Origin of the sequence: Lentzea sp. NPDC003310, assembly GCF_040610935.1 — a bacterium.
GTDB lineage: Bacteria > Actinomycetota > Actinomycetes > Mycobacteriales > Pseudonocardiaceae > Lentzea.
This window is the reverse complement of sequence record NZ_JBEXNC010000010.1, coordinates 1-368,355: the sequence shown is the minus strand read 5'-3', so window position 1 is coordinate 368,355 and position 368,355 is coordinate 1. Positions and strand designations below refer to the sequence as shown.

Below are 368,355 nucleotides of genomic sequence, written 5' to 3'. Positions count from 1 at the left end.
TTCTTTCATTTCAACTAAAGGGGCTGCCCGTACCCACCCCTCTTCACGTGCAGCAAGAGCTATGGCGCGACTCGTGATGGGACCCCACCGCCCTGGAGTCTTGGGGAAAGACGGCTCGCCTTCGGCATCGCTGTGAGGCCCACTCCCGCCTTCCGCCCGCCGCCTCTCCGCCCCCGCCCCACGTCTTCGCCCCCGCCCCGCTCCCGCGCCACCCCACTCCCAGCTCCCCACACCCGCATGCACCATTCGTCCCGTCTGCCCTCTCCTCCCTGTGAGGTTGCTTGCCTTCCTGCCGGGAGCCCCGCCGCAGGTTGTGACCGGTGCCCGATGGTTCGAGACTGGCGGCGGGCATCTAGGCGAGCGGGGTGAGTGGTGGGCGCGGTCAGGGAAGCGGTCGGGCGGGGGCTCGGTCGGTGGCGCGCGGGCGCGTTGCCGATCGTCCAATGTGCTCTGTCCGCCGGGCTGGCCTGGGTGGTGGCGACGGTGCTCATCGGGCACCCGCACCCCTTCTTCGCGCCCATCGCTGCCGTCGTGTGTCTCGGGGTCTCGCTGGGTCAAAGGCTGCGTCGGGTCGGTGAGCTCGTGGTCGGCGTGTCGGTTGGGGTGGGGGTCGGGGACGCGCTGATCAGTTGGATCGGTAGTGGGCCGTGGCAGATCGCGTTGGTCGTGGCGCTGGCGATGTCCGCTGCCGTGTTGCTGGACGGCGGGTCGGTCATCGCGTTGCAGGCCGGGAGCAGTGCTGTGCTCGTGGCGACGTTGTTGCCGCCCAGTGCCGGGGGTGGGTTCGACCGGATGATCGACGCGTTGACCGGTGGGCTGATGGGGCTGGCCGTGGCCGCGCTCCTTCCCGCCAACCCGATCACGGTCGCGCAGCGGCAGCTCAAGGTGCTCACGAACACCCTCAGCGGGGCGTTGCGAGACCTGGCTGAGGCGTTGGACGAGAAGGACTCGGTCAAGGCGGCCGGGGTGTTGGTGGAGCTGCGGTCCAGTCAGACGACCATCGACGACTACAAGTCGGCGCTGCAGACCGGTAGTGAGATCGCGAAGATCGCGCCCATCCGGTGGCGGTCCAAGGACCTGTTGAGCCGGTACCAGACCGCTGCGGGGCCGGTCGACTACGCGATCAGGAACACGCGGGTGCTGGCTCGCCGGAGCATGGCGGCGCTCAAGGCCGACGAGCGGATTCCGGACGGGGTGCCGGACGTGCTCCTCGACTACGCGAAGGCCGTGGACTGCCTGAAGGGTGAGTTGGAGAAGGGCAAGGAGCCGAAGGCGACTCGGGAGGCCGTGCGGGACGCCGCGCGGGTGTTGACCGCGCGGCGTCTCGGTGGGGACGGGTTCTCGTCCAAGGTCGTGCTAGCGCAGATCCGGAGTGTCGCGGTGGACCTGCTGCAGGCGACGGGCCTCAGCCGGAGCGAGGCGATGGAGGCGTTGCCGCCCCTCAGCCCTCCGGCCGATGCAGGAGCCCGTGCAGAAGAGAGTGCACCTGTTCGTGATCGCGGGGATCAGTCAGGACGCACGAAGCACCCGTGATCGCGTACCACTCCTCCGCGCCCTCGTAGCGGACCAGTGCGCGGAGCTTCCCGTCGTCGGAGAGTTCCGTGCACAGTTCCAGGTCGCCCGTCACGACGCCGACCTCGTCGGTCATCACGCCGCCGGGGCCCGCCACGAAAAGCGCGGAGAGTGTCGCCATCAGCAGGTACCGAGCATGCTCGTCAACGCCGCCTTCTCAGCCGAGTCGGTCTTCAGGTTCCACCGGTACTTGGTGTGTACCCACATTTTGGCGTAAGTGCAGTAGTAGGACGTCAGCGGTGGCTTCCACTGGGCCGGGTCCTGGTCGCCCTTGGACTGGTTCACGTTGTCCGTGACCGCGATGAGCTGCGGTCCGGCCATGTCGTTCGCGAACGCCTGGCGCTGCGCGGTGGTCCACGACGACGCGCCGGAACGCCAGGCCTGGGCCAGCGGCACGATGTGGTCGATGTCCACGTCGGAGGCCGCTGACCAGGTCGCACCGTCGTACGGCGAGAACCAGCGGCCCGACGTGGCGGCGCACGACGAGTCCGTCACGACGTTCGTGCCGTCGCGCTTGAGCACGGCCTCGCGGGTGTTGCAGGTGCCCGACTGGGTGATCCAGTGCGGGAACTTGTCCCGTGAATAGCCCGTCATCGAGCCTTCCGTGGCAACGGTCAATCCCGCCAATTCGCTCTTGGCGGTCGCGGCGGAGGGGATGTTCGGCGGTGTCGCGAGTGCAGGGGAAACAAAACCAAAGGTGAGAGCTGCCGAGGCAACTAGAACACCAATGGTTCGGTTAACTTTTGACATCGTCCCGACCTTCCTTGTTGGAAAGTGATCGGGACCTACCCTCAGTCACATTATGAAATTGCGCAATGCCTTCGAGTGACACTCATGTGAATGACAAGCGGACTGCTAGAGGCCTCGAACGAGCCTCAGGTCCTCGGTGTGGCGGTACCAGGTCCACTTGTCCACCGGGCGCGGGTGCTTGTGGCCGTCCAGCACCGCCGTCGTGGGCAGGCAGCCGAGCTGGAACGCGCGCGGCCGGCTCACCTTGACCTTGGAGCCGAACAGCCGCTTGTTGATGATCCGGACCTCCAGGCCGAGGCCGCCGTCCGGGTCCGGCGTGCACTCGATCCGCGACGCCTGCCCGCGCAGCACGTTGTCCGCGTCGGCGTACCCGACGCCCCGCACGGGCGACAACACGCCGAGACCCATCAGCACTCCGCCGACGTCGTCCCGGACGAACGGGACGGGATCTACGTCACCGTTCAGGGCGACGTCGAGGGCGCGGGCCGGGTCGGTCGACAGGCCCCACAACGCGGCGACGGACGAATCGGCGACGGGCACGTAGCCCAGTGCCACCGAACCGAGCTTCTCCTTGCGCAGCAAGCGCAACGCCACGGCGGCGAGGTCCGCGTCGGTGCCTGCGACGACGAGCCGGTCGGCGTCCAGGTGCTGGTCGACGTGGTCCTTGCCGGGACGGGCCGGGACCGCCACCACGTCGTCACGTTGAGCGATCATTGGCGACTGCGTGTTTCCGCAGGCCAACACGATTCCGCGCACGGTCATCTCCTGGTCTACCCTCACTTACCGGCATTCGCTCGAACCAGTCCAAGTGCTTGGAGTTTCACATGCCGGCCGTCGTGCTGATCGGTGCCCAGTGGGGCGATGAGGGCAAGGGCAAGGCCACCGACATCCTCGGTGAGCGTGTCCAGTGGATCGTCCGTTACCAGGGCGGCAACAACGCGGGTCACACCGTGGTCCTCCCGGACGGCCAGAAGTTCGCCCTCCACCTCATCCCCTCCGGCATCCTCACGCCCGGCGTGAAGAACGTGATCGGCAACGGTGTCGTGGTCGACCCCGGCGTGCTGCTCACGGAGCTCGCGGGCCTGGAGGAGAAGGGCGTCGACACCAGCGGTCTGCTGATCTCGTCGGACGCGCACTTGATCATGCCGTACCACGTGGCCATCGACAAGGTGACCGAGCGCTACCTGGGCAAGGCGAAGATCGGCACGACCGGCCGCGGCATCGGACCGGCCTACCAGGACAAGCTGGCCCGCGTCGGCGTCCGGGTGCAGGACCTGCTGGACGAGAAGATCCTGCGGCAGAAGGTCGAGGCCGCCCTGGACTTCAAGAACCAGGTGCTGGTCAAGGTCTACAACCGCAAGGCGCTCGACCCCGAGCAGGTCGTCGACCAGGTCCTCGAGCACGGCCAGCACTTCGTCCACCGCATCGCCGACACGCGGCTGCTGCTCAACCAGGCGCTCGACCGCGACGAGATCGTCGTGCTGGAGGGCTCGCAGGGCACCCTGCTCGACGTCGACCACGGCACCTACCCGTTCGTCACGTCCTCGAACCCGACCTCGGGTGGCGCGACCGTCGGCTCCGGCGTCGGCCCGACCCGCATCAGCACCGTGATCGGCATCCTCAAGGCCTACACGACCCGCGTCGGCTCCGGTCCGTTCCCGACCGAGCTCAACGACGACATGGGCGAGTACCTGCGCAAGCAGGGCGGCGAGTTCGGCGTCACCACCGGCCGCAGCCGCCGCACCGGCTGGTTCGACGCCGTGATCGCCCGGTACGCGAGCCGCGTCAACGGCATCACCGACTACTTCCTCACCAAGCTCGACGTGCTGTCCGGCCTCGAGAAGGTCCCGGTCTGCGTGGCGTACGAAGTGGACGGTCGCCGCGTCGACGAGATGCCGATGACCCAGACCGACGTGCACCACGCCGTCCCGGTGTACGAGGAGCTGCCGGGCTGGTTCGAGGACATCTCGCACTGCCGCACGTTCGACGAGCTCCCGGCGAACGCCAAGGCGTACGTCGAGTACCTCGAAGGCATCATCGGCGCCCGCGTCTCGGCGATCGGCGTCGGCCCCGGCCGCGACCAGACGATCGTGCGCCACGACGTCCTCAGCTAGTCGCTCGCTTCCCGGCCTCGGCCAGCGCGGTCCGCGTGACCTCCAGCTGGTCGAGGCCGAGGAGGAACTCCCTCGTCATCGACCCGTCGTCGGGGCCTTCGTCCCGGAACACGGCGAGGCACGAGCGCGTGCCGTTCTCCAGCGACCGCAACGCGTTCGCCCAGTCGGCGGCGATCTCCGCGTCGGGCGGTGGCGGGAACTCCACCCGCAGCACCGGTGCCAGCGCCTCGCACGCCGCCGCGATCGCCGCCGGGTCCGCTGCCCGCACCCCCGCGAACACGCTCTCACTCGCCCGCACGACGGCGGAGACCCTGTCCCGGCCGCCCGCCCTCCATCCACCTGCCCACGGCCGCGTCCTCGTGGCTCTCGGGCCGTCCTGCCGCGGCTCCCAGCGCGGTGACGGTGAACGGCAGCAGCACGGCCACGGCGAACGCGCCTCCCAGTGCCCTGGTCGCGGCGCCGAGTGCGAGCCCCCGGCGCCCGAGTTCGTCGAGGACGATCGCGCGGAACGACTCGGGTTCGATGCGCCGCAACGCCATCACGCCGACGTCGAGCGCCACGTACCGGCGACGGTGCGTGCCGAACGAGAGTGCGCGGGCGCTGGTCCTCGAGCGGTCGATCAGGAACACGGGTGCCTTCGCGAGCCCGGACTCCGCGACCAGTCCGGTGAGCGGCCCGGTCAGCTCGTCCGGTACCGGGGCCAGGTTTCGCCGGTACCGCAACCAGACCGGGCGCAGTGCGTAGATCAGCGCCGTCACGCCGGCGAGCAGGGTGAACCCGCCGGCGAGCCACCACTCCCGGCCGTGCACGAACGGTTCGAGGCACGCGCGATAACCGTCCCAAGTGGACCGGTCGGCGTCGGGGGCTAGGTAGAAACCCGACCTCACCTGACAGCGCGCGTCGTCGAGCGGAGTGGCCGAGGTCCACATCGCCGCGTACTCGCCGAAGATCGCCACCGTGCCGGCGGACGTGAGCAGTGCCAGCGTCGTGAACCGCAGTGCGGTGCCCCAGGGCACCCCCGGTCTGTCCCCCTCGGCATCCATGGCGTGAATCGTGATCGCTGCGCACCCCGCTGTCACTCAGCCGTTGGCAGGAAATGTGTCCGTGCGGGGAACATCTCGATGTACGACGCTTTTTCACGATTTGGGCGTCGTTGACTCACGTCGTGGGCTCGCCTGTACTTCCGCCCATGACCTTGTCCATAGCCGGAGTGGCCGCGCGGCCGAAAACCGCGACACCCGCGCCGGCGCGGAAGTTCACGCTGCCGCTGCGGTGGATCAGCCCTGTCGCGCTGGTCCTGTTGTGGCAACTGGCCAGCTCAACGGGTGTGCTGCCGACCGACAAACTCGCTTCTCCGCTCACCGTGGCGCAGTCCGCCGGAGAGCTGATCGCGGACGGCCAATTGGGCGAAGCGTTCGGGGTTTCCATCACCCGCGTGTTCTTCGGATTTCTCATCGGTGGCTTTGTCGGAGTGGTTCTCGGGCTCGCCTCCGGCCTTTCCCGGTGGGGCGAGACATTGCTGGACCCGCCGGTGCAGATGTTGCGGACGCTGCCGCACCTCGGCCTGATCCCGTTGTTCATCCTGTGGTTCGGCATCGGCGAGGAACCCAAGCTCGCGCTGGTCGCGTCCGGCGTCGCGTTCCCGCTCTACCTCAACCTGCACGCGGGCATCCGGCAGACCGACCCCGGCCTGGTCGAGGCGGCGAAGGTGCTCGGCTACAGCCGGTTCGAGCGGATCGTGCACGTCGTGCTGCCGTCCGCGGTGCCGCAGACGTTGGTGGGACTGCGGATCGCGTTCGGCACCGCCTGGCTGTCGCTGATCGTCGCCGAGCAGATCAACGCCGACGCCGGCCTCGGCTTCCTGATCAACAACGCCCGTGAGTTCCTCCGCACCGACGTCGTGGTCGTCGGCCTCGTGGTCTACGCGCTGCTCGGCCTGACGACGGACTACCTGGTGCGGTCGCTGGAAAGGAGGATCCTGCGATGGCAAAAGCGGTGAGCGTGCGCGGCCTGCACAAGGCGTTCGGCGCACGGACCGTGCTCGACGGCATCGACCTCGAGGTCGAGCCGGGCGAGTTCGTGGCACTGCTCGGGCGCAGCGGCTGCGGCAAGTCGACGCTGCTGCGGATCCTCGCGGGCCTGGACCACGACGTCGAGGGCACGGCCGAGGTCCCCGGCACGGTGTCGATCGCGTTCCAGCAGCCGCGGTTGCTGCCGTGGCGCAAGGTCTGGCGCAACATCTCGCTGGGCCTGCACAAGCCGGACGGCCGCGCGGTCGCCCTGAAGGCGCTCGAAGAGGTGCGGCTGACCGACCACGCCGACGCGTGGCCGCTGACGCTCTCGGGCGGTGAGGCACAACGGGTCTCGCTCGCGCGGGCGCTGGTGCGCGTACCGGACGTGCTGCTGCTCGACGAACCGTTCGGCGCGCTCGACGCGTTGACCCGGCTCGCCATGCACCACCTGGTGGAAGACCTGTGGACGCGGCACCGGCCCGCCGTGCTGCTCGTGACGCACGACGTCGACGAGGCGTTGCTGCTGGCCGACCGGATCCTCGTGCTCGACGAGGGCCGGATCGTCGCCACGCACCACGTCGACCTGCCCCGCCCGCGCCGCCGGGCCTCCGTTGTGGAGCAACGCACCCGCGTGCTCGCCGACCTGGGAGTCGAAGTTGAAGAAGCTGCATAACAGGAGCCTGCTCGGCCTGCTGGCCGCGATCCTCTTCACCACCGGGTGCTCCACGGCGGCCTCGACCGACACTCCGGCCGCCGACGTCGTGCTCAAGGTCGGCGACCAGAAGGGCGGCGCGAAGTCCGTGCTGACCGCCGCCGGGCTGCTGGACGACTTCCCGTACAAGATCGAGTGGTCGACGTTCACCTCCGGCCCGCCGCTGCTCGAGGCAGCGTCCGCCGGCGCGATCGACGTCGGCGCGGTCGGCAACACACCGCCGATCTTCGCCGCCGCCGCGAACGCCAAGATCGCCGCCGTCGGCGTCTCCAAGGGACAGGTCGAGGCCGACGCGATCCTCGTGCCGGAGAACTCGCCGCTGCGCAGCGTGGCCGACCTCAAGGGCAAGAACATCGCCGTGGCCAAGGGCAGTTCGGCGCACGGCCAGATCCTGCTGACGTTGCGCGCGGCCGGTCTCACGACCAAGGACGTGACGCTCAACTTCCTGCAGCCCGCGGACGCGTACGGCGCGTTCACGCAGGGCAAGATCGACGCGTGGGCGGTCTGGGACCCCTACACCGCGCAGGCGCAGCAGGAGGCCAAGGCGCGCGTGCTCACCACAGGTGAGGGCAAGTCCAACGGCTACGGCTTTCAGGTCGCGGGCAAGAAGGCCTTGGACGACAAGGGGAAGAACCCGGCGCTCAAGGAGTACCTGATCCGGTACTACAAGGCGCAGAAGTGGGCCGACACCCACCGCGAGGAGTGGGCCAAGGCCTGGGCGGCCGAGACGGGCCTGAAGTACGAGGTGGCGCTCGCCGCCGTGCGGCGCAACGGCGACCAGGTCGTGAAGCTGGACGACACGGTGATCAGGTCCGAGCAGGAGCTCGCCGACGCGTTCACCGAGGACAAGACCCTGCCGGGCAAGGTCGACTTCGCGAAGTTCGTGGACACGCGGTTCCAGGGAGATCTCGCATGAGCATCACGCTGCACTGGTTCCTGCCGACCTCCGGCGACGGTCGCACGGTCGTGGAGCACTTCCACGCCAACCGCGCGCCCGCGGCCGGTGCCCGGCGCGACCCGGACATCGACTACCTGGCGCAGATCGCGCGCACCGCCGAGCAGGTCGGGTTCACCGGCGTGCTCACGCCGACCGGCACGTGGTGCGAGGACGCGTGGCTGACCACGTCCGCGTTGATCGCGCAGACGAAGACGCTGAAGTTCCTGGTGGCGTTCCGGCCCGGCGTGCTGTCCCCGACGCTGGCCGCGCAGATGGCCTCGACGTACCAGCGGATCTCCCGCGGTCGGCTGCTGCTGAACGTGGTGACCGGCGGCGACTCTGTCGAGCAGCAGCGGTTCGGCGACTGGCTCGACAAGGACCAGCGCTACGCCCGCACCGACGAGTTCCTCCAGGTCGTGCGCGGAATCTGGACCGGGAAGCCGTTCACGTTCCACGGCGACCACTACCAGGTGCAGGACGCGACCGTGCTGGCCGCGCCGGACCCGGTGCCGCCGATCTACTTCGGTGGCTCGTCCGACGCCGCGCTCCCGGTGGCCGCCGCCCGTGCCGACGTGTACCTGACCTGGGGCGAGCCACCTCAGGACGTGGCCGAGAAGATCGCACGGGTGCGGGCGCTGACGGACCGGCCGATCCGGTTCGGCATCCGGCTGCACACGATCAGCCGGGACACCTCGGCGGAGGCGTGGGCGTCGGCCGCGAAGCTCCTCGACGCGCTGGACCCGGCCGTGGTCGCGAAGGCGCAGGAACAGCTGGGCGCGTCGGAATCCGTTGGCCAGCAACGGATGCTGGCGCTGCACGGCGGCGACCTCAGCCGGGGCGTGCGGGGCCTGGAGATCTACCCGAACCTGTGGGCGGGCGTCGGGCTCGTCCGCGGTGGCGCGGGCACGGCGTTGGTCGGGTCCCACGAGGAGGTCGCGGATCTGATCGAGGAGTACCACTCCATCGGCATCGAGGAGTTCGTGCTCTCCGGCTACCCGCACCTCGAAGAGGCGTACTGGTTCGGCGAGGGCGTGCGGCCCCTGCTGAAGCAACGCGGGTTGCTCGATAAGGACCGCACGCTCGCACTCGCTAGCGCTTGACCTTGGCTTCCACGGCCGTGTCGGGGTTGTCCGCGAACACGCCGTCGATGCCCTGCTTGAAGAACAGCTCGTACTCCTCGAAGGCCCGGCCGTACGCGGCCGGGTCGGTCGAGGACCGGAAGTCCGCGGGCAGGAACGAGTTCTCGTTGCGGAACGTCCACGAGTGCACGATCAACCCGGCCCGGTGGGCGTCCTTCACGACGGTCGTCGGCGCCTTGAGGAAACCATTGGCGTCCCGCGGGATGATGACGTCCTTGGTGAGGCCGACGCCGTCCGCGTACGACCGGACCTCGCGCAGCCCGGCCGGGGTGACCAGGTCGGCGTAGGTGCGCTTGTCGCCCGCCACCACGAAGTCGTACGGCGCGCCGGAGCCGTTGACCAGCTGGACGATCGGCACGCGCAGCGACCGGTTGAGCTCCTTGAGGTTCGCGACCTCGAACGACTGCACGTAGACCTTGGCGCTGCTCCGGTTCAGGCCGTTGCGGTTCAGCACGTCGACGAGCTTCGGCTCCAGCGCGAGGCCGATCGACTGGAAGTACGTCGGGTGCTTGGTCTCGGGGTAGATGCCGATCTCGCGCCGCAGCTCGCGGGAGAGGCGCTTCGAGAGGTCGATGACCTCCTGCAGCGTCGGGACCTCGAAGCGGCCGTCGTAGAGGGTGTTGCGCGGGCGGATCGCCGGGATGCGTTCCTTGGCGCGCAACGTCTTCAGCTCGGCCAGCGTGAAGTCCTCGGTGAACCAGCCGGTGACCGCGACCCCGTCGATCGTCTTGGTCTTCTTGCGGTCGGCGAACTCCGTCTTGTCCGCGACGTTCGTTGTACCGCCGATCTCGTTCTCGTGCCGGGCGACCAGCTTTCCGTCCTTGGTGGGCACCAGGTCCGGCTCGATGAAGTCGGCACCCATGCGCGCGGCGAGCTCGTACGCGGCGAGCGTGTGCTCCGGCCGGTACGCCGACGCGCCGCGGTGCCCGATGACGATCGGACCCTTGTCGTCGTGTGCCGAGGCGGAAGGCAGCGACGCCACCACCGCACCGGCGAACACGAGCACTACGGCGGCAAGACCCCGGCGTCGGATCCCCTTGGGGTACATCGTTCGACCTCCCATTTCGTGTTGAGAGCGCACCCAAGCATCGCAACACGAAATGCAGGTGAACGGTTACTCACGGGACAGTGCGGCTTCCTCCAGGTCCAGTTCCCGCATCACCCGGAACAGCACCTCGTCGTCGATCTCGCCGGCGTCGCGGGCCTTGACGAACTCGTCACGTTCGGCGCTCAGCATCACCCGCCGCAGCCTGCGGTACGCGGCCGCCGGGTTCTCCTCCTCCTGCCGCCCCAGCCGTTCCCACGCGGCGTTGCCCCGGTGCTCGGCGAGCGATCGCAGCTGGTCGCGGACGTGGTCGGGCACGTCCTCGACCTCCTCGTCCAGGCGCGTCACGGCCGCCTGCGCCGCCCGGTGCTGCACCTGCGCCTCCGCCAGCGCGTCCTGGCGCGCGTCGTCGCCCGCGAAACCGATCTTGTTGATCAGCCACGGCAACGTCATGCCCTGCAGCAGCAGCGTCGCGACCGTGACCACGAAGGCGCAGAACAGGATGATGCTCCTGCCCGGCACGTTCTCCGGGATCGCGGCGGCCGCGGCGAGCGTCACCACCCCGCGCATGCCGGTCCAGGCGATCACCGTCACCTGGCCGAGGTGCGGTTCGCGTTCCTTGCGCCGCAGGCGTTTCGACAGGTACCAGGGGATGTACGTGGCCGGGTACATCCAGACGAACCGCGCGAGGATCGCGGCGAGCAGCACGGCGCCGGCCCCGAGCAGCAGGGCGGCGTCCAGGTCGACGTCGGCGATGATCGTCGACACCTGGAGGCCGATGAGCGCGAAGACGAACGCCTCCAGCAGCACGTCCAGCGCCTTCCAGAGCGCCGCGTCCTGCAGGCGCGTCGAGTACCGGCCGCGCGGCGAGTGGTGACCGACGTACAGGCCGGCGACGACGACCGCGAGCACACCCGAGACGTGCGCCGCCTCCTCGGCGAGCAGGTAGGCGCCGAACGGCACGAGCAGCCCCAGCGCGCTCTCCAGCACGCCCTCGCAGAGCCGCTTGCGCAGGAACCTGACCACCACGCCCACGACCAGGCCGACCGCGATGCCTCCGGCCGTGACCAGCAGGAACAGCCCGACGCCCTGCCAGGGGGCCATGGCGGCGCCCGCCGCTGCCGCCACGGCGACCTTGAACGCCGTGAGCGCCGTGGCGTCGTTGATCAGGCTCTCGCCGACCAGCAACGTCATCGCCCGCCGCTGCAGGCCGAGCTTGCGGCCGATCGCGACGGCCGCGACGGCGTCCGGTGGCGCCACGACCGCGCCCAGCACGAGCGCGGCGGCGAACGGCATCTCGGGGAACACCAGCTTGGCCACGACGCCGACGACCAGCGTCGTGAACAGCACGAGCCCGATCGCGAGCAGGCCGATCGGCCGCAGGTTGGCCCGGATGTTGAGGTAGGAGCTGTCCAGCGCGGCGCTGTAGAGCAGCGGCGGCAGCACCACCAGCAGGATCAGGTGCGGGTCCAGTTCGAACTCGGGCACGCCCGGTATGAACGAGACGACGAGACCGACGGTGACCAGCACCAGCGGCGCCGACCAGTTGAGCCGGCGCGCGATCGCCGTGACGATCAACGCCCCGAGGAGCAGCAGCAGAAGTTCAGGCCCGTGCATGCCGCTCATTCTGCGTGTTCCGGCTGGCCGTGCAGTCTTTGCAGTTCCTTTGGATTGATCCCCTAGGGCTGTGATCGGCCCCACAGTACGGTCGGTCCGTGGCCAACCCGGACCTCGCCCGCATCGTCGCGGAGCACGACGAGGAGATGCCGTCGCGCGCGCTCTCACCCCGGTGGGAACGAGCGCTGTGGATCGCCGGTCTGCTGATCGCGCTCCTCGTTCTGAAGCAGGTGTTCTTCCCGTTCGCCAAGGGGAGCCAGTACTACCTGATCATCTTCCTGGCGGTGACGCTGCCGCTGGTGTTCCTCGCGTACGGCCGCGGGCACCAGCCGCCGTGGTGGGACTGGGTGCTGGCGGGCCTCGCGTTCGCGGCGGGCGCCTACCCGCTGTTCGGGGGCTACGACGAGTTCCTGAACCGGCAGGGCCAGCTCACCACCCTCGACGTGCTCGTGGGCTCGGTGCTGCTGGTGCTGATCCTCGAGGCCTGCCGGCGCACGACGGGCTGGGTGCTGCCCGCGGTGTGCCTCGCGTTCATCGTCTACTCCTACTACGGCGGGTACCTGCCGCCGTCGTGGTCGGTCGCGCACTCCGGCGTCGACTTCCCGCAGATCATCAACGGGTTCTTCAACGACGGCAGCGGGTTCTACGGCATTCCGCTGGACGTGGCGGCGACCTACATCGTGCTGTTCACGATCTACGGCGCCGTGCTGAACGCGTCCGGCGCGGGCAAGTTCTTCGTGGACATCAGCTTCGCCGCGTTCCGCAAGTCGCGGACCGCTCCCGGCCGCACCGCCGCCACCGCGGGCTTCCTGCTCGGCACGGTGTCCGGCTCCGGCACGGCGACCACGGTGTCGCTGGGTGCCGTGACGTGGCCGATGCTGCAGAAGGCCGGGTACCCCAAGGAGAACGCGGGCGGGCTGCTCGCGGCGTCCGGCATCGGCGCGATCCTGTCGCCGCCCACGCTGGGCGCGGCGGCGTTCATCATCGCCGAGTACCTGGAGGTCTCGTACCTGTCGGTGCTGGTCTGGGCGATCATCCCGACGCTGCTCTACTACCTGGGCATCGCGCTGGCCGTCGAGTTCGACGCGCGGCGGTTCGGGGCGCAGCCGGTCGACGTGGACGCGCCGCGGTTCTTCGACGTGCTCAAGCTCGGCTGGTACCACTTCCTGTCGCTCGGGATCATCATCGTGTTCCTGGCGCTGGACATCCCCGTCTACAAGGCGGTCGTGTACGCGACCGGCGTGGCCGCGCTGTTCGCGTTGATCAACCACCGGCGCGAGTGGGTCAGGCTGATCGCGGACGCGCTGTCCGTCGGCGTGCGCTCGGCGTTCCCCGTGATCGCGGTGTGCGCGGCGGCCGGCGTGGTGACCTCGACGATCACCAAGACCGGCCTGGGGCAAGCGTTTGCGAGCTCGTTGGTGGACCTGGCCTCGGCGCTGACGTCGAACACGACGGTGGTCCTGATGCTGACGGCGGTGCTCGCGGCCGTCGCGGTGTCGGTGCTCGGCCTCGCGGTGCCGGTGACGGCGTCGTTCATCATCTCGTGGGTCGTGATCGGGCCGGCGTTGATCACGCTCGGCGTCGAGCCGGCCGAGACCGCGATGTTCATCTTCTACTACGCGGTGCTGTCCGAGGTGACCCCGCCGACCGCGCTCGCCGCCGTCGCGGCGGCCGCGCTGACCGGCGGCGACGTGATGAAGACGATGTGGCAGACGTGGAAGTACACGCTGCCCGCGTTCCTGGTGCCGCTGGCGTTCGTGCTGACCGACGCCGGTTCCTCCTTGCTGTTGCGCGGGCCGTTGCTCGACTCGGTGTGGGCGTTCGGAGCGTCCGCGCTGGGGGTGGCCGCCCTGGCCGTGCTGACGGGCGGCTGGCTGTTCGGTCCCGCGCGCTGGCCGGAACGCCTGCTGTGCGTGCCGGCCGCGTTGTTCCTGCTCTACCTGCAGCCGTTGACGATCGCCATCGGGGCCGGATTCCTCGTGGTGGCCGTCGCGGTACACCTGGTGACCCGTGGGAGGGTTCGTGAAGCTGCATAAGTACGCGATCGGCACGATCGCATTGGCGCTCGTGGTCTCCGGGTGTGGCGGCAAGCGCACGCCCACCACGCCCGACGCCGGCGGGTCCCAGGCCTCGTGCGAGGCGTCGGACGGCCGGATCACGATCGCGACCGGCAACTCCGGTGGCGTGTACTTCGTGGTCGGCGGCGGCCTGGCGAAGCTGATCTCCGACAACTCGAAGCTCAAGGCGTCGTCCGCCGAGACCGGTGCGTCGGTGCAGAACATCCAGCAGCTCGTCTCGGGCACGTACGACATCGCGTTCTCGCTGGCGGACACCGCCGCGGACGCCGTCAACGGCACGGGCGCGTTCAACGGCAAGAAGGAGAAGGTCGCGGCACTGTCGCGGATCTACCCGAACTACACGCAGGTGCTGGTCAGGGCGGACTCCGGGATCAACTCCGTGGCCGACATGAAGGGCAAGCGGATCTCGACCGGCTCGCCCAAGTCCGGCACCGAGGTGATCGCCGGGCGGCTGCTCAAGTCGGCCGGTCTGAACATCGACTCGGACGTCGCGGCCCAGCGCCTCGACCTCACCAAGACCGCGGACGGGATGAAGGACGGCAGCATCGACGGCCTGATCTGGTCGGGCGGCCTGCCGACGCCGCAGATCACGGACATCACCACGTCCCTCAAGGACAAGGTCAAGTTCATCGACATCACCCCGCAGCTGCCGGAGATGAAGAAGATCAGCCCGGTGTACGACACGGCGCCGATCCCGGCGGCGACGTACGGGGTGGCCGAGGTTCCCACGATCGTGGTGCCGAACCTGCTGCTCGTCCGCGAGGACTTCGCGGCCAACAACGCGTGCGCCGTCACCAAGCTGATCTTCGACAAGAAGGCTGACCTGGAGAAGGTCCACCCGGCCGTGAAGGACATCGACAAGGCCAAGGCGGCCGCCTCCGACCCCGTCCCGCTGCACCCTGGGGCGAAGCAGGCGCTGGGCTGAACTACTCTGGGGCCTCGTGCGCGTCCTGGTCATCGGGTCTGGAGCCCGTGAGCATGCCCTTGTCCTCGCGTTGTCGCGCGACCCGCAGCTGACTGCCCTGGCGTGCGCGCCGGGCAACGCAGGCATAGCCGGGCACGCCGAGATCTACGGCGTGGACGTGTCCGACGCCCAGGCCGTCGCCGGCCTCGCGAAGGAGTGGAAGGCCGATCTCGTCGTCATCGGCCCCGAACAACCTCTGGTGGTCGGGGCCGCTGACGCGGTCCGCGCCCTCGGCATCCCGTGCTTCGGTCCGTCGAAGGCCGCCGCCTGCATCGAGGGGTCCAAGGCGTTCGCCAAGGACGTCATGAACGCGGCGGGGGTGCCGACCGCGCACAGCGAGGTCGTGGACAACCCGGCCCGCCTGGACGCCGCCCTCGGGCGGTTCGGTCCGACGTGGGTCGTGAAGGACGACGGCCTCGCCGCCGGCAAGGGCGTCGTCGTGACCGCGGACCTCGCGGCCGCCCGTGCGCACGCCATGACGTTGCTCGACGGCGGCCACCCGGTGCTGCTGGAGTCGTTCCTGGACGGTCCGGAGGTGTCGCTGTTCTGCGTCACCGACGGCGAGACCGTGGTGCCGCTGATCCCGGCGCAGGACTTCAAGCGCGTGGGCGACGGCGACGCCGGCCCGAACACGGGTGGCATGGGTGCCTATGCGCCGCTGCCGTGGGCTCCCGAGGGCCTGGTGTCGGAGATCGTGACGCGGTGCGTGCAGCCGGTGGTCGACGAGCTGCGCGCCCGGGAGACGCCGTTCGTCGGTCTGCTGTACGCGGGCCTCGCCCTGACGTCCAACGGCGTGCAGGTGATCGAGTTCAACTGCCGCTTCGGCGACCCGGAGACCCAGTCGGTCCTCGCGCTGCTGAAGTCGCCGATCGCGTCGCTGTTCCTGGCGGCGTCGACCGGCACGCTGGCCTCGTTGCCCGAGCTGGAGTGGGAGAACGGCTACGCGGTGACGGTCGTGGTCGCCGCCGAGGGCTACCCGAACCGTCCGCGCACCGGTGACGTGATCACCGGAGCCGAGTCCGAGGGCGTCCTGCACGCGGGCACCCGCCGCCGCGACGACGGCGCCGTGGTCTCCACCGGCGGCCGCGTGCTGTCCGTCGTGGGCACCGGCAAGTCGCTGGCGAAGGCCCGCGAGCGCGCCTACAAGCGCGTCGCGGACATCCACCTCACCGGCTCGCACCACCGTTCGGACATTGCCTCGAAGGCCGTCGAGGGCAAGATCACCCTGCCGTGAGCCTGCTCGGGTGCGTGCTCGGCGGGGCCGTGGGAGATGGGCTGGGCGCGCCGGTCGAGTTCTCCTCGATCGACACGATCCGCCACCTCCACGGCCCGGCCGGCGTGGTCGACCTCCCGTCGCTGGAGATCACCGACGACACCCAGATGGTGCTGTTCACGCTGGAGGGCCTGGTGCTGGCCCGCCGGCACGGCATCGATCCGCTCCTGACGGTGAGGGCGGCCTACGGGCGCTGGCTGCACACGCAGGGCGGCCCGCCCGTGGCGCCGGACGGCTGGCTCATGGCCGACCAACGCCTCTTCTCGAGGCGCGCGCCGGGCCACACGTGCATCACCGCGTTGAAGCACAACGAGAAGAACAACTCGAAGGGCTGCGGCGGAGTGATGCGCGCCGCCCCGGTCGCCGTCTGGTCGACCGACGTGCGCGAGGTCTTCACCCTGGCCGTCGGCACCGCCCAGATGACGCACCACCACCCGAGCGGCTACCTGTCGGCAGGCGCCCTAGCCGTGATCGTGCAGGCGCTGCTGGCAGGTGCCGACCTGGTCTCGGCCGTCGCTGTCGCGCGGGCGGAACTGATCCGCTGGGACGGCCACGAGGAGCAGACCTCGTTGCTGGACAAGGTGATGGGCCTCGGCCCGTTGACCCCGGAGGAGATCGAGTCGGAACTCGGCGGCGGCTGGGTGGGCGAGGAGGCCCTCGCCATCGGCCTGCACGCCGCACTGGTCGCGCCGGACTTCGCGTCGGCCCTGAGGATGGCCGTGAACCACTCGGGCGACAGCGACTCGACGGGGTCGATCTGCGGCAACATCCTCGGAGCCCGCGACGGGATCGACGCGATCCCGGCTCCGTGGCTCGCCGCGCTGGAACTGCGAGACGTGATGGAGCGCCTGGTCCTCAGCTGGTGACGGGGATCCACAGCTCGGCCGTGGCCTGATCCCCGTCGATCTTCGTGCTGAGCATCGACGGCCCCTCCGCGCTCTCGTAGCTGTTGGACGGGAACCACTGCGTGTACACGTCCCGCCACATGTACTGGATGGTCTCGGGATACGGCCCGCTGGCCGTGAAGACGGCCCACGTGTGCTTGGGCACCTGGAGCGTCTCCATGTCCTCCGGCGCTTCCTCGCTCGTCACCACCCCCTGGAAGTAGTCGAGCATCGAGCCCTCCTCGACCCCCTCCTGGTTGAAGGTGAGCGCCAGCATCCCGTGAGGCTCCCCGTCGCTCAGCTCCTTCATGCGGTCGAGCGTCGGCATCCCGATGCCCTTCACGAACTCGACGATCGCGGGGTTCATCCCGAGGTGCACCAACGGCACCCGCGTCCCCCTCCCGACAACCGTGAACGCGTCCTTCTCGACAACCCGGTACTCCATGGCCGAACTCCCCTCCACAACCAACCTGAACGTGAGAATCTGCTGCGACTGCAAGGCCTTCTTGCTGGCGCGGGCCTCCTGCGGCCCAACCCCATGCATGGCCTTGAAGGCCCGGGCAAAGGCCTCGTTGGACCCGTACCCCCACCGCACAGCGACGTCGAGCAACGAACTCTGTCCACTGAGGACCTCGTTGGCCGCCTTGGTGAGCCGGCGCCGCCTGATGTACTCGCTGATCGGCATCCCGGCCAACGCGCTGAACATGCGCCGCAGGTGGTACTCGCTGGTGCCCGCGATCCGCGCGAGCACCTTGACGTCGACCTCGCCCTCGAGGTCGTCCTCGATGCGGGCCATGGCCTCGTTCAGTCGTTCCAGCACGTGTTCCAAGTTATTGGCCGTCGAGGGCGTTCACCCGACTACCTGTGCCCGGTCCGGTCGCCTTCGCGGTGGCGCTGCGCGGGCGGCGACCAGGAACGACACTGAGCGTGATGTGGAACCGACGAGGGGTGGTCTTCGTCCAACTACAGGTACGTCTTACGTGGGCGTTGGTAGCCTGCGAAGCGGGACCGAACCGTTACCAACCGTACGGGGGTAGGACGTCGTGGCACAGGAGAACGTGGGGGCGGACGCCCTTCTCGGCGCCGTGGCAGGGGTGGCTGGTGGCGCCGTGGCCGGTGCGGTCAGCGCGTTGAGGGCTGCGAACTCGGTCATGGACCGGGTCACGATGGGCATGGCGGGCGGGGGAACCCAGAAGTTCGAGGTCAACAAGGACAACGTCCTCAAGGCCGGCGCGGCGATCCAGGACTGCGCGACGGCGTTGAAGGACAAGCTCGACCTGGTCTCGGACGATCTCAAGATCTCGGCCAGCGAGAACACGGACGGAAAGGTGGGCGCGGACATCGCCGCCGCCTGGAACAGCCGGCTCGTGGGTGGCCCGGACACTTACGCGGGACGCGTCGACGGTTACGTCAAGGCGCTCCAGCGTCTTTCCGATCAGCTTAGGGAAGCGGCCAAGCAGTACGGCATCAGCGAGGAAGAAATCACCACGACGTTCGGGCCTGCCAAGTGAAGAAGATTGTTTTTCCGCTGACCGCTTTGCTGCTCGTGGCGGTTTCGGGCTGCACTGGCAGCGGCGAAAAGGGCAAGGCCTCTCCCGAATCGTCGGCGCCGTCGACCTCGCAGTCCCAGGGACAGCTTCCCAAGAGGCCTGCGGAGCTGAAGGTCGACAACGTCGATGCCTGCAAGCTGTTGACGGCGCCGCAGATGGACGAGATCAAGCTCGCGGAAACCTCGGCGGTCCAGTCCAAGGTGATCGACGGCTCGGCTCTGCCCGCCTGTCTTTACAAGAACAACATCAAGTACTCGTACATCGTCGTGCCGGCCGCCACCAAGGGCGTCGGGTATTGGCTCGGTGGTGGCGGAAACGTGACGGCAGATGTCGTCGACGTGGCCGGATACGGCGCGGCTGAGATCAAGTTCGCCGGTGTGGATGCATTCGACTGCGCGGTTTCGGTCGATGTCGCCGAGGGGCAGCAGCTCTACGTGAGCTACAAACCGGACACCGACGCCAAGGAAAACCAGCAGCAGATGTGCGACAAGGCGAAGAAGGCCGCCGCTCTCGCACTTGAGACGCTCAAGACGCTGAAGTGAGGGGGAGGGCATGTCTGGATATCGCGAACTGAACGACTGGAACTTTCCCGGCTGGTCGAACGAGCAGCTGGCCAACGAGGTGAAGCAGCTCAGCGGGGGTGACCTCGCGCGGAGGTTCGCCACCGCCTCGGAGGCGTTGCGCACACTGGCCGGCAGTCTCCAGTCGGTGGACGACGACCTGCGCGGTCAGCTGAAGGCGCTCGGCATCGACTGGCAGGGTGCGGCCGGCGAGAAGGCCCAGGAGAAGACCCACGTGGCCGCCGAGGGCATCAACGACGCCGGGCAGGCGTCCGAGCAGAGCTCCGACGCGATGTCGCGGCAGCAGGAGAGCTCGAGCACGGCGCGCCACAGCACGCCTGCCGCGGACACGCTGCGCGGCGACACCGAGCAGAACTTCGGCGACAAGGTCGGTGGCTTCTTCGGCGTCGAGACCGATCACGCCAAGGAGGTCGCGGCGACCAACGCGGCCCGCCAGCAGGCGATCGACGCTCTGAACGGCTACCAGACGGGCAGCCAGGGCGCGTTGAACGGCTTCCGTCCGCCCAACCAGGCGCCGGACATCGTCGTCGCCAGCTCCGCCGTGGCCCCGTCGGTCGGCCCGGGCGCGATCCAGCCCGGTGGCACCGCCCCCGGCTTCACGGGCAGCCCCGCGGGCACCAGCACGGGCGGCCCGGGCTTCACCGGCTCGCCCGGCGGCACCCCGGTCTCCCCGATCCCGAGCACCCCGGGCAACTCCACCGGCATCATGCCGGGCGGCAACCAGACCCCGATCGCCACCGGTCCCGGCCTCCCCAAGCCCATCGGCGTCCCACCGATCGGCGTGGCAGCGGCGGCGGCTGCGGCAGCAGGCCTCGCCGGCGGCACGGCCGGCGCACGCGGCGCCCAGGTCGTCGGCGGCGGTCGCGGCCCCAGCCAGGCCCCGAAGACGCCCATCGCCCCCGCCGGCCCGAAGGGTGCGCCCAGCACCATCGGCGGCGGAAAGGCAGGCGGTGGCGCCGGAGGTGGCGCGGGCGCCGGCGGTACCGGTGTCGCGGGCAAGGGGGCAGCGGTCACGCCTGGTGGCGCGGCCGGTGTCGGGCCCGAGGCCAACCGGGGTGGCGCCGCCGCGGCCGGCAAGGGTGGTGTGGCCGGCAAGGGTGGTGGGTCGCTCATGTCGCCCGCTGCCAGCGCGGCGCGCGGTGAGGGCGAGGAGGACGGCGAGCACGTGCGCAAGTACGGCGTCGACTCCGACGAGATGTTCGGTGATGACCGCATGGTGGTTCAGTCCGTCATCGGCGAAGACCCGAAGGACAAGTAGAAGCCTTGAGCTCACCAGGTTCTGTGGTTCTGTCCACAGTGGAGTTCGCCGTGGTCTGGGAGGCGCAACGCCTCCCGGCCGCGCACGTTGCGCTCGACACGCGGATTCCGTCCCTCACCCACACCGAGAAGTCCGAGGTGGTGAAGCGGGCCTGGGAGTCGCTCGAGGCGCGCGGGCTCGCTCACAACGGGCGGGTCGTGCCGGAGCTGGCCGACGGGTTCGCGTTGCTGGCGAACCACCAGGTGGCCATCGACCTGTGGATCTGGGCGGACCGGCAGATCAGCGGGCTCGCGGCGGCGATCGGTGACGACGCGATTCTGGCGGTGCAGGACCGCGACGAGATGTGGTTGATCGAGGCACGCGGCACGGCGCTGGCCGAGGCCGCGGTGTCGGTCGCCGGGGAGATGCCCGCCGGGTTCGGGCGGTCCATCAGCGCGCCCTACGACGAGCTGGTGTCCGCCGCGCAGAACGTCGGGCTCGACGCGCAACGGATGATCACCGCGCTGGAGCAGCGCGGCATGCGGCTCGGGGACGCGCAGGAGCTCGCCGGGATGCTCGACGGGATGTCCACCCGCGGGCAGTTCGGGGTGCAGCGCAACGGGCGGCGTGCCGGCAGGGTCGTGTCCTTCCACGACACGCACAACGGGCGTTACCTCCGCCAGCTCAAGCCCAGCAGCGACGGCCGGCCGTGGTGCACGATCACGCCGGTCGACAACCACCGGCTCGCCGCTTCGATCTGGGAGCTCTTGCAGGAAGTCTGATTCACGGAACCCCCGTTGGTGCCCGTCCGTCGAACTCGACGGGCGGGCACCGTCGTATCGAAAGAGCGAATCGGCGGACTGCTCGGCGCAATTCGTTCTATGGTCGATGAGTAGACGTCGAGGGGGTCAGTGCATGGCTGCGACCAGGTTCAACACCGAAGCCATGGAACAGTGCCGGACTACCGTGAGCAGTCAGGCCGGTCAATTCGGTGCCATCGGGGACGGCTTTTCCGGCCAGTACGGCAATTCGGACATCTTCGGAAAACTCGGTTCTTCCGGCGCGATCTCCGGCGCGGTGTCCGCACTGGACCAGGCGGGTGCGCAGGAGTTCGACGCGGCCGAAAAGGTGCTGCGCAAGGTCGAGGGTGTGCTCGACAAGATCCGCACGGGCGTCGACGACATCGAGGAAGCCAACAAGAACTCCCTGAGGGCGGTCTGACGTGAGCGCGAAGGACGAGGTCGCGGCGCTGCCCGGTGGTGCGGCGGTGGCCGCGCTCGCGGACAAGGTCGAGACCGCGCAACCCCAGGCCGTGCGCGACATCGCGAACCGCTGGAAGCAGGCGGCCGGCAAGTGCGGCGACCAGACGAACGTGTTGCAGCGCTCCGTCACGCAGCTCGACGGCGCCTGGGAGGGCAGCTCGTCGGACGGCTTCGTCGCCTACATGGGCAATGTCACGAAGTGCGGCACGGCGATGGCCGAGGCGCTCACGAACGCCGCGACCGACCTGGAGGCGGCCGCGACCGCGCTGGAGACGGCGAAGACCTCGATGAGCCGCATCTGCGAGGACCTGCTGAGCCGCGCCCGCAACGCGCGCCGGCAGCTGCACGGCCAGCCGCAGGAGGACGTCGACAGCCTCATCAGCGGCTACTGCGCCGAGGCGGCGAGCGACGCCCAACCCGTTGTCTCCCAAGCGGAAAGCGCGGTGAACGCCGCCGCGAGCGCGCTGAAGGGCCGCACCGGCGGACTGAACCCGAAGTTCTCGGCGCTGCAGGACCCGAACACCCAGTCGTTCGTCCCCGCACCGGGCAGGCCGATCGAGTGGGCGCCCACGGCACCGCCCGACGGCTCGACCAAGCAGTCGTCCACAACGGACACCCCACCCGCACCCGCGCAGACCCCCGCGCCGTCGAGCAACGGCCACGGCGGAGGCGGCGGTGGCGGAGGCGGTGGTGGCGGCGGAGGCGGTGGTGGTGAGGGCGGCGGCATGGGCGGCCTCGGCTCCAGCGGCGGCCCGCCCTCCGGCAGCCCTCCTCCCGGCAACGTGCAGGAGTGGATCCGCGAGGCCATCAAGATCCTGCAGGCCAACGGGATCCCGGTCACCGAGGAGAACATCGACGAGATCTGGAAGATCATCGAGAAGGAGTCGAGCGGCAACCCGCACGCCATCAACCTCTGGGACTCGAACGCCCAGGCGGGCACGCCCTCCAAGGGCCTCATGCAGTGCATCGACTCGACGTTCAACGCCCACAAGCTGCCCGGCCACGACGACATCTGGAACCCCGTCGACAACATCATCGCCGGTGTCCGGTACACGTTCTCGCGCTACGGCGGCTTCGAGGGCCACCCCGGCCTCAAGGCGATGGCGCAGGGCGGCGGGTACCAGGGCTACTGACCCGCGACGAGGAGTTAGCCTGGCGGCATGCTGACCGTGGCCGCCCGCGCCGACGTCCCGCCCTTCCACGTCATGGACGTGCTGTCCGCCGCCGCGGCGAGGCAGCGGACGCACGGCGACGTGATCTCCCTGGCCGCGGGGCAGCCGTCGAGCCCGGCGCCCAAGCCGGTCAGGGACGCTGCCGCGAGGGCGCTGGACGAGCACGCGCTGGGCTACACCGAGCAGCTCGGCATCCTCGAACTGCGGCAGGCCATCGCCGGGCACTACAAGCGGCAGTACGACCTCGACGTGACCCCGGACGACGTGGTGGTCACCACCGGCTCGTCCGGTGCCTTCACGCTCGCGTTCCTCGCGGCCTTCGACGCGGGCGACCGGGTCGCCCTGGCGCGGCCCGGCTACCCCGCCTACCGCAACATCCTCAAGGCGCTGGGCTGCGAGGTCGTCGAACTGCCGTGCGGCCCCGAGACGCGCTTCCAGCCCACGGTCGAGATGCTCGACCCCGGGCTCAAGGGCGTGATCGTCGCGAGCCCGGCCAACCCCACCGGCACCACGGCGCACGTCGAGCCCATCGCGGCCTGGTGCGCGGCCAACGGCGTGCAGCTGATCAGCGACGAGATATACCACGGCATCAGCTACGGCGAGCCCCTCCACTGCGCGTGGGAGACCAGCCGGGACGCGATCGTCGTCAACTCCTTCTCCAAGGCGTTCGCGATGACCGGCTGGCGCCTCGGCTGGATGTTGCTGCCGCAGCGGCTGCGCCGGGCCGTCGACTGCCTGACCGGCAACTTCACCCTCTGCCCGCCCGCGCTGGCCCAGTACGCGGCGGTCGAGGCGTTCCACGAGGACTCCTACGCCGAGACGGCCGGGCACCTGGAGCGCTACCGCACCAACCGCGACCTGCTGCTCGCCGGCCTCACGGACCTGGGCATCGACAAGCTCGCACCCGCGGACGGCGCGTTCTACGTCTACGCCGACGTCCGGCACCTCACGGACGACTCGATGGACTTCTGCAAGCGGCTCCTGGACGACACGGGTGTCGCGATCGTGCCCGGCATCGACTTCGACCCGGTCGACGGCCACCACTTCGTGCGCCTGTCGTTCGCGGGCTCGACTCAGGACATCGAGGAGGCCCTGCGCCGCTTCAAGGCCTGGCTCTGAACCGCGGAGCAACAAATCGGCGCCGCCGGACGTTCACAGTGCGAGGAAAGGGGAGGTCCTGTGTGGGCGATCATCGGGTGGCTGGTGGCGATCTGGATCGTGCTGGCCGTTGTCGGTGCCGTGGTGAAAGGCCTTTTCTGGCTCGCTGTGATCGGAGGGCTACTCCTCGCAGGCACAGCGGCTTACGGTGCGATCAAATCCAAGAAGTGAGGCTGGATTAATGCGATCGCACCGCTCACCATGAGGCGGTGTTGTTAGCCAATGAGGCCCGCCTGGAGCGGTGGGAACGAAAGGTCGAGTGGCCTCTGACGGCGCTCGCCGTGGTGTTCCTCGCCGTTTACGCCTGGCAGGTGCTCGACGATCACGGGTTCATGCACGTGCCCCTGGAGATCGTGTTGTGGCTGATCTGGGTCGTGTTCGCGGCCGAGTTCGGCATGCGGCTGACCCTGGCGCAGAACAAGCTGAAATTCCTCAGAACGCATCTTTTCGATCTTGCGGCGGTCGTTCTGCCGATGGTGCGCCAACTGAGGGTGCTCCGCCTGATCACCGTGATCACGCTGTTGAACAAGAAGTTCCAGCACAAGATCAGGCAACGCGTCAGCATTTACGTGGCGTGCGTGACGGTGCTGGTCGCGTTCTGCGCGAGCCTCGCCGTGCTCGACGCCGAAAGGCACGCGGAGAACGCCAGCATCACCACGTTCGGCGACGCGCTCTGGTGGACGCTCACCACCATGTCGACCGTCGGCTACGGCGACCGCTACCCCGTCACGGGCGAGGGCAGGCTCGTCGCCGGGTTGTTGATGGTCGGCGGCATCGCGCTGCTCGGTGTCATCACCGGCACGATCGCCAGCTGGCTCGTGGAGAAGCTGCGCGGCGTCGAGGAAGCGGAGCTCGAGACCGCGCAGGAACTCCGGAAGCTACGCGCCGAGCTCGCGGAACTCCGCAGCGAGCTGAACGCGCGCAGCGGCGGCTGACGTCCACAGCCGCGCGTCCCAGCCCGCGGCCAGCGCACCCTCCACGTTGGACGGACGGTCGTCGAAGAAGACCACGTCCGACGATCCGAGCACGGTGGCGGTGTGCTGCCAGATCTCCGCGTCCGGCTTCGCGCACCCCAGGTCGCCCGAGAAGATCAGGTGCCGGAAGTGCTGCGCCCACGGCGTCTTCTCGGCCAGCCGCCCGAACGTCGAGGGCGCGTTCGACAGCAGCGCGAGCGGCACGCCCGCGGCGGCCAGGTCCTCGATCAGCGCCACGGTCTCGAGCACCGGGTCGTCGAGCCAGCCCGCGTTGTCCATCGCGGTCAGCTCACCGACCTGCGCGTCGTCGAGGGTCAGCCCGAGCGAGCCCGCGATCCGCGTCCAGTAGTCGAGGTCCGACCCGCCGCGGTCGTAGGCGTCGCGGTCCCAGTAGGCGGTCTCGAAGACCGCGAGCGTCACCCCGAGCTTCGCCGCCATGGCGGGCCGCGCCGGGTTCCGCTGGCTGATGACCTCGCCGAAGTCGAACACGATCCAGCGCATCTCAGACGTCCTCTCGCAGCCGGCGAAGCACCTCGGCGACGTCGGACGAGTCCACGTCGCCGTGCGTCACGAACCGAACCTTGCCCGCCATCGGACTGGCCAGGACGCCCACCTCGCGCAGGGACGACAGCGTCTTGTCCAGGTCCGGCACCGCGGCCAGCACGATGTTCGTGGCGGGCTCGTCCACCTCCCAGCCCAGCGACCGCAACCCGGAAGCCAATCCATTGGCATTGGAATGATCGGCGGCGAGCCGTTCGATCCGGTCGAGCGCGACTAGACCGGCCGCGGCCAGCACACCGCCCTGCCGGACGCCGCCGCCCAGCATCTTCCGGACGCGCCGGGCCTCCACGACGAACGACGCGGAGCCCGCGACGACCGAGCCGACCGGTGCGCCGAGGCCCTTCGACAGGCACACCTGCACGGTGTCGACCCCGGCGGTCAGCGAGGTCAGCGGCACCCCGAGCGCGACGGAGGCGTTCCACAGCCGGGCGCCGTCGAGGTGCACCGCGAGCCCCGCGGACCGGGCGGCCGCGACCAGCGCGGAGTGGTCGTCGCCCGTGGTCACCGTGCCGCCGGACGCGTTGTGCGTGTTCTCCAGGCACAACAACGTCGTGCGCAGCCCGTAGTACGGTGACTCCCCGCCGGCCGCGGCGATCACCGACTGCGGCGTCACCGAGTGCAGCGCGTGGGGCATGCCGCCCGCCAGCCAGGCCGCCGTGCCGAGCTCGGCGTCCAGCACGTGCGCGCCGAGCGGGGCGAGGAACCGGTCCCCGCGCGACAGGTGCAGGTACAGCGCGATGAGGTTGCCCATCGACCCGGAGGGCACCCAGAGCGCGGCCTCGACGCCGAGCAGCCCGGCCACCCGCTCCTCCAGGGCGGCCATGGTCGGGTCGTGGTCGAGCACGTCGTCGCCGACCTCGGCCGCCGCCATCGCGCGGCGCATCTCCTCGTCGGGGCGGGTGACGGTGTCCGAGCGCAGGTCAATGGGGGTCACGAGCTCGATCACATCACATCAGGTGAACGAGAGAGGGGGTGATGTAGCTCTCGCCGGTGGTTCGTGCAACCGTTGGTGCCGCAGTTTCCGTCCTGTCAGTGCAACCGAGGAACGAGCGGAGAGCAGTCCGCGTGGATCAGCGCGACGAGCAGGAGTTCGCGGAGTACTTCGTGGCTCGCCGTGAGGCCGTGCGCCGAACGGCATACCTGCTGTGCGGCGACTGGCACCGCGCTGACGACTTCGCGCAGACCGCGTTCGTGGCACTGCACAGGAGGTGGCGGAAGATCAGGGACAAGCAGGCCCTCGACGCCTACGTCCGGCGCAGCGTCGTGCGCGCGGTGATCGACGAGTCGCGTCGTCCGTGGCGGCGCGAGAAGTTCACCGACGAGATGCCGGAAGCGCCGACGACCGACCCCGAGATCGCGGAGACGGTCGCGACGCGCGAGGCGTTGCTGAAGGGCCTGCGCAGAGTTCCGCCGAGGCAGCGGGCGGTGCTCGTGCTGAGGTTCCTCGAGGGCCTCGACGTCACGGCCACGGCCGAGGCGTTGAAGTGCTCGGAAGGAACCGTGAAGAGCCAGACCGCACGCGGGCTGGCGGCGCTCAGGGAAGCTCTGGGCGACGCCGTCGACGACCTGCGACCGGCGTCGTGACCAGCGAGAGGAGGACGTAGATGGACGAGCAGAAGCTCGCGGACCTGTTCCGCGACGCCGCACACGACGCGCCGCCGGCGTCCTTCGACGCGAACGACGTCCGCAAGGCCTCCCACCGCGCCTCGGTCCGCCGGCGCAACTCCATCGCCGCCGGCACCGCGTTCGTCGTGGTGCTCGGGTTCGGCGGGGTCTTCGCCGCGAACAGCTGGACCGGTCAGGAAGGTGGCGGCTCGCCCAGCGCGGCTTCTGGGCAGAACCGCGACGACGCGGCACAATCGCCGATGACTCCGTTGCAGGCGCAGCCGCCCACGAACTTCGCCGGTGAGGGCAAGTCCACGCAGGGGGACGTGTCCACGCCGGGGAGCACCGGCACCAGTGCCGGTGAAAGCACAGTGCAGGGCTGTGCAGGTGTGGACCGGGAGCTCGCCGACGCCCTCGCCGTCGAGCTTTCGGTCTCACCGGACTTCGCCGAGGCCCCGGCGCTGTCCTGCCCGCCGAACGCGCGGGCGGCCGCGTTCAAGATCGACGGGCTGACGCTCACCGCGATCGTGACGCCGGAACCGTTCGAGGCCCCGCCCGGCACGGCGCAGCGCGAGACGGCCAAGGGGCAGCAGCTGTACGTCCTCACGCAGGGCGACGGAGAGCTGAAAGGCCAGGCCAAGCGGTTCGCGGACGCACTGGCACCGAAGTTCTGATCGTCCGCCCAGTACCCTGGCTCGACTATGACGGCAGCAACTCCCAAGGGTGAGCGCAGGCGGCAGGCGCTCGTGGAGGCCGCGTCCGGCCTGTTCGCGGAGGGCGGCTTCGACGCGGTCAGGCACCGCGCGGTCGCCGAACGCGCAGGTCTGCCGCTCGCGTCGACCACCTACTACTTCGACTCGCTGGACGAGCTGATCACCGCGGCCGTCGAGTTCCACGGCCGCAGCGAGCTCGCGAGCTTCCGGCAGCGCCTCTCGTCGATCCCGGAGCAGCTGACCGACGACGTGCTCGTCGAGTTCATGCTCGACCTGCTCGTCGGCGAGGACGCGACCGACATCGAGGCCGTGCTGCTGCGCTACGAACGCCTGGTCGCCACCGGTCGGCGCCCGTACCTGCGGCCGTTGATGCGCGTGCTGTCGACCGAGTTGCGCGAGCTCGTCGCGGACGTCTTCACCCGCTCCGGCCGTGCCGTCGACGGCGACCGGGTCGAGGAGCTGATCGCCCTGGTGGACGGGTCGGTGGTCAACTCGTTCATCGAGCTCAAGTCGGACCCGAGGGGTGTGGCGGGCAGGATGCTCCGTTCGGCCCTTTCGCGTCACGCGTGATGCAACCCCGCGTTCCTCCGATGCGTTCCCCTGGTTGAGGACGCGAGAGGGGATCGCATGCGCAAGGCCGATGAACAGGGCTTTCGTGAATTCGCGGCAGCCAATGCCGCGTCTTTGCGACGCACCGCGTACCTCTTTTGCGGCGACTGGCACACAGCGGAAGACCTGATGCAGTCGAGCCTCATGAAGATGTACCTGGCCTGGAAGCGGATCAAGGACCTCGACAACCTGATCGCCTACGCCCGCAAGGTGCTGCTGCGCACCTGGCTGGACGAGAAGCGCAGGCCGTGGCGCAGGGCCGAGCAGCGCGACGGAGAGCTGCCCGACGCCGCCGACGCCACCGTGGACCCGGACACGACCAGCGCCAAGCTCTGGGCACGTGAGCTCGTGCACACCGCGCTGCTGCAGGTGCCACCGCGTCAACGGGCGGTGCTCGTGCTGCGTTATTTCGAAGACCTCTCGGTCGCCGAGGTGGCGGTGGCCATGGGGTGCACCGAGGGAACGGTCAAAAGCCAGACGGCGCGCGGTCTCGCGACACTGCGCACCATCGTGGAGAAGCTCGACAGCAGTTCGGGGAGGGTCGCATCGTGAGTGAGCAGGAGATCCGCGAGGGAATGCTGCTGGCAGTTTGGGACGAGCCGCCCCTGGACTTCGACCCCGACACCCTGATCAGGCGGGTCGAGCAGAAAAAAAGTCGCCGACGAGCGCTGGTCGCTGTGGGCGTGGCTACGGCGGTGATCGCCGTGGCGTCGTTCTCGCTGCCCGGCCTGCTGCCGCGCGACCGCGACGCGCAGCTCGGCACCGAGACCCAGACGACCACGTCGGCACCGTCGTCGTCGGCCGAGAGCGCCGAGCGCAGGGCACTGGTCGCCGGTGACCGGATGAGCGCCACCCTCTCGGCCCGGATGCCGGACCTCACCGGGGTCTACGCGACGTTCACCCCCGGCCGGCACCCGGCGTACCCGCCGAGCCAGGCGAAGTCCGAGGACTGGGCGCCCGGGAACGTGGAGTTCGCGGGCTTCGTGCACCTGAGCGACAGGATCGGGCCGACCGCGCTGCAGGTGTCGGTCGCCAGGAAGTCGTTCTCCAAGGACACCTTCTGCAGCGGTGCGAGCCTGTGCCAGGAGATCAAGCAGGGCGACGGGTCGGTCCTCTTCGCGGTCGAGCACTTCCACGACTCCCAGCAGATCCAGAAGTCGAGTGTGGTGCGCGAGTTCGAGAGCGGGCTCGTGGTGGAGATCTCCGCGTACGCGTTCAACCCGTCGAACGGCAACGGGCAGCGGGAGACCGTCCCGGTGCGCGTGGGGGTGCTCACACAGCTCATCACGGACCCGGGCATCGCCTGGCAGTGAGCCTGACGTGCACTAACCTGGGGCCGTGACGAAGCCCCGCATCGCCAACGTCCTCGCAGGCCGGTACGCCTCCACGTCGCTCGCGACGCTGTGGTCCGCCGAGCACAAGATCGTCCTGGAGCGCCAGCTGTGGCTCGCGGTCCTGCGGGCGCAGGCGGCGGCGGGCATCGAGGTGCCGGCCACGGCGGTCGCGGACTACGAGCGCGTGCTCGAGCAGGTCGACCTGGAGTCGATCGCCGCGCGGGAGCGGGTCACGCGGCACGACGTGAAGGCGCGCATCGAGGAGTTCAACGCGCTCGCGGGCCACGAGCAGGTCCACAAGGGCATGACCTCGCGCGACCTGACCGAGAACGTCGAGCAGCTGCAGGTGCTGCGCTCGCTGGAGCTGATCCGCTCCAAGGTCGCGGCCGTGCTGGGCCGCCTCGCGCGCCTCGCCGCCGAGCACTCCGACCTGGTGATGGCGGGCCGGTCGCACAACGTGGCGGCGCAGGCCACGACGCTGGGCAAGCGCTTCGCGACCGGCGCCGACGAGCTGCTGGTGGCGTTCTCCCGCCTCGACGAGCTGATCGCGCGCTACCCGTTGCGCGGCATCAAGGGCCCGGTCGGCACCGCCCAGGACATGCTCGACCTGCTCGGCACGCCGGAGAAGCTGGCTGAGCTGGAGCAGACGGTCGCGGGCCACCTCGGCTTCGAGCGCGTGCTCACCTCCGTCGGCCAGGTCTACCCGCGCTCGCTCGACTTCGACGTCGTCTCGACGCTGGTGCAGCTCGCCGCCGCGCCGTCGTCGGTGGCGAAGACGATCAGGCTGATGGCGGGCCACGAGCTCGTCACCGAGGGCTTCAAGCCCGGCCAGGTCGGCTCCAGCGCCATGCCGCACAAGATGAACACCCGCTCGTGCGAGCGCGTGAACGGCTTCGCGGTGATCCTGCGCGGCTACCTGTCCATGGTCGGCGAGCTCGCGGGTGACCAGTGGAACGAGGGCGACGTGTCGTGCTCGGTGGTCCGCCGGGTCGCGCTGCCGGACGCGTTCTTCGCGTTCGACGGGCTGCTGGAGACGTTCCTGACGGTGCTCGACGAGTTCGGCGCCTACCCGGCCGTCGTCGCCCGCGAGCTGGACCGCTACCTGCCGTTCCTCGGCACCACGAAGGTGCTGATGGCGGCCGTGCGCGCCGGTGTCGGCCGCGAGACCGCGCACGAGGCCATCAAGGAGAACGCGGTGGCCGTCGCGCTCGCGATGCGCGAGCAGGGCCTCGCGGAGAACGACCTGCTGGACCGCCTCGGCGCGGACTCCCGCCTGCCGCTCGACAAGGCCGCCCTGGAAGCGCTGCTCGCCGACCGCCTGTCCTTCACCGGCGTGGCGTCGGCGCAGGTCGCGTCCATCGTCGAGCAGGTCGCCGCGGTCGTCGACAAGTACCCGGCCTACGAGCCCGAGCCGATCCTGTGATCGTTTCCGATCTCCTCGTCTACCCGGTCAAGGGGTGCGGCGGGTACTCCGTCACGTCCAGCGCCGTGGAGCCGACGGGGCTGCGCGGCGACCGGATGATGATGCTGGTCGACGACGACGGCGTCTTCCTGTCGCAGCGCAAGGTCCCGGAGATGGCCGCGCTGCGCCCGTTCCTGACCGACGACGCGCTGCTCCACGGCGGATCGGCGTTCCCGATCGTCGCCGACGGGCCGCGCGTGCCGGTCACCGTGCACACCTGGCACGGGTCCGGAGTGGACCAGGGCGACGAGGCCGCGGAGTCGTTCTCCCAGGCGCTGAAGAGGTCCGTGCGACTCGTGCGCACGCCACCGGACCTGCACCGCGAGACGACGGGCGAGACCACCGGGGTCGTCGGCTACGCGGACGGCAACGCGCTGCTGGTGCTCTCGCTGTCCTCATTGGACGGGTTGAACGAGCGCATCCTGGAGCGCGGCGGTGATCCGGTGCCGATGAACCGCTTCCGCCCCAACGTGGTCCTGTCGGGCGCGGTGGAGCCGCACGCGGAGGACCGGGTGCGGCGCGCGGCGATCGGTGACGTGGAACTGGCCTACGCCAAGGACTGCGTGCGGTGCGCGGTGCCGATGGTCGACCAGCGGACCGGGCTCAAGGACGGACCCGAGCCGATCCGCACGTTGGCGACCTACCGGCGCGACCCCGACGGCGGGGTGACGTTCGGGATGAAGGCGCAGGTCGTGCGCACCGGGACCATCGCGGTCGGGGACAAGCTCGACGTGCTGGAGTGGCGGGCTTAGGCCTTCTGCCAGCGCAGGCGGTCGCCGCGGCTGGGGTCCTTGCGGCACACCAGCTTCTCACCGACCAGCCCGATGCCGTTCGCGCCCTCGGGGTCGCACCGCGCGCCCTCGTTGACGAGCAACCCCTGCTGGGGCGGCTCGGTCGTCGTGGGCTGCTGCGTCGCGGCCGGAGGCTGCTGGACGGGCGGCGGCTTCGGCTGCGTGGTCTTCGTCGTAGTGGTGGTGGCCGTGGAAGACGACGTTGTCTTGACCGAGATGTCGGCGACGTCCGGGGTCGGCACGATGCTCACCGACTGGGTCGTGCTCGTGTTCAACGAGCCGCCGGACGACGGGGACGAGATGGGGCTGGAGTCGAAGCTCCACCCGGCGATGCCCAGGACGACCAGCAGGGCCGCACTGGCCAAAGCTGGGATCCACAAGGCCTTTCTGGTGAGCACGGGTGCACCTTAAGCTTCTTTTCGCTTGATCTGTAGAGGTGCGGGGTGTACATCGGTCGCCGAAACAGGGGCACGTAGGCTGACCGGCGTGCCTACGCTCGCTGACTACCAGCACGTCGCCCGCGGCAAGGTTCGCGACCTGTACGACGTGGACGACGAGCTGCTGCTGTTCGTCGCCTCCGACCGGATCTCGGCGTACGACCACATCCTCAGCTCGGAGATCCCCGACAAGGGGCGCGTCCTCACCGCGATGAGCGTGTTCTGGTTCGAGCGGCTCGCGCCGAACCACCTGGTCGCTTTCGACGACCCGCGCATCCCGGCCGAGGTCCGCGGCCGCGCGCTGCTGGTGCGCAAGCTGCAGATGGTCGACGTGGAGTGCGTGGCGCGCGGGTACCTGACGGGTTCGGGCATGGCCGACTACACGGCGACCGGCGCGGTGTGCGGGATCGAGCTGCCGGCCGGGCTGGTCGAGGCGTCCGAGCTGGACCCGCCGATCTTCACGCCCGCGTCGAAGGCGGAGATCGGCGCGCACGACGAGAACGTGTCGTTCGACGTCATCGCCGAGAAGCACGGCGTCGAGCTGGCGTCGAAGCTGCGCGACCGCACGATCGAGCTGTACAGCGAGGCGCGCGCGTACGCGTTGACGCGCGGCCTGATCCTGGCGGACACGAAGTTCGAGTTCGGGCTCTCCCCGGACGGGGAGCTGATCCTCGCGGACGAGGTCTTCACGCCGGACTCGTCGCGCTACTGGCCGGCCGAGGGCTACGAGCCCGGCCGTGTGCAGCCGTCGTTCGACAAGCAGTTCGTCCGCGACTGGCTGACCTCGGAGGAGTCGGGCTGGGACCGGAAGTCGGACGTGCCGCCGCCTCCGCTGCCCGCCGACGTCATCGAGGCCACCCGTGCGCGGTACATCGAGGCGTACGAGCGGCTCACGGGCCGGTCTTTCGCTGACTGGCTCGCCTGAGTTCTCGCTGGTTTCACGCGGATGTCACCACGGCGTGGCGCACTCGTACGGTGCACTCACAGCTCGTGGTCTCTCTGTCCGGCATCGGTCCGCAGAACCTCGACCGATGCGCTGATCTCGCCGCGGCCCTCGACCCGCGGCAGGTGCCGTTGTCGCTGCTCGTAGTACCTCGCGAGCTCGGCAAGGCGCAGGAATGGGTGCGGCAGCGCGCCTCGCACGGTGATGCCGTCGTGCTGCACGGTCTCGGCCAACGGCGGCTACCGGCCTATGAAGCCGGGTTGTTGTTGATGGGCGCCCGTCTGCAGATGGACGCTCTCGGGTTGAACGCCGACACGTTCGCGCCTCGGCGCTGTGTGGCGTCGCCCGGGACGTTGATGGCGCTGGCCAAGCACAAGTTCGCGCGGTGCGCCGACGCGCACGCCGTCCGCGAGGTCGGCAGCGGGCTCGCGACCCTCGGCCGCCTGCACGCGCTGACCGAACGCAGCAGCTTCGGCGAGCTGCGATCGCTGGCGCTGGTCTACGCGGCGGCCAGGTCCGCGCGCCGCGGCGGGCTGACCCGGATCACCGTCGACGCCCGCGACCTGCACCGTCCGGGGGCGCGGCAGGCCGTGCTCGACGCCGTGGACATCGCGCTCGCCCACGACGCCGTGCCGACCACGTACGTCAGACTGCCGTCACCTCGCCAGGCGTCAGCAGCCTGACCTCGGTGTCCTCCGGCTTCAGCAGGTCGAAGAACCGGACGGCCATCTGCGGGCTCGCGAGCGTCTTCTCGTGGATCGGCACGGCGACCCGCGGCTTCACCTCGCGCAGGAAGTCGACGGCCTCGCCGGTCTTGAGCCACGGGGCGCCCGCGGGCAATCCGAGCACGTCGACGTCCTCGTCCGGCACGAACAGCGAGTCGCCGGGGTGGTAGAACGCGCCGTCGCCGACCACGTAGGCGGCGTTCGGCACGATCGGGATGTCCTGGTGGATCGTCGCGTGCTGCCCTCCGACGACCCGGACCGCCGTGTCGCCGATCTTGAAGGTGTCACCCGGCCGGGCGACGGTCGCGTTCTCGACTGAGGGTGCCGTGCCCTCGTCCACGATCAGCTGCGCCTGCGGGTTGGCCTCGAGCAGCGCGGGCAGCCTCTCGGCGTCGACGTGGTCGAAGTGCTGGTGCGTGACCAGCACCGCGTCCAGGTCCGTGAGGTCCTCGAACCCCGCGGAGAACGTGCCGGGGTCGATCAGGATGCGGGTGGTCCCGGTGTCGAGCAGCACGCAGGCATGACCGAAATGGACAACTTGCATTGAATCCTCCATTACCGACGTTCGGCGGGCTGACACGGCCAGGTGACGTCGGAAGTATCAAAAGGCATGAGGAAAACCCTGCAACTCCTCACGGCACTGGCGCTTGCCCTGCCGATGACGTCCATCGTCCCTGCTACCACCACCTCTACTCCTGCTCAGGCTTCTTCGCCGCAGTCGCAGGAAATCGGTACCGAGGAATCCGTCTCGGTCCGCGTGGGTGGCGCGAATCGTTCGACGACCGTCGAACGACCGGGCTCCGGATACGTGAAGCTGCATTTCACGGACCTGCGGATCATGCCCGGTGACGTGCTCACGGTGTCGAACCCTGACGGCACCGAGAAGTACACCTACACGAGAGACCTGAAGTCCTCGCTGACGGCGACGCCCGACGCGTCCGGCTTCTGGGCCATGTCGATCACCGGCTCGTCCGCTGTGGTCTCGGTGACGAACCCGCTGTCGCGCGTCCGGATCGACAAGCTCACGCGTGGCTACACCGAGGCCGAGATGTCGTCGCAGCCGTCCGTGCAGAGCATCTGCGGCACGAACGACTACAAGGACGCGGTCTGCTACCAGTCCAGCAACCCCACCGAGTGGGGCAAGACGCCCGCCGTGGCGAAGCTGCTGCGCAACGGCAGCTCGCTGTGCACGGCGTGGCGGGTCGGCCCCAACAACCGCATGCTGACCAACGAGCACTGCTTCACCAGCACCACCGGCATCGAGGTGTGGTTCAACTACCAGTGCCCGACCTGCGGTGGCACGAACTCGGCCACCGTCACGAAGGTGCTGGCGGCGCAGGTCCTGAAGTACAGCGCCGCGCTGGACTACACCCTCTTCACCGTGAACAACTTCGCGGCCATCAGCTCGTTCGGTTACCTCGAACTGGACGCGCGCGTTCCGGCCGTGGGTGAGGAGATGTACATCGTCGGCCACCCGGCCGGGAAGCTGAAGAAGCTGTCGTTGCGCGACAACAACAACGGCGGTGGCTACTGCGTCGTGCGTGCCGTACGCGTGAACGGCAGCTCCTCGCAGTCCGACATCAGCTACATGTGCGACACCGAGGGCGGTTCGTCCGGTTCACCCGTGCTGTCGAGGCGCACGCACAAGGTGATCGGCCTCCACCACTTCGGCGGCTGCCCGAACCAGGGCGTGCGCATCGACCTCGTCGCCGCGCAGGTCAACTCACTGCTGTGAGGATTTCCTGCTCTTCTTCGTGAGTGAGACCGGCCTTGCGGGGCCGGTCGAGCCCGAGGCCGCGCTCGTACTCCAGCGAGTCGAGCGCGGTCTCGGCCAGCGGCCTGACGCGCAACCCGTTGGCCAGCGCGTTGCTCACGTCGCGGCCGACCATCTTGGCCCACTCCTGCGGCAACCACAGCGGCAACGACCGAGGCCCGGCCCACGGGTTTATGCCGAGCTCCTTGAGCACGCTCTCGGGCACGGGCACCAACTGCGTGCCCGCCGGCGCCGTGGCCCCCGCGATCTCCCCGATGGCCATCTGGAACGGCATGACGGGCCCGGTCGAGTCGTACGTGCCCGTCACCCGCTCCTCGGCCGCGAACACGATCCACTGCGCCAGATCGCGCGCGTCGATGTGCTGAAACCCCAGGTCAGGACTGTCCGGCACGACAACCCGCCCACCCCGGGCCATCCGCGAGGGCCAGTACCCGAACCGGTCGCTGGGGTCGTCGGGCCCGGTGATGAGCCCGGCCCGCACGATGAACTCCCGACTCGCCACCGCCTCGCGCACCGCGATCTCACTGGCGACCTTGACGCTGCCGTACCGCTCGGCCGTGAACTCGGCCTCGGGGTCGTCCTCCAGCGGCGGCAACAGCTCGTCGCTGCCCGTCGAGTGGTCCGCGTAGACGGAGATGCTGGACACGAACGTCCAGTGCGGAGTGGTCCCGCCGAAGGCCTCGAGGGCGTCCCGCACCCAGTTCACCGAGTACTTCGACACGTCGATGACGGAGTCGAACCGCTCCCCGGCCAGCTGGTCGAACGCGCCGGGCCGGTCCCGGTCGACCTGGACCAGCGTGGCACCCTCCGGCACTCCGCCGGACGCGCCGCGGGCAGCGCAGAACACTTCGTGGCCACGGCGGACGGCCTCCGCCGTGATGGCCTTGCTGAGGAACACGGTTCCGCCGAGCACGAGGATCTTCATGATCTCCAGCATCCGTCCGATCCGGCCGCGGTGCCACCGGTCTCGCTTTCGGCGAAATAGCCGGTTGGAATAGGTCCAATTCGGAGTCGTTCGGTCCCGATCGGTTGGAGTTGGTGAACTGGTGTTCGGCGCGTGCCGATGAACGCCTCGTGAGTCTGCACGCTTTCGTCGACGAGTCTCGGCGCAACAACACCTACCTGCTGGCCGCCGCCGTGGTTCTGCCGCGTGAACTGACGAAGCTTCGCAAGTTGCTCGCGGGGATGCGCATGCCGAACCAGCGTGAGCTGCACTTCAAGAAGGAGACCCCGGCGCGGCGCAAAGAGATCCTCTCCGCCCTGGTCCGAACGTCGGTCCAGGTGCACCTGTACCTGGCCTGCTGCCGCAAGGGCGAGGAACGAGCAAGGCAGGTGTGTGTCGCGCGGCTGACAGGAGACCTGCTCGACGTGGGCGCCAACCGGCTCGTGCTCGACAGCCGGGAGGCTCGCGACGAGCACGACCTCCTGACGATCAGGACCAGCCTCGGCAAGTACGCGCGGCACCGGACTCGTCTACGAGCACCTGCCCAGCGAGGGCGACGCGTTGTTGTGGATTCCGGACATCGTCGCGTGGTGCTACGGAGCCGGCGGCGACTGGCTTCGCCGGGTTCAGCCGTTGATGAGCAAGGTGACCGACCTGAGGTTGCCCTAGAAAGCGCGAAGCACGGCGGCCGACCGTCCGGACGGGCACCGTGCTCACTTCTCCGGCTTACGGGCCGAAGCTGACACAAGATTACCAAACCTCCGTGGCGAGACAAGCTCGTTCACCCGAAGGTGGCTCGGTCACGATGTGCCCCCGAACACGTGTCGCGAGGATGAACGCCCAGGTCAGGTAGGGTCGGCAGGTACCGCCAGCCCTCCCCATTCCCAGGAGCAGTCTGTCGTGGCCCGAGTCGTCGTCGACGTCATGCCGAAGCCCGAGATCCTCGACCCCCAAGGCCAGGCGGTGGCGAACGCGCTGCCCCGTCTCGGCTTCGACGGCATCACCGCCGTCCGCCAGGGCAAGCACTTCGAGCTGGAGGTCGCCGACGACGTCGACGACGCCACGCTCGCCAAGATCGCCGAGACCTTCCTCGCCAACCCCGTGATCGAGGACTGGACCGTGCGCAGGGTCGAGGCATGAGGGTCGGTGTCGTCACCTTCCCCGGCACCCTCGACGACGTCGACGCGCAGCGGGCCGTCCGGTACGCCGACGGGGAGGCCGTGCCGCTCTGGCACGGCGACCACGACCTGAAGAACGTCGACGCGGTCATCGTGCCCGGCGGGTTCAGCTACGGCGACTACCTGCGGTGCGGCGCCATCGCGCGGTTCGCGCCCGTCATGCAGGAAGTGGTCGAGGCCGCGCACAAGGGGATGCCGGTTCTCGGCATCTGCAACGGCTTCCAGATCCTCGCCGAGGCCCACCTGCTGCCCGGCGCGCTCACGCGCAACCACAAGCTGCACTTCGTGTGCCGCGACCAGTGGCTGAAGGTCGAGAACACCAGTACTGCGTGGACCGGCCGGTACGACCAGGGAGCCGAGATCCTCGTCCCGCTGAAGTCCGGCGAGGGCAGCTACCAGGCCGACGAAGACACCCTCAAGGAGCTCGAGGACGAGCACCGCGTCGTCTTCCGGTACGTCGGCGACAACCCCAACGGCAGCCGCAACAACATCGCCGGCATCACCAACGCCAGGGGCAACGTCGTCGGCCTCATGCCGCACCCCGAGCACGCCATCGACGCGCTCACGGGCCCCACGGACGACGGACTGGGCATGTTCCTGTCCCTGCTCGACACGGTGGTGAAGGCGTGATCGACACCGTCAAGAACGCGGAGAGCACTCCCGACCAGGAGCAGCCCTACAAGGAGCTGGGCCTCAAGGACGACGAGTACGCGCGCATCAAGGAGATCCTCCAAAGGCGCCCGACCGACGCCGAGTTGGCCATGTACTCGGTCATGTGGAGCGAGCACTGCTCCTACAAGTCGTCCAAGGTGCACCTGAAGTACTTCGGCGACACCACGACCGACGAGATGCGCAGCAAGATGCTCGCGGGCATCGGCGAGAACGCCGGCGTCGTCGACATCGGCGACGGCTGGGCCGTCACGTTCAAGGCCGAGAGCCACAACCACCCGTCGTACGTCGAGCCCTACCAGGGCGCGGCGACCGGGGTCGGCGGCATCGTCCGGGACATCCTCGCGATGGGTGCGCGGCCGCTCGCCGTCATGGACCCGCTGCGGTTCGGCAAGCCGGACGCCGAGGACACCAAACGGGTGCTGCCCGGCATCGTCGCGGGCGTCGGCGGCTACGGGAACTGCCTCGGCCTGCCGAACATCGGCGGCGAGGTCGTGTTCGACGAGTCGTACCAGGGCAACCCGCTGGTCAACGCCCTGTGTGTCGGTGCGATGCGGGTCGAGGACCTGCACCTCGCGCACGCCAGCGGCACGGGCAACAAGGTCATCCTCTACGGCGCGCGCACGGGTCTGGACGGCATCGGCGGGGTCAGCGTGCTCGCCAGCGAGTCGTTCGACGACACGGCCGGCAAGCGCAAGAAGCTGCCGTCCGTGCAGGTCGGCGACCCGTTCACGGAGAAGGTCCTGATCGAGTGTTCGCTGGAGCTCTTCGAGAAGGGTCTCGTCGTCGGCATCCAGGACCTCGGTGGCGCCGGGCTGTCCTGCGCGACGAGCGAACTGGCCTCCGCGGGTGACGGCGGCATGCGCGTCCACCTCGAGCGGGTGCCGCTGCGGGCCGAGAACATGACGCCCGCCGAGATCCTCAGCAGCGAGTCCCAGGAACGCATGTGCGCGGTCGTCGAACCGGGTGACGTCGAGGCGTTCCTGGCGGTCTGCGCGAAGTGGGACGTCATCGCCACCGAGATCGGCGAGGTGACCGAAGGCGACCGCCTGGTCATCACCTACCACGACGAGGTCGTCGTGGACGTGCCTCCGCGCACGGTCGCGCACGAGGGCCCGGTCTACCACCGGCCGATCGAGCGCCCCGCCGACCAGGACGAACTGCAGGCCAACTCGCCCGACCGCCTCCCGAGGCCGGCGAAGGAGGAGCTGCTCGACCTGATCAAGACCATGGCGGCCAGCCCCAACCTGGCCTCCAAGAAGTGGGTCACTCAGCAGTACGACCGCTACGTCCGCGGCGGCACCGTGCTCGCGCAGCCGAGCGACGGCGGCATGATCCGCATCGACGAGGAGACCGGCCGCGGCGTCGCGCTCTCCACGGACTGCAACGGGCGCTACACCAAGCTCGACCCGTACGAGGGCGCGAAACTCGCGCTCGCGGAGGCCTACCGCAACGTCGCGGCGACGGGTGCTACGCCCGTCGCCGTCACGAACTGCCTCAACTTCGGCTCGCCGGAGGACCCGGCGGTCATGTGGCAGTTCGAGCAGGCCGTGAAGGGTCTCGCGGACGGCTGCGCGGAGCTCGGCATTCCCGTGACCGGCGGCAACGTCAGCTTCTACAACCAGACGGGCGGAACGGCGATCCTGCCGACGCCGGTCGTGGGCGTGCTGGGCGTGATCGACGACGTGCGGCGCCGCATCCCCACCGGGATCGGGGCCGAGGCCGGCGAGACGCTGCTGCTGCTCGGCGAGACGCGCGACGAGTTCGGCGGGTCGGAGTGGGCGCACCACGTCCACGGCCACCTCGGCGGGCTGCCGCCGAAGGCCGACCTGCAGCGGGAGAAGCTGCTCGGCGAGGTGCTCGTCGCGGGCTCGCGCGACGGCATGGTCTCCGCCGCGCACGACCTGTCCGAGGGCGGCCTCGCGCAGGCGCTGGTCGAGACGTGCCTGATCGGCGAGGTGGGCGCGCGGGTCTTCCCCGAGGGCGACCTGTTCACCGCGCTGTTCAGCGAGTCGGCCGGCCGCGTGCTGGTCGCCGTGCCGCGCACCGAGGAGCAGCGGTTCACCGACATGTGCACGGCGCGCCGGCTGCCGTGGCGCAAGGTCGGCGTGGTCGACCCGGAGTCGAACGCCCTGGAGGTCCAGGGTCTCGGCGAACTGCCGCTGGACGAGCTGCGGGAAGCCTGGGAGGGCACCCTCCCCGCGTTGTTCGACTAGAAGACGGGCGAGGACGGTCCCGGCGTCGGGACCGTCCTCAGCTCGCGGCGATCCGCTGCAGCTGGTCGAACTTGCCGTTGAACAGGTTCTGGTCACCGGGGAACAATCCGGCCGCCTGCCACTGCCAGATCGTGTGGAAGTCGAACCCCATCGGCAACGGGCCGAGCTTCGAGTTGTAGTGCGCGATCCACAACGGGTTGTTGTCGCCGAACTTCACCGAACCGCCGACGCACTTGTTCCACCAGCTCGTGGACGTGTAGATCGCCGGATAGCGCTTCGTGCGCGCGTAGACCGTGTCGCTGAATTCCTTGACCCACGCCGTCATGGCGGTCTGGTTCATGTTGTAGCAAGTGTCGCCGTACGGGTTGTACTCCATGTCCAGCGCGGGCGGCAGCGTCCTGCCGTCGGGCGACCACCCGCCGCCGTTGTTCACGAAGAAGTTCGCCTGCTGCACACCGTTGGCGCGGTCGGGCAGCGCGAAGTGGTACGCGCCGCGGATCATGCCGATGTTGTAGGAACCGTCGTACTGCTGGGTGAAGTTGGGATTCCGGTAGTGGACGCCCTCGGTCGCCTTCACGTAGGAGAACCGCGCGCCCTTGTCCCAGGAGTCCTTCCAGTTGACGTTGCCCTGGTGGCTGCTGACGTCCATGCCGGGCACCTTGCCCGCTGTGGGTGGTGACTCCGCTGTCGAGCGGAGGTCACCTGTTCCTTCGTGCTTGAGGATCTGAGATCCCGCGGTGTGGTCCGCGGAGCCCTCGGGCAAGGGCGCCGCGGACGCAGGGGCGGGCGAGAGGCCGGCGACGATCGCCACGATGCTGATCAAGGTCCGCATGGACTAGATCGTGCGACCATTTGTCGCAATTTGCTACCGGGGTCACCCGTCCAGGCGGGCCAGCTCCTCGGCGGTCAACTCCAGGTGGGTGGCGGACGCCGAATCCCGGATGCTCGCCGGTCGAGAAGCACCCGGAATGGGGACTACCACTTCGGACTTCGCGAGCATCCACGCGAGACACACCTGGTGGGCGCTCACGCCGTGGGCGTCGCCGACCTCCTTGAACGGACCGCTCAGCGAGCCCGCCTTGCCGATGCCGCCGAACGGGCTCCACGGCAGGAACGCGATGCCGAGCTTCGCGCACAGCTCCAGCTCGGGTTCGCTCGATCGGAACAACGGCGAGAACTGGTTCTGCACCGCCGCGAGCCGCCCGCCGAGGATGTCGTTGGCCTGCACGATCTCGTCCGGGTTGAAGTTCGAGACGCCCGCGTAGCGGATCTTGCCGTTGTCCAGCAGTTCCTTGAGCGCCCCGACCGACTCGGCGATCGGCGTCTTCGGGTCCGGCCGGTGGAACTGGTACAGGAAGATCTGGTCGACGCCGAGCCGCTGCAACGACCCGTCGACCGCCTTGCGCAGGTACTCCGGCCGTCCGTCGAGCGCCCAGCCGCCGCCCGGGACGCGCGTGTGCCCGCCCTTGGTCGCGACGAACACCTCTTCGGACCGGCCGCGCAGCCCCTCGGCGATGAGCAGCTCGTTGTGGCCGAAGTCGGAGTCGTCGAGCGAGTAGGCGTCGGCGGTGTCGATGAACGTCACGCCCGCGTCCAGCGCGGCGTGGATGGTCTCGATCGCCTGCGCGCGCTCCGGCCTCCCCTCGACGGAGATGGGCATGCCGCCCAGGCCGATGGCGCTGACTTCCACTTCTCCGATGCGACGCTTCTGCATGCTCTCCACCTTGGACCCTTCCGATTAAGCTGTCCAACGCAAGGATGTGATCTCATTCAGCAGCTTGGGTGATGAATGATGGAACTCAGACAGCTCGACCACTTCGTGGCGGTGGCCGAGGAGTGCCACTTCACCAGGGCCGCCAAACGCATGCACATCGCCCAGTCGGGGCTCTCGGCGTCGATCCGGGCGCTGGAGGTCGAGCTCGGTGCCCCGCTGTTCCTGCGCACCACCCGCCAGGTCGAACTGACGGAGGCCGGCCGTGCCCTGCTGCCCGAGGCGCGCCGGGCGCTGCACAGCGTCGAGGCGGCGCGGGACGCGGTCGCGGCCGTCCAGGGCCTGCTGCGCGGCACGTTGTCGGTCGGCAGCCTGCAGTGCCTGCACGTGGTGCACCTGCCCGCGGTGCTCGCGCGGTTCCACGAGTTGCACCCCGGCGTGGAGATCAGGATGCGCCAGTCCGGCAACGCCGACCTGGTCGAGGAGGTGCGCGCGGGCCGGCTCGACCTCGCGTTCGTCACCCGGCAGCCGAAGCTCGCGGACGACCTGCGGGTGTCCACTTTGGCCAGTGAGCCGCTCGTGCTCGCGTGCGCGCCCGAAAGCCCGTTCGCCGCAAGGGAGTCCGTGGCACTGGCCGAGCTGGCCGGTCAGCCGTTCGTCGACTTCAACGCCGACTGGGGCACCCGCGACGACGTCGACCGCGCGCTGGCGGCCGCCGGGGTCGAGCGGCACGTCGCCGTCGAGGTCAACGACGTGCACTCACTTCTCGACTTCGTCGCCTTCGGGCTCGGAGTGGCGCTGGTTCCGCAGTCCTTCGCCCTGAAGACCGACCGCGCGCACTTCATCGGGCTTCGCGGGGACGTTCCCGCCGCCGAGACGGTCGTCGTCACCGCGCACACGGTCGGCGCCGCCGCGAGCGCCCTTCTCGACGTCGTCCTGGAGGCGAGGTCGGGTCGGCTGCACGTCGCCGGTTAGCGCCCAGCCGTCGTAGGTGGTGCGCAGCGCGGTGCCGGGCAGCAGTTCCAGCTCTCCGCGCAGGTCGGCGGGTGCGGGGTCGACGAGCGCGAGGAACCGCCCGACCTTCGCGCCGCGCACGTCGACCCTGCCCTTGAAGGTCACCTCGCTGAACGCGATGCCCCCGTCGAAGTTCGACCAGCCCAGGTCGAAGCGGCCGTGGAAGGTGGAGCCGGAGAACAGCGTCGTGCCCTGCACGTCGGCCCGCGGGAGGCGGGTGATCCCGTAGAACTGGGCTCGCCGCGCGATGAACCTCTTGACCCGGCGGCCGTCCAGGTCGAAGTACTCCAGTGCGGCACCGGTCAGGTCGAGGTCGTAGTACACCTTCTTCTTGTCGTCACCCCACGAGAGCAGGTCGCGGATCAGCCGTTGCGCGGTCCGGCGGACCTGCTGCTCCCGCTGCTCGTCCTGCGGCACCTCCTCGAGCAGCACCGTGTCCGGGTCGGCGGCGTTCTCGGCCCAGGACGGGTGCTGGAACGGCCGGCGCAGGTACGCGCACAGCACGTCGAGGACGGTCTGCTTGTAGCGCGGCGTGGAGTTCGCCAGCCACACCAGCGAGTGCATCGCGCCCACGCGCACCTGGTCGGCGTCGTTGCCCAGCAGCTCGACCGAGCGCGCGAACCGCTCGTCGGCGACCTTCTCGCTCTCCAGGAAGTGCCTGCGGTCGTTGAGCCACAACGCGTACAGCGCGATGACCGCTCCGCCCGCGACACCGGCGGTCTTGACGATCTCCACCGGCGGGGCCTTGACCAGGAAGAGGATGATCGCCGTCACGGCGGTCATCGCGACCGCGGAGAGGACGGCGGCGAGCCACTTCACGTCAGATCCTCCACGCTTCGGGCAGTTCGGGCTTCGTCGCGAACGTGCAGCCGTCCGCCTTCACGTCGGTCCACTCCGAGTTCGAGAACTTGGTCTCGCCGCCGAACTTCGTCTCCGTGAAGACCGCGAGTCCGTTCGCCCGGAACCTGCTGAACCACGCCTTGCGGCGGAAGTCGTTGTGGTGCATGTACAACCGGCCTGCCACCGTGGCGTCGGTGAGATAGACGTCGCCGTGCACGACCATGTGGTGGAACGCGTTGGACTCGTTCAGGTGCGCGACCCGCATGATCAGGTCGCCGACCTGCCGGTACGACAGGTCCATGTACTCGAGGTGCGCCTTGGTGAGGTTGAGGTCGTAGCGCGGCGGGTCCTTCTCCTCCAGCCGCGGCAGCAGGTCCTCGACCAGCCGCTGCGAGGTGAGCCGGACCTCCAGCTCGATCTCGCCCGCGTCCTCGTCGTCGGGCAGCCGCTTGAACGGGCGCCGCAGGTACGCGCAGAGGATGTCGAGCACGGTCTGCGTGTACTCGACGCGGGACTTCGCGAGGCCGGCCAGCGCGTGCATGGCGCCCACCCGCACCTGGGCGGTCTCGTGGCCCAGCAGCTCCACGGCGCGCGCGAACCGCTCGTCGGCCACACGGGACCGGTCGTGGTCGATGCGCTGGCTCTCGAGCTCCTGGCGCGCCTCCTCGACCTTGCGGCGCCGGTCGTTCAGCCAGAGCGCGTACAGGGCGACGATCGCACCGCCCGCGAGACCGCCCGTCTTGATCGCCTCGTGTTTCGGCGCGCCGGGGTCCACGAGCAGCAGCGCGCCGCCGACCAGCAGAAACGCGCCGATGGACGCGAGAATGGTCGACAGCAGCAAACTTTTCCTCACGAGGTCGGCATTCTGCCAAGGGGCAGGAGCATGATGGGGTGGAACGGTCCGAACGCGGGTGGGGTGAGCGAGTGGAGCGGCCCAACTGGGCACCGGGGGACATCGACCTGGAACGGCCCAGCGTCGCGCGTGTGTACGACTACTGGCTCGGTGGCGCGCACAACTTCGCCGCGGACCGGGCCGTCGGCCAGAAGACGCTCGAGACCATGCCCGAGCTGCGCGGGGTGGTGCTCAACCACCGCGCGTTCCTGCGCCGGGCCGTCCGCTACCTGCTCGGCCGCGGCGTCCGGCAGTTCCTCGACCTGGGCTCCGGCATCCCGACCGTCGGCAACGTGCACGAGATCGCGCTGGCCGCCGACCCCGAGGCCAGGGTCGTCTACGTCGACATCGACCCGGTGGCCGTCGCGCACAGCCGGTCGCTGCTGAACGGCAACGACCAGGTGAGCGTGCTGCACGCCGACGTCCGCGACGCGCAGGGCGTGCTGGCCTCCGCCGAGGTGGACAAGCAGCTCGACTTCGACGAGCCCGTCGCCGTGCTGATGATCGCGCTGCTGCACTTCGTCTCCGACGAGGAGGACCCGTGGGGCATCATCGGCGAGTACCGCGACCGCCTCGCCCCCGGCAGCTTCCTCGCGATCTCGCACGCCGGGTACGAGGCCGACGAGGAGACGCAGGCCTCCCGCGACGCCCGCCGGATCTACGACCGCGACGTCACGAGGATGACGCTGCGCGACGAGACCGAGCTCAGCCGCCTCTTTGCCGGGTTTGCGCTGGTCGAGCCCGGTGTCGTCCGGGTGCCCGCCTGGCATCCCGAGTCGCCGGCCGACGTGGAGGAGTCCGGAACGCGCTTTCCCGGCTTCGCCGCGGTGGGCCGAAAGGCTTAGAGATGACTCCGGACGGCGACCGGCCGTATGCTGCGCGTTCGTGGCGTTAGGGCCGAGACGATGACCGATCGGGTTGACCAGCGGGTGCGTGAGGATCGCTCTTCCTTGAGCCCGGCCGTACTGGCCGGTGCGGAGGCGTTCGCGCGCAGCTGGGCCACGGCCGTGATCGGGTCGAGCTACGTGCCGATGACCAGGGCGGAGGTCGCCCAGCACCTCCAGGACCTCACCGAGCTGCTGGTCGAGGCCCTCTTCGCGGCCCCGTTCCGCACCGCCCCTGGCTACGAGATCGGCGCCAAGCTCGTCGACGCGCACTTCACCGGCACCGACACGCTCGGCCGCACCGTCCAACTGCTCGGCGACGACCTGCTGGTCGAGCTCGGCTTCCCGGGCGACGAGCGGCTGACGTCCCGCCTGACCGCGCTGCAGGGCGCGCTGGCCGCCGGGTACGCCCGCGCGTTGAGGGAACGCACGCTCGCCGAGCAGGAGGCCATCAGGGCGGCCGTGCTGGACGCCCGCGACCAGGCCGAGTCGATGCTGCGCGCGTCGGAGGCCCGGTTCCGCGCGATGTTCACCGAGGCGGCGATCGGCATCGGCATCGCGGCCATCGACGGCCGGATCCTCGACGTGAACCAGGCCCTGCAGGACATGCTCGGGTTCAGCGTCGAGGAGATGCGCCAGTACAACGTGCGCGACCTCATGCACCCCGAGGACGCCGGCAGCGTGTGGCGGCTCTACGACCAGCTCATCGCGGGCGAGTGCGACCACTACCGCGCCGAGAAGCGCTTCCACCGCGCCGACGGCGAGCAGGTGTGGACGCACCTGACGTTGTCGCTGGTCCGCGACGACCACGGCGAGCCGCAGTACCAGGTCGCGATGATCGAGGACGTCACCGACCGCCACCTGCTGCAGAACCGCCTGCGCTACCAGGCGCTGCACGACCCGCTGACCGGCCTGCCGAACCGCGCGCTGTTCCTCGAACGGCTCGGGCGCGTGTTCAACAACCGGGCCAAGCACGTGCGCGCCGGCCTCTGCTACCTGGACCTGGACGGGTTCAAGGTCATCAACGACTCGCTCGGCCACGACATAGGCGACCAGCTGCTGGTCGAGGTCGGCCGCCGGCTCGACCACTCGGTGTCCGGCGAGGGCAAGCTGGTCGCGCGCATGGGCGGCGACGAGTTCGTGATCCTCGTCGAGGGCTCGTCCGGCGAGCAGGACATCGTGGACGTCGCGGACCGGGTGCTGACCGAGTTGGAGGCGCCGATCCGCATCGCGGGCCACGAGCTCTCGGTGTCGGCGTCGATCGGCATCGTCGAACGGGAGCTGTCCGGCACGACGTCCGCGGACCTGATGCGCGACGCGGACATCACGCTCTACTGGGCCAAGGCCGACGGCAAGTCGCGCTGGGCGCTGTACGACCCGGAGCGCAACGCCAAGGAGGTCGCCCGCTTCACGCTTTCGGCCACGATGCCGCGCGCGTTGGAACGCGGCGAGTTCTACGTCGAGTACCAGCCGCTGGTGCGCCTGGAGGACTCGAAGATCGCGGGCGTCGAGGCCCTGGTGCGCTGGCAGCACCCGGAGTTCGGCCGCCTCGCCCCGGACCGGTTCATCGAACTGGCCGAGGAGACGGGCCTGATCGTCCCCTTGGGACGGTGGGTGCTGCGCAAGGCGTGCGAGGAAGCCAGGCGTTGGCTGGAGGAGTTCGGCGACGCGGCCCCGTTCGTGTCGGTGAACCTCGCCGTCCGCCAGTCCCGCGACCCCGAACTGGTCCGCGACGTCAAGCAGATCCTCGACGAGTGCGCGCTGCCGCCGCACCACCTCCAGCTGGAGCTCACCGAGTCCGCGATCATGGGCACCGCCGACGAGCCGCTGGAGGCGCTGAGGGCGTTGTGCGACATGGGTGTGCGCATCGCGATCGACGACTTCGGCACCGGCTACTCGAACCTCGCGTACCTCAAGCACCTGCCCGTGCACGAGCTGAAGATCGCCGGCTCGTTCATGGAGGGGCTGCGCGCCGAGAACGAGGAGGACCCGGTCGACGCGCAGATCGTGGCGACGCTGGTGCAGCTCGCGCACGCGTTGTCGTTGGGGGTGACGGCCGAGGGCGTGGAGACGCCCGCGCAGGCCGCGCGCTTGCTGCGGCTGGGATGTGACACCGGGCAGGGCTGGTTCTTCGCGCGGCCGGGTCCGCCGGAGAACATCGACAGCCTGTTGCGTGGTGATCTCTAGGTCGGGGAACTCCCAGTGCCATGAAGGCATTGGCCCTGGTCGTGCTCCTCCTCGTCATGTCGGCCCCGATCGCCCGCGCCGCGGCGGAGGTGGTCCCGCTGCCCGCCGACAAGCAAGCCTTCGGCACGGCGAGATCGGCGGACAGCCCGGTCTGGTTCACGCTCGGCCACCAGGGCCTCTCCGAGATCTTCTTCCCCGACCTCAGCACGCCCGCCACCCGCGAGACCCGGCTGCTGGTGGACGGAAAGCCAGGTCAGGCCTACACCGAACCGGCGGACGACCGGTCGTTGACGTTCCGCCAACGGCTGCGCGGCGAGGGCTGGCGAGCCGAGATCACCTACGTCACCGACCCGCGGCGCGCGGCCGTCCTCGCGGACGTGTCGGTGAAGGCCGACCGTCCGGTGCGGCTGTCGGTCGAGCACGTGCCGATGAAGGGCTCCAGCGAGGTCAGGAGCACGTTGCCGGTCGAACCGGTCCGCCGTGCGCACGGCACGTTCGCGGTCGGCTTCGGTGACGGCATCGCCCAGGCCTCGCTGGACCGGGGATTCCGCATGGTGTCGAAGGAGTACGCGCAGGGCTGGCACACCTACCTCGACGGGCTGCGCCGGCCGAAGTCCGCGGACCGGCGCCTCTACGACATGTCCGTGATGGTGCTGGCGGCGACCGAGGACAAGACCCACCCCGGCGCGTCGATCGCGTCGCCGAGCTTCCCGTGGGCGTTCGGCTTCGACCGCGAGCTGGCTCCGGAACTCGGCCCTTACGCGCTGGTCTGGCCGCGCGACCTCTACCACGTGTCCACGGCCATGATCGCGGCCGGAGACCGCGGCTTCGCCGAGCGCTCGCTGGACTTCATGCTCCAGGAGCAGCAGCAACCGGACGGACACCTGCCGCAGAACACCCGTGTCGACGGCACCCCGGTGTGGCTGAAGGTCCAGCTCGACCAGGTAGCGGCACCGCTCCTGCTCGCCTGGCACCTCGACCGCCAGGACAAGTCCACAATGGACTCGCTGCGCCGCTCCGCCGACTACCTGCTGGCGTATCCGAACTCGCCGTTCAGCGAGCAGGAGCGCTGGGAGAACCAGGACGGCTACTCGCCCGCGACCACCGCGTCGGTCGTCGCCGGCCTGGTCTGCTTCGCGGACCTGGTGCAGCGCAACGGGGAGAACGCCGACAGGTACCTGAAGGCCGCCGACGAGTGGCAGCGGAAGGTCGAGGGCTGGACGGCGACGAAGACCGGCCCGTACTCGCCGAAGCCGTACTACCTGCGGCTCACCAAGGACGGACAGCCCGACGCGGCGACGAAGTACAACCTGGGCGACAACAACCCCACCGACATCGACCAGCGCGCGGTCGTCGACCCGAGCTTCCTCGAACTGGTGCGGCTGGGCGTGAAGCGCGCCGACGACCCGGTCGTGCGCAACACCGTGCGAGTCGTGGACCAGCAGTTGAAGGAACAGGGCTACTGGCACCGGTTCACCCAGGACGGCTACGGCGAGACGGCGGACGGCAGGCCGTGGGGCATCAACTGGCCGACGCCGACCCGCACTTACGGCAGGCTCTGGCCGTTGCTGACCGGCGAACGCGGTGAGTACGAGCTGCTCGCCGGGGACAAGGCCAGTGCCGCGAAGCGCCTGGAGGAGATCGCCGCGACCGCGAACAGCGGGCTCATGCTGCCCGAACAGGTGTGGAACGGCCGAGGCACCGGCTCGGCTACCCCGCTCGCCTGGACGCACGCGCAGTACGTGCGGCTGGCGTGGTCGCTCGACGCGGGCCGTCCCGTGGAACGACCCGACGTCGTCGCGAACCGCTACGACAGCTAGCGCTTCGACACGTTGTGCCCGGAGAGCTGGACGACCGGCTGTGCGCCGCCCAGGTCGGACGTCCGGTACTCGGCCCGGATCGTCTGGCTCTCACCGGGGAACAGCGTGATGTAGTTGTCGCTCCAGTCGACCGGCAGCACCTCGGCGCCGCCCTGACCCTTGCGCAGCGACGCCCGCATGAAGAACGCCACCGAGGTGCCGGTGTTCCTGACGGTCACCGACGTCGCCTGCCTGCCGTCCGTGCCCGGCGTCGTCGTGGAAGTCACCGACACCTGGCCCGCGCGCAGCGAGCTCAACGACTTCAGGTCCGTGTACTGGGCCTGCGGCGTGTACCACCAGTCACCGGCGTTGTAGTTCAGCGTGTCCGCCTTGGTGGACAGCCAGTAGACGTTGCGGTCGACCTCCTTGCCGCTCGCGTCCTTCAGCAGCAGCCGGACGAAGTACGCAGGTGACAGGCCGGACGGCTGCGGCAGGTTCCCGACCCGCACCGAGCCGTTGGCCTTGGCGGGAACGGACCGCGTCTCGTTCGCCTTCTGCGTGCCGTCGGAGTTGAAGACCGTGACCTGGAGCTGCAGGCCCTGCTTGGCCTCGAGACCCATGTTCACCACGGCGAGCGACTTGTCGTCGTAGGAGTACTGGGCGTGCAACGCCTTGTTGGCCGTCTTGGCGCCGAAGTACGACCCCGCGGTGGCGAGGTTGTAGTTGTAGAGGTGCCAGAAGAGCTTGGGCCACGGGTCGTTCTGCATCCAGTAGATGACGCCCTGCGCCTGGTTCGCACCGGTGTCGGAGAAGTCGCGGCCGAACGCCTCGAACTGCGCGCGGTTCGTCTCGTACTGCTGCAACTGCGCCTTGCGGACGAAGTCCTCGACGCTGGACGGCTTGCCGTAGCGGTTGTCGAGGGCGGTGCCCCAGAAGCCGATCTTGCTGAAGTTGCCGGACGGCGACAGGTGGTACTGCTGCGCGTTGTAGTCCGTCAGCTTGGCGATCTCGGCCGGGCTGAGGAACTTCCTGAGCTCGTCCATCTCCGGGATCGCGAGCCCGGGGCCGATCTCCGAGGCGAAGCCCGCCGAGCCGCCCTTCTGGTTGTCGTACCAGTAAACCGGCGGCTCCCACCAGTACGGGCCGTCCATCTTCATGCCCGAGTCACCGAGCTGCGGAGAGCTGCGGCGGGCGGCCGCGGTGACGATCGGCGTTTGCCAGTCGGCGCGCTTCAGGGCGTCCAGGTAGATCTTCTCGACGTCAGCCACCGGTGCCTCGTCCGAGCCGATCAGGAACGTGAACACGCTGGGGTGGTTGCGGATCCGCTTGGCCTCGCCCTCGGCGGACGCGCCCGCGACGCGCTTGTCCTCCGCGGTGAACGCGCCGGTGTTCTGCCACTTCGAGCAGCACTCCCAGCCGGTCATCAGCAGGATGCCCGCGCGGTCGGCGAGGTCGTAGATCTCGTCGTTCTCCGGCTTGCCCTCCAGCCGGATCGTGTTGAGCCCCATGGACTTCGTCAGCTGGATCTCGTCGGCGATCTTCTGCGCGTTCGTGCGCAGGAAGAGGTCGGACGCCCAGCCGCCGCCGCGGATCAGGATCGGCTTGCCGTTGACCTGGTACTGGATGTTGCCGCCGACCATCGTCGAGGTGACCTCGCGGATGCCGAAGGTCGTCTTCTGCTGGTCCGACGCGACGCCGCCCACGGTCGCGTTCGCCGTCGCCTCGTGCAGCGGCTGGCCGCCCATCTGGAACGGCCACCAGAGCTGCGGGTTCGCGACGGTGAGCGGGAACGTGACGGTCCTCGTCTCGTTCGCGGCCAGGCTCACGGTCTGGCTGTAGTTCCGGCCTGCCGCGCTCCCGGAGACGGTCGTGGTGACCGCGTTGCCGGTGTTGTTGCGCGCGTCGACCTTCACCGTGACGGTCGCGGTGTTCAGGTTCGGCAGCGGCAGGTCGGTGAGGACGTGCAGGCCGCGCAACGAGACCGCACCGCTCTGCGCGAGGTCGACGTCGCGGAACAGGCCCTGGTTGCGGTCGGGCGGGAGCTGCGCCCAGTCGATGAAGTGGATCACCAGGTCCTTGGCGGGGTCGGACGGCGACGCCTTGATCGCGAGCGCGTTGTCCCCCTTGCGCAGCAGCCCGGTGACGTTGAACTCGAACGTCGGGTACGCGCCGATCACCGTGTCGGTGCCGGCGACCTTCGTGCCGTTCAGCCACACCTCACCGCGGGAGATGACGCCGCCGTTGAGCTTGAGGAACGTGTTCACGCCCGGCTGCGGGTCCGCCTGGAACACCTTGCGGTACCACCACGGCACCTTGAAGTCGCTCGGATTCGCCTTCTTGAGGTTCTCGGAGTAGTTGACGTCGCCGTACCTGCCGTTGGCGATCAGCCCGGCCATCACGGTCGACCGAGCCGGCACCGTCAGCCAGCCCGCGTCCGAGTAGGACGGCCCGGAGATCACGCTGCCGGACTGCGTGGCGGTGGTGCTGGTCTGCATGCGCCAGTCCGGGATGGTGGACGTCTGACCGGGCGCGGCGGCCACCTGAAGCGCCGCTCCGGTGCCGGGCACGGGGCCCGCGTTGGCTGAGGTGCCTGGCACGAACAGGGCCAGGCCCACCGCCGCCACGACCAGTGTCGGCAGTGGTCGGTTGCGCAGCATGTCGCTCCTCGACGCATCGGGGCGGCGGCGCTTCGGGGTATCGTAAAGAAGGTTTCCTTTTAGTGCGGTCACCGGCAATGCGTCGTACGGGTGACGCGGGACACGTCGTTCGCCACCCTGCGTGCCCGGTGATCCGATACGTTGGCCGCCATGCGTCGACTTGCCGTCCCGTTCCTGCTGGCAGCGGTCCTGGCCGGGTGTTCAACGACAGAGCCGGGCAAGCCCTCCGCGGGCGAGCAGACCGGCTCCGCCCCGACGACCGGGTCTTCGACCGGTTCGGCCCCGGTGAACAGGCCGAAGAACGTCGACCTGATGACCTTCGACCCGTGCTCCGTGATCACGCCGGCACAGCAGGCGGCTCTGGGTTTGAGCAAGGCGGAAGCGGGTACCCCGCTGCCCGACTACGGGGAGGGGAGCAAGCGGTGCAACCTCAGCTACGTCGACCGCAAGTACAGCGGCACCATCTACACCCTGGTCAACGGCGGTGTGGACCGGCTGAAGAGGACGGTCGGTGAGTCGAAGCTCACCGCGCTGCCGGTAGCGGGGTATCCCGGCTACCTCACGCAGCGGGAGTCTCCCGGCTCCGTCGGCAACTGCGAGATCTACCTCGACGTCAACGACGGTCAGTTGTTGCTGGTGGACGCCTTCGGGCGCCTGGGAGAGACCACCGCCACCCTGGACGGTGCGTGCCAGTTGGCCAAGGCCTCCGCGGCCGCCGTCGGCGCCGCGCTCGCGGCCAAATGACAGTTGAGTAGATCTACGCGCTTATACCGGGAACCGGTCACCCGCGTAATGCATCAGAGCTAGAGTCGTCCCAAAAGCACACGCGGCCCATCCTGTCGGGGCCGTACTGAGGAGGGTGTGCCGTGTTTCTCGCGGATGGTGGAGGTGGCGCTTCGTCGCCCCCCGAGTTCGGTCAGCGCAAGCTGAAGGTGGACCCGTCGGCCATTCCACAGGCGAGGAAGGCCTTCGAACACGCACTGGCGGAGTTCGACGCCAAGATCGAGCGGGCCGTGGACGTCCTGCCCACCAGGCCGTGGGCCGAGGACCCGATCTCCGACGAGACCTCGAAGGCGTTCAACGAGCAGACGTCGGGGAAGGCGCTCGCGGCGCTGACCGCCTACAAGAAGCAGCTCATCGACGTCATCGACCAGCTCAAGGCGATCGAGCAGCAGTACATCATCACCGAGGGCAACAACGCCGCCATGTGGGGCAAGCACCTCCGAGACCAGGCCTGAGAGGGGGACTGACCGATGAGCGACCACCGTTTCCAGGGGTACGGCCACCCCGAGCTGTACAAGATGATCAACTCCGGTCCCGGCGTCTCCGCCTCCATCCCGGTGGAGCAGGGCTGGAAGCAGATCGCCGCGACGCTCGCCCAGATCGACGCCGACCTGCACACGGGTCTGACGAAGATGGGCGCGGACTGGGAGTCCGACTCCGCCGACGCCGCCCAGGCCGCGCTGTCGCCGCTGGCCGAGTGGGCAGGCTTCGCCGAGACCGGCGCGACGACCATGGAGTCCTCCGCGCGGCTGCAGGGCGAGTACATCGCCGAGGCGCGCAAGAAGATGCCCGAGGTCGTCCCCGTCACGACGGAGAAGCCGGGCTTCCTCGACTACGCCGGTGGCGCGCTGACCGGTCCGCTCGGCATGGCGCACGTCATCGGCCAGCAGCAGGACCACGAGCGGCAGGAGGCCGCGGCCGACAACGCCGCCGCCCAGGCCGTCAAGGTCATGGAGAACTACCAGTCCGACAGCGAGTGGAACGCCTCGACGCTCGGTGACATCCCGACGCCGCCGCAGGTCGTGATCGACACGCCTCCTCCCGGCGACACGGGCACGGGCAGCACGCGCGTCGGCTTCACCCAGGGCAACACGGGGATGCCGACCGGCACGGGCACGACCACCCCGTCGTTCGCGACCGGTTCGCCGGTGCCGACCGGCTCTGCCGTGTCGACCGGCTGGACGCCGCCGCCGACCGACACCACGCACACCTCGTGGACGCAGCCCCCGACGACGACGCCGCCCACGCACGTCCAGCCCCCCACCAACCTGCCGAACCCGACGCCGAACCCCACCCCGACTCCGACGCCACCTCCCGGCGGACCGGTGTTCACCCGGCCCGGCATCGGTGGCCCCGGCGGTCCTGGCGGCCCCGGTGGTCCTGGCGGCGCGAACAGCGTGCGCGGTGGCCAGCTCGGCACCGGTGGCGGCAAGGCGTTCGGGCCGATATCCGGCTCGCTCGGCTCGTCCGGCCAGGCCGGCGGCCTGAAGCCGGGTGGCCTGCCCGGCGGCATGTCCGGTCTGGGCTCCGGTCCTGACGCGCTGCGCGGCGGTGCCGCGGGTGGTGGCGCCGGTGGCGCTGCCGGTGCGGGCAGGGCCGGTGCGGCCGGTGCCGGTGCCGCCGGTGGTGGCGCGCACGGTCAGCGCGGCGAGGGCGAAGAGGACATCGAGCACAAGGCGGCCGACTACCTGGTCGAGACCGACGACGTGTTCGGCGACGACCGCCTGGTCGCTCCGCCGGTCATCGGCGGCGCGGCAGAGTGAGCCTGTTCGGCGCTCCGGCGGAGAGGGAGCCGATCGTCCTCTCCGCCGAGGAGTTCGACGTGGTCTGGGAACGGATGGACGTCGGCCCCATGCCGCTCATCCTGAAAGTTCCCACGCCCGGCAAGACGCGGGACGAGCGCATCCAGCTCGAGAACCGCGTCTTCCAGCAGTTGGACCACCGGCGCCTCGGCAACTCGCGCGGCCTCTCGTCCGAACTGGACGGGCTGCTGCGCATGTTCGTGAAGCCCGAGCGGGAGGCGGACGGCCGCCTCTGGCTCGGCCACAGCCTGCGCGTCCTCGCCGTGGCGAACGGTGACTGGGGCGCGCTCGCGACGTTGCGGGACAAGCAGCTGACGTTCCAGCCGTGGGCGGGCTCCGGGCTCGCCTCGGCGGTGCTGTCGCTGCTGCCCCAGCACCCCGCGGGCACGGGTCTCTCGGTCACGTTGCCGAGCGCGGACATCGAGAAGGCGATCTCGCAGACCGACGGGTCGCCGAAGTCGATGGAGGCCGCGTTCCGGAACGTCGGGCTGCGCGAGGACGACGCGAAGGCGCTGGTGAAGATGTTCACCGGCCTCGTGCACACCGGGAACTTCGGCGCCGCCGCCCGCGACAAGTACGGCAAGCGCTGGCGGCCCGAGCGCGTGGTCGCGTTCTTCGACACCGAGGACGGCCGCTACCTGCAGCAACGCAAGTCGTCGAACGGTCAGCCGCCGTGGAGCACGTTCACGCCGACCGACGCGCGCCGGATGATGCACCAGGTCGACGAGCTGATCTCCGAGGCGGTTCGTTCCGCCGGGGCCTGATCTCTGGTTTGATCTGACCACCGCCGCCGTGGCCAAGACCCCTTGGAGACGGCGAAATGAGCATCGACAGAAGGCTGTTCCTGCTGGCTACAGGGGCTGCACTGGTCGGGTCGTCAACGATGACGGGGACTGCCTCCGCGCAGTCCTCAGCTTCGCTGTGGCAAGAGTTCGTTGCCAACCCGTACAACCACCCGCAGATCCCGAACATCGCCTACGCCGGCTACCGCACGGGCGAGAAGCCCGCCCGCCGTCCGGTGCTGGCGAACGTCCTCTTCTTCGGTGCGCGCCGGGACGGCTCGGCCGACGCGTCCGCCGCGATCAACAAGGCCGTCGAGTTCGTCGGCAGGCTGGGCGGCGGCACGGTGTTCGTGCCACCGGGCCGCTACCGGATCGACGACATCATCCGCATCGGCTACGACAACGTGGTGCTGCGCGGCGCGGGCAGCTCCCGCACGACCTTCCACGCGACCCGGTCGCTGGAGGAGATCGTCGGCATCAACCGCAGCCGGTACGGCTCGGAGAACTCGGCGTGGAGCTGGTCCGGCGGCCTGGTGTGGGTCTGCCACCGTGACCGCTACCAGCCGCTGGTCGACGCGATCAAGGCGCGCAAGTGGCCGTTCGAGGGCTGGACGGGCAACGAGCTGGAGCAGGGTTCGACGCTCACGGCCGTAACGGGCTCCGCCGCAAGGGGTTCGTTCGTCGTGACCGTCGAGAACGGACGGTCGCTGCGGGCGGGCCAGCGCGTGCTGCTGCGCCTCGACGACTCCGAGTACTCGCTGCCCAAGCACATGTGCGGTGACGTCCCGGGCACGCAGACCTACCGGTGGGACGACAAGGACAAGCTGCTGTCGTACTTCCCCTTCCTGTGGCCGGTGAAGGTGGAGTGGGTGCTCGGCGACAGGGTCAAGCTCGCGCAGCCGTTGCCACTGGAGATCCGTCCGGAGTGGAAGGCCCGCCTCACCACGATGGCGCCGGTGGTCACGGGCGCGGGCGTCGAGGGCATCAAGATCGAGATGTTCAAGGTGCCGACGCCGAAGCACCTGCTGGACAAGGGGTACAACGGTGTCGCGTTCCAGTGCGCGTGGGACTGCTGGGCCGACGACGTGCACGTCCAGGACGTCGACAACGGCTTCCTCCTGGTGTCCTCCAAGGGGATCTCGCTGCTGAACACCCGCGTCTCCGGCCGCGGTCACCACCACGCGTACGCCGTGCGCGAGCAGTCCCACGACAACCTGACCGACGGCTTCGTGATCGAGGCGCCGTCGGAGCCGTCGCAGGCGGGCGCGGGCAACCACGGCCTGAACGTCGAGGGCCTGTCGTGCGGCAACGTCTGGACGCGCGGCCGCATGGACCACGACGTCTTCGACACGCACCGCGGCCTGCCGTTCGCCAACGTGCGCACCGAGATCACCATCAACAACGTCGGCGCGCACGGCGGCAGCGCGAACGCGGGTCCGTTGTACGGAGCGCGTTTCACGCACTGGAACGTGACGGTCACCAACCAGCGCGCCGGCAACGTCCGCATCGACCAGGTGGCGCCGTGCAGCGCGACCGTGGCGATCTCCGAGGTCCGCGACTTCGGCCAGATCGACAAGCCGGACTTCGCCGGAGAGCTGAACTCCCGCCTGGAGCTCTACGGCACGACCGACGTCACCCCGCGCAACCTCTACGACGCCCAGCGGAAGCTGCGGCGCTCATGAGCTAGCCATCTGGATCGGCAACGACCACACGACGTCGTCGAGGTCGGTGGGGAACACGACCTTCTCCACCGACCGCCCGATCCGCCGGACCCAGCCCTGCTCGGTGCACTCCAGCCGGTACGACCCGTACGTGCTCGGCGTCGTGTCCGACAGCAGCAGGTGTTGCCCGTAGGTGCGCCCTTCCGCGGCCAGGGTGCGCAGCACCTCCTCGAACTCCGGTCGTTCGGCGAGGAGCCCGTGCACGCCGTCGACGCAGACCAGCAGCTCTGGCAGCACGTGCCCCGCGGCGCGGTGGTCCCAGATCGTCCGGTGGCGGGCGTCCGCGAGCGTCCTGGTGCGCAGCGCGTGGTCCTCGAGCAGGTCCACGATCCCGTGCCGCACGTGCGGTGCCCCGTCCAGCCCCGCGAACACCCCGGTGCCGCGGAAGTCGACGAGCACGACCTGGAGCTCGTCCGGCGAGTGCCGCAGCAGCTGCCCGAGCACCACGGCCCGGATGCCCTCCGCCCGCCTGTCGTCGGGTGCCGTGATCTCGCCGTGCGGCCCCATCCCGTCCTGAAGGTGCTGGGACTTCAGATCGACCTCGACGCGCTGCCCGAACTCGTCGACGCCCACCGCCGCCCGGTACTGCAGCTTGACCGGCCGCGACCGCCACAGGTGCCGCGGCGTCTCGTGCAGCGTGAAGAAGTCCGGTGCGGGCTCCTCCTCGTGCATCAACGCCGGCAGCTCCACCGCCGCGTCGTCGAGGTTCGCGGGCACTTCGCACTCGCCGACCCGCAGGTCCGCCACCTCGTGCGGACTGTCGACCACCAGCTGCACCCCGGACTTGCCGACGTCCCGCGCCAACGCCATTAGCGCCGTCCCCAGCTCCGTGTGCGCGAGATCCGCGAACCCGTTGACGCACACCAGCAACTGCGGCAGCACCTGGTCGAACCCGCGGTGGTCGAAGATCGTCCACGTGTTGCCGACGACGTCGAGCCGTCGTTCCGACTCCGCGGTGAGCAGCTCCGCGATCCGCTGCGGATCCCTTGCGGCCCAACGATGATGCGCCACGACGTGCGGCGCGTTGGCCAGTCCGTCGAACACTCCCGAATCCTGCGCGTCGATGAACACCGCCTGGAACAACTTCGGCGAGTGCGTGGTCATCAACCCCAGCACCAGACTCCGCAACACCTCAGGCGTCGGCACGCTCAAATGCGATCCGGTGCGCCACTTCCCGTCGGCGAAGTGCGTCAGCTCCACGACCAGAGGTCCGTCCGCGCCGACCCCGACCGGCACCTTCCACCACCGCCCCGTCCACGCCGCGGCCTTGCTGAACCGCCGCAACCCGTGCAGCGACAGGAAGTCCAGCACCTCGACCCGCAGCGGCACCCGCTCCGGCAACTCGTCCACGGCGCGCGCCGTCACGACCACCCGCACGTTCCACGAGGCCGCCGCGATCCACCGGACGGTGTCGGCCAGCCCGGGATCGGTGTCGCTGCAGTACTTCCAGTCGTCGACCAGCAGTGTCGCCCCGGGTTCCGCCCCGCGCTCGAACCACGCCAGCAGGTTCTGCCGCCGCCGCTCGTCACCGGGGTCGAAGCTCACCGCGACCCCGGCCATCTCGCCGCGTCCGATCCGGTAGATCCCGTTAATCCCGGCGAGGCGCCGCGCGACGACGTCGGCGGGTCCGATGAGGGCGAGGTGGTTCACGGCAGCGCGATCTGCGCTGGCAGGCGGCCGGGCAGGGCGAGGCCGAAACCGGGCCGGTCCGGTACGCGGGCGGCCTGGTCGGGGTCGACCAGTGACGTGGCCGGGTCGTCCAGGCGGAACTCGACGGCGAAGGCCAGGCTGTCGCGGATGAACGGCGGCACCTGGTTCCACGTGCGCGCGGTCACGACGATGTGGCGTTGCGGGTCGAGCGGCTCGCCGGGGCCGTCCAGGAGTTGGTAGCGCTCAGGATTGCCCAGCACCGCCCGGAGTGCGCGCAGCGTCGAGCTCTTGCCCGTGCCCGGCTTGCCCACGATGGCCCCGTGGCGCAGTTCCCCGGTGAAGTCGGGCACCAGGACGTCGCGGTGGTGCTCGGAGGGCGTGCCCACCAGGCCGATGGCGCCAGGCGGCAGCGCGGCCAGCCTCAGCTCCGTCGAGGACGGTCGTGGCGGCAGGGTGAGCTTCTGGGTGGACTGGAAGGCGCCGGGCGGTGGCAGGGCGAGCACGTGCGCGGGCGGGCAGGTGTCGGCCAGGGCCGGTGGCAGGACCTCGGCCCACTCCTCGAGGTCGTACGGCGGGACCGCCGCCGGCCAGGCGGGGATCTGCGCCGGCGGGGTCGCCGCCGGCCCGTCACCGGAGTAGAGCAGGTGGACGCCGAGTTCGTGACCCGCCCCGCTGAGGGACTGCAGGAGGCCGCGGTAACCGGGGTGTCGTTCCACCAGCGCCTCGGGGCTGTCCACGCAGACCAGGAGAGCGGGGAAGGGCTCGCCCGCCTGCTTGAGCCGGCGCCGGCGGTCGAGTTCGCCGGCCAGGCCGACGTGGAACTGCTGGAGCATCTCGTCGTCGTCTTCGCCCGTGAACGCGCAGGCCACGTGCGGCGCCGCCTCCAGACCGTCGAACAACCCGACGCTCTTCATGTCGAAGAGGGCGAAGTTCAGGTCCGCCGACGAGTGCGTGACCATGAGGCCCAGCAACGCGCTCAGCAGCTTCTGCTCGCGTTCCGCGGGCGGGGCCAGGCAGGCGGCGAGTGTCGCGTTGACGTCCACGTACACCGGCCAGCCGCGGGCGTCGGCCCCGATGGCCGCCCGGAGGTCCTGGCGCTGGTACTTGTTGCTCAGGTCGGGCTCGATCCCGTGCAACGCCAGGAAGTCCGTCGCCTCGCCGTGCAGCTGCCGCCGCAACCGCTCCGGCACGTCGGCCCACTTCCGCGCCGTGACGACGGTCTGCACGCCCCGCGCCGGCCCGAACGCGGCGATCCACTCGACGGTCCGGTCGAGCTCCGGGTCGAGCCCCGCGCACAGCTCCCAGTCGTCGAGCAGCAGCACCGCCCCCGCCGGCGCGCCGCGCTCGAACCAGTCCAGCAGGCTGCGGCACCCCGGCTCGTCCGCCGGGTCGAAGGTGGCGGAGACGGGCAACGGGTCGGCGCCGCGCCCGATCCGGTACACCGAGATGTTCGGCGCGGCCGCTAGAGCCGCCGTCAACCGCTCCCTGGTGGCCTGCCCGGGACCGACGACGGCGAAGTTCCTGATCACCGCCCACATATACCAACAGCCCCGAGAGCGCCGCTGCCCCTTCGCTAATGTGGGCGGCGTGCCAGCCAGAGCCGTCGATCCCGCCGAGATGCGCGCCGCCGTGCAGGCCGTGCTCCCGTGGCTGCGCGGCGAGGCTGACCAGCCAGAACGTCCCGCGCTCGCCGCCGCCGTCCGGCTGAGCCTGCGCACCCTCGAACAGATCGCGCCCGGCCGCAGCGTCGAGGTGCGCGTTCCCCCGTTCGCGGCGGTGCAGTGCGTCGAGGGGCCGCGCCACACCCGCGGTACGCCCCCGAACGTCGTGGAGACCGACGCCCGCACGTGGCTCGAACTGGCCACCGGCGCGCTCGACTGGACCGACGCGCTCGACGAGGCCCGGGTCACCGCCTCCGGGACCCGAGCCGACCTCTCCCCGCTGCTACCGGTCGTGAAGTTCTAACGCCGTCAGAACCACGAGCCGATCGTCTTGATCGCGCCGCCGACACCCTCGACGGCGTCGCGCCCGAGCTCCACCACGTTGCCCACGGTGTCGACCACGACGTCACCGGCATCGCTCGCCACCTCGCCCACGGTGTCCAGCGCGTGCCCGGCCGCATCGCCCCAGCGCCCGTTCGAGATGTCGTCGACGACCTGCCCACCACCGCGCCAGATGTCCTCGCCCATGTCGACGACCTCCTTGCCGGTGTTGACGCCCCAGTCGATGACGGGCCCGACCCCGGGCAGGTCCGAACCGGGCACCTCGACGGGAACCGGCGAGTCCTGCCAGCGCTGCTGGGAGACGTCGCCGCCGTTGCCGGTCGCGATCTTCGCCAGGTTCTCCAGCGACTCCGAGCCCTTGTCGTAGTAGGCCGAGTGGGCGTGCCCGATCCAGTCTTCGCCGGACGTGCCGAACTGCGTCGCGCCGAACGAGGAGTCGTACGGCCCGGTCGACGACCCGTCCTTGGTGAACCAGTCGCCGCTCGTGCCCTGGATGACGGGGTCGTGCTCGGTGCCGCCGACGTACACGTGCCCCGCGCCCGGACCGAGCTGGTTCACGTTGGACGCGCCGACACCAGGCGAGCCGACGAACGCGATGTCGTCCGCCTTCAGCCCGTTGTCCATCGCGGAGTAGCCGACGACCGTGCTGCCGTAGCTGTGCCCGATCACCGTGACGTGCGCGTTGGGGTTCGCGACGCGGTAACCCTCGACGTCGGCGGCCAGGATCCGGCCGCCCTCGATGGCCTGCGCCGGGTCGTTGACCTGGCCGAGCGCGGCGGCGGGCGCGTCGTACCCGAGCCACTGGATCGCGGCGCCGTCCGGCCCCATGGCCTCGCTGAGGTTCGCGGCCTGTGCCTGGCTGAAGCCCGTGAGATCGGAGGTCGTGCCGGGCACGGCGACCGCGAGGTGTTTGGCGGTGTCCGGGTTTCCGAACGCGATCGCCATCGTGCCTTCTTTGTTCCCGGGACCGTCCGGGCTCCAGTGCAGGAGGTACGCGTCCTTGCCGATGTCACCGGCCTGCTGGTCGGCCTCTCCCAGCCGTGCCTCGGCGTTCCTCGAGTTCTCGGCACGACGGGCTGCTTCGTCGTGCTGGGCCATGAGCTGGGAGCCCTGGGGGTCGTTGCGCAGAGCGCGTTCCGCCTCCGGTGTGCCGGGGGTGACCCCCAGTTCCCTGGCTCGGGCGTCGAGCTGCGCCTTCAAGGCCTCTTCCTGGGCCGTGAACCGGTCGACGTCAGCGTCGATGCGCTTGCGGTTCGCGCCATCCAGCACGTCGGCCGGCAGCCCGCGGAGCTGGCCGAGCTCCTGGAACCTGGTCTCCTGCAGAGCCTTCTTCTGGTCGGCGCTGAGGGAGTTCCACCACGCGGCGACCGCTCGCGGGTCGCTTCCGGGAGGCGGCACCGGTGGAAGGGCACCCCCCGCTCCGGCGCGCTGAGCCGCTCGGGCCCAGCCGGAGTCCGCGCGCGCGGACTCCTCGAAACCCGGTGGAATCCTGGTGAGCGCACTCGCGTACGAGCGCAGGACGTTGTCGTAGCCCGACTTCACCTTGTTCAAAGAGTCGTTGACCTGGTTTGCGAGCTGCCGGGTCTGCTGTTCGTCCAAGCCGGGCGGACGCCCGCGCCACACGCTGATCGCCTGGTCCGCGGCACCGCGCATCTGGCCGTAGGCGCGCGACGCGGCCTGGACGATGTCGACGCCCGCGCCGAGCCGTTCGACAGCGGCCTTGGCGGCGGTCGCGGACAGCTGCGCTCGCGCGGTGAACTTGGAGGCAGCCTCGCCGGTCCAGTCGCTCACAGCCGTTCTGCCGCCGTTCGCGACCGACTCCCCGGCCCGGCCGACCGCGCTGATCGCACCGGTGATCGGGTCTGCCGCGGCAGCGATCCGCCCGACGTCGCCGGAGGCGAGCCGGCCGTACAGGCTTTCGGGATCCGTGTAGCTCACTGCCCGCCCCCCAGGCCCATCATCAGCTTCCGCAGCGCCGCCGTGTGATCGTCTTCCATGCGCTGGTAGGAGTCGGCGTTCGACACGAGCCCCTCCGCCGCGTCATTGATCCAGGCGGAGCCGCGCTGGAGGTCCTGGGCGTGCGTGCCGACGAACCCGGACAACGCCGTCGCGAACTCGGCGGCGGCGTCCACCTCGCCGAGCGCTCCCGCGTCGAGCCTGAGCATCGAGATCATCTCCGCTGCCTCGCGCACCGCGTTGGAGCCGTTGCCGAACTCCTTGGACGCGGTGCGCAGCAGGTCGGGCTCAACGCCGAACATCGCCACCCCCTGTAGGTCCTCGATCACTGCGACGCGAATGCATCATCTCCGGTTCCCTGCTCCCCCGTGAACGGTTTCGGGCACGATGTCGCTCATGGTGCAGACAGGGTGGACGGCCGAGCGGTGGACCGCTGTGTTCATCGAGCAGGCCGAGTTGTTCCGCAAGGCAGTGGCAGACGCGGACCCGGCGGCCGACGTGCCGACGCGCCCCGGCTGGACCGTTCAGGACCTGGTCATCCACGTCGGGCGCTTCCTGGAGACCTCCACCGAGTACCTGCGCACCGGCAGCCGCAACCCGATCAAGCCGACGCCCCCGCCCGCCGGACTCGCGCCGCTCGAGTACCTCGACCTGCAGGTCGTCGCGGCGAGCGAGATCCTGACCGCGGTGCCGGGCAACCGGCCGGTGTGGACCTTCTCGCCGTCCGCGCCCGACCTGGCGTGGGTGTGGCACCGCCGGATCGCCCACGAGACGGTGCTGCGGCGGTACGACGCGCAGACCGTCGTCCGTCAGGTCGGTGCCACGGACGCGGACCTCTGCGTCGACGGCATCGACGAGGTGCTGACCACGATCGTCGCGGCGAAGCTCGACGGCGACTCCCCGCATGACGTGACGGGCACCGCCGTGGTCCGGTCGACCGATGTGCCGGAGTCCTGGCTGATCTCCCTCGCGGCGGGCGAGGTGCCCGACGTCCGTGCCGCCGCCCCAGGGGAAGAGGGCGACGCACTGGTGACCGGGGCGGCCGAACTCGTCTACTTCTGGCTCTGGGACAGGATGAAGCTCAAGGAGATGGCAGGAGACCAGCGCGTGCTGGACGTTCTTCGCGTGGGACGGGGGCACTGATGCGCAAGCTCGCGATGGTGGTGCTCGGCTGCCTGCTGCTCGCCGGGTGTGCGGCGAACTGGGAGGACGCAGAGGTCCGGTACAAGGTCGTCTCGCAGGAGAACAAGTCCGTGACGGAGTACTTCAACCTGGAGTTGGTGGGTGAAGCGCCGAAGGGGGCGTTGGAACCTGACCAGCTCAAGCGCAAGCTCGTGTCGACGGATCGGGCCGAAGGCGCCCAGGTCGGCGACGAGGTGCTCTGCCAGGTCAGGCAGAAGAAGGGGAGCGCGTTCGAGGACTCGAACGTCTCGACCAGTCTCCTGGGCTGCAAGAAAGCATGAGGCTCGAGATCGGCGGGGTGCTCGTGGCCGCGTGCCTGGTGCTGACCGGCTGTGCCGCGTCCTGGCAGCAGGAGCTACGGTACAAGATCGTTTCGGTGGACAACGACACCCCGACCGAGTACTTCAGGCTCGAGCTGGTGGGCGACCCGCCCGAGGATGCGCTGGAAGCCGAACAGTTGAAGTGGCACTTCGAGTCGACCGCGGCGATCAAAGGCGCCCAGATCGGTGACGAGGTCCTCTGCTCGGTCGACCAGGAGAAGGGCAACGCGTTCGGGAACTCGAACGTCGTGACGCACCTGAAGAACTGTAAAAAGGCTTGATGCGGAAGACCATCGCGGCGTTACTCGGCTGCCTCGCCCTGACCGGTTGCTCCTCCGACTGGCAGGGCGAGACCGCCTTCAAGGTCGCCGAGTTCTACGACCACCAGCTCCCCGACGGCGCCACCGAGAAGCGCGTCAAGCTCGACCCCGTCGGCTCCCCGCCGCAGGACGCCGAACCCGATCACCTGAAGGGCTTGTCGGTCCTGGAACACGAGATCGTCGGCGCGGTCGGCGTCGAGGACGGTGTGGTCTGCCTCGCACGGCACGAGTCGGGTGAGACGAAGATCAGCGGCTGCAAGAAGTCCTGAAGTGGGCCGAAGGCATGAGTTTCATCACCTCACCAGGGGTCTGGAGGGGGTAGTTCCCCGGTAGCTCCACTTACACTCGGAGGCGCAGCCAGCCCCATCGTGAGGGAGCCAATTCGGTGGTCGACGACCATTCCCAGTCCGAACAGGAACCCCGTGAGGAGTGTGGCGTCTTCGGCGTCTGGGCTCCGGGTGAAGACGTCTCCAAGCTGACCTACTACGGCCTCTACGCCCTGCAGCACCGCGGCCAGGAGGCGGCGGGCATCTCCGTCGGCGACGGGTCGCAGGTCGTCGTCTTCAAGGACCTCGGGCTCGTCAGCCAGGTCTTCGACGAGCAGGTGCTGCAGTCGCTCAAGGGCCACGTGGCCGTCGGGCACTGCCGCTACTCCACCACCGGGTCCACGACCTGGGAGAACGCGCAGCCGACGTTCCGCACCACGGCGGCCGGCAGCGGGCTGAGCCTCGGCCACAACGGCAACCTCGTGAACACGGCCGAGCTGCTGGAGAAGGCGAAGTCCCTCGGCATCAGCAGCCGCAACGGCGCCACGACGGACTCGGACATCCTCACCGCGCTGCTCGCCCACGCGGCGGCGGACAAGGGCATCGAGCAGGCCGCGCTGGAGCTGCTGCCCACGGTCCGGGGCGCGTACTGCCTCACGTTCTCCGACGAGTCGACGCTGTACGCGGCGCGCGACCCGCACGGCGTCCGCCCGCTGGTGCTCGGCCGGTTGGAACGCGGCTGGGTCGTGGCGAGCGAGACCGCCGCCCTCGACATCGTCGGCGCGAGCTTCGTGCGCGAGGTCGAGCCCGGCGAGCTCATCGCGATCGACGAGGACGGGCTGCGGTCCACCCGGTTCGCGACGCCCGAGCCCAAGGGCTGCATCTTCGAGTACGTCTACCTGGCGCGTCCCGACACGACGATCTCCGGGCGCGGTGTGCACGCCACGCGCGTCGAGATCGGCCGCCGGCTCGCCAAGGAGCACCCGGTCGAGGCAGACCTGGTCATCCCCGTGCCGGAGTCCGGCACGCCCGCGGCCATCGGGTACGCGCAGGCCAGCGGCATCCCGTACGGGTCGGGCCTGGTCAAGAACGCCTACGTCGGCCGGACGTTCATCCAGCCGTCGCAGACCATCCGCCAGCTCGGCATCCGGCTCAAGCTGAACCCGCTGCGCGACGTCATCCGCGGCAAGCGCCTGGTCGTCGTGGACGACTCGATCGTGCGCGGCAACACCCAGCGCGCGCTCGTGCGCATGCTGCGCGAGGCCGGTGCGCTCGAGGTCCACGTCCGGATCGCGTCGCCGCCCGTCAAGTGGCCGTGCTTCTACGGCATCGACTTCGCCTCGCGGGCCGAGCTCATCGCCAACGGCCTGGACGACGACGGCATCCGCCGCTCGGTCGGCGCGGACTCGCTCGGGTACGTGTCGCTGGAGCAGCTCGTCGCGGCCACCGAACAGCCCAAGACGCGGCTCTGCTCGGCGTGCTTCGACGGCGAGTACCCGATCGAACTGCCGCAGGACGCGCTCATCGGCAAGCACCTGCTCGAGGGCCTCAAGGGAGTCTCGGGCTCGGCGGCTCCCGTCCTGCCGAACGGCTATGGTGCCGAAGACGCCCTGCGTCGCCCCTAGGCACCCAGATCCAAGTGGAAGAAGTTGACGTGACCGACAGCGCCAAGGCCACCTACGCCGCCGCCGGAGTCAGTATCGCCGCAGGTGACGAGGCGGTGGAGAAGCTCAAGCCGTGGGCGGCCAAGGCGCACCGGCCCGAGGTGCTCGGCGGCATCGGTGGCTTCGCCGGCCTGTTCCAGCTCAAGCTCGACCGCTGGAAGGAGCCGATCCTGGCGTCCTCCACGGACGGCGTCGGCACCAAGATCGCGATCGCCCAGGCGCTCGACAAGCACGACACCGTCGGCATCGACCTGGTCGCCATGATCGTGGACGACCTGGTCGTCTGCGGTGCCGAGCCGCTGTTCGTGCAGGACTACATCGCGGTCGGCAAGGTCGTCCCGGACCGGATCGCGTCACTGGTCAAGGGCATCGCCGAGGGCTGCGTCCAGGCCGGTTGCGCGCTGCTCGGCGGCGAGACCGCGGAGCACCCCGGCCTGATGGGCGACGACGACTACGACATCTCCGGCACGGGCGTCGGCGTGGTCGAGCAGTCGAAGCTGCTCGGTCCCGACCGCGTCCGCGACGGCGACGTCGTGATCGCCATGGGTTCGTCCGGCCTGCACTCGAACGGCTACTCGCTCGCCCGGCACGTGCTGCTGGAGATCGCGCGGATGCCGCTCGAGGGCCACGTCGAGGAGTTCGGCCGCACCCTCGGCGAGGAGATGCTGGAGCCGACCAAGATCTACGCCAAGGACTGCCTGGCGCTGATCGCCGAGACCGAGGTGCGCGGGTTCTCCCACGTCACCGGTGGCGGTCTGGCCGCGAACCTCGCCCGCGTGCTGCCCGAGGGCCTGCACGCGACGCTCGACCGCGGCACCTGGACGCCCGCGCCGGTGTTCCAGCTCATCGCCCAGCGCGGCCGCGTGGAGCGCGAGGAGATGGAGAAGGCGTTCAACATGGGCGTCGGCATGGTCGCCGTCGTGGCGCCCGAGGACGTCGACCGCGCGCTGGCCGTGCTCACCGCCCGCCACGTGCCGGCGTGGGTGCTCGGCGAGATCACGAAGTCCGACGAGAGCGGTGCCGCGCTCGTTGGCGATCACCCGCGTTTCTGAGGCAACCTCCTGACTCGGTCGCCGCGTACTAAGCGGCGACCGAGGAGGGGCACTTGGACCGGGACCGCGAGTTCGGGGAGTTCGTCGACGCACGCGCTCTCGTCATGCGCCGCACGGCATACCTGCTGTGCGGCGACTGGCACCGCGCCGAGGACATCGTCCAGCAGGCGCTGATCAAGATGTACGTGGCCTGGTCGCGCGTCCGCAAGGACAGCGTCGACGCCTACGCCCGCAAGGTGCTGGTGCGCACCGCCATCGACGAGACCCGGCGCGGGTTCTTCCAGCGCGAACGCATCGTGGACGCCGTGCCCGAGTCCGCCGTCACGGACGCGACGACGGACCTCGACCTGCGCCGCGCGCTCGACGCGTTGCCGGCCGGGCAACGCGCCGTCGTCGTGCTGCGGTACTGGGAGGACCTGAGCATCACCGAGACCGCCCGCATCCTCGGCAGGACGGAGGGCACGGTGAAGAGCCAGGCCGCCAAGGGCCTCGCGGCGTTGCGCGACCTGCTGGAGAACGAGCCGGTGTCGCGGATCTACACCTCCGAGGTGATCCGCAAGGGCCGGACCAAGCTCGTCCGCCGCCGCAGCGCCATCGCGGGAGCGCTGGTGTTCGTGCTGCTGGCCGGCGTGGGCACGGGCGGGTACTTCGCCAGGCCGCACGAGACCTCGTCCCCGGCGACGTCCGAGGACTCGAACTCCGGCGGCGTCGCCGACCGCAACGCCCAGCTCACGGCGGTGCTGAGGAACGGCTACCGCTTGCCGCCGGGCGTGACGGCCGAGGACGTCCCCGAGATCGACGCCAAGGCGTTCGTGTTCTTCACCCGCGAGAACACCAACACCCCGGACGGCTTCCGGCGCGCCGTGGCGAGGCTGCGGGACTCGAGCGGTGTGGGTGGCTTCGCGATCAAGCTCGCCCCCAGCAAGCCCGCGGACCTCGACTTCATGTGCGAGGAACCGGTGTGCCGGGTGGAGGAGCGCAACGGCGTCAAACTGCGCATCAGCCAGTTCACGTTCCCCGGTGAGGGCGCGCGGACCCTCGGTGTCCAGGCCGTGCGTCCGGACGGCACGACCGTCACGGTCCACACCGACAACCTCGGCAGCTTCAGCAACGGCATCTGGGGCGAGCCCAACCTCGGCGGCGCTCGGCAGCGCGACATGCCGGTGCTCGACGCCGAGGAGCTGATAAAGATCGCGACACTTCCGGGCCTGACCTTCTAACCTGGAGGCATGAACGACGTGACCGTGACTCGGACGCTGGTGCTGCCGGCGTCCGAGCTGCGCGAACGTTTTTCCAGGTCAGGTGGGCCGGGCGGGCAGGGGGTGAACACGGCGGACAGCCGTGTGGAGCTCTCGTTCGACCTGGCTGCCTCGCCGTCGGTCCCCGACCACCTGAAGGCCAGGATGCTCGATCGGCTGGCCGGCCGGCTCGTCGACGGCGTCCTCACGATCGCCGCGTCGGAGCACCGCGCGCAGCTGCAGAACCGCGCCGCCGCCCGCGAACGCCTCGCCGCGGTCCTGCGCGCGGCCGCCGCTCCGCCACCGCCGGTGCGCAGGCCGACGAAGCCCACCAGGGGCTCGAAGGAACGCCGCATCGCGGGCAAGAAGCGCCGCGCGGAGACCAAGCGCGGTCGTTCAGGCTCCTGGGACTAGTCCGTAGATCCGTTCGGGCCGCCCGGTTCCGCCGTACCGCAACCGGACCTCGGCCCGTCCCGTCGACACGAAGTGCTCCAGGTACCGCCGCGCGCTCACCCGCGCCACCCCGGTCGACGACGCGCACTCCGAGGCCGACAGCCCGTCCGGGTGCGCCCGCAGCGCGTTCTCCACGAGCCGCGCGGTCTCCGGCGTCAACCCCTTGGGCAGCAACGGTTTCGAGGTCGGCCGCGCGCCGAACACCTGGTCCACGTCCGCCTGCCCGGCCGACGCCAGACCGTGCAGCTTCTCCCGCAACGACGCGAAGTGCGCCAACTGGTCCCGCAGTGCCGAGTAGTCGAACGGCTTGATCAGGTAGTGCAGCACGCCCCCGCGCATCGCACTGCGCACGGTGTCGACGTCCGTCGCGGCCGTGATCACGATGACGTCCACGTCCTCGTTGGCGCGCAACGACTTCAGCACCTCCAGGCCGGTGACGTCCGGCAGGTAGACGTCGAGCAGCACCAGGTCGGGCTTCAACGACGCGACCAGCTTCAACGCGTCACCGCCGGTGTGCGCGACCCCGACGACCTCGAACCCCTCGGTGCGCGCGACGTACCCGCTGTGCACCTTGGCCACCATGAAGTCGTCGTCGACGACCAGCACCCGGATCACCAGGGCAGCCTTGCCGTGAAGACCGAGCCGGACACGGTCACCGAACCGCCGCGTCGCAGGCACGCCCGGCGGATCAGCGCGAGCCCGATGCCGCGTTCGCCGTGCGAAGCCGCCTTGGTCGTGAACCCGTGGCGGAACACCTCTTCCACGAGTTCCGGTGCCACCCCGGGACCGGAGTCGCGCACCACGACCTGGACCTCGTCGTCCAACTGCACCACACCCACCTCGATCCACTTCCCCGAACCGCCGGCGCTGGGCGAGCTCAGCGCGTCCAACGCGTTGTCGACGAGATTTCCCAGCACCATCACCAGATCCGCGGACAACGCCTCGTCGACCCTGCCCAGCACGCTGTCCGGACCCAGCCGCAGCGCCGTGCCGCGTTCGGCGGCGAGCGACGCCTTGGCGATCAGCAGCGCGGCCACGGCGGGATCGCCGATCGACGAGCCGACCTCGGTCCGCCACTGGTCCTGCGCCGAGCTGATCTGGTGAATGTAGTGGGTGACCTCGTCGTACTCCTTCAACGAGATCAGGCCGGCGATGGTGTGCAGCCGGTTCGCGAACTCGTGCGCCTGCGCCCGCAACGTGTCCGTCGCGTGCTGCGAGGCGTCGAGTTCGTGTTGCAGGGCAAGGAGTTCCGTGCGGTCGCGCATCGTCACGACCGCGCCCTCGCCGCCGTCGATCGGCATGCGGTTCAACGTCAGCACGACACCCTGCCGCAGCACGAGCTGGTCGACGCCGGTGGAACGGCCGGTCAGCACGTCCCGCAGCCGTTCGTTGAGCTCCAGCTCCTCGACCGACCGCCCGACGGCGTCCTCCGGCAGCGCCAGCAGGTCGCTCGCGTGGTCGTTGACCAGCGTGATCCGGTTCTGCCCGTCGAGGCCGACCACGCCCTCGCGGATGCCGTGCAGCAACGCCTCGCGGTTCTCGACCAGCGCGGTGATCTCGTGCGGCTCCAGCCCGAGCGTCTGGTTCTTCACCCGTCTCGCCAGCAGCAACGACCCGGTGACGCCGATGATCAGCGCGATCGCCAGGTAGCGCAGCACGTCGACGGGCTGCTCCAGCGCGCCGGCGAAGATGCCGGGGTCCTCCGCGCCCGCGATCACCATGCCGTTGACCTGGCGGCTCGTCGGGTCGAACACCGGCACGTGCGCCTCGATCGAGTCACCGATCGTGCCCGTCCAGGACCGGCCCCCCAGGGCGGTCTCGCGGGTGTCCAAAGTGGTCCCGATCTGCGCCGGGTCCGGCGACGCGATCACGAGCCGCTTCTCGTTGAGGATCAGCACGTAGGAGGCACCGGACAGGCTGCGCGCGGTCTCGGCGGGCGCGGACAGCAGCCGCCAGTTGCCCATCTCCTCCTGGACCAGCGTGTTCGCGGCGACCGTCTCGGCGACCGAGAGCATCCGGCGTTCCTCGTTGGAGCGAAAGTTGCTGCCCGTCTGGACGACTGTCAGCGCGCCCACCGCGCACAGCAGCAACGTGACGACTACCAGTTGCCAGGCGAGGAGCTGACTGGCCAGGGATCGGCGGCGACGCATGTGACCTCCCGTGACCAGAAAGACCGAAAGAAACCTTAAAAGCGCAAGAGCGACATCCAGGTTTACACGAGTGCAACATGTCCAACCACGCGGACGAGAGGCGGGGATCACAGTGTCGGTGAAGGTGTGGGTGGCGGTGGCGGCGGCGTTGCTCGCCGTCCTGCTCGTGCCACCGCTGCTGACGCCGGGTGCGGACAGCGGCGAGACGAACCAGGTGCGGGCGTTGCGGGTGCTGGTCCCGAACGCGCCCGGCGGCGGGTACGACATCACCGCGCGCACGGCGGCGAAGGCCATGGAGGACGCCGACCTGCTGCGCAACGCCGAGGTGTTCAACCTCCCCGGCGCGGGCGGCACGGTCGGGCTCGGCCGCACGGTCGGCGAGCGCGGCAACGGCAAGCTGATCATGTCGATGGGGCTGGGCGTCGTCGGCGCGGTGTACACGAACAAGTCGCCGAACTCGCTGCTCGACACCACCCCGATCGCGAAGCTGATCGAGGAACCGGACATCGTCGTGGTCGCGAAGGACTCGCCGTACACGTCGATGCAGCAGCTCGTCGACGCCTGGAAGGCGAACCCCGGCACCGTGACGGTCGGCGGCGGTTCGGCTCCCGGCGGCCCGGACCACCTGGCGCCGATGCTGATCGCCAAGGCCGTGGGCCTGGAGCCGAAGTCGGTGAACTACATCCCGTTCGACGGTGGCGGTGAGCTGCTGGCGTCCGTGCTGGGCGGCAAGGTCGCGTTCGGCGTCTCGGGCGTCGGCGAGTACCGCGACCAGATCCAGGCCGGCACGTTGCGGGTGCTCGCGGTGACGAGCAAGGACCGCATCGACGGCATCGACGCGCCGACGCTCAAGCAGTCCGGTGTGGACGTCGAGTTCACCAACTGGCGCGGCATCGTCGCTCCTCCCGGCATCTCGCCGACGGACAAGGCGAAGCTCGTCGAGGTGTTCCAGAACCTGCAGCGCACGCCGCAGTGGGCCGAGGCCCTGCAGCGCAACGGCTGGACGGACGCCTTCGCGCCGGGAGACGAGTTCAGGACCTTCCTGGAGAACGAGAACAAGCGGGTGGCAACGGTGCTCAAGGACTTGGGGCTGGCATGACGACCGTGACTTCGAAGCCGGAGGAACGCCGGAGCTGGCTCCGCGACCACTCCGAACTGGGCATCTGCGCCCTGCTGGTCGTGCTCGCCGTGCTGGTGCTCACCGACGCGCTGCGCATTCCCACGGACTTCGCCCAGCGCGGTCCCGTCGGCCCGAAGGCCGTGCCGATCGTGGTCGGCGTCGCGTTGCTGGTCGTCGCCGCGCTGCTGGCCCGCGACGTGCTGCGTGGTGGCCGCGGTGAGGCGGAGGGCGGCGAGGACGTCGACCTGTCGGCACCCGCCGACTGGCGCACGGTCCTGCTGCTGTGCGGGGCGTTCCTCGCGAACGCCGTGCTGATCGGCGTGGTCGGGTTCCCGATCTCCGGCGCGATCCTGTTCTGGGGCGCGGCCTACGCGCTCGGCAGCCGCAACCTGGTGCGCGACCCGTTGCTCGCGGCCGGTATGTCGATCTTCACCTTCCTGGTGTTCAACAACCTGCTCGGCGTCCCCCTGCCCGGTGGCCCGTTGATGGAGGTGTTCTAGGTGGAACAACTGCTCGACGGCTTCGCCACGGCGCTGACGCCGACACACCTGCTGCTCGCCGCGATCGGCGTGCTGCTCGGCACCGCGATCGGTGTCCTGCCGGGCATCGGCCCGGCCATGGCGGTGGCGCTGCTGCTGCCCGTCACCTACGGCATGGAGCCGACCGGCGCGTTCATCATGTTCGCGGGCATCTACTACGGCGGCATGTTCGGCGGCTCGACCACGTCGATCCTGCTGAACACACCGGGTGAGAGCGCCGCGGTCGTGGCCGCGTTCGAGGGCAATCCCATGGCCCGCAAGGGCCGGGGTGCGCAAGCGCTTGCCGCCGCTGCCATCGGCCACTTCACCGGCGGCATCATCGGCACGATCCTGATCGTCCTGCTGGCGCCGTTCGTGGCCAAGCACGCCGTCGACATCGGCGCGCCCGACCTGTTCGCCGTGATGGTGCTGGCGTTCATCGCGGTCACCTCGGTGCTCGGCGCCTCCCGCATCCGCGGCTTCGCGTCGTTGCTCATCGGTCTCACGCTCGGCCTGGTCGGCCTCGACGAGATGACCGGCCAGCAGCGCCTCACGTTCGGCTCGCTGCACCTGGCCGACGGCATCGACATCGTCGTGGTCGCGGTCGCCCTGTTCGCGGTCGGCGAGGCCCTGTGGGTCGCGGCCCACCTGCGCCGCAAGCCGTTCGAGCCGATCCCCGTCGGACGTCCGTGGCTGTCTCGCGCGGACCTGAAGCGCACCTGGAAGCCGTGGCTGCGCGGTCCGGCGATCGGCTTCCCGTTCGGCGCGATCCCGGCCGGCGGCGCGGAGATCCCGACCTTCCTGTCGTACGTGACGGAGAAGCGGCTCTCCAAGCACAAGGACGAGTTCGGCAAGGGCGCCATCGAGGGCGTGGCGGGTCCGGAGTCCACGGCGTCCGCCTCCGCGGCGGGCACCCTGGTCACGATGCTGACGCTCGGCCTGCCGACCACGGCGGTCGCGGCGGTCATGCTCGCGGCGTTCCAGCAGTACGGCATCCAGCCCGGCCCGCTGCTGTTCCAGCGCGAGTCCGGCCTGGTGTGGGCGTTGATCGCGTCGCTGTTCATCGGCCTGACGCTGCTGCTGGTGCTGAACCTGCCGCTGGCGCCGCTGTGGGCGAAGCTGCTGCGCATCCCGCGGCCGTACCTCTACGCGGGCATCCTGTTCTTCGCCTCGGTCGGTGCCTACGCGGTCAACGCGGACATCTTCGACCTGCTGCTGATGTTCGTGATCGGCCTGCTGGGCTTCGCGATGCGGCGCTACGGCCTGCCGGTGCTGCCCGCGATCATCGGCGTGATCCTCGGCCCGGCCGCGGAACAGCAGATGCGCCGCTCGCTGCAGCTCTCGGACGGCTCGCTGACCGGCCTGGTCAACAGCCCGATGGCGATCATCGTCTACGTCGTCATCCTGGTGATCCTGTTCTTCCCGCTGATCAAGAAGTTCCTGCCGAAGCCGCCCGCCGCGGTGACCGAGGAACGCGAGAAGGTCGACGCCTAAAAGATCTTCGAAGTTTTTCCGGGAGTTTCGGGGAGATCCGCCCCGCACCGCGCACGTACCTCGCGCAAGGCCCAACGCCTTCGGAGGGAAGTGCACGATGAGGAAGCTGTTTCTCCTGGCCCTGACCATGATCGGCCTGGCGGCGGGTGTGCTGAGCGCACCCGCCGCCAGTGCCGCTCCCGCCCCCATGACGCCGTGGTCGCGGTGCGGGGCCGGGCAGGCGCCGACCTACACCGCCACCAAGTGGGTGCACGGCACGACGTACCTGACGCCCGCGCCGTTCGCCCTCGAACCCGGTGACGTCATCCACGTCAGCGCCACCGGCACGATCAACACCGGCGGCTGGTCCGGCAGCCACGGCCCGGCCGGCAACTCCACGATCACCTGGGGCGGCAACTGGCCGCACCAGGGCGGCCGTGCCTACTCGCTCTACGGGAAGTTCCGCAGCAACAACACGAAGTTCCTCGCCGCGAACACCGGCTGCCTCGACCCGGCGAGCTACTACTCCACCGGCGCCGACACCATCGACCTCGGCATCAACGACGAGAACCTGTCCGACAACACCGGCGGCTTCACCGTCACCATGCGCGTCTACCGCAACCTGGTGAAGGACGGCGGTTTCGAACGGCAGCCGAACCGCGGCGTCTCCGCACCGTGGACCGCGGAAGGCCCCGACCACAAGGGCGTCGACATCCGCCTCGGCTATGCCAACTCCGGCGGCAACAACGCCTTCATCCGCACCGGTTCCCGCAACTGGAACGCGGTCACGCAGTACGTTCCGCTTCGCCCGTACGCCTCGTACCGGATGCGCGTCTTCCTCCGCACCTCGGCGGTCTTCGGCGCGGGCTACCTCGGCGTGCGCGGTGCGTCCGCCGGCCTGGTCGAACGGCCGTACGGCGTCGTGAACGGCTACCAGGAACACACCATCGACTTCAGCACCGGCGCGAGCGGCGCGGTGACGGTCTTCCTCGGCTACTGGGCTCCCGGCACGGACTCATGGGTCCAAATGGATGATTTCGCGATTTATCCGGCCTGATCAGAGCTCTGCGCCCCGGGCCGCCCGGCCCGGGGCGCGTAATGCCGCCGCCGCAGGAAGAGATGGTGTCGTTGATGGCCGACGAAGACTTAGTCACCCGGCTCCGGGCAGGCGAAGGCGCCGCCCGGCACGAACTGTTCGCCCGCTGCCAGAACAAGTTGCGCCCGTACTTCCGCAAGCGGGCGCCGAACCCCCAGGACGTGGATGACCTCGTCAGCGAGGTCGTGGTCCGCGCGCTGGAGGGGATCCGCAACGGCCAGCAGCCGCAGGTGCTCGACGCGTGGCTGGTCGGCATCGCGTGGAACCTGTTGAAGGACCGGTACTCCGAGGACGTCCGCCGAGACGCTCGTGAGGTGCCGGACAGCCCGGCCGACGACGTCGACATCGCCGAGCTGATGAGCCGCGCCGAGCTGCTGAGGGTGCTCGACGTGGCGTTGGAAGGCCTGAAACCCGCGCTGCGGCATGTGATGACGACGCACGTGCGGCTGACGTTGCAGAACGACCACTTGGTGGTCGGCGGTGAGCTCGCCATCGCGTTGGACGTCCCGAAGAGCCAGGCAGACCGCCAGTTGCAACGCGCTCGGCAGGCGACGTACGAGGCCATCGCCTCGTACGTGCTGACCCGCGTCGGCCGAAGGCAGTGCGCCGCACTGGACGCGCTGGTCACCGGCCCGTTCGACGCCAAGCTGTCTGCCGGGGTGATCAAGCACGCGACGGGGTGCGCGGCGTGCGAGGCGCACCTGAAGGAAGCACGGGACTACAGCCGTTGGGCGCTCGGACCTGGGCTCGTCGGATTGGCCGAGGACGACGAGAACAAGCGCACGCTCATCGCGTTCTTCAGCCGTGGCGGCGATTTCGCCGTGGGACGGACGAGCGTGCTGGGCTCCATCACGACCCGCGTGGCCACCATTCCCGGCGTGGACGCCGTCGTGCGCGTGGTGCAGGAGAACCCCGTCGTGGCACGGGTGGTGGCCGGCGGCGTCGGACTGGCGGCGGCCGCCGTGATCGCGCTCCTCACGGCGGCCGACAGCACCCGCCCCGACGAGATCGCCCTGCCGGGGCCGACCGGAACCACCTCCAGTGCACCGGTTTCCACGACCGACCAACCCGCGGTGACCACCACGACGACCGCGGTCAGCGGGACGGCCGTGCCCACCACGACGGTCCCGAGGGGCGCGCCGCTCGTCGCCGTGACCACCGCGGTGACCAAGGCGCCGACGTCCACGGCCACCTCGACTTCTTCCAGCCCCACCACGACGTCCACGACCGCCACGACGAACCCGCCGCCACCTCCTCCACCTCCACCTCCGCCGCCACCCGCGAAGTGGGCGTTCGCGCGGATCGACCAGACCACCGCGCCGCTCGGCCAGGAGACCGCCGTCCTGGGTGCGTGGCAGTGGGGCACCACGAGTTCCACGACCGTGGTGCGCGAGGACACCGGCGTCTACCGGGTGCGGATGCCCGGCGCGGCCTCGCCGACGGCGCTCGCGCACGTCACGGTCACGTACTACCAACTGGCCAACCCGGTCGGCTGTGTCGTGCGGGACAACAGGTCCGAGGGCGCGGACCAGGTCGTGCTGGTGGCGTGCCACGAACGTGCGGCCGCCCGCGACCTGCGCTTCACGGTCCTGCTGGCCGAACCGGACGGCCGGTCCACCGTCCGCCCCGGCGACCCGGTCCGCGTCCTCGGCCCCGGCCGTTACGAGGTCGACGTAGCAGGGTCGTTGCGCGGCAACGGGTACGCGCAGGTCACCCCGTACTCGCCGGACGCCGTCCGCTGCCAGCCCGGTGGCGTCCGGCCCACCGCGACCGGCGCGGCGATCACCGTCCGCTGCACGGGCGAGAGCCGGTTCGCGCTGACGTACACGGAGAACGGACCGCTGGCCGGTGGGATCGGCGCGTACGCCCAGACCGCGGGCACCTCGACGGACCTGCGCGTCGACCCGGCCCGCTCGTACAACAGCACGGGCGGCGCGATGACGTTGCAGCGCTGGGGTCCCGGCCAGTACCTCGTGCTGGTGAAGGGCGTCGGGCTGCAGGGCGGCACGGTGCAGGCCGGTGCCACCGAGACCGGGTACTGCCACGCGATGAACTGGTCGTCGTACCCCGCGCCGATCAACGACGTGTGGGTGACCGTGCAGTGCGTGGACGACGCGGGTGCGATCGCCGACCTGCCGTTCGGCGTGGCGGTGCTGCGGCCTCCGCTCGCGGCCGGAGAGCAGGTCGGACCGTTGCGGCCCAAGGACCCTGGCGTGCACGGTCCCGGCGACCAGTGGGGGTACGTGCAGGTGCAGTGGCCGTCCACGCCGATCGGTGTGCCGACGCAGATGCACCCGTACTGGCAGTGGTCGACGTGGGCGGGCCGGCTCGGCGACAACGACTCGTGGTGGTCGCGCAAGGTCACCGTGATCCGGGAGGACATCGGCGAGTACCTGGTGCGCATGCCGGGACTCGGGTCGCAGCAGGCGGTTCCGCACGTCACCGCGTACTCGACGCTCGCGGACCACTGCGTCGTGCGCGACCACCGGGTCGACGGGATCGACGGGCTGGTCGGCGTGAACTGCTACGGCAACCTGAGGGCGCCGAAGGACGTGTCGTTCCACCTGTTCCTCGGCGTGCCGAAGTCGGGTTCGGTGACGTCGGACCAGGCGACGAGGACCGGCGTCGGCACGTACGACGTGACGGTTCCGGCCCCGGAGGCGGGTTTCGCGAAGGTGACCCCGCTCGGCGACGGGTCGGCGCGCTGCGGCCACGACGGCGGCGTCGCGACGGGCGGCCAGGTGCGCTTCCAGGTGATCTGCGACCGCGACACCCGCTGGCGGCTGAGCCACGTGCAGGGCACCGGCCTGCACCAGGACCCGTCCGCGCCCGCCGCGTACTTCACGGCCACCGGGGCGGGGCAGGTCGTCCGCTCGTTCGGCGAGGTGCCCGAAATCGTGCGCGTCTCGGCCGGGCGATACGAGGTGAAGTACCCGACGCTCGGGCACCCGGTCGTCTGGCCCGCGGACGTCGTGCAGGTGACGACCCTCGGCTCGGCGCGCACGTGCACACCGGTCGGGCTGAACTCGTACGGCACCGCCCGCACCGTCACGCTGACCGTGCGCTGCTTCGACCAGGCGGGACTGCCGGCCGACTCGGACTTCGGCGTCGCCTACGTGCGAAGACCGTGACGTGGAGGAGGCCCGCGGGTGTCGCACCCGCGGGCCTCTTTCGTTTCAATACCTGAGCAGGTACGCCCACGACCCGACCGACTGGTGTCGGCCACCGGTCGCGCACCGGCCGTTCGGACCGCTGGCAGCGCTGTGGAAGAGCACGCTGCAGTTCGCGCACGACCGCCAGCCGAGCTGGTGCCGCAGGCCGGGCACCTGTGGCTCGAACTCGACCAGGTAGTACCAGGACTTGCTGATGGCGTAGCTGGAGATCCGGTGCCCGTTGGGGTCGCCGGCGCAGCGCCCGGCCGTGCCGCCGGACCACCACAGGCTCTGGCAGGCGGCGCACGACCGCCAGTCGCCCTGGCCCGCGCCACCGTCGGACTGCACCTTCACCTGGTAGTCGAAGCTGCCGTCCTTCGTGTGGTGGCCGCCCGCCGGGCACGGGATCGCGTACGGCGTGTTGGGCCACCACAGCGACTGGCACTTCGGGCACGAGGCCCAGCCGGTCTGCGCCGCCGCCGCGGGGCCGGTCGTGGCGAGGTGGGCGGCCACGGCGAGCGTGGCCGCGCCGATGACCTGTCGTCGGTTGAACATCGGGGAGTCCCCTTTCCGTTGCGGTACACCCCGTAGGTGGCGCGACGGACGGAGATCTCCCCGATTTTCAGCCGTGGGTCGGAAATCCCAGGTTGACGCCGTGCTGCTGCGGCCACCGCGCCGTCACGGCCTTGGCCCGCGTGTAGAACTTCACGCCCTCGGCACCGTGCACGTGCGTGTCGCCGAACAGCGAGTCCTTCCAACCGCCGAACGAGTAGTAGGCCATCGGCACGGGGATCGGCACGTTGATGCCGACCATGCCGACCTGCACCCGCCGCTGGAACTCCCGCGCCGCCAGTCCGTCGCCGGTGTAGATCGCCGTGCCGTTGCCGTACTGGTTGGCGTTGACCAGCTCCAACGCGTCCTCGAACGTCTCCGCGCGCACGACCGACAGCACCGGCCCGAAGATCTCGTCGGTGTAGATCGTCATGTCGCGCGTGACGTGGTCGAACAACGTGGGCGCCAGCCAGAACCCGTCCGCGTGCCCCTCAGGCGCGTGCCCGCGGCCGTCGACCACGAGCGTCGCCCCGGCAGACTCACCAGCGTCCACATAGGACTTCACCCGGTCCCGGTGCACACCGGTGACCAACGGTCCCATCTGCGCCGCCGGATCGGTGCCGGGCAGCACGGACGGGTGCAGGTCTCGGGTGCGTGAGGCGATCTTCTCGACCAGCTCGTCCCCGGTGTCCCCGACAGCCACCACGACCGAAATCGCCATGCAGCGTTCGCCGGCAGAGCCGTAGCCGGCGGAGACAGCAGCGTCGGCCGCCACGTCCAGGTCCGCGTCGGGCAGCACCACCATGTGGTTCTTGGCCCCGCCCAACGCCTGCACGCGCTTCCCCGCCGCCGTGCCGCGCGAATAGACGTGCCGCGCGATCGGCGTCGAGCCGACGAACGACGCGGCGGCGACGTCCGGGTGGTCGAGCAGCGCGTTGACCGCGAACGCGTCACCCTGCAGCACGTTCAGCACACCGTCGGGCAGCCCGGCCTCCTGGAACAGCTCGGCCAACCTGATCGAGGCCGACGGGTCGCGCTCGGAAGGCTTGAGCACGAACGTGTTCCCGGTCGCGATGGCGACGGGGAACATCCACATCGGCACCATCACGGGGAAGTTGAACGGCGTGATGCCCGCGACCACCCCGAGCGGCTGCCGCAGCGAGTACGCGTCGACCCCGCGCGAGACCTGCTCGGAGTGCTCGCCCTTCAGCAGCTGCGGGATGCCGCACGCGAACTCGACGACCTCGAGCCCGCGCTGCACCTCACCGGCCGCGTCCGAGAGCACCTTGCCGTGCTCGGACGTGATGATCGCGGCGAGTTCGTCGCGGTGGGTGTGCAGCAGGTGGCGGTACTCGAAGAGGATCCGCGACCGGGTCGAGAGCGACGACTCGGACCAGGACTGGGCGGCCTTGAGCGAGGAGGCCACGGCGAGGTCGACGTCGGCCTGCTCGGCGAGCACGACCTGCGCGGCCACCTCGCCCGTGGCGGGGTTGAAGACGTCAGAGGTCCGGGACGACACCCCGGTGGTGCGGGCGCCGTCGATCCAGTGGGGGATGGTGCTCAACGCAAGCCTCCGTGTTCGTTTGGTCGCGGCTTCGCCGCTCCGGCGGCTTCGCCGGGAAGTCGGCCGGACGACCGACGCGAAGTCGCGGGCGGTGCTGTCGTGCCCCGCACGACGAGCGACGGGGTGAGGAGATGGCGCACGGGCTCCGCGCGCTCTTCGCGGACGCGCTGCAACAAGGCATCCGCGGCCAACCGGCCGAACTCGGCACGGGGCTGGTCGATCGTGGTCAGCGACACGTGCCGCAACGCAGCCAGCGACGTGTTGTCGTACCCGACCACCGAAACGTCGGCGGGCACCCGCAACCCGGCATCCTCCAACGCCGAAATCGCCCCCACCGCGTTGAAGTCGTTGCAGGACAAGATGGCCGTGGGCAGAGCGTCATCAGCGATCAACGACCGGATCGCCCGCGCCCCAGCAGCATCGGTGTACTCGGACGACACGACCTGCGGCACGAGCCCGTGCGCCTCCATAGCGGCCACGTAGCCACGCCGCCGAGGCCCGGCCTGCGTCCCCTCCCCACCGTCCAGGTGCGCGATCCGCCGATGCCCCAGCGAAACCAGGTGGTCGACGGCCAGCCGCGCGCCGACCTCGCCGTCGTCGTTCACGGTGTCCACACTGGACACCCGGGACGACCGCGCCACCAGCACGACCGGCAGCTGTTCCGCCGCCTTGCCGATCGCGGTCGCCGGCACGACCGGCGACAGCAGGATCAACCCGGCCGGGCGGAACGACAGCAGCGACTCCAGCGCCCGGCGCTCCCGGGCGGGCGACCGGCCGCCGGTGTTGATGATGATGTCGAACCCCTGATCGCGCGCCACCTCGTCGATGCCGTCCACGACTTCCGCGAAGAACGCGTTGTGCAGGTCGGACACCATCACGCCGAGCACGGTCGACGTGCGCGACGCCAGTGAGCGGGCCATGGCGTGCGGCGAGTACCCCAACTCCTCCGCGGCCTTCAGGACTGCGCTGCGTCGCATCTCGCTCACCTTGGGTGAGCCGCGCATCACCAGCGACACCAGTGCGCGGGACACGCCCGCCTTCAGTGCGACGTCCTCCATCGTCGGCCTGACCACCCGCAACCACCTCCCCTCGCGTTACGGGCAGGAAACGCACCCTTGACACCCGTGTGGCCGAAGTTACAGCATTGGAGCGCTCCAACCAATAGAGCGCTCTAACGGATCAACCCGATGAACAGGGGATACCTGCGATGCGGATCGGAGTAGCGGGTGTCGGCAGGATCGGCACCATGCATGCGACCAACCTCGCCGCACTGGATCGAGTCGACGAGGTGCTCCTCTTCGACCCGGTGCCCGGTCGTGCCGCGCAGATGTCTGCGGAGCTGTCCGGGACAAAGGCGGTGGACGACCTCGACACGTTGCTCGGCAACGTCGACGGGGTGCTGCTGGCCACGCCGACGAACACCCACGCCGAGATGGTCCGCGCCGCGATCGGCCGGGGCGTCCCCACGTTGTGCGAGAAGCCGATCGCGAGCGACGTCGCCGAGATGACCGCGCTGGTCGAGGACGTCGAGAAGTCCGGCGTCGACGTGCTCGTGGGCTTCCAGCGCCGGTTCGACCCGGCCATCTACGAGCTGCACCGGCGCATCCGGGCGGGCGAGGTCGGCAACATCTACCTGGTCAGGGCCATCGGCAACGACGCGAACCCGCCGGACTTCGCGTACCTGCCGAACTCCGGTGGCATCTACCGCGACCTGCTGATCCACGACCTCGACTGCGTGCCGTGGCTCGTCGGCGAGCCGGTCACCGAGGTCTACGCGAGCGGGTCCGTGCTGGTGCACCAGGCCTTCGCGGACGCCGACGACGTGGACAACACCGTCGTGCTGCTGAAGTTCGCGGGCGGCGCGCACGCCACGCTCGCGGCCGGCCGGCACGACCCCGTCGGCTACGACCACCGCATCGAGGTCATGGGCAGCAAGGACTCGCTGGTCGTCGGTGTCGACCCGCAGACCCCGCTGAACTCGCTGGAGCCAGGTGGTCACGTGGCCGGTCCGGACGCCTACCCGGGGTTCCAGGAGCGCTTCCACCGCGCGTACGTCAACGAGATGAACCTGTTCACGCAGGTCATCAAGGGCGAGGTCGCGAATCCGTCGCCGGCGCGAGAGAGTTTGATCAGCCTCCGCCTGGCTGAAGCTTGTGAACAGTCGCGTCGCAGCGGCGCACCGGTCCGTATCGAGGGGGAGTAAATGGCGAAGGTCGCTGGGGCACCGATCTCCTGGGGTGTCTGCGAGGTGCCGGGCTGGGGCGAGGTGCTCCCGTCCGAGACGGTTCTCGCCGAGATGCACCAACTGGGGCTCACCGCCACGGAACTCGGCCCGCCCGACTACCTCCCCGCGGACCCCGCGCAGCTCAAGGCCCTCCTGAGCGGTCATGAACTGACCCTCGTCGGTGGCTTCCTCGCGGTCCCGCTGCACACCGACGTCCAGTCCACTCTGGACGAAGCGGACCGCGTCGCCGCGATCCTGAAGGCCGGCGGCGCCGAGGTGCTCGTGCTCGCCGCCGCCACCGGGCTCGACGGGTACGACGAGACCCCCAAGCTCAGCGACGACGAGTGGAACACCCTCGTCGACACCTGCGCGAAGATCCGCGAGATCGCCGCCGGGCACGGCCTGCGAACCGTGCTGCACCCGCACGTGGGCACCCACGTCGAGCGGGAGGCGGAGGTCGACCGGTTCCTCGCGGACTCCGATCTCCAGCTCTGCCTGGACACCGGCCACCTCCTCATCGGTGGCACGGACCCGGTCGAGCTGGCGCGCCGCTACCCGGACCGCATCGGTCACGTGCACCTCAAGGACGTGCGTGACGAGATCGCGGCGAAGGTGCGCAGCGGCGAGCTCAGTTACACCGATGCCGTGGAACAGGGCATCTACGTGCCGCTCGGGGACGGCGACGTGGACGTCGAAGCGCTGGTGCAGTCTGTCCAGGAGGCGGGCTACACCGGTTGGTTCGTGCTTGAGCAGGACACCCAGCTCAAGGACGGAAGTCCGGTGGACAAGCCACTTCAGGACACCGCGCGCAGCCTTGCGCACCTCAGCAAGATCCTCTGAAGGGACTGGAGACGATGAAGTCTCGTCTGGTACTCCGTGCGGGCGTCGCGCTCGCGAGTGTTGCTCTACTCGCCGCCTGCAGCGGTCCCACCGGTACGAACACGCAGAACACCGGCAGCAACAACAGCTCCCAGTCCTCGGGAGACCTCAAGGTCGCCGTCATCACGCACGGCACCGCGGGTGACGCGTTCTGGAGCGTCGTGAAGGTCGGCGCCGAGGACGCGGGCAAGCAGCTCGCCGTCGGCGTCACCTACAACTCCGACGGCGACCCCGGCGCCCAGGCCAAGCTGATCGACAACGCCGTGTCGCAGAAGGTCGGCGGCATCGTCGTGTCGATGGCGAACCCGGACGCGCTCAAGACGTCCATCGAGAACGCGGTGAAGGCCGGCATCCCGGTCATCACGATCAACTCCGGCAGCGCGAAGAGCGCCGAGTTCGGTGCCATGGCGCACGTCGGCCAGGAGGAGACGATCGCCGGTGAGGAAGCCGGCAAGAAGCTCAAGACCGCCGGGAAGACCAAGCTGCTCTGCGTGATCCACGAGGCCGGCAACTCGGGCCTCAACCAGCGCTGCGACGGTGCCCGCACCGGCTTCGGCGCCGCCGTGGAGAACCTCCAGGTCGACATCTCCAACCCGACCGACATCGAGGCCCGCATCAAGGCCAAGCTGCAGTCCGACACCTCGGTCGACGGCGTGCTCGCGCTCAACCCGCAGGTCGCCGTGAACGCCGCCGCCGCCATCAAGGGCGCGAGCTCCAAGGCCCAGGTCGCGACGTTCGACCTCAACGCCGACGTGGTCACCGCGATCAAGGCGGGCGAGGTGCTCTTCGCGGTCGACCAGCAGCAGTACCAGCAGGGCTACCTGCCGGTCGTGATGCTGAAGCTGTTCAAGGACAACGCGAACACGCTCGGCGGCGGCAAGCCCGTCCTCACCGGTCCCGGCTTCGTCGACAAGGACAACGTGGACAAGGTCGCGGAGTACGCCAAGAACGGCAAGAGGTAAGGAGGAGGCGGGGAGATGACCGTGACAGCCACAGCTCCACCGGCTGCCGACGAACGGCTGGGCAAGCCGAGGGCGATGGATCAGCTGATCAAGCGCCCCGAGATCGGCGCGATGCTCGGCGCACTGCTCGTGTTCCTGTTCTTCTCCGTGGTCACCGAGCAGTTCCTGAGCGTGGGCGGTGCGGCCACCTGGCTGGACGACGCCTCCATGCTCGGGATCATGGCGGTCGCGGTGGCGCTGCTCATGATCGGCGGCGAGTTCGACCTGTCCGCCGGCGTCATGACCGCGTCGACCGCGCTCGTCACGGCTCTCCTCGCCACCCAGCTCGGACTGAACGTCTGGCTGGCGTTGCTGGTGTCGCTCGCCTTCGCGTTGTCGGTGGGCGCGCTCAACGGCTGGCTCGTGATGCGCACGGGCCTGCCGAGCTTCATCGTGACGCTGGGCAGCTTCCTCGCCCTGCAAGGCCTGAACCTCGGCATCACGCGCCTGGTCACCGGCAGCGTGCAGGTCTCGGGCATGCGGGCGGCCGACGGCTACGAGTCGGCGGGCTTCCTGTTCGCCTCGACGTTCCAGATCGGCGGCACGAGCTTCTACGTGTCGATCATCTGGTGGGTCCTCTTCACCGTCGTGGCCTCGACCGTGTTGATGCGCACCAGGTTCGGCAACTGGATCTTCGCGATCGGTGGTGCCGCGCAGAGCTCGCGCGCGGTCGGTGTCCCGGTCGTGCGGTCGAAGATCCTGCTGTTCATGACGACGGCGTTCGCCGCGTGGCTCGTGGGCTCGATCAACATCCTGCGGTACGCGAGCGTGCAGGCGAACCAGGGCATCGGCCTCGAGTTCCAGTACATCATCGCGGCGGTGATCGGCGGCTGCCTGCTGACCGGTGGCTTCGGCTCCGCGGTGGGCGCGGCGATCGGCGCGCTGATCTTCGGCATGGCCCGGCAGGGCATCGTCTACGCCGGCTGGAACAGCGACTGGTTCCAGCTGTTCCTCGGCGTGATGCTGCTGGCGGCCGTGCTGGTCAACAACATGCTGCGCCGCCGAGCGGAGAGGGTCCGGCGATGACGTCCCTGATCGAGACCGAGAACATCGGCAAGACCTATGGCAGCGTCATCGCGCTCAGCGATGTGTCCACTGTGGTCAACGCGGGTGAGGTCACCTGCGTGCTCGGCGACAACGGCGCCGGGAAGTCGACCCTGATCAAGATCCTGGCCGGTGTCCATCAGCACGACCAGGGCTCGTTCAAGGTCGAGGGCGAGGAGATCCGCTTCTCGTCGCCCCGCGAGGCCCTGGACCACGGCATCGCGACCGTGTACCAGGACCTCGCGGTGGTGCCGCTGATGTCGGTGTGGCGCAACTTCTTCCTCGGCTCCGAGCCCACCACGAAGTTCGGGTTCCTGGACCGCAAGAAGGGTCGCGAGATCACCAAGAAGGCGTTGTCCGACATGGGCATCGACCTCCGCGACGTCGAGCAGCCCGTCGGCACGCTGTCTGGCGGCGAACGGCAGTGCGTCGCCATCGCCCGCGCCGTGCACTTCGGCGCCAAGGTGCTGATCCTCGACGAACCGACCGCGGCGCTGGGCGTGAAGCAGGCCGGTGTGGTGCTGAAGTACGTGGCCCAGGCCCGTGATCGCGGCCTCGGCGTCGTGCTGATCACTCACAACCCGCACCACGCCTACCCGGTCGGCAACCGGTTCCTGCTGCTCAAGCGGGGCCGCGCGCTGGGCAGCTACGAGAAGTCCGAGATCGACATCAACGAGCTCACCAAGCAGATGGCCGGTGGTGCCGAGCTCGAGGCGCTGGAGCACGAGCTGCGAGGTGTCGAGGCGTGACGTCGCTCGAAGTGCTGACCGTCGGCCGGGTCGGCGTCGACCTCTACCCGGAGCAGTCCGGGGTGCCGCTGGCCCAGGTCAGCACCTTCGCCAAGTCGCTCGGCGGCACCGCGACCAACGTCGCGGTCGCCGCCGCCCGCCTCGGCCGGCGGGCCGCCGTGCTCACCAAGGTCGGCCCGGACGGCTTCGGCACGTACGTCCGCGAGGCGCTGGAGGGCTTCGGCGTCTCGTCGGAGTACGTCGGCACCTCTCCGGACCTGCTGACCCCGGTGGTGTTCTGCGAGCTCAACCCGCCCGCGGACCCGCCGCTGCTCTTCTACCGCCTGCCGACCGCGCCGGACCTGACGATCGGCGAGGACGACGTGCCGTGGTCGCTCACGCGCGAAGTCCCGCTGTTGTGGGTGACGGGGACGGGCGTCTCCGCCGAACCGTCGCGCGGCTCGCAGCGGATGATGCTCGCGAACCGGGCCCGCAGCGGCCACACGGTGCTGGACCTCGACTACCGGCCGATGTTCTGGCCGGACGTCGAGACCGCGCGCGCCGAGATCGGCTGGATGCTCGACCACGTGACGGTCGCCGTCGGCAACCGCACCGAGTGCGAGGTCGCGGTCGGCACGTCCGACCCCGACGAGGCGGCGGACCGGCTGCTGGCGCGCGGGATCTCGTTGGCGCTGGTCAAGAAGGGTGCCGAGGGCGTGCTCGTGGCCACGCCCGAGGGCCGCTGGACCGTCGAACCGAACCCCGTCGAGGTCGTGTGCGGGCTCGGCGCCGGTGACGCGTTCGGCGGCTCGCTGGTGCACGGCCTGCTGTCCGGCTGGGACCCGGTGAAGATCGCCCGCTACGCCAACGCCGCCGGCGCGATCGTGGCCTCGCGCCTCGCCTGCGCCGACGCGATGCCGGATCAGAAAGAGATCGAGGAACTGCTGTGATCACCGACGGCCAGTGGCGCGAACTGTTGTGGCGGCGGGCCGAGGACCCCGGTTCGATCCGGCGCGCCTACCAGTCCCGCAAGCGGCGCAACTCGTTGCTGAACGGCAAGTCCACGCTGTTCCTCGTCGCGGCCGACCACCCGGCGCGCGGTGCGCTCGGCGTCGGCGGCGACCCGCTCGCGATGGCCGACCGCCGTTCGCTGCTGTCCCGGTTGCTGACGGCGCTCGCGAACCCGGACGTCGACGGCGTGCTCGGCACCCCGGACGTGATCGAGGACCTCCTGCTGCTCGACGGCCTGAACGAACGCGTCGTCATCGGCTCGATGAACCGCGGCGGCCTCGCCGGTGCGGACTGGGAGATCGACGACAGGTTCACCGCCTACGACGCGTCGTCCATCGCGACGTTCGGCCTCGACGGCGGCAAGATGCTGCTGCGCCTGGTCGACTCGGACCCCGGCACGATCCCGACGCTCGAAGGCTGCGCGCGGGCCGTCACCGAACTGGCGGAGCACGGCCTGATGGCGATGGTCGAACCGTTGCCGTACAAGCGTGACCACAACGACAAGCTGGTGCTGCAGAAGGACTCCGCCGCGCTGTCACGTGCCTCGGCGGTCGCCGCGGGGCTCGGCTCGACGTCCGCCTACACCTGGCTGAAGCTGCCCGCGCCGGAGGAACCGGAGGTCGTGCTGGACACCACCGCGCTGCCCGCGCTGGTGCTCGGCGGCGTGCCGTCGGCGAATCCGCGGGACGACCTGGCGTCGTGGGGCCGGTCGCTCGGGCACCCGACCGTGCGCGGCCTGGTCGTCGGCCGCGCGCTGCTCTACCCGCCGGACGGCGACGTCGCCGCAGCCGTGGCCGCCGCCGCCGAAATCCTCCGTACCGCGAAGGGCATTACGGAATGACGCTGCACCGTCCACACGGGACTCTGTCGACCGACGCCGACGTCATCTCGCTGACCCCGCACGACGCCGGCTGGACCTACACCGGCCTGCGCGTGCTGCGGATCGAGGCCGGCGGCTCGCGCACGGTCGAGACCGGCGAGTTCGAGGCGTTCGTCCTGCCGCTGGCCGGATCGCTGTCGGTCGAGGTCGACGGCGAGCGGTACGAGCTGCAGGGCCGCGACTCGGTGTTCACCCGCGTCACGGACTTCGCGTACGTGCCGCGCGACGCGTCGGTCGTGCTGTCCTCTGTGGACGGGTGTGAGGTCGCGCTGCCGATGGCGCGGTGCGAGAACCGCCTGACGCCGAAGTACGGACCGGCGGACGGCGTGCCCGTCGAGGTGCGCGGCTCCGGCAACGCGACCCGTCAGGTCACGAACTTCGGCGTGCCGGGCGTGTGGGACCACGCGGACAAGCTCAACGCGTGCGAGCTGATCACCCCGGACGGCAACTGGTCCTCGTACCCGCCGCACAAGCACGACTCGTCGGAGCCGTGCGAGGTGGAGAACGAGGAGATCTACTACTTCCGCATCGCCGACCGCGACCAGACCACCCCGTCCCGCACGGGTTTCGGCTTCCACCGCACCTACACCGACGACGGCGCGATCGACGAGGACGTGACCGTGCGCGACGGCGACGTCTTCCTCATCCCGCGCGGCTACCACGGCCCGTGCGTCGCGGCGCCGGGATATCCCATGTACTACCTGAACGTGCTGGCCGGTCCGGGTCCCGAGCGCTCGATGGCGTTCTGCGACGACCCGGCCCACACCTGGATCCGCGACAGCTGGGCGACGCAGGAGCTCGATCCCCGTTGCCCGGTCACGACCGCAGAGGGGCGCGTCAATTGACTTGTCCCTGTCCCGCAGGGCAGAGATTCCCACGCCTCACGGCATGAGTTTCCTGCTTCATCGCCAACTGCGGAAAGGAGGATCCTTGCCGTCTGACATCAGCTCCACAGGCATCACCCGAGTTGCCCCGGGCTACGGCTCGACCAGCCGCAAGGATGTTCTTCGCCGCGTTGAGATCCCGGTCATGCCGGGTGCGGCAGTTCGGACACGTCCAGACCCTGGTGGACAGGGCCAGTTCTGTGAGGCGATGAGTGCATACCGAGCAGGTCTTGCTCGACGGGAACCAGCGGTCGACAACGACCAGCGTGCGGCCCGCGCGTTCGCATTTGTAGGCCAACTGCCGCCGGAACTCGCCCCAGCCCGCGTCCGAGATGGCGTGAGCGAGTCGGCGGTTGCGGACCATGCCCGTGATGTTGAGATCCTCGATGACGATCACATCGGCCGACCGCACCAGCTTGGTCGTGTTGCGGTGCACGAAGTCCTGGCGAGCGTTGCGCACCTTGCGATGAGCTCGGGCGATCTTGGACTTCGCCTTGCGGCGATTGATGCTGCCACGCTGACAACGAGCCAGCGCACGTTGATAGCGGGCGAGGTTTCGTGCCCTGCGGGCAAGGTGTCGCGGGTTGGCGATCCGCACGCCATCGCTGGTCACCAGGAAGTCTGTCAATCCGAGATCGACACCCACGATGTGGTTCACAGGTTCGGAGTCGGCAGGCTGTTCGGTGTCCACCGCGAAGGTCACGTACCAGCGGCCGTCCGATTCCCGGGAGACGACGACCATCGTTGGATTCAGCATCGCCGCGTCGACACCGTCGAACGACCAGACGTACCGGAGCGGTGTGCGGGTCTTGGCCAGCCTCAGCAAACCGTCGTGCATTCGAAACGCCGACCGCGTGTAGTGCGCAGTCTGACGCCCCGTACGGGATTTGAACCTGGGGTGACGAGTGCGCCCGGAAAAGAAGTTCTGAAACGCGGTGTGTTGGTGACGAAGTGTCTGCTGCAACGGCACCGACGACACCTCGCTGAGGAAGGCGAGTTCTTCGGTCTTCTTCCACTCTGTCAGGGCAGCATCCGTTTCCCTGTACGAGGTGGAGACGGACGTCTCGCGATAGCGCAACGCGCGCTCGCCCAAGGTCTTGTTCCACACCAGACGTACACACCCGAACGTGCGATTCAGAACCGCAGCTTGGTCGGGGGTCGGGTAGGCGCGGCATCTGTAAGCCGTTCGCACGATCCACAACATACCGCGAGAGGCATGACGCGTAGACCACCTGAGAGTCGGCCGGATTCAGGCATCGGGTCGACTTGGCCAGGTCAGGACGCCTTCGAAGCGGTTCGGATTGCTCTTCGCTTTATTGGTCGGCAATTCCCTTGGAGGACCCGGTGAAGCTCACGACCGCGCAGGCACTCGTCCGCTGGATGCTGGCGCAGCAGACCGAACTGCAGGACGGCACGGTGGCGCCGCTGTTCCCCGGCGTCTTCGCGATCTTCGGTCACGGCAACGTGCTCGGCCTCGGCACCGCGCTGGAGGAGGTCCGCGACCGCATCCCGGTGTGGCGCGGCCACACCGAACAGGGCATGGCGCTCGCCGCCGTCGGCATCGGCAAGGCCACCCACCGCCGCCAGGTCGGCGTGGCCACGTCGTCGATCGGCCCCGGAGCTTTGAACATGGTCACCGCCGCGGGCGTCGCCCACGCCAACCGCCTGCCGCTGTTGCTCCTGCCCGGCGACACGTTCACCGGCCGCGCCCCGGACCCCGTGCTCCAGCAGGTCGAGCACTTCCACGACCCGACCGCCACGGTCAACGACGCGTTCCGCGCGGTCAGCCGCTACTTCGACCGCATCACCAGGCCCGAGCAGCTGCTGTCGACGTTGCCTCAGGTGGCGCGCGTCCTCACCGACCCGGCCGACTGCGGCCCGGTGGCGCTCGCGCTCCCGCAGGACGTCCAGGCGGAGTCCTACGACTTCCCCGAGGCCCTGTTCGCGCCGGTCGTCCACCGCCCGCTGCGGCTGCGCCCCGACCTGGTCGCGCTGGCCGAAGCCGCGACGAAGATCCGCGCCGCGTCCCGCCCGTTGCTCGTCCTGGGCGGCGGCGTCCGCTACTCCGGTGCCGCGGGCAGGGCGCTGCGCTTCGCCGAGCAGCACAACATCCCGGTCGTCGAGACCACGGCCGGCCGCACGCTGGTCCCGCACGAGCACCCGCTGCACGCCGGTCCGCTCGGCATCACCGGCTCCACCTCCGCCAACGTGCTGGCGGGCGAGGCCGACCTGGTCGTCGCCGTCGGCACCCGCCTGCAGGACTTCACCACCGCGTCGTGGACCGTCTTCTCCCCGGACGCGCACCTGCTCTCCCTGAACGCGGCCCGGTTCGACGCCGTGAAGCACGGCTCGTCCGCGCTGGTCGCCGACGCCGACGAGGGCCTGCGCGAACTGACGGACCTGCTGGCGTCCTGGCAGGCTCCGGCCGAGTGGGCCGCGAAAGCGCTTGCCGAACGCGCGAAGTGGGACGCCCACATCACGTCGTTGCGCACCTCCGGCGACGGTCTGCCGACGTACGCCCAGGTGGTCGGCGTCGTCAACGACGTCAGCGAACCCACGGACTACGTCATGACCGCGTCCGGAGGCCTGCCCGGCGAACTGATCGGCGGCTGGCGCGCCACCGGCGAGTCCACGATGGACGTCGAGTACGGCTTCTCCTGCATGGGCTACGAGCTCGCCGGCGCGTGGGGAGCGGCGATCGCCCACACCCAGGGCGTCGTCACGACCCTCCTCGGCGACGGCTCGTACCTGATGCTGAACTCCGAGCTCTTCTCCGCCGCGTTCGCGGGCCACGGCTTCGTCGCGGTCGTCTGCGACAACGACGGCTACGCGGTCATCCACCGCCTGCAGACCGGCCAGGGCGGCGCGGGCTACAACAACCTCTACGCCGACTGCACCTCGTCGCACGCCGAACCCCCGCGCACGGACTTCGCCGCGCACGCCGCCGCGATGGGCTGCGCGACCTTCCCGGTCGAGTCGCTGGCCGACCTGGAAGGCGCTTACCGCAAGGCGCGCGAAGTGGCCGTCGCCGAGAGGCGCCCGGCCGTGGTCGTGCTCCGGACGCACCCGTCGTCGTGGACGGAGGCCGGTGCCTGGTGGGAGGTCGGTGTGCCGGAGGTCTCGCACCGCGCGGAGATCGCCTCGGCCAGGGAGGAAGTGCTGGAGGGCAAGGCCAGGCAGGTGCGCTACCTGGGCTAGCCGTGTCCCGGAAGGTCGCCCGACGGGCCTCCGGGACACGCCCTAGACCCCAACAGCGGATGGCGCTTGGCCTGGGCTGTCGCGAAGATGGCCTCCCGTGGGCAACTGGATGTTCAGGCTCGGTGCGGTCGCCCTGCTCGCACTCGGTGTCGTCCTGCTGGTGCCGCAGGCCGGACCGCGCTCCGCGCTGGTGCTGTTCTTCGGCGGACTGCTGGTCGTCGCCGGTTTCGGCCTGGCCTGGCGGCAGGTGCGCGACGGCCAGGTCATCGACCGCTACCGGCACGCCGTCGAGCACCTCGGCAGCGAGCAGGCCGAGGTGCGCCTCGGCGGGCTGCGCGAGCTGGAGCTGATCGCGCAGGACTCGGTGCGGAGCCGGCTCCTCGTGGACGCCACCCTCGGCGACTTCCTGCGTGACCGGTCGCCGTGGACGGAGCACCTGACCGAGCCCGCCGGGGAGCGGCCGACGCCGTTGGAACAGGACGTCCGGGCCGCCCTGGCGATCCTCACGCGACCCGGTGCCGAGGTGGACCTGTCCCACGTGGACCTGCGCGGCGTCGAGCTCGGCAGGCAGGAGCTCGCCGGTGCGGTGATCCGCCGGTCCAACCTGGCCGGTGCGCGGTTGCTCGGCGCGCGGCTGGACGGCTGCGCCCTCGACGCCACGGACCTGCGCGACGCCGACCTGCGCGGGGCCTCCCTGCGCGAGGCGTCGCTGCGGGGCGCCTGCCTGGAGGGCACCGACCTGCGTGCCGCCGACCTCACGGACGCGGACCTGCGGGGCGCCGACATGCGGGCCCACAACCTCGACAAGGCCGTCCTGACCGGGGCCAGGGTCAACCGGGGCACGCTGTGGCCGCCGGACTTCACGCCCGCCCGTGTCTCAGCGTCACTGTTCAGTGACTGAGACGACCAGCACGTCGGGAACAACTCGCCCGCACGACCCCTTGAACATTTAGTTAGGTCTACGAACGTTTCAAGGGAGCTCCCGTGAGCCTGCTCTTCTCCCCGCTGACCCTGCGCTCGGTCACGCTGCCCAACCGCATCGCGGTCAGCCCGATGTGCCAGTACTCGGTCGACCAGGAGGACGGCGTGCCCACCAGCTGGCACCTCGTCCACCTCGGCTCGCGCGCGGTCGGCGGTGCCGGCCTGGTGATGGCCGAGGCGACGGCGGTCGAGGCGCGCGGCCGCATCTCACCGCAGGACACCGGCATCTGGAACGACGAGCAGGTCGCGGCCTGGAAGCCGATCACCGCGTTCATCAAGGAGCACGGCGCGGTGCCCGCGATCCAGCTCGCCCACGCCGGGCGCAAGGCGATCGGCGACTGGGTGCCGGTGGCGCCCACGACCGAACCGTTCCCCGGCGGCAACCAGCCCGAGAAGCTCACGAACACCACGCAGATCGTCAAGGCGTTCGTCGACGGCGCGCTGCGGGCGCTCGACGCCGGCTTCGAGGTCCTGGAGGTCCACGCGGCCCACGGGTACCTGCTGCACGAGTTCTACTCGCCGCTCACGAACGAGGGCAGCATCGAGGAACGCATCGCCCTGCCCGTCGAGGTCACCGCGGCCGTGCGCGCCGCCGTCGGCCCGGAGGTGCCCGTGATCGTGCGGATCAGCGGGACCGACTGGGTCGAGGGCGGCTGGACGGCCGACGACAGCGTCGTGCTGGCACAGGCGCTCAAGGCCGCGGGTGCGGACCTGATCGACGTGTCCAGCGGTGGCAACACCGCGCAGGCGGACATCCCGATCGGGCCCGGCTACCAGGTGCCGCTCGCCGAGGCGGTGCGACGCAAGGCAGACGTGCCCACGGGTGCGGTCGGCCTGATCACCGAGGCGAAGCAGGCCGAACAGATCTTGACGGACGGTTCCGCCGACCTGGTCCTGCTCGCGCGCGAACTGCTCCGCGACCCGTACTGGCCGCTGCACGCGGCACAGCAGCTGGGTGTGGAGGTCAGGGCGCCGAAGCAGTACGCCAGGGCGTTCTGAAAGAGCCCTCAGAGGTCAAGGGCTGGGCGCCGGGGTGACCGGCTGCCCAACCCTTGACCTCCGAAGGCTGAATTCAGCGACGGTAATCGTCGTAGTCGTCGTACGGGTCGTCGTGTGGCTCGTCGCCACCACCACTCCCGTTCGCCGACCTTTCATCAGTCGACAGCTCGCGCTGCAACGCAGCGAAGTCGGTCTCATGAGAGCTGTATTTGAGCTCCCTGGCGACCTTCGTCTGCTTGGCCTTAGCTCGGCCGCGCCCCATGGCTCGACCCCCTCGCACAGGGACGGGGGCGGCCGGGGGAACGGCGGCCCCACTCGTCTCGACAACTGATTCCTGGTAACTACCGTACCGTGCCGATGGGGTTCCTCGCGACGCGGTAGGCGTGACACGTACCGCCAAATCTCACGGCCGCCCTCGCGTGGAAGGATGCACAGGTGCCCAGACCGTTCGTCGCCTACCTACGGGTGTACGAACCGTTATCGGTGTTGGACGCAACGCTAGCTTCCAGGGTCGAAAAAGCCCTGGCAGACGGCCCGATCCCCCGCTCGGAGGCAGGCGAGAGGGAACGGGAGCTGTGGTTGCGATCACAGTTGGGACAAAAGCTCCTCCCGGGCGAGTCCTTCGACGTGATGACCATCAGCCCGGCCGAGGTGCCGACCTCCGAGGCCGCCCGCGTGGGTCCGGGACCGCTGGTCTGCCCGCTCGACCTCCGGGCGCGCTCCGCCGCCGCCCTCGTGGGCTTCCTGGCCTCCTCGCCGCCGATCCTCCAAGACGCGGCTCTCGACCTCTCACCGGAAACGGTCCGAGCGCGCGCGTCCGCCGTGATGGCCGAACTGGCCGCGGGCGCGGTCCACGTCATCTCCACGACGTGGACGATCCCTCTGCCGTGGTTCGCCCTCGTGGACCCCGCCCAACGGCGTGTCGTGCTCGCCAGCGCCCAGGACGACCCCGAACGGCAGGTGTCGTGGCGCGTGGCCATGGCCGACGCCCGCCGGCGGGTCGCGCGAGCGCTCAAGGTCGTGAAGGCCTCGCTGGGCGAGGACGGGCCGGCCAAGGTCCTCTCCGACACGGGCCGCTGGCTCGAGCACTTCCACCCGCACTCGGCCGTCGAGCTCGACTACGGCGGCCTGGTGCAGCTGCTCGGGGACAAGGACCTGCTGGAGGACACCTCCGCGGCCGACGTGAACGCCATCGTCGACGCCCTGGAGGCGGATGACGCCGAGGAGGTCGCGCTGCGCTACGAGGCGTTGCGCGAGTTCTGGGGTGAACTGGCCCGCAGGGAACGCCACGGCTGAAGCAGCACCCGCGCGACCACGGCCGCGACGGCTGCCAGCACCATCGCCGCGGGCCAGCCGACCGACACGGCGACGAAGGCCGCGACGAACGGGGTGATCGCGGCACTCAGGTAGTTCGCGGAGTTCTGCATGGCGATGGCGGTGGCGCTGCGCCCGTCCGGCGCGAGCTCACCGGCCTCGGTGACCGCCAGCCCGTTCCAGCACAGGGCGCAGAGCGCGGTCGGCACCAGCACCGCGACCAGCACCGGCAGCGGTGCCTGGTCCAGGACCGCGACCAGCACGAACCCGCCGGCGGTGACCAGCGAGACGATCTTCAACGGCCCGATCCGGCTGCGCACGCGGTCCGACCACACGCCGACCGCCAGCCGTCCGGCACCACCGAGGAGCTGCGCGACCGCGAAGACGGCCGCGGCCGCCGTGACGCTCATGCCGCGGTGCTCGTGCAGCAGAGGCACCATCAGCGCGGTGGCGGTGAACTGCGGCACCACGAGCAGTCCGCTGGCGAGCGAGAGCCGCAGCAGCCGGGGGTCCCTGAGCACCAGGCCGTGGTCCGAACCCGCCCGGACCGCACCCGGCGGTTCCCTGACCAGCAACGCCACCGCGAGCGCCACGAACGCCGTCACGCCCGCCAGCGCGACGAACGCGACGGGCACCCCGGACGAGATCGCGATGCCGGGCAGGACCGCCGCGGTGAGGGCCGCTCCGAGCGGGGTCGCCGTCTGCCGCACGCCCATCGCGAGCCCGCGCGACTCCTTGCTGAACCACGACATGACCGCCCGGCCGCTGGCCGCGTTGACGCTCGCCCCGAACAGTCCGGCACCGAGCAGGGCCAGACCGGCGATCCACGCGTTGCCGAGCGCGACGGACAGCAGGCAGACCGCGGCACCAACGCCACCGATGGTCATCACGAGCCGTTCGCCGCGCTTGTCCGCGACGACGCCCCACGGCACGAGAGCGATCATCGTGCCGAGGTTGACCGCACCGAGGAGAAGCCCCACCTGGGGCAATGTCAGCGAGAAGTGCTCTTGGAGCTGAGGGCTGATCGCGGGCAGACCTAGGAAAACGGCCGCATTCGTGCCCTGCGCCAAAGCCCCGATGCACAGAACGACCCAGCGGTACCCCATGGGGGCACGCTAGGTCGCCTGTTCAGAAAGTGGAACTTCCGTCTTACCTCTTGGGACGGTGGTGGCCGCGCTCGGCCGCGAGCAGCTCGTCCACCGACGCGCTCCCGCGCTGGTAGCGCGAAGCGATCTCCGCGTTGAGCTTGTCCACGACCACCTGCACCTCGCGCCGCCGCACCGACACGGACGCCTCTTCCGCGATGAACGTCTCCAGCACGTCGCCGAGCCGTTCGTCGGTCAGCGAGCTCACATCGGAGAGGTCCACGTCGGAGATGAGCGCCTCCACGTGGCGTTGATGCGCATCAGCACGTGACGGCTCATGGGTCTGGTACCGGCCGAGACCGGTCGCGGGACCCACGGCGTTCGTGGAGAGGATGGTGGCCAACTGCTCGACGATCGCCGAGCCACCCGAGCTGCGGCGTTCCTGTTCCGCTCGCACCATGTCGATGCGGGCGTGCAACAACCGCCGCAGGTAGGACAGATCTGTCTCTTCCTGCGCAGCCTCGTCGCGGAGTTCGCGCACCTCGACGAGCGGGCGCTGCTCGACGCCCTCCGTGTAGTCGGGGGCGAGCACCCTGTCGATTCGGCGGCGCCCGCCAGGACGCACCTCGATCACGTGTCCATCCTGCGGTAGATCCTCCTCACCCGCCAACACATCCCATGCACCAAACTTGTCTCAAATGTGCACACCCAGCAGCTTTCGCGCCTCGTCCGGGGACAGAGCGGGTCGCTGGGCGATCTTGGAGAGACCTGCGGCACGTGCCACGAGCTGTGCGTTGTCCCGCACCGGCACCCCCCGCGAGTAGCTCACGGTGTCCTCCATACCCACTCGGAGGTGCCCACCCGCACCCAAAGCGGTGAACATCACCGGCAGGGTCGTCCGGCCGATCCCGGTGGCGGAGAACGTTGCGCCGTCCGGCAGAGCCTGGACTGCTGCGACGAGCGTGGCGGCGTCGCCGGGCATGCCGCCGGGGACGCCCATGACGAAGTCGACGTGCACGTGGCCGCCCGCGGGCAGGCCGTGCTGGTCCAGCAGGCGCTTGAGCGACGCGAGCTGCCCGATGTCGAAGATCTCGTACTCGGGGACGATGCCGCGTTCCTGCATGCCCTTGTGCAGGGAGACGATGAACTCCCAGCGGTTCAGGAACACGTCGTCGCCGAAGTTGACCGTGCCCATCGTGCAGGAGGCCGAGTCCGGCATCGCCTCCAGCACGCGCAGCCGGTTCTCCTCGGGGTCGTGCACCGACCCGCCGGTCGACAGCTGCACGACGAGGTTGGTCTGCTCGCGGAGAGCCGCGACGGTGGCCTTCAGCAGACCCAGGTCCAGCGACGGCTTGGTGTCCTCGCCGCGGATGTGGACGTGGATCATCGCCGCGCCGACCTGCTCGCAGCTCTGCGCCGTCGAGACCAGCTCTTCCAGGGTCACCGGAAGCTGCGGGACGTCGGCTTTCGCGTGCTCCGCTCCGGTGGGAGCGACAGTGATGAGCGTGCCCAGGGACATGGTCCGGGACTGTAGCGGTCCGGCGGGGCTATCCCCTCAGGTTGCGCACCGCTTCCCGGCCGAGACCAGGGGTGTCCGGCGGCACCGAGTCGGGGTCGATCCGCGCCTGGACCTCCCTCTCGGGAGCCCCCGCGACCAGGTCTGCCTCGACCGGCACGGACCGCTTGACCAGCGCCAACGCGATCGGGCCCAGCTCGTGGTGCAGCACCACGCTGCCCACCCGGCCGACGGCCCTCCCGTCCAGCACGACCGGGTCGCCGGTCTCGGGCTGGGCGTCGGCAGAACCATCCAGGTGGAGTAGGAGCATTCGCCTGGGCGGGCGTCCCACGTTGTGGACCTTGGCGACGGTCTCCTGGCCCCGGTAGCAGCCCTTGCTGAGGTGCACGGCCGGGTCGATCAGGCCGACCTCGTGCGGGATCGTGCGCTCGTCGGTGTCGATGCCCTGCCGGGCCCGCAGCGACTCGACCCGCAGCGCCTCGAACGCGTAGCTGCCGGCCGGGCGTGCGCCGGCGTCGGTGATCCGCTGCCACCAGTCGGCCTTCTCGGCGCGCGGCACGAGCAGGTCGAACGAGCTTTGGCCAGGCCACGACGTCCGGCGCGCGAAGCCGTCGCCGAGCGCGTCGACGTCCGCGGGGACGGCGATGCCGAGCTTGCCGAGCAGCGCCTCCGCCTCGGGGCCGGTGATCGTCAGCAGCGCGAACTCGCCCGTGGCGTCGCGCGGCTCGACCTTGGACCAGAAGACCATCTTCGTCAGGTACGCGAGCAGGTCGTCGACCTTCTCCACGTCCAGGAACACGGTGCCGCCGACGTTCGCGACGACCATGTGGTGCTCCAGGCGGCCCTGGGCGTCGAGGATCAGCGCCTCGGTGCCCGCGCCCTCGCCCAGCTGCTCGAAGTGCTGGCTGGTGAGCTGGTGCAGCCACTTGAGCCGGTCCTCGCCGGGGATCGCGATCACGCCGCGGTTCGAGCGGTCGACCACGACCACCGACCGCACGGCCGAGCGCTGCTCGGCGAACGGGTCGCCGTAGTGCCAGGCGACGCCGGCGTCGGTGGAATCGTCGGGCGGAGGGACGGCTCCGGGGAGGCTCACTCGGTCTCCTGCTCCTGCTTCAAACAGTCGCGGCACGTGCCGGACAGCGCGAGATGGGTTGCATCAAGTTCGAACCCGTCTCGCTCGCGCAATGTTCCGACCAACGGGTCGAGAAGCTCACACGGGATTTCTTCGACCGCACCGCACACGTGGCACACGAGGTGCACGTGCTGGTGGTCGTCGACCGAGTAGCTCGGCGCACCGTGGCCCAGGTGCGTGTGCCGAACCAGTCCGAGCCGGTCGAGGAGGTCGAGCGTGCGGTAGATGGTGGTGATGTTGACCGTCGGCGCCGTCTCCTGGACGCGCTGACAGATCTGCTCGGGTGTCGCGTGTTCCAGCGACCTGACCGCGTCCAGCACGAGCTGACGCTGCGGCGTCATCCTCATGCCGCGGTCGTGCAGCGTTTTGCGCAGGCCTCTTGCGGTCTCCACACCCCTGATGTTAGTAGGCTCGCTCACATGCGCGTGCTGGCACTGCTCGACGGAACCCTCGCTGACCCCGACTCGCCGCAGATCCGCGTCGAGGACCTGGGACTCATGCGCGGTGACGGCGTGTTCGAAACGATCCTCGTGGTCGACGGGAAGCCCCGCGAACTCACGCCCCACCTCGACCGGCTCGACCGGTCCGCGGCCATGCTCGACATGGCACCCCCTCCCCGTGCGGAGTTCGAGCGCGCGGTCGAGCTCGTCATCGGCAACTGGGCCGGCGGCCAGGAGTTCGCCCTCAAGCTCGTCTACACCCGCGGTGTCGAGGGCGGCGACGGCACGCCCACCGGGTTCGCGCTGGGCATGGAGATCGGCGCGAAGGTGCTGAAGCAGCGCGCCGAGGGCCTGTCCGCCGTGACGCTGGACCGGGGCATCGACGCGGACCTCGCGGCCCGCGCGCCGTGGCTGCTGCTGGGCGCGAAGTCGCTGTCGTACGCGATCAACATGGCCGCGCTGCGCGAGGCCGAGCGCCGCGGTGCCGCCGAGGTCGTCTTCACGACGTCGAGCGGCTCCGTGCTCGAGGGCCCGACCTCGACGCTGATCATGGTGCGCGGCAAGACCCTGGTCACGCCGCCGTCCGAGCTCGGCATCCTGCCCGGCACCACGCAGTACGCGCTGTTCCGCGCCGCCGAGCGCGCCGGCTGGACCGTGCTCGTGGAGCCGATCCAGACCAGCGAGCTCTACGACGCCGAGGGCGTGTTCCTCGCGTCCAGCGTCCGCAAGATCACGCGGGTGAACGTGCTGGACGGCAAGCAGCTGCCCGACTCGTCGGCCCTGCTCACCGAGCTGCAGGGCCTGTACGAGTCGGAGTACTGATCCTTACTTGAGACCCGCGTCGACCGCGGCCATCAACGGGCCGCGGTCACCGGACATCTCCCAGAACATCGCGCCCAGCAGGTTCTTCGACTTGAGCCACGCGGTCTTCTTCTGGATCGACCACACGTCGTCGAAGGTCCACCACTGGTTGCCGGTGTAGCAGGACGTCGCCACGGCCACCTCGTCATGGAAGACGGTGCAGTTCGGCACCGACGCCACGAGGTTCGCGTACCCGCGCGTGCCCGACTCCTCCGGGAACTGGCCGGGAGCCGCGCCGCCCGCCTGCTGCCACTCGCCGTTCTTGCCGCCGTTGACCACGTTCTGCCAGCCGCGGCCGTAGAACGCGAGCCCGAGCGTGATCTTGCGGGACGGCACGCCCGCGTCGAGGTAGGCCTGGACGGTGCTCTCGACGCTGAACTTGGTGGTGTACGGGTCGTCCGGGTCCGGGTAGAGGTTGCCCTGGTGGCCGGTCCGGTTGGGCTCCCACGAGTTGTCGCTGCCGGAGCCGTGGAAGTCGTAGCCCTGGACGTTGAAGATGTCCATCGACTGCGCGACCCGCCCGAGCTCCCAGCCCGCCTCGATCTTGCCGGGGTCGGCCGGGGTGAACGCGGTGAGCTGGTAGCGCTTGCCCGTGGTGGTGCTCAGCGCGTCGAACTGCCGGCGGAACTCCTCGATCAGCAGGGTGTTGTTGACCTTGTCCTGCGGTCCGAAGTGGTTGCCCGCGTGGCCTTCGGCACCCGGCCACTCCCAGTCGAGGTCGATGCCGTCGAAGATGCCCGCCGCTGATCCCGGGCCGCCCGCGCCGTTGTACACGGGCAGGTTGCCCTTGATGTAGATGTCGATGCAGGACGACACGAACTTCTTGCGCGCCGCGTCCGTCGCCGCCACGTCGGAGAAGTACTTGGAGTACGTCCAACCGCCGAGCGAGATCAGCACCTTGAGGTGCGGGTGCTTGGCCTTGAGCTTCTTGAGCTGGTTGTAGTTGCCGCGCAACACTTCCCAGCCGCTGTCGGCCACGCCGTCGACGGACTGCGCGGCGCTCATCGGCCTGCTGTAGTCGGCTTCCGCGTCACCGGCGCCGTCGCCCTGGTTGGGGTCCTGCGGGTTCGGGCTCGTGCCCTTCGTGACGCCCTGCAGGCACGTGAGGTTGACCGGGTCGATGTTGCCGAACGCGTAGTTGACGTGCGTCATCTTCGCGGCGTCCATGTCCTTCACGAAGTACTGGCGCCCGTAGATGCCCCACTGCACGAAGTACCCGACGCGGGCGTAGCCGCCGACGATGTCCGCCGTGGTCTCGGTGAGCGCGTTGCTCGCGGCCGAGACGTTGTCGTAGATGTCCCTCGCCCTGACGGTGAACGTGTAGCTCGTGGACGGCGCAAGACCCGTGACGGTCGTGGTGGTGCCCGAGACCGTCGTCTTCACGGTCGAGCCGACGTAGACGTCGTAGTTCGCGACGCCCTTGTTGTCCGTGGAGGCGTTCCAAGCCAGCGTGACGCTGCCGGCGTCCTTGGCCGTGCTCCGGAGGTTGCCCGGCGCGGTCGGCGGCGTCGTGTCGTCGGCGGGGTTGTTGGTGGTGACGCTGACGGCCGCGCTCGGTCCGCTCTGGGCACCCTTGGTGTCCTTGGCCCGCACGGTGAACGAGTACGCGGTGTTCGGGGTCAGGCCGGTGACGATCGCCTGGTTGGTGGTGCTGCTCGTCGCGAGCGTCGAGCCGTTGTAGACGTCGTACCCGGCGATCGGCAGCGAACCCGGCGTGGAGGCGTTCCACTGCAGGCTCACCGTGCGCGTGGTCTTCGTCGGCGAGGTCAGCCCACCAGGGACGCTCGGCGGGGTGTCGGCGCTGCCGTCGCAGTTGGCGTTGTTGACGCGGCAGGTCACCGGGTCGACGTTGGAGCTGATGGAGAACGCCGGGCTGTACGGCTCCGTGCTCGCGCCGGCGTTGATGGTCTTGTTGTAGTGGGCGGGCGTGACGGTGACCTGGTTGCCGCTCTGGCTGACGGTGCCGTTCTGGCCGTTGGCGACCGTCACGCCGCCCGGCAGCGTGAACTGGATCGACCAGTCGGTGACGGCGGTCGTGCCGTGGTTGCGCAGGACGAACTTCGCCGTCCCGCTCGCGACCGAGTACTCGGCGGTCAGCCCCGTGGGCGCCGGTGGCGGGGTGCCGGTGCCGTCGCACGCCATGTTGTTGATGGTGCAGGCGGTCGGGTCGGCCGCGGCGCTCAGCGTGAACGTCGGGCTGTAGGGCTCGGTGTTGCGCCCCGCCGGGAGGTTGTTGATGTAGAAGGCCGGCGTGAGCGTGACTCTCGTGCCGTTCTGGGTGATCGTCGCGTTCTGCGGGCTGCTCGCCGTGACACCGGCGGGCAGGTCGAACTTCAGCGACCACCCGTTGAGCGCGGCGGTGCTCGCGTTGGCGACGACGAACTTGCCCGTCGTACCGGTGCGGGAGAAGGTCGCGGTGATGCCGGTGGCGGCTTGTGCAGGGACCGCCAGGGCTAGGAGTGCTACCAGACTCGTTAACAGGGCAGGGATCCGGCGCATGCGGAACTCCAGTTTGGTAGAGATTCCGCGGCGGCTGGTTCGTTACGGTATTTGGTCTGGACCACTAACGTCAACGGCCTGCTTTCCTCAGCCGACGGGCCGGAACCGCACCTCCGCACCCGGCCGCGCCTGCCCCAGCAGGTGCAGGAAATCGTTGTCCACCACGCCGATGACGGGATACCCACCCGTCGTCGGGTGGTCGTTGAGGAACACCACCGGCTGCCCGTCCGGCGGCACCTGGACCGACCCGGTGATCATCCCTTCGCTGGGAATCTCCCCGTCACGACGATTCAGCTTGGTCCCGCTGAGCCGCGCGCCAACCCGGTTGCTCCGATCCGACACAACCCACTCGCCTTGCCGCAGCTGACTTTCCGCGTCCTCAAACCAGTCGTCGCGCGGCCCGAGCAGAATCGGGATGACCAACGTTTGCACCGCCTCGTGCGGCGGCACCACATCTGCCCCGCAGGGCACCCCGGGCGTCCCAAGATGCAGGACGTCGTTGTCCCGCAACGGTTCTGGACCGATTCCGGACAACAGGTCCGTGGACCGGCTACCGAGCTCCACGTCCACCTCGATCCCCCCGGACACCGCGAGGTAGTTCCGCAGCCCGGTCCGAGGCGTGCCGATCTCCAGCACGTCGTTCTCGCCGAGGTGCACCGGCTGGTGCGAGTCGACCAGCTTCCCGTTGCGCCTGACCTCGACGGCAGGCCCGGTGACGGCGACCGTGCATCCGGCGCCGGCTCTCAACACCAGCCCACCGAGCAACAACTCGAGTCCCGCCGCCCCCTCCGCGTTGCCGACGAGCCGGTTGGCGAGCGTGAGCGACCTCGGGTCCAGTGCTCCCGACGGCGGCACGCCGAGGTGCGCGTGACCGGGCCGCCCGAGGTCCTGGACCAACGCCTGCGGCCCGGTCCTGATGATCGTGACGGTGCGCTTCACGCGATCACGAACCTGACCTGGTCGCCGGGCTGCAACAGCGCGGGGGTCTCGGCCTTGGCGTCGAACAACGTGACCTCCGTGCGCCCGATCAACCGCCAGCCGCCGGGCGTCGCCCTGGGGTAGGCGGCGGTGAACTCGCCCGCGATGCCGACCGAACCCTGCGGCACCTTCGTCCGCGGGGAGTCGAGTCGTGGCTGCTGGAGTTGTGCCGGTAGACCGGTGAGGTAGCCGAAGCCCGGGGCGAAGCCGCAGAACGCGACCTCGTAGGTGGCCTCGGTGTGGAGCTTGACGACCTCGTCCCGGGTGACGCCGGCGGTGTCGGCGACGAGGTCCAGGTCCGGGCCGTCGTAGCTGACCGGGATGGTGATCTCGCGGGAACTCGTCTTCGGGGCCTTGGTGAGGTCGATGGACCTCAGGGCCTCCCTGATCTTGGGTAGCGCGCCCTTGACCAGGACCGTTCGGGCGGCCGGGACCAGTTCTTCGATGCCGTCGAGTTGGTCGAGGGCCGCGCGGACGGCCGCCACCTCGCTCAGGGAGTCGACCTCGACCAGGAGCGCGTCGGTTCCGCAGCGCCGCAGAAGCATGCACCCATGTTACGGGGAATCGTGGGATTGTTGAACAATCCGACACGCAGATCGTTGAACAATCCTTCGGTCGAAGAGGGCGGCGGATGGTGCGGAGGAGGGCATGCTGCAGGTCGCAGCGTTTGGCCGCGGCTGATCATGTGCCATCTGAGCCGCACCGACTGACCTCGCACCGCCCGGCTGTCGGCCGGTCGCGCGCCGCTGGCCGGTGCCTGCCGCCAGCCAGTGCTCGCCGAGTCCGTGCCCGCCGACTCCCGAACCCTGCGGGCTCACACCTCGACTTGCAAGACCAGCGCCGTTGCACCCCAGCCACCGCCGGCGAACCCGCGCCAGCCCGGCCCGCCCAGCCTAGGCCCAGCTCACCACCAGGCCGGGCCGCCGGCCAGCCCACGCCCGCCGACCCACGTCAGCGAGTCGGCAGAACCCGAGCAACCAGCCGAACCGTCAGCCGACGATCCGCTTGAGGTGCGCCGAAGCGTGCGGCTGCATCGGCTGCCCCATCATCGCCCGCTCCTCGACATAGGCGAGGTCACCGTTCACCACGCCGTACAACCGCTGCGAAGCCTTGACGTCCTTGGCCGAGGCCGTGCGGATGACCGCGTCCGTCTCGAACTCCCACGACGTCTGCGTGCGCACCTTGCCGTAGTACATCTCGACGATGCCGGTGTTGTGCGTCAGCAGCAGCTCGATCGAGTCGTCCTCCTGCGGCCGCCAGAAACCCTGCTCGCGGGCAGCGGGACGGATGACCTCGCCGGCCTCGTTCAGCAGCCACGACCGCGCCTCGTACACGAGGAACGGGCGGCCGTCGTGGGCGAAGGTGATCTGCTGGCCGAAGCGGAACGGGCCGTCGATCGTCGGGTAGACGATCTCGCCCTCGCCGCGCCAGACACCGACGAGCGGCAGCACGCCCAGGAGCGCGTCGTTCAGGTTCGCGCCCTCGCGGAGGTTCGCCGTGTCGCCCGGGATGGGCATGTCGGTGAACTGCGGGAGGTTGCGCTCCCTGGTGGCGGCTGCTCGTTCCTCGGCCAGGCGGATGGCCTCGTCGCCGCTGCTCATCGCTGGTCGGAGTAGAGGCGGTAGACGACGTAGCCGGCGAACCACATAACGGCGATCGTCACTAGCACCAGGAGTCCGGTGAAGATGTGTTCCACGAGGAAGAGGATATCTCGCCCGCGGTGACGTGCAGGGTTGTGGTGGCAGAGGCCACCCGAGCAGGACACCGGACCACCACATGCGAAAGGCCCGGCGGTGAGTCACCGCCGGGCCTCGAACGCCAAGAGCTAGGCGACCGCGATCTCCACCGCGTGCACCCCGGGCCCGGACGCCGACACGTCGGCCTGCCCGTTGCCGGTGCGGTGCAGCGCGCGCACGGTCCAGCTGCCCGGAGCCGCGAAGAACCGGAAGTCGCCCTCGGGAGAGGTGACGACCTCCGCCGTGAACTCGCCGGTCGAGTCGAGCAGCCGGACGAACGCCCCGCCCACGGGGGTGCCGCCGGAGACGACCTTGCCCTCGAGGACGGTCTCGGTCGTCGAAACGTCGATCGTGCCGCCCTGAGCGGGGGCGCCGCAGCCGTTGGACATGATCAGGCCTCCTTGCCGGAACCGAGCTCGATCGGCACGCCGATGAGCGAGCCGTATTCCGTCCAAGAACCGTCGTAGTTCTTGACGTCGTCGTGGCCGAGCAGCTCGCGCAGGGCGAACCAGGTGTGCGAGGAGCGCTCGCCGATGCGGCAGTACGCGATGGTCTTGCGGCTGCCGTCGAAGCCCGCCTCGGCGTACAGCGCGGACAGCTCCTCGTTCGACTTGAACGTGCCGTCCTCGTTGGCCGCCTTCGACCACGGGACGTTCACCGCGGACGGGATGTGGCCCGCGCGCTGCGCCTGCTCCTGCGGGAGGTGGGCGGGCGCCAGCAGCTTGCCGGAGAACTCGTCGGGCGAACGGACGTCGACGAGGTTCTTGTTGCCGATGGCCTCGACGACCTCGTCGCGGAACGCGCGGATCGACAGGTCCTGCTCCTGCGCCGAGTACGAGGTGGCGTCGCGGACGACCTCTTCCTTGTCCAGCGGGCGGCCGTCGAGCTCCCACTTCTTGCGGCCGCCGTCGAGGAGCTTGACGTTCGTGTGGCCGTAGAGCTTGAAGTACCAGTACGCGTAGGCCGCGAACCAGTTGTTGTTGCCGCCGTAGAGGATCACGGTGTCGTCGTTGGAGATGCCCTTGGCCGAGAGCAGCTTCTCGAAGCCCTCGCGGTCGACGAAGTCACGGCGGACCGGGTCCTGGAGGTCGTTCTTCCAGTCGATCTTCACGGCACCGGGGATGTGGCCGCCGTCGTACGCGGTGGTGTCCTCGTCGACCTCCGCGAACACGACGCCGGGCGTCTGGAGGTTCTCCTCGGACCAGGCGGCCGAGACCAGCACGTTCTCACGGCTCATGGGAAGTTTGCTCCTGTAGTAGTCATTGCGGTCGAGCGAGGGCAGGTGCGTACCGGCGCAGCAGCAGGTACATCTCGCACCCGAGGCACAGGCCGAGCGCCGCGTTCAGCAGCGCCGCCACCAGTGCGAAACCGGTGGCCACCATGCCGAGCGTGGTGAGGCCGGTGGCGTAACCGAGGGTGCCGATCAGAGCGAAGACGAAGCCGACCCCCTGGGCGAACCGCAGCGGGGCCGCGTCCTCGCGTTCGGTGGTCGGGGTCAGGCGCGGCTGGATCGCGTAGCGGTAGACGTGACCCCACGGGTTCAGCTTCAGCGAGATGAACGCGCACATCGCGAACAGCACCGTCTGGGCGGCGAGGAGACGCCACCATCCGGTGAGCAGCACGATCGCGAGGATGACCGTGGTCATCCAGGCGGAGAAGCGCGGTCCGCGCGGGTCTACAGGGTTGTCCTTGGGCACGACGACCTCCGGGCAGACGGACGAGTGGATTCAGTCCGGCAGAGGTAGCTGACGACCGTCAAGCGGCTCTATCAGCTCGTCGTGCGACACAGGCTGCTGCGCACGCGGCACAGATCAACCGCGCGTCGCTTCGTGAGCAGCATGGTCATGCCAGCGAGGGTAGCCCTCAATCCCTCGGTGCGGGAGGTATGTCCATCTGGTGGAACAACGCAGGTTCACCCGACCGGATTAGGGCAAATGCGGTCGGAGGGCGGCCAGCAACGAGTCGCGTTTCGGCACGCCGCCGACTCGCAACACCTCGGTGCCGTCGGGCGTCAGCGCCAGCGTCGTGGGGGTGCGCATCACGCCCAGCGACGCGGCGACGTCCGGGAGGTCCGTGACGTCGAGCTCGGCGTGCGCGAGGCCCTCCGTGCGGTCGGCCAGGTCGCGCAGGATCACCTTCGCGTGCCGGCACGGCGCGCAGAACGTGGTGGAGAGCTGGACCAGCGTCACCCCCGGCGCGACGAGCAGGTCGCGCACGGGAGCGGGCAGGTCGGCGACCGGGGAGCGACGGGAGATGCGGCCCTCGCGGACCTTGAGCAGCACACCGACCGCGCCGGCCACGGCCAGCGCGCCCAGTAGCGCCCACACACCTGTCATCGCTGGACCAACGGTACATCCGCGATCTCGCCGGACAGCTTGAACGACCCGCTCTCCACCTCGACGGCGGTAGGAGTCGCCCCGAACGGCAGCGTGCCGGGGTCGATCTTGATCGCGAGCGCCTGGCGCAGCTGCGGGATGATCTGCTTGAGCGACGCGTCGTTCAGCTCGATGTCGTCGATGTTGATCTGGATGGCACCGCTGACCAGCGCGATCTGGCCGTAGGCGGTCAACGTCACGACCCTGCCCGCCACGTTCGTCTCACCGGAGAGCTTGATCGCGGCCGTCGTCTTGGGTGCCTTCGGGTCGGCCGGGGCCTGGGTGGCGACGCGGTTGTCGGGCTCGATCGAGAGCTTGTCGAACGGCGTCACCTGGTTCGCCAGCCGGTTCAGGTCCAGCGCCTTGATCCGCACGCTGCCCTTCACGGTGTCGATGGTCGCCTTGGAGACGTTGCCCGCCAGCAGGTCCGAGAGCTCGACGCGGGTGTGCAGCAGGTCCGCCTCGACGTCGAGGTCGCGCAGGTCGACGTTCTGCTGCTCGTTGCGGATCGGCACGCCGTACGCGCGGATCTCCACGTGCTGGTAGTCGCCGCGCAGCGCCTGCAGCGTGAACGGGAACCCGTTGATGCGCACCGCCGGGTCCTCTTTGAGCTGCAGCTTCTCCCGCATCCGCTGCGCGATCTGGTACTCGCCGGCCGCCGCGAGGGCGAAGTCGGCCGCGACGAGCAGCACGCCGAGCACGATGACCGTGATGACGAGGAACTTCCCGCGGCGGGACTTCTTCTTCCGCGGTCGTGCGGGGGTCTGCGCAGTCATTCCTCGTCCTCGACGTTAACGGCGATCCATGCCGCCATCCGGTCTACCAGGTCTGGAGTCGCGGCCGATTCGGCGTGCCGCATGCCGGGTTCGATCCACAACTCGGCATGTCCGGAGGACGCGCGGTGCAGCGACCTGGCGTGGTCCACGGAGAAATAGTGGTCCAGGTCACCGTGCACGATCAGCAGTGGGGTGGGCGTGATGCGACCGACCACCTCCAGCGGACTCTCCGGCGCTTGTACCCAGCTGCCGCCGAGCCGAACCCCGAGCGCCCGCGCCGCGAGCTTGCCGTGCGGCTGCTCCAGCAACCAGTGCACGCGCCGCATGGGAGCGGTCTCGCGCGACCACCACCGGGCCGGGCCGCTCACCGACACCACGGCGTCCGGCCTGGTCTCCCCCAGAGCCGCGTGCCGCAGGACGATCGACGCGCCCATCGAGAACCCGATCGTCGCGACCTTCGAGTAGCCGAGCGACCGGGCGAGCCGCACGCCCGCCTCGATGTCGTGGACCTCGTCGGCGCCGACCGTGGAGCGGCCCTCGGAGTGGCCGTGCCCGCGGAAGTCGAGCGCCACGACACCGGCCTTCCTGGCCAGTCGAGCCAGTACACGGGCCACGTACGGGCGCCTCACGTTGTTCGTGAACCCGTGTCCTACAACGAAAGCGACATCGCTTTCACACTTGTGGTGGACGCCGTGCAGGCGCACCCCGTCGTGTGACGTGGATGTAACAGGGATGACGCCTGTGGAAACAAGTGTGAGCACGGCTTCTTGACCTGGGACTTTCTCGGGGTGCACCGGTATTGTCTCCGTCATCCGCAGGCAACGGGGCCCGGTCACCGTACGCCGCTGGTCTGGTCGTGGTGACCGACCACGGCCGATTTGGAGGGCGCCGCGATGAGCATCGACGTGCTTCTGCTGACGACAGACCCGGACCCGGAGGCCGTGCTTCCCGCGCTGGCCCTGCTCCCGCACGCGGTCCGGCCGCTGCGTCCCGAGGTCTCCGCGCTCCTCGAAGCCGGACCCCACGACATCGTGCTGGTCGACGCCCGCACGGACCTGGTCGGCGCGCGTTCGCTGTGCCGCCTGCTCGACTCCTCCGGCGTGGACGTGCCCGTCGTGGCCGTCGTCACCGAGGGCGGTCTGGTCGCGGTCAACTCCGACTGGTCCGTCGACGAGATCCTGCTGCCGAACTCCGGCCCCGCCGAGGTCGACGCCCGCCTGCGCCTGGTGCGCTCGCGCCGCGGCACGACGGCGCCCGGCGGCGACGGCGCGCTGCAGCTCGGCGACCTCGTGATCGACGAGGCCACCTACACCGCGCGCCTCAAGGGCCGCCCGCTCGACCTCACCTACAAGGAGTTCGAGCTGCTCAAGTACCTCGCGCAGCACGCGGGCCGGGTCTTCACCCGCGCGCAGCTGCTGCAGGAGGTCTGGGGCTACGACTTCTTCGGCGGCACCCGCACCGTCGACGTCCACGTGCGACGGCTGCGCGCGAAGCTCGGCCCCGAGCACGAGGCGCTCATCGGCACGGTCCGCAACGTGGGCTACAAGTTCGTCCGCCCGCCGCGTCCCGGCTCGTCGCGCCGCCCGGCCGAGGTCGCCGAGGTGGAGATCGACGACTCCGCCCACGTCCTGGATGAGCGTTTGATCGCGCGGTAGGTTCGCCTGTGTGGCGCAACTGAGCTGGTTCGAGGAGCTGTCGGCCGACCAGGCCGCCGAGGTGTCGGGTCTGCTGGAGGCCGCACAGGCGACCGACGGCGTGGCCCCGGTCGGTGAGGCCGTGCGACTGCGGATGCGCCCCGGCGCGACCGGCAGCCGGCACCTCCTCGCGCACCTGGACGGCGAACTGGCCGGGTACGCGCACGTCGACCTCGTCGGTGACTCCGGCGGCAACAAGGTCGCCGAGCTCGCCGTGCACCCGAAGCACCGCCATCAGGGAGTGGGCGAGGCACTGGTCAAGGCGCTCCCGCAGGAGTCGCTGCGGATCTGGGCGCACGGCGGCCACCCGGACGCCGAGAAGCTCGCCGACAAGCTCGGCTTCCGCAAGGTGCGCGAACTGCTGCGGATGCGGCTGCGCGTCGAGAACGACCTGCCGGAGCCCAGGCTGCCCGAGGGCCTCACGATCCGGGCGTTCGTGCCCGGCAGGGACGAGGCCGCGGTCGTCTACGTGAACCACCGCGCGTTCGACTGGCACCCCGAGCAGGGCGCGATGTCCATCGAGGACGTCCGGGCCAAGGAGAACGAGGACTGGTTCGACGCCGAGGGCTTCCTCCTCGCGTTCGACGCCGACGACCGGCTGGCCGGTTTCCACTGGACGAAGGTGCACACCCCCGACCTGGGCGAGGTCTACGTCGTGGGCGTCGACCCGGACCGGCAGGGCGGGGGCCTGGGCAAGGCGCTGACGCTGGCCGGCCTGCGCCACCTGCGTGACCAGGGCGTCAAGGAAGTGATGCTCTACGTCGAGTCGGACAACACCGCGGCGGTCCGCGTGTACACCAAGCTCGGCTTCACCCTTTGGGATGCCGACGTCCAGTACGCCCGGTAGTCAACAGACCGTCACAAAACGCATACGCCCTGGTCGCGCAGTCACTCGTTCGGCCGTGTGACCCGTCACTTCCCGTCCTGTGTTCACCTCTCGTTCACCTTGTTTAGGTGGGTTGTCCACTCTGGCTACCTACCTTCCACAGCAAGCGGCGACGCCCGTCGCGACTCGCTTCCGCAAGGTGGAGGACCAAGGTGAAGATCCAGCGGCACGGTGCCGTGCTCGGCCTCGTCGCGGCCAGCGCGCTGCTGCTCGGTGCATGTGGCAGCGACAACAACACGGCGGCGGGTGGCAACAACCCCGCGTCGAACGCTGCCTCCGCTCCCGTCGAGTGCGGTGGCAAGACCAACCTCAACGCCGAAGGTTCTTCCGCGCAGAAGAACGCGGTCGACGCGTTCGTGCAGGCCTACCAGGCCGCCTGCCCCGGTGTGAACGTGGCGTACAACCCCTCCGGCTCCGGCGCGGGCGTGAAGAACTTCAACGCCGGCCAGGTCGACTTCGGTGGTTCGGACTCCGCGCTCAAGGAAGGCGCCGAGACCGAGGCCGCCGCCAAGCGCTGCCAGAGCAACCCGGCGTGGAACCTCCCGCTGGTGTTCGGCCCCGTCGCCATCGGCTACAAGGTGTCCGGTGTGGACAGCCTCGTGCTGGACGCCAAGACCACCGCCGCGATCTTCTCCGGTGCGGTCAAGAAGTGGAACGACCCGGCCATCAAGGCGCTGAATGGCGCAGCGAGCCTGCCGGACAAGGACATCGCGGTCATCTACCGCTCGGACGAGTCGGGCACCACCGACAACTTCCAGAAGTACCTCAAGGTCGCCGGTGGCTGGACCAAGGGTGACGGCAAGCAGTTCAAGGGCGGTGTCGGCGAGGGCAAGGAGAAGTCCGCCGGTGTCGCGCAGGCCGTCGGCTCCATCGACGGTGCGATCACCTACGTCGAGTGGTCCTTCGCGCAGGACAACAAGCTCTCGATCGCCAAGATCGACTCTGGTGCCGGTGCCGTCGACCTGACCGCCGAGTCGGCCGGCAAGGCGATCGACGAGGCCAAGATCAAGGGTCAGGGCAACGACCTGGTCCTCGACCTCGACTCGATCTACGGCTCCAAGGCCGCCGGTGCGTACCCGCTGCTGCTCGCGACCTACGAGATCGTGTGCTCCAAGGGCTACGACGCCGACACCGCGAAGGCCGTCAAGGCGTTCCTGACCGTCGCCGCCACGACCGGCCAGGCGCAGCTCGCCGACGCGGGCTACGTGCCGCTGCCCAAGGCGTTCCAGGACAAGCTCCTGACCGCCGTGAAGGCGATCGCCTGAGGTTGATGCGAGACTTCGACCAACGCTGACGCGATGAACGATCCCGTCGTGGCCAAGCGCCCCGCCCGTCCCGGTGACACCGGGGCGGAGCGGGGCGTTGCGGCTGCTCACCACGCCTCGGAGGCTCCGATTCCCCCGACACCGGAAGCTCCAGAAACCACCAAGGCACCTCACGTCCGGCCGGGCGACCGCATCTTCCGCGGCCTGGCGACGGGATCTGGTGTCTTCATCGTCGTCCTCATCGGCGCGATCGGCCTGTTCCTGATCCTGCAGGCCATCCCGTCGCTCGGACTGGACAACGTCAACTTCCTGACCAGTCGCGAGTGGAACACGACGGACCCGTCGAACCTGCGGTTCGGCATCCTCGACCTGCTGCTGGTCACGGTCGTGGTCGCGGTGCTCGCCCTGCTGATCGCCATGCCGATCGCGCTGGGCATCGCCCTGTTCCTCACGCAGTACGCCCCGCGCAACCTCGCCCGGCCGTTCGCGTACGTCGTGGACCTGCTCGCCGCGGTGCCCTCGATCGTCTTCGGCCTGTGGGGCCTGTTCGTGCTCGGCCCGGTGCTCTTCCCGTTCTCGGAGTGGCTGATCGAGAACCTCGGCTGGATCCCGTTCTTCGCCAAGGGCAACGTGAACGTGCAGCTCGGCGGCACCATCTTCACCGCGGGCATCGTCGTCGCGGTGATGATCCTGCCGATCATCACGGCCGTCAGCCGCGAGGTCTTCGAGCGCACGCCCACGATGCACATCGAGGGCGCGATCGCGCTCGGCGCGACCAAGTGGGAGGTCGTCCGCACGACCGTCCTGCCGTTCGGCAAGGCCGGTTACGTCAGCGCCTCGATGCTCGGCCTCGGCCGCGCGCTGGGTGAGACCATCGCCGTCGCCATCATCCTGAGCACCGCGACCGCCTCGTTCGGCTGGTCGCTCTTCGACGGCGGCTCGACGTTCGCCTCGAAGATCGCGCTGGCCGCGCCGGAGTTCAACGACCCGCGTTCGGCCGGTGCCTACATCGCCGCCGGTCTGGTGCTGTTCGTGCTGACCTTCGTCGTGAACGCCATCGCGCGCTCGATCGTCGCCGGCCACAAGGAGTACGAGTGAGCACCAACCTCGCGGACCCCACGCGCCTCGCGACGCCGCCGACGTTCCAGAAGGTCAGCACCTCGCGCCAGATCAAGAACGGTCTCGCCACCGCACTCGTGTGGGGCGCGTTCCTGATCGCGATCATCCCGCTGGTGTGGGTGCTCTACACCGTGGTCCAGCGCGGCTTCCCGGTCATCCTCGACGGGGACTGGTGGCAGAAGTCGATGTCCGGTCTGCTGGCCCGCCAGCAGGGCGGCGGCGCCTACCACGCGATCTACGGAACGCTGGTCCAGGGCCTCGTCTGCGCCGTGATCTCGGTGCCGATCGGCATCATGGTCGCCATCTACCTCGTCGAGTACGGCGGCCGCTCGAAGCTCGCGAAGTCCACGACGTTCATGGTCGACATCCTCACCGGTGTCCCGTCGATCGTCGCGGCGCTGTTCGTCTACACGGTCTGGATCACGTACTTCGGCCTCGGCCGCAGCGCGCTCGCCGTGTCGCTCGCGCTGGTGCTGCTGATGGTGCCGGTCATCGTGCGCACGACCGAGGAGATGCTCAAGATCGTCCCGGACGAGCTCCGCGAGGCCTCGTACGCGCTCGGCATCCCGAAGTGGAAGACGATCGTCAAGATCGTCATCCCGACCGCGCTGTCCGGCATACTGACCGGCATCATGCTGGCCCTCGCCCGCGTCATGGGCGAGACCGCACCGGTGCTGGTGCTCGCGGCCTACGCGCCGTTCATCAACTACAACCTGTTCGACGGCCCGATGGCCTCGCTGCCGTTGATGATGGTGAACGAGCGCAACAACCCGACGCAGGCCGGTTTCGAGCGCATCTGGGGCGCGGCGATCACCCTCGTCGTCCTCATCACCCTGTTCAACCTCCTGGCGACCGTGATCTCGCGGGCGCTGGCGCCGAAGACGAAGTGAGCGGGCGGACATGGCCAAGCGACTCGACATCAAGGACCTGAACCTCTTCTACGGCAAGTTCCACGCCGTGGAGAACGTCTCGCTCGCGGTGCCGCCGAAGAACGTCACCGCGTTCATCGGCCCCTCCGGCTGCGGCAAGTCGACCGTGCTCCGGTCGCTCAACCGCATGCACGAGGTCGCCCCCGGCGCCCGCGTCGAGGGCAAGGTGCTGCTCGACGGCGAGGACATCTACGCGTCCACTGTGGACCCGGTCGAGGTGCGCCGCACCATCGGCATGGTGTTCCAGCGCCCCAACCCGTTCCCCACGATGTCCATTCGCGACAACGTGGTGGCGGGTCTGCGCCTCGCGGGGATGAAGGACAAGAAGAAGCTCGACGAGGTGGCGGAGCGCTCGCTGCGCGGCGCCAACCTCTGGAACGAGGTCAAGGACCGGCTCGACAAGCCGGGCGGCGGCCTCTCCGGTGGTCAGCAGCAGCGTCTGTGCATCGCGCGTGCCATCGCGGTGCAGCCCGACGTGCTGCTCATGGACGAGCCCTGCTCGGCCCTGGACCCGATCTCCACGCTGGCGATCGAGGACCTGATCACCGAGCTGAAGAAGGAGTACACGATCGTCATCGTGACCCACAACATGCAGCAGGCGGCGCGCGTCTCGGACCAGACCGCGTTCTTCAACCTGCTGGGTGTCGGTCAGCCGGGACAGCTGATCGAGGTGGACGACACGGAGAAGATCTTCTCCAACCCCGGCCAGAAGGCGACCGAGGACTACATCTCCGGCCGGTTCGGCTAAATCTGCCGGTTGGACTAAATTGCTCGGCGTGAGCCCGCAGAGCAAGTCGCGCAAGAAGAAGCAAGGCAAGGCACCCGGCCGCAGGCCCGAGCAGCAGTCCCCGTACGGGGCCCTGCTCGAGTCGGCGGCCGCTGTGCGTTCCGAGTCCTGGTTGCTCGCGGACGCGTGGGCCAGCGAGCTCTACGCGACGCTCTGGCTCGCCGGCTCCGGCACCGCCCCGCTGATCGACGCGCTGCAGGCGATGGACGACCCGGCGGCGCTCACCGCGTTGCGCGCGCTCGCCGGCGTGGGCTCGGAGGAGAGCCGCGTCGCCGCGTTCGCCGCCGCGGAAACCGTTGCGGCACGCGGAGTCGCCGAGCCGGACTGGTACGCCGCCGGTGCGGTGCCGGACTTCCGCGACGCCTTCCTCGTCACGAACCTGCTGGGCGACGTCGAGGTCATCGCGATCACCCAGGAACGCGCCGGTGTCGGCGAGACCGTGCTCTTCATGCGCCAGCCGGTGCTCGGCGCCACCGCGATCGAGCTGTTCTCGACGCCCGACGAGGGCACGGTCGCGTTGCTGGAGGACATGATCTCCTCGACGCCCGAGGCGTTCCGCGACGAGATCACCGCGTTGAGCGCCACCGACGTCTACGACCGCGTGTGGCCGGACATCGCCCAGTTCTGGGAGGACGGCCCGGACGAGGAGGCCGAGGAGGGCCTCATGGGCGACGAGGACGTGCGGCACCCGGTCCAGCTGATCGCACTCGCCGACGCCCGCGTGAGCGCGTTGGTGCCCAAGGAGTACGAGATCCCGACGATCAGTCCGGAAAGGACGGACGAGGTCGTGGAGGCGTTCCTCGCCTCGGCGCACGGGATCGCCGACGTCGAGGCCGCGCGGGCGTTCGCGCGGATCGTCGTGTCGGCCGCGGTGGAGCAGAACCGCGACCCCGTCGTGTACGGCCCGGCCTCGCTGACCGCCGTGCTGATCCTCAACGTGGCGGCACGGCTGCACGTGTCCGAGGAGGACCTCGCGCTGCTGCCCGAGATCGTGCGGGCGTGGGCGTACTTCACCGTGGACGCCCGGGACCTGCCGCGCGACGAGGCGCGGGCGACGTGGGACGAAGAACTGCCCACCGTGCTCGCCGAGTTCTCCGAGGCTTACGCCGATCCGGAGCTGGTCGCCGAACGCGATGGGCAGTTTCGCTGATTTCCGAAGGAGCTAGAGGTTCTCGTCGCCACCGTAGCCGGGCATCCGGCCGGTGACGACGAAGACCGTGCGCTTGGCGACCGACACGGCGTGGTCGCCGTAGCGCTCGTAGAAGCGGCCGAGCAGCGTCACGTCCACCGCGGCGGGAACGCCGTGCTGCCACTCCTTGTCCATGATCACGGAGAACAGGTGGCGGTGGATGTCGTCCATCGCGTCGTCCTCCTCCTCGAGGTTGCGCGCGCGGTCGACGTCCTTCGCGCGGATGATCTCCGCGGCCTCCTTCGCGAGCTTGACCGCGATCCGGCCCATCTCCTCGAAGTACGGCTTGACGTCCTCGGGCAGCGCCGACGCCGGGTGCCGGCGGCGCGCGGCCTTCGCCACGTGCAGGGCGAGGTCGCCCATGCGCTCGACGCTCTCGGCCGCGTGGATCACGGCGAGCACCGTGCGCAGGTCGGTCGCGACCGGCGCCTGCAACGCGAGCAGCGCGTACGACTGCTCCTCGATGCTGGAGCGGACGTCGTCGACCAACTGGTCACCGCTGATGACCTGCTCGGCCAGGCCGAGGTCGGCCTGCAGCAGTGCCGCGGTCGCGTTCTGCATCGCCTCGGCGACCATGCCGGTCATGTCGGCCAGTCGTTCGGCGAGCTCTTCTAGAGAGTCGTGGTAGGCCTCGCGCATGGCGCTCAGCCTACGTCCCGACCATCGCGGCAGCGACATGCCAGGATGAACCGGAGGTGAACCCCAGGCGAATCACTTCGCCGCGCAGGGGTCCTGGGCCGCGTTCACAATGGACAGATCACCGTTGGGCTGACCTTGGGGTTGTCCCTGGGCGGTGCCCTGGTTGCCCGCGGTCGGCGCCTTCACCTTGTCGTCGAAGTCCTTGCCGATCACCAACTGGATCGCGCCGCCCATCTCGGGCGCCTCGACCAGTTCCGCCGCGGTGAGGGCCGCCTTGAGCGTCACGGCCTTGTTCTCGTTGCCCTTGGCGTACTTGATGATCGTCTTCGGGGCCTGCTCGGGAGCGTTGTCCCGCTTGACGACCTTGAAACCCTGCTGCTCCAACGCGTTCGACGTCCTGGCGACGGCGCCGCCGTTCGACGAGTCCCCGTTGAGCACCTGGATGCTGACCTCCTTGGGGTCCACCAGGGTGCCGGGCTGCTGGGCCGGAGCCTCACCGTTCTTCGGGTCCGCCTTCTCCTGCGGGAGCGGCGTTCCGTCGATGATCGTCTGGAACAACGCCTTGACGTCGTCGGTCTTCAGACGCTCGATGTTGTCGTCCGGGATGTCGATCAGCTTGTTGTCGTCGGTCCAGTGCGGCATCGTCACGAACGACACGCGACCGGCCTCGAGGCTCTGCAACGAGTTCGCGAGCTCCAGCAGCGAGGCGACGTCGATGTTGTCGCCGACCGTGGACTTCGTGAGCGCGTTGATGAAGTTGTTGAGCTTGGTCGGGCTCAGCAGCACCTCGTTGGACAGCGCCTGGCGCAGCATCGCGGACAGGAAGCCCTGCTGCCGCTTGATGCGGTCGAAGTCCGTGCCGCCGTCGCCCTGGGCGAGGACCTTGCGGGCCCGCACGTACGACAGCGCCTGGTCGCCCTTGAGGACGTGCTTGCCGGGCTTGTCGATGACGACACCGAGCTCGTCGTCGACGATCTTGGTCGGCGTGCAGATTTCCACGCCGCCGATCGCCGTCGACATCTCGCGGAAGCCGACGAAGTCGATGCTCACGAAGTGGTTGATCTTGAGACCCGACAGCTGGGTCATCATGTTCGCGACGCACTCCGGCCCGCCGTCGTTGTAGACGGAGTTGGCCATGACGTCCTTCTCCGGCGCCAGCGGACCGCCGTACTGGCCGTTGTCCGGGTTCCAGCTCCGGCACGCGGGGCGGTCGACCCGCACGTCGCGCGGCAGCGACACGATGACCATGCGCTTCCGGTCCTTGGGGATGTGCGCGAGCATCAGGACGTCCGAGCGCGCACCACCCTCCTGCGCCTGCGTGCCGACGTTGTCGCCCGCCTTGGCGCCTGCTCGGGTGTCCGAGCCGACCAGCAGGAAGTTCTCGTCGCCGAGCTGCTTCTCGGCCTGCTGCACGGCCTCGGAGTTGCCGCCGAGCGCGTCGATCTTCTGGATCTTGGAGTCGGCCCACTGCATGGCGGCCCAGCCGATGCCCGTCGACGCGAACACCACGGCCGCGGCGGCGATCGCGCCGATCCTGGCCGTGCGCATCAACCTGCGCTGCTGGGGCGTGCGACCGACCGGACGGCGCTCGCCGTCCTCCTCGCTCACCACGACGGGCTCGGCGAACTGGGTCACCTCGTCGACGAGGTCTTCCTCGTCGCCGTCCTTGACCCACGGCATGAGCTTCGCGCGGCGTTCCTTGCGCTGGCGCTCCTGCTCGAGCAGTTCGTCGTGCACCGCGGAGAACCGCGCGAGGGTGTGGTCGACCTCGCGGCGCTTCTTCACGTCCTCGCCGATGGCCTCCATCTCGGTGGTGAGGCTCATCGGGTCCATGTCTTCGCGCTTCTCGACCTTGGCCACACCCGCCGCCGAGGCGATCTGGGTGGCCTCCGGGCCGGGCCCGTCGGTCTTCGGCTCGTCCACGGGCTCGCCGAGCCTGCTGGCGAGAGCACCGGGGACCGGTCGCGGACCGCTCGACTCCGCCCGCGGGGGCATCGGCCGGGGACCGCTCGACTCGGCGCGCGACGGCGGGCGGCGTTCCGGCCCCTCGCCGGGGGCGGGAGGACGCGGAATGCTGTTCGAGGACGGCGCGTCGCCTGGCAGGAGGCGACGCGGTGCGCCGGCCGCCGGGCCCTCCGGCGTTCCTCCCGGGGCGGGGGGACGCTGGGGGGCGCCCGGCTTGGGGCCTGCCTGCGGCTCGCCCGGTGCGGGCGGGCGCGGGATGCCGTTGGACGACGGCGCGTCGCCCGGCATCAGCCTGCGCGGCGGTGGCCCTTCCGGTGCCGGTCGCCGGATCGTGCCGTTCCCGAGGCCTGCCTCAGGCGCTCCACCGGGGGCGGGGCGTCGCGGGATGCCGTTCGCGGAGGGCACGTCGCCGGGAGGCATCCGCCGCGGGTCGCCGGGGGCCGGTGGGCGCGGGATGCCGTTGGACGACGGTGCGTCGCCCAGCATCGGCCTGCGCGGCGGTGCGCCGTTCTGGGGTGCGCCGTTCTGCGGTGCGCCGTTCTGGGGAGCCGGTCGCCGGATCGCGCCGTTCGGCTGTCCCGGCTGCTCACCGGGCGCGGGACGGCGCTGCATGCCCGTCGCGTCCGGGCGCGGCCGCTGGCCGGTCTGCTCGCCGGGCACGCGGTAGGCACCGCTCTGCTCCGGGTTCTGCGCGGGTCGCGGCCTGGGGCCGGTGTTCTCGCCCGGCACGGGACGCGGCCGTTCGGCGGGTGCCTCGGGCCGGTGCCGCCTGCCGGTCTGCTCACCGGTGAAGTTCTGCGGGGCGGCCTGCTCGGGCCGCGGGCGCGTGCCCGTCTGCTCACCTGGCCGGTGGGCGGCGGGCGGCTGCTGCCGCGGTGCCTGAGGAGGCTGCTGCGGGTGCGCCGGGGGATCAGACAGTGCACGCCTGCCGGTCGGCGCGGGTGGCTCGGGCAGGGCGCGCCTGCCTGTCGTGGATGCGTCGGGCGAGCCTGGCGGGACGGGTCGGGGGATGTTCGTCCTGCTGTGCTGCTCGATGAGGTCCGAGACGCTCAGGCCCCCAGAGCCTTCCATCGAGCGACGTCTGCGGCCGGTCGGCTGGTCGTGCTGGGGATCCTGATCACCACGGGAAGAGGGGCCGCCACGTCGGGGGTCGTCGGGCACCCAATCTCCCTTCTGGGTCAGAAGCAAAAGCGGTTCGTCATTACGAAGTGACGACGACCGGGACACAAGGGTTGCATCACCGGCGTGTCAGTTGCGCCCGCGATACTACGGATGTAGCCGACTTCTGACGACCACTCCGGGTGATACGGCTGCGATCTGTACGCGATTACGCGCAGTCCGCTTGCCCTGAACGGGTGAGCCAGGTCACTCAGTAGTAACCGAGAACACGTGTTTCCGTGATCGCACGCCTGCCCGCGGCAGCACCTGCGAGGCGAACCCGTCCGTCGGCACGGTACGCCACCGCGTTCCGTCCCGACTGCTTGGCCGTGTACAGGAGGCTGTCGGCGCGCAGCAGCTGTTGCTCGGCGCCCACGGGCGGGCGTTGCGGGGCCTCGGCCGCGGGCGGTTCGTAGGACAGGCCCGCGCTGACGGTCACGCGCAGCCCCGGCGCGACGTCCTGCCACGGGTGATGCTCGACACGTTCGCGGGCGGCCTCGGCGATCTCCACGGCGCGCGAGGCGTCGACCCTGGGCAGCACGAGCACGAACTCCTCGCCGCCGTAGCGGGCGCAGAAGGCGTCCTCCGGCAGGTCCTGCTGCAGCAGCTCGACCACGCGCTGCAGCACCCGGTCGCCCAGGAGGTGGCCGAAGGTGTCGTTGACCTGCTTGAACCAGTCCAGGTCGATCAGGGCGATGGCGAGCCCGTGCCGGCACGCTCCGTGCTCGGTCAGCAGGTCCATCAGCCGTTGGTCGAGGTAACGGCGGTTGTAGGAGTCGGTGAGGCTGTCGCGCAGGCTCTGCTCGCGGGCCTCGGCGTGCTCCCGGCGCAGCAGTTCGACCTCGCGGCGCAGCTGTTCCGGGACGTGCGGCTCCTCGACCTGGTCGGCGTGGACGAGGTCGAGCGCGGAACGCAGGTGCTGGTACGCCTGGCGCCACTGGCCGCGGGAGGCGAGCAACGTCGCGATGGACTCGTGCACCCCGGCCAGGCTGGGGCCTGGCCCATCGCCGGCGGGCTGGGTCTCTGCGGTCTCGGGTCGCAACGCGGTCATCGCGGTCACCTCCTTACTTGCCAGGTGTCGTCTCCAGAGAGGCGGCGCTTGAGCTAGAAGGACACGAGCGGGTGGGATTTCCCCCGTCCGGTTGACCGTCAGCTGCTCCGATCCAGTGAGCTTGGAAGATCAACAACCCGTTCAGCCACCGAGGCAGGGTGCGAACCCGTACACCTGGTCGTCCAGCAGCACGACGTGCTGGGATCCGATCTGGCTCCCGATGGCCTGGTCGTCCTTGCTGAGGGTGATGGTGACCGCGACGACGTAGACGTCACCGCGCGGGTGGGCCTTCTCGCCGGGCGGTGCCCAGTCGGCGTCCATGCGCAGCGTGGCCCACGTCGGCTCGACCTTGATGGTGGCGCCGCGCAGGTCGCACGTCTTCTGCCGGAAGTCTGGGTGCTGCGTGTCCTTCAGCAGCCTGGCCTGCTGCGACGCGCCCTCGTCGCCCGCCTTGTTGACGCGGGCGTAGTAGTCCTTGAACTTGGCCCGGTCGTCGTCGCTCAGGCTCACCGGCTTCGCCGTGCCCGCGATCGGACCACCGCAGCCCGCGAGGAGTGCGAGCCCGGCCAGCAGAACCGCGATCCGCTCAGCCACCGGAGTGCATCACGTCCGCGCCGGACGGCACCGTGGCGTCCTCGGGGTCGTCCAGCCACCCCTCGGGCAGCACGACTTTCGCCGACGACCCCTGCCGCCCGCGCGGCCCCTCGGCGTTCGTGGGGAACGGCACGGTCCCGTCGAGCGTGCCGATGAGGTCGTCCAGCTCCTGCAGGCTCGACACCATCGCGAACGCCCGGCGCGTGTCGCCGCCGACCGGGAAGCCGTGCCAGTACCAGGCCATGTGCTTGCGCAGGTCGCGCAGCCCCTTGTGCTCACCGTCGTGGGCCGCGAGCAGCTGGGCGTGCCGGCGCAGGACCTCGGCGACCTCACCGAGGTTCGGCCCCTCCGGGACGGGTTCGCCCCGGAACGCCGCCTGCAGGTCCCGGAAGAGCCACGGCCGGCCAAGACACCCGCGCCCGACGACCACCCCGTCGCACCCGGTCTCGGCGACCATGTCGAGCGCGTCCTGGGCGCTGAAGATGTCGCCGTTGCCAAGCACCGGAATGCCCGTCACGGCCTCCTTGAGCCGCGCGATGGCCGTCCAGTCCGCCTTGCCGGAGTACCGCTGCGACGCCGTGCGCGCGTGCAGTGCCACGGCCTGTGCGCCCTCGTCGGCCGCGATACGTCCGGCGTCGAGGTACGTCAGGTGGTCGTCGTCGATGCCGATGCGGAACTTGACGGTGACCGGCATGTCCCCGGCGTTGCGGACGGCGGCCCGCACGATCTGCCGGAACAGCTCGCGCTTGTACGGCAGCGCGGCGCCACCGCCCTTGCGCGTCACCTTGGGCACCGGGCAGCCGAAGTTCATGTCCATGTGGTCGGCGAGGTTCTCGTCCACGATCATCTTCGTGGCCTCGCCGACGTTCTTGGGGTCCACGCCGTAGAGCTGCATCGACCGGGGGCTCTCGCCCTCGTCGAACGTGATCATGTGCATGGTCATGGGGTCGCGCTCGACCAGGGCACGCGCGGTGATCATCTCGCAGACGTAGAGCCCGGCCCCGTACTGACGGCACAGCTGCCGGAACGCCACGTTGGTGATACCGGCCATGGGGGCCAGCACCACGGGCGGGTCGACGGCGAACGGGCCGATCTTCAGCGTGGAGGGAACGGACACGGTGACCAGGTTACGGCACTGACCTGCCGTGATCTTCACCGCGAGTGACCGCCTGGGCGTCGTCGCCGAGACCTCGGTCACACGCCTGCACGAGCAGGTCGTACGTCTCCTGGTCGAACGCCACCAGCCGGATCTCGTCGACGAGCGGCGCCGACCGGACGGCCCGCACCGCGAGCCGCGCGGCTCGTTCGGCGGGGAAGCCGTAGACCCCGGTCGCGATGGCGGGGAAGGCGATGCTCCGGGCTCCCAGTGCCGCGGCCAACCGCAGGGACTCGACGTAGCAGCTCGTCAGCACCTCGTCCTCGCCGTGCCCGCCGCCCTCCCAGACCGGCCCGACGGTGTGGATCACGTGCTTGACCGGCGCGAGGTCGAACGCGGGAGTGGCGACAGCCCTGCCCGGCTCGCACGGCGCGAGCCTCGCCCCGGCCTCCGCGAGCCCCGGCCCGGCCGCCCGGTGGACCGCCCCGTCGACCCCGCCGCCACCGAGCAACGACTCGTTCGCCGCCGTGACGATGATGTCGACTTGCTGTCGAGTGATGTCGCCACGCACCGCCGTGATCGTCCCCATGCTGACCAGCGTGGCAGCGGATTCGTTGCCGTGTCCGGGATCTTCACTCACCCCGAACACCCCCGGTGCCCCGATCGGGTGTCAGGGGCTTCTGCCAACATGCAGGGGGAGGTGGCCTAGCTCATGGGGGCGGTTGCACTGATCAGATCCGGGTTCGAGCGGTTCTTCGTCGACGGGCCGGTGGGCACGTCGACAGGTGGCGGCGAACAGCAGGTCATCAGCGTGCGGCAGGTGGGTGATCTGGCCCTGCCGACCGGCAGGCTGGTGGCGGCGGACCCGTTCGTCGTGTGGCCGGAGGACGCGGAGGCGTTCACCGACACCGTCGAGCCGGGCACGTACCCGGTCTCGGTCTCGCTGGTCTCGTACATCGACGGCGACGGTCAGCCGGACGAGCGCCAGGGCTACCGCGTCGCGGCCGCCAAGGTGACGGTGCGCGACGAGCCCGCTTACTCGTGGCGACCGGCGGTCGTGCCCGGCGAGCACGTGCCGATGCTGCCGGTGATGCCGGAGTTCGGCTACGACGTGAAGTCGAGCACCGGCGCGTTCTTCGACCTCGCGGCCGCCTCGGCGCTCGACCGCCTCGTCAGCGACGACGAGGCGGGCAACTGCGAGCTGATCGACGCGCTCGGCGAGGTCGGCGGCGGCCGCGGCCCGGCCAACGTGACCGACGCGCGGTCCGGGCTGAACGTCGTGGCGTTCTCGACGGGCTGGGGTGACGGCGTCTACCCGACGTGGGTCGGCCGCAACACCGCGGGCGACCCGGTCGCGTTCGTCACGGATTTCTTTGTGATCAACAAGATCTAGAAGTCGACGTTCACGCACGCCAGGCGCGGCCCGGCGGTGCCCGCCTCGCCGGGCCTGGTGTGCGTGTGTTCGTTGTGCAGCACCACGGACTGCGCGTGCCGTTCGGTGAACTGCCAGTCCACAGTGGACTCGGTGAGCGCGAATCCGCGGTCGTCGGTGTGGACGTCGAGCCAGATCTCGTTGCGCGCGTTGGCGTACGCCGGGTCGACGGACGGCTGCACGGGATCCGGGACGTTCTGGAAGTGCGGCCCCGAGTCGGCCGGCAGCGCACCGCACTTCTTCACGTGCACGTGCGCGCCGTACGCGCGATTGGGCAACAATCCTTTCAGCACCAACAACACCGTGGTCCCGCCGCTGACGGTCGGCACCCCGACCACGGTGACCTTCGCGCCGACCGGCACCTTCGCCGCGTCGTGCGTGACAGCCTTGGCCGCAGCCCAGTAGTTTTCGAACTTCGCGGACGTGTGGGCGACCTTCGCGGGCTCCGCGTGCGCGGTCCCGGTGAACAGGAGCGCGGCGGCGACCGCGACAACGAGAGTCTTCATGGACTACGTGCTTAGTGCCAACGGACCAATGGCGCCATTTCTGGGTGTTTCAACTGATCAAACGTGGGTACGCGGGGTTGGTGAGCGAAGCCGAGGAATCCGACCAGCGCAGACTCGCGCGCAACCTCAACGAGCTGCTCCAGGAGCTCCGCGTGGCCCAGGCCGGCGTGCAGATCCTGTTCGGTTTCCTGCTCTCCATCGCCTTCACCGAGAAGTACGCCACCATGGGCGGGTACATCCGCGTCACCCACCTCGTCACGGTGCTGTGCGCGGCCGTGGCGGTCGCGTTCCTCACCGCACCCGCCGCGTGGCACCGCGTCCTGTTCCGGCAGGGCCGCCGCGAGCAGGTGGTCCGCTCCGGCAACACGTTCGCCCTGACCGGCCTCGCCTTCCTGGCGCTGGCGATGACCGGCACCGTCCTGCTGCTCGCCGAGATCATCCTCAGCGGCTGGCCCGCGGTGGTGGTCGGCGCCGTGGCGTTCGCCGTGTTCACCGGACTCTGGTTCGTGGTGCCGTTCGCCTCATCCCAGCGTGCTGAGGACAGCGAGCGCCCCTAGCCCGATCGCCACCGGCACCGCCGTCAGCACCGTCTTCCGCGCGGGCCGCGGCTGCGCGCGCAGCACCCGGACGCCCAACGGCACCAGCGCGACGCACAGACCGACCGCGCCGACGACAGAAACCACCTCGGTGCCCTTCAACACCCCGAGCGGCAGCAGTCCCATGCTCGCCAGTGCCACCGACCGCACCTTCCCGAGCACCCCGCCGCGATACGCCCCGAACGCCAGCACGAACCAGCCGAACATGATCGTGAAGGACAGGAAGCTGAACAGGTGCAGGTCGCCGTACCCGCGCGCGACCAGGTCCGTCGCCCGTTCGACGCCCAGGTTCCTGGTGGCGCTGAACGCCGCGTGGTCGACCCCGGCGTGGAACGTCCGCCCGAAGAGCCCGACCGTCACGAGCACCCCGCCCCAGGTCGCCCACCCAGGGCTCCGCACACCGATGCGCTGCGCCAGGTACGCCACAGCCGCCCACAGCACGACGGTGCCCGCGAGGAACGCGGTGTAGGCCGCGCCCACCAGCCCCGGATGATCCACGAAGGCCCTGATCTGGTCGGGGAAGAAGAAGTGGAACGGCGATCGCAACAGCGTGCCCGCCAGCACCAGCACCGGCCCGGCGACCAGCGCCACGCCACCGACCCACCCGTTCGGAAATCGCATGGTCCACACAGTGCCGACGCCGCCGCGACTTCGGATCGGCCCGAGGTCCGACTCCCTCCTCGGCCTGCAGTCCTAGACCCCTAGGTGGCACCCTGCTTTCTCCCTGATTCCCGCATCCTTTCCCCCACAACGACTCCCGCGCTCTCTACCGTCACCCCATGAGAGCCGCCGTGCACACGAGCTTCGGCCCGCCCGACGTCGTCCAGGTGGTCGAGAAGCCACTGCCGACCCTGCGCCCAGGTGACGTCCTGATCAGGGTCCACGCCACGACCGTGACGTCGGCCGAATGCGCCATGCGCCGCGGAGAACCGTTGTGGGCAGAGTGATCCTGGGCCTCCGTCGCCCAAGAGCAGCCCTGCGCACCCTGGGCCTCGAGGTCTCCGGCGTAGTCGACTCGGTGGGCTCCGCGGTGACCCGTTTCCGCCCCGGCGACGAGGTCTTCGGCTTCACGGGTTTCGCGGTGGGCGCCCACGCCGACTTCGTCCGCCTGCCCGCCACCGGTTCGCTGCTCCACAAGCCGGAAAGCCTGACGTTCGTCGAGGCCGCCGCAGCGGTGGACGGCGCCACCACAGCGTTGTTCTTCCTGCGGGACAAGGGCAAGGTCGGCCCAGGCGACCGAGTGCTGCTCAACGGCGCGTCCGGCAGCATCGGCACCTACGCCGTCCAACTGGCCAAACACCTGGGCGCCACCGTCACGGCGGTCTGCGGCCCGACGAACGTGGACCTGGTGAAGTCCCTGGGCGCCGACGAGGTGATCGACTACACCGAACGCGACTTCACCGAGGACGAGAACACCTACGACATCGTCTTCGACACGGTGACCAAGTCCTCGTTCGGCGCGTGCCGGCGCTCGCTGCGTCCCGGCGGCAAGTACCTCCCGACCACCGGCCTGGTGAACAGCTTCTGGGCGCTGTGGACGGCTTTCCGCAGCAAGGGCGTGATGGTCGGGATGTCGGTGAACAAGCGCGCGACCCTGCCGTTGATCAGCTCCCTGCTGGAGTCGGGGGAGCTGCGCGTCGTGGTCGACCGGGTGTACCCGTTGGCCGACATCGCCGCCGCCCACCGGTACGTCGACGCAGGTCACAAGCGCGGCAACGTCGTCGTCACCGTCGCGGACTGATCCGCCACGACACCGCGCCGTTGTGCAGGAAGCGCGCCCGTCCCTGGTCGTCGCCCACCAGCGAGTACACCTGGTGGCCGTCGCTGGTGGGCTCGACGGTGATGATCGAGTCTTGGCCGTGCCGCACGACCTCGACCTGTTTCGCCTGACCCCGGTCAGTGCGCGGCTGGAAGTCCAGCGCCGCCCGGCCGTCCTCCGCGGTCAGGGTGATGTCGAAGTAAGGGTTGCGGTAGGAGCCGCACATCCGTTCCGCTTCGATCGGACCGGGATTCGGCGTGGGTGTCGGCGGTGCCTCGGTGGTGACGTCCGGCAGCAGGTCCGTGAAGATCTCGTGCGCCAGGAGTTCGCTGTTCGAGCTATCGGTCAGCACGGCCACCGCGGTACCGGACGCGGGCACCACGCGCAGGTAGGCCTTCTGCCCCCGCACGACTCCGGTGTGACCGACCACGCCGTCCCGGTAGAGCATCCACCCGAGCCCCCACCCGACGACGCCGCTCCCGAAGTCGGGCACGTCCTCGAGTTGGGGCTCCCGCAACGGCGCCAGACTCGGGTCGTCGAGGTGCAGCCGGACGAATTCGAGCAGTTCACGGGCGTGCATGGCGAAGTCCGACGCACCGAGCGCCGTGCCGTGACCGATGTCGGTGACCACGGTCCGCAGACCGAGCGGCTCCACCAGACGTTCGCGCAGCAGGTCCCGGAACGGAGTGCCGCCGCACACCTCCACGAGCTTCGCGAGCACCGCGAACCCGCTGTTGGAGTATGAGAAGACGGTGCCGGGCGGAACGACGTGCTCCTCCGACGCGAGTGCAAGGCCGCCCATGTGCGTGAGGAGGTGGCGAGCAGTGAGGGACGGGTCGAACCCCGGCAGGTGCTCGTCGACCGGGTGGTCGAGGTCCAGCCGCCCCTCGTCCACCAATCGCTGTGCGAGCGTCGCCGTCCAGAGCTTGGTGATCGACCCCAGCCGGAACACGTCGGCGGGCACCCCGGCCGCCTCCTCCCGGATCACCCCGCCCGACAGCACCGCTACCTGGGCACTCGTCACGCCGTGCTTCGCGATGATCTCGCTCAACCCCATGCGGAAAAAACTTACGGGCGGCGATGTCGATTCGCGGTCTGCTCGTTCGACGCACAGGTAGACGGAAACCCGGATGAGACCACGACGCGGATGAGGGAGACTCGAAGCACCGATGAGTTCCTTCGACGCTGCAGGTCTTCTCCGGTGTCACGAAGAACCTGATGCCAGCAACCTAGTGAGGGCCTGACATGCCTGCCGCGATCCAAGAAAAGCCGACCGCACAAGCGGGCAAGACACCTCTCGTGGTGCGCCTGCTGGTGCTGGCGACGTTCGTCGTGATCCTCAACGAGACTTTGATGATCAACGCGATTCCACGCCTGATGGAGTCGATGCACGTGACCGAACAGGCCGCCCAGTGGGTCTCGACGGCCTTCATGCTCACCATGGCCGCCGTGATTCCCGTCACCGGCTGGTTCCTGCAGCGGGTCACCACCCGCCAGGGCTACGCGATCGCGATGGGCGTCTTCCTGGCCGGCACCGCCCTCTCCGCCGTCGCGCCGACGTTCACGATCCTGCTGCTCGGCCGCATCGTGCAGGCCGCCGGCACCGCCGTGATGATGCCGCTGCTGATGACCACGCTGATGACCGTCGTCCCGGAACAGGACCGCGGCAAGGTCATGGGCAACGTGACCCTGGCGATCTCGGTGGCCCCGGCCCTCGGCCCGGCCATCTCCGGCCTGATCCTGCAGCTGGGCTCGTGGCGCCTGCTGTTCGTGGCCGTCCTCCCGATCGCGGGCGCCGTCACGTACTTCGGCCTCCGCCAGCTCGACAACATCGGCGAACCGCAGGTCAGCACCCTCGACTGGGCTTCCGCGGCCATGGCGACGCTGGGCTTCGGCGGCCTGGTCTACGGCCTGAGCCTGTTCGGCGAAGGCGAGTCCAACCTGGGCCCGAGCATCGGCATCGTGATCGCGGGCGCCGCCACCATCGCGTTCTTCGTGCTCCGCCAGCTCAAGCTGCAGCGCACCGGCGCCCCGCTGATGGACCTGCGCACGCTCACGCACCGCACGTTCGCCCTGTCGCTGGCCCTGATGTGCATCGCGTTCCTCGCGATGATGGGCTCGATGATCCTGCTGCCGCTCTACCTGCAGAACCTGCGCGGCCTGACGCCCCTGGAGACCGGCCTGCTCCTCATGCCGGGCGGCCTGGCCATGGGCCTGCTCGGCCCGACCGTGGGCCGTCTCTACGACCGCCTGGGCAGCCGCCCGTTGATCGTTCCCGGCTCCATCGGCATCGTGGCCTCACTGGCGGGCTTCACCCAGGTCTCGATGACCATGCCGTACTGGCAGGTCCTGGCCCTGCACGCGTTGCTGATGGTCAGCCTCGCGGCCACGTTCACCCCGATCTTCACCCTGGGCATGGGCGCCCTGCCGCCGAACATGTACCCGCACGGCAGCTCGATCCTCGGCACGCTCCAGCAGGTGGCGGCGGCCCTGGGCACCGCGCTGGTCGTCACGGTGATGTCGGCCCGCTCCAGCTCCCTGGTGGCCGAGGGCGTGGCCGCCGCACCGGCACAGCTGAGCGGCATGAAGGTGGCGTTCGTGATCGCCGCGGTCCTGGCCGTGGGCACCATCGTCGCGGCCGCCATGCTCCCCAACCGCGCGAACAACACGTCCGGCGAAGTGATGGCGCACTGACAGACCGTTGGAATAGGTGAGGCCCCGGACATGTCCAGTCCGGGGCCTCGCTTGTCCGCCCAATTGCACACACCAGCGACGTTTAAGAGTCGGATCAGTCCTTAGGTCGCCGCGCTCTTCCGTTGAGCTACGGCCGCAAGGTCAGAGCGGCCAACGGGATTCGAACCCGTACCTCGGCGAGTCTTGTCCGGTCTCGGTAGATCTGGCGTTCGGCGGTAATGCTGAACCTGGAGCGAGAGTCTGAGGTTGATCCCGGTCTGCCTCTGCCGACTTGGGCTATCCCGGCCTGGTTGGTGCCGGGAGAGGGATTCGAACCCCCACTGTGGACCGAGTGTTTCAGGCTGACGTTTCAGCTTCAGCTTTCGCGCTCCCAGCGAGGGAACGCACCCCCGCGCTCCAGCGGGGGAGTCTGTGGGGCGTCAGCGGAACAGGTACGCGAACACCACGCCACCGACACGCTGGTCGGTGATCTCCATGTTGTTGGCTTCCTCCCGCGCGAACTTCACCGCGTGCTGCAGCTTCTCCACCCGGTCGACGAGCTCGTTGACCCGCCGGGCAGGCAGCGCGCCGGAGAACTTCACCGTGTTCCAGTACCCGACCGGCACGTCCTCGTAGTACACCTCGACCTGCGCCGGGTGCTTCTCCGTGGCCTCGGCCTTGACGTGGTTGCGCGGCACCTTCTTGGTGCGGATCGTCCGCACCTGCTCCGTGCGCCAGTAGTCCGCGGACTCGTCGAAGTTCCAGTCCTCGGCCGCGTCCAGCACCGGCAGCTTCTTCACGAACGTGTGCAGATCGGTGAGCTGCTTCTCGAGGAACAGCAGGTACGACACGGGTACGTCACGCAGCAACGTCTCCCCGTCCACCACCACGTCGGCCTTCGCGACGCAGTTGGCCCAGTCCTTCGTGGCCGTGACGTCGAACAGCCGGGTCATGACGGCCGCGGTCTTGCGCAGCACGTCCTCGGCCTTGATCTGCACGCGCGTGGACTCGGCCGGCAACACCTCGCCGTCCTCGTCCTTCGGCTGGTACGTCCGGGAGATGCCGGCCAGCAGCGCGGGCTTCTGCAGCCCGTGGTGCGCGTCGGTGAGGTCCCGAAGCGTGCCGCCCTTGACACTCTTCTCCACCGCGATGATCTGGTTCAGCTTCGTCATGCCGCACCCCCTTTGGTTCCCGGGCACAGTACTCAGAGGGAAGCGCCGCTCGCACGCGATTTCGCCAGGTCCCACCCACACCTCCCCAGCCTGGAACGCGGCCGGTGACACTGGGCAAAGCACTCGTTGCGCGCAGAAGTGGAATTGGTTATCGCGCTGACGGCTGCGTTCCCGCATGACCGAAATGCGGACGCGTTGCTCCGGCGAAAACCATTGGTGACCGACTTGCCCCGCTGATGTACTGACGTCCACCGCGAGTCTGCCGCGTGACGGAGGTAGAAGGTGTGAGCAGCTATAACGCGCTTGCCGAGGTGTACGAGTGGCTGATCTCAGATGCAAAGCTGTCTCCAGCCGAGTTCGCCGCGTCGTTCGACAATGTCCTCAGCCTTCTGCCGCCGAACGCTCACGTCCTCGATTGTTCGTGCGGGACCGGACAGCTGGCGGTCGGCCTCGCCGGTCGCGGCATGCACGTCGTCGCAACCGACGCCAGCGAAGCAATGGTTCGCCGGACCGCAGAGCTGTCCGAGGAGTTCAGGGCACCCGTCCGAACAGTGCGGGCGAACTGGCAAGAGCTGCCCAATCACTTCGATGACGACAGCTTCGACATGGTGTTCTGCGTCGGCAACTCACTGCACCACGCCGAGGGCGCGCAAGGCAGAATCACTGCTCTGGAGTCGATGTCACGGCTTCTACGCCGCGGCGGGCGCTTGGTACTCACCTCCCGCACCTGGGAACTCGTCAGGGCCAGAGGATCCCGGCTGGACATCAGCGACCGACTCGTCCGCCGGAACGGTCGCGATGCCGTAGTGATCTACCGCTGGGACATTGCGCCCAACTGGGAGGACGAGCACCACATCGAGATCGCGATCGCGCAAGTGGACCCGGCCGGGTCGGTTCTTGCCCGCTCGGAGTTGCTGTCGAGCTGGCCCTACCGATACGAAGAACTCGAAGCCGAGTTGCACCAGGTCGGACTCCAGACGGAAACGAGCACGTTCAACCTCGCTGCCGAGAACTACATGGTGGTGGCGAGCAAGGTGTAGGCAGGACCGCTGGCGCCTTGATGAGGCAGGACTGCTGCGGACCACATCCAGGACGGTCCGCCCGGTGCCGCAGCTTGAGAGTCAGCGGATAACGAGTGCCAAGGGCGTATCAGAGATCTTGAGATGCGAAACCCCCAGGCCTGTGACCTGGGGGTTTGGTGGGCCGCCAGGGACTCGAACCCTGAACCCGAAGAGTAAGAGCACTCGCTTGGCGTTGTTCGCTGATCTTCCTCGAAAGTGCTCACTACCTGCACGGATGCGGTCTTGATCTGAGCACTGTGGACAGTCGCTTCTCGACGTTTATCGACGTTTTACGAGACTAAAGCACATCATGATCTTGGCCCTTCGTGGCTGATGCGCCCCTGCCGACCAGTCTTGCGCCCTGGCACTTTGCTAGCCCGACCTAGTGATCTACTGCCAGTTTCCGACCGCTCAGCCGTGGACTTGATCGGTGGCAAGGCGGCGCAGCCGTCGCGGCAGCAGAACGAAGTGGAGCGAGACGGTCGGAGGCGGCTCAACTTAGGTGCGTCGCGTCATCAGCAGTACCTGATCTCGCCGATCGTGTCTATACACAGCAGCTGCCGGCCAGGGGAGTTTTAGCTGGTCAGAACGGATGTTACATGTCCGTACCAGCACAGTAGACTCGCTTCTGTTGCCAGTGACCCGTGGGTCCTGTATCCACCATGGGTGGGTGCCCGCATCGCGATGCGGGCAACAGTAGGCAAGCGGTGCCCTCGTTTGAAGGCACCGCCGCCTCGCTACCTGAACAGGTCGATGATCGGTCCGATCAACACGACGACCTGCAACAGGAGATTGAGGAGGGCGGTGGTCCGCTCGGGGCTCCACCCCCGGCTGGGCCGCCGTCCTTCAATCTGTCTCGACTCATCACCCGCCGGCTCGTCGCTCGGCGTGTGACTGGTGTTGGCCATTGGCCACCTCCACCGACTCGTCACAGCGAGACATGGATCTCGCAGCGAGCGGGACGTCGGCTTCCCTGCCCGATCGGAGCAGAGAAGCCTTGGGGTGGCTGAGCAACCAACATGGTTCCGCGACTGGCCGCCGCGGGTGCCCAAGACTGTATCCGGGAGACTCCGACACCGTCACTTCCGCGCTGTTGGCATTGCGATGACGGCTCTTGGTCGTGGCCAGCGACCAGTCTCGGCAGTCTGCTGTAGGCAGGACATACGTGCCCTGATCTGCCACGTTGACGCAGGTCATCGGCTTGCCACCGGCGCCATGCTGTGGCGTCTTGCCCATCCCAGTGCTTCTTCGATCTGGACAAGACCGCCTTCGCGAAGTCGAGCGTCTTCACACAGGTGGAAGCAAGCTGGGATCAGCTGTCGACTACTCATGGCACGGCGGTCCGTCTGCTAGTAGATCGGGCGGCGTGCCGTGCGGTCTAACGGCTGCCTGACAGTGCATGGAACGCAGCCGAAGCATGTCGAGCTCGGACGGGCCGTCGTTCTGCACCTGTGGAGTTGGCGCGTAGCGCCGCCCGGCCGACCGGCGCAGCGAAGCGGATGCCGGGAGCGCCGGGATGGATGTTGCTGTGGCGCCAGACCGCACGCGCCGCCAGTGGCGGCGCCTTGATCCTGTATAGCCAGATTCGGCAGCAACCGCAGGAGGTGGGGCCTACGCGGCGTCCGCCGCAGATCGCTGCAAGGTGTCGGTGTGACGTCTCGCGCGGCTTCGCTAGCCTGCAATGCTCTGGTCCGGCCAATCGATCATCAATGGGGGCGGCATCTCGTGCACCCATTGATGGGTGTGATGAGTCAAGCCATTTGCGAGTACTTACAACGCGGTGGGTCGTTGACCTCGCGAACTGTGGTTTCATCATGCGTGCACGCGTGCATCCAGATTGGTCTAGTCATCAGGATGGGTCGCGGCATCGTAGCCATAATGATCATCTCGACAGCTTTGATCAACAAGGGCGTTTGTAGCCGCTTGAACAGCGGCTATGCAACCTTCGAACGGATGGCTACGCAAGCTCAGCTTGCCTGTATGGCAACACGCCGGGCATCCATGTTGCGATCATGAAATTGGTCAGCGTAGCCTGCTGCCCTTGGAGTAATGGGGTGATGCAGTGGACGTAAGTGAAACGCTGAAGAACGCGTGGGCAGCTGTGCAAGAAGCCGGCTTGCCCGAAGCGATGCATGAGGTGGCGTTCCGCGAGGCTGTCCGGCTTCTTGCGCCTGCGGGGAACGGGGTGGTCGCTGCGCCGAGGGTGGGGAAGCCCAACGGCGAGGCAGTTGCCAATCAGACTGGCCGCTCAAACGGCGAGAGCGAGAACGGTGACGGAACGCCGCGAGTGAGTGAGAACGAGATGTACGACCTCGTTGTCCAGCAGACCGGCGTCGATCGGGAGAAGTTGGAGCGCATCGTTCATCTCGATGTCGATGGCCCCAAGGTCAGCATCGCTGGCATCAAGCTTGGCAAGAACAACGCTGAGCGGACGCGGGCCGTCGCCCAGATCCTAGCTATGACCCGTGGGTTCGGCTTGGGTGAGAGTGACACGCCTCTGGAGGTCGTCCGTGCTGAGTGCGACCGCCTCAAAGTCTACGACCAGAACAACTTCGCCGCGCATATGAAGGCGCTCAATGGCTACGTCGTGACGGGTACTGGCCAGAATCGGCGCTTGCGGGCGAAGGGGCCTGGCATCTCGGCATTCGCCGGCTTGGTGGATGACCTCTTGGGGGGTATGTGATGAGTGACCCCGAAATCGACGCCATGTCGGCTGTCGCGACGGCTGTCGCTGATCTTGATGAGGCGGCAAGAGGTCGTGTCCTGCGTTGGGCTGCTGAGCGGTACACCGTCTCCTTAATATCTGACCGCCAGCAGGGCGGTGTGGGCGGGGCGGGCAGTGGCGACACTGAGAAAGCTGCTGTCGGGTCCGACGAGGAGGTCGCGGAAGAGGCGCGAATCTACGAGCACTTCGCCGAGTTGTTTGCGCAGGCGGGGCCGAAGTCGGATGCAGAGAAGGCGCTGGTGGCTGCGTACTGGGTGCAGGTGCATCAGGGGCAGAGTCAGTGGCCGTCCCGTCTCCTCAACGCTGAATTGAAGCATCTCGGCCACTCGGTGGGAAACGTCACTATGGCGCTCTCTAGCCACATCAACAGGAAGCCTCAACGCGTAATACAGCTCAAGAAGTCTGGGAACAGCAAGCAGGGCAATAAAACCTATAAGGTCACTAACGAGGGGATCACGTACATTCAGGCGATGTTGAGCGGCGGGGGCGGCTGACGTGGGACTGGCGCCGGAAGACGCCTTTGCGGTTTTGCCTACGACCCTTCGAGATGATTTATTGTCGGCGTTTAATGAGATCGTGAAGAAGTACCGAGAGCATCAATGGGAACCTTCGGAGCTAAACGGCGGCAAGCTGTGCGAGGCTGTGTACACGATCTGCAAGGGCTGGCTGGAAGGTGGTACGTATCCGGCACGCGCAAAGAAGCCGGGCAACTTTCCTGACACCTGCTGGAAGATGGAGAGCGCTTATCAGAAGGTGCCTGACAGTAGGTCTGCGCGGATCCTAATCCCTCGCATGATGATCGGCCTTTATGACATCCGCAACAACCGCGGGGTCGGGCATGCTGGTGCTGAGGTTGATCCGAACCATATGGATGCAACAGCGGTCCTGTATACGGCTAAGTGGCTCGTAGCCGAATTGGTTAGATTGCTGCATACGCTTACTACTGAAGAAGCCACTGCGGTCGTAGACGCTCTTATAGAGCGTGAGGTCGCATGGGTCTGGACGCATGGCGACAAGAAGCGTGTATTGCGCACCGGCATGACGTGGAGGCAGCAGGTTTTGGTGCTGTTGTTGACAGAGTCTGGCGACGTTGCTGAGGCGGATCTTGTTCGGTGGCTTGAGCATTCGAACACGGCGATTCTTCGCAGGGACGTGCTGAAGCCGATGCATAGAGCGCGGCTGATCGACTATGACGCTACTAAGCGAACGGTCCGCCTACTCCCTCCTGGGGTTGCTGCTGCTGAGACGCTGGTTAACGGCAGTGCTAAGTAAAAAAGGGGGCCGGGCTATCGGCAAATCCATGCTGGAGCCGCAGCCTGATCGACGGGTGGACATTTAGGTCGTTGATCTGTTGCGGCTCAAGCCAAAGTACTTCCTTTGTTTCGCTGCTTGTGGATAGCATCCCACCGACGGGGCGGGCACGGAAACAAATCGAGAACTCCTGGCGTATCTCGCCGTCATCGTAGGCGATGACATGGTTGGGGTTGGAATAAAGACCGATTAGGCCATTTACCTCGACATCAACGCCGGTCTCTTCTTTGACCTCCCGAACTACGGCTTGGGAGAGAGTCTCTCCGACATCTTGCTGGCCACCAGGAATGGCGTACATATCGTTGTCGGTGCGGCGGATCATAAGTAGTCGGCCAGTGCTGTCTTGGACGAAGGCGCTGACGGCGGGTCGGAGGCTGTTGGCTTTGGGGGCGTTCGGGTCGTGGAAGTAGTCCACGCGGGCCATGTGGCTCCCTTTAGAACGTTGCTGGCTTGGACAGGTTCCAGACGTGCTCGAAGCTCTCAGAGTAGGTCTCGAAGAGATCGCCCGCAGCGAGCCGTCGCAGATGAAGCGCTGGAGCGTGCGCGGCCTGGAAGCCGTAGACGTGCGTGTTGACGATCATCTCGTCGTCGAAGCGGAAGATCGAGTTGTAGAGCGTCGTCTTGTGGAAGCGCATTTCCACGCCCTCCACGCCCACCAACGGCCGGTAGAACGCCAGTGCGTTGCGGATGCGGGATCCGAGCGTGCCCTTGCCGAGCTGCTCTTCGTCGCTGCGCTTGGCAACCTCGCGGCTGGCCGGGTCGCCGAAGATCAGCCGGATACGCGCGCCGTTCGCAGCCTTGTTGGCTAGATCGCGCATGAACGTTGGCCGCTCCACCAGGAAGATGCCGGCGTGGACCAGCACCTCCACGTGCCGGGTGGCGTTGGTGATGAGGTGGTCCCACAAGTCTGGGGGGATCGAGTTCCGGTGTGGGTAGAGCTTGACCACCTCGGACTCGGTGATCTCTGCCTTCCGCTCCGGCGCGACCGCGTCCGGCCAGAGGTACGTCTCGGTCTCCTTGACCATCGATGCGATGGTGTTGCGGTGGCGCGGGTATGGCGCGCGGCCCTTCGTGATCCAGCGTTCGACGGTCTTCTGGTCGACGCCTGTGGCCTTGGCTACCTGCTCGTATGTGAGTCCGTTGCGCAGCAACGCATCTCGTAGTCGCTCGTTCGCCATGATCGCTCCTGTCGGACGTCCTCGGGGACGCTAGGGACGTCTTACGTTAGTAGGGACGTCTCTAGATGTCCCGCCATGCGGTGCTCACGTCCCGGTTTTCAGCCGAAAGTCGTAGGTGTCGAGAACTCCAGACAACCGGTCTGGACGACACCTATGACAGGAGAGCCACGATGGCGATCACAGGTGGGAGCAGGCTCCCTGCGGGTCACGACTTCGTGTTTCCCAGGGGCGCGCTCGTGATGGGCGTCGAGCCCGTGCTCAAGTTCCAGTCCGCCGAAGAGCGTGCGAAGGGTCTGCCGCCCGAGCAGGAGAAGGACAAGGAGACCGGTCTCCTTGTGTGGTCTGTGCTGGTCATCGACCAGGCCGCGGAGCGCAAGACGGACGCGGTGGTCACGGTCAAGATCTCCGCGCCTCACCAGCCGGTGCCACCGGAGGCCATCCCCGGCACGGACGTCCGGCCGGTCGTGTTCGAGGGGCTGACGGTCACGCCGTGGATCGATGACAAGGGCTGCCGTGGGGTGCACGCGGGTGAGCGTCACCGCTGCCGCGCGAAGCTCGGCTACAGCCTGCGGGCCTCCGGCATGAAGCCGGTCGTCGGCAAGCCAGCCGCCAAGGCGGCGTGATGCCTGACCTGGTGCGCGTTCACCTCACCGACGGCGTGCCGATGCGGCCACTCGCGATGCCGTTCGCCGACCGGATCGAGATCCGCTTCGGCAACGCCTTCCCCGCCGTGCTCGTCGTCGATCGGGATGTGGTCCCGCAGTTGAGGGACGTGCTCGACCAGGGGTGGCGCGCTCTCCAGGCCTCGGCCGCTCGACAGGAGGGGCGTCACGCCCTCGCGGAGGAGGCTTCCGATGCCCGCGACTGAGGCCATGCACTGGGGCCTCGCTGAGCAGGCCCGGACGCTGAGCGAAGCACACGACGTGCTGAGCAAGCTCCTGCCCAACCCCAAGGCCGCTCCCGCCGTTCTGCGGGACTACTACCTCCGCTCCGCCGCGATCTACGCGCGAGTCGCTGAGAGCGACCGTAGCCACCACCACGAGGCCATGTACTGGGCGAACCGCGAGCGCGAGAAGGGGGAGGCGATCAAGGTCACGAAGACCGCGAAGAAGTAGCAGAAGTCCTCATTGGACAGAGCGCGTGACTCTGCTGGGTCACGTGGCGATGCCACACGACTTGTTGCGGCGCAAAGAGAACGTGAGACGCAGGAGCGGAACCCGGCTACCAACCTCGCCGCTCCTGCGTTGTCCACCCAACTCAGGAGTGAACAAGATGAGCGTAGAGCCTGGGCGCATTCCTGCGCCAGACAGGGCTACAAAGCAACTGCTGTGGGATCGAATGATCTCCAGCAAGCAGACCGTCTCCAGCTACGTAGTGATGCTCGACGGCGGCAGCCTGGAGACGTTGGAACTCACGGCCGCGCAGGCTGAGGGCTTCGAGTGCCTGACCTGCAAGACGCAGCACACCAAGGAGTCGGGAGCGTTCCAGCCTGTTGGGCGCATCCCGAGTGTGGGCAGCGTCTTCCAGTGCCTCAAGTGCGCTGGCGGTGCACGATGAGGGGCAACCGCTGGGTGGACCCCGCACCGTTCGAGGGCGCACGTCCGCAGGTCCCGTGGTGGGTGTGGTTGCCCGGCTGGATCAAGGTTGTGCTCGCGCCGTTCGCGTTGATCTGGCTCGCCGGCCGACTGGCTGTGAAGCTCGTCGTGCTGACGGTCCGGTACCCGGTCGCGGTCACGGCCTGCCTCGGCGGCTACATCGGCTATCGCCAGTTCGGGCTGTCGCCGCTCGTCCTGGCGCTGCTGTCGCTCGTGTGTGCGCTGACGGTCTGGTACGGCCTCGATCGCGGCTCGTTCCTGCGGCACGGCTGGTACCGCGTCCTGACCGAGTGGCGGCGGCTCACGGTCTACGCGCCGCACTGGCGCACTGTGATGCGGCTCGCTGAGCTGGCCAAGGACAGTCGAGGCAGGGAGTACCGCCCCAAGCTACGGCGCGTCCGTTCGGAGGGCTGGCGGGACAAGGTTCGGGTTCGCATGATCCCGGCGCAGTCTCCGGAGCAGTGGGAAGCGCGACGGGACAACCTGGCGCACTCGTTCAACGCGCGGTCCTGTCGTGTGCGGGTGCTGCGGCCGAGTGTGCTTGAGCTCGACTTCATCCACTCCGATCCGCTGTCGCGTCCGGTCGCGGTGCCGCAGCTCGCCGCTGTCGGGGACGTTGACCTCAAGCGCGTCGTCGTCGGCCGTACCGAGACCGGCAAGCCCTGGCGGCTGAAGCTGCTCGGCTCTCAGGTGCTCGTGGTCGGGGTGCCCGGTGCTGGCAAGGGCTCGGTTCTCTGGTCGATCGTCTGGCAGCTCGCCCCTGCCATCAAGGCGGGCATGGTTCGGCTTGTCGGGATCGACCCCAAGGGCGGCATGGAGCTGGGGCAGTGTCCGGACGCGTTCGAGAAGGTGATCTACGACAACGGGCCGGAAGCTGTTGCGCTGCTTGAAGAAATCGCCGCCGAAGTCAAGGAACGCGCGGCGCGGTACCGGGGCATTCGGCGTCTTTGGGCGCGCGGTACGGGTGAGCCGTTCACGGTCCTGATCGTGGATGAGCTGGCGGACCTGATCGCCTACCAGCCGGACCGGAATCTCCGCGAACGTGCGACGCGGGCCGTCCAGACCATCACCTCGCAGGGACGCGCTCCTGGCTACGCCGTGGTCGGCCTCGTCCAGGACCCGCGCAAGGAGGTCGTCTCCTTCCGGCACCTGTTCACCACCCGCGTTGCGCTGCGGCTCGATGAGCCGGTCCAGGTCGACATGGTGCTGGGCGATGGCGTTCGGCAACGGGGCGCGGCTGCTCACGAGATCAGCGAGAACACGCCTGGTGTCGCCTGGCTCAAGGAGGACGGGCAGCGCGAACCGGAGCGCGCGCGGGCCTTCCACGTCACGGACGCGGACCTGGTCGAGCTGGGCGTCTACCTCGCCCCGGCCACCGTGCACGAGTTCCCGACCAGCGGTGAAGGGAGGGCGGCGGCGTGACCGAGTACCTGACTCGTTCGGAGCGGATGAAGCAGCCGGCCGCGCTCGACATCGCTCGTGCTGTCGCTGAGGAGCACGGCGTCTGCGTCCGGCCGCTGGCCAAGGAACGGATCGACCTCGACACCGGACGCGTCGACATCGTTCCGGTGCCGTGCGGTTCGACCGTGGCCAGCGTGTGTCCCACCTGCGCGGAGAAGAACCGGCGTCTGCGGATGGCGCAGTGCCGTGAGGGGTGGCACCTCACCGAGGAGCCCGACTTCACGCCGGAAGCTCCGAGCGACGATCAACGAGAGCTGACCGCCTACCGGGCTGACCTCGTGAAGGCCTTCCGCCTGGCCCTCGATGAGGGTGACGAGGTCGGGGCCGAAGAGGTTCGGGAGGAGGTCGCGGAGGTCGACGCCGAACTTCGGCAACTCGGAGTCCGCGGTTCGCTCCCCTCCCTGGAGGTGCCGCTCAAGGCAGCTCGGAAGCGGTCGACCAGGCGGCGGCAGGACGCGCCCAACCTGCCTCGACGGCCGGTCAGCAAGCGCACGGTCGGGAAGGTGTTCGGGGGCAAGTACCAGCCTTCGACGTTCCTGACGCTGACGCTCGACACCTACGGCAAGGTTCGCAGCGATGGCACGCCCGTTGACCCGGCGACCTACAACTACCGTCGTGCTGCTCGGGACGCGGTGCACTTCGCCGCGCTGCTCGATCGGTTCGTCCAGAACCTTCGCCGGTGCGTCGGGTGGGAGGTCCAGTACTTCTCGGCCGTCGAGCCGCAGAGGCGGTTGGCTCCGCACTGGCACGCGGCTGTTCGAGGCTCGATCTCGCGGGCGGAGCTGCGGGCGGTTGCTGAGGCCACCTACCACCAGGTCTGGTGGCCCGAGCATGACGAGATCAAGTACAGCGGCGACAACCTGCCGGTGTGGGACGTCCGGGCTAAGGGCTTCGTTGATCCGCAGACGCGGAAGGCCCTGCCTACCTGGGAAGACGCGCTCGATCAGGTGGAGCGGCCCGCGCACGTCGCGCGGTTCGGGGTGCAGGTGCACTCCAAGGGCATCCTCGGCGGAACGGAAGAGGCCGGCCGTCACATCGGCTACCTGACGAAGTACCTGACCAAGAGCATCAACGAGTGCTTCGAGGCTCAGACGGCCCGCCAGGAGGACCACGCCGAACGGCTGTGCGCTGAGCTCGCGGTCACGCCCTGCTCGCCGAACTGCCCGATCTGGCTGCTCTACGGCGTCCAGCCGCGCGGGGCTCGGCTGTCCACCGTGCCAGGCAAGTGCAAGGGGAAGGCGCACAAGCGGACCACGCTCGGTGTAGCTGGGCGGCGGGTGCTCGTGTCACGGAAGTGGTCGGGGAAGTCACTCGCCGACCACAAGCACGACCGGAAGACGTTCGTTCGGCAACTGCTCGCGGACGTCGGGATCAAGCCCGAGGACCAGCCTCAGCGGGTCGTCTGGAACAACGTCGAGCCTGGTGACCCGAACGTGCCGCCTCGAGCACACCTGCTGCTGAGTGCCGTCTCTGAGCGGCGGAGGTGGAAGGCCGAATACACGGCCGCGTTGCTCGCATCTGCCGGACCTCCGGGGAGTTCGGCAACTCCGCACGCTGCTTGATCAAAGGGGGAACAACATGGAGACACACCAGTTCGAGCCACTGTGGACAGTCAGCGACGTTGCGGCCTACTTGAACGTCCCGGTCCACACGCTCTACGGCTGGAGGACCAAGAACTACGGCCCGCCCGCACGGCGCTTGGGGAAGCACCTGCGGTACCTGCCGTCCGAGGTGCGGAGCTGGTTCGAGCACCTGCTTGAGGAGGCGGCCTGATGGCTCGTCCGCCGCTCGACATCGGCACGTACGGCAAGATTCGTTGCAGTCAAACGGAGTCCGGCTGGGTAGCCGTCGCGAACTACCGCGATTTCGACGGTAAGACGCGGCCGGTGCTTCGGAGGGGGAAGACCAAGCCTGAGGCTGAGCGGAGGCTCAAGAAGGCGCTCGCCGAGCGCAAAGGCCCGTCGGGAGACTCGTTGACGCCGGACAGCCGGTTCAAGGATGCGCTTGAGGCGTGGCAGGTGAAGTTTCAGAAGCTCGTGGACATGGGCAAGCGGTCGCCTAGCAGCCTCGACACCTACCGGAGCATCCTCGGCCGGCATGTCCTTCCGGGCCTCGGTGAGCTGCGGATTCGTGAGATGACGGTTGCGCGGATCGATGCGTTTCTGGGTGCGCTGTGGCGGTCGGTCGGGGTCGACAGTGCCAAGACGGCGCGCTCGGTGATCTCAGGTGCGCTGCGGATCGCTGTGCGGGATCGGGCGCTCGACACGAACCCCGTGAGGGACACGGACCCTCTGGAGAGCGGTCGGAAGAAGAGCCCCAGGGCGCTCACGCGGGAGGAGCGCTTGTTGTGGCTGGAGATGCTGGAGTCCGACCCGGTGGCGGTTCGGAAGGACCTGCCTGATCTGTCCCGGTTCATGATGGCCACGGGCGTGCGGATCGGTGAGGCGCTGTCCGTCTACTGGGACGACGTCGACTTCGATGCCGGAACGGTCGACGTGAACTACACGGTCATCCGGGCTGGCGGGCTCGGGCTGATCAGGAAGTCGACCAAGACGGAGGCGGGAGAGCGGACGCTTCCGCTGCCCAGGTGGGCGCTCGACATGTTGCGGCGGCGTCGTGCGGTCACGCTGTTCCCCAACGGGCCGGTTTTCCCGAACAGTCTCGGTGGCCTGCGGGACCCGTCGAATACCCGCAGGGACATCCGGAAGGCCCGTGGAGGGGATGAGTTCGCCTGGGTGACCTCGCACGTCTTCCGCAAGACGGCGGCCACCATCCTCGATGAGGCGGGGCTCTCCGCGCGGGTCGTCGCGGACCAGCTCGGGCACGCTCGGCCGTCCATGACCCAGGACACCTACCTCGCCCGGAAGGCGGTCGATCGGAAGGCGGCTGACGCGCTGGAAGGGGCGCTCGACCGGCCTGAGCAGGGCGAACCCAAGAAGCGCGCAGATTGAGAGTCAGGGAGTAAAGCGCATCAAAGGCGTATCAGTGATCTTCCAAAGCGAAACCCCCAGGCCTGTGACCTGGGGGTTTGGTGGGCCGCCAGGGACTCGAACCCTGAACCCGAAGATTAAAAGTCTCCTGCTCTGCCAATTGAGCTAGCAGCCCTCGCCGGGACAGCCTACCGATCTCCCCCTCCCCATGTCCTCCGGGTTGCCAACCTCACCCCGGACACCACACGGAAGAGGATCAGGCAAGAAGCCGCCCGGATCGTCGTACCCCCGAGCACCCACCGGACCTGGAATGGGAGGCACCAACGAACCACGAGGAGCCAGCCAGATGCCGCTCGACCACTACGTCACCCTCGGCCGCTCCGGCCTCCGCGTCAGCCCCTTCGCCCTCGGCGCCATGACCTTCGGCGAGGATCCCGGAGCCGCCGGCTGCAGTGTCGAGGAGTCCGAGAAGATCCTTCACACCTACCTCGACCGCGGCGGAAACTTCATCGACACGGCCAACTTCTACACCAACGGCCACTCGGAGAAGATCCTCGGCGACTTCTTCCGCCACAGCGGAAACCGGGACCGGGTGGTGCTCGCGTCCAAGTTCTTCTTCAACATGCACCCCGGCGACCCCAACGGTGGCGGCGCCGGCAGGACGGCCATCCGCAGGCAGCTCGACGAGACCCTCCGGCGGCTGCAAACCGACCACATCGACCTCTACTGGATGCACAACTGGGATCGGAACACGCCGATCGAGGAGACCATGCGGGCTCTCGACGACCTGGTGGGATCGGGCAAGGTCGGGTACATCGGGTTCTCCAACGCGCCTGCTTGGGTCACGGCGCAAGCCCAGACGATGGCCCTGCTCGAGGGCTGGACGCCGCTGATCGCGCTGCAGGTCGAGTACTCGTTGCTCGCGCGGACGGTCGAGGGGGAGATCGCGCCGATGGCCAGGGACATGGGGCTGGCGCTGGTGCCTTGGAGTCCGCTCAAGAACGGGTTCCTGAGTGGCAAGTACCGGCGGAACGTGCAGGTCGCGGACTCGGAGCGGACCAAGTTCGTGGGTGGGCCCAGCGAGAACGAGTTCCAGGTCATCGACGTGGTCGCGGGGATCGCGGACGAGTTCGGGGTCAGTGCCGCGGCCGTGTCGTTGGCCTGGTTGCGGCAGCGGGCGGGGACCGTGGTGCCGATCATCGGGGCACGGAAGGTCGAGCACCTGGAGAGCAACCTCGACGAGGTGACGCTGACCGAAGATCACCTGAAAGCCCTCGACGAGGTGTCTCGGCCTGAGCTGAACTACCCCGCCGGGTTGCACGGGGAGTTGCGGGCCATGTTGCAGTTCGCCGGGGCGACGGTGGACGGCGAGGCTTCCGGGGTCTACCCGCCGCTGCTGCAGAGCGACGTGCGGTACTAGGTGGAGCCTGCTCCACCTCGCGAACGGAAGTGTGCGTGACTGCGCGGACACCCCCTGTGTTGGAAATCTGTCCTCACCAACGGCAAGGGGAGGCGCAGGATGAAGAAGACGCTGGTAGGGGTGCTGGCAGCGGCCATGTTGTGCACGGGAACGGCGATGGCCGCGCCGCCCACCACGGTTCAGAAGCAGCTCGACGGGCTCACCAAGCAGCACAAGTTCCCCGCGGCGCTCTCCACCCTGACCGACGCCGGCGGCCGGACTGCGCACCACACGTCCGGCACGGCCGAGCTCGGCAAGCAGAAACCCGTGCCGCGCAACGGGCAGGTGCGGGCCGCCTCCAACACCAAGGCGTTCGTCGCCACGGTGGTCATGCAGCTCGTCGGTGAGGGGAAGGTCGAGCTCGACAAGCCGATCAACCACTACCTGCCGGGTGCGGTGAAGGACGACCGGATCACCGTGCGCCAGCTGCTCAACCACACCAGCGGGCTCGCGAACTACACGGCGTTCATGGGGCTCGACAAGTTCGAGGAGCAGCGGCACCGGTACTTCGAGCCGCGCGAGCTGCTCGACATCGGCAACGCGCACCCGGTGACGGGGCAGCCGGGCGAGAAGTTCAAGTACAGCAACACCAACTACGTGTTGCTCGGGTTGCTGGTGCAGAAGGTCACCGGGCGGCCGATCGGTGAGAACGTCGACCAGCGCATCGTCCAGAAGATCAAGCTCAGGGACACCTACTGGCCGAACGTGGGTGAGCAGACGATCCGCGGCAAGCACCCGCACGGGTACGCCACGACGAGCAACGGCGTCGAGGACGTCACCGAGCTCGACCCCAGCTGGGGCTGGGCGGCCGGGCAGATCATCTCCTCCACGAAGGACCTCAACGCCTTCTACAGCGCCCTGCTGAAGGGTGATCTCGTCAAGAAGGCCCAGCTCGACGAGATGAAGAAGACCGTCGACACCGCGGGCGAGATGTGGGCGGGAGCCCAGTACGGACTCGGCATCGTCAGCACGCCGCTCACGTGCGGTGGCCGCTACTGGGGTCACGGCGGTGACATCCACGGCTACGAGACGCGCGGTGGTGTCGGGCCGGACGGCCGGGCGTTCTCCGTTGCGGTGACGGCGTTGCCGGGCACCTTCCAGAACACGCCGGAGGAAGCCGGCAAGGCCCACGAGGCGATGCTGACCACTGTGGACGCTGCTCTGTGTGGTGCCAAGTGATCGCGGTCGCGGCGCTCACGGCGCTGACTCTCCTTGTGCCCCAACAGCTCGACCAGATCGTCAAGGAAGGCACTCCGGGCGTCGAGGCGCACGTCCACGACAAGAACTACGCGAGGGGCAACGCCCCGGTCAACGGGCAGGTGCGGATCGGCAGCATCACCAAGTCGTTCGTCGCGGTGGCGACGCTGCAACTGGTGGGTGAGAACAAGGTCGAGCTGGACGGGCCTGTCAACAAGTACGTGCCGCACGTCAAGGACAGCCGCATCACCGTGCGCCAGGTCCTTCAGCACACCAGCGGCCTGCCGGACTACGTGATCGACGTCGGTGTCCCGAAGATCGCCGACATCCGCGACCGGTACTTCGCGCCGCACGACCTGCTCGACGTCGCGCTGGCCAAGCCGCCGGCGTCCCAGCCCGGTGAGAAGTACGGGTACAGCAACACGAACTACGTCGTCGCCGGGCTGCTGATCCAGAAGGTCACCGGACGGCCGGTCGGCGAGGCGCTCGACAAGGTGATCACCAAGGCGGGCCTCAAGAACACCTACTGGCCTGCTCAGGGCGAGCAGCGCATCCGCGGCCGGCACGCCCAGGCGTTCGCGCTGAGCGACCTGCTCGACCCGAAGTCGAAGGTCGTCGACGCCACCGTCATCGAGACGTCCGCGGCCTGGGCGGCCGGCGCGATGGTGTCCACACCCGCCGACGTCGCCCGGTTCTACAGCAGGCTCCTCAAGGGCGACCTGCTCGCCAAACCGCAGCTCGACGAGATGCGCAGGACCATCACCGTCGACGAACGGAGCGCCTACGGGCTCGGCCTGGAGAGCACCAGGCTCAGCTGCGGCGGGGTCTGGTGGGGCCACAGCGGGTCGATCCACGGCTGGGTGTCGCTCGGCGGTGCGACCGACGGCGGCAAGGACGCGGCGATCAGCCTCACCGCGCTGCCCGGCACGTTCGGGGACGATCCGGCCCAGAAGTTCCAGCGGATGTTCGACGTGATGGACACCGCGTTCTGCAAGAAGTAGCGACGTCAGCGGGCGTACCGGAGCACCCAGAGCATGTCCTGCTCGGTCACCGGTCCGTCCGCGACGCACGCCAGCAGCCAGTCCGTCAACGCCTCCGGATCGATGCCCGCCCCGATCAGCACCAGCTGCGTCGGGGCGGGCTCGACCGGTTCGAAGTGCACGTACGCACCGACGGTGTGGAGCATGAACGTGCCGAGCGGGAACCGCACGAAACCCTTGGCGCGGAACAACCCCTCGGGCCGCGCCGACAGGAAGTCCATGAACAGCTTGGGGTGCAGGGGGTCGGAGGACTCGAACGACACGCTGTCGTACGAGGCGTGCGCGTGCGTCGAGTGGTCCTCGAGGTCGTCGAACGTCAGCTGCCGCGGCCCCAGGTCCGGCGGCCGCACCTCGAACAGCAGCGCCGGGTCGATCTGCCCGTACGTCACCGGCAGCACGGGCGCCGAACAGGGCAACGACGGCAGCGAGGACACCCGGTCGACCTTGTTCAGCACCACCAGATCGGCCAACGCGAGATCACGCGCAAGGTGCGGCACGGCGTCGAGCTCGACAGCGTCGGCCACGTAGATCAGCCCGCCGTACGACACCCCCGGCGCCTGCAGCACCATCCGCACCATCGCCGCCGGCTCGGCCAGCCCGGACGCCTCGATCACGATGACGTCCAGGTCGGCGGAGGCGAGCTTCGTCAGCATCTCGTCGAGCTCGGAGCCGTCGACGGCACAGCACAGGCAGCCGTTCGACAGCGACACCATCGAGTCGACCTGGGCCGAGACGGCGAACGCGTCGATGTTGATCCGCCCGAAGTCGTTCACCACGACGCCGATCCGCGTGCCGCCGGACGTGCGCAGCAGGTGGTTGAGCAGGGTGGTCTTGCCGGCACCGAGGAAGCCGGCGAGCACGACGACGGGGATCACGACGTCCGAGGCTAGCCGGTGAACTCCGCGAACCGGTGCAGCACCTCGTCCACGGTGCCGTCGAACACCGGCGGGTAGATCACCAGCTCGTCCACGCCGAGGTCCTCGTACTCGCGCACGACCGCCGCGGTCAGCGGGACCTGCGCGGACACGCTGATCCGGAAGCCGTCCGGCCGCTCGGGGAACCGCGCCAGGTGGCCACGGATGTCCTCGGGCGTGCCGATGCCGAACCAGCCCTGCCCCCTCGTCACGGCCCGTCGGAACGCCGAGGGGCTGTGGCCGCCGACGACCACGCGCACGTTCGACGGCCTCGGGTGGGCCTCGACGCCGGCGAACGACACGAACTTCCCGGAGAACGCCGGCGCGTCGGCGTGCCAGAGCTGATCCATCGCGTCCAGGTACTCGTCGGTGATCGCACCCCGGTCCCGGAACGACGCCCCGACGGCCGTCATCTCCGGCTCGAGGTAGCCCGCGCCGACGCCGAGCGTCATGCGCCCACCGCTGAGCAGGTCGAGCGACGCCACCTGCTTCGCGAGCACGAGCGGGTTGCGCTGCGGCAGGATCACGATCCCGGTCGCGAGCTCCAGCGTGGACGTGACGGCCGCCACATAACCCAGGTGGGCCAGCGGATCGACGATCACCGTGTCCGGTTCGGACGGTGACGGGTCGACGCGCGGCGACGGCAGCACCACGTGGTCGCCCGCCCACCACGACCGGTAGCCGAGCGACTCGGCCAGTCGGGCCAGCCTCCGCGTCTCCTCGGGCCCCGCCGTGTCACCGATGTTGAGTCCCTGCACCCCGATGTCCATGATCGGCCCAACCATCGATTTCCATCGATCATTCCCGAAACTGCAACGAAACGGCCGGTCGGCGCATCAGAATGACGAGAAGGGGGGCGATGATGACCGAGTTCCTGGCTGCCGCGCTGGCGTTTCCGACCGTGGTGTTCAGCTTCCTGTTACTCCTGGTGCTGGCCTACTGGCTCACGGTGGCGTTGGTGGGCCTGGACTTCGACGCCCCGGTGCTGCCGGTCTCGATCTCGATGTTCGTCGTGATCACCTGGTTCGCGGCGCTGGTCGGCACCGTGCTCACCCCGGAGGGCAAGCTCCGCTACGCGATCCTCGCCGGCGCGCTGCTCGTGGGAGCGCTCGTCACCAGGATCCTTCTCATCCCGGTCAAGAGGTGGACGAAGCCGGAGAAACCGGCGTCCCGCAACGACTTCGTGGGCCGCACCGCGATCATCCGGACGGCCAGGGTGACCGAGCAGTACGGGCAGGCCGAGGTGACCGCCGACGACGGCGGTACGGCGGTCGTTCAGGTGCGAGCCGCGCAGAGCACCGAACTCAGGGCGGGACAGACCGCGTTGATCTTCGACTACGACGCCGAGGGCGAGTTCTTCTGGGTCGTGGACATCACCACAGGGGGCTGAACATGGGTGCGATCTCCACAGGGCTGATCGTGCTGATCGCCGTGATCGCGTTGGTGCTGATCCTGGCACTGATCACGCTGAGCAGACTTTTCAAGAAGTGCGAGCAGGGCAAGGCGCTGATCGTCTCGAAGATGCGCAAGGTCGACGTCACCTTCACGGGCACCGTCGTGCTCCCGGTGCTGCACCGGTGCGAGACGATGGACATCTCGGTGAAGACGATCGAGATCCGCAGGGCCGGCAACGAGGGCCTGATCTGCAAGGACAACATCCGCGCGGACATCCGGATCACGTTCTTCGTGCGGGTCAACAAGACCGTCGAGGACGTCATCAAGGTCGCGCAGGCGATCGGCACCGAGCGCGCGAGCCACGAGCAGACGCTGCAGGAGCTGTTCAACGCCAAGTTCTCCGAGGCGCTCAAGACCGTCGGCAAGCAGCTCGACTTCGTCGACCTCTACACGCACCGCGACGAGTTCCGCGACCGGATCGTCCAGGTCATCGGCACCGACCTCAACGGCTACAGCCTCGAGGACGCGGCGATCGACTACCTGGAGCAGACGCCGCTCAAGCAGCTCGACCCGGCGAACATCCTGGACGCGCAGGGCATCCGCAAGATCACCGAGCTGACCGCGATCGAGCATGTCAAGACCAACGAGTTCACCCGCAACGAGGAGAAGGAGATCACGCGCCAGAACGTCAGCGCGCGTGAGGCCATCCTCGAGCTCGAACGCCGCCAGGCCGACGCGGAGATCAAGCAGAAGCGCGAGATCGAGACCGCCCGCGCCCAGCAGGAGGCGGAGACGCAGAAGGTGCAGGCCGAGGAACGCCTCAAGGCCAACACCGCCTTCATCCGCACCGAGGAGCAGCTCGGCATCCAGACCGAGAACAAGGCCCGCGAGATCGCCGTCGCCGAGAAGAACCGCGAGCGCGTGATCGCCGTCGAGACCGAGCGCATCGAGAAGGACCGCCTGCTGGAGGTCATCGCCCGCGAGCGCGAGACCTCGCTGCGCATGATCGAGAAGGACAAGGAGCTCGAGCACGAGCGCCGCGCGATCGCCGACCTGGTGCGCGAGCGCGTCGCCGTCGAGAAGACGGTGGCCGAGCAGGAGGAGAACATCAAGCGCCTGCGCGCCGTCGAGGAGGCCGAGCGCGAGCGCCAGCAGATCGTGATCCGCGCCGAGGCCGAGGCGCAGGAGTCGCTGGTCAAGGACATCAAGGCCGCCGAGGCCGCGGAACAGGCCGCGCAGCACAAGGCCCGCGAGGCCGTCGTGCTCGCCGAGTCGCGCAACAAGGCCGCCGACCTCGACGCCCGCTCCAAGATCCGCCTCGCCGAGGGCACGCAGGCCGAGGCCGCGGCGAAGGGATTGGCCGAGGCCCAGGTCAAGGAACGGGACGCCGTCGCGTCCGAGGCCCTCGGTCGCGCCGAGGCCGTGGTCGACCGCGAGAAGGCCCTGGCCGACGCCGAGGGCATCAAGGAACGCCTCAAGGGCGAGGCAGAAGGCCTGTCGCACAAGGCGGAGGCGATGGCCGCGCTCGACACCGCCACCCGCGAGCACGAGGAGTACCGCCTGCGGCTCGAAGCGGAGAAGGAGATCCGCCTCAAGGGCATCGACGTGCAGCGCCAGGTCGCCGAGGCCCAGGCCATGGTCCTCGCGGCCGGCCTGGAGAAGGCCGACATCGACATCGTCGGCGGTGACACGATGTTCTTCGACAAGATCGCCGCGTCCATCACCGCGGGCAAGCAGGTCGACAGCTTCGTCGGCAACTCCGACGTCGTGCAGGCGCTGGGCAGCAAGTGGATGGACGGGACCAACAACTTCCCGGAGGACCTGACCAAGATCCTCAGCTCGTTCACCACGGGTGACGCGCAGAACATCGCCGCGGCGATCGCGCTGACCCAGATGGCCAAGAACAACGGCCAGAACGCATGACGGCTCTCGACGCCGGCACTTACGAGGTGCTGCGGGCGAGGCTGGCCGAGCAGGCCGCCGAGCTCGCCCGCAGCACCGAGGCGCTGAACGACCAGCGCGTCGAGACCTTCGGCAGCACGGCGCTCGAACTCGTCGCCACCGAACGCATCCGCACCGAGAACAACTGCGTGCCGCGGGACATCGTGGCGCTCGGCGACGTGATGCTGTTCGGCTACAACGTCTTCATGGGCCTCAAGCCCGAGACCAAGGTCGGCGACGTCTTCGCGGTGCACGGCAGGGACTTCGCCACCGTCGAGGCGGAGTTCCTGCGGGACCCGAGGTTCCGCAACGACTTCGCCGAGCTCTACCGCTACTACCGCGAGACGCGGCTGCTCCAGCTGCGCATCGTCGAGCAGCGGCTGCTCGCGGTGTTCCAGACCGGCGTGCGGATCGAGGACATCCACGTCCTGCGCTGGGACGTCCAGGTCGACGGCACGGTCACGTACGTCGACAACCGCGGCGACCGCGACCACATCTTCCCGCCGTCGCACGACTTCACATGGGTCGAGACGACCCGCGAGCAGCACGTGCTCGGCCGGCACCCGCACATCGCCATCGACAACGAGGTCTTCGTCGAGACCGTCGGCGGCACGCTGACCGTCAAGGTCGAGAACAACACCGAGTCCGGCGAGGGCGTCTACTCCGAACCGGTCGACGAGCCGTTGCAGAGCCTCGCGGACGCCGAGATCCACTACGCCCGCGTCGGCCCCCTGATCCTGCTCAGGATCCTGCCGTACAAGGAGACCGCGCCCCGGTACCTGGTGTTCAACACCCGCACCAAGGAGGTCACCAGGCTCGACGGCATCGGGCAGGCCTGCCAGCGTCTGCCGGAGGACCAGGGGATCATCTTCCCGGGCGGGTACTACCTGGTCACGGGCGCGGACAAGACGTTCGACGTCGACACCGACGACCTGGAGTTCGAACGGGTCGTCCGGTCCGCGAACGGCGAGGACGTGCTGTACGTCTTCCACGCCCGCCGCGAGGGCCGCAGCCTCCTGCTGCCGTACAACGTGATCCGCAAGGAGGTCGCGACCCCGATCACGTGCCACGGCTACTCGCTCTTCGCCGACGGCACGCTGGTCGTCTTCCGCGAGACCAGCACCGAACCCGTGCGCGTGCACCCGATGCAGGTCTGGCGCACGCCGTTCATGGCCGACGAGGTGCTGCCCGACCAGGCCGGTCCGCTGGCCCGCATCGGCAACGCCGAACTCGTCCGCGGCATCTCGGACTGCCTGTCCATCACCAGGATGAGCGCCGAGATGACGCCGAGCGCGCCGGTGTTCGAGGGCCTGATCGCCCTGTGCACCAGGGTGATCGACAGCGTGCACTGGCTCGACGAACTGGGCCTCAAGCAGGACGTGCAGTCCGTCCGCGCCACCGCCGAGCAGGTGCTGGACGAGTTCGAGGCCGTCCGCACGCTCACCGAGCACGCCGCCGCGCAGCTCCACGAGGCCGCGGAGAAGCTGGCCAGTCTCATCCGGCTCGCCCGCTCGGCCGCCCCGCGCAGCGCCGACGAGTGGGTCCGGCTGCTCGCCGACCTCCGGTCCGCCCAGGGCCGGCTGATCACCCTCAAGGACCTGAGGTACGTCGATCTGGAGGAGATCGACCGCCGCGAGGCCGAACTGGTCGAGGAACTCGGCGCGTCCGCACGCCGGGCCGTCGCCTTCCTCGGTGCCGAGGGCGCGTTCGCCCAGTACCACGAAGAGATCGGCCAGATCGCGGCCACCGAGCTGCAGACCGCCGCCGAGGCCAAGCCGTTGCGGGAACGGCTGGAGCAGCAGCAGGCGGGCCTGGAGGTGCTGACCGAGGTCGTCAGCACCCTCGACGCCGCCGACACCACGACCCGCACCCGGATCCTCGCGAGCATCGGCGAGGTGCTTGCCGCGGTCAACCGCGCACGGGCCACTGTGGACGGTCGCAGGGCGCAGCTCGCGAACGCCGAGGGCAGGGCCGAGTTCGCCGCGGAGTTCGCGCTGCTCGGCCAGGCCATCACGGGCGCGCTGTCGGTCGCCGACACCCCGCAGCGCTGCGACGACCAGCTCGGCCGGCTCCTGCTGCAGCTCGAGAACCTGGAGTCGCGGTTCGGCGAGTTCGACGACTTCCTCGCCCAGGTCGGTGCCAAGCGCACGGACGTCTACGAGGCCTTCTCCGCCCGCAAGCAGACCCTGCTCGACGAACGGTCCCGCAGGGCGGACCGGCTGGTGCAGTCCGCGGAACGGGTGCTCGGCACGATCCGCCGCCGCGTCGGCAAGCTGACCTCGACCGACGAGATCAACACGTACTTCGCGGGCGACCCGATGGTCGCCAAGGTCCGCGCGGTCGCCGAGAACCTCCGGGAACTGGGCGACGTCCGGGCCGACGAGCTCGACGCGAGTCTGCGCGATGCCCGGCAAGAGGGAGGCCGGGCACTGCGCGACCGGGCCGATCTGTACGACGGCGCGTCGATCGTGCTCGGTCGTCACCGCTTCCCGGTGACGACCGAGCCGATGAACCTCACCCTCGTGCCCCGCGACGGCCGCCTCTACTACAGCGTCACCGGCACCGACTACCGCAGCGAGGTCGACGACCCGGAGTTCGCGCGCACCAAGGGTTTCTGGGACCAGCTGCTGGTGAGCGAGACCCCGGACGTCTACCGCTCCGAGCACCTCGCCGGCTGCCTGCTCGCGGAGGGCCGCACCGACGTCGTGAACGCCGCGGCCGAACGCTACGACGAGGGCTACGAGAAGGGCGTCCACGACCACGACGCCGAGAAGATCCTCGCTGTCCTGCAACGACTCCACGCCGGTGCCGGACTGCTGCGGTACCCGCCCGCGACCCGTGCGGCGGCGCAGCTCTTCTGGTCCGAGCAGCCGGACGAGCAGCGGGCTGTGTGGACGCGCAAGGCCCAGTCGCTCGCCCGCGCCCGCACGATCTTCGGTGGCACGCACGGGATTCCCGAGCTGTGCGGGCAGTTCGGGCTGAACGACCTGGCGTCCGAGTACCTGTTCGAGGAACTGGCCTGCGAGCCCGCGGGGTTCGTGACCAGCAAGGCCGCCCGCGCGGTGATCGACAGGTTCCGCGCCGTCGTCACCGAGGAACTGCACGACCGCGACCTGATCGAGGCGTGGCTGCGCGCGTTCCTCAGGGACGAGGACTGCCCGGAGTTCCCCGAGGTCGTCGCGATCCTGCTGACCGACCTGCCGCGCTACGACTCCAGCGCGTCGCTGACCGAGACCGTCACCGGCCTGCTGGGCACGCACCCGCGCGTGCACGACCAGTCGATGGACCTGCGCCTGGACGAGACCCTGACGAGGCTCCGGACCTTCACGACCGAGCAGGTCCCGGCGTTCCGCGCCTACCAGCGCAAGCGCGACGAGCTGCTCGCCGAGGAACGCCGCAGGCTGCGGCTCGACGACTACCGGCCCGCGGTGCTGAACACGTTCGTGCGCAACAGGTTGCTGAACGAGGTCTACCTGCCGCTGATCGGCGACAACCTCAGCAAGCAGCTGAACGACGGCACCGGCCTGCTGATGCTGATCTCCCCGCCCGGCTACGGCAAGACGACGCTCATGGAGTACGTCGCGAACCGCCTGGGCATGGTGTTCGTCAAGGTCAACGGCCCGGCGCTGGGCACCGGCGTCACGTCGCTCGACCCGGCGGAGGCCCCGAACGCCACCGCACGGCAGGAGGTCGAACGCATCAACTTCGCGTTCGCGTTGGGCAGCAACGTGTTGCTGCACCTGGACGACATCCAGCACACCTCACCGGAGCTGCTGCAGAAGTTCATCTCGCTCTGCGACGCCCAGCGCCGCGTCGAGGGCGTCTGGGACGGCGAGCCGCGCACGTTCGACCTGCGGGGCAAGCGCTTCGCCGTCTCGATGGCCGGCAACCCGTACACCGAGACCGGTCGCGCGTTCCGGGTGCCGGACATGCTCGCGAACCGCGCGGACGTCTGGAACCTCGGTGACGTGCTGTCCGGCCGGGACGCGCTGTTCGCGTTGAGCTACCTGGAGAACGCGTCCGGGTCGAACCCGACCCTGGGCGGTGTGGACGTGGAACCGCTGGTGCGCCTGCTGAACGGCGAGAGCGTGCGGCACGAGTACGAGACCGTGGAGCTCGACCGCATGCTCTCGGTCCTGCGCAAGCTGCGCCGGATCCAGCAGGTCGTGCTCGAGGTCAACAAGGCGTACATCGCGTCGGCGGCGGACCCGTCCGGGCAGCCGTTCCTGTTGCAGGGCAGCTACCGCAACATGAACCGGATGGCCGCGCGGATCGTGCCGGCGATGAACGACGACGAGGTCGAGGCGTTGATCGACGACCACTACCTCGGCGAGGCCCAGCTGCTCGGTGCGTTGGCGGAGGCCAACCTCACGAGGTTGAGGGAGCTCAAGGCCTAACCCTCGTCCTCGCAGACCAGCTCGAACCGGTCGAACCGGCCGTGACCGGGTCCGCGCAGGTCGGCGGGCTCCAGGTCGTGCTCCTCCAGGAACTCGCAGAACTCCTCGGCGTCGAGCGGCCACTTCAGGCAGTGGTCGCCGACGTCGCCGAAGAACTCCGAGTCGCAGCGCAGCAGGTCGTGCAGGTTCGGCCGGGGCTTGCCCGGTGGCGGAGGCGGAGGCGGCCGGTGCCCCGGCGGAGGGGACGGCCGGTCCGAGTCCCTCGGCGCGGGAGGCGGAGGTGGCGGCGGCGGAGGAGGTGGCGGTCGCTCGACCCCGACGGCGGAGACGGTGGTCGTGGCGGTCGCGATGACGACCTCGGGCGGTGGTGGCGGCGGTGCGACGAGTCGGATGTCGACGGGTTTGTCCGGGGGTGCCGAGAACAACGCCGCGATCAGGGCAGCGCCCATCACCGCGACCGCGGCCGAGAAGTAGCCGCGGCGTCTGACACCAGTCATCGCTTCCGCTCCCCAGGTTCCGCCTGCCCGGTAGCCGCCGTCCCCGTGGAATCGTTGCGCCCGCTAACGGTGTTACAGGCTCACCCGGTCTTGTCCGGTCCCGCGGACGTCAGCGAGATCCGCAGGACCACCCGCTGTTCCCGCTGCATCGCGGCCCGGTAGTCGTTCCAGTCGGCGTGCTCGCCGGAGATGGTCCGGTAGTAGGAGACCAGCAGGTCCATGGCCTCGGGCAACGGCACGACCGTCGCGGTGCCGTTGATCTGGATCCACCGCCCGAAGAAGCTGTCCGGCAGCACGCACAGCGAGATGTTCGGGTCCCGTCGCACCTGCTTCGTCTTGTAGGCGGTCTCCCTCGTCGAGACGAGCGCGTCGCCGTTGTCGTCCAGCGCGACGAGCACTGGTGACATCGACGGCGTTCCGTCGGACTTCAGTGCGCAGAACACCGCGCGGTGCTGGCTGCGGAGCACTTCCCGTGCCTGGTCCAGGTCCATGGTCTTCATCCTGGCCAGGCGGGACGATGTCCGCATGCCCGATCCGAATTCCGTGAGCTGGCAGATGCACGCGGACCCGACGATGTGGATCGCCGGGATCGCCAGCCTCTACCTGCAGGCGCTGCACCCCGAGGCCGTCGCGGGTGTCGTGCAGAACTCGAACTTCCAGGCCGACCCGCTCGGCAGGCTCAGGCGCACGGCGGACTTCGTCGGCCTCGGCGTCTACGGCACCGACGAGGAGATCGCCACCGCCGCGGCACGGGTGCGCGCGACGCACCGGAGTCTGCGCGGCGTGGTGGACGGCAGGACGTTCCGCGTCGACGAACCAGAACTGCTGCTTTGGGTACATTGCTCGGAGGTTTCCTGCTTCGAAACAGTGCTCGACCGCGCGGGGTACGGCCTGTCCGGGAGGCAGAAGGACCTCTACTACGCCGAGCAGCGATCTGCGGCCGCTTTGGTCGGATTGCACCCGGATGAAGTACCGGGATCGCGGCGCGAAATGGCCGAATACTTCGACCGGATGCGTCCCGTTCTGCGTCGAACGACCGATTCCGATGTGATCTACGACTTCTTGCACGGACCACCCGTGCAAGGTTGGGTCCGCCACGGCCTCCCCGTGTACCGGGTCCTCGTAGGCCACCTGGCCTACTCGGTACTACCCGACTGGGCGCTCGAACTGCACGGCCGTGAGCCGTACAAACATGCTGATCAATGGCTGCGAATCATGCGCCGAGCTGCGCTTTTGGTGCCCGGCAGGATCAGGAGACTCGCTCCGCCCGGCCACCTGAAGCGCGCGATCGAGCGTCACGGCAGGCATGTGACACCGAGCAAAGCGAGGCTTCCGTAGTTGTCATACATCACAGTTGATCATCGCCGCAGGTCCGTAGCATTGCGCACGAATCCTCACCACCCCCGGAAGGCCTGTCGTGATCCGTCGTGCCGCGCTCCTGACTGCCGTTGCGGTGCTCGCCACCGCCTGTGGGAGCGGTGACACCAGCACAGTCATCGGACGTGCCGACTCCGGAAAGCTGACCATCGGCATCCGGTACGACCAGCCGGGCATGAGCCAGCGGCGCCTCGACGGCCGCTACGTCGGCTTCGACGTGGACGTCGCCAAGTACGTGGCGAACGAGCTCGGGGTGAAGGAAGGCGGCATCACCTTCAAGGAGGCCCGCGGCGCCGCGCGCGAGTCGATGCTGGAGAACGGCGAGGCCGACCTGATCATCGCCTCGTACTCGATCACCGACGCCCGCAAGGAGAAGGTCGCGTTCGCCGGCCCGTACTTCGAGACGGGCCAGGGCATGCTGGTGCGCTACACCGAGAACTCCATCCAGGGCCCCGAGACCATGAACGGCCGCAAGCTGTGTTCGGTCAAGGGGTCCACCTCCGCGCAGAAGGTGAAGACGGACTTCTCGCAGCAGGTGCAGATCGTCGAGTACGGCCAGTACTCCGACTGCGTGATCGCTCTCATGGCGGGCAACGTCGACGCCGTCACGACCGACGAGGTCATCCTCGCCGGGTTCGCGGCGGAGAACCCCGAACTGCTCAAGCTCGTCGGCAAGACGTTCTCCAAGGAGCGCTACGGCATCGGCGTGCCGAAGGGCGACGCCGAGTCCCGGGACGAGGTGAACGCGGCCATCGAGAAGATGATCTCGAGCGGTGAGTGGAAGCGGGCCCTCGAACGCAACGTCGGTCCGTCCGGGTACGAGATTCCGCAGCCACCCGCCGTCACCGAGAAGAGCTAGTTGCCCGCCGCGGACTTCGCGGTCCAGGCGGCCCAGTCGAGCGTCCAGTCCCAGTAGTCGCGGTCGGCGGGCCCGAGCTGCACCGAGGAACCCACGACCTCGACCGGGTCGCCGACCATCGTCAGGTCGAAGAAGGTCCTGGCGTTGGGACCGGAGAGGTTCGCGCACCCGTGCGACACGTTCTCCTTGCCCTGCTGGGGGATCGTGCCGTTGTTCTCGTGCACGAACTCGCCGTTCTGCGAGATCAGCACGGCCCAGGTGACCGGGACGTCGTAGTTGTAGGTGGTGCTCTTCATCCGCCGCGCCGCTTCCTTCTGCTGCACGACGTGGATGCCGGACCGGGTCACCCTGCCCGGGTCGCTCTCCAGGCCGTACGACGCGGGGAAGTCGTGCAGCAGCACGCCGTCGCGGTAGATCTCGAACCGCTTGGTCTGCGTGTTCGCCTTGGCCACCAGGGCCCGGTCGGCGATCTTGAACTGCACGTGCACGTCGTTCGCGCCGAACGCGCCACCCCCGAACGGCACGCCGTACACGTCGGCGTCGACGGTCACGTCGGTGCCGGGCTTCCAGTACTCGCGCGGGCGCCAGTGCGCCTCGGTGTCGGACAGCCACGCCCACGCGCCCTCGGTCGGCACGGAGGTCGTGACGGTCATTGCCTTCTGCGCGGAGGCCTTGTCCTGCACGGGCGCCGCGAACTTCACCTTGATCGGCATCGCGATGCCGTAGGTCTGGTGGTCACCCACGTTCAGCGACGCGTTGACGACCCGCTGCGGCTTGACGGTGCGGAACGATCCGGTGACCGGGACCTCGGTGCCGTCCTCCCCCTTGCCCGAGCCGGACCAGGTGTAGACCTTGTCGTAGCCCAGGTCCTCGGTCGCGACCCACTTGCCGGCGGTGAGCTCCCCCTTCACCACCTTCCCGTCGGCACGGGTCAGTGCGACGGAGGTGAGCGAACCGCCGGTCATTCCGACCTGGAATGGTCCGCCCGGGCTGATCCCCTCGCCCGACGACGGCGTCACCGTCAGCACGGCCTTCGCCTTCTCCGCCACGACCGGCGCAACAGGTGCCGGGCCACCCTCGGGCGCGGCGCTGCAGGCGGTCAATCCCAGTAGTACAGCCAAAACCAGTGGCCGGAACACGTGTCCCCCAAGATCCCCTCGTCCAACGCAGAGGAAGACGCACAAGTGGCGGAACACGTTGCACACGACTTTGCGATCACCCACCCGGACCAGCGGCTTTCCCCCTATTGAGGCACCCAACTGGCCGGTAATGACCTGTAGTGCTATGACCAATCACACGTTAGGCTGACCCGCGCAGGCCGTGGTTTCTGTGTTCGTGCTTCACACGCTCGCGGAACGACACGCGGGCGTGCGGTGCGCTCTCAGCGAGTTTGCCGAACGCCCCCGGGACGGCCGGGGTTGCACGGTGCAGCCCCAAGCTTTCCTGCGATGGAGGCAGGTTCATGGCACAGGGCACTGTCAAGTGGTTCAACTCCGAAAAGGGCTTCGGCTTCATCGCCCAGGACAACGGCGGCGCTGACGTCTTCGTCCACTACTCGGAGATCCAGGGTCAGGGTTTCCGCACCCTGGAGGAGAACCAGCGAGTGGAGTTCGAGGTCGGCCAGGGCACCAAGGGTCCGCAGGCCCAGAACGTCCGCGCGGTCTGAAGTTTCGCTACAAGCCGCAATTAGCCGTACGTGAGAAGGACCCTCGACCGGGCTCGGTCGAGGGTCCTTCTTCGTTCGCTCTGGGTTTAGTGGCCGCGCTGGCGCGCTTCCCACTCCAGGCGCTGCATGACCCACTCCGTGGCGAGAGCCTGCGGGGAGGTCTGGCGCTCGGCAGCGAGTTCCTTGAGCTGCTCGTTCGCCATCAGCTGCAGCCGCAGCTGGTACACCTGCGCGCTGCCGAAGCCCGACGCGGTGGTCTCGTTGTCCGAGTCCGGGGCCAGGGCAGCCAGGTAAGAGGTCAGCTCCTCGTCGTGCGACGTCTCCGGCTGCTGCGGTTCGTCCGCGGGGCGGTGACGGCCGGACTTGGAGCGTCCGAGGGATCCGATAGGCACCGGAACACGATAACGGCTCGGTCACGGAACCCAAACCCCTGTGACCCGCGTCACCCCAAGGTGTAAATGCACCCACCCAGAGTGGCCCCGAAGAGCGAGAAGGACGCCGCAGGAAGGGGGAGGGGCACGGAGGGGGCGGAGTGCGAAGCGGCGGAGGAGCAGGGCAGGAGGGGGCGCGGCGGCGGGAAGAGGGGGCGGCGTGCGGGAGAAAGGGGTGTCGCGGGGAGGGGCGAGGGGGGAGCAGGGTGCGGGGCGGGAGGCGGTAGGAAGCGCGGAGGGGTCGCGGGGAACGGCGGCATGGCGAGGGCGAAGCCGAGCATCAGCGAGGAAGCGCGAGCCACCAGGGCACGGAGGGCGCCCACCAAGCGGGACCACCGACGGGGGTCCGGGGGCTCGCCCCCGGCTGGGGGTCTGGGGGCTCGGCCCCCAGATGAACACTCCGAGTCCCGCAAGGTGGCGAGGCGCAAGCCGAGCAGCCTTGCGGAAAGGGAGAGGCCCCCGCGCCAGGGGGAGGAACGCGGGGGCCGGAGGGGATCTCCACAGGCGCTGACCGGGGGTGTGTCAGCTTTTGGATTGTTGCACGCGCACGCGGGCGTTGGGGAGAGTTCGGTTCGAGATTCTTAAGTTGCCGATGCGCGGAAACCCCGCAGTCGCAAGCTGTTGGTAACAACGAACACGCTGCTGAAGGCCATTGCGGCCCCCGCGATCATCGGGTTCAGCAGTCCCAGTGCCGCGAGTGGGAGTCCAGCGACGTTGTAGGCGAACGCCCAGAACAGATTCCCCTTGATGGTGCCCAAAGTCTTGCGGGACAACCGAATGGCGTCCGCTGCCACGCGCAGGTCGCCGCGCACGAGGGTCAGGTCGCTCGCCTCGATGGCCACGTCGGTCCCGGTGCCCATGGCGAGGCCCAGGTCAGCGGCCGCGAGGGCGGGCGCGTCGTTGACGCCGTCGCCGACCATGGCCACAACTCGGCCCTGTGCCTGGAGATTGCGGATCGCGGCTACCTTCTCGGCCGGCAGGACGTCGGCGACTACCTCGTCGATTCCGACCTCGGCGGCGACGGAGGCGGCTACCGCGGCGTTGTCGCCGGTCAGCAACACGGGACGCAAACCGAGTTCCTCGAGTTCCCGAATCGCTTGTGCGGACGTGGGTTTCACGACGTCCGCGACGACGATGGCGCCGACAACCTTGTCATCAAAGGAAACCGCGACAACTGTCCGAGTTGTGTGGGCGGACAGCGCTTCGGTCAGTTCCGCGGAAAGGGAAACCTCGCGCACTCGGCCGACGACTACTCGGCGGCCCTCGACCGTTCCGCTGACGCCCACGCCGTCCGTGGAGGTGAAGTCCGAGACCGGCGGCACGTCGTCGGCCGCGCGGACGATCGCCGCGCCGATCGGGTGCTCGGACGCGTTCTCGACGGCCGCCGCGAACCGCAGCACCTCGTCGCGCGTGAAGCCCGTCTCGGGGAGCACGTCGACCACGGTGAGCCGGCCCGTCGTGACGGTGCCGGTCTTGTCCAGCACGACGGTGTCCACCCGCCGCGTCGACTCGAGCACCTCCGGGCCCTTCACCAGGATGCCGAGCTGCGCGCCGCGGCCGGTGCCGACTAGCAACGCCGTGGGGGTGGCGAGACCGAGGGCGCACGGGCAGGCGATCACGAGCACCGCCACAGCGGTCGTCACCGCGAACTCCAGGGGCCGCCCGGCGAGCAGCCACGCGCCGAACGACGCCAGCGCGATCAGCACGACCACCGGGACGAAGACGGACGACACCCGGTCCGCGAGCCGCTGCACCTCGGCCTTGCCGGCCTGGGCCTGCTCGACCAGCCGGGCCATCCGCGCGAGCTGCGTGTCCGCGCCGACCGACGTCGCCTCGACCACCAGCCGCCCGGACGCGTTGACCGTGCCGCCGACGACCTGGTCGCCCTCGCCGACCTCGACCGGCACCGATTCTCCGGTCACCATCGAGCGGTCCACGGCGGAGCGGCCCTCGACCACTAGGCCGTCGGTGGCGACGCGCTCACCCGGACGGACCACGAACCGTTCGCCGGCACGGAGCTGCCCCACGGGTACGCGGGTCTCCACGCCGTCGCGCAGCACCGCCACGTCCTTGGCGCCCAGGGCCAGCAACGAGCGCAGGGCCGCGCCCGCGCTGCGCTTCGAACGGGCCTCCAGCCAGCGTCCGAGCAGCAGGAACACGGTCACGCCGACCGCGACCTCCAGGTAGATGTCGCCGGAGGTGGTCGGCCGGGGCAGCAGGCTGAACTCGTGCCGCATGCCGATGACGCCGGCCTCGCCGAACACCAGCGCGTAGAGCGACCACAGGTACGAGACCGTGACGCCCATCGACACGAGGGTGTCCATGGTGCTGGCGCCGTGCCGCGCGTTCACGGCGGCCGCGCGGTGGAACGGCCAGCCGCACACCCACACGACCACGCTCGCCAGCGCCAGCGACACCCACTGCCACGTCGGGAACTGCCACGTCGGGACCATCGAAAACGCGATCACCGGCACGCCCAGCGCCGCGGCGAGGACGACCCTCAGCCGCAGCTCACCGGCCTCGTCTTCCTCCGGAGCCTCGGGCCTGGGCTCCTCCGCGTCGTAGCCCGCCGCCCGCACGGTCGACACGAGGTCGCCCACCTGCAGGTTGTCCGGGAACTGAACGCTGGCCTTCTCGGTCGCGTAGTTCACGGTGGCGGAGACGCCGTCGAGCCTGTTCAGCTTGCGTTCGATGCGGTTCGCACAGGAAGCGCACGTCATGCCGCTGATGCTGAGCTCGACGTGACGAGGCTCGGTCGTGGTCATGCGACCTGGTACCCGGCCTCGGTGACGGCGGCGACGACCTCGGCGCGGTCGAGCTCGCGGTCGCTCGTCACGGTGACCGAGCCGGTCTCCAGGACGACGTCGACACCCGTGACGCCGGAGACCTCGGTCAGCTCCTCGGTGACGGAGCTGACGCAGTGGCCGCAGGTCATGCCGGTGACGGTGTAGGTGGAGGTGACGGACATGAGAGCCCTTTCTCTGTACGGGCTCCCAGTCTATACCCCCCTGGGGTACGGGATCTACTGAGGACCGTCGGGTTTGGGCTGGTCCAGGTTCTGGATGTCGCTCTCGATCTTGTTGACCAGGTCGTCGAGGCCCTCGAGCATCTTGTCGAGCTCGGCCATCCGGGAACCGAACGCCGACTCGATGTCGGCCTCGATCGTGTTCAGGTTGATCCCGCTGAGCGCCTGGAAGATCGCCTCCTGGTCGACCGCGGGCGGTATCTGGGACGCGTTTTGGCCCTCTGCTTCGGGGGAAGGCTCCGGCGTGGGGTCGGTCATCGGTCCATCATCCACTGACCCGTTCCCCACGTGGCACACGCGGCACCAGTACGGAAAGTAACGCTGGGTGTCGAGTGAATCACTCTGCGGGGGGCTGCGGCTGTTGTCCCAGGTCGCTTAGCCTCGCGCCACACCTCAAGTCGGGGAGGGTGCTATGAGCGGGTCACTGGAAGTGCGGAAGTTCCTGTTCACACAGGACGACGGCATGTCGAGGCAGGGCGGGCCGAGCGTGCCGGCCCAGCGCAGCGGAGAGCCTTCGCGGATCTCCGACGAACAGGTCCACCGGGCGAGGCTCGCGGTCGCACGCAGTGCCCTCGGCACCGAGGACTGCCGCATGCTGCTCGACATGCTGGGTCTGTCACCGGGCGAGGACGGAGGCACTCCACCGGTGCAGCGGTGAGGACCTCGCGCACGCGAAAGCGGCCCTGACTCCAGGCGCGCACCCCCCGGAGCGCGTCTGCAGAACAGGGCCGCATCCCGAAACATACCCACGGGTCTCTTTAGCGGCAACGGCTAACCTTGTCCCATGCCCCAGCAGGACCGGGCGTACGCGACACGTGAGGCGATACTCCACGCCGCGGCGGAGGAGTTCGACCGGCTCGGCTACGAGCGCACGTCGCTGACCGCCGTGCTCGCGCGCGCCGGACTGACCAAGGGCGCGTTCTACTTCCACTTCCTCTCCAAGGAAGCGGTCGCCGACGCCCTGGTCGAGCGGCAGGGCGAACTGTGGGCGCAGGTCCGGGAGTCCTGGCGGCTACGCGGCCTCGACCCGTTGAGCGCCCTGCACGGCATGTTCGTGGACTCGGCCGACCGGATGGCGGCCGACGTCGTCCTGCGCGCCGGCGTGCGGCTCAATGCCGATCGCGAGGTCGGCTATCCGGGCGTCCCGAGCACGCACGTCATGTGGGAGAAGGTCGTCGCCACGTACCTCTTCGAGGCGGCCGAACGCGGCGACCTCCGTCCCGGCGTCGATCCGGAGGCCGTCGCGCGGACGTTGTGCGGCGCCGCCCTCGGTTCTCGGCTGATCTCCTCCGCCACCACCGCGTGCGCCGACTTCCCCGAACGGATCCGCGAGGTTCTGCGGCACGTGCTGCCGTGCGTCGCTACTTCCGAGTGGAAGTTGTCTGGATCACAAACTGAGCCTGAACCGGCGTGAAGTGGCGTGAAGGCCCTGAACAGGCATTTGTTGATCTGGCCGTTCCGGCTTCGAAGCGGGTTTGAGCAGGTCAGCCCGTAAGTGGGACCCCCGTTTTGGAGGTGCGCGGACCTATGGCATATGCTTACGATGCTTCCAGAGACCAGCTAGTCCCCATCATCTAGCGGCCTAGGATCCCGCCCTTTCAAGGCGGTCGCGCGGGTTCGAATCCCGTTGGGGGCACGCAGTTAACAAGCAGTACGCACGATGCAGTACAGTACGACGAGCAAGAGCAAGGCCCAGTGGCGCAGTTGGTTAGCGCGTCGCCCTGTCACGGCGAAGGTCGCGGGTTCGAGTCCCGTCTGGGTCGCTTTTTCTTCTCATGGCCAGGTAGCTCAGTTGGTACGAGCGACCGCCTGAAAAGCGGTAGGTCGGCGGTTCGACCCCGCCCCTGGCCATCCTTCTTCGAAAGAAGCCCCGCGGAATCTCTGTGGGGCTTCTTTCGTCATGTGCGGAAGCTGATTCGGGCGATCGCCTGGTCGTCGTGCGTTTTGTAGCGCGGCCAACGCTTGTGCTCCGAATCACCGCGTTCGGCGTCCCGGATTCGGTCGAGAACATCGCCCAACGGCAATTGCGCCAACTCGTCCCACGCGAAGAGCCCGTACTCGGACACTCCACAGGAGACACCGTCTGTGAGAGCGATCACACACGTGGTCTCGTCGCGGCGCCAGCTGGCCGTCCGGGCCTGGTACCCGGCGGCGGGATCGGCCTCCGCGACCCAGTAGCCGCCCGGCTTGTTCTTCCACCGCAGGATGTCCGGGTCGGGCCGGAGGTCTTCGAGCCGGGTGTCCTCGAGCACGCGGGTCGACTGTCCGAACGCGACCACGGGGGTGTCGCACAGGACGAGCGCGTCGATCGTGTCGTCGTTCCAGCGGACGATCGAGGCGGTCGACGCCGGCGAGTCGCCGGGAACGAGGTCGTGCCGCTCCGCGAGGTTCGCGATGGCTCGGGCGAGGACGTCGGTCAGCGGATCGGTGTCGTTGATCAGGTGCGCGAGCTCGTTGGCGAGTCCCGTGGCGTACCAACCGCCGTTGCGGTTCGGCGGCCTGGTTCGCGAGGTCACGCCGTCGAGCACGACGACGGCGTTCGGCAGCACCCGGATCCGGTCCTCGGTGACCCGGCCCGGCGCCCCCTGCTCCGCGGTCTCGATCTTCACATCGCCACCGTACGTGTCAACATTGGTTGACGGATCGCGGTTGTCAACGTACGTTGACATCATGACGGAAGCGACGGATCTCGCCACCGCGGCTGGGGATCGCGACCCGAAGGTGGGGTTGCGGGCCGTCAGCGCGTTGCGGCGACTGCTCGAACACCTGGAAGCGGCCCAGGTCCGCAGTGCGCGGGCGCAGGGCTGGTCGTGGCAGGACATCGCGGCGGAACTCGGGGTGTCCCGCCAGGCGGTGCACAAGAAGCACGGGGGTCGATGATGATCGCGGAGCGGTTCACGAAGGAGGCCCGGGAGGCGGTCAAGGCCGCGGTCCGGGAGGCGGAGCAGGTCCACGCCGCCGAGGTCGGCGTGGAACACCTGCTGCTGGCGTTGCTGGACGCGCCGGTGCTGGCCGGGTTCGACCTGCCGCGCGCCGAGTTGGAGACGGCGTTCCGGGACTACCGGCGCAAGGGCGGGTTGACCAAGGCGGACGCGGAAGCGTTGCGGGGCTTGGGGATCGACGTCGACGCGGTGATCGAGTCGGCGGAGCAGTCGCTCGGCACCGGGGTGCTGCGGCCGGGTCCGCGCAGGCGGTGGTTCGGCATGCCGCTGGAGCCGGACTTCAAGAAGGCGCTGGAGAAGTCGCTGCGCGAGTCGCGCGACCTCGGCCACAACTACCTCGGGGTGGAGCACGTCCTGCTGGCTTTGTTGCAGGGCAAGGGAATCGTGGCCGAGGTGCTGGAGGAACGCGGCGTTACGTACGCGGAGATCCGCAAGCGGGCCGCGAGCGCTCGCGCCACGTGAGCGCGGGCAGGAACAGCTGCGCGAGCGGGCCGATGCCGAGCGCGTAGAGGACCGTGCCGATGCCGACCGTGCCGCCGAGCAGCCAGCCGGTGCCGAGCACGATCAGTTCGAGCACGGTCCGGGTGAGGCGCAGGGAGATCCCCGTGCGCCGGCAGAACCCGGTGACCAGGCCGTCGCGCGGGCCCGGTCCGAGGCGGGAGCCGACGTACGCGGCGAACGCCACGGCGTTGAGCACGATGCCCAGCGTCAGGAACACGATCCTGGGCAGAAGTCCTTCCGGCGCAGGCAGGAGCGAGAGCGTCACGTCCACGCTGACGGCGATCACGACGACGTTCGCGATCGTGCCGACACCGGGTTTCTGCCTGAGCGGGATCCACGCCAGCAGCACCAGCACGCCGGTGATCGCGGTGATCAGGCCGAAGCTCAGGCCGGTGAGCTTCGTGAGGCCTTCGTGCAGCACGTCCCACGGATTCAGGCCGAGGGTCGCGCGGATCTGCATCGCCATGCTCGCGCCGTAGAGCCACAGCCCTGCGAGGAGCTGCGGGAGGCGACGGGCGGGTGAGATCCGGACGGAGACCTGGTGGAGTGCGGTCATGGAGGCCATGTGGCCATGTTGCGCCTCGATTGGCCTGGTAATCCATAGCCAATTCGGGATAATTGGCCTCATGCTCCCACCAGGTGGACGTATATCCGGTGCGCGGCTCGCGCGACTGCTCGGCGAGTGGCGTCGCGGCGGTGCCCGGCAGTGCGTCGTCGACCTCGTCGCGGCGCTGAAACTGCTGGTCGCGGACGGACGGCTGCCGGTGGGGACCCGGTTGCCGTCCGAACGCGAGCTCACCGAGGCGCTGCCCGTGAGCCGCACCACCATCACCGCGGCACTCGACCAGTTGCGGGCCGAGGGGGTGGTCGAGTCGCGGCGCGGGGCCGGGTCGTGGATCAACGGACCGGTCGGCACCGGGGGCGGGATCACCGGGGTCGACGACACGTTGATCGACCTGTCCCGCGCCGCGCCTCCCGCGTTGCCGTCGGTCAGGCTGGCCATGGACGTGGCGATGAACCAGATGCCGGAGCACCTCGCGTCGCACGGGTACGACGAACGGGGTCTGCCGGTGCTGCGGCAGCGGATCGCCGACCGGTACACGGCGCGCGGGCTGCCCACGTCCGCCGACCAGATCGTCGTGACGTCCGGCGCCCAGCACGCGTGGGCGCTGGTGCTGCGGCTCTTCGTCGGGCCGGGCGACCGGGTGCTGGTGGAGCAGCCGAGCTACCCCAACGCGCTGGAGGCGGTGCGGGCGTCGTTCGGCGTCCCGGTGCCCGTGCCGATGCTCTCCGACGGGTGGGACCTGGACGGGTTCGAGGCGGCGCTGCGCCAGGCCGGCCCCCGGTTGGCCTATCTGATCCCCGACTTCCAGAACCCGACCGGACTGCGGATGTCGTCCGAGTCGAGGGAGTCGCTGGCGGCCGTGCTGCGGAAGGCGCGCACGCCGCTGGTCGTCGACGAGACCCTGGTGGAACTCGCGCTGGACGGTGCCGAGCCGCCGTTGCCGATGGCCGCGTTCGGCGGCGACTCGGTGGTGACGCTGGGCTCCGCGAGCAAGTCGCACTGGGGCGGACTGCGGATCGGGTGGATCAGGGCGTCCGCGGACGTCGTGCACCGGCTGCTGTCGACGAGGGCCGCGATCGACCTCGGCACACCGGTGTTCGAGCAGCTCGTGCTGGCTGCCCTGCTGGAGTCGCCGGAAAGCGTGCTGCGGCAACGGCGCGAGGAGGCGCTGGTGCAGCGGGACGTGGCGGTCGCGGCGCTGCGGGAGCATTGTCCACAGTGGAGTTTCGAGGTGCCTGCCGGCGGGCTCGGCGTGTGGTGCGCGCTCGACGGGCCGGTGAGCACGCGCATCGCGGTGGTGGCGCAGAACCACGGTCTGCGGCTCGTCCCAGGTCCGCGGTTCGCGGTGCACGGGGGCTGCGAGCAGATGCTCCGAGTGCCGTACACGCAGTCACCCGAAGTGCTGCGCGAGGCGATCGCCCGTTTGGGTGTGGTGGCTGCATCTGTTGCAGGAACAGGCTTTCCGGCGGATGCGGACCTGTCGCTGCCGGTGGCGTGAAACGCGTCGGCCCGGTCTCCCGCAGCGGTGGAGACCGGGCCGAGCACCTTGCGAACGAGAGGCCTGCGGCCGGGGAACGTCCCAGGGATTGACGTCCCCCGTCCGCAGGTTTCCCGTGTGGTCCGAGACTGCGGGGGCAGCGCGGCACTCGGACCAGACCCGACCTGCCAGGGCGCGGTTGGCAGGTCAGGAAGACTGGGTTCCTTGCGTACAACGGGAAATGTGGTGCGGAGTTACTGGCGCGACGGAACGGAACGGTCACAAATCGCGCAGAGGGCAGACTTGTCCTGTCGGACTCAGTCGGGTGACGTTGCCGGAAGGCCCGGAGTGCTGCCGGGCGCAGTGCCGTCGCGTCGCTCCTGAGCCGACCACGTGGTGGGCGGGAAGAGCGAGTCGTGCGACGTCAGGACGGCGAGCACGCCGCGCGTGCCGCCGGAGTTGTCGGTGTGGCCGGACGACGCGGAGGCCGTGGCGACCACGGGGGCCTGCTGCGGTGCGGGCAGCGGCGCGTCCGGGCCGGGAGCGGACCAGCTGTAGTCGCTCGCCGGGGCGGGTTCGGTCTGCGCGGGAGCGGGCACCGGCAGGTCGGGCAGGAGCGGCACGATCTTCTTGGCCACCGGCACGGGTGCGGGTGGCGGCGGAGGAGGCGGCGGCGGGAGTTCGGCCGCGAGCTTCGCCGCGATCTTGGCGGCGCGCACCTTGGCCTTCGCCTGGACGACCTCGGGCGGGGCCTCGTTCGTGATGCTGCCCGAGCGGTTGTTGCTGTGCGACCCGCCGGTGAAGTCGAGGACCGGGCCCTCGTCGGGCTCCTCCTGCGGCTCTTCCTCGGCGGGCTTCGTCGCGACCGGCGGCGGGAGGACCTCGGTCGGCTGGTGCTTCTCGACCACCGACGCGGTGAAGGCCTGCGCCCACCCGGCGGGGTCCTCGAGCAGCTGGGGGACCTCGGCGGCCGGAGTCTCCGCGGCCGGGGTCTCGGCGACGATCTCGACGGCCGGCGGTTCCTCGGGGCTCGCGGACGCGGTCGTCCCGCTCAGCAGCCAGGCGGCGGCGGTGAGGCCGCCGAGCGCAGCGGCCCGCAGCAGCAGTGCACCAGCTCCACCACTCGCCACAGGATCACCACCCGTCCACCGTGTCAGGCTCACCCTCAACGCACAGCGCCGTCGGAGGTTGACGTAGAGCTATGTCTAGCACCGGTGAGTGACTTTGCGAACCCACTCGCCGCGAAACACCCGGAAGGGCGGTCTCGTGCGGCTGTCCGTGTTGCCCTGATCAGGCATGAACACCGTCAGTGTCGTCATCGGATCGAGTGACATTGCTCGTTCGTCCCGTGTGGACCGTGTCGGGACGGGGGATGGTGTCCGATGTGGACGCGCCCAAGCAGGTCAACAGCCTCTCTGAGCTGGTCGATCACGCCTCTCGCGAGCTCGGCCCCGTGATCGTGCACGACGAGTCGGGTCCAAACGAGTGCTTGCTCCGTTCGGGGGAATTGATCGTGCTGCCGTCGGACGCACCCACTGTGCGCAAGCGTTTGCGAGGGGTCTACTCGCACGAGGAGATCGTTTCCGGGGCCATCCGCGTGCACCTGAAAGCGTCCGAACGGGCACGCGTCGCGGAGATCGCGGCGGAGGCGGGCGCGACGCCGAACCACGTCCACCTCGCCTGCCCCATCATGATCGGCACGTCCAGGCCGGTCGTCGGCGAGCGCTTGCCGGAGCTGCTGGGCGAGGGCACGGTCGCGTTGCTCGACACCCCTCTCGACGCTCCGCACGGCGCGTTGGTGGCGGGCGTCCTGCGCCACCACGGCGCCACGGTCCGTCCTTTCCCCGTGCTGGGCGCCTCCGGCTTCGGCGACGACCTGACGCTCGCCGCGGCGCTGCGCGCGACCAGGGACCTGCCGGTGGTCCTGGTCGCCTCCGGCACCTACACGGTCGACGACCGGTGCCCGCCGGTCCTGGCCTCGTGCGGCCGCAACGTGGTGGCCGCGGCGGGCAACGGCGGCTCCGAGCGCCCGTGGTGGCCCGCCGCCCTGCCCGCGGTGACGGCGGTGGGCACCGACGCCGACTTCTCCGGCCGCGGGGCGTGGGTGGACGTGGTCGCTCCCGGCGTCGACGTGCCGGCCTCGGTGGGCACCTCGCAGCTCCTGTGCACCGGCACCTCCTTCGCGGCGGCGCTGCACGCCGCGACCCTCGTGCCCGTGCCGTAGCAGCTGAACCCGAGGTGGGCGACGGCCCGCGCCGCTTCCACGGGGTGGTCGATCCGGCGGTGGACCTCCTGCATCGCCGCAGCGACCCGCGCGTCCGGCACGGCCAGGGTGGAGGCGATCACCGCCCTGGTGCCCGCGTCGAGGAACGCCCTGGCCAGCCCCGACTCGCACGCCGACAGCACGACCACGTCCGGCGGGTTCTGGATCCGCGCGATGTCGTAGCCGTAGAGCGGGCCGTCCCGCAGGTCCAGGTGGGAGAACAGAGGGTTCACCGGGTGGACGTGCCCGTGCGCCGCGATGTGCACGACCCCGGCTCCTTCCAACGCTCTGAGTGTCGCCTCGACTGTGGGCGTGACGAGGTCGCCCCCGTGCTCCCGCCACAGCGGCACCACCTCGCTGCTGACCCCTGGCGCGCCGACCCACACCCGCCGGCCACCACGTCCCGCGGGCCGCCAGTGCCGCAGCGAGGGCACGACGTGCACCCGCCGGCCGAGCGACGCCCACGGCATCCCGTGCAGGACGCCGTCCGGGACCACCACGACCTCCTCGGCGTCCGGGAGCAGGTCGCTCGTGACCGGGCGTCCCGCGTGCAGCGCGAGCTTGGCGGTGCGGACGAGTTCGTCCGGGTCGGGGACGACTCGCAGCCGTGCGCGGCCGTCGACCAGCGTGACCGCCTTCATCCGTCCTTCGTGGACGATGAAGCTGACCAGGGGCAGGTCCGGTGACGTCGTGGTGGCTTCGAGCCGTCTCGTGGAAGCGAGGGTGAGCCGGCGGACGTCCCGTTCCAGCGCCTCGACCGGCAGTCCGAACGCCTTGGCGCGACGCAGGTCCGTCATCACCGCCGCGAGCTCGGGATCGTTGGGAGGCAACGGAACCGAGGCGCGATGCCGTTCGGACCAGCGCAACACCTCGCGAGCGGTCCTGGCGAGCCCGAGCGCGTGGCCGGTCAACTCCCTGCGCGGCCAGTCGACCCGGTGTTCGTCGAGCACCCTGAGCCCTGCCCGGCACGCGGCCAGCGCACCCCGGCGGTCCGATCTCCTCGCCTGCGCGAGCCAGCCGAGCGCCCGCGTCTGCGCAGGCCCGCGAAACCGGTGTGCCGCAACGACGTCGAGCTTGCCGGCGGCGAGCAGGAACTCGACGTCCGTGCCGCCCAGCCTCCTCGCCGGCCCGGGATCGCCGTCCCGCAACGCGCAGCGCGCACTCAGCACGGCCAACTCCGGCACGTGCCTCTTGCAGCGCCGCAACAACTCCATCGCCGGCGCCAGCACGTTCCGCGCCTCCGCCGTGAGTCCGGCCGCGAGCAGTGCCTCGGCGCGATCGACCAGCGCCTCCGGCCGGCTGGTGGAGTCGAGCCCGGCCTTCGCCGCTTCCTCGTACCTGCGCAGCGCGAGCGGCAGGTCCCCGGCGAGCATCGCCACGAAACCCCTGTTGTGCAGGCACATCGCCGCACGCCCCGGTTCGGCGAGGGAGGTCAGCACCGCCTGCGCCGCCGCGAAGTCGGCCTCGGCCTGCCCGAGCTTCACCGCCGAGCACCGGGCGATACCGCGCCCGACCAGTGCGTTCGCCAGCCAGCGCGCGTCGCCGTGCCGGCGCAGGTCCCGGATGACCGCGGTGAGCTCGGCGATGGCGAGCAGGGGCGCCTCGTGGCACAGGTGCAGTCCGCGCAGGCACTTCGCCCGCGTCAGCTCCTTCCCGCGCAGCCGGGGCGTGGCGAGGTCGAGGTGCTGGAGGCTCTGCCTGCGCCGGCCGCGGTCGAGGTCGATCCACGCGAGCGTGAGGTGGAACCGGGCTTCGCCCGTGAGCCGCAGCCCGCGCCCCGCGAACCTGGCCGCGACGTCGAGGTGGCCGAGTTCGACGTGGGCGACGCTGAGGTCGTGCAGGGCGTCGGCGCGCTCGGCCTTCGTGCCGCGGACCTCGGTCGTCGCGATGGTGGCCAGGGGGTCGGCGCTGGCGCTCATGCGACGAACCAGCCCGTCGTGAGGCCGAGTTCGGGCACGGTCACGCACGTCGGCCCCGGCTTGACGGTGGCGCGGAACCAGCCCTCGGCGTCCGGGGTCAGGGCCTGCGCGGCGGACGGCGAGAGGACCTCGACGGTGAGGCTGCTGCCGTCCAGGACGCCGGTGAGGTGGCCGGGGTCGAGCTGGAGGTGGAGGCGGCCGGTGCCGAGCTCGAACACCAGCTGCCGGGAGGGACCGCGCACCGGTTCTTGGACCGGCTCCATGGGTTCGAGACCGGTGGGGCGCGGGGTCAGGGCAGGCGGCGGCGTGTCGGAGCGGAAGAGGTCGGCGATCTCGTCGAGCAGCGAGTCCCTCATCGCAGGCCCTCCACCTTCCGCCGCAGGTCGGAGAGGCAGCGGCGGCGCGTGGACCCAACGCTCCCCACCTTCATCCCCAGGGCGTCGGCAACCTGTGCATAACTCAGTTCGGGGCTGTGGGCAGCGATCCTCAGCAGCCGCTGGCACCGCTCGGTCAAGGTCGTCAGCGCGGCCCACAACCGCCGTTGTCGATCGTTGGTGATCGCGACCTCGTCCGGCGGCGGCAGTACCGACACCGGCTCCCACAGGTCGTACGACACCTCACGTCCGCGAGCTCGCAGCACCGCGATGGACTGCCGGCTGGCAGTACGGACCAGCCACGACCCGAGGTGCTCGGGCGCGCGCAGCCGCGTGAGGTGTTCAGCCAGGCAGAGCCACGTGCACTGGTACACGTCGGCCGCATCGGACGGACTCAGCCGGAACGATCTGGGCACCGACCAGACCAGTCGGGAGTAGCGATCGACGAGGGCGTCCCAGCCCGAGAGACCGGAACGCCACGCAACGAGAACCTCGGTGTTCGACTCCATGACATTTGGAGTCGAATCGCGTTCCGCAGGCTCCGCCCCTCACCCGAAAGTGGGTTGTCCACAACTGTGGAGAAACTCATCCACACCTGTGGACAACTACAGCTTGTGGAGCCGCTCCACCGCTTCGTCGATCACCGCGTCCTGCTTGCAGAACGCGAACCGTATGAGGTGCTGCCAGTCCGCCGGGTGGTCGGTGAACACCTGCACCGGCACCGCCGCGACCCCGATCTTCGCGGGCAGCTCGCGGCACAGCGCCAGCCCGTCGGTGTAGCCCAGCGGCCGGACGTCGGCGCAGATGAAGTACGTGCCCTCCGACGACCGCACCTCGAAGCCCGCCGCACGCAGCCCCTCGGCCAGGCGGGCGCGCTTGGACGCGAGCGAGTCGCGCAACGACGTGACCCAGTCCAGCTCCGTGGTCAGGGCGTGCGCGACGGCCGGCTGGAACGGCGCACCGCCGACGAACGTCATGAACTGCTTCGCCGCGCGCACCGCCGAGACCAGCTCGGCCGGCCCGCAGACCCAGCCGATCTTCCATCCCGTGCAGTTGAACGTCTTGCCGGCACCCGAGATCGACAACGTCCTGGGCGCCATCCCCGGCAGCGACGCCAGCGGGATGTGCACCAGCCCGTCGAACACCAGGTGCTCGTAGACCTCGTCGGTGATGGCCAGCAGGTCGTGCTCGACGCACAACGCGGCGATCGCTTGGAGCTCCTCCAAGCGGAACACCGTGCCGGTCGGGTTGTGCGGCGAGTTGACGAGGATCGCGCGCGTCCGGGGCGTCACGGCGGCACGCAGGGCGTCCACGTCGAGCGCCAGCCGCCCCGACGCGTCCTCGCGCAGACCCACGGTCACGCGCGTCGCCCCCGCCATCGCGACCGAGGCCGCGTACGAGTCGTAGTACGGCTCGATCAGGATCACCTCGTCACCGGCCTCGACCAGCGCCAGCAACGAGGCCGCGATCGCCTCGGTGGCACCGACCGTGACCAGGACCTCGGTGTCCGGGTCGTACGACAGCCCGTAGCGCGACCGGTGCGCGGCGACGGCGCGGCGCAGCACCGGCATGCCGGGACCGGGCGGGTACTGGTTCACGCCCGACGCGATCGCCGACTGGGCGGCCTGGAGCATCGACTCCGGCCCGTCGGTGTCGGGGAAGCCCTGACCGAGGTTGACGGCGTCGTGCTGCACCGCCAGCGCCGTCATCTCCGCGAAGATGGTCGACGTGAACGGCTGCAACCGAGGAACTAGCGCTGGTACCCGCACAAGCCAGGATCTTCACGGACAATGGACCCGTGGAGCAACTGACCGCCGCTGACCAGCAGAAGCGCGCCGACCTGCGCAAGATGAAGCTCGTCGCGACGAGCTTCCTGATAGGCGCGACGGTCATCTTCCTCGGCACGCACTTCTTCGAGGGCGCCTGGGTCGGCTACGTCCGGGCGGCGGCCGAGGCCGGCATGGTCGGCGCCCTCGCGGACTGGTTCGCCGTCACGGCCCTGTTCCGCCGCCCGCTCGGCCTGCCCATCCCGCACACGGCGATCATCCCCGAGCGCAAGAACATGTTCGGCCAGACGCTCGGCGACTTCGTCGGCGTCAACTTCCTGAGCCCCGCGGTCGTGCAGGACAAGCTGCGCAGGGCGGGCATCGCGGAACGGGCCGGCGCCTGGATCAAGCAGCCCGAGAACGCCGAGCGGATCACCAACGAGCTCGCGAACGTCATCAAGGGCGCGATCACGGTCCTCAAGGACGAAGAGGTCCAGGCCGTGGTGGAGAGCGCGATCGTCAAGCGCGTCACGGAGAAGCCGTGGGGTCCGCCGCTCGGCAAGCTGCTCGAGCAGGTGCTGACCGACGGCGCGCACCACAAGCTCGTCGACCTCATGTGCGACCGCGCCTACGAGTGGGTGCGGGACAATTACGACAAGGTCAGCATGATCGTCACGGACCGCGCGCCCACCTGGTCGCCCAAGTTCGTCGACGCGATGCTGGGCGACAAGGTCTACACCGAGCTCGTGAACTTCGCCTGGGCCGTCAAGACCGACGTGAACCACCCGATGCGGCTCGCCGTCGACCAGTTCATGATCGAGTTCTCGACGGACATGCAGGACGACCCGGCGACCATGCAGCGCGCCGAGCAGGTCAAGCAGCAGGTGATCAACCACCCGGACGTGCAGAAGCTGATCAGCTCCGCCTGGGGCACGGCGAAGAAGATGCTGATCGACGCGGCCGAGGACCCGTCGAGCGAGCTGCGCAAGCGCGTCACGCAGGGCCTCATCACGCTCGGCACCAACCTCACGACCGACGACGAGCTGCGCGCCAAGGTCGACGGCTGGCTGGAGCAGGCCGCCGGGTACGTCGTGAGCAACTACCGCGCGGAGATCACCACGCTGATCACGGACACGGTCGAGCGCTGGGACGCGGAGGAGACCTCGCGCAAGATCGAACTGCAGGTCGGCAGGGACCTGCAGTTCATCCGGATCAACGGCACCGTGGTCGGCGCGCTCGCCGGCCTGGTGATCTACACCGCGGCCAACGTGCTGTTCTGAGAGGCCCGGGTTCTCTTCCGGAACGTGCGCGCCTTCTCGCGGTTGCCGCACACCTGCATCGAGCACCAGGTGCGCGAGCGGTTGCGCGAACGGTCGAAGAACGCCCTCAGGCAGTCGTCGGCCGGACAGATCTTGAAGCGTTCCCACGAGCCCAGCACCGCGAGGCGGGCCGACGCGGCGAGCACCGCGCCGAGCGCGTCCGAGCTCGACAGCACCGGGACGCCGTCGGTGAGCTCGATGTGCACGGTGCCCGCGGCCGTCCGGGGTCCTGACGACCCCTCGATGGACGACCGCAGTGCCGCCCGAGCGGCGCGCGCCTGCGCCAGGTCACTGCTCCGCCCGAGGCCGCGCTCGGTCACCCACGCGCGCCAGGAGGCTTCACTGTCCAGTACGTGTCGAGTGTTCAGGAAGTCGAGCAGCAGCTCGACGTCGTGATCCCAGCCGACAGTCAGACCAGTCACCCCACCACTGTAGGCGCCACGGCGGTTGCGCGTCAGGGCATCCGAGGAATACACCCGGTGTATACATGGTGTGTATAGTGCTGCTCATGTCGATCGGACACGCACTGTTGGGCCTGCTAGAAGGCGGTCCAAGGCACGGTTACGACCTGAAGCGCGCCTATGACGAGCGTTTCGGCCAGGACCGGCCCCTGCACTACGGACAGGTGTACTCGACCCTGTCTCGACTGCTGAAGAACGGTCTCGTGAGCGAGGCGGGGGTGGAGTCGGGCGACGGTCCGGACCGCAAGCGGTACGCGATCACGGACGCCGGCGTCACCGATGTCGAGCGGTGGCTCGGCACTCCGGAGAAGCCCGAGCCGTACCTGCAGAACACCCTCTACGCGAAGGTCGTGCTGGCGCTGCTGTCCGGCCGCAGCGCGACCGAGGTGCTCGACACCCAGCGCGCCGCCCACCTGCGGACCATGCGCGACCTGACCAAGCGCAAGGTGGACGGCGACCTCGCGGACCAGCTGATCTGCGACTTCGCCCTGTTCCACCTCGAAGCCGACCTGCGGTGGCTCGAGCTGACCGCCGCCCGCCTGGACAAACTCGCCGAGGAGGTGGCCCGATGACGACGCTGCTGTCCGCGGAGGGCCTGCACAAGTCGTTCGGGAAGACGAACGCGCTGGACGGCGCGGGCATCGCGATCCGGGAGGGCGAGGTCGTCGCGATCATGGGCCCGTCCGGGTCCGGCAAGTCCACGCTGCTGCACTGCCTCGCGGGCATCCTGCCGCCGGACGCGGGCACGGTCACCTACCGCGACCGCGACCTGACCGCGATGAGCGACGGCACTCGCAGCGAGCTGCGGCGCACCGAGTTCGGGTTCGTCTTCCAGTTCGGCCAGCTCGTGCCCGAGCTCACCTGCCTGGAGAACGTCGCGCTGCCGCTGCGCCTGAGCGGCATGAAGCGCAAGGACGCCGAACGGGCGTCGCGGGAGTGGATGGCCCGGCTGGAGGTCGACACCGTCGCGGACCAGCGGCCCGGGGAGACCTCCGGTGGCCAGGGGCAACGTGTCGCGGTGGCCCGCGCGCTGGTCACGAAGCCCAAGGTGATCTTCGCCGACGAACCGACCGGCGCTCTCGACTCGCTGAACGGCGAGCGGGTCATGCACCTGCTCACCACGGCGGCCAGGGAGACGGGCGCGGCCGTCGTGCTGGTCACGCACGAACCGCGCGTCGCCGCCTACTCCGACCGCGAGGTCGTCGTGCGCGACGGCCGTTCGCGGGACGTGGAGCTGGTCAGGTGAACCGCGTCCTCAGCGACCTCGTCCTGGGCGTCCGGCTGGCCGTCGGGGGCAGCCGGAAGTCCTTGGGGAGGCTCGCGCTCCAAGGTCTCGGCATCGGCATGTGCGTGGCGGTGCTGCTGCTCGCCGCGTCCATCCCGACCGCGTTCGGCAACCGCGACCAGCGCGGGAACGCCCGCAACGTCGTGGAGGAGGGCACCGGGCCCGCGCCGCTGCTGCTGGAGAACGGGTCGGTCGCCTTCCGGTCCGACTTCGTCAGCGGCACCTACGTCCGCGCACTCGTGCCGGACGCGCCGGTGCCGCCGGGGGTGGACCGGCTGCCGGGCGACGGCGAGATCGTCGTGTCACCGCGGCTCGCGGACCTGCTGGCGAGCCCCGAGGGCGAGCTCCTGCGGCCGCGGTTCCCGCAGAAGGTCATCGGCACGTTCGCCCCGGCGGGCATGGACGGGCCGCAGGACCTCCGGTTCCTCGCGGGCGACACCTCGATCCAGCCGAACGACGGCAACCAGGTCTGGGCGTTCGGCCTGGACTACGCGGGCGGCGGGCTGCCCACGGTCCTGCTGATGCTCAGCATCGTCGGGGCGGTCGTGCTGCTGTTCCCGGTGCTGGTGTTCGTGAGCGTCGCGACGAGGCTGGCGGCCGCCCAGCGCGACCGCCGACTGGCGGCGTTGCGGCTGGTCGGGGCCAGTGCGTCACGCGTGCGGCTGATCGCGGCCGGGGAGGCGCTGGCCGGTGCGGTCGTGGGTCTCGCGGTCGGGTTCGGGCTGCTCTTCGCGATCAGACCCCTCGTCGACGACATCCCGCTCCCCGAGGTCGCGGTGTTCCCGAGCGACCTCACGCCGACGCTGCCGCTGACCCTCGTGGTGCTCGTCTCCGTGCCGGTGCTGGCCGTGCTGACCTCGGTGTTCGCCATGCGCCGGACGATCGTCGAACCGCTCGGGGTGGTGCGCGAGCAGAAACCGGTGCGGCGCAGGCTGTGGTGGCGGGTCGTGCCCGCGCTCGGCGGTGTCGCCCTGCTGGCGAGCCAGTTCGGCAAGTTCACGAACGGGTCCAAGGCCGACGAGTGGCCGATCATCGGCGGCGTCGTCCTGCTGATGTTCGCCGTTCCGGTGCTGCTCCCGTGGCTGGTCGAACGGGCGGTGCACCGGATGAGCGGTGCCACCCCGGCATTGCAGCTGGCCGTGCGCCGGCTGCAGCTCGACGCGGGCACGGCGGCACGCGTCGTCGGCGGCGTGGCGGTGGTGCTCGCCGGCGTGGTGACGCTGCAGGTGATCCTCGCGGGCGTCGAGAACGACGTGATGGCCGAGGAGACGCGGGAGGCGGACCAGCACACCCTCGGCATCACGGTGAACGAGACCACGCCGCTCCCCGAGCTGCCGGGACTGCTCGCGAAGACACCGGGCGTGGTCGGCGTGGAGAGCCTCCAACGCACCTACGCGCTGGCGCCCGACCGGGACCACACCACGATCGCGGTCGGCACGTGCGCGGCGCTGCGGCTGGCGGTGACCCTCCCGGACGGCTGCGTCGACGGCAAGGCGTACCTCGTGCCGACGGCCAACGGCTTCGGCAACCCGGAACCCGGGACCACGCTGACGTTCGAGAAGAGCGGCAGGACGTGGACGGTGCCGCCCGTCGAACGGGCGACGGGCCAGTACCTCGGCCTCTTCGTCACCCCCGCCGCCGCGCGGGGCGTCGACCTGAGCCGCGCGTACGCCGAGGTCCAGGCCGAGCTCGACCCGTCGCAGCCCGACGTCGCCGAGCACGTGCGCAACGCCATCGCGCCGTACTCGTGGCGGGTGTACAGCCAGTACGTCGGTCAGGACGACACCAGCGAGATGGAGCAGGTGTTCCTGGCGGTGCGCAGGGCGCTCTACGGCGCCGCGCTCCTCACGTTGCTGCTGGCGGGCGCGTCACTGCTGGTCGTGGGCCTGGAGCAGGTGCGGGAACGGCGTCGCCCGCTCGCGGCGATGGCGGCGAGCGGCGTGCCGCGCGGCACGCTCGCCCGGTCCCTGGTGTGGCAGAACGGGATCCCGCTGGTGATCTCCACGGTCGTGTCGGTGGGCACCGGCATCCTGCTCGGCGTGCTCGTCACCAGGGCGTTCGACGCCGAGGTGCACTACGACTGGGCCGGCATCGGGACCGTCACCGGCATCTCGGTCGGACTGGTCGCGCTGGTCACTGCTCTGACGTTGCCCTCGCTGAGAAGGGCGACCGGAGCACTTGGCCTGCGGACCGAGTAGTCCTGCTGGTCGTCACGTGCTCTGCCAGGCGGTCCTGCACCAGTCCGTGCCGGAACTGGTAGCAGGCCCCCGCCCGGCAGAGCACGCCCAGCTTGCGGGAGTCCTCCAGGAAGACCATCAGTTCCCAGGGCAGCTTTCCGCGCAGCGCCAACCAGATCCGCGCGACGGTGAACCACCACCAGCGCAGGTGTAGCACGGCGAGCGCGAACCCGAGCATCAACCCGGACGCGAGCCCGAGGCCGACCATGCCGGTCTGGCCGGGGCCGAACACGAGCGCCGCCGCCGAGCCGAACACCACGGCCAGCACCAGGGAGCCCGTCCACACCGCGATCCGGTCGCGCGCCATCGTCCACAGAGGACTGGAAGCCTGGGAGAGCTCGGCGGCGCTGGACAGCGCGAACCGCAGCGCGATCGCGACGGCGAGCCCGAGGCCGACCACGAGCCCGGCCGAAAGTCCGTACAGGGCCCCGAAAACCAGTCCGGCGGCGAGTCCGAGCACACCGGGCACGAGCAGCAGGCTGCGCCAGATCCCCAGCCGCGGCTTGGTCCTGCGCTCCCCGGCGGCGGTCAGGGCGGCGGCGCCGACGCCGATGCCCGCGACGAGGCCGGTGACCGGGGCGAGCGACGGCGTGATCGAGTACGCCATCAGCCAGCCGACGCCGAACCCGCCGATCGCGCCCAGCACCAGTGCGCCGAGCACCGCGAGCCACGTGCTGCCGACCGACCGGCGCAGCTCCCACCAGGCCAGTTCGCGGATGCCGCGGTCGCGCATCTCGTGCGCGAGGAACTCGAGCCACTTGCGCGCCCGGTCCCGCGGCCAGACCTGGCTCGCCCTGGAGTGGTGCGCGAACGCCCTGTTGCCGTACGCCCGCGACACCAGCTCGTCGCAGAGGTGGTCGGAGATCGCTCGCGCGTCCGGGAAGCGGCCGCGGTCGAGCAGTTCGGTCGGCTCGGCCTCGCTGTCCGCGTAGACCACGCCGGCGAGCCACATCGTGAGCGGCGTCGACAACGCGTCCGCGAGCCTGCCGTCCGGTTCCTCGCGCAGCTGGATGAACACCGGCTCCCAGCGGGCCGCGCCCCAGCTGTCCGCGCTCGCCCGCAGGTAGGCGGCGACCTCCTCCAGGTCGAGCGGGGCCAGTTCGACGACGTCCGCGCCGGGCAGCGGACCGGCGAGGCGCACGGCCTGCGCGTACTCGTCCGTGCGGCAGGTCAGCACCAGCGGGCGGTTCGCGGGGAACGCCTTGGCGATCCGGGAGAGGGCGTCCGCGCGCTGGTGGGCCGGGACGTCGTCGAGGCCGTCCAGCACGGGCAGGACGAGGTGCTGCTCGATCAGCAGGTCTCCCGCGTAGCTGCCGTAGAGCTCGGTGTTGCGCAACGCCGGGTGGTCCTCGTACAGCCGGCGCGTGAGCCACGTGCGGATGTCCTCGACCGCCGGGTTCCACGTCGACAGGGGCAGCAGCACCGGCACCATGCCGCCGTCGTAGCGGTCGAGCAGGCCGCACGTCAGCAGCATCGCGACCGTCGACTTGCCGGTGCCGGCCTCGCCGACGAAGACCATCCGCCGGTTGACCTGCCTGCCGAACGCGCCGACGACCGCGTCGCTGCGTCCCGGCGGCGCGTCCGGCTCGTCGCTCAGGTCCAGCTCGGGGGCGATCCAGTGCAGGTCCAGCAGGTCCGGGTCGGTGAGGCCGCGCGAGCGGACCTCCTCGTTCCACTGCGCCTGCAGGCCGACGGCGAGGGCGCGGGTCGCCGCGTCCAGGTGCTCGTCGGTGCTCAGCTCGGCGTTGTGCCTGCGCCGGACCCACGGGTCGAGCAGTGCCAGGAAGCCCAGGAACGCCACCGCGAGCACTATCAGCCACAGGTGCGGGCTGATGCCGGCCTCGGTCACGAACAACCCGGCCGCCGTGAGCAACGCGGTCAGCACGCAGCCGGTCAGCAGCGCCTGCTGGCGGAATCTGGACATGCGACGAATCATGACGCACCGCATCCACGTGAGGTCGATTCAGTGACCCGTGTCGTGACGTTTCAGTTGTTGATCACAGAGGCCAGCTCAGCTCGCCCAGCGTGAGGTGCTGGACGTCGTGCGCGACCGTGACACCGAAGTCCGCGCGACGGGGTTCGCCCAGGTCACGCCACTGGGCGAGGGCGTCCTCCGCGATGTCCCACAGCCGGCGCGGGCCGCCCTGGTCGACGTGCGCGCGGCGGTGGTGCACCCAGGATCCGTCCGAATGGGCCAACCGGTTGGGCCCCGCGACGACGTCCGGCAGCGAGATGCCCGCGAAGAACTCGAACGGGCTCGCGGGGTCGACCACCGTGGCGAACGGGACGGTGGTGGCGCGGCGGTCGAACTCGCCCGCTCCGGCGAACGCGGGCGGCAGGGCGTGCGCGCGCAGCGGAATGAAGCGCCCGTCCTCGGGGAGCACGCGTCCTTCGCCCGTGCCGTCGCCGCCCGAGACGAGGCGGACCAGGCCCGCGCCGATCGGGCGGTGCAGCGTCGTGACGACGAGGCCACCCGGTCTCGTCTGCTCCAGCCACGCGGGCGGGATCGTCGCGACGGAGCAGGTGGCCAGCAAGCGGTCGTACGGGGCTCGGGCGGGGTGGCCGAGTGCGCCGTCACCCGTCACGCAGGTGGGGGAGAAACCGTTGGCGTGCAGGCGTTCGCGGGCTCGTGCCGAGATGTCGGGGTCGACGTCGATGGTCGTCACGTTGCCGGAACCCGTGACGTGGCACAGCAGAGCCGCGTTGTACCCCGTGCCGGTGCCGACCTCGAGCACCGACTGTCCGGAGTGGACCTCCAGTGCCTCCAGCATGATCGCCATGATCGTGGGCATGCTGGACGAGCACGTCGGTGTGCCGCCGGTCACCGTGTCGTCGCCGTCGAACTGGGTAACCCACACCCGGTCGGCGTAGACGAGCTCGAGCCAGCGCGGATCGCCCGCGGTGATCCGCTCCCAGTCGCCGTCGGCCAGCTGCCGGTAGAACCACGGCAGGAACCCGTGCCGCGGAACGGCCCGGAAAGCGTTGTGCCACTGGGAGTCGCGCAGCGCACCAGAGCCGAGCAGGTGGTCCGCCAGCTCGGCGCGCAGGGCTCCGGCGTCGTCCATGTCACCCCCACGGTATCCCTGTGGCGGAGCCCACGCAGCGATTGCTAGCAGAGTGCTTGCAACTGCTAGCACTCGTCGCTAACGTGGTTGGTGGCACGAGGAACGGGAGCGGGAAACAGTGGACAAGTCCATCGACAAAGCAGTCGCGGACCTCGGCCGCAACATCGGTGAGTACATCCGCGAGCAGCGCAACACCGCCAAGATCTCCTTGCGGGAGTTGGCGAAGCAGGCGGGTGTCTCCAACCCCTACCTCAGCCAGATCGAGCGGGGACTGCGCAAGCCCAGTGCGGAGATCCTGCAGCAGATCGCCAAGGGGCTGCGCATCTCGGCCGAAGTGCTCTACGTCGAGGCCGGGATCCTCCAGCAGCGCGAAGGCGGTGCGTTGGCGGACGCCATCGTCGCCGCGACCGATCTGACCGAGCGGCAGAAGCAGGTGCTGCTCGACGTCTACGAATCTTTCCGGCGGGAGAACACCGCCACACACCAGGAGGACTGATCTCCATGCCGAAGCTGACCCAGGACGACGTCCGCAAGGGTGCCGAGCAGGCCGCCCACGCCGCCCGCCAGGCGCTGCTCGCCGCGCTCGGCGCCGGTGACCTCGCCGCCAAGGCCGTGGTCGAGGCGCTGAACAAGGCCAAGGAGCGCGCCGACGAGGCCCGCACCCAGGCCGTCGACCTCCCGAACGAGCTCAAGGACCTGCGCGAGAAGCTGCAGCCGGCCGAGCTGAAGAAGCTGGTCGACGCCTACACCGCCTCCGCGGTGAACCTGTACACCTACCTCGCCGACCAGGGCGAGCAGACGCTGGAGCAGATCAAGGCCCAGCCGCAGGTCAAGCAGGCCGTGGAGCAGGTCGAGCAGGCCGTCGAGGCCGCGCAGAAGCGCGCCGAGTCCGCCGCCGCCGACGCCAAGGTGCTCGCCGACGACGTCCTCGGCAAGGTGACCCGCCGCACCCGTTCGGTCGGCGAGAAGGTCGCCAACGAGGTCGAGGACGCGGCCGAGAAGCTGGCCGAAGAGGTCGTCGAGGCCGGTGGCGAGGTCGCGCACGAGGTCCGCAGCACCGCCCGCAAGACCGCGAACCGCACGGCGCCGCGCAAGCCCGCGACGACCACCCGCACCACCGCGGCCGCGAAGAAGACCACAACGAACACCACCAAGTGAGTCGCTGAGAGGTCACCGGGAGGGGAGCAGTCCGAGAGGGCTGCTCCCCTCCCGGCTTTCGTGCACGTAGTCTGGGGAGGTGTTCGACATCCCGATCTTCAGCATCTGGTACCTCGACACCGTCGTGTACTTCGCGCTCGACCTGGTGTTCAGCGTGGTGGGGCTGTTCGCCTTCTTCCACGCGCTGACCCAGCGGGTGGACGCCTACACGGCGGCCGAGCGCATGACCAAGCCCGCCTGGCTGGGCATCACGGGCGGTGGGACGGCGGCGTTGCTGCTGTTCGGTCCCGGTGGTGTCGGGTCGATCTTCTGGCTGGCCGGCCTCATCGCGGTGCTCGTCTACATGGTGGACGTGCGCCCGAAGCTGATCGAGGTCCAGCGCGGCCCGCGCTGGTGATCACCCGTTCGCACGGCTCCGGCTCGCCGGTGACGCTGGTCGCCCACGGCCTCGGAGCCACACCCGGCGAGGCGCGCGTCCCGGCCTCCGGGCTGCCCGGCACCCGCGTCGTGGTGACCCTGCCGTCGCACGGGGAGGCCCCGGACGCTCCTGCCGGCTACTGGGACTACGGCCGGATCGCGGCCGACCTGGGCACCGTTCCCGCTGACCACGCGGTGGGCGTGTCCCTGGGTGCCGGCGCCCTCGTGCGGCTGCTGTCGACCGAGCCCGACCGGTTCTCCCGCGTGGCCCTGCTGCTGCCCGCCGTGCTGGACCAGCCGCGCGAGCCGTTCACGGTGCAGCAGCTCTCCGACCTGACCACCGGGCCGCCGGCCTACGTCGCCGAACGCCGCGCGGCGTTGGGGAGGCTCGCGGCGGCTGCCGAGCAGTTGCCCGGTCAGGTGGCCGTTCCCGACACGTCCGCGCTGGCCGCCGTGACGGCTCCGGTCCTGGTCATCGGTGCCGTGGGCGATCCGCTGCACCCCGAGGACGTGGCCAAGGCGACCGCGGCGGCGTTCCCGAACGGCGATTTGTGGCTGGTCGACTCGCCCGCGCCGATGATCACCCACCGGACCGAGATCCGGCATCGGTTGGTGTCGTTCTTCGCCGGGTAGCCGAAGTGCATGGCTGAACAGAAGAAGATCGCGTTCCTGGTCGCCGCGGAGGGCATCGAGCAGGTCGAGCTCACCGATCCGTGGGCGCACGTGGAGAAGGCGGGCGGCACACCGCGCCTGCTCGCGCCGGAGCTCGGCGAGGTGCAGGGGTTCAACCACCTGACGCCCGCCGACAAGTTCCCCGTCGACACGACCTACGCCGACGCGAGCGCGGACGACTACGACGGCGCGGTGATCCCCGGCGGCGTCGCCAACAGCGACTTCCTGCGCATGGAGAACGGCGCCGTGGAACTGGTGAAGGCCCTGGTCGCCGCGGGCAAGCCGGTCGCGGCGATCTGCCACGGGCCGTGGCTGCTGGTCGAGGCCGGGGTGGTCCGCGGCAAGATGCTGACCTCGTTCCCGAGCCTGCAGACCGACATCCGCAACGCGGGCGGCGACTGGGCCGACGAGGAGGTGCGGGTGTGCGACATGAACGGCTGGACGCTCGTGACGTCCCGCAACCCGGACGACCTGCCGGCGTTCAACCGCGAGGCCCTGAAGGCCTTCGGCCTGGGGTGACCACCGGGATCTGCAGCTCCCGGTGATCGTTTGCTAGGACAGCCGGGTCTCGGCGTAGACGGCCATCGCGTCGCGCGTCCACTCGGCCATGTTGCCGCCGCCGTCGACCTCGAAGTTGACCCGGAACTCGTCCGAGTCGACGTAGAGGTCGCCGAGTCCCTTGTAGGACTCCCGGTTGGGCGTCCAGCTCAGGCAGATCCAGCGGTAGTGGCGGTCGATCTGCTCCTGCGTCTCCGGAGCGTCGACCGCCGCGCCGGCGGTGTAGAGGCCACCGAGCTTTTCCGCGATGTCCTTCCACTCCGCCATGAACCGGTCCGCGTCCGCGCGGGTCCAACCCTGCATCTTCTTGCGGCTCTCGGCGATGTGCTCACGGGCACCCTCGCCGTACCGCTCGACGAGCTCGGCCTCGTGCCGTTCCTGCTTCTTCGCGTCGAAGCCGTCGAACAGCTCTTCCATCTTCACTTCGTCCCCTCCTTCCAGTTCGGCGATAGTGCGCGCGACGGTGCTCTCCAGGCGGTCCAGCCGCTGCCGTTCCTCGCGCAGCCACCGGTGGTGGTTGCGCAGGACCGTGAGCTGGTCCGTGCCGTTCAAGATCTCGCCGACCACGTCGAGGCCCAGGCCGAGGTCGCGCAGCAGCAGGATCTGCTGCAGGCGGTGGACCTGTTCCTTCTCGTAGTAGCGGTAACCGTTGTCGCCGATCCAGGCCGGCGGCAGCAGGCCGATCGAGTCGTAGTGCCGCAGCGTCCTGGACGTCACCTTGGACATCCGGGCCACCTGGGCGATCGACCAGGCCATCTCGGTTCTCCCCTCGCGCTGAGAACGAAGGTAAGGGTTGACGTTGCGTCAAGGTCAAACGCAGTTTGGCAGGATGGTCGGCGTGTGGACTATCGCTGGTTCGTTGGAACCCGTCCCTGTGCTGTCGCGCCTCGACCTCGTGCCCGAACCGGTCGCAGCTGCGCTGAAGACGCTGGACGGCGCCGACCGCGTCGCCGTCGCCGAGATCGACCCCACGCTCGCCGACACCGCCGAGTTCTGCGCCCACTACGGCTCGCCGCTGGAAGCCTCCGCGAACTGCGTCGTCGTGGCGGGCAAGCGGGGTGACCAGGTCCGGTACGCGGCCTGCATGGTGCTCGCCACCATGCGCGCCGACGTCAACGGCGTGATCCGCAAGCGGCTCGACGCGCGCAAGGCGTCGTTCGCGCCGATGGACGAGGCCGTGGCCCTGACCGGCATGGAGTACGGCGGCATCACGCCCGTCGGCGTGCCCGCGGACTGGCCGATCCTCGTCTCGCCCGAGGTCGCCGCCGCCCCCGAGCTGATCGTGGGCAGCGGCATCCGGGGCAGCAAGATCCTCATCCCCGGTGACGTCCTGATGAAGCTGACCGGGGCCGAGGTCCTGCCGGACCTAGCTCGTGTACTTGAGCAGTAGCTCGATCGCCTCGTCCACGTCGTCCGTGACGAGGATCCACTGCTCGGCCTCCCGGCCCTCCGCCAGCTTCTGCACGAGCGGGGCGGCCGGGACCTCCTCGGTCCAGAAGGTCCTGTCCAGGAAGATCATGGGCGCGGCCGGGCCGACGCTGCCGTAGTAGTTCTGCGTGAAGTCCTGGAAGACCTCCTGGACCGTGCCCGCCTTGCCCGGCGTGTAGACGATGCCGCCGGTCGCGACGGTCAGCAGGCCCTCCTCGCGGACCGAGTTCGCGAAGTACTTGGCGTGCAGCTCGCAGGCCGGGTTGGGCGGCTCGTGGCCGTAGAACCAGGTCGGGATGCCGATCGTGCGCGGGGTCTCGAAGCTCGGGAGCTCCGGGAACGCCGCGAGCCAGCGGCCGATCGACTCGTCGTCGTGGCCGAACGACGGCGCCTGCGCGATGGCCGCGAGGACGTCGTCGTCCACCTCGCCGAGCCGGACGCCGAGCGGCACGGCCTCCATCGCGCCTGGTCCGCCGCCGGTCAGGACGGTGAAGCCCGCCTTGCCCAGGGCGGCGCCCAGGGCGACGGCGCTGCGGTAGCCGGCGGAGCCGCGCGCCAGGGCGTGGCCGCCCATGACCGCGACCGGCGAGCCCGTCAGCGTCTCGTCGAGGGCCTCGGTGATCGAGTGGTCGTGCAGGCGCTCGGCCAGCGCGTGCAGGGCGTCCGGGTGGTGGCCCTGCTGCTTGCTGTGCCGGTAGATCGCCGCGTCCGGGGTGTCGGCGTACGACTTCGGGTCGGCCGGGTCGAAGCCCGCGAAGAGCTCGGCGGGCGTGTAGAGCGACGACCGGTACACGTCGTAGGGCAGGTCCGGGATCACCGGGAAGAGCAGCGCTCCGGCGGCCTCCGCACGGCGCTGCATGGTCTCGCTGAGGGTGCAGCCGAGCAGCAGCGCGCCGTCGAGGGGCACCCGGACGTCCTCGCGAGTGAGGTCCAGCCCGATGATGACGGCTTTGCGCAGGTCAGGTGCTGCCCGCAGCTGGTCGAGGTCGGTGATTTCGATCCGCACGGCAAAAAGACTATGCCTCGGTCGAACCAACGGGTCCCCGAATCCGAATGAGTTGGTGGGAACCCAGGTCCGCTCGCCCTCCCGACGAGCGGCCGCGGGCCGCGCTGCCCCGAGGAAAGGTTCCCCCTTGGCCACCGAACTGCTGACCGGATGCGCTGCCCGAGGCGCCCGAGTGGTAGACCCGCACCGCGTCGAGTACCTCGACTGCGGCGGGTACGGAGTCCCCCTGCTCGGCCACGCCCACCCGGCCGTCGTGCAGGCCGTCGTCGGCCAGGTGCGCCGGCCGTCGCTGCTGGACCGCCTGATGCTCGACCTGGTCACCCCCAACGGGCTCGACCACATCCACACCTTCGCCTCGGCCTCCGAAGCCGCCCAGTTCGCCGTGGCCCTCGCTCAGGCGAACGGCCGCCCCCGCGTCCTCACCACCGGCGACGTCCCGTACGGCGGCATCGACGCGCTGCGCTCCACCCTCGCCTCCGGCCCACCGGCGTGCGTGCTGGTGGAACCGGTCCGCGGCGCAGCGCCCCCGCCGACGGGCTACCTGAGCGCCGTCGCCGAGGTGTGCCGCGAGGCCGGTGCCCTGCTCGTCGTGGACGAGACCCGCTCCGGCCTCGGCCGCCTCGGCGTGTGGTGGGGCGTCGACCTCGACGGTGTGACGCCGGACATCATGCTGGTCGGCGAGGGCCTGTCCGGCGGCGTGCTGCCGATCGCCGCCGTGGTCGCCTCGGCCGAGGTCGAGGTGCCGCTGTGGCGCGGCCCCGAGACCGTGTCGCCCCTCGCGTCCGCCGCCGTCAACGCGTGCCTGCGCGTCCTCGCGTCCGAGGGGCTGGTCGAACGGGCCAAGCTGCTCGGCGACGAGCTCCTGTACGGCCTGCGGGCGGTGGTCGCGGGGAAGGCGCACGCGACCGGGCGCGGTCTGATGCTCGGCGTGGAGCTGCCGGACCAGCGGGCCGCCGACGTGTTCACCGGTGAGCTGCTGCGGCGGCGGGTGCTCGCCGACTTCCGCGGCCGGACGGTCAGCTTCACGCCGCCCGCGGTGCTGTCGGCGGAGGACGCGGGGTGGCTGGTGGAGGCGGTGGGGATGGCCGCGAACAAGCTCTGAGAATTGTCTGGTTGGCACCGCGCACCCCCTGCCATGATCACGGCCCTGGGGGTGCGTGGTGCGAATCGTGCTGATCTTGGGTCTGCTGCTGTCGTTGTCCGGGTGCTTCGGTGGGGGCAGGACCGCCGACCAGCTCACTGAGCTGGGCGAGCAGATCGTCGACCACTGGGAGGAACGTCCCGAGGTCGACGACGCCGACTACGAGTTCAGCCAGGGCCTCGCGCCGGACGCGTACTACCTGCGCCTGGAGGTGACGCTGAAGGCGGAGGCGGTCACCGACCAGGTCGTGGACGAGATCGTCGAGATCGGCGAACGCGACTGCTGGCTCGGTCCCTGGGACACCTACTACCCGACCTACGTGGTCCGCAGCACCGACGGCAGGGAGCTCCGGTCGGGCACCTACTACCTGCCCCCGGAGTTGGAGCAGAAGTGGGGACCGCGCAAGCCGCAGGTGCTCCCGACCTAGAAGATCACCGTCTGGTTGCCGTGCACCAGCACGCGGTCCTCCAGGTGCCACCGCAACCCGCGCGCCAGCACCACCTTCTCGATGTCCCGCCCCTTGCGCACCATGTCCGCCACCGAGTCGCCGTGGTGCACCCGCATCACGTCCTGCTCGATGATCGGCCCGGCGTCGAGGTCGGCCGTCACGTAGTGGCACGTCGCGCCGACGAGCTTCACGCCGCGCCGGTGCGCCTGGTGGTACGGGCGGGCGCCGATGAACGACGGCAGGAAGCTGTGGTGGATGTTGATCGTGCGGCCGCTCCACGCCGCGCACAGCTCCGGCGGCAGGATCTGCATGAACCGGGCCAGCACCACGGCGTGCGGGTCGTGCTTCTCGACGAGCAGCCGCAGCTGCGCGAACGCCGCCTGCTTGCCCTCGGGGTCGTTGACCGGGAACGGCACGTGGTGGAACGGGATGCCGTGCGCGCGCGTGATGTCGCCGAGCTCCGGGTGGTTGCCGATGACGGCGGAGACCTCGACGTCCAGCTCGCCGGTGGCGACGCGGGCCAGCAGGTCGTACAGGCAGTGGCCCTCCTTCGACACGAGGATCACCACGCGCTTGCGCGAGCCGGTGTCGGTGACCGTCCACGTCGACTGGGCGCCCAGACCCGCGGCCACGTCGGCGAAGCGGGTGCGCAGTTCGTCCACGCCGAACGGCAGGGAGTCCGCGCGGACCTCCTGGCGCGTGAAGAACCAGCCCGTCTCCGGGTCCGTGTGGTACGCGGCCTCGACGATCCAGCCGCCGTGCTCCGCGAGGAACGACGAGATCCTCGCGATGATGCCGGTGCGGTCCGGGCAGCCGAAGGTGATCACATAGCGACGCTCAGGCGATGACACGCCGCAGAAGTATTCACGGCCTGGGCAGCCCGGCCAACAGCGACTCGTCTCCCGTCACGATCGCGTGGTTCGGCCGGGCGTAGAACGCGCGGTAGAGCGAGTCCGCGGTGCCCGCCAGGGTGGCGTCCTCGTCGAAGGCCGAGTCCTGCGGGGCCGTGACGACGAGGGGTTCGCCCGCCGTCAGTTCGAGCTGCCAGGTGCGGCCCGCGTCGGCGGCGTGCACCAGCAGCCTGCCGGTGGCGGTGACGTGGTAGCCGAGTTCGAACCGCCGAGCCACCATCGTGTGGAGGTACTCGTCGATCCCGTCCGCCGCGAACTCGGGGTCGAACGCCAGCGGTGGCAGCTCGTGACCGGTCGCGAGATCGGCGTCCAGGCGGTGGATCGACGTCTCGTGCGCCTGCCTGCGCGACCAGAAACCGGCGACCTGCGGGCCGTGGAACGTCCATGCGGGACGGTCGACCGGCACCTCGCGCAGCCGGTCGAGGAGAGTGGCGTGACCCTTGTCCCAGAAGGAGAACGCGTCATCGAAGTCCTGTGGCGCCTGGGGCCAGGCGGGCCGGCCGTCCTCCGGTGCGGTCACGACGGCCTGGGCCGCCCACGTGTGCACCTCGGCGATGTGCCGCACGAGGTCGAGCACCGTCCACTTGGGACACGTGGGAACGGGCGCCTCCGGACCTGCCTGGAGAGCGGCCGAACGCATCGACGAAGCCTGGGTCTCGATCTGCGCGACGAAGTCCACGTGATCCACCCTAGGGCGCGACGGCCGCCCATTCGAGCGTGATTTCGCCGAGCCGCCACCGCTTCCGGTCGTCCAGCACCGGCCAGCCGCGCTCCACCAGCAGCCGCACCGACTCCACCCACCGCGCCCGCGGCCCGAACGGGGCGAACGGCGCCGCGGTCGCCCAGCAGGCGTCGAGCTCGGCCAGCAGGGCGTGCACGCGCTCGCCCGGCACGTTCTTGTGGATCAACGCCTTCGGCAGCCGCTCGGCCACGTCGGATGGCACCTCGATGCCGGACGGCTTCACGGCCAGCGTGAACGTCCGCGGACCCTCGGACGAGAGCGTCACCCACGTGCACCGGCGGCCGATCTCGTCGCACGTGCCCTCGACGACCAGGCCGCCGGGCGCCATCCGGGACAGCATCGTGTCCCACGCCTCGAACGCCTGCTCCTCGGTGTACTGGCGCAGCACGTTGAACGCGCGCAGCAGCACCGGCCGCGCACCGGCCAGCTCGAAGCCGCCCCGCCGGAAGTCGAGGAACGGTGGATCCGACACGGCCTTGCCCGCGTCCACCCGGTCCTGGTCGATCTCCAGCCCGAGCACGCGCACGTCGGGGCGGACGACCCGCAGGCGCGCGGCCATCTCGACGGTGGTCACTGGCGTGGCGCCGTACCCGAGGTCGACCACGAGCGGGTCGGGTGCGTCCCTCAGGAACGAGGCGAGCGTCCCGGCCATCCACCGGTCGACCCGGCGCAGGCGGTTCGGGTTGGTCGTGCCGCGCGTCGGCAGGCCGAGCGCACGGGCCCGGCCGGCCGCTAGCCGCGGTTTGCGAGCCATTCGGACGTGAACTCGCTCTCCTTGTCGAGCAGGACGGCGACCTGCTCCTCGATCAGCTTCTCGATCTTGCCGCCGAGGAACGGGATGCTGACCTTGACCTCCCCCGAGAGGGTGAGCTTCGAGCCGGATCCGTTGTCCAGAACGGTGAACGAGCCCTCCAGGCGGCCCGGCACGCCGTTGACCAGCACCTCGACCGTGCCGGCACCCGCGGCCCACGTCTCCGTGCGGTTGATCACGAGGTCGCCGCCGAGCGCCGCCTTCACCGCGGACGGCACGTGCTCCGCGGGCACACCCTGCTTGAGCTGGTACGACGTGCGCTCGTCGGTCTTGTCGAACGTCACCAGGGTGGCGCCGGGGCCACCGATCGCGGCCAGCCGGTCGCGCAGGTAGGTCTCGTCGACCATCGCGCCGAAGACCTTCTCCGCCGAGTGGGGTGACGTGGTGTGGTGCTCGATGCGGCGTGCCATGTCGCGGAGGCTACCGTTGACGTCTGTGACCACCACGCAGTCCGTACCTCTGGCCGAGCGCACCACGCTCCGACTCGGTGGCCCGGCCGCGCGGTTCGTCCACGCCACGACCGCCGCTGAGCTGGTCGAAGCCGTGCGAACAGCCGACGCCGCAGCCGACGAGAAGGTCCTCGTGCTCGGCGGCGGGTCCAACCTCGTGATCTCCGACGGCGGCTTCGACGGCACGGTCGTGCACGTCGCCACCAAGGGCTTCCGGCTCGACCCGCTGGGCGGCGGCATCGTCCAGTTCACCGTCGAGGCGGGCGAGGAGTGGGACGCGGTCGTCGCCGAGGCGGTCGCGCAGGGCCTCGGCGGCCTCGAGTGCCTCTCCGGCATCCCCGGCCTCAACGGCGCCACGCCCGTGCAGAACGTGGGTGCGTACGGCGTCGAGATCTCCCAGGTGCTGCAGTCGGTCGATCTGCTGGACCGCCGCAGCGGCAAGGTGCACCAGGTGCCCGCCGCGAAGCTCGGCCTCGCCTACCGCACCAGCACGTTGAAGAACACGGACAACGCGGTCGTGCTGCGCACCCGGTTCTCGCTGACCGCGGGCGGCATGTCCGCGCCCATCCGCTACGGCGAGCTGGCGCGCGTCCTCGGCGTGGCGCAGGGTGACCGCGTGCCCGCCGACGAGGCCCGCAAGGCCGTGCTGGAACTGCGCCGCGGCAAGGGCATGGTGCTCGACCCCGCCGACCACGACACGTGGAGCGCCGGCTCGTTCTTCACGAACCCGATCATCGACGACTCGACGTTCTCGGGCGTGCTGATCCGCATCGCCGAACGCCTCGGCGCGGACGTCGACGTGCCGAGCTACCCGGCGGGCCACGGGCAGAAGAAGCTCTCCGCCGCCTGGCTGATCGAACGCGCGGGCTTCCGCAAGGGCCACCAGGGCCCCGGCGGCCGGGTCTCGTTGTCCGGCAAGCACACGCTGGCGCTGACGAACCGCGGCGGCGCGTCGACCGAGGACCTGCTCGACCTGGCGCGCGAGGTGCGCGACGGCGTGCGGGCGGCGTTCGGCGTGGAACTGCACCCGGAACCGGTCTTCGTGGGCGTTCAGATCTAGGTCTGTTCGAGTGACTCTATGTGACCAACCGCTACCAGGCGTGTTTCATTGAGGTAGATGGGATACGGAGGTCGCTATGAGCTACCTCGACGAGAACGCGCGCGAGGTCATCAGGCCGATCAAGCGCATGGTCGAAGACGAGTTCCTGGCCCGCCCCGGCGTCATCGGAGTCGACATCGGCGAGAAGGTCACCGCGGGACGCCCGACCGGCAAGGCCGCGATCGTGGTCTACGTGTGCGCCAAGGGACCCGAGCAGCCGCAGCAGATCCCGGTCGAGGTCGGCGGCGTGCCGACCGACGTGGTGGCCGAGTCGATCGTGCTGCACCGCGCCAGGATCATCCGCTCCGAGGACGAGCACCCCGTTGCGGCGGAACGGCACCCGGTGCTGCGCGGCGGCATCGGCATCGGGCCCGCGCGGTCGTTCCGGGTCGTGCCGCCGGAGGTGCCGAAGGCGGGCGAGTTCGTGATCGCCGGCACGCTCGGGGCGTTCGCGGTCACGCGCGACGAGCAGCGGAAGGTGCTGGGGCTCACCACGTTCCACGTCGGCTGCGTCGACGACTCGTGGTCGGTCGGCGACGAGTTCGTGCACCCGTCCAGAGTGGACGGTGGGGTGCCCGGCGCCGACCAGGTCGCCGTGCTGGACCGCGCGGCGCTCGCGGGTTCGGTGGCGGCGGCGGGGCTGCGGATGGGTGAACGGCCGTTCCGCGCGGAGGTGCTCGACGTCGGCGCGGTCCGCGGCAGCACGCCGGCGGTGGTCGGCTCGACCGTGCGCAAACGCGGCCGCACCACCGGACTCACCCACGGCGTGATCGAGTCGGTGGACGCGACGCTGCGGCTCGACTTCGGCGGGGGCATCGGCGTGCGGACCCTGCGCGACCAGATCCGCGTGCACTCGGCCGAGCGGTTCGGCGACCACGGGGACAGCGGCGCGGTGCTGGTCGACGCGGACAACCTCGTCGTCGGCCTGTACGTCGCCGGATCGGGCTCGACCGGTTTTGCGAACCCGATCGAGCCCGTCCTGCGTCAGCTGGACGTGGACCTGCTCACACCCGGTGTGCCCGCGTCGCGGAGGCCTGGGCCCGCGGCTTGAGCACGATCGTGTCGAGGTTCACGTGCGACGGCCGGGTGACGGCGAACGCGATCACGTCCGCCACGTCGTCCGCGACGAGCGGCGTGATGCCCTCGTAGACCTTGGCCGCGCGCTCGGTGTCGCCGCCGAAGCGGTTCGCCGAGAAGTCCGTCTCGACCATGCCCGGCTGGATCTCGGTGATCCGCACCGGCTGGCCCAGGAGCTCCCCGCGCAACGTCCGGTGCAGCGCCGACTGCGCGTGCTTCGCGCTCGTGTAGCCCGAGCCGTTGTCGTAGGCCTCGAACGCCGCGATGGACGTCACGGAGACGACGTGCCCGTCCCCGGACGCGATCAGCTTCGGGATGAACGCCTTGGTCACCAGCAGCGTGCCGAGGACGTTCGCCTCCCACATCCAGCGCCACTCGTCCGCGACGCCCTCGGCCACGGTCGAGAGCCCGCGGGCACCACCCGCGTTGTTCACGAGGACGTTGCACTGGGGTACCCGGTCCGCGAAGGCGGCGACGGAGGCCTCGTCGGTGACGTCCAACTCGATGGCCGTCCCCTCGATCTCCTTCGCGATAACGTGGAGGAGGTCCAGACGACGTGCGCCGAGCACGACGTGGAAGCCCTCGGCGGCCAACCGCCGCGCGGTGGCCTCGCCGATGCCCGCGCTAGCTCCGGTCACAACTGCGACAGGTCGATTCACGACCTCGATCGTAGGCCGCCGAATGGGGTGTGACCGACGTCACTCACACCGCGCCGGGGTGCTGGACGTCCACCATGGTGGGAGGTCGAAACCGTGAAGAGAACACTTGTCGCGCTGGTCGCCGGACTGACGCTGCTGACCGGCTGCTCGAGTGTCGAGGCGGGCTCACCCAAACCGGACAGCTCGCTGCCGTCCGCGAAGGTCACCCTGTCCCCGGTCGACGGCACCAAGGACGTGCAGGTCACGTCCCCGGTCCAGGTCACCGTGGTGGACGGCAAGATCGAGTCCGTCGCGCTGAAGTCGCCCGAGGGCAAGGACGTCAAGGGCACCCTCACCGAGGACAGGTCGGGTTGGACGACGGCCGAGCCGCTGGGCTACGGCAAGACGTACAACTACTCCGGCAAGGTCGTCGGCACCGACGGCAAGCCCGTCGACCTCAAGGGCTCGTTCACCACCGTCGCGCCCGGCTCGCAGACCCGCGCGACGCTCTGGCCGAGCGACAACCAGACCGTCGGCGTCGCGGCGCCGATCATGGTCAAGTTCGAGGCGCCGGTCCAGGACAAGGCGACCGTCGAGAAGGCGTTGAAGGTCACGAACTCGGCGAACGTGCAGGGCTCGTGGGCCTGGCTGAGCGACCAGGAAGTGCACTACCGGCCGGAGAAGTACTGGCCCGCCAACACCACGATCAAGGTCGAGGCGAAGCTCTACGGCGTGAACTACGGCGGCGGCGCGTTCGGCAAGGCCGACGTGACCAGCGACTTCACCGTCGGCCGCAACCAGGTCGTGAAGATCGACAACCCGACGCACCGGCTCAAGGTGTTCCGCGACGGCCAGCAGGTCGCCGACTACCCGGCGTCGTTCGGCAAGGACGCGGACCCGGAGCTCACCACGCCGAACGGCACGTTCGTGGTCATGTCGAAGAACGACACGTTCTCGTTCGACAACCCGCGCTACGGCTACACCAACGTCGTGAAGAAGTGGGCCGTCCGGTTCTCGAACCACGGCGAGTTCATCCACGAGAACAACGACAACGCGGCGAACATCGGCACGAACAACACCTCGCACGGCTGCGCGAACCTGCTCGAAGCCGACGCGAAGGCGTACTACGACTCGGCGCTGGTCGGTGACCCGGTCGAGGTGACCGGCTCGATCACGACGCTGCCGGCCCAGTTCGACTGGTACGACTGGCAGCTCTCGTGGGACCAGTGGAAGGCGAAGTCCGCCATCAAGTAGTCCCGGCGGGAATTCGTCCCCCGACCAGGTCGTTCGCATTGGTGTGCATCTGACACACGTGGCGGCGGCCGGCGGGGGACGACTGGCCGTACGTGAATCAGGTCCGGCCGACGCGCCACCGGTGGTGCTGCTGCACGGCTGGGCGCAGACGGGCGCGGTCTGGGACCTGCCCGGCTTCCACACCTGCGCCGTCGACCTGCGCGGACACGGCGAGTCCGACGACTTCGGCGACTACCGCGACAGCGCCCGGTGGGCCGCGGACCTGAAGGCCGTCCTCGACCACACCGGCCCCGCGACCGTCGTCGGGTGGTCCTACGGCGGGCTCGTGATCACCGACTACCTGCGCTCGCACGGCACCGCCGGCATCACCGCGCTGGTGTTCGTGAGCGCCATCACCGAGATCGGCCGCGGTCGCCCGGGAGGCGAGATCGGGCGGGTCATGCGCGACGCGCTGCCCGCCGCCATCACCGACGACGCCGTCCTGGCCGCCTTCCAGCGGGACATGGCACCCGTCCTGCCTGCTGAGACGGTCGCGCAGCTCACTGCCGCCGCGACCTCGGTCAGTCCTAAGGTGCGAGGTGAGCTGTTCCGCAGGGACGTGGGCAGCGCCGACGTGCTGAAGGCCGTAGACGTGCCGACCCTGGTCGTGCACGGAACTCAAGACGAGGTGGTCGCCCCTGCCGCCGCCGAGTACTCCGCCGCCCTGATCCCCGGAGCCGAGTTGAGCCTCTACCCCGACACCGCGCACGTGCCCTTCCTGGAGCGGCCCGCGCGGTTCGCCGCCGACCTCCTGCGAGTCGCCCGATGAAGCGCGTCGCGGTGCTCTCAGTGCACACCTCGCCGCTCGAACAGCCGGGGACGGGTGACGCGGGCGGGATGAACGTCTACATCGTGCAGACGGCCACTCGGATGGCTCAGCGGGGCGTCGAGGTGGAGATCTTCACGCGCGCCACGTCGTCGGAGCTGCCGCCGGTGGTCGAGCTGGCGCCGGGCGTGCGCGTGCGCAACGTCGCCGCAGGGCCGTTCGAGGGGCTCGGCAAGGAGGAGCTACCGGGGCAGCTCTGCGCGTTCACGGCGGGCGTCCTGCGCGCCGAGGCCCGGCACGAGCCCGGCTACTACGACGCGATCCACTCGCACTACTGGCTGTCCGGGCAGGTGGGCTGGCTCGCGCGGGAACGGTGGGGCGTGCCGCTCGTCTACACCGCCCACACGCTCGCCAAGGTGAAGAACCTGGCGCTGGCCGACGGGGACGCGCCGGAGCCGCGGATGCGGGTGATCGGCGAGGAGCAGGTCGTCGTCGAGTCGGACCGGCTCGTGGCGAACACCGACATCGAGGCCGGCGAACTGATCAAGCTCTACGACGCGGAGCCGTCCAAGGTGGCCGTCGTGCCGCCCGGCGTGGACCTCGACCGCTTCACGCCGGGGGACCAGCGCGCGGCCCGGCAGGCGCTCGGCCTCCCGCTGGACGCGACCGTGCTGGCGTTCGTGGGCCGGATCCAGCCGTTGAAGGCGCCGGACGTGCTGCTGCGCGCGGCCGCCGAGATGCTCGTGCGCGATCCGGGGCTGCGGTCGCGGCTGGTCGTGCTGGTCGTGGGCGGGCCGTCGGGCTCGGGCACCGAACGGCCGAAGGCGCTGGAGGAGCTGGCCGCGCAGCTGCAGATCACGGACGTCGTGCGGTTCCTGCCGCCGCAGCCGGGTCCCGCGCTGGCCGAGGTCTACCGGGCCGCCGACCTGGTCGCGGTGCCGAGCTACAACGAGTCGTTCGGGCTGGTGGCGCTGGAGGCCCAGGCCTGCGGGACGCCCGTGGTCGCGGCGGCGGTCGGCGGGTTGCCGGTGGCGGTCAACGACGGGGTGTCCGGGGTGCTCGTGCACGGGCACGAGGCCGGCGCGTGGGCCTCGGCGTTCGGCGACGTCGCGCTGCCGCAGCGGGAGCACCTGGCGAGCAACGCCGTCGGCCATGCGCGACGCTTCTCGTGGGACCGCACGACTGACGCCCTGCTGGCGGGGTATCAAGAGGCGGCAGAAGTGTTCCGCCGGGAGGTTTTCGCTTGAGCATCGACAGCGTCATCAAGGAGTTCCTCGACGAACGGGAGCTGAAGTACGACCGGCGCGAGCCGGGCAAGTTCTTCGTGACGCTGCCGGGCACCAAGAAGCTGCAGACCAACGTGTGGCTGGTCGAGACCGCGCACGCGCTGGTCGTCGAGGCCTTCGTGTGCCGGCGGCCGGACCAGTCGTTCGAGGACGTGTACCGGTTCCTGCTGCGGCGCAACGCACGGCTGTACGGCGTGCACTACACGGTCGACGCCGAGGGTGACATCTACCTGGTCGGACGGGTCGGCAAGCACGCCGTGACCGCGGACGAGCTGGACCGCGTGCTCGGGCAGGTGCTGGAGGCGGCGGACGGCGACTTCAACCCGTTGCTCGAGATCGGGTTCGCCGACGCGATCCGGCGGGAGTGGGCGTGGCGGGTGTCGCGCGGCGAGTCGCTCGCGAACCTGGCGGCGTTCCAACATCTCGTTTCGGAGTAGCCGCCGACTCGTTTCGGCGTAGTCGGCAACTCGGGGCGCGCCCAGGCCCGTCAATGAGTCATGCGCAGACCAGGGGTGTGGGTGGGAGTCGCGTTGCTGGCCCTAGCAACAACCGGGTGCGGCAGCAGCATGAGCAGCAGCAGTGGTGGGGCGAAGGACGCCGCCGCTCCACCGCAGGCGGCCCAGCAGAAGGCGCCGCAACAGGAGAACAACGCCGGGCAGGCCGTGCAGGCGGTCGAGCAGCAGGAGCGCCAGTTGGTGCGCACGGCGACCGTCGACCTGCGCAGTGACGACGTGCTGAAGGCGATCGGCCAGGTCAAGGACCGGGCGGCGGCCGTCGGCGGGTTCGCGGGCGAGGAGAACTCGACCAAGAACTCGGGGTCCGTGACCGTGCGGGTGCCGTCGGCCGAGCTGGACAAGGTCGTGCGGGACCTGACGGGTGTGGGTGAGGTCACCCGCAGCGAGGTGCGCAGCGAGGACGTCACCGACCAGCTGGTGGACGTCGAGGCGCGGATCGCGACGCAGCGGGCGAGCGTCGAGCGGCTGCGCGTGCTGTTCGAGCGCGCCGGGTCGACGTCCGAGGTCGCGCAGGTCGAGCAGGAGCTGACCAAGCGGCAGGCGGAGCTCGAGTCGATGCAGCGGCGCAGCGCGTCGTTGAAGGGCCAGGTCGCGATGGCGACGCTGACCGTGCGGGTCGCGACCGTGCCGATCGCGGCGCCGGAGCCGGAGAAGGTCGGGTTCCTCGGTGCGCTGGCCGGTGGCTGGGACGCGCTCGTGGCGGTCGTCGGCGTGATCCTGATCGGCGTCGGCGCGATGCTGCCGTTCCTGGTGGCGCTCGGCGTGCCCGCGTTCGCGGTGGTCTACCTGCTCCGTCGCCGGCGGCGCGTCACCCGAATGAACGAGGCTGCCTGATCAAGTTCTACTGACAGTGTGCCTTTGATGATGCGCGGAACGGCTCGGGAGAGAGGGGGAGTCGCATCGAGCCGTCCCGCGTCAAAGGTCCCCGCTGCAGTGGATCCGTGGACGGGGGGAGCCTGCGGATCCGTTAGCGGGCCACGCGATTCGACGGGGGATGACGAACCGCGCATGTGCCTCGCGCTCGTCGAGTAAGCGTGGGAGCCGACTCGCGGAGGCGGTATCAACTTCTCAGATACGTCCTTGCGATCACAAGTGCTTGTATTACTCCATTCGAGTGTATTTAGCCGCGCAAAGTAACGCATCTGTAGCGATCGAGCGGTCCTTGACCAGCCCAGTGGGCTGGATCACGATGAGCCCACAGGCTGGGTGTACAGCGATGTACAGCGATGTGAATGAGGTCGCCGCATGGTCTTTCGCAGTCCGTATCCCGATGTCGAGATCCCCGATGTGTCGCTGCACCAGCTGTTGTTCGGCGACATCGCCGACCGGGTCGACCGGGTTGCGCTGATCGACGGCATGTCCGGCGCGACGCTCACGTACGGCCAGCTGGCCGGGGCGATCGACCGGATGGCCGCCGCCCTCGCGGCGCGAGGCATCGGCAAGGGTGATGTCGTCGGCATCCTCAGCCCGAACACGCCGTACTACGCCGTCGTGTTCCACGGCATCCTGCGCGCGGGCGCCACGGCGACCACGATCAACGCGCTCTACACGCCCGACGAGGTCGCGCACCAGCTGCACGACGCGGGCGCGAAGATGCTGTTCACGGTGTCCGTCCTGCTCCCGAACGCCGCGCCCGGCGCCGCGAAGGCGGGCGTGACCGACGTCGTCGTGCTGGACGGCGCCGAGGGCTACCCGTCGCTGCCGGAGCTGCTGAACAACTCGCACCCGGTGCCCGAGGTGGAGATCAACCCGTCCGAGGACCTGGCGGTGCTGCCGTACTCGTCCGGCACGACCGCGCTGCCCAAGGGCGTCATGCTGACGCACCGCAATCTCGTGGCGAATCTCGTGCAGTGCGGGCCAATTCTTTCGGATGTCGGCGCGCACACGCGAATTCTTGCGGTTCTGCCGTTCTTCCACATCTACGGCATGCAGGTCCTGATGAACAACGGCCTGTACATCGGCGGCGTGGTCGTGACGTTGCCGAAGTTCGAACTGCCGGAGTTCTTGAGGGTCATCGCCGAACACAAGACCGACCGCGTCTACATCGCACCGCCGGTCGCGGTGGCGCTGGCGAAGCACCCGATCGTCGACAACTACGACCTCTCCGCGCTGCACACCCTGTTCTCGGGCGCCGCCCCGCTGGACGAGGACCTCGCCGCCGCCGTCCGCAAGCGCATCGGCTGCCGCGTCGTGCAGGGCTACGGCATGACGGAGATGTCGCCCGTCAGCCACGCCATCCCGGACGGCCGCGACGACATCTCGGTCGGCACGGTCGGCGTGATCATCCCGAACCTCGAGTGCCGCCTGGTCGACCCGGCCACCGGCGAGGACGTCGGCGTCGGCGACCGCGGCGAACTCTGGTGCAAGGGCCCGAACATCATGAAGGGCTACCTGAACAACGCCGACGCCACGGCCGCCACCATCGACGACGACGGCTGGCTGCACACCGGCGACGTGGCCGTGATCGACGCGGACGGCATCGTCTCGATCGTCGACCGGGTCAAGGAACTGATCAAGTACAAGGGCTACCAGGTCCCGCCGGCCGAGCTCGAGGCCGTGCTGCTGACGCACGAGGAGATCGCCGACGCGGCGGTCATCGGCGTGAAGGACGAGGACGGCGAGGAGGTCCCGAAGGCGTTCGTCGTGCGCCAGCCGGGGTCGAGCGTGGACGGGGACGCCGTCATGGCGTTCGTGGCCTCGCACGTGGCGCCGCACAAGAAGGTGCGCGTGGTGGAGTTCATCGAGGCGATCCCGAAGTCGGCGGCGGGCAAGATCCTGCGCAAGGACCTCAGGGCGCGCGAACAGGCCTGAGCGACGACGGCTGACGTCCCCGGCAACCGCGGTTGCCGGGGACGTTTCTCGTGAGCGGCCCGGTAACTCCGCTGATCTGCGCCACTCTTCGTAATCGCACTACGCCGTGAGGAGTAGTCGAGTGGGTGGTGCGGACGGCGCCATCGCTGCGACAGACTCGCCATTGGTTCAGGACGGGGGCTCGACAAAATCCTGGCTATGGGGGAAGGACTTTCGCAGTCATGAAGACAAGTGTGTTCATATTTGCCTTGATCATGGGCTTGCTGTCGGCCGAGTTGCCGGCCACCGCCGCACCGGCGGACCAGACCACCGCCGCGCTGGCGCCGTGCGTCGACGCCGCGAAGAGGTCGGGGGCCGCCGCGTGGACGTGCACCGCGGCCGGTCTCACCGTCGAGGTGGACGGTGTCCGGGCGTTCACGCCGATCGCGCCGGCCGTGCCCGCTCGCGTCGAGGAGGCGCGAGTGCTCGACGACTACGACGGCTGGTGTGAGAACGGGAGCGTCTGCCACCGCGTCATCAACGACTACATCGCGGAGACGAAGGGCAATGCCGCCTACGGCAACCAGGAAGGCGTCATCGGCACGTTCGACGTGGTCCTGCGCACCGTGCTCAACGGCCGCCAGGCCCAGTGGCGGGTCGCGCTGATCCGCGACAGCGGACCGCTGCTGCAGTTCACCAGCGTGCAGGTGACCTGCTGGGAGGAGGTGAACCTGCTGCCCGACAACAGTTGTGGCGTGCACGGAGCAGGGGCGCCGACGGTCCAGGGCAGGTGGGACAGCAACACGCTCTACGGCAACAAGCTCGCCAGTTCCAACGAGTACTACGGCGCGGTGAACGGTGAGTTCACGCCCGCCGGGCATCCGGGTTTCACGATGGGCACGCTCGAAGGCGAGTACTTCAACTGCTACGGCGAAGACAACTGCTACTACGCGTGACCGAATCGAACTCTCCGTGAACTGACCTGTACCGTCCTGGACCAACCGAGTTCGATCGGAGAACGACATGTGGGAGCAGGTGCGCGAGGTTCCCGGTGACGCGACGACGTCGCGACTGGAACTCGACGGTGTTGCCTACGACCGGGTACCGGACAGCGGCTGGACCATGCTCGTGGCGTGGCTCGCCGGCCCCGAGCACCTCGTGCGCCTGCCTGACGACGAGCAACACCTCATCCGAGTGGCCACGGCAGCCGGCGCCGGCACCGAGCCGCGCACGCCGGCCGACCAGGAGGTCATCGACGACGGCATCGACGAGTACCTCGCGGACGCGCACGTGCCGGGCCCGCCGCGCGGATACCGTTGGTACCAGAGGCTTCCGCAGGGCTACGACGACCTCGAAAAGGCTTACCGACGCATCAACGCGCACCTGCGCGAGTCGGATCCCGGTGGCGCGGCGGTGCGTCCCGGCCAGCTCGCGCCGCTGGTCGCCGTCGCCGTGGCCGACCTCTACCCACGCTGAGCCAGCAACGACGCTTCGAGGGTGCCGGCCAGCCAGTCGTGGTAGCGATCGGCCGGCCAGCCCAGCACCTGATGCACGTGCGGCGACAACATCGTGGTCAGCACGTCCGCCACCGCCGCCGCGTCGAACCCGTCCCGCACCTCCCCGGTCGCCACCAGCGCCTCCGCGAGCGCCAGGCAGTTCGCCCGCATCGCCCGCTCGCCCTCGTCCGAGATCCGCCGCATGTCCGCGTCGGCCCCGGCGGACTCGATCCCGGCCATGATCAACGCACCCGCGCGCTCCTGCACGACCGCGTTGCGCCGCACCAGTTCGCCGAGCAGGTCACGCGCCGACGGCGTCGCCAGCACCTCCTCGAACTCCGGGCGGTCCCGCATCGCCACCGGTTCCTCGTCGCCGGCGATGGCCACGTTCAGCGCGTCCTGGAAGATCTCGACCTTGTTCCGGTAGTGCGTGTAGACGGTCCGCTCGGACACGCCCGCCTCCGCCGCGATCCTGCGGATCGACGTCGCCACGAACCCGTCGCGCGTGAACAGCCGGTGTCCCGCCTCCCGCACCAGCAGGCGCGTTTGGAGGGCCGCCTGCTCCCGCAGCGGTGAGCTGTACGCGCGCTTGACTTCGTCGTTCATCGAGCGCAGTCTAGCTGTATTCGTTGCACGGTGTCTGCAGTCAAAAGGAGAGACCGAGATGGCGCAGCTCAGAGGCATCAGAGGCGTGAAGATCCCGGTGACCGACCTCGCCCGGAGCACCGCCTGGTACCGCGACGTCTTCGGGTTCGAGCCCGAGTGGGAGTTCGCCGACGAGGACGGCGTAGTGCGCGGTGTCGCGGGCTACGTGGGCGGAGGGGTGGCGGGGCTCAGCCTGCGTGAGAACCCCGAGAAGGCGCGCGCCATCGCCGGTTTCGACCCTGTCAACTGGGGAGTGGCGACCCGTCAGGACCTCGGGGAGTGGATCGCGCACCTCGACGGGCTCGGCATCCCGCACTCGCCCGAGATCGAGGCGAGCATCGGGTGGCTGCTGGTCTTCACCGACCCCGACGGCCTGGAGATCCACCTCTACACCGACGAATCCCATGGCGTGGATCACGGTGCCCGGCCGGGGTACGGCAGGCGGGTCGGCATGGCAGGCTAGCCGGCATGTCTGTCGGAACCTTGGTCCTGCTCCGCCACGGCGAGAGCACGTGGAACGCGGAGAACCTCTTCACCGGCTGGGTGGACGTTCCCCTGTCGGAGAAGGGCGAGAAGGAGGCCCGCCGCGCCGGTGTGCTCCTCAAGGAGGCCGGCGTCCTGCCGGAGATCCTGCACACCAGCCTCATGCGCCGGGCGATCATGACCGCCAACCTCGCGCTCGACGCCGCGGACCGGCACTGGATCCCGGTCAAGCGCGACTGGCGCCTCAACGAGCGCCACTACGGCGCCCTGCAGGGCAAGAACAAGAAGCAGACGCTCGAGGAGTTCGGCGAGGAGCAGTTCATGCTCTGGCGCCGCTCCTACGACACCCCGCCGCCGCCCATCGAGCCCGGCAGCGAGTTCAGCCAGGACACCGACCCGCGCTACGCGGACCTCGGCCCCGACCTGCCGCTCACCGAGTGCCTGCTCGACGTCGTCAAGCGGATGATCCCGTACTGGGAGTCGTCGATCGTCCCGGACCTGCGCACCGGCAAGACGGTCCTGGTGGCCGCGCACGGCAACTCGCTGCGCGCGCTCGTGAAGCACCTCGACGGCATCTCCGACGAGGCCATCGCCGGGCTCAACATCCCGACCGGCATCCCGCTGCGCTACGACCTCGACGAGGAGCTGAAGCCGCTCAAGCCGGGTGGCGAGTACCTCGACCCGGACGCCGCGAAGGACGCCATCGCGGCGGTCGCCAACCAAGGTCGCTGACCACATTTCGGGAAATGCACGCGTGTGCCGGACGACGGTGCGCGCGTGCATTTTTCGTATCCCGACCGTCCAAAGGACACGGTTGGGTGAACGATGTCTGACCAGGGGAGAAACAACCCCGTCCTGAGGTGTCGCGGGTATCACGGTTCACGCTTCCGCACTAGGCCAGGACACCTCTGAGCTGCTTACCATTCGCCTCGTGACCACAACGGGTTACCTCGCTGTGTCGATCGGCCTCGCGCTCATCGGCGTGATCGCTGCTTTCTTCATCGGCCGGTTCACCGCACCCAGGCAGGCCAAGAAGCCGGAAGGCCTCACGGTCGCCGACCTGATCCAACAGATCGTCCACGATTCCCACGACGGCATCGTGGTGCTGAACCACTTCGGTGACGTCGTGCTCCACAACCCCCGCGCGGAAGAGCTCGGCATCGTCCGCAACAACCGCGTGGACGACCGGGCCCGCAAGGCCGCCGAAGGTGTCCGCAACAGCAACGAGGTCGTGTACGTCGACCTGTCGCCGCTGGACGGCTACCGCACCGGCAGGCAGCCGGAGGCCGTGCACGCCGAGGTCCGGTTGCTGATCGAGGACTTCACCGTCGTCGACGCGACCGACGAGTCCGAGGCCGTGCGGCTGGAGAAGACCCGGCGCGACTTCGTGGCGAACGTCAGCCACGAGCTCAAGACCCCGGTCGGGGCGCTGGCGCTGCTCGCGGAGGCCGTGCTGGACGCGAGCGACGACCAGGAGGAGGTCCGCCGCTTCAGCGCGAAGATCATGCAGGAGGCCACCCGCCTCGGCACGCTCGTCACCGAGCTGATCGCGCTGTCGCGGTTGCAGGGCGCCGAGAAGCTGCCGGAGCTGTCCGACACCGAGATCGACGTCGTGATCAACGAGGCGCTCTCGCGGTCCAAGCTCGCCGCCGAGTCCGTCAACATCTCGATCAACGTCGACGAGCCGAGCGGGTTCGTGGTGCCGGGTGACCGGTCGTTGCTGGTCACGGCGCTGACGAACCTGCTGGACAACGCCGTCGCGTACTCGCCGCCCGGCAGCCCGGTCAGCGTGAGCCGCCGGCTCGTGGACGGGCACGTCGAGATCGCCGTGACCGACCGCGGCATCGGCATCGCCGAGGACCAGCAGATCCGCGTCTTCGAACGGTTCTACCGCGTCGACAAGGCCCGATCGCGCGCCACCGGGGGCACCGGCCTCGGGCTCGCGATCGTCAAGCACGTCGCCGCCAACCACGGCGGTGAGGTGAAGCTGTGGAGCCTGCCAGGAACGGGGTCCACCTTCACGCTGCGGATTCCCGCCGCGGCGACCGAACCCAACCCGACCCTCGTCCCCACCGGCGCGGGTGACACTGGAGGAGAGCTGTGACCAGGGTGCTCATCGTGGAGGACGAGGAGTCCTTCGCCGATCCGCTCGCCTTCCTGCTGCGCAAGGAGGGGTTCACCGCGGCGCTCGCGGCCACCGGCCAGGAGGCGCTCGAGGAGTTCGACCGCAACGGCGCCGACATCGTGCTGCTCGACCTGATGCTGCCCGGCATGAGCGGCACGGACGTGTGCAAGCAGCTGCGCCAGCGCTCGGCCGTCCCCGTGATCATGGTGACGGCGCGCGACAGCGAGATCGACAAGGTCGTGGGGCTCGAACTGGGCGCCGACGACTACGTCACCAAGCCCTACTCGGCCCGCGAGCTCATCGCCCGCATCCGCGCGGTGCTGCGCCGCGGTGGTGAGTCCGAGGACCTGCTCCCGCAGATCCTCGAGGCCGGCCCGGTGCGGATGGACGTGGAACGCCACGTCGTCACCGTCGGCGGTCAGGACATCAGCCTCCCGCTCAAGGAGTTCGACCTCCTGGAGTACCTGCTCCGCAACGTCGGCCGCGTCCTGACCCGCGGACAGCTGATCGACCGGGTCTGGGGAGCGGACTACGTGGGCGACACCAAGACGCTGGACGTGCACGTCAAGCGCCTGCGCTCCAAGATCGAACCCGACCCGTCGGCCCCGCGGCACCTGGTGACCGTGAGGGGTCTGGGTTACAAGTTCGAGTCCTGACGGACACGACCAGGTACCGTTTCCGGCGTGCGCCTGGGCGTTCTCGACGTGGGTTCCAACACCGTCCACCTGCTGGTGGTGGACGCGCATCGTGGTGCCCACCCCATCCCGATGACGTCCGAGAAGACGATCCTGCGTCTCGCCGAGCAGCTCAACGACAAGGGTCAGCTCTCGAAAGCGGGCGCTGACCAGCTCGTTCGTGCCGTCGCCGCAGCCAAGGCCTCAGCGAAGAGGTCCGGCTGCGAGGACCTGATGGCGTTCGCGACGTCGGCGGTGCGCGAGGCGGGCAACTCCGCGGAGGTGCTCGACCGCGTCCGCACCGAGACCGGCGTCGACCTGAAGGTCCTCTCCGGCGAGGACGAGGCGAAGTACACGTTCCTCGCGGTCCGCCGCTGGTACGGCTGGTCCGCGGGCAAGCTGCTCTGCCTCGACATCGGCGGCGGCTCGCTCGAGCTCGCCGTCGGCCGCGACGAGAACCCGGACCTGGCCTTCTCCGTGCCGCTCGGCGCGGGCAGGCTCACCAGGACGAGGTTCAAGAAGGACCCGCCCAGGCGCTCCGAGGTCCGCGAGACCACCGAGTGGCTCGCCGACCAGCTCGCGCCCGTGGCGCGGAAGCTGAAGCGCGCGGGTGAACCCGATCGAGTGGTTGCGACCTCAAAAACTTTCCGAACGCTGGCGCGGCTCACCGGGGCCGCGCCATCGTCTGCCGGGCCCAGGGCACGACGCGTGCTCACCGACGCGGGCCTGCGGCAGCTGATCGCGTTCATTTCCCGGATGTCGGCCAGTGACCTCGCGGAGCTGGAAGGCGTGAGCACGTCTCGCGCCCATCAGCTCGTCGCGGGCGCACTGGTCGCGGAGGCCACAATGCGAGCCCTGTCACTCACGCAGCTGGAGATTTGCCCGTGGGCCCTCCGGGAGGGTGTCATCCTCCGACGGCTGGACCACACTGACGGGACGGACCAGAGCGATACTGGACGGACTGGCCAGACCGGGGCACGGTGGAGTTGATGAGTCGAGAGAGCGGATCGGACCAGACGCAGCGCACAGTCGCTGAGCTGCTCGCCCAGTACGGGGGCAGTGCAGAGAGTGCGCCACGTCGGCGACGCCGCCGGGCGGCTGACGACGAGGCCGAGGTCCAGCAGCCGGAGACCGCACCCCAGACGATCATCGAGCGGGTCCTGTCCGACAGCGGCCGCCTGATGGCCATCCGCGACGACGACGCACCGCAGCCCGGTCGCCGCGCCGCGCCCGAACCTCCTGCGCCGCCTGCTGCCGAACGCACCGCGTACCAGCCGAAACCGCAGGTCGCGCCGCCGAAGCCGCAGCCCTCGCAGCAGCTGCCGGTGCCGCCCGCCGGTCCGCCGCAGGTCCGCAGACAGGCCCCGCCGCCTCCCGTCGCCAAGCCGGCCGCGCCCGTGCCGCCGCCTCCCGCGGCCGCCGAGCAGACCCGGCAGGTGCCGCAGGTCCGCGACCAGCCGTCGAACTCCGGCATGCCGCGCCCCGACGTGCCGGGCCGGCTGGAGGCGAGGCTCGACCAGGCGACCTCCACGCCGTCGCGCACGAACATCACCCGCCCGCCGCAGCCGTCGGGGCAGATGCCGGTTCCCGCCCCGCCGCGCGAGGCGATGACGGAGCAGCTGCCGCGCATCCCGGCGAAGGCGCCGGTCGACAAGATCGCCGCGCTCGAGACCGAGTCCGTGCTGATCGTGCCGCCCGCGCCGCCGAAGCTGCCGGAGCCGCTGCCGGGCAACCAGCCCGACGCCTGGTTCGGCGACGACGACCCGAACGCGCACACCGACCTGTCGATGCCGCCGATGGAGTCGACCGCGGCGCACCCCGCCCCGTACGTGGACGACGACTCGCAGGAGTACGCCGCCTACCGCGACGAGGACTACCTCGCGGACGAGGAGTCCGACGAGGACGAGGACGACGACGGCCCCGCCGGTCTCGACGACGCCGCCGAGGTGGACGAGGAGCCCGACGCCGCGCCGCGCTCGGCCGGCAAGGAGTGGCTGATCATGATCGGCCAGCTCGCCGTCGGCGTGCTCGGCGGTGCCGGTCTGTGGCTCGCGTTCAACTTCCTGTGGCGCTCGGTACCCGCGGCCGCACTGGTCGTGGCGCTGGCGGTTACCGTTGGTCTGGTGTTGCTGGTGCGAAAGATCCGCCGGGCGGACGATCTGCAGACCACCGTTCTGGCCGTGCTCGTCGGCCTCATCGTGACCGTCTCACCAGCGGCGATGCTGCTGGTGAAGAGTTGAGCGCCCGGATCCCGGTCGGGCTTTCCACGGCGTCGGTCTACCCGCAGCCCGCCGGAGCGGCGTTCGAGATCGCGTCCGAACTGGGGTACGACGGCGTCGAGCTGATGGTGTGGGCCGACCCGGTGTCGCAGGACATCCGCGCGGTGGACCGGCTGTCCGCCCGGACCGGGATGCCGGTGCTCGCGGTGCACGCGCCGTGCCTGCTGATCTCGCAACGGGTCTGGTCCCCGGACCCGTCCGAGCGCCTGCGCCGCGCCGTCGAGGCCGCGCAGGAACTGGACGCGCCGACCGTGGTGCTGCACCCGCCGTTCCGGTGGCAGCGCAAGTACGCCGACGGGTTCGCCGAGCTGGTCTCGTCCCTGGAGGACTCGAGCGGGATCGCCATCGCCGTGGAGAACATGTTCCCGGTGAAGCGCCCGCTGGGGCGTGGCCGGACGGTCGAGATGAACGCGTTCAAGCCGTCCGTGGACCCGACCGACGTGGGGCACCGGAACTACACGCTGGACCTGTCGCACTCCGCCGCCGCGCACATGGACGCGCTGGAGCTCGCGAAGCGGATGGGCGACGGGCTGCGCCACATCCACCTCGCCGACGGCTCCGGGGCGCCGAAGGACGAGCACATGGTGCCGGGCCGCGGCACGCAGCCGTGCGCGGAGGTCTGCGAGATGCTCGCCCGTGGCGGGTTCGACGGCCAGGTGGTGCTGGAGGTCAACACCCGGCGCGCGGGCTCGGCGTCGGCGCGGCGGGAGATGCTCGCGGAGTCGCTGCTGTTCGCCCGGCTGCACCTCGACTGGTCCACCGAGGGCGGGGCCGGGAAGGCGCGGTCCTCGCTGACCCGGTGAGTGCTCCGCGCGGGGCTCGCGGCGCGTCCGGGTTAGGGTTCGTGGTGTGAACCCGCTGCGAGCGTTGATCATGGCCGCGTCTCGCAACGAGACGGTCCGCCACCTGGTCGCCAACGCGCCCATCAGCCGCGACGTCGTGAAGAGGTTCGTCGCCGGGGAGAGCACGGCGGACGCGGTCGAGGTCGTGCGCGGGCTCGGGTTGCCGGTGACGCTCGACTACCTCGGCGAGGACACGACGGACGAGACCCAGGCCGAGCGGACCGTGCAGGCCTACCTCGAGCTGCTCGACTCGCTGCACGCCGCGGGACTGGCCGAGAAGGCCGAGGTGAGCGTCAAGCTGTCCGCAGTCGGACAGTCGCTCGACGAGGCACTGGCCCTGACGAATGCCTCCCGGATCTGCGCCGCGGCGGAGCAGTGCGGGACGACGGTCACGCTCGACATGGAAGACCACACGACCACCGACTCGACCCTCCGGGTCCTGGACGAACTGCGGCGCACGTGGCCGTGGGTGGGTGCGGTGCTGCAGTCGTACCTGCACCGGACGCTCGACGACTGCAAGCGGCTCGCGACCGCCGGGAGCAGGGTCCGGCTGGTCAAGGGCGCCTACGCGGAGCCGCCCGAGGTTGCGATTCAGGATCCATCCGAGGTTGATCTGAACTACGTGCGGTGCGTGAACGTTCTCCTCGCTGGAGAGGGCTACCCCATGTTCGCCACGCACGACCCCAGGCTGATCGAAATCATTGGCGAACGAGCCCGCTGGTATGACAAAACTGACTTCGAGTACCAGATGCTCTACGGCATCCGGACCGAGGAGCAGCGGCGTCTCGGCACTCGCGTTTATGTCCCCTACGGCGAGCAGTGGTACGGATATCTCATGCGGCGACTTGCAGAACGGCCCGCCAACGTGACCTTCTTCCTGCGGTCACTGGCCAGCCGCTCATGACCTTCTCGAAGTCCAGTGCGGTGCGGTCGCTCGGTGACGGAACCTTCACCGCGTCCCTGCCCGCCGAGTGGACCGTGGGCCCGAAGCCCCACGGCGGTTTCCTCCTCGCGGTGATGACCCGTGCCGCGGCCCAGGTGGCCGAGGCCGACCCGTTGGCCGTGTCGGCCCAGTTCCTCCGGGCTCCCGAGGTCGGGCCCGTGCTCGTGCGGACCGACGTGCGCAAGGCCGGGCGGACGGCCACGGTCATCGCCGTGTCGCTGGAGCAGCGCGGCCAGGTGTGCGTCGAGGCCTCCGTCACGACCGGGCGGATCCCCGAGCACCGGGCCGACTACGTGAACCTGCCGGCGATGCCCGCCGCGCCGCCTCCCGGGGCGGTGGAGATGGCGACGTTCCCGACCGGCGGGATCTACAAGGTCGGTGCCCTCTGCGACCTGCGGGTGGACCGGGAGTCGGCGTCGTTCCTCGACCGGCGCACGGACGGGCCGCTCACGCTCAAGCTGTGGGCCCGGCCGTCGGACGAGCAGCCCGACCCCTACTTCGCGCTGCTCGCCGGGGACCTGTCGATGCCCGTGACGTTCAACCTAGGGCGGTTCGGCTGGTCGCCGACCGTGCAGCTGACGGCGTTGCTGCGCGCGCGGCCCGCGCCGGGGTGGTTGCGGATCCACGTGACCTGCCAGGCCGTGCACGGGCAGTGGTTCGACGAGGACGCCACGGTGATCGACTCGGCCGGGCGGCTGGTGTGCCAGGCACGACAGCTGGCGCTGACCCCCGCTGTGTGAGACTTGACCGATGACGAAGATCGCGGTGCTCGGCGCGGGCAAGATCGGTGAGGCGCTGCTGTCCGGGCTCTTGCAGGGCGGTCGCGCGGCCTCGGATCTGCTGTTCACCGAGAAGCACGAGTCCAGGGCGAAGGCGCTGACCGAGCAGTACGGGTTCGAGGCCGTCACGGTCGCGGGCGCGGCCGAGAAGGCCGGCGTGCTGGTCGTGGCGGTCAAGCCGCAGGACATCGAGCCGCTGCTCACCGAGCTCGGGCCGGTGCTGCGGCCCGGCACGCTGATCGTGTCGTTGTGCGCCGGGCTGCCGACGGCCCTGTACGAGCGCAGGCTGCCCGCCGGCACCCCGGTCGTGCGGGTCATGCCGAACACCCCGATGGTCGTCGGCGAGGCCATGAGCGCGGTTTCCGGCGGCTCCAACGCCACGCCCGAGCACCTCAAGGTCGTCGAGGAGCTGCTGTCGACCGTGGGCAAGGTCGCGGTGGTGCCGGAGTCGCAGCAGGACGCCGTGACGGCGCTGTCGGGCTCCGGACCCGCGTACTTCTTCTTCCTGGTCGAGGCGATGATCGACGCGGGCATCCTGCTCGGCATCCCGCGCGACCTGGCCTCGCAGCTCATCATCCAGTCCGCGGTGGGCGCGGCGACGATGCTCAACGAGGGCTCGAACCACCCCGTGATCCTGCGCGAGGCCGTCACCTCGCCCGCCGGCACCACGATCATGGCGATCCGCGAGCTGGAGAAGCACGGCGTCCGCGCGGCCCTGCTCGCGGCCATCGAAAGCGCCCGCGACCGGTCCGTCGAACTGGGCAAACAGCACGAGGACTAGTCCGAAGTGAGGGGACGACCCCACTTGGACGTCGCAGGAGTCACACCAGTCCCGCTACTCTCAGGGCAGCACGTGCGTGTCGAACCGTCGGTGGGGAAGACCGACGGCACGACACGTGTCGAAGGATGCGGTGATTTATGCCTGCGAAGGAGAACGAACGAACAGGCCTGGCTCAGGTGCAGTTCCTGACCGTGGCCGAGGTGGCCTCGATGATGCGGGTCTCCAAGATGACCGTGTACCGCCTGGTGCACTCCGGCGAGCTGCCCGCTGTGCGGGTCGGCAAGTCGTTCCGGGTGCCGGAAAAAGCGGTGCACGCCTACCTGGAGAACGCGTACTTCGACGCTGGCTGAAGGCTGGCGAACCCCGCCGGGTAGACTGGTAGGCCGATCGTGCTTACCGGCGCGCCGTGCTTGACACGGCCAAGGCTGGGGCGCGCCAGTCAAAGCAACGTCTAGAGCTAAGGAACCCGCATGGGCTCGGTCATCAAGAAGCGCCGCAAGCGCATGTCGAAGAAGAAGCACCGCAAGCTGCTGCGCAAGACCAGGGTCCAGCGCAGGAAGCGCGGCAAGTAAGCCCGCATGCGCTCTGCCGCCGCCGGTCTCCGCGAGGAGACCGGCGGCGGTTGCGTTTTCCGGACCCGCGCGAGTGCTTGCGGCGGCACGGGTATCACCCAGTGAGACGAACGGTGAGAAACGCGGGATCGGTCGCCGCCGTTCGGGTGATTGCCCCGTAAAGCCCGCGTGACCTGCGTCAAGACGGCGTTCCGGCCCCGTGCGGTTCTCAATCCGGTCTGTAGCATCGACCAATCGCCACGCCCTTCGTGCTTGGAGTCGCATGACGCCCAAGGTCGTCCTCGTCACCGGAGTGAGCCGCTTCCTCGGCGGCCACCTCGCCGCGCGCTTCGCCGCGAACCCGGACATCGAGCGCGTGCTCGGTGTGGACACCGAGCCGCCGCCACGCGACCTGCTGCGCCGCATGGGCCGAGCGGAGTTCGTGCGGGCCGACATCCGCAACCCGCTGATCGCCAAGGTCATCTCCACCGCGAACGTCGACACGGTCGTCCACGCGTCCGTCACCGCGAGCCCGGCCGGGCCCACCGGCCGCACGGTGATGAAGGAGATGAACGTCATCGGCACCATGCAGCTGCTGGCCGCGTGCCAGAAGTCGCCCAAGGTGCAGAAGCTCGTCGTGAAGTCCACCAGCGCCGTCTACGGGTCGTCCTCCCGGGACCCGGCGGTGTTCACCGAGGACATGGGCCCCAAGGACCTGCCGTCGTCCGGCTACGCCAAGGACGCGGTCGAGGTCGAGGGCTACGTGCGCGGGTTCGGCCGCCGCCGGCCGGACGTGAACGTCACCTCGCTGCGCTTCACGAACTTCATCGGCCCGCGCATCGACACGGTGCTGACGCGCTACTTCGCCCTACCGGTCGTGCCCACCGTCCTGGGCTACGACGCTCGTGTGCAGCTGCTGCACTCCGAGGACGCCCTGGCGGTCCTGGAACGCGCGACGCTGCACGACCTGCCTGGTGTCTACAACGTGGGCGGCGACGGCGTGCTGCTGCTGTCGCAGGCCATCCGCCGGGCGGGCAGGCTGAACCTGCCGGTGCCCAGCGCGGCCGTGCCCACCGTCGGTGGCTTCTTCCGGAGCGCCCGGCTCGTCGACTTCTCGCCGGACCAGATGAGGTTCCTCAACTGGGGCCGGGTGGTCGACACGACCCTGCTGAAGAAGGAGTTCGGGTTCACGCCGCGGTGGACCACCCAGCAGGCGTTCGACGACTACGTGAACGGCCGTGGCCTGAAGCCGCTCGTCGACCCGGACACGGTCGACGCCGCAGAGCGGACCATCCTCCAAGCGGCCGCTCGTTTCCGCTGATCTTTGCCTTGAGGAGATGAACGCAGTGGCAGGAGCACGCGTTATCCCGCTGCACGACCCGGACCGCGACGCGCGCAGAGCACGCCACGTCGAGGTGGTTCCCGAGCCGGAGCAGCAGCAGTCCGCGACACCGGACTGGGAACGCAGGCTGACGGACCTGCTGGCGTTCGCGCGCAGGCGGATCGCGGGCGACTACCAGGTCGACGAGTTCGGGTTCGACAAGGACCTCACCGAGAACGTGCTGATGCCTCCGCTGAAGCCGTTGTACGAGAAGTGGTTCCGCGTCGAGACCATCGGCCTGAACAACATCCCGACGGCCGGTGGCGCGCTGATCGTGGCGAACCACTCCGGCACCGTGCCGCTGGACGCGCTGATGACGTCGTTCGGCATCGCGTCCGAGCACCCGGCGCACCGCCACATGCGCATGCTGGGCGCGGACCTGGTCTTCCGCACGCCGGTGCTCGGCGCGCTGGCCCGCAAGTCCGGCCAGACCCTCGCGTGCAACCCGGACGCCGAACGGCTGATGTCGTCCGGCGAGCTCGTCGGCGTGTGGCCGGAGGGCTTCAAGGGCATCGGCAAGCCGTTCAAGGACCGCTACAAGCTGCAGCGCTTCGGCCGCGGCGGGTTCGTGTCGGCGGCGCTCAAGACCGGCGCGCCGATCATCCCGTGCTCCATCGTCGGGGCCGAGGAGATCTACCCGATGATCGGCGACATCAAGGCGCTGGCCCGGTTGCTGGGCTTCCCGTACTTCCCGGTCACGCCGTTCTTCCCGCTGTTCGGGCCGCTGGGCGCCATCCCGCTGCCGTCGAAGTGGTACATCGAGTTCGGCGAGCCGATCCGCACCGACGTCTACGGCGAGAACGCGGCCGACGACCCGATGCTCGTGTTCAACCTGACCGACCAGGTGCGCGAGACGATCCAGCAGACGCTCTACCGCCTGCTCACCCAGCGTCGGAACGTGTTCCTCGGCTGACCAGCTCCTGCACCTCGTCGTAGCCGAACGCCTGCGGGAGCTCGCCGTCGCGCACTCGCCGGGCGGCCGCGACCGTGTGGTGCAGGGCCGTGCGGAACAGCAGTGATCCGGTGCTGATGCGCTTCACGCCCAGGTCGCCGAGCTCCTTCGGCGTGCGCTGCTGGGCCAGCACGTTGAGCGGGGCCAGGGCCGCGAGCTGCTCGATCTCGCGCGGCTCGGTGAGGCCCGCCACGAAGATCCCGTCCGCGCCGGCGTCGACGTAGCGGCGGGCGCGGGCCGCGGTCTCCTCGTGCGCGAGACCGAGCCAGTGGGTGTCGATCCGGGCGTTGAGGAAGACGCCCGGCGCACGTTCCTTGACGGCTGCGATCAGCTCTGCCTGCTCCTGCGGGTCGGCCAGGCCGTGCGGGCGGCCGTCCTCCAGGTTCACCCCGGCGACGCCGAGGCCCGCGACCAGTTCCGCGACCTCGGCCGGCGGCCTGCCGAAGCCCGACTCCAGGTCGGCGGTGACCGGGCACGGCAGGGTGCTCAGCAGCCTGGCCAGCGCGACGGCCTGCTCGCCCGCGAGACCCATGCCGTCCGGGAGGCCGTGCGCAGCGGCCACGCCGAGGCTCGTCGTGCCGATGGCGAGGAACCCGGCGGCGTGCAGCGCGGCGGCGGAGCTGTGGTCCCAGGCGTTCGGCAGCACCAGCGGTTCGTCCTGGTGGTGCAGTGCCCGGAACGCCGTGTTCTTGGCGATCCGGGTGGCGATCTCGCGGCCGGGGCAGGCGTGCGGACCGTGCCCGAACGGGTGCCGCTCCAGGCTCACCTCGACCACGCCCTGCTCGGTCTGCCGGCGCGTGACCGGGACGGGCGGCGCCGGGTTGCCGGTGCTCAGGTGACCCGCGAGAGCGTGCGTCGCCGCCCAGGCCTGGACGAGCAGGCCGATCCGGGCCGCGGTCTCCTCGTCGTGGGCTCCGGCCAGCCGTTCCACGGCGGCGTCGGCCGCGGCGGTCACGGGCTCGTGCGGCTGGTAGCACGGGGCGATCTCGGCGATGGCGTCCAGCTCGCCCCGCAGGCCCAGCGCGGCGGCCAGTTCGTCGAGGGTGGTGACCTGCACGCCCTCCAGCAGACGCTCGGTCAACGCGCGCCTGCGGGCGTGCTCCGGCCCGTTGCTGAACCTCACGACGGACGACCTGAGCCAGGCCACGCCCGTGTCTCCTGGTGGGACCTGAGGGACCGGCAGCAGCAGCTCTTCGCTCATGCCGGACGACGCTAGGGGCTCGACGCTTCGGCGCCGGCCGAAGTGTCGCGGTCGCACAATGGGCGTTGTGGAAGCACTCGCCCAGGTCGCCGGACTGCTCGCGGACAACACACGAGCGGCCATCTGTGGCGCCCTGCTCGACGGACGGGCCTGGACCGCGCGCGAACTGGCCGCGCACACCGGAGTGGCCGCGTCGACCGCGAGCGAGCACCTGACCCGGCTCGTCGAGGGTGGGTTGCTGGTCGAGCACCGGCAGGGTCGGCACCGGTACGTCGCACTGGCCGGGCCGCACGTCGCCGAGTTGCTGGAGGCGATGACGGCGTTCGCCGGGCCGCGAGTGCCGTCGCGCGGGCTGCGGGCGGCGGCGGTGTCGGAGGCGATGGCTCGGGGCCGCACCTGCTACGACCACCTGGCAGGGCGGCTGGGGATCGCGCTGAAGACGGGGTTGGTGCGGGCAGGGGTGCTGGCGGCCGGGGCGGGGACGAGCGGGGCGGGGACCGACGACCTCACCACCGATTTCGCCGTCACCGAGCCTGGCCTCGCGTGGCTGCGGGAGCTCGGCTTCGAGCCGTCGAAACGGCAGGTCAGCCGCCCCTGCCTGGACTGGACCGAGCGCGTGCCGCACCTCGCCGGGGCTGCCGGGGCGTTCCTGTGCGCGACGTTCTTCGAGCGCGGCTGGATCCGGCGGATCGGCACGTCCCGGGCCGTCGTGCTGACCCCCGCCGGTGAGCAGGGGTGGCAGGACCTAGGACTTACTTGACCCGGCGGCGGTAGGCCATCGTCGCCGCCACCGCGCCCGCCACGGCACCCGCGCCCAGGATCGACGGCACGCCGATCTTGGCCGCCTTGCGGCCCGTGCGGAAGTCGCGGATCTCCCAGCCCTTGCGGCGCGAGATCTCGCGCAGCTGCGAGTCCGGGTTCACGGCCACGGCGGTGCCGACCACCGAGAGCATCGGCACGTCGTTCGACGAGTCCGAGTACGCGGTGCAGCGGCGCAGGTCGAGGCCCTCCTTGGCGGCGAGCGACCGGACCGCCTGGGCCTTGGCCTTGCCGTGCAGCAGGTCGCCGACGAGACGGCCGGTGTAGATGCCGTCCTCGGACTCCGACACGGTGCCGAGCGCGCCGGTCAGGCCCAGCCTGCGGGCGATGATCTGGGCGAGCTCGACGGGGGTGGCGGTGACCAGCCAGACGCGCTGGCCCGCGTCGAGGTGCATCTGGGCGAGCGCCTGGGTGCCCTTCCAGATGCGGTCGGCCATCAGCTCGTCGTAGATCTCCTCGCCGAGCGAGACCAGTTCGGCGACGCTGCGGCCCGAGACGAACGACAGCGCCTGCTCGCGCGAGGCCTTGACCGACTCCGGGTCCTCGCGGCCACCGACGCGGAACTTCAGCTGCTGCCAGACGAAGCCCGCGAGGTCGGACGACGAGAAGTACTTGCGCGCGGCCAGGCCCCGCGCGAAGTGGAAGATCGAGGCGCCCATCATCATCGTGTTGTCGACGTCGAAGAAGGCCGCGGCGGTCAGGTCCGGCGGGACCGACAGCGACAGTTCGAGCTCCGGGGCCATCGCGGCGGCCTGGATCGCCGCCTCCGCCGAAGCCTCGCCGGCGAGTTCGGCCGCCCGGTCGCTCTCCACGTCACGCTTGCCTGCCATGTCACAAGCCTAGCGATCAGCGCGCCGAACCTGCTTGGAGCTGGTGCACGCCGCGCTGAGCGCGTTCGATTCGTATCCTTGATCACGCCACGTGGTCGAGGCAACACGGAGCGATGTGCGCCGTTCGACCTGCTGCGGGCGATCTGCTCGCCGCGTCCGGACTCCCGCCGATTGCGGACCGTGGGCGTTCCATCCCTGGACCGGGCGGCTCGTGCACGTGCTGCCGCCCGTCATCACGCGAGGCGCCGTGCTCAGCCGAAGCTGATCCCCGGCAGCAGCGGCAGCGAGATGCTCGGCAGCGGCAGGGGCAGCGGGATCGTGATGCCCGGCTTGCCGGACGAGGGCGGGGTGGAGGTGCCCGGTTTCGCCGACGGCGCCGTCGACGTGCCGGGAACCACCGACTGCGTGGGCTGCACCGACGGGTTCGCCGAGCCGGACGGCACCGGCAGGCCCGAGGGGACCGGCTGCGTCGAGGACGGCCTGGAGCCGGGCGACGAGTTCGGGTCGGTCACCACCGACGCGCACGGGTCCTTCGCCGGCAGCGGGCCGAGCGGGTCGGACGAACCGCTGACCACGGCGTCGCAGCCCGCGCGGGCCGCCAGGTCGTGGGCCCGCTGGGCGATGCTCGCGAGCAGCCACATCGTGGTGTCGGCGTGGGCGCGCGCGTCGTCGGGCAGGCGGGAGCGCAGGGTGCCGAGCTTCACGTACTGGGCCAGCGCCCACTCGTTCAGCACGGGCAGGGCCTTCTGGTCGGACGAGGTCGCGTACTCGGTGAGCCTGCGGGCGCCCTCGACGGCGTCGGCGTCCAGGTCGGACAGGGCCGTGAGCTGCGCGGACGAGTCCGAGTCGCGGTCGGCGAGGGTCTCCATCTCGGTGACCCTGGACGTGGCGAACTCCAGGTGCTTGAAGGCCTTGTCCTCGTCGCCGAAGGTCAGGCCGAGCGAGGCGCTCTCGGTGGTGCGCTTGATGCCGTAGAGCGGGTCTCCCGGGAGCGCGTCACGGCTGAGCAGCACGCTCATACCGGTGAGGGACAGCAGCAAGCAGAGCACCGCGGCTGCTGCGACTGCTACTCGTGCGCGCGCTCCCACCCGTCTTACCGACGAGAGCACCAGTGGTTTCTCCGGTGGGGGAGCCGTGAGGACGCGCTGTCTCATCCGTTCGCGCGCCTCGGCGTCCGGGCCGACGTCCATCCGCCGGAGGAGTTCGACGATCGCGAGGTCCTCAGCGAGGTCGTCGTTCCCCACCGGCTGTGGGCCGCCTTCAACGGCACGGGCGAATCGCTCGTGCTCCGTCTGCCGCCACCGCGGTGTTCTTCCCTTGCCGTCCATCTCAGCCCGAGTAACGAAGTTGATCTGCTTTGGGTTACGCCCCTGCGATCGCGATCACCGCAACCAGGACGGGAGGATCTGTGCGAGCCGCCTGACGGCCCGGTGTTGCAGTGCCTTCACGGCGCCCTCGTTGCGGTCCATGAGCTGCGCGACCTCGGACACCGACTTGCCCTCGATGAACCTCAGCACGATGCACTCGCGCTGGTCGTCACCCAACTGGGAAACGCACCGGAGCAGCTCCGCGTTGGTCGCCTCGGTCATGACCTCCTGCTCGGGGCCGCTCGTCTCCTCGCGGTTGTCCTGCAGCTCGGCGGTCGTGACCTCCAGCCGGTAGCGGCTCGACTTCACGTGGTCGAACACGATGTTGCGGGCGATCGTGACGAACCACGCCCCCACGTCGCGGCCCTGGTAGCTGACCGAACCGATGCTCCGCAGCGCGCGCAGGAAAGTCTCGCTGGTCACGTCCTCGGCGAACGCGCGGTCGCCGCCCACCCGGAAGAGGACATAGCGGAAGACCATGTCGACGTACTTGTCGTACAGCACCCCGAACGCCTCGGTGTCACCCGACTGGGCGGCTTTGACGAGCTGCCACGGCTCGTCGGAAGCGTCGTCGTGCTGACCCCCCGCCATGGCTCGGGTGGTCCTGATCGTGTTCGGTCGTGCCCGCGCGGTCATCGGCTCGCGGCACCTCCACAGAGTCGCCGTGGCGGCAGCATACGTGTTGTTACTCCGTAGTAGGTAGCGGACGGGTTCCCAGGAGGAGACGCGCGAACCGCGGCTTCATGACGCCCGTCACGCGTGGAACACTGCTCCAAGCGTCCAGTTGTTCATGAGGAGGCCATGTTGACTTCCGCTCGCAATGTCTCAGATCTGGTCCGTGCTTCGGCACAGCGGGGACCCGGCCACGTCGCCTTGGTCGACGTGGCGAGCGGAAAAAGCTTCACGTGGGAAACCATCGACGGCGCGATCGACGCTTTCGCCCGCCATTTGGCTGATTCAGGACTCGAATCAGGGGACCGGGTGGCGGTACGGCTGCCCACGAGCCCCGAGTTCGTGGTCGCCGTGTTCGGCGTCCTGCGCGCCGGCGGTGTCGTGGTGCCCACCGGACCGGGCAACCCGCCGCGCGAGCTGCAGCGCATCCTGGCCGACTCCGGCGCCACGTTGCTCGTCGGCGACGGCGAGGGTTCCGACGCCACGGTGATCGCCGGGCCGGACGTCGAGGCGACCGCCGAGCCGTTCGAGGCCGTCCGCGGCGGCGAGGACCTGGCCGTCCTCGGCTACACCTCGGGCACGTCCGGCGTGCCGCGCGGTGCGATGCTCTCGCACCGGGCGCTGCTCGCGAACGTCGCGCAGTGCGCCGCCCTGCGCCCCGCCCCCGTGACGGCGGGCGACCGGGTGCTGCTCGCGCTGCCGCTGTTCCACGTCTACGGCCTCGGCCCCGGCCTGCTGCAGGTCGCGGGCGCCGGTGCCACGGCGGTCCTGCTGGAGCGCTTCGAGCCCGCCCACGCGCTCGACGTCATCGAGGAGCACCGCGTCACCACGATGGTCGGCGTGCCCCCGATGTACCGGGCGATCCTCGCCCACCCCGTCGAACTGCTGCGCGAGAAGCTCGCCACGGTCCGCCTGTTCACCTCGGGCGCGGCACCGCTCCCGGCCGGCGTCATCGCCGAGATGAAGGGCGCGATCGGCATTCCGATCTACGAGGGCTACGGCCTCACCGAGACCGGCCCCGTGCTCACGTCCACCCTGGTCGGGGGCACGCCGAAGCCCGGTTCGGTCGGCCAGGCGCTGCCCGGCGTCGAGATCCGGCTCGTCGACACGGACGGCTCGGTGCTCGACATCGACGAGGACGAGCCCGGCACCGGCCTGGTCTCCGCGAAGGGCGACAACCTCTTCAGCGGCTACTGGCCCGACGGCGCGCACGGCCCGGACTCCTCCGGCTGGTTCCGCACCGGCGACGTCGGCTTCATCGACGCCGACGGCGACCTGCACCTGGTCGACCGCGCGGGCGACCTGATCATCGTCAACGGCTTCAACGTGTACCCGCACGAGGTCGAGCAGGTCATCGGCGAACTGGCCGGCGTGCTGGAGGCCGCGGCCGTCGGCGTGCCGGACGAGAAGACCGGCGAGTCGGTCAAGGTCGTCATCGTCCTGCGCGACGGCCAGGAGCTGACCAGCGACGACGTCGTCACCCACTGCGCCGCCCGCCTCGCCAAGTTCAAGGTGCCGACGGCGGTCGAGTTCGCCCCGGCCCTGCCGCACTCGCCGACCGGCAAGCTGGCGCGCGCGGTGCTCCGCAGGCCCCTGGGAGCATGAGGGGCATGACCCACCACGTGACGTTGATGAGCCGGGTGTCGTGCCACTCCTGCGAGGAGGCGGCCGTGGAGATCGAACGGATCTGCGCGGAGCTGGGCGCCACCTGGTCCGTCGAGGACGTGGACAGCGACCCGGAGCTGCGCGCCGAGTACGGCGACCGGGTGCCGGTGTTCCTCGTCGACGGCGAGGAGCACGGCTACTGGAAGGTGGAGGAGGACCGCCTGCGGGCGGCCCTCGCGCGGTAACTGGTTACCGAGGGCTTACGACCTGAGCGAACCAGGCTCGCTCGGGTGTCGAATGGAAGGCATGAAGCCCGCCAAGGCCGCGCTCACCGGACTGCTCGCGCTCGTCGCCGCCCTCGCGGCCGGGCACCTGGTGGCGGCCTTCGTCGGCCTGAGCGCCTCGCCGTACCTCGCCGTGGGCAACGCCGCGATCGACCTCACCCCGTCCTGGCTGAAGGACTTCGCGGTCAGCACCTTCGGCACGGCCGACAAGCTCGTGCTGCTGATCGGCATGGCCCTGGTCCTGGCGGGCGCCGCCGTCGCCGCGGGGCTCGCCAGCAGGACCAGTCCCGCGCCCGGCACGCTGGTGGTCGTGCTGCTCGGGTTCGTGGGCGTCGCGGCCGTCGTGACCAGGCCGGACGTCGGCCAGCTCGCCGTGCTCGCGCCTGTGGCCAGCACCGCCGCGGGCGTCTACGTGTTCCGCTTCCTGCACAAGGAGGCCGAGGAGAGCGAGTCCCGCCGCGGCTTCCTGGTCACCGCGGGGCTGTCGGTCTTCGCCGGGGTCGCGGGCCAGTTGTTCGGCGCCAGGACCGACGTCGAGGGCAGCAGGCAGGCCGTCGGCGACCTCACGCCGAAGACCAGGGCACCGGAGATCCCGTTCAACGCCGACTTCGCCAAGGACGGCACCCCGAGCTTCATCACCAGCGGCAAGGACTTCTACCGGATCGACACGGCGCTGAGCGTGCCGCGCATCCGGGCCGAGGAGTGGGCGCTGCGCGTGCACGGCATGGTCGAGCGGCCGACCGTGCTGACGTTCGAGGAGATCCGCAGCCGCGACCTCGTGGAGGAGACCGTCACGCTGACCTGCGTCTCCAACGAGGTGGGCGGCCCGTACATCTCCACGGCCAACTTCGTGGGCATCCGGATCGGCGACGTGCTCCGCGAGGCCGGCGTGAAGGCGGGCGCCGACCAGCTCTTCAGCACCAGCGACGACGGCTTCACGGCCGGCAGCCCGCTGGACTACGTGCTGGAGAACGGCCTGATCGCGATCGGCATGAACGGTGAACCGCTGCCCGCCGAGCACGGCTTCCCGGCGCGGCTCGTCGTCCCCGGCCTCTACGGCTACGTCTCCGCGACCAAGTGGGTCACCGACCTCAACGTCACGACGTTCGCCAAGGACCAGGGCTACTGGATCCCGCGCGGCTGGGCCACCAAGGCCCCGATCAAGACGTCCTCGCGGATCGACCGGCCCAAGCGGATGGGCAAGGTGCAGGGCAAGGCGGTCATCGCCGGCACGGCCTGGGCGCAGCCGAAGGGCGTCGCGAAGGTGGAGGTGCGGATCGACGGCGGGCCGTGGCGGGAGACCGAGCTCGGCGCCGACGTCAGCGACAGCACCTGGCGCATGTGGAAGATCGAGCTGGACCTGTCGCAGGGCAGTCACACGGTCGAGTGCCGGGCCACCGACAAGTCCGGGTTCACCCAGGACCAGGCGCGCCTCGACCCGGTTCCCGACGGGGCGACGGGATGGCACTCGGTCACGTTCACAGTCGAGTAGGCGCTCACCCCGTAGTGATCATGAACGACGGAAGCGCTGGTCACGCCCTGTGACCGGGGCCGGGGCAGTCGATCATCGACTTTGTGCGTGCGTTCACAAGCGGTACGGTGTGGGTATCACCAACGCCGCGGACTCCCTGCGGTGAAGCACACCCGGAGGTCGGAGAGCGTGGCTGCACAGCGGGGCGAAGGCGACACGACCGCCACCCCTGCAGAGGCTGCCGACAAGGAGCGCGCCCGCGCGATCCCCGAGGCCGCGGTGGCCCGGCTCGCCGTGTACCTCCGCGTGCTGTCCGGCATGTCCGAGAGCGGCGTCACGGCCGTCTCCAGCGAGGAGCTCAGCCAGGCCGCGGGCGTCAACGCGGCGAAGCTCCGCAAGGACCTGAGCTACATCGGCAGCTACGGCACGAGGGGCGTCGGGTACGACGTCGAGGTCCTCGTGAGCCACATCGAGCGCATCCTCGGGCTGACCCGGAACCACTCCGTGGCCGTCGTGGGCATCGGTAACCTTGGTCACGCTCTCGCGAACTACGGCGGCTTCCCCGGCCGCGGGTTCCCGGTCACCGCCCTCTTCGACGTGGACGCCGATCTCGTCGGAATCCCTGTTGGGGGCATCCCCGTCAACCACATCGACGAGATCACCGCCGTCTGCCTCGAACGCGAGGTGTCGATCGGCGTCATCGCGACGCCGCCCCCGGCGGCCCAGTCGGTTTGCGACCGTTTGGTATCTGCGGGCGTGCAGTGCATTCTGAACTTTGCACCGGTTGTCCTCCAGGTTCCAGACAACGTCGAGGTGCGCAAGGTTGACTTGGCGGTCGAGATGCAGATCCTGTCGTTCCACGTCGCTCGACGTGCGGACGAGGCTGCCGGTGTCTCGGTCGGCAACAACGGACTCGGTGTGGACGGGATGGTGATTCGCCCGTGAGCGTGAGCCAGGCGGCTCCGGCAGACGTGGTGAGTGCATGAGCGTGCTCGTAGTCGGTCTGTCGCACCGCACCGCCCCCGTCCCGGTCCTGGAACGCGTCACCGTGGCCGAGCCGGACCTGCCCAAGGTCCTCGGCCAGCTGCTCGCCGCCCCCAGCGTCTCCGAGGCAGTGGTCCTCTCGACCTGCAACAGGGTCGAGGTCTACGCCGTCGTCGAGTCGTTCCACGGCGGCATGTCGGAGGTCGTCGAGGTTCTCGCGCAGCACGCGCAGATCGAGCCCCAGGCCCTCTACGAGCACTTCTACGTGCACTACGCCGCCGCTGCCGTCGAGCACCTGTTCTCCGTCGCGGCCGGCCTCGACTCGATGGTCGTCGGCGAGTCCCAGATCCTCGGCCAGCTGCGCGGCGCGTACGCGGCGGCCGACGAGGCGGGCACCGTCGGCAAGTCCATCCACGAGCTCACCCAGAACGCGCTGCGCGTCGGCAAGCGCGTGCACGCCGAGACGGGCATCGACCACGCGGGCGCGTCGGTCGTGTCCGAGGCGCTCGGCGACGCGGAGGCCGAGCTCGGCACCCTCGTCGGCAAGCGGGCGCTGCTCGTCGGCGCCGGCGCCATGGGCGGACTGGCCGCCGCGCACCTGCGCCGGGCGGGCATCGGCGAGGTCGTCGTCGCCAACCGCACGCAGGCCAACGGTGTGCGTCTCGCCACGTCGCTGAAGGCCGAGGGCGTCCCCGCGACGGCCGTCGACCTGGCCGCGCTGCCCGTCGAGATCGACCTCGCGGACATCGTCTTCGCGTGCACCGGCTCGGTCGGCACGACCGTCCGCGCCGACATGATCGGCAAGCGCGCGCGGCCGCTCGTCCTGTGCGACCTAGGCCTGCCGAAGGACGTCGACCCGGCGGCGGCCGAACTGCCGAACGTTCGTGTGGTGGACCTGGAAACGCTGCAGCGCCGTCTCTCCGACGCGCCCGCCGGCCAGGACACCCGCCTCGCGGTCCAACTCGTCGCCGACGAGGTGAAGGCCTACCTCGCGGGCCAGCGGTCCGCCGAGGTCACGCCGACCGTCACGGCCCTGCGCAAGCGGGCCGCCGAGGTGGTCGACGCCGAACTGCTCCGTCTTGATTCGCGACTTCCCGAACTGGACCCCGCGACACGCGGTGAATTGGCCAAGACGGTGCGCCGCGTTGTAGACAAGCTCCTGCACACGCCGACCGTCAGGGTGAAGGAGCTCGCCTCCGCCCCTGGTGGTACCGGCTACGCGGAGGCTCTCCGCGAGTTGTTCGGGCTCGACCCCCAGACGCCTGGGGTTGTCAGTCAGACCAAGTCTTCTGTGGATGGTGAAACGCGGTGACCCGCACCCTACGGATCGGTACCCGAGGCAGCGCACTGGCGCTCGCGCAGACGGGGACCGTGGCCGAGGCGCTGAAGGCTGCCGGAGCCCAGGTCGAGATCGTCGTCATCAAGACGCCGGGCGACCTCTCCGACGCACCCATCGCCCAGATCGGCATCGGCGTCTTCACGTCGGCCCTGCGCGACGCGCTGGCGAACGACGAGATCGACGTCGCCGTCCACTCCTACAAGGACCTCCCGACCGCGCCGGACCCCCGGCTGACGATCGCGGCCGTCCCCCTGCGCGAGGACCCGCGCGACGCCCTCGTGGCGCGCGACGGACTCACGCTCGGCGAGCTGCTGCCGGGGTCCACTGTGGGCACCGGTTCGCCGCGCCGCGCGGCCCAGCTGGAGGCCCTCGGTCTCGGGCTGAACATCGTTCCGTTGCGCGGCAACGTGGACACGCGCATCGGGAAGGTCCGCTCGGGCGAGCTCGACGCGGTGGTGCTGGCTCGCGCCGGCATCGCGCGTCTCGGCCGCACGGACGAGATCACCGAGAACCTGGAGCCCATCCAGATGCTTCCCGCACCCGCGCAGGGTGCGTTGGCAGTCGAGTGCCGGATCGACGACGTCGATGCCGAGCACCTGATCCAGTCCACTTTGGACGATTCGGCCAGCCGGGCCGCTGTGACCGCCGAGCGCGCCATGCTGGCCGCGCTCGAGGCGGGCTGCAGCGCGCCGGTCGGCGCGCTGGCCGATGTGGTGGAAGACCTCGACGACGAGGGCAAGGTCGTGTACCGACTTTCCCTGCGCGGGGTCGCAGCGACGCCGGAGAACGATCTCCTCCGCGCGTCCGCCACCGGTGACTTGACCGAAGCTGAGGGACTCGGCCGTGCGCTGGCCGCCGAGTTGCTCGACCTCGGGGCCGCGGTTCTCAGCGGTCCAGAGGCGTAATCGATGGGGAGTGCCCTGATGACCCGCGCACGCAAGACCCCCGGACGCGTCGCCTTCGTGGGCTCCGGCCCCGGCGACACCGGGCTGCTCACGGTCCGGGCCCACGACTTGCTCACCAGGGCTGAACTCGTGGTCACCGACCCGGACGTCCCCGCGGACGTCCTCGCGACCGTGGCCGAGGGAGTCGAGGTCCGCCCCGCTGTCGGCGAGTCCGCCGACGTGGCCAAGGACCTGGTGAACGAGGCGAAGAACGGCGCCACGGTCGTCCGCCTCGTCGCGGGTGACCCCCTGACGCTCGACTCGGTCGTCAAGGAGGCGCAGGCCGTCGCGAAGTCGACGATCCCGTTCGACGTCGTCCCCGGTGTGCCCTCGGGCACCGCGGTCCCGGCGTACGCGGGCGTCGCGCTCGGTGGCGTGCACACCGAGGTCGACGTGCGCGCCGTTACGGACTGGGCAGGCCTCGCCGCCTCGCCCGGCACGCTCGTGCTGCACGCGACCGGCTCGCACCTGGCCGAGGCCGCGTCGAACCTGGTCGAGAACGGCCTCGCGCCGCAGACCCCGGTCGCCGTGACCGCCGAGGGCACGGGCTTCCAGCAGCGCACCGTCGACACCACGCTGGCCGCCGTCGCGGCCGACGCCGGTGAGATGGGCGGCCCGCTGGTCGTCACCGTCGGCGCTGCCGCCGCCGCGCGTTCGAAGCTCTCCTGGTGGGAGTCGCGGGCGCTGTACGGCTGGCGGGTGCTGGTGCCGCGGACCAAGGAGCAGGCCGGCGCGATGTCCGAGCGCCTGCACTCGCACGGCGCGATCGCCGTCGAGGTGCCGACGATCTCGGTCGAGCCGCCCCGCAGCCCCGCGCAGATGGAGCGCTCGGTCAAGGGTCTCGTCGACGGCCGCTACCAGTGGGTCGTCTTCACCTCGACCAACGCCGTCCGCGCGGTGTGGGAGAAGTTCCGCGAGTTCGGCCTGGACGCCCGCGCGTTCTCCGGCGTGAAGATCGCCTGCGTCGGCGAGGCCACGGCCGCGAAGGTGCGCTCGTTCGGCATCATCCCCGAGCTCGTGCCGTCCGGTGAGCAGTCGTCCGAAGGTCTCCTGAACGACTTCCCGCCGTACGACGACATCCTGGACCCGGTCGACCGCGTGCTGCTGCCGCGGGCCGACATCGCCACCGAGACGCTGGCCGCGGGCTTGCGCGAACGTGGCTGGGAGATCGACGACGTGACGGCGTACCGCACCGTGCGTGCGGCCCCGCCGCCCGCCGACACCCGCGAGATGATCAAGTCCGGCGGCTTCGACGCGGTGTGCTTCACCTCGTCGTCCACGGTCCGGAACCTGGTCGGCATCGCGGGCAAGCCGCACGCCCGCACGCTCGTCGCGTGCATCGGCCCGCAGACCGCCGAGACGGCGCGGGAGTTCGGCCTCCGGGTCGACGTGCAGCCCGAGGAGGCGAACGTGCCCGCGCTGGTCGACGCGCTGGCCGCCCACGCCGCCCGGTTGCGCGCCGAGGGAGCGCTGCCTCCTCCGCGCAAGACCAAGCGTCTGCGCCGCAGCTAAGTCAACGAAGCCGTCGGGGCCACTCAAGATCTTTTGGGTGGCCCCTTCGACTCTCTCCGTCAGGGAGTCACCACGATGTACCCACTTCACCGGCCGCGGCGCCTGCGCACGACGCCCGCCATGCGCCGCCTCGTGTCCGAGACCGAGGTGCGTCCTCGCCACCTCGTGCTGCCCATGTTCGTCAAGGAAGGCGCCACCGAGGCAGCTGAGATCAGCAGCATGCCGGGCGTCCACCAGCACACCCGCGACTCGCTGCGCAAAGCCGCGGTCGAGGCCGTGCAGGCGGGTGTCGGCGGCATCATGCTGTTCGGTGTCCCGGCCGAGCGCGACGCCGTCGGGTCCGGTGCCACCGACCCGGACGGCATCCTCAACGCCGCGCTGGGCGACCTGCGCGCGGAGCTGGGCGACAGCACGGTCCTGATGTCGGACTGCTGCCTCGACGAGTTCACCGACCATGGCCACTGCGGCGTGCTCGCCGCCGACGGCAGCGTGGACAACGACGCGACGCTCGAGGTCTACGGCGAGATGGCCGTGGCCCAGGCCCGCGCCGGTGCCCACGTCGTCGGCCCGAGCGGCATGATGGACGGCCAGATCGCGTTCATCCGCAACGCCCTCGACCAGGCCGGGCTGCAGGACACCGGCATCCTCGCGTACGCGGCCAAGTACGCGTCGGCGTTCTACGGACCGTTCCGCGACGCCGTCGAGTCGCAGCTCTCGGGTGACCGCAAGACCTACCAGCAGGACCCGGCCAACGCCCGCGAGGCGTTGCGCGAGGTGCAGCTGGACCTCGCCGAGGGCGCGGACATGGTCATGGTCAAGCCCGCGCTGCTGTACCTCGACGTGCTGCGCTCGGTCGCCGAGATCTCGGACGTTCCCGTTGCGGCGTACCAGATCTCGGGCGAGTACGCGATGATCGAGGCCGCCGCCGCGAACGGCTGGATCGACCGCGAGCGCTCGATCCTCGAGTCGCTCACGTCCATCCGCCGGGCCGGCGCGGACATCGTCCTCACCTACTGGGCAGTGGAAGCCGCTCGGTGGCTGGACCGGTAAAAGCCCCCGTTCCCAAGCTGGTCGACGTCGCGCGCTGGCTGTGGATCACCAGCGCGTGCCTCGGCATGCTGCGCTTCCTGGAACAGCTCTTCGACCGCGAGATGCTCGTGGCCGAGGTGCGGCGCCAGAACCCCGCGATGGGGCAGGACGAGATCGACGCCGGGGTGAACGGCGGTGTCCTCTTCGGACTGCTGCTCGCCGTGACCCTCGTCATCGCGTACACGCGGCTGGCGAACGCGATGGCCCGCGGCCGCAACTGGGCGCGGATCGTGCTGACCGTGCTGGGCGGCGCCTCCGTCGCGTTCGGACTGTTCCGGCTGACCGCCTGGGCCAGCGGGGTCGCCGCACAGGTCGGGGTGGAGATGCGTCCGGTGGACCTGGCCGTCACGGCGGTCACCACCGTGCTCGACGCGACCGCGATCGTGCTGATGTACCGGGCTTCCGCGCACTTCAGGAAGCAGGCAGCGGTGGACAGCGCTCTCCGGCCGTCCTAAGTTCGCGATCGTGACGTCACCGAAGCAATCGGGCACCCCCGGCACGATCAACGCGGGCTACTGGCTCGTGGTCGCCGGCTCGGCGCTGGGCGTGCTGGCCGCGCTGGTCATGCTCCTGAACAAGCAGGCGCTGGTCGACGCGGCCGTGCAGGCCAACAAGGACCAGAAGATCACGCCGGACATGATCGCCTCGACGATGACCGTCCTCGTGGTCGTCTCGCTGGTCGTGACGGTGCTGCTGGCGGGTCTCGCGGTGTGGTTCGCGGGCAAGGTGCGGTCGGGCATCAGGAAGAGCCGCACCGGCCTGATGATCACGGTGCTGATCGGGCTGTTCTTCCAGATGCTCACGAACACGCTCGGCATCGTCGCGGCGCTGATCGCCGTGGCCGGGCTGGTGCTGTTCTACTTCCGCCAGTCGAACGAGTACCTGACGCTGCGCGAGCAGTCGGCGTGAAGACCGACGACAAGCCGCTCACGGTCCGCATCGCGGTCGGCCTGTGGCTGGCGATCGCCGCCTTCGTGGTCCTCACGACCGTGCTGCTGTGGCGCCAGCACGACGTGTTCCAGCGGCTCAGCGGGTGGACGTCCGCGGAGGTCACGAGCTTCCTCTGGTTGCTGACCGCGGTGGCGCTGGTCTTCACGGGGGCCTACACGTGGCTGACGCGGGTGCTCCTGAGGCGCCGGGCCTGGGCGCGCGCGGCGTTGTCGTTCGTCGCGATCGTGCACATGATCTGGATCCTGCTCGTGGGGATCAGCGCGTCCGGCTTGGTCACGTTGCTGCTCATCTGCGTGGCAATCGTCCTCACCTGGCAGCCGCGTACGGCACAGTGGCTGGCGGAGGTGCGTGAGCAGTGAGCAACCCGCAGGACCCGAACCCCTGGCAGCCGAGCCAGGACACCCCGCAGACCCACGTCCAGCCGGGCGACTACACGTCGACGGCCGGGACGTACGAGGTGACCGCGGTCAACAACATGGGGCTGCCGATGCCGCCCGCCCCCGAGCTGGCGCAGCCGCTCGACCACTCGCAGTGGCAGAACACCTCGACGGCCGGCTGGCAGAACCCCGCCGCCCCCCAGTACCCGGCCGCGCCCGGCAGCCAGTACCAGGTGGCCTCCGCGAACCAGGGCTACGTCATGGCGCCGCTCACCCCGGTGCACTCCCAGGAGATGGCGCCGGAGCGGCCCGCCACGATCACCGCGGCGATGTGGATCTGGATCGTGGCCGCCGCGCTGTCCGTCGCGGTGGTCCCGGTGATGATGCTGGCCAACACCGACTTCATCCTCGCCCAGGACAACTTCGTCACGGAGGAGGACCGCCGGACCGGTGAGCTGGGGCTGCGGACCATCGCGGTGATGATCGGGTTCGCGATGCTGGTCGCGGCCGCGCCGTACGTCGCGTTCGCGATCGTGCTGCGCAACGGCCAGAACTGGTCGCGCATCCTGCTCACGATCCTCGGCGGCCTCGGCTTCGTGGCCATGATGGTGATCATCTTCATCTCGATCGGCTGGCAGGTCTGGCAGCCGAGCGTGGCGATCGGCATCGTCGTGATGGGGCTGACGGCCGCGGCCATCGTGCTGCAGTTCCTGCCGGCCTCGAACAGGTTCGTCCGCTAGTGCTCTACCGCGAGTCCGGCAGCAGCTGGTGGCCGCTGCTGTGGGGTCCGGCGTTCGCCGTGGCCGGATACCTCGTCGAGCTGATCACCGGACCGGCGTCGGTGCTGCTGTGGGCGGTCGTGGGGCTCGTGCTGACGCTCTGCGCGGTGGTGTGGGTGAACCTGCGGGTCAAGACCGGCAGCATCGCGCTCACGGCCGAGGAGGCCCAGTTCGGGCGGGAGAAGCTGCCGGTCGCGATGATCGAGGCCTGCCAGGACGTCGGCGCCCCCACCGGCGCGCGGGTGCTCGGCGGTGGCTGGTCGGTGCCGAAGGGGACGACCTCGATCCCGGTGCGGCTGGTGGACGGCAGCGTGGTGCTCGCGTGGGCGCGCGATCCGGAAGCCTTCCTCGCGGCGCTGCGGCGGGTCGTGAGAAGGTGAGCGACGTGACAGAGGCCGTGACCGAGCAGGAGACCGCGGTGGAGGAGCCCGAGCAGGCCCCGCCGGCGGATCCGAGCCTGCACCAGCCCAAGCGGTGGCTCATCGCCGCGGGCGAGCTCGTCGCGGTCGTCCTGCTGGTGGTCCTCGCCGTGTGGTGCTGGAACCGCGGCGTCGTGCGCCTCGAGTACCCGTTCGAGGGTCGCGAGCCGCTGGTCTCCACCCGCTACCACGGCAACTGGCTGGGCTCGGCGGTCCTCGCCGCCACGCTCGCCGTGGTCCTCGCGCTCGACGCGGTGAGGCAGATCATGCTGGCCGTGCGCACCCGGCCGCAGGAAGCCGCCGACTCCGACATGTGAGACTGGGGTACGTGACTGCGAGTCGATCCCAGGCCCTGTTCGAGCGCGCGTCGACGCTGACCCCCGGTGGGGTCAACTCGCCGGTGCGGGCGTTCCACTCCGTCGGCGGCACCCCGCGCTTCATGGTGCGCGGCGAGGGTCCGCACCTGTGGGACGCGGACGGCAACCGGTACGTCGACCTGGTGGCGTCGTGGGGTCCGATGATCCTCGGGCACGCCCACCCGGCCGTCGTCGAGGCCGTGCAGAAGGCGGCCGCGTCCGGTCTGTCGTTCGGCACGCCGACCGAGGGGGAGATCGAACTCGCGGCCGAGCTGGTCGACCGCGTCGAACCGGTCCGGCAGGTCCGCCTGGTCAACTCGGGCACCGAGGCCACGATGAGCGCGATCCGCCTCGCGCGCGGCTTCACCGAGCGCCGCAAGGTGATCAAGTTCGCCGGGTGCTACCACGGTCACGTCGACGCGCTGCTGGCCCAGGCCGGCTCCGGCGTCGCGACCCTGGGCCTGCCCTCCTCGCCGGGCGTCACGGGCGCGCAGGCCGAGGACACGATCGTGCTGCCGTACAACGACGTCGAGGCCGTGCGCGCGGCGTTCGCCGAGAACCCCGGCGAGATCGCGTGCGTCATCACCGAGGCTGCCGCGGGCAACATGGGCGCCGTCGCCCCCGCCGACGGCTTCAACCAGGCGCTGCGCGACCTCTGCGACGCCGACGGCGCGCTCCTGGTCATGGACGAGGTCATGACGGGCTTCCGCGTCTCCCGCGCGGGCTGGTACGGCCTGGAGCGGGTGAAGGGCGACCTCTACACGTTCGGCAAGGTCATGTCCGGCGGACTGCCCGCGGCGGCGTTCGGCGGCCGCGCGGACGTCATGGCCCGGCTCGCCCCCTCCGGCCCCGTCTACCAGGCGGGCACGCTGTCCGGGAACCCCGTCGCGGTGGCCTCGGGGCTCGCGACGCTGCGTGCCGCGGACGAGGACGTCTACCGCGCCCTGGACCGCAACGCCACCCGGCTCGGCGCGCTGTTCACCGCCGCCCTGACCGAGGCGGGCGTCGAGCACCGCGTGCAGTTCGCCGGGAACATGGTGAGCGTGTTCTTCGGTTCTTCCGAGGTGACGGACTACGCGGGTGCGCAGGCGTGCGAGACGTGGCGCTTCCCGCCGTTCTTCCACGCGCTGCTGGAGCGGGGCGTCTACGCGCCGCCGTCGGCGTTCGAAGCGTGGTTCGTGAACGCCGCCATGGGTGAAGAGGAGTTCGCCGTGATCGCCGACGCACTGCCGCACGCGGCCCGTGCCGCCAAGGAGGCCCGCAAGTGAGCCGCACCGTCGTCCACCTGCTGCGCCACGGTGAGGTGCACAACCCGACCGGCATCCTGTACGGCCGCCTGCCGGGCTTCAAGCTGTCCGAACGGGGCCAGAAGCAGGCCCTGACCGTGGCCGAGCACCTGGCGGACCACGACATAGTGCACGTCGTGGCGTCCCCTTTGGACCGTGCACAGCAGACAGCCGCGCCGATCGCCGACTCGCACCGCCTGGAACTGGCCACGGACGAGCGGCTGATCGAGGCCGACAACCAGTTCGAGGGCCTGAAGGTCGCGGTCGGCGACGGTGCGCTGCGCTCGCCGCAGCACTGGCCGAAGCTCGTGAACCCGTTCCGCCCGTCGTGGGGCGAGCCGTACCTCGAGATCGCGCACCGCATGCTCGGCGCGGTGCAGAAGGCCCGCGCGGCCGCCGAGGGCCACGAGGCCGTCTGCGTGTCGCACCAGCTGCCCATCTGGACCGTGCGGCGGTTCCTGGAGGGCAAGCGGATGTGGCACGACCCGCGCAAGCGCGAGTGCTCGCTGGCCTCGCTGACCTCGCTGATCTTCGAGGGCGAACAGCTGGTCCGCATCGCCTACACCGAGCCGGTCGGCGCGACGAACCCCAGGGTGACCGGGGCATGAAGCGTCTGCTCGTGCTCGCGTTGCTGCTGGCCGGGTGCTCCACCGGGAAGGACGCCGCCCAGGTCGGCGCGGGGGACTTCTACCTCGTCGCGCCGGGTGGGCAGGTCGAGATCCGGTACCCGGCCGCCGAGCGCAAGGAGCTCAAGGGCCTCGAGGGCGAGTCCCTGCTGGAGGACGGCAAGACCGTCCGGCTGTCCGACTACGCGGGCAAGCCGGTCGTGATCAACATCTGGGGCGCGTGGTGCGGCCCGTGCCGGACCGAGGCGCCGGAGATGCAGAAGCTCTTCGACGCGGGCCACCAGGTGATCGGGGTCGACGTGAAGGAGACCTCGAAGGACCACCCGCGGGACTTCATGAAGGACCGGAAGCTGACGTACCCGTCCATCTACGACGCCTCGGCGCGCAGCTTCATCAACGTGTTCCGCGGCGTGCCGGCGAACAGCGTGCCGTCGACGTTCATCGTGGACAAGAACCACAAGGTGGCGGCGGCGTTCCTGGTGCCGGTGCTGGCATCGGATCTGGAACCCGTGCTGGCGGAGCTGGCGAAGGAATGAGAAAAGGGGCCCCGCGAGGCCCCTTTTCCGTTGCGGTGGAACGCTTCTAGCGCGCGGCCGGGACCACCGGCTCGTTCAGCGACGGGATCTTCGCCTTGAACGCCTTGATCATCGCGTCGCGCCCGATCGAGTTGAACTGCTTGCCCAGCGTCCGCATGATCGAGTTGGCGGTCGGCCGGTACAGCCCGGTCTTGTAGTACCGCGCCCCCTCGACCGGTCCGATCACGCCACCGTCCGGCGACGGCTGGCCGAGGTACTCGCCCCACTTCGCGCCGGTCGGGTCCTTGGTGACGTTGACCTCGCGCGGTTCGGTGCCCGTGTAGTTGGCGTAGGGGTAGTCGTACTCGTCGGCCAGGCCGCCGATCGAGTGGCCGAGCTCGTGGATCGCGATCTGGCCGGCCTGGGCGTTCGACCCGGAGGCGGTGGCGACCGAACCGCCCGCGCCGCCGTACTTCGCGGTGTTGCCGAGCGCGATGACCTGGTCGGCCTGCGGGGCGAGCGCCGCGAACTCCTTGGCCTTGGTCTCGTTCACGCAGAGCAGGCGCTCGGTGTTCGCGTCCCGGCCCTGGCACCAGAAACCCATGTCCAGCGCGGTGTTCTTGAGGACGCCCTTGGTCGGGTCGTGGTCCACACCGGACTCGGTGGAGACGACGTTGACCTGCCAGACGTTGAAGTACTGCTTGTAGGAGGCGAAGGGCTCGACCGCGGAGAGCTCCTCCCACTTGCTCTTCACGTTCGCGGTGTAGGTCGCCAAGTCGTCGGCCGTGTAGCCGTCGCCGACGAAGACGAGGTCGAAGCGGTCCGCCGAGTCGCCGGTCACCTGGACCTCGACCACGTCCGCCGCGGCGAGGGCGCGGAAGTCGGAGGACTTCTCCTTCGGAGCCTTCGGGGTCAGCGCCTGGGTGATGGAGCCGTCTTCGTTGAAGACCTCGCGCCATTCCATCGCCGGGGCCGCACCACCGGCCGGTACCTGTGCGAACAGTGCCAGCGCTGCCATGGTCAGTGCAGGGAGGACCAGACGGGAACGTCGCATGTGCTGACGCTAAGCAACCGTGATGTCACCCACAAGCGGCAATTGACAGTAATTTTGGCCCAATCCTTGTCTCAGGTCGAAAAGCCATGCCGGTCGTCGCGTGATCTGGGCAACTACCTACTCTGAGATCTGTGAACCCCACCGATCTGGCGATCTCCGGGCCGTTGCTGCTGGCCACCGGGGTCGCTTTGCTCGCGGGATTTATCTCCTTCGCCTCACCCTGCGTGGTTCCGCTCGTGCCCGGCTACCTGGCGTACCTGGCCGGCCTGGTCGGGGCCGAGGCGCCGCGGGTCGAGGCGAACGAGCCCGCCAAGCAGGGCCGGTGGCGCGTGGCCGGTGCCTCGCTGCTGTTCGTGCTCGGGTTCACGGTCGTCTTCGCGCTCGCCTCGATGGCCATCCTCGGGGCGTCGGACGCTCTGTTCCTCAACGCCGACCTGTTCCAGCGCATCGGCGGCGTCGTCACGATCCTGATGGGACTCGTGTTCCTCGGACTCGTCCCGGCGCTGCAGAAGGACGTGCGGTTCCACACCAAGCCGCAGGCGGGCCTGTTCGGCGCCCCGGTGCTCGGGGCCGTGTTCGCGCTCGGGTGGACGCCGTGCCTCGGGCCGACGCTCGCGGGCGTGCTCGCCGTCGCGCGCAGCACCGAGATCGGGTCCTCGACGGCGCGCGGGGCCGTGCTGGTGCTCGCGTACTGCCTGGGCCTCGGACTGCCGTTCGTCGTGCTCGCGCTCGGCGCGCGGTGGGCGCTCGGCGTGACGAAGTGGCTGCGCACGCACGCCCGGCAGGTGCAGATCTTCGGCGGCGTGTTGTTGATCTTGGTCGGGATCGCGCTGGTCACCGGCCTCTGGGGTGAGTTCGTCGGGTGGCTGCGCTACTCGTTCGTCGACGTCGTGAGGCTGCCGCTCTAGTGATCGCCTTCCTCCGCAACACGTGGCGCGGCCTCACCTCGATGAGGACCGCGCTGACGCTGCTGTTCCTGCTCGCGCTCGCCGCGATGCCCGGCGCTCTGCTGCCCCAGCGCTCGCTCAACTCGGCCAAGGTCGACGAGTACATCGCCCAGAGGGGCTGGTGGGGCGAGCTCCTGCAGAAGCTCGGGTTCTTCGAGGTGTACGCCACGCCGTGGTTCGCCGCGATCTACCTGCTGCTGTTCACGTCCCTGGTCGGGTGCCTGCTGCCCCGCACGTGGGAGTACTTCAAGCAGATGCGCTCGAAGCCGGTGCTCACGCCGCGCAACCTCTCGCGCATGCCGCACCACGTGCAGGCCGAGCTCGACATCACGCCGGACGAGGCCGTGGCGCGTGCGAAGAAGGCCATGCGCGGCTGGCGGATGGAGGCGGGCGACGACACGGTCAGCGCCGAGCGCGGGTTCCTGCGCGAGACCGGCAACCTGGTCTTCCACTTCGCGCTGCTGGGCCTGCTCGTGTCGTTCGCGCTCGGCAAGATGTTCAACTACGAGGGCCAGGTCATCGTCCAGGCGAACGGCGGCCAGTTCTGCAACGGCGGCATCTTCAACTACGACCAGTTCCGGCCCGGCCTGCGGGTCGACGGCACGGACCTCACGCCGTTCTGCGTCGAGATCGGCAAGTTCTCCGCGGAGTACCTCGACAACGGCCAGCCGGTCGGCTTCCAGGCCGACATCCGGTACCAGTCCGGCGACGACCTCGCGTCGAACACGTGGAAGCCGTACACGCTGCAGGTCAACCACCCGCTGCGCACCGAGGGCGACCGCGTCTACCTGCTCGGCCACGGCTACACGCCGACGTTCACGGTGACGTTCCCCAACGGCGAGAAGCGCACCCAGGGCATCCAGTGGCTGCCGAGCGACCAGCTCACGCTCACCTCCGAGGGCGCCACGAAGTTCGACCCGCCCGGCATCACCGACAGCGAGACGCGGCTCAAGAACCAGATCGCCGTGACCGGTCTGCTGGCGCCGACGCCGTTGCTGCACGGCAACATCCTCAGCTCGAAGTTCCCGGCGCTGAACAACCCGATGGTCGCCGTCGACGTGTACCGCGGGGACCTGGGCGTGGACAACGGCCGCGGCCAGTCGATCTTCTCGATCGACCAGAAGATGGTCGACCAGGGCAGGCTGCAGAAGGTCGCGCGCAAGAACCTCGCGCTGGGCGAGGAGGTCGCGCTCGACGACGGCACCAAGGTGCGGTTCGACGGGGTCAACGACTGGGTGTCCCTGCAGGTCTCGCACGACCCGACCCAGGGGTACGTGCTCGCGTTCGCGATTCTGATCATCCTCGGCCTGGGGGTCTCGCTGACCGTCAAGCGCCGCAGGGTGTGGGTGCGTGCGACCCGTCTGGAGGACGGGCGTACGTTGGTCGAGGTCGGTGGCCTCGCCCGTACTGACCAGGCCGGATACGGCGAGGAGTTCACGCGGCTCGCCCGCGCGGTGCTGAACGAGGAGAAGTCCTGATGCCGGTTGACGAGACTCTCGCGACCTACAGCGACTGGCTGTACCGCAGCGCGCTGGGTGTCTACCTCGTCGCGATCCTGCTGTACGCGGTGGAGCAGGCGTTCGCCCGCACCCCGCGCAAGGCGCTGGTCGGCGCCGGTGGCCCGGACATCCTGGTCGACGAGCCGAAGCACGAGCTCACGAAGACCGAGCGCATCGGTCGCATGGGCGCCGCGATGACGGTCCTCGGTGCCGTGCTGCACCTCGGTTCGCTGGTCATGCGCGGCCTGTCCGCCGGCCGCGCGCCGTGGGGCAACATGTACGAGTACATGTCGCTGCTGTGCCTCGCGGCCGTGGTGACGTGGATCGTGCTGATGGCCAAGTTCCCGATCCGCCGCCTCGGCGCGTTCGTGCTCACGCCGATCTGGATCCTGCTGTTCCTCGGCGGCACCGTGCTGTACGCCGAGTCCGCGCCCGTCCAGCCGGCGCTGCGGTCGTACTGGCTGGTGATCCACGTCTCGGTGATCTCGATCTCGTCCGGCGTGCTGCTCATCCCCGGCGTGACGTCGATCCTCTACCTGCTCAAGGACTCGAAGTCCGACCGCTTCCCGAAGCTGCCGTCCGCCGACGTGCTCGACCGCATGTCGTACCGGACCACCGTGCTCGCGTTCCCGCTGTTCACGGCCGGGATCATCTGCGGCGCGATCTGGGCCGAGGCGGCGTGGGGCCGGTTCTGGGGCTGGGACCCGAAGGAGACCGTCGCGTTCGTCTCCTGGGTGGTCTACGCGGCGTACCTGCACGCGCGGGCGACGGCCGGCTGGCGGGGCCGCGGAGCCGCCTGGATCAACATCGCGGGCTTCGTCCTGAACGTGTTCAACCTGTTCTTCATCAACTTGGTCACCACCGGGTTGCATTCCTACGCCGGTCTCTAACGAGTTAAGCCCCCAGGTCGATGGAACCGGTGGCGGTTGCGTACCGTCGCAACCTGGGGGTCGGGGAAGTCTCGGTCTCTCGTGTGCAGGGAGGACCACAGCGGTGAACTGGCAGCAACCACCGGGTGAGGAACAGGGCTCCGGCCCGCAGTACGTCGACCCGCAGGCGGCGGCCTACCCCGATCCGCAGCAGTCCGGCCCGCAGCACGTGAGCGGCCCGCACGCGGTGCCCGGCCAGTCCGGTCCGTACCAGGTGCCCGAGGGCTCCGGCCAGTACCACGTGCCCCCGTCGGCCGACCCCGGTCAGGCGCCCGGCACCACGTCCGGCGCGTACGCCATGCCCGGTTCGCAGTCCGGCGGCTACCCCGTGCCCGGCACCACGTCCGGTGCCTACGCCGTTCCCGGTTCCCAGTCGGGCGGTTACCCGGTCCCGGGCTCGCAGTCCGGTGGCTACCAGGTGGGCGGCGGCCAGTCCGGTCCGCACAACACCGAGCACACGACCGCGCAGTACGGCCACTTCGCCGGCCAGCAGTTCCCGAACAACTTCCCGCAGCAGCAGTACCGCTCGCAGGCCGAGCAGGTGTCGTCGCAGCAGCTGATCAAGAAGGAGAAGCGTCCGCCGACGTCCGGCTGGCGCAAGTCCCTGCACTCGATCACCGGTGGCGCCATCAACCTCGGCGAGAGCCCCGCCGACACGCGGCGCCGCGAGCTCATCGCGCGGATCAACCAGCCGCTGCGCGGGTGCTACAAGATCGCGATGCTGTCGCTCAAGGGCGGCGTCGGCAAGACCACGACCACCACGACGCTGGGCTCGACGTTCTCGTCGCTGCGCGGTGACCGGGTGATCGCCGTCGACGCGAACCCCGACCGCGGCACGCTGGCGCTGAAGATCCCGCGCGAGACCACCGCGACCGTCCGCCACCTGCTGCGCGACGCCCCGCGGATCACCAAGTACAGCGACGTGCGCGCGTACACCTCGCAGTCGCCCGCGCGCCTCGAGGTGCTCGCGTCCGAGCAGGACCCGGCCGTCTCGGAGGCGTTCAGCGAGGACGACTACCGGCGCACGGTGGCGCTGCTCGAGCACTTCTACAACATCGTGCTCACCGACTGCGGCACCGGCCTGATGCACTCCGCGATGAAGGGCGTCCTGGACGAGGCCGACTCGCTGGTGCTCGTGTCGTCCGGCTCGGTCGACGGCGCGCAGACCTCGGCCGCGACCCTCGACTGGCTGGAGGCGCACGGCTACCGCGACCTGGTCGCGAAGTCCGTGTGCGTGATCAACTCGGTGCGCCCGAAGTCGGGCAAGGTCGACCTCGACAAGCTCGCGGCCCACTTCCAGCAGCGCTGCCGTGCCGTGGTCCGCCTGCCGTTCGACGAGCACCTCGAAGAGGGCGCCGAGATCGCGCTGGACCAGCTCGCGCCGGAGACCCGCCTCGCGTTGCTGGAACTCGCCGCGGTCGTCGCGGACGACTTCCCGCACAACTGAGCGGGTTCTCGACACTTGCGGAAAGGGGTCCTGGGATCAGGGCCCCTTTTCCGTCACTCGTCGCGCTTGCGCTGCTCGTCGAGCTTGCGCAGGAACTCCGGGTCGTCGTCGGGTGCGATCACCTTGCGGCCTGGGGTGTACTCCGAGTGCTGCGGGGCGAACGCTCGCCACACGAGCACAGCCACGGTGAGCGCACCGATCACCGCCAGCAGGTAGATCATCGTGTCGCCACCTCCCTTTGCCACGAGATTACCCGCGGCACAGGGGTAACTACGGTTTCAGTGGCGAACGGGTTCAGTCGCCTCGGTCGTCAGCTCCGAAAGGAGCTGCTTCACCTCGGTCTCACGGAACCTGCGATGTCCTCCAGGGGTGCGGATCGAGCCGATGCGACCTGCAGTGGCCCATCGGGTCACGGTCTTCGGGTCGACCCGGAACAGATTGGCGACTTCCCCAGGCGTCAAGAGCCGCTCGGTGGCTGCAGTCACTCGTCCTCCTCAGATCAGACGTTCCGGTCTGATCGTGGCATCTGACCCATCAGGTACTCGAACGCTTGTTTTTTGGTAAAGAGGTAGTAAGGGACGCAGGGGCCAAACCGGACATGGCTCACACGGTGCTCCTGTGACCTGGACAACCCGCACACGTGCGCTGGGCCTAGGGTTACGCGGGTGGATGCTCTTGATCGGCAGATCATCGCCGCGCTGCGCGCCAACGGCCGGGCCACCTACGCCGACCTCGGCAGGCAGGTCGGCCTGTCCGCCTCCGCCGTGCACGAACGGGTCGGCAAACTGGAGTCCAGCGGCGTGATCGTCGGGTACCACGCGGTCGTCGACCCCAGCGCGGTCGGCCTCGGCGTGACGGCCCTGATCGGGATCCACCCCACCGACGTCGCGGACGACAACGAGGTCGCCGTCGCCCTCGGTGAGCTGCACGAAGTCGAGTCCTGCTACCGCGTGGCGGGCGACGAGTCGTTCATCGTGAAGGTCCGGGTGTCGACCGTGGACGACCTGGAGAAGTCGCTCGGGCGGCTGCGGAGGATCCCCGGCGTGGCCCGGACGCGCACGACCGTGGTGCTGTCCACACGATTCGAAGGGCGCCCGAACACCGGGGACGAGGACGGCGACGTAACCTGAATGGGTGCTCGCTCGTGATGTGACGCTCTACGTCCTCGCCCGCCTCGGCTTCGTCGCGGTGGTGACCGGCGCGCTCCTGTTGTTCAAGGTTCCTTTGCTGCCCGCTCTCGCCGTGGGCGTGGTCGTGGCACTGCCGGCGTCGTTGTTCCTCTTCAAGGGGCTGCGGCAGCGGGCGGCGACCGGGCTGGACGCCCACCAGGCGCAGCGCAGGGCCGAGCGGGACAAGCTGCGGTCCGAACTGCGTGGTGACGAAGGTCCTGTCACCCAGGCGTAGGACGTCTGCCCGGTTATCGTGCGGGCTGTGAGTACCTCCGTTGACCGCGTTTGCAGCAGGACCAGGCACTGGGTGTGCGAGGCCGTCGGGATCATCGAGGCGGACGCCAACCGTAGCGCCGACACCCACCTGCTGCGCTACCCGTTGCCGCTCGAGTGGGGCATCGACCTCTACCTGAAGGACGAGTCGACCCACCCCACGGGCTCGTTGAAGCACCGGCTGGCGCGCTCGTTGTTCCTCTACGCGATCTGCAACGGCTGGATCACCGGTGGCACGCCCGTGATCGAGGCCTCCTCGGGGTCGACGGCGGTGTCCGAGGCGTACTTCGCGCGGCTGCTAGGGCTGCCGTTCATCGCGGTGATGCCCCGCTCGACCTCGGCGGAGAAGGTCGCGCTGATCGAGCGCCAGGGCGGCCGCTGCCACTTCATCGACGAGCCCTCGGCGCTCTACGACGAGTCGCGCCGGCTGGCCGCGGAGCTCGGCGGCCACTTCATGGACCAGTTCACGCACGCCGAGCGCGCCACGGACTGGCGGGGCAACAACAACATCGCCGAGTCGATCTTCCAGCAGATGAAGCTGGAGCCCTCGCCGGAGCCGGACTGGATCGTCGTGGGCGCGGGCACGGGCGGCACGTCCGCCACGATCGGGCGGTACATCCACTACCAGAAGCTGAACACGCGCCTGGCCGTCGTCGACCCCGAGCACTCGGTCTTCTTCGACGCGTGGCGCGACGGCGACCGCGACCTGGTGGCGACGCGCGGTTCCGGCATCGAGGGCATCGGCCGGCCGCGCGTGGAGCCGTCGTTCATCGGCGAGGTTATCGACCGGATGATCAAGGTGCCGGACGCGGCGTCCGTGGCGACGATCCGGTACGTCGAGGACCTGCTCGGGCGGCGGGTCGGCGGGTCCACCGGCACGAACCTCTGGGGAGCGTTCCAGATCGTGGCGGAGATGCGGCAATCCCGGGCGCGCGGCAGTGTGGTGACGCTGCTCTGCGACGGCGGGGAGCGTTACGCGAACACCTATTACGACGACACATGGGTAGCCGCCCAGGGCATGCACCTCGACCCGTGCCTGGAACGGCTGAACAACTTCCACCGCTCGGGGAACTGGTGACGAGGGTCGTGCGTCACAGCGTGACCTGAGCACCTGAGTCCGCAGGGGGGACGCTGTGTCGTCGCTGTTCACCGACGCGGCCGAGCTGCGCGCGTACGCCGAGTACCTGCGCACCGAGGCCAAAGAGTTCGAGACGATCCGCAAGTACGTCCACACCACGGCGTGCGACAAGGCGGGCTTCACGGGCCTGCTGACGTTGCTGCAGCCGGGCGTGGACATCGTGCGGGCGCTCTTCGACGAGACGCTCGACTTCGGCACGTCGAAGCTCGAGGGCGCGGCCTCGGCGGTGGACGCCACGGCGAAGGACTACGAGGACATCGACGCCCTGCAGCGGCGGATCTTCGAGGGGCTCCTCAAGTGACGACGACGGCGTACCACTCCGTGCGGCCGGTCGCCGCCTCCCTGAAGCAGCCCGACGTCGACACGGCGTCGCTGAACGACGTCCTGCGCGACCAGGGCTGGGGCGTCCAGGCCGTCAACTGGGTCTTCGAGGCCGTGACCGGGGAGTCGCTGGTCTCGACGATCATCACGCCGATCACCGGCGACTGGTCGAAGATCCGCGCCGACGGCGACGCGTGGCGCATGGTCGGCAACGCCATGAACGACGTCTCGTACAACCTCACGGACGCCGTCGGCAAGGTGCGCGACCACTGGGACGGCGACGCCGCCCGCGCCCACGAGAAGTACATCGCGCTCGGCTGGAAGGCCGGTCTCCTCGCCGAGATGGGCGTGGCCCAGCTGATCGCGAAGGGCTTCGACACGGTCGCCAACGGCGCCGAGGCCCTGGGCAAGCAGGCCGCCCGCCTGCTCGACTACCTGGTCAACAAGCTGCTCGAAGCCGCCGCCACCGTCTGGATCCCGGTCGCGGGCTGGATCAAGGCCGCCGAGATGGTCTGGAACGCGTACCAGATCTACCGGCGGATCATGGACATCATCGAGACGGTCCAGAAGCTGATCTCCGACGTGAAGGCGCTCTTCGACGCCGTCGGCCGAGTCTTCTCCGCCATCGGCAAGCTGAAGGACGCCGACTCCCTGGCCGAGGCGATGAACGCCACCCAGGAGGTCGCCGAGGCGGGCCGCGACGTCCGCAACGCCGTCAACGACATCAAGGACGACCTCGGTTCCATCAAGGAGTCGGCGACCGAGATCGCCGACCGCGGCCGCGACATCGGCGACCGGGTGCACGAGATCCGCACGCCACCAGGCGGCGCGGAAGAGACCAAACCGGCCGCCGCGTCCGCCGTGGCACCGGGCGGCGCCCCGGTAGGAGCACCGCCACCCCTGCAGGCCACCCCGGACACCCCGGCGGGCACCCACGCGGCAGCGGCCACCGGAGCCCCCACCGCACCCACGCCGTCCCTCGGCGGAGGCGGCGGAGGCGGCGTTCCCACCGGCGGAGGCCCGGCCGGCCACTCCGGCGGCCCCGCCTCCGGCGCCCCGAACATCCCCCGCCCGGACACGACGCACGCGGCGTCGGCGGCCCCCGCCATCGCCCCGCCGTCATCGACCCAGACGACCCCGATGGCCGGCGCGATGCCGATGGGTGCCCCGATGGCCCCCGGCGGAGGCGGCGACCAGACGAGGAGCTCCGGCTCCCGCCCCGGCGCGGGCGGCGTGCCGGCGTTCCCGTCCGCAGGCGGCGCGGGCGGCTCGGGTGCACCGAAGCCACCCGGTGGCCTGCCGACCCCGCCCAGCACGGGCTCGGGCCTCCCGACCCCGCCCGGCCACGGCACGCCCGGCACGCCCGGCACGCCCGGTGGCGCAGGTACGCGCCCCGGCACGGGCTCGGGCCTGCCGACCCCGCCTTCGGGCACGCCTGGCACGCACGGGCAGGGCTCGGGCACGCCCGGCACGCACCCGACACCTGGCTCGGGCGGCACGCACCCGACGCCCGGCTCGGGCAGCGGTCTGCCCACCCCGCTGAACTCCGGCAGCGGTCTCCCGACTCCGCCGCACTCCGGGAGCGGCCTGCCCACCCCGCCCAGCTCGGGCAGTGGCCTGCCGACCCCACCCGGGACGCACCCGACACCCGGCGGCAGCCTGCCCACGCCTCCCGACCACCCGAGCGCGAGCTCCGGCACGGCAACCGCCCCGGCCCCGTCCCACTCGGGCGGCGGCCTCCCGTCGCCCCCCGGACACCCGTCCCCGAGCGCGGGCGGCGGCCTGCCCTCACCTCCCGGACACCCGTCTCCCACCACGGACCACTCGACGCCGAGCGGCGGGACCACGCCACACGACCCGTCGACCCCGCGTCCGCACGACACGACCCCGTCCGGCTCCGCGCCGCACGACACCCCCAAGCCCCACGACACGACCCCGCACGAGTCCGGCACCAAGCCGCACGACGCGAACCCTCAGCCACACGACACCGACACCAAGCCCCACGACACCGACCCCCGTCCCGACGCCGACCCCAAGCCGCACGACACCGACACCAGCGGCGCCGACGACGTCAAACCCCACGATCCCCAGCCCGACCACGACACCCCGGCCCAGCACGACACCGACCCCAAGCCGGGCAACGACGACGCGACCCCCACCCACGGCGACAACGGCGACAACGGCGACAACCAGCACCTCCAGACGCCGACCGCCCCCGACCTCAAGGGCCACTTCGACGCCGCCGCCATGGCCGCCCAGGGCCAGGGCTACCAGCACCAGCTGGAGCAGATCCTGCCCAACCAGGCCGACCGCGACCGCTACACCGAGCTGAGCCAGCGCCTCTCCACCAACCTCAGCCCGCAAGAGGCCCAGCACGTCGCCGACGTCCGCAACCAGATCACGGTCGGCAGCGGCGACATCGTCACCAAGGCCCTCAACCAGGGCGCCCTCAGCACGTACCTGCCCGACACCCCGCACGCGCCGGGCAGCCAGAAGGAGACCTGGCAGAACCAGATGGGCGGCTCGGTCGCGCGCGGCCAGGACGTCGTCGGCGTCAACACGCCGCAGGGTCTCCGGGACGGCCTCGCCCTCGACGACAAGGGCAAGGGCTGGACCCCGATCCCGGACGGCGCGCCGTCGGCGATGCAGCTCCGGTACGAGGTCACCGACCAGAACGCGGGCGCGCACAACGTGCCGTTCGGCGGCCCGAAGAAGGACACGCCGGACTTCACCCAGCCCGGCCCCTACTCGGCGGACCACTACCAGTCGCCGCAGGAGAAGGCGCACTACGAGGCGTCGCAGCAGCAGATGGCGGCGGCGGGTGGCGCGGCGAAGCCGTACGACGGCTACGACCCGTTCACGGGCACGGGCTCCACGATGGGCGGCATGCCGGAGTGGCGTGTCGACGGCGGCACACCGTTGCCCGATCGTGCCGAGATCTGGCAGGTGAACGCGGACGGCTCTGAGAAACTGCACGCCGTGTACGACCGCAAGTTCGGCTGGACGAAGCTCTGATGACCCAGTACTCCCAGGAGATGGCCGAGTACCGGGGCGAGACGTACTTCGCCGGCGCCGAAGGCCCTGACCACGTCTGGCTCCGCAAGGTGCCGGGCGTGGACTACGCCCACGCCGAGGGGTTCCAGACCTACGGCAACCGCGAGCTCAAGACGGTGGCCGTCGCGGACCTCGACGCCTGGTACCTCGACCGGTGCACCGCCACCTGGCGCGGACAGCTGTTCAACGTCGTCCGGACCGAGAACGGCAAGGCGGAGGCCGGCTACGCGGGCGGCGAGTACGTCTGGGCGCAGCAGAACGGGCTCGAAGGCGACCAGTACAACGGCTACCGGGCCACGCTCGACGAGAGCGAGCTGCACGACGTGCAGGTCGACCGCACCGATTTCCTGGTGCGGTGGAAGGAGAAGAACGCGGGATGAGCACTCCACAGGCGGTGCGCAAGGCGGCCGGCATCGGGCCGGAGACGATCCTGCAGAAGATCGTCCACCCCGCGGTCGCGCAGCTCTACCTGGGCAACGTCGTGGTGCCCGGCAAGTTCGAACCGCACCGCGCCGCCGGGTTCGTCACGCGCGGGCAGGACTTCCCGCAGGGCACCAGCGACCAGTTCGCCGAGGCGTTCGGCGTCGACAAGGTCGCGGACTGGCCGCGCGGCACGCAGTACCTGCTGCGCTTCCTGGCCCACACCACCGGGCTCTTCGACACGAGCTTCGGCGGCCCGACGCTCGACGGCGCGCGGAAGATGGGCACGACGCGCGTCTACCCGCTCCCGTTCACCGGCACCGGGTACACGCCGAGCGCGAACCCGATCCCCGAGTACGTCATGGACCTGGCGGAGCTCCCCGCGGGCACCGAGCTCTGGCGCTTCGAACCGGACGGCACCGGCCGCAGCGTCGGCAAGTACGTCCACCGCCAGGTCGGCTGGATCCCCACGGGCGACGTCGGCTTCGGGCCCGGGAGGTACTGGCAGGCACCGGTTCCGCACCGCCCGACCGTCCGGCGTGGACTGATCGGCCGGTACCGCGGCCAGGACTTCGACGTCGACTTCGGTCCGACGGCCGGCAGCGTCCTGCTGCACCCGCTCGCCGGTCAGCCTGCCCCGCCGGACTTCACGCGCGACGGCGAGGCCGCGTTCCTCGAGGTGCCGGACGCGGTCGTCGAGGACCTCCAGCTGGTCCGCACGCTGTGCACCTACCGGGGCGCGGAGTTCGAGATCGTCGGCGTCCTGGGCGACCAGGCCGTGCTGCACTTCGTGGGCGAGAACTTCGAGACCGCCCAGGAGCTCGGACTGTCCGAAGTGGACTTCCGCCAGTGGCGCACGATCGGCGACCGCGGTGACGTGACCGACATCCGCGGTGACGCCCGGCCGATCCAGCGCGGCCTCTTCGGCAGGGAGAACTGACATGACCACCCCGAACCCGAACGACAGCTGGAAGTCCGCGGAGCTGCGCGCGGCCGAGGCGCAGGTCGACGCGCGCTTCAAGGAGGCGCAGGACCTCGCGAACCGGCTCAAGGCCACGCCGCTGCCGCCCGTGCCGCCGATCGACTTCAAGGCCATCGCCCAGCAGGTCGAACGGGCCGCGCAGGAACGGGACGCGCCCGAGCAGCTCAAGGCGCTCAAGCGCAAGGTCGACGCGGGCGAGTTCACGTGGGAGGACGTCGTCTCCGGCAAGGCGGCGCAGGACCCCGACGTGCAGGCCATGCAGCAGGAGAACGTCAACAAGATGAAGCAGGCGTTCCAGATGCTGCAGGAGGGCCTGACCCCCGAAGAGATCATGAACGCCCAGGACCCGCGCCGCCGCGACCGCGGTGACGACGGCGACGACAACGCCCCGGACATCTTCACGGAGGACAAGTGGTGATGACGGCCTGGCGGACACCGGACATCCTGGCGGCGGAGGACTTCCTGACCAGCGCGGTCGCCGACGCGGACCGCGCCATGCGCACCGCACAGCAGAACCTGCGCGGCAAAGAACCGTCCACTGAGGACATCCGCAGGGTGATGCAGTTCGCCAAGTCGAGCGACGCCTCACCCGCGATGCGCCAGCTCGCCGACCGCATCGCCCGCGGCGCCGGCCTCAGCTGGCGTCAAGTCCTCACCGGCGAGGCCGCGCACGACCCGTTGGTGCGGCAGGCGCTCGACGCCGACCGCGCCACGCTCGAACGGCTGATCCAGGGCGAGACGGCGCCGCCGCCTCCGCCGCGCAGGCCCGCCCGCACGGACGACGACGAGCCCACCCAGTTCACCGAGGACGCCTGGTAGCTCAGTCCAGCACGAGGGCCGCGCTGACCAGCACGGCCCACGCCAGCATCGCGAAGCCGGTGAACTGCAGCACCGGGATCAGCTCCTTGCCACCGCGTCCGGCGGCCACCCGTCGGACGGCGGGCAGCAGCACGGGCGCCGCGAGGAACCCGAGCAACGCGTAGGGCACCCGCACGACCATGCCGAGCGCGATCAGGAACGGCACCGCCGCCAGCGCGAGGTACAGCCGGCGGGTGTCCTTGTCCCCCAGCACCACCGCGAGCGTCCGCTTGCCCGACACGGCGTCCGTCGGGATGTCGCGCAGGTTGTTCGCCACCAGCACCGCGGCCGAGATCGACCCCATCGCGATGGACGCCCCGATGCCGATGCCGGTGATCTCCCCGGTCTGCACGTACAGCGTGCCCAGCACCGCGGCCGGTCCGAAGAAGAGGAACACCGCGATCTCGCCGAGCCCCGCGTAGCCGTACGGGCGCTTGCCACCCGTGTAGAACCACGCCCCGGCGATGCACACGGCGCCGAAGCCCAGCAGCCACCAGTGCCCGGACAGCACCACCAGCACGAGCCCGGCCACCGCGCCGATCCCGAGCGAGATGAACGCCGCCAGCCGCACCTTCTCCGGCTCGGCCGCACCGGACCCGGTGAGCCGGAACGGTCCCACCCGGTTGTCGTCCGTGCCGCGGATGCCGTCGGAGTAGTCGTTCGCGTAGTTCACGCCGATCTGGAACGCGACCGAGACGACGAGCGCGAGCACCGTGTAGAGGGTGTTGAACTCGTCGATGTGGTGCGCGGCAGCGGCTCCGACCACGACCGGGGCGATCGAGTTCGGCAGCGTGCGCGGGCGGGTCCCCTGGATCCACTGGACGACTGAGGCCATGCCCCACATCCTCCGGTATGACTCCTGAGGACCCACCGAAGGGGTGTATCAGCAGGCAGTGGCGCCGGACACGCCCGCCACGTACGCCTTGGCGATGTGCTTGCCGGAGGCGATGCGGTACCAGATGTTCGACGTGCCCTGCGTGCCCGACACGGACTCGCCCGTGAGCTGGCACGTCACCCTGACCTGCGCGTAGTTCGCGGCGAGACCCACCTGCGAGGACGAGGAGTTCGCGCCGCTGCGCACGTTCACGGTGCCGTTGGCGGCGGAGGTCCGGACCGTCCCCACAGGACCGGAACCGGTCCACAGGTACGTCACGGTGACCCACGCGTTGTTGGTCAGCTTGAGGCCGTCCCAGAACGTGCCGTCGGCCAGGTCGATGCCCGCCGGGTTCGCGACCTCGCGCCCGAACTGGTCCTTGCCGCCGTTGTAGTTGTTCTCGTACGCGGCCTGCGCCTCGGGCTTGCCCTGCGGCAGGTCCTTCCACATCTCACGGGTGGCGGACGGGTTCCAGTAGTCGTCCTTGGTGTTCCACGGGCCGACGTCCCACACGGGCGCCCACTCGCACCGGCCGTTCGAGGCGCACACCTGCACGCTGTAGTTGCCGGAGTTCTTGCCCGCCAGGCCCCGCCGCGACGGCAACGCCACGAAGTGGTCACGCGAGCGGATCACGTGCCCGTTCGCCGTCGTGCCACCGACCAGACCTTCGCGCGTCGCGTACACGCGGTACGAACGTCCAGCGGCAGCAACGGAAACGTCCTCCGCGGCGGCGACCCGCGACGCGGTCAGCTTCACCTTGGACGCCTTGCCGCCGCTCAGCACCACACGCGTCTCGATCGTGGACGTGGTCACCGGCAACGTCGCCGGCGCCTCCAGCCACTCGGTCCACTGCCCGTCCGCGCGCAGCCCGCGCACGTCGACCACGCCGTCGCCGGTCACCGCCGCCGTGACCGCGTTGGCGGGCTGGGCGAGTCTGTGCGTGCCGAGCTCGACCAGACCGGTGCGCGGCGACCCGCCCCACGTGACCGAGCGGCCGCTGACGTCCGCGGTCCACTCGTTCGAGGCAGGAGCCGCCTGGGCGGGAGATGCCAGTCCGGCCACCAGGGCGGTGCCCGCGACCAGCGGTATCAGGTAGCGCATGAGAAACCCCCATCGCCGACGCGCGGCGGTGTCCGCGCGCTTCGCGGCGAGAGTTGCCCTCAGCGGTAAAGGCTCACCTAAAGGACGCCAAGACGGCCGACCTGTCCACTTTGCCGGGCCCGCGCAACGGCAGCTCGTGCACGAACCGCACCAGCTTCGGCGTGGCGGCCCGCCCGACCTCCCGCCCGACCACGGCCCTCAGCTCGTCGACCGACGGCTCCGCCCCGCGCGTGACGACCGCGGCGGCGACCACGGACCCCCACTCGTCGTCCGGCACCCCGACGACACAGGCCTCCAGCACGCCCTCGACGGTCGCCAGAGCCCTTTCCACCAGCACCGGGGGCACCTTCTCGCCACCGGTGACGATCACGTCGTCCGCCCGCCCGAGCACCTCCAGGCGCCCGTCCCGCAGCCGCCCGAGGTCGCCGGTGCGGAACCACGTGCCGAACGGCTCCGCGCTGCCGCGGTAGCCCAGCGCCAGCACCGGTCCGCTGAGCTCGATCACGTCGTCGGCGCGCACCGCGACGTCCCGCAGCGGCGTGCCGTCGTACACGCACCCGCCGGCCGTCTCGCTCATGCCGTACGTCGTGACGACCCGCACGCCCAGGGCGCGGGCCTGCTGCAGGAGCTTCGGCGGGGTGGCGGCCCCGCCGATCAGCACGCCGTCGAACTGCCGCAGCGCCTCGAGCCCCGGTCCCTCGTTGACGACGAGCCGCGAGAGCTGCGTCGGCACGAGCGCCGTGTAGTGCGGTCCCGGCTGGGCCAGCACCGGCCGTGCGGCGTGCGCGAAGCCCATGGCGCGGAAGCCGTTGGTCATGTCGAGCACACCGGGCGTGGTGCCCGCGACGATCGACCTGACCAGCACCTGGATGCCCGCGATGTGGCCCGTGGGCAGCGCCAGCAGCCAGGTGCCGGGGCCGCCGAGCCGTTCGTGGGTGGCCTCCGCGGACGTGGTCAGCGCGTCCGCGTCGAGCAGCACCGTCTTGGGCTCGCCCGTCGACCCCGAGGTCGGCACGCCGAGCACGGCGCGCTTCTCCCAGCCGTCGAGCGGGCCTTCCACCAGCGGGTCGCCGCCTGCGAGGGCCGCGCGCAGTTCGTCGAGCATTTACACCTGCTCAGAAGTAGTACGGGTAGTTCGACCAGTCGGGGTCGCGCTTCTCCAGGAAGCTGTCGCGGCCCTCGACGGCCTCGTCGGTCATGTACGCGAGCCGGGTCGTCTCGCCGGCGAACAGCTGCTGCCCGACCAGGCCGTCGTCGATCAGGTTGAACGCGTACTTGAGCATGCGCTGCGCGGTCGGCGACTTGCCGTTGATCTCGCGCGCCCACTGCAGCGCCGTGGTCTCGAGCTCGGCGTGCGGCACGACCTCGTTGACCGCGCCCATCTTGTACATGTCCTCGGCGGAGTACGTGCGGCCGAGGAAGAAGATCTCGCGGGCGAACTTCTGGCCGACCTGCCGGGCGAGGTACGCGGAGCCGTAGCCGCCGTCGAACGAGCCGACGTCCGCGTCCGTCTGCTTGAACTTGGCGTGCTCGGCGCTCGCGATCGTGAGGTCGCACACGACGTGCAGGCTGTGCCCGCCACCCGCGGCCCAGCCGGGCACGACCGCGATGACGACCTTCGGCATGAACCTGATCAGCCGCTGGCACTCCAGGATGTGCAGCCGGCCCGCACGCGCCGGGTCGACCGTCTCGGCCGTCTCACCGGAGGCGTACTGGTAGCCGCTGCGACCACGAATCCGCTGGTCACCGCCACTGCAGAAGGCCCAGCCGCCGTCGCGCGGCGAGGGGCCGTTGCCGGTCAGCAGCACGCACCCGACGTCGGACGACATCCGCGCGTGGTCGAGCGCCCGGTACAGCTCGTCCACCGTGTGCGGCCGGAACGCGTTGCGCACCTCGGGCCGGTTGAACGCGATGCGGACCGTGCCCTGGTCGAGCGCGCGGTGGTAGGTGATGTCGGTGAAGTCGAAGCCCTCGATCGGCTTCCACAACGACGGGTCGAAGAGCTCCTGATCTGCCACGGTCTGAGACTCTAGGCGCATGAATCCGTCCACGGCGCAGGCGAGGGTGATCGTCGACGAACTGGTCCGCAACGGCGTCCGCCACGTCGTGCTGAGCCCCGGTTCGCGCAACGCCCCGCTGTCGTTCGCCCTGCACCAGGCCGAACAGATGGGCCTGCTCACGGTGCACGTGCGCATCGACGAGCGCAGCGCCGGCTTCCTCGCGCTCGGCCTCGCCAAGACGGGCACGCCCGCCGTCGTCACCTGCACGAGTGGCACGGCCGTTGTGAACCTTCACCCGGCCGTGGTCGAGGCGCAGCTCACGAACGTGCCGTTGATCGCACTCACCGCGGACCGCCCGGTCGACCTCTACCGCACCGGCGCGAGCCAGACGATCAACCAGTTCGACGTGCTCGGCATCCCGACGCTGCACCTGCCGGAGGCCGCCGCCGAGCCCGTGACGCGGTCGTTGATCTGCCGGGCGATCGCCGCGGACGGCCCGTCGCACGTCAACGTGCCGTTCCGGCCGCCGCTGACGCCGTCGGACGACGCGTGGCCGGCGTCGGACCGCGATACCTGGACGGCGACGGACCGCGCGTTCTCCGTCGAGACGCGTCCGTCCGACCTGCCCGCCCGCACGCTGGTCCTGCTCGGTGACGACCGCCCCGAGCGGCTGCTGGCGGCCTCGCGGCTCGGCTGGCCGGTGATCGCCGAGCCGACGGCGCCGGGTGGGTTCCGCCACGGGTCGTTGCTGCTCAACGCGGGTCTGCCGGAGCACCTGCGGCCGGAGGCGGTGCTCGTCGTCGGGCGCGTCACCCTGTCGAGGGGCCAGCAGACGGTGCTGGGAGCGACTCCAATCGTGCACGCCGTGGGGGACCGGGCGCAGTGGCCGGACGTCCCGTTCAGCGCGGCCCGCGCCTCGACCTGGCTGCCGGAGCCCGCCGCCCTGGACGACGAGTGGACGCAGGCCTGGCAGAGCGCCGTGAAGAACGTCAGCGCGGCCGTCGACGACCTGCTGGACGCGACCCCGTGGCCGACCGGCCTGCACGTGGCGCGCGACCTGGTGCAGGCGGTGCCGTCGGGATCACTGCTGTTCGTGGGGTCGTCGAACCCGATCCGCGACGTGGACTTCGCCGCCGAACGCCGTCCGGACGTCGCGGTGCACGCCAACCGGGGTGCGGCGGGCATCGATGGGAGCGTGTCCACGGCGTTGGGGCTCGCGGTCGTGCACGAAGGGCCGTCGTACGCGTTGATGGGCGACCTGACGTTCCTGCACGACAGCAACGGCCTGCTCGCCGACCACCGGCCGGACCTCACGATCGTCGTGCTGAACGACGACGGAGGCGGCATCTTTTCGTTGCTGGAACAGGGTGCGCCGGAGTACGACAGCAGTTTCGAGAGGATTTTCGGCACCCCGCACGGGACTGATCTGACCGCTTTGTGCGCGGGCTACCGAATTCCGCACTCCATTGTGGACGGCCCGGAGGAGTTCCGTAGCGCGATTGCGGCACCGAAAGGCCTCCAAGTGGTCGAAGTGCAGGCAAAACGTGACGAACTGCGCGCACTGCACCAGCGTCTCAAGGCGACGGTGTCAAAGGTTTTCACCAGATAGGAAACATACGGAAGTCGGTGGCTCGTCCATGATCGTCTGGATAGCGTCCGCCGCATGTCGATGAGATCCAAGGCGACGGCCGCGGTGGCGTCCGCGGCCGCGATGACCCTTTTCGCGGGGACCGCCCTGGCGGCGTCTCCTGGTGCACCCGGAGTCGGCGACCCGTACTTCCCGAACTACGGGAACGGCGGGTACGACGTCTCCCACTACGACATCAGGCTCAACTACAACCCGACGGGCGACCAGCTCTCGGGCACCACGACGATCCTGGCGAAGGCCACCCAGGACCTCACGCAGTTCAACCTCGACTTCCTGCTCAAGGTGAAGTCGGTGCGGGTCAACAACGTGCCGACGTCGTTCGTCTCGGACCAGGGCGAGCTCACGCTCACCCCGCGCGGCGGCGTCCGCAAGGGTCAGGACCTCACGATCGTCGTCACGTACGCCGACAGCCCGTCGACCGTGAAGGACCGCAACGGTTTCACGGCGTGGACGAAGACGGTGGACGGCGCGCTCGCCATCGGTGAGCCGGAGATCTCCGCCTGGTGGTACCCGTCCAACGACCACCCGACCGACAAGGCCACGTTCGACGTCAACGTCGCCGTCCCGAACGGCGTCGAGGCGATCTCGAACGGCACGTTCGTCGGCCAGACCCGCCAGATCAACGGCTACACGAGGTGGAACTGGCGCAGCACCAAGCCGCAGGCGACCTACCTGACCTTCCTGACGATCGGCCAGCTCGAGCTGCGTCAGGGCACCACGCCGTCGGGCCAGCCGTACGTCAACGCGTACTCCGAGCGCCTGGGCGAGAACACCGACGCGGCCAAGGCCAGCATCGAGCGCACACCGGAGATCACCGAGTTCCTCGCGGAGAACTTCGGCCCGTACCCGTTCGAGGCGCAGGGCGGTGTCGTCACCCCGAACCTCGGCTACGCGCTGGAGAACCAGACCCGCCCGACCTACGACACGGCCTTCTTCCGCCGCGGCGCCAACACCTACGTCGTCGCACACGAGCTGGGCCACCAGTGGTTCGGCGACTCGGTGTCCGTGCACCACTGGCGCGACATCTGGCTGAACGAGGGCTTCGCCTCCTACGCCGAGTTCCTGTGGTCCGAGCACATCGGTGAGGGCACGGCGCAGGAGAACGCCGACTACACCTACGACCTGTACCCGGCGGACAGCGAGTTCTGGAACGTCCTGCCCGGCGACCCCGGTGCCGGTGACGTCTTCGACGGCGCCGTCTACGACCGCGGCGCCCTGGCCGTGCACGCCCTGCGCGTGGCCGTCGGCGACGAGAAGTTCTTCGAGATCCTCAAGACGTGGGTCGCGGAGAAGAAGTACTCCGACGCCACCGTCGAGGAGTTCATCGCACTGGCGGAGCGCGTCTCGGGCCAGCAGCTCGACCAGCTCTTCCAGACGTGGCTCTTCACCAAGGGCAAGCCGGCCGAGGCTCCGGGCCGTTCTGCCGACGTGGCCGCGAAGTCGCTCTCGGTCAAGGCCGAGCCGAAGTCGCGCGCCAAGATCCAGCTGACGCACGAACTGCTGGACGCCCACAAGTAGACCAAGTGGCGGACCGGCCCCGGTGACCAGCATGATCGAGGTGTGCAAACTCGTGTCGCGCTCGTCACCGGAGCCGGTTCCGGAATCGGTGCCGCAACAGCCAAATCCCTGGCGGCCCAAGGCAACCGGGTAGCCGTCGTAGACCGCTCCGACCAGGCCCACGCCGTCGCCGAGGAGATCACCGCGGCAGGCGGGACGGCCCATCCCGTGCTGGCGGACATCAGCGACCCCGACTCCGTCTCGCGCGCCGTGTCCGACGTGACGAGCGCGCTCGGCCCGGTCGAGATCCTCGTCAACAACGCGGGCTTCGCCAAGGACAACCACGTCCTCGACATGCCGCTGGAGGACTGGGACGCCGTCGTGGGCACCGTCCTGCGCGGCAGCTTCCTGATGCTCAAGGCGGTCGGACCGGCCATGCGCGACGCGGGCTGGGGCCGCATCGTCAACATCTCCAGCATCTCCGCCCTGGTCGACGGCGAACGAGCCAACTACGTGGCCGCCAAAGCAGGCCTGGAGGGCTTCACCAGGGCCACCGCCCTCGACCTCGCCCCGCACGGCATCACCGTGAACGCCGTGGGCCCCGGCGTGATCCCGACGGGCATGACGAAGGTCTCCGCGGCCCGAGCCGGCCGCACCGTGGAGGAGCAGTTGGAGGTGCGCCGCCAGGGCATCCCGCGAGGCCGCGTGGGCACCCCGCACGACATCGCCCGGGCCGTGCTGTTCTTCACGGCCGAGGACGCGGACTTCGTGACGGGCCAGGTCATCTACGTCAGCGGCGGCCCGCATGGCTGACTGGCCACCACCCCCGATCAGGACGGAACGCCTGGTGCTGCGCGAGTCCGAGGCCCGCGACCGCCCGGCGTTCGTGAACCTGTTCGCCTCCCCGGAGGTCGGCACCTACATCGGCGGCGCGAAGTCGCGCGACGAGGTGGAACGCTCCATGCCCGACCTCCCGGGCCGCCGAACGGGCTTCTTCGTGGCGGAACTGGCCGGCGAGATGATCGGCATGATCACGTTCGACCGACGCCCTCCCGACCGCCTGGGCCACGTGCTGCCCGACGGCGGCGAGGCCGAGCTCGGCTACATGTTCCTGCCCTCGGCGTGGGGGCGGGGGTACGCCTTCGAGGCCTGTTCGGCGGCGCTCGACTGGTTCTCCCTGGAGCACCCCGGCGAACCCGTGGTGCTGACGACGCAGACGGCCAACGAGGCCGCGCTCAGGCTGGCGCAGAAGCTGGGGTTCATCGAGGTGGAGCGGTTCGAGGAGTTCAACGCCCAACAGTGGTTCGGCGTCCGTTTTCACCCGAACGAGCCCGTATCGTGGAGCAAGTCCAAGTCATAGCTTCGGTGGTTATGGCACCAAGCATTCCGTCCACCGCATACAGCCGGGAACTGGGCGAAGAACTACGACGCCTCCGCGAGCAGTGCACGAACTTCAAAGGCGCGGAGGCGGCCGCCCGGCTCGGCTGGCACCCCAGCAAGGTCTCGACCATCGAACACGGCAAGGCACGGCCCAGCGAGATCGACCTGGTCCAGTTCTTGACGCTGTGCGGCAAGGACATCGACTACTTCGAGGTCTTCAAGCAGCGCTACCGGTACGCGTTCGACGAGTACATCGTCCAGGCGGCGGATTCGCTGCGCACAGCCGTGAAGGCGGAGTCCACCGCCGCGAAGATCAGCAGCTACGAGACGCTCACGCCGCCCGGCCTCCTGCAGACGTGGGCGTACGCCGACTCCCTGTACCGCCAGACCGGAATCGCGACCGAGGACCAGATCCCAGGCCTCGTCCAGATGCGAACAGATCGCCAGGCCGTCCTGCGGCGCCACCACCGGGCGGATTGCGTGTTCTACGTCCACGAGATAGCGCTGCAGCAGCAGGTCGGCGACGCCCAGGTCATGGAAGACCAGTACCTCCGCCTTTTGTTCAACAGCCACCTCGTCCGAATCGTGCCGGAGGAGGTGGTCGCGGTCTCCGCCGGTTTCGTGCTGTGGGAGTACGAGGCAGCGAAGTCGGTCGCCTACAGCGAAACCGAGTTCTCGCAGGTGTTCGTGCAGGATCCGGCGGCCGTCGCAAAGACGCGGCGGCACTTCGCCCGCCTGGCAGAGGTCGCTCTCGATGAGGAACAGACGCGGAGCAAGCTCATGGAGTACATCGGCCGGCCTCGCCAGGAGATCGACCTCTTGGGCCGTAGTAGGCGCACGGCGCGATAGCAACGCCACACACACGACTCCGCCGGGATCCCCCAAAATCAACACTACTCAGCAGGTCCGACAGTCCGGCCCGGTCGCGGCGGGGCGCTGACCTCCAGAACCCCGCCCGCCGCCCTCCGAAAGGCGTGGAGAGTGTCCGAGAAAGCCCCGCCCTGGGCCTACGAACGACCGGAGGTCCACCCGCACGACCCGAGCTGGGCCACCCGAGCGGCAGCGGAACGCGACACCCTCACCCACCTGCTGGCCCCGTGGCTGGTCGACGGCGTGGAACACGTCGGCTCCACCGCGGTCCCAGGCCTGGCCGCCAAACCGGTCATCGACCTGATGGCCTCGGTGACCACCCTGGACGCCGCGACCCCGGCCCTTCTGGCCACTCACGGCTGGGTCCACGTGCCCCCGCACCTTGACAACCGCCCGTGGCGCCGCTTCTACGTCAAACCAGACGCCACAGGCCAACGCCGTGAAGCCCACCTGCACGTCATCCAGGCAGGCCACCCCAGGTGGACCGACCAACTCCGGTTCCGCGACGCCCTCCGCGCCGACAAGGCCCTCGCCCAGGCCTACGCGGACCTCAAGCGCCGTCTATCCGACGAGAGCGGCCACGACCGTGAGGCGTACACGGAAGGCAAGGCCACGTTCGTGGCTACAGTCCTTCGAGCGCCTCACGCATAGGCCGCATCTTGGCGTGCGCCTCCTGCACCTCGATGTCCGGATCCGAGTCCGCCACCAGCCCGCACCCCGCGAACAACCGCGCCGTCGACCCCGAGATCTGCGCGCACCGCAGCGCGATCCCGAGCTCGCCGTCCCCGTTCCCGTCGATCCACCCCACGGGCCCGGCGTACCGCCCGCGATCCATCCCCTCCAACTGGGCGATGAGCTGCGTGGCGTCCAAACGGGGCGTGCCACCCACCGCGGCCGTGGGATGTACAGCCTCGCCGAGGTGCAGCAACGAGACAGAGGACTCCAACGTGCCGATGACGTCCGACGACAGGTGCGACACGTTGGGCAGCCTCAGCACCGAGGGCCCCTCAACGGACATGGTGGCGCAGAACGGCCTGAGGGTGTCCGCGAGAGAGCGGACCGCGTAGTCGTGCTCTTCCAGATTCTTCTCCGACGACATCAGCGCCGAAGCGAGTTCCTCGTCGGACACGCCGTCGTGCGGCCACGTGGTGCCGGCCAGCACGCGCGAGTCGACCACGGAGCCGGTGCGGCGCAGCAGCAGTTCCGGGGTGGCGCCGACCAGGCCGTCCACGGCGTACGCCCAGCACTCGGGATAGCGGCGGGCCAGGCCCTGCAGCACGAACCGCTGGTCCAGGCGGCGGTCGGTGAGCGCGACCAGGTCGTGGGCGAGGACGACCTTGTCCAGTTCGCCGCCGCGCATGCGGGCCACGGCCTTGCGCACGGCCTCGCGGTACTGCGTGACCGGCAGCTGACCGTTGGCGTAGCGGACGGACGAGGGGCGGGAGAGCGGCTGGACGTCGGGGGCGGGGTCGGAGGCGCCGATCGTGGTGATCCACTGCTCGCCGTTGCGGCGGCCGACGACGACCTCGGGCACGATCAGCACCGAGTCGCCGGGGGAGTCCGCGAAGGCCATCGAGACGAAAGCCACAGGTCCGCTGCCCGGGACGCCCAGCTCGTCGTCCACGTCTAGGTGCGCGCAGAACTCCTGCCACCACTTGTCCGCCTGCGCGAACCGGTCCGGGCCGCTGACCTCCAGCCGTGCCGCCTCGCCCCAGCCGACCAGGCCGGACCCGTCGCGCACCCAGGCGAGCGCGTGCTCCGGGTCCGGCAGCAGTCCGAGCAGGTCACCGGCGGTGTCGCGCCGGGACCGGACGCGGATTCGCTGCCGTGCTCGCGATGTGGGTGCTGAGGTCACAGTCCGACTGTATGGACCTCAACCTGAAAGCGCGGCATCCGCCCGGCTCTAGACTTCTCAGTTGTGGTGGAGGACGCAGTGACCAAGACGCCCCGCGGTGTACGCGTCCGCCGTGCGGTCTGCAGAGCGTTGTTCGTCGTCGGTGGCGTGATCACGCTCGTGTGCGTGCTTTTGCCCATCGCGTGCTGGCGTGACGACGTGGCCATCGAACGGTCGATGGGGCAGGCGGTCGCGCAGGTCGACTCCGTCGCCTTCAACCGGACGGTTGTGCGCTACGCCACACCGGACGGGCGCGTGATCATCCCGTCTCAAGGCGTGCTCTACCCGGCCGGGCTCAACGTCGGGGACAACGTGAGGGTCGAGTACGACCAGACGAACCCCGAACTCGTGCGCGTCGCCGGCCGGACCGCGGTCCTCAGCCTGTTGCCCGTCGGAACGTTCCTCGTGTCCGTCTGGATCGTCATCGCCGCGGTTGTGACAGTTCTACGCAGATTCGGCACTCGGGTGTAACATCGAGGGCATGGCGGATGACCTGGAGCTGCGCTTCGAGCGCACGGTGCAGGCCGAGGCGCGCATCGAGCCGCGCGACTGGATGCCCGACGGCTACCGCAAGACCCTGATCAGGCAGATCGCCCAGCACGCGCACTCCGAGATCATCGGGATGCAGCCGGAGGGCAACTGGATCAGCCGCGCGCCGTCGCTGCGGCGCAAGGCGATCCTGCTCGCCAAGGTGCAGGACGAGGCCGGGCACGGGCTGTACCTGTACTCGGCGACGGAGACGCTCGGCGCGGACCGCGAGGACCTCACGACCAAGCTCATCGAGGGCCGCCAGAAGTACTCGTCGATCTTCAACTACCCGACGCTCACGTTCGCGGACGTCGGCGTGATCGGGTGGCTGGTCGACGGTGCCGCGATCTGCAACCAGGTGCCGTTGTGCCGCACGTCCTATGGGCCGTATGCGCGCGCGATGATCCGCATCTGCAAAGAGGAGTCGTTCCACCAGCGTCAGGGCTACGAGCTGCTCATGACGATGATGCGCGGCACGCAGCAGCAGCGCGACATGGTGCAGGACTCGGTCAACCGCTGGTGGTGGCCGGCGCTGATGATGTTCGGCCCGCCGGACGCGGAGTCCACGAACACCGAACAGTCGATGGCGTGGCGGATCAAGCGCGACACCAACGACGAGCTGCGGCAGAAGTTCGTGAACATGAGCGTGCCGCAGGCCGAGGCGCTCGGCGTGACGTTCCCGGACCCCGAGCTCAAGTGGAACGAAGAGCGCGGGCAGTACGACTTCGGCTCGCCCGACTGGGACGAGTTCTGGCAGGTCGTCAAGGGTGGCGGCGTCTGCAACGAGCAGCGCATCGCCCACCGCCGCAAGGCGCACGAGGACGGCGCATGGGTCCGTGAGGCCGCCGCCGCACACGCTGCCAAGCACGCACGTAAGGAAGGTGCCGCGTGAGCACGTCGTGGCCGTTGTGGGAAGTGTTCGTGCGTGGCAAGCGAGGGCTGAACCACGTGCACGTGGGGTCCCTGCACGCGCCTGACGCCGAGATGGCCTTGCGCAACGCACGGGACGTGTACACGCGTCGCAACGAAGGCGTGTCCATCTGGGTCGTGCCCGCCACGGAGATCACGGCGTCCTCTCCGGACGAGAAGGACCCGTTCTTCGCGCCGTCCGGCGACAAGGTCTACCGGCACCCGACGTTCTACGCGATCCCCGAGGACGTGCCGCACCTATGAGCTTCGATAACGCGTACGAGTCGTTGCTCGGCCACGAGGACGCGCACTGGGCGTTCGGCACGGGCTTCTCGGAAGCCCTGTCCGGCGTCGACCGCGAGTTCCCCGCCGGCGTCGACAAAGAAGCCCTCGCCGCCTACTGCCTGATGCTCGGCGACGACGCGTTGATCTTCTCTCAGCGGCTCTCGGAGTGGTGCTCGCGCGCTCCCGAGCTGGAGGAGGACATCGCGCTCGCCAACATCGCGCTGGACCTGCTCGGCCAGGCCCGGATGCTCCTCACCCGCGCCGGCGAGGTGCTCGGCCGCGACGAGGACGCGCTGGCCTACCTGCGCGACGAGCGCGAGTTCCGCAACGTGCACCTGGCCGAGATCGACTGCGGTCCCGGCCCCGGTGGCGACTTCGCGGCGACCATCGCGCGCCTGCTGGTGTTCTCGTCGTGGCGGCTCGCGCTGTTCTCGCGGCTGCGCGGCTCGGCCGACCCGGTGCTGAAGGCGATCGCCGAGAAGGGCCTCAAGGAGCTGGCCTACCACCGCGACCACGCTGCTCAGTGGACCATCCGGCTCGGCGACGGCACCGTCGAGTCGCACCGCCGCATGCAGGCGGGCCTGGAGCGCGTGTGGCCGTTCGTGGACGAGCTGTTCGCGACGCACGCGGTCGAGGTCGCCCTGCAGGGCGTCGCCGTCGACCCCGCCTCGCTGCGGTCCGAAGTGGACGGTGTGCTCGAAGCGGTGCTGTCCGCCGCCGGCCTCACGCGTCCGACGGACACCAAGGCCGCCCGGGTCGCGGGCATGGCCGGTCGCGATGGCGTGCACACGGAGGCGATGGGCTACCTGCTCGCCGAGATGCAGCATCTGCACCGTTCGTTGCCAGGAGCGGTGTGGTGACCACGGCACTGGAGGTCGCATCGGCCGTGCGGGACCCGGAGCTTCCGGTCCTCACGCTGGCCGACCTCGGCGTGCTGCGCGAAGTGTCCGAGACCGACGGACGCGTCGTCGTCACCATCACCCCGACCTACTCCGGCTGCCCCGCGATCGACGAGATGGGCGCCGACCTGCGCCGATCGCTCGTGAAAGCGGGCTACTCCGACGTCGAGGTGCGCCTGTCGCTGTCCCCGGCCTGGACCACGGACTGGATCAGCGACGAGGGCCGCTCGAAGCTCGCCGCCGCGGGCATCGCACCGCCGTCGCGCATCGGCCCGTCCGTCGCCGGCCCGGTCCCGCTGAACCTCGTCCCGCCGTCCCGGCAGGTCGCCTGCCCGCAGTGCGGCTCGCCCAACACGTCCGAGATTTCCCGGTTCGGCTCGACCGCGTGCAAGGCCCTGCGCCGCTGCCACGCCTGCGCCGAACCGTTCGAGCACGTCAAGGAGATCTGAGTGGCTCGCCGCGCTGCCTTCCACAAGCTGACGGTCGCCCGCGTCGACCGCCTCTGCGACGACGCCGTGGCCGTCACGTTCGACGTGCCCGGTGACCTCTCCGACGAGTTCGCCTTCACCGCGGGCCAGTACCTGACCGTGCGCCAGGGCGACGAACGCCGCTCGTACTCGATCTGCGCCCCCACCGGCGCCGCCCCGCGCATCGGCGTGCGCCGCGTGGACGGCGGCCAGTTCTCGACCTGGCTCGTGGACCGCGTGGCCCCCGGCGACGTGCTCGAGGTCCTGCCGCCGCTGGGCAAGTTCACCCCGACCGGCACCGCCGCCCACCACGGCCTGGTCGTAGCGGGCTCGGGCATCACCCCGGCCCTCTCGATCGCCGCCACGGTCCTCGCCACCGGCGCCCGAGTGACCCTGATGTACGGCAACCGCAGCACGAACACGGTGATGTTCGCCGACGAACTGGCCGACCTGAAGGACCGCTACCCGGCCACCTTCCAGCTGATCCACGTCCTGTCCCGCGAACCGCGCGACGTGGAACTGTTCACCGGCCGCCTCACCGCCGAGAAGCTCACGGCGCTGTTCGGCAGCGTCGTCCCGTTCGACGCCATCGACGAGTGGTGGCTGTGCGGCCCGTACGAGATGGTGCAGGACGCAACGGCCGTGCTGCGCGATCGCGGCGTGCCCACCGAACGAGTGCACCACGAGCTCTTCTACGTGGACGAGCCACCGCCCCCACCCCGCCGCAAGGAAGCCGTCGTCGACGCCGCCGCCTCGGTCACGGTCGTGCTGGACGGCAAGTCGACCACCCTGCCACTACCGGCCGACGAGCCGATCCTGGACGCCGCACAGCGCGTGCGCGCCGACCTGCCGTTCGCGTGCAAGGGCGGTGTGTGCGGCACGTGCCGTGCGCTCGTCACGGAGGGCACGGTGGAGATGCGCCGCAACTACGCGCTCGACGAGTCCGAGGTGGCGGCCGGGTTCGTGCTCACGTGCCAGGCGCTGCCGACGAGCGAGTGCGTGACGGTCGACTTCGACGCCTGATCGGAGTAGCTCGTTACTCCTTTGAGACCATATGGTCCATGTGGCATGGCTTCCTGGACGAGTCTCGACGAGGTGCGACCTACCTCGTCGTGGCGGTGGTCGTCCGACCGCGTGAGCTGGACGCGATTCGATCATCCCTGCGGCGGCTCGTGAAGCCGGGACAGCGTCGGGTTCACTTCAAGAAGGAGAGCGACTCACGGCGGCGGGAAATCGCCGCCAGGCTGCGCGAAATGGGCGTCCGGGCGGCGGTGTGGACCGTTCGGGACTCCGACGACATCCGTGCTCGCCAGCTATGCCTCTCGGCTGCGGCGACCTGGCTGCAGGAACTCGGTGTCACCCGGCTTGCGATCGAAAGCTGCGCCCACCAGGACGTGCGTGACAGGCAGACGCTGGCGGCGGTGCTGGAGAAGACGGACGAGCCGTTCACCTACGAACACCTGCGACCGGCGGAAGACCCGGTCCTGTGGGCCAGTGACGCACTCGCCTGGTGCTTCGGAGCCGGAGGCGACTGGCGGCAACGAGTTCAGCCGATGCTCGACTCGGTGATGAGGCTCGACCACTGCCCAGAAAACGCGAAACCCGGCAACCGACCGTCCGGACGGTGAACCGGGTCCACTTCCGGCTCCTACTGGAACCGACAAGAAAAAGATAGCACAGACATATGTTCGCCCAAGATCTCCAGACGGACCGCGAGTGCGTGACCGTCGACTTCGACGCCTGAGATCCAGCCCCCGCGATCTCAGACAAGCCCACGAACGGCCGATGAACGTGGCACGATCGATGCATGGTCGTCGTCCGTTCAGCTCTCTGGGGTGCCTTGATCGGCACCCTGCTCATGGGCGCCCTCACGACGGTCATCGACCTCACCACCCCGAGCGGTGCCCCGGAGTCCTCGCCCTTCATCACGTTCGTCGCGATCGGCTTCGTCTCGCTGCTGTTCGGCGGCATCCCCGGAGCCGTCCTCGGCACGATCGTCGGCGCCATCCGCAGCTCGGTCCAGAAGCCGCGCCCGCAGCCGATGCCCCTGCCGTACCCGCAGCAGCCCTTCGACATGTGGTCCGACCTGGTCGAACGGTGTGCGGCCTCGACGCGCCGGGTCGCCGCGGCAGTGCAGACCGTGCCGAACTCGGCGGCCAAGGAGTGGCTGCAGCGGATCAGCGGCCAGCTCGCGGCGGAGCTCGACGACGTGCGCGGCATCGCGCAGCTCGGCAGGGCGCTCGGTGCCGTCGACCAGCAGCACCCGGTCTACCAGCGGCTCCTCCAGGCCACGCACGACTTCCACGCGTTCGAGAACGAGGTCGCGCGGGTGGCGTTGCAGATGTTCGACCACCCCGAGCTGGACGAGGCGCGCACGCACCTCGAGTTCCTGGAGAAGCAGCTGCCTCAGCTGTCGACCTGAAGCGCCGACTGCCACCAGCTCAGCACCTCGTCGGCCGCCTCGGGCGCGGCCACGAGAAGGCCGTCCGCAGGTAGTTGGGCGCCCTCGCCGCGTCGGTCGAGCACGACCGCACCCGACTCCACGGCCAATGACACCGCACCGGCCACATCCCACTCGTGGTAGCCGTGCAGCACGGCAGCGGCCACGTGTCCCAGCGCCACTTGTGCGACGGCGAGGCATTTGGAGCCGAGAACGCGCACGCCCGTGCCCGCTATCGCGGCCGTGGAGATGAACTCACCCATGCCGGGCCACGGACCCGTGCGCGTCATCTCCGTGCACACCACCAACGAGTCCCCTTGGCGTTCGGTCAGGCGCACGGGCGTGCCGTTCGCACGCATGCCACGGCCGCGGGCGGCGGCGTAGATCTGCGAGCGGTACGGGTCGGCGACCACGCCGACGACCGGTCCCCAGCGGTCCACCAGCGCGAGGCTGTAGGCGCACCACGGCATGCCCGCGGTGTAGTTCGCGGTGCCGTCCACGGGGTCGACGACCCAGCGGAACTCCGAGTCACCGGTGACCGCGTCCGAGTTCTCGCAGAACACCGGGATCGAGGGGAACTCGGCGGTGAGCACGCGGCGGGTGTGCCGTTCCAGCGTGCGGTCGGTGTCGGTGACCCAGTCGAACGGCGACTCGTCGGAGTCGGGCCGCACACCGCGGCCGGCGGTGGCCATGATGACGTCGGAGGCGTCGTTGGCCAGGCGACCGGCCACTTCCAGCGCGATGGACACCAGGCCGGGATCGACCGGGTGCGCGGGACGGGAAGACAAGACGGTCATGCTGGCCTAGTTTCACCGCGCTGTGTGACCGGAAACCGAAGCGCAGGTGACGAATCGACGATCACCTGGCCACGACGTGAGGTGTTCCGTCCACGTCAAATCCCGCGTCACGCGGACTTCATGCGGGCACCTCAGGGTGTCCCTGTGCGCGTAGCGATCGTGACCGAGAGCTTCCTGCCCCAGGTGAACGGAGTCACCAACTCGGTGCTCCGGGTCCTGGAGCACCTGCGCCGCAACGGACATCAGGCGATGGTCGTTGCGCCGGGCGCGGGTGCCGACGAGCACCACGGCACGCCCGTCGTCAGAGTCCCCTCCGTCGACGTGCCCATGGTGACGAGTCTCCCCATCGGCGTGCCGGGCCCGAGAGTGCTGCACGCCCTCGCCGACTTCCAGCCCGACGTGGTGCACCTCGCGTCACCGTTCGTGCTCGGCGCCTACGGCCTCAGAGCGGCGCGCAAGCTCGACGTGCCGACCGTCGCCGTCTACCAGACCGACGTGGCGGGGTTCGCCGGCAGCTACGGCCTCGGCCTCACCAAACGGGCCGCGTGGCGCTGGACCAAGCGCCTGCACACGCTGGCGGACCGCACGCTCGCCCCGTCGAGCTCGGCGGTCGAGGCGCTCGAGGAGCACGGCGTCCCGCGCGTGCACCGGTGGGGCAGGGGCGTCGACATCGACCTCTTCCACCCGCGCCCGAAGCACAACGACCAGCTGACCGTCGGCTACGTCGGCAGGCTGGCCCCGGAAAAGCAGGTCCAGCGCCTCAAGGAGCTCCACGACCTGCCGGGCGTCAAGCTCCGCATCGTCGGCGACGGCCCGGACCGCGAGCAGCTCGAGAAGGACATGCCGGACGCCGAGTTCTTGGGCTTCCGCACCGGCCAGGAGCTCGCCGAGGCCTACGCGTCCCTGGACGTCTTCATCCACACCGGCCCGCACGAGACGTTCTGCCAGGCGGTCCAGGAGGCGCTCGCCACCGGTCTCCCGGTCCTCGCCCCGAACGCGGGCGGCCCCCGCGACCTGGTCCGCCACGGTCGCACCGGCTACCTGTTCGAGGAGGACATCGCGCAGTACGTCGACCTGCTGCGCGACCCGTTGCGGCGCAGGCGCTTCGGCCTCGCCGCCCGCAAGTCCGTCCTGGGCCGCACCTGGCCCGCGATCTGCGACGAGCTGATGGGCCACTACGCCGCGGTGACCGGACTGACGCACCGGGCCGCCGCTTGAGGATCGTCCAGCTGGCCAACTTCTACGGCCCCAAGTCGGGCGGCCTCCGCACGGCCCTGCACCACCTCGGCACCGGCTACGTGCAGCTGGGCCACGAGGTGGTGCTGGTCGTGCCGGGCGCACGAGCAGCCGACGAACACCTGCCGGGCGGCGTCCGCCGGATCACGCTCCCGGCCCTCGAGATCCCGTACACGGGCGGCTACCGCGTCGTCGACCCGTGGCGCGTCAAATCGCTCATGGCCGACCTCCGCCCGGACCGCCTGGAGGTCTCCGACCGCCTCACGTTGCGCGGCATGGGTTCCTGGGCGACCGAACGGGACATCCCGAACGTGGTCATCTCCCACGAACGCCTCGACCGCCTGCTGCGGTTCGTGCTCCCGGAAACCCCGTCCGAACGCGCCGCTGACTGGGCGAACCGCCGCATGGCCGCCTCCTACGACACCGTCGTCTGCACGACCGCGTTCGCCCGCGAGGAGTTCGACCGCATCGGCGCCCGCAACGTCACCCAGGTCCCGCTCGGCGTCGACCTGGCCACCTTCACCCCGAGCCGCCACTCCGCGGACCTCCGCCAGGACCTCCTGCAGGGCAAGGAGAACCTGCTGATCCACTGTGGACGCCTGTCCCCGGAGAAGCACGTGGAACGCTCCGTCGACACCCTCGCCGAACTCCACGACCAGGGCCACTCCGCCAGACTCGTGATCGCGGGCGACGGCCCAAGGCGAGCCGCCCTGGAAAAGCGCGCGGCGGGCCTGCCCGTCACCTTCCTGGGCTTCGTGAAGTCCCGCCTCGACGTGGCCTCCCTGCTCGCCTCGGCAGACCTCTCCCTCGCACCAGGCCCGCACGAGACGTTCGGCCTCGCCGCCCTGGAAGCCCTGGCCAGCGGCACCCCGGTGGTCGTCAGCCAGAGCAGCGCTCTGCGCGAGATCGTCCAGCCGTCCTGCGGCGCGGCCGTCCAGGACCACGCCGAGGCCTTCGCCACAGCCGCCCGCCACCTCCTCGAAACCGGCTCCCGCGAGGCCGCGAGGGCGAGAGCGGAGCAGTACCCGTGGCACCAGGCCGTCACCGGCATGCTCACCGCCCTGAAGGTGCCCTGAAGAAGATCTCAGCGGACCTGACTTAGTCTCTAGGCATGTCGCGAGCCGGCCTGGACAAGAACCCACGCGAAGTAGCCGAGATGTTCGACGGCGTGGCCAAGGGCTACGACCGCACGAACTCGGTCATGACGCTGGGCTTCGACCGCCGCTGGCGGGAGTGGAGCCGCCGCGTCCTCGACGCACGCCCCGGCGAGAAGGTCCTCGACCTGGCCGCGGGCACCGCAGTCTCCACCGTCGAGTACGCCGCCTCAGGCGCCTGGTGCGTGGCGGCGGACTTCTCCGTGGGCATGCTCGCCTCAGGCGAACACCGCCGAGTCCCGAAGGTGGCCGCGGACGCGCTCCGCCTCCCCTTCAAGGACGACTCGTTCGACGCGGTGACGGTCTCCTTCGGCATCCGCAACTTCAACGACACGGTCGCGGCTCTCCGCGAAATGGCGCGCGTGACCAAGCCGGGTGGCCGCATGGTCATCTGCGAGGTCTCGACCCCGGTCTGGAAGCCGTTCCGCTTCGTCTACATGCGCTACCTGCTCAAACTCCTCCCGCTGATCGCGAAGTTCGTCTCGAGCAACCCGGTCGCCTACTCCTACCTGGCGGAATCCATGGCCTCCTGGCCGGACCAGCGCTCCCTGGGCGAGCTCATCTCGCAGGCGGGCTGGGAGGACGTGGCCTGGTTCAACCTGACCGGCGGCATGGTCGCGCTGCACCGAGCCACGAAGCCAAAGCCGAAGGCAGACGACCTCGCCGAGGCATAGGCACGGCCATCGGCCGCCTGAAACAGGCGCCTGCCCTCGCACGCAGCCTGGCGCGGCGATGCGAGCCCGACGAACCTCGACGCGCTAGGTAGCGGTAATCCCCGAGCGCAACCCACTACATCGTCCCGGCCCGCGTGAGCACTCTCGCAAGGTGACGGGAACCAACCCAACGCGACCAACCCCCGACAAACAGGCGCCCGCCCACGCAAGCCGACCCACGCGAACAGAACCCTCAGCAACGTCCGGTTAGAGTCGCAAGGGAGTCACGGCACACGTTAGGGAGTCTGGATGAGCAGGCGCGGGATCAACGAGGACGCCGACGTCATCGTCGTAGGCGCGGGACCGGCGGGCTCGACCGCGGCCACCTACCTCGCCAGGGCAGGCCTCGACGTCCTCCTCCTCGAGAAGAGCACCTTCCCCAGGGAGAAGGTCTGCGGCGACGGCCTCACCCCCCGAGGCGTCAAGCAACTCATCGACCTCGGCATCGACACCCGCGAGTCCAACGGCTGGCTGCACAACAAGGGCCTGCGGGTGGTCGGCGGCGGCGTCACGATGGAACTGGACTGGCCGGACCTGGCCACGTTCCCGAACTACGGCGTGGTCCGCCCCCGCATGGACTTCGACGAGATGCTCGCGAACGCCGCGAAGGCAGCCGGCGCCCGCATGCACGAGCACACCACCGTCACCAAGGCCATCATCGAGAACGGCCGCGTGGTCGGCGTCGAGGCCAAGCAGGGTCCGGAGAAGAACCCGGTCACCTACCGGGCCCCGATCGTCGTCGGCTGCGACGGCGTCTCCGCACGTCTCGCCCTGAGCGTCGGCCTCCAGAAGGACGACGCCAAGCCCATGGGCGTGGCGGTCCGCCGCTACTACAACAGCCCGCGCACCAAGGACGACTACCTCGAGTCCCACCTGGAGCTCTGGGCCCCGGACGGCCAGCTGCTGCCCGGCTACGGCTGGATCTTCGGCATGGGCGACGGCAGCGTGAACGTCGGCCTGGGCATCCTCAGCACGTCCAAGGCCTACGGCACCACGGACTACCGCCAGCTCCTGCGCTCTTGGCTGGACGCCACCCCGGAGGAGTGGGGCTTCCGCGAGGAGAACGCGACCAGCCGCATCGGTGGCGCCGCGCTCCCGATGGGCCTCAACCGCAAGCCGCACTACCGGGCGGGCCTGGTGCTCGTCGGCGACGCGGGCGGCATGGTCAACCCGTTCAACGGCGAGGGCATCGGCTACGCCATGGAGTCGGCCAAGATCGCCAGCGAAAGCATCGTCCAGGCCCTCGCGAGGACCGGCGTCAACCGTGAACGAGCGCTCCACGGCTACCCGGTGAGGATCGAGGAGGCGCTCGGCAGTTACTACCGTTTGGGCAACGTCTTCTCGAAGCTCATCGGTAACCCGGCGATCATGCGGACCGCAACGAAGTACGGAATGCCGCGGAAACGCCTGATGAAACTCGTGCTCAAGCTGCTTGCGGGCCTCTACGACCCCAAGGACGGCGACTCAATGGACAAGCTGATCGTGGCCGCGACGAAGCTCGCTCCGACCGCGTAAATTACTCCGAATAGGTGACGGCACCGGCTCAATACGAGCCGGTGCCGTTTCGCATATGACGGGCAGGTTAAAGCCCCAGGTCAGACCCTGTGATCTAGGTCATTTACGGGCGTTCTACACTGGCGAGCGACCTTGTGAATCACTTCACAACAGTGTGAACAAGCTTGTGAACTGTTTCACAAGCGTTTGTTAGGTTCGCCTAACAAACGAGTCGCAGAACAACACCCTTAGGGTGCGGTCGACCGCGAGGAAAGGACGACGGAGCGTGCTTGACCCTTACCTCCCCCTCGTATTGATGTTCGCGCTTGCCGGGGCGTTCGCACTGTTCTCGGTGACCGCAGCGCCGTACATCGGACCCCGCCGCTACAACAAGGCGAAGCTCGACGCGTACGAGTGCGGCATCGAGCCGAGCCCGCAGCCGGTGGTGGGTGGCGGGCGCATGCCCGTCGCGTACTACCTGACGGCGATGCTGTTCATCTTGTTCGACATCGAAATGGTCTTCCTCTACCCGTTCGCCGTAGCGGCCGACAAGCTCGGCCTGTTCGGGCTGGTGGAGATCGTCCTGTTCGTCGCCACGGTCGGCTTCGCGTACGTCTACGTGTGGCGTCGCGGCGGCCTCGACTGGAACTGAGGAAGTCATGGGTCTCGAGGAGAAGCTCCCGAACGGCATCCTGCTGGTCAGCGTCGAGAAGCTGGTCAACTGGACCCGCAAGTCCTCGCTCTGGCCTGCCACCTTCGGCCTGGCCTGCTGCGCCATCGAGATGATGACGACGGGTGGTCCGCGCTACGACCTCGCCCGCTTCGGCATGGAGGTCTTCCGGGCCTCACCGCGCCAGGCGGACCTGATGATCGTGGCCGGCCGCGTCACCAACAAGATGGCGCCGGTCCTGCGGCAGATCTACGACCAGATGCCCGAGCCGCGCTGGGTGCTGGCCATGGGCGTGTGCGCCAGCACCGGCGGCATGTTCAACAACTACGCGGTGGTGCAGGGCGTGGACCACGTCGTGCCCGTCGACATGTACCTGCCGGGCTGCCCGCCGCGGCCGGAGATGCTGATGGACGCGATCCTCAAGATCCACGCCAAGATCATGGACGAGCCGCTCAACGCCGTGCGCGCCAAGGCACTCGCCGACTCGGGCTACCGCACCGATCTCATCCCGTCCTCCGAGCGTTTTGCGAGGAAGAAGTGACCGAGCCAGGGGGAGAGCACTCCAGCGTCAACCGCGCTGGAGAGGACCTCGAGAAGACCAACCCCATCGAGGCGCGCGAGAAGGCGCCGATCTTCGCCGGCAAGGAGCGCAAGGGCCTCTTCGGCGTCACCGGCTCCGGTGACACGTCCGGATTCGGTGGCCTGCGCCTGCCCGCCCACGTGGCTGCTCCCTCCGAGCGCCCGTACGGCGGCTGGTTCGACGAGGTCGCGGACGAGCTCTTCGCCGCGATCGGTGAGAAGGGCCTGCCCGCGGACACGGTCCAGCAGGTCACCGTCGACCGCGGAGAGATCACCTTCTACCTCAAGCCGGAGACGCTGCTGGAGGTCGCGCGGATCTTCCGCGACACCCCGTCGCTGCGCTTCGAGCTCTGCAGCTCCGTGTCGGGCGTGGACTACGGCGCCGACGTGCCGCAGCGCCTGCACTCGGTCACGCACCTCACGTCGATGACGTACCGCCGCCGCGTGCGGCTGGAAGTCGCCGTCGACGTCGAGCACCCGCACGTGCCGAGCCTCGTCGAGGTCTACCCGACGGCGGACTGGCAGGAGCGCGAGACCTGGGACATGTTCGGGATCATCTACGACGGTCACCCCGGACTGACCCGCATCCTCATGCCGGACGACTGGGACGGCCACCCGCAGCGCAAGGACTACCCGCTGGGCGGCATTCCGGTCGAGTACAAGGGCGCGGAGATTCCTCCGCCGGACCAGAGGCGGTCGTACTCATGACCGAGCGGCTTTCCGACGTCACCACCGGGACGAACACCAGCGCCACCGGCAGCGACAGCACGGACGACGTGAACACCCGCACCAGCGTCGACACGGAGGTCGCCGAGTCCCGGCGCACCACCGAGGGCACCGTCTACACGGTCACCGGCGGCGACTGGGACGAGGTGCTCGCGGACGCGGTCCACGACGAGCGCATCGTCATGAACCTCGGCCCGCAGCACCCGTCGACGCACGGCGTGCTCCGCCTGGTCCTCGAGCTCGAGGGCGAGACGGTCACGCACGCGCGCAGCGTCATCGGCTACCTGCACACGGGCATCGAGAAGAACGTCGAGTACCGGAACTGGGTCCAGGGCGTCACGTTCGTGACGCGCACGGACTACCTGGCGCCGCTGCACCACGAAGCCGCGTACTGCATGAGCGTCGAGAAGCTGCTCGGCATCACGGTGCCGGACAAGGCGCAGGCGATCCGCGTGCTCCTCATGGAGCTCAACCGCATCAGCTCGCACCTCGTGGCCCTCGCCACCGGCGGCATGGAGCTCGGTGCCCTCACCGGCATGACCTCCGGCTTCCGCGAGCGCGAAGAGGCGCTGCACCTGCTGGAGCACCTCACCGGCCTGCGCATGAACCACGCGTTCATCCGCCCCGGCGGCATCGCGCAGGACCTGCCGACGGACGCCGTCGAGAAGATCAACGCGTTCGTCAAGGTCATGGAGAAGCGCCTCCCGGACTACGACAAGCTGCTCACCGGTCAGCCGATCTGGCGCAACCGCCTCGCGGGCGTGGGCTACCTGCCCGTCGACGCGTGCCTCGCGCTCGGCATCACCGGCCCGATCCTGCGCTCCGCGGGCCTCGCCTGGGACCTGCGCAAGGTCGAGCCGTACTGCGGCTACGAGAACTACCAGTTCGACGTGCCCACCTCGAACGCGGCGGACTGCTTCGCGCGGTACCTGCTGCGCCTCGAGGAGATGCACCAGTCGCTGCGGATCATCAAGCAGGTCGTGAAGAGCCTGCCGACCGGTCCGGTGATGGTCGAGGACGCGAAGATCGCGTGGCCGGCCCAGCTCACGATCGGCAGCGACGGCATGGGCAACTCGCTCGAGCACGTCCGCAAGATCATGGGCCAGTCCATGGAGTCCCTCATCCACCACTTCAAGCTGGTGACCGAGGGCTTCAAGGTTCCCGCGGGCCAGGTCTACGTGCCGGTCGAGTCGCCGCGCGGCGAGCTCGGCTACCACGTCGTCTCCGACGGCGGCACCCGGCCGATGCGCGTGCACCTGCGCGAACCGAGCTTCGTGAACCTCCAGTCGATGCCCGCGATGTGCGAGGGCGGCATGGTCGCCGACGTGATCGCCGCCGTCGCCTCGATCGACCCGGTGATGGGTGGTTGCGACCGATGACCCAGGCAGCAGAGAACACCACGTTCGACCAGTCCACTGTGGACAGGGCGCAGGCGATCATCGCCCGCTACCCGCAGTCCCGCAGCGCGCTGCTCCCGATGCTGCACCTCGTGCAGTCCGTCGAGGGGTACGTCTCGCAGGAGGGCATCCGGTTCTGCGCCGGGCAGCTCGACCTGACCGAGGCCGAGGTCAGCGCGGTCGCGACGTTCTACACGATGTACAAGCGCCGCCCGTGCGGCGAGCACCTCGTGAGCGTCTGCACCAACACGCTGTGCGCGGCGCTGGGCGGCGACGACATCTACTCGACGCTCAAGAAGCACCTCGGTGTGGGCCACGAGGAGACCGCGGGCGAGCCGGGCACGCCGGGCTCGATCACGCTGGAGCATGCCGAGTGCCTCGCCGCGTGCGACCTCGGCCCGGTGCTGCAGGTCAACTACGAGTTCTACGACAACCAGACGCCCGAGAAGGCGCTGGGACTCGTGAAGGCGTTGCAGGCGGGGGAGAAGCCCGACCCCACCCGCGGCGCCCCGCTCACCGACTTCAAGCAGGCCGAGCTCCAGCTGGCCGGGTTCTTCGAGGGTCGCGACGCCGACCTCGACGGCCCGTCGGCGGCGCCGGAGTCGTTGCGCGGCGCGAAGATCGCCCAGGAACGCGGCTGGGACGCTCCGGCGATGCCGGACAACCCCGAGTTCCCGGCCCTGCCGGAAAAGAAGTAGGGACGAACAATGGTTGACCCGCTGACTCCCGTTCTCACCAAGCGCTGGACCGAGCCCAGGTCCTGGACGATCGAGACCTACGAGCGCACCGGTGGCTACACCGCGCTGCCCAAGGCGCTCAAGGCCCACCCGGACCAGCTCATCCAGCAGTGCAAGGACTCCGGACTGCGCGGCCGCGGCGGCGCGGGGTTCCCCACCGGCATGAAGTGGGGCTTCATCCCGCAGGGCGACGGCAAGCCGCACTACCTCGTCATCAACGCCGACGAGGGCGAGCCGGGCACCTGCAAGGACATCCCCACGATGATGGCGGACCCGCACTCGCTGATCGAGGGCGTGATCATCACGTCGTACGCGATCCGCGCGAACTTCGCGGCGATCTACGTCCGCGGTGAGGTCCTGCACTGCATCCGCCGCCTCAACGCGGCGGTGCGCGAGGCGTACGCCAAGGGCTACCTGGGCAAGGACATCCTCGGCAGCGGGTTCGACCTGGACCTCGTGATCCACGCCGGCGCCGGCGCGTACATCTGCGGCGAGGAGACCGCGCTGCTCGACTCGCTGGAGGGCCGTCGCGGCCAGCCGCGGCTCAAGCCGCCGTTCCCCGCGACCTCGGGCCTCTACGCGTCGCCCACCGTGGTGAACAACGTCGAGACCATCGCGTCGGTTCCCTTCATCGTCAACGGTGGTGCGGACTGGTTCCGCGAGATGGGTCGCGACCGGTCGCCCGGTCCGAAGATCTACTCGCTGTCGGGCCACGTCACGCACCCCGGTCAGTACGAGGCGCCGATGGGCACGACCCTGCGGCAGCTGCTCGACATGGCCGGCGGCATGAAGGACGGCATCCCGCTGAAGTTCTGGACGCCGGGTGGCTCGTCCACCCCGCTGTTCACCGCCGAGCACCTCGACGTGCCGCTGGACTTCGAGGGTGCCGCCGAGGCCGGTTCGATGCTCGGCACGACGGCGCTGCAGATCTTCAACGAGACCGTGTCCGTGCCGTGGGCCGTCATGAAGTGGACGGAGTTCTACAAGCACGAGTCGTGCGGCAAGTGCACGCCGTGCCGCGAGGGCACGTACTGGCTGGTGCAGATCCTGCAGCGGATGGTGGCGGGCAACGGCACGGCGAGCGACATCGACACGTTGCTCGACGTCTGCGACAACATCCTCGGCCGTTCCTTCTGCGCGCTCGGTGACGGTGCCGTCAGCCCGATCACCAGTGGCATCAAGTACTTCAAGGACGAGTTCCTCGCCCTGTGCGACCAGAACTCCAAGGTCCTGGCTGGAGCGAACGCATGACCATCGCGCCCGACAAGTCCACGACCGACGACGTCGTCGTGCCCGAGGGCCACGTCAAGCTCGTCATCGACGGCGAGACCGTGGTGGCGCCCAAGGGTGAGCTGCTGATCCGCACGGCCGAGCGCCTCGGCACGGTCATCCCGCGCTTCTGCGACCACCCGCTGCTGGAGCCCGCGGGCGCCTGCCGCCAATGCCTCGTCGAGGTCGAGATGGGCGGCCGGCCGATGCCGAAGCCGCAGGCCTCCTGCACGATGACGGTCGCGGACGGCATGGTCGTGAAGACCCAGCTGACCTCGCCGGTCGCCGACAAGGCCCAGCAGGGTGTGATGGAGCTGCTGCTCATCAACCACCCGCTGGACTGCCCGATCTGCGACAAGGGCGGTGAGTGCCCGCTGCAGAACCAGGCGATCGCCCACGGCCGCAGCGACTCCCGCTTCCACGAGCACAAGCGGACGTTCCCGAAGCCGATCAACATCTCCACGCAGGTGCTGCTCGACCGCGAACGCTGCGTGCTCTGCCAGCGCTGCACCCGGTTCTCCGCGCAGATCGCCGGCGACCCGTTCATCGAGCTGCTCGAGCGCGGTGCGCAGCAGCAGATCGGTGTGGCGAAGGAGAAGCCGTTCCAGAGCTACTTCTCCGGCAACACCATCCAGATCTGCCCGGTCGGCGCACTGACGTCCGCCGCCTACCGGTTCCGCGCCCGGCCGTTCGACCTCGTGTCGACGCCGAGCGTCTGCGAGCACTGCTCCTCCGGCTGTGCCGAGCGCACCGACTGGCGGCGCGGCAAGGTGCAGCGCAAGCTCGCCGGTGACGACCCGCAGGTCAACGAGGAGTGGATCTGCGACAAGGGCCGGTTCGCCTTCCGCTACGCCACGACCGGTGACCGCATCAAGCGGCCCCTGGTGCGCGACGCGGAGTCCGGTGAGCTGCGAGAGTCGTCCTGGACCGAGGCGCTGCAGGTCGCGGCGGCCGGTCTCGCGGCGGCGCGCGACGCGAACGGCGTCGGTGTCCTCACCGGCGGCCGGCTGACCGTCGAGGACGCCTACGCGTACTCGAAGTTCGCCCGGATCGCGTTGCACACCAACGACATCGACTTCCGCGCCCGGCCGCACAGCGCCGAGGAGCTGGAGTTCCTGTCCGGCACCACGGTGTTCACCAACCCGGACAACGGCGTCACGTTCCAGGGCATCGAGAAGGCACCGGCCGCGCTGCTGGTCGCGTTCGAGCCCGAGGAGGAAGCGCCGATCGTCTTCCTGCGCCTGCGCAAGGCCGCCCGCAAGGGCACGAAGGTCTTCCACCTCGGCCAGTTCACGACCCCGGCCGTCGAGAAGACCTTCGGCACGCTGCTCGCCTGCGTGCCCGGTGCCGAGGCGAACGCCATCAACGCGCTGCCGGAGCACGCGGCCGACGTCGTCGAGCTGCTGTCCAAGCCCGGTGCGGTGATCCTCGTCGGCGAACGCGCCGCCGTGGTCCCTGGGGCGTTCACCGCGGTCGCCCGCCTGGCGGAGCGCACGGGTGCCCAGGTCGCGTGGATCCCGCGCCGCGCCGGTGAGCGCGGTGCGCTCGCGGTCGGTGCCGTCCCGAACCTGCTGCCCGGCGGCCGCCACGTCGCGAACGCCGCGGCGCGCACCGAGGTCGAGCGCACCTGGGGCGTCGAGGAGGGCTCGCTGCCCACGGCGCCCGGCCGCGACACCACCGGCATCCTCGAGGCCGCCGCGAGCGGTCAGCTGTCCGGCCTCGTGGTCGGCGGCGTGGACCCGTTCGACCTGCCGGACCCCGCGCTCGCGGAGAAGGCGTTGGCGGGGGCCGGTTTCATCGTGAGCCTGGAGCTGCGTCCGAGCGCGGTCACCGCGCACGCCGACGTCGTGCTCCCGATCGCCCCGGCGGTCGAGAAGGCCGGCAGCTACCTCAACTGGGAGGGCCGCCGCCGCGAGTTCGGCACCACGCTCGAGGGCACCGGCGCGCTGCCGGACTGCCGCGTGCTCGACACCCTCGCGGTGGAGATGGACGCGGACCTGTTCACGCAGACGCCCGCCGCCTCGGCCGCCGACCTGGCCCGTCTCGGTGAGGGCGCGTCCAGCGGTTCCTCGCTGAACGTCGCCGCGCCGCTGGTCTCCCCGGCCGGTCCCGGCCAGGCCGTGCTCGCCACGTGGCACCGCCTGATCGGCAACGGCTCGCTGCAGGTCGACGAGCCGCACCTCGCCGGCACGGCCCGTCCGGTCGTCGCCAAGGTCGCGGAGGCCACCGCGCGGCAGTTCGGTCTCGAGACCGGCGGCCACGTGACGGTCTCCACCGAGCGGGGCGCGATCACGCTCCCGGTCGAGACCGACGACCTGCCCGAGGGCGTCATCTGGCTGCCCACCAACTCGGGTGACGTGACCGTCCGGGCCACCCTCGGCGCGGGCCACGGCTCGATCGTCTCCGTCAGCGGAGGAAAGTCATGACGCAGCAGTTCGTCGCAGCGGAGATCGGCGAGACCGCCAAGCTCCTCGCGGACGACCCGATCTGGCTGATCCTGATCAAGGTCGTCGGGATCTTCGCGTTCCTCGTGGTCATGACCCTGTTCATGATCAACTGGGAGCGCAAGGTCGTCGCGCGCATGCAGCACCGCCCCGGCCCCAACCGGGTCGGCCCGAACGGCTGGCTCCAGTCGCTCGCGGACGGTCTGAAGCTCGCGTTCAAGGAGGACATCCGCCCGGTCCTCGCGGACAAGTGGGTGTTCTTCCTCGCCCCGGTGATCTCCTGCATCCCCGCGTTCCTCGCGTTCTCGGTGATCCCGCTGGGCGGCAAGGTCGAGATCTTCGGCGAGGAGACCGCGCTGCAGCTCGTCGACCTGCCGGTCGGCGTGCTCGTGGTGCTCGCCTGCTCCTCGATCGGCGTCTACGGCATCGTGCTGTCCGGCTGGGCCTCCGGCTCGCCGTACCCGCTGCTCGGCGCGCTGCGGTCGGCCGCCCAGGTCATCTCGTACGAGATCGCGATGGGCCTGTCGATCGTCGCGGTGATCATGTTCACCGGCTCGATGTCGACCGCTGACATCGTCGGCGCGCAGGCGGCAACGGTGCTCGGGTTCGCACCGGGGTGGTTCGGCCTGCTGCTCTTCCCCAGCTTCGCGATCTACGTCGTGGCGATGGTCGGCGAGACCAACCGCGCCCCGTTCGACCTCCCCGAGGCCGAGTCCGAGCTCGTCGGTGGTTTCCACACGGAGTACAGCTCGCTGAAGTTCGCGCTGTTCTTCCTCGCCGAGTACGTGAACATGGTGACGGTGTCGGCGCTCGCGACGACGCTCTTCCTCGGCGGCTACCGGCTCCCGTTCGGCCCCGAGTCCTGGAGCCAGGGCTGGCTGGGCCTGATCTGGTTCATCATCAAGACGCTGGCCTTCCTGTTCCTCTTCATCTGGCTGCGCGGCACCCTGCCCCGCATGCGCTACGACCAGTTCATGCGCCTGGGCTGGAAGGTGCTGGTCCCGACCAGCCTCGTCTGGATCATGGCCGTCGCGGTCATCCGCACCGGTGCGATCCAGCAGCTCTCCACGGCGCAGCGGCTCATCGCGCTCGGCGTGATCGTCGGCCTCGTGCTGCTGGTCTCGTTCCTGCTGCCGGACAAGAAGGTCCAGGACACCAAGGGCGTTCCGCTCGCGGGTTCGGGTTTCCCCGTCCCGCCGCTCGACCTCGCGGTCCCCAAGTCAGCGCCCAAGCGCAAGGTCAAGGTCGCCAACATCCCCGCGGACAAGGCAGCCGTCACCACCGGTAAGGAGGCTGAGTAGGGATGTTCGAGTCCCTGAAAGGCTTCGGCGTCACCTTCGGCACCATGTTCAAGAAGGTGGTGACGGAGGAGTACCCCGAGGTCAAGAAGGTGACCGCGCCGCGGTTCCACGGTCGTCACCAGCTGAACCGGCACCCGGACGGCCTGGAGAAGTGCGTCGGCTGCGAGCTGTGCGCCTGGGCCTGTCCCGCCGACGCGATCTTCGTCGAGGGTGGCGACAACACCGAGGAAGCCCGCTACTCACCGGGTGAGCGCTTCGGTGCCGACTACCAGATCAACTACCTGCGCTGCATCGGCTGCGGCCTGTGCATCGAGGCGTGCCCGACCCGTTCGCTCACGATGACGAACGAGTACGAGCTCGCCGACGACAACCGCCAGGACCTGATCTTCACGAAGGAGGACCTGCTCGCCCCGCTGCTGCCCGGCATGGAGCAGCCGCCGCACCCGATGCGGCTCGGCGAGAACGAGCAGGACTACTACGTGAACGGCCCGCAGCTCGCCAAGGAGGCTCAGCAGTGAGCCTCCTCGTGAGCCTTCTGGCCCAGCAGCCGGAACCCGTGCAGAAGGTGGTCGACACCGTCACCACGGGCGAGGCGATCTCGTTCTGGATCCTCGGCCCGCTCGCGCTGGCCGGTGCGCTCGGCATGCTGTTCGCGCGCAACGCGGTCCACTCCGCGCTCTGGCTCGTCGTGACGATGCTCAGCCTCGGTGTGCTGTACATGATCCAGCAGGCGCCGTTCCTCGGCTTCGTGCAGATCATCGTCTACACCGGCGCGATCATGATGCTGTTCCTGTTCGTGCTGATGATGGTCGGCCGCGACAGCTCGGACTCCGTCGTCGAAGTGATCCGCGGCCAGCGACTCGCGGCCGCGTTGCTCGGCATCGGGTTCGCCGTGCTGCTCGTCGGCTCGGTCGGCCGCGCGCTGACCTCCGTCGAGCCCGCTGGTCTCGCCGAGGCGAACGCCACCAACGGCGGCAACGTCGGCAACATCGGCACGAAGCTCTTCACGGAGTACCTGTTCGCGTTCGAGCTCACCTCGGCGCTGCTGATCACCGCCGCCCTCGGCGCGATGATCCTGGCCTTCGTCGGCCGCGACGGGAAGCCCGCCAAGAAGACGCAGAAGGAACTCGTCGAGGAGCGCTTCCAGGACGGCAAGCGGGTCGGCTCGCTGCCCGGCCCCGGTGTCTTCGCCACCGCCAACTCGGTGGCCACCCCCGCCCTGCTGCCCGACGGCACGGTCGCGGAGGAGTCGCTGTTCGAGGTCATCGAGGCGACCGACAAGTCCACGCTCTCGGACGACGTCGCCGAGGTGGCCGGCACCGCGCACGAGCCCGACGCGCACGCGCTCAAGGGAAGTGAGTCGTGACCCCCACCTACTACCTGCTGCTGTCGGCACTGCTGTTCAGCATCGGCGCCGTCGGCGTGCTGGTGCGCCGCAACGCCATCGTGGTCTTCATGTGCGTCGAGCTCATGCTCAACGCGGTCAACCTGAGCCTCGTGACGTTCGCGCGGATCAACGGCTCGCTCGACGGTCAGGTGATGGCGTTCTTCGTGATGGTCGTCGCCGCGGCGGAGGTCGTCGTCGGCCTCGCGATCATCATGTCCATCTTCCGGACGCGTCGCTCGGCCTCGGTCGACGACTCGAACCTGCTGAAGTACTGAGGGGTCACCGGTGACGGAACCTGTTGTCGCCAGCGGGGTCGCGAGCTTCGCCTGGTTGCTGTTGGCGCTGCCCGCGTTCGGCGCGGCGGTGCTGTTGGTCGGCGGCAAGCGCGCCGACAAGTGGGGCCACCTGCTCGGCAGCGGCGTGCTGCTCGCGTCGTTCGCCTACGCGCTCGCGCTCTTCTTCTCGACGCTCGGTGTCTCGAACCCCGAGGAGCGGGTGCAGAACCTGCACCTGTTCAACTGGATCGACGTCAACGCGCTGACCGTCGAGTTCGGACTGCGGCTCGACCCGCTGTCGCTCACGTTCGTGCTGCTGATCACCGGTGTGGGTTCGCTGATCCACATCTACTCGATCGGCTACATGGCGCACGAGGAAGGCAGGCGGAAGTTCTTCGCCTACCTGAACCTCTTCGTGTCGGCGATGCTCCTGCTGGTGCTGGGCAACGGTTTCGTGACCCTGTACTTCGGCTGGGAGGGCGTCGGTCTCGCCTCGTACCTGCTGATCGGCTGGTACCAGTACAAGCCGGAAGCGGCGTCGGCGGCCAAGAAGGCCTTCCTGATGAACCGCGTCGGTGACCTGGGCCTCGCCATCGCGATCTTCCTGATGTTCAACAAGCTCGGGACTACGCAGTACACCGAGGTATTCAGCCGCGTCAGCGAGTTCTCCTCGGCCGAGGTCCTCGCGATCACGCTGCTGCTGCTCCTCGGCGCCTGCGGCAAGTCGGGCCAGTTCCCGCTCCAGGCCTGGTTGCCGGACGCGATGGCCGGCCCGACCCCCGTCTCGGCCCTGATCCACGCGGCGACGATGGTCACCGCGGGCGTGTACCTCATCGCCCGCTCCAACCCGCTCTACAACCTGAGCGAGGACGGCCGCCTGGTCGTCATGATCATCGGTGCCGTCACGCTGCTGATCGGTTGCATCATCGGCTGCGCCTACGACGACTTCAAGAAGGTCCTGGCGTACTCGACGGTCTCGCAGATCGGCTACATGATCCTCGCGGTCGGCCTCGGCCCGATCGGTTACGCGCTCGGCATCATGCACCTGCTGACGCACGGCTTCTTCAAGGCCGGGCTCTTCCTCGGTGCCGGCTCGGTCATGCACGGCATGAACGACGAGGGCAACATCCGCCGGATGGGCGGGCTCTACAAGTTCCTGCCGATCACCTTCGTCACCTGGACGCTCGGCTACCTCGCGCTGATCGGCATCCCTCCGTTCGCGGGCTACTTCTCCAAGGACGCCATCATCGCGGCGGCGTTCACCGGTGAGGGCTGGCGCCCGTGGGTCTTCGGCGGTGTCGCACTGCTCGGTGCCGCGCTGACCGCGTTCTACATGACGCGCCTGCTGATCCTCGTCTTCCTCGGCCAGCCCCGCTGGAAGGACCTGAAGGCGGAGAACGGCAAGGACTACCACCCGCACGAGTCCCCGCTGTCGATGACCGTTCCGATGATCATCCTCGCGGTCGGCTCGATCGGCGGCGGCTGGTTCCTCTCCTCCGGCGGACGTCTCGCCGGCTGGCTGGAGCCGTCGCTCGGCGAGCTCCGCGAGGAGCACGGCGTCATCTCGCACGGCATGGTCGGCATCCTGACCGTCGCGCTCGCGCTGGTCGGCGCCGGACTCGCGTTCCTGCTCTTCGGCCGCGGCAAGCAGCCGGTCGAGCGTCCGGTGCGGGTGTCGTTCCCGGTGCGCGCGGCCCGTGCGGACCTCTACGGCAACGCACTGAACGAGGCCCTCTTCGCGCGGCCGGGCACCTGGCTCACCCGCGCGCTGGTGTTCCTCGACCTGAAGGGCGTCGACGGTCTCGTGAACGGCACCGCGGCGCTGCTCGGCGGTAGCTCGGGCCGGTTGCGCAGGCTGCAGACCGGGTTCGTCCGCTCCTACGCACTGTCCATGCTGCTGGGCTCGATCTTCGTGCTCGGGGCGCTCCTGGTGGTGAGGTTCTCGTGAGCTGGGTTCTGATCGCACTGCTGGTGGTGCCGCTGGTCGGCGCGCTGGTGGTGGCGTTCCTGCGCAAGGACGACCGGAAGGCCAAGCTCGTCGCGCTGGCGTTCTCGCTCGTCGAGCTCGTGCTGGCCGGCCTGCTGTGGGCCGCCTACGACCCGGACGGCGAGCGCATCCAGCTCGCCTCGGGCGTGACCTGGATCGAGTCGTTCGGCGTCCGGCTCTCGTTCGGCATCGACGGCATCGCGCTGGTGATGATCGCGGTCATCGCGCTGCTGATCCCGCTGGTGATCGGTGCCGGCTGGACCGAGAAGCTGCCCGCCGGCCGTTCGCAGGGCGGGTACCTCGCGCTGATCCTGGTGCAGGAGGCCGTGACGGTCGCGGTGTTCGCCGCCACCGACGTCTTCCTGTTCTACGTCCTCTTCGAGGTCATGCTCATCCCGATGTACTTCCTGATCGGCGGCTACGGCGGCGCCCGCAGGCAGTACGCGGCGGTCAAGTTCTTCCTGTACTCGTTCCTCGGCGGCCTGATCATGCTGGCCTCCGCGATCGGCGCCTACGCGATGGCGTCGGACGAGCTGGGCAAGGGCACGTTCGACTGGGCGACGCTCGTGACGGTCGTCCGCGACGCCGACTCGACGACGCAGACCTGGCTGTTCCTCGGCTTCTTCCTGGCGTTCGCGATCAAGGCGCCGCTCGTGCCGTTCCACACGTGGCTGCCCGACGCCGCGGCCGAGGCGCCCATCGGCGTCACGGTGATCGTCGTCGGCATCCTGGACAAGGTCGGCACGTTCGGCATGCTGCGCTACCTGCTGCCGATGTTCCCGGAGGCGTCGAAGAACCTGGCGCCTTTCGTGCTCGTGCTCGCGGTCGCCGGTGTCCTCTACGGATCGCTGCTCGCGACGGGCCAGCGGGACATGAAGCGGTTCCTCGCGTACGTCTCGATCGCGCACTTCGGCTTCATCGCGCTCGGCATCTTCTCGTTCACGTCGCAGGCCGGCGTGGGCTCGGTGTCGTACATGCTCAACCACTCGATCTCGACCGGCATGCTGATCCTGGTGGTCGGCATGGTGATCGCGCGCGGTGGTTCGTCGCTGATCTCCGACTACGGCGGCATGTCGAAGGTGGCCCCGCTGCTCGCGGGCATGCTGCTGATCTCGGGTCTGACCACGCTGTCGCTGCCGGGCACGAACTCGTTCGTCTCGGAGTTCCTGGTGCTGATCGGCTCGTTCCCGACCCGTCCGGTCTTCACGATCATCGCGACGGTCGGCATGGTGCTCGCGGCGCTCTACGTGCTGTGGCTCTACCAGCGGATCATGACCGGCCCGCTGCGCGGCGACGCCCTCATCGGTGCCGCGGCTGGTCCGGGGGCCGTCGGCGACCCGGAGAAGAAGACCACGATCGGCGACCTCACCAAGCGCGAGATCGCCGTCCTGGCACCGCTCGTTGTCATCGTGCTGGCCCTCGGGTTCTACCCGCAGCCGGTGCTCGACGTCATCACCCCGACTGTCGGGGCGACGCTGACCGAGGTCGGCGTGACCGACCCGGTCACCGTGCAGGAAGGCAAGTGACGTGAACCTTCTCGTCGCTCAGGCGCAGACGATCGAGGCGCCGGAGATCGATTACGGCGCCATCGCGCCGCTGCTGATCGTGCTCGGTGCCGCGTGCGTCAGCGTGCTGCTGGAAGCGTTGCTGCCCAAGCACCAGCGGTGGGCCGTGCAGCTCGTGCTCACGCTCGTGACGCTGGTCGGCGCCGTCGGCTCGCTGATCCTCTACGCGACGTCGGAGCGTCCCGAGCAGGGCGTCTCGACGCTGGCGGGGGCGATCGCGGTCGACTCGCCGTCGCTCTTCCTGTGGGCCACGCTGCTGGTGCTGGGCTTCGGCTCGGTGCTGCTGATCGCCGACCGCTCGGTGGAGCCCGGCGGCGTGTTCGTGGCCCAGGCCGCGATCCGTCCGGGCACCGTGCAGGACCGCGCGCAGGCGACGAAGACCGGCATGCAGACCGAGGTCTTCCCGCTCACGCTGTTCGCGCTCGGCGGCATGATGACGTTCGTCGCCGCGAACGACCTGCTGACGATGTTCATCGCGCTGGAAGTGTTGTCGCTGCCGCTGTACCTGCTGTGCGGTCTGGCTCGCCGCCGTCGCCTGCTCTCGCAGGAAGCGGCCGTGAAGTACTTCCTGCTCGGCGCGTTCGCCTCCGCGTTCTTCCTCTACGGCGTGGCCCTGCTCTACGGCTACGCCGGCTCGGTGAAGCTCTCGGCGATCGCGACGGCCGCGGGTGGCACGGACCGTTCCGACACGCTGCTGTTCGCGGGCTTCGGCCTGCTGGTGGTCGGCCTGCTGTTCAAGGCCGCCGTCGGTCCGTTCCACGCCTGGACCCCGGACGTGTACCAGGGCGCGCCGACGCCGGTGACGGCGTTCATGGCGGCCTGCACCAAGGTCGCCGCGTTCGGCGGCATCCTGCGCGTGCTCACGGTCGCGTTCGAGAACACCCAGTGGGAGTGGCGCGGCGTGCTCTACGGCGTCGCGGTCGTGTCGATGGTGATCGGCGCGATCCTCGGCCTCACCCAGACCGACGTGAAGCGCATGATCGCGTACTCCTCGGTGGCGCACGCGGGCTTCCTGCTGATCGGCTCGATCGCCCTGACGCCGGAAGGCGACGCTCCGGGCGTGAGCGCGACGATGTTCTACCTGCTGGCGTACGGCTTCACCACGATCGCCGCGTTCGGCATCGTGTCGCTGGTCCGCAACTCGGACGGCGAGGCGACGCACCTGTCGCAGTGGGCGGGTCTCGCGAAGCGGTCGCCGATCGTGGCGGGCACCTTCACGTTCCTGCTGCTGGCCCTCGCCGGAATTCCGCTGACGTCCGGCTTCATCGGCAAGTTCGTGGTGTTCAGCGCGGCGATCGACGCCGGCCTGACGCCGCTCGTGGTGATCGCTCTCGTGGCCTCGGCCGTGGCGGCGTTCTTCTACCTGCGGGTGATCGTGCTGATGTACTTCAGCGACCCGGCCCCGGACGGCCCGACCGTCACGGTGCCCGGCGCGTTCACCACGGTGGCGATCACTCTCGGTGCGGTCGTGACCCTGGTGCTGGGTTTGTGGCCCACGTTGGTGCTCGATTGGGCGGGTACCGGCACCTTCCTCAGCTAGGTGTACGTAGTCTGCTGGTGTGACCAGTAGCGAGCATGAGGGACCGGGGTTCGCGTTGGTGGACCCCGTGCTCACCGAGGTAGTCCAGGACGGCCTGGCCGAGGTGGAGCGCAACCTGCACGACGTCGTGCAGAGCGAGTTCCACCCGGTCACGGAAACCTCGCTTCACCTTGTGGAGGCGGGCGGGAAGCGGATCCGCCCGCTCTTCACACTGCTCGCATCGCAGTTCGGCGCCGACTGGGACCGGGAAAAGGTCATCAAGGCGGCCACTGTGGTCGAGCTCACCCACCTCGCGACGCTCTACCACGACGACGTCATGGACGAGGCGACCATGCGGCGCGGAGCGGTCTCCGCGAACGTCAAGTGGGACAACAGCATCGCGATCCTCACGGGCGACTTCCTGTTCGCCCACGCGTCCCGGCTGACCGCCGACCTGGGGACGGACGCGGCGCGGATCATCGCGGAGACCTTCTCGGTCCTGGTGACCGGCCAGATGCGCGAGACCGTCGGCCCGCAGCCCGGCGAGGACCCGATCTCCCACTACCTCAGGGTGATCGAGGAGAAGACCGGCGTCCTGATCGCGACGGCGGCGCGCTTCGGCGGCATGTTCTCCGACGCGACCGAGGAGCAGACCGACGCTCTGCGCGCGTACGCCGAGGTGATCGGCGCGGCGTTCCAGATCTCCGACGACGTGATCGACATCGCGTCCCCGTCGGTCGAGTCCGGCAAGACGCCGGGCACCGACCTGCGCGAGGGCGTGAAGACGCTGCCGATGCTCTACGCGCTGACCGACCCGTCCGAGACGCGGCTCGCCGAGCTGCTGGCGGGGCCGATCACCGAGGACGAGCTGGTGGACGAGGCCCTGTTGCTGCTGCGCAAGTCCTCGGGCATGGACAAGGCCCGCGAGACGCTCGACGACTACGCGGACCGCGCCCGCACGGAGCTCGGCAAGCTGCCACCGTGCGCCGCGCGGGACGCCCTCGAGGAGCTCGCGACGTACGTCGTGGAACGCACCCGCTAGGTCTCAGCTGACCGGCGCGAGCACCTGCTTGCGCCGGTTCCTGATCGCGTCGAACGTGAACACCGCCAGGGCCAGCCACACCAGGCTGAACCCGATCCACCGGCTCGCCGGCATCGGTTCGTGCACCACGAACACGCCCCACGCGAACTGCAGGATCGGCGCGATGTACTGCAGCATCCCCATGGTGCTCAGCGGGATCAGCCGGGCACCCGCACCGAACAGCAGCAGCGGGATCACCGTCACGATGCCGGTGCTGAGCAGGAGCAGCACGTGGCCGGTGCCCGCGGCGGCGAAGGTGTTCGCGCTGCCGAGCGTGAGCAGGTAGACCAACGCGATCGGCGCGATCACGGCGTTCTCGGCGGTGAGGCTCGAGATCGCGTCCAGCGGCACCTTCTTCTTCAGCAACCCGTAGGTGCCGAAGGAACACGCCAGGATCAGCGAGATCACCGGCAGTCGTCCGTAGTCGATGGTGAGCACGATCACAGCGATCACGGCGACGGCGATGGCGGCCACCTGGGTGATGCGCAATCGTTCCTTGAGGAAGATCATGCCTAGTGCCACGCTCACCAACGGGTTGATGAAGTACCCCAGGGCAGCCTCGACGACATGATGGCTGTTGACGGCGTAGATGTACGTGCCCCAGTTGGCCGTGATCAGAACGGCCGCTGCGGTAACGATCAACCAGCCTTTGCCAGACAGTTCCAGGAGAGGACGCCACCGTCGGAGCACCGCGACGACGATGGCCAGTGTGACGAACGACCAGACGATCCGGTGCGCGAGCACCTCGACCGGCTGGGCGGGTACGAGGAGTGGCCAGTACGCCGGGAACAAGCCCCAAAGGACGTAGGCGAGTGCGCCGTAGGTGACCCCTCGCCCCTGGGTGTGAACTTCTGGCGAACTGATGGCAGAGGTGGTCAGAGGGGGCACAAAATCCCACTCTACGCTGGGCTTTCCACCCGTTATTTGCGCTGAACGGCGTAGTGACGGAGCATCATCAAAGGCACTGTAGTTTGGCCATGCTCACCCTTCCGAGTGAGTGGGGTCGGTGTGGTCGTAGAAGGGGCTTACCCGTGAACATCTTCGGGCAGGTCTGGCTGTGGAGCCTGCTGTCCTTCGTTGCGGGAGTGCTGCTCACCTGGTTGGTGATGGTGCGCCCCGCACGGAAGCAGATTGCCGACCTGGATGATCAACTTCTCGACGCGCGTCGTTCGGCCGCGCCCGTCTCGGCGGTCACCGTCGACGACTTCGAGGTGGACGAGTGGGAGGCCGCGCCGCCGCGTTCGCTCAGCGACGAGGTGCTGACGCCGCCCAAGCCCGTTCCGGCGCTCCCGCCGGCACCCGCGCCGTACGCGGAGCCGCCCGCCTACCGCGGTGAGCCCGTGCCGGCTCCCGCACCGGCGCCGCTGCCCGTGCCGCTGCCGCCGCCGGTCGTGGAGGAGCCCGAGCCCGCGTCGTTCGAGACCACCACCTTCGACGCGCAGCCGGAGCCCGAGGAGGAGCCGGCCGCGCCCGTTCGCCAGTACCTGGAGCCCGAGGAGGCGCAGCGCCGCTTCGAGGAGCAGCTGGCCGAGCAGAAGGCACTGGCCGAGGCGGACGACGACCGTCCGCGCTCGTTGTTCGAGCGCCTCGCGCCCGGCGAGGTCCCGCCGGAGACGCCCGCGGAGCAGACGACGGTCCTGTCGCAGTCCGGCCTGGAGGCCGCGGACTTCGACGACGAGCCGGAGCTGCCCGCCGAGCAGACCTCGCACGTGCCGGTGGTCCCGCCGGTCGCGGAGCCGGGACTCCCGGCCCCGGCGCCCACCGCGGGCCCCGAGGTCGACGAGCAGGCCGACGACTTCATCTACCAGCCGCGCGAGGTCTGGGCGCAGGACGAGCCCGAGACGTACCTCGACGAGGCCGCCGAGCAGGAGGACGAGCCCGCCGGCACCCGCTCCGAGCAGACGACGTTCATCGCCGTCGAGGAGAGCAGCTGGCCGGACAACGACCTCACCGGCGAGTACCCCGGCCTGCGCGACGAGATCTCCGGCCAGCTGGACGGGTTCACCGAGCCCGAGCCGGAGGTCGAGCCCGAGTCCCCGGCCGAGCAGACCGGTCTGATCGAGCCGATCGTCGACGAGCCGGCCGACCTGGACGCGCCGAGCGTGCGCCACGGCGTCTTCGAGTCGACGCTCGCCGAGGAGCCCGTCGAGGAGCAGGAGTCCTCGCACGCGCTGCACGAGGAGCCCGTCCACGAGGAGCCTGCCGCCGAGGAGCAGCCCTACCAGGAACGGGTCTACGAGGAGTTCGTCGAGCCCGAGTACACGGGGTCGTTCTCCCAGCCGTTCACGGCTCCGGGCGCCCCGCCGCCCGCACCGTTCTCGGCGTTCGAGCCGGTGCTCGAGACCGAGGAGACCCAGGAGCGTTCGGTCCGCACCGTCGGTGCCGCGTTCTCCCACGGCATCGAGCCCTCCACGGCACCGCCGCCCGCCCCGGCCGCACCCGTCGCCGCCCCCCAGTCGCGCTCGCTGTTCGAGCCGCTGCTGGAGGCCGACGAGCCGCTGCCGGCGCTCGGCCAGACCCGCACGCTGCCGGACACGTCGAACGACCAGCCGTTCGTCCCGAAGTTCGTGCCGAGCGACGAGCCGCTGCTCGCCGCGCCGCCGGAGCCCGAACCCGAGCCCGTACCGGTCGAGCTGCGGCACACCGAGGCAGGTCTGCCGATCCGCGAGGCCCGGCGCACGACTCAGCAGCGCCAGCAGAGCTTCCCGGCGTTCTCGGCGTTCGAGTCCCCGAAGGCGGAGGCTCCGGCCGCCACGCCCGCGCTGCCCGTGCGTCCGCGTCCGGTCGGCTTCTCGCCGTCCACCGGCGGTCGCCCGAACGGCGCGCCCACCGCGGCGCCGGCGCGGTTCCAGCAGCCCGAGGGCTTCAACCCGCGGTCGCCGTTCGGTCCCGGTTCGGTGCTGCCGAAGTCGGACGGGCACGCCCCGGCCGCGGACTTCGCGGTGAAGGCCACGCTGACCGGCCGCCGGTACTACTCGGAGGGGTCCGCGAACTTCTCGGAGACGCGCGCCGACGTGTGGTTCCGCACCGAGGCGGACGCGGAGAAGGCCGGGTTCCGCCCCGCTCCGTGAGAACTGACGAAAAAGGCCCCCACCGCGTTCGGTGGGGGCCTTTTCGGTGTTCCGGGGTCAGCCGACCACGGTCCAGGTGTCCTTGCCGTGCAGCAGCTTGCTGAGGTCCGCGGCCTTGCTGGCCTTGGCCTCGCTCACCTGCGCGCGCACGCCGTCGTCGTACGTCGTGCGGTCCGCACGGCGGAAAACGCCCGTGACGGTGTGCGTGAGGTCCTGCGTCGACAGCCGCGAGAGCGCGAACGACAGGTTCAGGTCCGACGCGTCGTGCACCACGATCTCGCTCGCGTCCACGTCCGCGGATTTCGCGACCGCGAGCCCGAAGCCCTCACGCACCACGCAGTACTCGCCCTCACGACCGAACCGGATCGGCTCGCCGTCGACGACGTTGATGATCCGCCGCTGTGCCTCGTCCGCGTCCTTCAGCACGTCGAACGCGCCGTCGTTGAAGATCGGGCAGTTCTGGTAGATCTCGACGAGCGCCGAACCGCGGTGCTCCGCGGCCTGCCGCAGCACCGAGGTGAGCCCGGCCTTGTCCGAGTCGAGCGCCCGGCCCACGAAGGAGGCCTCCGCGCCCAGCGCCAGCGACACCGGGTTGAACGGGTGGTCGACCGAGCCGATCGGCGTCGACTTGGTGACCTTGCCCGGCTCCGACGTCGGCGAGTACTGACCCTTGGTGAGGCCGTAGATCCTGTTGTTGAACAGCAGGATCTTGAGGTTCACGTTGCGCCGCAACGTGTGGATCAGGTGGTTGCCGCCGATGGACAGCGCGTCGCCGTCACCGGTCACCACCCACACGCTCAGGTCCGGCCGCGCCACGGCGAGACCCGTGGCGATGGCCGGCGCACGGCCGTGGATGGAGTGCATGCCGTACGTGTTCATGTAGTACGGGAAGCGGGACGAGCACCCGATGCCCGAGACGAACACGATGTTCTCGCGCTTGAGACCCAGCGACGGCAGGAAGGACTGCATCGTGTTCAGCACGATGTAGTCGCCACAGCCGGGGCACCAGCGGACCTCCTGGTCCGACTTGTAGTCCCTGGCCGACTGCTTCTCGTCGGTGGTGGGAACTCCGGTCAGGCCGGGGATCCCGAGGTCGATGGCGGTCACGCCGACACCCCCTTGATCACGTCAGCGAGCACGTCCTGCAGCTCTTCCGCCTTGAAGGGCAGGCCCTGCACCTTGGTGTACGACACGGCGTCGACCAGGTACTTGGCCCTCAACAACAACGCCAGCTGCCCGAGGTTCATCTCCGGCACGATCACCTTGTCGTAGCTGCGGAGCACCTCACCCAGGTTCTTCGGGAACGGGTTGAGGTGGCGCAGGTGCGCGTGCGCGACCGGCAGGCCCAGCTTGCGCACGCGGCGGGCCGCGGCGCCGATCGGGCCGTAGGACGAACCCCAGCCCACGACGAGCACGCGGGCGTTGCCGTCCGGGTCCTCGACCTCGACGTCCGGCACCTCGATGCCGTCGATCTTGGCCTGGCGCAGGCGGACCATCTTGTCGTGGTTCTCGGGGTCGTACGAGATGTTGCCCGTGATGTCCTGCTTCTCCAGACCGCCGATGCGGTGCTGCAGACCAGGGGTGCCGGGCACGGCCCACGGACGCGCGAGCGTCTCGGGGTCGCGGGAGTACGGCTGGAAGTTCTCCGGGTCCGTCGCGAACTCGACCGTGAGGTCCGGCAGCGACTCGACGTCCGGGATCATCCACGGCTCGGAGCCGTTCGCGATCGCGCCGTCGCTCAGGAACAGCACCGGGGTGCGGTACTTGAGCGCGATGCGGGTCGCGTCGACCACGGCGTCGAAGCAGTCCGAGGGGGACTGCGGCGCCACGATCGGCACGGGCGACTCGCCGTTGCGGCCGAACATCGCCTGCAGCAGGTCGGCCTGCTCGGTCTTCGTCGGCAGACCGGTGGACGGGCCACCGCGCTGGACGTCGATCACGAGCAGCGGCAGCTCGGTCATCACGCCGAGGCCGATGGTCTCGGACTTGAGCGCGATGCCGGGGCCGGACGTCGACGTCACGCCGATCGCACCGCCGTAGGACGCGCCGAGGGCGATGCCGATGCCCGCGATCTCGTCCTCGGCCTGGACCGTGGTGATGTCGAAGTTCTTGTGTTTGCTCAGCTCGTGCAGGATGTCCGACGCCGGCGTGATCGGGTACGTGCCGAGCACGACGGGCAGCTTCGAGAGCTGCGCGGCCGCGACGATGCCGTACGCCGTCGCCGTGTTGCCGGTGATCTGGCGGTACGTGCCGACGTTGAGCTTCGCGGGCGCCACCTCGTAGGTGACGGCGAAGGCCTCGGTCGTCTCGCCGTAGTTCCAGCCGGCGCGGAAGGCCAGGACGTTGGCCTCGGCGATGTCGGGCTTCTTCGCGAACTTCTCGCGCAGGAACCGTTCCGTGCCCTCGGTGGGCCGGTGGTACATCCACGACAGCAGGCCGAGCGCGAACATGTTCTTCGCGCGTTCGGCGTCCTTCTTGCCGAGGCCGGTCTCCTCGAGCGCCCCGATGGTCAAGGTCGCCATGGCGATCTTGTGCACCTGGTACTTCTCGAGCGAGTCGTCTTCCAGCGGGTTCGAGTCGTACCCGACCTTGGTCAGGTTCCGCTTCGAGAACTCGTCGGTGTTGACGATGAGGATGCCGCCGTCCGGCAGTTCGCCCACGTTCGCCTTGAGCGCGGCAGGGTTCATCGCGACGAGGACGTCGGGACGGTCGCCGGGCGTCAGGATGTCGTAGTCGGCGAAGTGCAGCTGGAACGACGACACACCGGGCAGGGTGCCCTGTGGTGCGCGGATCTCGGCGGGGAAGTTGGGCTGCGTGGCGAGGTCGTTGCCGAACGCCGCCGCTTCCGACGTGAACCGGTCTCCGGTGAGCTGCATGCCGTCACCGGAGTCGCCGGCGAAGCGGATCACGACGCGATCCAGCTTGCGGGTCTCAGTGCTCATTCCTACGCCGATACCTCTCTCCAAGGGTGGCCGTGCCCCACCACGAGGGTAGTCGCCAGGACCGCCTGCGAGACGGGCCGTGTACCACCAGGCGAGACGAACTGTCCCACCTGCCGCAACGGGTCCTTAACTAGACGGTAAGCACAGCACTACCAGCGGATACCCGAATGCGGCAGACGTCACCTCTGTTACCTGTTACTCAAGGTAACACCTACCGCCCGCTGATCCGAGCCTTCATCGCGGAAAGCCTCGCAGCGAACTCTGGAGTGTCGATCGAAGCGACCTGTGGCCGCAGTTCCGTCTCGACCGCTTCCGCGTGGTCGTGCATTGCATCGGTCGCGCGCATCGTCGCCTTGATGGTCCGGACGAGTTCCGCGGGTGCCTCGGCAGCGGCTTTCGCCAGCTCCAAGGCGTGCTGAACGGGGTCCTCAGCCTTGGCGTAGGCGAGCCCGTGGGCGACGGCCTGGTCCGCGTCCAGGATCTGCCCGAACAACGTCATGGCCGTGGCCACCTGCGGGTTCGTGATCCGCTGCAGCATCCACGTCATGCCACCGCCGGGGTGGATGCCGAGCTGCAGGAACCGCGCGTCGAACCGCGCCCTCGGCCCCGCGACCCGCACGTCGGCGGCCAGTGCGAGGTTGAGCCCGGCGCCCACCGCCGCACCGTTGACCGCCGCGATCGTGGGGATGGTGGCGTTCGCCACCGCGAGAAAGCCCTGGTAGATCAGCTTGAGGCCCTCGTCCTTGGAGTTCCCGAGCTGCGTCAGGTCCGCGCCGGCGCAGAAGGCGGGCGGCGCACCCGTGACGACCAGCGCGTTGGCCTCCCGTTCGGCCTCCGCGACCTTGTCCGCGAGCTCCCGCGACAGGTCGATCGTCAGCGCGTTGCGCCGCTCCGGGTCGTTGATCGTGATCACCGCGACGGACTCTCGCAGCTCCAGCAGAACCTCAGCCATGGCCCGCACCCTAGGGCGCGATGGGCCGGTCCAAGAGCCGGGACAGCACAACGGTGGACACGGTCCGGTCGATGATCTCCACAGCCCGCAGCCGCTCCAGCGCCGTCTCGAGGTGGTGGATGTCCGCCGCCCGCAGGTGCACGATCGCATCCGCCGCACCGGACACCGTGTACGCGGCGCTGACCTCGGCCATCGGCTCAAGCCGGTGCTGGATGTCGTGAGGCGCGACGTTCCCCTTGCAGTGCACCTCGACGAACGCCTCAGTGCCCCACCCGAGCGCCTCCGGGTCGACCACGGCCGTGAACCCCCTGAGGACCCCCGTGTCCAGCAGTTTGTCCACCCGCCGCTTCACCGCGGGAGCGCTCAACCCGACCTCCTTCCCGATCTCCGCGTAGCTGGAACGGGCGTTGGCCATGAGGCACGAAATGATTCGCTGGTCGATGCTGTCCACACGCAACATTCTGCACCAGATCACGCAATGTCGCGGCGTTGTTCGATGGTCAAGCCGCCGTTTACATTTCGATCCATGACGGTATCCATCTCCGGGCCCGGCGAGCCGATCACGCTCGACATCGCCGCACCCATCGCGCCGACGCGCATGCCGACCACCCGTCGGTACCTCATGTGCCCGCCGACGTACTTCACGGTGGAGTACGCCATCAACCCGTGGATGGATCCCACCCAGCCCACCAGCACGACGCTGGCCGTGGAGCAGTGGACCGCTCTCAAGGAGACCTACGAACGCCTGGGCCACCAGGTGGAGGTCATCGAGCCGGTAGCCGGCTTGCCGGACATGGTCTTCTCCGCGAACAGCGGCACCGTGATCGACGGCCGAGTCCTCGGCTCCCGCTTCCGAGCAGCACAACGTTCCGCCGAGGCAGACCACTTCCGCCGCTGGTTCCTCGGCGCCGGCTACAAGTCGGTCGTCATGCCCACCGCCGTGAACGAGGCAGAGGGCGACTTCACCTGGACCGGCTCCCTCCTGCTCGCCGGCACGGGCTTCCGCACGGATCCGGGGGCGCACGCCGAAGCCCAGGAAGTCCTCGGCGTCCCCGTCGTGTCACTGCAGCTCGTCGACCCGCGCTTCTACCACCTCGACGTAGCGCTGTTCATGCTCGACGACCAGTCCCCGTCCCCCCTGGTCGCCTACTACCCGGAGGCCTTCTCGCCCGGCTCGCAGCAGGTGCTGCGCCGCCTGTTCCCGGACGCGGTGATCGCCACCGACGCCGACGCGGTGTGCCTGGGCCTGAACGCCGTCTCCGATGGCAAGCACGTCGTCATGCCCGTGGAGGCCACGCACCTGGCAGAGCAGGTGTCGCGGCGCGGGTTCGAGCCGGTGTTCGTGGACATCTCGGAGTTGCGCAAGTCGGGCGGCGGCCCGAAGTGCTGCACGATGGAACTGCGCGGCTAGACCTCGCCCACGCAGCCATCGCCGAAGGCCCCCGTCAACGACGCCGGGGGCCTTCGCCGTGTCTGCCGTGCGTTGCGCACGAACCGTGCGTAACGCACGAGCCCCTCTGGTTCGATCAGCCTCCAGAACCGTCTACTGGGGGTGGGGAAGTGGCGGAGAAGCGTTCGCCCACGTGGGAGTGGGACGAGCTGGTGCTCGTGTGCGACCTGATGGCGTTCCCGCCCGGCGGTCGCGTGGAGTGGTACCGGCTGCTGGAGGAGCACGCGGAGGTCCGCGAGCTGTCGGAGATGCTGCAACGGCTGCCGCTGCACGCCCCGGAACAGCGCGGTGCCCGGTTCCGCACGCCTGGCGCCGTGGCTCGCAAGGGCGAGAACATCCGGCAGTGGCACGAGAGCTTCGGCCACGGGCACAACAACGGCGGCAAGCGGGACAGGGAGGTGCTGGACCACTTCCTCCGCAACCCCGTCGAGATGCACAAGCAGGCCGAGGCGTTGCGGCTGGAGTACCGCGCGGGCAACCTGGCCGACCTGCCGTCGCTGGAGGCCGACGTCGACGAAGGCGCCGCGGAGGGCAGCGTGCTCCGGAGGCTGCACCTCGTGCGTGAACGCGACCCCGCGCTGCGCCAGAAGAAGATCGACGCGGTGCTCGAGGCGGAGGGGAGTCTTGCGTGCGAGGTGTGCACGTTCGACTTCGAGCGCTTCTACGGCGAGCGCGGCAAGGGCTTCGCCGAGGTGCACCACGCCGTTCCGCTGCACATCACCGGGCCGACCAAGACGCGGCTCGGTGACCTCGTGGTGCTGTGCTCGAACTGCCACCGGATGATCCACCGCGGCAAGGAGTGGCTCACCCCCGACGAGCTGCGCGGCAGGGTCCGGGGCTAGGCGTCCAACTCCCACCGCACGAACTGCATCGTCGACCTGAACCCCGCCCGCTCGAACATCCCGAACCCGGCCGAGTTCTCCGAGTCCACGTTCAACAACGCCCGGTCGAACCCCTCCGCCGCAGCCGCCCCCAACGCATGCGCCAGCAACGCCCCGGCGACCCCGCGGTTCCGGTACTCCGGCAACGTCCCGACAAGCATGAAATGCGCATCCCGAACGCCGCTGAAAGCAGTGTCGGCCTCCCAGCTCATCGTCACCAGCATCCCGGCAGCCACCCCACCCTCACGCAGCAGAAAGCTCAGCCCGGGCTGGAACGTCTGATTGGTGACCTTGTTCTTCCACAGCTCGACCGGCATCGGCGTGAAACCCCAGTTCGAGCGGTAAGCCGAGTTCCGCAAAGCCCGGAACTCCTCGTCGTTGCCGGCAGACCAAGCCTCGATCCGGGGATCGCGAGACGCGGCAACACCGAGCAGCGAGTGCTCCATCCGCTGGAAGTACCGAACCGGCGCAAAGCCCTCACCACGAAGCAGTTCGGCCAGCCCGGCGATTTGCGAAGCCTTGTGCACGTCGATCGCGAGCCGCAACGTCGGGTGGTGCTGCGAGTGCAGAACTCGAGCCGCAGAAACCCCGGCCCGCACCAGCCGAGTACCGATCCCGCGGCGCCGATAAGAAGGATGAACCCCGCCGTCCAACGACACCCGGTGCACCTCGACGGCCGTGGGCCGGTACTGGACCTTCATGTACCCCACCATCACCTCGCCGTCGAACACCGCGAGGCTGGCGCGCTCCAGGTCCGCGAACGGGTCGACCAGCTCGGTGAGCGTGTCCTCCGCCGTGTAGTTCTCGCCGATCTTGTCGACGGCCTCCATGGCGTTGAGGAGGTCGGCGGACGTCTGCGCGTCGTCGCGGGTGAGCGGGCGCCACGTGAGGCCTGAAGACATGGGGCGACCGTAACTAGGCGCGAGAAGGGCTGTCGTCCGAGTTTCCTCCAACGGCTTCGCACGCTGCACTCGTGGACGCTTCCCGAGCCGGCCCGCGAGGCGTCGCACCTCGTCGCGGACCTGCCGTTCGACCGACCCAGGGTGCTGCGGCTGCTGGAGAAGCTCGTGGCCGGGCTCTGGTGGCCGCAGTAGCGTCACGAGATGACCGACGTTCTCGTGATCGGCTTCAACCCGCACACCATCCCCGGCTTCGACCCCGCCCCCGTGGCCGCCGGCATCGAGCGGTCCAGCAGGCAGTTCGCCGAGCTCGGGCTCACCGAGGACCTCTTCCTCATCGACTTCGACGAACTGGACGGGCGCGCGCAGGCCAAGCTCGGGGAGAAGCTCCGCGCGAAGAAGTACGACTGCGTCGTGGTCGGCGGCGGCATCCGCAAGGGACCCGGTCTGCTCGAGCTCTTCCAGCTCGTGGTCAACGAGGTGCACTGGCGTCAGCCGGAGGCCGCGATCGCCTTCAACGACAGCCCCGGCGACAGCTCGGACTGGGTCCTCAAGGCTCTGGAGCAGAGGCGCAGGAGTTAACCCACAACATCGGGTGAACCGAAGACGCAGCTTCTCCGTACCCCTCGTCAGAGTCAGAAAAACGCTGTCCAGCGATCAAGTCCCCGCAGGTCAGCACCCCGCAGCCCGATAGCACTACCAAGCGTGACGGAATCACTCGATCGCGTGGTCGTGGACATAACCCATAACGAGAGCCGGGCTAGCAGCGAACTAACAGACAGCTCCGTCAGTTCGTCAGGAGGCAACGATGAACTTACGCAGGACTCACAAGGCTCGCTGACTGTCTGTCAGCAACGGATAGCCCATCTCCTCGGAAACGTGACGAGAGTCACCCAACGGGCGCTGGAGCTTGCCTGCGCTCGTGACACGAGGTTACGTTCTCGCCCGCCGATAACGGTTTGGTCACCGGCAGGACACAGGACCCGTAGCACCTAGGGTCCAAAGTCCGGCCCGGAATCCCCCGCCGAGTTCGCCCGGTGGCCAAGCTCCCCGACGCAGGAGGCTCCCCCTTGGCCCGGCACAGCAAGGCCGATGGCCGAACCGTGTACACGGTCGTGCCCAGACCAGATTTCAAGCCCGGCGCTCACCGGGTCGAGGACGACAAGGTCCCGCTCGCCCACCGTGTGAGCGCGATCGTCGTCGCGGCAGGTGTCGCCGCCGGTACCGCGGCCATCGCCAACGCTGCCACCAGCGGTTCCTCGACCGAACTGGCCGCAGGTGCGGCCGAGCTTGGTGCGGTTCCCGACCAGCAGGTCAGGAACATCCAGACCGTGCACGACGTGAACCCCGGCAGCCAGGCCGGACGTCTGCTGCAGCACCAGCAGATGTACGCGCAGCAGGTGTTCAACCAGGCCACGAAGGTCGCCGCGGACGCCCACGCCCAGCGCGAGGCGGCTGCCAAGGCCGAGGCCGAGCGCCAGATCGAGATGCGCAAGCCGGCCAAGCAGCGCGAGGTCGAGGGCTGGATCAAGGAAGCCATCAAGATCCTGCAGGCCAACGGCACCAACATCGACAACGGCTCCGTCGACGAGATCTACACGATCATCATGAAGGAGTCGAACGGCAACCCCAACGCCGTCAACAACTGGGACTCCAACGCGATGCGGGGCACGCCGTCCAAGGGCCTGATGCAGTGCATCGACCCGACGTTCCGCGCGTACAAGCTGCCCGGCTACGACAACATCCTCGCGCCGGTCGACAACATCATCGCGGGCGTCCGCTACACCTACGCCCGCTACGGCGGCTTCCACAACCACCCGGGCCTGGTCTCCATGAACCTGGGCGGCGGGTACCTGGGGTACTAAAGGAGCCGATTCGCGCCGTGTCGGGGTGCGGGAATCCTCTCTGCGAGCGATGCTGTCAATCAGGTTCACCCACAAGCATGGCGGCCCTAGCGGGCACACGCCCGGTAGTGCTCCCATCGAACGCGATCCCCGAACGCAGGGAGTGGCCGATGAACGAGCAACAGGCACGCGACGACGAGCTGGAGAAGATCCGCTCGGAGGCGACGAGTTGGCTGGCCAAGATGGCCAAAGCCCAGCATCGTCCCAAAGTCGAGCAACGCAGGCCTGAGCACGACGCCATGACACCCGCGAAGAAGTAGGCAGGAAAACCGCGAAAGCGCCCCGGCTGCCAGCCGGGGCGCTTTCGCGTTCACCGGGCTGCCAGGGCGGACCTGGTTCCCGACGTCCGCCGTCACAAGGTCGGAGCCTCCTGCTCGAACGCGGCCCACAGGAGCTTCAGCGGGTGGTCGGCCGGGTGCTTCTCCAACTCGTCGGTCCGCGCGAACACGCCCACCAGGCGCTCGAGCGAGTCGTCGGCGAGCTGGACCACGCGCAGGCCGCTTCCCTCGCGCAGCTCGTTGTTGGCCGCCACCACCCCCAGGCCGGACGTGACGATCATGGCGCCCTTCACGAGGTTGGAGCGGAGCAGGGAGATGCCGTACTGGATCTCGTCGATCTCGGCGGCGATGTCGAGGCCCTGCCGGTAGTCCGGCCCGAACCAGCCGCGCAGGAACTCCGCGATCAACCCCGCTCCCGGCACGACCAGCGGCACCGAGCGCAGCGCCGGCACCCGCACGCGGTCGCCGACCACGGTCTCCGGCAGGTTCGTCAGCAGGGCCAGGCCGCCACGGCGCCACTGGATCACTTCGAACTCGGGGCGCTCCCAGCCCTGGCCCGCCCGCGTGACCACGCTGCCGCAGACGACGTCGACCTCGCGGTTCTCCAGCTTCGTCCAGATGTCCTTGGTGCGGATGTGCACGACCTTGAGGTCCACGTCGCGCTCCTGGAACACGTCCTCCACGTGGTGCCAGGCCTTCGCGAGTGTGTCGAGCATGTATCGCGTGGTGCCGACGGTGACGGTCGTGCCGAGCTTGCGGCGGCACTCGTGAATTCCGTCGAGCCACTCCGCGAGCGTCTCCCGCGCCAATTCGACGATCGACTCACCGGTGGCCGTGAACAGCACGTCTTTTCCGCGCCCCTGCTTCACCACGAGCGCTTCGCCGCACAGTTCCACGAAGTTCCTGTTCAACGTGTCGAGCTGCTTCTGCACGCTCGACTGCTCCCGTCCCAACGCCCGTGCGGCGCGCAGGGCCGAACGGGTCTCGTGCACCGTGAGCAGTGTCCTGAGCTGGTCCATCGTGGTATCCAGTAGTGCACCGGGCATGTTCAGCAGGCGGTGCAGCGAGGTGCTGGTGGGAAGCACCAACTGGGACGAGCCGGACATCGGGACCCTCTCTGATGTTCTACCGATCAGTTGAACTGAACTTGACCGCATTTCGCTGCCAAATTATCTGCAGATCTTGTCGGCAAATCCCTGGACACTTATCTCGCGGTGTACAAAGCTATCTGCGGCGACCACGCGTGGGAGCCGATTCCGGGGGGAATCATTGGGGGGTGGGGGTCCGCCAGGCGCAAGCCGGCGGGCCCCCAAGTATTACCCTCAGCCGTTGTGACGGCTTCCGCTCGCCTGGAATGGGGCACCACCTACCAGGTCACCGTGCTCGAACTCGGACTCGCCTGCTGCGGAGTCGAAGTGATGGCTGCTCTCGACCGCCTTCCCGACCTCGGCGTGACGCCGGTCGACGGCGCGGGCGAGGCGCACGTCCTCGTCGTCTCCGGCACCGTCACGGACGCCATGTTGCCCGCTGTCCTCCGCAGTTACGAGGCCATGCCCGAACCCCGCTACGTGATCTCCGTGGGCGCCTGCAGCAACACCGGCGGCCCGTACTGGGATTCCTACAGCGTCACCAAGGGGATCGACCAGGCCCTGCCGGTCCACGTCGCCGTTCCCGGCTGCCCGCCGCGTCCCGAAGCGCTCCTCGAAGGCCTCAAGGCGCTGCACGGGCTGGTGAACGCATGACGACCCCGAAGACCGCGTTCGGCCAGACGATCCACCACGTGGAACTCGCCGACTGGCTCGCCACGGCCACCGCCCGCCACGCCGAGGGCTTCGTGATGTTCGACTGGCTCGGCGTCGAGGACGCGGGCCGGCCGGGCGCCGTGGGCCAGCGTCACGCCGTGTTCCTGCACGTGATCGACCCGCGCACGCGCGAGGGCATGATGCTGCGCACCGAGATCGGCGAGGCTGACGCGCTGCCGAGCGTCGCGCACCTGTGGAAGGGCGCCGGCTGGCACGAGCGCGAGGCCGGCGAGATGTTCGGCGTGACGGTCGGCGAGCCCGGACACCTGCTGCTGCCCGAGAGCTTCCAGGGCCACCCGCTGCGCAAGGACTTCGTGCTCGCCGCACGCGTCGTGCGTCCGTGGCCGGGCCGTCTGGAACCCGGAGAGGACAACACGAGCGCGCCCAGCCGCCGCCGCACCGCACCACCTGGAGTGCCGGACCCGTCGTGGGGCCCGCGCCGTGAAGAGGAGCCGCAGTCGTGACGACGAACCTGCCACCGCGCACGAGGGGCGTCATCGCGCTGTTGGAGGCCAACTGCACCGTGTGCATGATCTGCGCGCGCGAGTGCCCCGACTGGTGCATCCACATCACGTCGCACACGGAGGTGGAGGAGCAGCCCGGCAGCGCCCGGCCGCGCAGCCGCAACGTGCTCGACCGGTTCGCGATCGACTACGGCCAGTGTCTCTACTGCGGCATCTGCGTCGAGGTCTGCCCGTTCGACGCCCTGCACTGGGCGCCGGAGTTCGGTTATCCGGGCACGGGGTCGATCGACGGCGAGGGCGCCGTCGCGGAGCTCGTCCACGAGCGGGACGTGCTGTCCACGTGGGTGGAGAAGGTGCCGCCGCCACCACCGCTCGACCCGGCCGCGGAGGCCGCGCCCGAAACGGCCACAGGAACCGGACGGAGGCCCGGTTCGTTGAGGGGTAGGACGTAAAACCCGGAGGCGAAACCGTGCACAAGCACTTCAACGGGTTGAAGACGGCCGTGCTGCTCGGCGGGATGAGCGCGCTGATCGTGCTGGTCAGCAGCTTGTTCGGTCGCACGGCACTGGTCATCGGCCTGGTGTTGGCCTTGGGCGTGAACGCCTACGCGTACTTCAACTCGGACAGGCTCGCGCTGCGCGCGATGCGGGCACGACCCGTGTCGCAAGTGGAGCAGCCGCTGCTCTACGCGATCGTGCGCGAGCTGTCGCAGAAGGCGCGCCAGCCCATGCCCAGGCTCTTCCTGAGCCCGACGGCGGCCCCGAACGCGTTCGCGACGGGCCGCAACCCGCGCAACGCGGCCGTGTGCTGCACCACGGGCATCCTGGACCTGCTCGACGAACGCGAACTGCGCGCCGTGCTGGGCCACGAGCTCGCGCACGTCTACAACCGCGACATCCTGATCAGCTGCGTGGCCGGCGCGCTGGCCGGCGTGATCACGACGCTGGCCAACCTGGCGATGTTCGCGAGCATCTTCGGCGGAGGCGACTCCGAGGACGACGGCCCGGGCCCGTTCGGCCTGCTGCTGATCGCACTCCTCGGCCCGGTCGCCGCGACAGTCGTGCGCCTGGCCGTGAGCCGCTCGCGCGAGTTCCAGGCCGACCAGTCGGGCGCCGAGCTCACCGGCGACCCGCTGGCGCTGGCCAGTGCGTTGCGCAAGATCGAGGAGGGGACGCGGGCGGCGCCGCTCGCACCGGAGCCGGAGGTGGTGTCGCAGAGCCACCTGATGATCGCGAACCCGTTCCGCACGGGAGAGCAGTTCGCGAAGTGGTTCTCGACCCACCCGCCGATCGCCGACCGCATCCGCAGGCTCGAGGAGATGGCCAGGCGCTAGCGCCCGGCCTTCGCCACGGCCATGAGGTACTCGCCGTACCCGGACTTGCCGAGCTTCTCGCCGAGCGCGTAGCACTCCTGTGCGGAGATGAACCCCATGCGCAGCGCGATCTCCTCGGGACACGCGATGCGCACGCCCGTCCGGTGCTCCAGCACCTGCACGAACTGCCCGGCCTCGAGCAGCGAGTCGTGCGTGCCGGTGTCGAGCCACGCGAACCCGCGGCTCAGGTCCACGAGCTGCGCACGACCCTCGCGCAGGTAGGCGAGGTTGACGTCGGTGATCTCCAGCTCGCCGCGCGGCGACGGCTTGAGGTTCCGCGCGATGTCCACCACACCGTTGTCGTAGAAGTAGAGCCCGGTGATCGCCCGGTTCGACTTCGGCTGCGCCGGCTTCTCCTCGATGGACAGCAGCTTCCCGCTCGCGTCGACCTCACCCACGCCGTACCGCTCGGGGTCCTTCACCTGGTACCCGAACAGCACGCACCCGTCCAAAGTGGACGCGTGGTGCTGCAGCGTGGTGGAGAAGCCCTGGCCGTAGAAGATGTTGTCGCCCAGCACCAGCGCCACGTCGTCGTCCCCGACGAAGCCGGCGCCGATGACGAACGCCTCCGCGAGCCCGTTCGGCGCGGCCTGCTCGGCGTACTCGAACGACATGCCCCACTGCGACCCGTCCCCGAGCAACCGCCGGAACAGCGGCAAGTCGGTGGGCGTGCTGATGATCAACACCTCGCGGATGCCGGCCAGCATGAGCACCGACAGCGGGTAGTAGATCATCGGCTTGTCGTACACCGGCAGCAGCTGCTTGGAGACGGCCTGCGTGATCGGGTGCAGGCGCGTCCCGCTGCCACCGGCGAGGACGATGCCCTTCACCGGTAGTTGGTGAACTGGAGGGCGATGCCGAAGTCGGAGCCCTTCAGCAGGGCGATGACGTCCTGCAGGTGGTCCTTCTTCTTGCCGGACACCCGCAACTGGTCACCCTGGATCTGCGCCTGGACGCCCTTGGGCGCCTCCTCGCGGATCTTCTTGGCGATCTCCTTGGCCTTCTCGGACGTGATGCCCTGCACGAGATTTCCCGTGACCTTGAACACCTTCCCGGACACCGCGGGCTCGCCCACCTCGAACGCCTTCATCGAGATGTTGCGCTTGACCAGCTTCTCCTGGAAGACGTCGATCGCCGCCTTGCAGCGCTCCTCGGTCTCGGAGGTGAAGGTGATCGCCTCCTCGCCGGCCCAGGCCACTGTGGTGTTGGTCCCGCGGAAGTCGAAGCGCGTGCTCAGCTCCTTGGAGGCCTGGTTGAGCGCGTTGTCGACCTCCTGCCGGTCCACCTTGCTCACCACGTCGAACGACGGGTCCGCCACGACTTCACTCCTCAACGATCTCGGGGTCACAGCCTGCTGCGATGCTACTGGGGGTACCCCGATTTGGGGCCTCCCGAAGGGGTTATGTATTGTTCCGCCTGCACCGTTACGGCGGTGCGGGGCGGGTTGCCCGAGCGGCCAATGGGAGCGGACTGTAAATCCGTCGCGAAAGCTACAGAGGTTCGAATCCTCTACCCGCCACGTCGAAAGGTCCCTGTGACCAGCGCGAGCTGAGTCACAGGGACCTTTCTGTCGTGTGCGGTCGATTCCGGCGTTCTCCGAATCCGCGGCGACGGCTTCAGGTGACGCGAAAGACCGGCCAGCCGATCTCGGTGCGCCAGTCGGCGGGATCGCTCGAGTCGCGAGGGCCGACCGCGTAGATCTCTCTCACCGGTCCGGCCACCGACATGGCGTTCTCCACCACCCAGGTCCCGAGTTCGCCGTAGGTGACATCGGCGCCGTTGTGCTCGCCGACGTGGGTCGCGACGGCCAGTTCCGCGGCCGGAAGAGTCACGGGGTGCACGCGCCCGGTGCGGGGTGGTGCGGCGGTCGGCAGGTAGAGAAGCGCGTGACCGCGTTCCTGTTCGAAGAGGGCGTTGTCGTAGCAGCCGCCCGGTGGTCCGGTCGCGGCGGAGCCGACGGCCGCCTCCAACTCGGCCATCGCGCCCGCGAACCACGTCTCGACGTCGCGGTGGTCGATGACGGCCTCCACCGCGGCGACGGTCCGGGCGGGTTCCGCACGCAGTTCGACGTCGATCGGCGCGGGGTCGGGCCGGAGCAGGCGCCGCAGTGACACGACCGCGGCCCTGGTGCGGTCGAGCACGCTTTCGAGGCGTTGCAGGTGGTCCGCGACGAGGGTGGCCCGGACGTCGGGGTCGGGGGTGCGCAGGATTCGCTGCACGTCGTTCAGGGGGACGTCGAGCTCGCGGAGCCGGTGGATGACCTGCGCGGTCGGGATCTGGTCGACTCCGTAGTAGCGGTAGCCGGTGAACTCGTCCACCACGGCGGGTTCCAGCAGGGCTGCCTCGTGGTACCGGCGCAGCGTCCGCACGCTCAGGTGGGTCAGCCGGGAGAACTCCCCGATGGTCAACATCGCTTCATTGTGGACTCTCCCCCTGGGGGAGGGTCCACGGCTTGACCCTCCCGTGCCGTGAGGTCGCACGGTGTGCTCATGACACAGCACACCGACATGTCGTCCGAGCTGCTCCCGGCCACCGTGCGCGAGTTCTTCGCCGCTCACGTCGTCCACGACGCCGATGTCTCCTCGTCGTTCCTCACCGAGGACGCGTTGATCGTCGATCAGGACGAGACCTTCCGCGGCCGGGAGGAGACCTACGCGTTCCTGCGGGACGCCGGGACCGAGTTCCAGTACACGACCGAGCAGATCGGTGCCCACCGCGCCGACGACACCCACTGGGTCGTCACCGTGCGGCTCGAGGGCAACTTCCCCGGCGGCGTGGCCGAACTCGACTACCGGTTCACGCTCCGGGACGACCTCATCGCTGAGATCGTCATCGCCAACCACACGGCCTGACCGTGTCTCATCGATCCTCAGAGGAGCAAACAATGTCCACTTCGGACCGCGACCGTCTCGACGGTCGCCGGGCGCTGGTCACGGGCGGTTCGAAGGGCTCGGGCAAGGCCGTCGCGGAGAGGCTGCGGGAGATGGGCGCCGACGTCTACGTGACGGCGCGGACGATGCCCGACGGGTACGAGCGCCCCGACCGGTTCATCGAAGCGGACACGACGACGGTCGAAGGCACCGACGCCGTTGCCGCTCGAATCGCTGAGGCAGGTGCGCTGGACATCCTGGTGCACGTCGTCGGAGGTGCGTCGACGCCGGCCGGTGGATTCGCGGTCATCACCGACGACCAGTGGCTCACGGAGTTGAACCTTAACTTCCTCGGAGCGGTGCGGCTCGACCGCGCTCTGCTCCCGGCGATGGCCGAGGCCGGGGCGGGCGTGGTGCTGCACTTCACCTCGATCCAGCGCGAACTGCCCCTGTACGACGCGTCCCTGGCCTACGCGGCGGCGAAGGCCGCTCTGCGCACGTACAGCAAGGGACTCGCCAACGAGCTCGCACCGCGCGGCGTGCGGGTCAACGCGATCAGCCCCGGCGGGATCGAGACCGAGGCCTACGAGAGGTTCGTGGACCGGATCGCCGAGGGCAACGGCCTCACGCGTGAGGCCGCCAAGCAGACCGTCTTCGACTCCCTGGGAGGCGTGCCCCTGGGGCGGTTCGCGAAGACCGAGGAGATCGCGGACCTGGTCGGCTTCCTGGTCTCGGACCGCGCCTCGGCGATCGTGGGCGCCGAGTACGTGATCGACGGCGGCACTGTGCCGACCGTCTGACCCAGGAGCGGTTCCGGCAGTCGCTCACGGGCAATCCGCAGGGAGAACACATGACCACGCAAATCACGGGCCGGTGCTCCCTACAGCGTGCGGGAGCGGACGGTCCCGGGGCCGGACGGGGAACCGGACATCTCGCTGCTGATCTGCCTCCCGAGGCCCGCGGCGACCCCGACTCCGGCGATCTACCACGTCCACGGTGGCGGCATGATCGTCGGAGACAACCGGTTCGGCCTGCGCTTCTGGGCGACGGCGTTCGCGGAGGGCCGGACGTGCTGCCCGCGTTCGTCGACGTCGGGTCGGCCGAGACGTTCCGGGACGAGGACGTCGCCTACGCGAGCCGCATGTGGCAAGCGGGCTGCCACGTCGAGCTGCACGTCTGGCCCGGCGGCTTCCACGGGTTCGACGTCGTGGCTCCTCGTGCCGTGATCTCGCAGGACGCCATCGCGGCGCGAGCGGCGTGGCTGCGCCGTCAGCTGGGACGTACTTCCTCGGTGAGGCACTGAGCCGGGTTACTCTCCACGCCAGACTGATGGGCCTCTGACCGGACAAGTCAGAGGCCTGTCGTCGTACACCGGCTGTTGTTGCGGAGGGGATGCTGTGCGCACGCAGATGGCAACGGAGGCGGGCAGGACGACCGCGCCGAGCGAGGACCGGGCTCTCGTCGGCCCCAACCTCCTCGCCGTGCTCGACGGCGTCACCGCCAAGCCCGAGAACGGCTGCGAGCACACCGTCGGGTGGTTCGCCGACCAGCTGTCCGCGGAGATCCTGCGGTTCGCCCAGCTCGAGCCCACCGAGGCGCTGACCAAGGCCGTCGAACAGGCCGCCGAGCTGCACTCCGGCACCTGCGACCTCGACCACCCGGACTCGCCCAGCGTGGCCATCGCGGTGGTGCAGATCAAGGACGACGTGCTGCGGTACCTGGTGCTCGGGGACGCCACGGTGGTGGTCGACACCAAGCAGGAGTTGCTCGTCGTGAGTGACACGCAGACGAAGCGCACGGCCGGTGCGAAGGCCTCGGACGTGGAGCACGCGCTCAAGGGCGAGGTAGCCCTTCAGGACGTGCGGCGCGTTGCGATCCTCTCGGACGGTGCGGCGCGGGCCGTTGACCTGTTCAACCTCTTCGATTGGCGTCAGGCTCTCGAACTGATGGCGGCGAACGGGCCGGACGACCTCATCCGCAAGATGCGCGCGGTCGAGAAGGAAGACGCGAAGGCCGTGGATTGGCCTCGTCAGAAGATTTCGGACGACGCGACTGTCGTGTACTTCGACCGGTAACGCTCGGCGAGCCGAGGCTTGCGAACCGCCTGCTCAATGCCTGGGCGCCGGCTCCACGCCTCGGCGGCGCGCGATCGCCTTCATGTTGTCCTCGCCCCAGTCGCCCAACGGCAGCAGGGCGTCGTTCAGCCGGACTCCCAGCGGTGTCAGTGAGTACTCGACGCGCGGGGGCACCTCGTGGAACACCTCGCGGTGCACGATCTCGTCGGCCTCCATCTCGCGCAGCACCTGGATCAGCATCTTCTCGCTGATGCCGGACACGGACCTGCGCAGCTCGCCGGTGCGCATCGGGCCGTGGTGCAGCGCCCAGAGGATCAGGGCCTTCCAGCGGCCGCCGATCACGTCGATCGCCGCGTCTAGTCCGCACGCGTACTGCCGAGGCTTCATGCTGGATCCTTACCGAAAAGTGGGTACCTGACAAAATAGTAGGTACTTGTCGTGTGGTCAGTGTCGAACCAGCATTCTCGGCATGGGGATCAAGAAGACGGTGAGCGTGCTCGGCCTCGGCCGGATGGGTACGGCGCTCGCCAACGCTCTCGTCAACGAGGGCTACGAAGTGACCGTGTGGAACCGCACGCCCAAGACGGTGGCCAACGCCAGAAGTGTTGCCACGCCTGAAGAAGCGTTCAAGAGCGATGTCGTCGTCACGTGCATGTCCACGTACGAAATCCAGCAACCGTTGCTCACCAACGACATCAAGGTGCTCGTCAACCTCACGTCCGGTACGCCCGAGCAGGCTCGCCGGACGGCGGAGTGGGCGAAGACCAACGGTGTCGAGTACGTCGACGGCGTGATCATGGCCGTGCCGCAGCAGATCGGGACGCCGGGGGCGCGGATCCTGTTCAGCGGCAACGAGAACCACCACGTGCTGGACGCGTTCGGCGAGCCCGTGCACGTCGGTGAGGACGCTGGGCTCGCCGCGCTCTACGACCTCGCGCTGCTCGGCATCATGTGGGCGACCTTCGGCGGCTACCTCCAGGCGCTCGCGCTGGTCGGCAGCGAAGGGGTCACGCCGGAGCAGCTCACGCCGATGGCCATGAGCTGGCTGGGGGAGATGGCCGGCCTGCTGCCCGAGATGGGCGAGGTCACCCGCACCAGGAACTACGAGACCGACGTGTCCGCTCTGGACATCAACGTCTCCGGCCTGCACCTGCTCACCGAGGCCAACCGGGAGCAAGGCCTCGACACCACCCTCCCGCAGGCCCTGCACGCGTTGTTCGAACGCGCGCAGCGCAGCGGCCATGGAAACCACAGCATCGCCAGCGTCATCGAGGAGATCCGGAAGTGAAGTACCTGGGGAAGAAGGCCGTCGTCACCGGCGGCACGCACGGCATGGGCCGCGCGACGGTCGACAAGCTGATCGAGCAGGGCGCCGAAGTGCTGCTCACCGGACGCACCACGGAGAAGGCCGAGGGCATCAAGGCGCACGCCGTCGCGTTCGACGCGGCGAACCTGCAGGACGTCGCACGGCTCGGTGCCGAGGTGCGGGAACGGCTGGGGGAGATCGACCTCCTGTTCATCAACGTCGGGTACTCGACGCTGACGCCGTTCCCCGACGCGACCGAGCAGGACTACGACCGCACGTTCGACGTCAACACCAAGGGCGCGTTCTTCACCGCGCAGCAGCTGGCCCCGCTCATCAAGGATGGTGGCGCCATCGTCTTCACGACCAGCGTCGCCACCGGGCAGGGTGCCGAGGGCCTCACCCTCTACGCGGCGGCGAAGGCGGCCGTGCGGTCGTTCGCGCGTGGGTTCGCCGCGGAGCTCGCGCCGCGCGGCATCCGCGTCAACGTCGTCAGTCCCGGCTTCATCGACACGCCCTCCATGGGCGTGGTCGGCGCACCGCCCGAGGTGTTGCAGGCGTTCAAGGAGGAGGGCGATCGCATCACGCCGTTGAAGCGCCACGGCACGATGGATGAGGTTGCGGACGCCGTGCTGTTCCTCGGTTTCGACGCCACCTTCACGACCGGCGCGGAACTCGCCGTCGACGGCGGTCTCGGGCAGGGCGTCAGCGCCTGAGAAAAAACCTCGGCCGAACCTGTCACATCCTCGTCGCCTGCCGGGTCGAGCAAGCAGAAGACGACGGAGACAGGAGAACGAAGATGAGGATCGCCAACCCGATCTTGTCCGTGCCCGGCGCGATGAAGGCGTTGCTCGACCTCTCGGCGGCCGCCGGGAAGACGGGGCTGGACAAGGACTACGTGGAGCTGATCTGCCTGCGCGTCAGCATCATGAACGGCTGCGGCGCGTGCATCGACTACCACACCAAGCTGCTGCGCGAGGCGAACGTCGCGGACGAGAAGGTCTACGCCGTCGCCGGCTGGCGGGACGTGCCGTACTACACCGACGCGGAACGGGCCGGGTTCGCGCTCGCCGAACAGGTCACGCACGTGCGCGTGAGCGACGAGGTGTGGGACGAGGCGGCGAAGCACTACACGGAGGAGCAGCTCGCCGGGCTCATGCTCGCCATCGGTGCCATCAACCTGTGGAACCGCATGAACGTGGGCACGGACCAGAAAGTGGCCTGAAAAGGGTGAAGCCGGCGCGCAAGAGCTTCCTCTCTCTTGCGTGCCGGCCTCAGCGCGAAGCCTACCCCATGTCGAACAAATGTTCGATCACCGGTCGATCAACACGCCGTTCAGCTCGCGGCGAGTGCCGCGCGGCCGTCCTCCGTCAGCTCTGCGCAGACGCGAAGGCCGAAGCTCGTGGGCTGTGCCGGGCGCAGCAGTCCTGCGTGGACCAGGTCGTGCGTCGCCGTCCGGTCGCAGCAGGGCAGCCCGTCGACGTACAGGTCGGGCTCCGCGCCGCCTGTCACCTCGGCACGTCCTGCGGCGACCGCTCGCAGCATCGCCCTGGCTCTTCCGCTGAGTTCCATCTCGACCCCCCAGGTGTGGTGTCCGAATCCGCTTACCCCTTTGTCGAAATAGAGGCCGGATTCGTTCCACAAGTACGGGTTCGTTTGGGTTCTTCGCTTGTGTGAACGGGTAGATCATGTCTCACTAGGCCGTTCGGGTTGCGCCGACACGCCGTACCGCGAGCGCGAAGCGGGGCGGCGAACCCAGACCGTCCACCCCGGCCGGTAGCCGTGCGAGTACCAGAACGGCGTCGAGCGCGGGTTCGGCAAGGCGTGGTGGAGCAGCGTCGACGCCACGTCCGCGTCGTCGAGAACGGCGTGCGCGTGCTTCACCAGAGCGCTGCCCGCGCCCGTGCCACGTGCATCAGGTCGCACGCCCAGATGACCGAGGTACGCGAACGGGCGCGCCGACGCGAACTTCTCCATCCACCCCGCGTCCTGCGGCATGTCGACGTAGAGCATGCCGACGGGCGTGTCGCCGCTGAGCGCCAACCACATCGCCTCGTGGTCGCGGCCGAGCACCTCGGCCAGGGCGGTCCGCAGCTGCGCCGCGGTGTTCGGGCGTTCGTTGACGAGGCTGAACTCGGCGTCGTACCGGACGGTGTGCAGGTTCAGTTCCACCGCCACGTCCAGGTCGGCGTGCGTCGCGGGCCTGACGCGCACGTCCGACGTCCGCGCCGCGACCGGCCGTCCCGCGAGGCGTTCGGCGATCACCGTGAGCGGCGCGAAGCCGTGGTGGATCAACGGCAGCGCGTTCGCCGTCTCGTGGCTGGGCACGGTCACCAGCGCGGCGGTGTCGAGGTCGTCCGCGCCGGCCAGGCGGGGCTCCCACTCGTCGAGCAACGCCGGCAGGTCCCAGCCGGGCTGCCAGGTCAGGCCGTGCGTGCGCAGGGGTCCCCACGTCGCGGTCAGCGAGTCCGGGTCGTTTTCGCGGTAGGTAAAAGGCGCGGCCACACCTCATCTGAGCATGGGAGGGTCGGCCGCGTGGATATCTACGTCGTGGATGCGTTCACCAGCAAGCCGTTCGCGGGCAACCCCGCCGCGGTCGTGCTCCTCACCGAACCGCGCGAGGACGCCTGGCTGCAGCAGGTCGCCGCCGAGATGAAGCACGCCGAGACGGCCTTCGTCACCCCGGACAACCACCTCCGCTGGTTCACCCCCGAGAAGGAGGTCGACCTCTGCGGGCACGCCACCCTCGCCACCGCTCACGTGCTGGGCGGCGACCAGGCGTTCACCACGCGTAGTGGCGTGCTCACATGCGCAAATGACGATGGGTGGATCCGGATGGACTTCCCGGCGGACCCCCCAGAGTTGATTGACCCGCCAATCGGTCTAGCGGAAGCGCTGCCACATGCGACGATCAAGTCGGTGGCGCGTGGGCGGTTCGACTTCCTGGTCGAGTTGGGCAGTGCCGCGGAGGTCCGTTCCCTGCGACCCGATGTCCAAGGACTGGCACAAATCCAGTCACGCGGAGTAATCGTGACGGCCCCTGGTGACGGAGATGTGGACGTCGTCAGCCGGTGCTTCTACCCGGCCTACGGTGTGCCGGAGGACTCCGTCACCGGATCGGCCCACTGCACCCTTGCGTCCTATTGGGTGCCTCGGCTCCAGCGCGCTGACCTGCTCGCGGAGCAGGCCTCAGCGCGCGGCGGGTTCGTCAGGGCGACCCTCGAACAAGATCGGGTACTGCTCTCCGGGCAGGCCGTGACAGTGCTTCGGGGAAGCCTCACCATCTAGCCACGTCTGGGTGAATCGACGTCACCAAACGTGCTCGACCTGCCATTTCGTCCCCCGAGCGGGGTACATTGGTGCCCCTGGAGGGGTCCTGATCGCCAAGTGCGGGACCCCTCAGTCACGCCTAGAGGTCCCCCCACCCAGGCCGACGAGGAGGCTGGATGTCCGACCGAGCGTCGGCCCCCGTGTCGGACTCGGCCGCCTGGTCGGCCAAGTCTACCAACCGCGCGTTCAGCGCGTTCGCCGTCACCCTCCTGGTGGCCGGCGTCGCCTGCGCGGGCATGGTCGCGGCCTGGCTGCCGGAGAGGCAGACCACCTCCCTCTTCTGGATCGGCCCCCTGCTCGTCGTCGGCTTCCTGCTGGCGGAACAGCTCGCGATCAACGTCGACGTCCGCAGCGGCGTCGCGTGGACGATCTCCTTCACCGAGATCCCGCTGGTCCTGGGCCTGCTCGTCGCCCCGTTCGAGATAGTCCTCGCCGCGCACGTGGTCGCGGGCGTGGGCACGCTGCTCGGCCGGCGGATCCTCGACCGGGCCGTCTACAACGCCGGCCTGATGTTCATGGAGATCTCCGTGGCGTTCGCCGCCGCGGAGGCCGTGAACCGGATGATCGGCGCGGGCGGGCCGTTCTGGGCGGGCGCGTTCGTCGGCACCATCACCGTGCCGCTCCTCGCGAGCGTGCTGGGCCTCTGCGCGTTGCGCCTCATGGGCAAGTCGATGCGCGTGGGCAACAGCCTGCGCCTCGTGCTGCAGACGCTCGTCGTCGCTCTGCTGAACACCTCGATCGGCCTCGTCGGCTACCAGATCGTCGCCACCACCGCGTGGGGCGGCGTCCTGATCATCCTGGTGCTCGCGGGCATCGTGGCCACCTACCTCGCCTACTCCGGCCTGCTGCGCGAGCAGCGAGACCTGGAGGCGTTGAGCGAGGTCAGCCTCCGCGTCGCGAGGTCGGGACAGCACGGCACCGGCCCACGCCAGCCCGACGACGACCTCACCACGGGCGTCGAAGAGGACGAGTGGCAGCTCATCGCGGAACGCATCCGCGAGCAGCTCAACGCGAACCGCGTGGTGCTGCGCCTGCGCACCGACCCGCAGGAAGCCATGATCACCCTCGTCGCCGGCGAACCGCTGCCCGACGAGATGAACGCGACGGACCCTCGTGCCGTGCGCGAGGACCCGGTCCTCCAGTTGCCCGGCACGCACGTCCGCTACTACCGCGTGGCCGATGCGACCGAGGACGTCACCGAGGCCCTGCTGCGCCGTGACGCGCAGGAAGCGCTGGTTGTCCCCCTGCGCGGCGCGACCCAGCTCCTGGGTGCCGTCGAGGCGCACGACCGGCTGTCGCGCTGGCGCGGGTTCGGCAAGGCCGACATCCAGCTGCTGCGCACGCTGGCCTCGCACCTCGCCACCGCCGTCGACAACCGCCGCCTGCTGGCCCGGCTGCGCCACGACGCCTACCACGACCCGCTGACCGGCCTGCTGAACCGCGCGGGCTTCCGCGAGGCGTGCGCCGAGCCGTTGCGCGAGTCCGAACGCGGTGTGGTGCTGCGCATCGACCTCGACATCCTCTCGACCGTCTCCGACGCGCTGGGCCAGGCCTGGGGCAACCGGATGGTCGTCGCCGCCGGACGCCGTCTGCGCGATGCACTCGGTGCGGACGTGCCGCTCGCACGGCTCGAGGGCGGTGCCTTCGCCGCGTACCTCGACGACGACCGTGCGGCCACCACGCACGAGACTGCCGAACGGCTGCGTGCCGGACTTTCCGTGCCGTATCCCGTCGACCGCCTCACGGTCGAGGCCTCCGCGGTCGTCGGCTACGCGTCCAAGGTGGACTCCGAGACCGAGGACCCGGATCCCGACGTGTTGCTGCAGCGGGCAGATGTCGCCGTGCGCGCAACGTCCGAGGGCACGCCCGTGAAGGCCTACGCGCCGTCGATGGGTCATCTGTTCTTGCGTCGCTTCCAGCTCGTGACGCAGTTCCGCCAGGCCGTCGAGACGGGCCAGATCTCGGTGCACTACCAGCCGAAGGTCGCGCTGCCGTCCCGCCAGGTCGTGGGCGCGGAAGCGTTGGTGCGCTGGACGCACCCGGAGTTCGGCCGCGTCGACCCGGACGAGTTCGTGCCGGCCGTCGAGGCCACCGGACTCGTGGACGTGCTGACGGACTTCGTGATGGACCGCGCTCTCGAACGCGTGCGCCGCTGGCTCGACCGCGGCCTGCGGATGTCCATCGCGGTCAACCTGTCCGTGCGGACGCTGGGCGACGAGGACTTCCCGAACCGCGTCGAGGCCGCGTTGCAGCGCCACGACGTGCCGTCCGGACTGCTCACCTTCGAGCTCACCGAGTCGGGCGTCATGGCCGACCCAGAACGCGCCCTGCCGGTGCTGCGGCGCCTGCACGCGATCGGCGTCGTGCTGGCGGTCGACGACTTCGGCACCGGCTACTCGTCGCTCGCGTACCTGCGCCAGCTGCCGGTGGACGAGGTGAAGATCGACAAGTCGTTCGTGCTCGGGATGGGCACGGACCTCGGCGACATGGCCGTGGTCCGGTCGATCGTGGAGCTCGGGCACTCGCTCGGCCTCGTCGTGGTGGCCGAGGGCGTGGAGGACGACGCGGCGCGCGACCAGCTGGTCGGGATGGGCTGCGACGTGGCGCAGGGCTACCTGATCTCCCGGCCGCTGTCCGAGGACCGCTTCGAGGCGTGGTTGCGCGCCCGAACGGTGCAGGTCAGGGGTGCTCGCGATGAGACCGTGCTCACCTTGGTCCACTAAAGGGACCCCCGGATTTCGTTCTTGGTTGAGGCGTGTTGTAGAGTTGTCCTCGCTCGGCAAGAACGAAAGAGCAAGCCCCTTTAGCTCAGTCGGCAGAGCGTCTCCATGGTAAGGAGAAGGTCTACGGTTCGATTCCGTAAAGGGGCTCCACTACTGGCCGCAGTGCTGAGCGCTGCGGCTTGTAGTTGTGTTAAAGCGGTGTAGCTCAGTTGGTAGAGCAAGCGGCTCATAATCGCTGTGTCGCCGGTTCAAGTCCGGCCACCGCTACTCAGCAAGATCCCGGGCGGCCTCAGCCGCCCACCCCCGCCAGACGGTAAGCCCGGACTGGGTTCCTCGGGGGTTCGCGTGCTCTCAGGAAGGCAAGGACCGTGGCTGCAACCGACGTACGCCCGAAGATCACCCTCGCGTGCGAGGAGTGCAAGCACCGGAACTACATCACCAGGAAGAACCGGCGCAACGACCCGGACCGCCTGGAGATCAAGAAGTTCTGCCCGAACTGCAAGACGCACCGCGCGCACAAGGAAACCCGCTGAGCGCGTAGCAGCTTTCGACCGAGGCCCGTCCCACACGTGGGGCGGGCCTCGTCGCATATAGGCTCTTCAAGTGCCTCTGGACCCCAGTTTCATCGGACGCAGTTATCCGCCGTCGCAGCCGTACGACGTGAGCCGCGAGAAGATCCGCGAGTTCGCCGACGCCATCGGCGCGACCAGCCCGGCCTACCGCGACGCCGAAGCCGCGAAGGCGTTGGGGCACAGGGACGTCATCGCCCCGCCGACGTTCGCCATCGTCGTGTCGATGAAGACCAACGAGACGGTCATGTTCGACCCGGAGCTGGAGCTCGACTACAGCCGCGTCGTGCACGGCGACCAGAACTTCACCCACCACCGCCCCATCACCGCGGGCGACCAGCTCGTCAGCGTGGCGCACATCGATGCCATCACGTCCCGCATGGGCAACGACATGGTCACCGTGCGGACGGAGATCAGCACGGTGGAGGGCGAGCTCGTCGCCGTCGCCAAGTCGATGCTCGTGGTGAGGGGAGAAGACGCGTGAGCTACGAGGTTGGCACCGAACTGCCGGCGCTGTCCGTGCGCCTCAAGCGCGACGACCTGGTCCGCTACGCGGGCGCGTCGCTGGACTTCAACCCCATCCACTGGAACGAGAAGACGGCCAAGGACGTCGGCCTGCCGGACGTCATCGCGCACGGGATGCTGACCATGGCCGTGGCCTCCCGGATCGTCGCCGAGTGGATCGGCGACCCCGGTGCGATCGTCGAGTACGGCTGCCGGTTCGGCCGGCCCGTCGTCGTGCCGAACGACGACGAGGGTGCGCTGGTCGAGGTCACCGCGAAGGTCACCAAGGACTTCGAGGACGGAACTGTGAAGGTCAACATCAACGCGGCTTTTGACGGCAAGTCGGTGTTGACGGGCGCCTTCGCCCGCGTCCGCGTGGCCTGATCTTGTGATCAAGAACACCACCGGACAACCCGGTCCGGTGGTGTTTGCGGTGCTCACGCGAGATTCGAGCCGGGTTCGTGCTTCAGTTGCACGACCCTGATTCGTGTTCTCGGCCCGCCTATGGGTAGGCTGTGCGACAGGCCGCTCGGCAACTGCTTGGGCGGTCTGGTTGGAATGGACGGGACAGGCTCCCGTACACTTCCTGCTTGGCCAGGGGATCCCCACTCGGGATCTCAAAGGGGTGTAGCTCAACTGGCAGAGCAGCGGTCTCCAAAACCGCAGGTTGCAGGTTCAAGTCCTGTCGCCCCTGCTGTCGAAGCGCGTCATGGGTGGAGTGGAGGCACGGCATGAGCGAGGGCCGCGAGCAGGACCAGCCGGAGGAGCGCGAAGGCGCTGTCCGGCCGTCCACTGCTGCGGCGCGACGTGAACGTCGTGCCTCCTCTCGCCCGGCCGCCCGCAAGGACGGCAGCAGCGCTGAGTCGAAGAAGAGCGTCGCCAAGTCCGAGGAGTCGGACGAGGACGCGAAGAAGGGTCGCCCGACCAAGACCCGTGAAGGACAGGAGAAGCGTCCCTCGCTGATCGGGCGGTTCTTCCGCTACATCCGCGAGGTCATCGGCGAACTCCGCAAGGTGATCTGGCCGACGCGCAAGCAGCTCGTCACGTACACGGGTGTTGTCCTCGTGTTCGTGGTGTTCATGGTTGCGCTGGTGTGGGCTCTCGACCTCGGCTTCGGCGCGGCTGTTTTCGAGTTGTTCGGCTGAGCCGGACAGCTGCCGCTGCAATCAGGAAGCGAGATCCACAGTGACCTCCGACAACGGCGTTGACGCCCAGGAGAAGACCGACGACCTCATCGACGACGAGGTGTCCGAGGACACCGCGGTCGACGAGACGGTCGAGTCGGAGGCTGTGGACTCCGAGGACAGCGAGTCCGACGAGGACGTCGACGTCCTCGCGATCGACGAGACCCCGATCGACGAAGAGATCGCCGACCCCGCCGAAGAGCTGCGACAGGCCCTGCGCCACGCGCCCGGCGACTGGTACGTCGTGCACTCGTACGCCGGTTACGAGAACAAGGTCAAGGCGAACCTCGAGACTCGTATCCACACGCTCGACATGGAGGACTACATCTTCCAGGTCGAGGTGCCGACCGAAGAGGTCACCGAGATCAAGAACGGCCAGCGCAAGCTGGTGCAGCGCAAGGTGCTGCCCGGTTACATCCTGGTCCGCATGGAGCTCACCGACGCGTCCTGGAGCGCCGTCCGCAACACGCCGGGCGTGACCGGGTTCGTCGGCGCCACCTCCAAGCCCTCGCCCCTCACGATCGACGAGGTGCTGAAGTTCCTGCTCCCGCAGCAGGAGCAGAAGCCGGCCGAGGGCAAGAAGGCCGCCGCCACCACCGTGTCGAAGCCGGCCATCGAGGTCGACTTCGAGGTCGGCGAGTCGGTCACCGTCATGGACGGCCCGTTCGCCACGCTGCCCGCCACGATCAGCGAGGTCAACGCGGACGGCCAGAAGCTGAAGGTCCTGGTGTCGATCTTCGGCCGGGAAACGCCGGTCGAGCTGTCGTTCAGCCAGGTCTCCAAGATCTGAGCGGTCCTCCTCACCCAAGGACCGATCGGCCACGCTGCGGCTGGCAGAGCCGCGCGCGGACACCGCAATAACAGGAAGTACGGACAATGCCACCCAAGAAGAAGAAGCTGTCAGCGATCATCAAGCTGCAGATCAAGGCTGGTGCCGCCAACCCGGCGCCGCCCGTCGGTCCCGCGCTTGGTCAGCACGGCGTCAACATCATGGAGTTCTGCAAGGCCTACAACGCCGCGACCGAGTCGCAGCGCGGTCAGGTCGTGCCGGTCGAGATCTCCGTGTACGAAGACCGCTCGTTCGACTTCAAGCTGAAGACCCCTCCGGCCGCGCGACTCATCCTCGCCGCCGCGGGTGTCGACAAGGGCAGCGGCGAGCCGCACCGCGTCAAGGTCGCCAAGGTGACCATGGAGCAGGTGCGTCAGATCGCGCAGACCAAGATGGTCGACCTGAACGCGAACGACATCGACCAGGCCGCGAAGATCATCGCCGGCACCGCCCGTTCCATGGGCATCACGGTCGAAGGCTGATCGCACCCTCCTCGAAAGCGTGGGAGAGCCGAGCGCGGCTCACGAACCACGACTGATCCACAGCACTTAAGGACAGAGTTATGAAGCGCAGCAAGGCCTACAAGGCCGCCGCCGAGCTGGTGGACCGGGAGCGGCTGTACTCGCCGCTCGAGGCCGCCAAGCTGGCCAAGGAAACGTCCAAGGTGAAGCTGGACGCGACTGTCGAGGTCGCGATTCGCCTCGGCGTCGACCCTCGCAAGGCCGACCAGATGGTCCGCGGCACCGTGAATCTGCCGCACGGTACGGGCAAGACCGCCCGCGTGATCGTCTTCGCAACCGGTGACAAGGCCGCCGAGGCCGAGGCCGCCGGTGCGGACGCCGTCGGCTCCGAGGACCTGATCGAGCGCATCCAGGGTGGCTGGCTCGACTTCGACGCCGCGATCGCGACCCCCGACCAGATGGCGAAGGTCGGCCGCATCGCCCGCATCCTCGGCCCGCGTGGCCTGATGCCGAACCCCAAGACCGGCACCGTGACCCCCGAGGTCGCCAAGGCCGTCAACGACATCAAGGGCGGAAAGATCAACTTCCGCGTTGACAAGCAGGCCAACCTGCACTTCGTCATCGGCAAGGTGTCGTTCGACTCCGAGAAGCTGGTCGAGAACTACGCGGCCGCGCTGGACGAGGTGCTCCGCGCCAAGCCGTCCGCGGCCAAGGGCCGGTACGTCAAGAAGGTCACCGTCTCCACGACGATGGGCCCCGGCATCCCGGTCGACCCGAACCGCACCCGCAACATGCTGGTGGACGAGGCCTGAGCCTCCCCGGTTCGTTGATTTTCGCGAAAGGCCCCCGGTTCGCCGGGGGCCTTTCGGCTTGTCAGGAACGTTCTCGGCGGTAGTCGCTGGGGGAGCGGCCCACCTGCTTGAGGAAGTGGTGGCGCAGGTTGTTCGCCGTGCCGATGCCGCTCAGCGCCGCGATCCTCTCCACCGACAGGTCGGTGGACTCCAGCAAGGCCTGCGCTCGTGCGATGCGCTCGTTGAGCAGCCACTGCAACGGTGTCGTGCCCGTCGTGGCGTGCAGCTTCCGGTAGAAGGTGCGCGGGCTCATCGCGGCCTGGCGGGCCAGGACCTCGATCGTCAGCGGTTCGTCCAGGCGGGCGCGGGCCCAGTCGAGCACCGGGGTGAGGCCCTGCTCGTCGCTCGCGGGGACGGAGAGGTCGACGTACTGGCCCAGGTGACCGGGGCGGTGGCCGGGAACGATCATCCGGCGGGCGAGCTGGTTGGCGACGTGGGCGCCCAGGTCGTGGCGGACCAGGTGCAGACAGAGGTCGAGGCCGGCGCTCATGCCCGCGCTGGTCAGGACGTCGCCCTCGTCGATGTAGAGCTGCGAGGCGTCGACCTGGATCTTCGGGTAGCGCTCGGCGAGCAGGGCCGTGTGCATCCAGTGCGCCGTGGCCCTCTTGCCGTCCAAGAGACCGGCCTCGGCCAGTGCGTACGCACCGACGCACGCGGACACGATGCGCGCTCCGTTGTCGTGTGCCTGTCTTAGCGCCGTGACGAGTTCGGGCGGCACGGGTGCGTTGTCCTCGAAGACCTCGTCCGGCACCCACGACACGATGACGGTGTCCGCGCGCACGATGTCTTCCAGCTTGTGGTCGCTGTGCAGTGTGAAGCCCGGGGTCGTCGTGTGGGTGCGGTTTCCGGTGCCGCACAACCACAACTCGTACCAGGGGTCGGCGAGGTCGGGCTGCGGCGTGCCGAAGACGGCGGCGGGGATGCCGAGCTCGTAGAGGTCCGCGACGCCGAAGTCACCGGGCACGACCATGGCTACGGAACCGGCGCTCATGCCGTCCAGCCTATGGCAGGAATTTGGTGAAAGGGGTCATTCCGGTCACTGGCTGAGATGATCACGCGCGGCGAGGCTGGAGCCATGACAGCTGAAGCGATCACCGTGCTGGGACTGGGAAATCTGGGACGTGCGCTGGCGGAGGCGTTCGCCCGCGCCGGCCATCCGACGACGGTCTGGAACCGTTCTGCGGGGAAGGCCGAGGGGCTGGCCGCGACCGTCGCGAGCACGGCGGCGGAGGCCGTGGCGGCGAGTGACCTGGTGGTCGTCGCCGTGCTCGACAACCAAGCGGCGCACCAGGTTCTGCGTGGCGTGGACGTGCGTGGGCGGGCGGTGGTGAACCTGACGTCCGGTACTCCCGGCGAGGCGCGGGAACTGGCCGCGTGGGCCGCGGCGAACGAGGCCGAGTACCTGCACGGCGCGGTGTACGCGGTGCCGCAGACGATCGGCACCGACGCGTCGTCGATCCTCTACAGCGGGTCCGCGGCGGTGGCCGAACGGTGGCGGAAGTCGTTGGAGCTGCTGGGAAAGGTCACGTTCCTCGGGGACGACGCCGGGCGGGCGTCCGGGTACGACGTGGCGATCCTGTCCGGCATGTACGGGCTGCTCGGCGGCTTCGTGCACGCCGCGGCGCTGGCGCGGGCGGGCGGGATCGGGGCCGGCGAGCTCACGCCGGTGCTGCTGGCCTGGCTGACGGACCTGCAGCCGGCGCTGGTGACGTTCGCCGAGGAGATCGACTCCGGGAGCTACTCCGGTGGCGAGTCAAGCCTGGCCATGAACCAGTCCGGGCTGGCCACGTTGATCCGCGCTGCCGAGGCGCAGGGCGTGCCGTTCGCCGGGCTGGACGCGTTCAAGGCGTTGGTGGACAAGCAGGTGGCCGACGGGCGCGGGGAGGAGAGCCTCGCCCGCGCCGTCGAGTCGTTCTAACCGCAGGTGCTCGGCGTCCAGTCGGTGATGACCCAGCCCGAGCCGACCTTCTCCACGACGAACGTGCCCAGACGCGGGCCGCCCTCGACGGTCAGGGCGCACGAGTCGATGGTGACCTGGGTGGTCGTCGGGGTCTTGAGCATGTCCGGCGGGAACATCACCTGCTGGTACCGGTCGACGCTGGTCACCTTGGCCTTCAGGTCCTTGACCGCGGCGGCGCAATCGCTTGCGCCGTAGGCGTTCGCGAACTTCTGCCGGGTGTCGTCGCGCAGGAACAGCGTGCAGGCGCGGGTCGTGTCGGCGAACGAGACGTGCTTGTAGAACATGCCGACGGTGCCCTGCAGTCCGGCGGGTGCGGACAGGCCCTGGGCCGCGCCCGTCACGCCGCCGCTGTCCTGGGCGACGTCGCCGGGGTCGTCGTTGCCGAAGAAGTGGTTGTAGGCCCAGATCGCGGAGAACAGCACGACGAGGAACGTCAGCACCCGCCAGAAGACGGGGCTGAGCAGGACGATGAGCCACCAGGCCCGGCCCGCGCGCTGCTGCTTCGGCGCCTGCGGGGCCTGGCCAGTCGCCTCCTGGTAGCGCTGGAACTCCTGGAAGCGCTGGAACTCCTGGAACTGCCGCAGCTGGTCGGGGTCGATCTGCGGGCCGGGCGGCGGCTGCGGAGCCGGCTGCTGCGGCACCGGCGGCTGCTGCGGCTGGCGGGGTGCGAGGTCCTTGCCCGGCTCGTCGGTCACACGTCACATTGTGCCGATTTGGAGAGCCGTGACCCAGTCGGCTAGTCTTTTCCCTGGTTCTACCGAAGACCGCAGGTTTTCTCCGCGAGGAGAACGAAGGCCCCGTTGCAACACGGGCGGCCCGCGCAGGGAGGACGAGGCTCAAGTTCGTTTGTGACGCCCCGTGCTGCTTGTGCGCGTGGGCGTTTTTGTTGTTTCGGGACCTTCTCCAGGCCGGCGGTCTAACCCAGCCCAGAGAGGAGGCGATCATGGCGAAGCCCACGAAGGTTACGGCGGTCGCTGAGCTCGCGGACCAGTTCCGCAGCAGCTCGGCAGCGGTTGTCACTGAGTACCGTGGCCTCTCCATGGCGCAGCTCACCACGCTGCGTCGCGCTCTCGGCGCGGGCACCAAGTACACCGTCGCGAAGAACACGCTGGTCAAGCTGGCCGCTGCGGACGCCGGCGTGGAGGGCCTCGAGGCTCTTCTGTCCGGTCCGACCGCCATCGCGTTCGTCGAGGGCGAGCCCGTCGACGCCGCCAAGGCGATCCGCGACTTCGCGAAGGACAACAAGGCCCTGATCATCAAGGGCGGCTACATGGATGGCCGCCCGCTCTCGGTCGACGAGGTCACCGCCATCGCGGACCTCGACAGCCGTGAGGTGCTGCTCGCGAAGCTCGCGGGCGCGATGAAGGGCAACCTGGCCAAGGCTGCGGGTCTGTTCAACGCCCCGGCTTCCCAGGTCGCTCGCCTGGCTGCTGCCCTGCAGGAGAAGAAGGCCGCCGCGGCTCCCGCCGCCGAAGCCGACGCTCCCGCCGAAAGCTGATCACCCGAAGACACGCCCGACGCTTTCGCGCGGGAGATTAGAAAGGACCGCCGATCATGGCGAAGCTCAGCACCGAAGAGCTGCTCGACGCGTTCAAGGAGATGACCCTCCTGGAGCTCTCCGCGTTCGTGAAGCAGTTCGAGGAGACCTTCGAGGTCACCGCCGCGGCGCCCGTCGCCGTTGCCGCCCCGGGTGCCGCTGGCCCCGTGGCCGCCGCCGAGGAGGAGAAGGACGAGTTCACCGTCGTTCTCGAGGGCGCCGGCGACAAGAAGATCCAGGTCATCAAGGTCGTCCGCGAGGTCGTCTCGGGCCTGGGCCTGAAGGAGGCCAAGGAGCTCGTCGAGTCCGCTCCGAAGCCGCTGCTCGAGAACGTCGCCAAGGACGTTGCCGAGGCCGCCAAGGAGAAGCTCGAGGCTGCCGGCGCCAAGATCTCGCTCAAGTGAGACATGCCCCTTCGGGGGCTGGCGTTTTGCCTTGCAGTGCCTGAACGGGCGTGCACCCCATGCGGGGTGTGCGCCCGTTTTGCGTTTTGTGGGTGGGTGGGGTGCGGGTCGGCTTGCGTGGGCGGGCGCCGGTTCCAGCGGGGGCCTTGCGTTGGGTTGGTCCCCGTCACCTTGCGAGGGTGGTCCCTCAGGCCGGGACGATGTAGTGGGTTGCGATCGGGGCTTGACTTCGGGGCCCTTGCGAGGCGCTGGTCGGCCTGGAAAAGCCGGGCTGAAAAGCGCCCGGCCGATCCGCGAGGGGTAGCACCTCGCACCCAAAGTCAAGCCCCGATCGCCAACGAGGGTGCTTACCGCCTCGCAGCGCGTCGAGGTTCGTCCGGCTCGCTTCGCATCGCCACGCCAGGTTGTGTGCGTGGTTGGCGTGCGAGGGCGGGCGCCTGTTTTGTGGTGGTTGTCTGCTTGCGTGGGCGCGTTCTGCGGCTGGTGCCTGTTTGTGTCCTGGTGTGCTTCGAGTCACATCGGTCTCGTAATTCTCGGTTGTCAGGCAGTGGTCTAGGTGTTGGTGACCGTTTTGCGAGGTCACGCTCTGTGGCGTTATCTGAACGCAACCGCCATTAGGCCAACTGGTGAGTAACCTGCCGCGAACGAACTCGTTGCCCAGGTGTGACGCCGATCGCTGCGGCGTCCTCGGGCGTGTGCGGAGGTGCGGATGGGCGTCGAGGTGGTCGTCGAGGGTCTGACCAAGTCCTTCGGCAAGCAGACCATCTGGCAGGACGTCACGCTCACGTTGCCGCCGGGTGAGGTCAGCGTGATGCTCGGGCCGTCCGGTACGGGCAAGAGCGTGTTCCTGAAGTCGCTGGTCGGGTTGCTGAAGCCGGAGCAGGGCAAGATCGTCATCAACGGGACCGACCTGGTGCGGTGTTCTGAGCACCGGCTGTACGAGATCCGGAAGATGTTCGGTGTGCTGTTCCAGGACGGCGCGTTGTTCGGGTCGATGAACCTCTACGACAACATCGCTTTTCCGTTGCGCGAGCACACGCGCAAGACGGAGGCCGAGGTTCGGCGGATCGTCCTCGAGAAGATGGAGATGGTCGGTCTCGTCGGGGCCGAGAAGAAGCTTCCCGGGGAGATCTCCGGTGGTATGCGCAAGCGGGCTGGGCTGGCTCGGGCGCTGGTGCTCGATCCCGAGATCATCCTGTGCGACGAGCCCGACTCCGGGTTGGACCCGGTGCGCACGGCTTACCTGAGCCAGTTGCTGATCGACCTGAACGCCCAGATCGACGCGACCATTCTGATCGTCACGCACAACATCAACATCGCGCGGACCGTGCCGGACAACCTCGGCATGCTGTTTCGGCGCGAGCTGATCATGTTCGGGCCTCGCGAGGTGTTGCTGACCAGCGACGAGCCTGTGGTGGAGCAGTTCCTCAACGGGCGGCGGCTCGGGCCTATCGGCATGTCCGAGGAGAAGGACACCGCCACGATGGCGGCCGAGCAGGCGCACGCTGACGCCGGTCACTCCGACGGGTCGCCCGAGGGGGACGTGCGGGGGATCGTGCCGCAGTTGGAGCCGACGCCCGGGTTGCCGTTCCGCGACGCCGTCCGGCGGCGGAAGGACCGGGTCATGACGATCATCCACCAGCTGCCTCACGAGGCTCAGCAGGGGATCATCGCCAGCCTCACGCCCGAGGAGCAGGTGCGGTACGGCGTGCACGCCGGCATGGCCGTGCCTGCGCCTACGCCCAGCCCGTGGCCTCGGCAGGGTGGTGTGCTGTGACCACGCAGACCTCGTTCCCCGGCGCCGGGGCGCTGCGGGAGACCGGGAAGCTGTGCCAGCTCGGGATCGACGTGGTGCGCACGACGTTCCGGCGGCCGTTCCAGTTGCGGGAGTTCATCCAGCAGAGCTGGTTCATCGTCAGCGTGACGGTGTTGCCGACGGCGCTGGTGTCGATTCCGTTCGGTGCTGTGATCGCGCTGCAGCTGGGGTCGTTGACCCGGCAGATCGGTGCGCAGTCGTTCACGGGTGCTGCCAGCGTGCTCGCGATCATCCAGCAGGCCAGTCCGATCGTGACGGCGCTGCTGATCGCTGGAGCCGGTGGCTCGGCCATCTGTGCTGATCTCGGGTCTCGGAAGATCCGTGAAGAGATCGACGCGATGGAAGTGCTCGGGGTGTCGCCGATCCACCGGCTGGTGGTGCCTCGGGTTCTTGCCGCGATGCTGGTGTCCGTGCTGCTCAACGGCATGGTGAGCGTCGTCGGCGTGATGGGCGGGTACTTCTTCAACGTGGTCATGCAGGACGGCACGCCCGGTGCCTACCTCGCGAGTTTCTCGGCCTTGGCGCAGCTGCCCGACCTGTGGATCAGCGAGTTGAAGGCGCTGATCTTCGGGTTCATCGCGGGCATCGTGGCTGCTTATCGGGGGCTCAACCCGGCCGGCGGGCCGAAGGGCGTGGGCGACGCGGTGAACCAGGCCGTCGTCATCACGTTCCTGCTGCTGTTCTTCGTCAACTTCGTCCTCACCACGATCTACCTGCAGGTCGTGCCCGCGAAGGGGAGCTGATGGCGAACAAGGCGCTGTCCACGCTGGACGGTTTCGGCGACCAGCTGTCGTTCTACATCAAGGCGCTGGCCTGGACGCCGCGCGCGCTCAAGCGGTACTCCAAGGAGACCATGCGGCTGCTGGCCGAGGTCAGCTTCGGGTCCGGGGCGCTCGCGGTCATCGGCGGCACGATCGGTGTCATGGTCGGGCTGTCCGTGTTCACGGGCACGGTGGTGGGTCTTCAGGGCTTCACCGCGTTGAACCAGATCGGCACGTCGGCCTTCGCCGGGTTCGTCTCCGCGTACTTCAACACCCGTGAGATCGCGCCGCTCGTCGCCGGGCTCGCCCTCAGCGCGACGGTGGGGTCCGGGTTCACGGCCCAGCTCGGCGCCATGCGGATCTCCGAGGAGATCGACGCGCTGGAGGTCATGGGCATCCCCAGCCTGCCGTTCCTGGTGACGACCCGGATCATCGCCGGGTTCATCGCGATCATCCCGCTGTACGTGATCGGGCTGCTGACCAGTTACCTCGCGGCTCGCACGATCACCGTGGAGTTCTACGGGCAGTCGGCGGGCACGTACGACCACTACTTCAACCTGTTCCTACCGCCGATCGACGTGCTCTGGTCGTTCGGCAAGGTGCTGGTCTTCGCGGTCGTGATCATCATGACCCACTGCTACTACGGCTACCGCGCGTCCGGCGGTCCGGCCGGTGTGGGTGTCGCGGTCGGGCGCGCGGTGCGGACCGCGATCGTCACGACGGCGCTGCTCGACTTCTTCCTGAGCCTCGCGATCTGGGGTGCCACTACGACCGTGAGGATCGCCGGATGAGGAAACGCGTGCTGGGCATCGCCTTCCTCCTCGCGATCGCCATGTTCCTGTCGCTCACGGTGGCGCTCTACAAGGACGCCTTCAGCGACTACGTGAAGGTCACCCTCAAGACCGACCACATCGGCAACCAGCTGCAGACCGCGAGCGACGTCAAGGTCCGCGGGCTGATCGTCGGGTCCGTGAAGGCCGTGCGGACCAGCGGTGACGGCGCCGAGCTCGAGCTGGCGCTGCTGCCGGACAAGGTCGAGCAGATCCCGTCCAACGTCAGCGCGCGCCTGCTGCCCAAGACGTTGTTCGGCGAGCGGTACGTGAACCTCGTGCTGCCGCAGCAGAAGCAGGCCCCGATCGCCCAGGGCGCGGTCATCGAGCAGGACCGCACGAGCAGTGCGATCGAGCTCGAACGCGTGCTGGACAACCTGATGCCGGTGTTGCAGGCGATCCAGCCGGAGAAGCTCGCGACGACGCTCACGGCGTTGTCCCAGGCCCTCGACGGACGGGGCAAGCCGCTCGGCGAGACGCTGGTGTCGCTCGACTCCTACCTCGGTGAGCTCAACCCGCAGCTGCCCGCGTTGAAGGAGAACATCTCCAAGCTGGCGGACGTCGCGAACGTCTACTCCGACGCCGCGCCGGACCTGCTGCAGGCGCTCAACGACATGACCACGACGACCAAGACCGTCGTCGACCAGCGCGAGAACCTGCTCGCCCTCTACGGCACGATGACCACGACGTCGCAGGACCTCACCAGCTTCGTCGCGGTCAACAAGAACAACATCATCGGCCTCGCCGACACCAGCCGGCCGACGCTGGAGCTGCTCGCGAAGTACGCGCCCGAGTACCCGTGCCTGCTCAAGGGCCTCGCGGAGTTCGAGCCGATCATCAGCAAGGCGTTCGGCGCGGGCACCGACAAGCCCGGCCTGCACATCACGCTGGAGATCACGCAGAACCGCGGCAAGTACAAGCCCAACCTCGACGAGCCCGAGTACAAGGACAAGCGCGGTCCGCGCTGCTACGACATCATCCCGAGGCCGGACCCGTTCCCGCAGTACCCGCCGGAGGGCCCGGTCCAGGACGGCTCCAGCTCGCCGCCGCCCGCCCGCGTCGCGAACGACGGCATCATCCCGCCGGGCGCGACCATGCCGCAGTCCGCCGACGTGCGCAGCCTCGCCAACTCCCCGGAGGAGGCCCGGCTGGTCGCGGCGCTCTTCGGGCCGCGCGTCGGCGTCGACCCGCAGGAGATGCCCGGCTGGTCGAGCCTGCTGCTCGGACCCCTCGTGCGCGGGACGGAGGTGACCGTCAAGTGAAGGGACTGCTCGGCCCGCTGCTCAAGCTGATCGCGTTCGCGGTGGTCACGATCCTCGCGACGTCGCTGCTCGCGGTCACCATCGCCAACGTGAACCTGGCCAGCGCCACGGACTACAAGGCCCGGTTCACCGACGTCACCGCCCTGAACGAGGGTGACGACATCCGCATCGCCGGCGTGCGCGTCGGGCAGGTCGACGGGATCAAGGTCGTCGACCGCAAGACCGCCGAGGTCGAGTTCTCGATCGACGGCGACCGCAAGCTGCCCGAGGCCGTCACCGCGACGATCAAGTACCGCAACCTGGTGGGGCAGCGGTACATCGCGTTGGAGGCCGGCACCGGCGACACCGAGGCCGTGCTGCCCGAGGGCGGCACGATCCCGTTGGAACGAACCAAGCCCGCGCTCGACCTCACCGTGCTGTTCAACGGTTTCAAGCCGCTCTTCCAGGCCCTGAACCCGGACGACGTGAACAAGCTGTCGTTCGAGATCATCCAGGTGCTCCAGGGCGAGGGCAGCACGATCGACAGCCTGCTGCAGCACACGGCGTCGCTGACCAGCACGCTCGCCGGCAAGGACAAGGTGATCGGCGAGGTCGTCGACAACCTCAACACCGCGCTGGAGACCGTGAACTCGCGTGACGAGGACTTCAACAACCTCGTGATCACGTTGCAGTCGCTCGTCTCCGGGCTCGCGCAGGACCGCCAGCCGATCGGGGACGCGATCACCGCGCTCGGCGACCTGACGCAGGCCACGTCCGGGCTGCTGGAGCAGGGCCGGGAGCCGTTGCGCAACGACATCGCGCAGCTCGGCATCGTCTCGAAGACGTTGGGCGACAACGAGGTGCTCGTGGACCAGATGTTGCAGCGCCTGCCCACCAAGCTGGAGACGATCACGCGGACCGCGACCTACGGCTCGTGGTTCAACTTCTACCTGTGCGAGGCCAGCGGCCAGGTCGCCGTGCCGCCGGTCATCTCGAACCCGATCCCGATCACGGCGTTGCCGGTGACCCAGCAGAGGTGCCGCCGATGAAGACCTCGAACCCGATCAGGACCGGCGCGATCAGCCTGACGTTGATCGCCCTGTTGCTGCTGGCCGCGTTCTACTCCGACGACCTGCCGATCGTCGGCGGCGGCACCTCCTACGCCGCGGACTTCAGCGAGGCCGCGGGACTGGTGCCGGGCAACGAGGTCCGCGTCGCCGGCGTGAAGGTCGGCAAGGTCACCAAGGTCAAGCTGAACGGCGACCGGGTGCGGGTGACGTTCAAGGTCAAGGACGCCTGGGTGGGCGACCGGACGACCGCGATGATCCGCATCAAGACGTTGCTGGGGCAGAAGTTCGTGGCGCTGGACCCGCAGGGCACGCAGCCGCTCTCGCCCGGCGACCCGATCCCCAAGGAACGCACGCTCGCGCCGTACGACGTGAACGAGGCGTTCAACGGGCTCGCGACGACCGTCGGCCAGATCGACACCAAGCAGCTCGCGGACAGCTTCACGGTCCTGTCCGACACCTTCAAGAACTCGCCGGAGCACGTCCGGGGCGCGCTGGACGGCCTGTCCGCGTTGTCGAAGACGATCTCCTCGCGCGACGAGCAGCTGGCCAAGCTGCTGGACAACACCCGGCAGCTGACCAAGACGCTGGCCGACCGCAACGCCGAGTTCGAGAAGCTGCTCTCCGACGGCAACCTGCTGCTCGGCGAGCTGCGCAAGCGCCGCGAGTCGATCAGCGCGCTGCTCGACGGCACGCGTTCCCTCTCCCGCGAGCTCAGCGGACTGGTGACGGACAACCAGAACCAGCTCAAGCCCGCGTTGGAGCAGCTCGGCCGGGTCACCACGATCCTGCAGCGCAATCAGGACAACCTGGACCGCAGCCTCGCGCTGATGGCGCCGTTCTACCGGGTGTTCGCGAACACCCTGGGCAACGGCCGCTGGTTCGACACGTACATCTGCGGTCTGCTGCCGCCCTCGGTGAACCTCGGCGTCGTCGGGTTCAACGAGGAAGGCTGCCTGCCTCCGGGGGTGCAGCGATGACTGATGTGGCCCAGTCGAAGACCGGCCGGTTCATCGCGATCGCGTGCGTGCTCGCGCTGGTCGTGACCGCCGCGCTGTGGTGGGTCTTCGCCGGCATGAACGGGCGGAAGGTCACCGCGCACTTCGCCGCGGCGGTCGGCGTCTACCCCGGCGGTGACGTGCGGGTGCTCGGCGTGAAGGTCGGCACGATCGACGAGGTCGTGCCCGAGGGCAAGACCGTGAGGGTCGTGTTCACCGTCGACCGCGACGTGCGGGTGCCGGAGAACGCGCAGGCCGTCGTGGTCGCGCCGAGCGTGGTCTCCGACCGGTACGTGCAGCTCGCGCCCGCCTACACCGGTGGTCCGACGCTGGCCGACGACGCCGTGATCCCGCGGGAGCGCACCGCGACGCCGGTCGAGCTGGACGAGCTGTACTCGTCGCTCGACAAGCTCACGACCGCGCTGGGACCCAACGGCGCCAACGCCGACGGGGCGCTGGCCGACCTGCTGAACTCCGCCGCGAAGAACCTCGAGGGCAACGGCCAGGCGCTCAACGACACGTTGAAGAACCTCGGCCAGGCCACGCGGACGTTGTCGGGGTCCAAGGAGGACCTGTTCGCCACGGTCGACAACCTGCAGAAGTTCACCGCGATGCTGGCCGCGAACGACAGCCAGGTGCGCGACTTCAACAAGCAGCTCGCGGACGTGTCGAAGATGCTCGCCGACGAGCGCGGCGACCTCGGTGCGGCGTTGAGCGAGCTCGCCACCGCGCTGGGGCAGGTGCAGGGTTTCATCAAGGACAACCGCGAGGTGCTGAAGTCCAACGTGGACAAGCTCGCCTCGATCACGCAGGTGCTCGTGAACCAGCGGGCCGCGCTGGCCGAGACCCTCGACGTCGCGCCGCTGGCCCTGGGCAACCTGCAGAACTCCTACAACGCGGCGTCGGGCACGCTCGACACCCGCGCGAACATCAACGAGCTGAACCAGCCGCCGATCGTGCTGATCTGCAAGCTGATCCAGCAGGCGACGCCGAACAACGTGCCGCCGGTGCTCGCGAGCACGTGCAAGCAGCTGGAACCGCTGCTGACCGGCGCGATCCCGCTGAAGTCGCCGGCCGAGGTGCTGGGCGACCTGAACGCGGGCAAGCTGCCGCTGCCCCTGCCGCTCGCGGGGGTGCCCCAGTGAGGAAGCTGGCTCTGGTTCTCTCGGCGCTCGTGCTCGTGTCGGGCTGCGGCTCGGGCGGGTTCGACGGGGTCTACAACATGCCGCTGCCGGGCGGTGCCGACGTCGGCGACCACCCGTACCGGGTCAAGGCGCAGTTCAAGGACGTGCTGGACCTGGTGCCGCAGGCGGGCGTGAAGGTCAACGACGTGCCGGTCGGCCGGGTCGAGAAGATCGACCTGGGTGCCGACGGCTGGACCGCCGAGGTCACGTTGCTGGTCAACGGGGACGTTCGGTTGCCCGCCAACGCGTTCGCCAAGCTGCGCCAGTCGGCATTGCTCGGCGAGAAGTTCGTGGAGCTGGGCAAGCCCAAGGACGCCACCGGGTCGCTGGCCGACAACGCCACGATCCCGCTGGACCGGACCAACCGGAACCCCGAGGTCGAAGAGGTCTTCGGCGCGTTGTCGATGCTGCTCAACGGTGGTGGTGTGGCGCAGCTGCAGAACATCACCAAGGAGCTCAACGCGGCGATGGAGGGCAACGAGGCCGAGATCCGCTCTCTGCTGGGCAACCTCAACACGTTCGTGGGGGAGCTCGACAAGCACAAGGCGGAGATCGTCCGCGCGCTCGACTCGATGAACCGGCTGGCCGGCACGCTGGCCCAGCAGCGGGACAAGATCGCGGTCGCGCTGACCGACCTGCAGCCGGGCCTGCAGGTGCTGGCCGAGCAGCGCACGCAGCTCGTGACGCTGCTGCAGTCGCTGAACAAGCTCTCCGACGTCGCCACGGACACGGTCAACCGCAGCCGTGACGACATCGTGGCGGACCTGAAGGCGTTGCAGCCGGTCCTGACGAAGCTCGTGGAGTCGGGGCAGAACCTGCCGAAGTCGCTCGAGCTGCTGCTGACCTACCCGTTCCCGGACGAGGCGCTCGACGGCATCAAGGGCGACTACACCAACGCGTTCATCGACCTCGACCTGAACCTCGGGACGGTGCTCGACAACCTGTCGAGGTCGCGGCAGTCGCCGATCGACTCGCTGATCCCGTCGCAGGGCACGCCGTTGCCGATGCCGAACATCCCGCTGCCGAACCTCGGGCAGGGCACCGGGTCCGGGCTGGGCGACCTGCTCGGCGGGCTGCTGGGAGGTGGTCGCAAGTGATCCTGCGGTCGACGAAGCTCAAGATCGGCGCGTTCGTGCTGGTCGCGTTGCTGGGCGTCTCCTACGTCAGTGCCACGTACATCGGGCTGTTCAAGTCGTCGTCGACGGTCGTGACGATGCAGCTCGCCGATTCGGGCGGCATCTTCACCAACGCCGAGGTGACCTACCGCGGCGTGACGATCGGACGGGTCGGGCAGCTGCGGCTGGCGTCCGACGGCATCGAGGTCGACCTCGAGCTGGACGCGGACGCACCGCGCGTGCCGTCGTCGCTCGAAGCCGTGGTGGCCAACCGTTCGGCCGTGGGCGAGCAGTACGTCGACCTGCGGCCGAAGGCCGACGGCGGGCCGTACCTGGAGGCCGGGTCGGTCATCCCGCGCTCGGCCACCCGCACGCCGCCACCGGTCGACGGGCTTCTGTCCAATTTGGACTCGTTCGCCTCCTCCGTGCCGACCGACTCGCTGAAGACGGTCGTGGACGAGCTGCACACGGCGTTCAGCGGCACGGGTGGCGACCTGCAGGTGCTGATCGACAACACCGCGGCGTTCACGGCGGCGGCGAAGGAGCACCTGCCGCAGACCACCCAGCTCCTGCAGGACGGCAGGATCGTGCTGGCCACGCAGGCCGCGTCCGGCGGCGCCATCCGGTCGTTCAGCGGTGACCTGCGGCTGCTCGCCGAGCAGCTCAAGGCCTCCGACGGCGACCTGCGGCGGTTGATCGTGGCCGTGCCGCCGGCGTCCGAGCAGGTGTCGGCGCTGCTCAAGGAGAGCGGACCGAACCTCGGGGTGGTGTTCGCGAACCTGCTGACGACCTCGAACATCCTCGTGACCAGGCGCGACGGTTTGGAACAGATCGCGGTGACGTACCCCATCGCCGTCGGCGGCGGGTTCTCCGTGGCGCCCGGCGACGGGTCCGCGCACTTCGGTCTCGCGCTGAACGTGTTCGACCCGATGCCGTGCACGGTCGGCTACGAGGGCACGACCATCCGCACCGGTGCGGACACCTCGCCCGCACCGCTGAACACGCAGGCGTACTGCGCTCTCGCGCGCGGGTCTGCGACCTCGGTCCGCGGGTCGCAGAATGCGCCATATGGTGGAACGCCGACCACGCCGGTCGGCAACGCGACCACGCAGCCCGGTCAGGAGCCGACCGGTCAGGCCAGCGCGCCCGAAGTGCCGCTGCTGACGTCGCTGGGCCAGCTGCTGGGCTTGCCGGAGGAGAAGAAGTAGTGCGGGTCTTCACTGTTGTGGCCGCCGTCCTGGCGGTGCTGGCGTTCGGGTTCGCCGCGTACTCGGGCGTCGCCTGGTACTCGGCGTCGCACTCGTCGGAGTCGGAGTTCGCGTCCGTCCGGGACGAGGCGCTGCGGTCCGGCCAGGTCGGTATCACGAACTTCCTGACGCTCGACTACAAGAAGGTCGACGAGGACCTGCAGCGCTGGCTCAACTCGTCCACCGGCGACCTCCGCGCGGAGATCGACAAGGACAAGGACTCGCGCAAGAAGCAGTTGGTCGACGCCAAGTCGGTGACGACGTCGAAGGTCCTGGACGCGGCCATCACCGAGCTGGACGACCGGGCGGGCAGCGCGCAGATGATCGCCGTGGTCGAGAGCACCGTGACGCCCGACGGCGGCCAGCAGGTCAAGAAGATCAACCGCTACCTGACCAAGCTCACCCGCACCGAGGACGGCTGGAAGCTGAGCCAGCTGGGTCCGCTGCGGTCCGGCGTCTGAGCCGGCCAGAGCTGATTGGAACGAGTGCACGTGCCTCCCTCCCGCCGCCGCCCCATCCCCACGACGCCCGCCGGAGGCCGCCCGAAGGTGGCCGGCCTGAACCGCCGCGCGTCCGAGCCCGCCGTGGTCGAGCCGGTCGAGCCAGCGGCCGCGGAGCCGGTCGAACCCGCGGTCGAGACCGTGGTGGAGGACGCGCGGCCGGAGGCCGAAGGGGCAGACCCCAAGGCGCCGGAGGCCGTCGACCCGACGCCGTCGGCGACCGAGCCCGCCGAGGCCGAGAAGCCCGGTGCGGCGGTCTTGACGAGGAAGGGCGTCGCCGACAAGCCGGCCGACCCCGCACCGGCCACCGCCATCCGGCACGGCTGGCAGCTCCCGGCGGCCCTGCTGGCGGTTGCGGTCCTGCTGGGCGCCCTCGGCACGTTCTTCCTGGTCCAGTCGCGCGCGGTGTCCTACAACGCCGCCCTGGTGGACTCGGGAGCCACCTCGGAGGTGAACGGCCAGGTCCGCGAGGCCGTCGAGAAGTCGTTCTCGTACAACTTCGCCGACGTCGAGGCCACCGAGAAGGCCGCGAAGGAGCTCCTCACCGGCAAGGCGTTGTGCCAGTACAACGCCGTGTTCGGCCCGGTGAAGGAGGTCGCGCCGCAGCAGAAGCTCGTCGTGACGGTCCGTGTGGTGTCATCGGCCGTGTCGTCCCTCAAGGGCAACAACGCCACCGTGCTCGTGTTCGCCGACCAGGTCACCACCCGCACCACCGACAACCAGTCGGGTGGCGGCACGGCCATGCTGCGCGTTAGCGCGGTGGAGGACGGCGGCCGGTGGAAGATCGACAACATGGAGATGTTCGGCGCGACGGCGGAGCAGAACCGCCAGCTCCAGGGCTGCTGACCGGAGCCGGGGCGGAGTCAGGGCCACCGGCGCCCGGACCAAGCCCTGGCCGCGTCGATCCAGCGGAGGTCGTTTGGCCCGGCCCGGTGCCGGGTACAAGATCCGGGTCCTCTAAGATCAACTCCGCTGTGAGGTCGCCACAGGAGCCCCAGAAGCACCGACAACGCGCCCTCCGCCAGCCCCGACACGCGTGATCTCGGTCACACAAATCTTGTGGCCCTCTGTAAGTCCACTTGAGGCCGTCAACTTCCCACCAAAACGGCCGCACACGTGTTTGCCCAGGTCAAATGGGTGACTTGCAGTAAACGGCGCTCCATCCAGAGGGTGGATCGGCGCGCAACATCTTGACTGCGCGCTCATGCAGGGTCACTCTGTCGGTGAGCAAGAGGAGGGTCCTTCCAGGTGCCTCTCGACAGTCGCCGTGCGCGTGGCTAGACTGCCCCTTTGCGCTGCCCATTTTCCGCTTGCCCTTCGCCGAGAGCGTGGATTATGCGGGCATCGCCGCACCCTTGACAGCCGTGCTAGTTCGCTCTAGCCAGCTACCTGTCCCTGGAAGGACGCATCTTGGCGATCTCTCGCGCGACCAAGGCCACTGCTGCGACCAACTCCACGTCGGGGATCCCTGGAGCGCCGAAGCGGGTCTCGTTCGCGAAGATTCACGAGCCTCTTTCGACGCCCAACCTGCTCGACCTGCAGATCCAGTCCTTCGAATGGCTGACCGGCGACGAGGCGTGGTTCCAGCGCCGCGTCGACGCCGGTGACGAGACCCCGACGGGCGGCCTCGAAGAGGTCCTCAACGAGATCTCGCCGATCGAGGACTTCTCCGGCTCCATGTCACTGTCCTTCTCCGACCCGCGCTTCGACGAGGTCAAGGCCTCGACCGAGGAGTGCAAGGACAAGGACATGACGTACGCGGCACCTCTGTTCGTCACGGCGGAGTTCACCAACCACACCACTGGCGAGATCAAGAGCCAGACGGTGTTCATGGGTGACTTCCCGATGATGACGAACAAGGGCACGTTCATCATCAACGGCACCGAGCGCGTGGTGGTCTCCCAGCTCGTGCGTTCGCCCGGTGTCTACTACGACACCGCGGTCGACAAGACGACCGACAAGGACGTCTTCAGCGTCAAGATCATCCCGTCCCGGGGTGCTTGGCTGGAGTTCGACGTCGACAAGCGCGACACCGTCGGTGTCCGCATCGACCGGAAGCGTCGCCAGCCGGTGACGGTGCTGTTGAAGGCTCTGGGCTGGAGCACGGAGCAGATCCGCGAGCGGTTCGCGTTCAGCGAGACGTTGCTGACCACGCTCGAGAAGGACCACACCGCGGGTACCGACGAGGCGTTGCTCGACATCTACCGCAAGCTGCGTCCGGGCGAGCCCCCGACGAAGGAGTCGGCGCAGGCCCTGCTGGAGAACCTGTTCTTCAAGGACAAGCGCTACGACCTGGCGAAGGTTGGCCGCTACAAGGTCAACAAGAAGCTGGGCCTGGACACCGACATCAACACGGGTGTCCTGACCGAGGACGACATCGTCACGACGATCGAGTACCTCGTCCGCCTGCACGCGGGTGAGACCGTGATGGACGCCGCCGCCGGTGGCGACGTGCCCGTCGAGGTCGACGACATCGATCACTTCGGCAACCGTCGTCTGCGCACGGTCGGCGAGCTGATCCAGAACCAGATCCGCGTCGGTCTGTCCCGCATGGAGCGCGTCGTCCGCGAGCGCATGACCACGCAGGACGTCGAGGCCATCACGCCGCAGACCCTGATCAACATCCGTCCCGTCGTGGCGGCGATCAAGGAGTTCTTCGGCACCTCGCAGCTGTCGCAGTTCATGGACCAGACCAACCCGCTCGCGGGTCTGACCCACAAGCGCCGCCTGTCGGCGCTGGGTCCCGGTGGTCTGTCCCGTGAGCGGGCCGGCATGGAGGTCCGCGACGTCCACCCGTCGCACTACGGCCGCATGTGCCCGATCGAGACGCCGGAAGGCCCGAACATCGGTCTGATCGGTTCGCTCTCGAGCTACGCGCGGGTCAACCCGTTCGGCTTCATCGAGACGCCGTACCGCAAGGTCACCGACGGCCGGGTCACCGACCAGATCGACTACCTGACCGCGGACGAGGAAGACCGCTTCGTCAAGGCGCAGGCGAACTCGCCGACCGACGACGAGGGCAACTTCACCGACGACCGCGTCCTGGTCCGCAAGAAGGGCGGCGAGGTCGAGTTCATCGACCCGACCGACGTCGACTACATGGACGTCTCGCCGCGCCAGATGGTGTCGGCCGCGACCGCCATGATCCCGTTCCTCGAGCACGACGACGCGAACCGCGCCCTGATGGGTGCGAACATGCAGCGTCAGGCCGTGCCGCTGCTCCGCTCCGAGTCGCCGCTCGTCGGCACCGGCATGGAGCTGCGCGCCGCGGTGGACGCCGGTGACGTCGTCGTCGCGAAGAAGACCGGTGTGGTCGAGGAGGTCTCCGCCGACTACATCACCGTCATGGCCGACGACGGTGCGCGCAACACCTACGCGCTGCACAAGTTCCGTCGCTCGAACCAGGGCACCTGCATCAACCAGAAGCCGATCGTCAACGAGGGCGACCGGGTGTCTGAGGGCCAGGTCCTGGCCGACGGGCCGTGCACCGAGAACGGTGAGATGGCGCTCGGCAAGAACCTGCTCGTGGCGATCATGCCGTGGGAAGGCCACAACTACGAGGACGCGATCATCCTGTCGCAGCGCCTCGTGCAGGACGACGTTCTCACCTCGATCCACATCGAGGAGCACGAGATCGACGCCCGCGACACGAAGCTCGGCGCCGAGGAGATCACCCGGGACATCCCGAACGTCTCCGAGGAGGTCCTGGCCGACCTGGACGAGCGCGGCATCATCCGCATCGGTGCCGAGGTCCAGCCGGGCGACATCCTCGTCGGCAAGGTCACGCCCAAGGGCGAGACCGAGCTGACGCCGGAGGAGCGCCTGCTCCGCGCGATCTTCGGTGAGAAGGCGCGCGAGGTCCGCGACACCTCGCTGAAGGTGCCGCACGGCGAGTACGGCAAGGTCATCGGCATCCGCGTGTTCTCGCGTGAGGACGACGACGAGCTGCCTCCGGGCGTCAACGAGCTCGTCCGCGTCTACGTGGCCCAGAAGCGCAAGATCCAGGACGGTGACAAGCTCGCCGGCCGCCACGGCAACAAGGGCGTCATCGGCAAGATCCTCCCCGCGGAGGACATGCCGTTCCTCGAGGACGGCACGCCGGTCGATATCATCCTGAACACCCACGGTGTGCCGCGTCGTATGAACATCGGCCAGGTGCTGGAGACCCACCTCGGGTGGATCGCCAAGCAGGGCTGGTCCATCAACGGCGACCCGGACTGGGCGAAGAACCTGTCCGAGGAGCTGCTGGAGGTCGAGCCCGGCACCAAGACCGCGACCCCCGTGTTCGACGGCGCGAAGGAAGAGGAGATCACGGGCCTGCTCGGCTCGACGATCCCGAACCGCGACGGCGAGCGGATGGTCAAGGAGAACGGGAAGGCGCAGCTCTTCGACGGCCGCTCCGGCGAGCCGTACCCGTTCCCGGTGTCCGTCGGCTACATGTACATCCTGAAGCTGCTGCACCTGGTCGACGACAAGATCCACGCGCGTTCGACCGGCCCGTACTCGATGATCACGCAGCAGCCGCTGGGTGGTAAGGCGCAGTTCGGTGGTCAGCGCTTCGGTGAGATGGAGTGCTGGGCGATGCAGGCGTACGGCGCCGCGTACACCCTGCAGGAACTTCTCACCATCAAGTCCGACGACGTGCTCGGCCGCGTGAAGGTCTACGAGGCCATCGTCAAGGGCGAGAACATCCCGGAACCCGGTATCCCGGAGTCCTTCAAGGTGCTGCTCAAGGAGCTGCAGTCGCTCTGCCTCAACGTCGAGGTCCTGTCTTCGGACGGTGCCGCGATCGAGATGCGCGACGGCGACGACGAGGACCTGGAGCGCGCGGCCGCGAACCTCGGCATCAACCTGTCGAGGTCCGAGTCGCCCTCCGTGGACGACGTCGTCAACTAGTCACCTCGCCGGCCAGGGAGCACCATGCCTCCCGCGTAGTGCTCCCTGGCCTTCCCGACCAGCTCCTTTTGCCACCGATCTAAAAAGGGGAAGAGAGTAGACGTGCTCGACGTCAACTTCTTCGATGAGCTCCGCATCGGTCTCGCGACCGCGGACGACATCCGCCAGTGGTCTTTTGGCGAGGTCAAGAAGCCCGAGACCATCAACTACCGCACGCTCAAGCCCGAGAAGGACGGCTTGTTCTGCGAGAAGATCTTCGGTCCCACCCGGGACTGGGAGTGCTACTGCGGCAAGTACAAGCGCGTGCGCTTCAAGGGCATCATCTGTGAGCGCTGTGGCGTCGAGGTGACCCGCGCGAAGGTGCGTCGTGAGCGCATGGGCCACATCGAGCTCGCCGCTCCGGTCACGCACATCTGGTACTTCAAGGGCGTCCCCAGCCGGTTGGGCTACCTGCTCGACCTGGCCCCCAAGGACCTCGAGAAGATCATCTACTTCGCCGCCTACGTCATCGTGGGCGTCAACGCCGAGCTGCGCCACAACGACCTGCCGACGCTCGAGAGCGAGATGCAGGTCGAGCGCAAGCGCGTCGAGAACCGCCGCGACGCCGACGTGGAGGCCCGCGCCCAGAAGCTCGAGGCCGACCTGGCCGAGCTCGAGGCCGAGGGTGCCAAGTCCGACGTGCGCCGCAAGGTCAAGGAGGGCGGCGAGCGTGAGATGCGCCAGCTCCGCGACCGCGCCCAGCGCGAGCTGGACCGCCTCGACGAGATCTGGTCCACCTTCACCAAGCTCGAGCGCGCCCAGCTGATCGCGGACGAGCTGCTCTACCGCGAGCTGTACGACCGCTACGGCGACTACTTCACCGGTGCCATGGGCGCCGAGGCCATCCAGAAGCTCCTGGGTGACTACGACGTGGACGCCGAGGCCGAGGTCCTGCGCGAGACGATCCGCAGCGGCAAGGGCCAGAAGAAGCTGCGTGCGCTCAAGCGCCTCAAGGTCGTTGCCGCCTTCCAGGCGACCCGCAACAACCCGCAGGGCATGGTCCTGGACTGCGTCCCGGTCATCCCGCCGGACCTGCGCCCGATGGTGCAGCTCGACGGTGGCCGTTTCGCGACGTCCGACCTGAACGACCTGTACCGCCGCGTGATCAACCGCAACAACCGCCTCAAGCGACTGATCGACCTCGGCGCGCCCGAGATCATCGTCAACAACGAGAAGCGGATGCTGCAGGAGGCCGTCGACGCGCTGTTCGACAACGGCCGCCGCGGTCGCCCGGTCACCGGTCCCGGCAACCGCCCGCTCAAGTCGCTGTCCGACCTGCTGAAGGGCAAGCAGGGCCGGTTCCGCCAGAACCTGCTCGGCAAGCGCGTCGACTACTCCGGCCGTTCGGTCATCGTGGTCGGCCCGCAGCTCAAGCTGCACCAGTGCGGTCTGCCCAAGCAGATGGCGCTGGAGCTCTTCAAGCCGTTCGTCATGAAGCGGCTCGTGGACCTCAACCACGCGCAGAACATCAAGTCCGCCAAGCGGATGGTCGAGCGTGCGCGCCCGGCCGTGTGGGACGTGCTGGAAGAGGTCATCACCGAGCACCCGGTGCTGCTCAACCGTGCTCCTACGCTGCACCGCCTCGGCATCCAGGCCTTCGAGCCGCAGCTGGTCGAGGGCAAGGCCATCCAGCTGCACCCGCTGGTCTGTGAAGCGTTCAACGCCGACTTCGACGGTGACCAGATGGCAGTCCACCTGCCGCTGTCCGCCGAGGCGCAGGCCGAGGCCCGCGTCCTGATGCTGTCGTCGAACAACATCCTGTCCCCGGCGTCCGGCAAGCCGCTGGCCATGCCGCGCCTGGACATGGTGACGGGTCTGTACCACCTGACCCGCCACAAGAAGGACGACATCGGCGAGGGCCACTTCTACTCGTCGCCGGCCGAGGCGCTCATGGCGTTCGACCGCAAGGTCCTGGGCCTGCAGGCGATGGTGAAGATCCGCGTCTCCGACAAGAACCCGCCCAAGGGTCAGGAGCCGGAGGGCTGGGAGCCCGGTCAGCCGTGGCTCGCGGAGACCACGCTGGGTCGCGTGCTGTTCAACGAGATCCTGCCGCAGGACTACGCCTTCATCAACGAGGTCATGCCCAAGAAGCGGCAGGCCGTGATCATCAACGACCTCGCCGAGCGGTACCCGATGGTCACCGTCGCCCGGACGCTGGACAAGCTGAAGGACGCCGGTTTCCACTGGGCCACCCGCTCCGGTGTCACGGTCGCGATCTCGGACGTCCTCGTCCCGGCGGCGAAGCAGGACATCCTCGAGGAGCACGAGCGCCTCGCGGACGCCGTCGAGAAGCGCTACCAGCGCGGTCAGCTCTCCCACGAGGAGCGCAACTCCGAGCTGGTCAAGGTGTGGACGAAGGCCACCGAGCAGGTCCACGAGATCATGGAAGACAACTTCCCCGAGGACAACTCGATCCGCGTCATCGTCCAGTCCGGCGCCGCCGGCAACATGACGCAGGTCCGTTCGCTCGCGGGTATGCGTGGTCTGGTGACCAACCCGAAGGGTGAGTACATCCCGCGCCCGATCAAGAACTCGTTCCGCGAGGGCTTGTCGGTGCTCGAGTACTTCATCGCGACGCACGGTGCTCGTAAGGGTCTGGCCGACACGGCGCTTCGTACCGCCGACTCGGGTTACCTGACCCGTCGTCTGGTGGACGTCTCGCAGGACGTCATCATCCGCGAGGTCGACTGCGGCACCACCCGTGGTGTCCAGATGACCGTCGGCGAGCAGCTGGGCGACAAGGTCGGCCTGCACGAGTTCGCGCAGACGTCGGTCTACGCCCGCACCGTCGCGGACGACATCCTCGACGCGTCCGGCAACCTGGTGCTCAACCGCGGCGACGACCTCGGCGACCCGGCGCTCGCGTCGCTGGTCGAGGCCGGCGTGGTCCGCGTGAAGGTCCGCTCGGTCCTGACCTGCGAGTCCGCGGTCGGCGTGTGCGCGTCCTGCTACGGCCGCTCGATGGCCACCGGCCAGCTGGTCGACGTCGGCGAGGCCGTCGGCATCGTCGCCGCCCAGTCGATCGGTGAGCCCGGTACGCAGCTGACGATGCGTACGTTCCACCAGGGTGGTGTGGCCGGTGACGACATCACGACCGGTCTGCCGCGTGTCCAGGAGCTCTTCGAGGCCCGCGTCCCGAAGGGCAAGGCGCCGATCGCCGACGTCGACGGCCGCGTCCGCATCGAGGACGGCGACCGCTTCTGGAAGATCACGCTGATCCCGGACGACGGTTCCGAGGAGATCGTGTTCGAGAAGCTGTCGAAGCGTCAGCGTCTCGCCAACACGGCGACCGGCCCGCTGCAGGACGGCGACCACGTGGCCGTCGGCCAGCAGCTGCTGGAAGGTACTCCGGACCCGCACGAGGTCCTGCGCGTCATGGGCCCGCGCGAGGCCCAGCTGCACCTGGTGCAGGAAGTGCAGAAGGTGTACCGCGCCCAGGGTGTGGCCATCCACGACAAGCACATCGAGGTCATCGTCCGGCAGATGCTCCGCCGGGTCACGATCATCGACTCGGGTGCGACGGAGTTCCTCCCGGGCTCGCTGGTCGAGCGCGCGGACTTCGAGTCGGGCAACCGCGCCGTCGTCGCCGAGGGTGGCGAGCCGGCAGCCGGCCGTCCGGTGCTGATGGGTATCACGAAGGCCTCGCTGGCGACGGACTCGTGGCTGTCCGCCGCGTCGTTCCAGGAGACCACGCGTGTGCTGACCGACGCCGCCATCAACGGGCGTTCGGACAAGCTCATCGGTCTGAAGGAGAACGTCATCATCGGTAAGTTGATCCCGGCTGGTACGGGCATCAACCGCTACCGCAACATCCAGGTCCAGCCGACCGAGGAGGCGCGCGCCGCTGCGTACGCGATCCCCTCGTACGACGACGGGTACTACACCCCGGACGTCTTCGGCACGGGCACGGGTGCGGCGGTGCCGCTGGACGACTACGACTTCGGTCGCGACTACCGCTAGTCGGTTGGTCTCGGAAAGGCCCCTGGAGCTTCGCGCTCCGGGGGCCTTTCCCGTTCTCAGCGGTAGGTGAGCCTGCGCAGCAGCGTCTCGGCCGGTCCGCGAACGTCGTTGCGCCGCAACGCTTCCGCCACCACGACGGTGGCGAGCCAGGTGAGCACCGCGATGCCGGACGCGGCGGCCGTGCCCAGTTCCGTGCCGAGTCCACCGGCGTACGGCACGAACACGGCCACGAAGACCACGGACTGCAGCAGGTAGCAGGTCATCGACCTCTCTCCGCAGGCGGCGAGGGCCGTGACCACCGGGCCCGGGGTGAGGCGGACGGCCAGCAGCCCCATGAGTGCCGCGTACCCGAGACTGCCGGCGACTCCGCTCAGGCCGTGCAGCACGTAGAGGGCGACCTCCGGCGCGCCGTTCCAGAGCCCGGTGTCGACGAGAGCCAACGGAACCCCGCCCGTCACGGCCGCGCCGATGCCGATGAACGTGATGGCGCGCAGGGCTTTCTAGAGCTCGTGCGGCTCGATCAGCATCCTCCGCCTGGCCGCCCACACGCCGAGCAGGAACGGCACGACCAGGTCGATGAGCAGGAACGGCGTGAGCGCGCTCCACAGCGTGATCCGGTCGATCAGCGCGGTCACCGGATCCGTCGCCGAGGCCAGTCCCGACGCGCCGCCGAACTCCGCGATCCGCAGGCCCGCCAACGCGAGCGCCGCGCCGTGCACCGCCAGCCACAGTCCGGCGAACACCAGCAGCGACCGGTCCTTCCACCGCACCGCGCCGGCGAGGACCAGGCCAAGCAGTCCGTACGCGGCAAGGATGTCGCCGAAGAACAACAGCAGTGCGTGGGCACACCCGAACACGAACAGCCACGCGCTGCGCCGCCGCAGCACGCGCCGAGCGTCATCGCCGCGTTTCGCAGCGATCTGCACGAACCCGTAGCCGAACAACGCGGCGAACATCGGCATCGCCCGCCCGTCGACCAAGGTCACCTGGACCCCTGTGACGACCAGGTCGAGCACGCTGCCGTCGAGCGCGTACGACCGGAAGCCCGTCGCCTTCGGTGACAGGTACATGTGGGCGTGCGCCAGTGCGATGAGCAGCAGCATCACGCCGCGTGCGAGATCCGGCGCCAGCGCGCGCCGGGTGGATGTGAGCATCCCGAACCCCCATTAGATACGCATCCGTAGCTTATGAGGGTGATAAGATACGGCACCGTAGCTCTAATGGGAAGGCGGGGTCGTGGCGACCGAACGTCGGCGAGGTGAGGTGCTGATCCGCGCCATCCACGAGGCCGTGCTGGCCGAGGTGGTGGAAGCAGGCCTCGGGCAGCTGACGATGGAAGGCATCGCGCGCCGCGCGGCGACGGCGAAGACCGTCCTGTACCGGCGCTGGGCGACGCCGTTCGAGCTGCTCATCGACGCCCTGGGCGAGGCCTACCCGGTGGAGGTGCCGACCCCGGCGGCGGACGACCTGAGGACGGACCTCATCGCCGCGCTCACGTTGCTCACGGACTGGATGGTCACCCCGGCGGCCACCGCGGTCATGGCGATCACGTCCGAGCGCGAGCGCTACCCGGAGCTGGCGGAAGCGTTGTGGGGCAAGGTGTTCGACCCTCGTGGCGGCACCTTCACCACGACGGTCCTGCGCTGGTACGCGGCCCACGGCCGACTCGACCCGGCACGGCTGACGCCGATCACCACCCAGATCGGCGAGGCGCTGGTCTTCAAGCTGGCCATCGACAACGCCCGCACCCCGTCGGTCGAGGAGGTCGCCGCGATCGTGGACGAGGCACTGCTGCCCGCGCTGGGGCTCTAGCGGTTGGCGATGCCGTCGAGGCGCAACGCCTTGGACTCGTCGCGGTGGCTACCGCTGGTGCCGACGTGCTTCGCGCTGATCTGCGGGCCGTTCTTGAGCACGTGGAAGAGCGCCATGCCGTGGCCGCGGCCCAGGTTGTAGTCGGTCTTCAGCCACTCCAGGAACACGCCGGCCTTCGTGCTGCCGTCGTAGCCGCGGTCGGTGGCGGCCGCCAGCAGTTCGGCGGGGGTCTTGCCGGTCTTCTTCTCGGCGCCGTCGAGGTAGGCCTGGAAGGACATCGTGGTCTCCGTTCGTCGTTGGGACGAGCGTAGGACAAGTCCGGCTGTCTTGACAAGAAAATTTGTCGGTGGATTCGGGTTGTGGACGCGTGCTTCCATGAAGGCATGGGGGAGCTGCGGTGGGACGACGTTCGCGGGTGGATGGATCCGGCGCTGGGCAACGACATGCCGTTGCACGACGGGTGTGTTCTCGGAGAGGTGCGCGAGGCTTGGCGGGCCATCGCCGAACTGGCGCGCGCTCGGGGCTGGAGGACTCTCGGGCCGGAGTCGGACGGGGCCACGTACCACGTCTGGCCCGCGGAGGGCTTCATGGTCAACTTCTTCGAGTGTCACGACGAGGTCGTCTTCGACGTCGACACGCGGGAGTTGCAGGGGCAGGAACGCCTCGACCTGCTGGCGGCGTTCATGCGGGAGTTGGGGCTGGAGTTCGGGCTGTCGGTGGCCTTGGCGCTCGAGGGGTTGGATCCGTCGCAGAACGCGTACCTGCGGTACGAGCCGACGAGCGACGAGTTCGTCGTGAAGGCTTAGCGGCGGCGGGCGCGGGCCAGTGCCCTGGCTCGGATGACCAGGTCGTCCACCAGGTGCTCGTCCACGAGCGGCGGGATGCCGGACTCGTCGGTGCAGCAACGCGGCTTCGTGCGCTTCTCCGACATCCGCGGCCGCACACCCGCCATCTCGTACAGCGCCTCGTACAGGTCCAGTCCGGGGTCGTCGTCGTGCGGGCCCACCAGGAGCACCCACACGACGTCGGGGGAGGGGAAGGCGACCACGACGCGGTCCGCGCCGCGCAGGTGCTTCACGCACAGGCGGGGCAGCGGCTCCGGGCCGGTGACGCGGTAGCCGAGGGCGGCGCAGCCGGAGTGGGCCAGTTCGTCCAGGAAGCGTTCGTAGGCCACGCGCGCGCGACCGCGCAGACCGTTGGCCTGGGCTTGTGCGGTGGGGGTTTCGACGACTTCGATCAAGCTGAGCGGACCACGCGTCCCTTGCCGCTGCGCATCTCGTCGAGCGACGAGGCGAGGTCGGACCGGTCGAGCAGTGACTGGTCGCTCAGGCGGCGGTGGACTTCGTCGATCAGGCCGCGGGTCTTGCCGGCGCGGCGGAGGTCGGAGACGAGGTGGAGCACCTCGTGCAGGCGCACGGTGTCGAGCAGCATGCGCGGTTCCTGGCTGTGAATGGCCAGCACGCCCTCGCGGGCCCAGGCCTTCACGGTCTTCTCGGTGAGGTCGAGGAGTTCGCCCGCCACCACGGGACGGACCGGCGGGGCTTGGCGGAGGGTCTTGGCCACCACGCCGTCGAGGCGTGCGCGGCGTTCGTCGTCCTCGGACAGGGACGACGCGACTGCTTCCAGCTCTTCGATCGTCTCGAAGAGGTCGCGGATCTGGGCGGCCTCGGTCGCGACAGACATGGCTACTCCTCCCGTTGACTACCGATTATCCACCTGTTTTTCGGTAGTCGTCAACGGCCCCGGAGCAGGGATCCGGGGCCGTTTCGCAGATCAGGAGGAGAAGAACAGGCCGCCGAGGCCGCGGTGCTTGCGGTGGCCGTAGCCGTAGCCCGCGTGGCCGCCGTGGTGGTGGTGGATCTGCTGCGGCTGCGCGCCCCAGGCGGGCTGGGCCGGTGCCGGGTAGGCAGCGGGCGGCGCGGCGGGCGGCGGAGCCTGCATCTGGGCCTCGAGGCGCGTGATGGACTCGAGCTCGCCGTAGTCGAGGAAGACCCCGCGGCAGCCGTCGCACTGCTCGATGTGGACGCCCATGCGGTCGAACGTGCGCATGTTCGCATGACACTTGGGACACTGCATCGTGGTGAGCCTCCTGCGGTGGGACCGGACAAATACGATATTAGCCGCGGTCACTGCTCTCGTGCGTCGCGACGATCCGACGACAGGCTTCAACCAGCGGTTCCACTGCCTGCAGCCCGGACATGAGAGCCCGCGCTGCCATCTGCACAACGTACGCCTGAGCCGGGATGTTGAGCGCTTCCCATTCCGATGTCGGCAGCGCCACACCGCCCGTTTCACGGTAGGCGTTCAGGAACCGCCCCCAGAGGTCCGCCGGCAACACCCCTGCGGCGAACAAAGCCGCAGGTCGCGCCAGGTCCCACACCGGATCGCCGACCCCCAGGTCGTCCACGTCGATGAGCCGCCAGCCGCCTCGGTGGACCAACTGGCCGAGGTGCCAATCGCCATGGATCAACGCACGCCCGTTCATGTCCAACGGCGGCAAGACCTCATACGCGCGCAACACCACATCGGCATGCGGCAACTCCGGCTGCAATGCCCGAATTGCGCGCACAATCCGTTCCGGCGCACCGGCCACAGGTCCCCGCACGGGCAGAGCGTGCAGCTTCGCCAGCAGTGCCGCGCTCTCCTCCCACGGCGCGCCGTCGGGGTCGTCCTGCCGCACCGGCGTCCCGTACGGCCACACCGTCACGGGCCGGTCGTCCACGAACCGCACGGGCTGCAATGGCCGCACGAACAACTCCGGGTGCGCGTCCGCGATCTGCAGCCGCTGTTCCAACGCCTCGACGTCGGTGTCCGCGGGCAGGGCCTTCGCCACCACGTCGCCGACGCGCACCACGACGACGTCGCCGCGGTCACCGCCGAGGACCTCGGGGTCGGCGGAGGAGCCGGTCAACGAGGCCATCGCCGCGATCAGGTCGTCCACGAGCACAGTGAATCACTGAGCGGTACCCGATCAGGTACGTGGCCGCGTCGCCAGGGGTCAGTTGCCGATGCAGATCGTCTTCACCGGCTGCGAGTACGTCTTCGCGTCGTCACCGTTGCACAGCGCCTTGTCCGACTGGCCGTCGACGACCTTGGTGACCTTGCGCGTGTCCGTGCCGCACGCCACCCGTTCGAAGTACTGGTTCACCGCTTTGAGGCAGTCGCCCTCTTGGACGTTGAGGACGTAGCAGAGGCGCGTCTTGCCGTTCGTGCGCGAACGTCCCGACGACTCGGTCAGGTAGTCACCGGGCGGACACATCGTGCGTCGCTCACGGGAAGACACGCGGTATGCGGCGTCCGCAGAAGAACAGTCCACTTCGGCCATCTCGACCGTCGTGTCGTTGACGTCGACCTGTTTCGCGCACTCGCCGACGCCGGCCTGCTCGTGCCAGGAGCAGCCGGCCAGCGCCAGGACCGCGGCGGCGAGCAGAGTGGCGGTTCTCACGCCTTCGCCAGGCAGACGGTGCGGGCGGGCTCGGAGAACGCGAGCGAGATGTCCGGGTTCTTGCACCTCGACTTGTCGGACACGTCCTGGATGCTCTCCTCCGACTTGAGCGCACCGGCCTGCTTGCAGTCGGCGCGGACGTGAACCGGACGGTCGGTGTTGCGGAACTGCTTGGTCACGTAGCACACGCCGGTGTTGAGGGCGGGCAGGTAGCACGTCTTCTCGTCACCCCTCGGAACCGTCGTGTAGTCGCCGGGAGGGCAGGTCGACGCGATCGCTCCGACCTCGAACTCCCTGCCCGTCGACCTGTTGCTCCGCCCGGTGGAGCTGCACCGGACCTCCTCGAACGTCAGGTCCGCCGCGCCGTGGTCGACCTGCTTCACGCACTCGCCGACCAGCGGGTTCGGCCAGAGTTCGCGTCCCCCGAAGTAGATCATCGGACCGAGCACCACCAGGGCGGCACAGGTGATGATGACGCGGAAGTACCACTTCTCGAAGCCGGTCTGTCGTGACAAGGCTGTTCCCCCAGGGCGTCTTGATCGAGCGGCTCATGTCTAGCGCAAGGCCGAACGCGGTACCCCCGTTTTGACCCGGGTAGACGTGGGCGGGTATCTTTGCTACCTGTGCCCGACCCATGTCGGGCCGCTCCGCGTGCCCGTGAGGCAGCGGTGTCCTCCACTCGCAGTGGTAGTTGAACTACCGCTTGCGGACCTTGGGAGCGGGCGACACGCCCGACCTCGGGTGCAGAGAGGGATCAAGAAACACGAGGGTGGACCGGAAGGCGAGCCCTCAAAGACGGAAGAAGCAGCCGGCGAATGCCAACGATCCAGCAGCTGGTCCGCAAGGGCCGCCAGGACAAGGTGGCCAAGCAGAAGACGGCGGCCCTCAAGGGCTCGCCGCAGCGGCGCGGTGTGTGCACCCGCGTTTACACCACCACCCCCAAGAAGCCGAACTCCGCACTGCGCAAGGTCGCTCGCGTGAAGCTGACCAGCGGTATCGAGGTCACGGCGTACATCCCCGGTGAGGGTCACAACCTCCAGGAGCACTCGATGGTGCTCGTGCGCGGCGGTCGTGTGAAGGACCTCCCGGGTGTTCGTTACAAGATCATCCGTGGCTCTCTCGACACCCAGGGTGTCAAGAACCGCAAGCAGGCTCGCAGCCGCTACGGCGCGAAGAAGGAGAAGAGCTAATGCCCCGCAAGGGACCGGCCCCGAAGCGGCCGCTTATCTCTGACCCGGTCTACAGCTCGCCCCTCGTCACGCAGCTCATCAACAAGGTGCTGATCGACGGCAAGCGCTCGGTGGCCGAGAAGATCGTTTACGAAGCGCTCGAGGGTGCTCGCGAGAAGACCGGCACCGACCCGGTCGTCACGCTGAAGCGCGCGCTCGACAACGTGAAGCCGTCGCTGGAGGTCAAGAGCCGCCGCGTCGGTGGTGCGACCTACCAGGTGCCGATCGAGGTCAAGCCCGGTCGTTCCACCACGCTGGCGCTCCGTTGGCTGATCACCTTCTCCCGGCAGCGCCGTGAGAAGACCATGGTCGAGCGTCTGATGAACGAGCTGCTCGATGCGAGCAACGGTCTCGGTGCGAGCGTCAAGCGCCGTGAGGACACGCACAAGATGGCCGAGTCCAACAAGGCCTTCGCCCACTACCGCTGGTGATCGACGCCCGGCCTGCGAAGGCCGGGCTCTCCCAGCCCTAGTGAGCTCACAAGCTCAAGACAGGGGAAAGACCCGTGGCACAGGACGTGCTCACTGATCTTGCCAAGGTCCGCAACATCGGGATCATGGCCCACATCGACGCGGGCAAGACCACGACGACTGAGCGGATCCTCTTCTACACGGGGATCAGCTACAAGATCGGCGAGGTCCACGACGGCGCTGCCGTGATGGACTGGATGGAGCAGGAGCAGGAGCGCGGCATCACGATCACGTCGGCCGCGACGACCTGCTACTGGAAGAACCACCAGATCAACCTGATCGACACGCCCGGCCACGTCGACTTCACCGTCGAGGTCGAGCGCAACCTGCGCGTCCTCGACGGCGCCGTTGCCGTCTTCGACGGCAAGGAGGGCGTCGAGCCGCAGTCCGAGCAGGTCTGGCGGCAGGCGACCAAGTACGACGTCCCGCGCATCTGCTTCGTCAACAAGATGGACAAGCTCGGCGCGGACTTCTACTTCACCATCAAGACCATCCAGGACCGGCTCGGCGCCAAGCCGATCCCGATCCAGCTGCCGATCGGCTCCGAGAGCGACTTCATCGGTGTCGTCGACCTGGTCGAGATGCGCGCCCTCACGTGGCGTGGCGAAGTCCAGAAGGGCGAGGACTACGCGATCGAGGAGATCCCCGCGGATCTCGTCGACAAGGCGCAGGAGTACCGCGAGGCGCTCCTCGAGGCCGTCGCGGAGACCGACGACGCGCTGACCGAGAAGTACTTCGAGCAGGGCGACCTCTCCGTCGAGGAGATCAAGGCCGGCCTCCGCAAGATCGTCTCGGAGGGCACCGCGTACCCGGTCCTCTGCGGTTCCGCGTTCAAGAACAAGGGCGTCCAGCCCATGCTCGACGCGGTCATCGACCTGCTGCCGTCGCCGCTGGACCTCCCGCCGGTCGAGGGCACGCTGCAGGACGGCGAGACCGTCGTGTCGCGCAAGGCCTCGTCCGACGAGCCCTTCTCGGCGCTGGCGTTCAAGATCGCCGTACACCCGTTCTTCGGCAAGCTGACCTACATCCGGGTCTACTCGGGCAAGGTCGCCTCCGGCACCCAGGTCGTCAACGCGACCAAGGACCGCAAGGAGCGCATCGGGAAGATCTTCCAGATGCACGCCAACAAGGAGAACCCGGTCACCGAGGCCATCGCGGGCCACATCTACGCCGTGATCGGTCTGAAGGACACCACGACCGGTGAGACTCTTGCCGACCCGGCGCACCCGATCGTGCTCGAGTCGATGACCTTCCCCGAGCCCGTCATCCAGGTGGCCATCGAGCCCAAGACGAAGGCGGACCAGGAGAAGCTCGGCACCGCGATCCAGAAGCTGGCCGAGGAGGACCCGACGTTCCGGGTCAACCTCGACCAGGAGACGGGCCAGACCATCATCGCCGGCATGGGCGAGCTCCACCTGGACATCCTGGTGGACCGCATGCGCCGCGAGTTCAAGGTCGAGGCCAACATCGGCAAGCCTCAGGTGGCGTACCGGGAGACCATCCGCAAGGCGGTGGAGAAGTACTCCTACACCCACAAGAAGCAGACCGGTGGCTCCGGCCAGTTCGCGAAGGTGCTCGTCACCGTCGAGCCGCTGGAGAAGAAGGAAGACGGCGCGCTCTACGAGTTCGTCAACGCCGTCACCGGTGGTCGCATCCCCCGCGAGTACATCCCGTCGGTCGACGCGGGTGCGCAGGACGCGCTGCAGTACGGCGTGCTGGCGGGCTACCCGCTGGTCGGCGTGAAGGTGACGCTGCTGGACGGCGCCTACCACGAGGTCGACTCCTCGGAAATGGCGTTCAAGATCGCTGGTTCGATGGCCCTCAAGGAAGCCGCCCGTCAGGCGTCTCCCGCGATCCTCGAGCCTCTGATGGCCGTCGAGGTCACGACGCCCGAGGAGTACATGGGCGACGTGATCGGCGACCTGAACTCCCGCCGTGGCCAGATCCAGGCCATGGAGGAGCGCAGCGGCGTCCGTGTCGTCAAGGCACTGGTTCCGCTGTCGGAAATGTTCGGGTACGTGGGTGACCTGCGGTCCAAGACCCAGGGTCGCGCCAACTACTCGATGGTGTTCGACTCCTACGCAGAGGTTCCCGCGAACGTCTCGAAGGAGATCATCGCGAAGGCGACCGGGGAGTAACTCCCCACCGGAGCACCGCAGTTCGACCGCGGGCTCTCCGGGGGTGAATCCCTGGGGTCCGCTACTTTTAGACCCTGACGTGTAAGTCCGGCGGGTGGCCACAGATGCCCGCCGGACCAGCAAAAAGAAGTCCAGGAGGACAATCCAGTGGCCAAGGCGAAGTTCGAGCGGACGAAGCCGCACGTCAACATCGGCACCATCGGTCACATCGACCATGGCAAGACCACGCTGACCGCGGCGATCTCCAAGGTTCTGCACGACGCGTACCCCGATGTGAACGCCTCGTTCGCGTTCGACCAGATCGACAAGGCGCCGGAAGAGAAGCAGCGCGGCATCACGATCTCGATCGCGCACATCGAGTACCAGACGGAGAACCGTCACTACGCGCACGTCGACTGCCCCGGGCACGCCGACTACATCAAGAACATGATCACCGGTGCGGCGCAGATGGACGGCGCCATCCTCGTGGTCGCGGCCACCGACGGCCCGATGCCGCAGACGAAGGAGCACGTCCTCCTGGCCCGCCAGGTCGGCGTCCCCTACATCGTCGTCGCGCTCAACAAGGCCGACATGGTCGACGACGAGGAGATCCTGGAACTCGTCGAGCTCGAGGTCCGCGAGCTGCTCTCCGAGTACGAGTTCCCGGGCGACGACCTGCCGGTCGTGCGCGTCTCGGCGCTGAAGGCGCTCGAGGGCGACGAGCAGTGGGGCAAGTCCGTTCTCGAGCTCATGGCCGCCGTCGACACGGCGATCCCGGAGCCGGAGCGCGACACCGAGAAGCCGTTCCTCATGCCCGTCGAGGACGTCTTCACGATCACCGGCCGCGGCACCGTGGTGACCGGTCGTATCGAGCGCGGCATCATCAACGTCAACTCGGAAATCGAGATCGTTGGTATCAAGGAGACGTCGAAGAAGACGACGGTCACCTCGATCGAGATGTTCAAGAAGTTCCTCGACGAGGGCCGCGCGGGCGACAACGCCGCGCTGCTGCTCCGCGGCATCAAGCGCGAGGAGGTGGAGCGCGGCATGGTCATCGTCAAGCCGGGCACCACGACCCCGCACACCGAGTTCACCGCGCAGGTCTACATCCTGTCGAAGGACGAGGGTGGCCGCCACACGCCGTTCTTCAACAACTACCGTCCGCAGTTCTACTTCCGGACGACGGACGTGACCGGCGTTGTGACCCTCCCCGAGGGCACCGAGATGGTCATGCCGGGTGACACCACCGGTATGGACGTCAAGCTCATCCAGCCGATCGCCATGGACGAGGGCCTCCGCTTCGCGATCCGCGAGGGTGGCCGCACCGTCGGCGCCGGCTCGGTCACCAAGATCATCAAGTGACCTAGCTCGACCCAGTTCGGCGACGGGCCGGGCCAACGATCTTCGTTGGCCCGGCCTTCGTCGTTGCAAGGCCTGGTGTGTGCGACAGCTCACGCCAGTTCGTTCGATGGCGCGTGGGTGACAGGCACTCCGCGGGGAATCCTTGCCGGGTAACGGAACCGGGCCACTCGAAGCTCCACAAGCGACGGACGGTGCCGCTCACCGGCCAAGATCCCGACGTGATCTGCCTCCAACTCACCCACCCCGATTTGGCCCGCCTCACGCCCGTGTGGCATCCTTTACGGGTTGCTCGATGAAGGCCGGGCTCGCTTGACCGCGTGTCCGTGTCTTTCGATCGAGCGTCCGCGCCCTGTTAGTGAACGCCTCCTTGCGGAGATGGGCATCAGGGTGCATGGGCTGTGGTAGGCCCAATCCCACCGGGGAGACCTTGAGTGGGACCGGTATGCGCACCGGGCGCGACACGCCCGACCGCGTGGACCGGGCACCATGACACTTCAACAGGGGCGGAGCGCGCCAAGAGGCTGTAGCAGGCCTCATCCGAGGCACCGCACCGCAGCGGTTACGAGAAGCAGAGGAACGGCAAGCCATCATGGCGGGACAAAAGATCCGCATCCGGCTCAAGGCCTACGACCACGAAGCGATCGACGCGTCTGCGCGCAAGATCGTGGAGACCGTGACGCGCACCGGCGCTCGGGTTGTCGGGCCAGTGCCGCTGCCCACTGAGAAGAACGTGTACTGCGTCATCCGCTCGCCGCACAAGTACAAGGACTCGCGCGAGCACTTCGAGATGCGCACGCACAAGCGGCTGATCGACATCCTCGACCCGACGCCGAAGACGGTGGACGCGCTCATGCGCATCGACCTGCCGGCCAGCGTCGACGTCAACATCCAGTAAGCGTTGGGCGCGGAGAGTAACGGACCAATGTCTGACAGGCAGATGAAGGGCATCCTGGGCACCAAGCTCGGCATGACTCAGGTCTTCGACGAGAACAACCGGGTCGTCCCGGTGACCGTCGTCAAGGCTGAGCCGAATGTCGTCACCCAGGTTCGCACCGAAGAGAAGGACGGCTACACCGCCGTCCAGCTGGCGGCCGGCGCGATTGACCCGCGCAAGGTCAACAAGCCCGTCGCGGGCCACTTCGCCAAGGCCGGGGTCACGCCCCGTCGCCACCTGGTGGAGCTGCGCACGGTCGACGCCAGCGAGTACGAGGTCGGCCAGGAGATCACCGCTGAGGTGTTCGAGGCCGGCGCTGTTGTCGACATCACCGGCACCAGCAAGGGCAAGGGCACCGCGGGTGTCATGAAGCGCCACAACTTCCGGGGCCTCGGCTCCAGCCACGGCACCCAGCGCAAGCACCGCTCGCCGGGTTCCATCGGTGGCTGTGCCACTCCGGGTCGCGTCTTCAAGGGTCTGCGCATGGCCGGCCGCATGGGCCACGTGCGCGTCACGACCCAGAACCTGAAGGTGCACAAGATCGATGCCGAGAACGGCCTGCTGCTCATCAAGGGCGCTGTTCCCGGCCCCAAGGGTGGTCTGGTGTTCGTCCGGACTGCCGCGAAGGGTGGTGCCTGATGTCGACTGTTGAGATCCGCACCCCGGACGGCAAGTCCGCCGGCACGGTCGAGCTCCCCTCGGCTGTTTTCGACGCGCAGGCGAACGTCGCGCTGCTGCACCAGGTCGTCGTGGCCCAGCAGGCCGCCGCGCGCCAGGGCACGCACGCCACGAAGACCCGCGGCGAGGTGTCCGGTGGTGGCAAGAAGCCGTACCGCCAGAAGGGCACCGGTCGCGCCCGCCAGGGTTCGACGCGTGCGCCGCAGTTCGCCGGCGGTGGCGTCGTCCACGGCCCGCAGCCGCGTGACTACTCGCAGCGGACGCCCAAGAAGATGAAGGCCGCCGCTCTGCGTGGCGCCCTCTCCGACCGGGCCCGCGCCAACCAGGTCCACGTCGTGTCCGGCCTGGTGGACGGGGACACCCCGTCGACCAAGACCGCGCGCAAGGTCCTGGAGTCGGTCACCCAGGCCCGTCGCGTTCTCGTGGTGCTCAACCGCACCGACGAGGTCGCCTGGGTCAGCGTGCGCAACCTCGCGCACGTGCACGTGATCGCGCCCGACCAGCTCAACACCTACGACGTGCTCGTCAACGACGACGTGGTGTTCACCAAGGACTCGCTCGACGTGTTCCTCGCCAGCAAGGCCCAGTCGGGCTCGGGCTCGGCCGAGGCCACGGCGACTGTCGTGGACGAGGAGGGTTCCAAGTGATCCCCGACCACAGGGACATCTTGCTCGCGCCCGTGATCTCCGAGAAGTCCTACGGGCTGCTCGAGGAGAACAAGTACACCTTCCTGGTGGCGCCGGGTTCGAACAAGACCCAGATCAAGATCGCCGTGGAGAAGGTCTTCGGCGTGAAGGTCGTCAGCGTCAACACCATCAACCGGCAGGGCAAGCGCAAGCGCACCCGCACCGGGTTCGGCAAGCGCAAGGACACGAAGCGCGCGATCGTGACGCTGTCGGCTGACAGCAAGGCGATCGAGATCTTCGGCGGCCCTGCCGCCTGATGACGAGGACTGCGTAGAGATGGGCATTCGCAAGTACAAGCCGACGACTCCCGGTCGTCGCGGTGCGAGCGTCTCCGACTTCGCCGAGATCACTCGGTCGACGCCGGAGAAGTCGCTGATCCGCCCGCTGCACAAGCTGGGTGGCCGCAACGCCTCGGGCAAGATCACCACCCGACACAAGGGTGGCGGTCACAAGCGGGCGTACCGCTTGATCGACTTCCGTCGCAACGACAAGGACGGCGTGCCGGCCAAGGTCGCTCACATCGAGTACGACCCCAACCGCACCGCGCGCATCGCGCTGCTGCACTACGCGGACGGCGAGAAGCGCTACATCATCGCCCCGGAGAAGCTCAAGCAGGGTGACACGGTTGAGAACGGCCCCAAGGCCGACATCAAGCCGGGCAACAACCTGCCGCTGCGCAACATCCCGGTCGGTTCCGTGATCCACGCGATCGAGCTCCGCCCCGGTGGCGGCGCGAAGATCGCCCGCTCCGCCGGTGCCTCGGTGCAGCTCGTGGCGAAGGACGGCCCGTACGCCCAGCTGCGGATGCCTTCGGGCGAGATCCGCAACGTGGACGTGCGCTGCCGCGCCACGCTCGGCGAGGTCGGCAACAAGGAGCACCAGAACATCAACTGGGGCAAGGCCGGCCGCATGCGGTGGAAGGGCAAGAAGCCCACCGTCCGCGGTGTCGCCATGAACCCGGTTGACCACCCGCATGGTGGTGGTGAGGGCAAGACCTCCGGTGGTCGCCACCCGGTGAACCCGGCTGGTAAGCCCGAGGGTCGCACCCGCCGCCGCAAGCCAAGCGACAAGCTCATCGTCCGGCGTCGTCGCACCGGTAAGAAGCGCTGAGCAGGGAGGGAGTGAAGGATGCCTCGCAGCCTTAAGAAGGGTCCCTTCGTCGACGACCACCTGCTCAAGAAGGTGGACGTTCAGAACGAAGCGGGCAAGAAGACCGTCATCAAGACGTGGTCCCGCCGGTCCACGATCATCCCGGACATGCTGGGCCACACCATCGCGGTGCACGACGGCCGTAAGCACGTCCCGGTGTTCGTGACCGAGGCCATGGTCGGGCACAAGCTGGGCGAGTTCGCCCCGACCCGCACCTTCAAGGGCCACATCAAGGACGACCGGAAGTCTCGTCGCCGCTAGGCGTCGAACTGACAAGAGCAAGGGAAAAGCAGCGATGAACGCCCGTAAGGACGCTGAGGCAGCGGAGTTTCCGCGCGCCGTGGCTCGGGCTCGTTACGTTCGCGACACCCCCATGAAGGTGCGTCGCGTCATCGAGCTCATCAAGGGTCGTAACGCCAGCGAGGCCCTGGCCGTGCTCCAGTTCGCGCCCCAGGCCGCTTCTGAGCCGGTCGCGAAGGTGCTCGCCAGCGCCATGGCCAACGCCGAGAACAACCTGTCCCTGGACCCCTCCACCCTCTGGGTGTCGGTGGCCTACGTGGACGAGGGTCCGACCCTCAAGCGTTTCCGCCCGCGTGCCCAGGGCCGCGCGTACCGGATCCGCAAGCGGACGAGCCACATCACCATCGAGGTGGAGTCTCGTCCCAAGAAGACCAGCGCGAAGGGAACGCGGTAGTGGGCCAGAAGATCAACCCGCACGGCTTCCGGCTGGGGATCACCACCGACTGGAAGTCCCGCTGGTACGCAGACAAGCAGTACGCCGAGTACGTGGCGGAGGACGTCAAGATCCGCCGCCTGCTCAGCAAGGGCATGGAGCGTGCCGGCATCTCCAAGGTGGAGATCGAGCGGACCCGTGACCGGGTGCGCGTCGACATCCACACCGCCCGGCCGGGCATCGTCATCGGCCGTCGTGGTGCCGAGGCGGACCGCATCCGCGGTGAGCTGGAGAAGCTCACCAAGAAGCAGGTCCAGCTGAACATCCTCGAGGTCAAGAGCCCCGAGTCGGACGCGCAGCTCGTGGCACAGGGTGTCGCCGAGCAGCTGTCCAACCGCGTCGCCTTCCGGCGCGCGATGCGCAAGGCCATCCAGTCGGCCATGCGTTCGCCGCAGGTCAAGGGCATCCGCGTGCAGTGCGGCGGTCGCCTCGGCGGCGCCGAGATGTCCCGCTCGGAGCACTACCGCGACGGCCGCGTGCCGCTGCACACGCTCCGCGCCAACATCGACTACGGCTTCTTCGAGGCCCGCACCACGTTCGGCCGCATCGGCGTGAAGGTGTGGATCTACAAGGGCGACATCGTCGGTGGCATCTCCGCCAAGCGCGCGCTCGACGCGGCTGCGCCTTCGCAGGCCGACCGCGCTCCGCGCCGCGACCGTGGCGAGCGTCCGAACCGGGCCCGTCGCTCGGGTGCCAGCGGCACCACCGCGACGAGCACCGAGGCCGGCCGTGCCGCTGCTGACGCTTCCGCGTCGGCCGAGGCCCCGGCTGCTGCAGAGAAGACGGAGAGCTGAGTCATGCTCATCCCTCGTAGGGTCAAGCACCGCAAGCAGCACCACCCCAAGCGGTCGGGTGCTGCCAAGGGTGGCACGAAGGTCACCTTCGGTGAGTTCGGCATCCAGGCTCTGGAGCCGGCGTACGTCACCAACAGGCAGATCGAGTCCGCTCGTATCGCCATCACGCGTCACATCCGCCGTGGCGGCAAGGTCTGGATCAACATCTTCCCGGACCGTCCGCTGACGAAGAAGCCGGCCGAGACCCGCATGGGTTCCGGTAAGGGTTCGCCGGAGTGGTGGGTGGCCAACGTCAAGCCGGGTCGCGTCCTCTTCGAGATGGCGTTCCCGAACGAGCAGGTCGCTCGCGAGGCGCTCCGCCGCGCGATCCACAAGCTCCCGATGAAGTGCCGCATCGTTACGCGTGAGGGTGGTGAGTTCTGATGGCAGCGGGTACCACCGCTTCCGAGCTGCGTGAGCTCACCGAGGAAGAGCTCGTGCTGCGTCTGAAGGAATCGAAGGAAGAGCTGTTCAACCTTCGCTTCCAGATGGCCACGGGCCAGCTCGACAACAACCGGCGTCTGCGCACGGTCCGGCACGACATCGCCCGGATCTACACCGTGATGCGCGAGCGGGAGCTCGGTCTCTCCGTCACGCCGGATTCCACTGGTGAGGGTGCGGCATGACCGACAGCAACGAAGTCCAGACCGAGAAGCGCAACGACCGCAAGGTCCGTGAGGGCCTCGTCGTGTCCGACAAGATGGACAAGACGATCGTCGTCGCGCTCGAGGACCGCAAGAAGCACCCGCGTTACTCCAAGATCATGCGCTCCACCACCAAGGTGAAGGTGCACGACGAGGAGAACGCGGCGGGCATCGGCGACCGCGTCCTGCTCATGGAGACCCGGCCCCTGTCGGCGACCAAGCGCTGGCGGCTCGTCGAGATCCTCGAGAAGGCCAAGTAGTCCTTTCTAGACAGACCGAGCCCGTCGGGTCGGAAATCCGGCGGGCCAGGAATGGTCAAGGAGCAAGTAAGTGATTCAGCAGGAGTCGCGGCTTCGTGTCGCCGACAACACCGGTGCGAAGGAGATCCTTTGCATCCGTGTTCTCGGTGGTTCGGGCCGCCGCTACGCGGGTATCGGCGACATCATCGTCGCGACCGTCAAGGACGCGATCCCCGGTGCCGGTGTGAAGAAGGGTGACGTCGTCAAGGCCGTCATCGTCCGCACCGTCAAGGAGCGTCGTCGTCCGGATGGCTCGTACATCCGCTTCGACGAGAACGCCGCCGTGCTCATCAAGAACGACAACGAGCCCCGCGGTACGCGCATCTTCGGCCCGGTCGGGCGCGAGCTGCGCGACAAGAAGTTCATGAAGATCATCTCGCTGGCTCCGGAGGTGCTCTGACCATGAAGGTGAAGAAGGGCGACACGGTCGTCGTTATCGCCGGCAAGGACAAGGGCGCGAAGGGCAAGGTCATCCAGGCCTACCCGGAGACCGGCAAGGTCCTGGTCGAGGGCGTCAACCGGATCAAGAAGCACACCAAGATCACGCAGACCCAGCGGGGCGCGCAGTCTGGTGGCATCGTGACCCAGGAAGCCCCGATCAACGTCTCCAACGTGATGGTGGTCGACTCGGACGGCAAGCCGACCCGTGTTGGTTACCGGACGAACGACGAGGGCAAGCGGGTCCGCATTTCCCGTCGTAACGGGAAGGACATCTGATCATGACCACCGCAGAGAAGATCATCCCGCGGCTCAAGACGCGCTACCGCGCCGAGATCGCCGGCGAGCTGCAGAAGCAGTTCAACTTCGACAACGTGATGCAGATCCCGCGCGTTGTGAAGGTCGTCGTCAACATGGGTGTCGGCGACGCCGCCCGTGACGGCAAGCTGATCGAGGGTGCCGTCAAGGACCTCTCGATCATCACCGGCCAGCGTCCCGAGGTCCGTCGGGCCCGCAAGTCCATCGCGCAGTTCAAGCTGCGCGAGGGCATGCCGATCGGCGCGCGCGTCACGCTGCGCGGCGACCGCATGTGGGAGTTCCTCGACCGTCTGCTGACGATCGCGCTGCCCCGTATCCGCGACTTCCGCGGCCTCTCGGGCAAGCAGTTCGACGGCAACGGCAACTACACGTTCGGTCTGAACGAGCAGTCGATGTTCCACGAGATCGACCCGGACGCTATCGACCGGCCTCGCGGCATGGACATCACCGTCGTCACCACCGCCACGAACGACGAGGAGGGCCGGGCGCTGCTGAAGCTCCTGGGCTTCCCGTTCAAGGAGAACTGAGTCGATGGCCAAGAAGGCGTTGATCAACAAGGCCGCGAAGAAGCCGAAGTTCAAGGTCCGGGGTTACACCCGGTGCCAGCGTTGCGGCCGCCCCCACGCGGTGTTCCGCAAGTTCGGCCTCTGCCGGATCTGCCTGCGCGAGATGGCTCACCGCGGTGAGCTGCCTGGCGTGAGCAAGTCCAGCTGGTAATTCCAAGCTCCATTACTTCGCTGTAGGCCCGCACACGACCGTCCTGCCCTCCCACTCCATTGAATTTTCTCTGGGGTGGAGGGCGGGTCTGGACCCTGAGCGGCGAACCGCAGCGAGAAAGGTTGACCAGGTCACCATGACGATGACCGACCCGATCGCAGACATGCTCACTCGTCTGCGGAACGCGAACTCGGCTTACCACGACAAGGTCGTGATGCCGCACTCGAAGTTGAAGGCCAACATCGCCGAGATCCTCAAGCGCGAGGGCTACATCGCCTCGTACCGCGACGAGGAGGGCGAGGTCGCGAAGAACCTCGTCGTCGAGCTGAAGTACGGCCCGAACCGCGAGCGCAGCATCGCCGGCCTCCGGCGCGTGTCGAAGCCCGGCCTGCGCGTGTACGCGAAGTCCACCGGTCTGCCCCGAGTTCTCGGTGGCCTCGGTGTGGCGATCATTTCGACCTCTGGTGGTCTCATGACCGACCGCCAGGCCAACAAGGCGGGCGTGGGCGGAGAAGTCCTCGCCTACGTTTGGTAAGGGGGAGTAGACATGTCGCGCATCGGTAAGCAGCCGATCATTGTCCCCTCCGGGGTCGACGTGAACATCGCCGGCCAGGACGTGAGCATCAAGGGCCCCAAGGGTGTCCTGACGATCACGATCGCTGAGCCGATCAGCCTGGAGAAGGCTGAGGACGGCACGCTCGAGGTCAAGCGTCCGAACGACGAGCGCCGCAACCGCGCGCTCCACGGCCTGTCGCGCACGCTCGTGCACAACATGGTCGTCGGCGTGACCCAGGGTTACGAAAAGAAGATGGAGATCCACGGCGTCGGTTACCGCGTCGCGCTCAAGGGCTCTGAGCTCGAGTTCGCGCTCGGTTACTCGCACCCCGTCAAGGTGGAGGCCCCCGCGGGCATCACCTTCGCGGTCGAGACCCCGACCCGCTTCTCCGTCTCGGGTATCGACAAGCAGCTGGTCGGTGAGGTCGCCGCCAACATCCGCAAGCTGCGCAAGCCCGACCCGTACAAGGGCAAGGGCGTCCGCTACTCGGGCGAGAAGATCCGTCGCAAGGTCGGAAAGACGGGTAAGTGACATGAGCGAGTCGACTGTTACGAAGCGCAAGCCGGTGGGCAAGGACATCTCCACCAGGCGTCGTGTTGCCAAGACCCGTCGCCACTTCCGCCTCCGCAAGAAGGTCAACGGCACCGCCGAGCGTCCGCGCCTGGCCGTGCACCGTTCGTCGAAGCACATCACCGTGCAGATCATCGACGACCTGAAGGGCCACACGATCGCGTCCGCTTCCTCCATGGAGGCCGACGTCCGTGCCCTGGAGGGCGACAAGAAGGCCCGTGCGGCCAAGGTCGGCCAGCTGGCCGCGGCCCGTGCCAAGGACGCCGGCGTCACGGCGGTCGTGTTCGACCGCGGCGGCAACGCGTACCACGGCCGGATCGCTGCTCTGGCGGATGCCGCTCGCGAGGCGGGGCTGGAGTTCTGACAATGATCATTTCTGGAATTGAGAGGGACGCCTGATGCCAGGACGTACGCGTCGCGAAGGCGGCGGGGGCGAGCGCGGAGAGCGCCGCGACCGTCGTGACGGCGGCCGCGGCGGCGCGGCCCAGGAGAAGACCCCCCACCTCGAGCGCGTGGTTGCGATCAACCGCGTCTCCAAGGTGGTCAAGGGTGGTCGTCGCTTCAGCTTCACCGCGCTCGTCGTGGTGGGCGATGGCGACGGCATGGTCGGCGTCGGCTACGGCAAGGCCAAGGAAGTTCCCGCGGCCATCGCCAAGGGTGTCGAGGAGGCGAAGAAGAACTTCTTCCGCGTTCCTCGCATCGCCGGCACCATCCCCCACCCGGTCCAGGGTGAGAAGGCCGCTGGTGTGGTCCTGCTGCGTCCGGCCTCGGCCGGTACCGGTGTCATCGCGGGTGGCGCTGTCCGCGCCGTCCTCGAGTGCGCCGGCGTGCACGACGTGCTGTCGAAGTCGCTCGGCTCCGACAACGCGATCAACATCGTGCACGCGACCGTGGCGGCCCTCAAGGGTCTGCAGCGTCCGGAAGAGGTCGCGGCCCGTCGTGGCCTGCCCCTCGAGGACGTCGCTCCCGCCGGCATGATCCGCGCTCGCGCGGGCCAGGGGGTCTGATCATGGCTCAGCTGAAGATCACCCAGGTCCGCAGCACCATCGGCACCAAGCACAACCACCGCGAGTCGATGCGCACCCTCGGGCTGCGCAAGATCCGCCAGTCGGTCGTGCGTGAGGACACCCCCCAGGTGCTCGGCCTGATCAACGCCGTGCGTCACCTGGTGGTTGTTGAGGAGGTCCAGTCGTGACCATCAAGATCCACGACCTGCGTCCCGCCCCCGGCGCCAAGACCGCCAAGACCCGCGTCGGTCGTGGTGAGGGCTCCAAGGGCAAGACCGCCGGCCGCGGTACGAAGGGCACGGGCGCTCGCAAGAACGTCTCGCCGCGCTTCGAAGGTGGCCAGATGCCGCTGCACATGCGGCTCCCGAAGCTCAAGGGCTTCAAGAACCCGTTCCGCACCGAGTACCAGGTCGTGAACGTCTCCTCGATCGCTGCCTCCTTCCCGGAGGGCGGTTCGGTGGACGTTCCCGCGCTGGTGCTGGCCGGGCTGGTCCGCAAGGGCCACCTGGTGAAGGTGCTGGGTGACGGCGACGTTTCCGTCAAGCTGGATGTCACGGCTGACAAGTTCTCCAAGTCCGCTGTGGAGAAGTTGGCTGCTGCTGGTGGGTCTTCCACCGTGGCTTCCTGACGCTGGAACTGCGTTTGAAGGGCCCCGAGGCTGTTGCCTCGGGGCCCTTTGCGTTGGGTTGAGTTGGTTGCGTTGGGTTGGTTCCGGTCGCCTTGCGAGGGTGGTCCTGCGGGTCGGGACGATGTAGTGGGTTGCGATCGGGGCTTGACTTCGGGGCCCTTGCGAGGCGCTGGTCGGCCTTAAAAGCCGGGCTGAAAAGCGCCCGGCCG

At 69.2% G+C, this 368,355-nt stretch carries 394 protein-coding genes, 8 tRNA genes and 2 pseudogenes; 283 read left to right on the top strand and 121 right to left on the bottom strand.

Going from position 1 to position 368,355, the window contains the following annotated elements:
- The first annotated feature begins 372 nt into the window (after nt 1-372).
- Nucleotides 373-1,533, top strand: a complete 1,161-nt coding sequence (locus tag ABZX02_RS23010) for an FUSC family protein (protein WP_355300602.1) — start codon at nt 373-375, stop codon at nt 1,531-1,533.
- Between the two features lie 159 nt (nt 1,534-1,692).
- Here the strand turns inward: ABZX02_RS23010 and ABZX02_RS23005 are convergent, their stop codons facing one another.
- Both ABZX02_RS23005 and ABZX02_RS23000 read right to left on the bottom strand, forming a co-directional pair.
- Nucleotides 1,693-2,322: an HNH endonuclease family protein gene (locus tag ABZX02_RS23005; protein WP_355300601.1), complete on the bottom strand. Its 630-nt coding sequence runs from the start codon at nt 2,320-2,322 to the stop codon at nt 1,693-1,695.
- Nucleotides 2,323-2,427: 105 nt separating this feature from the next.
- The gene (locus ABZX02_RS23000) at nt 2,428-3,036 is read right to left on the bottom strand and encodes a hypothetical protein (protein ID WP_355300600.1); all 609 of its coding nucleotides are present in this window, start codon (nt 3,034-3,036) and stop codon (nt 2,428-2,430) included.
- A gap of 110 nt (nt 3,037-3,146) precedes the next feature.
- Here ABZX02_RS23000 and ABZX02_RS22995 point away from each other — a divergent pair, with 110 nt between their 5' ends.
- Nucleotides 3,147-4,436 carry an adenylosuccinate synthase gene (locus ABZX02_RS22995; protein WP_355300599.1) on the top strand — a complete coding sequence of 430 codons (1,290 nt, stop codon included), beginning with the start codon at nt 3,147-3,149 and terminating at the stop codon, nt 4,434-4,436.
- On the opposite strand, the gene ABZX02_RS22990 is transcribed toward ABZX02_RS22995, so the two are convergent.
- Nucleotides 4,429-4,734 (bottom strand): hypothetical protein, encoded by a 306-nt coding sequence (locus tag ABZX02_RS22990; protein WP_355300598.1) that lies wholly within the window; start codon nt 4,732-4,734, stop codon nt 4,429-4,431. The two genes, ABZX02_RS22995 and ABZX02_RS22990, sit on opposite strands and share 8 nt — an antisense overlap.
- A complete protein-coding gene (locus tag ABZX02_RS22985) occupies nt 4,721-5,479 on the bottom strand; it encodes a hypothetical protein (RefSeq protein WP_355300597.1) in 759 nt (252 codons plus the stop codon). Before ABZX02_RS22985 ends, ABZX02_RS22990 begins: the two co-directional genes overlap by 14 nt.
- A 146-nt stretch (nt 5,480-5,625) precedes the next feature.
- Between ABZX02_RS22985 and ABZX02_RS22980 the strand changes: the two genes are divergently transcribed.
- From ABZX02_RS22980 to ABZX02_RS22965, 4 genes are read left to right on the top strand one after another with little or no spacing between them, the layout of a single operon-like run.
- Nucleotides 5,626-6,435, top strand: a complete 810-nt coding sequence (locus ABZX02_RS22980; protein ID WP_355300596.1) for an ABC transporter permease subunit — start codon at nt 5,626-5,628, stop codon at nt 6,433-6,435.
- On the top strand, nt 6,420-7,121 hold the full coding sequence (locus ABZX02_RS22975) for an ABC transporter ATP-binding protein (RefSeq protein ID WP_355300595.1): 702 nt from the start codon (nt 6,420-6,422) through the stop codon (nt 7,119-7,121). The genes ABZX02_RS22980 and ABZX02_RS22975 overlap by 16 nt, the downstream gene beginning before the upstream one ends.
- 28 nt (nt 7,122-7,149) lie before the next feature.
- A complete protein-coding gene (locus ABZX02_RS22970) occupies nt 7,150-8,076 on the top strand; it encodes an ABC transporter substrate-binding protein (RefSeq protein WP_355300623.1) in 927 nt (308 codons plus the stop codon).
- Entirely contained in the window at nt 8,073-9,197 is a 1,125-nt protein-coding gene (locus ABZX02_RS22965) for an LLM class flavin-dependent oxidoreductase (protein WP_355300594.1), read from the top strand. Before ABZX02_RS22970 ends, ABZX02_RS22965 begins: the two co-directional genes overlap by 4 nt.
- Here the strand turns inward: ABZX02_RS22965 and ABZX02_RS22960 are convergent.
- Entirely contained in the window at nt 9,187-10,284 is a 1,098-nt protein-coding gene (locus ABZX02_RS22960) for a glycerophosphodiester phosphodiesterase (protein WP_355300593.1), read from the bottom strand. The two genes, ABZX02_RS22965 and ABZX02_RS22960, sit on opposite strands and share 11 nt — an antisense overlap.
- A 66-nt stretch (nt 10,285-10,350) precedes the next feature.
- Nucleotides 10,351-11,898: a Na+/H+ antiporter gene (locus ABZX02_RS22955; protein WP_355300592.1), complete on the bottom strand. Its 1,548-nt coding sequence runs from the start codon at nt 11,896-11,898 to the stop codon at nt 10,351-10,353.
- 146 nt (nt 11,899-12,044) lie between these two features.
- Here ABZX02_RS22955 and ABZX02_RS22950 point away from each other — a divergent pair, with 146 nt between their 5' ends.
- Genes ABZX02_RS22950 through ABZX02_RS22935 form a run of 4 tightly spaced genes read left to right on the top strand, consistent with a single transcriptional unit; the run spans nt 12,045 to nt 17,079 of the window.
- Nucleotides 12,045-13,934 (top strand): TRAP transporter fused permease subunit, encoded by a 1,890-nt coding sequence (locus ABZX02_RS22950; RefSeq protein ID WP_355300622.1) that lies wholly within the window; start codon nt 12,045-12,047, stop codon nt 13,932-13,934.
- Nucleotides 13,921-14,901, top strand: a complete 981-nt coding sequence (locus ABZX02_RS22945) for a TAXI family TRAP transporter solute-binding subunit (RefSeq protein WP_355300591.1) — start codon at nt 13,921-13,923, stop codon at nt 14,899-14,901. The genes ABZX02_RS22950 and ABZX02_RS22945 overlap by 14 nt, the downstream gene beginning before the upstream one ends.
- 16 nt (nt 14,902-14,917) lie before the next feature.
- Nucleotides 14,918-16,174 carry a phosphoribosylamine--glycine ligase gene (gene purD, locus ABZX02_RS22940; RefSeq protein ID WP_355300590.1) on the top strand — a complete coding sequence of 419 codons (1,257 nt, stop codon included), beginning with the start codon at nt 14,918-14,920 and terminating at the stop codon, nt 16,172-16,174.
- The gene (locus ABZX02_RS22935) at nt 16,171-17,079 is read left to right on the top strand and encodes an ADP-ribosylglycohydrolase family protein (RefSeq protein WP_355300589.1); all 909 of its coding nucleotides are present in this window, start codon (nt 16,171-16,173) and stop codon (nt 17,077-17,079) included. The genes purD and ABZX02_RS22935 overlap by 4 nt, the downstream gene beginning before the upstream one ends.
- Here ABZX02_RS22935 and ABZX02_RS22930 read toward each other — a convergent pair.
- Nucleotides 17,069-17,917 (bottom strand): AraC family transcriptional regulator, encoded by an 849-nt coding sequence (locus ABZX02_RS22930; protein ID WP_355300588.1) that lies wholly within the window; start codon nt 17,915-17,917, stop codon nt 17,069-17,071. The genes ABZX02_RS22935 and ABZX02_RS22930 overlap by 11 nt on opposite strands.
- A 223-nt stretch (nt 17,918-18,140) precedes the next feature.
- Between ABZX02_RS22930 and ABZX02_RS22925 the strand changes: the two genes are divergently transcribed.
- From ABZX02_RS22925 to ABZX02_RS22885, 9 genes are all read left to right on the top strand, one after another.
- A complete protein-coding gene (locus ABZX02_RS22925; RefSeq protein ID WP_355300587.1) occupies nt 18,141-18,608 on the top strand; it encodes a hypothetical protein in 468 nt (155 codons plus the stop codon).
- Nucleotides 18,605-19,189: a DUF3558 domain-containing protein gene (locus ABZX02_RS22920; RefSeq protein WP_355300586.1), complete on the top strand. Its 585-nt coding sequence runs from the start codon at nt 18,605-18,607 to the stop codon at nt 19,187-19,189. The genes ABZX02_RS22925 and ABZX02_RS22920 overlap by 4 nt, the downstream gene beginning before the upstream one ends.
- A gap of 10 nt (nt 19,190-19,199) precedes the next feature.
- Complete coding sequence (locus ABZX02_RS22915; protein ID WP_355300585.1) at nt 19,200-20,486, top strand: hypothetical protein; 1,287 nt, start codon at nt 19,200-19,202, stop codon at nt 20,484-20,486.
- 23 nt (nt 20,487-20,509) lie between these two features.
- Nucleotides 20,510-21,247, top strand: coding sequence for an ESX secretion-associated protein EspG (locus tag ABZX02_RS22910; protein WP_355300584.1), 738 nt, complete (start codon nt 20,510-20,512; stop codon nt 21,245-21,247).
- Nucleotides 21,248-21,380: 133 nt separating this feature from the next.
- Nucleotides 21,381-21,686, top strand: a complete 306-nt coding sequence (locus ABZX02_RS22905; protein WP_355300583.1) for a hypothetical protein — start codon at nt 21,381-21,383, stop codon at nt 21,684-21,686.
- 1 nt (nt 21,687) lies between these two features.
- Nucleotides 21,688-22,860 (top strand): transglycosylase SLT domain-containing protein, encoded by a 1,173-nt coding sequence (locus tag ABZX02_RS22900; protein ID WP_355300582.1) that lies wholly within the window; start codon nt 21,688-21,690, stop codon nt 22,858-22,860.
- A gap of 27 nt (nt 22,861-22,887) precedes the next feature.
- The gene (locus tag ABZX02_RS22895; RefSeq protein WP_355300581.1) at nt 22,888-24,018 is read left to right on the top strand and encodes a pyridoxal phosphate-dependent aminotransferase; all 1,131 of its coding nucleotides are present in this window, start codon (nt 22,888-22,890) and stop codon (nt 24,016-24,018) included.
- 60 nt (nt 24,019-24,078) lie between these two features.
- Nucleotides 24,079-24,228, top strand: coding sequence for a hypothetical protein (locus tag ABZX02_RS22890; RefSeq protein WP_355300580.1), 150 nt, complete (start codon nt 24,079-24,081; stop codon nt 24,226-24,228).
- Between the two features lie 38 nt (nt 24,229-24,266).
- Entirely contained in the window at nt 24,267-24,992 is a 726-nt protein-coding gene (locus ABZX02_RS22885) for an ion channel (protein WP_355300579.1), read from the top strand.
- Here the strand turns inward: ABZX02_RS22885 and ABZX02_RS22880 are convergent.
- On the bottom strand, nt 24,936-25,532 hold the full coding sequence (locus ABZX02_RS22880; protein WP_355300578.1) for an HAD-IA family hydrolase: 597 nt from the start codon (nt 25,530-25,532) through the stop codon (nt 24,936-24,938). The two genes, ABZX02_RS22885 and ABZX02_RS22880, sit on opposite strands and share 57 nt — an antisense overlap.
- A gap of 1 nt (nt 25,533) precedes the next feature.
- On the bottom strand, nt 25,534-26,535 hold the full coding sequence (locus tag ABZX02_RS22875) for a GntG family PLP-dependent aldolase (RefSeq protein WP_355300621.1): 1,002 nt from the start codon (nt 26,533-26,535) through the stop codon (nt 25,534-25,536).
- 122 nt (nt 26,536-26,657) lie between these two features.
- Here ABZX02_RS22875 and ABZX02_RS22870 point away from each other — a divergent pair, with 122 nt between their 5' ends.
- Genes ABZX02_RS22870 through ABZX02_RS22840 form a run of 7 tightly spaced genes read left to right on the top strand, consistent with a single transcriptional unit; the run spans nt 26,658 to nt 32,067 of the window.
- Nucleotides 26,658-27,176 (top strand): SigE family RNA polymerase sigma factor, encoded by a 519-nt coding sequence (locus ABZX02_RS22870; RefSeq protein ID WP_355300577.1) that lies wholly within the window; start codon nt 26,658-26,660, stop codon nt 27,174-27,176.
- A 20-nt stretch (nt 27,177-27,196) separates the two neighbouring features.
- A complete protein-coding gene (locus ABZX02_RS22865) occupies nt 27,197-27,871 on the top strand; it encodes a hypothetical protein (RefSeq protein ID WP_355300576.1) in 675 nt (224 codons plus the stop codon).
- Between the two features lie 27 nt (nt 27,872-27,898).
- On the top strand, nt 27,899-28,480 hold the full coding sequence (locus tag ABZX02_RS22860) for a TetR family transcriptional regulator (RefSeq protein ID WP_355300575.1): 582 nt from the start codon (nt 27,899-27,901) through the stop codon (nt 28,478-28,480).
- A gap of 57 nt (nt 28,481-28,537) precedes the next feature.
- The gene (locus tag ABZX02_RS22855) at nt 28,538-29,071 is read left to right on the top strand and encodes a SigE family RNA polymerase sigma factor (protein ID WP_266035830.1); all 534 of its coding nucleotides are present in this window, start codon (nt 28,538-28,540) and stop codon (nt 29,069-29,071) included.
- Nucleotides 29,068-29,832: a hypothetical protein gene (locus ABZX02_RS22850; RefSeq protein WP_355300574.1), complete on the top strand. Its 765-nt coding sequence runs from the start codon at nt 29,068-29,070 to the stop codon at nt 29,830-29,832. Before ABZX02_RS22855 ends, ABZX02_RS22850 begins: the two co-directional genes overlap by 4 nt.
- 25 nt (nt 29,833-29,857) lie before the next feature.
- Nucleotides 29,858-31,276, top strand: a complete 1,419-nt coding sequence (purB, locus tag ABZX02_RS22845; protein ID WP_355300573.1) for an adenylosuccinate lyase — start codon at nt 29,858-29,860, stop codon at nt 31,274-31,276.
- A complete protein-coding gene (locus ABZX02_RS22840; protein WP_355300572.1) occupies nt 31,273-32,067 on the top strand; it encodes an MOSC N-terminal beta barrel domain-containing protein in 795 nt (264 codons plus the stop codon). The genes purB and ABZX02_RS22840 overlap by 4 nt, the downstream gene beginning before the upstream one ends.
- Here the strand turns inward: ABZX02_RS22840 and ABZX02_RS22835 are convergent.
- Entirely contained in the window at nt 32,064-32,504 is a 441-nt protein-coding gene (locus tag ABZX02_RS22835) for a hypothetical protein (RefSeq protein WP_355300571.1), read from the bottom strand. The two genes, ABZX02_RS22840 and ABZX02_RS22835, sit on opposite strands and share 4 nt — an antisense overlap.
- Before the next feature lie 88 nt (nt 32,505-32,592).
- On the opposite strand from ABZX02_RS22835, the gene ABZX02_RS22830 reads away from it, so the two are divergent.
- Complete coding sequence (locus ABZX02_RS22830; protein WP_355300570.1) at nt 32,593-33,468, top strand: phosphoribosylaminoimidazolesuccinocarboxamide synthase; 876 nt, start codon at nt 32,593-32,595, stop codon at nt 33,466-33,468.
- Nucleotides 33,469-33,518: 50 nt separating this feature from the next.
- A complete protein-coding gene (locus ABZX02_RS22825; protein ID WP_355300569.1) occupies nt 33,519-34,169 on the top strand; it encodes a DUF2334 domain-containing protein in 651 nt (216 codons plus the stop codon).
- Here the strand turns inward: ABZX02_RS22825 and ABZX02_RS22820 are convergent.
- Nucleotides 34,132-34,755, bottom strand: a complete 624-nt coding sequence (locus ABZX02_RS22820) for an MBL fold metallo-hydrolase (RefSeq protein ID WP_355300568.1) — start codon at nt 34,753-34,755, stop codon at nt 34,132-34,134. The two genes, ABZX02_RS22825 and ABZX02_RS22820, sit on opposite strands and share 38 nt — an antisense overlap.
- A 264-nt stretch (nt 34,756-35,019) precedes the next feature.
- Between ABZX02_RS22820 and ABZX02_RS22815 the strand changes: the two genes are divergently transcribed.
- Nucleotides 35,020-35,946, top strand: coding sequence for a serine protease (locus ABZX02_RS22815; RefSeq protein ID WP_355300567.1), 927 nt, complete (start codon nt 35,020-35,022; stop codon nt 35,944-35,946).
- On the opposite strand, the gene ABZX02_RS22810 is transcribed toward ABZX02_RS22815, so the two are convergent.
- On the bottom strand, nt 35,930-36,910 hold the full coding sequence (locus tag ABZX02_RS22810) for an NAD-dependent epimerase/dehydratase family protein (RefSeq protein WP_355300566.1): 981 nt from the start codon (nt 36,908-36,910) through the stop codon (nt 35,930-35,932). The genes ABZX02_RS22815 and ABZX02_RS22810 overlap by 17 nt on opposite strands.
- A gap of 149 nt (nt 36,911-37,059) precedes the next feature.
- Here ABZX02_RS22810 and ABZX02_RS22805 point away from each other — a divergent pair, with 149 nt between their 5' ends.
- From ABZX02_RS22805 to purL, 4 genes are all read left to right on the top strand, one after another.
- The gene (locus tag ABZX02_RS22805; RefSeq protein ID WP_355300565.1) at nt 37,060-37,671 is read left to right on the top strand and encodes a hypothetical protein; all 612 of its coding nucleotides are present in this window, start codon (nt 37,060-37,062) and stop codon (nt 37,669-37,671) included.
- Between the two features lie 157 nt (nt 37,672-37,828).
- Nucleotides 37,829-38,068 carry a phosphoribosylformylglycinamidine synthase subunit PurS gene (gene purS, locus ABZX02_RS22800; RefSeq protein WP_030465889.1) on the top strand — a complete coding sequence of 80 codons (240 nt, stop codon included), beginning with the start codon at nt 37,829-37,831 and terminating at the stop codon, nt 38,066-38,068.
- A complete protein-coding gene (purQ, locus tag ABZX02_RS22795; protein WP_355300564.1) occupies nt 38,065-38,736 on the top strand; it encodes a phosphoribosylformylglycinamidine synthase subunit PurQ in 672 nt (223 codons plus the stop codon). Before purS ends, purQ begins: the two co-directional genes overlap by 4 nt.
- Complete coding sequence (purL, locus tag ABZX02_RS22790) at nt 38,733-40,991, top strand: phosphoribosylformylglycinamidine synthase subunit PurL (RefSeq protein ID WP_355300563.1); 2,259 nt, start codon at nt 38,733-38,735, stop codon at nt 40,989-40,991. The genes purQ and purL overlap by 4 nt, the downstream gene beginning before the upstream one ends.
- 37 nt (nt 40,992-41,028) lie before the next feature.
- Here purL and ABZX02_RS22785 read toward each other — a convergent pair whose 3' ends face one another.
- Both ABZX02_RS22785 and ABZX02_RS22780 read right to left on the bottom strand, forming a co-directional pair.
- On the bottom strand, nt 41,029-41,823 hold the full coding sequence (locus ABZX02_RS22785) for a lysozyme (protein ID WP_355300562.1): 795 nt from the start codon (nt 41,821-41,823) through the stop codon (nt 41,029-41,031).
- Nucleotides 41,824-41,865: 42 nt separating this feature from the next.
- Nucleotides 41,866-42,705 (bottom strand): aldo/keto reductase, encoded by an 840-nt coding sequence (locus ABZX02_RS22780; protein WP_355300561.1) that lies wholly within the window; start codon nt 42,703-42,705, stop codon nt 41,866-41,868.
- A 78-nt stretch (nt 42,706-42,783) separates the two neighbouring features.
- Here ABZX02_RS22780 and ABZX02_RS22775 point away from each other — a divergent pair, with 78 nt between their 5' ends.
- Complete coding sequence (locus ABZX02_RS22775) at nt 42,784-43,677, top strand: LysR family transcriptional regulator (RefSeq protein WP_355300560.1); 894 nt, start codon at nt 42,784-42,786, stop codon at nt 43,675-43,677.
- A gap of 859 nt (nt 43,678-44,536) precedes the next feature.
- Here ABZX02_RS22775 and ABZX02_RS22770 read toward each other — a convergent pair.
- On the bottom strand, nt 44,537-45,409 hold the full coding sequence (locus ABZX02_RS22770; RefSeq protein WP_355300559.1) for a pentapeptide repeat-containing protein: 873 nt from the start codon (nt 45,407-45,409) through the stop codon (nt 44,537-44,539).
- A 71-nt stretch (nt 45,410-45,480) separates the two neighbouring features.
- On the opposite strand from ABZX02_RS22770, the gene ABZX02_RS22765 reads away from it, so the two are divergent.
- Genes ABZX02_RS22765 through ABZX02_RS22755 form a run of 3 tightly spaced genes read left to right on the top strand, consistent with a single transcriptional unit; the run spans nt 45,481 to nt 50,339 of the window.
- Nucleotides 45,481-46,293, top strand: a complete 813-nt coding sequence (locus tag ABZX02_RS22765) for an SAM-dependent methyltransferase (RefSeq protein WP_355300558.1) — start codon at nt 45,481-45,483, stop codon at nt 46,291-46,293.
- Between the two features lie 60 nt (nt 46,294-46,353).
- Nucleotides 46,354-48,519 carry an EAL domain-containing protein gene (locus ABZX02_RS22760; protein ID WP_355300557.1) on the top strand — a complete coding sequence of 722 codons (2,166 nt, stop codon included), beginning with the start codon at nt 46,354-46,356 and terminating at the stop codon, nt 48,517-48,519.
- Between the two features lie 20 nt (nt 48,520-48,539).
- Nucleotides 48,540-50,339: a glycoside hydrolase family 15 protein gene (locus ABZX02_RS22755; protein ID WP_355300556.1), complete on the top strand. Its 1,800-nt coding sequence runs from the start codon at nt 48,540-48,542 to the stop codon at nt 50,337-50,339.
- Here ABZX02_RS22755 and ABZX02_RS22750 read toward each other — a convergent pair.
- Nucleotides 50,336-52,975, bottom strand: coding sequence for a glycoside hydrolase family 2 TIM barrel-domain containing protein (locus ABZX02_RS22750; RefSeq protein ID WP_355300555.1), 2,640 nt, complete (start codon nt 52,973-52,975; stop codon nt 50,336-50,338). The genes ABZX02_RS22755 and ABZX02_RS22750 overlap by 4 nt on opposite strands.
- 150 nt (nt 52,976-53,125) lie before the next feature.
- On the opposite strand from ABZX02_RS22750, the gene ABZX02_RS22745 reads away from it, so the two are divergent.
- The 5 genes from ABZX02_RS22745 to ABZX02_RS22725 all read left to right on the top strand — a co-directional run bounded on the left by ABZX02_RS22745 (nt 53,126) and on the right by ABZX02_RS22725 (nt 58,024).
- Nucleotides 53,126-53,719 carry a DUF3558 domain-containing protein gene (locus ABZX02_RS22745; protein ID WP_355300554.1) on the top strand — a complete coding sequence of 198 codons (594 nt, stop codon included), beginning with the start codon at nt 53,126-53,128 and terminating at the stop codon, nt 53,717-53,719.
- A gap of 122 nt (nt 53,720-53,841) precedes the next feature.
- On the top strand, nt 53,842-54,213 hold the full coding sequence (locus tag ABZX02_RS22740; protein WP_355300553.1) for a transcriptional regulator: 372 nt from the start codon (nt 53,842-53,844) through the stop codon (nt 54,211-54,213).
- Nucleotides 54,214-54,228: 15 nt separating this feature from the next.
- On the top strand, nt 54,229-55,521 hold the full coding sequence (locus ABZX02_RS22735; protein WP_355300552.1) for a hypothetical protein: 1,293 nt from the start codon (nt 54,229-54,231) through the stop codon (nt 55,519-55,521).
- Nucleotides 55,518-56,324: an ESX secretion-associated protein EspG gene (locus ABZX02_RS22730; RefSeq protein WP_355300551.1), complete on the top strand. Its 807-nt coding sequence runs from the start codon at nt 55,518-55,520 to the stop codon at nt 56,322-56,324. Before ABZX02_RS22735 ends, ABZX02_RS22730 begins: the two co-directional genes overlap by 4 nt.
- 119 nt (nt 56,325-56,443) lie before the next feature.
- Nucleotides 56,444-58,024 carry a glycosyl hydrolase family 28-related protein gene (locus tag ABZX02_RS22725; RefSeq protein ID WP_355300550.1) on the top strand — a complete coding sequence of 527 codons (1,581 nt, stop codon included), beginning with the start codon at nt 56,444-56,446 and terminating at the stop codon, nt 58,022-58,024.
- Here ABZX02_RS22725 and ABZX02_RS22720 read toward each other — a convergent pair.
- Together ABZX02_RS22720 and ABZX02_RS22715 are read right to left on the bottom strand one after the other, a co-directional pair.
- Nucleotides 58,019-59,713: a hypothetical protein gene (locus ABZX02_RS22720; RefSeq protein ID WP_355300549.1), complete on the bottom strand. Its 1,695-nt coding sequence runs from the start codon at nt 59,711-59,713 to the stop codon at nt 58,019-58,021. The two genes, ABZX02_RS22725 and ABZX02_RS22720, sit on opposite strands and share 6 nt — an antisense overlap.
- Nucleotides 59,710-61,242 (bottom strand): hypothetical protein, encoded by a 1,533-nt coding sequence (locus ABZX02_RS22715; RefSeq protein WP_355300548.1) that lies wholly within the window; start codon nt 61,240-61,242, stop codon nt 59,710-59,712. The genes ABZX02_RS22720 and ABZX02_RS22715 overlap by 4 nt, the downstream gene beginning before the upstream one ends.
- 58 nt (nt 61,243-61,300) lie before the next feature.
- Here ABZX02_RS22715 and ABZX02_RS22710 point away from each other — a divergent pair, with 58 nt between their 5' ends.
- On the top strand, nt 61,301-61,678 hold the full coding sequence (locus ABZX02_RS22710) for a sterol carrier family protein (protein ID WP_355300547.1): 378 nt from the start codon (nt 61,301-61,303) through the stop codon (nt 61,676-61,678).
- A 5-nt stretch (nt 61,679-61,683) separates the two neighbouring features.
- Here ABZX02_RS22710 and ABZX02_RS22705 read toward each other — a convergent pair whose 3' ends face one another.
- On the bottom strand, nt 61,684-63,654 hold the full coding sequence (locus tag ABZX02_RS22705; RefSeq protein WP_355300546.1) for an alpha/beta hydrolase: 1,971 nt from the start codon (nt 63,652-63,654) through the stop codon (nt 61,684-61,686).
- The gene (locus tag ABZX02_RS22700; protein WP_355300545.1) at nt 63,651-63,974 is read right to left on the bottom strand and encodes a hypothetical protein; all 324 of its coding nucleotides are present in this window, start codon (nt 63,972-63,974) and stop codon (nt 63,651-63,653) included. Before ABZX02_RS22700 ends, ABZX02_RS22705 begins: the two co-directional genes overlap by 4 nt.
- A gap of 94 nt (nt 63,975-64,068) precedes the next feature.
- On the opposite strand from ABZX02_RS22700, the gene ABZX02_RS22695 reads away from it, so the two are divergent.
- From ABZX02_RS22695 to arfB, 8 genes are all read left to right on the top strand, one after another.
- Nucleotides 64,069-64,815 carry a maleylpyruvate isomerase N-terminal domain-containing protein gene (locus tag ABZX02_RS22695; RefSeq protein ID WP_355300544.1) on the top strand — a complete coding sequence of 249 codons (747 nt, stop codon included), beginning with the start codon at nt 64,069-64,071 and terminating at the stop codon, nt 64,813-64,815.
- Complete coding sequence (locus ABZX02_RS22690; protein ID WP_355300543.1) at nt 64,815-65,135, top strand: hypothetical protein; 321 nt, start codon at nt 64,815-64,817, stop codon at nt 65,133-65,135. The genes ABZX02_RS22695 and ABZX02_RS22690 overlap by 1 nt, the downstream gene beginning before the upstream one ends.
- Nucleotides 65,132-65,455, top strand: coding sequence for a hypothetical protein (locus tag ABZX02_RS22685; RefSeq protein WP_355300542.1), 324 nt, complete (start codon nt 65,132-65,134; stop codon nt 65,453-65,455). The genes ABZX02_RS22690 and ABZX02_RS22685 overlap by 4 nt, the downstream gene beginning before the upstream one ends.
- Nucleotides 65,455-65,763: a hypothetical protein gene (locus tag ABZX02_RS22680; RefSeq protein WP_355300541.1), complete on the top strand. Its 309-nt coding sequence runs from the start codon at nt 65,455-65,457 to the stop codon at nt 65,761-65,763. The genes ABZX02_RS22685 and ABZX02_RS22680 overlap by 1 nt, the downstream gene beginning before the upstream one ends.
- 116 nt (nt 65,764-65,879) lie before the next feature.
- On the top strand, nt 65,880-67,385 hold the full coding sequence (gene purF, locus ABZX02_RS22675) for an amidophosphoribosyltransferase (protein WP_355300540.1): 1,506 nt from the start codon (nt 65,880-65,882) through the stop codon (nt 67,383-67,385).
- Between the two features lie 29 nt (nt 67,386-67,414).
- Complete coding sequence (gene purM, locus ABZX02_RS22670; RefSeq protein ID WP_355300539.1) at nt 67,415-68,476, top strand: phosphoribosylformylglycinamidine cyclo-ligase; 1,062 nt, start codon at nt 67,415-67,417, stop codon at nt 68,474-68,476.
- Nucleotides 68,477-68,529: 53 nt separating this feature from the next.
- Nucleotides 68,530-69,696, top strand: coding sequence for a SigE family RNA polymerase sigma factor (locus ABZX02_RS22665; protein WP_355300538.1), 1,167 nt, complete (start codon nt 68,530-68,532; stop codon nt 69,694-69,696).
- Nucleotides 69,697-69,705: 9 nt separating this feature from the next.
- Nucleotides 69,706-70,128 carry an alternative ribosome rescue aminoacyl-tRNA hydrolase ArfB gene (gene arfB, locus ABZX02_RS22660; protein WP_355300537.1) on the top strand — a complete coding sequence of 141 codons (423 nt, stop codon included), beginning with the start codon at nt 69,706-69,708 and terminating at the stop codon, nt 70,126-70,128.
- Here the strand turns inward: arfB and ABZX02_RS22655 are convergent.
- The gene (locus ABZX02_RS22655) at nt 70,111-70,782 is read right to left on the bottom strand and encodes a response regulator (protein ID WP_355300536.1); all 672 of its coding nucleotides are present in this window, start codon (nt 70,780-70,782) and stop codon (nt 70,111-70,113) included. The genes arfB and ABZX02_RS22655 overlap by 18 nt on opposite strands.
- Nucleotides 70,779-72,317 carry a sensor histidine kinase gene (locus tag ABZX02_RS22650; protein WP_355300535.1) on the bottom strand — a complete coding sequence of 513 codons (1,539 nt, stop codon included), beginning with the start codon at nt 72,315-72,317 and terminating at the stop codon, nt 70,779-70,781. The genes ABZX02_RS22655 and ABZX02_RS22650 overlap by 4 nt, the downstream gene beginning before the upstream one ends.
- Nucleotides 72,318-72,447: 130 nt before the next feature.
- Between ABZX02_RS22650 and ABZX02_RS22645 the strand changes: the two genes are divergently transcribed.
- The 5 genes from ABZX02_RS22645 to ABZX02_RS22625 all read left to right on the top strand — a co-directional run bounded on the left by ABZX02_RS22645 (nt 72,448) and on the right by ABZX02_RS22625 (nt 79,655).
- Nucleotides 72,448-73,416, top strand: a complete 969-nt coding sequence (locus ABZX02_RS22645) for a tripartite tricarboxylate transporter substrate-binding protein (protein ID WP_355300620.1) — start codon at nt 72,448-72,450, stop codon at nt 73,414-73,416.
- The gene (locus ABZX02_RS22640; RefSeq protein WP_355300534.1) at nt 73,413-73,937 is read left to right on the top strand and encodes a tripartite tricarboxylate transporter TctB family protein; all 525 of its coding nucleotides are present in this window, start codon (nt 73,413-73,415) and stop codon (nt 73,935-73,937) included. The genes ABZX02_RS22645 and ABZX02_RS22640 overlap by 4 nt, the downstream gene beginning before the upstream one ends.
- The gene (locus tag ABZX02_RS22635; protein ID WP_355300533.1) at nt 73,938-75,449 is read left to right on the top strand and encodes a tripartite tricarboxylate transporter permease; all 1,512 of its coding nucleotides are present in this window, start codon (nt 73,938-73,940) and stop codon (nt 75,447-75,449) included.
- Nucleotides 75,450-75,546: 97 nt separating this feature from the next.
- Complete coding sequence (locus ABZX02_RS22630) at nt 75,547-76,485, top strand: hypothetical protein (RefSeq protein ID WP_355300532.1); 939 nt, start codon at nt 75,547-75,549, stop codon at nt 76,483-76,485.
- A gap of 74 nt (nt 76,486-76,559) precedes the next feature.
- Nucleotides 76,560-79,655, top strand: coding sequence for an RNA polymerase sigma factor (locus ABZX02_RS22625; protein ID WP_355300531.1), 3,096 nt, complete (start codon nt 76,560-76,562; stop codon nt 79,653-79,655).
- 45 nt (nt 79,656-79,700) lie between these two features.
- Here the strand turns inward: ABZX02_RS22625 and ABZX02_RS22620 are convergent, their stop codons facing one another.
- The 3 genes from ABZX02_RS22620 to ABZX02_RS22610 all read right to left on the bottom strand — a co-directional run bounded on the left by ABZX02_RS22620 (nt 79,701) and on the right by ABZX02_RS22610 (nt 82,865).
- Nucleotides 79,701-80,231, bottom strand: a complete 531-nt coding sequence (locus ABZX02_RS22620; RefSeq protein WP_355300530.1) for a hypothetical protein — start codon at nt 80,229-80,231, stop codon at nt 79,701-79,703.
- Nucleotides 80,232-80,298: 67 nt separating this feature from the next.
- Nucleotides 80,299-81,792: a CoA-acylating methylmalonate-semialdehyde dehydrogenase gene (locus ABZX02_RS22615; RefSeq protein WP_355300529.1), complete on the bottom strand. Its 1,494-nt coding sequence runs from the start codon at nt 81,790-81,792 to the stop codon at nt 80,299-80,301.
- Nucleotides 81,789-82,865: a LacI family DNA-binding transcriptional regulator gene (locus ABZX02_RS22610; RefSeq protein ID WP_355300528.1), complete on the bottom strand. Its 1,077-nt coding sequence runs from the start codon at nt 82,863-82,865 to the stop codon at nt 81,789-81,791. The genes ABZX02_RS22615 and ABZX02_RS22610 overlap by 4 nt, the downstream gene beginning before the upstream one ends.
- Before the next feature lie 134 nt (nt 82,866-82,999).
- Between ABZX02_RS22610 and ABZX02_RS22605 the strand changes: the two genes are divergently transcribed.
- Genes ABZX02_RS22605 through iolB form a run of 8 tightly spaced genes read left to right on the top strand, consistent with a single transcriptional unit; the run spans nt 83,000 to nt 90,404 of the window.
- Nucleotides 83,000-83,995, top strand: a complete 996-nt coding sequence (locus ABZX02_RS22605; protein ID WP_355300527.1) for a Gfo/Idh/MocA family oxidoreductase — start codon at nt 83,000-83,002, stop codon at nt 83,993-83,995.
- Nucleotides 83,996-84,856: a TIM barrel protein gene (locus ABZX02_RS22600; RefSeq protein WP_355300526.1), complete on the top strand. Its 861-nt coding sequence runs from the start codon at nt 83,996-83,998 to the stop codon at nt 84,854-84,856. It begins immediately after the preceding gene.
- A gap of 14 nt (nt 84,857-84,870) precedes the next feature.
- Nucleotides 84,871-85,857: a sugar ABC transporter substrate-binding protein gene (locus ABZX02_RS22595; RefSeq protein ID WP_355300525.1), complete on the top strand. Its 987-nt coding sequence runs from the start codon at nt 84,871-84,873 to the stop codon at nt 85,855-85,857.
- Between the two features lie 15 nt (nt 85,858-85,872).
- A complete protein-coding gene (locus ABZX02_RS22590; protein WP_355300524.1) occupies nt 85,873-86,922 on the top strand; it encodes an ABC transporter permease in 1,050 nt (349 codons plus the stop codon).
- Entirely contained in the window at nt 86,919-87,689 is a 771-nt protein-coding gene (locus tag ABZX02_RS22585) for an ATP-binding cassette domain-containing protein (protein ID WP_355300523.1), read from the top strand. The genes ABZX02_RS22590 and ABZX02_RS22585 overlap by 4 nt, the downstream gene beginning before the upstream one ends.
- Nucleotides 87,686-88,618 (top strand): 5-dehydro-2-deoxygluconokinase, encoded by a 933-nt coding sequence (iolC, locus tag ABZX02_RS22580; RefSeq protein ID WP_355300522.1) that lies wholly within the window; start codon nt 87,686-87,688, stop codon nt 88,616-88,618. Before ABZX02_RS22585 ends, iolC begins: the two co-directional genes overlap by 4 nt.
- Entirely contained in the window at nt 88,615-89,520 is a 906-nt protein-coding gene (locus ABZX02_RS22575) for an aldolase (RefSeq protein ID WP_355300521.1), read from the top strand. Before iolC ends, ABZX02_RS22575 begins: the two co-directional genes overlap by 4 nt.
- Nucleotides 89,517-90,404: a 5-deoxy-glucuronate isomerase gene (iolB, locus tag ABZX02_RS22570; RefSeq protein ID WP_355300520.1), complete on the top strand. Its 888-nt coding sequence runs from the start codon at nt 89,517-89,519 to the stop codon at nt 90,402-90,404. Before ABZX02_RS22575 ends, iolB begins: the two co-directional genes overlap by 4 nt.
- On the opposite strand, the gene ABZX02_RS22565 is transcribed toward iolB, so the two are convergent.
- Complete coding sequence (locus ABZX02_RS22565; RefSeq protein WP_355300519.1) at nt 90,397-91,647, bottom strand: RNA-guided endonuclease TnpB family protein; 1,251 nt, start codon at nt 91,645-91,647, stop codon at nt 90,397-90,399. The two genes, iolB and ABZX02_RS22565, sit on opposite strands and share 8 nt — an antisense overlap.
- A 140-nt stretch (nt 91,648-91,787) precedes the next feature.
- Here ABZX02_RS22565 and iolD point away from each other — a divergent pair, with 140 nt between their 5' ends.
- The 3 genes from iolD (at nt 91,788) to ABZX02_RS22550 (ending at nt 95,621) form a co-directional block, all read left to right on the top strand.
- Nucleotides 91,788-93,641, top strand: coding sequence for a 3D-(3,5/4)-trihydroxycyclohexane-1,2-dione acylhydrolase (decyclizing) (iolD, locus tag ABZX02_RS22560; RefSeq protein ID WP_355300518.1), 1,854 nt, complete (start codon nt 91,788-91,790; stop codon nt 93,639-93,641).
- 97 nt (nt 93,642-93,738) lie between these two features.
- A complete protein-coding gene (locus ABZX02_RS22555) occupies nt 93,739-94,542 on the top strand; it encodes a pentapeptide repeat-containing protein (protein ID WP_355300517.1) in 804 nt (267 codons plus the stop codon).
- A gap of 83 nt (nt 94,543-94,625) precedes the next feature.
- Nucleotides 94,626-95,621, top strand: coding sequence for an NADH:flavin oxidoreductase/NADH oxidase (locus tag ABZX02_RS22550; RefSeq protein ID WP_355300516.1), 996 nt, complete (start codon nt 94,626-94,628; stop codon nt 95,619-95,621).
- A gap of 73 nt (nt 95,622-95,694) precedes the next feature.
- On the opposite strand, the gene ABZX02_RS22545 is transcribed toward ABZX02_RS22550, so the two are convergent.
- Nucleotides 95,695-95,883, bottom strand: coding sequence for a DUF3073 domain-containing protein (locus ABZX02_RS22545; RefSeq protein ID WP_191297952.1), 189 nt, complete (start codon nt 95,881-95,883; stop codon nt 95,695-95,697).
- A 173-nt stretch (nt 95,884-96,056) separates the two neighbouring features.
- Here ABZX02_RS22545 and ABZX02_RS22540 point away from each other — a divergent pair, with 173 nt between their 5' ends.
- Nucleotides 96,057-96,917 (top strand): hypothetical protein, encoded by an 861-nt coding sequence (locus tag ABZX02_RS22540; protein ID WP_355300515.1) that lies wholly within the window; start codon nt 96,057-96,059, stop codon nt 96,915-96,917.
- Here the strand turns inward: ABZX02_RS22540 and ABZX02_RS22535 are convergent.
- The 5 genes from ABZX02_RS22535 to ABZX02_RS22515 are packed head-to-tail and all read right to left on the bottom strand — an operon-like array spanning nt 96,860 to nt 101,060.
- Nucleotides 96,860-98,041, bottom strand: coding sequence for an MFS transporter (locus ABZX02_RS22535; protein ID WP_355300514.1), 1,182 nt, complete (start codon nt 98,039-98,041; stop codon nt 96,860-96,862). The genes ABZX02_RS22540 and ABZX02_RS22535 overlap by 58 nt on opposite strands.
- Before the next feature lie 43 nt (nt 98,042-98,084).
- On the bottom strand, nt 98,085-98,654 hold the full coding sequence (locus tag ABZX02_RS22530; protein WP_355300513.1) for an aerial mycelium formation protein: 570 nt from the start codon (nt 98,652-98,654) through the stop codon (nt 98,085-98,087).
- 60 nt (nt 98,655-98,714) lie between these two features.
- A complete protein-coding gene (locus ABZX02_RS22525) occupies nt 98,715-99,539 on the bottom strand; it encodes a 3-keto-5-aminohexanoate cleavage protein (RefSeq protein ID WP_355300512.1) in 825 nt (274 codons plus the stop codon).
- 28 nt (nt 99,540-99,567) lie between these two features.
- On the bottom strand, nt 99,568-100,629 hold the full coding sequence (locus ABZX02_RS22520; RefSeq protein ID WP_355300511.1) for a folate-binding protein: 1,062 nt from the start codon (nt 100,627-100,629) through the stop codon (nt 99,568-99,570).
- Complete coding sequence (locus tag ABZX02_RS22515) at nt 100,626-101,060, bottom strand: Fur family transcriptional regulator (protein ID WP_355300510.1); 435 nt, start codon at nt 101,058-101,060, stop codon at nt 100,626-100,628. The genes ABZX02_RS22520 and ABZX02_RS22515 overlap by 4 nt, the downstream gene beginning before the upstream one ends.
- 27 nt (nt 101,061-101,087) lie before the next feature.
- Here ABZX02_RS22515 and ABZX02_RS22510 point away from each other — a divergent pair, with 27 nt between their 5' ends.
- Complete coding sequence (locus ABZX02_RS22510; protein WP_355300509.1) at nt 101,088-101,930, top strand: aminodeoxychorismate lyase; 843 nt, start codon at nt 101,088-101,090, stop codon at nt 101,928-101,930.
- Nucleotides 101,931-101,933: 3 nt separating this feature from the next.
- Here ABZX02_RS22510 and ABZX02_RS22505 read toward each other — a convergent pair whose 3' ends face one another.
- The 11 genes from ABZX02_RS22505 to ABZX02_RS22455 form a co-directional block, all read right to left on the bottom strand.
- A complete protein-coding gene (locus tag ABZX02_RS22505; protein ID WP_355300508.1) occupies nt 101,934-104,468 on the bottom strand; it encodes a glycosyl hydrolase family 18 protein in 2,535 nt (844 codons plus the stop codon).
- 87 nt (nt 104,469-104,555) lie between these two features.
- Nucleotides 104,556-105,407, bottom strand: coding sequence for a biotin-dependent carboxyltransferase family protein (locus ABZX02_RS22500; protein ID WP_355300507.1), 852 nt, complete (start codon nt 105,405-105,407; stop codon nt 104,556-104,558).
- Nucleotides 105,404-105,991, bottom strand: a complete 588-nt coding sequence (gene pxpB, locus ABZX02_RS22495) for a 5-oxoprolinase subunit PxpB (protein WP_355300506.1) — start codon at nt 105,989-105,991, stop codon at nt 105,404-105,406. Before pxpB ends, ABZX02_RS22500 begins: the two co-directional genes overlap by 4 nt.
- Before the next feature lie 444 nt (nt 105,992-106,435).
- Nucleotides 106,436-107,047 carry an FABP family protein gene (locus ABZX02_RS22490; protein ID WP_355300505.1) on the bottom strand — a complete coding sequence of 204 codons (612 nt, stop codon included), beginning with the start codon at nt 107,045-107,047 and terminating at the stop codon, nt 106,436-106,438.
- Nucleotides 107,048-107,271: 224 nt separating this feature from the next.
- Nucleotides 107,272-107,571: a DUF1416 domain-containing protein gene (locus ABZX02_RS22485; RefSeq protein WP_355300504.1), complete on the bottom strand. Its 300-nt coding sequence runs from the start codon at nt 107,569-107,571 to the stop codon at nt 107,272-107,274.
- A 2-nt stretch (nt 107,572-107,573) separates the two neighbouring features.
- Nucleotides 107,574-108,419 (bottom strand): sulfurtransferase, encoded by an 846-nt coding sequence (locus ABZX02_RS22480; protein ID WP_355300503.1) that lies wholly within the window; start codon nt 108,417-108,419, stop codon nt 107,574-107,576.
- 22 nt (nt 108,420-108,441) lie between these two features.
- Nucleotides 108,442-108,879 (bottom strand): DUF4395 domain-containing protein, encoded by a 438-nt coding sequence (locus tag ABZX02_RS22475; protein ID WP_355300502.1) that lies wholly within the window; start codon nt 108,877-108,879, stop codon nt 108,442-108,444.
- Nucleotides 108,880-108,950: 71 nt separating this feature from the next.
- On the bottom strand, nt 108,951-109,022 hold the full coding sequence (locus ABZX02_RS22470; RefSeq protein ID WP_355300619.1) for a putative leader peptide: 72 nt from the start codon (nt 109,020-109,022) through the stop codon (nt 108,951-108,953).
- Between the two features lie 85 nt (nt 109,023-109,107).
- Nucleotides 109,108-109,518, bottom strand: a complete 411-nt coding sequence (locus ABZX02_RS22465; RefSeq protein WP_355300501.1) for a thioredoxin family protein — start codon at nt 109,516-109,518, stop codon at nt 109,108-109,110.
- Nucleotides 109,515-110,333, bottom strand: a complete 819-nt coding sequence (locus ABZX02_RS22460; RefSeq protein ID WP_355300500.1) for a DUF2993 domain-containing protein — start codon at nt 110,331-110,333, stop codon at nt 109,515-109,517. Before ABZX02_RS22460 ends, ABZX02_RS22465 begins: the two co-directional genes overlap by 4 nt.
- Nucleotides 110,330-111,037, bottom strand: a complete 708-nt coding sequence (locus ABZX02_RS22455) for an alpha/beta fold hydrolase (RefSeq protein WP_355300499.1) — start codon at nt 111,035-111,037, stop codon at nt 110,330-110,332. Before ABZX02_RS22455 ends, ABZX02_RS22460 begins: the two co-directional genes overlap by 4 nt.
- 189 nt (nt 111,038-111,226) lie before the next feature.
- Here ABZX02_RS22455 and ABZX02_RS22450 point away from each other — a divergent pair, with 189 nt between their 5' ends.
- From ABZX02_RS22450 to ABZX02_RS22420, 7 genes are all read left to right on the top strand, one after another.
- Nucleotides 111,227-111,988, top strand: coding sequence for a response regulator transcription factor (locus tag ABZX02_RS22450; RefSeq protein ID WP_355300498.1), 762 nt, complete (start codon nt 111,227-111,229; stop codon nt 111,986-111,988).
- 37 nt (nt 111,989-112,025) lie between these two features.
- The gene (gene mshD, locus ABZX02_RS22445; protein ID WP_355300618.1) at nt 112,026-112,874 is read left to right on the top strand and encodes a mycothiol synthase; all 849 of its coding nucleotides are present in this window, start codon (nt 112,026-112,028) and stop codon (nt 112,872-112,874) included.
- Nucleotides 112,875-113,065: 191 nt separating this feature from the next.
- Complete coding sequence (gene pstS, locus ABZX02_RS22440; protein WP_355300497.1) at nt 113,066-114,178, top strand: phosphate ABC transporter substrate-binding protein PstS; 1,113 nt, start codon at nt 113,066-113,068, stop codon at nt 114,176-114,178.
- A gap of 33 nt (nt 114,179-114,211) precedes the next feature.
- Complete coding sequence (gene pstC / locus ABZX02_RS22435) at nt 114,212-115,276, top strand: phosphate ABC transporter permease subunit PstC (RefSeq protein ID WP_355300496.1); 1,065 nt, start codon at nt 114,212-114,214, stop codon at nt 115,274-115,276.
- On the top strand, nt 115,273-116,187 hold the full coding sequence (gene pstA / locus ABZX02_RS22430) for a phosphate ABC transporter permease PstA (protein WP_355300495.1): 915 nt from the start codon (nt 115,273-115,275) through the stop codon (nt 116,185-116,187). Before pstC ends, pstA begins: the two co-directional genes overlap by 4 nt.
- A 10-nt stretch (nt 116,188-116,197) precedes the next feature.
- Nucleotides 116,198-116,974, top strand: a complete 777-nt coding sequence (gene pstB, locus ABZX02_RS22425) for a phosphate ABC transporter ATP-binding protein PstB (protein ID WP_355300494.1) — start codon at nt 116,198-116,200, stop codon at nt 116,972-116,974.
- 28 nt (nt 116,975-117,002) lie between these two features.
- Entirely contained in the window at nt 117,003-118,163 is a 1,161-nt protein-coding gene (locus ABZX02_RS22420; RefSeq protein ID WP_355300493.1) for a hypothetical protein, read from the top strand.
- Nucleotides 118,164-118,175: 12 nt separating this feature from the next.
- Here the strand turns inward: ABZX02_RS22420 and phoU are convergent, their stop codons facing one another.
- The 6 genes from phoU to ABZX02_RS22390 form a co-directional block, all read right to left on the bottom strand.
- Complete coding sequence (gene phoU / locus ABZX02_RS22415; RefSeq protein WP_355300492.1) at nt 118,176-118,841, bottom strand: phosphate signaling complex protein PhoU; 666 nt, start codon at nt 118,839-118,841, stop codon at nt 118,176-118,178.
- A gap of 72 nt (nt 118,842-118,913) precedes the next feature.
- Nucleotides 118,914-121,877 (bottom strand): LCP family protein, encoded by a 2,964-nt coding sequence (locus ABZX02_RS22410; RefSeq protein WP_355300491.1) that lies wholly within the window; start codon nt 121,875-121,877, stop codon nt 118,914-118,916.
- Between the two features lie 298 nt (nt 121,878-122,175).
- Complete coding sequence (locus tag ABZX02_RS22405) at nt 122,176-123,015, bottom strand: GGDEF domain-containing protein (RefSeq protein ID WP_355300490.1); 840 nt, start codon at nt 123,013-123,015, stop codon at nt 122,176-122,178.
- A 141-nt stretch (nt 123,016-123,156) separates the two neighbouring features.
- On the bottom strand, nt 123,157-123,609 hold the full coding sequence (locus ABZX02_RS22400) for a hypothetical protein (RefSeq protein ID WP_355300489.1): 453 nt from the start codon (nt 123,607-123,609) through the stop codon (nt 123,157-123,159).
- Nucleotides 123,602-124,735, bottom strand: a complete 1,134-nt coding sequence (gene dusB / locus ABZX02_RS22395; protein ID WP_355300617.1) for a tRNA dihydrouridine synthase DusB — start codon at nt 124,733-124,735, stop codon at nt 123,602-123,604. The genes ABZX02_RS22400 and dusB overlap by 8 nt, the downstream gene beginning before the upstream one ends.
- A 1-nt stretch (nt 124,736) precedes the next feature.
- Entirely contained in the window at nt 124,737-125,294 is a 558-nt protein-coding gene (locus ABZX02_RS22390; RefSeq protein ID WP_355300488.1) for an O-acetyl-ADP-ribose deacetylase, read from the bottom strand.
- 123 nt (nt 125,295-125,417) lie between these two features.
- Here ABZX02_RS22390 and ABZX02_RS22385 point away from each other — a divergent pair, with 123 nt between their 5' ends.
- Nucleotides 125,418-126,098: a DUF4241 domain-containing protein gene (locus tag ABZX02_RS22385; protein WP_355300487.1), complete on the top strand. Its 681-nt coding sequence runs from the start codon at nt 125,418-125,420 to the stop codon at nt 126,096-126,098.
- Here ABZX02_RS22385 and ABZX02_RS22380 read toward each other — a convergent pair.
- Nucleotides 126,095-126,643, bottom strand: a complete 549-nt coding sequence (locus tag ABZX02_RS22380) for a superoxide dismutase (RefSeq protein ID WP_355300486.1) — start codon at nt 126,641-126,643, stop codon at nt 126,095-126,097. The genes ABZX02_RS22385 and ABZX02_RS22380 overlap by 4 nt on opposite strands.
- An 80-nt stretch (nt 126,644-126,723) precedes the next feature.
- On the opposite strand from ABZX02_RS22380, the gene ABZX02_RS22375 reads away from it, so the two are divergent.
- A complete protein-coding gene (locus tag ABZX02_RS22375; protein WP_355300485.1) occupies nt 126,724-127,200 on the top strand; it encodes a DUF6328 family protein in 477 nt (158 codons plus the stop codon).
- Here ABZX02_RS22375 and ABZX02_RS22370 read toward each other — a convergent pair.
- Complete coding sequence (locus ABZX02_RS22370; protein WP_355300484.1) at nt 127,165-127,860, bottom strand: hypothetical protein; 696 nt, start codon at nt 127,858-127,860, stop codon at nt 127,165-127,167. The two genes, ABZX02_RS22375 and ABZX02_RS22370, sit on opposite strands and share 36 nt — an antisense overlap.
- A 158-nt stretch (nt 127,861-128,018) precedes the next feature.
- Here ABZX02_RS22370 and ABZX02_RS22365 point away from each other — a divergent pair, with 158 nt between their 5' ends.
- Both ABZX02_RS22365 and ABZX02_RS22360 read left to right on the top strand, forming a co-directional pair.
- Nucleotides 128,019-128,186, top strand: a complete 168-nt coding sequence (locus ABZX02_RS22365; RefSeq protein ID WP_355300483.1) for a hypothetical protein — start codon at nt 128,019-128,021, stop codon at nt 128,184-128,186.
- A complete protein-coding gene (locus ABZX02_RS22360; protein ID WP_355300482.1) occupies nt 128,174-128,980 on the top strand; it encodes an NAD(P)-dependent alcohol dehydrogenase in 807 nt (268 codons plus the stop codon). Before ABZX02_RS22365 ends, ABZX02_RS22360 begins: the two co-directional genes overlap by 13 nt.
- Here ABZX02_RS22360 and ABZX02_RS22355 read toward each other — a convergent pair.
- Nucleotides 128,964-130,055 carry a serine hydrolase domain-containing protein gene (locus ABZX02_RS22355; protein WP_355300481.1) on the bottom strand — a complete coding sequence of 364 codons (1,092 nt, stop codon included), beginning with the start codon at nt 130,053-130,055 and terminating at the stop codon, nt 128,964-128,966. The genes ABZX02_RS22360 and ABZX02_RS22355 overlap by 17 nt on opposite strands.
- 188 nt (nt 130,056-130,243) lie before the next feature.
- On the opposite strand from ABZX02_RS22355, the gene ABZX02_RS22350 reads away from it, so the two are divergent.
- Nucleotides 130,244-131,692: an MDR family MFS transporter gene (locus ABZX02_RS22350; protein ID WP_355300480.1), complete on the top strand. Its 1,449-nt coding sequence runs from the start codon at nt 130,244-130,246 to the stop codon at nt 131,690-131,692.
- Between the two features lie 419 nt (nt 131,693-132,111).
- Here ABZX02_RS22350 and ABZX02_RS22345 read toward each other — a convergent pair whose 3' ends face one another.
- On the bottom strand, nt 132,112-132,843 hold the full coding sequence (locus tag ABZX02_RS22345; protein ID WP_355300479.1) for a hypothetical protein: 732 nt from the start codon (nt 132,841-132,843) through the stop codon (nt 132,112-132,114).
- Nucleotides 132,844-133,127: 284 nt separating this feature from the next.
- On the opposite strand from ABZX02_RS22345, the gene ABZX02_RS22340 reads away from it, so the two are divergent.
- The gene (locus ABZX02_RS22340; RefSeq protein WP_355300478.1) at nt 133,128-133,883 is read left to right on the top strand and encodes a class I SAM-dependent methyltransferase; all 756 of its coding nucleotides are present in this window, start codon (nt 133,128-133,130) and stop codon (nt 133,881-133,883) included.
- 758 nt (nt 133,884-134,641) lie between these two features.
- On the opposite strand, the gene ABZX02_RS22335 is transcribed toward ABZX02_RS22340, so the two are convergent.
- Nucleotides 134,642-134,812, bottom strand: a complete 171-nt coding sequence (locus ABZX02_RS22335) for a hypothetical protein (RefSeq protein ID WP_355300477.1) — start codon at nt 134,810-134,812, stop codon at nt 134,642-134,644.
- 1,154 nt (nt 134,813-135,966) lie between these two features.
- Here ABZX02_RS22335 and ABZX02_RS22330 point away from each other — a divergent pair.
- The 3 genes from ABZX02_RS22330 to ABZX02_RS22320 are packed head-to-tail and all read left to right on the top strand — an operon-like array spanning nt 135,967 to nt 137,901.
- On the top strand, nt 135,967-136,587 hold the full coding sequence (locus tag ABZX02_RS22330) for a hypothetical protein (protein WP_355300476.1): 621 nt from the start codon (nt 135,967-135,969) through the stop codon (nt 136,585-136,587).
- A complete protein-coding gene (locus ABZX02_RS22325; protein WP_355300475.1) occupies nt 136,587-137,123 on the top strand; it encodes a hypothetical protein in 537 nt (178 codons plus the stop codon). Before ABZX02_RS22330 ends, ABZX02_RS22325 begins: the two co-directional genes overlap by 1 nt.
- A gap of 1 nt (nt 137,124) precedes the next feature.
- Nucleotides 137,125-137,901, top strand: coding sequence for a hypothetical protein (locus ABZX02_RS22320; protein ID WP_355300474.1), 777 nt, complete (start codon nt 137,125-137,127; stop codon nt 137,899-137,901).
- Here the strand turns inward: ABZX02_RS22320 and ABZX02_RS22315 are convergent.
- Entirely contained in the window at nt 137,894-138,364 is a 471-nt protein-coding gene (locus tag ABZX02_RS22315) for an NUDIX domain-containing protein (protein WP_355300473.1), read from the bottom strand. The two genes, ABZX02_RS22320 and ABZX02_RS22315, sit on opposite strands and share 8 nt — an antisense overlap.
- A 10-nt stretch (nt 138,365-138,374) precedes the next feature.
- Nucleotides 138,375-139,118 (bottom strand): DUF5919 domain-containing protein, encoded by a 744-nt coding sequence (locus tag ABZX02_RS22310; RefSeq protein ID WP_355300472.1) that lies wholly within the window; start codon nt 139,116-139,118, stop codon nt 138,375-138,377.
- 170 nt (nt 139,119-139,288) lie between these two features.
- Here ABZX02_RS22310 and ABZX02_RS22305 point away from each other — a divergent pair, with 170 nt between their 5' ends.
- The 8 genes from ABZX02_RS22305 to ABZX02_RS22270 all read left to right on the top strand — a co-directional run bounded on the left by ABZX02_RS22305 (nt 139,289) and on the right by ABZX02_RS22270 (nt 145,125).
- Entirely contained in the window at nt 139,289-139,741 is a 453-nt protein-coding gene (locus tag ABZX02_RS22305) for a hypothetical protein (RefSeq protein ID WP_089918864.1), read from the top strand.
- Nucleotides 139,741-139,986, top strand: a complete 246-nt coding sequence (locus ABZX02_RS22300) for a hypothetical protein (RefSeq protein ID WP_143091657.1) — start codon at nt 139,741-139,743, stop codon at nt 139,984-139,986. Before ABZX02_RS22305 ends, ABZX02_RS22300 begins: the two co-directional genes overlap by 1 nt.
- Nucleotides 139,973-140,233 (top strand): AMED_5909 family protein, encoded by a 261-nt coding sequence (locus ABZX02_RS22295; RefSeq protein ID WP_355300471.1) that lies wholly within the window; start codon nt 139,973-139,975, stop codon nt 140,231-140,233. The genes ABZX02_RS22300 and ABZX02_RS22295 overlap by 14 nt, the downstream gene beginning before the upstream one ends.
- A 223-nt stretch (nt 140,234-140,456) precedes the next feature.
- Nucleotides 140,457-140,675: a hypothetical protein gene (locus ABZX02_RS22290; protein WP_355300470.1), complete on the top strand. Its 219-nt coding sequence runs from the start codon at nt 140,457-140,459 to the stop codon at nt 140,673-140,675.
- Nucleotides 140,672-142,135 (top strand): FtsK/SpoIIIE domain-containing protein, encoded by a 1,464-nt coding sequence (locus tag ABZX02_RS22285; RefSeq protein ID WP_355300469.1) that lies wholly within the window; start codon nt 140,672-140,674, stop codon nt 142,133-142,135. Before ABZX02_RS22290 ends, ABZX02_RS22285 begins: the two co-directional genes overlap by 4 nt.
- A 26-nt stretch (nt 142,136-142,161) precedes the next feature.
- A complete protein-coding gene (locus tag ABZX02_RS22280; protein ID WP_355300616.1) occupies nt 142,162-143,736 on the top strand; it encodes a replication initiator in 1,575 nt (524 codons plus the stop codon).
- A 16-nt stretch (nt 143,737-143,752) separates the two neighbouring features.
- Nucleotides 143,753-143,947, top strand: a complete 195-nt coding sequence (locus ABZX02_RS22275) for a helix-turn-helix domain-containing protein (RefSeq protein WP_065915790.1) — start codon at nt 143,753-143,755, stop codon at nt 143,945-143,947.
- The gene (locus ABZX02_RS22270; protein ID WP_355300468.1) at nt 143,947-145,125 is read left to right on the top strand and encodes a site-specific integrase; all 1,179 of its coding nucleotides are present in this window, start codon (nt 143,947-143,949) and stop codon (nt 145,123-145,125) included. The genes ABZX02_RS22275 and ABZX02_RS22270 overlap by 1 nt, the downstream gene beginning before the upstream one ends.
- A 78-nt stretch (nt 145,126-145,203) precedes the next feature.
- Here the strand turns inward: ABZX02_RS22270 and ABZX02_RS22265 are convergent.
- Nucleotides 145,204-145,279, bottom strand: a tRNA-Lys gene (locus ABZX02_RS22265).
- A gap of 171 nt (nt 145,280-145,450) precedes the next feature.
- Between ABZX02_RS22265 and ABZX02_RS22260 the strand changes: the two genes are divergently transcribed.
- From ABZX02_RS22260 to ABZX02_RS22250, 3 genes are all read left to right on the top strand, one after another.
- Complete coding sequence (locus ABZX02_RS22260; RefSeq protein WP_355300467.1) at nt 145,451-146,524, top strand: aldo/keto reductase; 1,074 nt, start codon at nt 145,451-145,453, stop codon at nt 146,522-146,524.
- A 99-nt stretch (nt 146,525-146,623) separates the two neighbouring features.
- A complete protein-coding gene (locus ABZX02_RS22255) occupies nt 146,624-147,742 on the top strand; it encodes a serine hydrolase domain-containing protein (RefSeq protein ID WP_355300466.1) in 1,119 nt (372 codons plus the stop codon).
- Nucleotides 147,739-148,761, top strand: coding sequence for a serine hydrolase domain-containing protein (locus ABZX02_RS22250; protein ID WP_355300465.1), 1,023 nt, complete (start codon nt 147,739-147,741; stop codon nt 148,759-148,761). Before ABZX02_RS22255 ends, ABZX02_RS22250 begins: the two co-directional genes overlap by 4 nt.
- 5 nt (nt 148,762-148,766) lie before the next feature.
- Here ABZX02_RS22250 and ABZX02_RS22245 read toward each other — a convergent pair whose 3' ends face one another.
- Together ABZX02_RS22245 and ABZX02_RS22240 are read right to left on the bottom strand one after the other, a co-directional pair.
- The gene (locus tag ABZX02_RS22245; RefSeq protein ID WP_355300464.1) at nt 148,767-149,675 is read right to left on the bottom strand and encodes a GTP-binding protein; all 909 of its coding nucleotides are present in this window, start codon (nt 149,673-149,675) and stop codon (nt 148,767-148,769) included.
- Nucleotides 149,676-149,686: 11 nt separating this feature from the next.
- A complete protein-coding gene (locus ABZX02_RS22240) occupies nt 149,687-150,499 on the bottom strand; it encodes a TIGR03619 family F420-dependent LLM class oxidoreductase (protein ID WP_355300463.1) in 813 nt (270 codons plus the stop codon).
- A gap of 77 nt (nt 150,500-150,576) precedes the next feature.
- Between ABZX02_RS22240 and ABZX02_RS22235 the strand changes: the two genes are divergently transcribed.
- Genes ABZX02_RS22235 through ABZX02_RS22225 form a run of 3 tightly spaced genes read left to right on the top strand, consistent with a single transcriptional unit; the run spans nt 150,577 to nt 157,447 of the window.
- Nucleotides 150,577-151,104, top strand: a complete 528-nt coding sequence (locus tag ABZX02_RS22235) for a hypothetical protein (protein WP_355300462.1) — start codon at nt 150,577-150,579, stop codon at nt 151,102-151,104.
- A 2-nt stretch (nt 151,105-151,106) separates the two neighbouring features.
- Nucleotides 151,107-153,032 carry a flotillin family protein gene (locus ABZX02_RS22230; protein ID WP_355300461.1) on the top strand — a complete coding sequence of 642 codons (1,926 nt, stop codon included), beginning with the start codon at nt 151,107-151,109 and terminating at the stop codon, nt 153,030-153,032.
- Nucleotides 153,029-157,447 carry a DNA repair ATPase gene (locus ABZX02_RS22225; RefSeq protein WP_355300460.1) on the top strand — a complete coding sequence of 1,473 codons (4,419 nt, stop codon included), beginning with the start codon at nt 153,029-153,031 and terminating at the stop codon, nt 157,445-157,447. Before ABZX02_RS22230 ends, ABZX02_RS22225 begins: the two co-directional genes overlap by 4 nt.
- Here the strand turns inward: ABZX02_RS22225 and ABZX02_RS22220 are convergent.
- On the bottom strand, nt 157,444-157,944 hold the full coding sequence (locus ABZX02_RS22220) for a hypothetical protein (RefSeq protein WP_355300459.1): 501 nt from the start codon (nt 157,942-157,944) through the stop codon (nt 157,444-157,446). The genes ABZX02_RS22225 and ABZX02_RS22220 overlap by 4 nt on opposite strands.
- Before the next feature lie 80 nt (nt 157,945-158,024).
- Nucleotides 158,025-158,471 (bottom strand): PPOX class F420-dependent oxidoreductase, encoded by a 447-nt coding sequence (locus ABZX02_RS22215; protein ID WP_355300458.1) that lies wholly within the window; start codon nt 158,469-158,471, stop codon nt 158,025-158,027.
- On the opposite strand from ABZX02_RS22215, the gene ABZX02_RS22210 reads away from it, so the two are divergent.
- Both ABZX02_RS22210 and ABZX02_RS22205 read left to right on the top strand, forming a co-directional pair.
- The gene (locus tag ABZX02_RS22210; protein ID WP_355300457.1) at nt 158,470-159,282 is read left to right on the top strand and encodes an oxygenase MpaB family protein; all 813 of its coding nucleotides are present in this window, start codon (nt 158,470-158,472) and stop codon (nt 159,280-159,282) included. The two genes, ABZX02_RS22215 and ABZX02_RS22210, sit on opposite strands and share 2 nt — an antisense overlap.
- Before the next feature lie 82 nt (nt 159,283-159,364).
- Complete coding sequence (locus ABZX02_RS22205; protein ID WP_355300615.1) at nt 159,365-160,180, top strand: glutamate ABC transporter substrate-binding protein; 816 nt, start codon at nt 159,365-159,367, stop codon at nt 160,178-160,180.
- On the opposite strand, the gene ABZX02_RS22200 is transcribed toward ABZX02_RS22205, so the two are convergent.
- Nucleotides 160,177-161,283: an Ig-like domain-containing protein gene (locus ABZX02_RS22200; protein ID WP_355300456.1), complete on the bottom strand. Its 1,107-nt coding sequence runs from the start codon at nt 161,281-161,283 to the stop codon at nt 160,177-160,179. The genes ABZX02_RS22205 and ABZX02_RS22200 overlap by 4 nt on opposite strands.
- A gap of 359 nt (nt 161,284-161,642) precedes the next feature.
- Between ABZX02_RS22200 and ABZX02_RS22195 the strand changes: the two genes are divergently transcribed.
- A complete protein-coding gene (locus ABZX02_RS22195; protein ID WP_030477903.1) occupies nt 161,643-161,846 on the top strand; it encodes a cold-shock protein in 204 nt (67 codons plus the stop codon).
- A gap of 86 nt (nt 161,847-161,932) precedes the next feature.
- Here the strand turns inward: ABZX02_RS22195 and ABZX02_RS22190 are convergent, their stop codons facing one another.
- The 4 genes from ABZX02_RS22190 to ABZX02_RS22175 form a co-directional block, all read right to left on the bottom strand.
- A complete protein-coding gene (locus ABZX02_RS22190; protein WP_355300455.1) occupies nt 161,933-162,238 on the bottom strand; it encodes a hypothetical protein in 306 nt (101 codons plus the stop codon).
- Between the two features lie 620 nt (nt 162,239-162,858).
- The gene (locus ABZX02_RS22185; RefSeq protein ID WP_355300454.1) at nt 162,859-165,042 is read right to left on the bottom strand and encodes a heavy metal translocating P-type ATPase; all 2,184 of its coding nucleotides are present in this window, start codon (nt 165,040-165,042) and stop codon (nt 162,859-162,861) included.
- The gene (locus ABZX02_RS22180) at nt 165,039-165,245 is read right to left on the bottom strand and encodes a heavy metal-associated domain-containing protein (RefSeq protein ID WP_355300453.1); all 207 of its coding nucleotides are present in this window, start codon (nt 165,243-165,245) and stop codon (nt 165,039-165,041) included. Before ABZX02_RS22180 ends, ABZX02_RS22185 begins: the two co-directional genes overlap by 4 nt.
- 54 nt (nt 165,246-165,299) lie before the next feature.
- Nucleotides 165,300-165,560 (bottom strand): hypothetical protein, encoded by a 261-nt coding sequence (locus ABZX02_RS22175; RefSeq protein WP_355300452.1) that lies wholly within the window; start codon nt 165,558-165,560, stop codon nt 165,300-165,302.
- A gap of 154 nt (nt 165,561-165,714) precedes the next feature.
- On the opposite strand from ABZX02_RS22175, the gene ABZX02_RS22170 reads away from it, so the two are divergent.
- From ABZX02_RS22170 to ABZX02_RS22150, 5 genes are all read left to right on the top strand, one after another.
- Complete coding sequence (locus tag ABZX02_RS22170; protein ID WP_355300451.1) at nt 165,715-165,960, top strand: hypothetical protein; 246 nt, start codon at nt 165,715-165,717, stop codon at nt 165,958-165,960.
- Nucleotides 165,961-166,086: 126 nt separating this feature from the next.
- Nucleotides 166,087-166,716: a ScbR family autoregulator-binding transcription factor gene (locus ABZX02_RS22165; RefSeq protein WP_355300450.1), complete on the top strand. Its 630-nt coding sequence runs from the start codon at nt 166,087-166,089 to the stop codon at nt 166,714-166,716.
- A 149-nt stretch (nt 166,717-166,865) separates the two neighbouring features.
- Nucleotides 166,866-166,938 (top strand) — tRNA-Glu (locus ABZX02_RS22160).
- A 53-nt stretch (nt 166,939-166,991) separates the two neighbouring features.
- Nucleotides 166,992-167,065: transfer RNA gene (locus ABZX02_RS22155), tRNA-Asp, on the top strand.
- A 14-nt stretch (nt 167,066-167,079) separates the two neighbouring features.
- Nucleotides 167,080-167,153 (top strand) — tRNA-Phe (locus ABZX02_RS22150).
- Nucleotides 167,154-167,200: 47 nt separating this feature from the next.
- On the opposite strand, the gene ABZX02_RS22145 is transcribed toward ABZX02_RS22150, so the two are convergent.
- A complete protein-coding gene (locus ABZX02_RS22145) occupies nt 167,201-167,911 on the bottom strand; it encodes a hypothetical protein (protein WP_355300449.1) in 711 nt (236 codons plus the stop codon).
- 61 nt (nt 167,912-167,972) lie between these two features.
- Here ABZX02_RS22145 and ABZX02_RS22140 point away from each other — a divergent pair, with 61 nt between their 5' ends.
- Both ABZX02_RS22140 and ABZX02_RS22135 read left to right on the top strand, forming a co-directional pair.
- Nucleotides 167,973-168,182, top strand: a complete 210-nt coding sequence (locus ABZX02_RS22140; protein ID WP_030473166.1) for a helix-turn-helix domain-containing protein — start codon at nt 167,973-167,975, stop codon at nt 168,180-168,182.
- Nucleotides 168,179-168,706, top strand: a complete 528-nt coding sequence (locus ABZX02_RS22135; protein ID WP_355300448.1) for a Clp protease N-terminal domain-containing protein — start codon at nt 168,179-168,181, stop codon at nt 168,704-168,706. The genes ABZX02_RS22140 and ABZX02_RS22135 overlap by 4 nt, the downstream gene beginning before the upstream one ends.
- Here ABZX02_RS22135 and ABZX02_RS22130 read toward each other — a convergent pair.
- Nucleotides 168,657-169,310: a hypothetical protein gene (locus ABZX02_RS22130; RefSeq protein ID WP_355300447.1), complete on the bottom strand. Its 654-nt coding sequence runs from the start codon at nt 169,308-169,310 to the stop codon at nt 168,657-168,659. The genes ABZX02_RS22135 and ABZX02_RS22130 overlap by 50 nt on opposite strands.
- Nucleotides 169,311-169,371: 61 nt before the next feature.
- Here ABZX02_RS22130 and ABZX02_RS22125 point away from each other — a divergent pair, with 61 nt between their 5' ends.
- Nucleotides 169,372-170,808 (top strand): PLP-dependent aminotransferase family protein, encoded by a 1,437-nt coding sequence (locus ABZX02_RS22125; RefSeq protein ID WP_355300446.1) that lies wholly within the window; start codon nt 169,372-169,374, stop codon nt 170,806-170,808.
- 296 nt (nt 170,809-171,104) lie between these two features.
- On the opposite strand, the gene ABZX02_RS22120 is transcribed toward ABZX02_RS22125, so the two are convergent.
- From ABZX02_RS22120 to ABZX02_RS22100, 5 genes are all read right to left on the bottom strand, one after another.
- The gene (locus tag ABZX02_RS22120) at nt 171,105-171,917 is read right to left on the bottom strand and encodes a hypothetical protein (protein ID WP_355300445.1); all 813 of its coding nucleotides are present in this window, start codon (nt 171,915-171,917) and stop codon (nt 171,105-171,107) included.
- 811 nt (nt 171,918-172,728) lie between these two features.
- Nucleotides 172,729-174,969: a CHAT domain-containing protein gene (locus ABZX02_RS22115; protein WP_355300444.1), complete on the bottom strand. Its 2,241-nt coding sequence runs from the start codon at nt 174,967-174,969 to the stop codon at nt 172,729-172,731.
- Nucleotides 174,966-175,325, bottom strand: coding sequence for a hypothetical protein (locus ABZX02_RS22110; protein ID WP_355300443.1), 360 nt, complete (start codon nt 175,323-175,325; stop codon nt 174,966-174,968). The genes ABZX02_RS22115 and ABZX02_RS22110 overlap by 4 nt, the downstream gene beginning before the upstream one ends.
- Complete coding sequence (locus ABZX02_RS22105; protein ID WP_355300442.1) at nt 175,322-175,852, bottom strand: sigma-70 family RNA polymerase sigma factor; 531 nt, start codon at nt 175,850-175,852, stop codon at nt 175,322-175,324. The genes ABZX02_RS22110 and ABZX02_RS22105 overlap by 4 nt, the downstream gene beginning before the upstream one ends.
- 96 nt (nt 175,853-175,948) lie before the next feature.
- Complete coding sequence (locus ABZX02_RS22100; RefSeq protein ID WP_355300441.1) at nt 175,949-177,112, bottom strand: pyridoxal phosphate-dependent aminotransferase; 1,164 nt, start codon at nt 177,110-177,112, stop codon at nt 175,949-175,951.
- Nucleotides 177,113-177,192: 80 nt separating this feature from the next.
- On the opposite strand from ABZX02_RS22100, the gene ABZX02_RS22095 reads away from it, so the two are divergent.
- Complete coding sequence (locus tag ABZX02_RS22095) at nt 177,193-178,389, top strand: DUF445 domain-containing protein (RefSeq protein ID WP_355300614.1); 1,197 nt, start codon at nt 177,193-177,195, stop codon at nt 178,387-178,389.
- On the opposite strand, the gene ABZX02_RS22090 is transcribed toward ABZX02_RS22095, so the two are convergent.
- A complete protein-coding gene (locus tag ABZX02_RS22090) occupies nt 178,362-178,850 on the bottom strand; it encodes a CGNR zinc finger domain-containing protein (protein ID WP_355300440.1) in 489 nt (162 codons plus the stop codon). The genes ABZX02_RS22095 and ABZX02_RS22090 overlap by 28 nt on opposite strands.
- 86 nt (nt 178,851-178,936) lie before the next feature.
- On the opposite strand from ABZX02_RS22090, the gene ABZX02_RS22085 reads away from it, so the two are divergent.
- From ABZX02_RS22085 to ABZX02_RS22075, 3 genes are read left to right on the top strand one after another with little or no spacing between them, the layout of a single operon-like run.
- On the top strand, nt 178,937-179,461 hold the full coding sequence (locus tag ABZX02_RS22085; protein WP_355300439.1) for a PadR family transcriptional regulator: 525 nt from the start codon (nt 178,937-178,939) through the stop codon (nt 179,459-179,461).
- The gene (locus tag ABZX02_RS22080; RefSeq protein ID WP_355300438.1) at nt 179,458-180,135 is read left to right on the top strand and encodes an ABC transporter ATP-binding protein; all 678 of its coding nucleotides are present in this window, start codon (nt 179,458-179,460) and stop codon (nt 180,133-180,135) included. Before ABZX02_RS22085 ends, ABZX02_RS22080 begins: the two co-directional genes overlap by 4 nt.
- Nucleotides 180,132-182,372, top strand: a complete 2,241-nt coding sequence (locus tag ABZX02_RS22075; protein WP_355300437.1) for an FtsX-like permease family protein — start codon at nt 180,132-180,134, stop codon at nt 182,370-182,372. The genes ABZX02_RS22080 and ABZX02_RS22075 overlap by 4 nt, the downstream gene beginning before the upstream one ends.
- Here ABZX02_RS22075 and ABZX02_RS22070 read toward each other — a convergent pair.
- Nucleotides 182,308-184,335, bottom strand: a complete 2,028-nt coding sequence (locus tag ABZX02_RS22070) for an NACHT domain-containing protein (RefSeq protein ID WP_355300436.1) — start codon at nt 184,333-184,335, stop codon at nt 182,308-182,310. The genes ABZX02_RS22075 and ABZX02_RS22070 overlap by 65 nt on opposite strands.
- A gap of 73 nt (nt 184,336-184,408) precedes the next feature.
- Nucleotides 184,409-185,476: a methyltransferase domain-containing protein gene (locus tag ABZX02_RS22065; protein WP_355300435.1), complete on the bottom strand. Its 1,068-nt coding sequence runs from the start codon at nt 185,474-185,476 to the stop codon at nt 184,409-184,411.
- 118 nt (nt 185,477-185,594) lie between these two features.
- Here ABZX02_RS22065 and ABZX02_RS22060 point away from each other — a divergent pair, with 118 nt between their 5' ends.
- The 5 genes from ABZX02_RS22060 (at nt 185,595) to ABZX02_RS22040 (ending at nt 188,242) form a co-directional block, all read left to right on the top strand.
- Complete coding sequence (locus ABZX02_RS22060) at nt 185,595-185,972, top strand: helix-turn-helix transcriptional regulator (RefSeq protein WP_355300434.1); 378 nt, start codon at nt 185,595-185,597, stop codon at nt 185,970-185,972.
- Nucleotides 185,973-185,977: 5 nt separating this feature from the next.
- The gene (locus tag ABZX02_RS22055) at nt 185,978-186,634 is read left to right on the top strand and encodes a hypothetical protein (protein WP_355300433.1); all 657 of its coding nucleotides are present in this window, start codon (nt 185,978-185,980) and stop codon (nt 186,632-186,634) included.
- 103 nt (nt 186,635-186,737) lie between these two features.
- The gene (locus ABZX02_RS22050) at nt 186,738-187,031 is read left to right on the top strand and encodes a DUF2516 family protein (RefSeq protein WP_355300613.1); all 294 of its coding nucleotides are present in this window, start codon (nt 186,738-186,740) and stop codon (nt 187,029-187,031) included.
- Nucleotides 187,028-187,684, top strand: coding sequence for an alpha/beta hydrolase (locus ABZX02_RS22045; RefSeq protein WP_355300432.1), 657 nt, complete (start codon nt 187,028-187,030; stop codon nt 187,682-187,684). Before ABZX02_RS22050 ends, ABZX02_RS22045 begins: the two co-directional genes overlap by 4 nt.
- A gap of 9 nt (nt 187,685-187,693) precedes the next feature.
- Nucleotides 187,694-188,242, top strand: coding sequence for a type 1 glutamine amidotransferase domain-containing protein (locus ABZX02_RS22040; RefSeq protein WP_355300431.1), 549 nt, complete (start codon nt 187,694-187,696; stop codon nt 188,240-188,242).
- 33 nt (nt 188,243-188,275) lie between these two features.
- Here the strand turns inward: ABZX02_RS22040 and ABZX02_RS22035 are convergent, their stop codons facing one another.
- On the bottom strand, nt 188,276-189,037 hold the full coding sequence (locus ABZX02_RS22035) for a MerR family transcriptional regulator (protein ID WP_355300430.1): 762 nt from the start codon (nt 189,035-189,037) through the stop codon (nt 188,276-188,278).
- 73 nt (nt 189,038-189,110) lie between these two features.
- On the opposite strand from ABZX02_RS22035, the gene ABZX02_RS22030 reads away from it, so the two are divergent.
- Nucleotides 189,111-189,671: a YbaK/EbsC family protein gene (locus ABZX02_RS22030; RefSeq protein ID WP_355300429.1), complete on the top strand. Its 561-nt coding sequence runs from the start codon at nt 189,111-189,113 to the stop codon at nt 189,669-189,671.
- On the opposite strand, the gene ABZX02_RS22025 is transcribed toward ABZX02_RS22030, so the two are convergent.
- A complete protein-coding gene (locus ABZX02_RS22025) occupies nt 189,648-190,715 on the bottom strand; it encodes a hypothetical protein (protein ID WP_355300428.1) in 1,068 nt (355 codons plus the stop codon). The genes ABZX02_RS22030 and ABZX02_RS22025 overlap by 24 nt on opposite strands.
- 127 nt (nt 190,716-190,842) lie before the next feature.
- Between ABZX02_RS22025 and ABZX02_RS22020 the strand changes: the two genes are divergently transcribed.
- A complete protein-coding gene (locus ABZX02_RS22020) occupies nt 190,843-191,817 on the top strand; it encodes an aminotransferase class III-fold pyridoxal phosphate-dependent enzyme (RefSeq protein ID WP_355300427.1) in 975 nt (324 codons plus the stop codon).
- 67 nt (nt 191,818-191,884) lie between these two features.
- On the top strand, nt 191,885-192,283 hold the full coding sequence (locus tag ABZX02_RS22015; RefSeq protein WP_355300426.1) for a hypothetical protein: 399 nt from the start codon (nt 191,885-191,887) through the stop codon (nt 192,281-192,283).
- On the opposite strand, the gene purU is transcribed toward ABZX02_RS22015, so the two are convergent.
- Genes purU through ABZX02_RS21995 form a run of 4 tightly spaced genes read right to left on the bottom strand, consistent with a single transcriptional unit; the run spans nt 192,280 to nt 195,178 of the window.
- A complete protein-coding gene (gene purU / locus ABZX02_RS22010) occupies nt 192,280-193,131 on the bottom strand; it encodes a formyltetrahydrofolate deformylase (RefSeq protein ID WP_355300425.1) in 852 nt (283 codons plus the stop codon). The two genes, ABZX02_RS22015 and purU, sit on opposite strands and share 4 nt — an antisense overlap.
- Nucleotides 193,132-193,168: 37 nt before the next feature.
- Nucleotides 193,169-193,894, bottom strand: a complete 726-nt coding sequence (locus ABZX02_RS22005) for a maleylpyruvate isomerase N-terminal domain-containing protein (protein ID WP_355300424.1) — start codon at nt 193,892-193,894, stop codon at nt 193,169-193,171.
- A gap of 10 nt (nt 193,895-193,904) precedes the next feature.
- Entirely contained in the window at nt 193,905-194,711 is an 807-nt protein-coding gene (locus ABZX02_RS22000) for a class I SAM-dependent methyltransferase (RefSeq protein WP_355300423.1), read from the bottom strand.
- Nucleotides 194,690-195,178: a DUF2505 domain-containing protein gene (locus ABZX02_RS21995; RefSeq protein ID WP_355300422.1), complete on the bottom strand. Its 489-nt coding sequence runs from the start codon at nt 195,176-195,178 to the stop codon at nt 194,690-194,692. The genes ABZX02_RS22000 and ABZX02_RS21995 overlap by 22 nt, the downstream gene beginning before the upstream one ends.
- Here ABZX02_RS21995 and ABZX02_RS21990 point away from each other — a divergent pair.
- The gene (locus ABZX02_RS21990) at nt 195,177-196,277 is read left to right on the top strand and encodes a UDP-N-acetylmuramate dehydrogenase (RefSeq protein ID WP_355300421.1); all 1,101 of its coding nucleotides are present in this window, start codon (nt 195,177-195,179) and stop codon (nt 196,275-196,277) included. The genes ABZX02_RS21995 and ABZX02_RS21990 overlap by 2 nt on opposite strands.
- Before the next feature lie 76 nt (nt 196,278-196,353).
- Nucleotides 196,354-197,367: a hypothetical protein gene (locus ABZX02_RS21985; RefSeq protein ID WP_355300420.1), complete on the top strand. Its 1,014-nt coding sequence runs from the start codon at nt 196,354-196,356 to the stop codon at nt 197,365-197,367.
- On the opposite strand, the gene ABZX02_RS21980 is transcribed toward ABZX02_RS21985, so the two are convergent.
- Nucleotides 197,321-198,052, bottom strand: coding sequence for an SDR family NAD(P)-dependent oxidoreductase (locus ABZX02_RS21980; protein ID WP_355300419.1), 732 nt, complete (start codon nt 198,050-198,052; stop codon nt 197,321-197,323). The genes ABZX02_RS21985 and ABZX02_RS21980 overlap by 47 nt on opposite strands.
- A gap of 93 nt (nt 198,053-198,145) precedes the next feature.
- Here ABZX02_RS21980 and ABZX02_RS21975 point away from each other — a divergent pair, with 93 nt between their 5' ends.
- From ABZX02_RS21975 to ABZX02_RS21940, 8 genes are all read left to right on the top strand, one after another.
- Nucleotides 198,146-199,285 carry an Ig-like domain-containing protein gene (locus tag ABZX02_RS21975; RefSeq protein ID WP_355300418.1) on the top strand — a complete coding sequence of 380 codons (1,140 nt, stop codon included), beginning with the start codon at nt 198,146-198,148 and terminating at the stop codon, nt 199,283-199,285.
- Nucleotides 199,286-199,328: 43 nt separating this feature from the next.
- Nucleotides 199,329-200,093: an alpha/beta hydrolase gene (locus ABZX02_RS21970; RefSeq protein WP_355300417.1), complete on the top strand. Its 765-nt coding sequence runs from the start codon at nt 199,329-199,331 to the stop codon at nt 200,091-200,093.
- On the top strand, nt 200,090-201,337 hold the full coding sequence (gene mshA, locus ABZX02_RS21965; protein ID WP_355300416.1) for a D-inositol-3-phosphate glycosyltransferase: 1,248 nt from the start codon (nt 200,090-200,092) through the stop codon (nt 201,335-201,337). Before ABZX02_RS21970 ends, mshA begins: the two co-directional genes overlap by 4 nt.
- Nucleotides 201,334-201,813, top strand: coding sequence for a YbjN domain-containing protein (locus ABZX02_RS21960; protein WP_355300415.1), 480 nt, complete (start codon nt 201,334-201,336; stop codon nt 201,811-201,813). The genes mshA and ABZX02_RS21960 overlap by 4 nt, the downstream gene beginning before the upstream one ends.
- A 129-nt stretch (nt 201,814-201,942) precedes the next feature.
- On the top strand, nt 201,943-202,725 hold the full coding sequence (locus ABZX02_RS21955) for a DUF4349 domain-containing protein (protein ID WP_355300414.1): 783 nt from the start codon (nt 201,943-201,945) through the stop codon (nt 202,723-202,725).
- A 411-nt stretch (nt 202,726-203,136) separates the two neighbouring features.
- Entirely contained in the window at nt 203,137-204,702 is a 1,566-nt protein-coding gene (locus ABZX02_RS21950; RefSeq protein WP_355300413.1) for a 4-coumarate--CoA ligase family protein, read from the top strand.
- A 254-nt stretch (nt 204,703-204,956) separates the two neighbouring features.
- Nucleotides 204,957-205,637 carry a hypothetical protein gene (locus ABZX02_RS21945; RefSeq protein ID WP_355300412.1) on the top strand — a complete coding sequence of 227 codons (681 nt, stop codon included), beginning with the start codon at nt 204,957-204,959 and terminating at the stop codon, nt 205,635-205,637.
- A 67-nt stretch (nt 205,638-205,704) separates the two neighbouring features.
- Nucleotides 205,705-206,157, top strand: a complete 453-nt coding sequence (locus ABZX02_RS21940; RefSeq protein ID WP_355300411.1) for a DUF5956 family protein — start codon at nt 205,705-205,707, stop codon at nt 206,155-206,157.
- Here ABZX02_RS21940 and ABZX02_RS21935 read toward each other — a convergent pair.
- On the bottom strand, nt 206,145-206,783 hold the full coding sequence (locus tag ABZX02_RS21935) for a helix-turn-helix domain-containing protein (RefSeq protein WP_355300410.1): 639 nt from the start codon (nt 206,781-206,783) through the stop codon (nt 206,145-206,147). The genes ABZX02_RS21940 and ABZX02_RS21935 overlap by 13 nt on opposite strands.
- Nucleotides 206,784-206,841: 58 nt before the next feature.
- On the opposite strand from ABZX02_RS21935, the gene ABZX02_RS21930 reads away from it, so the two are divergent.
- The 14 genes from ABZX02_RS21930 to ABZX02_RS21865 all read left to right on the top strand — a co-directional run bounded on the left by ABZX02_RS21930 (nt 206,842) and on the right by ABZX02_RS21865 (nt 218,573).
- Entirely contained in the window at nt 206,842-207,285 is a 444-nt protein-coding gene (locus ABZX02_RS21930) for a VOC family protein (protein ID WP_355300409.1), read from the top strand.
- A 5-nt stretch (nt 207,286-207,290) separates the two neighbouring features.
- Entirely contained in the window at nt 207,291-208,037 is a 747-nt protein-coding gene (locus ABZX02_RS21925) for a phosphoglyceromutase (RefSeq protein WP_355300408.1), read from the top strand.
- Between the two features lie 199 nt (nt 208,038-208,236).
- Entirely contained in the window at nt 208,237-209,409 is a 1,173-nt protein-coding gene (locus ABZX02_RS21920) for an ATP-binding protein (protein WP_355300407.1), read from the top strand.
- Nucleotides 209,406-210,086: a response regulator transcription factor gene (locus ABZX02_RS21915; protein ID WP_053737067.1), complete on the top strand. Its 681-nt coding sequence runs from the start codon at nt 209,406-209,408 to the stop codon at nt 210,084-210,086. The genes ABZX02_RS21920 and ABZX02_RS21915 overlap by 4 nt, the downstream gene beginning before the upstream one ends.
- A 27-nt stretch (nt 210,087-210,113) precedes the next feature.
- A complete protein-coding gene (locus tag ABZX02_RS21910) occupies nt 210,114-211,094 on the top strand; it encodes a Ppx/GppA phosphatase family protein (protein ID WP_355300406.1) in 981 nt (326 codons plus the stop codon).
- Nucleotides 211,094-212,344 (top strand): hypothetical protein, encoded by a 1,251-nt coding sequence (locus ABZX02_RS21905; protein ID WP_355300405.1) that lies wholly within the window; start codon nt 211,094-211,096, stop codon nt 212,342-212,344. Before ABZX02_RS21910 ends, ABZX02_RS21905 begins: the two co-directional genes overlap by 1 nt.
- Nucleotides 212,341-213,186 carry a sugar phosphate isomerase/epimerase family protein gene (locus tag ABZX02_RS21900; RefSeq protein WP_355300404.1) on the top strand — a complete coding sequence of 282 codons (846 nt, stop codon included), beginning with the start codon at nt 212,341-212,343 and terminating at the stop codon, nt 213,184-213,186. The genes ABZX02_RS21905 and ABZX02_RS21900 overlap by 4 nt, the downstream gene beginning before the upstream one ends.
- 46 nt (nt 213,187-213,232) lie before the next feature.
- Entirely contained in the window at nt 213,233-214,129 is an 897-nt protein-coding gene (locus ABZX02_RS21895; protein ID WP_355300403.1) for a proline dehydrogenase family protein, read from the top strand.
- Nucleotides 214,126-214,908, top strand: coding sequence for a thioesterase family protein (locus ABZX02_RS21890; RefSeq protein WP_355300402.1), 783 nt, complete (start codon nt 214,126-214,128; stop codon nt 214,906-214,908). The genes ABZX02_RS21895 and ABZX02_RS21890 overlap by 4 nt, the downstream gene beginning before the upstream one ends.
- A 10-nt stretch (nt 214,909-214,918) precedes the next feature.
- On the top strand, nt 214,919-215,728 hold the full coding sequence (gene proC, locus ABZX02_RS21885; protein ID WP_355300401.1) for a pyrroline-5-carboxylate reductase: 810 nt from the start codon (nt 214,919-214,921) through the stop codon (nt 215,726-215,728).
- A gap of 137 nt (nt 215,729-215,865) precedes the next feature.
- Nucleotides 215,866-216,078 carry a helix-turn-helix domain-containing protein gene (locus tag ABZX02_RS21880; protein ID WP_030477960.1) on the top strand — a complete coding sequence of 71 codons (213 nt, stop codon included), beginning with the start codon at nt 215,866-215,868 and terminating at the stop codon, nt 216,076-216,078.
- A gap of 120 nt (nt 216,079-216,198) precedes the next feature.
- Entirely contained in the window at nt 216,199-216,300 is a 102-nt protein-coding gene (locus ABZX02_RS21875; protein WP_015105422.1) for an AURKAIP1/COX24 domain-containing protein, read from the top strand.
- 262 nt (nt 216,301-216,562) lie between these two features.
- Nucleotides 216,563-217,600: an NAD-dependent epimerase/dehydratase family protein gene (locus ABZX02_RS21870; RefSeq protein WP_355300400.1), complete on the top strand. Its 1,038-nt coding sequence runs from the start codon at nt 216,563-216,565 to the stop codon at nt 217,598-217,600.
- A gap of 16 nt (nt 217,601-217,616) precedes the next feature.
- The gene (locus tag ABZX02_RS21865) at nt 217,617-218,573 is read left to right on the top strand and encodes a lysophospholipid acyltransferase family protein (RefSeq protein ID WP_355300399.1); all 957 of its coding nucleotides are present in this window, start codon (nt 217,617-217,619) and stop codon (nt 218,571-218,573) included.
- On the opposite strand, the gene ABZX02_RS21860 is transcribed toward ABZX02_RS21865, so the two are convergent.
- Entirely contained in the window at nt 218,542-219,813 is a 1,272-nt protein-coding gene (locus ABZX02_RS21860) for an isocitrate lyase/phosphoenolpyruvate mutase family protein (RefSeq protein ID WP_355300398.1), read from the bottom strand. The two genes, ABZX02_RS21865 and ABZX02_RS21860, sit on opposite strands and share 32 nt — an antisense overlap.
- A 58-nt stretch (nt 219,814-219,871) precedes the next feature.
- On the opposite strand from ABZX02_RS21860, the gene ABZX02_RS21855 reads away from it, so the two are divergent.
- The gene (locus ABZX02_RS21855) at nt 219,872-220,573 is read left to right on the top strand and encodes a winged helix-turn-helix domain-containing protein (RefSeq protein ID WP_355300397.1); all 702 of its coding nucleotides are present in this window, start codon (nt 219,872-219,874) and stop codon (nt 220,571-220,573) included.
- Here the strand turns inward: ABZX02_RS21855 and ABZX02_RS21850 are convergent.
- From ABZX02_RS21850 to ABZX02_RS21840, 3 genes are all read right to left on the bottom strand, one after another.
- Nucleotides 220,566-221,462 carry an HAD-IB family hydrolase gene (locus ABZX02_RS21850; protein ID WP_355300396.1) on the bottom strand — a complete coding sequence of 299 codons (897 nt, stop codon included), beginning with the start codon at nt 221,460-221,462 and terminating at the stop codon, nt 220,566-220,568. The two genes, ABZX02_RS21855 and ABZX02_RS21850, sit on opposite strands and share 8 nt — an antisense overlap.
- 251 nt (nt 221,463-221,713) lie before the next feature.
- The gene (locus ABZX02_RS21845) at nt 221,714-222,706 is read right to left on the bottom strand and encodes a DUF5667 domain-containing protein (protein WP_355300395.1); all 993 of its coding nucleotides are present in this window, start codon (nt 222,704-222,706) and stop codon (nt 221,714-221,716) included.
- Between the two features lie 138 nt (nt 222,707-222,844).
- The gene (locus ABZX02_RS21840; RefSeq protein ID WP_355300394.1) at nt 222,845-223,420 is read right to left on the bottom strand and encodes a sigma-70 family RNA polymerase sigma factor; all 576 of its coding nucleotides are present in this window, start codon (nt 223,418-223,420) and stop codon (nt 222,845-222,847) included.
- Nucleotides 223,421-223,630: 210 nt separating this feature from the next.
- Here ABZX02_RS21840 and ABZX02_RS21835 point away from each other — a divergent pair, with 210 nt between their 5' ends.
- From ABZX02_RS21835 to ABZX02_RS21755, 17 genes are all read left to right on the top strand, one after another.
- The gene (locus tag ABZX02_RS21835; protein ID WP_355300393.1) at nt 223,631-225,106 is read left to right on the top strand and encodes an AMP-binding protein; all 1,476 of its coding nucleotides are present in this window, start codon (nt 223,631-223,633) and stop codon (nt 225,104-225,106) included.
- A gap of 5 nt (nt 225,107-225,111) precedes the next feature.
- A complete protein-coding gene (locus ABZX02_RS21830) occupies nt 225,112-225,351 on the top strand; it encodes a glutaredoxin family protein (protein ID WP_355300392.1) in 240 nt (79 codons plus the stop codon).
- A gap of 61 nt (nt 225,352-225,412) precedes the next feature.
- Nucleotides 225,413-226,882, top strand: a complete 1,470-nt coding sequence (locus ABZX02_RS21825; protein WP_355300391.1) for a molybdopterin-dependent oxidoreductase — start codon at nt 225,413-225,415, stop codon at nt 226,880-226,882.
- A gap of 243 nt (nt 226,883-227,125) precedes the next feature.
- Nucleotides 227,126-227,806 (top strand): redox-sensing transcriptional repressor Rex, encoded by a 681-nt coding sequence (locus ABZX02_RS21820; protein ID WP_355300612.1) that lies wholly within the window; start codon nt 227,126-227,128, stop codon nt 227,804-227,806.
- Between the two features lie 37 nt (nt 227,807-227,843).
- Complete coding sequence (locus ABZX02_RS21815; protein ID WP_355300390.1) at nt 227,844-229,157, top strand: glutamyl-tRNA reductase; 1,314 nt, start codon at nt 227,844-227,846, stop codon at nt 229,155-229,157.
- Nucleotides 229,154-230,089, top strand: coding sequence for a hydroxymethylbilane synthase (gene hemC, locus ABZX02_RS21810; protein ID WP_355300389.1), 936 nt, complete (start codon nt 229,154-229,156; stop codon nt 230,087-230,089). Before ABZX02_RS21815 ends, hemC begins: the two co-directional genes overlap by 4 nt.
- 18 nt (nt 230,090-230,107) lie before the next feature.
- Complete coding sequence (locus ABZX02_RS21805) at nt 230,108-231,640, top strand: bifunctional uroporphyrinogen-III C-methyltransferase/uroporphyrinogen-III synthase (protein WP_355300388.1); 1,533 nt, start codon at nt 230,108-230,110, stop codon at nt 231,638-231,640.
- Between the two features lie 75 nt (nt 231,641-231,715).
- Complete coding sequence (gene hemB / locus ABZX02_RS21800; protein ID WP_355300387.1) at nt 231,716-232,690, top strand: porphobilinogen synthase; 975 nt, start codon at nt 231,716-231,718, stop codon at nt 232,688-232,690.
- Nucleotides 232,675-233,184 (top strand): hypothetical protein, encoded by a 510-nt coding sequence (locus ABZX02_RS21795; protein ID WP_355300386.1) that lies wholly within the window; start codon nt 232,675-232,677, stop codon nt 233,182-233,184. Before hemB ends, ABZX02_RS21795 begins: the two co-directional genes overlap by 16 nt.
- 10 nt (nt 233,185-233,194) lie before the next feature.
- Complete coding sequence (locus tag ABZX02_RS21790; protein WP_355300385.1) at nt 233,195-233,638, top strand: hypothetical protein; 444 nt, start codon at nt 233,195-233,197, stop codon at nt 233,636-233,638.
- Complete coding sequence (locus tag ABZX02_RS21785; RefSeq protein ID WP_355300384.1) at nt 233,635-234,039, top strand: hypothetical protein; 405 nt, start codon at nt 233,635-233,637, stop codon at nt 234,037-234,039. Before ABZX02_RS21790 ends, ABZX02_RS21785 begins: the two co-directional genes overlap by 4 nt.
- Nucleotides 234,036-234,797 carry a hypothetical protein gene (locus tag ABZX02_RS21780; RefSeq protein ID WP_355300383.1) on the top strand — a complete coding sequence of 254 codons (762 nt, stop codon included), beginning with the start codon at nt 234,036-234,038 and terminating at the stop codon, nt 234,795-234,797. Before ABZX02_RS21785 ends, ABZX02_RS21780 begins: the two co-directional genes overlap by 4 nt.
- Nucleotides 234,797-235,216 (top strand): hypothetical protein, encoded by a 420-nt coding sequence (locus tag ABZX02_RS21775; RefSeq protein ID WP_355300382.1) that lies wholly within the window; start codon nt 234,797-234,799, stop codon nt 235,214-235,216. The genes ABZX02_RS21780 and ABZX02_RS21775 overlap by 1 nt, the downstream gene beginning before the upstream one ends.
- Nucleotides 235,217-235,221: 5 nt before the next feature.
- Nucleotides 235,222-235,572: a hypothetical protein gene (locus ABZX02_RS21770; protein WP_355300381.1), complete on the top strand. Its 351-nt coding sequence runs from the start codon at nt 235,222-235,224 to the stop codon at nt 235,570-235,572.
- 11 nt (nt 235,573-235,583) lie between these two features.
- On the top strand, nt 235,584-236,879 hold the full coding sequence (gene hemL / locus ABZX02_RS21765; RefSeq protein ID WP_355300380.1) for a glutamate-1-semialdehyde 2,1-aminomutase: 1,296 nt from the start codon (nt 235,584-235,586) through the stop codon (nt 236,877-236,879).
- Nucleotides 236,876-237,505: a histidine phosphatase family protein gene (locus tag ABZX02_RS21760; RefSeq protein WP_355300379.1), complete on the top strand. Its 630-nt coding sequence runs from the start codon at nt 236,876-236,878 to the stop codon at nt 237,503-237,505. The genes hemL and ABZX02_RS21760 overlap by 4 nt, the downstream gene beginning before the upstream one ends.
- Nucleotides 237,502-238,059 carry a TlpA disulfide reductase family protein gene (locus ABZX02_RS21755; protein ID WP_355300378.1) on the top strand — a complete coding sequence of 186 codons (558 nt, stop codon included), beginning with the start codon at nt 237,502-237,504 and terminating at the stop codon, nt 238,057-238,059. The genes ABZX02_RS21760 and ABZX02_RS21755 overlap by 4 nt, the downstream gene beginning before the upstream one ends.
- 46 nt (nt 238,060-238,105) lie before the next feature.
- On the opposite strand, the gene ABZX02_RS21750 is transcribed toward ABZX02_RS21755, so the two are convergent.
- A complete protein-coding gene (locus ABZX02_RS21750; RefSeq protein ID WP_355300377.1) occupies nt 238,106-239,092 on the bottom strand; it encodes a M64 family metallopeptidase in 987 nt (328 codons plus the stop codon).
- A gap of 122 nt (nt 239,093-239,214) precedes the next feature.
- On the opposite strand from ABZX02_RS21750, the gene ABZX02_RS21745 reads away from it, so the two are divergent.
- The 4 genes from ABZX02_RS21745 (at nt 239,215) to ABZX02_RS21730 (ending at nt 243,914) form a co-directional block, all read left to right on the top strand.
- Complete coding sequence (locus ABZX02_RS21745) at nt 239,215-240,000, top strand: cytochrome c biogenesis CcdA family protein (protein ID WP_355300611.1); 786 nt, start codon at nt 239,215-239,217, stop codon at nt 239,998-240,000.
- Between the two features lie 41 nt (nt 240,001-240,041).
- Nucleotides 240,042-241,517 (top strand): cytochrome c biogenesis protein ResB, encoded by a 1,476-nt coding sequence (locus tag ABZX02_RS21740; RefSeq protein ID WP_355300610.1) that lies wholly within the window; start codon nt 240,042-240,044, stop codon nt 241,515-241,517.
- Entirely contained in the window at nt 241,517-242,428 is a 912-nt protein-coding gene (gene ccsB, locus ABZX02_RS21735) for a c-type cytochrome biogenesis protein CcsB (protein ID WP_355300376.1), read from the top strand. Before ABZX02_RS21740 ends, ccsB begins: the two co-directional genes overlap by 1 nt.
- A 208-nt stretch (nt 242,429-242,636) precedes the next feature.
- The gene (locus ABZX02_RS21730) at nt 242,637-243,914 is read left to right on the top strand and encodes an AAA family ATPase (protein ID WP_355300609.1); all 1,278 of its coding nucleotides are present in this window, start codon (nt 242,637-242,639) and stop codon (nt 243,912-243,914) included.
- A 53-nt stretch (nt 243,915-243,967) separates the two neighbouring features.
- Here the strand turns inward: ABZX02_RS21730 and ABZX02_RS21725 are convergent, their stop codons facing one another.
- A complete protein-coding gene (locus ABZX02_RS21725) occupies nt 243,968-244,135 on the bottom strand; it encodes a hypothetical protein (RefSeq protein WP_086667950.1) in 168 nt (55 codons plus the stop codon).
- 57 nt (nt 244,136-244,192) lie between these two features.
- On the bottom strand, nt 244,193-244,399 hold the full coding sequence (locus tag ABZX02_RS21720; protein ID WP_089915625.1) for a BldC family transcriptional regulator: 207 nt from the start codon (nt 244,397-244,399) through the stop codon (nt 244,193-244,195).
- Between the two features lie 180 nt (nt 244,400-244,579).
- Here ABZX02_RS21720 and ABZX02_RS21715 point away from each other — a divergent pair, with 180 nt between their 5' ends.
- Genes ABZX02_RS21715 through ABZX02_RS21675 form a run of 9 tightly spaced genes read left to right on the top strand, consistent with a single transcriptional unit; the run spans nt 244,580 to nt 252,090 of the window.
- Nucleotides 244,580-245,044, top strand: coding sequence for an Lrp/AsnC family transcriptional regulator (locus tag ABZX02_RS21715; RefSeq protein ID WP_355300375.1), 465 nt, complete (start codon nt 244,580-244,582; stop codon nt 245,042-245,044).
- A gap of 4 nt (nt 245,045-245,048) precedes the next feature.
- Nucleotides 245,049-245,318: a DUF4229 domain-containing protein gene (locus ABZX02_RS21710; RefSeq protein WP_355300374.1), complete on the top strand. Its 270-nt coding sequence runs from the start codon at nt 245,049-245,051 to the stop codon at nt 245,316-245,318.
- A 27-nt stretch (nt 245,319-245,345) separates the two neighbouring features.
- Entirely contained in the window at nt 245,346-246,434 is a 1,089-nt protein-coding gene (locus ABZX02_RS21705) for a PLP-dependent cysteine synthase family protein (RefSeq protein WP_355300373.1), read from the top strand.
- 55 nt (nt 246,435-246,489) lie between these two features.
- Complete coding sequence (locus ABZX02_RS21700) at nt 246,490-246,795, top strand: hypothetical protein (protein ID WP_355300372.1); 306 nt, start codon at nt 246,490-246,492, stop codon at nt 246,793-246,795.
- Nucleotides 246,792-249,830 (top strand): hypothetical protein, encoded by a 3,039-nt coding sequence (locus ABZX02_RS21695; protein ID WP_355300371.1) that lies wholly within the window; start codon nt 246,792-246,794, stop codon nt 249,828-249,830. The genes ABZX02_RS21700 and ABZX02_RS21695 overlap by 4 nt, the downstream gene beginning before the upstream one ends.
- Nucleotides 249,830-250,249 (top strand): hypothetical protein, encoded by a 420-nt coding sequence (locus ABZX02_RS21690; protein ID WP_355300370.1) that lies wholly within the window; start codon nt 249,830-249,832, stop codon nt 250,247-250,249. Before ABZX02_RS21695 ends, ABZX02_RS21690 begins: the two co-directional genes overlap by 1 nt.
- The gene (locus tag ABZX02_RS21685; protein ID WP_355300369.1) at nt 250,246-251,229 is read left to right on the top strand and encodes a hypothetical protein; all 984 of its coding nucleotides are present in this window, start codon (nt 250,246-250,248) and stop codon (nt 251,227-251,229) included. The genes ABZX02_RS21690 and ABZX02_RS21685 overlap by 4 nt, the downstream gene beginning before the upstream one ends.
- Before the next feature lies 1 nt (nt 251,230).
- Nucleotides 251,231-251,689 (top strand): hypothetical protein, encoded by a 459-nt coding sequence (locus ABZX02_RS21680; protein WP_355300368.1) that lies wholly within the window; start codon nt 251,231-251,233, stop codon nt 251,687-251,689.
- Nucleotides 251,689-252,090: a hypothetical protein gene (locus ABZX02_RS21675; RefSeq protein WP_355300367.1), complete on the top strand. Its 402-nt coding sequence runs from the start codon at nt 251,689-251,691 to the stop codon at nt 252,088-252,090. Before ABZX02_RS21680 ends, ABZX02_RS21675 begins: the two co-directional genes overlap by 1 nt.
- A 1-nt stretch (nt 252,091) precedes the next feature.
- Here ABZX02_RS21675 and ABZX02_RS21670 read toward each other — a convergent pair whose 3' ends face one another.
- The 4 genes from ABZX02_RS21670 to ABZX02_RS21655 form a co-directional block, all read right to left on the bottom strand.
- Nucleotides 252,092-252,964, bottom strand: coding sequence for a 1,4-dihydroxy-2-naphthoate polyprenyltransferase (locus ABZX02_RS21670; RefSeq protein ID WP_355300366.1), 873 nt, complete (start codon nt 252,962-252,964; stop codon nt 252,092-252,094).
- 48 nt (nt 252,965-253,012) lie between these two features.
- Nucleotides 253,013-254,104, bottom strand: a complete 1,092-nt coding sequence (locus ABZX02_RS21665) for an SH3 domain-containing protein (RefSeq protein ID WP_355300365.1) — start codon at nt 254,102-254,104, stop codon at nt 253,013-253,015.
- A gap of 73 nt (nt 254,105-254,177) precedes the next feature.
- Nucleotides 254,178-255,209 carry an o-succinylbenzoate--CoA ligase gene (gene menE, locus ABZX02_RS21660; protein ID WP_355300364.1) on the bottom strand — a complete coding sequence of 344 codons (1,032 nt, stop codon included), beginning with the start codon at nt 255,207-255,209 and terminating at the stop codon, nt 254,178-254,180.
- 10 nt (nt 255,210-255,219) lie between these two features.
- Nucleotides 255,220-256,143: a 1,4-dihydroxy-2-naphthoyl-CoA synthase gene (locus ABZX02_RS21655; RefSeq protein WP_355300363.1), complete on the bottom strand. Its 924-nt coding sequence runs from the start codon at nt 256,141-256,143 to the stop codon at nt 255,220-255,222.
- Between ABZX02_RS21655 and menD the strand changes: the two genes are divergently transcribed.
- The 6 genes from menD (at nt 256,142) to ABZX02_RS21625 (ending at nt 262,150) form a co-directional block, all read left to right on the top strand.
- On the top strand, nt 256,142-257,713 hold the full coding sequence (gene menD, locus ABZX02_RS21650) for a 2-succinyl-5-enolpyruvyl-6-hydroxy-3-cyclohexene-1-carboxylic-acid synthase (protein ID WP_355300362.1): 1,572 nt from the start codon (nt 256,142-256,144) through the stop codon (nt 257,711-257,713). The two genes, ABZX02_RS21655 and menD, sit on opposite strands and share 2 nt — an antisense overlap.
- Before the next feature lie 60 nt (nt 257,714-257,773).
- Nucleotides 257,774-259,270 carry a M1 family metallopeptidase gene (locus ABZX02_RS21645; RefSeq protein ID WP_355300608.1) on the top strand — a complete coding sequence of 499 codons (1,497 nt, stop codon included), beginning with the start codon at nt 257,774-257,776 and terminating at the stop codon, nt 259,268-259,270.
- A 42-nt stretch (nt 259,271-259,312) separates the two neighbouring features.
- Nucleotides 259,313-260,062 (top strand): 3-oxoacyl-ACP reductase FabG, encoded by a 750-nt coding sequence (gene fabG, locus ABZX02_RS21640; protein WP_355300361.1) that lies wholly within the window; start codon nt 259,313-259,315, stop codon nt 260,060-260,062.
- On the top strand, nt 260,055-260,609 hold the full coding sequence (locus tag ABZX02_RS21635; RefSeq protein WP_355300360.1) for a GNAT family N-acetyltransferase: 555 nt from the start codon (nt 260,055-260,057) through the stop codon (nt 260,607-260,609). The genes fabG and ABZX02_RS21635 overlap by 8 nt, the downstream gene beginning before the upstream one ends.
- Before the next feature lie 11 nt (nt 260,610-260,620).
- The gene (locus ABZX02_RS21630; RefSeq protein ID WP_355300359.1) at nt 260,621-261,478 is read left to right on the top strand and encodes a helix-turn-helix transcriptional regulator; all 858 of its coding nucleotides are present in this window, start codon (nt 260,621-260,623) and stop codon (nt 261,476-261,478) included.
- A 132-nt stretch (nt 261,479-261,610) separates the two neighbouring features.
- Nucleotides 261,611-262,150 carry a GrpB family protein gene (locus ABZX02_RS21625; RefSeq protein ID WP_355300358.1) on the top strand — a complete coding sequence of 180 codons (540 nt, stop codon included), beginning with the start codon at nt 261,611-261,613 and terminating at the stop codon, nt 262,148-262,150.
- Here ABZX02_RS21625 and ABZX02_RS21620 read toward each other — a convergent pair.
- Nucleotides 262,122-263,354: an isochorismate synthase gene (locus ABZX02_RS21620; protein WP_355300357.1), complete on the bottom strand. Its 1,233-nt coding sequence runs from the start codon at nt 263,352-263,354 to the stop codon at nt 262,122-262,124. The two genes, ABZX02_RS21625 and ABZX02_RS21620, sit on opposite strands and share 29 nt — an antisense overlap.
- Before the next feature lie 78 nt (nt 263,355-263,432).
- Between ABZX02_RS21620 and ABZX02_RS21615 the strand changes: the two genes are divergently transcribed.
- The 8 genes from ABZX02_RS21615 to ABZX02_RS21580 all read left to right on the top strand — a co-directional run bounded on the left by ABZX02_RS21615 (nt 263,433) and on the right by ABZX02_RS21580 (nt 268,903).
- Entirely contained in the window at nt 263,433-263,864 is a 432-nt protein-coding gene (locus ABZX02_RS21615) for a DUF3592 domain-containing protein (protein WP_355300356.1), read from the top strand.
- Between the two features lie 10 nt (nt 263,865-263,874).
- Entirely contained in the window at nt 263,875-264,813 is a 939-nt protein-coding gene (gene paaA / locus ABZX02_RS21610) for a 1,2-phenylacetyl-CoA epoxidase subunit PaaA (RefSeq protein WP_355300355.1), read from the top strand.
- Nucleotides 264,810-265,094 (top strand): 1,2-phenylacetyl-CoA epoxidase subunit PaaB, encoded by a 285-nt coding sequence (paaB, locus tag ABZX02_RS21605; protein ID WP_089915556.1) that lies wholly within the window; start codon nt 264,810-264,812, stop codon nt 265,092-265,094. The genes paaA and paaB overlap by 4 nt, the downstream gene beginning before the upstream one ends.
- Complete coding sequence (gene paaC, locus ABZX02_RS21600; protein WP_355300354.1) at nt 265,091-265,975, top strand: 1,2-phenylacetyl-CoA epoxidase subunit PaaC; 885 nt, start codon at nt 265,091-265,093, stop codon at nt 265,973-265,975. Before paaB ends, paaC begins: the two co-directional genes overlap by 4 nt.
- On the top strand, nt 265,972-266,463 hold the full coding sequence (gene paaD, locus ABZX02_RS21595; protein WP_355300353.1) for a 1,2-phenylacetyl-CoA epoxidase subunit PaaD: 492 nt from the start codon (nt 265,972-265,974) through the stop codon (nt 266,461-266,463). Before paaC ends, paaD begins: the two co-directional genes overlap by 4 nt.
- Nucleotides 266,464-267,504 (top strand): 1,2-phenylacetyl-CoA epoxidase subunit PaaE, encoded by a 1,041-nt coding sequence (paaE, locus tag ABZX02_RS21590; protein ID WP_355300352.1) that lies wholly within the window; start codon nt 266,464-266,466, stop codon nt 267,502-267,504.
- Nucleotides 267,505-267,593: 89 nt separating this feature from the next.
- Nucleotides 267,594-268,109: a hypothetical protein gene (locus ABZX02_RS21585; protein WP_355300351.1), complete on the top strand. Its 516-nt coding sequence runs from the start codon at nt 267,594-267,596 to the stop codon at nt 268,107-268,109.
- A gap of 179 nt (nt 268,110-268,288) precedes the next feature.
- Nucleotides 268,289-268,903 (top strand): hypothetical protein, encoded by a 615-nt coding sequence (locus tag ABZX02_RS21580; RefSeq protein WP_355300350.1) that lies wholly within the window; start codon nt 268,289-268,291, stop codon nt 268,901-268,903.
- Here the strand turns inward: ABZX02_RS21580 and ABZX02_RS21575 are convergent.
- Nucleotides 268,888-269,718 carry an inositol monophosphatase gene (locus ABZX02_RS21575; RefSeq protein WP_355300349.1) on the bottom strand — a complete coding sequence of 277 codons (831 nt, stop codon included), beginning with the start codon at nt 269,716-269,718 and terminating at the stop codon, nt 268,888-268,890. The two genes, ABZX02_RS21580 and ABZX02_RS21575, sit on opposite strands and share 16 nt — an antisense overlap.
- Before the next feature lie 144 nt (nt 269,719-269,862).
- Between ABZX02_RS21575 and ABZX02_RS21570 the strand changes: the two genes are divergently transcribed.
- The 19 genes from ABZX02_RS21570 (at nt 269,863) to ABZX02_RS21480 (ending at nt 291,213) form a co-directional block, all read left to right on the top strand.
- The gene (locus ABZX02_RS21570) at nt 269,863-270,936 is read left to right on the top strand and encodes a glycosyltransferase family 1 protein (RefSeq protein ID WP_355300348.1); all 1,074 of its coding nucleotides are present in this window, start codon (nt 269,863-269,865) and stop codon (nt 270,934-270,936) included.
- Nucleotides 270,933-272,030 (top strand): glycosyltransferase family 1 protein, encoded by a 1,098-nt coding sequence (locus ABZX02_RS21565; protein ID WP_355300347.1) that lies wholly within the window; start codon nt 270,933-270,935, stop codon nt 272,028-272,030. Before ABZX02_RS21570 ends, ABZX02_RS21565 begins: the two co-directional genes overlap by 4 nt.
- Before the next feature lie 35 nt (nt 272,031-272,065).
- Nucleotides 272,066-272,782 (top strand): demethylmenaquinone methyltransferase, encoded by a 717-nt coding sequence (locus ABZX02_RS21560; RefSeq protein WP_355300346.1) that lies wholly within the window; start codon nt 272,066-272,068, stop codon nt 272,780-272,782.
- Nucleotides 272,783-273,070: 288 nt separating this feature from the next.
- Nucleotides 273,071-274,336: a geranylgeranyl reductase family protein gene (locus ABZX02_RS21555; RefSeq protein WP_355300345.1), complete on the top strand. Its 1,266-nt coding sequence runs from the start codon at nt 273,071-273,073 to the stop codon at nt 274,334-274,336.
- Between the two features lie 265 nt (nt 274,337-274,601).
- Nucleotides 274,602-274,967: an NADH-quinone oxidoreductase subunit A gene (locus ABZX02_RS21550; RefSeq protein ID WP_030478224.1), complete on the top strand. Its 366-nt coding sequence runs from the start codon at nt 274,602-274,604 to the stop codon at nt 274,965-274,967.
- Between the two features lie 7 nt (nt 274,968-274,974).
- Nucleotides 274,975-275,526, top strand: coding sequence for an NADH-quinone oxidoreductase subunit B (locus ABZX02_RS21545; protein WP_086666372.1), 552 nt, complete (start codon nt 274,975-274,977; stop codon nt 275,524-275,526).
- Nucleotides 275,523-276,272, top strand: a complete 750-nt coding sequence (locus tag ABZX02_RS21540) for an NADH-quinone oxidoreductase subunit C (RefSeq protein WP_355300344.1) — start codon at nt 275,523-275,525, stop codon at nt 276,270-276,272. Before ABZX02_RS21545 ends, ABZX02_RS21540 begins: the two co-directional genes overlap by 4 nt.
- Nucleotides 276,269-277,669: an NADH-quinone oxidoreductase subunit D gene (locus tag ABZX02_RS21535; RefSeq protein WP_355300343.1), complete on the top strand. Its 1,401-nt coding sequence runs from the start codon at nt 276,269-276,271 to the stop codon at nt 277,667-277,669. The genes ABZX02_RS21540 and ABZX02_RS21535 overlap by 4 nt, the downstream gene beginning before the upstream one ends.
- Complete coding sequence (gene nuoE, locus ABZX02_RS21530) at nt 277,666-278,385, top strand: NADH-quinone oxidoreductase subunit NuoE (RefSeq protein ID WP_355300342.1); 720 nt, start codon at nt 277,666-277,668, stop codon at nt 278,383-278,385. Before ABZX02_RS21535 ends, nuoE begins: the two co-directional genes overlap by 4 nt.
- Before the next feature lie 9 nt (nt 278,386-278,394).
- Nucleotides 278,395-279,675 (top strand): NADH-quinone oxidoreductase subunit NuoF, encoded by a 1,281-nt coding sequence (nuoF, locus tag ABZX02_RS21525; protein ID WP_355300341.1) that lies wholly within the window; start codon nt 278,395-278,397, stop codon nt 279,673-279,675.
- Complete coding sequence (locus ABZX02_RS21520) at nt 279,672-282,119, top strand: NADH-quinone oxidoreductase subunit G (RefSeq protein ID WP_355300340.1); 2,448 nt, start codon at nt 279,672-279,674, stop codon at nt 282,117-282,119. The genes nuoF and ABZX02_RS21520 overlap by 4 nt, the downstream gene beginning before the upstream one ends.
- A gap of 23 nt (nt 282,120-282,142) precedes the next feature.
- Complete coding sequence (gene nuoH, locus ABZX02_RS21515; RefSeq protein ID WP_355300607.1) at nt 282,143-283,438, top strand: NADH-quinone oxidoreductase subunit NuoH; 1,296 nt, start codon at nt 282,143-282,145, stop codon at nt 283,436-283,438.
- A gap of 2 nt (nt 283,439-283,440) precedes the next feature.
- Nucleotides 283,441-283,956, top strand: a complete 516-nt coding sequence (gene nuoI, locus ABZX02_RS21510) for an NADH-quinone oxidoreductase subunit NuoI (protein ID WP_086666379.1) — start codon at nt 283,441-283,443, stop codon at nt 283,954-283,956.
- Between the two features lie 17 nt (nt 283,957-283,973).
- Entirely contained in the window at nt 283,974-284,804 is an 831-nt protein-coding gene (locus ABZX02_RS21505; protein ID WP_355300606.1) for an NADH-quinone oxidoreductase subunit J, read from the top strand.
- Nucleotides 284,801-285,100 (top strand): NADH-quinone oxidoreductase subunit NuoK, encoded by a 300-nt coding sequence (gene nuoK, locus ABZX02_RS21500; RefSeq protein ID WP_030473209.1) that lies wholly within the window; start codon nt 284,801-284,803, stop codon nt 285,098-285,100. The genes ABZX02_RS21505 and nuoK overlap by 4 nt, the downstream gene beginning before the upstream one ends.
- 10 nt (nt 285,101-285,110) lie before the next feature.
- On the top strand, nt 285,111-287,048 hold the full coding sequence (gene nuoL, locus ABZX02_RS21495) for an NADH-quinone oxidoreductase subunit L (protein WP_355300339.1): 1,938 nt from the start codon (nt 285,111-285,113) through the stop codon (nt 287,046-287,048).
- Nucleotides 287,045-288,613: an NADH-quinone oxidoreductase subunit M gene (locus ABZX02_RS21490; RefSeq protein WP_355300338.1), complete on the top strand. Its 1,569-nt coding sequence runs from the start codon at nt 287,045-287,047 to the stop codon at nt 288,611-288,613. The genes nuoL and ABZX02_RS21490 overlap by 4 nt, the downstream gene beginning before the upstream one ends.
- 1 nt (nt 288,614) lies before the next feature.
- Nucleotides 288,615-290,192, top strand: a complete 1,578-nt coding sequence (gene nuoN / locus ABZX02_RS21485) for an NADH-quinone oxidoreductase subunit NuoN (RefSeq protein ID WP_355300337.1) — start codon at nt 288,615-288,617, stop codon at nt 290,190-290,192.
- Nucleotides 290,193-290,247: 55 nt separating this feature from the next.
- Nucleotides 290,248-291,213, top strand: a complete 966-nt coding sequence (locus ABZX02_RS21480; RefSeq protein WP_355300605.1) for a polyprenyl synthetase family protein — start codon at nt 290,248-290,250, stop codon at nt 291,211-291,213.
- Between the two features lie 3 nt (nt 291,214-291,216).
- On the opposite strand, the gene rarD is transcribed toward ABZX02_RS21480, so the two are convergent.
- Complete coding sequence (gene rarD / locus ABZX02_RS21475) at nt 291,217-292,140, bottom strand: EamA family transporter RarD (RefSeq protein ID WP_355300336.1); 924 nt, start codon at nt 292,138-292,140, stop codon at nt 291,217-291,219.
- 143 nt (nt 292,141-292,283) lie between these two features.
- On the opposite strand from rarD, the gene ABZX02_RS21470 reads away from it, so the two are divergent.
- On the top strand, nt 292,284-294,323 hold the full coding sequence (locus ABZX02_RS21470) for a hypothetical protein (RefSeq protein WP_355300335.1): 2,040 nt from the start codon (nt 292,284-292,286) through the stop codon (nt 294,321-294,323).
- A gap of 57 nt (nt 294,324-294,380) precedes the next feature.
- Here ABZX02_RS21470 and ABZX02_RS21465 read toward each other — a convergent pair whose 3' ends face one another.
- From ABZX02_RS21465 to ABZX02_RS21450, 4 genes are all read right to left on the bottom strand, one after another.
- Entirely contained in the window at nt 294,381-295,430 is a 1,050-nt protein-coding gene (locus tag ABZX02_RS21465) for a 2-oxoacid:ferredoxin oxidoreductase subunit beta (RefSeq protein WP_355300334.1), read from the bottom strand.
- Nucleotides 295,427-297,265: a 2-oxoacid:acceptor oxidoreductase subunit alpha gene (locus ABZX02_RS21460; protein WP_355300333.1), complete on the bottom strand. Its 1,839-nt coding sequence runs from the start codon at nt 297,263-297,265 to the stop codon at nt 295,427-295,429. The genes ABZX02_RS21465 and ABZX02_RS21460 overlap by 4 nt, the downstream gene beginning before the upstream one ends.
- Nucleotides 297,266-297,476: 211 nt before the next feature.
- A complete protein-coding gene (locus ABZX02_RS21455) occupies nt 297,477-298,217 on the bottom strand; it encodes an enoyl-CoA hydratase (RefSeq protein WP_355300332.1) in 741 nt (246 codons plus the stop codon).
- A 10-nt stretch (nt 298,218-298,227) separates the two neighbouring features.
- The gene (locus ABZX02_RS21450) at nt 298,228-298,668 is read right to left on the bottom strand and encodes an Lrp/AsnC family transcriptional regulator (protein ID WP_089915782.1); all 441 of its coding nucleotides are present in this window, start codon (nt 298,666-298,668) and stop codon (nt 298,228-298,230) included.
- Nucleotides 298,669-298,815: 147 nt separating this feature from the next.
- Here ABZX02_RS21450 and ddaH point away from each other — a divergent pair, with 147 nt between their 5' ends.
- Complete coding sequence (gene ddaH, locus ABZX02_RS21445; RefSeq protein ID WP_355300604.1) at nt 298,816-299,628, top strand: dimethylargininase; 813 nt, start codon at nt 298,816-298,818, stop codon at nt 299,626-299,628.
- A gap of 149 nt (nt 299,629-299,777) precedes the next feature.
- Nucleotides 299,778-300,509 carry an HNH endonuclease gene (locus ABZX02_RS21440; RefSeq protein WP_355300331.1) on the top strand — a complete coding sequence of 244 codons (732 nt, stop codon included), beginning with the start codon at nt 299,778-299,780 and terminating at the stop codon, nt 300,507-300,509.
- Here the strand turns inward: ABZX02_RS21440 and ABZX02_RS21435 are convergent.
- A complete protein-coding gene (locus ABZX02_RS21435; RefSeq protein WP_355300330.1) occupies nt 300,506-301,450 on the bottom strand; it encodes a GNAT family N-acetyltransferase in 945 nt (314 codons plus the stop codon). The genes ABZX02_RS21440 and ABZX02_RS21435 overlap by 4 nt on opposite strands.
- 201 nt (nt 301,451-301,651) lie before the next feature.
- On the opposite strand from ABZX02_RS21435, the gene ABZX02_RS21430 reads away from it, so the two are divergent.
- The 3 genes and pseudogenes from ABZX02_RS21430 (at nt 301,652) to ABZX02_RS21420 (ending at nt 303,611) form a co-directional block, all read left to right on the top strand.
- Nucleotides 301,652-302,029, top strand: coding sequence for a hypothetical protein (locus tag ABZX02_RS21430; protein WP_355300329.1), 378 nt, complete (start codon nt 301,652-301,654; stop codon nt 302,027-302,029).
- Nucleotides 302,030-302,961: 932 nt separating this feature from the next.
- A pseudogene (locus ABZX02_RS21425) lies at nt 302,962-303,312 on the top strand (transglycosylase SLT domain-containing protein); the annotation flags it as partial.
- A gap of 149 nt (nt 303,313-303,461) precedes the next feature.
- The gene (locus ABZX02_RS21420) at nt 303,462-303,611 is read left to right on the top strand and encodes a hypothetical protein (protein WP_355300328.1); all 150 of its coding nucleotides are present in this window, start codon (nt 303,462-303,464) and stop codon (nt 303,609-303,611) included.
- A 92-nt stretch (nt 303,612-303,703) separates the two neighbouring features.
- On the opposite strand, the gene ABZX02_RS21415 is transcribed toward ABZX02_RS21420, so the two are convergent.
- A complete protein-coding gene (locus tag ABZX02_RS21415; RefSeq protein ID WP_355300327.1) occupies nt 303,704-304,735 on the bottom strand; it encodes a LysR family transcriptional regulator in 1,032 nt (343 codons plus the stop codon).
- Nucleotides 304,736-304,960: 225 nt separating this feature from the next.
- On the opposite strand from ABZX02_RS21415, the gene nuoB reads away from it, so the two are divergent.
- Genes nuoB through htpX form a run of 4 tightly spaced genes read left to right on the top strand, consistent with a single transcriptional unit; the run spans nt 304,961 to nt 307,228 of the window.
- Nucleotides 304,961-305,371, top strand: coding sequence for an NADH-quinone oxidoreductase subunit NuoB (nuoB, locus tag ABZX02_RS21410; RefSeq protein ID WP_355300326.1), 411 nt, complete (start codon nt 304,961-304,963; stop codon nt 305,369-305,371).
- A complete protein-coding gene (locus tag ABZX02_RS21405; RefSeq protein ID WP_355300325.1) occupies nt 305,368-305,895 on the top strand; it encodes an NADH-quinone oxidoreductase subunit C in 528 nt (175 codons plus the stop codon). The genes nuoB and ABZX02_RS21405 overlap by 4 nt, the downstream gene beginning before the upstream one ends.
- Entirely contained in the window at nt 305,892-306,347 is a 456-nt protein-coding gene (locus ABZX02_RS21400) for a 4Fe-4S binding protein (protein WP_355300324.1), read from the top strand. Before ABZX02_RS21405 ends, ABZX02_RS21400 begins: the two co-directional genes overlap by 4 nt.
- Before the next feature lie 17 nt (nt 306,348-306,364).
- Nucleotides 306,365-307,228, top strand: a complete 864-nt coding sequence (gene htpX / locus ABZX02_RS21395; RefSeq protein WP_355300323.1) for a zinc metalloprotease HtpX — start codon at nt 306,365-306,367, stop codon at nt 307,226-307,228.
- On the opposite strand, the gene rfbA is transcribed toward htpX, so the two are convergent.
- Nucleotides 307,225-308,097 (bottom strand): glucose-1-phosphate thymidylyltransferase RfbA, encoded by an 873-nt coding sequence (rfbA, locus tag ABZX02_RS21390; protein ID WP_355300322.1) that lies wholly within the window; start codon nt 308,095-308,097, stop codon nt 307,225-307,227. The two genes, htpX and rfbA, sit on opposite strands and share 4 nt — an antisense overlap.
- Nucleotides 308,094-308,585: a YajQ family cyclic di-GMP-binding protein gene (locus tag ABZX02_RS21385; RefSeq protein WP_355300321.1), complete on the bottom strand. Its 492-nt coding sequence runs from the start codon at nt 308,583-308,585 to the stop codon at nt 308,094-308,096. Before ABZX02_RS21385 ends, rfbA begins: the two co-directional genes overlap by 4 nt.
- A gap of 120 nt (nt 308,586-308,705) precedes the next feature.
- Between ABZX02_RS21385 and ABZX02_RS21380 the strand changes: the two genes are divergently transcribed.
- Nucleotides 308,706-308,786, top strand: a tRNA-Tyr gene (locus tag ABZX02_RS21380).
- Between the two features lie 97 nt (nt 308,787-308,883).
- On the opposite strand, the gene ABZX02_RS21375 is transcribed toward ABZX02_RS21380, so the two are convergent.
- On the bottom strand, nt 308,884-309,678 hold the full coding sequence (locus tag ABZX02_RS21375; RefSeq protein ID WP_355300320.1) for a MerR family transcriptional regulator: 795 nt from the start codon (nt 309,676-309,678) through the stop codon (nt 308,884-308,886).
- A gap of 78 nt (nt 309,679-309,756) precedes the next feature.
- On the opposite strand from ABZX02_RS21375, the gene ABZX02_RS21370 reads away from it, so the two are divergent.
- The 4 genes and pseudogenes from ABZX02_RS21370 (at nt 309,757) to ABZX02_RS21355 (ending at nt 312,212) form a co-directional block, all read left to right on the top strand.
- Complete coding sequence (locus ABZX02_RS21370; protein ID WP_355300319.1) at nt 309,757-310,119, top strand: nuclear transport factor 2 family protein; 363 nt, start codon at nt 309,757-309,759, stop codon at nt 310,117-310,119.
- A gap of 32 nt (nt 310,120-310,151) precedes the next feature.
- The gene (locus ABZX02_RS21365; protein ID WP_355300318.1) at nt 310,152-310,937 is read left to right on the top strand and encodes an SDR family oxidoreductase; all 786 of its coding nucleotides are present in this window, start codon (nt 310,152-310,154) and stop codon (nt 310,935-310,937) included.
- 275 nt (nt 310,938-311,212) lie between these two features.
- Nucleotides 311,213-311,440: pseudogene (locus ABZX02_RS21360) on the top strand (alpha/beta hydrolase fold domain-containing protein); the annotation flags it as partial.
- A 94-nt stretch (nt 311,441-311,534) separates the two neighbouring features.
- On the top strand, nt 311,535-312,212 hold the full coding sequence (locus ABZX02_RS21355) for a protein phosphatase 2C domain-containing protein (protein WP_355300317.1): 678 nt from the start codon (nt 311,535-311,537) through the stop codon (nt 312,210-312,212).
- Between the two features lie 33 nt (nt 312,213-312,245).
- On the opposite strand, the gene ABZX02_RS21350 is transcribed toward ABZX02_RS21355, so the two are convergent.
- Entirely contained in the window at nt 312,246-312,599 is a 354-nt protein-coding gene (locus ABZX02_RS21350) for a helix-turn-helix domain-containing protein (RefSeq protein ID WP_355300316.1), read from the bottom strand.
- An 82-nt stretch (nt 312,600-312,681) separates the two neighbouring features.
- Between ABZX02_RS21350 and ABZX02_RS21345 the strand changes: the two genes are divergently transcribed.
- The 3 genes from ABZX02_RS21345 to ABZX02_RS21335 all read left to right on the top strand — a co-directional run bounded on the left by ABZX02_RS21345 (nt 312,682) and on the right by ABZX02_RS21335 (nt 314,740).
- Nucleotides 312,682-313,500: an NAD(P)-binding domain-containing protein gene (locus tag ABZX02_RS21345; RefSeq protein ID WP_355300315.1), complete on the top strand. Its 819-nt coding sequence runs from the start codon at nt 312,682-312,684 to the stop codon at nt 313,498-313,500.
- A complete protein-coding gene (locus tag ABZX02_RS21340; RefSeq protein WP_355300314.1) occupies nt 313,497-314,231 on the top strand; it encodes an SDR family oxidoreductase in 735 nt (244 codons plus the stop codon). The genes ABZX02_RS21345 and ABZX02_RS21340 overlap by 4 nt, the downstream gene beginning before the upstream one ends.
- 83 nt (nt 314,232-314,314) lie before the next feature.
- Complete coding sequence (locus ABZX02_RS21335; RefSeq protein WP_355300313.1) at nt 314,315-314,740, top strand: carboxymuconolactone decarboxylase family protein; 426 nt, start codon at nt 314,315-314,317, stop codon at nt 314,738-314,740.
- 110 nt (nt 314,741-314,850) lie between these two features.
- Here the strand turns inward: ABZX02_RS21335 and ABZX02_RS21330 are convergent, their stop codons facing one another.
- Both ABZX02_RS21330 and ABZX02_RS21325 read right to left on the bottom strand, forming a co-directional pair.
- On the bottom strand, nt 314,851-315,087 hold the full coding sequence (locus ABZX02_RS21330) for a hypothetical protein (protein WP_355300312.1): 237 nt from the start codon (nt 315,085-315,087) through the stop codon (nt 314,851-314,853).
- A gap of 114 nt (nt 315,088-315,201) precedes the next feature.
- Nucleotides 315,202-316,020 (bottom strand): GNAT family N-acetyltransferase, encoded by an 819-nt coding sequence (locus tag ABZX02_RS21325; RefSeq protein ID WP_355300311.1) that lies wholly within the window; start codon nt 316,018-316,020, stop codon nt 315,202-315,204.
- A gap of 30 nt (nt 316,021-316,050) precedes the next feature.
- On the opposite strand from ABZX02_RS21325, the gene ABZX02_RS21320 reads away from it, so the two are divergent.
- The 12 genes from ABZX02_RS21320 to rplA all read left to right on the top strand — a co-directional run bounded on the left by ABZX02_RS21320 (nt 316,051) and on the right by rplA (nt 323,927).
- A complete protein-coding gene (locus ABZX02_RS21320; protein ID WP_355300310.1) occupies nt 316,051-316,803 on the top strand; it encodes a PhzF family phenazine biosynthesis protein in 753 nt (250 codons plus the stop codon).
- A 158-nt stretch (nt 316,804-316,961) separates the two neighbouring features.
- Nucleotides 316,962-319,568 (top strand): EAL domain-containing protein, encoded by a 2,607-nt coding sequence (locus ABZX02_RS21315; protein WP_355300309.1) that lies wholly within the window; start codon nt 316,962-316,964, stop codon nt 319,566-319,568.
- 74 nt (nt 319,569-319,642) lie between these two features.
- Nucleotides 319,643-319,718: transfer RNA gene (locus ABZX02_RS21310), tRNA-Thr, on the top strand.
- A gap of 44 nt (nt 319,719-319,762) precedes the next feature.
- Nucleotides 319,763-319,835: transfer RNA gene (locus ABZX02_RS21305), tRNA-Met, on the top strand.
- A gap of 101 nt (nt 319,836-319,936) precedes the next feature.
- Nucleotides 319,937-320,101, top strand: a complete 165-nt coding sequence (gene rpmG, locus ABZX02_RS21300) for a 50S ribosomal protein L33 (protein ID WP_015105301.1) — start codon at nt 319,937-319,939, stop codon at nt 320,099-320,101.
- A 70-nt stretch (nt 320,102-320,171) separates the two neighbouring features.
- Nucleotides 320,172-320,621, top strand: coding sequence for a MaoC family dehydratase N-terminal domain-containing protein (locus tag ABZX02_RS21295; protein ID WP_355300308.1), 450 nt, complete (start codon nt 320,172-320,174; stop codon nt 320,619-320,621).
- Nucleotides 320,618-321,025, top strand: coding sequence for a MaoC/PaaZ C-terminal domain-containing protein (locus ABZX02_RS21290; RefSeq protein WP_355300307.1), 408 nt, complete (start codon nt 320,618-320,620; stop codon nt 321,023-321,025). The genes ABZX02_RS21295 and ABZX02_RS21290 overlap by 4 nt, the downstream gene beginning before the upstream one ends.
- Before the next feature lie 237 nt (nt 321,026-321,262).
- Nucleotides 321,263-321,335, top strand: a tRNA-Trp gene (locus ABZX02_RS21285).
- A gap of 37 nt (nt 321,336-321,372) precedes the next feature.
- Entirely contained in the window at nt 321,373-321,786 is a 414-nt protein-coding gene (gene secE / locus ABZX02_RS21280; RefSeq protein ID WP_045309795.1) for a preprotein translocase subunit SecE, read from the top strand.
- A 40-nt stretch (nt 321,787-321,826) separates the two neighbouring features.
- A complete protein-coding gene (nusG, locus tag ABZX02_RS21275) occupies nt 321,827-322,615 on the top strand; it encodes a transcription termination/antitermination protein NusG (protein ID WP_355300306.1) in 789 nt (262 codons plus the stop codon).
- Between the two features lie 86 nt (nt 322,616-322,701).
- Nucleotides 322,702-323,136 carry a 50S ribosomal protein L11 gene (gene rplK / locus ABZX02_RS21270; protein WP_065915943.1) on the top strand — a complete coding sequence of 145 codons (435 nt, stop codon included), beginning with the start codon at nt 322,702-322,704 and terminating at the stop codon, nt 323,134-323,136.
- Nucleotides 323,137-323,216: 80 nt separating this feature from the next.
- On the top strand, nt 323,217-323,927 hold the full coding sequence (gene rplA / locus ABZX02_RS21265; protein ID WP_089915404.1) for a 50S ribosomal protein L1: 711 nt from the start codon (nt 323,217-323,219) through the stop codon (nt 323,925-323,927).
- Between the two features lie 61 nt (nt 323,928-323,988).
- Here rplA and ABZX02_RS21260 read toward each other — a convergent pair whose 3' ends face one another.
- On the bottom strand, nt 323,989-324,957 hold the full coding sequence (locus ABZX02_RS21260; protein ID WP_355300305.1) for a helix-turn-helix domain-containing protein: 969 nt from the start codon (nt 324,955-324,957) through the stop codon (nt 323,989-323,991).
- Nucleotides 324,958-325,041: 84 nt separating this feature from the next.
- Here ABZX02_RS21260 and ABZX02_RS21255 point away from each other — a divergent pair, with 84 nt between their 5' ends.
- Entirely contained in the window at nt 325,042-325,884 is an 843-nt protein-coding gene (locus ABZX02_RS21255; RefSeq protein WP_355300304.1) for an NAD(P)-binding domain-containing protein, read from the top strand.
- Here ABZX02_RS21255 and ABZX02_RS21250 read toward each other — a convergent pair.
- The gene (locus ABZX02_RS21250) at nt 325,881-326,621 is read right to left on the bottom strand and encodes a hypothetical protein (protein WP_355300303.1); all 741 of its coding nucleotides are present in this window, start codon (nt 326,619-326,621) and stop codon (nt 325,881-325,883) included. The two genes, ABZX02_RS21255 and ABZX02_RS21250, sit on opposite strands and share 4 nt — an antisense overlap.
- 248 nt (nt 326,622-326,869) lie before the next feature.
- Between ABZX02_RS21250 and rplJ the strand changes: the two genes are divergently transcribed.
- The 15 genes from rplJ (at nt 326,870) to ABZX02_RS21175 (ending at nt 347,521) form a co-directional block, all read left to right on the top strand.
- Nucleotides 326,870-327,424 (top strand): 50S ribosomal protein L10, encoded by a 555-nt coding sequence (gene rplJ, locus ABZX02_RS21245; protein WP_355300302.1) that lies wholly within the window; start codon nt 326,870-326,872, stop codon nt 327,422-327,424.
- Between the two features lie 56 nt (nt 327,425-327,480).
- The gene (gene rplL / locus ABZX02_RS21240; protein ID WP_355300301.1) at nt 327,481-327,867 is read left to right on the top strand and encodes a 50S ribosomal protein L7/L12; all 387 of its coding nucleotides are present in this window, start codon (nt 327,481-327,483) and stop codon (nt 327,865-327,867) included.
- Nucleotides 327,868-328,576: 709 nt separating this feature from the next.
- Entirely contained in the window at nt 328,577-329,644 is a 1,068-nt protein-coding gene (locus ABZX02_RS21235; protein WP_355300300.1) for an ATP-binding cassette domain-containing protein, read from the top strand.
- Nucleotides 329,641-330,426, top strand: coding sequence for an ABC transporter permease (locus ABZX02_RS21230; RefSeq protein WP_355300299.1), 786 nt, complete (start codon nt 329,641-329,643; stop codon nt 330,424-330,426). The genes ABZX02_RS21235 and ABZX02_RS21230 overlap by 4 nt, the downstream gene beginning before the upstream one ends.
- Entirely contained in the window at nt 330,426-331,235 is an 810-nt protein-coding gene (locus tag ABZX02_RS21225; RefSeq protein WP_355300298.1) for an ABC transporter permease, read from the top strand. Before ABZX02_RS21230 ends, ABZX02_RS21225 begins: the two co-directional genes overlap by 1 nt.
- Nucleotides 331,232-332,536 carry an MCE family protein gene (locus tag ABZX02_RS21220; RefSeq protein WP_355300297.1) on the top strand — a complete coding sequence of 435 codons (1,305 nt, stop codon included), beginning with the start codon at nt 331,232-331,234 and terminating at the stop codon, nt 332,534-332,536. Before ABZX02_RS21225 ends, ABZX02_RS21220 begins: the two co-directional genes overlap by 4 nt.
- Entirely contained in the window at nt 332,533-333,564 is a 1,032-nt protein-coding gene (locus ABZX02_RS21215; RefSeq protein ID WP_355300296.1) for an MCE family protein, read from the top strand. The genes ABZX02_RS21220 and ABZX02_RS21215 overlap by 4 nt, the downstream gene beginning before the upstream one ends.
- Nucleotides 333,561-334,562, top strand: coding sequence for an MCE family protein (locus ABZX02_RS21210; protein ID WP_355300295.1), 1,002 nt, complete (start codon nt 333,561-333,563; stop codon nt 334,560-334,562). The genes ABZX02_RS21215 and ABZX02_RS21210 overlap by 4 nt, the downstream gene beginning before the upstream one ends.
- Nucleotides 334,559-335,725, top strand: a complete 1,167-nt coding sequence (locus ABZX02_RS21205) for an MCE family protein (RefSeq protein ID WP_355300294.1) — start codon at nt 334,559-334,561, stop codon at nt 335,723-335,725. The genes ABZX02_RS21210 and ABZX02_RS21205 overlap by 4 nt, the downstream gene beginning before the upstream one ends.
- Nucleotides 335,722-336,861 (top strand): MCE family protein, encoded by a 1,140-nt coding sequence (locus tag ABZX02_RS21200; RefSeq protein WP_355300293.1) that lies wholly within the window; start codon nt 335,722-335,724, stop codon nt 336,859-336,861. Before ABZX02_RS21205 ends, ABZX02_RS21200 begins: the two co-directional genes overlap by 4 nt.
- Complete coding sequence (locus ABZX02_RS21195) at nt 336,858-338,087, top strand: MlaD family protein (protein ID WP_355300292.1); 1,230 nt, start codon at nt 336,858-336,860, stop codon at nt 338,085-338,087. The genes ABZX02_RS21200 and ABZX02_RS21195 overlap by 4 nt, the downstream gene beginning before the upstream one ends.
- Nucleotides 338,087-338,587 carry a hypothetical protein gene (locus ABZX02_RS21190; RefSeq protein ID WP_355300291.1) on the top strand — a complete coding sequence of 167 codons (501 nt, stop codon included), beginning with the start codon at nt 338,087-338,089 and terminating at the stop codon, nt 338,585-338,587. The genes ABZX02_RS21195 and ABZX02_RS21190 overlap by 1 nt, the downstream gene beginning before the upstream one ends.
- A 30-nt stretch (nt 338,588-338,617) precedes the next feature.
- Complete coding sequence (locus ABZX02_RS21185) at nt 338,618-339,472, top strand: hypothetical protein (protein WP_355300290.1); 855 nt, start codon at nt 338,618-338,620, stop codon at nt 339,470-339,472.
- Between the two features lie 564 nt (nt 339,473-340,036).
- Nucleotides 340,037-343,522 carry a DNA-directed RNA polymerase subunit beta gene (locus tag ABZX02_RS21180; protein ID WP_355300289.1) on the top strand — a complete coding sequence of 1,162 codons (3,486 nt, stop codon included), beginning with the start codon at nt 340,037-340,039 and terminating at the stop codon, nt 343,520-343,522.
- A 102-nt stretch (nt 343,523-343,624) separates the two neighbouring features.
- Entirely contained in the window at nt 343,625-347,521 is a 3,897-nt protein-coding gene (locus ABZX02_RS21175) for a DNA-directed RNA polymerase subunit beta' (protein ID WP_355300288.1), read from the top strand.
- 56 nt (nt 347,522-347,577) lie between these two features.
- Here ABZX02_RS21175 and ABZX02_RS21170 read toward each other — a convergent pair whose 3' ends face one another.
- Both ABZX02_RS21170 and ABZX02_RS21165 read right to left on the bottom strand, forming a co-directional pair.
- A complete protein-coding gene (locus tag ABZX02_RS21170; RefSeq protein WP_355300603.1) occupies nt 347,578-348,006 on the bottom strand; it encodes a DUF418 domain-containing protein in 429 nt (142 codons plus the stop codon).
- Nucleotides 348,007-348,021: 15 nt separating this feature from the next.
- Nucleotides 348,022-348,675 carry a hypothetical protein gene (locus ABZX02_RS21165; RefSeq protein ID WP_355300287.1) on the bottom strand — a complete coding sequence of 218 codons (654 nt, stop codon included), beginning with the start codon at nt 348,673-348,675 and terminating at the stop codon, nt 348,022-348,024.
- Between the two features lie 82 nt (nt 348,676-348,757).
- Between ABZX02_RS21165 and ABZX02_RS21160 the strand changes: the two genes are divergently transcribed.
- A complete protein-coding gene (locus ABZX02_RS21160) occupies nt 348,758-349,333 on the top strand; it encodes a TetR/AcrR family transcriptional regulator C-terminal ligand-binding domain-containing protein (protein WP_355300286.1) in 576 nt (191 codons plus the stop codon).
- Here ABZX02_RS21160 and ABZX02_RS21155 read toward each other — a convergent pair.
- Nucleotides 349,330-349,611: a DUF4287 domain-containing protein gene (locus ABZX02_RS21155; protein ID WP_355300285.1), complete on the bottom strand. Its 282-nt coding sequence runs from the start codon at nt 349,609-349,611 to the stop codon at nt 349,330-349,332. The two genes, ABZX02_RS21160 and ABZX02_RS21155, sit on opposite strands and share 4 nt — an antisense overlap.
- A 105-nt stretch (nt 349,612-349,716) precedes the next feature.
- Here ABZX02_RS21155 and ABZX02_RS21150 point away from each other — a divergent pair, with 105 nt between their 5' ends.
- Nucleotides 349,717-350,139, top strand: a complete 423-nt coding sequence (locus ABZX02_RS21150; RefSeq protein ID WP_355300284.1) for a hypothetical protein — start codon at nt 349,717-349,719, stop codon at nt 350,137-350,139.
- Here the strand turns inward: ABZX02_RS21150 and ABZX02_RS21145 are convergent.
- From ABZX02_RS21145 to ABZX02_RS21120, 6 genes are all read right to left on the bottom strand, one after another.
- Nucleotides 350,136-350,573, bottom strand: a complete 438-nt coding sequence (locus ABZX02_RS21145; protein ID WP_355300283.1) for a hypothetical protein — start codon at nt 350,571-350,573, stop codon at nt 350,136-350,138. The two genes, ABZX02_RS21150 and ABZX02_RS21145, sit on opposite strands and share 4 nt — an antisense overlap.
- Nucleotides 350,570-351,016, bottom strand: coding sequence for a hypothetical protein (locus ABZX02_RS21140; RefSeq protein ID WP_355300282.1), 447 nt, complete (start codon nt 351,014-351,016; stop codon nt 350,570-350,572). The genes ABZX02_RS21145 and ABZX02_RS21140 overlap by 4 nt, the downstream gene beginning before the upstream one ends.
- Before the next feature lie 90 nt (nt 351,017-351,106).
- Nucleotides 351,107-351,409, bottom strand: a complete 303-nt coding sequence (locus tag ABZX02_RS21135; RefSeq protein WP_355300281.1) for a zf-TFIIB domain-containing protein — start codon at nt 351,407-351,409, stop codon at nt 351,107-351,109.
- 40 nt (nt 351,410-351,449) lie between these two features.
- Complete coding sequence (locus ABZX02_RS21130; RefSeq protein ID WP_355300280.1) at nt 351,450-352,274, bottom strand: phosphotransferase; 825 nt, start codon at nt 352,272-352,274, stop codon at nt 351,450-351,452.
- Between the two features lie 57 nt (nt 352,275-352,331).
- Nucleotides 352,332-352,778, bottom strand: a complete 447-nt coding sequence (locus ABZX02_RS21125; RefSeq protein WP_355300279.1) for a hypothetical protein — start codon at nt 352,776-352,778, stop codon at nt 352,332-352,334.
- On the bottom strand, nt 352,775-353,293 hold the full coding sequence (locus ABZX02_RS21120; RefSeq protein WP_355300278.1) for a hypothetical protein: 519 nt from the start codon (nt 353,291-353,293) through the stop codon (nt 352,775-352,777). Before ABZX02_RS21120 ends, ABZX02_RS21125 begins: the two co-directional genes overlap by 4 nt.
- A 300-nt stretch (nt 353,294-353,593) precedes the next feature.
- Between ABZX02_RS21120 and rpsL the strand changes: the two genes are divergently transcribed.
- From rpsL to rplO, 25 genes are all read left to right on the top strand, one after another.
- Nucleotides 353,594-353,968: a 30S ribosomal protein S12 gene (rpsL, locus tag ABZX02_RS21115; protein WP_030473471.1), complete on the top strand. Its 375-nt coding sequence runs from the start codon at nt 353,594-353,596 to the stop codon at nt 353,966-353,968.
- On the top strand, nt 353,968-354,438 hold the full coding sequence (gene rpsG, locus ABZX02_RS21110) for a 30S ribosomal protein S7 (protein ID WP_355300277.1): 471 nt from the start codon (nt 353,968-353,970) through the stop codon (nt 354,436-354,438). Before rpsL ends, rpsG begins: the two co-directional genes overlap by 1 nt.
- 74 nt (nt 354,439-354,512) lie before the next feature.
- The gene (fusA, locus tag ABZX02_RS21105) at nt 354,513-356,615 is read left to right on the top strand and encodes an elongation factor G (RefSeq protein WP_355300276.1); all 2,103 of its coding nucleotides are present in this window, start codon (nt 354,513-354,515) and stop codon (nt 356,613-356,615) included.
- Between the two features lie 147 nt (nt 356,616-356,762).
- On the top strand, nt 356,763-357,956 hold the full coding sequence (tuf, locus tag ABZX02_RS21100; RefSeq protein WP_086669027.1) for an elongation factor Tu: 1,194 nt from the start codon (nt 356,763-356,765) through the stop codon (nt 357,954-357,956).
- Between the two features lie 589 nt (nt 357,957-358,545).
- Nucleotides 358,546-358,851, top strand: coding sequence for a 30S ribosomal protein S10 (gene rpsJ, locus ABZX02_RS21095; RefSeq protein ID WP_003938093.1), 306 nt, complete (start codon nt 358,546-358,548; stop codon nt 358,849-358,851).
- Nucleotides 358,852-358,878: 27 nt separating this feature from the next.
- Nucleotides 358,879-359,529, top strand: coding sequence for a 50S ribosomal protein L3 (gene rplC, locus ABZX02_RS21090; RefSeq protein WP_355300275.1), 651 nt, complete (start codon nt 358,879-358,881; stop codon nt 359,527-359,529).
- Nucleotides 359,529-360,215, top strand: a complete 687-nt coding sequence (rplD, locus tag ABZX02_RS21085; RefSeq protein WP_355300274.1) for a 50S ribosomal protein L4 — start codon at nt 359,529-359,531, stop codon at nt 360,213-360,215. The genes rplC and rplD overlap by 1 nt, the downstream gene beginning before the upstream one ends.
- Nucleotides 360,212-360,511 carry a 50S ribosomal protein L23 gene (gene rplW / locus ABZX02_RS21080; RefSeq protein ID WP_065915972.1) on the top strand — a complete coding sequence of 100 codons (300 nt, stop codon included), beginning with the start codon at nt 360,212-360,214 and terminating at the stop codon, nt 360,509-360,511. Before rplD ends, rplW begins: the two co-directional genes overlap by 4 nt.
- Nucleotides 360,512-360,530: 19 nt before the next feature.
- Entirely contained in the window at nt 360,531-361,364 is an 834-nt protein-coding gene (gene rplB / locus ABZX02_RS21075; RefSeq protein ID WP_089949047.1) for a 50S ribosomal protein L2, read from the top strand.
- 18 nt (nt 361,365-361,382) lie between these two features.
- A complete protein-coding gene (rpsS, locus tag ABZX02_RS21070) occupies nt 361,383-361,664 on the top strand; it encodes a 30S ribosomal protein S19 (RefSeq protein WP_030478300.1) in 282 nt (93 codons plus the stop codon).
- 34 nt (nt 361,665-361,698) lie between these two features.
- Nucleotides 361,699-362,097 (top strand): 50S ribosomal protein L22, encoded by a 399-nt coding sequence (rplV, locus tag ABZX02_RS21065; RefSeq protein ID WP_089915295.1) that lies wholly within the window; start codon nt 361,699-361,701, stop codon nt 362,095-362,097.
- On the top strand, nt 362,097-362,930 hold the full coding sequence (gene rpsC, locus ABZX02_RS21060; RefSeq protein WP_090094704.1) for a 30S ribosomal protein S3: 834 nt from the start codon (nt 362,097-362,099) through the stop codon (nt 362,928-362,930). Before rplV ends, rpsC begins: the two co-directional genes overlap by 1 nt.
- 3 nt (nt 362,931-362,933) lie before the next feature.
- Complete coding sequence (gene rplP / locus ABZX02_RS21055; protein ID WP_089915289.1) at nt 362,934-363,353, top strand: 50S ribosomal protein L16; 420 nt, start codon at nt 362,934-362,936, stop codon at nt 363,351-363,353.
- Complete coding sequence (gene rpmC, locus ABZX02_RS21050) at nt 363,353-363,595, top strand: 50S ribosomal protein L29 (protein ID WP_030478304.1); 243 nt, start codon at nt 363,353-363,355, stop codon at nt 363,593-363,595. The genes rplP and rpmC overlap by 1 nt, the downstream gene beginning before the upstream one ends.
- Entirely contained in the window at nt 363,592-363,873 is a 282-nt protein-coding gene (rpsQ, locus tag ABZX02_RS21045) for a 30S ribosomal protein S17 (protein WP_030473459.1), read from the top strand. Before rpmC ends, rpsQ begins: the two co-directional genes overlap by 4 nt.
- 70 nt (nt 363,874-363,943) lie before the next feature.
- On the top strand, nt 363,944-364,312 hold the full coding sequence (gene rplN, locus ABZX02_RS21040) for a 50S ribosomal protein L14 (RefSeq protein WP_030478306.1): 369 nt from the start codon (nt 363,944-363,946) through the stop codon (nt 364,310-364,312).
- 2 nt (nt 364,313-364,314) lie between these two features.
- On the top strand, nt 364,315-364,629 hold the full coding sequence (gene rplX / locus ABZX02_RS21035) for a 50S ribosomal protein L24 (RefSeq protein ID WP_045309812.1): 315 nt from the start codon (nt 364,315-364,317) through the stop codon (nt 364,627-364,629).
- Between the two features lie 2 nt (nt 364,630-364,631).
- Nucleotides 364,632-365,195 (top strand): 50S ribosomal protein L5, encoded by a 564-nt coding sequence (rplE, locus tag ABZX02_RS21030; RefSeq protein WP_355300273.1) that lies wholly within the window; start codon nt 364,632-364,634, stop codon nt 365,193-365,195.
- Nucleotides 365,196-365,199: 4 nt separating this feature from the next.
- Complete coding sequence (locus ABZX02_RS21025; protein WP_030473455.1) at nt 365,200-365,385, top strand: type Z 30S ribosomal protein S14; 186 nt, start codon at nt 365,200-365,202, stop codon at nt 365,383-365,385.
- 136 nt (nt 365,386-365,521) lie between these two features.
- A complete protein-coding gene (gene rpsH / locus ABZX02_RS21020) occupies nt 365,522-365,920 on the top strand; it encodes a 30S ribosomal protein S8 (protein WP_030473454.1) in 399 nt (132 codons plus the stop codon).
- A gap of 12 nt (nt 365,921-365,932) precedes the next feature.
- Entirely contained in the window at nt 365,933-366,472 is a 540-nt protein-coding gene (gene rplF, locus ABZX02_RS21015; RefSeq protein ID WP_355300272.1) for a 50S ribosomal protein L6, read from the top strand.
- Between the two features lies 1 nt (nt 366,473).
- Complete coding sequence (gene rplR, locus ABZX02_RS21010) at nt 366,474-366,875, top strand: 50S ribosomal protein L18 (protein ID WP_089915272.1); 402 nt, start codon at nt 366,474-366,476, stop codon at nt 366,873-366,875.
- A 34-nt stretch (nt 366,876-366,909) separates the two neighbouring features.
- Nucleotides 366,910-367,518, top strand: a complete 609-nt coding sequence (gene rpsE / locus ABZX02_RS21005) for a 30S ribosomal protein S5 (RefSeq protein WP_030473451.1) — start codon at nt 366,910-366,912, stop codon at nt 367,516-367,518.
- Between the two features lie 2 nt (nt 367,519-367,520).
- Nucleotides 367,521-367,706, top strand: coding sequence for a 50S ribosomal protein L30 (gene rpmD, locus ABZX02_RS21000; protein WP_090094710.1), 186 nt, complete (start codon nt 367,521-367,523; stop codon nt 367,704-367,706).
- Nucleotides 367,703-368,146, top strand: coding sequence for a 50S ribosomal protein L15 (gene rplO, locus ABZX02_RS20995; protein ID WP_355300271.1), 444 nt, complete (start codon nt 367,703-367,705; stop codon nt 368,144-368,146). Before rpmD ends, rplO begins: the two co-directional genes overlap by 4 nt.
- Nucleotides 368,147-368,355 lie beyond the last annotated feature (209 nt).

Excerpts from the sequence above, each read along its gene's own strand:
- ABZX02_RS23005 (WP_355300601.1), bottom strand. The coding sequence starts at position 2,322 with ATGTCAAAAGTTAACCGAACCATTGGTGTTCTAGTTGCCTCGGCAGCT.
- ABZX02_RS23000 (WP_355300600.1), bottom strand. The coding sequence starts at position 3,036 with ATGATCGCTCAACGTGACGACGTGGTGGCGGTCCCGGCCCGTCCCGGC.
- ABZX02_RS22995 (WP_355300599.1), top strand. The coding sequence starts at position 3,147 with ATGCCGGCCGTCGTGCTGATCGGTGCCCAGTGGGGCGATGAGGGCAAG.
- ABZX02_RS22985 (WP_355300597.1), bottom strand. The coding sequence starts at position 5,479 with ATGGATGCCGAGGGGGACAGACCGGGGGTGCCCTGGGGCACCGCACTG.
- ABZX02_RS22980 (WP_355300596.1), top strand. The coding sequence starts at position 5,626 with ATGACCTTGTCCATAGCCGGAGTGGCCGCGCGGCCGAAAACCGCGACA.
- ABZX02_RS22975 (WP_355300595.1), top strand. The coding sequence starts at position 6,420 with ATGGCAAAAGCGGTGAGCGTGCGCGGCCTGCACAAGGCGTTCGGCGCA.
- ABZX02_RS22965 (WP_355300594.1), top strand. The coding sequence starts at position 8,073 with ATGAGCATCACGCTGCACTGGTTCCTGCCGACCTCCGGCGACGGTCGC.
- ABZX02_RS22960 (WP_355300593.1), bottom strand. The coding sequence starts at position 10,284 with ATGTACCCCAAGGGGATCCGACGCCGGGGTCTTGCCGCCGTAGTGCTC.
- ABZX02_RS22955 (WP_355300592.1), bottom strand. The coding sequence starts at position 11,898 with ATGCACGGGCCTGAACTTCTGCTGCTGCTCCTCGGGGCGTTGATCGTC.
- ABZX02_RS22950 (WP_355300622.1), top strand. The coding sequence starts at position 12,045 with ATGCCGTCGCGCGCGCTCTCACCCCGGTGGGAACGAGCGCTGTGGATC.
- ABZX02_RS22915 (WP_355300585.1), top strand. The coding sequence starts at position 19,200 with ATGTCTGGATATCGCGAACTGAACGACTGGAACTTTCCCGGCTGGTCG.
- ABZX02_RS22905 (WP_355300583.1), top strand. The coding sequence starts at position 21,381 with ATGGCTGCGACCAGGTTCAACACCGAAGCCATGGAACAGTGCCGGACT.
- ABZX02_RS22895 (WP_355300581.1), top strand. The coding sequence starts at position 22,888 with ATGCTGACCGTGGCCGCCCGCGCCGACGTCCCGCCCTTCCACGTCATG.
- ABZX02_RS22880 (WP_355300578.1), bottom strand. The coding sequence starts at position 25,532 with ATGCGCTGGATCGTGTTCGACTTCGGCGAGGTCATCAGCCAGCGGAAC.
- ABZX02_RS22865 (WP_355300576.1), top strand. The coding sequence starts at position 27,197 with ATGGACGAGCAGAAGCTCGCGGACCTGTTCCGCGACGCCGCACACGAC.
- ABZX02_RS22860 (WP_355300575.1), top strand. The coding sequence starts at position 27,899 with ATGACGGCAGCAACTCCCAAGGGTGAGCGCAGGCGGCAGGCGCTCGTG.
- ABZX02_RS22855 (WP_266035830.1), top strand. The coding sequence starts at position 28,538 with ATGCGCAAGGCCGATGAACAGGGCTTTCGTGAATTCGCGGCAGCCAAT.
- ABZX02_RS22820 (WP_355300568.1), bottom strand. The coding sequence starts at position 34,755 with ATGCAAGTTGTCCATTTCGGTCATGCCTGCGTGCTGCTCGACACCGGG.
- ABZX02_RS22810 (WP_355300566.1), bottom strand. The coding sequence starts at position 36,910 with ATGAAGATCCTCGTGCTCGGCGGAACCGTGTTCCTCAGCAAGGCCATC.
- purQ (WP_355300564.1), top strand. The coding sequence starts at position 38,065 with ATGAGGGTCGGTGTCGTCACCTTCCCCGGCACCCTCGACGACGTCGAC.
- ABZX02_RS22785 (WP_355300562.1), bottom strand. The coding sequence starts at position 41,823 with ATGCGGACCTTGATCAGCATCGTGGCGATCGTCGCCGGCCTCTCGCCC.
- ABZX02_RS22780 (WP_355300561.1), bottom strand. The coding sequence starts at position 42,705 with ATGCAGAAGCGTCGCATCGGAGAAGTGGAAGTCAGCGCCATCGGCCTG.
- ABZX02_RS22775 (WP_355300560.1), top strand. The coding sequence starts at position 42,784 with ATGGAACTCAGACAGCTCGACCACTTCGTGGCGGTGGCCGAGGAGTGC.
- ABZX02_RS22760 (WP_355300557.1), top strand. The coding sequence starts at position 46,354 with ATGACCGATCGGGTTGACCAGCGGGTGCGTGAGGATCGCTCTTCCTTG.
- ABZX02_RS22755 (WP_355300556.1), top strand. The coding sequence starts at position 48,540 with ATGAAGGCATTGGCCCTGGTCGTGCTCCTCCTCGTCATGTCGGCCCCG.
- ABZX02_RS22750 (WP_355300555.1), bottom strand. The coding sequence starts at position 52,975 with ATGCTGCGCAACCGACCACTGCCGACACTGGTCGTGGCGGCGGTGGGC.
- ABZX02_RS22745 (WP_355300554.1), top strand. The coding sequence starts at position 53,126 with ATGCGTCGACTTGCCGTCCCGTTCCTGCTGGCAGCGGTCCTGGCCGGG.
- ABZX02_RS22735 (WP_355300552.1), top strand. The coding sequence starts at position 54,229 with ATGAGCGACCACCGTTTCCAGGGGTACGGCCACCCCGAGCTGTACAAG.
- ABZX02_RS22725 (WP_355300550.1), top strand. The coding sequence starts at position 56,444 with ATGACGGGGACTGCCTCCGCGCAGTCCTCAGCTTCGCTGTGGCAAGAG.
- ABZX02_RS22700 (WP_355300545.1), bottom strand. The coding sequence starts at position 63,974 with ATGTTCGGCGTTGAGCCCGACCTGCTGCGCACCGCGTCCAAGGAGTTC.
- ABZX02_RS22695 (WP_355300544.1), top strand. The coding sequence starts at position 64,069 with ATGGTGCAGACAGGGTGGACGGCCGAGCGGTGGACCGCTGTGTTCATC.
- ABZX02_RS22690 (WP_355300543.1), top strand. The coding sequence starts at position 64,815 with ATGCGCAAGCTCGCGATGGTGGTGCTCGGCTGCCTGCTGCTCGCCGGG.
- ABZX02_RS22685 (WP_355300542.1), top strand. The coding sequence starts at position 65,132 with ATGAGGCTCGAGATCGGCGGGGTGCTCGTGGCCGCGTGCCTGGTGCTG.
- ABZX02_RS22680 (WP_355300541.1), top strand. The coding sequence starts at position 65,455 with ATGCGGAAGACCATCGCGGCGTTACTCGGCTGCCTCGCCCTGACCGGT.
- arfB (WP_355300537.1), top strand. The coding sequence starts at position 69,706 with ATGAACGACGTGACCGTGACTCGGACGCTGGTGCTGCCGGCGTCCGAG.
- ABZX02_RS22650 (WP_355300535.1), bottom strand. The coding sequence starts at position 72,317 with ATGCGTCGCCGCCGATCCCTGGCCAGTCAGCTCCTCGCCTGGCAACTG.
- ABZX02_RS22640 (WP_355300534.1), top strand. The coding sequence starts at position 73,413 with ATGACGACCGTGACTTCGAAGCCGGAGGAACGCCGGAGCTGGCTCCGC.
- ABZX02_RS22630 (WP_355300532.1), top strand. The coding sequence starts at position 75,547 with ATGAGGAAGCTGTTTCTCCTGGCCCTGACCATGATCGGCCTGGCGGCG.
- ABZX02_RS22625 (WP_355300531.1), top strand. The coding sequence starts at position 76,560 with ATGGCCGACGAAGACTTAGTCACCCGGCTCCGGGCAGGCGAAGGCGCC.
- ABZX02_RS22620 (WP_355300530.1), bottom strand. The coding sequence starts at position 80,231 with ATGTTCAACCGACGACAGGTCATCGGCGCGGCCACGCTCGCCGTGGCC.
- ABZX02_RS22605 (WP_355300527.1), top strand. The coding sequence starts at position 83,000 with ATGCGGATCGGAGTAGCGGGTGTCGGCAGGATCGGCACCATGCATGCG.
- ABZX02_RS22600 (WP_355300526.1), top strand. The coding sequence starts at position 83,996 with ATGGCGAAGGTCGCTGGGGCACCGATCTCCTGGGGTGTCTGCGAGGTG.
- ABZX02_RS22595 (WP_355300525.1), top strand. The coding sequence starts at position 84,871 with ATGAAGTCTCGTCTGGTACTCCGTGCGGGCGTCGCGCTCGCGAGTGTT.
- ABZX02_RS22590 (WP_355300524.1), top strand. The coding sequence starts at position 85,873 with ATGACCGTGACAGCCACAGCTCCACCGGCTGCCGACGAACGGCTGGGC.
- ABZX02_RS22585 (WP_355300523.1), top strand. The coding sequence starts at position 86,919 with ATGACGTCCCTGATCGAGACCGAGAACATCGGCAAGACCTATGGCAGC.
- iolB (WP_355300520.1), top strand. The coding sequence starts at position 89,517 with ATGACGCTGCACCGTCCACACGGGACTCTGTCGACCGACGCCGACGTC.
- ABZX02_RS22565 (WP_355300519.1), bottom strand. The coding sequence starts at position 91,647 with ATGTTGTGGATCGTGCGAACGGCTTACAGATGCCGCGCCTACCCGACC.
- ABZX02_RS22545 (WP_191297952.1), bottom strand. The coding sequence starts at position 95,883 with ATGGGGCGCGGCCGAGCTAAGGCCAAGCAGACGAAGGTCGCCAGGGAG.
- ABZX02_RS22535 (WP_355300514.1), bottom strand. The coding sequence starts at position 98,041 with ATGGGGTACCGCTGGGTCGTTCTGTGCATCGGGGCTTTGGCGCAGGGC.
- ABZX02_RS22525 (WP_355300512.1), bottom strand. The coding sequence starts at position 99,539 with ATGTCCCTGGGCACGCTCATCACTGTCGCTCCCACCGGAGCGGAGCAC.
- ABZX02_RS22510 (WP_355300509.1), top strand. The coding sequence starts at position 101,088 with ATGCGCGTGCTGGCACTGCTCGACGGAACCCTCGCTGACCCCGACTCG.
- ABZX02_RS22505 (WP_355300508.1), bottom strand. The coding sequence starts at position 104,468 with ATGCGCCGGATCCCTGCCCTGTTAACGAGTCTGGTAGCACTCCTAGCC.
- pxpB (WP_355300506.1), bottom strand. The coding sequence starts at position 105,991 with ATGCTTCTGCGGCGCTGCGGAACCGACGCGCTCCTGGTCGAGGTCGAC.
- ABZX02_RS22490 (WP_355300505.1), bottom strand. The coding sequence starts at position 107,047 with ATGAGCAGCGGCGACGAGGCCATCCGCCTGGCCGAGGAACGAGCAGCC.
- ABZX02_RS22485 (WP_355300504.1), bottom strand. The coding sequence starts at position 107,571 with ATGTCCAACGGCTGCGGCGCCCCCGCTCAGGGCGGCACGATCGACGTT.
- ABZX02_RS22480 (WP_355300503.1), bottom strand. The coding sequence starts at position 108,419 with ATGAGCCGTGAGAACGTGCTGGTCTCGGCCGCCTGGTCCGAGGAGAAC.
- ABZX02_RS22465 (WP_355300501.1), bottom strand. The coding sequence starts at position 109,518 with ATGACAGGTGTGTGGGCGCTACTGGGCGCGCTGGCCGTGGCCGGCGCG.
- ABZX02_RS22460 (WP_355300500.1), bottom strand. The coding sequence starts at position 110,333 with ATGACTGCGCAGACCCCCGCACGACCGCGGAAGAAGAAGTCCCGCCGC.
- ABZX02_RS22450 (WP_355300498.1), top strand. The coding sequence starts at position 111,227 with ATGAGCATCGACGTGCTTCTGCTGACGACAGACCCGGACCCGGAGGCC.
- pstC (WP_355300496.1), top strand. The coding sequence starts at position 114,212 with ATGAACGATCCCGTCGTGGCCAAGCGCCCCGCCCGTCCCGGTGACACC.
- pstB (WP_355300494.1), top strand. The coding sequence starts at position 116,198 with ATGGCCAAGCGACTCGACATCAAGGACCTGAACCTCTTCTACGGCAAG.
- phoU (WP_355300492.1), bottom strand. The coding sequence starts at position 118,841 with ATGCGCGAGGCCTACCACGACTCTCTAGAAGAGCTCGCCGAACGACTG.
- ABZX02_RS22410 (WP_355300491.1), bottom strand. The coding sequence starts at position 121,877 with ATGGAAGGCTCTGGGGGCCTGAGCGTCTCGGACCTCATCGAGCAGCAC.
- ABZX02_RS22405 (WP_355300490.1), bottom strand. The coding sequence starts at position 123,015 with ATGACCGCGTTGCGACCCGAGACCGCAGAGACCCAGCCCGCCGGCGAT.
- ABZX02_RS22390 (WP_355300488.1), bottom strand. The coding sequence starts at position 125,294 with ATGGGGACGATCACGGCGGTGCGTGGCGACATCACTCGACAGCAAGTC.
- ABZX02_RS22385 (WP_355300487.1), top strand. The coding sequence starts at position 125,418 with ATGGGGGCGGTTGCACTGATCAGATCCGGGTTCGAGCGGTTCTTCGTC.
- ABZX02_RS22380 (WP_355300486.1), bottom strand. The coding sequence starts at position 126,643 with ATGAAGACTCTCGTTGTCGCGGTCGCCGCCGCGCTCCTGTTCACCGGG.
- ABZX02_RS22370 (WP_355300484.1), bottom strand. The coding sequence starts at position 127,860 with ATGCGATTTCCGAACGGGTGGGTCGGTGGCGTGGCGCTGGTCGCCGGG.
- ABZX02_RS22365 (WP_355300483.1), top strand. The coding sequence starts at position 128,019 with ATGAGAGCCGCCGTGCACACGAGCTTCGGCCCGCCCGACGTCGTCCAG.
- ABZX02_RS22355 (WP_355300481.1), bottom strand. The coding sequence starts at position 130,055 with ATGGGGTTGAGCGAGATCATCGCGAAGCACGGCGTGACGAGTGCCCAG.
- ABZX02_RS22350 (WP_355300480.1), top strand. The coding sequence starts at position 130,244 with ATGCCTGCCGCGATCCAAGAAAAGCCGACCGCACAAGCGGGCAAGACA.
- ABZX02_RS22345 (WP_355300479.1), bottom strand. The coding sequence starts at position 132,843 with ATGACGAAGCTGAACCAGATCATCGCGGTGGAGAAGAGTGTCAAGGGC.
- ABZX02_RS22335 (WP_355300477.1), bottom strand. The coding sequence starts at position 134,812 with ATGGCCAACACCAGTCACACGCCGAGCGACGAGCCGGCGGGTGATGAG.
- ABZX02_RS22325 (WP_355300475.1), top strand. The coding sequence starts at position 136,587 with ATGAGTGACCCCGAAATCGACGCCATGTCGGCTGTCGCGACGGCTGTC.
- ABZX02_RS22315 (WP_355300473.1), bottom strand. The coding sequence starts at position 138,364 with ATGGCCCGCGTGGACTACTTCCACGACCCGAACGCCCCCAAAGCCAAC.
- ABZX02_RS22310 (WP_355300472.1), bottom strand. The coding sequence starts at position 139,118 with ATGGCGAACGAGCGACTACGAGATGCGTTGCTGCGCAACGGACTCACA.
- ABZX02_RS22305 (WP_089918864.1), top strand. The coding sequence starts at position 139,289 with ATGGCGATCACAGGTGGGAGCAGGCTCCCTGCGGGTCACGACTTCGTG.
- ABZX02_RS22300 (WP_143091657.1), top strand. The coding sequence starts at position 139,741 with ATGCCTGACCTGGTGCGCGTTCACCTCACCGACGGCGTGCCGATGCGG.
- ABZX02_RS22295 (WP_355300471.1), top strand. The coding sequence starts at position 139,973 with ATGCCCGCGACTGAGGCCATGCACTGGGGCCTCGCTGAGCAGGCCCGG.
- ABZX02_RS22290 (WP_355300470.1), top strand. The coding sequence starts at position 140,457 with ATGATCTCCAGCAAGCAGACCGTCTCCAGCTACGTAGTGATGCTCGAC.
- ABZX02_RS22285 (WP_355300469.1), top strand. The coding sequence starts at position 140,672 with ATGAGGGGCAACCGCTGGGTGGACCCCGCACCGTTCGAGGGCGCACGT.
- ABZX02_RS22280 (WP_355300616.1), top strand. The coding sequence starts at position 142,162 with ATGAAGCAGCCGGCCGCGCTCGACATCGCTCGTGCTGTCGCTGAGGAG.
- ABZX02_RS22275 (WP_065915790.1), top strand. The coding sequence starts at position 143,753 with ATGGAGACACACCAGTTCGAGCCACTGTGGACAGTCAGCGACGTTGCG.
- ABZX02_RS22270 (WP_355300468.1), top strand. The coding sequence starts at position 143,947 with ATGGCTCGTCCGCCGCTCGACATCGGCACGTACGGCAAGATTCGTTGC.
- ABZX02_RS22260 (WP_355300467.1), top strand. The coding sequence starts at position 145,451 with ATGCCGCTCGACCACTACGTCACCCTCGGCCGCTCCGGCCTCCGCGTC.
- ABZX02_RS22255 (WP_355300466.1), top strand. The coding sequence starts at position 146,624 with ATGAAGAAGACGCTGGTAGGGGTGCTGGCAGCGGCCATGTTGTGCACG.
- ABZX02_RS22240 (WP_355300463.1), bottom strand. The coding sequence starts at position 150,499 with ATGGTTGGGCCGATCATGGACATCGGGGTGCAGGGACTCAACATCGGT.
- ABZX02_RS22235 (WP_355300462.1), top strand. The coding sequence starts at position 150,577 with ATGACCGAGTTCCTGGCTGCCGCGCTGGCGTTTCCGACCGTGGTGTTC.
- ABZX02_RS22230 (WP_355300461.1), top strand. The coding sequence starts at position 151,107 with ATGGGTGCGATCTCCACAGGGCTGATCGTGCTGATCGCCGTGATCGCG.
- ABZX02_RS22225 (WP_355300460.1), top strand. The coding sequence starts at position 153,029 with ATGACGGCTCTCGACGCCGGCACTTACGAGGTGCTGCGGGCGAGGCTG.
- ABZX02_RS22220 (WP_355300459.1), bottom strand. The coding sequence starts at position 157,944 with ATGACTGGTGTCAGACGCCGCGGCTACTTCTCGGCCGCGGTCGCGGTG.
- ABZX02_RS22210 (WP_355300457.1), top strand. The coding sequence starts at position 158,470 with ATGCCCGATCCGAATTCCGTGAGCTGGCAGATGCACGCGGACCCGACG.
- ABZX02_RS22215 (WP_355300458.1), bottom strand. The coding sequence starts at position 158,471 with ATGCGGACATCGTCCCGCCTGGCCAGGATGAAGACCATGGACCTGGAC.
- ABZX02_RS22195 (WP_030477903.1), top strand. The coding sequence starts at position 161,643 with ATGGCACAGGGCACTGTCAAGTGGTTCAACTCCGAAAAGGGCTTCGGC.
- ABZX02_RS22185 (WP_355300454.1), bottom strand. The coding sequence starts at position 165,042 with ATGACCACGACCGAGCCTCGTCACGTCGAGCTCAGCATCAGCGGCATG.
- ABZX02_RS22180 (WP_355300453.1), bottom strand. The coding sequence starts at position 165,245 with ATGTCCGTCACCTCCACCTACACCGTCACCGGCATGACCTGCGGCCAC.
- ABZX02_RS22175 (WP_355300452.1), bottom strand. The coding sequence starts at position 165,560 with ATGACCGACCCCACGCCGGAGCCTTCCCCCGAAGCAGAGGGCCAAAAC.
- ABZX02_RS22170 (WP_355300451.1), top strand. The coding sequence starts at position 165,715 with ATGAGCGGGTCACTGGAAGTGCGGAAGTTCCTGTTCACACAGGACGAC.
- ABZX02_RS22165 (WP_355300450.1), top strand. The coding sequence starts at position 166,087 with ATGCCCCAGCAGGACCGGGCGTACGCGACACGTGAGGCGATACTCCAC.
- ABZX02_RS22140 (WP_030473166.1), top strand. The coding sequence starts at position 167,973 with ATGACGGAAGCGACGGATCTCGCCACCGCGGCTGGGGATCGCGACCCG.
- ABZX02_RS22135 (WP_355300448.1), top strand. The coding sequence starts at position 168,179 with ATGATGATCGCGGAGCGGTTCACGAAGGAGGCCCGGGAGGCGGTCAAG.
- ABZX02_RS22130 (WP_355300447.1), bottom strand. The coding sequence starts at position 169,310 with ATGGCCTCCATGACCGCACTCCACCAGGTCTCCGTCCGGATCTCACCC.
- ABZX02_RS22125 (WP_355300446.1), top strand. The coding sequence starts at position 169,372 with ATGCTCCCACCAGGTGGACGTATATCCGGTGCGCGGCTCGCGCGACTG.
- ABZX02_RS22115 (WP_355300444.1), bottom strand. The coding sequence starts at position 174,969 with ATGAGCGCCAGCGCCGACCCCCTGGCCACCATCGCGACGACCGAGGTC.
- ABZX02_RS22110 (WP_355300443.1), bottom strand. The coding sequence starts at position 175,325 with ATGAGGGACTCGCTGCTCGACGAGATCGCCGACCTCTTCCGCTCCGAC.
- ABZX02_RS22105 (WP_355300442.1), bottom strand. The coding sequence starts at position 175,852 with ATGGAGTCGAACACCGAGGTTCTCGTTGCGTGGCGTTCCGGTCTCTCG.
- ABZX02_RS22095 (WP_355300614.1), top strand. The coding sequence starts at position 177,193 with ATGAAGCTCGTCGCGACGAGCTTCCTGATAGGCGCGACGGTCATCTTC.
- ABZX02_RS22085 (WP_355300439.1), top strand. The coding sequence starts at position 178,937 with ATGTCGATCGGACACGCACTGTTGGGCCTGCTAGAAGGCGGTCCAAGG.
- ABZX02_RS22080 (WP_355300438.1), top strand. The coding sequence starts at position 179,458 with ATGACGACGCTGCTGTCCGCGGAGGGCCTGCACAAGTCGTTCGGGAAG.
- ABZX02_RS22070 (WP_355300436.1), bottom strand. The coding sequence starts at position 184,335 with ATGTCCAGATTCCGCCAGCAGGCGCTGCTGACCGGCTGCGTGCTGACC.
- ABZX02_RS22065 (WP_355300435.1), bottom strand. The coding sequence starts at position 185,476 with ATGGACGACGCCGGAGCCCTGCGCGCCGAGCTGGCGGACCACCTGCTC.
- ABZX02_RS22055 (WP_355300433.1), top strand. The coding sequence starts at position 185,978 with ATGCCGAAGCTGACCCAGGACGACGTCCGCAAGGGTGCCGAGCAGGCC.
- ABZX02_RS22040 (WP_355300431.1), top strand. The coding sequence starts at position 187,694 with ATGGCTGAACAGAAGAAGATCGCGTTCCTGGTCGCCGCGGAGGGCATC.
- ABZX02_RS22035 (WP_355300430.1), bottom strand. The coding sequence starts at position 189,037 with ATGGCCTGGTCGATCGCCCAGGTGGCCCGGATGTCCAAGGTGACGTCC.
- ABZX02_RS22030 (WP_355300429.1), top strand. The coding sequence starts at position 189,111 with ATGGTCGGCGTGTGGACTATCGCTGGTTCGTTGGAACCCGTCCCTGTG.
- ABZX02_RS22000 (WP_355300423.1), bottom strand. The coding sequence starts at position 194,711 with ATGGCTCGCAAACCGCGGCTAGCGGCCGGCCGGGCCCGTGCGCTCGGC.
- ABZX02_RS21990 (WP_355300421.1), top strand. The coding sequence starts at position 195,177 with ATGTCGCGGAGGCTACCGTTGACGTCTGTGACCACCACGCAGTCCGTA.
- ABZX02_RS21995 (WP_355300422.1), bottom strand. The coding sequence starts at position 195,178 with ATGGCACGCCGCATCGAGCACCACACCACGTCACCCCACTCGGCGGAG.
- ABZX02_RS21985 (WP_355300420.1), top strand. The coding sequence starts at position 196,354 with ATGAGCTACCTCGACGAGAACGCGCGCGAGGTCATCAGGCCGATCAAG.
- mshA (WP_355300416.1), top strand. The coding sequence starts at position 200,090 with ATGAAGCGCGTCGCGGTGCTCTCAGTGCACACCTCGCCGCTCGAACAG.
- ABZX02_RS21955 (WP_355300414.1), top strand. The coding sequence starts at position 201,943 with ATGAGCAGCAGCAGTGGTGGGGCGAAGGACGCCGCCGCTCCACCGCAG.
- ABZX02_RS21950 (WP_355300413.1), top strand. The coding sequence starts at position 203,137 with ATGGTCTTTCGCAGTCCGTATCCCGATGTCGAGATCCCCGATGTGTCG.
- ABZX02_RS21945 (WP_355300412.1), top strand. The coding sequence starts at position 204,957 with ATGGGCTTGCTGTCGGCCGAGTTGCCGGCCACCGCCGCACCGGCGGAC.
- ABZX02_RS21940 (WP_355300411.1), top strand. The coding sequence starts at position 205,705 with ATGTGGGAGCAGGTGCGCGAGGTTCCCGGTGACGCGACGACGTCGCGA.
- ABZX02_RS21935 (WP_355300410.1), bottom strand. The coding sequence starts at position 206,783 with ATGAACGACGAAGTCAAGCGCGCGTACAGCTCACCGCTGCGGGAGCAG.
- ABZX02_RS21930 (WP_355300409.1), top strand. The coding sequence starts at position 206,842 with ATGGCGCAGCTCAGAGGCATCAGAGGCGTGAAGATCCCGGTGACCGAC.
- ABZX02_RS21925 (WP_355300408.1), top strand. The coding sequence starts at position 207,291 with ATGTCTGTCGGAACCTTGGTCCTGCTCCGCCACGGCGAGAGCACGTGG.
- ABZX02_RS21905 (WP_355300405.1), top strand. The coding sequence starts at position 211,094 with ATGAGTCGAGAGAGCGGATCGGACCAGACGCAGCGCACAGTCGCTGAG.
- ABZX02_RS21890 (WP_355300402.1), top strand. The coding sequence starts at position 214,126 with ATGACCTTCTCGAAGTCCAGTGCGGTGCGGTCGCTCGGTGACGGAACC.
- proC (WP_355300401.1), top strand. The coding sequence starts at position 214,919 with ATGACGAAGATCGCGGTGCTCGGCGCGGGCAAGATCGGTGAGGCGCTG.
- ABZX02_RS21880 (WP_030477960.1), top strand. The coding sequence starts at position 215,866 with ATGCCTGCGAAGGAGAACGAACGAACAGGCCTGGCTCAGGTGCAGTTC.
- ABZX02_RS21875 (WP_015105422.1), top strand. The coding sequence starts at position 216,199 with ATGGGCTCGGTCATCAAGAAGCGCCGCAAGCGCATGTCGAAGAAGAAG.
- ABZX02_RS21870 (WP_355300400.1), top strand. The coding sequence starts at position 216,563 with ATGACGCCCAAGGTCGTCCTCGTCACCGGAGTGAGCCGCTTCCTCGGC.
- ABZX02_RS21865 (WP_355300399.1), top strand. The coding sequence starts at position 217,617 with ATGAACGCAGTGGCAGGAGCACGCGTTATCCCGCTGCACGACCCGGAC.
- ABZX02_RS21860 (WP_355300398.1), bottom strand. The coding sequence starts at position 219,813 with ATGAGCGAAGAGCTGCTGCTGCCGGTCCCTCAGGTCCCACCAGGAGAC.
- ABZX02_RS21855 (WP_355300397.1), top strand. The coding sequence starts at position 219,872 with ATGGGCGTTGTGGAAGCACTCGCCCAGGTCGCCGGACTGCTCGCGGAC.
- ABZX02_RS21850 (WP_355300396.1), bottom strand. The coding sequence starts at position 221,462 with ATGGCAGGCAAGCGTGACGTGGAGAGCGACCGGGCGGCCGAACTCGCC.
- ABZX02_RS21840 (WP_355300394.1), bottom strand. The coding sequence starts at position 223,420 with ATGGCGGGGGGTCAGCACGACGACGCTTCCGACGAGCCGTGGCAGCTC.
- ABZX02_RS21835 (WP_355300393.1), top strand. The coding sequence starts at position 223,631 with ATGTTGACTTCCGCTCGCAATGTCTCAGATCTGGTCCGTGCTTCGGCA.
- ABZX02_RS21830 (WP_355300392.1), top strand. The coding sequence starts at position 225,112 with ATGACCCACCACGTGACGTTGATGAGCCGGGTGTCGTGCCACTCCTGC.
- ABZX02_RS21825 (WP_355300391.1), top strand. The coding sequence starts at position 225,413 with ATGAAGCCCGCCAAGGCCGCGCTCACCGGACTGCTCGCGCTCGTCGCC.
- ABZX02_RS21815 (WP_355300390.1), top strand. The coding sequence starts at position 227,844 with ATGAGCGTGCTCGTAGTCGGTCTGTCGCACCGCACCGCCCCCGTCCCG.
- ABZX02_RS21805 (WP_355300388.1), top strand. The coding sequence starts at position 230,108 with ATGACCCGCGCACGCAAGACCCCCGGACGCGTCGCCTTCGTGGGCTCC.
- hemB (WP_355300387.1), top strand. The coding sequence starts at position 231,716 with ATGTACCCACTTCACCGGCCGCGGCGCCTGCGCACGACGCCCGCCATG.
- ABZX02_RS21755 (WP_355300378.1), top strand. The coding sequence starts at position 237,502 with ATGAAGCGTCTGCTCGTGCTCGCGTTGCTGCTGGCCGGGTGCTCCACC.
- ABZX02_RS21750 (WP_355300377.1), bottom strand. The coding sequence starts at position 239,092 with ATGCGACGTTCCCGTCTGGTCCTCCCTGCACTGACCATGGCAGCGCTG.
- ABZX02_RS21740 (WP_355300610.1), top strand. The coding sequence starts at position 240,042 with ATGAGGACCGCGCTGACGCTGCTGTTCCTGCTCGCGCTCGCCGCGATG.
- ccsB (WP_355300376.1), top strand. The coding sequence starts at position 241,517 with ATGCCGGTTGACGAGACTCTCGCGACCTACAGCGACTGGCTGTACCGC.
- ABZX02_RS21725 (WP_086667950.1), bottom strand. The coding sequence starts at position 244,135 with ATGATCTACCTGCTGGCGGTGATCGGTGCGCTCACCGTGGCTGTGCTC.
- ABZX02_RS21690 (WP_355300370.1), top strand. The coding sequence starts at position 249,830 with ATGACCCAGTACTCCCAGGAGATGGCCGAGTACCGGGGCGAGACGTAC.
- ABZX02_RS21685 (WP_355300369.1), top strand. The coding sequence starts at position 250,246 with ATGAGCACTCCACAGGCGGTGCGCAAGGCGGCCGGCATCGGGCCGGAG.
- ABZX02_RS21680 (WP_355300368.1), top strand. The coding sequence starts at position 251,231 with ATGACCACCCCGAACCCGAACGACAGCTGGAAGTCCGCGGAGCTGCGC.
- ABZX02_RS21675 (WP_355300367.1), top strand. The coding sequence starts at position 251,689 with ATGACGGCCTGGCGGACACCGGACATCCTGGCGGCGGAGGACTTCCTG.
- ABZX02_RS21670 (WP_355300366.1), bottom strand. The coding sequence starts at position 252,964 with ATGGCCTCAGTCGTCCAGTGGATCCAGGGGACCCGCCCGCGCACGCTG.
- ABZX02_RS21665 (WP_355300365.1), bottom strand. The coding sequence starts at position 254,104 with ATGCGCTACCTGATACCGCTGGTCGCGGGCACCGCCCTGGTGGCCGGA.
- menE (WP_355300364.1), bottom strand. The coding sequence starts at position 255,209 with ATGCTCGACGAACTGCGCGCGGCCCTCGCAGGCGGCGACCCGCTGGTG.
- menD (WP_355300362.1), top strand. The coding sequence starts at position 256,142 with ATGAATCCGTCCACGGCGCAGGCGAGGGTGATCGTCGACGAACTGGTC.
- ABZX02_RS21655 (WP_355300363.1), bottom strand. The coding sequence starts at position 256,143 with ATGCGCCTAGAGTCTCAGACCGTGGCAGATCAGGAGCTCTTCGACCCG.
- ABZX02_RS21645 (WP_355300608.1), top strand. The coding sequence starts at position 257,774 with ATGAGATCCAAGGCGACGGCCGCGGTGGCGTCCGCGGCCGCGATGACC.
- ABZX02_RS21635 (WP_355300360.1), top strand. The coding sequence starts at position 260,055 with ATGGCTGACTGGCCACCACCCCCGATCAGGACGGAACGCCTGGTGCTG.
- ABZX02_RS21630 (WP_355300359.1), top strand. The coding sequence starts at position 260,621 with ATGGCACCAAGCATTCCGTCCACCGCATACAGCCGGGAACTGGGCGAA.
- paaA (WP_355300355.1), top strand. The coding sequence starts at position 263,875 with ATGGCGGATGACCTGGAGCTGCGCTTCGAGCGCACGGTGCAGGCCGAG.
- paaC (WP_355300354.1), top strand. The coding sequence starts at position 265,091 with ATGAGCTTCGATAACGCGTACGAGTCGTTGCTCGGCCACGAGGACGCG.
- ABZX02_RS21580 (WP_355300350.1), top strand. The coding sequence starts at position 268,289 with ATGGTCGTCGTCCGTTCAGCTCTCTGGGGTGCCTTGATCGGCACCCTG.
- ABZX02_RS21575 (WP_355300349.1), bottom strand. The coding sequence starts at position 269,718 with ATGACCGTCTTGTCTTCCCGTCCCGCGCACCCGGTCGATCCCGGCCTG.
- ABZX02_RS21560 (WP_355300346.1), top strand. The coding sequence starts at position 272,066 with ATGTCGCGAGCCGGCCTGGACAAGAACCCACGCGAAGTAGCCGAGATG.
- ABZX02_RS21555 (WP_355300345.1), top strand. The coding sequence starts at position 273,071 with ATGAGCAGGCGCGGGATCAACGAGGACGCCGACGTCATCGTCGTAGGC.
- ABZX02_RS21545 (WP_086666372.1), top strand. The coding sequence starts at position 274,975 with ATGGGTCTCGAGGAGAAGCTCCCGAACGGCATCCTGCTGGTCAGCGTC.
- ABZX02_RS21535 (WP_355300343.1), top strand. The coding sequence starts at position 276,269 with ATGACCGAGCGGCTTTCCGACGTCACCACCGGGACGAACACCAGCGCC.
- nuoE (WP_355300342.1), top strand. The coding sequence starts at position 277,666 with ATGACCCAGGCAGCAGAGAACACCACGTTCGACCAGTCCACTGTGGAC.
- nuoF (WP_355300341.1), top strand. The coding sequence starts at position 278,395 with ATGGTTGACCCGCTGACTCCCGTTCTCACCAAGCGCTGGACCGAGCCC.
- ABZX02_RS21520 (WP_355300340.1), top strand. The coding sequence starts at position 279,672 with ATGACCATCGCGCCCGACAAGTCCACGACCGACGACGTCGTCGTGCCC.
- nuoI (WP_086666379.1), top strand. The coding sequence starts at position 283,441 with ATGTTCGAGTCCCTGAAAGGCTTCGGCGTCACCTTCGGCACCATGTTC.
- ABZX02_RS21460 (WP_355300333.1), bottom strand. The coding sequence starts at position 297,265 with ATGAGCACTGAGACCCGCAAGCTGGATCGCGTCGTGATCCGCTTCGCC.
- ABZX02_RS21455 (WP_355300332.1), bottom strand. The coding sequence starts at position 298,217 with ATGGCTGAGGTTCTGCTGGAGCTGCGAGAGTCCGTCGCGGTGATCACG.
- ddaH (WP_355300604.1), top strand. The coding sequence starts at position 298,816 with ATGCCGACCACCCGTCGGTACCTCATGTGCCCGCCGACGTACTTCACG.
- ABZX02_RS21435 (WP_355300330.1), bottom strand. The coding sequence starts at position 301,450 with ATGTCTTCAGGCCTCACGTGGCGCCCGCTCACCCGCGACGACGCGCAG.
- ABZX02_RS21430 (WP_355300329.1), top strand. The coding sequence starts at position 301,652 with ATGACCGACGTTCTCGTGATCGGCTTCAACCCGCACACCATCCCCGGC.
- ABZX02_RS21420 (WP_355300328.1), top strand. The coding sequence starts at position 303,462 with ATGAACGAGCAACAGGCACGCGACGACGAGCTGGAGAAGATCCGCTCG.
- ABZX02_RS21415 (WP_355300327.1), bottom strand. The coding sequence starts at position 304,735 with ATGTCCGGCTCGTCCCAGTTGGTGCTTCCCACCAGCACCTCGCTGCAC.
- ABZX02_RS21405 (WP_355300325.1), top strand. The coding sequence starts at position 305,368 with ATGACGACCCCGAAGACCGCGTTCGGCCAGACGATCCACCACGTGGAA.
- ABZX02_RS21375 (WP_355300320.1), bottom strand. The coding sequence starts at position 309,678 with ATGTTGACCATCGGGGAGTTCTCCCGGCTGACCCACCTGAGCGTGCGG.
- ABZX02_RS21370 (WP_355300319.1), top strand. The coding sequence starts at position 309,757 with ATGACACAGCACACCGACATGTCGTCCGAGCTGCTCCCGGCCACCGTG.
- ABZX02_RS21365 (WP_355300318.1), top strand. The coding sequence starts at position 310,152 with ATGTCCACTTCGGACCGCGACCGTCTCGACGGTCGCCGGGCGCTGGTC.
- ABZX02_RS21350 (WP_355300316.1), bottom strand. The coding sequence starts at position 312,599 with ATGAAGCCTCGGCAGTACGCGTGCGGACTAGACGCGGCGATCGACGTG.
- ABZX02_RS21345 (WP_355300315.1), top strand. The coding sequence starts at position 312,682 with ATGGGGATCAAGAAGACGGTGAGCGTGCTCGGCCTCGGCCGGATGGGT.
- ABZX02_RS21335 (WP_355300313.1), top strand. The coding sequence starts at position 314,315 with ATGAGGATCGCCAACCCGATCTTGTCCGTGCCCGGCGCGATGAAGGCG.
- ABZX02_RS21330 (WP_355300312.1), bottom strand. The coding sequence starts at position 315,087 with ATGGAACTCAGCGGAAGAGCCAGGGCGATGCTGCGAGCGGTCGCCGCA.
- ABZX02_RS21315 (WP_355300309.1), top strand. The coding sequence starts at position 316,962 with ATGTCCGACCGAGCGTCGGCCCCCGTGTCGGACTCGGCCGCCTGGTCG.
- secE (WP_045309795.1), top strand. The coding sequence starts at position 321,373 with ATGAGCGAGGGCCGCGAGCAGGACCAGCCGGAGGAGCGCGAAGGCGCT.
- rplK (WP_065915943.1), top strand. The coding sequence starts at position 322,702 with ATGCCACCCAAGAAGAAGAAGCTGTCAGCGATCATCAAGCTGCAGATC.
- rplA (WP_089915404.1), top strand. The coding sequence starts at position 323,217 with ATGAAGCGCAGCAAGGCCTACAAGGCCGCCGCCGAGCTGGTGGACCGG.
- ABZX02_RS21260 (WP_355300305.1), bottom strand. The coding sequence starts at position 324,957 with ATGAGCGCCGGTTCCGTAGCCATGGTCGTGCCCGGTGACTTCGGCGTC.
- ABZX02_RS21255 (WP_355300304.1), top strand. The coding sequence starts at position 325,042 with ATGACAGCTGAAGCGATCACCGTGCTGGGACTGGGAAATCTGGGACGT.
- rplJ (WP_355300302.1), top strand. The coding sequence starts at position 326,870 with ATGGCGAAGCCCACGAAGGTTACGGCGGTCGCTGAGCTCGCGGACCAG.
- rplL (WP_355300301.1), top strand. The coding sequence starts at position 327,481 with ATGGCGAAGCTCAGCACCGAAGAGCTGCTCGACGCGTTCAAGGAGATG.
- ABZX02_RS21235 (WP_355300300.1), top strand. The coding sequence starts at position 328,577 with ATGGGCGTCGAGGTGGTCGTCGAGGGTCTGACCAAGTCCTTCGGCAAG.
- ABZX02_RS21225 (WP_355300298.1), top strand. The coding sequence starts at position 330,426 with ATGGCGAACAAGGCGCTGTCCACGCTGGACGGTTTCGGCGACCAGCTG.
- ABZX02_RS21220 (WP_355300297.1), top strand. The coding sequence starts at position 331,232 with ATGAGGAAACGCGTGCTGGGCATCGCCTTCCTCCTCGCGATCGCCATG.
- ABZX02_RS21210 (WP_355300295.1), top strand. The coding sequence starts at position 333,561 with ATGAAGACCTCGAACCCGATCAGGACCGGCGCGATCAGCCTGACGTTG.
- ABZX02_RS21205 (WP_355300294.1), top strand. The coding sequence starts at position 334,559 with ATGACTGATGTGGCCCAGTCGAAGACCGGCCGGTTCATCGCGATCGCG.
- ABZX02_RS21165 (WP_355300287.1), bottom strand. The coding sequence starts at position 348,675 with ATGCTCACATCCACCCGGCGCGCGCTGGCGCCGGATCTCGCACGCGGC.
- ABZX02_RS21155 (WP_355300285.1), bottom strand. The coding sequence starts at position 349,611 with ATGTCCTTCCAGGCCTACCTCGACGGCGCCGAGAAGAAGACCGGCAAG.
- ABZX02_RS21150 (WP_355300284.1), top strand. The coding sequence starts at position 349,717 with ATGGGGGAGCTGCGGTGGGACGACGTTCGCGGGTGGATGGATCCGGCG.
- ABZX02_RS21140 (WP_355300282.1), bottom strand. The coding sequence starts at position 351,016 with ATGTCTGTCGCGACCGAGGCCGCCCAGATCCGCGACCTCTTCGAGACG.
- ABZX02_RS21135 (WP_355300281.1), bottom strand. The coding sequence starts at position 351,409 with ATGCAGTGTCCCAAGTGTCATGCGAACATGCGCACGTTCGACCGCATG.
- rpsL (WP_030473471.1), top strand. The coding sequence starts at position 353,594 with ATGCCAACGATCCAGCAGCTGGTCCGCAAGGGCCGCCAGGACAAGGTG.
- rpsG (WP_355300277.1), top strand. The coding sequence starts at position 353,968 with ATGCCCCGCAAGGGACCGGCCCCGAAGCGGCCGCTTATCTCTGACCCG.
- rpsJ (WP_003938093.1), top strand. The coding sequence starts at position 358,546 with ATGGCGGGACAAAAGATCCGCATCCGGCTCAAGGCCTACGACCACGAA.
- rplC (WP_355300275.1), top strand. The coding sequence starts at position 358,879 with ATGTCTGACAGGCAGATGAAGGGCATCCTGGGCACCAAGCTCGGCATG.
- rplD (WP_355300274.1), top strand. The coding sequence starts at position 359,529 with ATGTCGACTGTTGAGATCCGCACCCCGGACGGCAAGTCCGCCGGCACG.
- rplB (WP_089949047.1), top strand. The coding sequence starts at position 360,531 with ATGGGCATTCGCAAGTACAAGCCGACGACTCCCGGTCGTCGCGGTGCG.
- rpsS (WP_030478300.1), top strand. The coding sequence starts at position 361,383 with ATGCCTCGCAGCCTTAAGAAGGGTCCCTTCGTCGACGACCACCTGCTC.
- rplV (WP_089915295.1), top strand. The coding sequence starts at position 361,699 with ATGAACGCCCGTAAGGACGCTGAGGCAGCGGAGTTTCCGCGCGCCGTG.
- rplP (WP_089915289.1), top strand. The coding sequence starts at position 362,934 with ATGCTCATCCCTCGTAGGGTCAAGCACCGCAAGCAGCACCACCCCAAG.
- rpmC (WP_030478304.1), top strand. The coding sequence starts at position 363,353 with ATGGCAGCGGGTACCACCGCTTCCGAGCTGCGTGAGCTCACCGAGGAA.
- rpsQ (WP_030473459.1), top strand. The coding sequence starts at position 363,592 with ATGACCGACAGCAACGAAGTCCAGACCGAGAAGCGCAACGACCGCAAG.
- rplX (WP_045309812.1), top strand. The coding sequence starts at position 364,315 with ATGAAGGTGAAGAAGGGCGACACGGTCGTCGTTATCGCCGGCAAGGAC.
- rplE (WP_355300273.1), top strand. The coding sequence starts at position 364,632 with ATGACCACCGCAGAGAAGATCATCCCGCGGCTCAAGACGCGCTACCGC.
- ABZX02_RS21025 (WP_030473455.1), top strand. The coding sequence starts at position 365,200 with ATGGCCAAGAAGGCGTTGATCAACAAGGCCGCGAAGAAGCCGAAGTTC.
- rpsH (WP_030473454.1), top strand. The coding sequence starts at position 365,522 with ATGACGATGACCGACCCGATCGCAGACATGCTCACTCGTCTGCGGAAC.
- rplF (WP_355300272.1), top strand. The coding sequence starts at position 365,933 with ATGTCGCGCATCGGTAAGCAGCCGATCATTGTCCCCTCCGGGGTCGAC.
- rplR (WP_089915272.1), top strand. The coding sequence starts at position 366,474 with ATGAGCGAGTCGACTGTTACGAAGCGCAAGCCGGTGGGCAAGGACATC.
- rpsE (WP_030473451.1), top strand. The coding sequence starts at position 366,910 with ATGCCAGGACGTACGCGTCGCGAAGGCGGCGGGGGCGAGCGCGGAGAG.
- rpmD (WP_090094710.1), top strand. The coding sequence starts at position 367,521 with ATGGCTCAGCTGAAGATCACCCAGGTCCGCAGCACCATCGGCACCAAG.